398 protein-coding genes, 12 pseudogenes, 1 riboswitch and 1 other annotated feature (1 of these 412 cut by a window edge) are annotated in these 461,373 nt (G+C 43.9%); of the genes and pseudogenes, 220 read left to right on the plus strand and 190 right to left on the minus strand.

Annotated elements, in window-relative coordinates:
* The first annotated feature begins 83 nt into the window (after nt 1–83).
* Nucleotides 84–1,625 (plus strand): sodium:solute symporter family transporter, encoded by a 1,542-nt coding sequence (locus QWZ07_RS10510; protein WP_076671277.1) that lies wholly within the window; start codon nt 84–86, stop codon nt 1,623–1,625.
* Nucleotides 1,626–1,668: 43 nt separating this feature from the next.
* Nucleotides 1,669–3,039, plus strand: a complete 1,371-nt coding sequence (locus QWZ07_RS10515) for an L-serine ammonia-lyase (protein WP_192852664.1) — start codon at nt 1,669–1,671, stop codon at nt 3,037–3,039.
* Between the two features lie 127 nt (nt 3,040–3,166).
* Here the strand turns inward: QWZ07_RS10515 and QWZ07_RS10520 are convergent, their stop codons facing one another.
* Nucleotides 3,167–3,652 carry an Lrp/AsnC family transcriptional regulator gene (locus QWZ07_RS10520; RefSeq protein WP_017110015.1) on the minus strand — a complete coding sequence of 162 codons (486 nt, stop codon included), beginning with the start codon at nt 3,650–3,652 and terminating at the stop codon, nt 3,167–3,169.
* A 122-nt stretch (nt 3,653–3,774) separates the two neighbouring features.
* On the opposite strand from QWZ07_RS10520, the gene QWZ07_RS10525 reads away from it, so the two are divergent.
* Nucleotides 3,775–4,374 (plus strand): LysE family translocator, encoded by a 600-nt coding sequence (locus QWZ07_RS10525; RefSeq protein ID WP_017056995.1) that lies wholly within the window; start codon nt 3,775–3,777, stop codon nt 4,372–4,374.
* Nucleotides 4,375–4,547: 173 nt separating this feature from the next.
* Here the strand turns inward: QWZ07_RS10525 and ahpF are convergent, their stop codons facing one another.
* Nucleotides 4,548–6,140 carry an alkyl hydroperoxide reductase subunit F gene (gene ahpF / locus QWZ07_RS10530; protein ID WP_102560171.1) on the minus strand — a complete coding sequence of 531 codons (1,593 nt, stop codon included), beginning with the start codon at nt 6,138–6,140 and terminating at the stop codon, nt 4,548–4,550.
* 199 nt (nt 6,141–6,339) lie between these two features.
* Entirely contained in the window at nt 6,340–6,897 is a 558-nt protein-coding gene (ahpC, locus tag QWZ07_RS10535) for an alkyl hydroperoxide reductase subunit C (protein ID WP_004736364.1), read from the minus strand.
* 430 nt (nt 6,898–7,327) lie between these two features.
* Here ahpC and QWZ07_RS10540 point away from each other — a divergent pair, with 430 nt between their 5' ends.
* Nucleotides 7,328–7,819 (plus strand): VOC family protein, encoded by a 492-nt coding sequence (locus QWZ07_RS10540; protein ID WP_029223432.1) that lies wholly within the window; start codon nt 7,328–7,330, stop codon nt 7,817–7,819.
* 134 nt (nt 7,820–7,953) lie between these two features.
* Here the strand turns inward: QWZ07_RS10540 and QWZ07_RS10545 are convergent, their stop codons facing one another.
* The 4 genes from QWZ07_RS10545 to QWZ07_RS10560 form a co-directional block, all read right to left on the minus strand.
* On the minus strand, nt 7,954–9,168 hold the full coding sequence (locus QWZ07_RS10545) for a 4Fe-4S binding protein (RefSeq protein WP_192852665.1): 1,215 nt from the start codon (nt 9,166–9,168) through the stop codon (nt 7,954–7,956).
* A gap of 314 nt (nt 9,169–9,482) precedes the next feature.
* Nucleotides 9,483–10,502, minus strand: a complete 1,020-nt coding sequence (locus tag QWZ07_RS10550; protein ID WP_192852666.1) for a helix-turn-helix domain-containing protein — start codon at nt 10,500–10,502, stop codon at nt 9,483–9,485.
* Between the two features lie 105 nt (nt 10,503–10,607).
* The gene (locus QWZ07_RS10555) at nt 10,608–11,606 is read right to left on the minus strand and encodes a DUF2860 family protein (protein WP_192852667.1); all 999 of its coding nucleotides are present in this window, start codon (nt 11,604–11,606) and stop codon (nt 10,608–10,610) included.
* A gap of 93 nt (nt 11,607–11,699) precedes the next feature.
* Complete coding sequence (locus QWZ07_RS10560; protein WP_192852668.1) at nt 11,700–13,271, minus strand: amidase; 1,572 nt, start codon at nt 13,269–13,271, stop codon at nt 11,700–11,702.
* 420 nt (nt 13,272–13,691) lie between these two features.
* On the opposite strand from QWZ07_RS10560, the gene QWZ07_RS10565 reads away from it, so the two are divergent.
* The 4 genes from QWZ07_RS10565 to QWZ07_RS10580 all read left to right on the plus strand — a co-directional run bounded on the left by QWZ07_RS10565 (nt 13,692) and on the right by QWZ07_RS10580 (nt 17,546).
* Nucleotides 13,692–14,144 (plus strand): septal ring lytic transglycosylase RlpA family protein, encoded by a 453-nt coding sequence (locus tag QWZ07_RS10565; protein ID WP_017110008.1) that lies wholly within the window; start codon nt 13,692–13,694, stop codon nt 14,142–14,144.
* A gap of 440 nt (nt 14,145–14,584) precedes the next feature.
* Nucleotides 14,585–15,598: a manganese-dependent inorganic pyrophosphatase gene (locus QWZ07_RS10570; RefSeq protein WP_192852669.1), complete on the plus strand. Its 1,014-nt coding sequence runs from the start codon at nt 14,585–14,587 to the stop codon at nt 15,596–15,598.
* A 223-nt stretch (nt 15,599–15,821) separates the two neighbouring features.
* A complete protein-coding gene (locus QWZ07_RS10575) occupies nt 15,822–16,124 on the plus strand; it encodes a hypothetical protein (RefSeq protein WP_099166422.1) in 303 nt (100 codons plus the stop codon).
* Nucleotides 16,125–17,546, plus strand: a complete 1,422-nt coding sequence (locus QWZ07_RS10580) for an SNIPE associated domain-containing protein (protein WP_192852670.1) — start codon at nt 16,125–16,127, stop codon at nt 17,544–17,546. It abuts the gene before it with no gap.
* A 116-nt stretch (nt 17,547–17,662) separates the two neighbouring features.
* Here the strand turns inward: QWZ07_RS10580 and QWZ07_RS10585 are convergent, their stop codons facing one another.
* The 7 genes from QWZ07_RS10585 to QWZ07_RS10615 all read right to left on the minus strand — a co-directional run bounded on the left by QWZ07_RS10585 (nt 17,663) and on the right by QWZ07_RS10615 (nt 24,094).
* Nucleotides 17,663–18,169 carry a GNAT family N-acetyltransferase gene (locus tag QWZ07_RS10585; protein ID WP_017110002.1) on the minus strand — a complete coding sequence of 169 codons (507 nt, stop codon included), beginning with the start codon at nt 18,167–18,169 and terminating at the stop codon, nt 17,663–17,665.
* A 100-nt stretch (nt 18,170–18,269) separates the two neighbouring features.
* Nucleotides 18,270–18,755, minus strand: a complete 486-nt coding sequence (locus QWZ07_RS10590; protein ID WP_318532808.1) for a TetR/AcrR family transcriptional regulator — start codon at nt 18,753–18,755, stop codon at nt 18,270–18,272.
* A gap of 276 nt (nt 18,756–19,031) precedes the next feature.
* On the minus strand, nt 19,032–20,279 hold the full coding sequence (locus tag QWZ07_RS10595) for a lipase family alpha/beta hydrolase (protein WP_192852671.1): 1,248 nt from the start codon (nt 20,277–20,279) through the stop codon (nt 19,032–19,034).
* Between the two features lie 175 nt (nt 20,280–20,454).
* A complete protein-coding gene (locus QWZ07_RS10600; protein ID WP_192852672.1) occupies nt 20,455–20,901 on the minus strand; it encodes a pentapeptide repeat-containing protein in 447 nt (148 codons plus the stop codon).
* Nucleotides 20,902–20,949: 48 nt separating this feature from the next.
* Nucleotides 20,950–21,339, minus strand: a complete 390-nt coding sequence (locus QWZ07_RS10605; RefSeq protein ID WP_017109997.1) for an ArsR/SmtB family transcription factor — start codon at nt 21,337–21,339, stop codon at nt 20,950–20,952.
* Nucleotides 21,340–21,425: 86 nt separating this feature from the next.
* Entirely contained in the window at nt 21,426–22,343 is a 918-nt protein-coding gene (locus tag QWZ07_RS10610) for a permease (protein WP_192852673.1), read from the minus strand.
* Between the two features lie 488 nt (nt 22,344–22,831).
* A complete protein-coding gene (locus QWZ07_RS10615; protein ID WP_192852674.1) occupies nt 22,832–24,094 on the minus strand; it encodes a metal-dependent hydrolase family protein in 1,263 nt (420 codons plus the stop codon).
* A 438-nt stretch (nt 24,095–24,532) separates the two neighbouring features.
* Here QWZ07_RS10615 and QWZ07_RS10620 point away from each other — a divergent pair, with 438 nt between their 5' ends.
* The 3 genes from QWZ07_RS10620 (at nt 24,533) to QWZ07_RS10630 (ending at nt 27,745) form a co-directional block, all read left to right on the plus strand.
* Nucleotides 24,533–25,900, plus strand: coding sequence for a CAP domain-containing protein (locus tag QWZ07_RS10620; RefSeq protein ID WP_192852675.1), 1,368 nt, complete (start codon nt 24,533–24,535; stop codon nt 25,898–25,900).
* A gap of 202 nt (nt 25,901–26,102) precedes the next feature.
* Entirely contained in the window at nt 26,103–26,582 is a 480-nt protein-coding gene (locus QWZ07_RS10625) for a hypothetical protein (RefSeq protein WP_065112125.1), read from the plus strand.
* A gap of 506 nt (nt 26,583–27,088) precedes the next feature.
* Nucleotides 27,089–27,745, plus strand: a complete 657-nt coding sequence (locus QWZ07_RS10630) for a hypothetical protein (RefSeq protein WP_102310750.1) — start codon at nt 27,089–27,091, stop codon at nt 27,743–27,745.
* Between the two features lie 163 nt (nt 27,746–27,908).
* Here QWZ07_RS10630 and QWZ07_RS10635 read toward each other — a convergent pair whose 3' ends face one another.
* The 5 genes from QWZ07_RS10635 to QWZ07_RS10655 all read right to left on the minus strand — a co-directional run bounded on the left by QWZ07_RS10635 (nt 27,909) and on the right by QWZ07_RS10655 (nt 35,439).
* Nucleotides 27,909–30,065, minus strand: coding sequence for a TonB-dependent receptor (locus QWZ07_RS10635; protein ID WP_192852676.1), 2,157 nt, complete (start codon nt 30,063–30,065; stop codon nt 27,909–27,911).
* A 518-nt stretch (nt 30,066–30,583) separates the two neighbouring features.
* A complete protein-coding gene (locus tag QWZ07_RS10640) occupies nt 30,584–31,540 on the minus strand; it encodes a GntR family transcriptional regulator (protein ID WP_102315184.1) in 957 nt (318 codons plus the stop codon).
* 204 nt (nt 31,541–31,744) lie between these two features.
* The gene (gene fhuB / locus QWZ07_RS10645; protein ID WP_192852677.1) at nt 31,745–33,742 is read right to left on the minus strand and encodes a Fe(3+)-hydroxamate ABC transporter permease FhuB; all 1,998 of its coding nucleotides are present in this window, start codon (nt 33,740–33,742) and stop codon (nt 31,745–31,747) included.
* On the minus strand, nt 33,742–34,653 hold the full coding sequence (locus QWZ07_RS10650; RefSeq protein ID WP_192852678.1) for an ABC transporter substrate-binding protein: 912 nt from the start codon (nt 34,651–34,653) through the stop codon (nt 33,742–33,744). The genes fhuB and QWZ07_RS10650 overlap by 1 nt, the downstream gene beginning before the upstream one ends.
* Nucleotides 34,654–34,671: 18 nt before the next feature.
* Nucleotides 34,672–35,439, minus strand: coding sequence for an ABC transporter ATP-binding protein (locus QWZ07_RS10655; RefSeq protein ID WP_102315182.1), 768 nt, complete (start codon nt 35,437–35,439; stop codon nt 34,672–34,674).
* Nucleotides 35,440–35,591: 152 nt separating this feature from the next.
* Here QWZ07_RS10655 and QWZ07_RS10660 point away from each other — a divergent pair, with 152 nt between their 5' ends.
* Nucleotides 35,592–36,797 (plus strand): MFS transporter, encoded by a 1,206-nt coding sequence (locus tag QWZ07_RS10660; protein WP_192852679.1) that lies wholly within the window; start codon nt 35,592–35,594, stop codon nt 36,795–36,797.
* A 100-nt stretch (nt 36,798–36,897) separates the two neighbouring features.
* On the opposite strand, the gene QWZ07_RS10665 is transcribed toward QWZ07_RS10660, so the two are convergent.
* On the minus strand, nt 36,898–38,598 hold the full coding sequence (locus QWZ07_RS10665) for an amidohydrolase (RefSeq protein ID WP_192852680.1): 1,701 nt from the start codon (nt 38,596–38,598) through the stop codon (nt 36,898–36,900).
* 125 nt (nt 38,599–38,723) lie between these two features.
* Complete coding sequence (locus tag QWZ07_RS10670; RefSeq protein ID WP_170961322.1) at nt 38,724–38,900, minus strand: hypothetical protein; 177 nt, start codon at nt 38,898–38,900, stop codon at nt 38,724–38,726.
* A 52-nt stretch (nt 38,901–38,952) separates the two neighbouring features.
* Here QWZ07_RS10670 and QWZ07_RS10675 point away from each other — a divergent pair, with 52 nt between their 5' ends.
* Together QWZ07_RS10675 and QWZ07_RS10680 are read left to right on the plus strand one after the other, a co-directional pair.
* The gene (locus QWZ07_RS10675) at nt 38,953–39,915 is read left to right on the plus strand and encodes a helix-turn-helix transcriptional regulator (protein ID WP_192852681.1); all 963 of its coding nucleotides are present in this window, start codon (nt 38,953–38,955) and stop codon (nt 39,913–39,915) included.
* 150 nt (nt 39,916–40,065) lie between these two features.
* Entirely contained in the window at nt 40,066–40,584 is a 519-nt protein-coding gene (locus tag QWZ07_RS10680; RefSeq protein ID WP_192852682.1) for a lipocalin family protein, read from the plus strand.
* A 112-nt stretch (nt 40,585–40,696) separates the two neighbouring features.
* Here QWZ07_RS10680 and QWZ07_RS10685 read toward each other — a convergent pair whose 3' ends face one another.
* Together QWZ07_RS10685 and QWZ07_RS10690 are read right to left on the minus strand one after the other, a co-directional pair.
* On the minus strand, nt 40,697–41,071 hold the full coding sequence (locus QWZ07_RS10685; protein ID WP_192852683.1) for a hypothetical protein: 375 nt from the start codon (nt 41,069–41,071) through the stop codon (nt 40,697–40,699).
* A 76-nt stretch (nt 41,072–41,147) separates the two neighbouring features.
* Nucleotides 41,148–41,453 (minus strand): monooxygenase, encoded by a 306-nt coding sequence (locus QWZ07_RS10690; RefSeq protein ID WP_004736312.1) that lies wholly within the window; start codon nt 41,451–41,453, stop codon nt 41,148–41,150.
* Between the two features lie 156 nt (nt 41,454–41,609).
* Between QWZ07_RS10690 and QWZ07_RS10695 the strand changes: the two genes are divergently transcribed.
* Nucleotides 41,610–42,521 carry a LysR family transcriptional regulator gene (locus QWZ07_RS10695; RefSeq protein ID WP_192852684.1) on the plus strand — a complete coding sequence of 304 codons (912 nt, stop codon included), beginning with the start codon at nt 41,610–41,612 and terminating at the stop codon, nt 42,519–42,521.
* 22 nt (nt 42,522–42,543) lie between these two features.
* Here the strand turns inward: QWZ07_RS10695 and QWZ07_RS10700 are convergent, their stop codons facing one another.
* A complete protein-coding gene (locus tag QWZ07_RS10700; RefSeq protein WP_017105296.1) occupies nt 42,544–43,158 on the minus strand; it encodes a TetR/AcrR family transcriptional regulator in 615 nt (204 codons plus the stop codon).
* 200 nt (nt 43,159–43,358) lie between these two features.
* On the opposite strand from QWZ07_RS10700, the gene QWZ07_RS10705 reads away from it, so the two are divergent.
* The 7 genes from QWZ07_RS10705 (at nt 43,359) to cyoE (ending at nt 53,101) form a co-directional block, all read left to right on the plus strand.
* Nucleotides 43,359–44,474 (plus strand): efflux RND transporter periplasmic adaptor subunit, encoded by a 1,116-nt coding sequence (locus QWZ07_RS10705; protein ID WP_076671312.1) that lies wholly within the window; start codon nt 43,359–43,361, stop codon nt 44,472–44,474.
* Between the two features lie 8 nt (nt 44,475–44,482).
* Entirely contained in the window at nt 44,483–47,581 is a 3,099-nt protein-coding gene (locus tag QWZ07_RS10710) for an efflux RND transporter permease subunit (protein WP_192852685.1), read from the plus strand.
* A gap of 743 nt (nt 47,582–48,324) precedes the next feature.
* Nucleotides 48,325–49,221, plus strand: coding sequence for a ubiquinol oxidase subunit II (cyoA, locus tag QWZ07_RS10715; protein WP_099166339.1), 897 nt, complete (start codon nt 48,325–48,327; stop codon nt 49,219–49,221).
* A 5-nt stretch (nt 49,222–49,226) separates the two neighbouring features.
* Nucleotides 49,227–51,302, plus strand: a complete 2,076-nt coding sequence (gene cyoB / locus QWZ07_RS10720; protein ID WP_192852686.1) for a cytochrome o ubiquinol oxidase subunit I — start codon at nt 49,227–49,229, stop codon at nt 51,300–51,302.
* Complete coding sequence (gene cyoC / locus QWZ07_RS10725; protein ID WP_261891321.1) at nt 51,253–51,909, plus strand: cytochrome o ubiquinol oxidase subunit III; 657 nt, start codon at nt 51,253–51,255, stop codon at nt 51,907–51,909. Before cyoB ends, cyoC begins: the two co-directional genes overlap by 50 nt.
* On the plus strand, nt 51,909–52,220 hold the full coding sequence (cyoD, locus tag QWZ07_RS10730; RefSeq protein ID WP_010439794.1) for a cytochrome o ubiquinol oxidase subunit IV: 312 nt from the start codon (nt 51,909–51,911) through the stop codon (nt 52,218–52,220). The genes cyoC and cyoD overlap by 1 nt, the downstream gene beginning before the upstream one ends.
* Nucleotides 52,221–52,228: 8 nt before the next feature.
* Nucleotides 52,229–53,101, plus strand: a complete 873-nt coding sequence (gene cyoE, locus QWZ07_RS10735; RefSeq protein WP_225998396.1) for a heme o synthase — start codon at nt 52,229–52,231, stop codon at nt 53,099–53,101.
* Nucleotides 53,102–53,207: 106 nt separating this feature from the next.
* Here the strand turns inward: cyoE and QWZ07_RS10740 are convergent, their stop codons facing one another.
* From QWZ07_RS10740 to QWZ07_RS10765, 6 genes are all read right to left on the minus strand, one after another.
* Entirely contained in the window at nt 53,208–53,699 is a 492-nt protein-coding gene (locus QWZ07_RS10740; protein WP_192852688.1) for a hypothetical protein, read from the minus strand.
* Between the two features lie 168 nt (nt 53,700–53,867).
* Entirely contained in the window at nt 53,868–55,844 is a 1,977-nt protein-coding gene (locus QWZ07_RS10745) for an alkyl sulfatase dimerization domain-containing protein (RefSeq protein ID WP_102514325.1), read from the minus strand.
* A 266-nt stretch (nt 55,845–56,110) separates the two neighbouring features.
* Nucleotides 56,111–57,100, minus strand: a complete 990-nt coding sequence (locus tag QWZ07_RS10750) for an efflux RND transporter periplasmic adaptor subunit (protein ID WP_017107610.1) — start codon at nt 57,098–57,100, stop codon at nt 56,111–56,113.
* Nucleotides 57,100–57,726: a magnesium transporter gene (locus QWZ07_RS10755; RefSeq protein ID WP_102485193.1), complete on the minus strand. Its 627-nt coding sequence runs from the start codon at nt 57,724–57,726 to the stop codon at nt 57,100–57,102. Before QWZ07_RS10755 ends, QWZ07_RS10750 begins: the two co-directional genes overlap by 1 nt.
* Before the next feature lie 632 nt (nt 57,727–58,358).
* A complete protein-coding gene (locus tag QWZ07_RS10760; RefSeq protein ID WP_192852689.1) occupies nt 58,359–59,270 on the minus strand; it encodes a hypothetical protein in 912 nt (303 codons plus the stop codon).
* Nucleotides 59,271–59,945: 675 nt separating this feature from the next.
* On the minus strand, nt 59,946–61,196 hold the full coding sequence (locus QWZ07_RS10765) for an OmpP1/FadL family transporter (RefSeq protein WP_192852690.1): 1,251 nt from the start codon (nt 61,194–61,196) through the stop codon (nt 59,946–59,948).
* A gap of 141 nt (nt 61,197–61,337) precedes the next feature.
* Here QWZ07_RS10765 and QWZ07_RS10770 point away from each other — a divergent pair, with 141 nt between their 5' ends.
* The 4 genes from QWZ07_RS10770 to QWZ07_RS10785 all read left to right on the plus strand — a co-directional run bounded on the left by QWZ07_RS10770 (nt 61,338) and on the right by QWZ07_RS10785 (nt 64,957).
* Nucleotides 61,338–62,273 carry a LysR family transcriptional regulator gene (locus tag QWZ07_RS10770; protein WP_017066788.1) on the plus strand — a complete coding sequence of 312 codons (936 nt, stop codon included), beginning with the start codon at nt 61,338–61,340 and terminating at the stop codon, nt 62,271–62,273.
* A gap of 217 nt (nt 62,274–62,490) precedes the next feature.
* Nucleotides 62,491–62,868, plus strand: coding sequence for a lactoylglutathione lyase (gene gloA, locus QWZ07_RS10775; RefSeq protein WP_017084654.1), 378 nt, complete (start codon nt 62,491–62,493; stop codon nt 62,866–62,868).
* Between the two features lie 14 nt (nt 62,869–62,882).
* On the plus strand, nt 62,883–63,980 hold the full coding sequence (locus QWZ07_RS10780; protein WP_076671327.1) for an alkene reductase: 1,098 nt from the start codon (nt 62,883–62,885) through the stop codon (nt 63,978–63,980).
* Between the two features lie 110 nt (nt 63,981–64,090).
* The gene (locus QWZ07_RS10785; RefSeq protein ID WP_192852691.1) at nt 64,091–64,957 is read left to right on the plus strand and encodes a DMT family transporter; all 867 of its coding nucleotides are present in this window, start codon (nt 64,091–64,093) and stop codon (nt 64,955–64,957) included.
* Nucleotides 64,958–65,051: 94 nt separating this feature from the next.
* Here the strand turns inward: QWZ07_RS10785 and QWZ07_RS10790 are convergent, their stop codons facing one another.
* Nucleotides 65,052–65,480, minus strand: coding sequence for a MarR family winged helix-turn-helix transcriptional regulator (locus tag QWZ07_RS10790; protein ID WP_192852692.1), 429 nt, complete (start codon nt 65,478–65,480; stop codon nt 65,052–65,054).
* A 17-nt stretch (nt 65,481–65,497) separates the two neighbouring features.
* Nucleotides 65,498–66,142 carry a cytochrome b/b6 domain-containing protein gene (locus QWZ07_RS10795; RefSeq protein WP_192852693.1) on the minus strand — a complete coding sequence of 215 codons (645 nt, stop codon included), beginning with the start codon at nt 66,140–66,142 and terminating at the stop codon, nt 65,498–65,500.
* A gap of 151 nt (nt 66,143–66,293) precedes the next feature.
* Here QWZ07_RS10795 and QWZ07_RS10800 point away from each other — a divergent pair, with 151 nt between their 5' ends.
* Nucleotides 66,294–66,716 carry a c-type cytochrome gene (locus QWZ07_RS10800; RefSeq protein ID WP_192852694.1) on the plus strand — a complete coding sequence of 141 codons (423 nt, stop codon included), beginning with the start codon at nt 66,294–66,296 and terminating at the stop codon, nt 66,714–66,716.
* A 103-nt stretch (nt 66,717–66,819) separates the two neighbouring features.
* Here QWZ07_RS10800 and QWZ07_RS10805 read toward each other — a convergent pair whose 3' ends face one another.
* The 5 genes from QWZ07_RS10805 to QWZ07_RS10825 form a co-directional block, all read right to left on the minus strand.
* On the minus strand, nt 66,820–67,962 hold the full coding sequence (locus QWZ07_RS10805) for a BamA/TamA family outer membrane protein (protein ID WP_192852695.1): 1,143 nt from the start codon (nt 67,960–67,962) through the stop codon (nt 66,820–66,822).
* Between the two features lie 215 nt (nt 67,963–68,177).
* Nucleotides 68,178–68,672 (minus strand): peptidylprolyl isomerase, encoded by a 495-nt coding sequence (locus tag QWZ07_RS10810; RefSeq protein ID WP_102339529.1) that lies wholly within the window; start codon nt 68,670–68,672, stop codon nt 68,178–68,180.
* Nucleotides 68,673–68,909: 237 nt separating this feature from the next.
* Nucleotides 68,910–69,509, minus strand: a complete 600-nt coding sequence (locus tag QWZ07_RS10815) for a thiol:disulfide interchange protein DsbA/DsbL (RefSeq protein WP_192852696.1) — start codon at nt 69,507–69,509, stop codon at nt 68,910–68,912.
* Between the two features lie 92 nt (nt 69,510–69,601).
* Nucleotides 69,602–69,961, minus strand: a complete 360-nt coding sequence (locus QWZ07_RS10820; RefSeq protein ID WP_102278338.1) for a hypothetical protein — start codon at nt 69,959–69,961, stop codon at nt 69,602–69,604.
* Nucleotides 69,962–70,110: 149 nt separating this feature from the next.
* Nucleotides 70,111–70,719 (minus strand): TetR/AcrR family transcriptional regulator, encoded by a 609-nt coding sequence (locus tag QWZ07_RS10825; RefSeq protein WP_017109964.1) that lies wholly within the window; start codon nt 70,717–70,719, stop codon nt 70,111–70,113.
* 237 nt (nt 70,720–70,956) lie between these two features.
* Between QWZ07_RS10825 and QWZ07_RS10830 the strand changes: the two genes are divergently transcribed.
* Complete coding sequence (locus QWZ07_RS10830) at nt 70,957–71,913, plus strand: glycosyl transferase family protein (RefSeq protein ID WP_192852697.1); 957 nt, start codon at nt 70,957–70,959, stop codon at nt 71,911–71,913.
* Nucleotides 71,914–72,010: 97 nt separating this feature from the next.
* On the opposite strand, the gene QWZ07_RS10835 is transcribed toward QWZ07_RS10830, so the two are convergent.
* Nucleotides 72,011–72,307, minus strand: a complete 297-nt coding sequence (locus QWZ07_RS10835; RefSeq protein WP_065103866.1) for a hypothetical protein — start codon at nt 72,305–72,307, stop codon at nt 72,011–72,013.
* Nucleotides 72,308–72,471: 164 nt separating this feature from the next.
* On the minus strand, nt 72,472–72,705 hold the full coding sequence (locus QWZ07_RS10840) for a hypothetical protein (RefSeq protein WP_102352592.1): 234 nt from the start codon (nt 72,703–72,705) through the stop codon (nt 72,472–72,474).
* A gap of 281 nt (nt 72,706–72,986) precedes the next feature.
* On the opposite strand from QWZ07_RS10840, the gene QWZ07_RS10845 reads away from it, so the two are divergent.
* The 4 genes from QWZ07_RS10845 to udp all read left to right on the plus strand — a co-directional run bounded on the left by QWZ07_RS10845 (nt 72,987) and on the right by udp (nt 78,615).
* The gene (locus tag QWZ07_RS10845; protein ID WP_017107624.1) at nt 72,987–73,403 is read left to right on the plus strand and encodes a CBS domain-containing protein; all 417 of its coding nucleotides are present in this window, start codon (nt 72,987–72,989) and stop codon (nt 73,401–73,403) included.
* Between the two features lie 182 nt (nt 73,404–73,585).
* A complete protein-coding gene (locus QWZ07_RS10850; protein ID WP_192852698.1) occupies nt 73,586–75,049 on the plus strand; it encodes an MATE family efflux transporter in 1,464 nt (487 codons plus the stop codon).
* A 172-nt stretch (nt 75,050–75,221) separates the two neighbouring features.
* Nucleotides 75,222–77,573: a zinc/cadmium/mercury/lead-transporting ATPase gene (locus tag QWZ07_RS10855; RefSeq protein ID WP_192852699.1), complete on the plus strand. Its 2,352-nt coding sequence runs from the start codon at nt 75,222–75,224 to the stop codon at nt 77,571–77,573.
* Nucleotides 77,574–77,856: 283 nt separating this feature from the next.
* Entirely contained in the window at nt 77,857–78,615 is a 759-nt protein-coding gene (gene udp, locus QWZ07_RS10860; RefSeq protein WP_004736272.1) for a uridine phosphorylase, read from the plus strand.
* A gap of 241 nt (nt 78,616–78,856) precedes the next feature.
* Here the strand turns inward: udp and QWZ07_RS10865 are convergent, their stop codons facing one another.
* Nucleotides 78,857–80,023 (minus strand): DUF1887 family protein, encoded by a 1,167-nt coding sequence (locus QWZ07_RS10865; RefSeq protein ID WP_102310777.1) that lies wholly within the window; start codon nt 80,021–80,023, stop codon nt 78,857–78,859.
* Nucleotides 80,024–80,220: 197 nt separating this feature from the next.
* Nucleotides 80,221–82,212, minus strand: a complete 1,992-nt coding sequence (locus tag QWZ07_RS10870) for a methyl-accepting chemotaxis protein (protein WP_017107628.1) — start codon at nt 82,210–82,212, stop codon at nt 80,221–80,223.
* 276 nt (nt 82,213–82,488) lie between these two features.
* Here QWZ07_RS10870 and hinT point away from each other — a divergent pair, with 276 nt between their 5' ends.
* The 7 genes from hinT (at nt 82,489) to QWZ07_RS10905 (ending at nt 89,331) form a co-directional block, all read left to right on the plus strand.
* Nucleotides 82,489–82,839: a purine nucleoside phosphoramidase gene (hinT, locus tag QWZ07_RS10875; protein ID WP_004736268.1), complete on the plus strand. Its 351-nt coding sequence runs from the start codon at nt 82,489–82,491 to the stop codon at nt 82,837–82,839.
* 526 nt (nt 82,840–83,365) lie between these two features.
* Nucleotides 83,366–84,757 (plus strand): COG3014 family protein, encoded by a 1,392-nt coding sequence (locus QWZ07_RS10880; RefSeq protein WP_192852700.1) that lies wholly within the window; start codon nt 83,366–83,368, stop codon nt 84,755–84,757.
* Nucleotides 84,757–85,140, plus strand: a complete 384-nt coding sequence (locus tag QWZ07_RS10885; RefSeq protein ID WP_017107630.1) for a YcfL family putative periplasmic lipoprotein — start codon at nt 84,757–84,759, stop codon at nt 85,138–85,140. The genes QWZ07_RS10880 and QWZ07_RS10885 overlap by 1 nt, the downstream gene beginning before the upstream one ends.
* Before the next feature lie 142 nt (nt 85,141–85,282).
* Nucleotides 85,283–85,873: a penicillin-binding protein activator LpoB gene (gene lpoB / locus QWZ07_RS10890; protein WP_017107631.1), complete on the plus strand. Its 591-nt coding sequence runs from the start codon at nt 85,283–85,285 to the stop codon at nt 85,871–85,873.
* 154 nt (nt 85,874–86,027) lie between these two features.
* A complete protein-coding gene (locus tag QWZ07_RS10895) occupies nt 86,028–86,882 on the plus strand; it encodes a phosphotransferase (protein ID WP_192852701.1) in 855 nt (284 codons plus the stop codon).
* A gap of 108 nt (nt 86,883–86,990) precedes the next feature.
* Entirely contained in the window at nt 86,991–87,530 is a 540-nt protein-coding gene (gene ycfP, locus QWZ07_RS10900) for an alpha/beta hydrolase YcfP (RefSeq protein ID WP_017107632.1), read from the plus strand.
* 511 nt (nt 87,531–88,041) lie between these two features.
* Nucleotides 88,042–89,331, plus strand: a complete 1,290-nt coding sequence (locus QWZ07_RS10905) for an NAD(P)/FAD-dependent oxidoreductase (protein WP_065103861.1) — start codon at nt 88,042–88,044, stop codon at nt 89,329–89,331.
* A 131-nt stretch (nt 89,332–89,462) separates the two neighbouring features.
* Here the strand turns inward: QWZ07_RS10905 and QWZ07_RS10910 are convergent, their stop codons facing one another.
* From QWZ07_RS10910 to QWZ07_RS10925, 4 genes are all read right to left on the minus strand, one after another.
* The gene (locus QWZ07_RS10910) at nt 89,463–90,008 is read right to left on the minus strand and encodes a GNAT family N-acetyltransferase (RefSeq protein ID WP_017107634.1); all 546 of its coding nucleotides are present in this window, start codon (nt 90,006–90,008) and stop codon (nt 89,463–89,465) included.
* A gap of 138 nt (nt 90,009–90,146) precedes the next feature.
* Nucleotides 90,147–90,914, minus strand: coding sequence for a peptidoglycan binding protein CsiV (locus QWZ07_RS10915; RefSeq protein WP_017109953.1), 768 nt, complete (start codon nt 90,912–90,914; stop codon nt 90,147–90,149).
* A 62-nt stretch (nt 90,915–90,976) separates the two neighbouring features.
* Nucleotides 90,977–94,438 carry a transcription-repair coupling factor gene (gene mfd / locus QWZ07_RS10920; protein ID WP_192852702.1) on the minus strand — a complete coding sequence of 1,154 codons (3,462 nt, stop codon included), beginning with the start codon at nt 94,436–94,438 and terminating at the stop codon, nt 90,977–90,979.
* 6 nt (nt 94,439–94,444) lie between these two features.
* On the minus strand, nt 94,445–95,014 hold the full coding sequence (locus QWZ07_RS10925; protein WP_009847150.1) for a hypothetical protein: 570 nt from the start codon (nt 95,012–95,014) through the stop codon (nt 94,445–94,447).
* A 227-nt stretch (nt 95,015–95,241) separates the two neighbouring features.
* Here QWZ07_RS10925 and lolC point away from each other — a divergent pair, with 227 nt between their 5' ends.
* From lolC to lolE, 3 genes are read left to right on the plus strand one after another with little or no spacing between them, the layout of a single operon-like run.
* The gene (gene lolC, locus QWZ07_RS10930) at nt 95,242–96,450 is read left to right on the plus strand and encodes a lipoprotein-releasing ABC transporter permease subunit LolC (protein ID WP_192852703.1); all 1,209 of its coding nucleotides are present in this window, start codon (nt 95,242–95,244) and stop codon (nt 96,448–96,450) included.
* Nucleotides 96,443–97,135, plus strand: a complete 693-nt coding sequence (lolD, locus tag QWZ07_RS10935) for a lipoprotein-releasing ABC transporter ATP-binding protein LolD (RefSeq protein ID WP_017083246.1) — start codon at nt 96,443–96,445, stop codon at nt 97,133–97,135. Before lolC ends, lolD begins: the two co-directional genes overlap by 8 nt.
* A complete protein-coding gene (gene lolE / locus QWZ07_RS10940) occupies nt 97,136–98,380 on the plus strand; it encodes a lipoprotein-releasing ABC transporter permease subunit LolE (protein ID WP_192852704.1) in 1,245 nt (414 codons plus the stop codon). It begins immediately after the preceding gene.
* Nucleotides 98,381–98,566: 186 nt separating this feature from the next.
* On the opposite strand, the gene QWZ07_RS10945 is transcribed toward lolE, so the two are convergent.
* Nucleotides 98,567–99,079 carry a DUF2062 domain-containing protein gene (locus QWZ07_RS10945; RefSeq protein ID WP_017107639.1) on the minus strand — a complete coding sequence of 171 codons (513 nt, stop codon included), beginning with the start codon at nt 99,077–99,079 and terminating at the stop codon, nt 98,567–98,569.
* 17 nt (nt 99,080–99,096) lie between these two features.
* On the opposite strand from QWZ07_RS10945, the gene QWZ07_RS10950 reads away from it, so the two are divergent.
* From QWZ07_RS10950 to pyrF, 11 genes are all read left to right on the plus strand, one after another.
* Nucleotides 99,097–101,406, plus strand: coding sequence for a DNA internalization-related competence protein ComEC/Rec2 (locus QWZ07_RS10950; protein WP_192852705.1), 2,310 nt, complete (start codon nt 99,097–99,099; stop codon nt 101,404–101,406).
* Nucleotides 101,407–101,437: 31 nt separating this feature from the next.
* Entirely contained in the window at nt 101,438–103,186 is a 1,749-nt protein-coding gene (msbA, locus tag QWZ07_RS10955; RefSeq protein ID WP_029225965.1) for a lipid A ABC transporter ATP-binding protein/permease MsbA, read from the plus strand.
* Between the two features lie 14 nt (nt 103,187–103,200).
* On the plus strand, nt 103,201–104,208 hold the full coding sequence (gene lpxK, locus QWZ07_RS10960; protein ID WP_192852706.1) for a tetraacyldisaccharide 4'-kinase: 1,008 nt from the start codon (nt 103,201–103,203) through the stop codon (nt 104,206–104,208).
* Complete coding sequence (locus QWZ07_RS10965) at nt 104,189–104,368, plus strand: Trm112 family protein (protein WP_004736429.1); 180 nt, start codon at nt 104,189–104,191, stop codon at nt 104,366–104,368. The genes lpxK and QWZ07_RS10965 overlap by 20 nt, the downstream gene beginning before the upstream one ends.
* Nucleotides 104,368–105,114, plus strand: coding sequence for a 3-deoxy-manno-octulosonate cytidylyltransferase (gene kdsB, locus QWZ07_RS10970; RefSeq protein WP_017109945.1), 747 nt, complete (start codon nt 104,368–104,370; stop codon nt 105,112–105,114). Before QWZ07_RS10965 ends, kdsB begins: the two co-directional genes overlap by 1 nt.
* 278 nt (nt 105,115–105,392) lie before the next feature.
* Complete coding sequence (gene cmk / locus QWZ07_RS10975) at nt 105,393–106,073, plus strand: (d)CMP kinase (RefSeq protein ID WP_017109944.1); 681 nt, start codon at nt 105,393–105,395, stop codon at nt 106,071–106,073.
* A 106-nt stretch (nt 106,074–106,179) separates the two neighbouring features.
* The gene (gene rpsA, locus QWZ07_RS10980) at nt 106,180–107,850 is read left to right on the plus strand and encodes a 30S ribosomal protein S1 (protein ID WP_192852707.1); all 1,671 of its coding nucleotides are present in this window, start codon (nt 106,180–106,182) and stop codon (nt 107,848–107,850) included.
* A 99-nt stretch (nt 107,851–107,949) separates the two neighbouring features.
* The gene (gene ihfB / locus QWZ07_RS10985; protein WP_010439923.1) at nt 107,950–108,234 is read left to right on the plus strand and encodes an integration host factor subunit beta; all 285 of its coding nucleotides are present in this window, start codon (nt 107,950–107,952) and stop codon (nt 108,232–108,234) included.
* Between the two features lie 129 nt (nt 108,235–108,363).
* A complete protein-coding gene (locus tag QWZ07_RS10990; RefSeq protein ID WP_192852708.1) occupies nt 108,364–108,636 on the plus strand; it encodes a LapA family protein in 273 nt (90 codons plus the stop codon).
* A gap of 11 nt (nt 108,637–108,647) precedes the next feature.
* Nucleotides 108,648–109,823: a lipopolysaccharide assembly protein LapB gene (gene lapB / locus QWZ07_RS10995; RefSeq protein WP_029225966.1), complete on the plus strand. Its 1,176-nt coding sequence runs from the start codon at nt 108,648–108,650 to the stop codon at nt 109,821–109,823.
* A gap of 123 nt (nt 109,824–109,946) precedes the next feature.
* On the plus strand, nt 109,947–110,642 hold the full coding sequence (gene pyrF, locus QWZ07_RS11000) for an orotidine-5'-phosphate decarboxylase (RefSeq protein WP_192852709.1): 696 nt from the start codon (nt 109,947–109,949) through the stop codon (nt 110,640–110,642).
* 100 nt (nt 110,643–110,742) lie between these two features.
* Here the strand turns inward: pyrF and miaE are convergent, their stop codons facing one another.
* Nucleotides 110,743–111,537: a tRNA isopentenyl-2-thiomethyl-A-37 hydroxylase MiaE gene (gene miaE / locus QWZ07_RS11005; RefSeq protein WP_269194707.1), complete on the minus strand. Its 795-nt coding sequence runs from the start codon at nt 111,535–111,537 to the stop codon at nt 110,743–110,745.
* A 104-nt stretch (nt 111,538–111,641) separates the two neighbouring features.
* The gene (locus QWZ07_RS11010; protein ID WP_017107649.1) at nt 111,642–112,406 is read right to left on the minus strand and encodes a hypothetical protein; all 765 of its coding nucleotides are present in this window, start codon (nt 112,404–112,406) and stop codon (nt 111,642–111,644) included.
* Between the two features lie 322 nt (nt 112,407–112,728).
* On the opposite strand from QWZ07_RS11010, the gene cysB reads away from it, so the two are divergent.
* Both cysB and QWZ07_RS11020 read left to right on the plus strand, forming a co-directional pair.
* Entirely contained in the window at nt 112,729–113,703 is a 975-nt protein-coding gene (cysB, locus tag QWZ07_RS11015) for an HTH-type transcriptional regulator CysB (protein WP_017109939.1), read from the plus strand.
* A gap of 147 nt (nt 113,704–113,850) precedes the next feature.
* Nucleotides 113,851–115,053: a methyltransferase gene (locus QWZ07_RS11020; RefSeq protein ID WP_192852710.1), complete on the plus strand. Its 1,203-nt coding sequence runs from the start codon at nt 113,851–113,853 to the stop codon at nt 115,051–115,053.
* A gap of 165 nt (nt 115,054–115,218) precedes the next feature.
* Here the strand turns inward: QWZ07_RS11020 and ald are convergent, their stop codons facing one another.
* Nucleotides 115,219–116,343, minus strand: coding sequence for an alanine dehydrogenase (ald, locus tag QWZ07_RS11025; protein WP_017107652.1), 1,125 nt, complete (start codon nt 116,341–116,343; stop codon nt 115,219–115,221).
* Nucleotides 116,344–116,499: 156 nt separating this feature from the next.
* Here ald and lrp point away from each other — a divergent pair, with 156 nt between their 5' ends.
* From lrp to serS, 5 genes are all read left to right on the plus strand, one after another.
* Nucleotides 116,500–116,994 carry a leucine-responsive transcriptional regulator Lrp gene (lrp, locus tag QWZ07_RS11030; RefSeq protein WP_004734558.1) on the plus strand — a complete coding sequence of 165 codons (495 nt, stop codon included), beginning with the start codon at nt 116,500–116,502 and terminating at the stop codon, nt 116,992–116,994.
* Nucleotides 116,995–117,157: 163 nt separating this feature from the next.
* Nucleotides 117,158–120,286, plus strand: a complete 3,129-nt coding sequence (locus tag QWZ07_RS11035; protein ID WP_192852711.1) for a DNA translocase FtsK 4TM domain-containing protein — start codon at nt 117,158–117,160, stop codon at nt 120,284–120,286.
* Nucleotides 120,287–120,524: 238 nt separating this feature from the next.
* On the plus strand, nt 120,525–121,121 hold the full coding sequence (lolA, locus tag QWZ07_RS11040) for an outer membrane lipoprotein periplasmic chaperone LolA (protein WP_029223421.1): 597 nt from the start codon (nt 120,525–120,527) through the stop codon (nt 121,119–121,121).
* A gap of 70 nt (nt 121,122–121,191) precedes the next feature.
* Nucleotides 121,192–122,541 (plus strand): replication-associated recombination protein A, encoded by a 1,350-nt coding sequence (locus QWZ07_RS11045; RefSeq protein ID WP_192852712.1) that lies wholly within the window; start codon nt 121,192–121,194, stop codon nt 122,539–122,541.
* A gap of 142 nt (nt 122,542–122,683) precedes the next feature.
* Nucleotides 122,684–123,991, plus strand: a complete 1,308-nt coding sequence (serS, locus tag QWZ07_RS11050) for a serine--tRNA ligase (protein ID WP_004734554.1) — start codon at nt 122,684–122,686, stop codon at nt 123,989–123,991.
* Nucleotides 123,992–124,100: 109 nt separating this feature from the next.
* On the opposite strand, the gene QWZ07_RS11055 is transcribed toward serS, so the two are convergent.
* Nucleotides 124,101–125,768, minus strand: coding sequence for a response regulator (locus QWZ07_RS11055; protein ID WP_192852713.1), 1,668 nt, complete (start codon nt 125,766–125,768; stop codon nt 124,101–124,103).
* Nucleotides 125,769–126,229: 461 nt separating this feature from the next.
* Nucleotides 126,230–127,513, minus strand: a complete 1,284-nt coding sequence (bioA, locus tag QWZ07_RS11060) for an adenosylmethionine--8-amino-7-oxononanoate transaminase (protein WP_192852714.1) — start codon at nt 127,511–127,513, stop codon at nt 126,230–126,232.
* Nucleotides 127,514–127,672: 159 nt separating this feature from the next.
* On the opposite strand from bioA, the gene bioB reads away from it, so the two are divergent.
* Genes bioB through bioD form a run of 4 tightly spaced genes read left to right on the plus strand, consistent with a single transcriptional unit; the run spans nt 127,673 to nt 131,359 of the window.
* Nucleotides 127,673–128,725: a biotin synthase BioB gene (gene bioB / locus QWZ07_RS11065; RefSeq protein ID WP_192852715.1), complete on the plus strand. Its 1,053-nt coding sequence runs from the start codon at nt 127,673–127,675 to the stop codon at nt 128,723–128,725.
* Entirely contained in the window at nt 128,712–129,875 is a 1,164-nt protein-coding gene (gene bioF / locus QWZ07_RS11070) for an 8-amino-7-oxononanoate synthase (RefSeq protein WP_192852716.1), read from the plus strand. Before bioB ends, bioF begins: the two co-directional genes overlap by 14 nt.
* Nucleotides 129,876–130,679 (plus strand): malonyl-ACP O-methyltransferase BioC, encoded by an 804-nt coding sequence (bioC, locus tag QWZ07_RS11075; protein ID WP_192852717.1) that lies wholly within the window; start codon nt 129,876–129,878, stop codon nt 130,677–130,679.
* A complete protein-coding gene (gene bioD / locus QWZ07_RS11080) occupies nt 130,676–131,359 on the plus strand; it encodes a dethiobiotin synthase (RefSeq protein ID WP_029223420.1) in 684 nt (227 codons plus the stop codon). Before bioC ends, bioD begins: the two co-directional genes overlap by 4 nt.
* 114 nt (nt 131,360–131,473) lie before the next feature.
* On the opposite strand, the gene QWZ07_RS11085 is transcribed toward bioD, so the two are convergent.
* The gene (locus QWZ07_RS11085) at nt 131,474–131,641 is read right to left on the minus strand and encodes a hypothetical protein (protein WP_017078977.1); all 168 of its coding nucleotides are present in this window, start codon (nt 131,639–131,641) and stop codon (nt 131,474–131,476) included.
* A 277-nt stretch (nt 131,642–131,918) separates the two neighbouring features.
* On the opposite strand from QWZ07_RS11085, the gene htpX reads away from it, so the two are divergent.
* Entirely contained in the window at nt 131,919–132,782 is an 864-nt protein-coding gene (gene htpX, locus QWZ07_RS11090; RefSeq protein ID WP_054546660.1) for a protease HtpX, read from the plus strand.
* Nucleotides 132,783–133,044: 262 nt separating this feature from the next.
* Here the strand turns inward: htpX and purB are convergent, their stop codons facing one another.
* From purB to mnmA, 3 genes are all read right to left on the minus strand, one after another.
* Nucleotides 133,045–134,415, minus strand: coding sequence for an adenylosuccinate lyase (gene purB, locus QWZ07_RS11095; protein ID WP_017109928.1), 1,371 nt, complete (start codon nt 134,413–134,415; stop codon nt 133,045–133,047).
* A gap of 143 nt (nt 134,416–134,558) precedes the next feature.
* On the minus strand, nt 134,559–135,176 hold the full coding sequence (hflD, locus tag QWZ07_RS11100; RefSeq protein WP_004734565.1) for a high frequency lysogenization protein HflD: 618 nt from the start codon (nt 135,174–135,176) through the stop codon (nt 134,559–134,561).
* 48 nt (nt 135,177–135,224) lie between these two features.
* Nucleotides 135,225–136,361, minus strand: a complete 1,137-nt coding sequence (gene mnmA / locus QWZ07_RS11105) for a tRNA 2-thiouridine(34) synthase MnmA (protein ID WP_192852718.1) — start codon at nt 136,359–136,361, stop codon at nt 135,225–135,227.
* A 203-nt stretch (nt 136,362–136,564) separates the two neighbouring features.
* Here mnmA and QWZ07_RS11110 point away from each other — a divergent pair, with 203 nt between their 5' ends.
* A complete protein-coding gene (locus QWZ07_RS11110) occupies nt 136,565–136,834 on the plus strand; it encodes a hypothetical protein (protein WP_004734567.1) in 270 nt (89 codons plus the stop codon).
* Between the two features lie 102 nt (nt 136,835–136,936).
* Nucleotides 136,937–138,241 carry an inosine/guanosine kinase gene (locus QWZ07_RS11115; protein ID WP_017109925.1) on the plus strand — a complete coding sequence of 435 codons (1,305 nt, stop codon included), beginning with the start codon at nt 136,937–136,939 and terminating at the stop codon, nt 138,239–138,241.
* A 172-nt stretch (nt 138,242–138,413) separates the two neighbouring features.
* Here the strand turns inward: QWZ07_RS11115 and QWZ07_RS11120 are convergent, their stop codons facing one another.
* Complete coding sequence (locus QWZ07_RS11120; RefSeq protein WP_017109924.1) at nt 138,414–138,824, minus strand: H-NS family histone-like protein; 411 nt, start codon at nt 138,822–138,824, stop codon at nt 138,414–138,416.
* A gap of 364 nt (nt 138,825–139,188) precedes the next feature.
* Nucleotides 139,189–139,366: riboswitch (Lysine riboswitch) on the plus strand.
* A gap of 112 nt (nt 139,367–139,478) precedes the next feature.
* Here QWZ07_RS11120 and QWZ07_RS11125 point away from each other — a divergent pair.
* The 9 genes from QWZ07_RS11125 (at nt 139,479) to hisIE (ending at nt 148,758) form a co-directional block, all read left to right on the plus strand.
* Complete coding sequence (locus QWZ07_RS11125; protein WP_065103837.1) at nt 139,479–141,071, plus strand: Na+/H+ antiporter NhaC family protein; 1,593 nt, start codon at nt 139,479–139,481, stop codon at nt 141,069–141,071.
* Nucleotides 141,072–141,261: 190 nt separating this feature from the next.
* Nucleotides 141,262–141,397: a sequence feature (His leader region), on the plus strand.
* A 53-nt stretch (nt 141,398–141,450) separates the two neighbouring features.
* Nucleotides 141,451–142,347, plus strand: coding sequence for an ATP phosphoribosyltransferase (gene hisG, locus QWZ07_RS11130; protein ID WP_029223418.1), 897 nt, complete (start codon nt 141,451–141,453; stop codon nt 142,345–142,347).
* Between the two features lie 5 nt (nt 142,348–142,352).
* Nucleotides 142,353–143,666: a histidinol dehydrogenase gene (gene hisD, locus QWZ07_RS11135; protein ID WP_192852719.1), complete on the plus strand. Its 1,314-nt coding sequence runs from the start codon at nt 142,353–142,355 to the stop codon at nt 143,664–143,666.
* A 9-nt stretch (nt 143,667–143,675) separates the two neighbouring features.
* Entirely contained in the window at nt 143,676–144,716 is a 1,041-nt protein-coding gene (gene hisC, locus QWZ07_RS11140; RefSeq protein WP_017109920.1) for a histidinol-phosphate transaminase, read from the plus strand.
* Between the two features lie 131 nt (nt 144,717–144,847).
* A complete protein-coding gene (hisB, locus tag QWZ07_RS11145; protein WP_192852720.1) occupies nt 144,848–145,936 on the plus strand; it encodes a bifunctional histidinol-phosphatase/imidazoleglycerol-phosphate dehydratase HisB in 1,089 nt (362 codons plus the stop codon).
* A gap of 24 nt (nt 145,937–145,960) precedes the next feature.
* Nucleotides 145,961–146,575: an imidazole glycerol phosphate synthase subunit HisH gene (gene hisH / locus QWZ07_RS11150; RefSeq protein WP_192852721.1), complete on the plus strand. Its 615-nt coding sequence runs from the start codon at nt 145,961–145,963 to the stop codon at nt 146,573–146,575.
* Between the two features lie 43 nt (nt 146,576–146,618).
* Nucleotides 146,619–147,356: a 1-(5-phosphoribosyl)-5-[(5-phosphoribosylamino)methylideneamino]imidazole-4-carboxamide isomerase gene (hisA, locus tag QWZ07_RS11155; protein WP_012604374.1), complete on the plus strand. Its 738-nt coding sequence runs from the start codon at nt 146,619–146,621 to the stop codon at nt 147,354–147,356.
* Entirely contained in the window at nt 147,338–148,111 is a 774-nt protein-coding gene (gene hisF / locus QWZ07_RS11160; RefSeq protein ID WP_017109916.1) for an imidazole glycerol phosphate synthase subunit HisF, read from the plus strand. Before hisA ends, hisF begins: the two co-directional genes overlap by 19 nt.
* Nucleotides 148,108–148,758, plus strand: a complete 651-nt coding sequence (gene hisIE / locus QWZ07_RS11165) for a bifunctional phosphoribosyl-AMP cyclohydrolase/phosphoribosyl-ATP diphosphatase HisIE (RefSeq protein WP_065103833.1) — start codon at nt 148,108–148,110, stop codon at nt 148,756–148,758. Before hisF ends, hisIE begins: the two co-directional genes overlap by 4 nt.
* 184 nt (nt 148,759–148,942) lie before the next feature.
* On the opposite strand, the gene QWZ07_RS11170 is transcribed toward hisIE, so the two are convergent.
* The 4 genes from QWZ07_RS11170 to QWZ07_RS11185 form a co-directional block, all read right to left on the minus strand.
* Nucleotides 148,943–149,455: a YchJ family protein gene (locus QWZ07_RS11170; RefSeq protein WP_192852722.1), complete on the minus strand. Its 513-nt coding sequence runs from the start codon at nt 149,453–149,455 to the stop codon at nt 148,943–148,945.
* Nucleotides 149,456–149,573: 118 nt separating this feature from the next.
* The gene (locus QWZ07_RS11175; RefSeq protein WP_017109913.1) at nt 149,574–150,791 is read right to left on the minus strand and encodes an EAL and HDOD domain-containing protein; all 1,218 of its coding nucleotides are present in this window, start codon (nt 150,789–150,791) and stop codon (nt 149,574–149,576) included.
* 111 nt (nt 150,792–150,902) lie between these two features.
* Nucleotides 150,903–151,649, minus strand: a complete 747-nt coding sequence (gene lpxH, locus QWZ07_RS11180) for a UDP-2,3-diacylglucosamine diphosphatase (protein WP_102352621.1) — start codon at nt 151,647–151,649, stop codon at nt 150,903–150,905.
* Nucleotides 151,650–151,998: 349 nt separating this feature from the next.
* On the minus strand, nt 151,999–152,493 hold the full coding sequence (locus QWZ07_RS11185; protein WP_004734582.1) for a peptidylprolyl isomerase: 495 nt from the start codon (nt 152,491–152,493) through the stop codon (nt 151,999–152,001).
* 191 nt (nt 152,494–152,684) lie between these two features.
* Here QWZ07_RS11185 and cysS point away from each other — a divergent pair, with 191 nt between their 5' ends.
* Together cysS and QWZ07_RS11195 are read left to right on the plus strand one after the other, a co-directional pair.
* A complete protein-coding gene (gene cysS / locus QWZ07_RS11190) occupies nt 152,685–154,070 on the plus strand; it encodes a cysteine--tRNA ligase (RefSeq protein ID WP_017109911.1) in 1,386 nt (461 codons plus the stop codon).
* Between the two features lie 101 nt (nt 154,071–154,171).
* Entirely contained in the window at nt 154,172–154,750 is a 579-nt protein-coding gene (locus QWZ07_RS11195; RefSeq protein WP_004734584.1) for a thymidine kinase, read from the plus strand.
* A 135-nt stretch (nt 154,751–154,885) separates the two neighbouring features.
* On the opposite strand, the gene QWZ07_RS11200 is transcribed toward QWZ07_RS11195, so the two are convergent.
* The 3 genes from QWZ07_RS11200 to QWZ07_RS11210 form a co-directional block, all read right to left on the minus strand.
* On the minus strand, nt 154,886–155,578 hold the full coding sequence (locus QWZ07_RS11200; protein ID WP_192852723.1) for a YdcF family protein: 693 nt from the start codon (nt 155,576–155,578) through the stop codon (nt 154,886–154,888).
* Nucleotides 155,571–156,425 carry an NAD(P)H-binding protein gene (locus tag QWZ07_RS11205; protein ID WP_192852724.1) on the minus strand — a complete coding sequence of 285 codons (855 nt, stop codon included), beginning with the start codon at nt 156,423–156,425 and terminating at the stop codon, nt 155,571–155,573. The genes QWZ07_RS11200 and QWZ07_RS11205 overlap by 8 nt, the downstream gene beginning before the upstream one ends.
* A gap of 114 nt (nt 156,426–156,539) precedes the next feature.
* The gene (locus QWZ07_RS11210) at nt 156,540–156,770 is read right to left on the minus strand and encodes a TIGR02647 family protein (protein ID WP_004734587.1); all 231 of its coding nucleotides are present in this window, start codon (nt 156,768–156,770) and stop codon (nt 156,540–156,542) included.
* Nucleotides 156,771–157,030: 260 nt separating this feature from the next.
* On the opposite strand from QWZ07_RS11210, the gene QWZ07_RS11215 reads away from it, so the two are divergent.
* Together QWZ07_RS11215 and focA are read left to right on the plus strand one after the other, a co-directional pair.
* A complete protein-coding gene (locus tag QWZ07_RS11215) occupies nt 157,031–158,335 on the plus strand; it encodes an ATPase (RefSeq protein ID WP_102315141.1) in 1,305 nt (434 codons plus the stop codon).
* Nucleotides 158,336–158,688: 353 nt separating this feature from the next.
* The gene (gene focA / locus QWZ07_RS11220; protein ID WP_017108402.1) at nt 158,689–159,531 is read left to right on the plus strand and encodes a formate transporter FocA; all 843 of its coding nucleotides are present in this window, start codon (nt 158,689–158,691) and stop codon (nt 159,529–159,531) included.
* 299 nt (nt 159,532–159,830) lie between these two features.
* On the opposite strand, the gene QWZ07_RS11225 is transcribed toward focA, so the two are convergent.
* Nucleotides 159,831–160,625: an ABC transporter permease gene (locus QWZ07_RS11225; protein WP_192852725.1), complete on the minus strand. Its 795-nt coding sequence runs from the start codon at nt 160,623–160,625 to the stop codon at nt 159,831–159,833.
* Nucleotides 160,626–161,063: 438 nt separating this feature from the next.
* On the opposite strand from QWZ07_RS11225, the gene torE reads away from it, so the two are divergent.
* The 3 genes from torE to torA are packed head-to-tail and all read left to right on the plus strand — an operon-like array spanning nt 161,064 to nt 164,964.
* Nucleotides 161,064–161,246, plus strand: coding sequence for a trimethylamine N-oxide reductase system protein TorE (torE, locus tag QWZ07_RS11230; RefSeq protein ID WP_017093170.1), 183 nt, complete (start codon nt 161,064–161,066; stop codon nt 161,244–161,246).
* 52 nt (nt 161,247–161,298) lie between these two features.
* Nucleotides 161,299–162,477: a pentaheme c-type cytochrome TorC gene (gene torC, locus QWZ07_RS11235; RefSeq protein WP_017093171.1), complete on the plus strand. Its 1,179-nt coding sequence runs from the start codon at nt 161,299–161,301 to the stop codon at nt 162,475–162,477.
* Nucleotides 162,478–162,501: 24 nt separating this feature from the next.
* Nucleotides 162,502–164,964 (plus strand): trimethylamine-N-oxide reductase TorA, encoded by a 2,463-nt coding sequence (gene torA, locus QWZ07_RS11240; RefSeq protein ID WP_192852726.1) that lies wholly within the window; start codon nt 162,502–162,504, stop codon nt 164,962–164,964.
* Between the two features lie 373 nt (nt 164,965–165,337).
* Here the strand turns inward: torA and QWZ07_RS11245 are convergent, their stop codons facing one another.
* The gene (locus tag QWZ07_RS11245; RefSeq protein WP_102560878.1) at nt 165,338–166,558 is read right to left on the minus strand and encodes a putative manganese transporter; all 1,221 of its coding nucleotides are present in this window, start codon (nt 166,556–166,558) and stop codon (nt 165,338–165,340) included.
* 201 nt (nt 166,559–166,759) lie between these two features.
* On the opposite strand from QWZ07_RS11245, the gene QWZ07_RS11250 reads away from it, so the two are divergent.
* Both QWZ07_RS11250 and QWZ07_RS11255 read left to right on the plus strand, forming a co-directional pair.
* Complete coding sequence (locus tag QWZ07_RS11250; RefSeq protein ID WP_017104082.1) at nt 166,760–167,665, plus strand: manganese-dependent inorganic pyrophosphatase; 906 nt, start codon at nt 166,760–166,762, stop codon at nt 167,663–167,665.
* Between the two features lie 140 nt (nt 167,666–167,805).
* Nucleotides 167,806–168,195: a DUF2750 domain-containing protein gene (locus tag QWZ07_RS11255; RefSeq protein ID WP_004734596.1), complete on the plus strand. Its 390-nt coding sequence runs from the start codon at nt 167,806–167,808 to the stop codon at nt 168,193–168,195.
* 96 nt (nt 168,196–168,291) lie between these two features.
* On the opposite strand, the gene QWZ07_RS11260 is transcribed toward QWZ07_RS11255, so the two are convergent.
* The 9 genes from QWZ07_RS11260 to pspF form a co-directional block, all read right to left on the minus strand.
* Nucleotides 168,292–169,227 carry a glycosyltransferase family 2 protein gene (locus tag QWZ07_RS11260; RefSeq protein WP_192852727.1) on the minus strand — a complete coding sequence of 312 codons (936 nt, stop codon included), beginning with the start codon at nt 169,225–169,227 and terminating at the stop codon, nt 168,292–168,294.
* Nucleotides 169,220–170,812 carry a hypothetical protein gene (locus QWZ07_RS11265; RefSeq protein WP_192852728.1) on the minus strand — a complete coding sequence of 531 codons (1,593 nt, stop codon included), beginning with the start codon at nt 170,810–170,812 and terminating at the stop codon, nt 169,220–169,222. The genes QWZ07_RS11260 and QWZ07_RS11265 overlap by 8 nt, the downstream gene beginning before the upstream one ends.
* A 79-nt stretch (nt 170,813–170,891) precedes the next feature.
* Nucleotides 170,892–171,746, minus strand: a complete 855-nt coding sequence (locus QWZ07_RS11270; RefSeq protein WP_225998393.1) for a DUF2927 domain-containing protein — start codon at nt 171,744–171,746, stop codon at nt 170,892–170,894.
* 38 nt (nt 171,747–171,784) lie between these two features.
* Nucleotides 171,785–172,567, minus strand: coding sequence for a peptide ABC transporter ATP-binding protein (locus QWZ07_RS11275; protein WP_017108396.1), 783 nt, complete (start codon nt 172,565–172,567; stop codon nt 171,785–171,787).
* Complete coding sequence (locus tag QWZ07_RS11280; protein WP_017109900.1) at nt 172,564–173,565, minus strand: peptide ABC transporter ATP-binding protein; 1,002 nt, start codon at nt 173,563–173,565, stop codon at nt 172,564–172,566. The genes QWZ07_RS11275 and QWZ07_RS11280 overlap by 4 nt, the downstream gene beginning before the upstream one ends.
* On the minus strand, nt 173,565–174,452 hold the full coding sequence (locus tag QWZ07_RS11285) for an ABC transporter permease subunit (protein WP_017108394.1): 888 nt from the start codon (nt 174,450–174,452) through the stop codon (nt 173,565–173,567). Before QWZ07_RS11285 ends, QWZ07_RS11280 begins: the two co-directional genes overlap by 1 nt.
* On the minus strand, nt 174,439–175,401 hold the full coding sequence (locus tag QWZ07_RS11290; RefSeq protein ID WP_017108393.1) for an ABC transporter permease: 963 nt from the start codon (nt 175,399–175,401) through the stop codon (nt 174,439–174,441). Before QWZ07_RS11290 ends, QWZ07_RS11285 begins: the two co-directional genes overlap by 14 nt.
* Nucleotides 175,401–177,023 carry an ABC transporter substrate-binding protein SapA gene (gene sapA / locus QWZ07_RS11295; protein WP_192852729.1) on the minus strand — a complete coding sequence of 541 codons (1,623 nt, stop codon included), beginning with the start codon at nt 177,021–177,023 and terminating at the stop codon, nt 175,401–175,403. Before sapA ends, QWZ07_RS11290 begins: the two co-directional genes overlap by 1 nt.
* A 102-nt stretch (nt 177,024–177,125) precedes the next feature.
* Nucleotides 177,126–178,148: a phage shock protein operon transcriptional activator gene (gene pspF / locus QWZ07_RS11300; protein ID WP_192852730.1), complete on the minus strand. Its 1,023-nt coding sequence runs from the start codon at nt 178,146–178,148 to the stop codon at nt 177,126–177,128.
* 299 nt (nt 178,149–178,447) lie between these two features.
* Between pspF and pspA the strand changes: the two genes are divergently transcribed.
* The 9 genes from pspA to QWZ07_RS11345 all read left to right on the plus strand — a co-directional run bounded on the left by pspA (nt 178,448) and on the right by QWZ07_RS11345 (nt 187,392).
* Nucleotides 178,448–179,119 (plus strand): phage shock protein PspA, encoded by a 672-nt coding sequence (gene pspA, locus QWZ07_RS11305; protein WP_004734604.1) that lies wholly within the window; start codon nt 178,448–178,450, stop codon nt 179,117–179,119.
* A 15-nt stretch (nt 179,120–179,134) separates the two neighbouring features.
* Nucleotides 179,135–179,368, plus strand: coding sequence for an envelope stress response membrane protein PspB (gene pspB, locus QWZ07_RS11310; protein ID WP_009848775.1), 234 nt, complete (start codon nt 179,135–179,137; stop codon nt 179,366–179,368).
* Entirely contained in the window at nt 179,361–179,747 is a 387-nt protein-coding gene (gene pspC, locus QWZ07_RS11315) for an envelope stress response membrane protein PspC (protein WP_032499058.1), read from the plus strand. Before pspB ends, pspC begins: the two co-directional genes overlap by 8 nt.
* A gap of 155 nt (nt 179,748–179,902) precedes the next feature.
* Nucleotides 179,903–180,937 carry an efflux RND transporter periplasmic adaptor subunit gene (locus QWZ07_RS11320; RefSeq protein ID WP_192852731.1) on the plus strand — a complete coding sequence of 345 codons (1,035 nt, stop codon included), beginning with the start codon at nt 179,903–179,905 and terminating at the stop codon, nt 180,935–180,937.
* A 1-nt stretch (nt 180,938) separates the two neighbouring features.
* Complete coding sequence (locus tag QWZ07_RS11325) at nt 180,939–182,024, plus strand: efflux RND transporter periplasmic adaptor subunit (RefSeq protein WP_192852732.1); 1,086 nt, start codon at nt 180,939–180,941, stop codon at nt 182,022–182,024.
* Nucleotides 182,017–185,127: an efflux RND transporter permease subunit gene (locus tag QWZ07_RS11330; protein ID WP_192852733.1), complete on the plus strand. Its 3,111-nt coding sequence runs from the start codon at nt 182,017–182,019 to the stop codon at nt 185,125–185,127. The genes QWZ07_RS11325 and QWZ07_RS11330 overlap by 8 nt, the downstream gene beginning before the upstream one ends.
* Before the next feature lie 105 nt (nt 185,128–185,232).
* A complete protein-coding gene (locus QWZ07_RS11335) occupies nt 185,233–185,799 on the plus strand; it encodes a DNA-3-methyladenine glycosylase I (RefSeq protein WP_102384161.1) in 567 nt (188 codons plus the stop codon).
* Nucleotides 185,800–185,908: 109 nt separating this feature from the next.
* On the plus strand, nt 185,909–186,928 hold the full coding sequence (locus QWZ07_RS11340) for a winged helix-turn-helix domain-containing protein (protein ID WP_192852734.1): 1,020 nt from the start codon (nt 185,909–185,911) through the stop codon (nt 186,926–186,928).
* A complete protein-coding gene (locus tag QWZ07_RS11345; RefSeq protein ID WP_192852735.1) occupies nt 186,919–187,392 on the plus strand; it encodes a hypothetical protein in 474 nt (157 codons plus the stop codon). Before QWZ07_RS11340 ends, QWZ07_RS11345 begins: the two co-directional genes overlap by 10 nt.
* Nucleotides 187,393–187,480: 88 nt before the next feature.
* Here the strand turns inward: QWZ07_RS11345 and QWZ07_RS11350 are convergent, their stop codons facing one another.
* Together QWZ07_RS11350 and cls are read right to left on the minus strand one after the other, a co-directional pair.
* Nucleotides 187,481–188,665, minus strand: coding sequence for a cystathionine beta-lyase (locus QWZ07_RS11350; RefSeq protein WP_076671408.1), 1,185 nt, complete (start codon nt 188,663–188,665; stop codon nt 187,481–187,483).
* Nucleotides 188,666–188,865: 200 nt separating this feature from the next.
* Nucleotides 188,866–190,320 carry a cardiolipin synthase gene (cls, locus tag QWZ07_RS11355; RefSeq protein WP_076671410.1) on the minus strand — a complete coding sequence of 485 codons (1,455 nt, stop codon included), beginning with the start codon at nt 190,318–190,320 and terminating at the stop codon, nt 188,866–188,868.
* 367 nt (nt 190,321–190,687) lie between these two features.
* Between cls and QWZ07_RS11360 the strand changes: the two are divergent.
* The 4 genes and pseudogenes from QWZ07_RS11360 to QWZ07_RS11375 all read left to right on the plus strand — a co-directional run bounded on the left by QWZ07_RS11360 (nt 190,688) and on the right by QWZ07_RS11375 (nt 195,769).
* A pseudogene (locus QWZ07_RS11360) lies at nt 190,688–192,120 on the plus strand (sodium-dependent transporter).
* 206 nt (nt 192,121–192,326) lie between these two features.
* A complete protein-coding gene (locus tag QWZ07_RS11365; protein ID WP_192852736.1) occupies nt 192,327–193,943 on the plus strand; it encodes a methyl-accepting chemotaxis protein in 1,617 nt (538 codons plus the stop codon).
* A gap of 165 nt (nt 193,944–194,108) precedes the next feature.
* Nucleotides 194,109–194,807 carry a TIGR01621 family pseudouridine synthase gene (locus QWZ07_RS11370; RefSeq protein ID WP_048664117.1) on the plus strand — a complete coding sequence of 233 codons (699 nt, stop codon included), beginning with the start codon at nt 194,109–194,111 and terminating at the stop codon, nt 194,805–194,807.
* Nucleotides 194,808–194,815: 8 nt separating this feature from the next.
* Complete coding sequence (locus QWZ07_RS11375; RefSeq protein WP_192852737.1) at nt 194,816–195,769, plus strand: class I SAM-dependent methyltransferase; 954 nt, start codon at nt 194,816–194,818, stop codon at nt 195,767–195,769.
* Nucleotides 195,770–195,847: 78 nt separating this feature from the next.
* Here QWZ07_RS11375 and QWZ07_RS11380 read toward each other — a convergent pair whose 3' ends face one another.
* The 5 genes from QWZ07_RS11380 to QWZ07_RS11400 form a co-directional block, all read right to left on the minus strand.
* Nucleotides 195,848–196,468, minus strand: coding sequence for a CDP-alcohol phosphatidyltransferase family protein (locus QWZ07_RS11380; protein ID WP_065103813.1), 621 nt, complete (start codon nt 196,466–196,468; stop codon nt 195,848–195,850).
* Nucleotides 196,458–197,108 carry an ATP-binding cassette domain-containing protein gene (locus QWZ07_RS11385; protein ID WP_192852738.1) on the minus strand — a complete coding sequence of 217 codons (651 nt, stop codon included), beginning with the start codon at nt 197,106–197,108 and terminating at the stop codon, nt 196,458–196,460. Before QWZ07_RS11385 ends, QWZ07_RS11380 begins: the two co-directional genes overlap by 11 nt.
* Nucleotides 197,074–198,774, minus strand: coding sequence for an ABC transporter permease (locus QWZ07_RS11390; protein WP_192852739.1), 1,701 nt, complete (start codon nt 198,772–198,774; stop codon nt 197,074–197,076). Before QWZ07_RS11390 ends, QWZ07_RS11385 begins: the two co-directional genes overlap by 35 nt.
* Before the next feature lie 5 nt (nt 198,775–198,779).
* Nucleotides 198,780–199,946 carry an ABC transporter substrate-binding protein gene (locus tag QWZ07_RS11395; RefSeq protein ID WP_102485150.1) on the minus strand — a complete coding sequence of 389 codons (1,167 nt, stop codon included), beginning with the start codon at nt 199,944–199,946 and terminating at the stop codon, nt 198,780–198,782.
* A 314-nt stretch (nt 199,947–200,260) separates the two neighbouring features.
* The gene (locus QWZ07_RS11400) at nt 200,261–200,707 is read right to left on the minus strand and encodes an META domain-containing protein (protein ID WP_065103809.1); all 447 of its coding nucleotides are present in this window, start codon (nt 200,705–200,707) and stop codon (nt 200,261–200,263) included.
* 190 nt (nt 200,708–200,897) lie between these two features.
* Here QWZ07_RS11400 and QWZ07_RS11405 point away from each other — a divergent pair, with 190 nt between their 5' ends.
* Nucleotides 200,898–201,158, plus strand: a complete 261-nt coding sequence (locus QWZ07_RS11405; RefSeq protein WP_017109882.1) for a DUF1289 domain-containing protein — start codon at nt 200,898–200,900, stop codon at nt 201,156–201,158.
* Nucleotides 201,159–201,267: 109 nt separating this feature from the next.
* Nucleotides 201,268–201,435, plus strand: coding sequence for a hypothetical protein (locus tag QWZ07_RS11410; RefSeq protein ID WP_162929981.1), 168 nt, complete (start codon nt 201,268–201,270; stop codon nt 201,433–201,435).
* A 74-nt stretch (nt 201,436–201,509) separates the two neighbouring features.
* Here QWZ07_RS11410 and QWZ07_RS11415 read toward each other — a convergent pair whose 3' ends face one another.
* From QWZ07_RS11415 to QWZ07_RS11425, 3 genes are all read right to left on the minus strand, one after another.
* Nucleotides 201,510–201,812 carry a thiamine-binding protein gene (locus QWZ07_RS11415; protein WP_032501079.1) on the minus strand — a complete coding sequence of 101 codons (303 nt, stop codon included), beginning with the start codon at nt 201,810–201,812 and terminating at the stop codon, nt 201,510–201,512.
* A 132-nt stretch (nt 201,813–201,944) separates the two neighbouring features.
* Nucleotides 201,945–202,166, minus strand: a complete 222-nt coding sequence (locus QWZ07_RS11420) for a hypothetical protein (protein WP_017105698.1) — start codon at nt 202,164–202,166, stop codon at nt 201,945–201,947.
* Between the two features lie 251 nt (nt 202,167–202,417).
* Nucleotides 202,418–203,656: a DEAD/DEAH box helicase gene (locus QWZ07_RS11425; RefSeq protein WP_192852740.1), complete on the minus strand. Its 1,239-nt coding sequence runs from the start codon at nt 203,654–203,656 to the stop codon at nt 202,418–202,420.
* 249 nt (nt 203,657–203,905) lie between these two features.
* On the opposite strand from QWZ07_RS11425, the gene QWZ07_RS11430 reads away from it, so the two are divergent.
* Nucleotides 203,906–204,532, plus strand: coding sequence for a LysE family translocator (locus QWZ07_RS11430; RefSeq protein ID WP_017105700.1), 627 nt, complete (start codon nt 203,906–203,908; stop codon nt 204,530–204,532).
* A gap of 218 nt (nt 204,533–204,750) precedes the next feature.
* Nucleotides 204,751–205,107, plus strand: a complete 357-nt coding sequence (locus QWZ07_RS11435) for a hypothetical protein (RefSeq protein WP_017109877.1) — start codon at nt 204,751–204,753, stop codon at nt 205,105–205,107.
* Nucleotides 205,108–205,263: 156 nt separating this feature from the next.
* Here the strand turns inward: QWZ07_RS11435 and QWZ07_RS11440 are convergent, their stop codons facing one another.
* On the minus strand, nt 205,264–206,388 hold the full coding sequence (locus QWZ07_RS11440; RefSeq protein WP_102384151.1) for a M14 family metallopeptidase: 1,125 nt from the start codon (nt 206,386–206,388) through the stop codon (nt 205,264–205,266).
* A 152-nt stretch (nt 206,389–206,540) separates the two neighbouring features.
* A complete protein-coding gene (locus QWZ07_RS11445) occupies nt 206,541–206,816 on the minus strand; it encodes a nitrogenase-stabilizing/protective protein NifW (RefSeq protein WP_192852741.1) in 276 nt (91 codons plus the stop codon).
* Between the two features lie 195 nt (nt 206,817–207,011).
* Between QWZ07_RS11445 and QWZ07_RS11450 the strand changes: the two genes are divergently transcribed.
* Complete coding sequence (locus QWZ07_RS11450; RefSeq protein WP_102339480.1) at nt 207,012–207,224, plus strand: TIGR02450 family Trp-rich protein; 213 nt, start codon at nt 207,012–207,014, stop codon at nt 207,222–207,224.
* Nucleotides 207,225–207,277: 53 nt separating this feature from the next.
* Here QWZ07_RS11450 and QWZ07_RS11455 read toward each other — a convergent pair whose 3' ends face one another.
* Nucleotides 207,278–208,015 (minus strand): HAD-IIB family hydrolase, encoded by a 738-nt coding sequence (locus QWZ07_RS11455; RefSeq protein ID WP_102362475.1) that lies wholly within the window; start codon nt 208,013–208,015, stop codon nt 207,278–207,280.
* 781 nt (nt 208,016–208,796) lie between these two features.
* Between QWZ07_RS11455 and proV the strand changes: the two genes are divergently transcribed.
* The 3 genes from proV to proX are packed head-to-tail and all read left to right on the plus strand — an operon-like array spanning nt 208,797 to nt 212,082.
* Nucleotides 208,797–209,984: a glycine betaine/L-proline ABC transporter ATP-binding protein ProV gene (gene proV / locus QWZ07_RS11460; RefSeq protein WP_192852742.1), complete on the plus strand. Its 1,188-nt coding sequence runs from the start codon at nt 208,797–208,799 to the stop codon at nt 209,982–209,984.
* 3 nt (nt 209,985–209,987) lie between these two features.
* Nucleotides 209,988–211,082 carry a glycine betaine/L-proline ABC transporter permease ProW gene (gene proW, locus QWZ07_RS11465; RefSeq protein WP_192852743.1) on the plus strand — a complete coding sequence of 365 codons (1,095 nt, stop codon included), beginning with the start codon at nt 209,988–209,990 and terminating at the stop codon, nt 211,080–211,082.
* Nucleotides 211,075–212,082 (plus strand): glycine betaine/L-proline ABC transporter substrate-binding protein ProX, encoded by a 1,008-nt coding sequence (gene proX, locus QWZ07_RS11470; RefSeq protein ID WP_192852744.1) that lies wholly within the window; start codon nt 211,075–211,077, stop codon nt 212,080–212,082. The genes proW and proX overlap by 8 nt, the downstream gene beginning before the upstream one ends.
* A 233-nt stretch (nt 212,083–212,315) precedes the next feature.
* On the opposite strand, the gene QWZ07_RS11475 is transcribed toward proX, so the two are convergent.
* A complete protein-coding gene (locus tag QWZ07_RS11475; RefSeq protein ID WP_029223405.1) occupies nt 212,316–212,690 on the minus strand; it encodes a YybH family protein in 375 nt (124 codons plus the stop codon).
* 142 nt (nt 212,691–212,832) lie between these two features.
* On the opposite strand from QWZ07_RS11475, the gene QWZ07_RS11480 reads away from it, so the two are divergent.
* The 4 genes from QWZ07_RS11480 to QWZ07_RS11495 all read left to right on the plus strand — a co-directional run bounded on the left by QWZ07_RS11480 (nt 212,833) and on the right by QWZ07_RS11495 (nt 217,291).
* Nucleotides 212,833–213,699, plus strand: a complete 867-nt coding sequence (locus tag QWZ07_RS11480) for a LysR family transcriptional regulator (protein WP_192852745.1) — start codon at nt 212,833–212,835, stop codon at nt 213,697–213,699.
* Between the two features lie 188 nt (nt 213,700–213,887).
* Nucleotides 213,888–215,135: a paraquat-inducible protein A gene (locus QWZ07_RS11485; protein WP_192852746.1), complete on the plus strand. Its 1,248-nt coding sequence runs from the start codon at nt 213,888–213,890 to the stop codon at nt 215,133–215,135.
* Nucleotides 215,136–215,159: 24 nt separating this feature from the next.
* On the plus strand, nt 215,160–216,785 hold the full coding sequence (gene pqiB, locus QWZ07_RS11490; protein ID WP_192852747.1) for an intermembrane transport protein PqiB: 1,626 nt from the start codon (nt 215,160–215,162) through the stop codon (nt 216,783–216,785).
* Nucleotides 216,785–217,291 (plus strand): PqiC family protein, encoded by a 507-nt coding sequence (locus QWZ07_RS11495; RefSeq protein WP_192852748.1) that lies wholly within the window; start codon nt 216,785–216,787, stop codon nt 217,289–217,291. The genes pqiB and QWZ07_RS11495 overlap by 1 nt, the downstream gene beginning before the upstream one ends.
* A gap of 16 nt (nt 217,292–217,307) precedes the next feature.
* Here the strand turns inward: QWZ07_RS11495 and QWZ07_RS11500 are convergent, their stop codons facing one another.
* Nucleotides 217,308–218,507, minus strand: a complete 1,200-nt coding sequence (locus QWZ07_RS11500; RefSeq protein ID WP_132982278.1) for an IS4 family transposase — start codon at nt 218,505–218,507, stop codon at nt 217,308–217,310.
* A 250-nt stretch (nt 218,508–218,757) separates the two neighbouring features.
* Complete coding sequence (locus QWZ07_RS11505; RefSeq protein ID WP_192854210.1) at nt 218,758–220,617, minus strand: helix-turn-helix domain-containing protein; 1,860 nt, start codon at nt 220,615–220,617, stop codon at nt 218,758–218,760.
* 307 nt (nt 220,618–220,924) lie between these two features.
* On the opposite strand from QWZ07_RS11505, the gene QWZ07_RS11510 reads away from it, so the two are divergent.
* The 3 genes from QWZ07_RS11510 to QWZ07_RS11520 are packed head-to-tail and all read left to right on the plus strand — an operon-like array spanning nt 220,925 to nt 235,868.
* Nucleotides 220,925–231,319 (plus strand): DUF11 domain-containing protein, encoded by a 10,395-nt coding sequence (locus QWZ07_RS11510; protein WP_192854223.1) that lies wholly within the window; start codon nt 220,925–220,927, stop codon nt 231,317–231,319.
* A gap of 27 nt (nt 231,320–231,346) precedes the next feature.
* Entirely contained in the window at nt 231,347–234,862 is a 3,516-nt protein-coding gene (locus QWZ07_RS11515; RefSeq protein WP_192854211.1) for a hypothetical protein, read from the plus strand.
* A 55-nt stretch (nt 234,863–234,917) separates the two neighbouring features.
* On the plus strand, nt 234,918–235,868 hold the full coding sequence (locus tag QWZ07_RS11520) for an OmpA family protein (protein WP_192854212.1): 951 nt from the start codon (nt 234,918–234,920) through the stop codon (nt 235,866–235,868).
* A gap of 100 nt (nt 235,869–235,968) precedes the next feature.
* Here QWZ07_RS11520 and QWZ07_RS11525 read toward each other — a convergent pair whose 3' ends face one another.
* Entirely contained in the window at nt 235,969–236,388 is a 420-nt protein-coding gene (locus QWZ07_RS11525; protein WP_102558719.1) for a BLUF domain-containing protein, read from the minus strand.
* 259 nt (nt 236,389–236,647) lie between these two features.
* Nucleotides 236,648–236,839, minus strand: a complete 192-nt coding sequence (locus tag QWZ07_RS11530) for a hypothetical protein (protein WP_004734640.1) — start codon at nt 236,837–236,839, stop codon at nt 236,648–236,650.
* Nucleotides 236,840–237,368: 529 nt separating this feature from the next.
* Here QWZ07_RS11530 and QWZ07_RS11535 point away from each other — a divergent pair.
* The 7 genes from QWZ07_RS11535 to QWZ07_RS11565 all read left to right on the plus strand — a co-directional run bounded on the left by QWZ07_RS11535 (nt 237,369) and on the right by QWZ07_RS11565 (nt 241,398).
* Nucleotides 237,369–237,794 (plus strand): hypothetical protein, encoded by a 426-nt coding sequence (locus QWZ07_RS11535; RefSeq protein WP_076671467.1) that lies wholly within the window; start codon nt 237,369–237,371, stop codon nt 237,792–237,794.
* Nucleotides 237,795–237,998: 204 nt separating this feature from the next.
* Nucleotides 237,999–238,811: a hypothetical protein gene (locus tag QWZ07_RS11540; RefSeq protein ID WP_192854213.1), complete on the plus strand. Its 813-nt coding sequence runs from the start codon at nt 237,999–238,001 to the stop codon at nt 238,809–238,811.
* A gap of 115 nt (nt 238,812–238,926) precedes the next feature.
* Nucleotides 238,927–239,448, plus strand: coding sequence for a GNAT family N-acetyltransferase (locus QWZ07_RS11545; RefSeq protein WP_192854214.1), 522 nt, complete (start codon nt 238,927–238,929; stop codon nt 239,446–239,448).
* 113 nt (nt 239,449–239,561) lie between these two features.
* Nucleotides 239,562–239,813, plus strand: coding sequence for a TIGR03643 family protein (locus tag QWZ07_RS11550; protein WP_065103772.1), 252 nt, complete (start codon nt 239,562–239,564; stop codon nt 239,811–239,813).
* A gap of 66 nt (nt 239,814–239,879) precedes the next feature.
* On the plus strand, nt 239,880–240,275 hold the full coding sequence (locus tag QWZ07_RS11555) for a DUF3465 domain-containing protein (protein WP_192854215.1): 396 nt from the start codon (nt 239,880–239,882) through the stop codon (nt 240,273–240,275).
* Between the two features lie 50 nt (nt 240,276–240,325).
* A complete protein-coding gene (locus tag QWZ07_RS11560) occupies nt 240,326–240,862 on the plus strand; it encodes a GNAT family N-acetyltransferase (protein ID WP_192854216.1) in 537 nt (178 codons plus the stop codon).
* A gap of 2 nt (nt 240,863–240,864) precedes the next feature.
* The gene (locus tag QWZ07_RS11565; RefSeq protein ID WP_102307996.1) at nt 240,865–241,398 is read left to right on the plus strand and encodes a GNAT family N-acetyltransferase; all 534 of its coding nucleotides are present in this window, start codon (nt 240,865–240,867) and stop codon (nt 241,396–241,398) included.
* 86 nt (nt 241,399–241,484) lie between these two features.
* Here the strand turns inward: QWZ07_RS11565 and QWZ07_RS11570 are convergent, their stop codons facing one another.
* Nucleotides 241,485–242,006, minus strand: a complete 522-nt coding sequence (locus QWZ07_RS11570; RefSeq protein WP_102307995.1) for a type II secretion system protein — start codon at nt 242,004–242,006, stop codon at nt 241,485–241,487.
* Nucleotides 242,007–242,271: 265 nt separating this feature from the next.
* Between QWZ07_RS11570 and QWZ07_RS11575 the strand changes: the two genes are divergently transcribed.
* Nucleotides 242,272–242,781: an RDD family protein gene (locus QWZ07_RS11575; protein ID WP_192854217.1), complete on the plus strand. Its 510-nt coding sequence runs from the start codon at nt 242,272–242,274 to the stop codon at nt 242,779–242,781.
* A gap of 30 nt (nt 242,782–242,811) precedes the next feature.
* Entirely contained in the window at nt 242,812–243,204 is a 393-nt protein-coding gene (locus tag QWZ07_RS11580) for an NUDIX hydrolase (protein WP_192854218.1), read from the plus strand.
* Nucleotides 243,205–243,372: 168 nt separating this feature from the next.
* Here the strand turns inward: QWZ07_RS11580 and rplY are convergent, their stop codons facing one another.
* Nucleotides 243,373–243,651 (minus strand): 50S ribosomal protein L25, encoded by a 279-nt coding sequence (gene rplY / locus QWZ07_RS11585; RefSeq protein ID WP_017079048.1) that lies wholly within the window; start codon nt 243,649–243,651, stop codon nt 243,373–243,375.
* 369 nt (nt 243,652–244,020) lie between these two features.
* On the opposite strand from rplY, the gene QWZ07_RS11590 reads away from it, so the two are divergent.
* The 3 genes from QWZ07_RS11590 to QWZ07_RS11600 all read left to right on the plus strand — a co-directional run bounded on the left by QWZ07_RS11590 (nt 244,021) and on the right by QWZ07_RS11600 (nt 246,677).
* Nucleotides 244,021–244,749: a glycosyltransferase family 2 protein gene (locus tag QWZ07_RS11590; protein WP_065103768.1), complete on the plus strand. Its 729-nt coding sequence runs from the start codon at nt 244,021–244,023 to the stop codon at nt 244,747–244,749.
* Between the two features lie 14 nt (nt 244,750–244,763).
* Nucleotides 244,764–246,071 (plus strand): LssY C-terminal domain-containing protein, encoded by a 1,308-nt coding sequence (locus tag QWZ07_RS11595; protein WP_192854219.1) that lies wholly within the window; start codon nt 244,764–244,766, stop codon nt 246,069–246,071.
* Between the two features lie 225 nt (nt 246,072–246,296).
* Nucleotides 246,297–246,677, plus strand: a complete 381-nt coding sequence (locus tag QWZ07_RS11600; RefSeq protein ID WP_017111624.1) for a VOC family protein — start codon at nt 246,297–246,299, stop codon at nt 246,675–246,677.
* A 206-nt stretch (nt 246,678–246,883) separates the two neighbouring features.
* On the opposite strand, the gene QWZ07_RS11605 is transcribed toward QWZ07_RS11600, so the two are convergent.
* From QWZ07_RS11605 to radD, 4 genes are all read right to left on the minus strand, one after another.
* The gene (locus QWZ07_RS11605; protein ID WP_065103766.1) at nt 246,884–248,233 is read right to left on the minus strand and encodes an ATP-binding protein; all 1,350 of its coding nucleotides are present in this window, start codon (nt 248,231–248,233) and stop codon (nt 246,884–246,886) included.
* A 119-nt stretch (nt 248,234–248,352) separates the two neighbouring features.
* Nucleotides 248,353–249,012, minus strand: coding sequence for a response regulator transcription factor (locus tag QWZ07_RS11610; RefSeq protein WP_065112242.1), 660 nt, complete (start codon nt 249,010–249,012; stop codon nt 248,353–248,355).
* A 353-nt stretch (nt 249,013–249,365) separates the two neighbouring features.
* Nucleotides 249,366–249,764, minus strand: a complete 399-nt coding sequence (locus tag QWZ07_RS11615) for a PepSY domain-containing protein (RefSeq protein ID WP_017108242.1) — start codon at nt 249,762–249,764, stop codon at nt 249,366–249,368.
* 97 nt (nt 249,765–249,861) lie between these two features.
* Nucleotides 249,862–251,604 (minus strand): DNA repair helicase RadD, encoded by a 1,743-nt coding sequence (radD, locus tag QWZ07_RS11620; RefSeq protein WP_017111627.1) that lies wholly within the window; start codon nt 251,602–251,604, stop codon nt 249,862–249,864.
* A 97-nt stretch (nt 251,605–251,701) separates the two neighbouring features.
* On the opposite strand from radD, the gene rsuA reads away from it, so the two are divergent.
* From rsuA to QWZ07_RS11635, 3 genes are all read left to right on the plus strand, one after another.
* Nucleotides 251,702–252,397, plus strand: a complete 696-nt coding sequence (gene rsuA, locus QWZ07_RS11625; protein ID WP_029223631.1) for a 16S rRNA pseudouridine(516) synthase RsuA — start codon at nt 251,702–251,704, stop codon at nt 252,395–252,397.
* A gap of 208 nt (nt 252,398–252,605) precedes the next feature.
* A complete protein-coding gene (locus tag QWZ07_RS11630) occupies nt 252,606–253,823 on the plus strand; it encodes a Bcr/CflA family multidrug efflux MFS transporter (RefSeq protein ID WP_192854220.1) in 1,218 nt (405 codons plus the stop codon).
* Nucleotides 253,823–254,482 (plus strand): DUF2913 family protein, encoded by a 660-nt coding sequence (locus QWZ07_RS11635; RefSeq protein WP_017108238.1) that lies wholly within the window; start codon nt 253,823–253,825, stop codon nt 254,480–254,482. Before QWZ07_RS11630 ends, QWZ07_RS11635 begins: the two co-directional genes overlap by 1 nt.
* A gap of 139 nt (nt 254,483–254,621) precedes the next feature.
* On the opposite strand, the gene QWZ07_RS11640 is transcribed toward QWZ07_RS11635, so the two are convergent.
* Nucleotides 254,622–256,082: a DUF2867 domain-containing protein gene (locus tag QWZ07_RS11640; RefSeq protein WP_192854221.1), complete on the minus strand. Its 1,461-nt coding sequence runs from the start codon at nt 256,080–256,082 to the stop codon at nt 254,622–254,624.
* Nucleotides 256,083–256,180: 98 nt separating this feature from the next.
* On the opposite strand from QWZ07_RS11640, the gene QWZ07_RS11645 reads away from it, so the two are divergent.
* From QWZ07_RS11645 to QWZ07_RS11665, 5 genes and pseudogenes are all read left to right on the plus strand, one after another.
* A complete protein-coding gene (locus QWZ07_RS11645; protein WP_102485106.1) occupies nt 256,181–257,554 on the plus strand; it encodes an MATE family efflux transporter in 1,374 nt (457 codons plus the stop codon).
* A gap of 122 nt (nt 257,555–257,676) precedes the next feature.
* Nucleotides 257,677–258,348 carry an ABC transporter ATP-binding protein gene (locus QWZ07_RS11650; RefSeq protein WP_192854222.1) on the plus strand — a complete coding sequence of 224 codons (672 nt, stop codon included), beginning with the start codon at nt 257,677–257,679 and terminating at the stop codon, nt 258,346–258,348.
* A complete protein-coding gene (locus tag QWZ07_RS11655; protein WP_102278421.1) occupies nt 258,329–260,782 on the plus strand; it encodes an ABC transporter permease in 2,454 nt (817 codons plus the stop codon). The genes QWZ07_RS11650 and QWZ07_RS11655 overlap by 20 nt, the downstream gene beginning before the upstream one ends.
* Before the next feature lie 2 nt (nt 260,783–260,784).
* Nucleotides 260,785–261,921: a lipocalin-like domain-containing protein gene (locus QWZ07_RS11660; RefSeq protein ID WP_065103759.1), complete on the plus strand. Its 1,137-nt coding sequence runs from the start codon at nt 260,785–260,787 to the stop codon at nt 261,919–261,921.
* Between the two features lie 273 nt (nt 261,922–262,194).
* Nucleotides 262,195–262,314: pseudogene (locus tag QWZ07_RS11665) on the plus strand (Na+/H+ antiporter NhaA); the annotation flags it as partial.
* Nucleotides 262,315–262,328: 14 nt separating this feature from the next.
* Here the strand turns inward: QWZ07_RS11665 and QWZ07_RS11670 are convergent.
* A complete protein-coding gene (locus tag QWZ07_RS11670; RefSeq protein ID WP_132982278.1) occupies nt 262,329–263,528 on the minus strand; it encodes an IS4 family transposase in 1,200 nt (399 codons plus the stop codon).
* Nucleotides 263,529–263,639: 111 nt separating this feature from the next.
* Here QWZ07_RS11670 and nhaA point away from each other — a divergent pair.
* Nucleotides 263,640–264,689: pseudogene (nhaA, locus tag QWZ07_RS11675) on the plus strand (Na+/H+ antiporter NhaA); the annotation flags it as partial.
* Nucleotides 264,690–264,953: 264 nt separating this feature from the next.
* On the opposite strand, the gene QWZ07_RS11680 reads toward nhaA, so the two are convergent.
* The gene (locus QWZ07_RS11680; RefSeq protein WP_032501212.1) at nt 264,954–265,565 is read right to left on the minus strand and encodes an OmpA family protein; all 612 of its coding nucleotides are present in this window, start codon (nt 265,563–265,565) and stop codon (nt 264,954–264,956) included.
* Nucleotides 265,565–266,872, minus strand: coding sequence for a TolC family outer membrane protein (locus QWZ07_RS11685; protein ID WP_192853813.1), 1,308 nt, complete (start codon nt 266,870–266,872; stop codon nt 265,565–265,567). The genes QWZ07_RS11680 and QWZ07_RS11685 overlap by 1 nt, the downstream gene beginning before the upstream one ends.
* Before the next feature lie 308 nt (nt 266,873–267,180).
* Here QWZ07_RS11685 and QWZ07_RS11690 point away from each other — a divergent pair, with 308 nt between their 5' ends.
* The 4 genes from QWZ07_RS11690 (at nt 267,181) to fabV (ending at nt 275,813) form a co-directional block, all read left to right on the plus strand.
* Nucleotides 267,181–270,990 (plus strand): VCBS domain-containing protein, encoded by a 3,810-nt coding sequence (locus tag QWZ07_RS11690; protein WP_192853812.1) that lies wholly within the window; start codon nt 267,181–267,183, stop codon nt 270,988–270,990.
* Between the two features lie 442 nt (nt 270,991–271,432).
* Nucleotides 271,433–272,062, plus strand: coding sequence for a TetR family transcriptional repressor PsrA (gene psrA, locus QWZ07_RS11695; protein WP_076671492.1), 630 nt, complete (start codon nt 271,433–271,435; stop codon nt 272,060–272,062).
* Nucleotides 272,063–272,117: 55 nt separating this feature from the next.
* Complete coding sequence (locus QWZ07_RS11700) at nt 272,118–274,400, plus strand: acyl-CoA dehydrogenase (RefSeq protein WP_192853811.1); 2,283 nt, start codon at nt 272,118–272,120, stop codon at nt 274,398–274,400.
* Nucleotides 274,401–274,610: 210 nt separating this feature from the next.
* The gene (gene fabV / locus QWZ07_RS11705) at nt 274,611–275,813 is read left to right on the plus strand and encodes an enoyl-ACP reductase FabV (protein ID WP_029223635.1); all 1,203 of its coding nucleotides are present in this window, start codon (nt 274,611–274,613) and stop codon (nt 275,811–275,813) included.
* A 222-nt stretch (nt 275,814–276,035) separates the two neighbouring features.
* On the opposite strand, the gene QWZ07_RS11710 is transcribed toward fabV, so the two are convergent.
* Nucleotides 276,036–277,718 carry an aspartate:alanine antiporter gene (locus QWZ07_RS11710; RefSeq protein ID WP_017111638.1) on the minus strand — a complete coding sequence of 561 codons (1,683 nt, stop codon included), beginning with the start codon at nt 277,716–277,718 and terminating at the stop codon, nt 276,036–276,038.
* 250 nt (nt 277,719–277,968) lie between these two features.
* Complete coding sequence (locus tag QWZ07_RS11715) at nt 277,969–278,232, minus strand: GrxA family glutaredoxin (RefSeq protein ID WP_009847069.1); 264 nt, start codon at nt 278,230–278,232, stop codon at nt 277,969–277,971.
* Between the two features lie 406 nt (nt 278,233–278,638).
* On the opposite strand from QWZ07_RS11715, the gene QWZ07_RS11720 reads away from it, so the two are divergent.
* Entirely contained in the window at nt 278,639–279,940 is a 1,302-nt protein-coding gene (locus QWZ07_RS11720) for an iron-containing alcohol dehydrogenase (RefSeq protein ID WP_192853810.1), read from the plus strand.
* Between the two features lie 117 nt (nt 279,941–280,057).
* Here QWZ07_RS11720 and QWZ07_RS11725 read toward each other — a convergent pair whose 3' ends face one another.
* The 5 genes from QWZ07_RS11725 to QWZ07_RS11745 form a co-directional block, all read right to left on the minus strand.
* Nucleotides 280,058–280,912 (minus strand): MurR/RpiR family transcriptional regulator, encoded by an 855-nt coding sequence (locus QWZ07_RS11725; protein ID WP_004734686.1) that lies wholly within the window; start codon nt 280,910–280,912, stop codon nt 280,058–280,060.
* A 358-nt stretch (nt 280,913–281,270) separates the two neighbouring features.
* The gene (gene panP, locus QWZ07_RS11730) at nt 281,271–282,914 is read right to left on the minus strand and encodes a pyridoxal-dependent aspartate 1-decarboxylase PanP (protein ID WP_099166736.1); all 1,644 of its coding nucleotides are present in this window, start codon (nt 282,912–282,914) and stop codon (nt 281,271–281,273) included.
* Nucleotides 282,915–283,032: 118 nt separating this feature from the next.
* Nucleotides 283,033–283,560, minus strand: coding sequence for a hypothetical protein (locus QWZ07_RS11735; protein ID WP_017111640.1), 528 nt, complete (start codon nt 283,558–283,560; stop codon nt 283,033–283,035).
* A 175-nt stretch (nt 283,561–283,735) separates the two neighbouring features.
* Nucleotides 283,736–284,641 carry a LysO family transporter gene (locus QWZ07_RS11740; RefSeq protein WP_017111641.1) on the minus strand — a complete coding sequence of 302 codons (906 nt, stop codon included), beginning with the start codon at nt 284,639–284,641 and terminating at the stop codon, nt 283,736–283,738.
* Between the two features lie 54 nt (nt 284,642–284,695).
* Entirely contained in the window at nt 284,696–285,616 is a 921-nt protein-coding gene (locus QWZ07_RS11745; RefSeq protein WP_017108222.1) for an HDOD domain-containing protein, read from the minus strand.
* A 358-nt stretch (nt 285,617–285,974) separates the two neighbouring features.
* On the opposite strand from QWZ07_RS11745, the gene QWZ07_RS11750 reads away from it, so the two are divergent.
* Complete coding sequence (locus QWZ07_RS11750; RefSeq protein WP_017060401.1) at nt 285,975–286,556, plus strand: TfoX/Sxy family DNA transformation protein; 582 nt, start codon at nt 285,975–285,977, stop codon at nt 286,554–286,556.
* A gap of 145 nt (nt 286,557–286,701) precedes the next feature.
* Here the strand turns inward: QWZ07_RS11750 and QWZ07_RS11755 are convergent, their stop codons facing one another.
* The 3 genes from QWZ07_RS11755 to QWZ07_RS11765 form a co-directional block, all read right to left on the minus strand.
* Nucleotides 286,702–287,244, minus strand: coding sequence for a hypothetical protein (locus QWZ07_RS11755; protein ID WP_017108221.1), 543 nt, complete (start codon nt 287,242–287,244; stop codon nt 286,702–286,704).
* 208 nt (nt 287,245–287,452) lie between these two features.
* Entirely contained in the window at nt 287,453–287,950 is a 498-nt protein-coding gene (locus tag QWZ07_RS11760) for a response regulator (RefSeq protein WP_192853809.1), read from the minus strand.
* On the minus strand, nt 287,943–289,886 hold the full coding sequence (locus QWZ07_RS11765) for an ATP-binding protein (protein ID WP_192853808.1): 1,944 nt from the start codon (nt 289,884–289,886) through the stop codon (nt 287,943–287,945). The genes QWZ07_RS11760 and QWZ07_RS11765 overlap by 8 nt, the downstream gene beginning before the upstream one ends.
* A 183-nt stretch (nt 289,887–290,069) precedes the next feature.
* On the opposite strand from QWZ07_RS11765, the gene QWZ07_RS11770 reads away from it, so the two are divergent.
* Both QWZ07_RS11770 and serC read left to right on the plus strand, forming a co-directional pair.
* Entirely contained in the window at nt 290,070–291,332 is a 1,263-nt protein-coding gene (locus QWZ07_RS11770; protein ID WP_017111646.1) for a DUF945 family protein, read from the plus strand.
* Nucleotides 291,333–291,494: 162 nt separating this feature from the next.
* The gene (gene serC / locus QWZ07_RS11775; RefSeq protein ID WP_192853807.1) at nt 291,495–292,589 is read left to right on the plus strand and encodes a 3-phosphoserine/phosphohydroxythreonine transaminase; all 1,095 of its coding nucleotides are present in this window, start codon (nt 291,495–291,497) and stop codon (nt 292,587–292,589) included.
* An 86-nt stretch (nt 292,590–292,675) separates the two neighbouring features.
* Here the strand turns inward: serC and QWZ07_RS11780 are convergent, their stop codons facing one another.
* The gene (locus QWZ07_RS11780; RefSeq protein ID WP_192853806.1) at nt 292,676–293,488 is read right to left on the minus strand and encodes an AraC family transcriptional regulator; all 813 of its coding nucleotides are present in this window, start codon (nt 293,486–293,488) and stop codon (nt 292,676–292,678) included.
* Between the two features lie 87 nt (nt 293,489–293,575).
* Here QWZ07_RS11780 and QWZ07_RS11785 point away from each other — a divergent pair.
* Nucleotides 293,576–293,781 (plus strand): annotated as a pseudogene (locus tag QWZ07_RS11785) (hypothetical protein).
* 55 nt (nt 293,782–293,836) lie between these two features.
* A complete protein-coding gene (locus QWZ07_RS11790; RefSeq protein ID WP_192853805.1) occupies nt 293,837–294,529 on the plus strand; it encodes an MOSC domain-containing protein in 693 nt (230 codons plus the stop codon).
* A 91-nt stretch (nt 294,530–294,620) separates the two neighbouring features.
* Here QWZ07_RS11790 and QWZ07_RS11795 read toward each other — a convergent pair whose 3' ends face one another.
* Together QWZ07_RS11795 and QWZ07_RS11800 are read right to left on the minus strand one after the other, a co-directional pair.
* The gene (locus QWZ07_RS11795; RefSeq protein ID WP_017108213.1) at nt 294,621–295,337 is read right to left on the minus strand and encodes a 3'-5' exonuclease; all 717 of its coding nucleotides are present in this window, start codon (nt 295,335–295,337) and stop codon (nt 294,621–294,623) included.
* A gap of 5 nt (nt 295,338–295,342) precedes the next feature.
* Nucleotides 295,343–297,232: a DUF294 nucleotidyltransferase-like domain-containing protein gene (locus tag QWZ07_RS11800; protein WP_192853804.1), complete on the minus strand. Its 1,890-nt coding sequence runs from the start codon at nt 297,230–297,232 to the stop codon at nt 295,343–295,345.
* 150 nt (nt 297,233–297,382) lie between these two features.
* On the opposite strand from QWZ07_RS11800, the gene QWZ07_RS11805 reads away from it, so the two are divergent.
* The gene (locus tag QWZ07_RS11805; RefSeq protein ID WP_192853803.1) at nt 297,383–298,027 is read left to right on the plus strand and encodes an outer membrane beta-barrel protein; all 645 of its coding nucleotides are present in this window, start codon (nt 297,383–297,385) and stop codon (nt 298,025–298,027) included.
* A 101-nt stretch (nt 298,028–298,128) separates the two neighbouring features.
* Here QWZ07_RS11805 and QWZ07_RS11810 read toward each other — a convergent pair whose 3' ends face one another.
* The 3 genes from QWZ07_RS11810 to QWZ07_RS11820 all read right to left on the minus strand — a co-directional run bounded on the left by QWZ07_RS11810 (nt 298,129) and on the right by QWZ07_RS11820 (nt 301,677).
* Nucleotides 298,129–299,319: an amino acid aminotransferase gene (locus QWZ07_RS11810; RefSeq protein WP_192853802.1), complete on the minus strand. Its 1,191-nt coding sequence runs from the start codon at nt 299,317–299,319 to the stop codon at nt 298,129–298,131.
* 202 nt (nt 299,320–299,521) lie between these two features.
* Nucleotides 299,522–301,024 (minus strand): HD-GYP domain-containing protein, encoded by a 1,503-nt coding sequence (locus QWZ07_RS11815; RefSeq protein ID WP_192853801.1) that lies wholly within the window; start codon nt 301,022–301,024, stop codon nt 299,522–299,524.
* A gap of 353 nt (nt 301,025–301,377) precedes the next feature.
* The gene (locus QWZ07_RS11820; RefSeq protein ID WP_017111655.1) at nt 301,378–301,677 is read right to left on the minus strand and encodes a hypothetical protein; all 300 of its coding nucleotides are present in this window, start codon (nt 301,675–301,677) and stop codon (nt 301,378–301,380) included.
* Between the two features lie 220 nt (nt 301,678–301,897).
* On the opposite strand from QWZ07_RS11820, the gene QWZ07_RS11825 reads away from it, so the two are divergent.
* Nucleotides 301,898–303,301 (plus strand): aminotransferase-like domain-containing protein, encoded by a 1,404-nt coding sequence (locus QWZ07_RS11825; RefSeq protein ID WP_192853800.1) that lies wholly within the window; start codon nt 301,898–301,900, stop codon nt 303,299–303,301.
* A gap of 191 nt (nt 303,302–303,492) precedes the next feature.
* The gene (locus tag QWZ07_RS11830) at nt 303,493–303,699 is read left to right on the plus strand and encodes a hypothetical protein (RefSeq protein ID WP_004734707.1); all 207 of its coding nucleotides are present in this window, start codon (nt 303,493–303,495) and stop codon (nt 303,697–303,699) included.
* Nucleotides 303,700–303,833: 134 nt separating this feature from the next.
* On the opposite strand, the gene asnS is transcribed toward QWZ07_RS11830, so the two are convergent.
* The 3 genes from asnS to QWZ07_RS11845 all read right to left on the minus strand — a co-directional run bounded on the left by asnS (nt 303,834) and on the right by QWZ07_RS11845 (nt 309,786).
* Nucleotides 303,834–305,234 (minus strand): asparagine--tRNA ligase, encoded by a 1,401-nt coding sequence (asnS, locus tag QWZ07_RS11835; protein ID WP_012604218.1) that lies wholly within the window; start codon nt 305,232–305,234, stop codon nt 303,834–303,836.
* 280 nt (nt 305,235–305,514) lie between these two features.
* Entirely contained in the window at nt 305,515–307,140 is a 1,626-nt protein-coding gene (locus QWZ07_RS11840; protein WP_192853799.1) for a methyl-accepting chemotaxis protein, read from the minus strand.
* A 321-nt stretch (nt 307,141–307,461) separates the two neighbouring features.
* Nucleotides 307,462–309,786, minus strand: coding sequence for an FdhF/YdeP family oxidoreductase (locus QWZ07_RS11845; protein WP_192853798.1), 2,325 nt, complete (start codon nt 309,784–309,786; stop codon nt 307,462–307,464).
* A 601-nt stretch (nt 309,787–310,387) separates the two neighbouring features.
* On the opposite strand from QWZ07_RS11845, the gene QWZ07_RS11850 reads away from it, so the two are divergent.
* The 3 genes from QWZ07_RS11850 (at nt 310,388) to QWZ07_RS11860 (ending at nt 313,880) form a co-directional block, all read left to right on the plus strand.
* Nucleotides 310,388–311,272, plus strand: coding sequence for a LysR family global transcriptional regulator AcsS (locus tag QWZ07_RS11850; RefSeq protein WP_004734714.1), 885 nt, complete (start codon nt 310,388–310,390; stop codon nt 311,270–311,272).
* A gap of 89 nt (nt 311,273–311,361) precedes the next feature.
* On the plus strand, nt 311,362–312,192 hold the full coding sequence (gene fdhD / locus QWZ07_RS11855) for a formate dehydrogenase accessory sulfurtransferase FdhD (protein WP_192853797.1): 831 nt from the start codon (nt 311,362–311,364) through the stop codon (nt 312,190–312,192).
* A 545-nt stretch (nt 312,193–312,737) separates the two neighbouring features.
* Nucleotides 312,738–313,880 (plus strand): amino acid permease, encoded by a 1,143-nt coding sequence (locus QWZ07_RS11860; protein ID WP_136993529.1) that lies wholly within the window; start codon nt 312,738–312,740, stop codon nt 313,878–313,880.
* A gap of 136 nt (nt 313,881–314,016) precedes the next feature.
* Here the strand turns inward: QWZ07_RS11860 and QWZ07_RS11865 are convergent, their stop codons facing one another.
* The 3 genes from QWZ07_RS11865 to QWZ07_RS11875 all read right to left on the minus strand — a co-directional run bounded on the left by QWZ07_RS11865 (nt 314,017) and on the right by QWZ07_RS11875 (nt 317,661).
* Nucleotides 314,017–315,378: an L-serine ammonia-lyase gene (locus QWZ07_RS11865; protein WP_102307422.1), complete on the minus strand. Its 1,362-nt coding sequence runs from the start codon at nt 315,376–315,378 to the stop codon at nt 314,017–314,019.
* Nucleotides 315,379–315,498: 120 nt separating this feature from the next.
* Nucleotides 315,499–316,752 (minus strand): aromatic amino acid transport family protein, encoded by a 1,254-nt coding sequence (locus QWZ07_RS11870; protein ID WP_017109687.1) that lies wholly within the window; start codon nt 316,750–316,752, stop codon nt 315,499–315,501.
* A 309-nt stretch (nt 316,753–317,061) separates the two neighbouring features.
* A complete protein-coding gene (locus QWZ07_RS11875) occupies nt 317,062–317,661 on the minus strand; it encodes a CoA pyrophosphatase (RefSeq protein WP_099166754.1) in 600 nt (199 codons plus the stop codon).
* Between the two features lie 340 nt (nt 317,662–318,001).
* On the opposite strand from QWZ07_RS11875, the gene QWZ07_RS11880 reads away from it, so the two are divergent.
* The gene (locus QWZ07_RS11880; protein ID WP_065103740.1) at nt 318,002–318,544 is read left to right on the plus strand and encodes a heme NO-binding domain-containing protein; all 543 of its coding nucleotides are present in this window, start codon (nt 318,002–318,004) and stop codon (nt 318,542–318,544) included.
* A 1-nt stretch (nt 318,545) separates the two neighbouring features.
* Entirely contained in the window at nt 318,546–320,264 is a 1,719-nt protein-coding gene (locus tag QWZ07_RS11885) for an ATP-binding protein (RefSeq protein ID WP_192853796.1), read from the plus strand.
* A gap of 138 nt (nt 320,265–320,402) precedes the next feature.
* On the opposite strand, the gene pabB is transcribed toward QWZ07_RS11885, so the two are convergent.
* Nucleotides 320,403–321,809, minus strand: coding sequence for an aminodeoxychorismate synthase component I (gene pabB, locus QWZ07_RS11890; protein WP_192853795.1), 1,407 nt, complete (start codon nt 321,807–321,809; stop codon nt 320,403–320,405).
* Between the two features lie 254 nt (nt 321,810–322,063).
* Here pabB and QWZ07_RS11895 point away from each other — a divergent pair, with 254 nt between their 5' ends.
* The 7 genes from QWZ07_RS11895 (at nt 322,064) to QWZ07_RS11925 (ending at nt 329,482) form a co-directional block, all read left to right on the plus strand.
* Complete coding sequence (locus QWZ07_RS11895) at nt 322,064–323,581, plus strand: fumarate hydratase (protein WP_009847029.1); 1,518 nt, start codon at nt 322,064–322,066, stop codon at nt 323,579–323,581.
* Nucleotides 323,582–323,744: 163 nt separating this feature from the next.
* Nucleotides 323,745–323,930, plus strand: a complete 186-nt coding sequence (locus QWZ07_RS11900; protein WP_004734731.1) for a hypothetical protein — start codon at nt 323,745–323,747, stop codon at nt 323,928–323,930.
* A gap of 211 nt (nt 323,931–324,141) precedes the next feature.
* Nucleotides 324,142–325,515 (plus strand): YcjX family GTP-binding protein, encoded by a 1,374-nt coding sequence (locus QWZ07_RS11905; RefSeq protein ID WP_192853794.1) that lies wholly within the window; start codon nt 324,142–324,144, stop codon nt 325,513–325,515.
* Nucleotides 325,516–325,529: 14 nt separating this feature from the next.
* The gene (locus QWZ07_RS11910) at nt 325,530–326,582 is read left to right on the plus strand and encodes a YcjF family protein (RefSeq protein ID WP_192853793.1); all 1,053 of its coding nucleotides are present in this window, start codon (nt 325,530–325,532) and stop codon (nt 326,580–326,582) included.
* Nucleotides 326,583–326,705: 123 nt separating this feature from the next.
* Nucleotides 326,706–328,250, plus strand: a complete 1,545-nt coding sequence (gene tyrR, locus QWZ07_RS11915) for a transcriptional regulator TyrR (protein WP_017108195.1) — start codon at nt 326,706–326,708, stop codon at nt 328,248–328,250.
* Between the two features lie 18 nt (nt 328,251–328,268).
* Nucleotides 328,269–328,856, plus strand: coding sequence for a ribosomal protein S5-alanine N-acetyltransferase (gene rimJ, locus QWZ07_RS11920; protein ID WP_192853792.1), 588 nt, complete (start codon nt 328,269–328,271; stop codon nt 328,854–328,856).
* A gap of 152 nt (nt 328,857–329,008) precedes the next feature.
* Nucleotides 329,009–329,482 (plus strand): DUF2947 domain-containing protein, encoded by a 474-nt coding sequence (locus QWZ07_RS11925; RefSeq protein WP_029223379.1) that lies wholly within the window; start codon nt 329,009–329,011, stop codon nt 329,480–329,482.
* Nucleotides 329,483–329,536: 54 nt separating this feature from the next.
* Here the strand turns inward: QWZ07_RS11925 and QWZ07_RS11930 are convergent, their stop codons facing one another.
* Nucleotides 329,537–330,532: a sensor domain-containing diguanylate cyclase gene (locus QWZ07_RS11930; RefSeq protein ID WP_192853791.1), complete on the minus strand. Its 996-nt coding sequence runs from the start codon at nt 330,530–330,532 to the stop codon at nt 329,537–329,539.
* A 330-nt stretch (nt 330,533–330,862) separates the two neighbouring features.
* On the opposite strand from QWZ07_RS11930, the gene QWZ07_RS11935 reads away from it, so the two are divergent.
* A complete protein-coding gene (locus tag QWZ07_RS11935; RefSeq protein ID WP_017108192.1) occupies nt 330,863–331,078 on the plus strand; it encodes a hypothetical protein in 216 nt (71 codons plus the stop codon).
* A gap of 171 nt (nt 331,079–331,249) precedes the next feature.
* On the opposite strand, the gene QWZ07_RS11940 is transcribed toward QWZ07_RS11935, so the two are convergent.
* From QWZ07_RS11940 to QWZ07_RS11950, 3 genes are all read right to left on the minus strand, one after another.
* Nucleotides 331,250–334,090: an Hsp70 family protein gene (locus QWZ07_RS11940; RefSeq protein ID WP_192853790.1), complete on the minus strand. Its 2,841-nt coding sequence runs from the start codon at nt 334,088–334,090 to the stop codon at nt 331,250–331,252.
* A gap of 138 nt (nt 334,091–334,228) precedes the next feature.
* Nucleotides 334,229–336,208, minus strand: a complete 1,980-nt coding sequence (locus tag QWZ07_RS11945; protein WP_192853789.1) for an Hsp70 family protein — start codon at nt 336,206–336,208, stop codon at nt 334,229–334,231.
* A complete protein-coding gene (locus tag QWZ07_RS11950; protein ID WP_192853788.1) occupies nt 336,208–336,840 on the minus strand; it encodes a DUF2760 domain-containing protein in 633 nt (210 codons plus the stop codon). The genes QWZ07_RS11945 and QWZ07_RS11950 overlap by 1 nt, the downstream gene beginning before the upstream one ends.
* A 348-nt stretch (nt 336,841–337,188) precedes the next feature.
* On the opposite strand from QWZ07_RS11950, the gene QWZ07_RS11955 reads away from it, so the two are divergent.
* A complete protein-coding gene (locus tag QWZ07_RS11955; RefSeq protein WP_192853787.1) occupies nt 337,189–338,727 on the plus strand; it encodes a sensor domain-containing diguanylate cyclase in 1,539 nt (512 codons plus the stop codon).
* Nucleotides 338,728–338,814: 87 nt separating this feature from the next.
* Nucleotides 338,815–339,345, plus strand: coding sequence for a 3'-5' exonuclease (locus tag QWZ07_RS11960; RefSeq protein ID WP_017109700.1), 531 nt, complete (start codon nt 338,815–338,817; stop codon nt 339,343–339,345).
* A 165-nt stretch (nt 339,346–339,510) separates the two neighbouring features.
* On the opposite strand, the gene QWZ07_RS11965 is transcribed toward QWZ07_RS11960, so the two are convergent.
* Nucleotides 339,511–339,885, minus strand: a complete 375-nt coding sequence (locus QWZ07_RS11965) for a cytochrome b/b6 domain-containing protein (RefSeq protein WP_261890848.1) — start codon at nt 339,883–339,885, stop codon at nt 339,511–339,513.
* On the opposite strand from QWZ07_RS11965, the gene QWZ07_RS11970 reads away from it, so the two are divergent.
* The gene (locus tag QWZ07_RS11970) at nt 339,875–341,074 is read left to right on the plus strand and encodes an IS4 family transposase (protein WP_132982278.1); all 1,200 of its coding nucleotides are present in this window, start codon (nt 339,875–339,877) and stop codon (nt 341,072–341,074) included. The two genes, QWZ07_RS11965 and QWZ07_RS11970, sit on opposite strands and share 11 nt — an antisense overlap.
* Here the strand turns inward: QWZ07_RS11970 and QWZ07_RS11975 are convergent.
* Nucleotides 341,043–341,372 carry a hypothetical protein gene (locus QWZ07_RS11975; protein ID WP_225998609.1) on the minus strand — a complete coding sequence of 110 codons (330 nt, stop codon included), beginning with the start codon at nt 341,370–341,372 and terminating at the stop codon, nt 341,043–341,045. The genes QWZ07_RS11970 and QWZ07_RS11975 overlap by 32 nt on opposite strands.
* A 194-nt stretch (nt 341,373–341,566) precedes the next feature.
* Here QWZ07_RS11975 and QWZ07_RS11980 point away from each other — a divergent pair, with 194 nt between their 5' ends.
* From QWZ07_RS11980 to QWZ07_RS12000, 5 genes are read left to right on the plus strand one after another with little or no spacing between them, the layout of a single operon-like run.
* A complete protein-coding gene (locus QWZ07_RS11980; protein WP_029223381.1) occupies nt 341,567–341,923 on the plus strand; it encodes an antibiotic biosynthesis monooxygenase family protein in 357 nt (118 codons plus the stop codon).
* 16 nt (nt 341,924–341,939) lie between these two features.
* Nucleotides 341,940–342,620: a hypothetical protein gene (locus tag QWZ07_RS11985; protein WP_192854541.1), complete on the plus strand. Its 681-nt coding sequence runs from the start codon at nt 341,940–341,942 to the stop codon at nt 342,618–342,620.
* Between the two features lie 48 nt (nt 342,621–342,668).
* On the plus strand, nt 342,669–343,328 hold the full coding sequence (locus QWZ07_RS11990; protein WP_290255206.1) for a winged helix-turn-helix domain-containing protein: 660 nt from the start codon (nt 342,669–342,671) through the stop codon (nt 343,326–343,328).
* Complete coding sequence (locus QWZ07_RS11995) at nt 343,301–343,552, plus strand: hypothetical protein (protein ID WP_290255208.1); 252 nt, start codon at nt 343,301–343,303, stop codon at nt 343,550–343,552. Before QWZ07_RS11990 ends, QWZ07_RS11995 begins: the two co-directional genes overlap by 28 nt.
* Entirely contained in the window at nt 343,542–343,979 is a 438-nt protein-coding gene (locus QWZ07_RS12000; protein WP_102362410.1) for a hypothetical protein, read from the plus strand. The genes QWZ07_RS11995 and QWZ07_RS12000 overlap by 11 nt, the downstream gene beginning before the upstream one ends.
* 122 nt (nt 343,980–344,101) lie before the next feature.
* Here the strand turns inward: QWZ07_RS12000 and QWZ07_RS12005 are convergent, their stop codons facing one another.
* From QWZ07_RS12005 to QWZ07_RS12015, 4 genes and pseudogenes are all read right to left on the minus strand, one after another.
* Nucleotides 344,102–344,551, minus strand: a complete 450-nt coding sequence (locus QWZ07_RS12005; protein WP_017109705.1) for a tellurite resistance TerB family protein — start codon at nt 344,549–344,551, stop codon at nt 344,102–344,104.
* A 113-nt stretch (nt 344,552–344,664) separates the two neighbouring features.
* Nucleotides 344,665–345,414, minus strand: a pseudogene (locus QWZ07_RS26480) (alkaline phosphatase D family protein); the annotation flags it as partial.
* 96 nt (nt 345,415–345,510) lie between these two features.
* A pseudogene (locus QWZ07_RS26485) lies at nt 345,511–346,698 on the minus strand (alkaline phosphatase family protein); the annotation flags it as partial.
* The gene (locus tag QWZ07_RS12015; RefSeq protein WP_225998611.1) at nt 346,625–347,254 is read right to left on the minus strand and encodes a VC1380 family protein; all 630 of its coding nucleotides are present in this window, start codon (nt 347,252–347,254) and stop codon (nt 346,625–346,627) included. The pseudogene QWZ07_RS26485 and the gene QWZ07_RS12015, both read right to left, overlap by 74 nt.
* 81 nt (nt 347,255–347,335) lie before the next feature.
* Here QWZ07_RS12015 and QWZ07_RS12020 point away from each other — a divergent pair, with 81 nt between their 5' ends.
* The 5 genes from QWZ07_RS12020 (at nt 347,336) to QWZ07_RS12040 (ending at nt 356,410) form a co-directional block, all read left to right on the plus strand.
* Nucleotides 347,336–348,652 (plus strand): MipA/OmpV family protein, encoded by a 1,317-nt coding sequence (locus tag QWZ07_RS12020; protein WP_192854546.1) that lies wholly within the window; start codon nt 347,336–347,338, stop codon nt 348,650–348,652.
* A 391-nt stretch (nt 348,653–349,043) separates the two neighbouring features.
* Entirely contained in the window at nt 349,044–350,090 is a 1,047-nt protein-coding gene (locus QWZ07_RS12025) for an alcohol dehydrogenase catalytic domain-containing protein (protein ID WP_192854548.1), read from the plus strand.
* Between the two features lie 22 nt (nt 350,091–350,112).
* Nucleotides 350,113–351,327 (plus strand): L-lactate MFS transporter, encoded by a 1,215-nt coding sequence (locus QWZ07_RS12030; protein ID WP_192854550.1) that lies wholly within the window; start codon nt 350,113–350,115, stop codon nt 351,325–351,327.
* A 345-nt stretch (nt 351,328–351,672) separates the two neighbouring features.
* Nucleotides 351,673–355,773, plus strand: a complete 4,101-nt coding sequence (gene hrpA / locus QWZ07_RS12035) for an ATP-dependent RNA helicase HrpA (protein WP_192854552.1) — start codon at nt 351,673–351,675, stop codon at nt 355,771–355,773.
* 142 nt (nt 355,774–355,915) lie between these two features.
* A complete protein-coding gene (locus QWZ07_RS12040) occupies nt 355,916–356,410 on the plus strand; it encodes an outer membrane beta-barrel protein (RefSeq protein WP_017109710.1) in 495 nt (164 codons plus the stop codon).
* 127 nt (nt 356,411–356,537) lie between these two features.
* Here QWZ07_RS12040 and QWZ07_RS12045 read toward each other — a convergent pair whose 3' ends face one another.
* Nucleotides 356,538–357,332 carry a hypothetical protein gene (locus tag QWZ07_RS12045; RefSeq protein WP_017109711.1) on the minus strand — a complete coding sequence of 265 codons (795 nt, stop codon included), beginning with the start codon at nt 357,330–357,332 and terminating at the stop codon, nt 356,538–356,540.
* Nucleotides 357,253–358,032: a hypothetical protein gene (locus QWZ07_RS12050; RefSeq protein WP_065103720.1), complete on the minus strand. Its 780-nt coding sequence runs from the start codon at nt 358,030–358,032 to the stop codon at nt 357,253–357,255. The genes QWZ07_RS12045 and QWZ07_RS12050 overlap by 80 nt, the downstream gene beginning before the upstream one ends.
* Before the next feature lie 729 nt (nt 358,033–358,761).
* On the opposite strand from QWZ07_RS12050, the gene QWZ07_RS12055 reads away from it, so the two are divergent.
* The 4 genes from QWZ07_RS12055 to QWZ07_RS12070 all read left to right on the plus strand — a co-directional run bounded on the left by QWZ07_RS12055 (nt 358,762) and on the right by QWZ07_RS12070 (nt 362,710).
* The gene (locus tag QWZ07_RS12055) at nt 358,762–359,136 is read left to right on the plus strand and encodes a hypothetical protein (RefSeq protein ID WP_225998612.1); all 375 of its coding nucleotides are present in this window, start codon (nt 358,762–358,764) and stop codon (nt 359,134–359,136) included.
* A 68-nt stretch (nt 359,137–359,204) separates the two neighbouring features.
* Nucleotides 359,205–359,966: an IS5 family transposase gene (locus tag QWZ07_RS12060; protein WP_192854765.1), complete on the plus strand. Its 762-nt coding sequence runs from the start codon at nt 359,205–359,207 to the stop codon at nt 359,964–359,966.
* Between the two features lie 7 nt (nt 359,967–359,973).
* On the plus strand, nt 359,974–360,687 hold the full coding sequence (locus QWZ07_RS12065) for an alpha/beta hydrolase (RefSeq protein ID WP_225998437.1): 714 nt from the start codon (nt 359,974–359,976) through the stop codon (nt 360,685–360,687).
* Between the two features lie 208 nt (nt 360,688–360,895).
* A complete protein-coding gene (locus QWZ07_RS12070) occupies nt 360,896–362,710 on the plus strand; it encodes a mechanosensitive ion channel family protein (RefSeq protein WP_261890850.1) in 1,815 nt (604 codons plus the stop codon).
* Nucleotides 362,711–362,873: 163 nt separating this feature from the next.
* On the opposite strand, the gene QWZ07_RS12075 is transcribed toward QWZ07_RS12070, so the two are convergent.
* From QWZ07_RS12075 to secD, 8 genes are all read right to left on the minus strand, one after another.
* Nucleotides 362,874–363,806 carry a LysR family transcriptional regulator gene (locus tag QWZ07_RS12075; RefSeq protein WP_192853049.1) on the minus strand — a complete coding sequence of 311 codons (933 nt, stop codon included), beginning with the start codon at nt 363,804–363,806 and terminating at the stop codon, nt 362,874–362,876.
* A 365-nt stretch (nt 363,807–364,171) separates the two neighbouring features.
* Nucleotides 364,172–364,873, minus strand: a complete 702-nt coding sequence (locus tag QWZ07_RS12080; protein ID WP_192853050.1) for a hypothetical protein — start codon at nt 364,871–364,873, stop codon at nt 364,172–364,174.
* A 74-nt stretch (nt 364,874–364,947) separates the two neighbouring features.
* Nucleotides 364,948–365,625 (minus strand): hypothetical protein, encoded by a 678-nt coding sequence (locus QWZ07_RS12085; RefSeq protein ID WP_192853051.1) that lies wholly within the window; start codon nt 365,623–365,625, stop codon nt 364,948–364,950.
* A gap of 170 nt (nt 365,626–365,795) precedes the next feature.
* Entirely contained in the window at nt 365,796–367,187 is a 1,392-nt protein-coding gene (locus QWZ07_RS12090) for a magnesium transporter (RefSeq protein ID WP_192853052.1), read from the minus strand.
* 45 nt (nt 367,188–367,232) lie between these two features.
* Nucleotides 367,233–367,889, minus strand: a complete 657-nt coding sequence (locus tag QWZ07_RS12095; protein WP_192853053.1) for a DedA family protein — start codon at nt 367,887–367,889, stop codon at nt 367,233–367,235.
* A gap of 57 nt (nt 367,890–367,946) precedes the next feature.
* Nucleotides 367,947–369,038, minus strand: a complete 1,092-nt coding sequence (locus QWZ07_RS12100) for a calcium:cation antiporter (protein WP_192853054.1) — start codon at nt 369,036–369,038, stop codon at nt 367,947–367,949.
* 290 nt (nt 369,039–369,328) lie between these two features.
* Nucleotides 369,329–370,231 carry a protein translocase subunit SecF gene (secF, locus tag QWZ07_RS12105; protein ID WP_192853055.1) on the minus strand — a complete coding sequence of 301 codons (903 nt, stop codon included), beginning with the start codon at nt 370,229–370,231 and terminating at the stop codon, nt 369,329–369,331.
* Entirely contained in the window at nt 370,231–372,024 is a 1,794-nt protein-coding gene (gene secD, locus QWZ07_RS12110; protein WP_390226697.1) for a protein translocase subunit SecD, read from the minus strand. The genes secF and secD overlap by 1 nt, the downstream gene beginning before the upstream one ends.
* Nucleotides 372,025–372,310: 286 nt before the next feature.
* On the opposite strand from secD, the gene QWZ07_RS12115 reads away from it, so the two are divergent.
* The 14 genes and pseudogenes from QWZ07_RS12115 to QWZ07_RS12180 all read left to right on the plus strand — a co-directional run.
* Nucleotides 372,311–372,640 (plus strand): hypothetical protein, encoded by a 330-nt coding sequence (locus QWZ07_RS12115; RefSeq protein WP_192853057.1) that lies wholly within the window; start codon nt 372,311–372,313, stop codon nt 372,638–372,640.
* 125 nt (nt 372,641–372,765) lie between these two features.
* Nucleotides 372,766–374,526, plus strand: coding sequence for an alkyl sulfatase dimerization domain-containing protein (locus QWZ07_RS12120; RefSeq protein WP_192853058.1), 1,761 nt, complete (start codon nt 372,766–372,768; stop codon nt 374,524–374,526).
* Between the two features lie 398 nt (nt 374,527–374,924).
* Nucleotides 374,925–375,710: a TetR/AcrR family transcriptional regulator gene (locus QWZ07_RS12125; RefSeq protein WP_192853059.1), complete on the plus strand. Its 786-nt coding sequence runs from the start codon at nt 374,925–374,927 to the stop codon at nt 375,708–375,710.
* 121 nt (nt 375,711–375,831) lie between these two features.
* A complete protein-coding gene (locus QWZ07_RS12130; protein ID WP_192853060.1) occupies nt 375,832–378,411 on the plus strand; it encodes an efflux RND transporter permease subunit in 2,580 nt (859 codons plus the stop codon).
* A gap of 43 nt (nt 378,412–378,454) precedes the next feature.
* Nucleotides 378,455–379,246, plus strand: a complete 792-nt coding sequence (locus QWZ07_RS12135) for an outer membrane lipoprotein-sorting protein (protein WP_192853061.1) — start codon at nt 378,455–378,457, stop codon at nt 379,244–379,246.
* 9 nt (nt 379,247–379,255) lie between these two features.
* Nucleotides 379,256–380,488 (plus strand): hypothetical protein, encoded by a 1,233-nt coding sequence (locus QWZ07_RS12140; protein ID WP_192853062.1) that lies wholly within the window; start codon nt 379,256–379,258, stop codon nt 380,486–380,488.
* A 270-nt stretch (nt 380,489–380,758) separates the two neighbouring features.
* Entirely contained in the window at nt 380,759–381,868 is a 1,110-nt protein-coding gene (locus QWZ07_RS12145) for a GGDEF domain-containing protein (protein ID WP_017109718.1), read from the plus strand.
* 311 nt (nt 381,869–382,179) lie between these two features.
* Nucleotides 382,180–383,163: a phenylalanine--tRNA ligase subunit alpha gene (pheS, locus tag QWZ07_RS12150; protein ID WP_004734764.1), complete on the plus strand. Its 984-nt coding sequence runs from the start codon at nt 382,180–382,182 to the stop codon at nt 383,161–383,163.
* An 18-nt stretch (nt 383,164–383,181) separates the two neighbouring features.
* Complete coding sequence (gene pheT / locus QWZ07_RS12155; RefSeq protein ID WP_192853063.1) at nt 383,182–385,569, plus strand: phenylalanine--tRNA ligase subunit beta; 2,388 nt, start codon at nt 383,182–383,184, stop codon at nt 385,567–385,569.
* 572 nt (nt 385,570–386,141) lie between these two features.
* On the plus strand, nt 386,142–387,452 hold the full coding sequence (gene drt3a / locus QWZ07_RS12160) for an antiviral reverse transcriptase Drt3a (protein WP_225998438.1): 1,311 nt from the start codon (nt 386,142–386,144) through the stop codon (nt 387,450–387,452).
* A gap of 20 nt (nt 387,453–387,472) precedes the next feature.
* The gene (gene drt3b, locus QWZ07_RS12165) at nt 387,473–389,503 is read left to right on the plus strand and encodes an antiviral reverse transcriptase Drt3b (protein ID WP_046208882.1); all 2,031 of its coding nucleotides are present in this window, start codon (nt 387,473–387,475) and stop codon (nt 389,501–389,503) included.
* A gap of 429 nt (nt 389,504–389,932) precedes the next feature.
* Nucleotides 389,933–390,805 (plus strand): alpha/beta fold hydrolase, encoded by an 873-nt coding sequence (locus tag QWZ07_RS12170; RefSeq protein ID WP_192853064.1) that lies wholly within the window; start codon nt 389,933–389,935, stop codon nt 390,803–390,805.
* A gap of 240 nt (nt 390,806–391,045) precedes the next feature.
* Nucleotides 391,046–392,959: a hypothetical protein gene (locus tag QWZ07_RS12175; protein WP_192853065.1), complete on the plus strand. Its 1,914-nt coding sequence runs from the start codon at nt 391,046–391,048 to the stop codon at nt 392,957–392,959.
* An 85-nt stretch (nt 392,960–393,044) separates the two neighbouring features.
* Nucleotides 393,045–393,290, plus strand: a pseudogene (locus tag QWZ07_RS12180) (alpha/beta fold hydrolase); the annotation flags it as partial.
* A 119-nt stretch (nt 393,291–393,409) separates the two neighbouring features.
* Here the strand turns inward: QWZ07_RS12180 and QWZ07_RS12185 are convergent.
* Nucleotides 393,410–393,532: a hypothetical protein gene (locus QWZ07_RS12185; RefSeq protein WP_261890851.1), complete on the minus strand. Its 123-nt coding sequence runs from the start codon at nt 393,530–393,532 to the stop codon at nt 393,410–393,412.
* Nucleotides 393,533–393,592: 60 nt separating this feature from the next.
* The gene (locus tag QWZ07_RS12190) at nt 393,593–393,850 is read right to left on the minus strand and encodes a hypothetical protein (protein WP_017085640.1); all 258 of its coding nucleotides are present in this window, start codon (nt 393,848–393,850) and stop codon (nt 393,593–393,595) included.
* A 70-nt stretch (nt 393,851–393,920) separates the two neighbouring features.
* Between QWZ07_RS12190 and QWZ07_RS12195 the strand changes: the two are divergent.
* From QWZ07_RS12195 to QWZ07_RS12205, 3 genes and pseudogenes are all read left to right on the plus strand, one after another.
* Nucleotides 393,921–394,058, plus strand: a pseudogene (locus tag QWZ07_RS12195) (alpha/beta fold hydrolase); the annotation flags it as partial.
* 569 nt (nt 394,059–394,627) lie between these two features.
* Nucleotides 394,628–395,554 (plus strand): hypothetical protein, encoded by a 927-nt coding sequence (locus tag QWZ07_RS12200; protein ID WP_192853067.1) that lies wholly within the window; start codon nt 394,628–394,630, stop codon nt 395,552–395,554.
* A 512-nt stretch (nt 395,555–396,066) separates the two neighbouring features.
* Entirely contained in the window at nt 396,067–396,915 is an 849-nt protein-coding gene (locus QWZ07_RS12205) for a hypothetical protein (RefSeq protein ID WP_065103706.1), read from the plus strand.
* A gap of 77 nt (nt 396,916–396,992) precedes the next feature.
* Here QWZ07_RS12205 and QWZ07_RS12210 read toward each other — a convergent pair whose 3' ends face one another.
* On the minus strand, nt 396,993–398,501 hold the full coding sequence (locus QWZ07_RS12210) for a DUF3360 domain-containing protein (RefSeq protein WP_192853068.1): 1,509 nt from the start codon (nt 398,499–398,501) through the stop codon (nt 396,993–396,995).
* 409 nt (nt 398,502–398,910) lie between these two features.
* Here QWZ07_RS12210 and QWZ07_RS12215 point away from each other — a divergent pair, with 409 nt between their 5' ends.
* From QWZ07_RS12215 to QWZ07_RS12225, 3 genes are all read left to right on the plus strand, one after another.
* Nucleotides 398,911–399,465 (plus strand): hypothetical protein, encoded by a 555-nt coding sequence (locus QWZ07_RS12215; protein ID WP_065103976.1) that lies wholly within the window; start codon nt 398,911–398,913, stop codon nt 399,463–399,465.
* Between the two features lie 333 nt (nt 399,466–399,798).
* A complete protein-coding gene (locus QWZ07_RS12220) occupies nt 399,799–400,671 on the plus strand; it encodes a patatin-like phospholipase family protein (RefSeq protein WP_192853069.1) in 873 nt (290 codons plus the stop codon).
* 15 nt (nt 400,672–400,686) lie between these two features.
* Nucleotides 400,687–401,055 carry a hypothetical protein gene (locus QWZ07_RS12225; protein ID WP_192853070.1) on the plus strand — a complete coding sequence of 123 codons (369 nt, stop codon included), beginning with the start codon at nt 400,687–400,689 and terminating at the stop codon, nt 401,053–401,055.
* A gap of 88 nt (nt 401,056–401,143) precedes the next feature.
* Here the strand turns inward: QWZ07_RS12225 and folM are convergent.
* From folM to folK, 4 genes and pseudogenes are all read right to left on the minus strand, one after another.
* Nucleotides 401,144–401,847: pseudogene (folM, locus tag QWZ07_RS12230) on the minus strand (dihydromonapterin reductase).
* Nucleotides 401,844–402,482, minus strand: a complete 639-nt coding sequence (folE, locus tag QWZ07_RS12235; RefSeq protein WP_102517534.1) for a GTP cyclohydrolase I FolE — start codon at nt 402,480–402,482, stop codon at nt 401,844–401,846. The pseudogene folM and the gene folE overlap by 4 nt, the downstream one beginning before the upstream one ends.
* 13 nt (nt 402,483–402,495) lie before the next feature.
* Nucleotides 402,496–402,870 (minus strand): dihydroneopterin triphosphate 2'-epimerase, encoded by a 375-nt coding sequence (gene folX / locus QWZ07_RS12240; protein ID WP_192853072.1) that lies wholly within the window; start codon nt 402,868–402,870, stop codon nt 402,496–402,498.
* Between the two features lie 112 nt (nt 402,871–402,982).
* On the minus strand, nt 402,983–403,495 hold the full coding sequence (gene folK, locus QWZ07_RS12245; protein WP_192853073.1) for a 2-amino-4-hydroxy-6-hydroxymethyldihydropteridine diphosphokinase: 513 nt from the start codon (nt 403,493–403,495) through the stop codon (nt 402,983–402,985).
* 171 nt (nt 403,496–403,666) lie between these two features.
* Here folK and QWZ07_RS12250 point away from each other — a divergent pair, with 171 nt between their 5' ends.
* Entirely contained in the window at nt 403,667–404,005 is a 339-nt protein-coding gene (locus QWZ07_RS12250; protein WP_192853074.1) for a cytosolic protein, read from the plus strand.
* A gap of 191 nt (nt 404,006–404,196) precedes the next feature.
* Here the strand turns inward: QWZ07_RS12250 and QWZ07_RS12255 are convergent, their stop codons facing one another.
* Together QWZ07_RS12255 and QWZ07_RS12260 are read right to left on the minus strand one after the other, a co-directional pair.
* A complete protein-coding gene (locus QWZ07_RS12255) occupies nt 404,197–405,204 on the minus strand; it encodes a tetratricopeptide repeat protein (RefSeq protein WP_192853075.1) in 1,008 nt (335 codons plus the stop codon).
* A gap of 285 nt (nt 405,205–405,489) precedes the next feature.
* Nucleotides 405,490–405,945 (minus strand): Lrp/AsnC family transcriptional regulator, encoded by a 456-nt coding sequence (locus QWZ07_RS12260; RefSeq protein WP_017094327.1) that lies wholly within the window; start codon nt 405,943–405,945, stop codon nt 405,490–405,492.
* 142 nt (nt 405,946–406,087) lie between these two features.
* Between QWZ07_RS12260 and QWZ07_RS12265 the strand changes: the two genes are divergently transcribed.
* Nucleotides 406,088–407,899 (plus strand): PLP-dependent transferase, encoded by a 1,812-nt coding sequence (locus tag QWZ07_RS12265; RefSeq protein WP_192853076.1) that lies wholly within the window; start codon nt 406,088–406,090, stop codon nt 407,897–407,899.
* Between the two features lie 138 nt (nt 407,900–408,037).
* Here the strand turns inward: QWZ07_RS12265 and QWZ07_RS12270 are convergent, their stop codons facing one another.
* From QWZ07_RS12270 to QWZ07_RS12320, 11 genes and pseudogenes are all read right to left on the minus strand, one after another.
* Entirely contained in the window at nt 408,038–408,280 is a 243-nt protein-coding gene (locus tag QWZ07_RS12270; RefSeq protein WP_048611711.1) for a hypothetical protein, read from the minus strand.
* Nucleotides 408,281–408,573: 293 nt separating this feature from the next.
* Nucleotides 408,574–409,206 (minus strand): annotated as a pseudogene (locus QWZ07_RS12275) (acetyl-CoA carboxylase carboxyltransferase subunit beta); the annotation flags it as partial.
* Nucleotides 409,207–409,280: 74 nt separating this feature from the next.
* Nucleotides 409,281–409,946, minus strand: coding sequence for a hypothetical protein (locus QWZ07_RS12280; protein ID WP_102384058.1), 666 nt, complete (start codon nt 409,944–409,946; stop codon nt 409,281–409,283).
* Nucleotides 409,947–410,225: 279 nt separating this feature from the next.
* Nucleotides 410,226–411,011 (minus strand): tetratricopeptide repeat protein, encoded by a 786-nt coding sequence (locus tag QWZ07_RS12285; RefSeq protein ID WP_261891362.1) that lies wholly within the window; start codon nt 411,009–411,011, stop codon nt 410,226–410,228.
* 46 nt (nt 411,012–411,057) lie between these two features.
* The gene (locus QWZ07_RS12290; protein ID WP_261890852.1) at nt 411,058–411,396 is read right to left on the minus strand and encodes a tetratricopeptide repeat protein; all 339 of its coding nucleotides are present in this window, start codon (nt 411,394–411,396) and stop codon (nt 411,058–411,060) included.
* Nucleotides 411,397–411,898: 502 nt separating this feature from the next.
* Nucleotides 411,899–413,941, minus strand: a complete 2,043-nt coding sequence (locus QWZ07_RS12295) for an FUSC family protein (RefSeq protein ID WP_192853077.1) — start codon at nt 413,939–413,941, stop codon at nt 411,899–411,901.
* Between the two features lie 102 nt (nt 413,942–414,043).
* Nucleotides 414,044–414,673 (minus strand): glutathione S-transferase family protein, encoded by a 630-nt coding sequence (locus QWZ07_RS12300; protein WP_192853078.1) that lies wholly within the window; start codon nt 414,671–414,673, stop codon nt 414,044–414,046.
* A gap of 14 nt (nt 414,674–414,687) precedes the next feature.
* Nucleotides 414,688–415,890, minus strand: a pseudogene (locus QWZ07_RS12305) (YbfB/YjiJ family MFS transporter).
* A gap of 245 nt (nt 415,891–416,135) precedes the next feature.
* Nucleotides 416,136–416,861 (minus strand): metallophosphoesterase family protein, encoded by a 726-nt coding sequence (locus QWZ07_RS12310; protein ID WP_192853079.1) that lies wholly within the window; start codon nt 416,859–416,861, stop codon nt 416,136–416,138.
* A gap of 79 nt (nt 416,862–416,940) precedes the next feature.
* On the minus strand, nt 416,941–417,444 hold the full coding sequence (locus QWZ07_RS12315) for a YcxB family protein (protein ID WP_192853080.1): 504 nt from the start codon (nt 417,442–417,444) through the stop codon (nt 416,941–416,943).
* 209 nt (nt 417,445–417,653) lie between these two features.
* Complete coding sequence (locus QWZ07_RS12320; RefSeq protein ID WP_192853081.1) at nt 417,654–418,301, minus strand: class I SAM-dependent methyltransferase; 648 nt, start codon at nt 418,299–418,301, stop codon at nt 417,654–417,656.
* A gap of 140 nt (nt 418,302–418,441) precedes the next feature.
* Between QWZ07_RS12320 and QWZ07_RS12325 the strand changes: the two genes are divergently transcribed.
* Nucleotides 418,442–419,335 carry a LysR family transcriptional regulator gene (locus QWZ07_RS12325; RefSeq protein WP_192853082.1) on the plus strand — a complete coding sequence of 298 codons (894 nt, stop codon included), beginning with the start codon at nt 418,442–418,444 and terminating at the stop codon, nt 419,333–419,335.
* Nucleotides 419,336–419,578: 243 nt separating this feature from the next.
* Nucleotides 419,579–419,788 carry a hypothetical protein gene (locus tag QWZ07_RS12330; protein ID WP_192853083.1) on the plus strand — a complete coding sequence of 70 codons (210 nt, stop codon included), beginning with the start codon at nt 419,579–419,581 and terminating at the stop codon, nt 419,786–419,788.
* A 317-nt stretch (nt 419,789–420,105) separates the two neighbouring features.
* On the opposite strand, the gene QWZ07_RS12335 is transcribed toward QWZ07_RS12330, so the two are convergent.
* Nucleotides 420,106–421,341, minus strand: coding sequence for a membrane dipeptidase (locus QWZ07_RS12335; RefSeq protein ID WP_102525673.1), 1,236 nt, complete (start codon nt 421,339–421,341; stop codon nt 420,106–420,108).
* A 164-nt stretch (nt 421,342–421,505) separates the two neighbouring features.
* Nucleotides 421,506–422,354: a DMT family transporter gene (locus QWZ07_RS12340; protein WP_435434818.1), complete on the minus strand. Its 849-nt coding sequence runs from the start codon at nt 422,352–422,354 to the stop codon at nt 421,506–421,508.
* Between the two features lie 218 nt (nt 422,355–422,572).
* Here QWZ07_RS12340 and QWZ07_RS12345 point away from each other — a divergent pair, with 218 nt between their 5' ends.
* Nucleotides 422,573–423,019: a NifB/NifX family molybdenum-iron cluster-binding protein gene (locus tag QWZ07_RS12345; RefSeq protein WP_192853085.1), complete on the plus strand. Its 447-nt coding sequence runs from the start codon at nt 422,573–422,575 to the stop codon at nt 423,017–423,019.
* Complete coding sequence (gene nqrM, locus QWZ07_RS12350; protein WP_017109749.1) at nt 423,016–423,213, plus strand: (Na+)-NQR maturation NqrM; 198 nt, start codon at nt 423,016–423,018, stop codon at nt 423,211–423,213. Before QWZ07_RS12345 ends, nqrM begins: the two co-directional genes overlap by 4 nt.
* Nucleotides 423,214–423,264: 51 nt before the next feature.
* Here the strand turns inward: nqrM and QWZ07_RS12355 are convergent, their stop codons facing one another.
* A complete protein-coding gene (locus QWZ07_RS12355) occupies nt 423,265–423,543 on the minus strand; it encodes a DUF134 domain-containing protein (protein ID WP_017109750.1) in 279 nt (92 codons plus the stop codon).
* 44 nt (nt 423,544–423,587) lie between these two features.
* On the opposite strand from QWZ07_RS12355, the gene QWZ07_RS12360 reads away from it, so the two are divergent.
* The gene (locus QWZ07_RS12360) at nt 423,588–424,037 is read left to right on the plus strand and encodes a PaaI family thioesterase (RefSeq protein WP_192853086.1); all 450 of its coding nucleotides are present in this window, start codon (nt 423,588–423,590) and stop codon (nt 424,035–424,037) included.
* 93 nt (nt 424,038–424,130) lie between these two features.
* Here QWZ07_RS12360 and QWZ07_RS12365 read toward each other — a convergent pair whose 3' ends face one another.
* Together QWZ07_RS12365 and QWZ07_RS12370 are read right to left on the minus strand one after the other, a co-directional pair.
* Nucleotides 424,131–424,535, minus strand: a complete 405-nt coding sequence (locus QWZ07_RS12365) for a helix-turn-helix domain-containing protein (protein ID WP_192853087.1) — start codon at nt 424,533–424,535, stop codon at nt 424,131–424,133.
* 119 nt (nt 424,536–424,654) lie between these two features.
* Complete coding sequence (locus tag QWZ07_RS12370; protein ID WP_076671616.1) at nt 424,655–425,041, minus strand: VOC family protein; 387 nt, start codon at nt 425,039–425,041, stop codon at nt 424,655–424,657.
* 296 nt (nt 425,042–425,337) lie between these two features.
* Between QWZ07_RS12370 and QWZ07_RS12375 the strand changes: the two genes are divergently transcribed.
* On the plus strand, nt 425,338–426,429 hold the full coding sequence (locus tag QWZ07_RS12375) for a transporter substrate-binding domain-containing protein (RefSeq protein ID WP_192853088.1): 1,092 nt from the start codon (nt 425,338–425,340) through the stop codon (nt 426,427–426,429).
* Nucleotides 426,430–426,472: 43 nt separating this feature from the next.
* Here the strand turns inward: QWZ07_RS12375 and QWZ07_RS12380 are convergent, their stop codons facing one another.
* The gene (locus QWZ07_RS12380) at nt 426,473–426,676 is read right to left on the minus strand and encodes a hypothetical protein (RefSeq protein ID WP_065103683.1); all 204 of its coding nucleotides are present in this window, start codon (nt 426,674–426,676) and stop codon (nt 426,473–426,475) included.
* A gap of 364 nt (nt 426,677–427,040) precedes the next feature.
* Between QWZ07_RS12380 and pnuC the strand changes: the two genes are divergently transcribed.
* The 3 genes from pnuC to QWZ07_RS12395 all read left to right on the plus strand — a co-directional run bounded on the left by pnuC (nt 427,041) and on the right by QWZ07_RS12395 (nt 429,319).
* Entirely contained in the window at nt 427,041–427,775 is a 735-nt protein-coding gene (gene pnuC / locus QWZ07_RS12385; RefSeq protein WP_102554894.1) for a nicotinamide riboside transporter PnuC, read from the plus strand.
* Between the two features lie 8 nt (nt 427,776–427,783).
* Entirely contained in the window at nt 427,784–428,512 is a 729-nt protein-coding gene (locus QWZ07_RS12390) for a nucleoside phosphorylase (RefSeq protein WP_192853089.1), read from the plus strand.
* A 126-nt stretch (nt 428,513–428,638) separates the two neighbouring features.
* A complete protein-coding gene (locus QWZ07_RS12395; protein ID WP_192853090.1) occupies nt 428,639–429,319 on the plus strand; it encodes a Crp/Fnr family transcriptional regulator in 681 nt (226 codons plus the stop codon).
* Nucleotides 429,320–429,372: 53 nt separating this feature from the next.
* Here the strand turns inward: QWZ07_RS12395 and QWZ07_RS12400 are convergent, their stop codons facing one another.
* The 8 genes from QWZ07_RS12400 to QWZ07_RS12435 all read right to left on the minus strand — a co-directional run bounded on the left by QWZ07_RS12400 (nt 429,373) and on the right by QWZ07_RS12435 (nt 437,366).
* The gene (locus tag QWZ07_RS12400; protein ID WP_129589993.1) at nt 429,373–430,287 is read right to left on the minus strand and encodes a VirK/YbjX family protein; all 915 of its coding nucleotides are present in this window, start codon (nt 430,285–430,287) and stop codon (nt 429,373–429,375) included.
* A gap of 285 nt (nt 430,288–430,572) precedes the next feature.
* Nucleotides 430,573–430,719: a hypothetical protein gene (locus QWZ07_RS12405; RefSeq protein ID WP_017106021.1), complete on the minus strand. Its 147-nt coding sequence runs from the start codon at nt 430,717–430,719 to the stop codon at nt 430,573–430,575.
* Nucleotides 430,720–430,746: 27 nt separating this feature from the next.
* Nucleotides 430,747–431,022, minus strand: coding sequence for an HU family DNA-binding protein (locus QWZ07_RS12410; RefSeq protein WP_192853091.1), 276 nt, complete (start codon nt 431,020–431,022; stop codon nt 430,747–430,749).
* 350 nt (nt 431,023–431,372) lie between these two features.
* The gene (locus QWZ07_RS12415) at nt 431,373–432,068 is read right to left on the minus strand and encodes a VC0807 family protein (protein ID WP_017106019.1); all 696 of its coding nucleotides are present in this window, start codon (nt 432,066–432,068) and stop codon (nt 431,373–431,375) included.
* Between the two features lie 182 nt (nt 432,069–432,250).
* A complete protein-coding gene (locus QWZ07_RS12420; RefSeq protein ID WP_192853092.1) occupies nt 432,251–433,495 on the minus strand; it encodes an NADH:flavin oxidoreductase/NADH oxidase family protein in 1,245 nt (414 codons plus the stop codon).
* A 212-nt stretch (nt 433,496–433,707) separates the two neighbouring features.
* Entirely contained in the window at nt 433,708–434,280 is a 573-nt protein-coding gene (locus QWZ07_RS12425; protein ID WP_192853093.1) for a YceI family protein, read from the minus strand.
* A gap of 222 nt (nt 434,281–434,502) precedes the next feature.
* Nucleotides 434,503–436,269 carry a hypothetical protein gene (locus QWZ07_RS12430; protein WP_192853164.1) on the minus strand — a complete coding sequence of 589 codons (1,767 nt, stop codon included), beginning with the start codon at nt 436,267–436,269 and terminating at the stop codon, nt 434,503–434,505.
* Nucleotides 436,270–436,463: 194 nt separating this feature from the next.
* Nucleotides 436,464–437,366 (minus strand): LysR family transcriptional regulator, encoded by a 903-nt coding sequence (locus QWZ07_RS12435; protein WP_102352734.1) that lies wholly within the window; start codon nt 437,364–437,366, stop codon nt 436,464–436,466.
* A gap of 396 nt (nt 437,367–437,762) precedes the next feature.
* Between QWZ07_RS12435 and QWZ07_RS12440 the strand changes: the two genes are divergently transcribed.
* Nucleotides 437,763–438,479 (plus strand): DUF1826 domain-containing protein, encoded by a 717-nt coding sequence (locus tag QWZ07_RS12440; protein WP_192853165.1) that lies wholly within the window; start codon nt 437,763–437,765, stop codon nt 438,477–438,479.
* A 78-nt stretch (nt 438,480–438,557) separates the two neighbouring features.
* Here the strand turns inward: QWZ07_RS12440 and QWZ07_RS12445 are convergent, their stop codons facing one another.
* Both QWZ07_RS12445 and QWZ07_RS12450 read right to left on the minus strand, forming a co-directional pair.
* Nucleotides 438,558–438,917 carry a VOC family protein gene (locus QWZ07_RS12445; RefSeq protein WP_192853094.1) on the minus strand — a complete coding sequence of 120 codons (360 nt, stop codon included), beginning with the start codon at nt 438,915–438,917 and terminating at the stop codon, nt 438,558–438,560.
* A gap of 115 nt (nt 438,918–439,032) precedes the next feature.
* Nucleotides 439,033–439,734: a helix-turn-helix transcriptional regulator gene (locus QWZ07_RS12450; RefSeq protein ID WP_192853095.1), complete on the minus strand. Its 702-nt coding sequence runs from the start codon at nt 439,732–439,734 to the stop codon at nt 439,033–439,035.
* Between the two features lie 306 nt (nt 439,735–440,040).
* Here QWZ07_RS12450 and QWZ07_RS12455 point away from each other — a divergent pair, with 306 nt between their 5' ends.
* Entirely contained in the window at nt 440,041–441,927 is a 1,887-nt protein-coding gene (locus QWZ07_RS12455; RefSeq protein WP_192853096.1) for a methyl-accepting chemotaxis protein, read from the plus strand.
* A gap of 102 nt (nt 441,928–442,029) precedes the next feature.
* On the opposite strand, the gene QWZ07_RS12460 is transcribed toward QWZ07_RS12455, so the two are convergent.
* Nucleotides 442,030–442,431, minus strand: coding sequence for an ACT domain-containing protein (locus QWZ07_RS12460; RefSeq protein ID WP_192853097.1), 402 nt, complete (start codon nt 442,429–442,431; stop codon nt 442,030–442,032).
* Between the two features lie 128 nt (nt 442,432–442,559).
* The gene (locus QWZ07_RS12465; RefSeq protein WP_192853098.1) at nt 442,560–443,453 is read right to left on the minus strand and encodes a LysR family transcriptional regulator; all 894 of its coding nucleotides are present in this window, start codon (nt 443,451–443,453) and stop codon (nt 442,560–442,562) included.
* Between the two features lie 176 nt (nt 443,454–443,629).
* On the opposite strand from QWZ07_RS12465, the gene QWZ07_RS12470 reads away from it, so the two are divergent.
* The 5 genes and pseudogenes from QWZ07_RS12470 to QWZ07_RS12490 all read left to right on the plus strand — a co-directional run bounded on the left by QWZ07_RS12470 (nt 443,630) and on the right by QWZ07_RS12490 (nt 451,183).
* Nucleotides 443,630–444,532 carry a Vmh family MBL fold metallo-hydrolase gene (locus tag QWZ07_RS12470; RefSeq protein WP_192853099.1) on the plus strand — a complete coding sequence of 301 codons (903 nt, stop codon included), beginning with the start codon at nt 443,630–443,632 and terminating at the stop codon, nt 444,530–444,532.
* Between the two features lie 297 nt (nt 444,533–444,829).
* Nucleotides 444,830–445,646, plus strand: a pseudogene (locus QWZ07_RS12475) (TauD/TfdA dioxygenase family protein).
* A gap of 322 nt (nt 445,647–445,968) precedes the next feature.
* A complete protein-coding gene (locus QWZ07_RS12480; RefSeq protein ID WP_192853101.1) occupies nt 445,969–447,738 on the plus strand; it encodes an ABC-F family ATP-binding cassette domain-containing protein in 1,770 nt (589 codons plus the stop codon).
* A gap of 290 nt (nt 447,739–448,028) precedes the next feature.
* Complete coding sequence (locus QWZ07_RS12485; RefSeq protein ID WP_192853102.1) at nt 448,029–448,892, plus strand: AraC family transcriptional regulator; 864 nt, start codon at nt 448,029–448,031, stop codon at nt 448,890–448,892.
* A gap of 242 nt (nt 448,893–449,134) precedes the next feature.
* The gene (locus QWZ07_RS12490) at nt 449,135–451,183 is read left to right on the plus strand and encodes an ATP-binding response regulator (RefSeq protein ID WP_192853103.1); all 2,049 of its coding nucleotides are present in this window, start codon (nt 449,135–449,137) and stop codon (nt 451,181–451,183) included.
* A 152-nt stretch (nt 451,184–451,335) separates the two neighbouring features.
* Here QWZ07_RS12490 and cqsA read toward each other — a convergent pair whose 3' ends face one another.
* Nucleotides 451,336–452,517 carry an alpha-hydroxyketone-type quorum-sensing autoinducer synthase gene (gene cqsA, locus QWZ07_RS12495; protein ID WP_192853104.1) on the minus strand — a complete coding sequence of 394 codons (1,182 nt, stop codon included), beginning with the start codon at nt 452,515–452,517 and terminating at the stop codon, nt 451,336–451,338.
* A 210-nt stretch (nt 452,518–452,727) separates the two neighbouring features.
* On the opposite strand from cqsA, the gene QWZ07_RS12500 reads away from it, so the two are divergent.
* Nucleotides 452,728–452,853 carry a hypothetical protein gene (locus QWZ07_RS12500; RefSeq protein ID WP_261890858.1) on the plus strand — a complete coding sequence of 42 codons (126 nt, stop codon included), beginning with the start codon at nt 452,728–452,730 and terminating at the stop codon, nt 452,851–452,853.
* Here the strand turns inward: QWZ07_RS12500 and QWZ07_RS12505 are convergent.
* On the minus strand, nt 452,828–454,216 hold the full coding sequence (locus QWZ07_RS12505; protein ID WP_192853105.1) for an aminotransferase-like domain-containing protein: 1,389 nt from the start codon (nt 454,214–454,216) through the stop codon (nt 452,828–452,830). The genes QWZ07_RS12500 and QWZ07_RS12505 overlap by 26 nt on opposite strands.
* 103 nt (nt 454,217–454,319) lie before the next feature.
* On the opposite strand from QWZ07_RS12505, the gene QWZ07_RS12510 reads away from it, so the two are divergent.
* Complete coding sequence (locus tag QWZ07_RS12510; RefSeq protein ID WP_192853106.1) at nt 454,320–455,216, plus strand: EamA family transporter; 897 nt, start codon at nt 454,320–454,322, stop codon at nt 455,214–455,216.
* A 140-nt stretch (nt 455,217–455,356) separates the two neighbouring features.
* Here QWZ07_RS12510 and QWZ07_RS12515 read toward each other — a convergent pair whose 3' ends face one another.
* The 5 genes from QWZ07_RS12515 to QWZ07_RS12535 form a co-directional block, all read right to left on the minus strand.
* A complete protein-coding gene (locus tag QWZ07_RS12515) occupies nt 455,357–455,752 on the minus strand; it encodes a DUF1090 domain-containing protein (RefSeq protein WP_017109773.1) in 396 nt (131 codons plus the stop codon).
* 258 nt (nt 455,753–456,010) lie between these two features.
* Nucleotides 456,011–457,021 (minus strand): CobW family GTP-binding protein, encoded by a 1,011-nt coding sequence (locus tag QWZ07_RS12520; RefSeq protein WP_192853107.1) that lies wholly within the window; start codon nt 457,019–457,021, stop codon nt 456,011–456,013.
* Complete coding sequence (locus tag QWZ07_RS12525; protein WP_192853108.1) at nt 457,011–457,571, minus strand: LbetaH domain-containing protein; 561 nt, start codon at nt 457,569–457,571, stop codon at nt 457,011–457,013. The genes QWZ07_RS12520 and QWZ07_RS12525 overlap by 11 nt, the downstream gene beginning before the upstream one ends.
* A 61-nt stretch (nt 457,572–457,632) precedes the next feature.
* Nucleotides 457,633–458,088 carry a Fur family transcriptional regulator gene (locus QWZ07_RS12530; protein WP_102307346.1) on the minus strand — a complete coding sequence of 152 codons (456 nt, stop codon included), beginning with the start codon at nt 458,086–458,088 and terminating at the stop codon, nt 457,633–457,635.
* 202 nt (nt 458,089–458,290) lie between these two features.
* Nucleotides 458,291–459,049 carry a helix-turn-helix domain-containing protein gene (locus QWZ07_RS12535; RefSeq protein WP_017109777.1) on the minus strand — a complete coding sequence of 253 codons (759 nt, stop codon included), beginning with the start codon at nt 459,047–459,049 and terminating at the stop codon, nt 458,291–458,293.
* Nucleotides 459,050–459,177: 128 nt separating this feature from the next.
* Here QWZ07_RS12535 and QWZ07_RS12540 point away from each other — a divergent pair, with 128 nt between their 5' ends.
* From QWZ07_RS12540 to QWZ07_RS12550, 3 genes are all read left to right on the plus strand, one after another.
* Nucleotides 459,178–459,909, plus strand: coding sequence for an SDR family NAD(P)-dependent oxidoreductase (locus QWZ07_RS12540; protein WP_102384531.1), 732 nt, complete (start codon nt 459,178–459,180; stop codon nt 459,907–459,909).
* A 524-nt stretch (nt 459,910–460,433) separates the two neighbouring features.
* Nucleotides 460,434–460,730, plus strand: a complete 297-nt coding sequence (ihfA, locus tag QWZ07_RS12545; protein WP_004734853.1) for an integration host factor subunit alpha — start codon at nt 460,434–460,436, stop codon at nt 460,728–460,730.
* A gap of 445 nt (nt 460,731–461,175) precedes the next feature.
* Nucleotides 461,176–461,373: the 5' portion of a c-type cytochrome gene (locus QWZ07_RS12550; RefSeq protein ID WP_192853109.1), read on the plus strand. 108 nt of this gene lie beyond the right edge of the window; only the first 198 of its 306 coding nucleotides appear in the window; it begins with the start codon at nt 461,176–461,178; its stop codon lies off the right edge, out of view.

A 461,373-nucleotide genomic window follows, 5' to 3' on the forward strand; every position in this document is an offset into this window, starting at 1 on the left:
TGTGGGTTTTTGAGGGAAAATATCCATTTTTGAGTACTATTGTCGGCGAATGAATTGCGAAATATAATAAACGGAATCTAAAAATGGTTACGTACTCAAGTTTTGTGGTTATTGCTTTGTATGTACTAACTACTCTATTTATCAGTTACTTAGTGAATAAGCGTTATAGCGTTGGTGGTGATTTTTCAACGGGCGGAAAGCAATTTGGTTGGTTTACGGCAGGTGTGTCGATTCTTGCAACCTACATCAGTGCGATGACGTTCGTGGGCATGCCGGGCTGGGTTTATAGCTCAGGCATGGAAGCGATGAGCGTCCATTTGAATTACCCAATAGTGATCTTTTTCGCTGTGGTTTTCTTTGTCCCTGTGTTTTACAAACTCGGCCTGACTTCGATTTATGAATACCTAGAGCACCGCTTTGGCGTTGTTGCTCGCACGATCAACTCTATCGTGTTTATTGTGGTTCAGTGTATTTCGGCAGGGGTGATTTTATATGCAGTTGCACTGATCTTGGTGCAAGTGTTGCCGGTGAGTATCTCCGAAGCGATCATCTACATCAGCTTATTTACCGCTTTGTATACCTATGCGGGTGGTATCTCGACCGTCATATGGACAGACATGTTGCAGTCGGCGGTGCTGATCATAGGCAGCATTGCGATCTTTGCTTTATTGCTGATGAAGATTGATGCAGGGGAGGTGTTGTCTCCTGAACACCTGAATATCATCAACCTCGATTTTGACTTGGGTGTTGATACCACATTGTGGGCAGGTGTAGTGGCTGTGAGCTTCTTACATCTAAGTGTGTATGGCACTAACCAACTGATTATTCAAAGAACACTGGCGACCAAGAACGTTAAAACTGCACAAAAATCGATGTTGCTTTGTGGTTACGGCGCGTTCTTTATTTACCTGTTTTTCTCTGTAATGGGCGTTCTTCTGAGTGTCTTTTATCAAGACCAAAGCTTTGAAAACAGCAACGAAGTGATTCTCGATTTTGTGTTTAATCATACCAACCCAATCGTTGTTGGTTTGGTGATTTCAGCACTCTCGGCAGCGGCAATGTCGACCTTGGATTCCACTTATAACTCAATGGCGACAGTGGCAACGTTCGATTTCTATAAGCGTTTTTTCCGTAAGAAAGCTTCCGATGCACATTATGAATCGGTGGCAAGAAAAATGAGCTTGGTTGCAGCGGCGTCAGTTGTAGTACCTGCTTTGATGGCGGTATCTAACGAATCTGTGCTCAAGACGATTGCGAGTCTAACCTCTATTTTTGTCGGTATTCGCCTTGGCTCTTTCATCCTGGGTTTGTTCTTCAAACAAGCGAATGAGAAAGGGGTGATTGCAGGCAGTATTGGCAGCGTAGCTGTGGTGTTCATTGCTAAATACAGTGGTATCTCTTGGCCTTGGTTTGCCTTGATTGGCACTGTGGTTTTCTTAGTGTTAGGTGTTGTCGTTAGTCGTTTCTGGGGAGAAGTGACCGAGCAACAAAACGAATTTATTGCCAAGCAGAAGCATTTATTCGCTAAGCCTACGGCGAGTCATTACGGCTTGTTGGTCTTTGCTGTTGTGACGATTGCTGCTTGTACTGTTATCCCTGATTGGCTTTATGCCGCTCTTTCTTAATGAGTAAATTTTCTCAACTGGTTAATTTTTAACAGGTAAATCTATGCTGTCCATTTTTGATATCTATAAAATTGGTGTTGGCCCTTCAAGCTCTCACACCAACGGCCCAATGATTGCGGGTTTCCATTTCACACAATTAATCGCCGATAGAATCGCAGAAGTCGTTCGTGTCCAAGTTGATTTATATGGCTCGTTATCGTTAACCGGAATAGGGCATCACACTGACAGAGCAACCATCTTGGGTTTACTCGGCAATAAGCCAGACACGATTAAAATCACGAGCGCTAATGAAGCGATGCGTCTTGCTATAGACAGTGGTGAAATGCAGCTGAGTGGCAGTCACACCATTGGCTTTAACTACCAAACCGACATGCTATTTCATGAAGACAATCTGCCTTTGCATGAAAACGGCATGATGATTACCGCGTTTGACCAAAGCGGTAATGTGATTGTTGATGAAACCTATTACTCGATTGGTGGTGGCTTTATTGCGACAGCGGATGAACTGCAAAATGGCACAAAAACCCAATCGGTCGATGTCACCTTCCCATTCAGCAGTGCCGATGAAATGCTCGCTCAGGCGGATCAAAACGGCATGAGTTTGGGTGGTATGATTCTACAAAATGAAGCGGCTTTCCAAAGCGCGGATGCTATTTCAGAAAAGGCCGATCAAATCTGGCGAGTAATGACTCGTTGTATGGAACGCGGCTTTGAAACTGAAGGCATTCTTGATGGTGGCTTGAACGTCACTCGTCGTGCTCCAAACTTGTTGAAGAAGCTCGAAGCGAATGCGGCCGTTGAAAGCGATCCAATGGAAATCATGGATTGGATTAACTTGTTTGCCTTTGCTGTCAGTGAAGAAAATGCGGCTGGTGGCCAAGTCGTGACATCACCAACTAATGGTGCCGCGGGCGTTATTCCAGCCGTATTGATGTATTACCATCGCTTCATTAAAGAGTTGGATACTAAGCAGTTAAAAGACTTCTTAGCCGTATCGGGCGCGATTGGTATTTTGTACAAAACCAACGCTTCTATTTCTGGTGCCGAAGTGGGCTGCCAAGGTGAAGTGGGCGTTTCGTCTTCTATGGCGGCGGCGGGTTTAACCGCTTTACGTGGTGGCAGTAATGAGCAGATTTGCATTGCGGCAGAAATTGCGATGGAACATTCATTGGGTATGACATGTGACCCGATTGGCGGATTGGTACAAGTGCCATGTATTGAGCGTAATGCGATGGGCTCGATGAAAGCGATTAATGCTTCACGAATGGCACTCAAACGTAACAGCAAAAGCCTGATCTCATTGGATAAGGTTATCGCGACTATGTATCAAACGGGTAAGGACATGAATAAGAAATACCGAGAAACCTCACTCGGTGGCCTTGCCCTAATTCACCTTGCAGCGCCATGTGAGTAGCCATCAAACAGATTAATTAGGCTCAATATCAAAGCCCAGCATCGTTAGATTTTAAAACTCTAAGGTGGCTGGGCTTTTAAGTATCAATTTTTGTTGCAAGACGACTGCTTATCAACTGGGAGCAAGATTATTCTCCAAGAGGGAGCTTATAGCTGTTTTTCAACTCTTTAACCGAGATATTGGACTGAATCGCACTCACGCCTTTTACTCGTCTGATCGAGCTAATACGCTCAAAGTACTCTTCTAAATCTTTCGCTAGCACTTGAATCATATAGTCGGCGCCGCCTGCAATACAGTGACACATAGGAATCCAATCGGTTACTTCGACAAACTCTTCAAACGGTTCTGTGTTTTCTACTTCATGGTTACCCAAGGTCACAAGAGTAAAACCAGCCACATGAAAACCAAGCTTTTTGCGGTTTAGCTTCGCGGCGTAACCATCGATATAGCCCGTCTCTTCCATACGTTTCCAACGGCGCCAACATGGGGTTTCGCTGAGGTTCACTTTCTCTGCGAGCTTACTGTTGCTCATGCGTCCGTCTTGTTGGATATGTTCTAAGATGGCGATATCTGTGTCATCTAACACTTCTTTGGTGGATTCTTTCTGTTTCATGGCTATTTTAGAAAAGTCTTGCTCAAGTTTGGATTAATATTAGCCTATATAGCAATTTAATTCCTAGTCGAATCTGTAAACTCTCTCCGTATAAATACTTTACTTATTAGGAGTGAGAGGAAATGAGCTCTCAATTAATGCTGGCGTTCTTGCTATTTTCAACATCAATTGCAATTACCCCTGGGGCAGGCAATATCGCATTACTTGGGATTTCAAGTCGTTACGGGTTTGCTGCGACTTTACCTTTTATCTCTGGAAACGCTGTTGGCATCATCATCGTACTGGCGGGTTCCAGTGTCGGTTTGGTGAGCCTATTTACCCTTTACCCAGAGCTATACAACATTTTGAAATACGCGGGTGCGGCTTATTTGCTGTTCATGGCGTGGTCGATTGCGAACATGCAAATCGAAGAAAGCACCACCGACAATCGCTCGGGTTTTATGTCTGGCGTGCTGGTGCAGGTGTTAAACCCTAAAGGTTGGATTGCTTCATTAACTGTGTTTTCGCAGTTCATCACCCCGAATGCCGATTACTTGATTCAAGTCGTGACCATTATCGCGGGTATGGTGATCACGGGCGTACCGTGCATGTTGGTATGGGCGTATTGCGGTACCATGCTTAAAAAATTGCTTCAATCACCAAAACAGATGATGTTTGTGAACCGTTGCTTGGGTGGAAGTCTCGCGCTTGTTGTTGCTTTTATGCTTTATCAACCGGCATAGATCACAAAGAAAAAAACCACTCCTAAATCCATAGGAGTGGTGTCTAAATGTCGACTAAGTCGTTAACAGTAAGGAATTAAGTTAACAAATATTTAAGGAACTTGAGTTAATAGCTTTTATGCCTAGAAGCTTTTAAGTTTTAAGTTTTAAGTTTTAAGTTTTAAGTTTTAAGTTTAAGCGGTTTCAGCCTCTTTAACCGGAGCTGAGTTACGGATTAGGTGGTCAAATGCACCTAAGCTTGCTTTCGCACCTTCACCCATCGCAATGATGATCTGTTTGTAAGGTACTGTCGTTACATCACCCGCCGCAAACACTCCTTTCATTGATGTTGCGCCATGAGCGTTAATTTCAATTTCACCGCGTGGTGACAGCTCAACTTTCGAACCCTTCAACCATTCGCTGTTTGGCATCAGGCCGATTTGAACAAAGATACCCGCAAGTTCGATCTGTTTTAGTTCGTCGGTATTGCGGTCTTTGTATTCCAGACCGGTTACACGGTTGCCATCACCAATCACTTGTGTGGTTTGCGCCATCTTGATGATTTCGATGTTTGGTGTTGCGTTCGCTTTGTCGATAAGCACTTGGTCGGCACGTAGTGTGTCTGCAAATTCAAGTACGGTTACGTGTTCAACGATACCCGCTAAATCAATCGCCGCTTCGATACCTGAGTTACCGCCACCAATAACCGCTGTTTTCTTACCTTTGAATAAAGGACCGTCACAGTGTGGGCAGTAAGCGACGCCTTTATTGCGGTACTCTTGCTCACCCGGAACGTTCATTTCACGCCAGCGAGCACCAGTACTGGTGATAACCGTGCGAGATCGTAATGTTGCGCCGCTTTCTAGCTCAACGTGGATGTAGCCGTCTTCTGTGTCTTCTGCCGCAATGATGTTCGCAGCGCGCTGCTCAGTCATTATCTCAACACCGTACTCTTTTACGTGCTCTTCAAGGCTAGCCACTAGCTTAGGACCTGTTGTCGCTTTCACTGAGATAAAGTTCTCAATCGCCATCGTATCCATCACTTGACCACCGAATCGATCAGCAACCACACCGGTACGAATGCCTTTACGTGCTGCGTAGATAGCCGCTGAAGATCCCGCAGGGCCACCACCGACAACCAATACATCAAACGGTGCTTGTTCGTTTAGGTTGGCCGCTTTCTTTTCTGCTGCGCCTGAATCGACTTTGTTGAGAATTTCTGCCAGAGACATACGTCCTTGACCAAATAGCTCACCGTTAATGAATACGCTCGGTACCGCCATAATATCGCGAGACTTCACTTCGTCTTGGAATGCTGCGCCATCAATCATAGTTGTCTTAATTAGAGGGTTAATCGCCGACATCATGTTGAATGCTTGAACTACTTCTGGACAGTTTTGGCATGATAGCGAGATGAAAATCTCTACATTAAGCTCTTGATCGAGTTCTTTAATTTGTTCGATTACGTCAGCTTCAAGCTTGATAGGGTGACCACCACTATGAAGCAGTGCAAGTACCAGTGATGTGAACTCGTGACCCATTGGCAAACCGGCGAAACCGATCGCAGTGCCTTTCTCTTGGTTTACGACCTGCATGATAGGGCGGCGAGTACTTGCGTTATCATCTCGAATTACTTCAATTTTGTCGGTGAGAGAGGCGATATCATTCGCCAGATCTTGAAGTTTGTTCGCGGTATCGCTGCTATCAAGGCTCAGCACTAACTGAACATTGGTTTTTAGGTTTTCTAGGTATGCTTTTAGCTGCTGCTTCATTGCTTGATCTAACATAATCGTGCCTGCTCTTAAATTCTGTGTCTTGGTATTGACCAATACCTTCTTGCTGAAAAAGGAAAATAAAAAGGGGGCGCAAGTCGGCAAATATTGTGTTGTTGATGGCTTGAAAGGGTGGCGCGCAACTGCCCTTTAGGAGGGAGGCCGAAGCGCGCCTGTAGAACCGTTTTATTTGTTCTTTTTAGCTAGGCTTAGATTAAATTTTACCTACTAGGTCTAGAGATGGCGCTAGAGTCTCTTCGCCTTCTTTCCATTTAGCTGGGCAAACTTCACCTGGGTGAGCGGCTACGTATTGTGCTGCTTTAACCTTGCGCAGTAGGTCTTCAGCGTCACGGCCGATGCCTTCAGCTGTGATTTCCATTGCTTGGATAACGCCTTCAGGGTCGATTAGGAAAGTTGCACGGTCTGCAAGGCCCTGACCTTCACGCATAACGTTGAAGTTGTTGGTGATGTTGCCTGTTTGGTCGCCTACCATGAAGTATTCGATAGTGCCGATTTTGTCAGAAGTATCGTGCCATGCTTTGTGAGAGAAGTGCGTGTCAGTTGATACTGAGAAAACTTCTACGCCGCGAGATTGAAGCTCTGCGTATTTGTCTTGTAGGTCAACTAGCTCAGTTGGACATACAAACGTGAAGTCTGCTGGGTAGAAGAAGAATACAGCCCACTTGCCTTTAACGTCTTGCTCAGTGATTTCTACGAATTCGCCGTTTTTGAATGCTGTTGCGTTGAATGGTTTGATTTCTGTGTTGATCATGATTCGACTCTCTTTCTAATTTGTAGTGTTTAACGCTATCCCGCGTCGATGGAGCTATATTGCATTCGCACCGGAAATTAGTGAAATCGGACGTTTCTATAGATTCAATAGGCAAATCCTATCTTCGAAAGGAAAGGACTATCGGTAAAAGCTATCAACAAAAACTATTAACAAAAGCCATCAAACATCAGCACCCCCAATTTGAGTAGCTATGCTTTTTAGGTTGTTCTCTATTTAGGTAAGGGGAAGTACGGTTTCTTTACGAGAGTTGAGTTGTTATACCAAACTGTAAATAACAAAAAATTATCATTAATATAATTTATGATAATTTCAGTTAATTGTCGCATCTCCATATACTCTCTCCATCGAAACGAAACACCGAAGCTAATCTTTGGAAAGCACAGAATTAAAAACGAATTTGGAGCAAGTTATGAAAATGAATCACGTAGGGATCATGGTAGGCGACATGGACCAAGCAGTAGAGTTTTACACTAAGGCTCTGGGTCTAAGAATCGTAATGAACAACACTAAGGTTATGGAAGAACGCGAATCAGCAATCGGCCGTATGTGTATCGCAGTATTTGGCGAAGGCTTCAAAGGCTTCAACATTGCACACCTAGTAACATCAGATGGCATCGGTGTTGAGCTGTTCGAAATGAAAGATCGTCAAGAGCGTCACGAAGTAGACTTCTCTCGTCTAGGCATCTTCCACTTCTGTCTACAGCTTCCAAAAGAGCAGTTTCATTCAGCGATTAAGCGCGTTGAAGAGTTTGGCGGTAAGGTTCGTATGGACATCATGCGTTACCACCCAGAAGACGAACTAAAACAAGCGCAAATGGTTTACCTAGAAGACCCGTTTGGCAACCTATTCGAATTCTACTCGCACACATACGAAGACACGTACGCGACTGATTACGAGTAATCGCGTTACCTGCCTGTCATAAGGTAGAAACCGAAACACCCCCCTAAAGAGGATTGGTAGAGATACCAATCCTTTTTTTGCTTTGGGGAATGTAATTTGGATTGGGACACATTATGAGATTCAAAGAACTAAGATCAATAGCTGAGGTAATCCATCATTTGAATTAATTGTATGCGTATCTCATTGCTTGTTTGACTGTGCCAATAACCCAATGCAAAAGACAATAGAGGGATGCCGAACATAATTGTTAGCACTAAAACGAGAAGATACTTAGATGACAATTGCCAACCATTGCGTGTTTTTAGTCCAAGTGCCTGCTTATTCGGACAAGCAGCAACACAGCGTAAACAAGCTTGGCACTCATCTGTTCGAATCTGTTTAGCGGTATGAATAATAATATTAGAAGGACATGCGCGAGTGCATTTGCTGCAATTCAGATTATCTTTTTCATTTAAACAATGCTTAGTGTCTCGACGAATTTTAAATGGGCTAAGCAGGCTTGTTATCCCGAGTAGTGCGCCGTAAGGGCAAAAATATCGGCAAAAAGCCCGTTGTCGCCATGCTGACATCAATAGAATGATGGCTAAAACACCAAGAGTAATCATTCCTGGTTCAACGAATACCCAAGCGGTTTTTACATCAGCGATTTTATGATAATTGCCATTGAGGTAATAAGTCAGGCTCGCGACAGGCATTCCGACTGAAATAAAGGTAAAGAAAGCCAACAATAAGTACTTCATCATGCGTAATGGCCAGTCGATCCAAGCCGGTGGTAAATACGCTTTCTTCACGAACTTTAAGCGTAATTTATACAGATACTCCCCTGCGAGACCTAACGGACAAATCCAACCACAAAATGCACGCTTACAAGCAATACCAGTCACTACCACAGTCACGAGCATGACTGCACCTGCCGGGTGAGTTTGATCCCAAAACCCAATAGAGAAGATAGCCTTAAATTGAATGGCCGCGGCAATAGGTAAGAAAGCATCCGTAACATCAGGTCGCATGAAGCTCGGAGATATTTGATGAACAAGTAGCCATGTGTGAAGGGTGTACTGGATCGCCACTAAAAATAATGAAAGTGCCATCGCGTGTTGGCTGACTTGACGCAAAACATTTGTCTTAGATGAAGCCGTAATGATGGTCGGTTTAAAGTAAAAAACGGAAGAGATAACAACCATCGCTAATGACAGAGCAATGAGTAGAGGCCAGTAGGCTGCGCTTAATACAGCAATAATGATAATGCAGGAAGTTATTATGCTACCGAGCTTTTTACCGCTAGTGTAGAGAACACAAATGCTATAAATCAATGCAAGCATTAAGGTAAAGGATTCAATAAAAGTCATATAGCCACCGTTTCATTACAGAGTGGTACTATAAATCGCGTGGAAGAGTATGTCTGACGATTAATGAGCTAACTTATCTATCTTTGATATGAGTTAATTTTCATCAATATTTCACCTAACCATTAAGGGTGGTTTTTAATAACGTTAGCCGGGGTTATTAATAAAGTGAACAGAGATGATTAATCGCTAAACCGCATTTTTGAAATGCTCAGTAAGAAAATCCAAAAACACTCGAACCTTGAGGCTTCCTCTTGGTGAGTGATGCAATGCGCTGACGGCTCGTTTCGCTTCATCAAATTCGCCGGAAAGTAACCTTACGATTTTAGTTCGGTAGGAGAGTGCCCAGTCCAATTTTTGAATGCTCGGCTGAATGCGCTCGAATCTGAGAAACCAAGTTCGTGAGCGACATAAGTAATATTAGCGTCGTTTTGGTTAAGTAGGGTAAGGCTTAGTTCAAGTCGATACTTATCAAACAAGCGACGGAAACTCACACTTTCTTGTTTAAGTTTACGGTTCAAGGTTCGAGGGCTTATGTGCAGGTTGCTTGCTACGCTATCTAGGTTTGTGTCTTTCACTGCAAGCACTTTGAACGTTTCGTTCACTTTGTAGATTAAGTTGGTTTTTAACGCCTTTTCCATCTGTTGGTCAGCCATTCGTACTAATTCTGCATGAAAATCAGGTTGGAATTGGCGAGGCTTCTTCTGTGCCAGATCGTTAGAGAAAAGGAGATATCGGGCAGGGTAGCCTTCTTTCATTTCTATATTGAATACGCGCTCGAAGATAGCCAAGAACTCATCGCCGATGGTGTTCTTGTTAATATGAATGGCTACTTTTTGCTTGGGCGCATTGAGGTACTTTCGAATGAGCTTGAGAATAATACTGAAATAGAGCCCCAAGCTAATGTGTGTCATTAGCGTTGACTCATCAATGTATTCGGGTGTCACTGTCCAAAGTTCCAGTTCACCTTTATCGGTCTCACGACTGAATATCTTTAACAGTGGGTGTATATGAATCGAATACCGACTCAGTAGTTCACAAAAGCTGGAGAGATTGGGGGCGGTTAGCATGGCCATGACCGGAGCGCCTATTTCAAGCTCATCAAAGTAGCGGGCAGACTCATCAAACAAGTCGATCAGTTCATGATCAAAACGTTGGTAGATATTGGTGATACCGGTTTGAAGCTGATGGGCCGAAATCGTTTCGGCGGAGCAAAGTTGTTCATATGCCTCTGCCCCTGACCAGATGTCGCTGCTGTCTCCAATTCTAGCTTGGATCGCTGAATCTAACGTTTTAAACCAAAATATGGGCAACTGAGTACTAAAACTTTCCACCATAACTTCCTGTTATTGCTGGTTGTTGAAGAGTGTTCTTCTCGTTAATGTGCCCCAAATTATAGGATTTTTTTACTGGTTACAAGCAGTGAAAAGCTCAGTTAGACCTTAGAACTTGTAATCAACGCCTACTGAAACCACATATTGTGACGATTGGTAATATTCAATATTCGAAGTGGTTGTTTTTGCACCTAACAGTGATACTAGAGACCAGTTTTTTGCCTCAAAGATATTGGCATATTCATAGGCGATAAATGCACCGAAATCTTTGTCTTCACGCGTTTTATTGAAGATAGGGTTCTCTTTATCATAGTCGCGTTTTGCTGCGTTGATCGTGAAAGCCAGACCATGATTACCGAATCTTTTCGCTAAGTTTATCTCTGCTCCAACACTTAGGAACGATAACGCATTACCCTCAGAGTTCGACGAGAAAACATTCATTGAAGGCGTGAGAATGCCAGACCCATCTTTTAAGAAGTACTGGTAACCCGACTTTAGGTAAAAATACTCTCGTTCTCGCGTCATTAATGCTCGCTCTTCGTCCGTTAAATCAAGCCCCTTTAATCCTGTGTTTTCTTTTTTCACATCGGACTCGCCAAAAGCCATATCGATATTAAAGTTAGTCCCCATCATTTTAGACAGCTGCATTCGAACCACGTTGCCGGTTAGGTCGGTTTCTTCTCTCTTCGAATCAACGGCATAAGGGTCATCCCACACTTCGCCAGAGATCAGAGTCGGTAAGATGGAAAAGTCGATAACCATCCCGCTCTCCAGTTGATGCCTATAGCCAACTTCAAATGCCAACGTACCTGTAATGATGTCGTCTCTAGAAGTGCCTAAGAAAATTTGCTTGTGATTCAAAGCGCCAAAGGTGTACTGCATCGAACCTAAAATAGCGACCATTCCATTGGCTTCAGTCGCACCAGACGACATTAAATCGGTTTGAGATTGATGATTACTTTGGCCAACATCTAAGTTGCTTGAGTTTGCGGTGAAGCCGGTTAGGAAGGTCATGTTGCCACTAAAACCTTCGCTTGGTGCCAAAGCTGCGTATGAAGGAGAAGCAAGCATCATAGTTGCCAAAAATAGGGAGATAATATGTTTCATCAATAGACTCGTACTTGAATAGTTTTTTAATCGAACTGATTTCGAAATCGAATAGCTCTTGAAAATAAATAGCTCTTGAAAGTGAATTGCTTCTTAAAGTGCTATTGGGGCTTTTTTATTTGCCCAAGGCTTGGCGCTTTCTAGTTGATAGGCCAATTCAAATAAGAGGCGGTCGTTGCCTCTTGCTGCGGAAAAATGACTGCCGACTGGAAGATTCTGCTTGTTCCAATACAAGGGCACCGACATCGCAGGGTTGCCAGCCACGTTTTCGATTGGCGTGTAAGACATTAACTTCTCAGAGCGTGCCCATATCTCTTTGCCGGAGTGCGCTTTCTGGTCGAAATATTCAATATCCAAAGGAATATGGTTTGAACACGGAGTCAGCCATATATCGATGGTTTTAAAGAAATCTCGGTTGTGAGTCAGTGCGAAATTGTGGCATCGCGCTTTGGAGTCGATATACATATTAGGTTCGGCTTTTAAGCGTGCTTGCATCTCGCGAGCCAAATAAACGACGTTGTCACTCACCTTGTCTGGCATTGATTCAAGTGGCATACCTAGGCGGTCGAACTGTTCAACAAAGCCTGCCATCTTGTTGCCAAATACCCCCATGTAATTGCGCATGAACACGTCGCCATCTTGTATCGGCTGGTCAACTTCTATAACGATATGTCCAAGGCTTTCGAGTAACGAGGCCGTAGATCGAATAGCAGCGAGCGTATCTTCATCGGGAAGTCTGCCGTGGATATCTTTTAGGGTGACACCAATCGTTATTTTTCTGTTGAGAGAAGCATTAACCATTCCTATCGGAGTTCGTGGAAAAGGCGTCTCAAAGTTGTTTTTTGTGTGATGCTCTGTGACTGAAACCGCTAAAGCAGCGTCACGAACGGTTCTCGACATAAACGACTGATGGGTAAAATCTTCATTTGTTGAGCCGTCAGTTAGGCCCGAAATCAAAGATTCTCGACTCGGTTTAAAACCAAAGATTCCCGTCGCTGAAGCTGGCATTCGAGATGAACCACCACCATCTGTAGAATGCACTAAGGGTACATATCCAGCAGCGATTGCAGCTGCACCTCCACCAGTCGAAGAATGGACACCTCGGCTTAAATCCCATGGGTTACGCGTCGCACCATAAAGTGGATTTTGTGTGCATCCCAACGTCATCATCTCAGGGATATTCGTCATGCCTATCGTGTTTAACCCTGCATTCTGTGTCGCACGAATAAACCAAGAGGTCTTGTTAGGCTTTCTACCTTGGTTTAGTTTCGACCCCATCGTGCATTCAAGCCCAGCCACATCGACACAGTCTTTTGCTAGAAAGGGGACGCCTGCAAAGGGGGAATTAGGGTTAAATGAGTCTGCGCGTTCCAGTGCTAAATCAAAGCACTCAGAAACCACGGCATTGACCTGATCGTTTGTCTGGCGAATTTTATATATCGCTTCTTGTACGAACTCTTTTGGTGTGGCTTTTTTGCTTCTTATTAGGCTAGCCATCTCTGTCGCATCCAGTGGCGAGTCAACGGTTCGGTAATCTGCTGGTAATGTTTTTGGCGAAGTGGGGGATGCATTCGCTAAAGCAGGTAGAGATATAGCCGCAGCTGAAACTGCGCCTTTTCCCATAACTTTGAAAAAATCTCTGCGCTTTAATTCATTGATAGTCATAGTTTCTATCCCAAGTTAGAAAGTCACTATCCTTGTTTCGAAATCTAGCTTGCTAGATCTATCTTCACTCCGTGTGCTGATTTATGGGACTAGAATAAAGATCGGAGTGTTTGCTTGCAGTGCAAATACCGCCAACATTCATACCATTCACGCCAACTCGTTTGTCGGGTTATGTATAGGCAGGCGTTATTACTACTTTAACAAAGTCGTTGTGGGTGAATGGCATGGAATGGTTGAGAAATAAGCAATTTTAAGACGTTGTTAAAGTTGACGTTTTAAGGATAAAACCTTTCATGAAAATGACGGAAGAAAGCGTTGTTTATGGAAATATTGCGGGCTCATACCGAATGGTAGCCTTGATTGAGCTGTGACTATACTCAGCGCAATATTGCTAACCAACAACAACGAAAATAGAGAAACATGCAGAGATTAGCGTTCCCAAATCACATGAAAAAACTACACATCATCTTTACCGCTCTTATTCTTATGATATTAGCCGGGTGCACCTCAACGTCGGCTGTCGGCAGTTCTAAAACAAAGGACTATGCCAAGTCACATGCTCTTGTGGGTAAAGCTTCTTGGTATGGCGATAAATTCCATGGAAAACTCACAGCAAGTGGTGAGACATACAACATGAATGCTTATACGGCAGCGCATAAAACTTTAGCCTTTGGCACTATAGTGAGAGTGACTAACACTGCCAATAATAAGTCTGTCGAAGTTAAAATTAACGATCGAGGCCCTTACGTAAAAGGCCGAGTGATCGACCTTTCTCACAAGGCATTTGCAAAAATCGGCAACGTTAAGCAAGGCACTGTGCCTGTCAAAATCGAGATTGTTGATGACAGTAATACCTTTAGGTATAAGCACTAGAATCCCCTCCTAGCCTCCCCTTGGTTTACATCTCCGATCCCTTACCAGCAATGGAAAGGGGAGGAACTGACCGTCGACCTTGATGAGTGTACAGTACATCTATGCTTACTTGATTAGGCTGCGTTGCGGCCTTTTTTGATCCTTTCTAGCATCATTTTTTAGTTAGATTATCTAATTCTTAGAATTTGAATTGGGTCTTGTATATCTCAATGACTCAGTGGTTTACATGTCGGTTCACCAAGCTTCATTAAAATTCATTGTGAAATAATGAAAAGATGACCTAATCCAAAGTGAGTTGTAATTTGATTGGCAAGGGGAAGGAAAGGGAAATTACATTTCGTTACTTACTGAAGTAAATCTGAAACATCGCTGACACGGTTTTGAAATTTTTGATGGCTAGCTTATGGAGTTCTAAAACGAATCCAAATAAGGAAATACCCGTGAAGCTAACACCTGTCGTTGCCGCCGTAATTATGTCTTTCAGTTCAGCAAGCTTTGCTTTCAGCCTGCAACAATCTGCCAATGAAAACAGTGAAGATCTCGTATGGACGGGGCACCTTAGCCCAGACAGCGACACGGTAATGTCTGCGATGCTCGCGGCTCATATCTATGGCGGTACGGCAACAGTGCCTGAGCCTATCAACCCTGAATCGACGTTTATCTTGAACTACTGTAATGCGGAATCACCGCGAGTAGAGACAGATTATTCTTCATACCGAGTAGGGTTGGTGGACTTCAACCAAGTGACTCAATTAGCGCCAACCATCGACCAAGCATCTATTGTGGCTGTGGTCGATCATCACGCGATTGGTGGCTCTCCAATTAATACGCCACAAATTGTCGAGATGGATATTCGAGGTTGGGGTTCAGCTGCAACGATTCTGGCTGATAACGCTGAAAAGCTCGATGTGACCTTACCTAAGCACCTTGCTTGTGTTGGTTTGGGTGCGATTCTTTCTGACACCGTGGTATTCCAATCAGCAACTACAACAAATCATGATCGTGAATACGCAGAGAAGTTGGCGAAGGTTGCAGGCATTTCAGATATCGAAGACTTCGGCCAACAAATGCTGATTGCTAAATCAGACCTTAGCCACCTTTCATCTGAAACCATTCTGACTCTGGACTACAAAAACTTTAAGTACGGTGGCAAACAGGTGGGTATCGGTGTTGCTGAAACGCTAACGGCTCAACAACTGATTGATCGTAAAGATGAGCTTTTGGCTGCGATGAAGTCTTATAAGGCAGAGAGCGGCTTAGACCATCTGTTCTTCTCAATCACCGACACTAAGAACAAAGAAGCAAACTTACTTTGGGTAGATGAAAGCGACTATCAAGTCATTAAGTCAGCTTTCAATGCCGAACCAACAAGCGACATGTTAACTCTGGAAGGCGTCACTTCTCGCAAGCGTCAGATTGGCCCTGCGGTTCAAAAGGCAATTGAGAGCTTGTAAGTAGAAAGAGAGTTTGGGAGAGGGATTGGTAGAGATACCAATCCCTTTTTGTTTTGGGGAGAGCTAAAACTACATATTTTTATAATGTGAGCAATCACGTTAATTTGATAATGAGTCCATATTGTTTAGTTCGCTTAAATATCAAACTTGATGTGTATTAAAGATCAAATGTCCATTTGTGTTAATGTCGGTCATCAACATCTATATGGTATACGGTGAAGTTTTGGCTAGACGTGGTAGTGGTTTAAGAACAGCGATTAGAGTTGTTAAAGCTATAGATAAAGCAAACAAGCGTTCTATACGGGAATCTGAAAAGCGCCGTAAAGCAGCTGAACGTGAAGAACTACGAGTTGAGCGTGAAAGGATACGCCGGTTAAAAGACGTTGAACGAACTGAGAAAAAGAGAGCCTCAGAAGTAAAAAGAGCGTTTAAAGAGTCCTTGGTTGAAGCGAAAGATGAATACAACGATCGCTGTCTTGAACGCTCTTCATTAAGAAAACAATTTATCAAAGAGGTTTTAAAGTAAATGGATAATAATTTACTAATAGTTGTCGTTTCAGCCGCGGTATTAATTATCTTGACCTATATCCTAACTAAAAATAGTGCCAACAAAAAAGTAGCGGAATATAAGTCAATCGATGAGGCACTTAAGCTCGTAAAAAACGAACTACATGTGGTGAAGACTGAATCTGAACAAGCCGCGAGAGAACTAGATTCTATATTCAATGAGACTGAATCGTTAAGGGCTCTTCAGAAAAATGAGAATACAATTGCTGAGAGTTTAGCTCAAAAAACAAAAGAGCTTGGAGCTGTGGAGCTAGGTATCGAAGATAGTAAATCTTCATTTGAGATGAATACTAAGGCTCTTGATGAACTCATGGGTAAGCTTGACTTATATTCTCGAATTGATGAGTACACTTCATGTGGTCATTTTGAAATGCCACAATATTTGTACGAGACGTCAGTTCGCTTTGCTGAAGAAATTAAGGAAGTTAGGCAATCTCAAAAAGAGATGATCAAAGATAAAACTGCGATTATTTATCCAAGCTACACGGTTATCTCAAATGATGCTGCTTACAATAGAAAAATCCTAGATGCACAAGTTAAGTTAATGCTGACTGCGTTTAATACAGAATGTGACTTCTTAATAGGTAAAGTATCGCCAAGTAGCTTTGCTCGAACATTAGAACGCATAGAGAAGCTAGCTAATAATATTGAAAAACTTTGTGCTACTTTTGAATGCGGCTTTAATTTGGACTATATCGAGTTAAAATTTGAGGAGTGCAAACTCCAATATCAATACATGCTCAAGAAAGAAGAAGAGCAAATTGAACAGAAATTAATTAAAGAGCAGATTCGTGAAGAACAGCGAGCTATAAAGGAGTTCCAAAAAGCAATTGCTGATGCTGAAAAAGAAGAGAAGATGTATCGCAAGATGCTTGAAAAGGCACGTGAAGAATTAAATGATGCTTCGGATGAAGAGAAAGAGCTTATGGAGCGTCGAATAGCAGAGCTGCAAACTCGACTCGAAGAAGCTGAATCTAAAGAACAACGAGCTAAGAGCATGGCTGAACAAACTAGAAAAGGGCATGTTTACGTGATTAGTAACATCGGCTCATTTGGTGAAGATGTCTATAAAATTGGTTTAACGAGAAGGCTTGAGCCAATGGATCGCGTTAAAGAATTAGGGGATGCAAGCGTACCATTCTCTTTTGATGTCCACGCTATGATTTATGCCGATGATGCTCCTGCTTTAGAGGCTGCTTTACATAGAGAGTTCCATACTCAACGTGTAAACGCGGTTAATACCCGCAAGGAGTTTTTCCAAGTTGATTTGGAATCTATACAAGAAGCTGTAGAAAAAATTGCTGGCTTTGAAGCTGAGTTTAAAATGACGGCTCTCGCAGAAGACTATTATGAAAGCTTAAGGCTCCAAGATGCTGCGTAAACATAATCGAGCTAAGATATCTTAGCTCGATTTTTTGCATCAGAACTTAGAGTATTTCGGTTCACCCAAACAAAAATGGAACGCCTGAGCGTTCCATTTTTCGTATCTGATTTACCTTAAACTTGCTCGCTTGGGTGTCCCCACATTAGCTCGCTTGCGTAAGGGCCAGTAACGCTTGATGTTGATTCACCCACGCCGTCTAGTGCGCCAGGGGTCAGTGCTTTAGCGAACCAACACTCTAAAGGTGCAAGTGTCCTTACTGGTGGAAGCACGTTATGTGGCGTGTTGTAACGGTTGCCGTAGTGGAACGGTTCGCCCATCACGAAGATAACGTCAGCGTCGAGTTGTTTCTCGGCTTCTTCCATCAATCGAGTCGCGTAGCCTTTGCCTTGGTATTCTGGCAATACAGCTAAAGGTGCAAGCACATAACACTTCAGGTGTGGTGCTGCGTCTATGGTGATTGGGGTATAGCATGCGTGTGCTACGCCTTCATGCACGATAGAAAAGCTGCCGTCGGCAATAAGATCGTCAGCAAATTCTGCGTACAGTTTTGCATGGCGTTCGTCGTAAAGTCCGCCTGCAGCGGCGAAAGCTTGGTATTGAATTTCATAAGGGGTTTTCATTTGAAAAATTCCTAACTTAAATTATTGGTTGTTAGCGTTTTCAGATATCAAATTGTTTTAGATAGCCAACAACGTTTTATTGAGCTTTTAAGCGAGGTACTTATAAATCCAGCAGCAGTAAGTACTTAGCTATGAAGCGTTCTTTAATTTGCTCTAACGGGTAATCACCATCCGAGAACAAGTAATTGAGTGCGATACCGTCGATATCGGCGATTAACATGTGGCTATCGACAATGCTGTTGGCATTGGGAACGTCACACAGAATGACTTCGAAAGAGTGCACCATCAGTTGGTAGCGTTCGTCTAACAAATCTTTCAATATCAGCCTTGTTGAGGGCTGGCATTTCAATTGGTAATCAAGTTGATAAAACCGTTTTTGTTGCGGGTCGGACATCGACAAGAAGATGTGCTCGATAAGGTTAATAAACCTCTCTTTAACCGACATACCTTCACTAGATTGGTCAACACTTTCACCAACTTCGCTAATGATTTCAGCCATGCGAACAAACACTTGTCTTAGTAGGTCATCTTTGTTTTTGAAATGATGAAAAACTAAACCCTTCGATACTTTCGCCGTTTCACACACCTGTGCGATAGACGTTTTTTCAAAGCCTTGTGTCGCGAATAATTCAATCGCGGCTTGGATTGCTTGCTGCTTCTTGTCCATGGATATCACTCAATTATGTTACAGACCGACTATCCGGTCTGTAATTTATTTGAGGATAGTATACGAGATGAATTTGGAACGCAAGATCTTTAAGGATCGTCGGATTAGATCAAGGAAAGTGTCGATTTTATTGGCAACAGTGAGTTAAAGATGGGGTGTCGCCTTTAACCTTGGAATTTGGCAAAGCTTTGATGATTACTCCTGCTCTGATCTCAACCAAAACTCAGAAAGATCTTCAAACAGGTCGTCGTTATCTAAAATACTTAAATGGTTTTCGTCGTAACCAAGAATTTGTTCGGCATTCAATTGAGCTGGACGCGACAACTGGCTTGATAGGTTAATGACGCCATCGTTACTGTTGGTGTTAAACAGCTCGCCCGAGTTGTAACCAAACGCCAAGAAGTGTGGGGTGTGGGTTGGCTTGTTATCCGCAAATAAATCGGCGATGAATTTGCCGTCTGGATTTAAATCGACCCAAGCTGGCATTACAACGGGGGAGTATTCTATTCCTTGTTTGGCTGATGCTACGCCACCAAATGGCGAAGAGATGGTAGTGATGCTGCTAACAAAATCACATAGCTGGCCAATGCGACACTGACGAATACTGTTTGTCACGATCAAGCCACCCATACTATGGGCTACCACGTGCATTTTTTGAATCTTGTATTCAGTCACTATGGTATGCAAAAGGTTACTCAAGCCTTTTGAATTTAAAGAGAGTGATAAGCCTGAAGGGTAGTTAAATACCCAGATTTGATATTTGGACTGATCGATCTTTTCAATGAGAGGAGCGAAATCTATAGCGGTCGCATTGATGCCATGCACAAATAGGATAGAGGTTTTATTTGGGTCGTATTCAGATAGAAAATAGAGTCCGGCATTGTTTTCGAGCAAAAATGTCAGCGGTTGCCACATGCCGAGATTGGCGTTCTCTTTCTCAAAAGGTTGATCCGTCAAACTCACAACGGTGCCTATTTCTACGAGGTCCAATTCTATTTTTAAGAGGGAAGACAACGAACGATCAACAAAGGCGCTTGGCAGTGCATTTTCATTAACGGTTAGCGAAACGTCGATTGTCGATTTGTCTTGGTGGTCGTGAAGGTTGATCACACTGAATGGTTCGTCAGCTTGTAGGGTTAAGTCTTGGTTTCTATCTTCAAAGATAAGTAGGTAGTGGATATCGTTTGATAGCTGTAACTGAATACTGTCGCTGTCTATTATGCCGTCGTAGCCATCAACTTCGCTTTTGTTGATGTCTTTAACTTGTTCAATAACCACGGCAGAGTCTGAGGCTGGTTGACTCAAGGTGATGGTGTATTGGTCGGTAATTGAGTCGATCGCGTCCATCTCATGAGAGAGATTTCTAAAGTTTCCGCATCCTGATAGCACAGAGCTAAGTAACAGCACTGAACTGGCTAACAGCGCAGTAAATAATCGCCTCATTTCAATTTTATCCCCATATCGACAAGCTTCATCCTTGAATTCACACCCTGTGTTTAATATTAGCAATAAAACAAAGAGTTATCTTATCCATTCTGGTTGATCACATTCTGTCTTGAGTATGAGTATGAGTATGAGCTTGCTGGGGATGTTGGAAGGGTAATTGCGACTATCTTGGTTACTTAGATGACAAACACTGTTGATTAGGGTTACGTAATTCAATAATGGTGTTGCTGATATCGATTCGTTTGAACGCTTCGTCATTAACTTGAGCATTGCTGAAATTAGTACGAAACAAGTCGGCACGCAGTAAATCGACGTTGTGCATTTGTGTGTTGCTCATGTCGGCGTTGCGTAAATCCGCGTCTTGGAAAATCGCGTTATTCAGAGTCGCGTGGCTGAAATTGGCGTAGGTGATGTCCGCTTCACTCATGTTACTGCCCGATAAATCCGTACCGCTAAAATTGGTGCGAATTAGGCTGGCGCAACGCAGGTCGACGTTTTGAAGCGCTAGATTACTTAGGTCGGCATTACGCAATTGTGCTCGTTCGCCACCTTGGTTTTCTAGCCATAACTTGTGTTGTTCAAGAATGGAATCAAGCTCTTGTTGAGTGTATTTGTTCATACTTCACGCCACCCCTTCAGTTGTTCGATATCGTTTATTGATCTGGTATTACTTAATTTTGCTGTGCCACACTTCGCTGTCTGGGCCAACGACACATTCGCCATCTACTCTCATGGATAAACGAATCAGGCAACGTTTCACTACTTCTTTGAAGTCGTCTTCCGGTAAGTGTCTGACTGAATCAACCAAGGCTTTGCAGTGAGGGGCGTTTTGTTCTTTTAATGTGTAGAACACCCATTTACCTTTCTTTTCGTGGTTGAGCAGGCCTGCTTTGTAGAGCATTTTTAGGTTACGTGAGACGTTGTATTGAGTCTCACCAATGATGTCCATGGCTTCAGCCACCGCCATGCATTCGTCCACATGCAGAAACAGCCAGAATAATCGTAAGCGATTGGGTTCCGACAGGGCTTTTAATGCATCAATATATTTTTCATCCACGTGGTGGTTACCTTTTCAACGAATAGCGCCACTCAATACGAGCAGCGCGAAGTTTCTATTTTGTCGTTTTTACAAAGTGTAAGCCTCTACACAACGTATTGGAAGATGGCGCCACCAACGACGGCGGTGGTTAGAACGATTCCAACAAACGCGATTACGGCTTTTCTTTTTAGAACTGCTGATACTAGCGCGATTTCAGGCAAACTTGCACCAGTACCACCGATAATTAATGCAAGTGCTGCGCCTAAGCCCATTCCCTTAGCAATTAATACGTTAAGTAGCGGTATTGCCATTTCGATACGTAGGTAAAGTGGAATACCAATCAATGAAGCCACCACTATCGATTGGAAGCTATCGCCACCGACATACTTCTCAACCAGATCCGCAGGCAGGTAAACCGCAGAGAACCCGCTGATCGCCGCACCCAACAATACGTATGGGATGATTCGTTTGAACAGAGACCAAGCGCCGCCCATGGCATTACGCATTCTTGATGAAGAAGAGGGTGCTCCACCACAGGTTGAAGCGTTGCTGCTGCATCCTTTTCCTTTGCTGTCTTCCAGTTCGTCGGCACGTTTGATTTCATTTTTCCAAGGCGACTTGGAGATCAAGTAGCCACCCAGTACCGCTGCGGTAAAGGTTACCAAGAAGTACACAACGGTGATCTTCAATCCGAACGCGGCATACACCATCGCCAACACAATGAAGTTACACAGTGGCGCTGAGATGATGAAGCTCATCACCGTACCCAGTGATGCACCCATCGACGCCATTGCCATGGTGACAGGTACAACCGCCGCACTACAAAATGGCGTCAACATACCAAATAGCGCGCCCAATAGGGTTCCCCATTTGCCGTGTTTAGTTAGCGTTGCTTGGAGTTTTTCTTGAGGGATGTATTCACGCATGATGCCAGTTAGCAGTGACACGATGGCGATGATAAGGACTAAGCCTTTCGCTACATAAAAGAACTCGTTAAACGCAATTAATAATTTAGTATCCAAAATTGGAATCTCTAGAAAGTGAAAGAAGCTGGATAATATGATCACATGCACATTTGTGCAAGTATGCAAGTGTAAGTTGGGAAGGAATTAGGTACTAAAATCGCGGTTCTGTCGTAGGCTCGTCTCTTGAATAGATAGGGCTCACAGATAGATAATTTATATAAATCATATAATTAGATTTTATGTGCAACGGAAGAAGCTACTGGTTCAGGCGTTGGTGTGTGGGCGTGATTTTTTCGCTGAAGTGGAGATCTTATGGGAAAGTTTTGCTTTTTGGGTGTGTTGGGTAATGGCCGAACTGTGGATTAGGTTAGTTTCGGGCGGACTAGATTGGGACTTAGTTCGGGTATTAGGCTCCAAAAAAAGGGTATCGGAGACATTCTATTCTGTGAATGCAGGTGTAAATAGAGAACAGACATGAATTTGTGAAAGGAGAGTGCAGTAAAAAAGGTGCCATGATGAATTCATCACAGCACCAGCCACATTAATTAAAGGTTATTCTTATACACCTTGCCGTCTTTCATGATCAGCTTTTGAGTCTCGGTGTTGGCTACACACGCCACACCTTCCAGTGGGTTACCATCGATGATTAATAGGTCGGCATACGCGCCTTCAACAATCTGACCTAATTTGCCTTCTTGGTAAGGGTGTTGGTAAGTCGACATCTCGAACAGGCGTCCACAGTTTGAGGTCGCCATACGCAGCGCTGTGATGGTATCGAACACTTGTTCAATCGCTCCGAATTCGTTCAACTGAGTGGCATGCACGTTGGTTTCACCGACACAGTCGGTACCAAAGGCAATGTTTTGGATATCGTGTTTTTTGATAAGCTCTGCCGATTTAAACATGGCTTTGCCTACGCGTTCTGTCTTGCGATACGTCTCTTCATTCGGCAATGGAATTTTACGCTCGGCAATCAATGAAGCGGTAAAGTAAGAAGGAATCACCCAAATACCTTCCTCTTTGATTATCTCTGCAATGTCGTCATCCATAATCGTCGCGTGCTCAAATGACATCACGCCCGCTTCAGCTGCTCGACGCATTGCATCAGAAGTATGGATGTGCGCAGCCACATAGGTTCCGTAATCTGAAGCGGCTTGAACAGCAGCTTCCATTTCATCGGAAGTAAATTGTAATGTGTCTAATGGGTCGAAGGTGGATGATGCACCGCCACCGGCCATGATTTTGATTTGTGACGCGCCCATAAACAGTTGTTCACGCACCGCTTTCAATACTTCTGAGCGGCCATCGGCGACTCTCATCGCACCGAGCTTCATCATTGGTGAATCTTCGTGACCATTGGCCAAACGTTCTTGCGCTTGGTTTTGGCGGTAATCTGAGTGGCCACTGGTTTGCGAAATTGCGGCCATTGAAGGCATTATTCTTGGGCCCGTTGCGTAGCCATTGTCGATGCTCCTTTTAAGACCAAGCGTGTTACCCGCCACATCACGAATGGTAGTAAAGCCGCGCATTAACATCTCTTCTGAAATTTTCGCAGAGCGAATCGCCACTTCTTCACGAGTCATGGTATCAATCACATTGAATGATGCCGAGAGGGTAATATGAACGTGCGCATCAATCAGGCCGGGCATTACCGTGCCGCCTTTCGCATCAATGATTTCATCAGCGACCGCTGGATCTATCTGACCAATCTTAGTCACCAAGTTATCTTCAATAAGGATGGAGACGTTTTCGATAAGTTTGTCATCGACACCGTTAAACACGTTGGCATTAATAATTAGCTTGTTCATATTCGACACCTCTTTGGTATGAGTCATTTTGTTGATGAGGTAATCATAGGGTTGGGGAGAGGCGAAAAATGGCCATTTGATGACACGTAATGACGAGGCTTATTTTTTGTGTCTTTCTCTGTTTTAAGTGCTGCTTTGATTTGAACGCTGCTTTGTTTTGAACGCTAAGGGGGATTCTAATCGTCGCTGCCTTAAATCGTCGTTATCGTGCGTTGAGAGTCAATTTACCGAATCGTAATCGGCTCCGAAACAGCACGGCATAAGCCAAGATATTGAAGTAGTTCATTGATTAATAAGACATACTTCGCGTTGACAATACCCCGAAAATTGTCAACTCGATGTCAGTATTTAGGGGCTCTGACATTGGCCTGAAATTTAAATTCGTTCAATGAGGCAACATCCTGATACCAAGAAAAGTATATGGTTAAGGATTCAATCATGAAAAAACAAAATATCTCGGCAGTGGCGCTTCTCGCATTGATTATTGCTGGTTGTGGCGGAGAAAGTTCATCAGGAGGTGACAGCACAACGTCAAACAACGTTAATGCTCCAAGTAATCCAAGTAATCCAAGTAATCCAAGTAATTCAGGTAACCCCGACTCTCCGTCAACAATCGTGTCTCAGCAGCCCGATATCAAGGCGCTCAGTAACACTATGATTTTTGCTATCGAAGGCTTTGTTGAAAAAACGGATCCAATCAGGAATTTCTCATCTATTGCCGTCCAAAATGAGCTGCCCGCATTCAAGGGGGGAGATACTCAGAAAGTCGATATGACTATCGCTGTACCAACAATCATTATCGATAATGGCAGTAACTTCGTTAACGATTGGCATTGTTACGAAACCACAGGGTTAAGCGCGCAAAGGAAGAATCATCAACTGCTCGTAGACGGTACAATTTCTGAATATCGATACGATATGCAAAGCAACTCTTGTTCTAGTGAGCACTTGGGATCGTATGTGTTTAACAATGCGGTGTTGGACAGTTCTTTGGAATTTAAAACCGTTGGCAGTGTCGTTTTCAAAGATGGGAGCGGAGTAGAGTCTAATTTGCCCACTTATGACTTTATAGCTCAGGCTTATGGACAGCAGTCTAAAGAGCGGTTTGGTGACTCTTGGGAGTTGTTACAGCGCGACAAAATTAACGCAGCAGCAAAAGAAGTTGGGGCTTCGATCTTTGAGTTGAACACTTCATCAGGAAAGATCGATTTGGATCTCGACCTGCTTAATAGCGACACTCTTATCGATTTCTCATCACTAGATACAAATCAATTATTGAATGGTGCGATTTGGGGGATGCCTGGCCAAGGCGTTGCCGATGAAAGATGGTGTCGAATTGTGAATATTCCAGACGATCTAAGCCAGAACAGTATTAAGTACCAATCTGTTATCTCGACAAATTGTGCGAGGTCGACACAACGTTATTGTGATGCCTTTGGTTCATCGTTTTCGAGTGGTAATTACCCACCGGTAGCGCCTATCGCTTGGGACAGTAACACGGCGAGTAATGCTCAATTGAACTCAGATGAGCAACACAGAAGAGATGCTCAAGGTCACTTTGTTGTGAACAGTTCTGGCCAGAATGCGTTTGTTCTCTCATCGAACTCGGCTGTGATCCCTATCTTTGGCTACACCAGTCCGCGAACTGATGGGAAGGATAATAATGCTGGTCTTAATAGTTGGGCTGGTCACGAAGGTCACTGCCAAAACGTGATGAACAGTCGACACACAAAGATGGGTATTGGATACAAAACCAGTAAGTCAGACGCATCGAAAATGTCTTATTGGACGCAAGATTTCAACTAACTCGCTGATTGCGTAAATAGGGGTAATCCGTTTAGTGCCGACTTTGTTTGTTTGTTCGACAGCGGCACTTAACTCGACCGTGGCACTTTATTTATGATGTGACTGATTTTGAGTGGTGTCATCAAATGGTAAGTTTTGCTCTGATTCGAACGTTAAGATGTATTTCAAATCAAGGCGACTTATCAAATTAGAGAGAGACAGAATGACTAAATCAGACAAAGTTTACGGTTTCAACACTCCACAACGTCTATTCGTCGGTTACACGTTAGCCGTGCTGGTGGACTTAGTGGTACTTAACTTCTTTGATGAGTACTGGGATTTCGTAAATATTGAGTCTTTTACTATCTCTCTGATTGCCGCGGTTCTACTGCAATTACTGTTGAAACTGTCCATTGGTTTGGAACATAAAATTGCTGAGCACTTTAAGAGCAAACCGGGTACAGCACCTAAAGTCTACCGAGCAATCACGACTTACATCATCTTGGTCGGCTCAAAGTTCGTGATGCTAGAAGCGATTAACCTATTGTTCGGCGAGAAGGTGAGCTTTACAGGCCCTTGGAATGGTGTGGTGGCGTTCTTCGCCGTGGTATTTACGATTCTGATTGCTGAAGTGATTGTATCTAAGGTTTACTTTGCGCTAGATGATAAACAAGCATCAAACTTAAACGAAAAGACAGCTTAAACAACAGCTGAATAGAATTCGGGAGTTTGAAACGAACTCTTAACTGAAAAGGGCTAGCAGGTTTGCTAGCCCTTTTTTGTTTTATGTATTAACCGCCAATCAATACACAGCATGCACTCTGCTGACGCCGCCTTCTGATTAGTAAAACCCATAATGCTCACTGTCGATCCAATACGTTAAATGAATAATTAAAAAACGGGTCAGATATGCTTGTAATTTTCTCGTGGGTAATTGAACAGAATGATTAATAGCCTTTAATTTGGGTTAAATATTAATTTGTTATTAACGATGGATAGGGATAACTATTAAATCGACAATCTTTTTCTATTATCCCTATTGTTTTTGAGGTGTTGTCTGTTCTAGATATAAAACAGACTCAATTAAGATCTTTAATATTCATAAAACCAATCATTGCTTTAATCTAGATCACAAATATCAATAAGCACTGTGTTGCATATTTTGTTTCTGGGTTATTTTCCTGACGCCATCATAAAGGAAAAATAATAATGAAAAAAACAATAGCTCTAGTGTCTGTAACTGCTTGCCTAAGTCCATTTGCTTTTGCTGATAATAGTAACGTTATCACAGGTGAATCACCTGAAGGTGTCTACGTTCAATACCAATCAACTAACCAAGTTAACGAGTCGATGAAGCAAGAGGGTTTTGCACTGCATCGCTGTGGTATCAATACGCTTCGTAATGATATTCAAGTTAATCAAGGTTCAGATGTTCCTCACAGTCAGATCCAGTGTGTGTATTCAAAACCGGGTCAATCAACGAGTGATGAATCTGAATTGCTCTATTGGCACTTGAACATTCTTTACAGCGTGGAGAATGAGAACTTCATTGCTGAGAGTGAATTTGCTGAGCGTTATACCAGCGAGATCTATACCCATAGCCCTGAATATCTTCTAGACATTGGCCCAAATTATTACCGTCAGCGCTCGGAAGTTGAAGCTTTGGGAATGAAGGTAGGCGAATGTAACCTACAAAAAATCTATTACTTTAGTGCACCTACGGAAGAGTCATACTTGTCAGATATAGCATCTTGCCCTGTATATAAGGCCGACGGTGAGCTTTCTGGTAATATTACAGTGGAAATTAATCATACCCCGGCTAATTTAGGTTACAGCGAGCGTCTTGTTAGTTTTCATGCAATTTAATAAATGATTTTATAGTTAATAATATAAAAGTTTGAATTGCCTTAGAATACATATTGGAATTAGCGTTTATTCGCATACGCTAATTAAGCTAAGTCACATCTAATTGTGAAAAAGGGTTGGTATTAATACCAACCCTTTAATTATATTTTTGATGAGTATTCAGTTAGAACTTAACTTGGTAGTTTACGTTGTAAGTTCGGCCGCGACCTTTGTAGTCATACGCTGCTGAATCGTAATGTGACGAGTAGACGATTTGAGCACGTTGACCCCAAATGGTGGTGTAGTCTTTGTTCAATAGGTTTTGAATACCGAAACCTAAGCTACCGACAGGAAGTTGGTAAGTTCCGACCAAATCAAACACGGTGTAGCCGTTTAGTTCATTTTGATCGTCGTCTTCATAATCAAACATGGTCTGGCTTTGTACTTTGATAGAAAGGTCTGTGTCATACCAACCAGCCCAAGCATTGGCTTTTGAAGTGCTGGCTTCGCCCGCTGTAAAGTCTTTCCAACCGTCATCGCCTTTCACTTCTGAAATCACGTAGTGACCTGATGCGCCTATTTGAATGTTCTCATGCACCCAGTAAGATGCCATCGCTTCTAAACCGTAGACTCGCTTTTTATCGTCGATTTCTTCGATAAGCAGTGTGTTTTTGTCGTATTTCACTGACTTGTCAGACTGCGAATAGTACGCCGCTGTTTGCAGGTTTAGGTCTCCAGTATCAAGGCGGTAACCCAGCTCGAAGCTGTTGGTTTTGATACCAGACATTTTCGAGTCGTTCACGTTAATACTGTCGTTAAGTTGCCAGTGATCGCCAACCAATGTGTAGTCGCCTTGTCCGTAGTATTTCGCCGGATCTGCAAGATCGAAACCTTGAGAGAAGTTAGCCCATACTTGAGACTCATTGGTCAGATGGTAGATCGTACCTAAGTTGAATAAACCAACGGTGTAATCGGTCTCGCCACCAGGAACGGCATCGGCTGATGTACCATTGCCCGCTGCAATGCTCTTTTGCTGGCTGTAACCGACGAAGTCGTCAATCTTGTTCGACATGTACTGGTAGCGGAAACCACCTTCTACGGTCCAATCATTGGTTAGCGCATAGTCGGCTTGAATAAAGCTCGCGATTGAGCTGACTTTAACGCCAGCATAGCGACCCACTTGTGCGTAAGTCTTGTTGATCAAGTTACCCGAATTATTAGCAATGGTTGGATCGTAAAGTGCTTGGTTACTATCAAGTTGGTCTTGATATGCATCGATACCGTAAACAATGTTGAATTTATTGAAGCTCTTAGCCAATGCCGCTTTTAAAGAGATAACATCGGTGATCTGTTGACCAGAAGATTGGAAATAAGGTGTATAGGTTTGGTCTTCTTTGCGATACGAAGCTTCAGCAATCAGTTGGTGGCCTAAGAACTGCTCATCCACATAAGAGGCACTTAGCATAATGCGTTCAGTACCGTGTTCGCGGTCAGAATCAAACCCTTTGCGGACGTCTACGAAGTCACGCCCAACAATGTATAGGCCATAAGGCGAGTCTTGTTGGCTATCGTAATATTGTGCTAGGAAGTTCAGTTTCTTGGTTTCTGACAGGTTAACGCCAACAGTCGTTAGGAAATCGACTGTCTTGTTGAATTGAAGTGAACCTTGCGAAATATCAGGGGTAACAATATCGCCATCGGCGTCGAAGAAACCTTGTGTCTCGGTGTAAACCACTGAAGAACGAGCTTGCACGGTTTCATTACCACCAGAGATAGATTGACCGATTTTGTAATCGAAATCTTCACCTGAATTGAAGCCCGATGAACCACCCACAAAGGATTCAAACTCCAGTTCTTCACTTTGAGCTTTCTTGGTGATGATATTGATGACACCACCTGAAGCGCCTGCACCGTAGACAGAGGTCGCGCCCGATAACACTTCGATGCGGTCAATGTTAAATGGGTCAATAGAATCTAGATGACGACTGATTTGACGAGAAGACTGCAGCGAAACGCCATCAATCATTACAAGCATCTTACGGCCGCGAAGGTTTTGGCCGTAGTTGGTGCGAGCACCACTGCTTACGTCTAGCGAAGGAATGGTTGCTGACAGGATCTCTCCAAGAGATTTACCACCACGATATTCTTGCTCGATTTGGTCAGAATCGATATACCACACCGTTCCTGGGATATCGCTGATCGCTTTAGGGGTGCGGCTAGAGACGACCACCATTTTTTCTTCACTTGTATATTCTTGCGCTTGGGCTGTAAACACTGTGCTCGCTGCGACAATCGCTAGGGCTACGGTGGAAAGCTTGAAACTTCCTTTTTCGGTTTTCATTTTGTTCTCAATCTTGATCAATAAAAGGCGGCACAAAGACTCATATTTGTGCGATGGCTTTGTTGTTATAAGCAAATAAGTGTTCGTTTTTATCTATCGGCAATAAAAATGAAGCGTCTTAAATTAGAAAGTTGTTCAACCTTGGTGACTTTGCTTATCACCTCAAAGTCATTCATCTCGATATCTTCCGAGATTGCATGTTTTGTCGTTTCAGTGGTCAACTCAACATTAATCAAAGTACGAACTGTAATCGTTATACTTATCAATTCTAAATAAGAATCATTATTATTGTGTTTTTGTTGCGAAAATACAATATTGAAATGCAATTTTATTTTATAGATTTGAAATTAGTGGTTGATGGCTTGGTGTTGCACGGTGAAAAGAGGGCTTATGGAGTGTGGTTTTTGGTCGTCATCTTGCTGGTGGAATGCAATGGGGCATAGGTATAGGGTTTGATAGATAGGGTAGAGAGATGATGAAGTAGTGAGCGGGGCAGCGGTTGTTGTCTGCCCCAGTGATTAACTGTTTTTTGCCATGATGCTATCAATCAAACTTTTTTGCTGAGCTTGAGATACATTCATGACGTCGTTGTAGGTGCGCTTCATTACGCGAATGTCGTTCTCTAATAGTTCAGCCAACTGAGTGGATGCGGTTTGATTATCACCTTTTAGTACTAACTCAATGATCGCAAGACGACGCTGACACGATTTAGTGACCGAGGATTGAATGTGCATTGAGACTAGATCGGTCGCTTTACGGAGGCGATTGTGTTGCTGCATGGTAGCCAGCAAAAAGCGATTTCCCGAACACGCCGCAAGTTGCTCGTGAAACTCGGCACTGAGTGCAAAGAGTTGACTCGCAGTGACTGATTCTGGCGTAGCAATGGCTTGTACATGGTTATCGCGGCAGCTTTCCATCACAGTGTTATCCAATGCCCATGTGGGTTCAAGTAAACCTGCTGGTTCAAAAATTAGTCGACATCGATAACTTTCAGTGTGTCTTTCTAGGGTGTTCAACACGCCATCAAGTTGCCATTTATAGCCCGGACTGCGGCGAAAAATACCGTCATTTTCTAATAAGCGAAGGACTGCTTGCATCTCACCACGATTCACATCGTAACGTTCTTGCAGTTCCTTCTCGGAAAAGGAACTGCCGAGCTCGCTAAAAAACAGATCCATCAAAACACGGAGATATAATTGCTCTTGTTGAGACTGTTTATTGCTATCCTGGCCTGCAATTTCGATATCTGAGGCGTCGGTTTGCAACACCGAACCCTTGTAAGGAACAACTTTAGTTATACCTTGAGTCGATAGGTGCTTTAACACCGCGCGAATGGGTGTTCTGGATACTTCGAATTGTTGAGCTAGCGACGATTCGTTCAGGCTGCTGCCCGCTTTAGCATCCTCAGATTTTAGGCGAGTGATCACTTTAAACAGTAAATCTTGTTGGAGCTTTGTAATTGTAGTTATGTCCATGAGGCTCAAAAAGTGTGTTTATGCTTGATCCTATGGTAAACAGAAAAGCAGGTGAATACCATGTATTGTGTTTTTGCGGCCAAAAGACAATGCTGATAAGTTTGTTGGCAAGCGTGTTAATGGGTGAGCGAAAAGCGAGCTCCGCTTAAAGCACTGGCTTCAAACGGGGATTTCAAACGGAGAAAGTGACTTCTCCGTATATGCCTATTTTCTCATTAGATAGAGGAAGTAACCGCCACCGAGCAGAGACGCCAATAACCCTGCTGGGAATTGCCATGGGAACCACAAAGTACGACCAATCCAATCGGCAGCCACCATAATAATCGCGCCCAACAATGCTGCTGTGAGCATCTGAGGGATAACGCGATACTGGTGAAGCGAGCGAGCCATGTGCGGTGCTAATAATCCGATAAAGCTCAGTGGGCCAATAACAATCGTACAAAGCGTCGTTAGCGCGGCAACCAACAGAAGCAACGCCAAGCGAACCAAGGTCGTGTTCATACCGAGGCTACTTGTGGTGACGTCACCCAAGTTAATGAGCTCTATCCAACGATTCAGTGACAGTGCCACAGCGCCAACGATAGCAACACCAATCGCGAGTAACATCACGTCTTGATTGGCGACTAAGTAGGTAGAGCCAGAAAGCCAAGTGAGCAGGGACGTAGCATTCTCGTTCCCAGAACTCATCGCAATGCGTAGCAAAGCGTCGAGCCCCGCACTTAGCGCGATACCTGTTAACAAGGTTTGAGTGGGAGCGAAATTGTGTTTCCTACCCATAAACCAAACCAATGCCGTCACCGACGTTGCGCCTAGCGTGCCGAGCAGCATTTGCTCTTCTCGCCCAACAGCCGTGCCAAAGAGCGTGCCGAGAACAAGTGCAAGCGCGGCGCCTGAGCTGATTCCCAAAACTTCAGGGCTCGCCATCGGGTTATTTGAGATTCGCTGAATAATGGTGCCGGCAAACGCGAGCCCAACTCCCGCTAATAATGCAACCAACACACGTGGTAAACGTAATTCGAACAGTGATTGGTGGAATTCGACACTCCAACCGAACTGGTTTTTACCAAACGTAAGAGCAACAGTACAAATGACAACGAGTAGAAGGAACATGGTCACCAGCACTTTACGCGTATCGACTAACTTGTAGCACTCGACGTGTTCACTACGGTTTTTTAAGTCGGATTGCAGTTTGGTACGTTGCAGTAACCACAATAGGAAGGGAGCACCAAGCAGAGCCGTCATCGCTCCGGTTGGCAGTAATTCGCCACCGACTCCTGAGAATGGCTGAATCACTAAATCGACAATCAGCAAGATCAAGCTACCAACCAAACCACTGACCAGAATCTGTTTTGTAAGAGTTCTAACGCCCATCAGTCTAGCGATGGCGGGAGCGACGATTCCAACAAATCCAATCAAGCCAACCTCACTGACTACCGCGGCAGTAATAAAGATCGCCAGTGATAAGCAAAGCAGTTTGATTTGTTTGATGTTTACGCCAAGTGAAGTCGCGACATTGTCGCCAAATTGCAGCGCAGACAACGGTCGCTGAAATACCAGTAGTAATAGCGTAGGGATAGAGACTAAAGGAATGAGAACCTGAACACTTGACCAGTCGTTTTGATTCAGTACACCTGCACCCCACACAAAAATACTGGTGAGTTGTTGTTCATGCAACATGAGCAACATGGTATTGAGTGAGCCCAAAAATAGGCTAACAACCATACCTGCGAGTACCATGTGCAGCGGTGAAAATCCTCGTGCAGAACTTAAGGCAAAGACCAAGCCTGTAGCAAGGCAACCTCCGATGAAAGCTGGGATGAAACCGGGAATGGCAAGGTTGGCAGGAATTAACAAGATCCCCAAAACCATACCCAGTTCAGCACCCGCAGCAACACCAAGCGTGGTGGGTGAGGCTATCGGGTTACGTAACACAAACTGCATCACACACCCAGCAACCGCAAGCGCGAATCCACAAATCAGTGCAACGGTGAGCCGAGGTAAATACGTTAGGTGGGTAATTAAGTGTTGATAGTTTGAAGGATCAAAATGGAAAAGCGTATCCCAGATGAGCCCAACCCCTTGTGAATATGGAGCGGTTATTTGCAGAAGTACGCTGATCAGCAAAACAACAGCGATCGATAGCACTGCTGTTTTGATATTGATTCGTTCAGTGACGGTTTTTTCGAGCTTGATGGTAGCCATTATTCTTGGGTTAGTAATTCTGTAATGTGGTCACTAAATCTTTGAGCGGCAATAAGTCCACCAAAGGTCCAAATACTAGGAAGTTCGTAAACTGAATCTGTACGTGTAAATTCCATCACTTGCCAAAGAGGAGATAGAGTCAGTTGTTTTCGCTCTTCTTCTTGAAGAGGGCCAAATAGCATGACATTGGTTTTTTGGTGCTCAGCGAGTCTTTCCGTTCCTACCGTACTGAAGCCCCATAGGTTAGTTTGCTCTTGCCAGTCATTTTTCAGCCCCATCTTGTTGATGGTCGCTTGCGCAAGTGAACCTTGGCTGTGGATTCGTAATGTTTTGTCGTTAATGAAGCGAGCGAATATCAGCGGTTTCTCTGAGTTACCCGCCGCACGCACTTTTTCGCCGTTTTCACGGAGTCGCGTGTTTGTTTCTGCAATTACTTGTTGAGCGCGTTGTTCTCGGTCGAACAACTTCCCTAAAGACAGAGTAATTGACGTTGCAGATTCGTATGGCTGCTTCTTTTTACTGTAGATACTGAAAACCAATACCGGAGCGATTTTGTTTAGCTGATGGTAAGCCGCCGACATATGTTCACTGATTAAAATGACATCGGGTTTGAGTTCGGTCAGCAATTCAAGGTTCGGTTCACGTCGAGAGCCTACATCGGTCACGTTTGAATTCAGTTCGGGTTTCACTACCCATTGTTGATAGCCTTTGGCGTCTGCAATACCCTCTAGTTCAACACCTAGGCTTAACACGGTTTCTGTAAGAGCCCAGTCTAGTGCCACTACTTTTTTCGGCGTCGTATCGAAAGAGACGATGCCCATTTCGTGTGTGATTTCTAAAGCATGGGCACTCTTTATTGCAAGAGCATTAAAAGCGAATAATGTGCACAGTAGTGTTATGAACGTTTTCACAACCGATTCCTTTTGTATTTAAGGGATGTAACTAATAGGTTGCCCTGTTTCAGGGTGTTTAAAGAGCGCCAGTTCCATGCCGTAGATCTGCATCAGCGTCTCAGGCGTCATCAACTCTTTCGGTGGGCCTGAAGCGATGACTTTTCCGGAATGAAGCGCAATCAAATGGTCACTGAATTTGGCAGCCATGTTGACATCATGCAGGACCATAATAACGGTTAACCCTAACGTCTGGTTGAGTTCCCTGATCAAGGCAAGCAATTCATGTTGATGTGCGACATCGAGTGCAGAGGTTGGCTCATCAAGCAAAATGCATTGGCTTTGTTGAGCGAGCAGCATCGCGACCCAAGCTCTTTGTCTTTCACCACCAGACAATGTGGCAACAAATCGATCTGAAAAGGCGTTCAAACCAACTTTCTCAATCGCTTCGTCTACTATGGCGTAGTCGTTACGGCTGTACCGTCCAAATGCGCCTTTCCACGGATAACGACCAAAGCAAACCAGTTCACGAACTGTCACACCATCAGTAATCGGGGGATGTTGAGGAAGGTAAGCAACTTGGTGTGCAAATTCGAGATTGCTATACGATGAAAGCAACTGCTGGTCGAAGAAAACGTCGCCTTCAGAGGGGGTGTTTTGTCTACTCAACAGTTTAATCAGTGTCGATTTCCCACATCCATTATGACCCAACAAAGTGGTGATCTTTTTAGGTTCAAACGTTAAGTTGGTAGGGGAAAGAATCGTCTTACCGTCGATTTCGAACGAGGCATTGGTAAGTTTGTACATAATGCAATATAGAGTTGAGTTATAGGCTACTAGCCGCTAATGTAACATAATGAAACTCAAATGATAATGATTCTCCAAATCAATCAATTTATCATTATTTATGATATTTCCCATTATTCAGCATTCCAACTTTTTCTAGCGCCTTCGATATTATGTCTGTCATCCAAAATAAAAAATTCCACTTAATGACCATTGGTCTTGCTGCCGCCCTAATGGGAATTGGGCAAAACGGCTTACTCGTTTCTCTGCCTTTTCTTGTGGAACAGTCTGCATTCAGCTTGCCTACGTGGTCGATTCTTATCGCAATAGGAAGCATATTATTTTTGCCGTCTGCGCCTTTTTGGGGAAGACAGAGCGATAAACATGGTCCGAAAAAAGTCGTCATTCAGGCATTGGTAGGCATGGCTGTCAGCTTTGCTTTTTTGTGTTTTTTTGCGATGAACAGTGACCAAGAAAAGGCGCTAGTGTTTTGTTTAAGCGGGCTAGTGGTGGCGCGAATTATTTATGGTTGTACGGTGTCTGGAATGGTGCCCGCGAGTCAACATTGGGCGATATTGTTGTGTGGTGAGAGAAACCGTTTACAGGCTATTACTTCGGTGAGTATTGGCTTAAGTGCTGGTCGATTGATTGGCCCGATTCTATCCATTCTTGCGTTAAAGTTTTCACCTTATGCGCCTCTGATTATCATGGTTTTATTACCATGTTTGGCGTTAATCGCAGCGATGTTATTGCCAGCACCAGAAATGAATACAGAACAAGCGAGTAGCAAGATTCCATCGCCTTGGCTGCCGAGTAGGGCACTATTGCCTTTTTTATCGAGTGGATTGTTGCTGTGTGCGGCAGTCGCGTTGTTGCAATACAGTTTCTCTCCATTGATTTATTCGATCACCCATTGGGCAACTGATCAATTAAGTGACGCGATTGGCATTCTGTTAACTATCGGCGCCGCGTTTACTTTCGCTACTCAACTCTTGGTTATCAAAAAGGACAAACTGACGCCGATTTTTATGTACCGTTGTGGCGCTTATGCTTTGGTTGTCGGCTTTGTGATGTTCTTGATTCCTAGTATGTGGGCGTTTGGGGTGGCGATGGTAGTGACGGCGATTGGCGCAGCGCTGCTTGTTCCTGCTTACACGTTGTTTGCCACTGAAAAGCAAAGTGGCGCACCGGGTGCTGCCGCAGGGTATATCGCCATGTCTCATACTCTAGGCTATGGCGTTGCTTCATTACTTGCGTTTACTTCAACCTTGAACCCTCAATATCCTATTTGCTTATGTGGGCTGTTTTCTGTGCTGATTTTTGCGACGACTTATGTTGTAAAAATAAAGGGAAATACCAAGCTCGCCGAGCAAGCTTAACCTTGTATTTCCCTGATACTTTTTAGCGATCCAATTGGAAGTGAGCTAACGGATAGCAAATTAACGAGTAGCAAACGGCTTTGTGTCGAACATTGGTTTGCTAACCCATATCTTCGAAAACCACATCCCCTCTTAACACTGTCATCAACACCTGAGTCTTGGCTATTTGCCTTGCCGATACTGTAGTGATGTCTCGGTCGAGAATCGCGAAGTCCGCTGATTTTCCAACCTCAATAGAACCTGTTACGTCCTCTATTCCAAGACTTTTGGCTGCATTGAGCGTGTAAGCGTCGATAGCTGTGTAGATATCAGTTAGGCCTGTTTTGCCCATGATTAAGCTATTTGCGATTCCAACTAGAGGGTTGATGTCGTGTACGTTCCAGTCACTGCTCAAGGTGATATTGGCATCAGTCTTAAGTATCGCGTCTAGATTCATCATGGCTTTGGCACGGCGAGCACCAAGGAAGGCTTCAGCCCATTGGTGTTGATGCTTGGCTACGTAATCGGAACCGACTTGGAAATCCGCCGAGACATTGAGTTGCTTGAAGCGGGGAACGTCTTCATCATTGATTAACTCTACGTGAGTGAGGGTATAAGGCTTTTGTGAACCTTGTTTACGCACGCTTTCTATCGCATCTAGTGATTCACGAACGGCACCATCACCAATCGCATGTATATGAGCGCTAAAACCGATTTTATCGAGCGCGGTTAGCCACTCTTTCATCTGTGCTGGTGGAATGTAGTTTAGGCCATTGGGAGACTGTGGCAGATAGGTATCTAAATAGGGCGCGAGTGTTTTTGCTGTGCCATTAATGAAGATGCCATCGCTGTACATTTTTACCTGATCGACGAGCAACAGACGGCTTTTATCATCTGAATACATCTTCTCGAAGACTTCTAATTGAGAGGGTATCGCCATTGATGGGTAAACCCAAGGGCGTAATGACACGCGAGCCGTCAGATCTTGGTTTTGCTCCGCTTCTAGCCAAACGTCGTACCAACCTCGTTTCCAATACATCCGGCCGTCACCGATGGTGGTAATGCCGTGCGCAGCGGCTTCTTCAAGACCGAACATTAACCCTTGGTAGCTTTGTTCAAAGAGCTCGCTTTGGCTGTTCCACGCCATCTCCATAATTTGGTCGCCAGCGTTATCTAATAAGATGCCATTGAGCTTGCCGCTGTCTTGGTCTTTTAAATAAGCGCCACCTTGTGGGTCAGGAGATTGTTGGCTGATTCTGGCTATTTTTAAGGCTTTCGAGTTGACCCACATCGAGTGAGAGGTTTGCTCCATAAGCACCACGGGGCGATCAGGGAAGATGCTGTCGATAATCTCAAGTGGTGTGTATTCAGAGTCGCTGTCGAGTGTCGATTCCAAAGAAAAGCCATAACCCATCAGCCAGCCTCGACCATTGGTTTCGGCATTGATTTTACACGCTTCTAAGTAAGGGATTTGCTCTTCTAATGTGGCTTCAGAATCCAGTTCACAATTGCCACCCAGCTCAGAGGCGGCTTCAAACACATGGTTATGATTATCAATAAACCCCGGCAAAACAAAGGCATTCTCCAAGTCGATGACATCGGTACTCTGGCCTTGAAAAGATTGCGCCTGAGCGTGGTCACCGATGAAGATGATCTTGCCGTTATGGGTAACGATCGAGTCTGACTCGCGATGCCCATATATGTCGGCATTGGTAAAGATCTGGTCTGCGGTTAGGCTTTGAGAAAAAGCCGATGGCACAGTGACTAGGCTAGCGAATAATGCAATCCATGCAGTGCGTGGCAAAGTGAGCTTATTGTTCATTGTTATTTATTCCATGTTCCACTGTTTAGTAAGTATAGAAAGCGAGTGGCCAGTGTGAAACTCTACATGAATGACAAATAAAAGCCGCGACTAATCAATAAATTGTGTCTTGAACAAATCTTCAATCACGACTCTTGTTTTAGGCTTTCACGCAGATCTTTTTTGTATTCGTCATACGAGTTATAGCCATAGAGTTTCCAAGTTTGATCACCTTTAATGTTGTGGTTGTAGGTGATCTCGCCTATCCACTGCTGACGAGTGGCAAGAATCATATCGCGGATTTTTAATAATAAAGTGTCCATAGTTGCTCTCCTGATTAAGTTCACCTGAAGTATATTTAGCGGTGACAACCGGATGAGTATCGTTAGCGCAATGTTCAATACTTTTCAGTCAATGTGCTCATCTGAATGGTTTGATGTGTATACTTTCAATATTAAAACGTCACTGAGCATCGCAATGAAAGGTTACTTGGAAAAAGTGCCACAACGAATTGGCACATCATGGCGCTATAAGAAAATCGTCGAGAACGGTAAAAGCTATGGTTGGCACCGACATGAAGAGTACGAAATAGCGATTCATCGTCACTTTACTGGGCATAGCTTTATTGGGCATCACCAAAGCGATGTGTTTCACAACCACATGATCTTGGTTGGGCCTGATTTACCTCATGCCATCTATTCGGACGAGAGCACTGATGACTCGCGAATATGTGAAACGCACGTAGTTTGGTTTCGCAAAGATTGGATAGAGCAATTGATAGCGTGCTGTCGAGAGCTCGAACCGTTACGTGCATTGCTAGAAGAATCAAAGAAAGGGCTTCAGTTTTCACCAGCGGCTGCAGAGAAAGCGACGGAATTGTTGAATAAGGTGATGAACCAGTCGCCACATCAACAACTGCTTACATTGTTCTCTTTGTTTGCACTTTTGCTTGAGGATCAAGAGGTAGTGCAGTTGATTAACCCTGTCTTCAACTCGGATGATGAAGATGAAGTCAGCGATAAGTTGGACAAGGTTGAAGCTTTCTTGGTGAACAATTTTAATCACGACATCTCGGTTAATGACTTAGCCACGCATCTCTACATTAGTGAGAGTAGCGTTAGGCGCTTATTTCAAAAACACTACAACGAGAGTTTTAGTCAAAGGCTAAAGAAAATTAGGCTCAATGTGGCGTGTGATTTATTGATTAATACTTCGTTGCCAGTGAATCTGATTTTGGAGAAAGTGGGATACGACAACCAAGCCAACTTTAATCGTCAGTTTAAATCGTATAAGCAGGTGACTCCGACTCAATATCGAATAGCAATGAAACGTCATTAATTCATTCACATACTAAACAATTCACATAAGATTCTGAATAAATTACAGTTAGGTGAACTTTAAAAATGGATTTAACGTATTACCAAGGATGTAAGTTTATGTTTTCACAAGGCTTACTCGCATTACTAATAAAAACAAGCCGGGGTTAGGATGAAAAAAATATTATTGCTGCTTAGTGTGATTCTATTGGGTGGTTGTGTGGGCATGCCTGAAACAGTAAAGCCCGTTCAACAGTTCGAGTTGGATAGATACTTAGGGAAATGGTACGAAGTGGCTCGTTTGGATCACTCGTTTGAACGTGGCTTAGATAACATCAGTGCTGAGTACAGCCTTCGTGATGATGGCGGTGTGAAGGTGATTAACCGCGGCTATTCGGACGAAGATGGCGAATGGAACGAAGCGGAAGGCAAAGCGTATTTTGTGGAAGGCAGCGAACAAGGCTATTTGAAAGTGTCTTTCTTTGGCCCCTTCTATGGAGCTTATGTGGTGTTTGAGTTGGACAAAGAGAACTACCAATACGCGTTTGTTTCGGGCCCAGATACTGACTACTTGTGGTTACTTTCAAGAACACCAGAGGTTGCGCCAGAAGTGATGGAGAAGTTCAAAGCTATGTCTAAAGAACGTGGCTTCAATACTGAGGAATTGATTTACGTTGAGCACAGCAAATAAGCTGAGCGTGCGAGGTTAACGACAGTTGATTGAGAAAAAGGAACAGATGATGAGTGCATCTGTTCCTTTTTTATTGGTTTGGTTTGGTTTTGTATTTTGTATTTTGTATGAACTAGCCTTGTCGACGAACCTGCAACACACTGAGCACCGATAGTGATAGGAAGAACGCAGGGTCACTCCAACCAAAACCAACAAAAATGCCTGTAAACGCGGCATACAAGGTGATGATGGCACCCAGCATATTGGTCACACCCAAACCTTGGATGAGTTTTTTAGCACTGACTCCGGGCTCAATGTCTCTTAATAACCAGCTTATCGCGGCAATGCCACCAAGGAAGATACTGGTGTGCTGAGAGAGAAAATAAGCGTACTTATCATTAATTTCCACACCGTACATAGGCCACATGACCGTTGGTAGGAAAAACAACGCCAAGGCAAACCCTGCGTAAATGATGCCGTGTAGGCTTAAAAACGTTTTATTGTTCATTTGTTATCTCTCTATCTCGTGCCTGTCGCTAATTCTTTATTCATTCCAATCGCTTTGTTTTCATTCAGCGAATTAACTAGCCGTTGATTGGGCCTTTGTTAATGGTAGTTAAAGGCTGGTTCACGTCAAAAATCACGCCACGTACTTCGTCGACACCCATCTGTTTAAGGCGAGCGCTATGCATCGCTAGGTAAGTCTCTGCACTGAGTTGGTCTTCAAAAAGGTAGACACCACCGCCCAGTTTTTCAGCTTCGTTTTCTGTCCAGATTTTCCAGATCATACCCGGTTCGTTGTTAATAGATTTTGCTAGGTCAACGAGCGCGTTCGACATCTCTTCACCAAATGGGCCGCTAAATTCAAAATCGACTTGTAATAATTTCATGGTTATTTCTCCAAACAGTTACTTGGTATTGCGCTAAGACTCATGGTCATTTCGCAAAACATAGGAGGCTTGATTGCCTGTTGAAATAGATATTACCTGTAAAAAACAGACAGAAAAGTTCATAATATAGTTAATAACTGTCAGGATTTTAGACCGATGAGATTAAAGACCACCCTAGACCAATGGCAAACCCTTTACGAGATTGACCGCGCAGGCAGTATTCAGGCAGCGGCACTGCAATTGAACAAGAGCCACACCACGCTGATCTATGCGCTGAGAAAGTTGGAGGATCAATTAGGCGTGACTTTAGTGCAGGTTGAAGGTCGTCGGGCAGTGCTGTCGGAAGACGGAAAGTCACTGCTGCGCCGGGCGAGTAGCATGCTGGAACAAGCTCGCGAGCTAGAGTTGATCAGTGAACAACTGGCGAAAGGTGTTGAGTCTGAAATTGTGATTGCGGTTGATCACTTGTGTTGTCTTGAGCGTCTTTATCAACCGATGGCTGCATTTTTGGCGGAGAACAACACCACATCAATACAAGTGATTGAAACATCATTGTCTAAGACGACGGAAATGGTGACTCAAGAACTGGCCGATGTGGCTATCATCAACTTGCCTATTACTAATTACTCAGCAGAAGCCTTTGGCTTTACGATGATGGAGCCCGTTGTCGCAAGTTCGCACTCTTTAGCTAACGTGTCATCTATATCGCTAAACCAGTTGTCGTCGCTGCCACAAATTGTGGTGCGAGACTTAGGTGCTCAAGCTAGTCAAGGCAGTAAAAAGCTAACTGAGAAAAAGGATGTGGGTTGGTTGAAGTCGAGTCAGCGTATTACGGTCGATAATTTCGATCATGCGTTTGGCGCGGTAGAGCAGGGAGTCGGGTATTGTCGACTACCCAAGCACATTGTTGAAAGTCGAGGAAGTGACAAGCTCACGGTGTTGAATGTGGAAAATGGCAGTGGATACCAAGTCCCGCTTCATCTCACTTTGCCAAAAGGGGCAAAGACAGGCCCTGCTGCAAAACGGTTCTACGAATTACTGCTAGAGTCAGCTGCTCCTGCCAACTAACCCTCATTCAGTTGGGCTCAAACTAGCGAGGTTGGTTGCCGTTTAAGAATAGTGCAACACACTCACGCGTGTAATTCAGTCTTTCATTATCAGACTCGCCGCTGTCGTGTCCGAAGAATGCCCAATAAGCCGACTTACCATGAAACATCAGCAACAATTGTCGTGCAGCAATGATCGGTGAACTTGATGTTGAAAGCGTTAAGTCACCCGAATCTATTTTCGACTGCAAATAATCAGCGAGTAACTTAGTGGTCTTCTGTGGCCCTGTTTCTAAATAAATAGAAGCAATTTCTGGATGTGTGTTGGATTGGCTCACCGCATTTTGAAAGGTCTGCCTAGACTGCTCATCAAGTAACAAATCTTGAAACTTCACACCAAACTTCACCAATTCCTCTTCCAAAGTGGCATTCATATCAAACGCTGAAGGGCTGAGTTCGCGTTCCGCACACTTGGTTTGCATGCAGGTTTCGAAAAGTTCGTCTTTGTTTTTAAAGTGGGAGTAGACCGTTTGCTTAGAAACGTTCGCTGCTTTCGCTATCTGATCCATATTGATCTTGAAGCCATGATCAGAGAAAAGTTGGCTTGCTGCGGTTAAGATCTGCGATCTCTTCTGTTCACTCTTGATGATTTTAGTCACGTGCTGTTTCTCGTTGCTTGGTACTTGGTGTTGCTCAGTTCAATGCATTTCGTTCTGCGCTAAGCATTATGCTTTTTGTGATGGTTTTATCAATCATTAACGATGAAACTTATTTTTAACATAATCAAACTAGACAGTCTAGTTTGGTTTGGTTAGTCTAAAAAAAGAATAGGATTGAGTACCGCATAGGAACAGTGAGTATGTATAAATTGATGAAGGGAAGTGCGGTGGCGTTATCTCTATCGGCTTTTCTTGTTGGATGTGGCGAAAAGGAACAAGCCCAAGAGTCGGTTGATTCAACCGCTGAAACGGCTTCGAGCGTCCAAACCATTTTAACCGTGGAAACGATGGCCTTGGCGCAATCTTCCTCTTATGCGGTACAGCGTGAATATGTTGGTGTGGTAAAAGCAGGGCAACAGGCGAATCTTGGTTTTGAATTGGCGGGTAAAGTAAACGAGATTCTAGTGGATGTCGGTGACACAGTAACCGAAGGTCAGCCGTTGATCCGATTGGATACTCAGTTATTGGAAACAGAGTCTAGCCAACTGAAAGCACAGGCTGAAGAAGTCAAAGCACAACTGAGCCTTGTGGCGGCAAACTTGAAGCGTCAACGTTCACTGAAAGCAAAGGGCTTCAGTGCCGAGGCTGAGATTGATTCTCTTACTAGTGAACAACGCGTATTGCAGGCGAACTTGCTGCGCATTGATGCCTCAGTAAAAGGCAATCAATTGAAACTAGTGAAATCGACAGTGCTTGCGCCTTATTCTGGCACCATCGCAACACGTTTTGTCTCTTTAGGTGATGTTGTAAATGTGGGTAATCCAACCCTGACACTGCTTGCCTCTGAAGGCAAAGAAGCGTTCATTGGTATTCCTGCCCATCAAATGCAAAAAGTGACTTCGCTTTCTTCGCCAAGTATTCGTGTCGGGCGAGACGATTTCGCTGTGAGCCTGCTTAATCCGGGGGCGATGGTGGATACTCAATCTCGCAGTGTTGGCCTACGTTACCTGTTTCCTGAGCAAGCTTCTGTTTTAGAAGGGCAACTTGCGTACCTTAAGTTTGATGAGCAAATCGATGACCAAGGTTACTGGGTTCCACTCACGGGTTTGATCGATGGTTTGCGTGGTGTGTGGAATATCTTCGTTATTGGTGAAGATAATAAGGTTGAACGTCGAAGCGTGCAGGTGTTGTTTGCCAACAACCAACAAGCCTACGTGAGCGGTGCAATCAGCGAAGGCGAGCAGGTGATATCCAGTGGTTTACATCGTTTGGTTCCCGGCCAAACCGTGAAGCCAGCCAGCGTTACTGCTGAATAGGAAATAGTATGAAAATCATAGAGACTATTTCTAACACTCGATTGCTTATTTTAATGACCGCACTGCTCATGGTGAGTGGTATTTCTGCGTTCATGACTCTGCCGCGTGCAGAAGATCCGGTAATCATCAACCGCTACGCGAACATCACAACCAGTTTCCCCGGCGCCAGTGCTGAGCGTGTTGAAACCTTGGTCACCGAGGTTATTGAGAACAAACTACGCGAGTTAAGTGAGGTTAAACTCGTCAGCTCGACGTCAAGGCCGGGTGTGTCGATTGTTACTTTGGAACTCAATGATGTGATTACCGAGCCTGAACCAGTTTGGTCTCAAGCTCGTGACAAGCTGTCTGACATCGAATCCATTTTACCTGCGGGTTCTCACTCTCCTGATCTCGACAGTGACCATACCTATGCTTTTACTACGATTACGGCGTTAACTTGGTCTGGTGCAGGCGAGCCTGACCGATTAACACTCGGGCGTTATGCCAAAGAACTCGCTAAGCGATTACGAACCTTGTCGGGAACTGAATTCGTTGATGAATACGGGATGCCGCAAGAAGAGATTCAAATCAGTTTACGCACTGCTGATGCTGCCGCGCTTGGTCGTTCAAGCGCCAATATCGCAGAATCGCTTGAAGGGGCGGATGCGAAAAACTCTGCCGGTGAATTGGTCAGTGCTTATTCTCGCTTTGGCTTAGAGATTAAGTCTGAGCTTGATTCCATTGAACGTATTAAACAAGTGCCGATAGCCACCGACAGCAATGGTCACATCATCCGTATGGAAGACATTGCTTCTGTGAAACGTGGTGAGAAAACCCCACAAGACCAGATTGCCATTATTGATGGTGAGCCGGGTGTGATTGTCGCGGCAAGAATGCACCCAGATCTGCGAGTTGATAACTGGACGTCGCGAGCCAACGCGCTCATCAATCGATTTGAGCAAGAGCTGCCGAGCAATATTCAGGTCAACGTACTTTTCAATCAGCAAGGCTATACCGAAACACGCTTGGACGATTTGGGTAAAAGCCTGATGATCGGTTTTGGTCTGATCTTGATTGTGCTGTTCGTCACCTTGGGTGTGCGCGCCGCGATCTTAGTGGCGATTTCTCTGCCATTAACGTCACTGCTTACATTGTCGATCATGAAAATGACCGGTGTGCCGATTAACCAGATGTCGGTGACGGGCTTAATTGTAGCGCTCGGGATCATGGTGGATAACGCGGTAGTGATGGTCGATACGATTCAAGCTTATCGCCTGAAAGGGCAACAGCGAGCTGAAGCGACCATGAATGCGTTGAAGCATTTATGGGTACCGTTACTGGGCTCGACACTTACCACTGTCCTAGCCTTTGCACCGATTATTTTGATGCCTGGCGCATCGGGTGAGTTCGTGGGGGGAATTGCGATTACCGTTTCTTTCTCTTTGATCGGTTCTTACATTATTTCACATACCCTAATTGCGGGCTTGGCGACTAAGTTACTGCCGAAACAACTCAGTGATGTTGATAAGAAAGGTCAGCACCATTGGTACATGACAGGCTTGAGAATTCCTGCGTTGACGCGTTGGTTCTCGTCTTCTGTCCGCTTTGGTGTGACGCATCCAATCATCACGATTGCTCTGGTGTTGTTGGTACCGTTTACTGGTTATTGGAGTATGTCTCAGCTGACTGAGCAATTCTTCCCGCCATCAGATCGAGACATGTTTGAGATTCAGGTGTACATGCCGCCGCAAGCGAGCATTTATGCGACCAAGAATACCTCTGAAAAAATCGACGATATCATTCATCGTTACCCCGAAGTAGAGCGTATTGATTGGCTGGTGGGCGCAAATTTCCCATCGTTTTATTACAACCTACAAGCGAGACAAAATAACGCGCCTTATTTCTCGCAAGCCATGGTGAAAACAGAGAACTTTGACCAAGCCAATGCGCTAATTCCTGAACTTCAAAAGGTGCTAGATAAAGAAGTACCACAGGCGCAGATCTTGGTACGAAAGCTTAATCAAGGGCCTCCATTTACCGCGCCCGTTGAACTGCGTGTGTATGGTGAAAATCTTGATACGTTAAAAGCAATTGGTGAAGATGTTCGCTTGATTTTGGCAGGTGTGCCTCATGTGACTCACACAAGGGAAACACTGCAACCGGGTACACCTAAGGTGTGGTTGAAGGTCGATGAAGACACCGCGAAACTTAACGGTATTTCATTGAACCAGTTTGCTGGCATGCTGCAAACCACGCTGACAGGTCGCGAAAGTGGCTCGGTAATTGAGGGCAGTGAATCGGTGCCAATTCGTGTTCGTGTTGCGGATGACGCGCGTGAAAACTTGGCTCACTTAAGTAATATTCGCTTGCCAATAAGCTCTGAGGTCTACTCAACGGGCATCAATGTGTCGACTCTGGCGGAGCTGGAATTGACGACTAGTCGTGGTGCGATTACTCGTCGAAACGGGCAGCGTGTGAATACCATCGAGGGTTACATTGAAGCGGGTGTTTTGCCTCAAACGGTACTTAATGAATTCCAGAAACGACTTGAAAGCTATGAGATGCCATCGGGTTACACCATTGGTTTTGGTGGCGAATCCGCTGAACGAGACAATTCAGTCAATAGCCTGATCTCGAATGTCGCCGTTGTGGTGGTATTGATGGTGTTGGTGGTGGTGATGTCGTTCAACTCGTTCCGAATGAGTAGTATCATCTTCATGGTCGCAGGATTGGCTGGTGGGCTAGGGCTGTTGTCGGTATGGATCTTCGGTTATCCGTTCGGCTTTACGGTGATCATCGCCATGCTCGGGATTGCGGGCTTAGCGATTAACGCTGCCATCGTGATTCTGACGGAATTGAAACTCGATAAGCAAGCTTCATCAGGCAATGTGGATGCGGTCGTTGAGGCAGTGATGTCGTGTACTCGCCATATCAGCTCGACCACGATTACAACCGTTGGTGGCTTTATGCCGTTGATTATTGCTGGTGGCGGTTTCTGGCCTCCATTTGCGGTCGCGATTGTCGGCGGTACAGTATTAACCACTCTTATCTCGTTCTACTTTGTGCCTGTGGTTTATCATTTGATGACTAAAAATCAGCGCAAAACCGTCGTCGAACCAACAGCATAATCTCTTCTTTGGTGACCCTTACTCCTCTCTATTGAGGGGAGTAACACCCACTTAAAACCCATCCAAATACTCATGAAATCGGCTTTTTATCCCCATTTCTGCCCGTTTTCTGCTGCGTATAACTGACATGATTATCATAAAAAGCAGGGTGTTATTTGAATTCCTGATGGGTTGCTGTCTGAAGTGATGTCTTTTCTAAATACCTTTAAAATCTTATGTGAATTCATAAATTTGACAGTCATCACACTTTGCTTAATTCGCTCTTTCTAATGTAATCAATCATTGTTGTTTCTAATGTGTGTTTACTTTGATCTCTCCCGTTTCTCTTTAATCCTTTTCCGCACATGGCTCGACTCGTGTGGCACGTTCATGTTGTGCGTCTGAATTGCATCAATTTCCCACATCTTACTTTCATAACTGGAAGGTTAGTTTCCAAGTTTGTTTGGTGAGCTTTCAATTTCAACTCCTCATAATGCGCCAAATGTAACAATGTATTTCAAAGTGTAACAATTAAGTCATATTTTTTGTGTGGTTTTAACCGTGCGGTAATGTTTCGGCTACGCAGCACTGTCGTTTTAACTTGGCAGTTCAACTGTTCAACTGTCGACTGTTCAAGATAGTGGCTAATTCCGTTTCGCTTTGAGATGCGTCGTTTCACATGCTCAACACATAAATATTCTAATGACCATGACAACCAGTACTCGGGCGTTCGTTCTGAGGCTGGATAACCATCGAGAAAGTTAATGGAAGCTTCAAGATATAAACGCATTTTATCGAGAGCAAATCTGTCGAGGATTGGTTTGGTGGGAACCGCCTTGATGCTCGAAGGATGTAACTCCGCATTGCTCGACCCAAAAGGTAGCGTTGGCGTTCAGGAAAAGGAGCTGATTATTACTGCTCTGTTGCTGATGCTGATTGTCGTCATCCCCGTGATCCTGATGACCATCTACTTTGCTTATAGATACCGTGAAAGCAACACCACAGAAGAGTATGCACCTGACTGGGCGCACTCAACCAAGATTGAAATAGTGGTATGGACGATTCCAATCATCATTATTGCGATTCTGGCCACCATCACTTGGCGAACAACACACGAACTAGAGCCTTCCAAGCCTCTGGAGAGTGACGTTAAGCCTATGGTGATCGAAGTGGTCTCTCTGGACTGGAAGTGGCTGTTCATCTATCCGGAGCAAAACATTGCGACGGTTAACTATGTTGCGTTCCCGAAAGATGTACCGGTGACGTTTAAGCTAACTTCAGACAACATCATGAACGCGTTCTTTATCCCGCGTCTTGGCTCGCAGATCTACGCGATGCCGGGAATGGTGACCAAGCTGAATTTGATCGCGAACCACGAAGGTGACTTCAAAGGTTTTGCATCGAACTACAGTGGTAAAGGGTTCTCTCAAATGAAATTCACCGCATCAGCCATGCCTGATCAAGTGGCGTTTCTAAACTGGGTGGAAAAAGTGAAAGCTAGCCCAGACCGTATTGAAGATTGGGAGCAATTCCGTTCTTTGGCTGCACCGAGTGTGGCTGAACCTGTGACTCTGTTCTCCAGTATCCCACCATTTTTATTCACTGATGTCGTGACCCAGCACCCTGGTTCAATGAACTGTTTGCCGGAAACCCAAGGATAATCGTCATGTTTGGAAGATTAACTCTAGACTCAATTCCCTACCACGAACCCATTATTTTGTTCACGTTAACCATGATCGCTTTAGTGGGTGGTTTAGTGGTGTATGCGGTAACAAAAGCCGGTAAGTGGCAATACCTTTGGAATGAATGGTTTACTTCTGTAGACCACAAAAAACTGGGCTTCATGTACATTGCGGTCGCGATGGTGATGTTAGTTCGTGGCTTTGCCGATGCCGTCATGATGCGTAGTCAGCAATTGCTTTCTGCAGCGGGTGAGACAGGCTATTTACCGCCACATCACTATGACCAGATCTTCACGGCTCACGGCGTGATCATGATTTTCTTCGTCGCGATGCCTTTGGTTATCGGCCTGATGAACATCATTGTACCGCTACAAATTGGTGCTCGTGATGTTGCGTTCCCTTATCTGAATAACTTGAGCTTCTGGCTGTTTGTGGTTGGTATAATCCTAACCAACATGTCGCTGGGCTTAGGTGAGTTTGGTCGTACGGGTTGGTTGGCGTATCCGCCGCTTTCCGGTATTGAGGCAAGTCCGGGAGTCGGGGTCGATTATTGGATATGGGCGCTGCAAATATCCGGTGTGGGTACCACGTTAACGGGTGTGAACTTCTTCGCGACTATTTTGCGCATGCGTACTCCGTCTATGCCAATGATGAAGATGCCAGTATTCACGTGGGCATCTCTGTGTGCCAACATCCTGATCATCATCTCTTTCCCAATCCTAACGGTCACCATCGCGTTGCTGACTTTGGATAGATACATCGGTACGCACTTCTTCACCAATGACCTTGGTGGCAACGTGATGATGTATGTGAACCTGATTTGGGCATGGGGGCACCCTGAGGTGTACATCCTAATCTTGCCTATCTTCGGTGTGTTCTCTGAAGTGACTGCAACCTTCTCTCGCAAAAAACTGTTTGGTTATACCTCGCTGGTATGGGCGACGGTGGCTATTACGATTTTAGCGTTTGTGGTTTGGCTGCATCACTTCTTCACCATGGGTTCTGGCGCCAATGTGAATGCCTTCTTCGGCATCGCTACCATGATTATCTCTATCCCAACCGGGGTTAAGATCTTCAACTGGCTATTCACCATGTACAAAGGTCGTATCCGCTTTACCACACCAATGATGTGGACGGTCGGTTTCCTAATCACCTTTACTGTAGGTGGTATGACGGGCGTATTGATGGCGGTTCCGGGTGCGGATTTCATTCTGCATAACTCGGTATTCCTGATTGCTCACTTCCACAACGTGATCATCGGTGGTGTTGTCTTCGGTTGTTTTGCTGCGATTGGTTACTGGTTCCCGAAAGCGACTGGTTTCACTCTGAACGAGCTTTGGGGCAAACGCGCATTCTACTGCTGGATCATCGGTTTCTTGATGGCGTTCTTGCCGCTTTACGCTCTGGGCTTTATGGGCATGACGCGTCGTTTGAGCCAAGACATCAACCCTGAATTCTTCCCTCTACTGGCGGTTGCGGCTGCAGGTACAGGCGTAATTGCGATGGGTGTAGTGTGTCAGTTCGTTCAGATTTACGTGAGTGTTCGTGACCGCGACCAAAACCGAGATTTAACCGGTGACCCATGGGGTGGACGTACATTCGAATGGGCAACGTCTTCACCACCGCCGTTCTACAACTTTGCAAAACTGCCTAAGGGCGATGAGATCGATTCGTTCTGGTATCAAAAGCAAAGTGGTGAGTTTGACCCAACTCAGGAAGAAGCATACGAACGTATTCACATGCCGAAGAACACACCGACAGGCATTTATGTGTCTGCATGGGCGTTGGCATTTGGCTTCGCAATGATCTGGTACATCTGGTGGCTAGCGGCTGCAAGCTTAGTAGGCATCGTGGTGACGTGTATTCAACACAGCTACAACGATGATGTGGACTACTACGTGGAAGTTGAAGAGATCAAAGCGATTGAAGCGGCTCGACGTGCACAGCTTGAAGAAGCGAAGAAACAGTCAGCGAAAGGCGACCATTCTGGTCGTGGTAACAGTGCTGACAGTGATAACAACGACAATAAAGATGATTTGGAGACGACGTATGCAAGCTAATACTCCGTCACACACTTATGATCTTGCACACTCGCATGATCATCACCACGAAGCTGCGGGCAATAAGTTGTTTGGCTTCTGGGTTTACTTGATGAGTGACTGTGTCCTGTTTGCCACGCTTTTCGCGACTTATGCCGTGCTTGAGAGTGGATCTATCGCAGGTCCGACAGGCAAAGATATCTTTGAACTGCCGTTCGTGTTTGTCGAAACCATGATGCTGTTGTTCAGTAGTATCACCTTTGGCTTTGGCATGATTGCAATGAAGCGCAAAGACGTTACCGGACTGAAGCGATGGATAAAAATCACTTTCGTATTGGGTTTAGCCTTTATCTGTATGGAAGTGTATGAGTTCCATCACTTGATTGCAGAAGGCTATGGCCCTCAAGAAAGCGCATTCCTTTCTGCGTTCTTTACCTTGGTTGGCACACACGGTTTGCACGTAACGTTCGGTCTGATTTGGATGGCGGTGGCGTATCACCAGCTTTCAACCAAAGGCTTGAACGACAATATGTCGATGCGTTTTCAGTGTTTAAGTCTGTTCTGGCATTTCCTTGATATCGTTTGGATTTGCGTATTTACCATCGTGTACTTAATGGGGGTGATGTAATGGAACAGCATCTAGACAGCGGTGCAACGGATTATGTGAAAGGCTTTATTGCGTCACTAATTCTGACCATTATTCCGTTCTACATTGTGTGGTCACATGCGCTACCAAGCACGGAAACTTACGTGATCTTGTTCGGTTGTGCGCTGGTGCAAATCTTTGTGCACTTTAAGTACTTCTTGCATATGGAAGCGAAATCTTCCGATGGGCGTTGGAACTTGGTGTCATTGATGTTTACTGCCATTGTTGTATTGATTCTTATCGCTGGCTCGGTATGGATCATCTACAACATGAACGTCAACATGAAGTTGTAGGCCAAGGTATGCTGAAAAAATATTTGTCTATTACCAAACCGGGCATCATTTTCGGCAACCTGATTTCTGTTGCGGCGGGGTTCTTCCTCGCCGCAAAAACAGAACCAGCCAGTGCGATGTTGTTACTGACGACTTTAGCGGGTGTAGGGCTTGTGATTGCATCAGGTTGCGTGGTGAACAACATCTTTGATCGAGATATCGACCAGAAAATGAAACGTACCCAGAACCGTGAATTGGTTCAGGGCAATATCAACACAGACGTCGCATTTACCTATGCGTTAGTTATGTTGTTGGCAGGCACAGCGTTGCTGTTTCAATTTGTTAATCCGATGTCTGCGGTTGTGGTGTTGCTTGGCTATGTGTTTTACGTCTTTTTCTACACCATGTGGTACAAGCGTAATTCGGTTTACGGCACCTTAGTTGGCAGTATCTCTGGCGCAGTTCCGCCATTGGTTGGCTACCTTGGTGTGACGAATTACTTGAGCTTAGAAGCGGTTTTGCTGTTCATCATGTTCTGCTTATGGCAAATGCCACACTCGTATGCGATTGCGATGTTCCGCATTCAAGATTATCGCGATGCAGGCATTCCTGTTTTACCGGTGAAAGAGGGCGTTGATAAAGCGCACAAACACATGAAGGCTTATGTGGTGGCGTTTGGCGCGGTTGCTCTGGGGTTATTTTTACTCGGAGAAGCGGGTTATGAATACCTTGCCGTGTCGGCAGCCGTTTGCTTTATGTGGACCAAAGTGACGTTCCGTAAGGTTGATTGTCTTAACTACATCCAGTGGTCAAAGACCGTATTCAAGGTCTCTCTGCTGGTGGTGATGAGCATCAGCGGCGTACTTGGACTGGAACTGATTACGTTGCCTACGCTTTTTTGATTTAGTTTTGTCGTTGAACCCTCAATGTTTTTAAATCCGAGGGTTCAACGACCTTTTATCTGATTGTCTGTTTATCTTGTCATCTACACTGTCGTTCATCTGAGAACTACAGCCCCTCGAAAATATCACTAAACCAATCTTCAAGTTGCTCTCGTTTGTCTTGAGGGCCATTGATTACCACTAAGCCATTCAGTGTCGCTTGATCCCAAGAGATCGTTCCGTTCGCCAATGCATCGAACACATCGAGCTCTGTAATAAGTAATAAATCGTTCTCTGTCGGCAAAGTGTCTCTTCCTGAAACGTTCACGCCTTTTTCAATGCTGATTTGGCTGTAGTGGCCTTTAATTGCTTCAAATAAGTTGAATTCGATCTTACTCGGATGCGCCTTTGCGAGGGCTGATTTTATCGCAAACAGCTTGAAATGATCCGGTTTGTCTAGGTTTCCGAACTCGTCATCTTGTCGAGCATTAATGATGTTACCAAACACTTCGAGTGAGCCCGGTTCGGTCACCAAACTAAACCCGGTTTCTTGGTGTAAGCCGCAAGCGAATACCAGAGAAGAACTGAGTGAAATCAATAGAACAAAACGTTTTAGCATGTGTGAACCTTAAACGAAGTAGGGCAGTTTTCTTACTTCAACAATAGACCTAGATCGTTGAGTGAAGGCTGCGAACTGTACCAATAAATAAACGATAAAGGGACCACTATGGGTCCCTTAGTTATCGGCTCGCCATCCTTAGCAGGCCTTTAATTGGTGTATATCCAATTAACGAACGATAAGCATCAGTTCTTCAGGAGAAAGAGGCTTGTCGAAGTAGCTCATGAAGAGACCGAAGCCCTTGATATCGCCATTCGAGAACTTGAATTCACCAGACTGCATGTTCTTACCAATCACTTGCTGAGCATTAGGGCCAGCCATCAGGATTTGGTTCAGCACTTGACGAGAAGTGTTGATTTGAACATCTGCGCCTTCTACGGCTGTTTCATGAAGCTGTGCAATACCGTTACGAACTTCGATAGTGAATGACTCATTCGTATCAGAGAAGTTGTACGTTAGCGCCATGTTTACATCTAACGTGCTCTCTGCAATTAGAGTCGACGTCATCATGTCGAAGATCTGCTTACTTGGTAGGGCTGTTAGAACGTCTACAGAAGCAAAGCTGATCATGTTAGAGAAATCGCGAGTACCTTCTAGCTCAGCAGCGGCATTTAATGCCCAGTTACGCCAGTTGATGTTCACTTGGTCTGCAGACCATGCTTTGTAAGCTTGTGCTTTCAGTGCGCGAGCTTCCATGTCGTCTTTGTTTACCGTGATTGGGTAAGAAAGAATCTCTGCGGCGAATGTGTAGTTTTCTGCTTTGATCGCGGCTTTCGCTGTGTCGATGATGTTGTCACGACCGCCCATGATTTCTACGAACGCTTTAGCACGTTGCTCGTAAGCCATTGGCTCTAGTTGCCACGGGTCGGCTTCGAAGAAACCGTTGTAGCCTACGTAAATTTGGCGAACAGCGTGTGCAACAGTACCGTAGTGCTCACCTAACCAAGGGTGGTCGGCAAGGTGTTTAGGTAGCTTAACAACTTCAACAAGTTCGTCAGGTGTTAGACCCTTGTTCATGTGACGAATCGTTTGGTCGTGTGTGTATTGGATTGCATCACGGTAAGCCGTTAGTACATCTGCTACCGCTTCTTTGCCTTCAACAGGACGACCATGCGAGTTGATCATGATTTCTGTATCGAATTGACGCATAACGTCGATGCCCTTGAACCACATGCTTGGGTCACGGAATTTCGTACCGCGAATTGTGTGTAGGTTCGGGAAGTTCTCGCCTTGTAGAACCTCTGCTGCGTGCAGGATTTTTTGTTCTGGAAGGTAAACAACGATTTCATCTTTAGTTTCAGATGGCACGTTTACGATCTGCATGTGAACGCCAGAGATTGTGATGTCTAATGTGCCATTTTTTTCAACGAGCATATTAGGCTCAATGAACGAGATATCACCTTGCATGAAGCGAGGGCCAAGGCCATCGTTTACTGTGCCGTGTTCGCCTTCTTCAACGTGTTTTGCACCTGTGTAAGACGTGCGGTGACCAAACAGTGTACCGAGGTTTGAAGACCAGTTAGCTACAGCTTGAGTCAGATCTTCTTGAGCGATGATTTTCACTTCACCAGAAGCCACTTGCTCATCTGTTGCCCATGCACGAACACCAGAAATGTGGTCAATGTGGTTGTGCGAATAGATGATCGCTTTTACTGGTTTGTCTGTGATTGCGCGGAATTGGTTTTTTACCGATTCGGCCATTTGTACTGATTCGCCTGGATCAACGATGATGATGCCATCGTCACCTTCGATCATGACTGGAGTGTCTAGACCGAAGCCGTAACCAAGGTAAACATTGTCATCAACTTTGATGATCGCTTGGTCCATCTTACGACCGTGCTTGGTTAGGATTGGGTGTACGTGATCAGACTCTTCTGTGAAAGCCAGTGAATCGCCCGTTTTTGAAAGCACTTGGATACGTTCGCCTTTGCCCCAGAACATGTTTGATTCGTGTTCGAATAGAACCTCGCTTTTGTAGCGCGCATCAAGATCGATGTTTTGGTATTGAGCTGCATTTGCGGTTTGAAGCTCTTGGCCTACCGTTGATGTAGCTTCAACAACAGGCGTTGCTGATGCAAAGCCAGAAACAAATAGTGCACTTGCGATTGCAACTGGAAGTGCCATTTTTTTGAATGTGTTAGTCATGATAGTGACCTTATATTTGGATACAGGAATTGGATTTCTTGAGCCAAATAATAGACAGGAGAGGGGGCGCTATCTACGCGCTAATAGGATTTCAATCTATCGTTTTTACGATGTTTTATTTTGTTAATGATTGTATTGACGATTTTAATTGATCTGAATCAATTAGCCAGATGAGCTTGTGACAGATACAAAAATGCCCTGACATTCAGGGCATTTAATTTGGAATTAATGGCTGTTATATAAGTGTTTACCGAGAACCTGAGTACTTACCAAGCACCTAAGTAAGACTTGTAAGATTGTAGGCGAACCGTTGCCGCACCGATTACATCAATAAAGCCCCAGAACGGATGTGGCTTCTCAGCAGAAATCCAAGCTGCGCCAGCTGAACCAATTGGGATATTGAAACCTTCTGGTTCGATGATCTCAAGTACGATGGTACGGCCTAAACCGTTACCGTTTCTTACCACGTGTTGACCGACGCTTTGTGGCCCCTGAAGTGGAGAAATACTCGACTCACCCGTACCTGCATTAAAGCTGTGTACTTTTGCTCTGAACACATGCCCTGGGTAGGCATCAACGAAGAACTCAGCGAAGTCTCCTACTTGAACATAGCCGTAAGTTTGGTCTGAAATACGCATCTCAAGGAATTTTTTGCTGGTGTTGTAGAGGTGCATGTTACCCATGACAGAACCTTCAGCAATATTCACTATCGATACCTGACCATCAAATTCCGCTCTAATGGTTTTCTTCTCTTGCGCCCAATTTACTTTTTGTAGATCGGCTTTTAACGATACAAGTTGAGCGTGCAGCACTCGAAGGTCTGAGTCGTATTTTTCTACATCACGCATATTGAAGATTTCAGGTGAAGTTTCAGCGCGCTCTAAGTCGCGAGTCATTTGCTTGATCTCTTCTTCTTTCTGAACAATTGAAGATTCGATCTTTGCTTTGTCTGCGGCAGAATCGATGTCGACGAGTGTGTAAATTACGTCGCCTTCTTTAACCATTTGGTTGTGCTCAACAAGCACTTTGTCGATCTGCTGACCAAAGATAGGTGACATTACCGCGTGTGGTGCTTTCACTGTGGTTGAGTTCGTTAAATCAACCGGTGCCCATAAGCGAGAGATAACCGCTAATACCGCAAGGATTGTTACGCCGCCAATGGCAGCCCACGTGTAGTTTTTGAAGTTCTTCTTCAGTGCACCTGTCGCAAACAGTGACCATACAATTAGGATGTATGGAATCATCATCTCTTTCATTATGCGACCTCTTTTTCTGTAGGGGATGGTTTTGTTGGAGCCTTTTCTTCTGAAGACTGTTCTTTTGAAGATTGTTCTACTGGAGACTCTTGTGTTGGAGACGGCTCTGTTACCGATTGTTCAGGTGATACGTGGACAGCGGCTGTCGCTGCATTAGTCGCATCTTGTTTAGGCTGAACACCACGGCGAATAACATCACTCAGTGATTGACCAATATGTTTCCAGTTCGCCAATGCGATAACCAAGGCGATAACCCAGAATGTTTTGCTGATGAACAGTCCACAAAGTGACAGTGCAAACACGATCTGTACGTGAGCGCTTTTGTGCTCTTTTGCTTTATGCACTCCCAGTTCATGCAATTGCCACATGCCGTAAATACCGGCTAATACGACAGCAATGGTCACTGAGAACAAGTAACCAGAGAAGTACTCCATCTGGAAGAAGTTCATCATCATTTCATTGGGATGATTGTTGAATTGAGACATGTCGATGTCTTTAGAATGGATTGTGCCTAACGGTGCAAGAGCCCATGCACCAGCAAACATTACCGCCATAAACAGGCAGAATTTAATCAAGACCATCACAACGGCCCAGATTTTCTGGAAAATGATTTTTATAAAGTTCATATCTCAACCTACATCAATAAGAAGAGAGAATTTGCAGCCTAGAAGTAACCTTTAATGACATCTTAAAAAGTAGATGTCTATTATGTGGGTAGATTAGTGCTCATAATAAACAAAAGTAACAGATGATATTTAAAGTGATATTGCACAGTCCAGACAACCGATTCTCGGTATCAAGAAGCGAATATGCTTCTCTACAAATCAATCTTTATTATTTGTCAGCAGACGTAAATGAAATGGCGATGAAGCGTTCGAATTAATATTCGTGCGGCTTTCTAGCGACTGTTTTATTACGTGTAATACCTCGGCAATCGAGGGGCTCTTCCATGACAATTGACATACCAAAGTAAAACATTTGTCAGTTTTCTATTTGGGCTGATGATTGATTTGTTAGCAGGATAATAGGAAGAGTTTTGACCAGTATCTACCCAGAATTACGATTTGATAATATCGTAATTACGATTAGTAGTTATAACTCTAAATCGGTAGGGTGATTTATTTGAAAAGGCTCATATACAGATAGAAAACATTGTTCATTAACTTGGTTTGGATCATAGAAGTCGATGAAAAGTGCTAAAAAGGCTGGCCTAAAATATTAAATAAATTAGACCAGCCTGTAGGGGGATTTTTATCGATTATTTGAATGGGTTTAATGTAACAGGAGCAATAAAGAATTTCAGGTTCCAATCTGGTGCATATGGCACATACTCAGCGGGATTGGTTGTATTAACATTTGCGTCTGGTTTCATTACGTAATATTGAAGTTCTACACCCCAACGAACTGGCATTGGCCCAACCTTAAACATATCGATATAGCCTAATCCGACAGGTACAGTAAATTGGTCGGAACCATCTTTTGTCCAATCAATTTGAATATTAGGTGTCATACCAATTAACGCGGTGTTGCTGACACGATAGTTTAAGAAGTACTGGATGTCCGCTTGATTGGTTGATTTAGTAACGCTGTCGCTACCGCCTACATCCCACCATTGCTGAGCTAAGAAACCAACGTTCCAGCTTTCAATACTGGCTGGGTTACCTGTTTCTTTACCAAGGCGAGCGACCATTGCTGCAGGACCTACTTGCCACTTATCTTGCGTTAAACCATCAGTACCTGTTGGCATGATCACCGTTGGGCCAACACCCCAAATCCACCCATCATCGCGGTTAGGCGCTGCCAATGATAGAAAGACAGTGTCTCCCATACCGTTTGTACGTCCTTCAAAGAAATCACCGTCTTCACGATCACCTGGTGAACTGTAGTGGTTGGCAACCAAACGGTTCACCAAGTTCCATTCACCATCCATGATAGGTACAGGCATTACTGGTTGAAAGCTGAAGCGGTTTTGCATCTCATGGTGACCATCTTCTTTTTCTAGAAAGGTATAATCATTTTGAGTAATTAGCATCCATACATCTGACACAGGGTTGGCTGATTTTTTTGCCGCTTCTTGTACTGATAATTGTTCTTGCGCACTTGCTGTTGTTGAAAGTAATGCTGCTGCAGTAATGGCAACAGAAAGGAAACTCTTTTTAATTTTAAGCATATATATACTCTCAGTCATAACTTGTTGGGGGTTCACTTCACCTTCACGGTCATGAAGTGTTTATTCGTTGGCGAGAAATATAGAAGATGTGAATAATATGAATCTACGTAATAATTCGTTTTGTAATCATCGCAAATACGATAGCTAATGCTTTTTATTCATTAGTAGCGAGTTTTATAAAAATAAGGGGCTATTTTTTTGAACTGATATGTTTGTTGGGCTTTAGATAAATAGCGTGTAGATAAAGCACCCCTCCAATTTCCGACATTAGGCTGAATAAGGGCTGAAGCTTATAACGCTCGATAATTAAGAGGTTTAGTTGAAAGAACCGTGTTTTGTGAAATGCACAATTTTCAGCCTGCGTTGTGAAAAAGACAAAGAGCTTTGCTGAGTAGCTGAAAGCGACTGTGAAACAGTGTCATGAAAAATGAGACAATAAGCCCTTGTTTGTGCGTTGTATTAGGTTGATAATCAATACAAATCAAAACGGTGACAAATGGCTTATTGATGGAGAGCAAAAAGAGAATTAAATGAAATGCTTAGTCCAAATAAAAAAGCTTAGCGAGCAGGGCACTAAGCTTTATATTTAGATAAAAGTTTCAGGTATTTAGTATAGAGTTAACTAAATGACTAAGTTTAATTCTTATCTGAGTGAGTGTTGATCAGGACTGAACGTTACTTGAAGCGATAGTTCGCTTGTAGGCCAAAGTAGTGTGCATGACTCTTGTATTGACCGTTAAGGTTACCTAGCGAAGGTGCAAGGCCGAGTGTGTAATCAATGTTTGGCGTACCTAGGTCGATGTAGTCGTAGTAACCACGCACTTGCCAGTTATCATTTACTCGATAGGTCGCACCGACTCCATAGCGCCATATGTCGCTTATTGGGAGATCCATGTATACCTTTGTCGGATCATCTTGCGGTGAGGTTTCGTAACTCACTCCGGTTTCTAATCGCCATTGGTCATTAAGTTGGTAGTGTGTACCGATCGCGAAATTCCATACATCATCAAAGTCGCGTTGAACGATTTCAATTGGTGCATTGTTCAGGTCGAGCGTTAGGTCTGTCCAAATTGATAAGTCATACCAAGTCACACTCCAAAGCATGTCCCATTGCGGATTAACGGCATGAACACCACTTGCTTGAACGTGTTGTGGCATGATGAAATCTAGTCCAACATCCATGTTGACGATATTGCCTCTGAATCCTGGCTGCGTTGTTTTGACATCACCTTCACCGTAATGAGCGATCTCAGAGCGATAAATCAAACCGATACGATGTGCTTCGTTGAATTTGTAAAAGGCACTGAGTGTATAACCTACGTTAAAATCGTCGGCATTGGCCTCAAGCTTGCCCTCTCCAATCGTTGAGATAACTCCAGGAAAGACATCGAGCTCACCATTTGCCGAGAAGTATTCCAGATTGATGGCAGCACCAACAGCAAACCTGTCAGTTACTTTGTACGATATGGCTGGTGCAATTTGTACAGTAATAAACTCCACGTTTTCTAATAAATTACCACCGTGGAAATTGTCACCATAATCAACGCCGGAACCACCCTGTGATGCAACTGAAAGGCCTGCGTGGAATTGATCGTTGATTGGTGTGACAAAGTAGAAACTGCCTGCTGGGGTTGTTGTCCCGCCATCGGCGTTCTCCCCATTTGAAAATGCGGGGCCTGTTGATCCTTGATCAGCGTAATCAAATGTCGTGTCTAAAATGGAAGCATTTACAGTAACGTTGGTTTCTTTGAGTTGAGACATGCCGGCCGGGTTAGTCCAAGCTGTTAAAGCACTCTCTGCTAGAGCTGCGGTACCAGCTCCTGCAGTACTTGCGTTCAATGAACCTAATTCAGGAAGCAATGGGCCAGCCGCCATTGCATGAGTTGAAAGTGTTGACACTACAATGGCAAGTGCGTGTTTTTTCATGGAATAGAACCTATTTTGGGAGCTGTTTTTAAGGCGCTGATAGTAGTCTCACAAATTGGGTCGAAAAATAGCGAATTAACATTTCATTCTATCGTTTTTACGATAGCATGGTGCTCATGGTCGCCTAACGAGTAATGATATATGAGCAACGACATCCCCAACTTCAATCTACTTGCCGTGTTTTCTGCGGTGATGGAGCAGGGCAGTTTAAGTAAAGCTGCGGATCAACTCAGTACCAACCAATCGACCATCAGTACCGCATTAGCCCGCCTAAAAAAAGAGATTGGCCAAGAGCTTTTTGTTCGCAAAGGAAGAGGGGTTGCGCCTACGTCTTATGCCCAAAGCTTGTATGAACAAATCAAAGCGCCGATCAATGAACTCAATGGCGTGTTTCAGTCGATGACCAACTTTGATGAGCAATCTTCTGAACGTAAGTTTGTGATTTCTGCGCCTGAGCACTTACAGTGGGTGCTGCTCAATAGTTTTGCAGCGCTCCCTAATCAAAACTTGTCATTAGAAGTCTTTGATCAACCAGACAGTGATGAGCGCATTTACGAAGATCTTTTGACTCAAGAATTCGATGCGATGATCGATATTGTGGTGCCTGAACACCCAAGTATTGTCAGTGAAACACTTTATGAGGGCGAGTTTGTGATCGTGTGTCGAGCTGATCACCCACGAATCCAAGGTGAAATCAGCGAAGCTCAGTTCCTAAGTGAAAAGCATGCCGTATTAGACAGAACACGACGCAAAGTTCGCAGTTTGAATCACTACACTTCTTTGGATCTGTCCCAACGTAAAATCGTATTTCATGGGCGTTCGCTGTTCAGTAATATCTTGCTGTGTAGCCAATCCGATTACATCACTGTGGTGCCTTTATCTATGGCCGTGCAGTTCCAAGAAAAGTTAAGTTTACAGCTGTTCAAGCCACCCTTTGAATATCAGCCGATGTCTCACTACCTGATTTGGTTGAAGAAGCAGAACAGCGACCCCGCTCATAAATGGTTCAGAGAACAAGTCATCAGTACGTCAGATGCAATGTCGAAGGCGCTTAAAGATAGGCGTTTGCGGTTTTAATTGAGGGTCTAACTCGAAGGGAAGCATTGGCTTCCCTTTTTTGTGTCATTGAGTTCGTGCTAGTCATAACGTTCATAACAAAAAATTATCACATTGAGAATTTTTGATAATTTCCTTAATTCCTCGCTGAATCGTATTATTTTACTCAAAGATTAGTGGATAACTTCCACTCAAAATAATAACGGCGCCATGCTTGTGGTGCTAATAAGGGTGAAATATGAAATTCCTACACACAATGATCCGAGTTACTGATTTAGACAAGTCTATCGAGTTCTACACCAAGGTATTGGGAATGAAGGAACTTGAACGCCATGAAAACAAAGACTACCGCTACACATTAGTTTTTGTTGGCTACGAACAAGGCGGCACGACTATCGAGCTAACGTACAACTGGGATACTAATGAGTATGAGATGGGCAGCGCGTTTGGTCATCTGGCATTGGGTGTGGAAGATATTTACGCAGCATGCGACAAGATCAAATCGCTAGGTGGTAATGTGACTCGTGAAGCGGGGCCAGTAAAAGGTGGCTCAACGCACATCGCATTTATCACTGACCCAGACGGCTACCAAATCGAACTGATTCAACTAGGTTAATCGAGGAAATCATTATGACAAACGCACTATTTCAACCAATTCAACTTGGTAACATTGAGCTTAAAAACCGTATTGTTATGCCTCCGATGACGCGCTCACGTGCGACGCAACCTGGTAATTCAGCAAACGACATGATGGCGGCTTACTACGCTCAGCGCGCTTCGGCAGGTTTGATCATTGCTGAAGGCACACAAATTTCACCTATGGGTCAAGGTTATGCTTGGACTCCGGGTATCTATTCTGATGAGCAGATCGCGGGTTGGAAAAAAGTCACGGATGCAGTGCATGAGAAAGAGGGCGTTATCTTCGCTCAACTTTGGCATGTAGGCCGTGTCACGCACCCAGACAACATTGGTGGTGAACAACCAATTTCGTCTTCTGCACTTAAAGCAGAGAATGTAAAAGTATTCATTGATAACGGTACAGATGAACCGGGTTTTGTTGATGTGGTTGAACCTCGTGAGATGACCAAAGAAGACATCAAACAAGTGGTTGAACAGTATCGCCAAGCGGCTTTGAACGCGATTGAAGCGGGCTTTGATGGCATCGAACTTCACGCCGCGAATGGTTACTTAATCAACCAATTCATCGATTCTGAAGCAAACAACCGTACCGATGAATACGGTGGTTCAACTGAAAACCGCCTGCGTTTCTTGGGTGAAGTAGTTGAAGCTATGGTTGAAGCGATTGGTGCGGACCGTGTTGGTGTTCGTCTTGCTCCGTTTACTTCGCTAAATGGCACGGTTGACGCAACGCCTGTTGAAACTTACACAGCTGCGGCAGCACTACTTAACCTATACAAAATTGTTTACCTGCACATTGCAGAAGTCGATTGGGACGATGCACCTGAAACGCCAAAAGCATTTAAAGCGGCAGTTCGTGAAGCTTACGATGGTGTCCTTATTTATGCGGGTAAATACGATAGCGAGCGTGGCGAAAAAGCCGTTGCTGAAGGCGTAACTGACATGGTTGGTTTTGGTCGTCCATTCGTTGCTAACCCAGATTTACCTGCTCGTATTCAAAATGGTTACCCACTTGCAGCCCACGATCCAAATACATTGTTCGGTGGGGCTGAAAAAGGTTTAACGGATTACCCAGAATACGCAGGCTAAAAACAGCTGCCTGAAGCAGAGTATTGAGATAGTATCTTGATCCTGTTGAATGTTTATAAAAAGCAACCTTGCAGAGTCGGGTTGCTTTTTTTGTTATTGGACCAAGTTAAATGATGAATGTGAAAGCGATGCGCGGAGAGCTTTACCTTCTATTTGCCACCCTGCTAGCTGGGGTTGGATGGATTGCATCTAAGCTGGTGGTATTGGAAATGCCGGGACCAGTGTTCATTGGTGTGCGGTTTTTAGTGGCGAGTCTTATTCTTCTGCCGTTTTGTATTCATCATATTCGTAAGCTTTCGTTTAAGCAGATCTTGTCTCTTTGCGGCGTGGGTTTGCTGCTGTCTGCCTCACTGCAAGTCTGGGTGTATGCAGTGTCGGTGACCGAGAGCTTGTCTGAAGGGGCATTCATCATGAGCCTCGCCATGATCATTGCGCCGTTTGTTTCTTGGATTATCTTCCGAGTGAAACCGAATCGTGCATTTTGGATGTCTTTTCCTATCGCGATTATCGGTATGTTACTGCTTACTCTGACTAATGGTTGGCATGTAGAACCGAGTCAGATTTATTTCTTATTGGCATCAATGACGCTTTCTGTTCACTTTGTGATGAACAAGCGTGTGATGAGTAATATCAAGCCTATTGCTTCGATTTGTGTACAGCTTTTTGTTGTAGGAATCAGTGGACTGGCATTTGCGTCGATGACAACTCAACCCGATTTTGAAATAACCAAGACCTTAGTCTTCTGGTTTATTGTTTCAGCGGTTATCGCGACGTCGATACGTTACTTGCTACAAACTGTGGGCCAGCATTCTGTGAACATGGAAGTGGCGGCATTGATCATGATTCTTGAGCCAGTGTGGACATTGTTATTGAGTGTCAGCGTGTTGGGTGAAACAGTTGAGATGCAAAAGTTGCTAGGTGGAGCGGTGATTATTGGTTCGCTATTTTGTTATATCAAATGGTCGAGACGAAAATAAAACACTCGGCGCAAGGCCGAGTATTGGTTGTTGGTTAGTGCATGTTTAAAACTCATTAAGCATGCACTAGCAATAAGATCCGGTCACAGTAAGATCAGATCGCTGCGACCATCTTTTGAAGTAGCTTGATCATCATCTGCTGTTCTTCAGCGTCCAACTCATTCATCAATTCTTTGTTTAAACGAATAGGGATTGGAACGAGTTGTTCTTCGAGTGCTTTCCCTTTTTCCGTTAAGTAGATTCTGAAAGAACGACGACTGTTTGGATCGGCTCTGCGTTCAACCAACTCAAGCTTTTCTAACTTGTCTAATGTTCGAGTCGTTGTCGAATTCTCGACTTTGGACTTCGCTGCGATGTCGCGCTGCGTAATGCCTTCTTCTTCCCACAAGCACATCAAGGTTGGCCAAAGGGCAAGGCTCAAACCGTGTTGTTTGAGTTCTACATCAAAATCTTTGCTCGCTTTGTTGGCGACCACATTGATCATCCACCCAAAGCTATTTTGTCTATCAAATTCTTGAGACATCCGTCAGTACCTAATTCTTACGATGACATTACAACTATTGTCATCGTAACTAATACCGATGCAATTAGCACCAACAACGCTTTTCTATTTGATGAAAAAGCTAATTGACTGCCATTTTCAAAATGATCTGTTAGCGATGGTTGATTTTGTTTGCCTGTGAACATAGCTAAAACCAAGGGCTTTGAGCGTAGTTTGTACACAAGGATCGCCAGCAAATGCAAAACGACAAATGCGACCAACATACGTGCCGCGATAGCATGAGCCGTACCCAAGATATCAAATACAGTGTCGGTGATGATCACATCAGAGTAGGGCAAGTTGTCAAAGAAACCAGCAATCACAAGCCCTGTTATACATTGGACAAACAGAGTCGTGATCATTCCTATCACCATCCACGCACCTAACGGATTGTGTCCCGGCTTGGGTTGAGTTTTGCCGCGCAAGTAACGCCAAGCTGACTTCGGGGAGCTAATGAATTGAGAAAAACGACTGGTATCACTACCAATCATTCCCCAGACCAAGCGCCACAGAATCAAACTAAACAGCGCGAGCCCTAAATAAATGTGTGGGCCATTGCCGCTAAAACCAGATACAGCAAGGCCAATAAACAGAGCTGCTTGCAGCCAGTGATAGAGTCGAGTCGGTAGATCCCAGATTTTCATCGTTCAATTTCCTGCTTGTCGTTTTACAAAGCGACATTAATTTACACAACAACAGTTGCGCGCGCAACTGTTGTTGTGTAAATTAAATGCATCTCATCGATTACGATTGAAAACTCAACAAATCAACCGACCAATAAACAGGAAAGACACTATGAAAAAACTGACTATCGCTTTACTTATCTCCGTGCCGGTGATGGCTATTGCCGCAACGGAAGCTGTGAACAATCGCCAGCAGGCTTTTAGTTCAATTGAAAAGCTCAATAAACAAGTGTCTTCAGAATTAGGGAACCGAAATACAGATTGGAAGAAGGTTGAGGAGTTAAGTGGGAGTTTGGTTGAGCACGGAGTTGTACTGAGTAATAGTTTTGCTGAGAGTGACACGGGCGGTAAAGCAAAAGAAGCGGTGTGGAGTAAGCCGGAGAAATTCAATCAGCTGATGCTACAGATGAACCAAGGTTTTACGGAGTTGCAACAAGCGAGTATTGAGCAGGACCTTAGCAAGGCTGAACGTGGTTTAGATGCGGCCAATAACACATGCCGAGCGTGTCATCGTACTTATCGTTCGCGTTGGTAAGTCACTTTAAGGGGCTTAAAAACAACAAAGCCTGTGCGAATCGCGACAGGCTTGATGCTGTAAATACGTAAATAAACAAGAGCTAGGCTTAAGTCCGGTTAAACTATATGTTCTCACCCAAACTAAAATACGCCAGCACTTCATCTTCGTTGTTGTAGGTGAAGTCCATACGTACATTGATACGTTCTTGGCGCATTAATCGATAGCGCAATCCGAGGCCAACCATGGTCAGAAGGTCGCCATCATCAAAGCTATGATAAGGGTCTTTCGGGTTGAGCCTTTCGCCAAACACTTTACCGACACCCGTTAAACCGACCACGGCGACGTTGTTTAGAAAATTAATTGATGAGCCAGAAATCGAGTAGCGGTATTCCATCTCAAGGTTGGTCATGTGTGAAGCGATGTGATCACCCGCGACGAAACCACGTTGAACGTTTCGTCCTTGTCGACCATAGGTACTGTAGGCACTGCTAGGGGCATTCTCGGCATCAAGTAGGTAACGCGTGACCCATCGGCTTGCGATGATGTGATTGTCGTTGTGCGTCAAGCTGTAGAAAAAACGGTAGTCAGAAAACAGCGAAGAGTAAGTCGCATCTTCATCATTACCTAACCAAGCGCCATGATCTTCATAAGTCAGCTCAAACAAGAAGCCGTGGTACGGATAGTAGTAATGCTCCCTTTCATCCCATAGGAATGAAAGTTTTGCTCCCATGTCCGCTTCATATTCTTCATTAAACCCTGTGAACTTAAGTAAAAGATCATCGCGAGGCGTGTCCCCTAGATAACGAGCGGTAGAGTAATTTAACCCTGTGCCCAGATAGATGTTGTCGTAGATCTTAAAATAAAAATCACCATCGAAAGCGTATTCTTGATGGTTGGTATCGACAAGATCAACCAGCGTGATGTTGGTGCTAGAGAAACCCATTTCACCAGTGAACCGTAAGGAATCACCGTTTAATAAAAGGTCTGCATTACCTTTTATGTAGTAGCTGTCGTTTTGGGTATAAGTCAGGGTTGCCGATAAGGTTGATGCGTTCTTGGTTTCACCATCTGCGTAAAAGTTGTAGATAGGAACAACCGAAATCCCAGTATCGACACTTGGATCGTAGAAGGGGATAGCAATGACACGAAATTGGTCATCCAGTTCAGGTTCTTGTGACTCTCGCGTATCAACTTCAAAAGCTGAACTGGAGAAACTGGCAACAGTCGAAAGAAAGGCTGTTGTCAAAAAAGAGTGTCGAGTCATGTAGGGTGTTACGTCCAATGTAGAGAGAATCGCATTCAACTTTCATCGTCGGCGAGCGACGATAATAACACGTCACGAATACTGATTAATAGCAGAGGAACGGTAGGTATTGGAAATATACCGTACAAGAATAAGTGCAATTGATAACATGGGCATTAAAAATGGTGAGAAGGGTTCTCACCATTTGAGGTTGGTTTTTGGTGCCCGATTGTGGCTTAGTTGTTAATAGTGACTTTCGAGATCACGATATCTTCGCAAGGCACATCTTCGTGTCCCCAGCGAGTAGTGGTTGGTGCAAGCGCAATCTTGTTGACCACGTCCATGCCTGCCGATACTTTGCCAAACACTGCGTAACCCCAACCTGCGTTGCTGGTCGCGGTATGATCAAGGAAATCATTGTCGTCAAGGTTGATAAAGAACTGCGCCGTTGCTGAGTGTGGTGCGTCTGTACGAGCCATTGCCACTGAGCCAATCACGTTCTTTAGTCCACGATTTGCTTCATTGACGATAGGTGCGTGTGTTGGCTTCTCTGTCATGTCGATAGTGTGTCCACCACCTTGAATCATAAAGCCTTCAATCACACGGTGAAACGTGGTGCCTTCATAGAAGCCTTCTTGGCAGTATTTAAGGAAGTTTTTTGAACTTACTGGCGCTTTCTCAAGGTTAAGTTCAATTTCGATGTCGCCAAAGTTAGTGGTCAGAATAATCATAAAGGTGCCCAATGTTCGAGTACTAATATTTTGAGTACTACAGAGTAGTGGATGACGTAATAGGGTGCAGTATATGAGAAATAACGGTGGATGCCAGTGAACAGTGATTTTGACGTGTATTCAGGGCGATCTGAATGACCTTCGAGCGTGCCATCGCGCGTTTACTTCGCTCGTATAGACAAGAAAGCCAGCGATCAGGTCGCTGGCTTTTGAGGTTTTAAAGACTATCGCTTTTGATTAAAGCGTTAGAAGGTAATTCACCAGCTGGTTGTACTCTTCGTAGCTCTTGATTTGATCCGGTTTTACGATGTATTTGTTGTTAACTAATACGCCCGGAACGCCAGTTAATGTGCTCGCATCAAATTGCTTATCAAAACGCTTCTGCATTGAGTTAACTGCGAAACCGTTGTAGGCCGCATCAAACTTCTTCGCATCGACACCGTTATCAATGAAGATCTGGCGCAGTTCCGCTTCGTTTCTTGGAGTCTGTTGCTTCTCGTGAATTTTGGCGAACATTGCTGGAACCATATTGTCTTCAGCGTCGAGTGCAATCATGGTCGCGTAAGCTTTTGCCATAGGCACAGCCATGTCGTTGCCCATAAACGCTACGTGCACTTTTTGAAAGCTTGCTGATTCTGGTAGATCTTGTTTAAGGTACTCAATGACGCCTTCAAATTTGTAGCAATGAGGGCAGTAAAACGAGAAGAACTCGGTAACGACTGGTTTATCTGCTTTCGCTACGTCGAGGATCTTGTAGTGAGTACCTTCTTCAAACTGAGCGGCATTAATTGAAGCGCTCATGATCAGAGCTGCGAATAGGCTAAATAGCTTTTTCATGTGTTTATTTCCTAAATTTGGATGTCATTGTTTACAGCGATATAGCTGTATTAGTAATACGTTGGCAAGCGTTGCCAAACAGGGACAAACAATTAAGAAATCGGAGGGCGGTAAGGGGCTTGTGGCGACATGATCGCCTTGTGTGAAGGCTCTTTCTCGATTAAAGCCAATGAACCAATTTGGGTATCAAAAGATTCTGACACAATCAACGGTGGCATTTTAAGTAAGCATACAGAGCCACAGCAGTGGTGTTCTACATTGGGTTGCGCGCTGGAATATGGGAATGAGTCACTGGTGTCGAATGAGGAATCGGTGTTCTGCGATAAGGTTGATAGATTTTGAGTTGCCTGCATAGCATTGGCGTTCGCGATACTGTCCACACTGATGGTGGCCACTAACATAGCGAATAGCATAAAAGCATGTACCCAAATTTTGCTTATCAACTTTGGCATGAAATATTGGTCTTTGTGTCCGAACTAAGGTTGGTATGAATCACATTCTGCAACCGCTAAACAAGAAAGCGTGAAACGAGCGCATGATACATCACTCGTTTACGCATCTCTAATTAAACCCAACAAAACTTAGCCGAGCTCAACTTTTATTACGCTTGGTACTGTTTAAGGAACATCTCGACGCTGGAATTAATGATAATTTGCTTGTGCTGCTTATCAGGAGAGGGGGCGTGGCCAATGATCTGTGGCCAAAATGCAAAAGATTTCAGCAGGGCGATAAACTGAGTGGATGCGAACAATGGGTCGAGTTCAACCAAACGACCATCAGCCAATGCCGCTTTTATCCATGTTGTCAGGCCGCTTTCAGCTTGAGAATATTTTTCCATCGCTTGATGCGCGAGTTCTGCGTTATGAAAATATTCAGAGAACAGTACGCGAGATAAGTCGATGAAACCTTCAGACTCGAGAAGCTCAAGCTCTTGGTTGGCTATAGAGGTAAGTTGTTCATCTAGCGGTTGTTCGGCTTGATAGGGGAACTGAGTCGCTGCGAGTGTTTTGCTCCAAATGCTGTCTAAGATTTCATCCAGTAGCAGTTCTTTACTCGCAAAGTGATTGTAAACCGTGCGTTTAGATACTTCTGCTCGGCTAGAGATTTTATCCATGCTGGTGGCTTTATAGCCATGCTCGGTAAACTCTGCGATAGCAGCAGTCACGATAGATTCGCGTTTTCTTTGGCTCAGTGTTTTTTTTACAGTCATTTGGGTGCTACTCAACATTTTAGTTCGCATTGCATACGTCAATTTTACACCACTAGGTTTACTTTTAGAACAGCAATTCATTCGCTTGCAAGGCACCGATTTGTTTACTTGAAGTTTGGTGGCTTGTCATTGGGAATGGTTGATAGTGACTGAATCACTTTGCAATGCGCTATGGGTGTCATAGAATCGAAGGCGTATTAAATTTTATTGATATCTACGGAAGAGAATTAATAGTCAATGAGTAGTATTTTAGAGTGTATTCGTACTGTTGGACGAGGGGAAAGAGGGCGTAAGCCTTTATCGTTCGAACAAGCCTATCGCATCATGGATGAGTATTTAAGCGGTGAGGTCGGAGACGACCAAATGGCTATGCTACTGATGTTAATTCGTGTGCAGAATGAAACCAATGAAGAGATTGCAGGTTTTGTAAAAGCATTCCAATCTCGCGTTCCTGACCTAGGTGCAGATATTGATTGGCCGTGTTATGCAGGTAAGCGTAACGATACTGCTAGCGGCAAACCTTGGAACTTGCTGGCGGCAAAAATACTGGCAGACGATGGCTACAAAATTCTGATGCACGGTTATATGGATAAGCCAAGTGGTCGCACACACGCAGAGACTCACTTGCATCTTGTTGGTGTTCGCAGTGCTGCTGACCCACAGGACGCAAAGCAGATCTTAGAAGCGGATGGCATTGCTTACTTACCTTTAGCGAACTTCGCCCCTGAAGCTCAAACCATGATTGGTTGGAAACATCGCTATGGTCTGCGTACTCCAATTAACACAGTGGTTCGCGCATTAAACCCTGGCGGTGGACGTTTAGGCTTGCGTGGCAGCTTTCACCCTGGATTCCCACAGCTTCATGCAGAAGTTGAGCATGTGATTGGCAATAAATCCCACTCGGTGATTTCATTTAAAGGCATGAATGGCGAGTCGGAATATAATCCAAAGGTAAGCCAAACGGTTTGGATGAGTTCTCCTGAGAAGGTGGAGTCTTTCTATTGGGAAGGAACCATGAACACAGAACTGTCGATTCCTCGAGAGTGTGTATTGGGTACTCCGGAAGATGAGATGGAACTGATGGCAAACAGTGTCGTGGATAGCATGACCGCTATTTTATTTGCAGAAACGCACGATAAAGCCGAAGCCTATGCAAAAGCATTGCGTCTTTGGGAGGCGTATTGTGCTCGCTAATCGATAGTCTTGCTATTGAGAGAAGGTCAGCGATTGCTGGCCTTTTTTATGCTTGGTTTCTAGCTAAGGTCTTTTCGTGAATGCCCAAACAATAGCTCTACTTCACTCGCATCAAGCGATGCATTTTGTCTTCGAACTGAATCTCAATCACTTGTGAGATTTTCATCTTCTCAACGCGTTCAAGCATCGCAGCTTGATACGCTCGTTTCTTCATCCACTCTAATGGTTCTTTGAAGCCGTCTTCGTTGATCACAAACGATTGATCGGTGATTGAGTCTTCGAAAATATGCACGACCCATATACGAGACTGAAAATCTAATAGCTCGCTAAAGGAGGCTTTTATCTTACATAAGCAGTGAGATAGATAGGTTTGAGGTGAACGAAGCGAAGTCATAGTGGGCCGTTTGGATAAGAGTAAAGTGGGTAACTCAAGTCGGTAACCTTGGCTACTCGACGTTACTTGAGTTACCACTCAATAACTGTTCTTAAAATACGGTATTCATGTGTCGTTGACAATACTCCACAACCTTGTCGAAGGTGGGATGAGTGATGAGTCTGCTATTTAACGAATAATCCGAAGTCGATCTCTTGTTTTCTTTGGTATTTTACCAGTTTCACTTTCAAATTGTATTTTGACGCCAGATCAATGGCTAAGCTAGACATTCGCTTTATTTCGTCAGCGCAACAAGAGATCAGTGGTTTTTCTTCATTATCGATTGTTGCAACCAAAGTGTTTTCGGTTCCGTCTGTTCCTGAATAGATGTACGCGTACATGCTCTCGTCGTGTTGCATAAAAAGGCCTGATTGTAACTTTTGAATTATTTATTCGGTGAAGGTTACAGGATTGGTTCATTCAAGCTAGTACCCTTAAGTAAGGCTTTGTAAGGGCTCTTTTTTTCTTTTTTTTGACTCATAAAAACACGCTCGAGCCTTTCCCTGTCTCGTTTTTGGGCTATGTAAGGTTTTACCTATCAATAAAATTGTTGAAATCCATTTAGTAAAATCAAGATTTTAGACAACAATTAAGTTAACGAGATAGAAAAGAACTATCGAAAGTATTTAGGGAGAACGCAATGCATTCAATAAAAGTGAAAGACTACATGACGCAGCAGGTTGTGACATTCACTCCTGATATGCCGTTAAGCCTAGCGTTAGATCGAGTGATGAAGAGTCATCATATGGGTGGCCCAGTTATCGATGAAACAGAACAAGTGATTGGATTTTTATCTGAGCAGGATCTATTAGAGAAACTGGTTAAGGTGAGCTATTTCTGTCAGGACACACACATTGTAGGTGACTGTATGTACCAAGAGGTACTGTCCGTGTCCCCTGAGCTATCCATTATTGAATTGGCTGACATGATGCAAGTGGGTAAACCGAAAGCTTACCCGGTTATCGATAATAAAAAGCTGGTTGGGATCATCACTCGAACCGATGTTTTAAGAGCCATCGGCAAGAACCTAGATGAATGTTTCAAACATCCTGTATAGTAGTAATCAAAACGATTATTTTTCTCAACACCAATAATTGACAAAAGGCGCACTAGCGCCTTTTTTCTGTATATAGCTTTTCTGGGTAGGTTCGCTTTGTAGACCCGCTTTTTTAGATCGACTTTTGTCGTTCTCAAGTTTATAGAGCTTTAGCGTGTGGTGTTTCAGCTTTTGGAGGTTTCATGTCAAATCAAACTGCAAAGTTTGTAGAAGGTTCAACGATGCGCCACATATTGGTGATGTCGGGAGCTGGCTCTGTCGGTTTGATGGCGTTGTTCGTCGTCGATTTACTCGACATGCTGTTTATCAGTATGCTCGGTCAAGTCGAGTTGGCAGCAGCCGTGGGCTTTGCTGGTACGTTAACCTTCTTCTCAACCTCAGTTTCGATAGGTACCTCCATCGCAATGGGTGCGTTAGTTTCCAAAGCGATTGGCTCCAAAAATAGAGACCACGCCAGAAATTTAAGCACCAGTATAATGCTGACCGCATTTGTGATTAGCTCAACGGTTACTGCGATCATGTTTGCACACATCCCTGAGTTATTGGCCGCGATTGGAGCAAAAGGTGTGGCAGCCGAACGCGCTCAGGCCTATCTACAAATCTTGTTACCGAGTGGTCCATTTTTGGCGTTAGCCATGGCTGCGGGCGCGGGTTTGAGAGCTGCAGGGGATGCTAAGCGTTCGATGTGGGCAACCTTGTCTGGCGGTATTGTTAATGCAATCTTAGACCCCCTGTTTATTTTTGGTTTTGGTTGGAACATCGAAGGTGCAGCCATCGCATCTGTTATTGCTCGTTTCTCAGTTCTTTTGTTCTCGCTTTATCCTTTGATACGTAGCCATCAGCTGGTGGCACCGCCCTCGATGGTACAGTGGCGTCTTAATATTCGTCCTATTCTTGCCATTGCCATCCCTGCGATTATTACTAATACCGCCACGCCTATTGGCAATGCGATTGTGACGACGGGTATTGCGCAATATGGCGAAGATTTCGTTGCTGGTTTCGCGGTTATTGGTCGTCTGACTCCGGTGTGTTTCGCGGTGATATTTGCGCTTTCTGGCGCTGTTGGGCCAATCATAGGGCAGAACTTTGGGGCTGATCGAGTCGACAGAGTGAAAGAGACGCTCAATAACTCATTGTTGGTAACTACGGTTTATACCATTGCTGTCTGTATTCTTTTGTACTTTGTTCAAGACTACATTATTCAAGGTTTCAGCTTGCAAGGTGATGCGGCTATTATCGTTGCAGCTTTCTGTACCTATGTTGCTTTGACCTTCACATTTAATGGCGCACTGTTTGTTGCGAATACGTCGTTTAATAACTTAGGTAAACCGCTTTACTCTACTGCTTTAAATTTAGGAAAGGCAACACTTGGGACATTGCCTTTCGTTTATTTAGGGTCTCAGTGGTACGGCGCTCTGGGCGTATTGTATGGGCAAGCCTTGGGTAATGTTGTATTTGGTCTGCTTGGTATTTTGGTACTTCGTTATCATGTTGCTGAACTTATGACGGGATCTCAAACCGACCCAGTCGAAGACGATGTATCAATTGTTAGCTTAAACACCCAACCTTTCTGTTCGCATGATGCAGTCCTGATTGATGATGTATCAGCGAATAGAGAAGAGGCTGCTGAGTGTAAGACGCAATAACAACCACAACTTTAGAACATCAATGGCTTTCGATAAAAAAGCGAACAGATTGAAAACTTCTTCTTGACCTTGGAGTTACCTCCAAGGTTTATACTCATGTGGAATTTAAGGTTTGTTTGCTCATTCTACTGGCAGCAACCTTAAGGCTTTTTGAGTATTAAGGAGATACATTATGTGCGCAAAACATGCAGCGTGCCGCTCAACAAAAGTGGACGTTCAACCACAAGCGGCTGGAGCGACCTGTTCTAGCCCTAAAATCACCAGTATTACAGCTGCAGGCTCTTCATCAGCATGCTGCAGTTCTACGACGGCTTCTGCCTCAGCAGATGATTGTTGTGGTTCAGACAGTGGAGAAGAAGACCGGCTGGCCTCAACTGAGTCTCTTAACGCCCAATTTTCCAAAAGTTGGCTGGTCTCGGGAATGGACTGCCCAGCTTGTGCTCGAAAAATAGAAAAAGCGGTCAGTAACATCGACGGTGTTATTGAAGCTAAAGTTTTATTCGCTACCGAAAAGCTTGTTGTTAAATTCGATAGTGAAAACCTTGCTGAAACGATCGAACAAGTCTCTATCAAAACAGGCTTCCCATTGACGGAAGTGGGTTCCAAGAAACAAAAACAAGAACCAGAGACCTTTTGGCAAGCTCATATTCAACCTAATTGGCAAATTATAGCGATTGCAGTTTCTATGTTGATCGCCGCCTTACTCAAAGGTTCACAGCCTCAACTGAGCGAAGGGCTATTCGTCGCTACCTGTTTGTTGGGCCTGTATCCTGTTGCCAAAAAAGCGGTTTTACTTGCCCGTTCAGGGACGCCTTTTGCGATAGAAACACTGATGAGTGTTGCTGCTCTTGGCGCTTTATATCTTGGTGAAACCGCAGAAGCTGCGATGGTTTTATTGTTGTTCTTGATCGGTGAACGCTTAGAAGCTTTTGCCTCATCAAGAGCAAGAAGTGGTGTTCAAGCCTTAATGGCCCTCGTCCCTGAGAATGCGACCAAAATTATTAACGGCGAACGTGTCGAAGTGGAAGTTAGCGATCTTGTTCCTGGCGATGTCATTGAAGTTGCAGCAGGTTCTCGTTTGCCGGCTGATGGCCAGTTGATCACCGATTCCGCAAGTTTTGATGAGAGTGCTTTAACGGGAGAATCTATCCCAGTTGAGCATGTCGAAGGGAACAACATCATGGCTGGTGCTGTGGTGGTCGATAAAGTCGTGCGTATTACGATTACTTCAAAGCAGGGTGAGAATGCGATTGACCGTATTCTACACCTGATAGAAGAAGCTGAATCCCGCAAGGCACCACTGGAGCGCTTCTTAGATAAATTCAGCCGCTGGTACACACCATTAATGATGGTTGTCGCGCTGTTGGTGATCATCACGCCGCCACTGTTGTTTGCTCAACCTTGGGAAACGTGGGTTTATCGTGGTCTAGCCTTGTTATTGATTGCTTGTCCTTGTGCACTGGTTATCTCTACGCCAGCAGCAATTACGTCTGGTTTGGCAGCAGCCGCAAAACGCGGTGCGCTGATCAAAGGCGGAGCGGCACTAGAACAGCTTGGTAAAATTCAAACTATTGCTTTTGATAAAACGGGCACATTGACTGAAGGTAAGCCTCAGGTTACCGATATCCAATCACTATCGGGTTGGCAGCAAGACGCAATGTTACGTGTAGTGGGGGCGATTGAAGTTGGCTCTACTCATCCATTGGCGCAATCGTTAGTTGCCAAGGTCAAAGAGCTGAATATTGAGATCCCAGAATCTCAAAATAAAAAGGCGTTGATCGGCAGTGGTGTTGAAGGCGATGTGGATGGTGTTAAATACCAAGTTCTCGCACCGTCTAAAGTCACGTTTGACCTTGCTTCTGAAGTGGTGGCAATAGTTGAAGCCCTCGAAGGCGAAGGTAAGACGGTTGTTCTTGCTCTAGAGGTTAAACATCAAGAAGAGCTTCAAGAGCAAGAGACTAAAGTGATTGGTCTGATTGCTTGGCAAGATACCTTGCGTAGTGACGCGAAGATTGCGATTGAGCGACTGAACGAACTGGGCATTCAATCTATCATGCTTACTGGTGATAACCCGCGCAGTGCGGCAGCGATCAGCAGCAAGATTGGTATGCAATACAAAGCGAGCCTGCTTCCAAGTGACAAGGTGTCTTATGTTGAAGAGTTATCTCAACAGTCACACGTTGCTATGGTCGGCGATGGTATCAATGACGCGCCAGCGATGAAAACCGCTAACGTAGGTATTGCGATGGGCGGTGGTACGGATGTGGCGTTGGAAACGGCTGACTCAGCACTGACTCATAACCGCTTAACGGAACTCCCTGCGATGATTGAACTGTCGCAAGCGACCATGAATAATATCCGTCAAAACGTAGCGCTTGCACTCGGTTTGAAAGGTGTGTTCTTGGTGACAAGCTTACTGGGTATTACCGGTTTGTGGGTTGCGGTGTTAGCCGATAGTGGTGCGACGGCATTGGTCACATTGAACGCACTGCGTTTGCTTCGATTTAAATCTAAAGCGGATTAAGCACTTCTAGTTAATATCCAGTATTTTGATGCAAATAAACGCCTTTAGCCTTAATAAGCTAAAGGCGTTTTTTGTCTCATTAGTATGCAACGTAGGCGTATGGATTGCTTATTTTTGTGATGCCAATCGGTTTTTCGTGAAACTTGAAATCTTGTTGCGATCATTGGTGTGACGTGCGTCACTTCATTTTATAATGAGCTTGGTTAGAGTGTGTTCGTACCCCACGAATTTACTATGAGCTTAAATAAGGGTAAAAAGCCCAATAAGCCAAAAGGAGCGAACTATGTCTCAAGCTGTTTTCCATTTAGGTGTTACTGAAGCAGATCTTAACGGTGCTACTCTTGCGATCATCCCTGGTGATCCTGCTCGTGTACAAAAAATTGCAGAAGAGATGGAGAATCCAGTATTTCTTGCTAGCCATCGTGAATACACGCTTTACCGCGCAGAACTAGACGGCAAGCCAGTTGTTGTATGTTCAACAGGTATCGGTGGTCCATCAACGTCTATCGCTGTAGAAGAGCTAGCTCAACTGGGTGTTCGCACTTTCCTTCGTGTTGGTACTACTGGTGCTATCCAACCACATGTAAACGTGGGTGACATGATCGTTTCTACTGGTTCTGTTCGTCTAGATGGTGCAAGCCTACACTTTGCTCCTATGGAGTTCCCAGCAGTGGCTGACTTTGAAGTTGCAACAGCAATGAAAGCGGCAGTTGACGAATCAGGCGCAACAGTTCACATGGGCGTAACGGCATCAAGCGATACGTTCTACCCAGGTCAAGAGCGTTACGATACGTTCTCTGGTCGCGTTGTTAAGCGTTTCCAAGGTTCTATGCAAGAATGGCAAGACATGGGCGTTCTAAACTTCGAAATGGAATCTGCAACACTGCTAACTATGTGTGCAAGTTCTGGTCTGAAAGCGGGTTGTGTTGCTGGTGTTATCATCAACCGTACTCAAAAAGAGACGCCTGATCACGAAACACTAAAAGTAACAGAAGCTCGTTCAATTAAAGTGGTTGTAGAAGCTGCTCGTAAGATGCTTTAAGTTGTAAAAATACTTTTAGTCTTAAAGTTGTTTTAAGTCTGTTTCCAAGATTTAAAAATGGCCGTATCGAATGATGCGGCCATTTTTTATGGGGTAAAGAAACTAAAAGCATAGATAGTTGAAAGATGACAATAGAGCGAAACAGATAAAGGGTTGGATAACAAAAAAGGCGAGTGACTTAATCGTCATTCGCCTTTTTAGATTCACTTAAGAGCGTTGAGCTCTCCAGGTCTATTGGTTTTTAGCACTCTAAATCTTCATCACCACCGGCTGCGGTAAACCATGCCGTTAGGTGTGTTTTCAGATCCTTCAATTCATCAGGGCCAATCAACGCAAGGCCAAGGTCTTCTGCTCGTGTGATGTCATTATGACGAAGAGGACGGAAGCTAACCAGCATGGCGCGTGCTTGTAGGCCACCCAGTAGGTCTCTAAGCGATTCCAGCTTGTACAAGGTATCATCACCATCATCACGCATGCCTTTGGTCTTACATTCGATGATGTGCAGCTTATTGTTCACTACTGATGCCACATCAAGCTCATTACGAACCTCACGCTCACCCAGTTGGCGGTAAACTTGAACATTCAAAGAACGGTCTTGAATGGTTGGCATATCATCTTGGATTTGCTTCACCGTGCTGTGAACTAAGGTCTCAAGCCATTCGCCGTTTGAGAAGCGTCGTGCGTCTTCATTGGCAAAGGTCAGAATACCGTTGTCGTAAGTCGCAATCTTAGCTTCAACCAAATCACTCAGCAGCATGTTTAGCTCACGATAGCCTTGTTGCTTCTCAGACAGCCCTACATCCAGTCTCTGTTCTTTACGGCAGGTTGTTGCAAGGTAGTTCAACGTTGCGAGGCCTGGGCCTAACTCTAACGCGTTACTTGCCCAACGTTCGCCCAGTTCATACAGTTTTTGGTCGAGTTGAGGAGACAGTTGAACATCGCTGAATTCACCACGAGCACCAAACACAGTTAGGTAGTCATCGATGGTAATACGGTCTTGTACTTGCGCGTCTTCTTTGCCACTTGGATATAACCAACACAGTTTGTCGCTGTTCGGTTCCACCACGAAGATTGGCCAATGGTAAGTGCGGAACACTTCGTACACAGATAGTAGGCGGTGACGTAAACCACAACTTGCGTTGAGCTTTACTTCTTGGCCTCGTGCTTTGAGGTCTTCGGCAAGGGTTTGAATGGATTCTTTAATCACAGACGTGTTTACGATGGTTGGAATTTCGAAAAACTCACTCGTAATGTCGCGCTTTTGTAAAACGCTGTCCAAGCGTTGGTAAATACTGACTTGATTCTTGTCGCCGATAAACACGATATGAGTGCTGATCGTTCGGTTATCTAGTAGGGGGGTGAGCAAGCGAATGGGGTCTTGATCGATGATGCCAACATGAACAGCCATATAAATTCCTTAATAGCGGCTCGCTCATAAAGGTGAAAGAAAAAACGGGAAGCAGCAAGCCTTAATAATCATATAATGACAAAGATCATAAAAAACAAGGGCAACCCTTGATAAAAGTTGCCCTTGTTCAATTAGTTACCACTATTGGGTAAGAAGTCCCAATATTCGCACTAAATATCTATCAATTTCTCAAATATCTATAGCTTGAACTGATGAACCAAATCACCTTGCTGATTTGCCAGAATCGTTAGGTTTTGGCTTGCTTCAGCAATCGACGACATAGCTTGGTAACTCTTATCGGCGATGTGGTTGATGTCTTCAATATTGCGCGCGATATCTCCCGATGTTTCACTTTGTTCAGCCGCTGCCTGAGAAATGTGCGTGCTCATATGGCTGATCTCAAGAATCAGCGCTTGAATCTCTTCCATCGCACTATTTGCACTTGAGGCCTGTTCAACCGACATGTCCATATCGCTCATACAGCTTTCAATGACGTTGCTTGCTGTTTTCGAGCTTGATTGCAGGTTGCTGATCATGGTCTCAATTTCAGACGTTGATTGAGTGGTCTTTTGTGCCAGTACGCGTACTTCATCGGCAACCACGGCAAAACCACGACCTTGCTCACCCGCACGCGCCGCTTCGATTGCCGCATTGAGTGCAAGTAGGTTGGTTTGTTCAGCAATACCACGGATAACATCGAGGATTGAGCCAATCTGGCTACTCATCTGTTGCAGTTCACCTACCGCGCTGACAGACTCAGTAAGTCGAGCCTCAAGCTTGTTGATGGTGCTGATGTTGGTGTTCATGATTTGACGACCAGATTCAGAAGCCGATTCTACTTGTTGAACCATGGTTAATGAGCTTTGCGCGCTGTTCGCCACTTCTTGAACTGAATGAGACATCTCTGTCATAGCCGTCGCGACTGTCGCTGTTTGCTCGCGCTGACTGTTCAGTTGAACCTGTGTTTCTGAAGACGTTTTTTGGTTTACGCTTGCCGTTTTGGTCAAGTCATCGGAAGCGTCATTCAGTTTCACGAGAATATTACGTAGGTTGTCGGCCAAGGTGTTGATGTGGCGGCTCACACGACTGAATTCGTTATCATAACGAATGTCGATTCGTTGAGTCATATCGCCTTCAGTTAGGCCTTCCAATGTACCTAGGATGCGAGTTAATGGCTCTCTTACACTATGTGCAATGTGGTAGCCGATTGCTGCGGCGAATACCGTTACAACAATACCAATCGCAATCGCATTGAACAGACCTTTATCGTAGATGCTGCTTGCGTCTGCTAATGATGAGTTCAACTGTTCTTCTGCAGTCACGTTGAATGAATCCAATACCGCCATCGCTTGGTCTATTTCAACGGCAAGATTGGCGATGTTGATGTACAGCGCTTCTTTCGCTTTTAGGTAGTTGTTGTGTTTGTCTAGCACGCCACCTTTCTGGCCAACGTCTTTCGTGAATTTTTGTACGGATTCATCGAAGACATTTTTAAGCGCAGGCAGTTGTGTGGATAAACCACGGTAAGCGTAGTTTAAGTGAGTCACGGCTTTCTTATTCTGGTTTACCGCTTTTTGCACGAAGGACACATCAGAACTCGCTAGGGCGTCTGAGGTGATAACTTCAGCGTCTTGCAGTTTGATGAAGTAGCTTTTCGCCATCACTTTTACAGAGATGCTTTTTTGGTCGGCAACGTACTCTTTCATGCCAACGGTTAATTCCGAATGTAAGCGTTGGAAGTCACGAGAGGCTTTTTGTACTTGCTCCTGTGCTTCAAACATCGCCACGTAGTTATTCATCGCTTCATCAGCTTCAGCAAAGTAACGCTCTTCCATTGCTCGTAACTGCACGATACGCTCAGTTAGCGAGGCATTGTTTTGACTTGCCGCTTCTAAACTACCTAGAACTTGAGAAAAAGAGTTTTGTGATGCCGCAAACTCTGTACGCATTGCAGACATGCGCTCAGCATTTTGTGTGGTTAAGAAGTCTTTGAATGACTTATCAGCAGAGAGCAATTGGACGCTTGTTTGATTTGAAAGCGCAACAAGCGGTAATGAGGTTTCTGAGACACTCTCAAAATTGCTGTGTATCTGATTCATGCTGTTCATCATGATGGTTATCGTGACTGCGAACATGATGATGATCAGTGCGAAACCAGCGTACATACGCTTGATCACAGATCCCTTCATGGCTTTCTCCCTAAATAAAATGCAGACCTAATGTCAGGTCAATGTAAAACTAACAAAATTGTCAGCATTCTATTGAGCTCCGCTTACGCATTTTATGACGCACACAACAAAAATAGCCCTCAGTTATAATCAGCATGCCATTCTTGAGAGCTAAGGCTTGTTTTCTTTGATTTGAACGGTGTTTTTTATTATGCTTTAAAGCGGATTTATTGTGGTTTGTTGCGGCATAGCGCATACTCAAAACATTAAAAACTCAATGTTTTATCGGAGAAAAACATGGCTGAAGAAACCATCTTTAGTAAGATCATCAATAAAGAAATTCCTGCAGATCTGCTATACCAAGACGACTTAGTAACGGCATTCCGTGATATCAACCCTCGCGCTCCTAGCCATATCCTAATTATCCCTAACAAGCTGATTCCTACAACCAACGATGTTGAAGTGGAAGATGAAGCAATGATGGGACGTATGTTTACTGTTGCTCGTAAGTTAGCAAAAGAAGAAGGCATCGCAGAAGACGGTTACCGTCTTATCGTGAACTGCAATTCTCACGGTGGCCAAGAGGTTTACCATATTCACATGCATTTGGTTGGTGGCCGCCCGCTTGGCCCGCTTTTAATGAGTTAATTAAAAGGCTAATGAGCTAACGAAACAGTTAATGATCTCGTTAATACAAGTTAATGGGTTAGTTAACATAAACAGCCAGTTGGAAAATTTGTTGTTTGTATGCCAACTTTAAGTTTTATCTGTTGTCTGAATATCGGCATCGCCTAGGCAGAGCCTAATTAAGCAGGATAACAACCTGCTTGAGATCCTTTTAACAACACGTTTCGTTTTGATAATGAGACTAGGGTCTGTTGATTTTTCGAGCTGATTTTTGCAGCACTTTGTGGGAAATTTCTACAAGGCAGAGGCTTTGAAGTGTAGCTAGCCTACATGAGAAGCTGATAACGCAGTAGAAATGAACCACAAAGACTGCCCGAAGGGTTCGGCTAGAATCGTTTTATGCTTTGTTAAGAAGTATTAACTTAGAATGACTAGGCTATATACTCCTTGCCGCGCCTAAAACGATTCTATCTCGAACAAAATTTAACCACGAAAGGTCAGCAGACCCTGACAAAGTTGGCATTTTAAACATGCACGGAGACGATAAGTGAAGCAACAGTTTAGATTCGCTTCCATTGCCCTGTTATCGGCGTTGACCGCGGGTTGTGCGAGTATGTCTGCAGGCAGTTTGTTCAGTCATTACAGCGCTCAAAACAAAGATATCTATCAAGCAGTGAAATCTGGGGATTATTCAGAGGCTCAGCAGGAGCTACCAGATTACATAGCTGGCGACATCCTTGATAACTTTGAAAGAGGCAGAATTAATCTGTTGGATCAAAAATACCCTGAAAGTAAGTCTTCGTTTGAATTGGCTGATCAGGCAGTAAAAGATCAACAGAACAAAGCCGTAATTTCTATTTCAGACAGTGCAACCAGTGTGGGTGCGTTGGCTGTGAACGATAATATTACCGAGTATGTGCCGCCTGATTACGAGTTAGGCTTTCTTCATCTCTATCTCGGTTTAAATTATCTCAAGAAAAACGACTTAGAAGGTGCGGTGATCGAAATGCGTCGCGCCAACCAAGTTCAAGAACAAGCAAAGAAGCAACGTGAAGCTGAATTAGAAAGTGCAGCCAACGATGCGAAGAAGCAGGGAGTGTCTGCCAATGTGGGTAGCATTCTTGCCAATTATCCAGACGCGGGTAAAAAGCTGCAGTCGGTGCAGAATGCGTATCTGATGTTTTTATCGGGTCTGCTTTATGAAGCTTCAAACGACTTAAATAGCGCCTACGTTGACTATCGACGTGCTTTGGCTGTGATGCCAAAGAACCAAGAAATCATTGATAGAACGATGGCAACAGCCGCTCGTTTAGGTATGCGACAAGATTTAGCGACACTCGAAAAGCGCTACAAGCAATCGTCTAAGCTTGGCAATGGTCAAGGTCGTGTGATTGTGCTTCAAGAGCAGAGCGCTGTTCAAGCTATGGACAGTTGGCGCTTAGATTTACCTATTTATGACAGTCGAGATCAGGGCGCAATATATTCTCTGGCGCTGCCATATTATCCAAGCCAAAACGTAGAGCGTTTTTCTGCCTTACGAATCAGTGGACAACCGTTACAAGAACATTTGATTACGGATGTAAACGCGATGGCTCAAAACGATTTATCTGAGCGAATGACGAGTATTGTTATTCGCCAAGCGTTGCGTGTGGTCGCGAAAGATCGCATCCGCAAAGAAGCGACCCAAGGTAATGATGTGGGTAACATTCTGTTCAATGTCTGGAATACCTTTACGGAACAGCCAGACACGCGTAGCTGGCAATCTTTACCCGCAGAGATCAAGAGCAGCACGTTTGTAGCAAATAGCGGTCAATATACGTTAGAAGCGGGTGCTAGAACGTATGACTTTGATATTAGAGAAGGGCAGACCACCTTGGTTTGGATTTCTCGACAAGGCAATAACGCAACAATGTGGCATAAACAGCTAGGGAGGCTGTAATGAAAAAGTGGTTAGTGAGCGTAGCAGCGGTCATCGCTCTGGCTGGTTGTGCTGATAACACAGCAGGTGTGAGGGTTGATAGCCTAACTCAAAACGTATTCTTTGGTGACAACGTGCTAGGCAGTCGACTTGCCGTTGATGATATCCGCACTGATCAAATTGATGGTCACACAAGAGGTATTGTTCGTTTAAACAGTAACTATAAAGGTGATCAACATATCCTTTATCGTTTCTACTGGTACGACGATGCTGGGCTTGAGGTCAACCTAAAGCAAGGCCCTTGGAAACAAGCGATTGTTCGTGGCTTTGAAAGTATTTCGTTGTCGGAAGTGTCGGTAAACCCGAAAGCAACTCAGTTCCGAGTTCAGTTCCGAGAGCAGTAAGCTCTGCGAGAATAGACATAGTTAGAGTGAGCTCGAGTTATATCAGTTCGATTCGGGCCACAGAAAGCGGATTTATTGATTCGCTAACATAAGAATTTAAGAGTGAGGGTAACCCCGCTCAGTGATAAGTTGAGGAAACAAAATGAAAAAGAGTGTCATTGCGCTACTAGGTTTAGCGGTTATTTTAGGCGGTTGTTCAAACAAGGTAAGCTACGGTGATGCACAAGCAGTAGAAACCACAACAATCGATTTCGGTTCAACAGATCTTCAAACGATTGCTGGCGAAATGGTCGATAGCATGATGGCTTCTGGTTCTGTTTCTTACATCACACGTGAGCAGCGTCCAATCGTCTTCGTAGAACGCATCAAGAACAAAACCAGTGAGCATATCGATACTGAGTCAATCACTGACACTATCAGTACTAAAATGCTGAACTCTGGTAAGTTCCGTTTCGTTGATATGGACCGTGTAGAGTCTGTTCGTGATCAACTGAACTTCCAAAACAACGATGAGCTTGTAAACCAAAGTTCAGCGATTCAGTTTGGTAAAATGGTCGGTGCTCAGTACATGTTGTACGGCAACCTATCAAGCATCGTGAAGAAAGACGGTAGCGATGAAGACGTATACTACAAAATGACAATGCGTCTAATGGATCTTGAGTCTGGCTTAATTGAATGGGCTGACGAGACTGAAATCCGTAAGCAACAATCTAAGAGCCTACTAGGTCTTTAATTTCGCTTACTTGCCAATCAAACGCAGCCGGTAAAGACAGCGTTTGATTTGGTCACACGCCAATGCAGTACATGATGTGCTGTGAATAAAAGACACTGGCTTTTGGTCAGTGTCTTTTTTGTAGGGAAATGGAAACGTTTATAGGGAATGAGCAATGGCAATTTTTTCTTGGCCTGAGGCTAAGCTTCTTGATACCAGTTTGAGTTCGCTGGATGGTTACTTTTCTGAACCACCGGTTAGAGCACAGACGCTGACCGGCGGTTTAACCAATCGATGTTGGAAATTGGTGTTGGCCGATGGTACCGCCTATGTTTGGCGTCCGATTACTCCGATTACCAAGGCGTTCTTCATCTCTCGTCATGAAGAGTATCAAGTGCTCTCTGCTATTGAGCGCCTAGATATCGGACCAAGTCCGATAGTGGTCAATGAGCAAGGCTTATTGGTTGAATGGATTGCAGGTGAGACGCTTTACGAAGGCTTAGAGCTTGATGATTTGTTGAAAACGCTGATCTCGGTGCATTTGGTTAATACGGCACGTTTGCCGCTCCAACCGTTCAGTTTCACAGCGCGAGTTGATCATTACTGGCTTCAGCTTGATGCGGTTCATAAGACTGAAGCCTGTACCAAGATTTATCAAGAGTGGCGCGTGGCTCCAAGTATTCCAAGTGTAGACCTGTCTTTGTGTCATTTTGATCTCGGTGGCTATAACCTTGTGAAGAACCAAGATGGGATTAAGATCATTGATTGGGAATATGCAGCCTTAGCAGACCCAAGGCTTGATCTTACGTTAACCATTGCTGTTGCGGATGTTCCGGTGATTGAAGCCGTTAACAAGTACTGTCAGCTAAGAGGTATTCATGATGTTCAGCCTTGGCTTGATGGCGTAGAGGCTTGGCTGCCGCGAAGTCGAATGATGGCGATGTTGTGGTATTTACTGGCACATCAGCTCTGGGGCGATGAAAGTTATCTGCGTGAAGCTGAGTTACTGAGTCACACTTTCTGTAGCTAGGATCACGTTTAGGAAGTGAAAAATATAATTTCGTTGGTGTTCCCTTTAAAACCTTATTTTTCATGTTAGATTAATTAAAACGTACCAATATTCAACAGGGAGGTACTAATGATTATTTATCTACACGGCTTCGACTCAACTAGCCCGGGCAATCACGAAAAAATACTGCAGTTGCAATTCATTGATGATGACGTTCGTTTCATCAACTACAGTACTTTGCATCCAAAGCACGATATGCAGCATCTTCTTAAAGAAGTGCATAAAGTGATAGAACAATCTGATGATCCGCACCCTATTATCTGTGGGGTAGGCTTAGGGGGTTTTTGGTCAGAGCGTATTGGTTTCTTATGCGGGATTAAGCAAGTGGTTTTCAACCCTAACCTGCAACCTGAGAACAATATGGTGGGTCGAATTGATCGTCCTGAAGAGTATGAAGATATTGCGACGAAGTGTGTCGCTCAGTATCGTATGAAAAACAAGGGACGCTGTTTAGTTGTGTTGTCTCGTGAAGATGAAATTCACGACAATACGCGAACGGAAGCTGAACTTGGCGATTACTATGAGGTAATCTGGGATGAAAAAGAGAGCCATAAATTTAAAAAGATCTCTCAACACCTTCAAGCAATGAAAGCGTTTAAAAACGCCTAACCCACCCCTCTATTTTATAAAAGCAGCACTCGTTTGAGTGCTGCTTTTTTACATCTGAATCCTAGGAGCTGGCATTGATAAAACGGTTGTATATGTTTTATCGATGAGTTTGCGCATTTGTAGATAAGCTTGCGCAAACGTTAACTAATTCGCCCCGAATCCTCATTGTGGGTAAGGATTTTTGTTGCGGTCATCTTTTTGCTATATATAATGTTCCCAAGCAAAATATTTTGATAAATATCAAGAAAAATTGAGAGCGAGTGATAAAACTTGCCCATTATTTGTGCTCTACCTCTCAGGTAGTCACCTTTTTTATCCACGTGAGCAAAGCGACAGGCCAATGTTTGTTGTTTGTAATCCCTCTAACTACTCGGTGAGCTGTCGTTATTCTTTTTCGCGGTTATCCAATTTGTAACAGCCTTCGCATTCAAGGCCGAGTAGATACATAGAATTTATCGGTTGGAGTAATCGAGCCGAACCCCATTTATTCATTTTGTAGAGGATTGTCATTGTGACAAAAATTATCGTAGTAGGCGGTGGTGCTGGTGGTTTAGAACTAGCAACTAAGCTAGGCCGCACTTTAGGTCGTAAAAAACGTGCCCAGATTACTCTGGTTGACCGTAAAGCAAGCCACCTATGGAAACCATTACTTCATGAAGTAGCAACAGGTTCACTGGACGAAGGTGTTGATGCATTAAGCTACCGCGCACATGCAAAAAACCATTACTTCGATTTCCAAATGGGCAGCCTGAACGACATCGATCGTGAGCGTAAAGTGATTGCACTGAGCGAACTGAAAGATGATCACGGTGAATTGCTGATGCCAAGCCGTGAATTGGAATACGACATTCTAGTGATGGCAATTGGTTCAACGTCAAACGACTTCAACACTCCTGGCGTTCGTGACAACTGTATTTTCCTTGATAGCCCAGAACAAGCTCACCGTTTCCGTACGGAAATGAACAACCAGTTCTTAAAACTTCACGCTAAAAACGGTCAAGGCACTGTTGATATCGCGATTGTTGGTGCTGGCGCTACAGGTGTAGAGCTTTCTGCTGAGCTTCACAACGCTGTGAAAGAGCTTCGTACTTACGGTTTTGGTGATCTAGATTCAAGCAAGCTGAACGTTAACCTTGTTGAAGCGGGTGAGCGAATTCTTCCAGCTCTACCACCTCGTATTTCGAGTGCCGCGCACTCTGAGCTAACTAAGCTTGGTGTTAACGTGCGTACTAACACTATGGTGATTCAGGCTGATTCTGAAGGTCTAACAACCAAAGATGGCGATAAGATTCCAGCGCAAATCATGGTTTGGGCGGCGGGTATCAAAGCACCAGACTTCCTGAAAGATATTGGTGGTCTTGAGACTAACCGTATCAACCAATTGGTTGTGAAAAACACGCTGCAAACCACGCTTGATGATAATATCTTTGCTATTGGCGACTTAGCACAATGTACACAAGCGGATGGTTCATTTGTTCCACCTCGTGCACAAGCTGCTCACCAAATGGCAAGCTGCGCATTCAGCAACATCATTGCTAAGCTGAACGGCCGTGACCTGAAAGATTATGTCTACAAAGACAAAGGCTCGCTTGTTTCACTAAGCCGTTTCTCTACGGTAGGTAGCTTGATGGGTAACCTGACTAAAGGCTCAATGATGGTCGAAGGTCGTATTGCTCGCGTGGTTTACATCTCTTTGTATCGCATGCACCAAGTCGCGCTTCACGGCATCATCAAAACGTCGTTAATGATGTTGGTAGGCCGAATCAACCGTGTGTTGCGTCCAAATCTGAAGCTGCACTAATTAATTGGTGATTTTCAGTGAATAAAAAAGAGCTCTTCGGAGCTCTTTTTTGATCGTGTCGATGACGTGCTGTTTTTGCAGGCTTAATAACTTAATAATTAAAGAACCTAAGAACCTAAGAACCTAAGAACCTAAGAGGTTGGAGGCAATACAGAATAAACCACGCCGTCTTTTGGTTTGCCGTTAAAGATAAAGCGGTTCTTGGCAATGGTTTCACGCTCTGCGCCACACTTCTCAATCAGCCTTTGGCTTGGTAGGTTTTCTGTATCGCAAACAATCTCTAAACGCGTTAGTTTGAGTTGAGCAAAGCAGAATTCAAATAACGTCAGCATCGCTTCTTTGGCAATCCCTTTTCGTTGAAACTCGTCGCCAACCCAATAACCTAAACTTGCCATATTGAAGGTATGGTAAAGCTCATTAATTGCCACCATTCCAACTAGTTGATTGCTGTGGCGTTCAAAAATACCAAACCCAAATGCGTCTGCTTTTACCCAATTTAAGCGGGTAGCCAGAATGAATTTTTCGGCTTCTACAATAGAGAACGCATCGTGGCACCAGTCTACCCATGGAAATAGGCTAGGGGATGTTTGGATCAACCGAGAGAACTCAGGAGCGTCTGTAGCTTCAATAATTTTGAGGCTGAGGTGTTGAGTATTTATCTGAAAGTCAGGGCTCATAAGAAATACCGAATTACATGTAAGTACTGAACAAAGGATTCAGTACAGAATAAAGATAGATAGTACTTAATAAAACGCCCTCACTAGGAGGGCGGATTTTGAATTATTTATATAATTATAGCCGAATCGGCAAGTAACTTACTGCGCTACACGTCGAACTTGAATCACCATACCTAGAAGCGGGTGATCAAGGTAGTGAGTTTCTGTACTACGCATACGACGCTTTTGATCCATGCGGTAGCTCTTAAGGAACTCTTCTACCTGTACCGTCGGTGAGATCTCAGTTAAGTTGCCCACTTGAACATTGCTGTCTGCACCGCTTACTGGTGTGTCTAATTCAATAGGCTGTTCTTTCAGAGTCACTTCACGAACGCTTGGCGCTTTTAAATCGAGCGTGGTTTCAGCGTATAGGTAATGCTGCACGTAGATCTGTAGCTTGCCGTCTAGTTCGTATAGTGGCTTATCAATGGTCTCTTCTTTGAATCCATCTGCACTGCCTGCGGTGATAGCACCTTTTTCAGAACCATCTGCATTGAAATCTTTAGAGAAGTCTTTACCTGCTTGAATATGGAAAACCGGAGCTGAGCTCTTACCTTGGTCACCTTGACGCCACGCAGTATGCATCAGAACTTCAAAGCCTGCATGCTTACGCAGTTTGTCTTTCTGAGGCGTTAGCTTGTACTCTGAGTAAGGCAACATTTGTACGCCTTTCTTAGATCGGTATTGGGTATCTTGAAATGAACCAACGCGCTCAAGTGAAATCTTCGGCTGAGTGTTCGGCCAAGATTCGTTGACTTTTTCGGCATCAACTGCGCGCTTGAAAATGATCACTTCTATATCAAATTGTCTCTGAGCCAAACTTGGCAGTGAGACGAACAATAGTAGCAGTGGGATCAGTCTTTTCATTTTTACTCCGTCTTCCAGTCGCTGTTACGGCTGGATAATTTATATGTGCAGTGGATTGGGTTTTATGCCGAAGGCAGCAAGTTCTGTCTGAATTCGCCCAATAAATCACTAACAAATTGAATTCGTTTCCGTCTGTCTACCAATGGTATCGTAAACTTGAACTTTGTTGGTCCTTCCATTGAAAACTTTTGCGGTTGGGATTGCAATAGTTTAACAAGGTAGGCCGGGTTTATGTCAGCATCTGGGTAGAATTCTAAGAATCCGCCCTTGTCGTGAGCTTCAATTTTCTTCGCTTTAATTGACGCAGCCGCTAATTTTAGCTCAGAAACTGATAATAAGTTCTTGGTTGCATCAGGAAGAGTGCCAAAGCGGTCGATCAGTTCAACTTTAAGCTCTGCCAGTTCATCCGTGTCACTGACGCTCGCAATACGCTTGTAGGTCGATAATCGAGTATTGATGTCTGGGATATAGTCATCTGGCAATAACGCAGGTAGACGCATTTCGATTTCAGTTTGTTCACGCAGTAGGTCATCAAGCGATGGCTCTCGACCTTCTTTCAATGCTTCAACTGCTTGTTCAAGCATTTCCATATACAGCGTAAAGCCAACCGATTGGATCTGACCACTCTGCTCGTCACCCAACAGTTCACCTGCGCCACGAATCTCTAAATCGTGAGTCGCTAGGGTAAAGCCAGCGCCCAGATCTTCCAAAGAGGCAATCGCATCTAATCGCTTAATGGCGTCTTTGCTCATCGCTTTCGGGTGCGGTGTTAGCATGTAGGCGTATGCTTGGTGGTGCGAACGACCCACACGACCACGTAATTGGTGCAGTTGCGCTAAACCGAGATTGTCGGCTCTATCCATCAAGATAGTATTCGCCGTCGGAACATCGATACCTGTTTCGATGATGGTGGTACATACCAACAGATTAAAACGCTGATGGTAGAAGTCATTCATGATGCGTTCTAGTTCGCGCTCTCGCATTTGACCATGAGCGACCGTTACACGAGCTTCTGGAATTAACTTCTGTAGGGACTCGGCTGTTTTTTCAATGGTGTCGACTTGGTTGTGCAGGAAGTAAACCTGACCACCACGCATGATTTCACGCAGTACCGCCTCTCTTACTACCGCATCATCACTCTCTCGAACAAAGGTTTTTATTGCTAAGCGTCGTGCTGGTGGCGTTGCGATGATCGAAAGATCGCGCATGCCACTCATCGCCATATTCAGCGTTCGTGGAATAGGCGTTGCGGTTAGCGTTAGGATATCAACATCGGCACGCATCGCTTTCACTTTCTCTTTCTGACGCACACCAAAGCGGTGTTCCTCATCGACAACCAACAGGCCAAGGTCTTGAAATTTGATTTCACTAGAAAGTAGTTTGTGAGTACCCACTAAGATATCGACTTTGCCGTCAGCGACATCTTGCATGATTAACTTTTGCTCTTTAGCTGATTTGAATCGAGATAGAACCTCAACACGAATCGGCAAGTTGGCGAAACGGTCTCGGAAGTTTTCAAAGTGCTGCTGAGCAAGTAGGGTAGTTGGTACTAATACCGCGACTTGTTTGTTGTTGTCGGTACACACGAACGCGGCACGCATTGCGACTTCTGTTTTACCAAAGCCCACATCACCACACACTAAGCGGTCCATGGCTTTTGCTTGGCACATGTCAGACATCACAGCATTGATTGCCATCGCTTGGTCGTCGGTTTCTTCAAAAGGAAAGCCAGATTTGAAGGTTGCGTATTGACCACGATCCAATACAAACTTGTAGCCAGGTTTGAGCTCACGCTTAGCGTAAACATCAAGTAATTCTGCGGCAACATCACGGACTTTTTCAGCGGCGCGTTTACGAGCTTTTTGCCATGCTTCGCCACCGAGTTTGTGCAGTGGTGCAGAATCTTCAGCACCACCTGAATAGCGGCCAATCAAATTCAGAGACGCAACCGGCACGTATAACTTGGCATCGTTTTGATACTCAAGCGTTACGTATTCGGTTTTCATGCCGCCGGCTTCAAGTGTTTGCAAGCCGATATAGCGGCCAATACCGTGGTCAATGTGAACAACCGGTTGGCCCGGTTTAAGTTCTGCTAAGTGACGGATTACGGTATCGCTGTTAACGCTTTTCTTGTCTTTCTTACGACGTTGTATAACGCGATCGCCTAATAAATCACTTTCACAGATAAGAGCGATGTTTTGCTCTTCCTGGATAAAGCCGTGTTCAGCTGAACCTAATATGAGGCTGAACTTGTCTTTGGCTTTAATGGCCGCATCAAGGTTTTCAACTTCACTTGGTCGTACTTTAATGCCATTGAGTAATTCACTCAGAGCTTCACGGCGACCTTCAGACTCAACCGAAAAAACCACTTTGCCATCGAAGGCTTCCGTGAATTTTCTGAGATTGGCTAGCGGCTCTTTATTTTGATGCTGAACACTCAAGTCTGGCAGAGATGCAACCGGTAGGTTGATACGGCCAGCTTTTTCTTCAATCGTGTCTAAGCTCAGGTTAACTTGTGGTTTTTGCTTAAAGTGAGCGAATAGCTCATCTTTTTTCAGCCACAATTGCTCTGGATTCAATAAAGGTCTTAGTGGGTCAACACCACGTTGTTCGTATCGGTGAGCAACGTCGGTAAGGAAAGCATCAACGGCTGTTTCTACGTCACCAAGAACCAAGAGTTGCGCTTCATCGGCAACGTAATCGAATAAGGTTTCGGTGTGGTCAAAAAACAGCGGTTGCCAATATTCAATACCGGCAGGCCACGTTCCTTTTGAAACCTGCATGTAGACAGATTCGGGTTCACGGCGCGCATCAAATTGCTGACGCCAGCGAATTCGGAAATCTTCGATTGCGCTTTCTGAGGTCGGAAACTCGTGTGCTGGCAGTAAACGGATCTCAGAAATGTCTTCGATAGAGCGCTGGTTTTCAGGATCGAAAGTACGGATGGTGTCGATCTCGTCATCGAAAAAGTCGATGCGATATGGGTCTTTGCTGCCCATAGGGAACAAGTCGAGAATTGAACCTCGGCTTGCGTACTCACCGGGGCCAAATACTTGATCAACGTAACGATAGCCTGATTTTTCAAGCTGAAGACGCAGCTTTTCCAACGAGTAGAGATCGCCCGTTTTTACCATTAAGGTATGTTGCAACAAGAAGTCACGCGGCGACTGACGTTGTAGTAGCGTGCTGATCGGAACGATCGTGATGCCATCTTTTAACGTTGGCAATGCATAAAGTCGCGCGATACGGTCAGAAATGATCTCTTGATGTGGCGAGAAGCTGTCGTATGGCAGTGTCTCCCAATCAGGGAATAGTGCCACTTCATGTGACGTAAACTGCTCAATTTCTGATTGAAGCTTGAGTGCGATCTGAGGATCGGGCACCGCAAGTAAAGTATGGCTGTTATGCTGCTCCGCAAGTTTAGCGATAGCAAGCGCGAGAGATGAACCAACTAGGTTGCCGATGTGTTTTTTATCACCGGCGCCCTTGAGCTTAGGTAGTGTAAAAATGGATTGTTTTGTCATGTCTATTTACTTGTTATCTCGTTCTAGAGAGCGTTGACGTAAGAGCTTTTGTTGTTGATGAAGTGCAGCCTTGATCAGCAAGTCTTGGTCAGTATCACGAAGATGAGCGTATTTGAATTTGATTTCGAAGCCTGAATCTTTTGGTTCGCTAGCGAAGACTTCCGCGTAGCAATAAATAGCGGCGGCTGGGTGCTCGATAAAGAGCTTAGCTTTAACCAAGCGACCCGCTTCGATATCTGTTTTGGAAAAACAAGAGAACTGACTCGCGCCAAATGAATACGTGTGGGTACGAAATTGTTCATCATCTTGCTGCGACAACATAAAGCTCAACAAGAGGTTTAATTTAGAGTTCTGTGCATCCAATAAACTGATGACATTCTTCAAGTCGCTGTTTTTCAGTTCGTTGCGAGCACTATCGGCTAATAGGTCCAATTGGCTAAACTCACTTGCCACAACAAAAGGGGCAGGGATCTCCGATTCGAACTGAATCTGAGAAGGTAAAGCGAAGTTACTGTCCATTGGCTCAATATTAGCGGTAAGGCTGTGGTGAACGGTGAAAAACTCTTGTTCTGTCATGCGTTAGTTCCTTGAAGTGATCTATTGATTATCGCTATGTGGCCGCAGTAATCAAGGTCAGTTAATTGAAAGTCTCAAATAGTTGTTTGAAAGTTGGCTATTTGACAAGGTTCTGTTTTTCAAGCCTAACTAATTGAGTTAATTCACTCTATATTTTCAATTAACCCCTACACAGTAACGGCAATACCCGTTACATTAACCCGCATCTCCTTTAGATGGTTCAAAGTATGTTTCATCCTATTTCATTGTTTGTTGGCCTGCGTTATTTGAAAGGCCGTTCAGGTGATCGCTTTAGCCGTTTTGTTTCTTATATGTCGACAGCCGGAATCACCATTGGTGTGCTGTCTCTGGTTACTGTTTTGTCGGTAATGAATGGATTCGAAGCGCAGTTAAAAGACCGAATTCTTGGTGTACTTCCTCAAGCCGTTGTATACGAGCAAGGAGGCACTACGTCACTTTCTGCTCAAGCGCCTAGCTTTGCGGAACAAATGTCACTCAATGGCCACGTAGAACCTATTGTTCGCAGTGAAGCGGTGATCCAAAGTCCTGCTCAGTTATCTGCGGGCTTGTTAATCGGTATTGAGCCAAATTCCGATGACCCTCTTCAGAATCATTTAATTGCAGGCAGACTGTCTTCACTCAAAGCTGGCCAGTATCAGCTTTTCCTTGGTCATACTTTGGCAAGAAACTTGAAAGTGTCTATGGGTGACAAAGTTCGCTTAATGGTCACTAGCGCCAGCCAATACACTCCGTTAGGGCGTATTCCTAGCCAACGAAATTTTACCGTAGCTGGCATTTTTAACACGGGCTCGGATATCGATGCTCAATTGATGGTTACCGACATCAAAGACGCAGGGCGATTGATGCGTTATAAGTCTGATACGATTTCAGGCTGGCGACTGTTTTTTGATGACCCATTTGAAGTCGCAAATTTATCGAATACCCCGCTACCAGAAGGTTGGGTGTGGAGTGATTGGCGTGATCAACGTGGCGAGCTTTTCCAAGCCGTTCGTATGGAAAAAAATATGATGGGCTTGATGCTTGGGCTGATTATTGGTGTTGCTGCGTTTAATATCATTTCTGCGCTGATTATGGTGGTGATGGAGAAGCAATCCGAAGTCGCCATCTTAAAAACGCAAGGTATGCGTGATGGCCAAGTCATGGGGATCTTCATGGTTCAAGGTGCAAGTAGTGGTGTGATCGGCGCATTATCTGGTGGCATCCTTGGCGTGATCTTAGCTTCGAACCTCAACACTATTTTAGAGGTGATGGGTGTCGCTCTGTTCTCATTTGGTGGGCAACTGCCAATATTGATTAACCCAATCCAAATTGCGGTTGTTGTGGTTTTGGCTATTGCACTTAGCCTTGTCGCGACTGTATTTCCTTCTTATCGTGCATCTTCTGTGAAACCTGCTGAGGCCCTTCGTTATGAGTAATTTCCTTCAATGTAATGATATCCGTAAAACGTACCGCGAGGGTTCGTTGGATACCGAAGTCCTCAAAGGTGTCAGCTTCGAAATTGAAAAAGGCGAGTTGGTTGCAATCATTGGTACCTCCGGTTCCGGTAAAAGTACGTTATTGCATATTTTAGGTGCATTGGATGATGCTTCTGACGGCAGCGTGAGTTTTCTCGGGCAGGACTTAGCATCTTTGAGTTCGAATAAGCAAGCCAAGCTTCGTAATCAGCACCTTGGTTTTGTTTATCAATTTCATCATCTTCTTTCGGACTTCTCGGCGCTTGAAAACGTAGCAATGCCGTTGCTAATTGGTGGTGAAAAGCCTGCTAAAGCAAAAGAAGAAGCACAACGTTTGTTGGATAAAGTCGGATTGAGTCATCGTGTTGACCACAGACCTTCCGAGCTTTCTGGTGGTGAGAGACAACGTGTAGCGATTGCGCGAGCTTTAGTTAATAAGCCGGCTTTGGTGTTGGCGGATGAACCAACAGGTAACCTCGACCACAACACAGCACTGTCTATTTACGATTTAATGCGTGAATTGAACCGCGAATACGATACCGCTTTCTTGGTTGTAACCCATGATGGCGAACTTGCTGGCAAGATGGACCGTCAATTGCACATGCAAGACGGTTTGCTGGTTAACGTAGAAAAAGAGGAGAGCTAAGTGTTTTCTTTTTTATCTCTATTGATAGGTGGCCGATTTAGTCGGGCGAAGCAACGAGACAAGTTGGTCTCGTTTATCTCTCTGTCTTCGACGATCGGTATTGCCGTTGGTGTCGCGGTGATCATCATTGGTTTGTCTGCGATGAATGGCTTTGAGCGTGAACTGCAGTCACGAGTGCTTTCTGTTATCCCGCATGGAGAATTTGAGGGCGTCAATGAACCTGTGACACGCTGGGAGCATGTGATCGAACAAGCGACCCAACATGAAGATGTTGTCGCAGCTGCGCCTTATGTGAAAATTACCGCGCTTGCCGAAAAGGGCAAAGAGCTGAAAGCAATTGAAGTTCGCGGTGTTGACCCACAACTTGAGCAACAAGTCTCAAGCCTATCGAGTTTTATCGATAAGCAAGCTTGGAGTGAGTTTAAGGCAGGGCAACAACAGATTATCTTGGGCTCTGGCGTGGCCAATGTACTTGGCGCGAAAGTGGGTGATTATCTGACTCTGATGATCCCGACGGTGAATGGGTCAGTGAAAGTTCAAGCGCCTAAACGTGTTCGAGTCAAAGTTGTTGGTTTGCTGACGCTTAACGGCCAAATAGATCACAGCTTGGCTCTAATCCCGATTGGCGATGCGCAAGTCTACGCAAACCTAGGCGAGGCAGTGACAGGGGTTTCTTTAAAAGTGACCGATGTGCTGAACGCAAACTCGATTGTGCGTGAAGTGGGTAACCAGCTTGATGTGTACGTGTACTTACGTAGTTGGCAACAGAAGTTTGGTTTCTTGTACCGAGATATCCAGTTGGTTCGCACTATCATGTATCTAGTGATGGTATTGGTTATTGGTGTAGCTTGTTTCAATATTGTCTCGACGCTAATGATGGCAGTAAAAGACAGAGCATCAGAGATCGCAATATTAAGAACCATGGGCGCATCGGACGGCCTTGTGAAACGCATTTTCGTTTGGCAGGGCGTATTCTCAGGCGTGTTAGGTAGCTTGGTGGGCAGTGCAATAGGCGTGTTAGTCGCGCTTAATCTCACGACTCTTATCAAAGGGCTTGAAAAGTTGGTCGATCACCAGTTCTTGTCCGGTGATATCTACTTTGTCGACTTCTTGCCTTCGCAACTCGATATGACGGATGTTGTTGTAGTTTCTGGTACTGCTATTGTTCTGAGCTTACTTGCTACGTGGTACCCAGCATCACGCGCGGCGAAGTTAAACCCGGCCTCAGTACTTAGTTCTAAATAGCATTAGCCTCAATAATAAATCAGTCCCGTTTCGATAAATACAAAAAAGGATCCCAATGGGATCCTTTTTTATTGAATTCAATTCGTGTTCTTTACGACTTTCGTTACATACCAATATTGCAGAGAGCCGAGGTTGTTCTGATTTCTTATAGTGTGAGTTTCAATTCACCCACATCCAACGATAGTTTCAGTACCTTGCTTGTCGTTTTTTCCAGCTTCTTACGACTGAATAGCGCCATAACCCGCGAATACCAAAGTAGCCAATCATCGCAGAGATAACGCCACAAATCATGCAACCTAATAGGAACGGAGGTCCGATGGTGCTCATTTGCGCCAAGATGAAATCCCAAGACAATTCAAAGTGGAAAGCTTGAGGCGGCACATGCATAACAAACGCACCTACTTTATAAGCAAAGTAGAACAGCACCGGCATAGTCACGGGATTACTGATCCAAACCAATGCGACAGACAGCGGTAGGTTAACACCACATGCAACAGCAAGGCCTGCAGACATAATCATTTGACTTGGTAAAGGGACAAACGCCATGAATAACCCAACAGCGAACGCGCCAGCCGCAGAGCGACGATTAAGGCACCATAAGTTGGGGTTGTACAAAACATTGCCAAAAATTTTCAATGCTTTCTGACGCTTGATGAGCTCATGGTCAGGCATAAATCGTTTGATAAACTTTCTTGGCATAGGAGGAAGCTACTCTCTTGTTTAACTCTTGGTTCTTAATTTCATTTGCTGCGACAGTTGTGTCTGCCAGCTTTTGGCCTGTGATGCCACATTGGGTTTGGGCACCATTAATGCTGTTGTTACTTTTCACATTAATAAAGTATAGCGTTTTCCGGTGTGCAAGAGGTCCAGTCACTGCATTGATACTAGTTACCTGCCTTGGGAATGCAATCAAAATACAAACAAGTCAGTTATTTCAATCTGGCCAGAATATTACCATAAATGCTTCGGTTGTTAGCCTTTTTAGTGAAAATAGCCACGGTTTTGAAAGCGTAATAGTAGTTAGATCAATTGGCGGCGAAAAATTAATCTTCCCACAATTGATAAAATTGCGTTTGTTTACGCCTTTCAAGCTAACACTTGGAGATCAAGTTCATCTCTCTGTATCAATGAAACCGGTTTTTGGAAAACTTAACGAGGCCGGATTTGACCTAGAAAAATACCTGTTCAGTGAAAGGATCGTTGCTAGTGTTACCTATCAAGCCGGAACAAGCTTTAGCATTCATTCTAGTACAAACTTGCGTGCTCGATGGTTTGAAAGGACTTTGACAACGATCAGTCAGCTGGATAACTCTGATCTGATTGTGGCGTTGAGCTTTGGTTATAGGGAATTCATTCAATCACAACGCTGGGATTTGCTTAAGAGCAGTGGGCTTGTTCACTTAATGGCGATCTCGGGGTTGCACATAGGCATTGCTTTTGGCATCGGTTACCAGCTAGGGAGAATTGTTAGGTTAGGGGCATCGCATTTTATTTGGCTTCCGACTGTATTTGGTCTTGGGCTCGCGTATTTTTATAGTTGGTTTGCAGGGTTTACTTTACCAACGCTTAGGGCGTTAATTATGTGCATCATTGCGAGCTATTTCCTTTGGCGAGGTCAAAATATAAGTTTGATTCGATATGTGACCTTGAGTCTCTGTGTCGTTTTGTTAATTTGGCCATTTTCGGTACTTTCGAGTAGCTTCTGGCTCTCATTTGGAGCGTTAGCTGGCGTTCTTTATATTGCTTCCAATACTCATCTTTCTTCTTACAAAAGCCCTCGACTCACAAAACTCTTCAAGCTATTTAAAATCCAGTTAATGCTGACGTTGTTACTGGCTCCTTTTTCAATGCTGTTCTTTCAGGGGGTCAGTTTGGCCTCGGTGTTATACAACTTTTTCCTGTTGCCTTGGATTTCGATAGTGACGATTCCTTTGTTGTTCTTAGCGATGTTTATCAGCTTAATATTTGAATCAATTTGGGCAGAAAATAATATCATTGGTTATTTGTGGGCTCTGGTGGATCTATCGCTCACACCTGTTGTTTTCGCTCTGCCTTTCTCTGAACGTTTTTGGCTCACGGTTGATGATGAACTTGCTGTTTTGTTCGTGTTTTTCATTTTTCTATTCGGTCTGTTACGTCATTACTTCCATCGTAAAATGATGTTTTTCGCCAGTGCCGTATTTGTTTTGTGGTGGGAATTTGGAAAGCTCAAACCAGAAGTGTTGAGAGTCGATGTTTTAGATGTTGGACATGGCTTGTCGGTTGTTCTTCAAAAAAATAACCGGGTTGTTGTTTATGATCTAGGTAATGCTTGGCCGGGCGGTTCTGTGGTCGAGTCGCTATTGATACCTACGATAGAAAGAAGAGGAATTAAGGAGCTTGATGGAGTGATTATCAGTCATTTTGATGCTGACCATGCTGGTGGATATCAGACATTACTTTCTCACTATAATCCAAAATGGATACGCGCTAGCCAAAGACTTAAACCTCCAGTCTCGCTCAGTAATCAGTCTACGTTTAATTATCAAGCTTGTGTGATTGGAGAGTCTTGGCGTTGGCAAGATGTTGAGTTTGAGGTGTTGTGGCCACCCAAAAGTGTTGAAAGAGCATATAACCCTCATTCATGTGTTGTGCACATCTATGAGCCAAGCACGGAGTTTTCTATGCTTCTTACCGGAGATATTGAATTGGTCAGTGAGTGGTTACTTGCACGCGAAGCTAGGCGGCTCAAAAGTGATGTGATGTTGGTTCCTCATCATGGTAGTTCAACCTCTTCCATTGCTCGATTTATCGAGGCTGTTTCTTCACAGTTAGCCATCGCTTCATTGTCTAAAGGAAACCAGTGGGGGATGCCTAGCCAATCTGTCGTCGACCGCTATCGAGAGGCTGATAGTACATGGCTAGATACGGGCGAAAGTGGACAAATAACCATCACAATCAGTAAGGAAGGTTGGAAATATCATACGATTAGAGAACATCAGGGGAGGCAGTGGTATAGGCAGATGCTCCGTAAGGGAGTAGAATAGATAGATTATTGTGAGAAAATTAAGCGATTCTATGTCAACAGAAACAGATGAAACCACTTGGGTCACATTTAAAAGACTTTGGACTTATATTCGACTGTATAAGGCTGGCCTTGGTGTTGCGGTTATTGCGCTTATTATAAATGCCGTCTCTGATACTTATATGATTTCATTACTAAAGCCATTACTTGATGAAGGCTTTGGTAACGCTGAATCTGACTTTTTACGCACGCTCCCTATTATTATCTTTGCCATGATGTTCATTCGTGGTGTGAGTGGCTTCGTATCAACCTATTGCTTGAGTTGGGTCTCTGGCAACGTGGTTATGGAGATTCGACGTAAAATTTTCAGTCATTTCATGCACATGCCCGTGTCTTTCTTTGATAAAGAGCAAACGGGCGCACTGCTATCTCGAATTACTTACGATTCAGAGCAAGTCTCTGCTGCAACCAGTAAGGCTTTGGTCAGTATTGTCCGTGAAGGTGCAAGTATCATTGGCCTGTTGACGCTGATGTTCTGGAATAGCTGGCAGTTGTCTTTGGTGCTATTTGCTGTTGCTCCTTTTGTAGCTTGGGCTATTAGCATTGTATCGAAGCGATTCAGAAAGATTTCTAAGAACATGCAAACCAGCATGGGTCACGTGGCTTCTTCAGCAGAACAAATGCTGAAAGGTCATAAGGTGGTGCTAACTTACGGTGGCCAAGATCTAGAAAGAGGTCGCTTCGATACCGTTAGTAATCAGATGCGCCAACAAAGCATGAAGTTGGTAACGGCTCAAGCTGCAGCGAACCCGATTATTCAGATGATTGCTTCGATCGCGATTGTGGTTGTTCTTTACTTGGCGAGTGTCGACTCAATTAAAGCTGAACTAACGGCTGGTACGTTCACGGTTGTGTTCTCGGCTATGTTCGGTTTGCTACGTCCACTCAAAGCATTGACTAACGTGACTTCTGAGTTCCAACGCGGTATGGCGGCGAGTACGACTCTATTTGGTTTGATGGATCTCGACACAGAACAAAACAAAGGTACGTTGAAGCCTGCAACCGTAAGTGGTGAAGTTGCTGTAAAAGATGTGACGTTTACTTACGAGGGCGCAGAGAAACCTGCACTCGATAAAGTGAGCTTCAACATACCGAAAGGTAAGACGGTGGCGCTGGTCGGGCGTTCTGGTTCAGGTAAGAGTACCATTGCCAACCTATTTACTCGTTTTTATGATGTGGATTCAGGAACCATTGAACTCGATGGACATGATATCCGAGATTATGAGCTGAAAAATCTTCGGGAGCATTTTGCTCTTGTTTCTCAAAATGTCCATCTGTTCAACGATACGGTCGCCAATAACATTGCGTATGCGGCTGGTGAGGTTTACTCACGCGAACAAATTGAACATGCTGCTAAGCTTGCTCACGCCACTGAATTTATCGAAGGCATGGAAAACGGCATCGATACAATTGTTGGTGAGAACGGTGCAAGCCTATCTGGTGGACAACGACAACGTATTGCAATTGCACGAGCGTTGTTAAGAGAAGCGCCAGTTCTGATCCTAGATGAAGCAACATCGGCTTTGGATACAGAATCAGAAAGAGCCATTCAATCTGCTTTGGATGAGCTGCAAAAAGATAAAACGGTACTGGTTATTGCGCACCGACTATCAACGATTGAGCAAGCTGACGAAATTTTGGTTGTAGACGATGGTCATATTGTTGAACGAGGTCCGCATGCTGAGTTAATCGCACATGACGGTGCTTATGCTCAATTACACCGAATCCAGTTTGGCGAATAAGATTAGGCTTCGTTTTGATCGAAAAAATTTGGTTTAACAATCACCCGTTAAAATACCTTCTCTGGCCACTGTTGTGGCCGTTGAGTCTGTTGTTCAAAATGATCAGCGGTCAACGTCGCGAAGCGTATCTCTCTGGGAAGAAAGAAACCTATCGCCCACCTTTGCCTGTGATCGTTGTTGGTAATATTACCGCGGGTGGCAATGGTAAAACTCCAGTGGTTATTTGGTTAGTTGAGATGCTCCAAGCCAATGGTTTCAAACCTGGTGTGGTTTCTCGAGGTTATGGCGCGAAAGCCCCTAGCTATCCGTTGGTGTTGGACGAGAACACGCCTGCTGAACACTCAGGCGATGAACCACGGTTGATTCGAAAGCGAACGGGTGCGCCTGTAGCAGTTGACCCTATTCGCGCAAATGCAGTGAAGGCTTTGCTGAACGAAGGTGTTAATGTCATTATTACTGATGACGGCCTTCAGCATTATGCACTTGAACGCGATATTGAATTTGCGGTTATCGATGGTGCGAGACGCTTTGGTAGTGAATGTCTCATTCCTTTAGGGCCATTAAGAGAGCCTATATCACGCTTAGTTACCGTGGATTTTTTGGTTAACAATGGCGGTAAACCTCAAGGGCGTGAATTCTCGATGTCTTTGTTACCAAGCCAAGCTGTTAACCTTAAGACGGGTCAGAAAGTATCAGTAGAAAAATTGCAAAAGCTGGTGGCTTTTGCAGGTATTGGTCATCCACCGCGCTTTTTTAAAACACTAGAAGATCTTGATGGTGATGTGGTTTTTACACAGGGTTTCGCCGACCATCAAGATTTTGATAAAGATGAACTTCATGCCTTAGCAAAGAAAGGTATGAACATGATTATGACAGAAAAAGACGCTGTTAAATGCGAAGATTATGCGCAAGAAAACTGGTGGTATCTTCCAGTTTCTGCACAGTTTGATGAAGATTCGCAACAGCAAATTTTAAAAAGAATAAAAGAGGTTATGGAATACTATGGATCACCGTCTGCTTGAGATCGTTGCTTGCCCTGTATGTAAAGGTAAACTAACTTTTGACAAGGATAAGCAAGAGCTTGTTTGTAAAATTGACCGCCTAGCTTACCCAATCAAAGAGGGTATTCCTGTTCTTCTGGAGCCTGAAGCTCGTACCGTTTCAATGGATGAGGGTAAGTAATGTCGTTTACGGTTGTCATTCCGGCAAGATACCAATCGAGTCGTTTGCCTGGGAAACCATTGGCTGATATTGGTGGAAAGCCGATGATCCAATGGGTTTACGAACAGTCAATGAAGGCGGGTGCTGATAAAGTTATTATCGCTACCGATGATGCTCGAGTTGAGAAAGCGGCTAAAGCATTTGGCGCGACCGTGTGTATGACATCTCCGAATCACGAATCAGGTACAGAGCGTTTAGCTGAAGTGATTGAAGTGATGAACATTCCCGATGACCATATTATCGTGAATGTTCAGGGTGATGAGCCTCTTATCCCACCTGCAATTATTAATCAGGTTGCAAATAACCTGGCGAATAGCACAGCACCAATGGCAACGCTAGGTGTAGAAATTACTCACGCTGATGAAGTGTTTAATCCTAACGCTGTGAAAGTAGTAACGGATAAAGACGGTTACGCACTATATTTTAGCCGAGCAACGATTCCCTGGGATCGAGATGCTTACGCGAACAATGGTACGGCCGCGGAGTCGCCTTTACTGCGTCATATTGGCATCTACGCTTACCGTGCGGGTTTTATCAATACTTACATCAATTGGGAACCAAGTACCCTTGAGCGTATTGAGTGCCTAGAGCAACTACGAGTACTGTGGTACGGAGAGAAAATCCATGTAGACGTTGCGGCTGAAGCACCTGCTGCTGGTGTTGATACGCCAGAAGACCTAGAAGCCGTTCGCGCCATTATTGGTTAAGCTTCTTTGAGCGACGACTTCTTTGCTCTACAAAAATGCAAAATCCCAGAGCCTCGCTTATTGCGGGGCTTTTTTACGTCTACAGAACGTATATGTGTGTTTTATTGAACTAAGCGAGGGGATATTGAGTTGGTTGCATTCGCTTATGCATCATCAACTCTGAATTATCTGAGAATTACCTCGCTCGACTTTCAATTTTTCTTTATAATATGCCGCCTATAAAGTAGTGGCGATCTGCTAGTACAGAATACAACTTACGACAAAACGTGGAGTAAAAGATGCCTTCTCAAAGCCCAGTGATTACGGTTGATGGACCAAGTGGTGCAGGTAAAGGTACCCTGTGTATGTTACTAGCAGACAAGCTAGGTTTTCATCTTCTAGACTCAGGTGCGATCTATCGCGTACTGGCTTTAGCGGCAATTCACCACGGTGTAGATACTGAATCGGAAGATGCTCTGGTACCGCTTGCTACTCACCTCGATGTACAGTTTATTGCTGAAGGTGACTTGGTTAAGGTTATCTTGGAAGGCGAAGATGTTTCTGGTGAACTTCGTAAAGAAGAAACGGGCATGGCTGCTTCAAAAGTAGCGGCTTTACCTCGCGTTCGTGAAGCACTACTACGTCGTCAGCGTGCTTTTAGCGCTGCTCCCGGTTTAGTTGCAGACGGTCGTGACATGGGAACCGTTGTATTTGTTGAAGCGGAAGCGAAAATATTTTTGGATGCAAGTGCTGAAGAGCGTGCGAACCGCCGCCTTAAACAGTTGCAACAGAAGGGGTTAGATGTTAAATTTGACGACCTTTTGAGCGAGATCCAAGAGCGAGACGACCGAGATCGTAATCGCCCAGTTGCGCCATTACGCCCAGCTGAGGATGCGCTTGTGCTTGATTCTACTTCGATGAACATCGAACAAGTAGTAGAAAAAGCACTACACTATATTGAATCGAAACTGGCTGGGTAATTTCGCCGAGCTAGTACGAACGTTGGTCGCAAGGATGATGACCGGCGAATTTATCAACCCCATGCGGTAGGATACCCATGGACGTTTAATTATTGAAGATTAAATAATGACTGAATCTTTTGCTCAACTCTTTGAAGAGTTTCTATCTGAAACTGAATTCCAACAAGGCAGCATCGTTAAAGGTACTGTAGTAGCTATCGAGAACGGTTTCGTTCTTGTAGATGCTGGTCTTAAGTCTGAATCTGCTATCCCTGCTGAACAATTCAAGAACGCTGCTGGCGAACTTGAAGTTGAAGTTGGTGCTGAAGTAGACGTAGCTCTAGACGCTGTTGAAGATGGTTTCGGTGAGACTCAACTTTCTCATGAGAAAGCTAAGCGTCACGAAGCTTGGATCGTACTTGAGAAAGCTTGTGAAGAAGCTGAAACTGTTGTTGGTATCATCAACGGTAAAGTTAAAGGCGGTTTCACTGTTGAACTTAACGGTATCCGTGCTTTCCTTCCAGGTTCTCTAGTAGACGTACGTCCTATCCGTGACACTGCTCACCTAGAAAACAAAGAGCTAGAGTTCAAAGTAATCAAGCTAGACCAGAAGCGTAACAACGTTGTTGTTTCTCGTCGTGCTGTTATCGAATCTGAAAACAGTGTTGAGCGTGACGAACTTCTTGAAACTCTACAAGAAGGTACTGAAGTTAAAGGTATCGTTAAGAACCTTACTGACTACGGTGCATTCGTTGATCTTGGCGGTGTTGACGGTCTTCTACATATCACAGATATGGCTTGGAAGCGTGTTAAGCACCCATCAGAGATCGTTAACGTTGGTGACGAAATCCTAGTTAAAGTTCTTAAGTTCGATCGTGAGCGCACTCGTGTTTCACTAGGTCTTAAGCAACTAGGCGAAGATCCATGGGTAGCAATCGCTAAGCGTTACCCAGAAGGTCACAAGCTTTCTGGTCGTGTTACGAACCTAACTGACTACGGCTGCTTCGTTGAAATCGAAGAAGGCGTTGAAGGTCTAGTACACGTTTCTGAAATGGATTGGACTAACAAGAACATCCACCCTTCTAAAGTTGTTAATGTTGGCGACGAAGTTGAGGTTATGGTTCTTGATATCGACGAAGAACGTCGTCGTATCTCTCTAGGTCTGAAACAGTGTAAAGCTAACCCATGGCAGTCATTTGCAGAAATGCAAGCTAAGGGCGACAAAGTTACTGGTAAGATCAAGTCTATCACTGACTTTGGTATCTTCATCGGTCTAGAAGGCGGTATCGACGGTCTTGTACACCTATCTGACATTTCTTGGAACGCTGCCGGCGAAGAAGCTGTACGTGAATACAAGAAAGGTGACGAAATCTCTGCTGTTGTTCTAGCAGTAGATGCAGAGCGTGAGCGTATTTCTCTTGGCGTTAAGCAAATGGAAAACGACCCGTTCAACGCATACGTTGCTGACAACAAGAAAGGTGTTCTTGTAAACGGTACTGTAACTGCAGTTGACGCTAAAGGCGCTACTATCGAGCTAATCGAAGGCGTTGAAGGCTACCTACGTGCTTCTGAAGTTTCTCGTGACCGTATCGAAGATGCATCTCTAATCCTAAGCGTTGGCGACAGCGTTGAAGCGAAGTTCACTGGTGTAGACCGTAAGAACCGCGTAATCAACCTATCTATCAAAGCTAAAGATGAAGCTGATGAGCAAGAAGCAATGGCTTCACTGAACAAGTCTGATGAAGGCGCGTTCGGTAACGCAATGGCAGACGCATTCAAAGCTGCTAAAGGCGAATAATTTAATTTTTCGCTAAGAAGGAGCCGTAAGGCTCCTTTTTTTTTGCTTATTTTTCCGATAGGTCTATAATTTCTAAAAAGAAAACCAACGAGGGTAACTATGACTAAGTCTGAATTGATTGAAAGACTGTGCGCTGAGCAAACGCACCTTTCTGCAAAAGAAATTGAAGACGCTGTAAAAGACATTTTAGAGCACATGGCTTCAACACTAGAAAGTGGTGACCGAATCGAAATTCGCGGTTTTGGTAGCTTTTCTCTTCACTATCGCGAGCCTCGTGTTGGACGTAATCCAAAGACTGGCGACAAGGTAGAGCTGGAAGGTAAATACGTTCCTCACTTTAAACCAGGTAAAGAGCTACGAGAACGAGTAAATTCAGGATTGTAGTCCACTTATCGGAATTAAGAAAAGCGGCATACTATAATGTATGCCGCTTTTTTATGACCATAATATGGTGGTCTGATTAGCAATTTTCCTGCATAATCGTACAGCTAACCAACCAATGAGTGATGAACTATGAAAATTATAAAAATAGTCGCCGTTATCGCACTTTTCCTAATTGCACTGGCTTTAGGCTCTCAGAACCAAACCACTGTGAACTTCAATTATCTGCTAGCACAAGGTGACTTCCACTTATCGAGCTTATTAGGTGTTGTCTTCGTTTCAGGCTTTGGCCTTGCTTGGTTAGTCTTTGGTAATATGCACATGCGTTCTCAGCTGAAAATTCATCGCTTGAAAAAACAAGTCAATAAGCAATCAAAGCAGGTCCCTGCTGCCACTAAAGCTTAAGGCTATATTTGATGTTAGAGTTACTGTTCTTACTTTTACCTATTGCAGCCGCTTACGGTTGGTATATGGGTAATCGTAATGCTCAGCAAGAAAAACAAAAGCAATCACACCAGATCTCCCGTCAATATGTGACGGGTTTGAACCTATTGTTGTCGGACCAATCTGACAAAGCGGTCGATCACTTTATCGAACTGCTTCAAGTAGACAATGAAACCATTGATACTCACTTGGCGTTGGGTAATCTATTTCGCTCAAGAGGTGAGGTAGATCGAGCTATTCGAATTCACCAAAATCTTATCTCTCGTTCGGGGCTCACTCTCGATCAAAAAAACCTCGCACTGCAACAACTCGCAAAAGACTATATGGTCTCTGGTTTCCTCGATCGCGCTGAAAAAATCTTTGAACAGCTTGTAGAAGAACCTGATCATAAAGAGGGTGCTTTGCAACAGCTTGTCGCTATTTATCAGCAAACTCGAGAGTGGAATAAGGCGATCCATTACGGCAATATTCTCGTTAAGCTTGGTAAGAAAAAAAGAAAGATGCGTGCAACTGTTGCACACTTTTGGTGTGAGCTTGCAATGCAAGAGCAAGCCGAGGGTAATCGTTCTAAGGCTCTTCAGCATTTTAAAAAAGCGCTCTCCGAAGACCCTAAATGTGTTCGTGCCAGTATTGCTTTGGGTAAGTTCCATTTAGCGAATGAAGATTACCAGAAGACGATTACCTGTCTTGAATCGGTGCTCGAACAAGATATTGATTTTATCAGTGAGGTGCTTCCAACCCTTGCTGAGTGCTACCACAAGCTTGGCCAAGAGGCAGAACTTGTTGAATTCCTAAAAGCCTGTATTCAAAAGAAAGCCGGTGTTTCAGCTGAATTGATGCTTGCTCAGTTGGTTGCCCATCACGAAGATGTTGGCTCAGCTCAAGAGCTGCTGACCAAGCAACTGGTTAAAAACCCAACCATGAAAGGCTTCTATCGATTAATCGATTATCATCTTGCTGAAGCAGAAGAAGGTCGTGCGAAAGACAGTCTAACGACTCTTCAGTCTATGGTTGGTGAACAACTTAAAGTTAAACCTCATTACCGTTGTCGTCAGTGTGGTTTCTCGACACACTCGATGTATTGGCACTGCCCTTCATGTAAAGGGTGGGGGACGATCAAGCCTATTCGTGGGCTGGATGGTGAATAGATTTGTGGTCATTGTTAGACCAAATTAATAATTGCAGCTTTCGGGCTGCATTTTTATGACTGTTATTTGTCGCTACTACTTGTAGTGATTATTTAAAGAAAGTTAACTGCGTTAGGAGATGAAATGAACGACCAAAAAATCATTGTAGCATTGGATTATGACAACCAAGCGGATGCATTAGCCTTTGTTGATCGTATCGATCCAGCGTCTTGCCGCTTAAAAGTCGGTAAAGAGATGTTTACCCTGTTTGGCCCTGAATTTGTCCGTGAATTACATAAACGTGGTTTCTCAGTATTCTTAGACCTTAAGTTCCACGACATTCCAAACACATGTTCAAAAGCGGTACGTGCTGCTGCTGAGATGGGCGTGTGGATGGTGAACGTACACGCGAGCGGTGGCGAGCGTATGATGACGGCTTCACGCGAAATTCTAGAACCTTACGGTAAAGATCGTCCATTACTTATCGGTGTTACCGTGTTAACCAGCATGGAACAATCTGATTTGGCTGGTATTGGTTTGAACATTCAACCACAAGAGCAGGTAATGCGCTTGGCGTCTTTGACTAAAAACTCAGGTCTAGATGGCGTTGTATGTTCTGCTCAAGAAGCTTCATTGTTGAAAGGTGATTTGGGTAAAGAGTTCAAGCTTGTTACCCCTGGTATTCGCCCTGTAGGCGCTGACGTAGGTGACCAGAAGCGTATTATGACACCAGTTCAAGCAATTCAAGCTGGTTCAGACTACTTAGTTATCGGTCGTCCAATTACTCAAGCAGCAGATCCTGCAACAGTACTTGCTGAAATCAACGGCACGCTAGTTTAAGTTATTTTTAGATAGCGATACGAATGAATAAGGCCAGCAATTTGCTGGCCTTATTATTTACTGACGAGATATCAATTGGTTCGGACTTTCTGTGCTTAGCTTAAACCGGAGCGCCGCTATGAAATTTGAAGTCGCTGTCTTCTGAAGTGATTAGGTCAGCTTCAACCTGCGCAAAGTGAGCAATACGCTCAGAGATATCTTTCCCTGCGATTTGCTCAGCGAGTTCAAGATAATCTTGATAGTGACGCGCCTCTGAGCGAAGTAGAGACACATAAAACTTCTCCATGTCTTCTTCTAAGAAGGGAGCTAGTTTAGCAAAGCGTTCACAAGAGCGTGCTTCAATAAAGGCGCCGATAATCAGCTTATCAACCAGAGCGTCTGGCTCGTAAGTTTTCACTTGCTTGATTAAACCTTTGGCATAACGACCCGCTTCAATCGGTTGATACGTCACGCCTTTTTTTACCATCAATTCCATGACTTGATAAAAGTGATGCAGTTCTTCTTTAATTAGCAGCACCATTTTATCGATCAAGTCGGCGCCGTAATTACAGCCTTCTTTTGCTGTGATTTGCTTCGATACGTTACTTTTACCACGTAGAGACTCCAAGTCTCCGATACGACGATAAGCAAATTGCTCGTATGGCAAAATCCATTCATTCAGCTGCTTCGCGCTTTCTTTATCTACCGCATACTTGCGGATAAGGAACAAAGCACTTTGAGCGGCCTTGAGTTCACAAAGCATGTGATCGCGTAAAATGATATGAAGGTTTTCAGGCTTCTTGGCTTCATCTATCCATGAATCTGGCGTTTCAGCTTTAAGAAAAGAGTGTATTGGGGCTAATAATTCTTGATACATGGTCGGGGCAAGTTTGTTGATAATTCGCGATTTTATCACAGCTCATGAGATCTCCCTATACGGAGAAAGGAAATTCACTAGGTACAAAAAAGGCCGCCTATTTAATGTAAATGAGGCGGCCTTTTTGTGTTTGAGTTAGACGGTTACCATTTCTTCTTCTGACCGAATAGGGCATCCATATCGTCGTCACGCTCTTTAGATTCCATTTGCTGTAAGTCTTGAGCATTTTTGTCTTGGCGTTTCTGATCAAGCTCGTTCAACATATTCTGAAGTTTTTCTTTTGCTTGATTAGAGTACGCGTCGTTCTTCGTCGCTAAAGCATCGATACCTTTGCGTAATAGCTGAATCGCCGTACCTGGTTGCCCGCGAGAAATTGAATCGTTAGCACGTTTGATCACGTTTTCAATGTTGATACGAATCTGGATCGTTTCTAGGCGAGCATTTTCAACCACGTAAGCTTGAGTATCAAAGCGGCCTTTATTGTGTTCGTTACGAACCGTATCGCGAAGGCGTTTAACAAGCTTAAGCATCATGATTGCTTGCTTATCACTGCTAGGAACACGGAAAGTGGTACTTTCGCCACCTTGGTAGTTCTCTTTTAGTTGTGTGATCTGTTGTTTTACACTTTCGATTCGTTGCAGGAGTTGCTTATTCTTAGGATCGAGCTGATACATATTTTCAAGTGCATCAAGGATTCGGTTATTTAAGCATATAAGAAGGTCTTGGCTAAAAGGCATGTGGTGCGCATTGCCAATCAACTCTTCGGTTCCGTCAATAATGGTTAGATAACGAGAAGCTTCCTGTTTCTTCGCTGTTTCTACCTTAACTTTGTATTGAAGCATGATGTTGTAGCCTAAAACCAACACCAAAAGAACGGCGACTAAGGCGATTATTAAACCAATATTCATATATTTGTGTCTGCTTGTTGTTTTCTATAGCTAACTAGAGAGGATACACGATTCCATTGTGTATCGGCACTCGTAAATTGCGATTTCTGATTATCTCTTGTTGAGCGCAATCGGCAATCAAAATTTACCTACTAATGTATGAGAATGAGGAGTTGGTTGCAAAGCGATACTGATGTTTTTGTTTGTTAACCTATAAAAACTCAATTTTTCTATCAATTTAGTGCATGAAGCGTTATAACTATTAATTATATTACACGAGACTATGACGCTCTCTTTGCAAATAAGTTAGCACATAAATGAGTAAAGGATTACGAGGTTAGATATGAAGTTACAGCAACTGAAGTACATTGTTGAGGTTCTAAACCATAACCTAAATGTGTCTGCGACTGCAGAGAGTCTATACACATCACAGCCTGGTATTAGTAAGCAAGTTAGATTACTAGAAGATGAGTTGGGCATTCAGATTTTTGAGCGTAGTGGTAAACACTTAACGCAGGTGACTCAGGCTGGCGAAGATATTATTCGTATCTCTCAAGAGATTCTCGCTCGTGTTGAAAGCATTAAAGCCGTTGCTGGTGAACACACTCATCCTGAAATGGGTACATTGAACATTTCAACGACGCACACCCAAGCTCGTTATGCTCTACCAGATGTGATCAAAGGCTTCACGGCGCGTTATCCTAAAGTGTCGCTTCATATGCACCAAGGAACGCCAAGCCAAATGTCAGAAGCGGTGGCGAAAGGTACGGCTAACTTTGCCATTGCGACCGAAGCGCTTCACTTATATCAAGACGCGATTATGTTGCCTTGTTATCACTGGAATCGTTCGATTGTTGTCACCAAAGATCACCCTCTAGCCCAAAAGAAACTAGTGTCAATTGAAGACCTTGCGGCATACTCTCTAGTGACTTATGTCTTTGGCTTTACTGGGCGCTCAGAACTCGACACCGCGTTCAACAAAGTTGGTCTAACACCGCGTGTCGTGTTTACCGCGACAGATGCCGATGTGATCAAAACTTACGTTCGTATGGGGATTGGCGTAGGCGTGATTGCAAGTATGGCGATTGATCACGAGCAAGACACCGATTTGGTTGCCATTGATGCAAGCCACTTGTTTGGTGCGAGTACTACAAGTATTGGCTTTAGAAAGGGTACTTTCTTACGTTCTTACATGTTCGATTTCATGGAGCGTTTTGCACCGCATCTCACTCGCCCTGTGGTTGAGCAAGCTATTTCTCTTAAATCGAATGACGAGATTGAAGAGATGTTTAAAGATATCGAACTGCCTGTTCGTTAATCTCATCGTGCGACTCTAGATTCTTATCCGGCCTGTATTCACAGGCCGTTTTTCTTTCTGGCTTTTGCTGCCGTTTTTGTTCTCTTACTATTGAACCTTTCTATTTTGGTCTCTTACCCCTACAATCCTCGCACCATAGGGGGAAGCATGCATTTACGATTTACAATTCTCGACTCATTCCTGTTAGAACACCAAGTTTATTGGCGTTCTGAGCCTTTTCACCTATGCCAAACTCAGCAACAGCCATGGGTTGATGTGAATCGCCCTCTTGTTGATTGGTTGAATAGCTTGAGTATCGAGAACATTCAGATTCTGAAAGAGCAACCTCAAGTGTTGATCAAGGAGCTTATCCGTTTTCTTCCTGAATTAGAGACTGCGAATCAAAATATCCAGTTTGATAATTCGGTCTTAGTTGGGCTTGATCTTCCGCGTGGTACTGCCGATGGTATTCCCGGCAGAAAGCTGCAACAAATCGTCGCGATGGCAGAGGCTTCTCTTGAGCATCACCAAGGACAAGAGTGGCTGGAGTGGTGCTCTGGAAAGGGCTTTCTCGGCCGAATCTTATCTCAACAATCAAAGCAAAAAGTGACCAGCTTCGAGTGGCAACAATCGCTGTGCGAAAGTGGGCAAAAGATTGCAGATGCACAACGTTTAGAAATGACGTTTGTTCAAGGTGACGCGTTTTCAAAAGAGGCAGATCGGGTGTTTAACTCGAATCAACATGCTGTTGCTCTTCACGCTTGTGGCGACCTTCATGTCGAATTAGTGAAAAAGTCTGTTTCACATGGGCTTCCTGCAGTGACCATTTCTCCTTGCTGCTACCATCTTATTCGTGATGAAAACTACCAAGCCATGTCTTCCGTCGCGAAAAACTCGGCATTAACTCTAAGTAAAAGTGATTTAAGAATCCCGCTTCAAGAAACCGTCACCGGTGGTGAAAGGGTCAAGAGACACCGTCAGTTAGAAATGAGTTACCGATTAGGCTTTAGCCAACTACTTAAGGGTGAACTTGGTGTCGACGAGTACGTTCCTGTACCGAGCATCAAGAAATCAGAGCTATCCGAAGGCTTTGAATCATTTTGTTGCTGGGCATCTGAAGTAAAAGAGATATCGCTTGGTTCAGATATTGATTTTGACTCTTATTTGGTTCAGGGCGAGACACTTTTCTGGGAAATGGAAAAGCTGAGTTTAGTTCAGCAAGTCTTTAGACGACCATTAGAGATATGGTTGGCCTTAGACCGTGCCATCTATCTGCAAGAGCAAGGCTATGAAGCTTCAATAGAAGAGTTTTGTGAGCGCAGTGTTACTCCTCGAAACCTGTTGATTCATGGTGTTAAGAGCGACCGATAAATCACACGAGTATAAGACAGACCGTTGTTCATAGCTCACGAGCGATAGTGCTATAGACACAAAAAAGCCAGTTCGACGATGTCGGGCTGGCTTTTTTTTTAATGAGTATGAGTTAACTGAACGCTTCAACGAGAAGGTTATTGCGTTCAGTTAGTCATTACATCATTAGTTAAACATTGCGATTGCTTCTGCAGGCGCTACGTATTCTAGGTCAAAGCTTTCTGCAACTTCTTTACAAGTCACTTTACCGTGGATTACGTTTAGACCTTCTAGGAAACCTTCATCAGATAGAAGTGCTTCGCGGTAACCTTTGTTCGCTAGCTTAACAATGTAAGGAAGTGTTGCATTGTTTAGTGCGTAAGTAGAAGTACGAGCAACGGCACCTGGCATGTTAGCAACACAGTAGTGAACTACGTCATCAACGATGTAAGTTGGATCGGCGTGAGTCGTTGCATGTGAAGTTTCAAAACAACCACCTTGGTCGATTGCTACATCAACAACCGCTGAACCTGGCTTCATCTTAGCGATGTGATCTTTTGTAACAAGTTTAGGAGCGGCTGCGCCTGGGATTAGTACTGCACCAATCACTAGGTCTGCTTCTAGAACATGCTTCTCAATAGCGTCTTCAGTAGAATAAACCACTTTTGCGCGGCCTTGGAATTCTTCATCAAGACGACGAAGCGTATCTACGTTGCGATCAAGAATGGTTACGTCTGCGCGAAGGCCAACAGCCATACGTGCTGCGTTAGCACCAACAACGCCGCCGCCAACTACAACAACTTTCGCTGGCTCAACACCAGGAACGCCGCCAAGAAGAAGACCACAACCACCGTTAGATTTTTCTAGTGTTTGTGCACCTGCTTGAATAGACATGCGACCAGCGACTTCAGACATTGGTGCTAATAGTGGCAAGCGACCCATATTATCTGTTACAGTCTCATAGGCTACGCAGACAGCTTTGCTCTTGATTAGCTCTTCCGTTTGTGGAAAATCTGGTGCAAGGTGTAAATAGGTAAATAATATTTGCCCTTCACGAAGCATAGCTCGCTCGACAGCTTGAGGTTCTTTAACCTTTACAATCATCTCTGCTTTCGCGAAAACGTCAGCAGCAGTAGGAAGAATGGATGCGCCTACAGCGATGTAATCATCGTCTGAAAAACCGATACCAGTACCGGCATTGGTTTCAACAAAAACTTGGTGACTATGTGAGATTAGTTCTCTCACGCTAGCAGGGGTCATACCAACGCGGTATTCGTGGTTCTTGATTTCCTTAGGTACGCCAATGATCATCCTGACTCCTTATTATATTATGGTTGTTTTATCTATGTGTAGGGTAATTCTGTCGAATTAATATCTAGTATAGATAGGTTCAGGTAGAATTTGATACCGAATATTAAAAAGTTGTAGTATATTTTTTTGCAAGGAAGTAATAAGGTGGAATAAAAAATGGCAGACAATTATAAGAAGCCGTCCAAGGAACTAGATCGTATTGACCGCAACATTCTTAATGAGTTGCAAAAAGACGGTCGTATCTCAAACGTTGAACTCTCAAAGCGAGTAGGACTTTCTCCTACTCCATGTCTTGAGCGTGTTCGTCGTTTAGAACGTCAAGGTTACATTACTGGGTATACAGCATTGCTGAACCCACAGTACCTTGATGCTTCACTTTTAGTGTTTGTTGAAATTACTTTGAACCGTGGTGCGCCAGATGTGTTCGAACAATTCAACACCGCTGTGCAGAAACTGGATGACATCCAAGAGTGTCATTTAGTGTCGGGTGATTTTGACTATCTTCTAAAAACACGTGTATCGGACATGGGTGCTTACCGTAAGTTGCTCGGTGATACGTTACTGCGTCTACCAGGCGTAAACGACACTCGTACTTACGTTGTAATGGAAGAAGTGAAACAAACTAATCAACTTGTGATTAAAACTCGTTAATCACAATTGGTGAAATGAAAGAAAGCGGACATTTGTTCCGCTTTCTTGCTTTCTGGAATTGGGTTTTTCTGTTTGATATGGTTAAATCAACAGTAGTTTCATGAAAACGAATGGCTCGTGCCGTTCGCTACGTTTTTATCCCGTTTAATTATTAAGTTGGTTTATGTTCAAGCAGAGCAGTAATAAAGTAGAAACAATCATTAAAACGAGTGAAGAGCCTCAGTCTCCTCGTTTGAATGGTTCTCAACGTCTCAAAGAGTGCAGCCTGATTTTGGGTGTCCTTTTCTCTATTCTACTTGCCGTTGCGTTATTAACTTTCAGTCCTGCAGACCCATCATGGTCGCAAACGGCGTGGGGTGGTGACATTCAGAATGCGGGTGGCTACCTAGGTGCATGGTTGGCGGATACGCTTTTCTTTGTGTTTGGTTCACTGGCTTACCCGCTTCCTATATTGGTGACAGTTGCAGCATGGGTATTGTTCCGCAAGCGTAATGAAGACGAACAAATCGACTTCATGTTGTGGGGCACTCGCTTACTTGGTTTAACGGTTCTTATTCTTACCAGTTGTGGGTTAGCTGATATCAACTTTGATGATATCTGGTACTTTTCATCAGGTGGTGTGGTTGGCGACGTATTAACAAGTCTTGCGCTCCCAACACTTAACGTTCTTGGCAGTACACTGGTTCTTCTTTTTTTATGGGGTGCTGGTTTTACTCTATTAACGGGTATTTCTTGGCTGAGTATCGTTGAATGGTTGGGTGAATGTGCGATTAAGCTGTTTACCTCAGCTGTTAATAAAGCGCGTGGTGAAGACCAAGAGTTGCTTGAACCACAATTAAGAGAGTCGGCAGACCGAGATCTAATCGAAGAACGTCATCAGCAGCATCAAGAGCCTACTTACCGCGATGTTCCTGCTATCGAAGACAACAAAGAATCAACAGAGCATGATCCACTAGATCCTGCACTGAGCTTCTCTGCGACCAATGACTCTTCTGATACTGTGAATGTATTAGACAATACTGCATCGCCGAAGCGTCATTACAATATTTACATGCCAGTCGATGCACCGGCTAAGCAAGAAGCCCCCGTCCGAGAACAACCTCAGATTCAGCCTCAACAAGTTGAGCAAGAGCCGGTTCCTGCTGCACCAGTTTACCAAGCGCCAGAAGAGCCTTTAGAAGAAGGTGTCGAACGTTCTAAACAGTTGAACGCGACTATTGAGCAGTTAGAAAATGCGGCTATGTATGAAGATGATCTTGCTGAGCAGGAACAGGTTGACGCGCATGAATCTCAGATCGCGTATCAGCAATACATGCAGGATGAGCAACCATCAGTTAATCCTACTGAAACGGTTGTTGAAAGTGTAGAACCAGTAATGGAGAGCTCACCAGAAGTAAATAACGAGTTCGATACTGAAGATGTACAACCAGAATCTCTATACGCTTCGCCAATAGGTGAAATAGAAGAAACACCACAAGAATTCTCAACGCCTTTCGAGACAACGGAAGAGCCTGCCTATGAGCAGCCTTCAGAGTTTGAGTCTGTTTCAATGGCAGATGACAATACAGAGCAACCAGACTCTTTAGCTGATCAACAAGACAACTCTGAGTTTGCGCAATCAACTGAACAAGCTCAAGAGCCAGTTGTTGATCTTCCTTGGGAAGAGGTGACAGAAGAACCTGTACATCCAGACCAAGACGTAGCGGCATTCCAAAACATTGTCTCTGAAGCACAAGCAAACATGGCTGCAGCGCAAAACCCGTTCCTCGTTCAGCAAGATGTTAACTTGCCTAAACCAGCAGAACCTTTGCCAACGCTTGAGTTGTTGTTCCACCCAGAAAAGCGTGAAACCTTCATTGACCGTGATGCGCTCGAAGCCATCGCTCGTTTGGTTGAATCTAAACTAGCCGATTACAAAATCAAGGCAGATGTGGTTGATATTTTCCCTGGCCCTGTTATCACTCGATTCGAGTTAGACCTTGCTCCGGGTGTGAAAGTAAGTCGTATTTCTGGCCTTTCTATGGATTTAGCACGCTCACTTTCTGCATTGGCAGTGCGTGTCGTAGAGGTAATACCGGGTAAACCTTATGTTGGCTTAGAACTGCCGAACATGAGTCGTCAAACGGTGTTCTTCTCTGATGTGGTTGCTAGCCCTCAGTTCCAAGAAGCGAAATCACCAACAACGGTTGTTCTAGGACAAGACATTGCTGGTGAAGCGGTTATTGCTGACCTATCGAAAATGCCACACGTTCTTGTCGCGGGTACCACCGGTTCTGGTAAGTCGGTGGGTGTGAACGTGATGATCTTGAGTATGCTTTACAAGGCATCGCCTGAAGACGTTCGTTTCATCATGATTGACCCGAAAATGTTGGAATTGTCTATCTATGAAGGTATTCCACATCTGTTGTCTGAAGTTGTGACTGACATGAAAGATGCGTCTAACGCCCTTCGTTGGTGTGTAGGCGAAATGGAACGTCGTTACAAGCTGATGTCGGCGCTCGGTGTTCGTAACATTAAAGGTTATAACGACAAATTGAAGATGGCCGCGGAAGCCGGTCACCCAATTCATGACCCACTGTGGAAGCCGGGCGACAGCATGGACCCTGAAGCACCATTATTGGAAAAACTGCCTTACATCGTGGTTGTCGTCGATGAATTCGCCGATTTAATCATGGTAGTGGGTAAGAAAGTTGAAGAATTGATTGCTCGTTTGGCGCAGAAAGCACGTGCTGCTGGTGTCCATTTGATCTTAGCAACTCAACGTCCTTCGGTTGATGTTATTACGGGTCTTATTAAAGCCAATATCCCGACACGTGTAGCCTTTACTGTATCGACTAAAACAGACTCTCGAACCATTCTTGACCAAGGCGGTGCTGAGTCACTACTTGGTATGGGTGATATGTTGTACTTACCACCGGGTTCAAGCCACACAACTCGTGTACACGGCGCATTTGCATCTGATGATGATGTACACGCGGTCGTGAATAACTGGAAAGCACGCGGTAAGCCAAACTACATTGATGAGATCACTAACGGCGACCAAACCCCAGAAACACTATTACCGGGTGAGAAGATGGAAGGCGATGAAGAAGTCGATCCTCTGTTTGATCAAGTTGTCGAACATGTGGTTCATTCACGCCGTGGTTCGGTTTCTGGTGTGCAACGTCGATTCAAAATTGGCTATAACCGTGCCGCACGAATTGTCGAGCAATTAGAAGCTCAAGGTATTGTAAGTGCTCCAGGGCATAACGGTAACCGAGAAGTCTTGGCGCCAGCGCCACCAAAAGATTAGTTCCAATAGGAACTCATAACTATTCAGTCGGTCAAAACCAAAACATGACCGACTTATACAAATCGTAGTAAATAACTGGTCACCCTAGCTGGTTAAAACGCTCGATAACTGCGTTATAATTTTTTATTGTAGAATAACTACTTATCAAAAAATTACGCCTTGTTCTCAAGCCTTTTCTCGGCGCTCTTTCTGATCACTTACTTACTGTGATTGGTATTATGATTTAACAGGACTATTGATGAAAAAAGTATTCGCACTTTTATTTATGAGCTTCTCAGTATTTGCTTCTCCGAAAGAAGAGTTGAGTAGCCGCTTGTCGCTGAATGCAGGTTTTAGCGCTGACTTTAAACAAGTCGTCACCAGCCCTGACGGTGATGTTGTGATGGAAGGTGAAGGCACGGTAGAGATCGCACGCCCAAGCTTATTCCGCTGGGAAACAACTTTCCCTGATGAAAACCTATTGGTATCTGACGGCCAAAGCTTGTGGTACTACAGTCCGTTCATTGAGCAAGTGAGCATTTACTGGCAAGAACAAGCCACATCACAAACACCTTTTGTATTATTGACTCGTAACCAAGAAAGCGATTGGGACAACTACAACGTCGCGCAAACGGGTAACCAATTTACGCTAACGCCAACGGCTGTGGATTCTAATCAGGGTGATTTCCAGATTAACATTACTGAAAAGGGCATTGTTCAGGGCTTTAATGTGATTGAACAAGACGGTCAGAAAGGCGAGTTTATCTTTAGCAATGTTGACTTAGGTAAACCTGCTGCAGACCGCTTTACTTTTGTGGCGCCGGAAGGTGTCGAGGTCGACGACCAAAGAAACTGATCCAAACTGGCAGATCGTTTGGTAGTCAGTCGATAGGCATTGATGCCATCAACGAATCAAGAGATTGCAATTGAGTAATTACAGCTTAGATTTTGCAGGGGACGAAGATTTTCGTCCCCTTGCTGCTCGTATGAGACCTGAAACTGTTGAACAGTACATCGGTCAGCAGCATATATTAGGTCCAGGTAAACCCCTTCGCAGAGCGTTGGAGGCGGGCCATATCCACTCCATGATTTTATGGGGACCTCCGGGCACCGGTAAAACCACGCTGGCAGAGGTGGCAGCAAATTACGCCAATGCAGAAGTAGAACGCGTATCTGCGGTGACGTCGGGTGTAAAAGACATTCGAATCGCCATTGAAAAAGCGCGTGAGAACAAGCAAGCAGGGCGTAGAACGATTCTATTTGTGGACGAAGTCCATCGCTTTAATAAAAGTCAGCAAGATGCCTTCTTACCTCATATCGAAGATGGCACGGTTACGTTTATCGGCGCGACCACAGAAAACCCTTCTTTTGAGTTAAACAACGCTTTGTTATCACGTGCGCGTGTCTACAAACTGACTTCGCTTAATACTGAGGATATCTCCCTCGTCATTCGCCAAGCCATTGAAGATAAACAGCGTGGTCTGGGTGATGTGTCGGCTGATTTTGCTGATAACGTATTGGATCGTCTTGCTGAACTGGTCAATGGTGATGCTCGTATGTCGCTCAACTATCTTGAGCTGCTGTATGACATGGCTGAAGACAACGACAAAGGCGAGAAAGCGATAACGTTGCAGTTGTTAGCTGAAGTGGCTGGTGAGAAGGTTGCTCGTTTCGATAACAAGGGGGATATTTGGTATGACCTAATATCTGCGGTTCATAAGTCAATTCGTGGCTCGAATCCCGATGCAGCGTTGTATTGGTCGGCGCGAATGATTGCAGCGGGTTGTGACCCTTTGTATATAGTAAGACGCTTGCTAGCGATTGCTTCTGAAGATATTGGTAATGCTGATCCAAGAGCAATGCAGGTCGCAATGTCGGCTTGGGATTGCTTCACACGTATTGGCCCAGCAGAAGGGGAGCGTGCGATTGCTCAGGCGGTTGTCTATTTAGCGTGTGCACCAAAGAGTAATGCCGTTTACACCGCTTGGAAGCAAGCCTTAACGGATGCTCACAACCTTCCTGAATATGAAGTCCCTTATCATTTACGTAATGCACCCACAACTTTGATGAAGGACATGGGCTACGGGCAAGAATACCGTTATGCTCATGATGAACCAGGTGCCTACGCCGCTGGAGAAAAGTATTTGCCGCCTGAAATGGGCGAAACACAATACTATTTCCCAACAAAACGAGGCTTAGAGACCAAAATTGGCGAGAAGCTAGATTATCTGGCGGATTTGGACGCAAAAAGCCCACAAAAACGCTATGAAAAGTAGTCTTTTTTGGATATCGTTACCTAGTCATAAAAATTCAATTAAATCGTTATAAATTGGTCGAAATAGCACCAGTTTTAGGGGTTTAGCAGTGATTCAGTAGCAATCTACTGAATATTCAAATAACTAAAGCATAGGATTAGCAATGCTGGATTCTAAATTACTTCGAGCTGAGCTGGATGAAACAGCGGCAAAATTAGCACGTCGAGGCTTCACCCTTGATGTAGAGACAATTCGTGAACTTGAAGAAAAACGTAAGTCCCTTCAGATGAAAACTGAAGAGCTACAAGCGTTACGTAACTCTCGATCGAAGTCCATTGGTCAAGCGAAAGCAAAAGGCGACCATGAAGAAGCTGAGCGTATCCTTGCAGAAGTAGGCAACTTAGGCGCAGAACTAGACCAAGCTAAAGTAACATTGGCTGAGCTTCAATCTGAGCTAGAAACGATCACAATGTCGATTCCTAACCTACCTGACGCAGAAGTGCCAGATGGTAAAGATGAAGACGACAACGTAGAAGTTTCTCGTTGGGGTCAACCTAAGACTTACGACTTCGAAGTGAAAGATCACGTTGATCTTGGCGAAATGTCTGGCGGTCTTGATTTTGCAAGCGCAGTTAAAATCTCTGGTTCTCGTTTCATCGTGATGAAAGGCAAATTCGCACGTCTACACCGTGCTATTGCTCAGTTCATGCTGGACCTTCACACTGATGAGCACGGCTACACAGAAATGTACGTACCGTACCTAGTGAACCACGATAGCCTATACGGTACTGGTCAACTTCCCAAGTTCGGCGAAGACTTGTTCCACACAAGCCCGCTAACTGAGCAAGTAAGTGACGTGCCTCTTAAGACTCTATCGCTTATCCCTACTGCGGAAGTACCGGTAACGAACATGGTTCGTGACACGATTACTGATGAAGCTGAACTGCCACTTAAGATGACAGCTCATACGCCATGTTTCCGTTCTGAAGCGGGTTCTTACGGTCGTGACACTCGTGGTCTTATCCGTATGCACCAATTCGACAAAGTTGAATTAGTACAAATTACTAAGCCAGAAGACTCAATGGCAGCGCTTGAAGAGCTAACAGGTCACGCTGAGAAAGTACTTCAACTTCTAGAGCTTCCTTACCGTAAAGTGATTCTATGTACGGGTGACATGGGCTTCGGTTCTGCGAAAACTTACGACTTAGAAGTCTGGGTTCCAGCACAAGAGACATACCGTGAAATCTCTTCTTGTTCAAACATGTGGGATTTCCAAGCACGTCGTATGCAAGCTCGTTTCCGTCGTAAAGGCGAGAAGAAACCTGAACTTGTACACACACTTAACGGTTCTGGTCTTGCTGTTGGTCGTACTATGGTTGCTATTCTTGAGAACAACCAAGAAGCAGATGGCCGTATTGCTATCCCAACAGTACTTCAACCATACATGGGCGGCGTAACGCACATCGGTTAATGCCAATTTAGGTTAATCAAATTTAGATTAATCTGACTTGCCAGAATATTTAAAAGGCTTTGCTGTAATGGCAAAGCCTTTTTTGTATATAGCCGTCATAAAACAGAAGCTACATATAAGCAAAACTAGCGTTATTTACTTCATCGCCTTGCTGACATGCGAGATCGGCTTGTTTACAGGCTAATAGCGCTTTTCGGTAATAGTTTTGATAGTTGTTTTTGGTCAGTTCATCAAGCGTATAGAGCTGCGTGATCACCTCATCGCACTTCTGAATTATCGTTATCACTTGTTTAGCCCCCATCGAATCTGGCCATATAACAGAGAGTAGCTTGATGATGTTCATACAGACGTTCTTGATCATTGGGCATTTTTTGTGAATATCTAGATAAGCGACAAGCACCAGTTTATAGTTTGACTGCGCCTGCTTTATGCAGATATTTTTCGCTTTTAGCCATTCCATCTTTTCAACGTTGCGGCTTTTTATCTCAGATCGCATCGTCATCTGACTTGAAATAACGATCTCGTTCGCTGTTTTAACAATCGAATTTCCGCAGCGATTCTCTGCGATTTTAAATTCGTTTTCGCAGCTCATTCTGTCCAACAACCATGCATGGTGGTAAATCACAGGAAATGCATCAAAGTCATTTTTATCATGCAATACGGTCAGTATCGTGACGGATTTTTGATACTGTTTAGTTTCCATCGCGATGTGGGCAGCGATAAGTGCTAAGTCAGTCTGAAGCCGTGATCTTGCCTCTGTGGGGATCTTCGAAATCAAGTAATTAACTTGGTCTAAGTTCGCTTGTTTGTCGAAGCCATCAGATGCGCAATAGAGCAAGAATCGAATATGATTAAGCTTCATATACCAGTTGTCTCGAAAGGTGTCCCTATTGATCTGCACATAGTTCTGATAGTGGCGAAGCGCGGTTTTAGAGTCATTCACCGATAAACAAAGGTTAGCGATCGCTAATTCTCTCTCTGAATTTCCAGGGGTGAGCTCACTCGCTAACTTGAAGTGAGCAATGGCCGTTGGGACTTTGTTGTTGATCAGGTTGACTTGAGCTGCTTGGTCTCGATATAAGGTGCTGGTGGGCGCAGAGTCAATCAAGCTTTCGATCATACGCTGTGCTTCGTTGAACTGGCCTAAATTCGCAAGACTGTTCGCTAATCCAGCTTGAGCCCAATCAAAGCTACCTTCATCAAGCGCTTTTTCATAAACATTCTTGGCTTCATCGTAGAGCTTGAGCTTGGATAGAAAGCTTCCACGGAATTGTTGGATTGTCGCAAAATATTCAGAGTGGAATGGGAGCAGTTCTTCACAATATTCGAGACCGGCCTCGTAGTTGTTCTCTCTCTCCGCTTTGTAGATATTCTGCAGCACTGATTTCTTTTTTAATGAGCTTGTAATGCGCTGTTTCAACGTTTCGCGGTTGAATGGTTTCAATAGGTAGTTGTCAGGACGAAGTTCCAGGATAGGGCGGATAGATAAAGCTGAGTTCTCACCTGTGACAAGGATAAAGATGCCATCATCTTTTAATCTGTTGGATTGCTTCAACTCTTCAAACAATTGTTTTCCGTTGATGGTGTCGCCAAAATTGTAATCACAAATGATGACATCAAAAGTCGTGTCACTTGTTATTGTCATTGCAGTACGAGGAGATTTAGCTATCGATATCGAACGTTCTGAAAAGCCAATATGAATCAGCATATTGCGAATAGTTGATAACACGATCGTTGAGTCATCAACGATAAGTGCATTTAGTTGGGATAATTTCATGCTTACTTTAATCTATATACTGACGTGAATTCCGCAGGTATTACGGGTTGTATTACACGATCGAAAAAACTAGAAACGCTCGGTTTCTACTAAGTCGATACAAGCCTTGGCTAAGATCGGATTCTTTCTCTCGCTAATATTGTTTATCTAATTTCAGTGGAATTGAGTTAGCTGATTTGATTCTAGAATGAAATCGAATGGGGAAGTTCATCATAATATTCAGCACCAAAATGGTTCGTATTTTATGACGGCTATTTGCCTGATAGGTAACACTCTTTTGCTAATTGTTTTTGTGGAGAGGATTAAATTTATTTATGGGGTCTGTAAGGATGGAATTGGAGATAAATATCGGTTCAAGATGTTTCTATTGGCTATCTTATTATTAGCCATGGAATAAGCCGCCGTCGATATTCTAAAGGCGGCTTATAGGTTTTCGGTGTTTCTATTTGGTTTTATTGATATCAACTTGGCTTGAAGCAAGCAGATTGTTGGAGGGCTTTATCAATAGATGAAACAAGTTGTTCGATATGTTCCGGTTTGCTAATGAAGGGAGGCATCATATAAATCAACTTACCAAACGGACGTATCCAAACGCCTTGTTCAACAAAGTGAGCTTGGATGGTTTCCATATCGACAGGAGTGTGGGTTTCAACAACGCCAATCGCTCCCAACCAGCGAACATCTTTGACAAGATCATGCTCTCGCAAAGGCGGTAGCAACTCAGAGAAAAGTTGCTCAATTTGTTGAGTCTGATTTTGCCAATCGCCTTGCTCTATGATGGACAAGCTTGCCGCACCTACCGCGCAAGCTAATGGGTTACCCATAAAGGTTGGCCCGTGCATAAAACAACCCGCTTCACCGCCACATACTGTGTCAGCAACTTCTTTACTCGCAAGCGTTGCTGAAAGGGTCATATAGCCACCAGTTAGCGCCTTACCTACGCATAAGATATCCGGTTGAACATCGGCATGTTCGCAAGCAAAAAGTTTCCCTGTACGGCCAAATCCGGTCGCAATCTCATCCAAGATCAGCAAGACGTTGAATTCATCACACAGCAAGCGAACCTGTCTCAGGAATTCAGGATGATAGATACGCATACCGCCAGCACCTTGAACGATTGGCTCTAAGACCACCGCAGCGACTTCTTGATGGTGGGTTGCCAGCTTTTCTCGAAAGCTGTTGATGTCGTTGGCGTTCCATTGATCCCAAAATCCCGTTTTTGGTGAATCAGCAAAAATATGTTCCGGTAAAAAGCCTTTGTAGAGGCTGTGCATCGAGTTATCTGGATCAGTCACCGACATCGCCGCAAAGGTATCACCGTGGTAGCCATCTCTGAGCGTGAGGAACTTCGAACGAGGCTGTTCTTTGGCATGCCAGTATTGGAGAGCCATCTTGAGGCTAACCTCTACGGCTACTGAACCTGAATCGGCTAGAAATACGTGTTCTAGATTACTTGGCGCGAGATTCAGCAGTTTCTTACATAAATCGATAGCGGGCTGGTGGGTAATACCACCAAACATAACGTGCGAAACTTTGTCTATTTGGCTGTGAGCGGCCGCATTTAATACCGGGTGGTTATAGCCATGGATGGTTGACCACCATGATGACATGCCATCAATAATTCGTTTTCCGCCTTCTAATTCTAGGTAAACACCGTCTGCATTCGTGACTGGGTAGCAGGTCAGAGGTGTTAACGTTGATGTGTAGGGATGCCAGATATGCTGGCGATCAAAGGCGAGATCCATAGTAACTTCCATTCTTGATGAGGTTAAAAAATAACCAGATGTAAACTTTTGATATTATCAATGTGTTGACAGTCTAAAGCTTGTCGGTAGACTAGCCAAGCATAAATGCAATCTCTATTGATAGAGATGAAACATCAAATAATAAAAAAGGATCGACACGTGGAAGTTCGTCATGACTGGACAGTTGCTGAAGTAACAGCGCTGCTTGAAAAACCGTTTATGGATTTAATGTTTGAAGCTCAAGTCGTTCATAGACAGTACCAAGAGCACAACCACGTGCAGGTGAGTACGCTTCTATCAATTAAGACCGGTGCTTGTCCTGAAGATTGCAAGTACTGCCCTCAAAGTGCTCACTACCGAACGGATGTCGACAAAGAACGCTTAATGGAAGTAGAGCGTGTTTTGGATGCGGCGCAAAAAGCCAAGAACGCGGGTTCGACTCGTTTCTGTATGGGCGCGGCATGGAAAAACCCGAAAGAACGCGATATGCCTCACCTGACTGATATGATTAAAGGTGTAAAAGGCATGGGCCTAGAAACGTGTATGACGCTAGGTATGCTAACGCCAGATCAAGCAGATGAGCTAGCGGGTGCAGGTCTGGATTACTACAATCACAACCTTGATACTTCTCCTGAGTTCTATGGCAGCATCATTACTACTCGTACTTACCAAGATCGTTTAGACACTCTATCTCACGTACGTGATGCCGGAATGAAGATTTGCTCTGGCGGTATCATTGGTATGGGCGAAAGCACCAATGACCGTGCAGGTCTACTTGTTGAGCTAGCGAACCTCCCAGTCCACCCTGAAAGTGTGCCAATCAACATGTTGGTAAAAGTAAAAGGCACACCGATGGAAAACGTCGATGATGTTGAATCTTTTGACTTCATTAAGCTGATTGCGATTGCTCGTATCATGATGCCAATGTCTGCGGTTCGTCTATCAGCGGGCCGTGAGAATATGAATGAACAGATGCAAGCGATGTGTTTCATGGCTGGCGCGAACTCTATCTTCTACGGTTGTAAGCTACTGACTACACCAAACCCAGATGAAGACACGGATATGCAGCTGTTTAAGAAGTTAGGTATCAACAGCCAACAAGTGGCTCAGAAGCCTGATGAAATTCAAGAAAACGAACTGTTAGATCAAGTGGTGGAGCGGGTTGCTGCTCGTCCAACGAAAGATGACATGTTCTACGATGCCATTGTTTAAATCTCGCATCAAAAGTGCCCTTGCTCATCGTCGCGAGCAAGGGTTAACTCGTCAACTTAAGGTGTTAGAAAACAGTAATGGCCCTTTGCTTACTAGCGAAGGTTCTAACTTCATTAATTTTTCGAGTAATGACTATTTAGGCTTGGCAAATGATCCTGAACTGGTCGATGCATGGCAAACCGGACTTTCCCAATATGGTGCCGGCAGTGCGGCATCGCCATTGGTCACGGGTTTTAGCCCTGCTCATCGAAATTTAGAGGCTCAGCTGTGTGAATGGCTTGGCTTTGAACGTGCCATTCTCTTTAGTTCTGGTTTCAGTGCTAATCAAGCTTTGTTGTTTTCTCTGCTCGATAAAGACGACTCTCTGTTGCAAGACAAACTTAACCACGCCTCTTTAATGGAAGCGGGGATACTTTCACCTGCAACCATGAAACGCTTTAAGCACAACGACACACAACATTTAGAGTCGCTATTGAGTCAAACTCCACAATCCTTGGTTGTGACTGAGGGTGTGTTCAGCATGGATGGTGATCAAGCGCCTCTCAGTCAGATATCTAGCCTGACTAGTCAATACGACAGTTGGTTGGCGGTTGATGATGCCCACGGTATTGGCGTATTAGGTGATAAAGGGGCAGGGAGCTGCAACGCCGCACAAATCTCACCTGATATCTTGGTGGTGACCTTTGGTAAAGCATTTGGCCTTTCTGGTGCTGCGATTCTTTGTTCGTCAGAAGTGGGTGATTACTTAACTCAGTTTGCTCGTCATCATGTGTATTCGACGGCGATGCCACCTTCACAAGCGGTGGCTTTGTCTCATGCGTGTCAGATGATTCAGACGCAAGAGTGGCGTCGAGAGAAGCTCATGGAATTAGGTGCGCTCTATGCGGAGCAAATGAGTGGTGTGAATGGTTTTATTGATACTCAGACTCCGATTAAGCCATTTGTGATTGGTGAAGCCCAAGCCGCGCTTTCTATTGCAGAAGAGTTGAAGCATAAACAAGTTTGGGTAACGGCGATCAGGCCACCAACCGTGGCTACTGGGACAGCTCGTTTGCGTATTACTTTAACGGCCAACCACAGTCAGAAGCAGGTTCTTCAGTTAACCAGCTCGTTGCTTAAAGCAATAGAGTTAAATAGTGAGGCTCAGTAAATGTCACAAGAAGCAGTAGTGGATAATTACGTAGGCCAAGATAAGAGTGCTATTGCCGAAGCTTTCGGTAAAGCAGCAACAACCTATGACAAACACGCTGAATTTCAGCGCGACGTAGGCCACCGACTATTGGATAAGCTACCGAGTGACCTCTCTGGGTTAAAGGTGCTCGATCTAGGTTGTGGTACAGGGTATTTCTCTGAACAGTTAGTTAAGCGAGGTGCTGCAGTAGTATGCGCTGACCTTTCCAATGGAATGTTGGACGAAGCAAAACAACGCTGTGGTGCATCTGTCTCTTTATATCAACAAGCCGATGCCGAGCAATTACCGTTTGAAGACGGGCACTTTGACATCGCTTTTTCTAGCCTTGCGTTGCAATGGTGTGACGACTTGTCGTCGCCTTTGAGAGAGATGAAGCGTGTTACAGCGGTTGGTGGACGTGTTATTTTCTCAACTTTGCTTGATGGATCACTGTTTGAACTGAAAAAGTCGTGGTCCAAAATTGACGCACATCAACACGTTAACCATTTTATTACAATCAATCAGGTAAAAATTGCGTTAGCGCAATCTAGCTGTACGACTCATCAACTAGACTTGCCCACCATCACCGTTTGGTACGACACTGCGTTTGAACTGATGCGCGACCTTAAAGGTATCGGCGCTAATCACGTAAGTGGTCGCTCACAAGGTTTAACAAGTCGCCGTATGTTGCAGCTTGTTGAACGGGAATATCGAGAGTTTAAAAACCATCAAGGTTTCTTGCCAGCAACATATCAAGTTTGTTTAGGGGTTATTCAATTATGATTGATGCATTATTCATTGCAGGTACGGATACCGAAGTGGGAAAAACTGTGGTTTCAAAAGCGATTCTTCAAGCTTTGGCCGCACAAGATTTATCAACAATTGGCTACAAGCCAGTTGCTGCGGGGTGTGAACAATACCCTGAAGGGTTACGTAACAGTGACGCGCTGCATCTTCAAGAAGCGGCGACGCAAGATGTTGCTTACGAAGACGTTAACCCGTACGCGTTGCTATTACCATCATCACCGCATATCGCAGCTAAGCATGACGGTGTCGTGGTTGATGAAGCGGTATTATCAGCAAAGTTAGAAGAGCATAAACAGAATTCAGACATCGTTTTAGTTGAAGGTGCTGGTGGCTGGCGTGTTCCGGTTTCAGACGATGAATACTTGTCTAGCTGGGTTAAGAAAGAGCAGCTTCCAGTCGTACTGACTGTGGGTATTAAGCTTGGCTGTTTGAGCCACGCTTTGTTAACCGCAGAAGCGATTCGTGCAGATGGTCTAAACCTAGTAGGTTGGGTTGCTAACCGTATTAATCCAGGCACTGAGCACTATGCTGATATTATTGCGATGTTGGAAGACAAGCTAGGCGCGCCAAAACTGGGTGAGATCCCTTACGTGCCAAAAGCTAAGTCTAAGAACATTGGTAAGTACATTAATGTACAGCCATTGCTTGAACTCTAAGTTTCAAGTTATGCGTTAAACAAGAAAAGGGCTGCGATTGCAGCCCTTTTGCTATGTTAAGCCTTTGACCATAAGTTGATGAACAACCGGTCTTTTAATCCAGCAAGCTTGGGATTAATGTTCTTTTGTAAGTCCCATTAGTGCTTGCTGTGTTTCTGTGATTTTTGTCTGTGCCGTTTGCGGTGTTAGGATTCCAATCTGCTTTTTCGCTTCTTCTTCAGTAATCCCTAGGTGACAGCACAGTAAATCGATAGCCATTTGAGTGTTAGTACCTTCAACCATGATCGTTCCCTTTTTGTACATGGACTAGCCAATAAATCATCTGAGGTCACTGTAAACGGATTGTTATATCGACACCATACGACTTAGGTCTAATAGACCGCGATTAACTCAGCTACAATCTCGTAATCAAATGTTGCAATTTAATGCTTAACCTTGTTTTCTTAATCTAAGACTATATGTATAAGTAAGTATAAGTCTTCAAGGTTGGAATAAATTGCTGTCTGCCTTGTCTATAACAATAAGTTTTATAAAAACAGCTTTCATGCGGAGATAAGTAATGAAGCGAGTAATGTTGTTCCTTGCAACCAACCTTGCGGTTGTATTGGTACTAAGTGTTGTTCTTAATATTGTATATGCAGTCACAGGTATGCAACCAGGAAGCCTCTCAGGCTTGCTGTTAATGGCTGCGGTATTTGGCTTTGGTGGCTCATTCATCTCATTAATGATGTCAAAGAAAATGGCGCTACGCTCAGTAGGCGGCATGGTCATTGAAAGCCCACGTAACGAAACAGAACATTGGTTGATGGAGACGGTAAGCCGTCAAGCTCAACAAGTTGGTATTGGTATGCCAACAGTGGCGATCTATGACTCGCCAGACATCAACGCATTCGCAACAGGTGCTAAGCGTGACGATTCATTGGTAGCGGTATCAACAGGCCTGCTACACAACATGACGCGTGACGAAGCTGAAGCGGTATTAGCGCATGAAGTTAGCCACATCGCGAATGGTGACATGGTGACGATGACTCTAATGCAAGGTGTCGTGAACACGTTCGTTATCTTCCTATCTCGTTTCATCGCCAACATTGTTGCGTCGAATGACAACGAAGAAGAGGGTGGCAGCAACATGATGGTGTACTTCGGTGTGTCTATGGTGTTGGAATTGGTATTTGGTTTCTTAGCGAGCTTCATTACGATGTGGTACAGCCGTCATCGTGAATTCCATGCCGATGCAGGTGCAGCAAACCTAGTGGGTAAAGAGAAGATGATTGCAGCGCTAGAGCGTCTAAAGGTGAGCCACGAGCCACAACTAGAAGGTTCTATGATGGCGTTTGGTATCAACGGCAAGAAATCGCTTACTGAGCTACTAATGAGCCACCCGCCACTAGATAAGCGTATCGCGTCTCTACGTAACATGTAGTCGCAACGTATTCTGTCGTCGCTAGTCGACAAGAGACCTTTGAAAGGCTTCCTTCGGGAGGCCTTTTTTGATCTTGGCGTTTAAGGATGTTTCTCTAATATGGTTTGCAGTATTCGAATAGGGGAGGCTAGTTGGAAAAGTCAGGTTTGATTGACGACTGTTGTTTTACTTAGGGACTATTGTTCGAAACATTTGTTCATACGCAACAAAAAGGCTTCCACATGGGAAGCCTTAGTCAATTCTGTGATTCGAAATTCGAATCTTACAGCTTGTCAGTTAGCTCGATAGCTTGACCGATGTAGTTCGCTGGAGTCATCTCTTTCAGACGAACTTTCTCGTCTTCAGGAATCTCAAGGCCATCGATAAATGCACGCATGCCTTCGCCATCTACACGTTTACCACGAGTTAGCTCTTTTAGCTTCTCGTATGGTTTCTCGATACCGTAACGACGCATTACTGTTTGTACTGGTTCAGCCAATACTTCCCAGTTCTTGTCTAGTTCAGCAAGTAGCGCAGCACGGTTAACTTCTAGCTTGCTAATACCTTTCAGAGTCGAAGTGTATGCAATGATTGCGTAGCCAACACCAACACCTAAGTTACGAAGAACTGTAGAGTCAGTAAGGTCACGCTGCCAGCGAGAAACTGGAAGTTTTTGTGCTAGGTGGCTAAATACTGCGTTCGCTAGACCAAGGTTGCCTTCAGAGTTTTCGAAGTCAATTGGGTTAACTTTATGCGGCATTGTAGAAGAGCCGATTTCGCCAGCAATAGTCTTCTGCTTGAAGTGACCAAGAGCGATGTAGCCCCAAACGTCACGGTCGAAGTCTAGAAGGATAGTGTTGAAACGTGCAATTGCATCAAAAAGCTCAGCGATGTAATCGTGAGGTTCGATTTGAGTTGTGTACGGGTTCCAAGTTACGCCAAGAGATTCAGTGATGAACTCTTCGCTGAACTGGTGCCATTCAACTTCTGGGTATGCAGAAAGGTGTGCGTTGTAGTTACCTACAGCACCGTTGATTTTCGCTAGGATTTCAACGTTTTCGATTTGCTTGTATTGACGTTCCATACGGTACGCAACGTTAGCCATCTCTTTACCCATAGTAGAAGGAGAAGCAGGCTGACCGTGTGTACGAGACAGTAATGGAATATCACGGTACTCGTTCGCAAGTGCTTTGATAGCATCAATTACGTTACGGATTTCTGGAAGAATCACTGTGTCACGAGCTTCTTTAAGCATAAGCGCGTGAGAGGTGTTGTTGATGTCTTCAGAAGTACATGCAAAGTGAATAAATTCGTTTACAGCGTGAAGTTCAGGAACGCCAGCAACTTTCTCTTTCAAGAAGTACTCAACCGCTTTAACGTCGTGGTTAGTCGTGCGCTCGATCTCTTTGATACGTAGAGCATCTTCTTCACTGAAGTTAGCAGCTAGTTCATCAAGAAACTGGTTAGCTTCTGCACTGAACGCTGGAACTTCTTTGATTGCATCTGTAGCTGCAAGCTTTTGTAACCAACGAACTTCAACGATAGAGCGGTACTTTAGTAGGCCAAACTCACTAAAGATGCTGCGTAATGCAACAGTCTTGCTTCCGTAACGGCCGTCTACTGGTGAAACAGCAGTCAATGCTGACAGTTCCATGGTGTTCTCCTGAATTGAGTTTTCTAAATTTTGAGAGGTTTATACCAGTAACAATCTCAATTGTCACGCATATTGCGCAATCGTTTGCGTGAGAGTTGTATTGGTACAAAAAACAAGCTCGCGACAAGGCGCGAGCTAATAAATTACATGCGAGCTAGCAGGATTTGAGCCTGCTCGATCATTTTTTTGCGACCGAAGATAAGGTGGCGACGTTTGCCGCCAACTTGACGCCACAAAACAGCGCTTCGAATGCCTGATAACAGCAGGGCACGAACCTTATGTTGGCTCGATGTCTGTTGAAGTACGGCTGGCGTACCAGAAACCTGAATACGAGGGCCAATAGGGCTCACTACATCTAAGTAGATGCTCGCAAGGTTGCTGATCATTTGCTCATCAAACAGATCGAAGTGCTCAGTTTGACGCTCTGCGGTTTGAATACGATCGCCAAGCTGTGACATAGAGTCATTGCGAGCAGATAGTTTACGTTCAAGCGCCATCAAGCTGATGATGTAGCGAGTAATGTCGCTACCAGCAGGAGTACTGTCGATACCCTTTACTAAGCATTCAAGGCCTAGCTTTAGGTTCGCCTCACGGCCAAATACACCCACAGTGTTCGCTGGGTTAGTATTTAAAATGGCATTGAGTGAAGCTTCGAAGGCATCTTTATCACAACGGCCGTCTTTCGCTACTTGTTGAACCAAAGCCACAGCTTGGCAAATTCCAGCGAAAGCAATAGTACGGTCATAAAGTGTATTAGCCACGTAGTAACTCCTAGTTGTTTTCTATCGTTTGTTGTTCGTTCGATTCGATTAGATGCGTTTTTCGATGATACCACCACCAAGACATACTTCATCTTGGTAGAACACAGCCGACTGGCCTGGTGTTACAGCGATTTGCGGCTCATCGAAGATAACCTTAATGTTATCATCGTCAATTGGGATGATTGTACAAGGAATATCGATCTGACGGTAACGTGTTTTTACCGTGCATGTCATAACTTCAGTAATTGGTGTGCGATTAACCCAATGAAGCTGAGATGCGAACAAACCTTCTGATTTAAGAAGCGGATGGTCTTTACCTTGAACCGCGATCAGAACGTTACGCTTAAGATCTTTTTCACCAACAAACCATGGTTCTTCGTTACCGCCGCCACCTTTAGTGCCGCCAATATGAAGACCTTTACGTTGACCCAAAGTGTGGTACATCAAGCCTTGGTGTTGACCAATCACTTGGCCTTCAGGTGTCTCGATATTACCCGGTTGAGCAGGTAGGTATTTGCCTAAGAACTCCGTGAATTTACGCTCACCGATAAAGCAGATACCGGTAGAGTCTTTTTTCTTCGCAGTGATCAAGTCTTGCTCTTCAGCAATACGGCGCACTTCAGGCTTCTCTAATTCACCCACAGGGAATAGGCTGCGTGCCACTTGATCTGAACTTAGCGTGTATAGGAAATAGCTTTGGTCTTTATTGCTGTCTAGGCCACGTAGCATTTCTGGTTTCACGCCAGCGTCTAGCTCTTCTTGAGTTGGGAAAGTACGACGAACGTAATGACCCATAGCAATGTAGTCTGCGTCTAATACTTCGTCCGCAAACTCTAAGAATGCTTTGAATTTGATTTCTTTGTTACAAAGGATATCTGGGTTCGGTGTACGACCCGCTTTGTATTCTTCAAGAAAGTACTCGAATACATTATCCCAGTACTCAGCTGCAAAATTGATAGTGTGAAGGTGGATACCTAACTTGTCACATACCGCTTGAGCATCAGCAAGGTCTTCAGCTGCCGTGCAGTATTCTTCGTTATCGTCTTCTTCCCAGTTTTTCATGAAAAGGCCTTCTACCTGATAGCCTTGTTGCTGAAGAAGATACGCCGATACTGACGAATCTACACCGCCGGACATACCGACAATTACTTTCTTTTCGCTGTTTCCAGAGCTGATATCTGACATGTCTAAACACCGTTACTATTACTTGGTCGCAGATTCTAACAGAAAGAGAAACACCGTGACAGATCCGAGACCGGAATCACAGTTTCATTTGCACAAATATTGCGCTGACTTCGTTAGAGAATCGCATGAACGCGAGGAGACTCGCTAGGATGTCAGATCTATATGTGGCATAGTCGCTCGAAATCCAAGACCTGAGATAAAAAATGTCTGAACAAAATGAGTTTATGCAAGAAGAACAGTTGATCGAGATTATCGAGAACCAACTTGAAGATGGCCAACCTGTGAAAGTGAAAGAGACGCTGATGCGTTTAATGATGACAGGTACTCCTCGTGAAGAGGCAATTGCTGCAATGGCATGTGCATTGGCAATTGAAGTATTTGACGTGATGAAAAACGGCGCTGAGTTTAATCAAAAACGTTACGCCGAGCATTTAGGCATGCTGCCTGATTTAAGCTTTATGGAAGGTGAATAAAAAAATAGCCTAGCAAACGTTTGCTATAGTTTGAAAGATTGCCGCGTTAAATATAGCGCGGTAGAATCCGCCACCTATTTCCCCTTGACTTAGACTAGCCTTATGAAATTCCCTGGACAACGTAAATCAAAGCACTATTTTCCGGTTCACGCTCGTGATCCTTTAGTAAGCCAAGCTCAAACTAGCAAAAGAATGTCACGTACTCATATTATCGGTATTGACCAAACTTTGGTGGATATTGAAGCGAAAGTGAGTTCTGAGCTAATCGAAAAATATGGCCTAAGTAAGGGACACTCACTGGTTATCGGTGATGAAGCTGCTGAATCCTTATATCAAGAATTAAAAGAACAGTGCCTGATCACTAATGAATACGCTGGTGGTACGATCGGTAACACATTACACAATTACTCAGTATTGGCGGATGACCGTTCAACACTGTTAGGTGTAATGAGCCAAGATATTAAAATTGGTAGCTACGGTTACCGCTATTTATGTAATACATCAAGCAGAATGGATCTGAACCATTTACAAGGGGTAGATGGCGCAATTGGTCGTTGCTTTGCATTAATTACAGAAGATGGTGAACGTACTTTCGCAATTAGCGAAGGACAAATGAACCAATTAAAACCAGAGAGCATTCCTGAGAAAATCTTCAAAAGTGCTTCTGCTTTAGTATTAACAGCGTATCTAGTTCGTTGTAAGCCAGGCGACCCTATGCCTGAAGCAACAATGAAAGCTATTGAATACGCGAAGAAATACGATGTGCCTGTTGTTTTAACACTTGGTACTAAATTCGTTATTCAAGATGACCCAGAGTTCTGGAAAGATTTCCTGGAACAGCACGTAACCGTTGTTGCAATGAATGAAGACGAAGCTGAAGCCTTAACAGGTGAAAGCGATCCTCTTGCTGCTTCGGACAAAGCACTCGATTGGGTAGACTTGGTTCTATGTACGGCAGGCCCTGTTGGCTTGTTTATGGCGGGTTACACTGAAGACGCTGTGAAGCGTGAAACGTCATTACCGTTGCTACCAGGCTCAATTGCTGAATTTAACCGCTATGAATTTAGCCGTCCTGCGCATAAAGACTTATGTGACAACCCAACGAAGATCTATTCGCATATTGCCCCTTACATGGGTGGTCCAGAAAAGATCAAAAATACCAATGGTGCAGGGGATGCGGCGTTGTCGGCTTTATTGCATGATATGGCTGCAAATAAATATCATAAAGAAAATGTGCCGAACTCTAGCAAGCATCAACATGCATTTTTAACGTATTCATCTTTTTCACAAGTTTGCAAATATTCAAACCGTGCAAGTTATGAAGTGTTGGTTCAGCACTCACCACGCTTGTCTCGCGGCCTTCCTGAAAGAGAAGATAGCCTAGAAGAAGCATACTGGGAAAGATAAGATATTTTTATCGTTCTCATTTATATTTCTAATAGCGAAATATAAAAAAGGCTCCGAAAGGAGCCTTTTTTGTTTCTGAACATATTGAAGCCGTAAATAATACTTTAGTCGACCTTAATATTAATTCTATTGCTTAGCGTGTAATTGATTACCCACTAAGTAAACTAAATGTTTAGATAGCAAACTCTTCTAGAGATTTACCAGCATCTAGTTGTTCTTGGATAGCTGAAGGCGTACGACCTTGACCTGTCCAAGTTTTCTCATCGCCATTGCCATCTACATATTTGTATTTAGCTGGACGAGGAGCACGTTTAGCTTTTGCTGTTTTTGTTTTTGCTTCACCAGAAAGCGCAGCAATAAGATCAGCAACATCGATGCCGTCTTTTGCAATTTGTTCAGCAATAGCAGAAAGCTTAGCTTCTTGCTCTGCTTTAGCAGCTTGTTCTTCAGCTTCAGACTCTTGACGCTCTTGTACAACAATAGTTAGCTTGTCTAGTGCTTCTTCAAGTTGCTCAAGAGTTAATTCACGTGAGAATGCGCGAAGGCTACGGATATTCAATAAAGTTTTTGTTAATTCAGACATGATATTTTCCATCAAGGTAAACTAAATAATCTTCCTAATAATAAACAGAGCCTAGGAATAAAACAAATAGTATTTCTTGTATTGGTTATTTAAATATAAAAGTGAGATGAATAGTTGAAAAAGAAACGACTCACTTTTGATGAATTTATAATAATTATTAAGATTTTCTTAAAAATCGATATGTGACTGGTGGAGTAATTGCTTTCTGTAGACTATTTTTGTATTGATTAGTTCATTAACAAAACCCTATTTTTCTCGGAATGATATGTTGCATTGTTGCTCTTGATGAGTACAATTGCGGCTACCTGATGCGATGCTTTGGTTAATTTGTTGTTAAACTCTGGTTTACACGGTTAATAATGTTATCGCACGTAGAGGTGCAATTATAAAAAGTAGTTTTCGTTGGGGTGATGCCAATGAACGGGAATGAAAGGTCTAATTGCCGAAGTAAATTGTATATCTAAGCAATTTGCTGGGGTTGTGCTCAATAGGTACAACACTGCCATAGTCTTAATTTTAAACTATGGAGCGCTACTGTAGGGTTGGGTGAAGTGTTCACTTCCCTTTCGCTTAGTTCAACATGAGCTTGATAAGTCGTATCAAGTTTGTCTGCAGTAGATCTCTAGCCAAATAAAAAACTGGTTTTTGAAGATCATGAATTTAATAGATTTTGCAACATCGCCTTTATCGCTGCTTCCTCCTTTGGTTGCATTGACTCTTGCTATTGTTACCCGCCGTGTATTGGTTTCTTTGGGTGTCGGTATCGTCATGGGTGCGATTCTACTTGCTGATTATTCAGTTGGTAACGCAGCTAGCTACGTGTTTACTAAAGCATCTGGTGTTTTCATCGAAGATGGTGGTATCAACACTTGGAACATGAGCATTATCGCATTCCTACTTATCCTTGGAATGATGACCGCTCTATTAACACTTTCTGGCGGTACTCGCGCATTCGCTGAATGGGCACAGTCTCGTGTGAAGAGCAAACGTGGTTCAAAACTACTTGCTGCCTTCTTAGGCGTATTCATCTTTGTTGATGATTACTTCAACAGCTTAGCGGTAGGTGCTATCTCTCGTCCTGTAACAGACCGTTTCTATGTATCTCGCGCTAAGCTAGCTTATATCCTAGATTCTACTGCTGCTCCTATGTGTGTGATCATGCCTGCTTCTAGCTGGGGTGCTTACATCATTACTATTATTGGTGGCATCTTAGTAACACACGGTGTGACAGAGTATTCTGCACTGGGTGCTTACGTTCGTCTTATCCCAATGAACTTTTACGCTGTATTCGCACTACTTATGGTATTTGCGGTAGCGTGGTTTGGTCTAGACGTTGGTAAAATGCGCGAGCATGAGATTGAAGCATCACAAGGCCGTGGCTTTGATGGTGACAACGATCAAAAGCAAGCTCATGACCTGAACGAAGAGCTAGATATTGAAGAGAGCGAGAACGGTTCTGTTTCTGATCTCGTTATGCCAATCGTATCGCTAATCGTAGCAACAGTTGCTGCCATGCTTTACACGGGTGGCCAAGCGTTGGCTGCTGACGGTCAAGCTTTCAACCTGCTTGGCGCGTTCGAAAACACAGATGTAGGCAAGTCTCTTGTTTACGGTGGCGTGTTAGGTCTGCTTGTTGCGTTAGCGACAGTATTCAAGCAAAAGCTACCAATGTCTGATATCGCAAGAACAATGTGGATCGGTGCGAGCTCAATGTTTGGCGCTATCCTTATCCTTGTGTTTGCATGGACTATCGGTTCTGTTATCGGCGACATGAAAACAGGTTCGTACCTATCATCTCTAGCGACTGGCAACATTGATTACCACTGGCTACCGGTTATTTTGTTCCTTCTTGCTGGCCTAATGGCATTCTCGACAGGTACATCTTGGGGTACGTTCGGTATCATGCTTCCTATCGCAGGTGACATGGCTGCAGCTTCTGACATCGCGCTGATTCTACCTATGCTAAGTGCGGTTCTGGCTGGTTCAGTATTCGGTGACCACTGTTCTCCAATCTCTGACACAACGATTCTGTCTTCTACCGGTGCTCGTTGTAACCACATTGACCACGTATCGACTCAGCTTCCTTATGCGCTGTCTGTAGCGTTTGTATCGTGTATTGGTTTCATCACACTAGGTATGACGTCTTCAATTGGCATCGCGTTTAGTGCTGCGTCTCTAACGTTCGTTGCAGTATGTTTTGCATTGGCTTACTTCTCTCGTTGCAAAATGGCGACGTGCAAAAGCTAAAAGTGAAAGTTAATCAGTAAAGTATCAGGGAGGCATTGGCCTCCCTTTTTTGTGCCTGTTAATTTAATTTTAAATTTCGTGAAAAAAGTTCGAATAAATGGTTGAAAAAGGATGTGACCTTAGTTAGTGTGGAGACAAGACAGCAAACAACCTAAGAGCTGATAAGTATGCGTAAACTAGTAATGAACATTCATCACCATCATCACCCTATCTAGTCTTTCGGGGAGATTTACGTATACCCGGGAGCAAGAATTCTCCCGGAGGTTAAGTCAAAGAATTTAGATTTAAACCCTCGGGACGACAAAGTCTTCCGGGGGTTTTTTAGTTTTAGCGCTTTTAAATAATCAATAAATTCAAATATTTGCACAGGGATACAGCAATGCAGACACAACGCCTAAGAATCGCAATTCAAAAGAAAGGTCGCTTAAGTAAAGAGTGCCAAGATCTACTTAAAAAATGTGGTGTTAAATTTAACATCATGGGTGAGCGCCTAGTTGTTCATTCACTAAATATGCCAATCGACTTGTTACTGGTTCGTGATGATGACATCCCAGGCCTTATCATGGATGGTGTCGTTGACCTTGGTTTTATCGGTGAAAATGAACTAGAAGAGGTTCGCCTAGACCGTGTTGCTCTTAAAGAGCCTTCAGAGTTCCGCACACTGCGTCGTTTAGACTTCGGTGGTTGCCGCCTTTCTATCGCTATCAACAAAGACGAAGAATACAACGGCCCACAAGATCTAGCGGGCAAACGTATTGCGACCACTTACCCACAACTACTAAAAGCCTACATGGACGAGCAGGGTGTTGAATTCAGCACTTGTATGCTAACAGGCTCGGTTGAAGTGGCTCCTCGCGCAGGCCTAGCAGACGCTATCGCCGATTTGGTTTCTACAGGTGCGACGCTGGAAGCAAACGGCCTAAAAGAAGCAGAAGCTATCTTCCAATCTAAAGCAACACTGATTCAACGTGTTGGTGAGTTCGACGCTGACAAGACTGCATTGATTGAAAAACTACTGACTCGTATGCAGGGTGTTCAACAAGCAAAAGAGTCGAAGTACATCATGCTTCACGCTCCAACATCTCAGCTAGAGCAAATCAAAGCACTACTGCCTGGTGCTGAAGATCCAACGGTTCTTCCTCTATCAACAGACAAAGACAAAGTTGCCGTTCACCTAGTAAGTACAGAGAACTTGTTCTGGGAAACTATGGAACAATTGAAAGAGTTGGGTGCAAGCTCAATCCTAGTACTACCAATCGAAAAAATGATGGGGTAACTGCTATGAGAACCGTTGTTTGGCAATCATTAAGTGAATCACAGCAAGACTCAGTATTAGAGCGCCCAGCGATTGCTGAAGGTGCGAATATCACAGCAACTGTGTCTGGTGTAATTGCAAAAGTAAGAAATGAAGGCGATGCAGCGCTCAAAGAATTGACCGAAAAGTTTGACGGTGTGACACCGGAATCGATTCGAGTACGTTCTGAAGAGATCGAAGAAGCCTGCGCGCGTTTAACACCAGAGATGAAGCAAGCGCTTGAGCAAGCTTATCGTAATATCGCTAAGTTCCACGAAGCTCAAAAACCTCAACCAATTAAGGTTGAAACTCAACCAGGTGTGGTTTGTGAGCAAGTGACTCGCGCTATTAATACGGTGGGTTTGTACATCCCTGGGGGCAGCGCACCACTTCCATCAACGGTTCTTATGTTGGGTGTTCCTGCTCAGATTGCTGGTTGTCGTAAGGTTGTGCTTTGTTCACCTCCGCCAATTGCAGATGAAATTTTGTATGTCGCTAAACTTTGTAAAATCGATGAGGTTTACAATGTAGGCGGTGGTCAAGCGGTTGCTGCGATGGCGTACGGTACAGAGAGCGTTGCTAAAGTTGATAAGATCTTCGGCCCAGGTAACGCTTACGTAACGGAAGCTAAACGCCAAGTAAGTAACGACTTCCGTGGCGCTGCGATTGATATGCCTGCTGGACCGTCTGAAGTGTTAGTCATTGCCGATGAAACAGCAGATGCAGATTTCATTGCTGCGGATTTGCTGAGCCAAGCGGAACACGGTCCTGATTCTCAGGTTGTATTGGTAACACCATCTCCAGTGATTGCCGATCAAGTAACCGATGCGGTGCAGAAACAACTGAAAGAGTTGTCTCGAGCAACGATCGCCCAGCAAGCATTGGCATCAAGCCTAATTATCATCGCTGAATCGATCACTCAGGCGATTGCGATTTCGAACTTCTACGGCCCTGAACACTTGATTGTTCAAACCAAGAATCCACGTGAACTTCTGCCATTGCTAGACAATGCAGGTTCAATCTTCCTGGGTGATTGGTCTCCTGAATCTGCGGGTGATTACGCTTCTGGTACAAACCACGTGTTACCGACTTACGGTTACACCAAAACCTATTCAAGCCTAGGTTTGGCGGATTTCTCTAAGCGTATGACGGTACAAGAGTTAACAGCTGATGGCTTACAAGGCCTAGCGCCAACGGTAGTCACAATGGCGGAAGCCGAAGGTTTGGACGCACACAAGCGTGCGGTGACTATCCGAGTTGAAAAATTAAATCGATTTGAAAAGTTAAATAAAGCGAAATAAGGGTAGGGCATGGAAAAGTTAGCAAGAAAACAAGTTCAGGCTCTAACACCTTACTTGTCTGCAAGACGAATTGGTGGCAGCGGAGATGTATGGTTGAACGCCAACGAATCTCCGTTTGATAACGAGTACACCTTAAATCTGACTCGACTTAATCGCTACAGCGAGTGTCAGCCTAAAGAGCTAATCGATGCTTACGCTCAATATGCGGGTGTTGCACCAGAGCAAACGTTGACTACTCGTGGTGCTGACGAAGGTATTGAGCTTTTGATTCGTGCGTTCTGTGAGCCAAATGAAGACGCGATTCTTTATTGCCCTCCAACTTACGGTATGTACGCAATCAGCGCGGAGACTATCGGTGTTGAGCGTAAGGTCGTGCCGCTGACGTCTGAATGGCAACTGGATTTACCGGCGATTGAAGCTCAACTTGATAACGTAAAAGTGGTCTTTGTTTGTAGCCCAAATAACCCAACAGGTAACTTAGTTAACCGTAAAGACATCGTTAAACTGCTTGAGATGACTCAAGACAAAGCGATTGTTGTAATGGACGAAGCGTATATCGATTTCTGCCCTGAAGCATCAACGGTGGATTTGCTTGCCCAGTATCCGAATCTAGCGATTCTTCGAACTCTCTCGAAAGCATTTGCATTGGCGGGTTTACGTTGCGGATTTACTCTAGCAAACCAAGAACTGATTGATGTACTGTTGAAAGTGATAGCACCTTATCCAGTGCCTGTTCCTGTTGCTGACATTGCTGTTCAAGCGCTGTCAGAACACGGGTTAGCAAGAGCAAAATTTCAAGTTCTTGATTTGAGTGCCAACCGAGCTTATTTACAAGCGGGCCTAATGGGCATGCCTCAAATAACGGTATTCGATGGTTGGGGTAATTACCTTCTGGTTAAATTCCCTAACGGTGATGATTTATTCAAAGCAGCATGGGACAGCGGTATTATTTTACGTAATTCGCCAATTGAAAACTGTGTTCGCATTAGTATTGGTAACCGCGAAGAGTGCGAAAAGACACTTGGATTCATTCGTAACTTTTATCAGTAACGAACGGTTTATCAGTAATAACATTTGTCAGTCTTGAGTTGATTAATAACCAGCTGGCAAATGAAACCATTATTTGGGTTAGCGTTTGATTTTTGCTAGGCCACCAGATTTAAAATTAAAAGGAAGTTCAAGTGAGTAAACAACAGAAAATACTTTTTATAGACCGTGATGGCACCTTAATTGTTGAGCCGCCAGTCGACTTTCAAGTAGACCGTTTAGACAAGCTAAAATTCGAACCGTTAGTGATTCCTAGCCTACTTGCACTACAAGATGCAGGTTATCGCTTAGTGATGGTCACTAACCAAGATGGTCTAGGCACAGATAGCTACCCGCAAGAAGAGTTCGATGCTCCGCACAACATGATGATGGAGTTCTTTGAATCTCAGGGCGTTCAGTTTGATGATGTTCTAATCTGCCCTCACTTTGATGAAGACAACTGTTCTTGCCGCAAACCAAAGCTAGGAATGGTTAAAGAATACCTTCAAGGCGGTAAAGTCGACTTCCAAAAGTCAGTCGTGATTGGCGATCGAATGACGGATCTTCAACTTGCTGAGAACATGGCAATTCGTGGTATCCAATATGGACCAGATGCGCAAACGGAAGGCACACTTAACTGGCCACAGATCGTTAAAGATCTAACGGTTAATGCTCGTGTTGCTGAAGTAGTTCGTACCACTAAAGAAACGGATATCAAGGTAGCCGTAAACCTTGATGAAACCGGTGGCAACAAGATCGATACTGGCATGGGTTTCTTCGACCACATGCTTGATCAAATCGCGACACACGGCGGTTTCCAAATGAACCTGACTGTGAAGGGCGATCTACACATTGATGATCACCACACAGTAGAAGACACGGCGCTTGCGTTAGGCCAAGCACTGAAAGATGCGCTAGGTGACAAACGTGGTATTGGCCGTTTTGGTTTCAGCTTGCCAATGGATGAGTGTTTAGCTCAGTGTGCGCTAGACCTTTCTGGTCGTCCATACCTGAAGTTCGATGCTAAGTTCAGCCGCGAACAAGTGGGTGATCTTTCGACTGAGATGGTGGTTCACTTCTTCCGTTCTCTAACCGACACGCTGGCTTGTACGCTACACCTTTCTTCTACTGGCAATAATGATCACCACATCATTGAGAGCTTGTTTAAAGCGTTTGGTCGTACTCTTCGCCAAGCAATTAAAGTTGAAGGTAACGAGTTACCAAGCAGCAAAGGCGTCCTGTAAGGCTTACGTTATCAAGGAAAGACAATGAAAGATCAGAAAGTAGTCATCATTGATACCGGTTGTGCCAACGTTTCATCGGTGAAATTTGCGGTTGAACGTCTGGGTTATGCGGTTGAGATTTCAAAAGAGCCAGAAGTGGTTCTAGCTGCCGACAAGCTATTCCTACCGGGTGTAGGCACAGCAAGTGAGGCAATGAAGAACTTGCAAGAGCGCGACCTTGTTTCTCTTGTGAAGCAAGTAGAGAAGCCTCTGCTGGGTATTTGTTTAGGCATGCAACTGTTAGGCAAGCTGTCTCAAGAGAAAGGCCAAAAGGCTGACGCGTTAGTTGAATGTTTAGGCTTGTGTGATGGTGAAGTTCGTTTACTTGAAACGGGTGATTTACCGCTACCACACATGGGTTGGAACACAGTTACCGCGACACCTAACCACCCTTTATTCAAAGACATTGAAGAAGGCGAGTACTTCTACTTTGTACACAGCTTCGCAATGCCGGTGGGTGATTACACTATCGCACAATGTGATTACGGTAATCCGTTCACAGCGGCGGTGCAAAGTGGCAACTATTATGGTGTTCAGTTCCACCCAGAGCGTTCGTCAAAAGCTGGCTCTAAGCTGATTCAGAACTTCTTGGAATTGTAATAAGGATTTGGCAGCGGCTAACGTTGCCCTATAAGGAATGTAAATGATTATTCCCGCGTTAGATTTAATTGAAGGCCAAGTAGTTCGCTTATTCCAAGGGGACTACGGGCAAGTAACAGAATACAAAGTAGACCCAGCAGAACAGTTTAACCTGTATCACCAAGCTGGCGCAGGTTGGCTTCACCTTGTTGATTTAACCGGCGCAAAAGACACAACGGCCCGTCAGTTAGACTTGATCGCTAAGCTACTTGCTAGCACGCCTGCGAACATCCAGATTGGTGGTGGTGTGCGTAACGAACAAGATGTCGTTGATCTGCTAGAAGCTGGCGCACAGCGCGTAGTGGTTGGTTCTACGGCAGTTAAGCAACCTGAGTTGGTTAAAGGTTGGATGGAGAAGTACGGTGCGGAAAAAATCGTGCTGGCTCTGGACATCAATATTGACGAAAGCGGCACACGTAAAGTCGCGATTTCAGGTTGGCAAGAAGATTCAGGCGTGACGATTGAAGCACTGATTGAAGACTATCTAACGGTTGGTCTTAAACACGTTCTGTGTACAGATATTTCGCGAGATGGCACGCTAGAAGGATCAAACGTAGAGCTTTACGTTGATCTTTGTAAGCAGTACCCACAAGTACAATTCCAATCATCGGGCGGCATTGGCAGCTTAGCTGATATCGAAGCGCTTAAAGGCAGCGGTGTTGCTGGTGTAATTGTTGGTCGCGCACTGCTTGATGGTAAATTCACCGCAGAGGAGGCATTTGCATGTTGGCAAAGCGAATAATCCCTTGTTTGGATGTCCGTGATGGACAGGTGGTTAAGGGCGTTCAGTTCCGTAACCACGAAATTATTGGTGACATCGTTCCGTTAGCGCAACGTTATGCGGAAGAGGGCGCTGATGAATTAGTATTTTACGATATCACTGCATCAAGCGATGGTCGTGTAGTCGACAAGAGCTGGGTAAAACGTGTAGCAGAAGTGATTGATATTCCTTTCTGTGTGGCTGGTGGTATTAAATCAGCGGAAGATGCAGCGCGTATTCTTGAGTTTGGTGCTGATAAAGTGTCAATCAACTCACCGGCATTGGCTAATCCGCAACTGATCACTGACCTTGCTGATAAGTTCGGCGTGCAGTGTATCGTTGTCGGTATCGATTCATACTTTGATAAAGAAACCGGTAAATATCAGGTTTACCAATTCACAGGCGACGAAGCGCGTACCAAAGCAACCAAATGGGAAACCAAAGATTGGGTGCAAGAAGTACAGAAGCGTGGTGCAGGTGAGATTGTGTTGAACATGATGAACCAAGATGGTGTTCGTAACGGTTACGATATCGAGCAACTCAACATGGTTCGCTCAGTATGTAATGTTCCATTGATTGCGTCAGGTGGCGCAGGTGCGATGGAGCACTTTGCTGAAGCTTATAAAAAGACCAACGTGGATGGAGCACTTGCGGCTTCGGTATTCCACAAACAAGTCATCAATATTGGTGAACTTAAACAGTATTTAAAACAACAAGATGTAGAGGTGCGACTATGAGTTTTGAACCCGTAAGCTTATCAAAAACAGAAGTAGGCGCATTGTCAGAGCGTATTGATTGGGAAAAAGTGGGTGGCTTGGTGCCAGCTATTGTTCAGGATTACCAATCTAGCCAAGTGCTGATGATGGGATACATGAACCCAGCAGCACTCGAGAAAACAGGCGAAACTGGCCAAGTGACGTTTTTCTCTCGCACTAAAGAGCGTCTTTGGACGAAAGGTGAAACGTCGGGCAACGTATTGCAACTGCAAAACATTGCCTTGGACTGTGACAGCGACACCTTACTGGTTAAAGTTAATCCCATTGGCCCAACATGCCACACTGGTACAACAACGTGCTGGGACGGAGACAAACAACAAGAGTCTCAGATGGTGTGGCTTCATCAGCTTGAGCAGCTACTGGCTGCCCGCAAGGACGCCGATCCTGAATCTTCTTATACTGCCAGCCTATATGCCCGTGGCACCAAGCGTATTTCGCAAAAAGTGGGCGAAGAAGGCGTTGAAGTCGCGCTTGCGGCGACGTCGGGCGATAAGGCGGAGTTAGTGTGCGAATCTGCGGATTTGATTTATCACTTGATGGTTCTTTTACAAGACCAAGGCCTATCGATGAACGACGTGGTGAACAAACTAAAAGAGCGCCATAAGTAAGCTCTCTTTAGATTAATAGAACCACGTAAAAGACAGATAAAAGCCCCGTAAACAACCATGTTTACGGGGCTTTTTTAGCGTTCAATTCTTGAGTACATCTCTTCACCTTTAGGCGCTGTCATTCCGAGGAGCCCAAGCGACATCAGGAATCTCTTCTCTTAATCTGACTTCCTAGATGTACGAGTTACCCGCAGCACTTTTTATATTTCTTACCACTGCCACAAATGCATGGGTCGTTGCGGCCGATCTTAAAGCTCTCAACGGTTTGGTTTAAGCGAGGATCGATTTCTGGCTGTGTAGCTTCTTCTTGTTCCGGGAAGGTGCCATCAATGTAATACCAAAGACCGTCTTCATGAACGAAGCGCGAGCGCTCTTGCATACAGTATTGTTCGCCTTCTTCATTGAAGTAAGCTTTAAACTCAACAAAGCCTTCGTTCTCGTGTGAGCCTATTGTTGTATCTATAACTTCTAGACCTGCCCAATCACTATCGATAGATTCGGCAATACCTTCTCTCTGCGCTTCTGCATTGCAGCTTGGATGATAAGTAGCAACCACATAATCCACCAAACCAAGTACATGCGCAGAATAACGTGAGCGCATCAATTGCTCGGGTGTTTCAACGGCACTGTGGTTAAGGTGTGCTGATTCACAGCATTGTTGGTAAGTATTTTTGCTACCGCATGGGCATGAAGACATAGTCAAATCCTGTAAAAATGGCCTCTATTAAGAGGCCATAAATGAATGCGTGGGAGTTTACCAAGAAACGATCGCTCACCAAAGCTTAGTTTCCATTGGTACAGTTATGTGAAGTGGACTATTTCAACGAAGGTGATAACAGCTCTTGAGCCCAAGTCGTCGCTTCGTCATAAGCTTGCCCGAGTTCGGCCTCGCTTAACTTGAGTAGTTTACGAATGCGCGTTGCTTCATCCCATCGAGCTTGCTCATAAGCGATAACCATCGCCAAGATCGCACCCAGCACACCTTTGCGTTGTATCAGAGCTTGCTTAATCTCTTCATCAATTGGCACTGAGTCCAGCACTTGCTTTAACGGTTGGTCAAACAGAGAATCGAGTAGAGAGAACATACCGGTCAAAAAGGCTTGTCCGGGTTCAACTTTCACATTCATCTTCTCGACTAACAGTTCACACTCACGTGCACGTAATACCGCTAAACCATAGAGTGAATCTGGCTTGTCTTCTTTCGCGGATGCAATCGCCACAAGTGAAACGAACTTGCGTAGTTTTTGTTCGCCAAGGAAGATTAGCGCTTGGCGAAACGAACGAATGGTTGTTGCTGAGCCGCCTGCAGAGTTCACATAGGCAAGTAACTTGTAAGACAGCGTGACGTCTAATGTGATCAGACGTTCAACTTCACCGAAGTCGATAGGGTCGTTAGCGATCTCTTTCAACAGCTGAACAATCGTCAAAAACGCAGGGTTGAGAGCACGAGTTTGGATCATTTCCGGCTTACTGAAGAAATAACCTTGGAAGTAGGTGAAGCCTGCTTGGTTTGCTTCTTGATATTCGTCGTAAGTCTCGACTTTTTCAGCGAGGAACTTAATGTCTAACCCTTTGAGAGAGTTCATGAACATCGAAGCTTTCGCAATTGAGATCAAACGGATATCAAACTTGATAATTGAAACGTACGGTAAGAAGCGCTTCCACGCTTTGCTTGGCACAAAGTCGTCCAATGCGATGGTATAACCTGCATCATAGATGGCTTTGATTGCTTCAAGTAGTTCGTCGGTTGGTTCGCAGTCTTCAAGAACCTCAACAACGAGGCTTTCTTTTGGAAACAGCGTCGGGACCAAGTTAATCAGACTTGTATAAGGAAAGTTAACGAACCCCAGCTTATCACCCAACGTATTATAGTGAGTTGATAAAAAGTGGTCGGAAAGCAAACGGCTAGTAGCGAGCTCCGGCTCTACTTCAGGGAAAGTGTTCTTAGGACCGTCCCTGAATAGCAACTCGTAACCTATGGTTTTCTTGTCTGTATCGAGTATTGGTTGACGCGCTACGTATGAATATTTCAACTTGGTACTGTGTTCGGTTTATTTCTGATAGAGAGATAATAGCTAATTCAGTGGAAATTACCATACACAATCTAAGAAAGTCTGACCGACAATAATAATCAAAGTGAAAGTTTAAGACGGATGTTGAAAGCTATTGCTAAACTCTCGATTCTGTAGTTCAAAACTTTGCGGAGTGAACACCAGCACTGAACCTTGAGTATACCAATCACCCAATACGACACGGGTTTTACTGCAATTATTAGCATCAAAGGTGTGGATGTCAGGGCGATGAGTATGTCCGTGAATCATCAGATCGACGTTGTTTCGCGCCATCACATCTTCGACTTCTTGTTGTGTCACATCCATGATGTCGAGAGATTTAGTTTGCTTGTCATCTTTGATATCAGATTGAACCTTAGAGACAATTTTCTTCTTGATGAAAAATGGAATTCTGTTGAAGACCCATTGCAGCCATGGTTGATGCACTTTTTCGCGGAAGGCGAGATATTTTACATCTTCGGTACATAGGGTATCACCATGCAGTACGACCGCTTTTTGTCCGTAAATATCAATCGTTGATACTTCGTCAAGAAGTTGCACGCCAGTTTGTTTGGCAAATTTCTTACCGACTAGGAAGTCACGGTTACCTTGTGTGAAGTAGCAAGGCACGCCAGTTTTCACCAAATCAATAAACGCTTGGCGAATAGAGGTCGCAAACTCACTTTTGTCGTCGTCACCAATCCAGAATTCGAAAAGGTCACCTAATACATAGAGTGCATCCGCTTCTACCGCTTCGTTCTTCATGAAAGTGAGGAAGCAGTCGGTGATGTCTTGTCGTGACGGAGCAAGGTGCAGGTCTGATATAAAATATGTTTTCATAGGTCTAAAAAAAGGGAGCGATTCGCTCCCTATATCCTGATTTTATCGGCTCATCAATTATTAATACTAGGGCGTGTTGACCTTTGGCGGTTAAATTTTGTTCGAGATAAAAGCGTTTTAATCGAGGCGAGGGATAGGAAGCCTAGTCATTCTAAGCAAATTTCCCTCAACAAAGAGTAAAACGCTTTTAGCCGAACCCTTTGGGCAGCGTTTGCTGGTTATTTCTACTGCGTTATCGGCTTCTTATGTAGGCTAGCTACACACAAAGCCTCTGCCTTGTATAAATCCCCAGCAACTCGCTGCAAAAATCAGCTCAAAAGGTCAATACGCCCTAATCGAAAGCAAGTGATTAAGCTTCGATTGTAGTACCAGTGATGATCACTTCTTCTAGAGGTACATCTTGGTGCATACCCATAGAACCAGTGCTAACACCTTTGATCTTGTTTACGATGTCCATGCCTTCAACAACTTCTGCGAATACACAGTAGCCCCAACCGTCTAGGCTTTCGCTACGGAAGTTTAGGAAAGAGTTGTCGTTAACGTTGATGAAGAACTGAGAGCTCGCTGAATGCGGTTCCATAGTACGAGCCATTGCTAGTGTACCCACTTTGTTCGCTAGGCCGTTGTTCGCTTCGTTCTTGATAGTCGCACGAGTTGTTTTTTCTTTAAGGCCAGAAGTCATGCCGCCGCCTTGAACCATGAAACCATCGATAACACGGTGGAATAGCGTGTTGTCGTAAAAACCGTCACGGCAATACTGTAGGAAGTTTGCGCTTGTTTCTGGTGCTTTTTCTTCGTTAAGTTGAACTTTGATGTCACCAAAATTTGTGTGAAGGATGATCATGATTGTTACCTTACTGTCTTTTTAATATGAAGTTCGAATTCTAGCGCATGTTGGCGGACTTTCAAATCACCAAATCATTAACTTAACTTGGTTGTTTGAGGTAATTACTGCTTTGGGGGATTACCTAATAACGCATGAATTGATATACTTGCCCTCTTATTTTGATTAATACACAAATATAGATAGAGATCATGCTAAAAATTTATAACACACTCACAAGACAGAAAGAGGAATTCAAACCAATTACAGCTGGCAAAGTCGGCATGTATGTCTGTGGGGTAACCATTTACGATCTCTGTCACATTGGTCATGGCCGTACGTTCGTTTCTTTCGACGTAGTAACTCGCTACCTTCGTTACCTTGGTTACGATCTGAACTTCGTTCGTAACATCACAGATATCGATGACAAAATCATCAAGCGCGCTAACGAAAACGGCGAGTCTTGTGATTCTCTGACTGAGCGTTTGATCGGTGAAATGCACGCAGACTTCGATGCGTTGAACATGAAGCGTCCAGATGTAGAGCCTCGCGCAACTGAATTCATCACTGAAATTATTGAACTGGTTCAAAAGCTGATTGACCGTGGTTTTGCTTATGTGGCAAGCAACGGTGACGTGATGTTCGAAGTTAAGAAATTCGACGAATACGGTAAGCTTTCTAAGCAAGACCTTGATCAGCTTCAAGCTGGTGCTCGTGTTGATATTGATTCTGCAAAACGCAGCCCGTTAGATTTCGTTCTTTGGAAGATGTCTAAGCCAGGTGAACCTACGTGGGAATCTCCATGGGGTCCAGGTCGTCCAGGTTGGCACATTGAATGTTCAGCAATGAACTCGTCTATCCTTGGAAACCATTTCGATATCCACGGTGGAGGTTCAGATCTACAGTTCCCGCATCACGAGAACGAAATTGCACAATCTTGCTGCGCACACGGTACTCAATATGTGAATACTTGGATGCACAGCGGCATGGTGATGGTAGACAGAGAAAAAATGTCTAAGTCACTGGGTAACTTCTTCACTATCCGTGACGTACTTCAGCACTACGATGCAGAAACAGTGCGTTACTTTCTAATGTCTGGTCACTACCGTAGCCAGCTGAACTACAGCGAAGATAACCTAAACCAAGCACGTGCATCGCTTGAACGTTTATACACATCACTTCGTGGCCTAGACCTAACCGCAGCTCCTGCTGGTGGTCAAGAGTATGTAACTCGTTTCTCTACGGCAATGAACGATGATTTCAACACACCTGAAGCTTATTCAGTGCTGTTTGAAATGGCTCGTGAAATCAACCGCATTAAGACTGAAAGCATCGAAAAAGCAAGTGCTCTAGGTGCATTGATGCGTGAACTTGCTGACATCATCGGTATTCTTCATCAAGATCCAGAAGCTTTCCTTAAAGGTGATGCTGCGGGTAATGATGACGAAGTAGCAGAAATCGAAGGCCTAATTAAGCTACGTAATGATTCTCGCGCTTCGAAGGATTGGGCTAACGCCGACCTTGCACGTGATAAGCTAAACGAGTTGGGCATTGTTTTGGAAGATGGCCCAGAAGGCACGACTTGGCGTCGTAAGTAAATCTTATAAAAAGGGCTGATTTTCAGCCCTTTTTTCTAGCAAAAATTCTTTAATTTCACCTTTGCTTTTATCTTCAACTTTTAATTAACAGGAATATTTCTGTGGCTCAGATGTATTTTTATTACTCGGCAATGAATGCGGGTAAATCGACAACGCTTCTTCAATCTTCATTTAACTACCAAGAGCGTGGCATGACGCCAGTGATCTTTACTGCAGCGCTAGATGATCGCTATGGTATCGGTAAAGTTAGCTCGCGAATTGGTCTTCAATCTGAAGCTCAACTGTTTAAAAACGACACCAATATGTTTGACGCGATACAAAAACTCAATGAAGAAGAAAAGCGTCATTGTGTTTTGATCGATGAGTGTCAGTTCTTATCGAAAGAGCAGGTTTACCAACTAACAGAAGTGGTTGATAAGCTGCACATCCCTGTACTTTGTTACGGTTTGCGTACTGACTTCTTGGGTGAACTGTTTGAAGGTAGCCGTTACTTATTATCTTGGGCTGACAAACTGGTTGAGCTAAAAACGATTTGTCACTGTGGTCGTAAAGCGAATATGGTGATTCGTACTGATGAGCACGGTGTCGCGATTGCTGAAGGTGACCAAGTGGCTATCGGTGGTAATGACCAATATGTTTCAGCTTGCCGTTTGCACTACAAAGAAGCGTTAGGTAAATAAGCGGCTCTTTGGTTGATTCTTCATAAGTGAATAAAGCTGAAAGCAACAAGCTCAAGTAATAGCTAAGAATAAGAAACGGTGGCCAAGTGCCACCGTTTTTGTTTTCTGAAAAAGTGTATTGCGTGACTTAAAGTTTTATTCGAAATCCAGCTTCTTCAATGCTTGGTAGGCATGATCAACCTCATCAGGAATCGACATCTCAATCTGAAATCCTTGCGCTGGATAAGACTTGATTCGTTCGAAATCAGCAATGAGAGCACCCAACACCATGTCTAGTGGTAACTCTTCATTAAAGTAATCTACCCAGTCTTGCCATTGTGAAGTGACTTGAATCTCGGTCACTTCGTCAGGCCACTGCTTTGCAAACGTGGCGTAAGTACGTTTCTCCATAAAGGGTTTCTGTACTAAGGTCAGGCGTTTCGGCGATAGCCCACGCTCAGTCAGCAATTTGTGGGTGAATCGTACGTTCTCCCCAGTATTAGTTGCGTGCTTCTCAATGATAATGTCAGAGTCAGGTACGCCAGCGTCTCGTGCGATAGCCGCGAATGTTTCAGCCTCTGAGCGTTCAAAACTGCCTTCAGTAAAGCGTCCCACACCGCCAGAAAATACGATATAAGGCGCCACACCTTGGTGATAGAGCTCAGCAGCGTATTCAGCGACGCGAGTATCGTTACTGCACAACACAAATATACAATCTGAAGGCGTGATGTCATGACCCATCGACATGAAGTTCCAAAGGGTGTCGATCGAGTGATATAGCTTACTCTTTGAGTTCTTTGTTACAGGTTGCTTAGCTATGGATTGGTTAACTATGGATTGCTTAGTCATAAAGAGCGTCCAATGTGGAATCGAATTTAAACGAGTAACCTAAACCGAGGATCTTTTTAGAAGAGATCAGCTTGTCTGGGGTGTCGACAATAGGAGGGAGTGGCTCGCTGCTATTGGCACTTTTTAATGCTGCTGCGTAGAACTCTGCCTTGCTCACTGTATTTGGTGTGGTGACATTTACGATTTCATTGTGCAGTTGATTGATGGCGAAATCGACCGCACCAATCGCATCATCAAGGTGAAGCATGTTGGCTGGTGCTTGAGAGCTGACCTGCTTTAGCTTGGTTGCGAATCGAGATGGGTGACGGCTAGGGCCGATTAACCCACTGAAACGAAGAATGGTGTAATCGATGCCGGAATCCATCACCAGCTGTTCAGCTTTCAGCATCACGCGTGCATTGTCCGAAAATGCGGATGCTTGCTCGTCTTCTGAGGTAGAAAGAGTGAGTGAGGCGTCTCGCTCGTACAGAACTCCGGGCTTGGTTGGGTATACCGTCGTCGAACTGACCATAATGAGCTTTTTCACGTTAGCCTTCTGGCAAGCACTGGTCAGTTGTTGCCAATAGTCGGCGTACTCGACACCAGCGCCTTTTCTAAAGCCGGGAGGAAAGCTACCAATCACTATCTCAGTATTGTTTTCCAATAGGAGTGAGTAGAGTTGGCCAATAGAGCGTTCAGGTTGTATTGCATCAAAACTGAATACTTCACAAGGAATGCGTTCGTTGCCAATAGCGTCAGCGCCTTCTTGGGTGGTCTTCGTCACGACGACTTGGTTATCATGTTTGACGAGATGTTCCGATAAGGGCGCTCCAACCCAGCCTGCACCAACAATAAATATAGAAGCCATGTGTTCCTCACAACTGCAAATGACGAATTTACAATAAGCCTAACAAACCTTTGCCCAAAAATGAAAAAACTCCACAGCCGAGGCGAGTGGAGTTTTTACTAGAACAATGGAGCTTTAGTTTAGTACGCGAAGTAGTTTGTCTGCGCGCTCTGCCATCTGTATACCTTCATCTGTTAGGTAACCGCCGTCTGGCTGAGTACAAAGGTTCTTTTCGAATAGGCGCTTAACAGCGTCTTGAGTTTCTTGAGCTGCCTCTTGATGAACTTTAATTCCAGTAGCTGCGCTACTTACATCAAATTGAAGAAGGAGGTTTAAATCAGCAATGTTTTCAGCGTTGTACTTCATAATTAACCTATATATTCATAACGTTCTCTACCTTCACCTTAGTGCGCATTCACAACTCAGGCAATAGCAAATAAAGAGAATTGATAAGTGATACCAAATTGAATGATTAATCAGCGCATGAGCGGTTGTTTTTTGTTTAATTGGGCGAATTTCACACGCTTAATGAATGAATGATGTTTATTGCTAAGTGGTTGTAATATATTGTGAGACTAGAAATATAATGCATCGAGCAAATATTGTTTAAAAAAGGAAATGCATCAGTGAGAGCCAACAAAGTAGCATTAATGATCAGTATGCTATTTGCAATTGCAGGGTGTCAGAGCACTCCCTCTGAACAGACAGAAGCGAACCAAAGCACGAATGGCAGTGAGTCTTCATCAAATGCCCGCACGTTTGATTCTGTGCAAAGTGTTCATCTCGAATGGGAAAGTAAGCTTGAAAGCCATGTTCAATTGTCTCTTTATGCGCCAGAAAATTACAATGAACTACTAGATGCTTGGGATGATGCTGAAAGCATTTATGCCGATTTACTGAAAGACGAAACTCGTCTAACGAAAAGCTATTCAATTTTTTCGAGCCTAACGTACGCTGAAGCTTTTGATGAAAAAATCGCTTTGGTTAAATCAAACTATGATTCGATTCTAGTGTTAAAGAAAAAGGCCGACAGAGTACTAGCGGATTCGATTGTTCAGATGGATTATCTGAAATACTTGGGTGCCGATACGATGTTCGCGTCGAACTATAAGAGGCTTTACGCTGAATACAGTGAGTTATTTGAATACGTATTGGTCGATGAGCTTGAAGATGCTCAGGAAGCACAGGTTGAGTTTCTTAACCACGCTCGCTCATTAGAAGTCAAAGTCGCCCATAAGAAATACATTGAACCGTTAAAGAATGAATTAGAGTTCTTAGAAGATGAAGACTTTGATGATGTAGTGCCGCTTACCTTTGCTAAAGCAAGTTCTCAAATTGCATTGGCGGAAAATCAAGTTAAGGCGAGTCCTCGTGAAAAATCAATTATCGAAGACGCCGTTAAAGCCGCTGAATTCGAATTGAATCACGTGAGAAGTGTTGCGCATGAAGTTAAGTTGCTTGCTAACGTGAAGGGTGATCGATTTGAGCAATCGGTATTGAATGCCGAGAACCAGTTTTTGAGTATTTCTCAGATCCTGAATGATCAAGACTACCGTGATGTGGTGTTGCGCCTTCAAGCTCAGAAAATCGTAGAGAGTATTAAAGCGCTTAAAAGCTCTGATATGACTACGCAACTGAAGTCTGAGGTTGAAGCACTTTCAGAACAACTTGCCGATTTGGAACTCGAAAATCAGAAACAAGCCCAACAGCTTGCTGAGACAAACAAGCATAACGAGTTTTTGGATGAGCAGGTTACTAAGAGTGATGCACACATAAAAAGCTTGGAAGAGCTGGTGGACAGTTTGAAAAGCTTAGGCGGTAAAGTTGCCACCGAAAGTCACTCCGACGTGACACCGACTAACGTTGAGTCCAACCTTGAAGATGCCGCTTTAGAGCAATCATCAGAACAAGTGATTGAACCTTCGGTTTAGCATAACTAATTTCTTTATTTGTGATTGACTTAAAAGCGCCTCAGGGCGCTTTTTTACGTTCTGTTGATCTATATCAAAATCTAGAGATGAAAGGATCTGGATAGTGTACGCTATTCTTTTTGCTTTAACGTAACTTGTTGATATTTATAGATGTGTTGTTTTTATTGTTGATAAGTTTTCATTCATCAGAGTTTTGTTTTTACTACTAAAGTCGTATGAATTTTCAATATCATTGCAGGTTTGGTGTTTTCTCGATTGTTGAAGGTTATTTGAGCGTAAAATAGCTCTTGAATTAAGAAATGAAAGAGAGGATTATCGCGCTCCCCAACGACATGTTTCAAAATGTAAATCACATGAATCTAAACCAATTTGACTCATTATTACCGCCACAAATGGCTGAGCGCGCTGCAGATATTGGCGTAGGTAAAGCAACAAAAGATCCAATCAAATCCTTTCTTCTCGCTATTTCAGCGGGCATACATATCGGCATTGCGTTCGTGTTTTACACCATCGTGACGACAGGTGCTGGTGATTTACCGTGGGGCATTACTCGCGTACTCGGTGGTTTGGCATTTAGCTTAGGCTTGATCCTTGTGGTGGTTACTGGCGGCGAGTTGTTTACTAGCTCTGTTTTAACGTTAGTGGCGAGAGCGAGCGGTAAGATCACTTGGGTAACCTTGTTTAAAAACTGGGCGACGGTTTATGTGGGCAACCTTATTGGCGCTTTATTGCTAGTGGCATGCATGCTCGCGACTAAACAATACATGTTTGACAATGGCCAAGTCGGGCTCAACGCTATGGCTATCTCTCAGCACAAAATGCATCATGATTTTATTCAAGCGATTGCGCTTGGCATCATGTGTAACGTGTTGGTGTGTATTGCGGTGTGGATGACATTCAGTGGGCGTACCTTAACGGATAAAATTACGGTTATGATTTTACCTGTAGCGATGTTTGTATCGTCGGGTTTTGAGCACTGTATTGCGAACATGTTCCAAGTACCACTCGCTATCGGCATTAAAACATTTGCTCCTGCTGAGTTTTGGACAATGACAGGTGCTAACCCTGCCGACTATATTGACCTAAACATGATGGATTTCTTAACGAACAACCTATTGCCTGTGACTTTAGGCAACATCATTGGCGGCGGTATCTTTGTCGGCATGTGGTATTGGTTGATTTATCTACGAGATTAACCATGATTCGGTCATCGTATCGATTTGAATGATTACGATTAAAAGACGGTCTGCATTGCAGGCCGTTTTTTATTGTGGAAAACCTTTTAGTTTCTCTTTTTAATAATCATTAAAACACTCAATAGCAGGATCGAGTAGGGCAACATAGGCCTTTGAAATTAAGTAAGGATCAATGTAAATGATCCTTAGTCGAGTCAAAGTGACTAAAAAAGGATCAATACTGTTTTGGTTATCCACAGTTTCTGTGGATAACCTGTCTCAAAGTCAGTGTGTAACCAGATCGCAAAGGAAGAAAGAGGTCAGTCTGTGGGCTTAATTCGGGCGAGGACTCGACCTTCTTTCGTCAGAGATGTCTTTAAAGAAAGGTGAAGTGCGAGCGCCAATGAACTACTCATCATCACGAAAATAGCCAACATGATCATCAGTTGATACTTAATCGCAATCATTGGTGAAGCTCCCCCTAGAATTTGACCTGTCATCATTCCCGGAAGTGTGACTAAGCCGGTGGTCGCCATAGAAGCCATAATAGGAGACATCGCCTTCTGTATCGCATTACGTACAAAAGGTGCAGCTGCGTAGGTTGGAGAAGCGCCTAAAGCGATAGCCGCTTCGTACTCTGACTTCTGGGTTTCAAAAGCACCGAACAAGTTCTGTAGAGCCACTATATTGCTGCTCAAGCTATTACCCAGCAGCATCCCCGCAATAGGAATTAAGTACTGTGCGTTGAAGAGTGGGGTCGGCTTGATAATAAAGAAACAAATAAATAAGACGATGGGTACACAGGTAACCGCAAGGCTGAACGCTACAGGTGCTAATAGTAGTTGTTTCGGGAGCTTTGATTTTTCAACAATCGAACTTGCACCCACTACAATCATAGCGAATAACCACAATAAATTGATCCATAAGCTATTCAAAGTAAAAAGGTATTCGAGATAAAGACCGACCAAGAATAGCTGTACCACCATACGAGAAATACTAATAGAGGCCTCTTTACCTAGGCCGAGTTTCAGTTTGTAGTTAATGGCGATGGGCAGTATGAGAAGTGAGCTGAATAACAGCAATTGCCACCAAGAGATATCAATAACGTCTTGCATAATGCTTCCTTTTAAGTAGGTCTCCATCATATCTGAAAGTGCCAAATGATGCATTTCAGCGTCACACTTGTCGATCTCAAAAAAGGCTCAATTATTTAACATTCAAAGTACAAAATAATGGTTATTTGAGGGTTTTTTGGCTACTACTTAGTAGGTAAAACGTTAAAATTAGTTACAATGTGGTTGCGCAAATGTTGGCTTTTAACATTTGTGAAATATACTTAATTCTTCACATTTGTTAATACTTTTTAATAACTTTGTTTAACTAAAAACAACTTTGGATGAGCTCAAAAAAGTATTGATTAGCAAGGGTTATAACGGGAGATTTGATTGAACCCTACTTTGTGTATGGTCTAAAATTCATCGTTAGATACTCAAGAACTTTAGCCCCTTAGAATGGGTTACTCGAAATTACTAAATACAAAATAGGCAAAATGTATGAGTGATGTTAAGAAAATTGAAACTGGCGAAAAACGCTCGTTGGAGTGGAAGTCATTCCTCTTCATTGCGGTGGTTCTCTTTCCAATATTAAGTGTGGCTTTTGTAGGAGGCTACGGCTTTCTAGTTTGGGCACTGCAAGTGTTTGTATTAGGTCCTCCAGGTGCACACGGCGGCATGTAATGCCCTCTTGCTATCACATTTTTATTAGAACTAATTTTTAAGAGAGCTAAACATGAAATCATTTTTAGTTAAATTATGGCGCACAATGACTCGCCCAGCAGTACACATCAGTCTTGGTGTACTAACCATGGGTGGCTTTATCGCCGGTGTTATTTTCTGGGGTGGCTTTAACACTGCGTTAGAACACACGAATACAGAAGAGTTCTGTGTAAGCTGTCACACCATGCGTGACAATGTTTACGTAGAACTACAAGAAACGGTTCACTGGAAAAATACATCTGGTGTACGCGCAACTTGTCCTGACTGTCACGTTCCACATGAATGGACAGCAAAAATTGCTCGTAAGATGCAAGCATCTAAAGAAGTCTTCGCTCAAGTATTTGGTGACCTAGACACACCTGAGAAATTTGAAGCTCGTCGTATCGAACTGGCTAAACACGAATGGGATCGTTTCTCTTCGAACAAATCTCTAGAGTGTAAGAACTGCCACAACTACGATTCAATGGATTTCGAAAACATGCGCCCAACAGCGCGTATCCAGATGAAGAACGCGGCAGAGCGTGATCAAAGCTGTGTTGACTGTCACAAAGGTATTGCTCACAACCTTCCATTAGATATGGCATCAGCGAGCGGTATTGTTGGCGAGCTAGAAAATGTAGCAAGCAGCACATCTTACGCAAATGGTTCTGACGTGATCTCTATTCGTCATCTTCCAATGTACACGGATGAGACAGCAACAGTTGAAGCGGGTCTATTAAGCCCTGCAAGTAAAGTTGCGGTTATCGACGAAAAAGGCGACATGATCAAGATTCAAATCGACGGTTGGCGTAAAGCGAAAGGCTTCGGACGTGTAATCCAAGAAGACTTCGGTATGAACATCTCGACTGCAATCTTGACGAAAGAAGTTTCTCAAAGTGACGTGATCACTGTTGGCGAGAAGAAAGAAGATGAGCTAACGGGCCTTCCATGGGAAAAAGTTGACCTAGCACTTTGGATGAAGAAAGAGTCTATGGTTGATAACTTCGATCCAATTTGGAACGCAGCAGGTCAGGCTTACCAGTCAAACTGTTCTACTTGTCACTCACAACCAGATGAAGGCCACTTCAGCGCTAACGGTTGGGTAGGCATGCTAGATGGTATGATCGCATTCGTGAACTTCGATACAGATACAGAAGCACTTGTTCTTAAGTATCTACAGAAGCACTCATCAGATTTTTCTGAAGGCCACTAATAAGACGTCAATTGGAGTAACACAATGGCAATTACAAGAAGAAGTTTTCTGAAAGGTGTCGCTACAACAAGTGCGGCATCGGTTATCGGTCCTAGCTTATTGGCGTCGGCATCGGCTTCAGCTGCAGAAACTGATGGTACGTGGAAAGTCTCTGGTTCTCACTGGGGTGCATTCCGAGCTCGCGTTTATGCGGGTAAAGTACAAGAAATTAAGCCTCTAGAAATCGATCAGCATCCAACTGAGATGTTGAAAGGTATCAAGGGGATTATCTACAGCCCATCACGTGTGCGTTACCCTATGGTTCGCCTAGATTGGTTGAAGAAGCACAAATACAGCGCAGACACGCGTGGTAACAACCGTTTTGTTCGTGTTACTTGGGATGAGGCATTAGACCTTGTTTACCGCGAACTAGAACGTGTACAGAAAGATTACGGTCCATGGGCGCTTCACACTGGTCAAACAGGTTGGAGACAAACAGGTCAGTTCCACAGCTGTACTAACCACATGCAACGTGCAATGGCACTTCACGGTTACTCTGTGAAGAAAATCGGTGACTACTCGACAGGTGCTGGTCAAACGATCATGCCTTACGTGCTAGGTTCTACTGAAGTATATGCTCAAGGTACATCTTGGGAACTTATCCTAGAAAACAGTGACAACATTGTTCTTTGGGGTAACGATCCAGTTAAGAACCTGCAAGTAGGTTGGACGTGTGAGACTCACGAGTCGTTCGCATACCTAGAACAGCTGAAAGAAAAAGTTGCTAAGAAAGAGATCAACGTTGTTTCTGTTGACCCTGTGAAGAACAAAACAGGTCGTTACTTAGAAAACGAGCAGATGTACATCAACCCACAAACTGATGTGGCGTTCATGCTGGGTGTTGCTCACGTTCTTTACAACGAAGGCCTATACGACAAGAAGTTCATCGAAACTTACTGTCTAGGTTTTGAAGATTTCATCAAGTACGTTCAAGGTGAAACGAAAGACAAAGTTGAGAAGACGCCAGAATGGGCTTCAGCTATCTGTGGCGCAAGTGCGGAATCTATCCGTGATTTCGCTAAGATGTTGGTTAACGGCCGTACACAAATTCTTGTTGGTTGGAGTATTCAACGTCAACAACACGGTGAGCAGCCTTACTGGATGTGTGCAGTTATCGCAGCAATGGTTGGTCAAATTGGTCTACCTGGCGGCGGTATCTCTTACGGTCACCACTACTCAGGTATCGGTGTATCTTCGACTGGTTTCGCTGCTCCGGGTTCTTTCCCGCTGAACATCGACCAAGGTCAATCACCTAAGTACACCAATACAGATTACAACGGTTACAGCCGTGTAATTCCAGTTGCTCGTTGGGTAGATAGCCTGCTTGAACCTGGTAAGAAGATCAAAGCGAACGGTTCTACTGTGACGCTGCCAGATATCAAGATGATGGTCTTCAGTGGTAACAACCCGTGGCATCACCACCAAGATCGCAACAAGATGCGTAAAGCATTCAAGAGCCTACAAACTGTAGTGGCTGTTGACTTCGCGTGGACTGCAACTTGTCGTCATTCTGATATTGTTCTTCCAGCTTGTACTCAGTGGGAACGTAACGATATCGATGGTTACGGTGCGTACTCTGGTCGTGGTTTGATCGCAATGCACAAGCTAGTGGATCCTTTGTTCCAGTCTAAGACTGACTTCGAGATCATGTCTAGCCTGACTAAGCGTTGGGGTCGCTACGACGATTACACGCGTGGTATGGACGAAATGCAGTGGGTTAAATCTCTATACGACGATTGCCGCGCTTCGAATGAAGGCACGATTGAAATGCCTGAGTTTGCTGAGTTCTGGGAGAAAGGTTTCCTAGACTTCGGTAAAGGTAAGCCATGGACTCGTCACGCTTCATTCCGTGAAGACCCAGAGATCAACGCACTAGGCACGCCTTCTGGTTTCATCGAAATCACAAGCCGTACTGTTGGCAATATGGGTTACGAGCACTGCCAAGAACACCCAATGTGGTTCGAGAAATCTGAACGTTCACACGGTGGTCCAGGCTCTGACAAACACCCGTACTGGCTACAATCTTGTCACCCAGACAAGCGTCTTCACTCTCAGATGTGTGAATCTGAAGAGTGGCGTGCGACTTACGCGGTACAAGGCCGTGAGCCAATCTACATCAACCCAACGGATGCTAAGAAGAAAGGCATCAAAGACGGCGATGTAGTACGTGTATTCAACGACCGTGGTCAACTACTAGCAGGTGCTGTTCTAATGGATAGCTATGCTCCTGGTGTTGTTCGTATCGAAGAAGGTGCTTGGTACGGCCCTATCAACGAGAAAGTGGGCGCGCTAGATACATACGGCGATCCAAACACACTAACTCAAGACATCGGTACGTCTGAACTTGCTCAAGCAACGTCAGCAAACACATGTTTGGTTGATTTCGAGAAGTTCCAAGGCAAACTGCCTCCAGTAACTTCATTCGGTGGTCCAATCGAAGTTTCTTAAGTCTTGTACTTAAGAACCAAGACTAAAGCTTGAATTAAAGCCCCTGTAAGTACTCTTACAGGGGCTTTTTTTTTCTAGTGTACGGAGTTGGGATTTCTATTTAAGCATTGTAATAGCGTCAAGAGGGGCGTTTTTGAGACAGGCTATAACGTGCTGTTTGAGGTAGGCTGTAGAAGCATGAGCATGAGCATGAAGCAGGAAGGGAATGTACAAAGAATCTGTTTTAAGGGCTTAGGCAGACGGAAACAAAAAGGCCGATACAAAGTACCGACCTAATAGAAACCTATGGAGTTAAGCTTGAACTCTAGATATCAACCGGAGACTTGGATAGAAACTTAATCTTCGATTATAAACCTAAGCCTTGAGCGTCAAGCTACAGTTCGAACATAAACCAATAACCGTATGCACAAATCAAAGCGGGCACACTGGAATACAAGGTCGCGACAAGCGCCGCTTTCGGTGCCATTGCAATCGCTGGGAATAGCGCATCACCATCATTCGAAATAGCGTTACCGACTTGAGCCGAGAGTGGCAGGGCACCTGAAAGATAAAGACTCGTCACCAGTAGCTGAGGACCACAGCCAGGTAATAGCCCCATCAACACGCCAGCCAGGGGGAGCATGATGCCCCAACTTGAGAATAGCGTCGCAAAATCCACATTTGCTATCACAGAGCCAAATTCAAAGAAAAGAAAGGCTACTACAACCCAAGCTGTCACGAAGTTAGTATCTTGAGCGGTTTTTTGTAGCGGGTGTGAGCCAACACACTTCTCATCTTCACTGACGGCCGATTTATAATCTTCAATTTCACGAGTCAGACCCCATAGAAACATCGAGCTAATCAGCAAGATAGTGCCTGTCCATTCCATCGACATTTCAGGTAACGCAAGCAACTCGTTTACGTCGACTTGAAAAGAGCCAAGTAGGGCTACCGCAGCACCGGGAATAATAAGTACAGACCATAAGTAGCCCTGTAGGTTAATCGCCTTTTTAGAAACGGCTTCTTTGTCTTCCTCTTGAGATTGTGATGAACAGCTACGCGCTGCTTCATTTTTTTCTGACTGTTTCGGACGTAAGAAGTCATCAGCGTGAAATAGGTTGATGATGCGACCTGACGCTGTACCGACAATGACGCCCATTGCCATCATGGCTAAGCCTGTTTTAGGTTCGCTCGCAATCAACAAGAAGGCAGCGTCACCCATGGTGGAAACCAGTACAGCAACGACGGCTCCAAATCCCAACTTCCCGGAAATAAATTGCGTGGTAACGACTATCGCACCACCACAACCAGGCAATGCCCCCATTAGCGCAGCAAACACCACTTGGTTAGACCGAGACTGATGTACGAGCTTGTTGAAGACGTTGTCTTTATTGATGTACAAGCTTAACCAGTGGTAAATGGCTAACGTTAAAGCGACATAACAAGATACCGCCCAGAATGCGTCTGACAAGGTCGTTACCGTCAGCTCTCGTGTAGCTGGGGCCGCAACCAATGCTGCAAGTGAAATCGGCAATAGCAGGCGCTTAAAAGACAGTGAAAACTGAGTTGTTTTCGCAGCGCTACTGCTTGGCAAAAAAGAGATTAGTCGATCCATAGGTGTTACTCAAAATTAGTGGCTTGAGATAAATATATACGAATGATAATAATTATCAATTGCATTTGTTGTTTTTTTATCTATTGTTACCATTGGCTAAACCTAGGAAACATGACCAATCTAAAAAAATGAGGTAAAGTATGGCTAATAAAGAGAGGCTCTAAAGGTAGAGTCATAATTGTTAGTGTAATAGGAAGAAACATGATTTTAGTTGTTGGTCACAAAAACCCTGATAGTGACAGTATTTGTAGTGCGTTAGTTGCAACGGAGCTTCTTAAAGCTCGTGGCGAGGAAGCGACACCAATTCGCCAAGGCGAGATCAACCGCGAAACTCAACACATTCTAGAAGTCGCTGGTGCTGAAAAGCCAGAGCTTCGTACTTCTGTTGCTGGTGAGAAAATCTGGCTAGTAGACTACTCAGATCTAGCACAAGCACCAGACGATGTTGCTGAAGCAGAGATCGTAGGCATTGTCGATCACCACCGTCTAGGTGACGTGATGACAGTTAACCCTATGGAAGCTTGGATCTGGCCTGTTGGTTGTACAAACACTGTACTTTTCAACATGTTCAAGATTGAAGGTCACGCTATCTCTCAACAGATCGCTAAACTGATGATGTCTGCAATTCTTTCAGACACGGTTGGTTTTGCTTCTCCAACATGTACTCAAAAAGACAAAGACGCTGTTGCTGAGCTTGCTGAAATCGCTGGCGTAACAGACGTTGATGCTTTCATCAAAGCACTTCTAATTGCTAAAACAAACATCGAAGGCTTATCTGCTGCACAGCTAGTAGAAAAAGACCTTAAAGGCTACCCATTCAACGGTCGCGATGTTGTTGTTGGTCAAGTTGAGCTTGCTACTCTTGAGCAAGTAGACGGCATGATCGAAGCGCTAGAAGCTGATCTTGAAGCGCGTTGTGAGAAAGATGGTCTAGCGTTTGCTGCAGTAATGCTGACAGATATCACTACAGCTCAAACTCGTCTTCTATACAAAGGTGAGTGGGCTGATAAGTTGGTTAAATTCGAGAAAGACGGTGTATTGATGATGGAAAATACACTGAGCCGTAAGAAGCAAGGTTGGCCTTGGCTTCAAGGCGAGCTTGTTTAACCAAGTCGCTTAATTATAAACGCCTGCTAATTTAGCAGGCGTTTTTCTTTGAAGTAGACTTTCTTCTCAATAGAAATATTTGAAGTTAATGCTACTCAGCATAAAATGAACAAAGTTACTGACTAACGTAGGAAATTAAGATGACTACACAGCTAGACGATAAAAAAATCGCTGAAATTAATAAGTATACGGGTGAGCAACGCCTGAAATACTGTGTGAAAGAAATCGTAGCAAACCGTGAAGTATGGATCTTAACCGATGAGCACGGTTGTGTGATGTTGAACACCGAAGACGAAGATTGTGTTCCAGTATGGCCAAACCAAGAGTTCGCAGAATCGTGGGCAACGGGTGATTGGTCTGAGTGTAAAGCTGAGTCTATCTCTTTGAACAAGTGGCACAGTCGTTGGACTAACGGTCTAGAAGACGATGAACTTGCCGTTGTGGTATTCCCGAACGAGCAAGAAGAAGGGGTTATCTTGTTCCCTGACGAATTCGATTTTGAACTGAAGAAGCAAGCTGCTAAGCGCTAATTCTCTCGTCAAATTGTAAGCCAGCGTTGTCTTTTGTTAGACAGCGCTTTAGCCATGTTCTATTGCTTCAGTTCGACGAATAAATTAGAACCACCCTTATTTCTTCTTAATCGCCTTCTCTTTTATTAGGTATATCGGTCTAGATTTGGCCTCCATATAGATTCTACCTATGTATTCCCCTAGAACACCGATACTGATCAACTGAACTCCACCAAAAAATACAATCGCAACAAATATGGAAGCAAAACCATCTGTATCACCACCGGTGATGAGGGTATACAGTGTAATATACCCTCCATATATAAAAGCAATACTGGAGAAAATAAAACCAAGAAATCCCCAAAATCGCAGTGGAACTATACTGAAGCTTGTTAGGCCATCTAAAGCATGACAGATCAGTTTTGTATAATTGAATTTTGTATTTCCAGAATGGCGCTCTACTCTGTCAAATTCAATAATAGCGACATCGTAACCTACCCATGATAATAACCCTTGCATATATCTGGAGCGTTCTTCTAAGGTGTTGATAGCGGCGACAACACGTTGACTCATTAATCGGAAATCTCCAACATTTGAATGAAGATGCTGGTCTCCCATCTTGTCCATTAGGTAATAATAGAAGGTTGCTGAGTTTCTTTTAAGCCAAGAGTCTTTTGAGCGACTGCCTCGCTTAGCAAGTACTATGTCTTTCCCTGATTTCCATAGTTCGATCATTTTTGGAATTAGATTAGGGGGATCTTGTAGGTCAACATCCATTGGTATTACAGCGTCCCCCTTAGCGTAATTGAGCCCTGCTGTCAGTGCTGCGTCTTTACCAAAATTTCTAGTGAAGGATATAAAATAAATATTATTATGTTCTTCCTTAATCAGTTTTACTTTCATTAAAGTCGAATCAATAGACCCATCATCGATGAATATTATCTCGAAGTCATAATCCAAGTTTTCAAAAATTTTTGATATTTCTGATGTAAAAGGAATTAGGCTATTTTCCTCGTTAAATACGGGGCATATTATACTTATAAGTTTACTCATCTGAAATCCTTTTATAGATTGTAAACTCCATGTCTCTGTATTTTCTAATAATTATAGTATCAAATATTGCATATTTATTTAATTCTTCAGATATGACAGAGTTTGCTTTAATGAAGTCTATAAATGAAAACTCTGGAGGAAGTCTTTTAAGTTCTTTACTGGTTTCTATAATTATTATTTCAGGGGAATTAGATACAATGTCATTTTTTATAGATTCTATAACTAGTTTTAAAACATCCCGGCTTTCCTCATTATCACTATTCACGTGATTAGGTAATGACCACATCGCCGGAAACTTGTTAACCCATTGTAACTGGCTATGCCTAGCTATCGAATTTATAGGGTAAAGTGTGGTCGTTATTGCGAAGACCTTGTCTTGAGGGGTTGAAGACAATGCTATTGAATTAAATAAAGGTGATAAATGACGGTTTTCCTCGTTATCCAAAACGATACTAACTAAGCTGTCTATATTGTTGTGATTGACAGATAAATTGCTGTTTGGCAAGACATTGTAGTAACTCATGCTGTGTAAATAAGCAAGGGAACAAATGGCTAAAGATAGTGGTATTATATCTTTGAATCTTCGCTTGGTACGTAAACTGACTATTGATGAATACATAAACAAAAAAATAAAAAATAAGGTTAAATTAGCGCTCAGGAGTAAGTGATAACTGAATCCGGTTCTGCCTACTAAAAAAGTCGCAATAGAAGATAGATATATAAATATTAAATAATTTACTGTAGTTAATAGAGGTGAGTTGCGGCTGTGTGTATAGACATATCTTAATGGAAGAAAAGACACTAGCAGCAAAATAACTGGTAATAAAAAGAGATCTTCTATTGATATAAAATAAGAAGAGTAGGATATAGATGCTAATGGAACTACTGTTGAAAAATACGTGTTATGATTTAAGTAAACAAACGAAACATATACTAACCCAATTGATAATATAAAGATGTTTTCTTTCCTAAATATTGTTTTAATGGACTTTAAATGATAGGAAAGATAGAACTCGGATACTAAAAAAACCATTGCATATTGTGGTTTTAATGAAATGGCTAAAGCTATAATTAGAATGTTAGCAATTATAACTTTCTTACTTGGAGTTATTCCTAGTAGCCTTATTGATATCATGCTGCAATATGAAAGGAACGAACTGGTGATGATATGTTCTCGTTGAAGAAAATCATTAGGGAACGTAAAGAAAAGACAGAAGGATAGAGTTAAGGCGAGCAATAATCCATTTTTTATTTTAATAAAATTGTATAGTATTATACTAGAGCATAAAAATATGTAGATTAACATCCCCCCTCTTAAGGCTGATATGTCATTGATATTTAAAAAAGAACCAATTGAAATGAATAGTTTATAAATATAAACAATGAGAGGGGGATTAACTTCGTAGAATTGAAGATAAAAATCACTACCTTCTGAGTAAATAGCCATTTGAGATAAGAAGGAGACATCCGCATTTAGAATCATGGATGACTGTATGTAAAAAGCCTGAACGGAGAATAGAAAAATCAGGCATAAACCTAAATTATAATCTCGCCACTTAAAAGGCTGTTTGATTTGGTCTTCCAAGCGGTCTCCTTTCCTTTTAATCCATTTAGATTATTGTAGGAAAGAAATTCTGATTTCACCGTTTATTTTGATAGTTTTATTAGTATCCAATCAGTAGATACAAAGGCGCCTGCTGTGCTGCTTTAGAAGCTTGTTGAAGAATGCCTGTTTCGCTGTATCTCTTCAGTATTTTTCGGACAATGGGCTTTGCTTTTGTTTCGGTCATTCCAACCTTCAATTCTGGTTCATACAACAGCTTTAGTAGTACCACATCTAGTGGCGATAATAAGTCTTCAGGCGTGTAGTCATTGAATATAGAAGGGTAGGCTTTGTCTGAGTCATTGGGTAACCCAAGCACCTGTGTGATCTCTTCAACAATACAGGCGACCAGCTTTCCTCTTGCTCTCGCTTGATCCACTGGGATCACAATCCCTGCATATACAATCTCCCCTTTGGAATTAGTTCGATAGCCTGCAGTACAGATGGCGCTGTTTAGATGCTGTGTCGATTTCAGTTTGAGTACAGTTTTGGCTTCAGCTATCCACTGACTCTGCCTTGTGTATATCCATTTAACGTTTGCATCCGATTCTCTAGTGACGATTTTAATCGGATGTTGCGTGACTTTCGCTAGGTGCTGGATGTGCAATTCGGTGAGTTCTTGATGAAGCTCTTCGTCGCCAACTCGGTGGTCGATCCATATTTTGATTGGACGTTTCCATTTGGCGAGCGGTTTGTTGCCTTGAGCGTATTCATGGCGTAACGCGACATCATAAAATGCGTTTTCGACAAACGTTTTATCAAGCCAAGTGAGTGGAGTGCTGGCAGCGTTGAAAGAAAGTAGTGCTAATAACGGAAATGTTAATATAGGGAATGCAAGTAAGAGAGCTTGTGTGAGGTTTGGAATTCGTATCAACAAGTGTTTCTCCTCCTTGAGAACCACATCGAAACCTCCCATCTCTACGTTCTTATTAGCGATGGGAGCGAATTTGTGAGCTAGTGGTTCGGTGCTTTGAAGAAATGGCTTTCTACCAGTCTTTGAGTGATCTGGTGGGTTGGGTTGGTGAGCACTTCATGTGTTTCCCCAGACTCAACGACGTTTCCTTCGTGCATGACAATGATCTTATCTGTGATGTGTTTAACGATACCGATATGCTGAGACACATAAACAAATGATACGCCCATCTCTTCTTGCAGTTCTAAGAACAGGTTGATGATCTGAGAACGCATCGCCATGTCTAAACCGTTCAACGCTTCGTCCGCAACAATGATCGATGGTTGAAGGATTAAAGCGCGCGCCAAACATACTCTTTGTTTTTGACCTGCAGCCAGCATTTGCGGGTAAAAGTAAGCGTGCTCTGGTAAGAGTCCAACACGCAACAAAGTTTCCTTCACACGCTTCATACGGGCTTCTGGAGGCATGCCCGTGTTTCGCTTTAAAGGGCCTTCGAGGATTCGACCGATCTGTATGCGCGGATTCAGCGATGTGTTGGGATCTTGGAAGATCATACGAATCAGCTTACAGCGCGTTGAATAGTCTTTGTGCTCTAGCCTTTCACCGTTAACACGAATCTCGCCTGATGTTGGTTCAACCATACCTGCAAGCATTCGAGCCAATGTCGATTTTCCAGAGCCATTTTGACCAATAAAACCAATAGTTTGACCGGCCTCCAGACTAAAGCTCACAGGTTTCACTGCCTGATGGATCTTCTTACGGAAAAGACCAGAGCGTGTCGTAAAGTCTTTTGATAACTCGCTGACTTCTAATAATGCACTCATGATTTCTTTTTCTTCTCCATATTGAGAGGGAAGTGACAATTAAATTTGTGGCTTTTAATACGTTTGGTATGAGGGATCTCGACACACTGTCTTTGTGCGTAAGGACAGCGTGGCCCTAATCGGCAACCAATCGGTAGATGCTGCAATGGAGGGATTGACCCTGGTAGCGACTGCAATTTTTCTTTGTGTGGAATCCAATCGTTGAAGTCGGGCATCGCTTTGAGCAGCGCGACGGTATAGGGGTGCTTTGGCACATCCAACAGTTTGGCTGTATCCGCTGATTCTACTGACTGGCCACAATACATCACGGTGATTCGTGTTGCCCATTGAGTAATGGTCGTTAAATCGTGACCAATGAGGAGAATCGTCGTGTTGTGAAGTTGATTCATCCGACTCAGCAGGCGCAAAATCTGTGATTGTGTAATTGGATCGAGATCGTTTGTCGGCTCATCGGCAATCAAGATCTTTGGCTTGGCTGCAATCGCCATCGCAATCATGACTTTTTGACATTCACCGTCAGTCAACTCATACGAATAGCTGTCCATCAGGCGAGAGTGATCTTTAATGCCGACTTTATGGAGTAGAGCAACGGCCTGCTTCTTACGCCATTTGAATCGTTGCCACCATCGACCTTCGAAGGAATATGAAGGAATCGATTCAATAAGTTGATGACCCACTTTTTCAGAGGGATCAAGACAGGAGGATGGTTCTTGGAAGATCATCGCGATATCGCGAGCAATCACACGACGTCGTTCTTTGGGTGTCAACTGAAGCAAATCGATATTGCCAAGGCGCATTCGGTCAGCAGACACTTTCCAGTTTTCTTTACAAACTCCGACGATCGCTTTCGCAACCAAGCTTTTACCCGAGCCTGATTCTCCCACCAGACCACGGATTTCCCCTTCATTCAGGGTCAGACTCATTCGGTCAACGGCTTTAACCATCCCTTGTGGGGTTTCAATTTCGATGGTTAGGTGTCGAATATCAAGTAACGGCATTATTCGATTCCTGCATTTAGCGCTTGGCGAACACCTTCACCCACGAGGTTAACAACGATAACGGTAAACATAATAGCTAAGCCGGGTAGGGTTACTGTCCATGGTGCTAGGTAAATTAGTTCAACTGAGTCACCCAAGATAGAGCCCCACTCAGTGCTCGGTGCTTGCGCGCCTAAGCCTAAGAAGCCCAAAGCGGTGATGTCGAGAATAGCGACAGACAGCGCCAGTGTAATCTCAAGCGCAACAACGGTCAGAATATTAGGAACAATTGAGTTCCATAACAAATAGAAGTCGTTCGCACCATCAAGACGCGAAGCCAGAATATAGTCTTTCTCTACCTCGGCATGCACGGCAATGTACACCGACCGGATAAAGCGTGGTATTAGAGCCAAACACAGCGCCAGTAAGATATTAAACTCACCAAAGCCGAGAAAAGCCACAAAGATGATCGCGAGCAGTAAGGAAGGAATCGACATAACGGTATCAAGCAAGTGGTTTAGCGTGCTTGATAGCAACCCACGAGTCATGCCTGCGAGAACGCCAATCAGGCATCCGATAACCGCTGCAATGAAGGTAATGATAACTGCTGCGCCAAAGGTTAGCTGTGAACCAATAATCAGACGAGAAAGAATGTCTCGACCCAAGTCATCGGTGCCAAGGAAATACTCTACAGTGCCAGCTGGATCCCAAGAGGGCGGTGTTAACAAATGTCCCGTTTGTTCTTGAGAATCATGTGGTGCCAACCAAGGTGAAGTTATCGTCACTAAAATGATCAGCCCCAAACACCATAACCCAAACATCGCTAGATTGTTGGCACGAAAGCTTCGCCAGAAACGTTCAAACTGGGTTGGAATTTGTTCTTCCTGGTAGACGTTATTTGTTAGCATACCATTCCTTCCTTACCAGTGGATTGACCATTGCACCCAACAGATCTGACAAAATATTCGCAGTCAGAACCAGCGTCGCGACCACAATCACGCCTGCTTGAATTGAAACGTAATCTTGATTAGACAGAGCATCGAGTAGCCAGCGGCCAATGCCCGGCCAGTTGAAGATAGACTCGGTGATAATAGCCAGCGTTAACATACTCGATAATTGAACACCGACTTTTGGAATGATCGGTGGAATCGCATTTCTTAGTACGTGCTGAGTGACGATCTCTCGCGTTGAAAGACCTTTAATTCGTGCTGCACGGATGTAGTTTTGTGTCATTACCTCCGCCACGGATGCACGCATCAGTCGAATAACCTGAGTGGTTGGCGCTAATGCCAAAACCAGACAAGGCAATGCCATATGCTCTATTACACTTTGTAGAGCGTGCGCGCGATATTTACCTTCGGCGAAGAACGCATCGATCATCGCAAATCCAGTCACATGTTCAATTTCATAAAGAAGATCGTAACGACCGCCAACTGGGAACATCTCGAAATGCAAAGAGAACACCATGATCATCAGCAACGCGACCCAAAAGATAGGGGCCGAATAACCTGCCATCGAGGTAAACGATATGGTGGTATCGACAAACTTGCCTTGTCTCATACCCGCAATCGTACCAAAAGGAATACCGATGAATAGCGCGAGAATAAAGGCGAAGAAACACAGCTCTAGAGTGGCAGGGAATACCACAACCAGCTCATCAATGATCGGCACACCATGCTTGCTCAAACCAAAGTTAAGTGTTGATAACTCGGTGATATAGCTAATCCAACCGGGCCAAAAATCTTGAATCGCCCAAGGTGAAGTTTGGTCTAGTCGAAGCAGGGAAAAGCCCACTAACGTAAGAATAGCGAGGGTAATAACGAATAAGTTAACGCGTCTCAGTGTGTACCAAAACATCAGCGCACCTCTCTTCTGACTTGATCAAAAGGTTGGGCATTGAACGGACTTTGTTTAAAGCCGGTCAGTGAACGGTCGTGCACGCGAAATTGCACGCCGTGAGCCAGAGGGATCACAGGAACTTCTTCATTGAGAATGTTTTGGGCTTGTCGATACAAGTTCACACGGTGCCTTTGTTGATTGATTTCCAAAGCGAGATCCAGAAGGAAATCAAAGTCTGAGTTACACCACATAGAAACGTTTAATCCGGCACGTTCAGAGCTGCAAGAAAGCAGGGGACGTAAGAAGTTATCTGGGTCACCCGTATTACCAATCCAGCCAGTCAGAAGCAGATCGGTAGAGGCGATAGAAGACAGCTGTGTGCGGTCGAACCGGTCATCGGTATAGAGCTTCAGTTCGATGCCTATATCGGCCAAGTTAGCTTGGATTAATTCTGCGGTTTTTCTTGGGCTCGGATTGTAAGCTCTTGGCTCTAGAGGCACCCACATTGACAGCTCTAGCCCAGGTTCTACGCCGGCTTCTTTAAGAAGCGCAACGGCATAATTGCGGTCATAGCGAACTTGAACACTGTCTTTTTGGTAAGCCCAAGAAGTTGGAGGCAACAGCGTGTAAGCTTTCGTGCCCGTACCGTAATAAACCGAGTCGAGAATGTTTTGGCGGTTGATGGCCAAATTCAACGCCTTTCTTACACGAGAGTCACGCAGTGCAGGGTGCTCAGTGTTGAGCGCGATGAAAGAGACATTCACCGCAGGCGTGGCGGAAATCTTTAACTCTTCATGAGCTTGAATAATTGGGATTTGGCTAGAGATCGGTGAATTCAACACGTCACATTCACTGCGAAGCAGTTTGGCCAGTGTTCCGGTACCACGTTGGGAAGTGTCGAACACAACTTGGTCCATGTGTACCTCACCCTTCCAGTAGTGCTTGTTCTTTTTCAAGCGCACTAGGTCATTGATTTGGTATTCGTCTAGGTAAAAGGGCCCCGTACCAACAGGCTTCGAGTCGAGTTCGTTTTTCTCGTCCGAGGCGACAAGCTTGTTGGCGTATTCTTTGGAGTGAATGACGGCGTAGCTGGTGGCGATATTGTTGAGAAATGAATTGTCTGGGCGACTTAATTGGAATTTTACGGTTAGGTCATCGACCGCCGTAATATCAACAATCAGGTTTTGAAAATCGATGCCAGCGAACCATGGATATAAACCGCCACCCACATAATGGAATGGGTTGGAGCTATCAACAATACGTTCGAAACTAAAGACCACATCTTGTGCGTTTAGGCTACGAGTCGGTGTAAACCAATCGGTGGTTTGGAACGAAACGTTTGGTCGTAATGTGAAGGTGTACTCTGTACCTGATTTGTCGACAGACCAGCTGGTTGCTAGGTTCTGTTTTGGTCGATATGTCATGGGATCAAGAGTGAGCAGCGTATCGAAGATTTGAGGACTCAACGATTCAGAGGTAATGCCACTATCAACCAGCTGCGGATTGAACGTACTAGGGTTACCTTGGCCACAATAAGTGAAGCCTTTTTCACGGATTTGCGCGTGATCGACACTTTCACCACATCCAGCTAAAAAGCCAAGCGTGCAGATGCTAAGTGATAGTCTTATTAGTGCTTTCATAAAAAGAAATACTTTTCGAAACGAGGCGTTAGAGGAGCCTCAAGATCCGGACAATTTAACATTTTATTTATTCGGCTCCAAATAATAATCAAGCGTGGACAGCTATTTATCGTTCGCTTGTCCGACAATCGCGTACTTCCTCACCATTCCACGTAATTGGTTGTAGGTTAACCCAAGTAATTCGGCGGCTTGTTTCTGGTTGTATTTACTTTGCTTTAAGGCTTGATTGAGTAGTTTGATATCTTGTTGTTCTTGCCATGCTTTGTAATCGAGAGGCAAAGAAAAAGCGCCTTCAGATGAAGTATGGCTGTTGGTTGGCTCATTGCCAGTTTCTTCAGCAGAATTTTGCTCAGTTTTCCATGCTGGTTGAAACGGATTAAACACCAAAGATTCAATAGGATATGGATTTCTACCGTGCTGGTAGATAGCACGTTCAACGACGTTTTTGAGTTCTCTCACATTCCCAGGCCAAGAATAATCCAATAACGCCTCAACAGCCGATGGCGCAAAGCCGACAAAAAGCTCCAATTCGAGCTCTCGACACATCTTGATGGCGTAATATTCGGCGAGCAACGTGATGTCCTCTTTTCTTTCGCGAAGAGGAGGAATGGTAATGACATCAAAGGCGAGTCTGTCTAAAAGATCAGGTCTGAATTCACCTTTGAGTGCCATTGCGGGCAAGTCGGCATTGGTTGCGCAGACTAGCCTGACATTGGCACTTAATGCCTTTTGCCCACCTACACGTTCGTACTGGCCGTATTCGATAACACGCAACAGTTTTTCTTGAACCGAAAGAGGGGTTGTTGCCAACTCATCTAAGAACAGCGTCCCACTTTCTGCTCTTTCAAAGCGCCCCTGATGACGGCCTTTTGAACCGGTAAAAGAGCCCGATTCATGACCAAACAACTCCGAGTCAATCAAACCCTCACTGAGTGTTGAGCAGTTCAGCGAGATCAAAGGTTGATCCCAGCGTCTTGAAAGGTAATGCAACCTTTGCGCGATCAGCTCTTTACCTGTACCACGCTCCCCGATGATCAGAATCGGTCTTTCGATTGGTGCTAATTGAGAAACTTTATCTAAAACAGAGAGAAAGCTTGGGGATTCACCAATAAGATTCTGCTGCATAGCGGGTCCTTGTCAGGTTTGAACACTGGTTGATGTGAGTCAGAGAGCTTTATTTAAATCGCTTAAGTAAGAGAGTAGTGGTGAAAAATACCAATACTTGGTTAAATTCATCATAGCATGGTTCGCGTTAATCACCATTTTATTGTAAGTGATTGAAAATAAATAGCTTAAAAGTTGGCACGCTACTTGGATTACTTATGGTAGGTTTAACAACAAACGTAAATTTGTGAGCAAGTGGATTGAGAAATCGAACATCGATTTAAAGCACATTTGCCATCATTGTAATTAAGGAGTTCCTCATGGGTATTTTTTCTCGCTTTGCAGACATTGTAAATTCAAACATCAGTGCATTATTGGATAAGGCTGAAGATCCTGAAAAGATGATTCGCCTGATTATCCAAGAAATGGAAGACACGCTGGTTGAGGTTCGCACGAACTCAGCAAAAGCAATCGCAGATAAGAAAGAGCTAGCGCGTAAAGTTGAAGCTATCGAAACTCAGATTCTAGATTGGCAAAATAAAGCGACGCTCGCGCTAACTAAGCAACGTGAAGATCTGGCAAGAGCTGCTTTAATCGAAAAGCAAAAGCTAGAAGACATCATCAAAAGCCTTCATACCGAGCAAACTTTGGTTCATGAAACCATCGAAAAGCTGACAAGTGAGATTGGCAAGCTTGAAACCAAAATCGCAGAAACACGTGCAAAGCAGCAAGCACTAATGATTCGTAATAATGCAGCAAGCAATCGTCGTGATGTTCAAAAGCATCTGCATTCAAGCAAAACCCACGAAGCAATGGCGAAGTTTGAGCAATTCTCGCGTAAAGTGGACGAATTAGAAGCTGAAGCGGACGTTTACGCCAAAACGGGTAACGCAAAATCGTTAGACCAAGAGTTTGCAGATCTACAAGCTCAAGATGAAATCGAAAAAGAGCTGGCGAAACTGAAGCAACAAGTTGAAAACCGCGATAAATAATTTTAGGAGTTGTCTATGTCAACATTTCTAATTGCAGGTCCACTGATTGTCTTTTTGATCTTCGTGGCACCGCTATGGTTATTCTTACATTACCGCAGCAAGAAGAAATCCAGTAATGGTCTTTCAGAAACCGATCTTCAGCGCTTGCACAAGCTTTCAGAGCAAGCAGAATCCATGCAAGATCGTGTAAAAACCCTGGAAAAAATACTGGATGCGGAGTCGCCAAACTGGAGACGAAACTATGAGTAGAGAATTGTATCGCGATCCCATTAACGGCAAATTATCGGGCGTGTGTGCAGGGTTAGCGAACTACTTTGGCCTTGAAGTTTGGTTGGTTCGTATCTTGGTTATCTCTGCTGCACTGCTTGGTGGTAGCTTTCTGGTATTGTTAGCGTATTTAGCTTTAACATTTATGCTGGAAAAACAACCACCTCAGTATGTCGACCAAATGAAAGCTAAGCAAGAACACACGCTGAAGCAAAAGCCTTGGGAAAAGGGGCAAACTGCAGAGTCTTTATTGGGCACTTTAGAGGGTGATTTCCAGACGTTAGAGACCAGTGTACGCAACATGGAAGCTTATGTTACTTCCGACACATTCAAAGTCGATCGTGCATTTAAGAACATGTAGTGTGTTACCCTAAAAATAATAGAGAACGGTTTAGGAAAATTTATCCCAAGCCGTTATTTTTTTAATAATTTTGTCTAAATAAATATTGTCATAACTGGTAACTTACATGTGATTAATCTATGTTAATAAGATACTTATAGATATGGATGATCACCATGTACAAAGCCTCCCTAGTCCTGTTGGTAACCCTGTCCGGGTTATCTGGGTGTGGTAAGGAGCTGCCTCCTGTTCCTGAGCCCGAATCAAGACCCGCCAAACTTTTCACTGTCTCCGTTGGTAATAATGCCTTTGAACGAAATTTCCCCGCAACCACTGAAGCGGGCGATAAAGCTGTCTTGGCCTTTCGTGTTCCAGGTTTGTTACAAACTCTCGATGTTACTGCTGGGCAACAGGTATCAAAAGGCGAAAAACTGGCGATGCTCAACCCTGATGAATATCAGCTACTAGAGAAACAAGCCAGAGCTAACTTCAAACTTGCCGATGTGCAGTATCAGCGTGCGATTAAACTGCGTAAAGATAGAGTGGTCTCAGAGCAAGATTTTGATCAAGCGAAAGCCAACCACAATTCTGCTCGAGCTGTACTGAATCAAGCGAAAGCTAACTTACGCTACACCACATTGATTGCGCCTTATGAGGGCACCATTTCTATTATTCCTGCTGAAAACCACGAGTATATTGCGGCGAAGCAAGGAGTAATGAATATTCAAACCAATCAAATCCTCAAAGTCGTCTTCCTATTACCTGACCAATTAATTACTCGCTTTTCTTCAGGTTTTGAAACAGACGCGACCATGGTATTCGATGCTTTTCCAGAACATTTTTACGAACTGACTTTTCAAGAGGTCGATACCGAAGCGGATCCAAAAACAGGCTCTTACAAAGTCACCATGATAATGGAGAGACCTACTGATATTGGCATACTGCCGGGCATGTCTGGGACTGTGAAACTGGTGTCTGCACAAGCAGCGGCAACCAAGATTCCAACCTCTGCGATGATGACTGACGGAAACGATGTCTCTGTATGGCGCGTGAATAACGACGGCATTGTTGAAGAAGTTGCGATTGTGATCGATGAAAAACGTCATATTGTTTCGGGTTTAAATGATGGTGACCGCGTGGTGACTTCTGGTGTTAACGGACTTGAATCTGGCGTTAAGGTTCGCGAGTGGATCAAGGAAAGGGGGTTGTAGCATGAAGACAATTCAAATGGCTCTCGGCCTATCCTGTCTAGCTTTGCTGACGGCTTGTAAAGACAAGGCTAGCACTGAATCTGACAAGCTTCCTCTCGTCAAAGCAATCGAAATTTCGGTTCTCGACTTTAATGACAAACTCTATTTCCCTGCCGTCGCAAACGCAGCTGAAAAAGCCCACCTTAGCTTTCGAGTGGCAGGTGAGATATTTAAGCTGGATGTTAAAGAAGGCGAGCGCGTAAAAGAGGGCGACATTCTTGCTGAGCTTGATCCGACTGATTACCAATTAGATGTGGACAACGCTCAAGCGAGATACACAGTAATTGATAGCCAATACAGACGTTCTAGCCCTTTGGTTAAAAAAGGCTTACTGGCTAAGTCTCAGTTTGATGAAATTGCAGCTCAACGCCAAATTGCTTACGCCGAACTTGAATTGGCAAAACTGCGTTTGTCGTTTACTAAACTTCGTGCCCCTGTTGATGGGATTATTTCGCGTGTCAGTGTTGATCAATATGAAAATATTCAAGTTGGCCAACAGATCGTGAACATTCACAGCGTTGAAGATGTGGAAGTTATTATACAACTTCCGGATCAAATCTACGTAAACCAACCCAATGAGACGATCTTGTCAAACGTTGAAGCTTTAGTGAGGGTGCCAAGCGGCAATGAGTACCCGGCTGGAATAAAAGAGTTTACGACTGAGCCCGATCCAAGCACTGGGACGTTCACCGTAACGTTAGCATTACCGATGCCTAAAGATGATTTGATTCTTGATGGTATGGCGGTTGAAGTAACTTCGCACGGCAGAGATATCGGTCTCGAGCTGAAGGCTGGCGTGCTTATCCCAATTGAAGCGGTGTTCAACGCCGATGGGGATGACCTCTCTCGTACAAATTCTTATGTATGGGTTCTTAACGATGACGATACTGTCTCTAAGCAGCAAGTCGTGTTAGGCAAAGCAAACCAGACTACATTACAAATTATTAAAGGATTAGAAATGGGGCAGCATGTCGTTGTTGCGGGCGTATCACGATTGCGTGATGGAATGACAGTGGAAGTATTGCCTCAGGAGACGAACGATGAGTGAAGTGAATAACAAGCCTCAAAATGACGCTCCGCAAGGTGATGACCAGATCACAGGTGTCGCGTCTTACTTTATACGTAATAAAGTCATTAGCTGGATGCTATCGCTGATCTTTCTGATTGGTGGTGTTTCTGCATTCTTTGGCTTGGGTCGTTTAGAAGATCCAGCCTTCACTATTAAAGATGCAATGGTTGTTACCTCGTATCCTGGTGCTACTCCGCAACAAGTGGAAGAGGAAGTGACCTACCCACTAGAGAAGGCGATACAACAGCTGACTTATGTGGATGAAGTTAACTCTATTTCAAGTCGTGGCCTGTCACAGGTTACGGTCACCATGAAAAACAACTATGGCCCCGACGATCTTCCGCAAATTTGGGATGAATTGCGTCGTAAGGTGAACGATCTCAAGGTGGAATTACCGCCCGGGGTGAATGATCCTCAGGTCATTGATGACTTCGGTGACGTTTACGGTATTTTGCTTGCCGTGACGGGGGATGGTTACAGTTATAAAGAGCTTCTCGATTATATTGATTACCTAAGGCGAGAGTTGGAATTGGTTGATGGGGTCAGTAAAGTCTCTGTTTCCGGTCAACAGCAAGAGCAAGTTTTCATTGAGATATCGATGAAACGGATAAGCTCACTTGGGATCTCTCCAAGTACCGTCTTCAATCTACTATCGACCCAAAATATTGTATCCAGTGCTGGCGCAGTCCGGATAGGCGATGAGTATATACGTATCCACCCAACGGGAGAATTTCAAAACGTTGAACAACTTGGCGATTTGATTCTAACTGAAGGTGGCGCGCAAGGGCTTATCTACTTAAAAGATGTTGCCGACGTGACACGCGGTTATGTTGAAGTACCCACCAATATCATTGGTTACAACGGAAAACTGGCTCTCAACCTCGGGGTGTCCTTTGCTCAAGGTGTGAACGTGGTGGCGGTAGGTGAAGCCTTTGACCGACGTTTGGCTGAGCTCAAATATCAACAACCCGTTGGGATAGACATTTCTGAGGTTTATAACCAACCAAAAGAAGTGGATAAATCGGTTAGTGGTTTTGTTGTCAGCCTCGGACAAGCGGTTGCCATCGTAATTATCGTACTACTGTTCTTTATGGGGCTTCGCTCCGGCTTGTTGATTGGTTTGATACTGCTATTGACCGTTTTCGGTACCTTCATTTTCATGCAGTACTTCAAAATCGATCTTCAACGTATCTCACTAGGCGCATTGGTTATTGCCTTGGGGATGCTGGTGGACAACGCCATTGTGGTGGTGGAAGGGATATTGATCGGCACGCAAAAGGGACGATCCCGGATGCAGGCCGCCACCGATATCGTCACTCAAACAAAATGGCCACTGCTCGGTGCTACTGTTATTGCTGTTACGGCTTTTGCTCCAATCGGTTTATCTGAAGACTCGACGGGCGAATACTGTGGCACCTTGTTTACGGTTCTGCTGATCTCATTAATGTTGAGTTGGTTTACTGCAATCTCGATTACCCCATTTTTCGCAGATATTTTCTTCAAAGGTCAGAAGATTGATCCTGAGAGTGAAGGCAAAGACCCATACAACGGGATGGTTTTCGTTATCTACAAAAACTTCCTAGAGTTTTGTATGAAACGAGCTTGGTTAACCATGTTTGTTTTGGTTATCGGCTTGGGTGCGAGCGTTTACGGCTTTGGTTTTGTAAAACAAGCTTTCTTCCCATCTTCTACTACACCAATGTTCCAAGTCGATGTATGGATGCCTGAAGGGACGGATATCCGAGCGACCAACACCAAACTTAAAGTGCTGGAAAACTGGTTATCGGAGCAAGAGGAATCCGAGCACATCACAACCACTGCGGGTAAAGGTTTACAGCGTTTTATGTTGACCTATTCACCGGAGAAAAGTTATAGCGCGTACGGCGAAATAACGGTTCGTGTAAAGAGCTATGAAGTACTTGAAGCGCTTATGCTTCGTTTCCGTGAACATGTTGATACGCAATTCCCTGAGATTGACTACAAACTTAAACAGATTGAATTAGGTCCAGGCGGCGGCGCGAAGATTGAAGCTCGTATTGTCGGTTCCGATCCAACGATTCTTCGTTCTATTGCCTCTCAAGTAATGGATGTGATGCGTGCGGATTCAGGTGCTTATAACGTTCGTCATGACTGGCGTGAAAGAACTAAGGTGTTAGAGCCTCAGTTCAATGAAAGCCAAGCGCGTCGTTACGGTATTACGAAGTCTGACGTTGATGATTTCCTAGCGATGTCATTCTCAGGTAAGTCGATTGGTGTGTACCGTGATGGTACGACGCTGATGCCTATCGTGGCACGATTGCCGGAAGATGAGCGTATTGATATTCGTAACATCGAAGGAATGAAAATTTGGAGCCCTGCATTAAGTGAGTACATTCCGCTACAGCAAGTAACGTTAGGTTACGAACTAGAGTGGGAAGACCCGTTGATCATTCGTAAGAACCGTAAGCGTATGCTAACGGTTATGGCTGACCCGGACTTATTGGGTGAAGAGACAGCATCAACGCTTCAAAAGCGTTTGCAGCCAAAAATTGAAGCGATCGAGATGCCACCGGGTTATTCACTTGAATGGGGTGGTGAATATGAATCGTCGGCAGATGCGCAAGCATCATTGTTTACGACGATGCCTTTGGGTTACTTGTTCATGTTCTTGATCACTGTGTTCCTGTTCAACTCAGTGAAAGAGCCGCTGATTGTTTGGCTAACCGTACCACTTGCCTTGATAGGGGTGACGACGGGCCTACTGGCCTTGAACACGCCTTTTGGCTTCATGGCGCTATTAGGCTTCTTGAGTCTATCGGGAATGCTACTCAAGAACGGTATTGTATTGCTCGATCAGATTGGGATTGAAATGAAGTCAGGTAAAGATCCGTATGTAGCGGTTGTGGATGCGGCATTGAGTCGTGTACGTCCGGTATGTATGGCGGCGATCACGACCATTCTAGGTATGATCCCACTACTGCCTGATATCTTCTTTAAACCAATGGCGGTAACCATTATGTTTGGTTTGGGCTTTGCTACAGTACTGACACTAATTGTTGTTCCTGTGCTTTACCGTTTATTTCATAAAATTGAAGTAAGGTAAAATCAGTTACCCTAAGAATGAATGCCCCTTAATGGGGCATTATTTTTTGTTAATGGCTAATGGCTATTGCTAACGACCAACAGACCCTAAATAGAGAGGCTTAAAATGGAAATAGCTGCATCGGATCGAACATGTGCATGGGCGCTTAAGCACGAGCTTGAAAGGGAGTATCACGATAAGGAATGGGGTGTACCGGTTTATGATGACCAAGTTTTGTTTGAGTTCATTACCTTAGAAGGGGCACAAGCAGGCCTTAGCTGGATCACGATACTTAAGAAGCGAGAAGGATATCGTGCAGCTTTCGATAATTATGATCTTAATAAACTCTCGTCGATGAACGAAGATGATGTTGCAAACGTTATTGAGAACTTTGATGTGGTTAGGCACAAGGGCAAGATCGCCTCCGTCTATAATAATGCCCGAGCGACACTTGAGCTTCAAAAGGAGTTCGGTTCTCTGTCTAATGCGTTGTGGCAGTTTGTTGATAACAAGGTGGTTGATAATCAATGGACAGAGATGTCTCAAGTTCCAGCTTCTACCGAGCAATCAAAAGCGATGAGCAAGTTTTTGAAAAAAAGAGGCTTCAAGTTTGTAGGGGAAACAATCTGTTATGCGTTTATGCAGGCTACAGGAATGGTTAACGATCATATGATTGACTGCCCATATAAATAAAATTGTTATTTATCGTCGCGAAATAATTGAGTGAAAACTGGAAATTTCACTGGCCATTTATAAACTATTCAATATCATATGCGGCCGAATTCTAATGTAGACAACGATAGTGAATCAACAAAACTACCAAATATGTGATGCTAGCTATGATCCTTTACTTAGGCAGTTTTTGCGTGAGGATGGCCGCGTAGAAACTATCGCGCCGTTAGAAGGGAAGGTTTTCCTGTTCTTGTTAGAAAACGTCGGCGAATGCATTGAACGAGGTCTGATATTCAAGAAGTGTTGGGGTGATGTTATTGTCTCTGAGCAAGCGTTGACCAACGTGATCTCAAAGCTTAGAAAAACACTTAACAGAGTTACCTGCGGTTGTGCGACGATTCGTACCGTCAGTAAAACGGGTTATTCTCTGGAGATCGAGGGATCATTTAAACCTATAATTGCAGAGCCCAAAGCGCTAACCCCAGATGCGGACTTCTTGTCAGAAACGTCTCCGATAGTATCCTCTCAAGCAGAGCTTAAGCCGCTGTCAGCGGTGACAAATCAAATACAAACATCAAGCAAGTCACCGGATAAAAAGCCGTTAGATGATCAAAACCATGTTATGTCTACACCTGTAATACGAAACGTTGAAGACGTTAGGGAAACTCCGTTGTCGACAGATAGTACGAATGGTTCAGCTAAGGCTACTTCGTCGATCTTGAAGCTTTTTGTACATCGCCATTTAGTCAGTGCGGGCTACTTTTTAGCCTTTGTCTGTGTGTTAGTTAGTTTATTTAATGTTCTTCAGGCTTATTATCAACCAGTCCCATACTTTGTTGATAAAAGTGATTATCGCGACAGCTTCGTGCACAAAACCAATCACTACTTTTTCCACATTGTGCGCAATGAAGCCTACTCGTTGCCCGCCATCACTGAGAAGCTGATACAAGTGATTCCTAGTCATTGTAATGTCGATGTCTTTGTCCGTATCTATCCGTCGGTTAGCCAACCAGAAAATGATGCTATGTATATGTTAGTTCAGAGGGAAAATGGTGAAGCTTTTAACTATATTTCATCAATTTTCGAAGTTGAGTCAGCTTTTGATTCACTTGTAACCTACATGGCTCAAAGGAGTTACTTTTGCGAATAATTGGTTTACTAGTGATATTAGTACTGACAGCGGCAAGTTTCATGATTGATAGGAACGAATTAGCGGGCACTCGTTGGCATTGTAAAACCATTAAAACAGGATTTATGACGCAGGCATTTCAACCTTATCAATCCTTGTATGAACGTATGACTTTTACTTTCCAATCCGATGATACGTTTATGATTACCGAGTCGGTGAAGATTGAAGGGAAGGATGGTCAAGTAAGTAAATTGGAGCACCATTCCTCTGGTCGTTATTCGTTAAAAGATGGAGAGTTGTCTATCTCTATTGTTGATTATTCGCCAACAACTGAAACTGATGACCCTGTTATTAATCAAGAGTATAGTTCGTATGAGGGTTTGAATGTTGACTACTCTGCTATTGTTACCGAGGACTCACTTTATCTATTTAATAAAAACCGCTTCGAAATTTTTAATTGGGTATGTTTCAAGGTCCAGAAGTAGTTATATAACGTTTACGCTAAGAATTTACTGAAATAAAAAAGGCAGGATGAATCCTGCCTTTTTTGTAGAAGCTTGTTTATTATTTAACTTAAACCAAAGCGTTGTAACGCTCTAAGCCAGCCTCGAGATCGGCAATCAAATCATCGACATCTTCTAAGCCGATATGAACACGAATCAAAGTACCTTCGAAGTTCGGATTCGCGACGGTTCTTAGGCTATTAAAGCTGCTTGGTTCATTAGCAAGAATCAAACTCTCAAATCCACCCCATGAGTAACCCATGCTGAAGTGTGTCATACCATCAAGTAGGGCTGTCGTCGCTTGTGGGTTTGAATTTTTCAGAACGAATGAAAACAGGCCATTACCGCCAGTGAAATCTCGTTTGAAGAATTCATGACCGGGGCAAGACTCAAGGGCAGGGTGACGAACATGGTCAACCTCAGGGCGTGTTTCTAACCACTTCGCGACTTTTAAGCTGCTTTCAGCATGTTGGCGAAGTCGAACATCCAGAGTTCGAATACCACGAAGACCAAGATAAGCGTCATCTGGAGATACGCACTGTCCCATCAAGTAACTCTGCTCTCGCAGCTGATCCCAGCACTTCTCATTGGCAACAGCTGTGCCTAGCATTACATCAGAGTGACCCACGATGTATTTAGTCGCGGCTTGAATCGAGATATCAACACCGAAATCAAATGGTGAGAAGTTCACACCAGCCGCCCAAGTATTATCAAGCATAACGATGATGTCATGTTCGTGAGCAATACGAGCTAGGGTTGGAACATCTTGAACTTCCATGGTCACTGAACCCGGAGACTCGGTAAACAGTACCTTGGTATTTGGCTTGATAAGGTCTTGGATGCCTTCGCCAATCGTTGGCTCGTAGTAAGTCGTTTCTACGCCCATCTTTTTCATGATGGTGTCACAGAAATCACGGGTCGGCTCGTAACAGGTATCGACCATTAAGATGTGATCGCCGGTTTCAACAAACGATAAGATTGCGTTTGAGATGGCTGCAGTACCACAAGGGTAAAGAGCACAGCCTGCACCGCCTTCAACTTCAACCATTGCATCTTGAAATGCGAAATGAGTCGTGGTGCCACGGCGTCCGTAGAAAAGTGTTTTGTTAGCGCGATTAACGGTCGCTTTGCGTTTCTCTTCTACAGTGTTGAAAACAACAGTTGAAGCGCGTTGCACGGGTGGGTTTACGACGCCATTGGTCCACTTCTTATCACGGCCTGCAGTGATGAGTTTGGTGGTTTTGCTTTCGGACATGCTGTGAATTCCTTATCGAACGGTTATGTCCTATTTAAAACACGCGAGGAGGCATCAAAGCAAGAGGAGAGGCGGAGTTTTTACGGTTTTCTTTCGCTTTTTAACTTTTCAGTAAGTTTTTCAATGAAAGGCTAAAAAGCGAAAGATATAAAAGTCGTGATAGATCTTGATGTTTCGATGTGTTCGCGACTTTGTTTACGTCAGAGGAGCGGATTAAATAAGTAGAAAAGCCTTTCAAAGAAACGGTTTCTCAGATTCCTTTTTTCCCATTCTTCCAATTCAACGGGATGAGAAGAATCAATATAGGATTGCTGTAATTCGGATAGTTGTTGAGTGAAGTGCACATCATCAACGGCAAGCGTCACTTCAAAGTTCAGCCACAAGCTGCGCATGTCGATATTGACCGTTCCGATCAAGCAGAACTCTTCATCGATGACTACTGACTTGGTATGAAGAAGGCCTCCGTAAAACTCATAGATCTTGACGCCAGCTTCAAGCAGTTCGGTATAAAACGCGCGAGAAGCCCATTTGACCATCAAAGAGTCATTGTTGTGTGGAATGATCAGTTCAACGTTCACACCACGCTGCGCGGTCATTTTTAGTGTCTCTAATAAGTCGGCACTGGGTACAAAGTAGGGCGTAGTGATACGAACAGAGTGATTAGCCTGATTAATCGCAATGGTCAGCACTTGCAAGATCAAATATTCCGGCATACCCGGACCAGACGGAACCACTTGTACAGGGTGATGAGTCTTTATTTCTTCGACAGCACACTCAGGTAGATCTGGAAGAATGCGTACGCCCGTTTCAACTTCCCAATCCCAACCATGAATCGCAGATAAAACATTAACTGTTGGCCCAGTCACGCGCACCATGACGTCGATCCATTGACCAACACCTGAGCTCTGTTTGAAATGGGCAGGGTCAACCATATTCATTGAGCCTGTGTAGGCAATGGTCTCATCGATGACAATGATTTTACGGTGTTGCCTCAAATCGAGACGTCGTAAAAAAATACGCCAAGGGCTAACTTCTAATGCTTGCACAACGTGAACGCCAGCGTCTTTCATCATTGAATGCCAATGGCTTTTGAAGAAGCGAGGGCTACCTGCAGAATCGAGCAAAACTTTAACATCAACGCCGCGCTTCGCCGCTCGTATTAAAGCCGATGCGACTGAATCCGTTAGACCGCCAGGGTGCCAAATATAGAAAACCATTTTGATACTGGTTTGGGCATTTTCTATATCTTCGATAATTGCGTGTAGGATCTCATTGGGTGAAGATTGCAGAGAAAGTGTGTTTCCACTGAGCGCAGGAATGCCCATCCGGTTGTTACAAAGCTCATCGATCTTGTGGATAGGGGAGCCAACTTTACCGGGAAGGTGGAGCTGACAATCATTTAATTGTCGGAACCAATCACCAAAGGGAGTAAACATGCGATGTGCGCGCTCAGCCCTTTTTTTTCCTAGGTTTAGCTCACCGAAAAGGAAGTAACAAGCCACTCCGACAATCGGGATAATGTAGATAACCATCAGCCACGCGAGAGAAACACTCACAGAGCGTCGTTTTAGTACGACACGGAAAGTCACACCGGCTACGAGGATCCAGTACAAAGCAACAGAAGCCAAAGTTAAAAAATGGTAGAGCTTTTCCACATTGATTACTCGAAAAAAGAGACACTTAGATAGTAATGCTATTTTGCGGATATGGGAATTTAAGGAATCAACTATTTACAAATTAGAGCTAAAGCTGTAAACAGGTTATAGTTGTTAAGTTTTGGTTAACTTAAGACGAAAACGATTGTTTTGTATGAAAAGTCGGCATTTAACCATAAAAATTTACATTGGTAACGAAATATGTACGGTTCGCGCTTCCAATTTTATTCTTAAACTGGTTTACTTGCTATATAACGAGCGTCAATCAAATCTTTTAGGTGTGTAAATTTTTTTATACACCTTATCTTTTAAAGACGCCACCCAAAGCAAAACACAACATCACATAACACAAAAGTTTGGAGTACACGTGGCTACTAGTAATACAACCACAACACCCCGCGATACCTGGGGTTCGAAATTAGGATTCGTAATGGCTGCAGCAGGTTCTGCTGTTGGTTTAGGTAACATCTGGAAATTCCCATACACAGCAGGTGAAAGTGGCGGCGGTGCATTCGTTGCAATTTACCTGTTTTTTGTAATCTTCATTGGTTTCAGTGTCATGCTGACTGAATTTGCGATTGGCCGTCATACGCAAAAATCAGCAGTAGGTGCATTTAAATCGACTGACCGTCGTTGGACGTTCGCTGGTGTTATCGGCGTAGTCAGTGGTCTACTTATCATGGGTTTCTACCCTGTAGTAGGTGGCTGGTCTATCGCATACATCGGTAAGATTGCTGGTGGTCTACTGGACGCACCTGAAGCAATCGGCGACAGCTTCGGTGGCTTTATCTCAAACCCAGTTCAACCACTTATGTGGATGGGCCTATACCTACTACTTAACGTTGTCATCGTTATGAAGGGTATTTCTGGCGGTATTGAGAAAGCGGGTAAGATTCTGATGCCACTTCTTTTCATCATCCTTATCGTGGTATCAATCAAAGGCATCATGCTTCCGGGCGCGATGGTGGTCTTGAATTCTTATTCAGCCCTGACTTCTCTAAAGTAGACAGCGGTGTAATCCTAGCTGCACTAGGTCAAGCATTCTTCTCACTAAGTCTTGGTATGGGTTGTATGCTGACATACGGTTCTTACCTTAAGAAGAAAGAGAACCTAGTTCAAACTACTGCAATGGTTACTGCGATGGATACAGGCGTAGCTATCCTAGCTGGTGTTGCAATGTTCCCTGCAATGTTCGCATTCGGTATGGAACCAGCAGCTGGTCCTGGTCTAGTATTCGTTGTTGTTCCTCAGCTATTCGCTGAAATGGGCGGCGTAGTTGGTCTTCTATTTGCTCTTATGTTCTTCGTTGGTCTAAGTGTTGCGGCACTAACTTCTTCAGTATCTTTACTTGAAGTTGTGGTTTCGTACCTAATCGATGAGAAAGGCATGAAGCGTGTAACAGCTGTACTGTCTGCGAGTGTCGTAATGGCGATTCTATGTATCTTCGCTTCTCTATCACTTGGCGGATTCGGTCCAACATTGTTTGGTACTGGCGCATTCGATATCTTCGACCTACTAACAGATAAGATCTTCCTAGCAGTTGGCGGTATGTTGGTATGTATCTTCGCTGGTTGGAGACTAAACCGTGCTGACCTAGAGAAAGAAATCACTAACGACGGTGAAGTATCTTTCCCACTATTCGGTCTATGGTACACACTAGTTAAGTACATCATCCCAGTAGCTATCGCTATCGTAGCGTTCATGGGTATCTCTTCTGGCTTCGACAGCGGTAAAGGTGCAATCATGCTACTAGGTATTGGTATCATTGCTGGCTCTGCGATTATCTCTAAGAGGCTATAGTTCTAAGAAACCATAATTCTAAGAAGCTACAATCGCGAGTTAAAGTAAGTTAAGAAACGGGAGCCATAGGCTCCCGTTTTTTTTATGTTATTAACTTAATTATCATCGAAAAATAAAACACTTACATTCACTAAAGTTATCCGTGTGATAGCCGATATACTTATCGGTTAGGCCAATTGAGCCTGTATTTTTTAGGTAGGTGTTGTGTGAAATTGTCAGTGAGAAAGAAACTGTATGCCGGTTTTGGCTCTATATTGGCGGTGCTTGTCACGTTAGTCAGTATTGTATGGATAGAAGTGATTGGGGCTCACAAGAGCGCTGATGAAATTAGAATGGACGATGTGCCGGGTACGGTGACTTACCTTGTTCTGATAGATGAAGCAGGAGACGTCTACCGAGATGCATTAGGTGCGATTATTCAGGTCGACAATGCACTCAATGATTACCGCTCGAATAAGAACGAGTTTGCTCAAGCCATCGCAGAAGCAAAACGTTTGGAGAGTCGAGGCTCAGAAGACCATCGTCGTGTTCAGCGAATCGAAGAGCTAATGGGACGCTTTACTCAAGAGTTTGAATCGAGGCTTGTACCTAAGATCAACGATGAATCTGCGCTGTTATCGAATATCCAGCAGCTTCGTTCTTTGTATGAGAGCAACCTAATCCCAGTTGAAAACTTACTGGATCAAGCATCAGCAAGTGAGCGTGCTGATACAGAGCAATCACTGCTTGTATTAACCGAGTCGTTTACCACGATTGAACGTACCATTATGGTGTTGTCTGGCATTGCGATTGTATTTGGTAGTGTGATTGCGTATGTATTGTCTAGCTCTATCACTAACCGTTTAACTCGCGTTGAACAAGTAGCGCGACGTGTGGCAAATGGTGACTTAACGGCAGGTGATATCGTTGATGATTCTGGTGATGAACTGGCTGATTTAGCTCAGTCGATCAACCAGATGCAGAAATCATTGGTGGATCTATTGGGTTCTATCTCTTCTGTGACCAACCAAGTTCAATCGGTTACCGGAGAACTGTCGTCGATTAGTCATGACATCGTTTCTGGTGCGTCGGCACAAGCGGATAAAGCGAATCTGATTGCAACAGCAGCGGAAGAGCTAAGTTTGACGATCTCTGAAGTGGCTCAGCAGGGCACCTCTACTTATGAAGAAGCTCGACGTTCTGAGTCTTCAGCAGAAGATGGCCGTAATGTGATTGTAGAGATGGTGGCAAGCATTCAACAAGTCTCTGCTCAAATGAGTGACATGTCGGTACAGATGAACACGCTAGGTTCGCATGGTGAACAAATTGGTAGCGTGATTAAAGTGATCGAAGACATTGCTGAGCAAACCAACCTGTTGGCTTTGAATGCGGCGATTGAAGCGGCACGTGCTGGTGAGTTTGGACGTGGTTTTGCCGTGGTAGCTGACGAAGTAAGAGCGTTGGCTGAAAGAACCACCAAAGCAACGCAAGAGGTGTCTGGTATCATCCAATCGATTCAGTCTGGTACTCAAGAAGCTGTGACTTACACTCAAGACAACTGTCGTTTAGTTGAAATTGGTGTAGAGCAAAGTACAGGGGCAGTATCGGCTCTAGAAGCAATTGTTAGCGGTGCTGGCAATGTACAAAGCATGGTCAACTCTATCGCGACTGCGGCAGAAGAACAGACGGCTGTGACCAAAGAAATTGCTGCGGATATTACCGCGATCAGTGATATCTCAGAGCAATCCTTGCAACTAGCGACTCGCAGTTCTGAAAATACGTTGGGCTTGAACGCCAAGGTTGCTGAACTAGAAGCATTAGTCGGTAAGTTCAAGCTTGCTTAGTACTTAGTTCGTATTCGATAGGGGCTAAAAGCCTATTACCGAAAGCGAATAATTAAAAAGAAGCCCAATGATTCAATGTTTATTGAGTTAGTTGGGCTTTTTCGTAGCTGGAATCTGGGTTCAGACACGGTATACTCCACGCTCTACAATGGAGCTAGCCTTTACATGTTCGACATTCTTCTGAACCATTCAGATTTTTTACTCATTAATAAGCACCCAGGAGTCAGCGTCCACAAAGACGATGGTGACACCATGCTGCTGCAAGAAGTCGCTAATGCGCTTAATGAGCCGAAGTTATATCTCGTTCACCGCCTCGATAAAATGACCTCAGGTATTCTGCTGTTAGCAAAGAATGCCTCGGCAGCGAGTGAGCTTTCACAGCTGTTCGCAAAGCGTGAAGTAGAGAAGTACTACCTTGCGATTGGTTCGAAGAAGCCAAAGAAAAAGCAGGGGTTGATCTCAGGTGATATGGAGCGTTCACGACGCTCAAGTTGGAAGCTTCTGACAAGTAAAGAAAATCCAGCGATTACCCAGTTTTTATCTGCAACCGCTGAACCCGGTGAGCGTCTGCTGTTATGCAAACCCTATACGGGGCGCACACACCAGATTCGTGTTGCGATGAAGTCGATCGGTTCAGCCATTGTTGGTGACCCTATTTATAATCCATCGAGTGAGGCTGACAGAGGATATCTGCATGCTTTCGCGATTCGATTTACCTATCAATCACAAGCCTACGAATATGTCTGCGACCCAAGGAACCTCGATTCCTTAGGTGAGAAGTGGCATCAAGAGACCGTGTCTGCAGGTTTAGACAGTTGGCTTGAACCTTGGTCATTAACTTGGCCGAAGCTAAATACTAAGTGAGTGAAATAATGGAAGCATCAGCTTTACCTCTGTTTTTTAGTCATATTGAACAGCAACTTAATGAAGTGCCGAATGAACTGCGTCGTATCTTTCACGGTCGCGGTAAGTTTTGGCCTGGTCTAGAGCAACTGACATGTGATTGGGTTGATGGACAGCTACTGGTTAACGTGTTTAAAGAAGTAGACGATGAGTTCTTGTCATCTCTTAAAGCTGGATTGGTTGACTTGACCAATAAAGACATCTGGCAATCAAAGCCGGGCACCAGCATTGTTCTGCAACACCGTTATGCCGATGGTGCGCCTTCAGAGGTTCTATGGGGTGAGTTAAATGACTCTCCGGTTGTGGTTGAGCACGGTCTTAAGTACCAATTAGACATTGGCCGCAACCAGAACTTTGGTCTGTTCCTAGATATGCGTAATGGTCGTCAGTGGGTACAAGACAATGCTAAGGATAAGAACGTTCTTAACCTGTTCGCATACACTTGTGGTTTCTCTGTCGCGGCTATTGCTGGTGGCGCTCGTCAATGCATGAACGTGGATATGTCTCGCGGTTCGTTGAATAAAGGTCGTGATAACCACCGTCTGAATGAGCACGACATGCGATCGGTTAACTTCCTTGGCTACGATATTTTTAAGTCGTGGGGAAAAATCAAGAAAGGCGGTCCATACGAGCTAGTGATCATCGATCCGCCGTCATTCCAAAAAGGCAGCTTCGCACTCACTAAAGATTACAAAAAGATCTTACGTCGTTTGCCTGAGCTTCTAACAGAAGGTGGTGAAGTGATCGCGTGTGTAAACTCACCAGCAGTATCACCAAACTTCCTAATTGAGACGATGGCAGAAGAAGCACCTAGCGTTGAGTTTATTGAGCGCCTAGACAACCCGCCTGAGTTTGTTGATGTCGATCTTGATTCGAGTCTCAAGGTACTGAGGTTTAAGATTAGCGCTGCTGCTGACGCTTAATTGATTCTAAACATCAGTTAGAAAAAACGCCGCTCATATTGAGCGGCGTTTTTGTATCTCGTTTTTGTCGTTAGATTGTTAACTCTCTTGCTGAGTCTTGAGGGTCTGGAACCCAAAATAAATACGCATAAACGTAGTCAGCCAGCAAGCTGCACCAAAGGTATAAGCGATAACGGCAAAGTGTTGCGGCCAAATACAAAAGGCAATGAAACAAGCAATGGTTTCTGTACCTTCGGTTAATCCCGACATGTAATAAAGAGACTTATGTTTATAGACTGGGTTTTCAATGCCTCGTTTGCCTGCCATCACCGCAAACGCTAAAAAGCTGCTGCCTGTGCCGATAAAAGAGAAGATCAAAAACGCACCGGCAATGGCGTTGTGCTCTGGGTTCGCAATCACAAAGCCAAAAGGAATTAACGAATAGAAAAGGAAATCTAGGCTGATATCGAGGAAGCCGCCCGCATCACTTATGCCTTGGATTCGAGCCAAAGCGCCATCAAGCCCGTCACACACTCGGTTGAATACAATGAAGCCTAACGCCCACTCATATTGTTGAAATGCTAAGGCAGGAAACGCTAAACAGCCGACCAAAAATCCAAATAGGGTGGTCTGATTGGCTGTGATACCGAATTGACTCAGTAACTTAGCTGATTGGTTTAATGGCCACTTAATGACCTTGATGGAGTACTTATCCAGCATGATGACTTCTCCATGGCCAAGACAGCACTTGCGCCCCTTGAGGTACATCAGCTTCGTCGTGCGTCACCATTAACGTAGGGATATTCGCTTTCGTCAATTGTTCAAACACCCAATCGCGAAATTGCGCTCTGAGCTCTTGGTCTAACTTACTGAACGGTTCGTCAAGCAGGGCGAGTTTAGGCTTTGCTAACAGCATACGAGTTAAGCTTATTCTTGCTCGTTGGCCACCGGATATCTGATCAGGGAAAGACTCTGCCAAGTGGGTCAGCTCAATGTCTTTTAATGCGGCCATCGCTTGTTGTTGGCGAGCGGAACCCTTAACTGAATTAGGCAGAGAGAACGCCAAGTTCTCCCATACTTTGAGGTGCGGAAACAGCAAGTCATCTTGAAAAAGAATACCGACTTCACGCTGATGTGAAGGTAGGTTATCCAGCTGAATATTGTTCAACACAACGGTACCAGAATACGAAAACTCTTCACTTAAGTGACCAGCAATCGCATCCAGTAAGGTCGACTTTCCGCAGCCACTCGGCCCCATCAAAGCAAGTATTTGGCCAGATTCTAATGTTACGTTTAGCGCTGAGAACAGCGAATCTCCATCGGTTTTACGGATGGCGAGGTCGTTGAGATGCAGACTCATTCGTTAGAAAACCTTTAAAAGTAAGACGGCGATATCTGAGTTGAAGTCGGCTGACTAATATCGCTAAAGAGAAAAAGAACAGAGGCAATAGGGCCTGCCAGATAGCATAAATTGCGGTTACCCTGCGGTCGAAACCACTGGTTAGGGCAACGGCTTCTGTGGTGATCGTGCTAATGCGACCTGCGCCGAGCATCAATGTCGGCAAGTACTGAGCCAAACTCACACTGATCCCGACCGCCCAAGCGAAGGCGATAGCAGGCAGCAATATCGGCAGCTTAATGGAGTACCAACTTTGAAATGGCGACTTTCCTAAACTGAGTGAAGCTTTTATTAGGCCGTCATTGAAGCTTTTCCAAGGGCCATCTAAAGATAAATACACAAATGGGAAGGCGAAGAATACGTGTGCCCAAATTACCCAGAACTCATAGGCGCTGCTGCCGATATAAAGCGTGGTTACTTGCATGCCGAACAACACCGAGAGTTGAGGTATCAACATTGGGATAGCGATAATGAAGCCCGGAACTTGCCACTTGTATTTGATTCTGTATTCGTGAGCAACCAGCGCAAGCAACAAAGCGACTGAAGCCGCAATCAGACCAATCCATAAGCTTTGCCCGACGGTGCTCATGATGCCATCCCACTCAAATTCCCAAAAACGCATGCTGTAGCGACTTGGAAGTAAATCAGGGAAACGCCAACGTTGGGCGACGCTCCAAGTCCCCATTAGTGGAATGATCAGCAGTGACAATGCAGCAAGCACTGCGAAGATCGTTTTTCCTGGAAGGTTAGTACCTGTTCTGCCTGAGTATTGCCAAGTTCTAAAGTACTTCAGAATTGCCCATTCGATTAAACGCGCTAAGGCGATGATCAACGAAGCCAAACCAAATAAAACGATGGCGCCAGCGGCTGCTCGTGGCAATAAGTTAAGGTCTGGGTCGTTAAACCATTGCCATACCAAAACGGCAAAGGTCGGCGGGTTAGTTGGGCCAATGATCAAAGCAATATCGACAACCGACACGCTGTAAGCAAGCACGGCCAACATAGGGAAGCGAAGCTTGGTAAACCATTGTGGGAAAATACACTTCCACCAGATCTGAGCACGGCTATAACCCAGAGAGGCACTGACCTTAGTGATGCGTTCGACATCGATTTGTTGAAGTATCGATATGCTCATCAGCAACAAGAACGGGACTTCTTTGAGCGCCAACATGATGATGAGACCGAACGCGTAAGGGTCTTTGACCAACAAAGCTAATTCAGAACTGGTAGCCGATTCGCCGAGTATGTGGTGCACGGCTCTTGCGCTAAGCCCCGTTGGGCTAAATAGAAAAGCAAAGCCAATGGCGAAAGCAACATGCGGAATAGCAAGCATTGGCGATAGCGTTAACTCAATCTTTCTCCAAAACTTGTTTCCCCAAGATGCTTGAAGAATACAAAAAGTCAGGAAGCAGGCAATGTAGCTGCTGGCGATCGCTGAACCTAGGCTTAAGCCAATCGAGTGCCAAGCCCCTACCCATTGGAAGACTTGGTTAAAACCGTTGAGTGAGGGCTCCTCTAAACCTAGGGGCGGGATGAAACTCAGTGACGAGGCCACTACTCCCGCTACCCCAGGAATCGTAGGGATAATGCACACAGCTATAACAACCAAATATAGAGCGCGTAGCATGAAGTTTAGTTACCGTATCGCTTAAGCCACTCTTTCTCGAGCGCGTTTTGCCAGCTAGGGTGCGGTTCATCAATTGATTTAAATTGTTGGGTGTTTTTAGCGCTACCGGTTAAGTACTTGCTGCTCAACACTGAAGGATCGCCCCAAACATTAAGGTCGCCTTTGCGTGATTGTGCTTCAGGGCTCAACAAGAAGTTGATGGTTACCTGAGCGCCAGCACTTGCATTAGCATTCCAAGGAATCGCAAGGAAGTGGATGTTAGATAGAGCCCCGCTTTCTAATGCATAAGCCTTGGTGGTTTCCGCTAATCGGCCACTCGCTTGTGCTGAATACACAGAGTTTGGATTAAAGGTAATGGCTAAATCGAGCTGACCATCATCCAGAAGTTGGATACTTTCAGATGTGCCTGCTGGGAATTGTTTGCCACCACGCCATGCCACTTTATGGAATTTATCTAAGTAAGCCCACAGTGGTGCTGTAACTTCTTGGAAGTTGTCTTCTGAAACCGGCTTAGCAAGTGCAGGGTTGTTGTCTGTGAGCTCAATCAGTAGAGACTTGATGAAGCTGGTGCCGTGAAATTCAGGTGGGCGAGGGTAGCTTAAGCGGTTAGGGAAAGCTTGAGCGTAGCTCAACATCTCTGAGAAAGATTGTGGCGGATTGTGCAGCGTCTCTTGGTCATGGATAAACACAAGTTGCCCAACGCCCCATGGTGCTTCTAGGCCTTCTGTCGGTTCAGAGAAGTCGACATCAATCGGTAAAGACTTATCAACGTACTGCCAGTTTGGAAGTGATTCCGTGAATGGTCCAAACAACAGCGCGTTGTCTTTCATCGAACGGAAGTTTTCACCATTAATCCAAACGATATCGACACTGCCTTCACTGTTCTTGCCTGCCGCTTTTTCTGCAAGTAAGCGAGTGGTGGTTTCTGCAATATCGGTTACTTTGACATGCTTTAAGGTAACACCGTAGTCACTCTGTAACTTCTTGCCTGCCCATTGTAGGTAACGATTGATCTCTTGGCTTCCGCCCCAAGCGTGAAAGTAGACAGTTTCTCCCTCTGCCTGCTGTTCAATTTGGTTCCAGCTATCGGTTGATGTTGCTTCATCAGCATAAATGGTTGCGCTGTATGCAACGGTTGCCATGATTCCTAACGTACTTACTATCTTGTTCATAAACTTTTCCATTTGGTAGTGAACGGGCAAGAGCATTGTATTTTCGAACTCCCTAATAGTTATTCTATCTGTTTCTGAAATAATTTCTAATTCAATAGTAAATTCAATCAATTACTAGGAGCCTCTGCCATCCTAGCAACAGACCGTTGAAGCGGTGAATTAATTGCACCTAAATGAGGTTTTTTTGATATTTATTGGAGGTTGGTATGAAAAGCAGGCGATAAGTGGTGTTTTGAATGCATTGGGCTGTCGAGCAAGCAATAAAAAAGGAGCCATGAAGGCTCCTTGAATCGATATCTGTTTTCAATGACGGATTAGTTTACCCAGTCACGAATTGTGTACGTTAGTGTGTGTACATCGTTTTTAAGTACTAGCGTATCGTTTGTTAGGGTTACGTCGCTCCACTCGCTTAGAGTTGCTGAAACCGATTGTTCGATTTCCATCGCAGAGCCGTGACACATTTTCATTGTCATGCCCATTTGCTTGATACGGAATTGACCGTCTTTCAATTCGCCCTGACCAAAGAAGTTGTTACAACCAGCCATGCCGTTTGCAGTCAGCTTCTCGCCGATCTCTAGGCGAGGAGTCGCTTGATGTTCGCTTTTCTCAATGTCCTTGCCATCAATTTGCGCAAGTTCCCAATTATGGTGCTGTAGATCGGTTGGCGTTACTTGCATCGCGTTATCACCTGTTGTTGTGCATGCTGCTAACATCATAGGTAAAGCGGCTACTGCTAGTAATTTTTTTGAACTAAACTTCATATTATAAGGCTCCAAAGGAAAGAACGAAGTTACTGAATATGTGTAACTTGATGGGTTCAAAGTATAGTTTACAAAACACTATATGTGTCAGTATAAGGTCATAGTTTAGTATGGATTTAATCGGTCTGGCGACAAATTAATCGCTTATTTTTGAATTAGTAAGCTTAATTTCGATGTGTAAGGAGACAGGGTGGAGCAGTTAGAGTTTTTCCAAGTTCCAAGCCCTTGTGTTGGGGTTTGCTCAAGCGATGAAAAAGGCTATTGCCATGGCTGTATGCGCAAAAGAGAAGAGCGCTTTAATTGGATGTCGATGACATCTGCGGAGCAGTTGCATGTCATAAAATTATGCCGTCAGCGCTATAGAAGAAAAATAATGAAGCAAAACAACTTGGTTGGTAAGCCTGAAGAAGAAGAGGGAAACACAAGTCCCCAAAGAGATCTTTTCGGCTAAACAATAACTATTGAGTTTTTATTTAACTCCGAAGTAACTATTACTTTACATAATGGTTGGGGTGTAATATTAAAGTAGGTACCTTTGTACCAGAAGGAGTGGTGTCGGTATGAATAAAAAGGACGTGAAAATCAAAAAAAAACCAGTCAAAGCACTGGATAGAAAACCGATTGGGGCGAAAGATGACCCTGAAGGGAGTGCGCGTGATTGGCATTCGATGTCAGAAGAAGAGCGAATGGAAATCCTTTCTCACCTTTCGGACATGCCTTTTCAATAACATCACTGGTTCATCAGAGTCTTTCTCATTAGTCACATTTTCGTAAGCCAACAAGTTCTTAAATGAACGTCTTCTTAAACAAACATGTGATTCGCTTTCGTTACACCACGATGGTAGGTGCAAAATGTATCATCGGCCTCGGTGGTTTTACTATGAATCTTAATGTTGGTGATGACTTCGACAGCCCCTGCATCGTAACAAGCTTGCTCAGCCTTTTTAACGATCTCGAGTAATTGGTTGAGCTCACCTTTCATTGTGGTTTCCATCGCACCAATTTGAAAAGGGACATCAGCTGCTTTCACTACTTCAATCGCTTTATCAACCACTTCGAAATTGTTGCCTTCTTTAACGCGAGGGATCACTTGGAAGGCAACCATCACTTCTTTTTCTCTTTTTAACTCAGACACTTTCTGCTTACTCAATGAAGGAAAATTGTTGCAGATAATAGGTTAATGCGGAGATAAATTCTATAGCGGTTTTGCTGGCTTATTCGCTTATGAGCTTATAGCCTACTTACTACCCCAGTGGTCGCTAACCCAACCGCCTATGTGCTCATCGAAATGGCTGCCACTGAATCTGTGGTTGCGTTCAACAGAACAGTCACTCTCGTCTTTGTTATCTATTAGGGTTTGTATGTAGCTTGCCATCGGGTCATTGGAACATTGACGATCTCGGCGAGTTGCCACTTCCTTAATCAGTTGCAATCGATATGTAGAGCTAGCACGTTTCATTTCAATGACCTCCTGTTTTAGACACTAATAGAAAAATCTAGTTGCCAGATATAGGGGCGTCAACGTGATCAGAAAGTATTTTTTTTGAGCAACCAAGAATCAATACGTTGGCATCATAATTCATAAAAGTGTCATTTAATTTGGTGTGATTAAGCGGTCTTTTTCAGGTTTAGCTGGCAGTTTTTCTTTGAATAAAAAAGCCCAGTTAATACTGGGCTAATCGATTTTCTATGGTTATTTTGAAGAACTAGTTATCTCGAAGAATTTGGCTTGCTCTTAAATTGCTTAACACTCTTCTTTTTTGCCGTTCTGCGATTGGCCATTTTGTCCTTTGGTGGACGTTTCCTTGCGGTTGCTTCAGATGCGGGTTTATCAGTTACTGGAAACCCTTCTAATGACTGCAACGGAAGTGCTTTGTTGGTGAGAGTTCGAATGGCGTCTAAATGCTCAGTTTCACCGTGGCTCACAAGGGAAATTGCGAATCCAGTGCTTCCTGCTCTGGCTGTGCGTCCGACACGGTGTACGTAAGTGGCAGAGTGAGATGGCAAGTCAAAGTTAATTACTACAGGCAGTTGGTCTATATGTATGCCTCTAGCCATCACATCAGTTGCGATTAACACTCGTGTTTCACCATTTTTGAAACTTTCTAATGCTTGCGTTCTTTCTTCTTGGCTTTTGTTGCCGTGTAAAGCACTTACGCTAATTTTCGCCTTATTCAGTCGCTTGGTGAGCGCGTCAGCATTGTCTTTGGCACTGATGAAAACCAGTACCTGTGGCCACTGATGTTGGTTCAGTAATGCGATCAGCGCTTGAGGTTTACTTCCCTTATTCACTAGGTAGAGCGTTTCTTCAATGGCCGAAACGACACTGTTCTCTTGATGCGTCGTGATCTTTACTGGATTAGTAAGAAGCGCCTCGGCCTGACTAACCAGCTCTTTTGGCAACGTAGCCGAAAACAGCAGTGTTTGATGCTTTTTAGGAAGAGCAGAAATAATGGTTTGAATATCCGGCCAAAAACCCATGTCGAGTAAACGGTCTGCCTCATCAAGAACTAAAGACTCGCATTGGCTTAGCACTAGCTTGTTCTCTTGAATCACGGCAAGTAGGCGGCCAGGAGTTGCGATCACGAGTTGTGGCTTCTCTAACAATTGCTGTTGCTGACTATCGATATCAATTCCACCAGTCAGTGTCACCGTTTTGATATCAAGTGCGGTTGCGATGGGTTCTAGAGCTTTGGCTACTTGAGAGGCAAGCTCACGGGTTGGAACAATGATGACCGCTTGCAGTTCACGTATCGCAACATTGATGTTATTTAACACAGGTAAGCCAAACGCCAATGTTTTCCCGCTGCCTGTTTGGGCTAAGGCGAGAACGTCTTTGCCCGAAACAATATGGGGAATAGCCGATTGCTGCACCTCTGTAGGAGTCTGGAGGTGGGTGGGGATCGCAGCAAGAGTTTGAGCGTTTAGGGTTAGGCTATTAAATGACATAAATGAACCAAGTATCAAAAGGGAGGTGGAGTCTAACAGGGCTATAAATGTTAGAGAATGAGTTTTGCAGCGTTACAGGATAAACGGGCGAATTATACACGTTAAATTTAAGCGTTATCCATACAAGTGAACTAAGACAAGCATAAGCTAATAAACGTTTGGCATATTGTAATGGTGTTGAATGGACGTACAATACCCGCCCTAAAACGATCAAGAATGATTAGGAAGCGATAAGGAAATGAGAGCGAAATGAGTTGGGAAAGTATCTGGCTGTTTATTGTCATCGTGTTTTTTATTGCCATTATTCCGGGCCCAAATGCTCTGTTGGTATTGAGCACGGCTTTAACCCAAAGAAAGCTGTTTGCGTTTATCAACGTGTTGGGTGTGTCATGCGGGTTCTTTTTTCATGCGTTCGTTTCTGCAAATGGCATGAGCTTACTATTATCTCAGACCCCAATGGCGTTTGAAGGTCTTAAGTGGCTGGGCGTATTGTACTTAGTCTGGCTCGGTTATAATCACTTTCGAGCGGCACTGCGCGCTCAAGATGGCGTGCTTGCTGTGGTGAGTGCATCGGGAAGTAAGCTTTATCATCAGTTTGTGAAAGGGTTATTGACCAATTTACTCAACCCTAAAATTGTTCTGTTTTACCTATCAATATTCCCTCAGTTTGTTTCTACGAACAACATTGTATCCGACAGCTTAATGTTGGGCGCGATACAGGCGACAGTGGTTGCTACATGGTTTTTGGTTGTCATTCTGATGGCTGATACGTTTAAGAGGTTATTAACTCAAAAGCGCACTTCTCAATGGATGAACATTGTGTGCGGGTTGTTATTTGTTGGCTTCAGTATTCAATTGGCGCTGTTTCAGCTTTAGGGTTCATCGCTAACAATCGAGCTCCTAACATATCCGACTCACATCTCACTTTTTACTGAATGCTCAGCAATCCTTGTTTCTCTGCATAAATCTCTAAAGCATTAGCTCGTAAAGTCGATATAATAACCAGCTATCAATTTGGTGAATGTGTTCGTTCGAAAACCAATTGAAGCTAACGACTATTGCTTGACCGAGTAAACAGAGACAGGGAGTCACAGATGAGTGAAGAGTCATTCACCCAGAAACGCAAATATTACCGCTTGAAGTACCCAAAAAAGGCACGTCCAGTGATGCGAATTAAGGATGAGCTTTTTCATGTCAGTGAAGTGTCTGAAAAGGGTGTGCGCTTGATGATGCGTAACATCATTCCTGTTTATCGAGGTTTCTCAATGGCAGGCAGCTTAAGATTGCACGATAACAACACCATTGATATTAGTGGTGCAGTGCTGCGACAAGAAGGTGATGAAGTGATTGTTCAGTTGTTACAAGGACCAAGCTTCAAAGATATGGTGTCAGAACAAAGACACATTAGGCAAAGATACCCGGTGTTTTTTGCTAGCCTCAGAGTGGCATAGAAAGTTTTTAAAGTTAGATGTCTTAAAGCTCAATTCACGCATTCAAAGCTGATATTAAAAAGCCCAGCACTTTCACAAGTGCTGGGCTTTGCTATATGTGTAAGCAAACTAACTGATACGGACGAACTAAGTAGCTTAGTCTGTCTATGGTTCGTTTTATAGCTCGTCTACTGTTGCCCAAACCGCTGCTAGCATGTCGTGACCAAATGCAACGCTACGCTCTGGAGACCAACCGTACAGTTCGTCAGCGTGGCTGATGTGATCTTTAAATGGCATCTCTACGGTGTAAGCCAAACATTTGAACTGCTCGCTGATCCAGTTTGTGCCAACCGTCATATTCGCTTTGCCTGGCTCGTCTTTATCGTAACCAAATTCATCTTGGAACTCTGGCGTGATAGTCAGAAGCGCTTGCTTGAAGTGATTCTCTAGTTTTGCAATGCGTTCGTTGTATGAAGGCGTGCCTTCGCTACCCGCGACAAAGTTATACGGGATTGCTTCGTCGCCGTGAATGTCTAGACATAGGTCAACGCCCGTTTCTAGCATGCGCTCGCGAACAAGGAATACTTCTGGGCTGCGTTCCATAGAAGGTGATTGCCATTCACGGTTCAGGTTAACGCCAATCGCGTTAGTACGTAAGTGACCGCGGATGCTGCCATCTGGGTTCATGTTAGGCACAACACGGAATACAACGCTGTCTAGCAGTGAGCGGCCTACTGTGTCTGTCTCATCGAGTAGACGTTGAAGCAAGCCTTCGATTAGCCATTCAGCCATGGTCTCGCCAGGGTGTTGGCGACCAATAACCCAGATGTTTTTCTTCTCTTCACTTGGCTCACCGATAGTTAGCAAAGTGATGTCATTGTTGTCTAATGTGTGACCCAGAGTTTCTAGCTTACAAGCAGGGTGCGTTTGAGCACTGTGCAGAAGATCTTGATGACGATCGTATGAGTACGGCGCGAAGTACGCGAAGTACATTGAATCGTGTTCAGGAATGATGTCGAAACTTAGTGTGTCGCCATCGAACTGAGATGGGATACGGAACCATTCTTCACGGTCATAAGATGCAACCACATCGTAATCTTTCCAGCCTTCAGGATAAGCAGAAGTTGCCAATTGACCGATTTCAAAGTGATGAGCTTGTTGAGCTTCACTCTCTAAACGGAAGTGGAACCACTGAGATATTTCAGTCTGGTTGTCTGCTGGGATCGTCAGTTGAATGTTTTGTGGTGAATCTGCTGAAACGACGTGAATGTTGCCGCTTTCGAAGTTGCTGAAAATTTTCATTGTAGTTTTTATCTCGTAGTTGAGTTGCCGTAAGATTAGCACACTTTTTTTCGAGCAAACCACTAACTAAATCGTAATGAGATGTTATTTCAGCTATCTGTTTTTTCGCTGCCTACTTTTAAATCGTCAGCTGTTTAACTGTTAACTTTGAGCTATCGACGCTGGCAAGTAGTACAGCCACGACAGGCTGATCGTGTGTAGCGATCCAGCTTACTGCGTTGCACCTTACAATAGGCATTTTTCAGCGCTCTTCTTCCAGAAAACCAATCATCCGGTTTTGACAGGATCAGATAACCATTGAAGCGCTTCACAAGCTCTATTCTATTTTGGTCGATGAACTTGCTATCAAATCCAATTTCAAAGTAATCAAGCACTTGTTCAATCGAAGTGAAACTCGCTATTTTTTGTTGGAATTCTGTTTGGTTCATGGGGAGTTAGTCTTTGAAATGGGAGTAACTATTGTACCGAGTCAAAGACTTGTTTTATTGACTTTAGTTATGACTTATCCAGATTCTAGTTATGACTTATCCAGATTCTAGTTGTGGGCTTTTTAACTTGAAGTGATCCTTTTAACTTTCTGAGGCTTATAGATAAAACATCAATAAACTGTGCAGGAAAAAATCATGAATCGAATCAATCCAAGGAAGTTACTTCGTAGTAAATGGACCGCGGTTAGCCCGGTAAAGAAGGAGAAACACTTCATGATTACTGAGGTTGAATTCGAAGAAGGGGAGGTGATTCGTTGCTTAATAGAAGCGGTGATGACCAAACGAGAGGAAGCCATCAATTGGCGGGATTTGACCGACAAAGATCATTGGCTTCCTGGTTGGAAATAAAGGTGTGAAGTCAGCACCTGAAGTAAGGACAAGAAAGCCCAGATCTGCCAGTTTTAACTGCCAGATACCGTGCGTAATTGCCAGTACTTGAGCCCCTCTAACACACCCTCAGCGTGTGTTGCTCTGCTGGTATACACGTTGTCTCTATCCGATAGGTGGGCAACCTCAGGGTAATGATTAGCCACCAAGATCGAGTTTACGCCCTCTATCGTCAACATAGAGGTGTCGTTGGCAGAATCACCCGCTACGCACACTTCATCAACGCTCAAATCATGTTGTTTGAGCAGGTGATGAATCGCAGTCGCTTTGTTGACACCCTTCGGTGTGATGTCCAAATACCAATCGTGAGAGTAGGTGAGGTGTACATCCAATCCGTGTGACTTCAAGCTCGATTCGATCAGCTCGTGTTGAGGCTTAGACAGTTTTCCTTCAAAGGTAATCTTGCAGTCGCCTTGATGGTTATCTAAGCGTTCTCCCATGAAATCGAGTGGCGCAAGTGCTGACTCGACCTTTGATTTGTTCCACGACGCTTCTAATTGGTTATGCCAAATATGATCGGGCTTTTGGGAGTGGTCGTGGTGAATTCTGGTGCCCACATCGCTGATAATACTGTGTGGTTTCGGGTAGTTATCCGACGCTAAACCCACCCTAATAGAGGGTAGAGTTCTTCCCGTCGCAATGATAAATCGGATATCAGATTGCTCAGTTAAGTAGTCAAATAATTGATTAACCCCATGAGATGAACCTCCATCAAGCGTCCCATCAAAGTCACATACCAACATTTTTATCATTTGAATTCCCTGTTCTTTTCTCTAATCATCACGGAAAGAATATCCATTTCTTCTATAAAGAATGGCTCAGCAATGAGCACTCTACAAGTTGTCTTTTGGCTTAGGTAATCGACATTCAATAGTTTGCAGCAAGCGTCACAGTCGGCGTTATGTTCTGGATATTAAAGATAATTCTATCAATCGAAACTGTGCTTAATTGGGTTCAATTTTAACAGTTGTTTCTACTTTTTTTGGTAATTTTTCGTCCCTTCTATTCGTTTGATTTGTAATTTTGAATGCCTCTCTTTCCTCGTTGATTTCATGCAGAACCCTCGTGTTATACAGACAAAGGCTCAGGGGGTATTTGACCTTCGTAACAGAGCCAATCACCAGTTTGTAAATGACACCAAAATCGGCGTCAAATAGTTTGTATTCGAATTATTTGTGCACGAACTATTTGTACGTATTCGTGGTCTATTTAGCTTATTAATTGTTCTGATGTGAAATAAATATTCAATAATCTATCAGTAAGTAATACATAATATTGCAGATGATGTCATCGATTTAAAGTCTTTTATTATCAGTATTTTGCTATAATTTCGCTTGAAATTTAACCTTTGTTTTGGTTGGTGGTTTAGTGGTTTTATTCCATATTTACAGAACGCGACCCCTTGATTTACAGGGTTTAATTGCTTAGAGTGCTAATCGTTTTTCGGGTTTAAATAACCATTTTAAAGCTTAAACAACCGTTTTTAAGTTTAAATAACTATTAGTTTAAATAACTAAGAAAGGATTAGATTACATGGATCCCATACTGGAAGTTAAGGGACTGTACAAGGTGTTTGGTGAAGACACCGACCGTGCTTTTACAATGATTAATGAAGGTGCGAACAAAGATAAAGTTTTCGAAGAAACAGGTTTAACGATCGGCGTTAACGATGTTTCTCTTAGTATTCAAGAAGGCGAGATTTTCGTAATAATGGGACTGTCAGGATCTGGCAAATCAACCCTAGTACGCCTTCTTAACCGCTTGATTGAACCTACCAAAGGTAATGTGCTTCTTCGAGGCAAAGACATTGCCCATATCTCAGAAGATGAACTCCGCGAAGTCCGTCGCAACAACATCTCTATGGTTTTCCAAAACTTCGCATTGATGCCTCACATGACAGTGATTGAAAACGCTGCGTTTGGTCTTGAGTTAGCGGGTGTTGAAGTCGATAAGCGAAAACAGTCAGCATTTGAAGCGTTAGAGCGAGTAGGTCTTGGCGCGTATTCGGAATCTTACCCAGATGAGTTGTCTGGTGGTATGAAGCAGCGTGTAGGTTTGGCTCGTGCTCTAGCTTGCGACCCCGATATTCTGTTGATGGACGAAGCATTTTCTGCGCTCGATCCTTTGATTCGTACTGAAATGCAAGACGAGCTAATTCGTCTTCAAAATGACGATAAACGAACGATTGTTTTCATCTCGCATGATTTGGATGAAGCGATGCGTATCGGTGATCGAATTGCGATTATGCAAAATGGCGAAGTGGTTCAAGTGGGTACTCCTGACGAGATCTTAAATAACCCAGCGAACGACTACGTTGAAGCCTTTTTCCGTGGTGTGAACGTAGCAAGTGTGCTTACTGTGAAAGACATTGCACGTAAGAAGCCAGCTGCGGTATTTAAGAAGTCAGAGCATGACGGCCCAGCTTCCGCCCTACAAATCTTGATGGATAACGACCGCGAATACGGCATCGTTGTTGAGAAGAGCAGTCACTACTCAGGCATTGTGTCTATCGAGTCCCTTCGTAAAGCCCATAAAGAGAACAAATCATTAGTTAGCGCACAGCTAGCTGATGGCTTAACTCTCAATCCAGATTTACCAATCAATGATGTACTTGGCCTTGTGGGTGGCGTGCCTTATTCCGTTCCTGTTGTGGACGATAAAGGTAATTACTTCGGCGTTGTGACGAAATCACGACTGCTACAAACATTGGATAAGGGATAGATCATGTCGTCGGAACAAACAAATAATGACCCATGGTCGCAATCGGCTCCTGCAGCTCAACCTGCAAGTGATCCTTGGGGCCAAGCCGCTGATACTTCACCATCTGCAGATTGGTTAAGTAGCGAAACCATAGAAACCATTCCTTTTGATCCACTTAATCCTTTTGCAGAAGCCGTTCTGCCTGTTGATACTTGGGTTGAGTCTGGATTGAATTGGCTAGTTGAACACGGACGCCCGTTATTTCAGGCAATACGTGTGCCTATCGATTTCATTTTGAGTTCATTTGAAACGGCATTGGTGTCTACACCAGCTCCGTTCATGTTGATCATCTTGTTTCTCGTCGCATGGCAGTTTTCAAATCTGAAGCTTGGTGTGGCTACTGCAGTATCGTTGACATTCATTGGCTTGATTGGCGCTTGGTCTGAAGCGATGACCACACTTTCACTGGTTATGACGTCGGTCTTCTTCTGCCTGTTGATTGGTTTACCCATGGGGATATGGCTCGCCCGCAGCAATACGGCGGCTAAATTCGTGCGCCCAATTCTCGACGCAATGCAAACGACGCCAGCCTTCGTTTACCTCGTACCCATCGTAATGTTGTTTGGTATCGGTAACGTTCCGGGCGTCGTGGTAACCATCATATTCGCATTGCCGCCAGTGGTACGTTTAACCATCTTGGGTATTCAGCAGGTACCGGAAGATTTGATCGAAGCGGGTCACTCATTCGGCGCAAGCAAAAAGCAGATGCTATATCGAATTCAACTGCCATTGGCATTGCCAACCATTATGGCAGGCGTAAACCAAACACTAATGTTGTCGCTATCTATGGTGGTTATCGCATCAATGATCGCGGTAGGCGGTTTAGGTCAAATGGTACTGAGAGGTATCGGCCGTTTAGATATGGGGCTGGCCGCTGTTGGTGGTCTAGGCATTGTTATTTTGGCAATCCTACTTGACCGCATTACCCAAGTTCTCGGGGTAAATGCAGGTAATACAAAATTACGCTGGTATCACATGGGGCCTGTTTCCCTTGTGCTAAAAGCTTTAAATCGCGGTAAACAATCAGAACTACAACTAAGGAAAAACACCAATGAATAATTCATGGAAGAGCAAACTAGCCGTTAGCATCGTTTCGACACTGGCTGTATCAACGAACGTGTGGGCAGCAAGCTTGCCAGGTGAAGGTGTACCAGTTCAGCCTGTTCAATCTTCAGTTGCTGAAGAAACGTTCCAAACACTGATTGTTAACCGTGCTCTAGAAGAGCTTGGCTACGATGTGAAATCAACACAAGAAGTGGACTACAACGTAGCTTACACCTCAATTGCAAAAGGTGATGCAACGTTCTTGACCGTAGGTTGGTTCCCACTACACGCTGATAAATACAAAATGGCAGGTGGCGATGACAAATTCTACCGCGAAGGTCAATATGTTAGTGGTGCCGCTCAAGGTTACCTAATTGATAAGAAAACGGCAGAAAAGTACAACATCACTAATATTGGTCAGTTAACCGATCCAAAAATTGCGAAGCTGTTTGACGCAGACGGTGATGGTAAAGCAGACCTAACAGGCTGTAACCCAGGTTGGGGCTGTGAAATGGTTATCGAACACCAACTATCGGCATTCAAACTGGACGATACGGTAACTCATAACCAAGGTAACTATGCGGCGATTATTGCCGACACAATTTCACGTTACCAAAAGGGTGAATCAATCCTTTACTACACGTGGACACCATACTGGGTGAGTGGCGTATTGGTTCCTAACGAAGATGTAGTATGGCTAGAAGTTCCGTTCTCTTCACTACCAGGTGAGCGTTCGAATGTTGATACTACTTTGTCTAATGGTAAAAACTACGGCTTCGAAATGAACTCAATGCGCATTATTGCGAATAAAGAGTTTGCTAAGAACAACCCATCAGCGGCTAAACTTTTCGAAATCATCAAACTTAACATCAATGATGTAAGTGCTCAGAACATGATGATGAGCAAAGGTAAAAACAGCTCTGCGGATATCGAAGCACACGTTAACGGTTGGATTAAAGCGAATCAAAATACGTTTGATGCTTGGATTGCTGAAGCAAAGCAAGCTTCACTATAACGGTTACTCACACTTGTTCTAGCTAGACTAACACTTTGATTGGATACTATGAGCGTGTTTAGTGATTGTGTAGATTTACTAAGTTGCTTTCAAATAAAGTGATAAGGCGACAAGAGTGAACATTAAAAAGCCAGCAGTCCAATTTGGATTGTTGGCTTTTTGTTTTCTGTATCTATTCTTGAGCTTCTAGCTTCTAGCTTCTAGCTTCTAGCTTCTAGCTTCTAGTTATAGCTCTAGCGTTCGCCTTGAACTTCAAAATCGTCACTTACTAGACGAGCGCAGCCATCGGCTTCTAAAGCCCAGTGTTCACGATGCACAACACCAAACGCTTTGTTCATTGTCCAGCTTGCCGTCAGAATGTAGCCGCCTTCTGGGTGTTCCTCCCACTTAACATCGGTGTAATCAACGTCTTTGAAGCCTTGGTCGATGATGTTTTGCCAAAACGCTTGAATTGCTTCACGACCTTCAAAGGTACCAAATGGGCGAGCTTCCATCACACACGTTTCAGTGTACTGATCTGCACAACCTTTTGCATCTTGGCTGTTGAATGCTTTCTGCCATGCGTTAATGCCTTGCTTACATGCTTCTAATACTTGGTTGTTTAACATTGCTTTTCTCCATAGCAGTCTTCTTTCAAACACTGCGTCTTTGATTTGGGTGTCTCGATAAGTTGGATTAAGTTTAGCCTTGGAAATTGAATTGAAAAACAGAGATAATAGAAAATACTGTATGTAAAAAGAGAACAATGGAATGAGTAAGCTAAAGCAGATGTCGATTTTCGCTCACATCGTAGAGCAGGGTTCAGTATCAGCCGCGGCTGAAAAGCTTGAGTTGTCTAAGTCCGTCGTCAGTCAGCACCTCAAAATTTTGGAACAAGAGTTAGGGGCTTCACTTCTTAAGCGCACAACACGCAGACAAACTCTGACTAGTATGGGTGAACGTTTTTATTTGAGTTGCAAAGACATTAACGTGATTGCTGACTCGGCTTGGGATATGGCCAAAGCTGAGCTAGAAGAGCCACAAGGTCGAATTCGAATTACAGCTCCGAATGCGCTGATGGATTTATTGGTCGCGCCTGTTGTTGCAGACTTGATGAAGCAATACCCGAAGTTAAAACCAGAGCTGATCAGCGATGATCAGCACTTAAATTTCATGGAGCACGATATTGATCTCGCAGTACGAGTGGGCAGTTCTCGTGACAGTAACCTAAAGCAGAAACGCTTGGGTGAGTTTAAAGATGTGTTGTGTGGTGTTGAAAGCATGCGAAGTCGTGAGCTTGAATCTATTCCTTATATCGCTAACTCATGGCAAGGAAAACAAGTGACTCATCACTTTAGTTCTCAAAGCGAACAAGACTTTGTCTACCAACAACAAGCCAGTTGTACCACTAACTCATTTCATAGCTGCCTTGCCTTAATCAAATCAGGCGTTGGCATCGGTGTGATTCCAGACTTCTACCTTCATCAGCTATCCGATGAGGTGGTCGACATCATGCCAAGTTTTCAATTACCCACTAACACGGTTTATGCGTTGAACCCATTTGCTTCGAACACACCTATCGCCATTAAACTTTGTATTCAAGCGTTGGAAGAGAAGTTGAAACAGAGTTTTGTTTAATTGGTGTGAGGCTTTCATCTGAATACCCCGTCTATTCTGAAGGGATGGCCACCAGTCATCTCCTCTCTATCTCTCATTTCTACCTTATCGTGTTCGTTTAATTGTGTAGATATTGGCGAAAAATCAAACCCTTACTTATAGTTAATCTTAGTGTCTAGTTGCTTATCAAACGCCAAGAGGTTTAATTATTGTCTGATCTTTGTACCAAATCATGCATCGAGTGTGGGTTAGTCAGTCAGTTCCGTGAATTAGCTCCGGGAAGTGAGGCATCGTGCCCTCGCTGTAAACATACTTTATGCAGTATTGGAGCAAGTAAAGGGCAGGGTGTGATGGCTTTCGCATCGGCCAGTTTGATAACGTTGGTGATGAGCCTGATCTTCCCTTATATGTCTTTTAGTGTGCAAGGTATCAGTCAACAAATAACCTTGTATCAAGCCGTCGAAATGATGAACCGCCTCGATAATACTTCGATTGCCGCTCTATTGTTTCTCGCGGTTATCTTCCTTCCTGCTTATTTTCTTATTAGTGTTATCTGGTTTTATGCATTAACAGAAAGGAAATCAAAACACGCTTACGCGCCGAGCCGTTTGGCTATCTTTGTATTAAAAACGTTGAGTTGGGTTAAGCCGTGGTTGATGGTGGATGTATTTTTGATTGGTGTTCTCGTCAGTTTGATTAAAATTTCCGCTTTAGCCGATGTCTCTATGGGCATCTCTTTTTGGGCATTTGCTATCTACGCCATGTTAGTGGTTAAGACAATGTCATTAGTCGATTTTGATTGGATTTGGGATAAGTTAATACCACTCAAAGCTTTGAATAGCGACACCGCTGGTGGCCTTTTTCAACAGCATGATCATTTGGTCTGTCATGTTTGCGGGCAAGTCCACCTCTATGATGACAACTTAACTCAATGTTCTCGTTGTCATGTTCATCTGCATCGATTTAATCCAACCAAAAACCTTCAGATAGTCTGGGCTCTATTGTTCACAGCCATCATTTTCTATATCCCAGCAAACCTATACCCAATGATGTATACGTCTGCGTTCGGAACGAGTGAAGGTTCAACCATTATTGAGGGGGTGATCATATTGTGGAACATGGGCTCATACCCTGTCGCTATGGTCATTCTTCTTGCGAGTGTGTTTATTCCAATGGCCAAAATGGTCGCCTTGGCTTATTTGTATTGGAACGCCAAAAGGGTTGAAGGACTTCCACCGCATGAGGCAAATCGTTTTCTCAAAATATACCGTGTCACTGAGTTCATTGGCCGTTGGTCGATGATAGATATTTTCGTTGTCGCTATCTTGGTCGCGTTGGTTCAACTCGACGGGGTCATGGCCATTTACCCGGGGCCAGCAGCGTTGTCTTTCGCATCGGTAGTCATCTTTACCATGTTGTCAGCGATGATTTTCGATTCTCGAATTATATGGAAGTAATCTCCCCTAAGAGGTGTGGGAAATATGGATAAACAAAACGTTTCAGATGCAGAAGTAGCCAAAAAAAGTGAGATTTCACCCGTTTGGATTGTGCCGATTATCGCGGTATTGGTTGGGTGCTGGATGTTGTTTCAGTACTTCAATAATCGTGGGCCGGAGATAACGTTGATCTTACCGGATGCCTCGGGCATTGAAGCGGGGAAAACAGCGATTAAGTCCAAAAATGTTCATGTGGGAACCATCACTGACGTGGCACTAAGTGAAAACTATGAATACATCATAGCGAAAGCTCAGATAGACAAGAAAGCCACCCGCATGATTAATACAGAAACTCAATTCTGGGTGGTTGAGCCCCATGTCGGTACCGATGGTATTAGTGGGTTAGAGACCATTTTATCCGGGTCGTACATCGAGTTGAAGCCGGGTAAATCGAGAGAGTCTCAATTGAAGTTTGATGTGCTAGAAACGCCTCCGGTGGCAGGGCCAGATACCAAAGGAATAAGAGTGGTGGTTTCACACAACAAGGCGAATCAACTCAATGTTGGTGAGCCTGTATTACACCATGGTTTTGTTGTTGGTCGTGTTGAAAAAACGAGTTTCGACTATCAAAAGAAAGAGGGCAAATATCAATTGTTTATCTTTGCTCCTTACGATGGATTGATTTTCGAAAAGACTCAGTTTTGGTTATCTTCTGGAATTGATGTGAAGTTTGGTGCGAATGGCTTAGACGTCAACTTCGCATCGATAGAAAGTATATTGACTGGTGGTGTGAGTTTTGATGTCGCAGAGAGCATTAAACCGGGGTTACAGATCAAAGAAAACTTACACGAGTATACGCTTTACGATAACTACGATGCAGTATTACAAGGCAAATACACCACTTCAATTGATTACGTGTTGCTGTTTGAAGAGTCGGTTCGAGGTTTAAGGAAAGGTGCACCAGTAGAATATCGTGGTGTCCGGATTGGTACGGTGGATACGGTGCCGCTACAGATTAGTATGGATAAAGATGGCAAGGTGTCGAATCGTATTCCAATCCTAATTAAGCTAGAAATCGAGCGTGTTTCCGAAGTGTTTAAAGGATTGAACGCGGATAGCTTTGCCAAACGAGTCGTTCTTCAAATGGGAGAGGGGCTCAGGGCGACGTTGAAAACAGGTAACTTGCTGACGGGCGCGTTGTTTGTCGATATCAATTTTTATGAAGATGAAGCTCCCTACGAGCCGACAGAATTTGATGGTTATCCTGTATTCCCCGTCGTGCCAGGTGGTTTCACCGAGATTCAGAAGCAGATCACCGATTTCCTAAGCAAGATTAACGAGCTTCCGCTGGATGCGACTGTTGCTAACTTAAATGGTTCGCTTGCCTCTTTAGACACCACCTTGAAGAGTATGGATGAATTACTCGATAGCGAGGGCGCAAAAGCATTACCTCAAGACCTCAGTGAAACTATGAAGCAACTAGAGGCGACATTAGAAAGTTACGACGATGATTCTGACGCTTACAAGCAATTGATCAGTGCATCTGAAGAGTTAGAACATGTGCTTAAAGAGCTTCGCCCATTGATCAAAGTATTGAATGATAAACCGAATGCATTGGTGTTTGGCAGCGATGTGGAAGAAGACCCGATTCCAGTTAAGGGAGTGGAGTAATGAGAAAGCTATTTATATCACTGGTTATGTCGGTAGGTCTCTTGGGGTGTGCGACTCCTACAGATGGCACTAACTCCTATCTCTTGCCTGAAAGTACGCTGGATAAGCCCATCTTTAAGGTAAAAACAAGGGTAGAACTGCCTGATTATCTGGACACGATAGGAATAGCTTATCGCAAGTCTGAAAATGAATTGGTGTCTGCCCGTAAACATGTTTGGGCCGAAAACCTTGAAGGGTTGCTCGAAGAGAGGGTAAACAGTTCCAATGCGAAGGAAGCGGCAGATAAAGAGTTGACGATTACCTTTGAGCAGTTCAATGGTTCTTATACTGGTAATGCTGAAGTGAAAGGAACTTGGGTGTTAATGGGGGAAGATGACACTGAAATCTCACGAAGCACCTTCGACATCAAGGTTCCCTTAAAAGAAGCAGGCTATGAGGCGTTGGTTGAAGCCTTAGGTGAAGGGCTTGATGAGGTGCTGTCTGATATTCAGTCGCAATTACCTTAGGTGCTGACGGATCCCCTCATAATTTCCCTAGTCCTGCGTTGTGTGTGAGCCTTTGATATTCGAACATTCCCCATTGATATTGGGATTCATTAATTTGATATCGCCGATGATTTCGTACCTCTCTCCCTAGACGAGGTATGGATAGAACTCGGCGGTGTTTAATGCTGTTGGCTTGGAAGTCAAAATGCCATTTGGCTTGTACTGCAATTAGGCCATTCCACCACATCAAGATTTCAGCGAGCAACGCAATAAGAAGCAGGATATCTAATCGCTTAGTACAGCGAGTTCTGTTGTGACGAAGTGCGATCCCATAGGCGGTACTCTTTAGATCGCGGAAGGCTTCTTCTATCTGCATACGCTTGGCGTACAGATTGGTAATTTGTACTTCATTTAAGATATGTCGAGGGACATTAGTCGCGAGTAGCCACGGCTCCTTTGCACTGCGTTGATAGAGATGTGTAGCGGAGTGTTTTTGGCTGGTTCTACTATGGCGCTGGGCTTTTCGGCCTTTTTCTAATCCCTTATAAACATAGGCTTCACAAGATATCGGTGATCTCTTTGCTAATAAGCAGTTGCCAAGATATTTGGGTTTATGGACAGCGTTTGGATAAAAGGTTTTATTTGAGACCCAAGGTTTTTGAGGTTGTTTGATTGATACTTCACCTCGGACACGACCTAACCAAAACCAACCTTTCTCCTGAACTTGGCGGAACCAAGTATTTCTAAAACCCGCATCAGAAACGATGATCGGACTGATTTTATTCGGCAAAATACTCTGCAATTTATCGAGGAATGTTTGGTGACTTTTCGGTGAATTGTATTGGCCATACTCAAAAACTTGTTCAAAGATTGTGACGGCTCGACCATCAAGTGCAACGGATGCTCTTAACGTCATATAACGAAGTTGTTCACGAACATCAGACCAATCCACAAGGATCACAGGGCATGGGTTAGCGCCCGTTATTAAGTAGGCATGCCATTTATAAATAAGGTCTTTTTCACGATGTAGTTGGCGATTTCCAAGCAGTCTATCAACGCGTTTGATCGCATGTTTTACCGTGGTATTAGTTTCTAGTTTGCGACCTAGTTTAGTCAGCGTTAAGTCTGAGCCGTCAAGTACACTTTTTGTAGCAAGTATCAGAGAACTAACGCGTTTTTTGTGAATGGAGGGGCATTGGTTTTGTATGGTTTGTTGTAGAATCTGAATGTCGCGCATTATTAACCCACTTGTTCGAAATGTGTGTTCAGCGATATTCATTAGATCAAAGACGGCGATGCACGTCTACCTCATTGTTTTTAAGCCTGATTATGAGGGGATTCGCAAGCCTTAGGTGTTTGTCTGTATTAATACCTCCAGCCGTATATTTTGCTAATTGACTGATTTCCCCGTTACTATTGGATAGCTCTCAGAGAATTTAAAAGCCACGGTATAACGGTGGCTTTTTATTAATAGTGGTTACCGAAAATTAACCATATTTATTAATGAATGCGATAATATTTTTGTTACTCAGCAATTCGATCTTGTCGATAGTCAGTACGCAATAGCGGTAGTTTTTGTTTTTGAAGGTGATGTTCGACTTTTCTTCTGTTGGTTCTGAAAACTTCCATATTTCAAATCCGATGTTCTTCATAAGTTCCAATGCACTTGGGTTCTTAATAATCATGGAATACTTTTTAATCTTAGTATTTCTTGCAAGAAGCTTCATATCGGAAATTAGGTTCGCAATAGATTGTTCGCGCTTCTCAGAGTGACCGCTAACCACAATGTAATTTAAGTTATGATTAGAATCTAAAGAGCAGGCTTGCTTAATATGTAGATGCTTATTTTGATATTGATCGAATACCTCTTCGTTGAAGAAAAAACCTAGGCTATGACTAACAATATCGCCATTAACATCGACCATTTTTCTACCATACGCCTTTTTTTCACTGCAATAGAGAAACAGGTCGATAGTATCAAGAGCTGAAGGATCCACCTTTGTATATTGCGAAATCAGCTTTATTCTATCTATTACTGCTTTGTCATTCTGATCTGTCATCAATGGCATGATCTGACAGTCGCAGCCCTCTTCTATCTCCCCTTTAGTGATAGATGATATTCGGCTTTGAAACGAAAAGAACCTCTCAAGAAGGAAGTCTTCAAGTAGTGCACTGTCTTCGCTATCTTCTGAATCAAAGGATTTCAACGTTGTGTACAAGTCCAGACCAAGGCAATCCAATAGCTTTAGGGCTTTGTAATTACTTGGCTTTACTTTGCTATTTTCCCATCGATTTATCGTTACGACATCTACAGAGCTGAATTCATCATCTAAATGATTGATGTATGCCGCAAAACCCTTCTGCGTTAACTTCAATTTCTTGCGCGCTTCGCGCAGTAAATGCGGGAATTTCATCATGGTAGAATATTCATCTTTGATTAGTGACATTACGTTCCGATTAGTCAGGTAGTCTATTTTATCAATCGTTAATATACAGTAGCTATAATATTTATTTTTGAAAGTAATATTACATTCTTTAGCATAAGGCTCTGAAAATTTGAACACTTCAAACCCCATTCCCTTCAAGAGTTTTATCATATTTGGGTCTTTTACTAAAACAGAGTATTTTTTTATATTTTTGTTCTGAGAAAGTAACTTTATATCTGAAACTATATGCTCAATAACATGATATTTTGTTTCTGAGTGAGAGCTTATATTGAAATAATTTATGCTTTTGCTTGAATTTAAAGAGCAAGCCATTCTTAGATCTAGCTTTTGATTCTTTAATATCTCAAATTGATGGTCTTCAAAGAAAAAGCCCACGTTGTGACTCACAATGTCACCATCTTCATTGATGAGCTTGTGACCGTGCGCTTTTTTCTCACAGTAATAGAGATATAAATCAATTTGGTTCAGTGGCGAAATATCTACTTTTGTGAATTTAGAAAGTAGTTTGATTCTGTCGATAATGCCAGTGTCACACTGCTCTGACATTAAAGGCTGTGACTTAAAGTTGCGGTCACCCTGTTGTTCATTCAAGCTTGATAGAGCTGAAATTCTACTTTGAAATGAACCGTAGGATTCGTTTAAAAACAGTTCGAGTAATGTGTCTTTTTGTTCGGACTTAAAGCTCTTTATTGTCTCAAACAAATCTCCCCCAAGGTACTGTAAGATTTTGAGTGCTTTGTATGCGCTAGGCTTTACCTTACTGTTTTCCCAACGATTTATCGTTACGACGTCAACCGCATTAAGTTCATCGTCCAACTGATTTAAGTAGGTTGCAAACTCTGTTTGTGTAAATTGAAGTTCCTTTCTGAAGTTACGTAACAACTGTGAAAACTCACTCATTAAAACATTAACCTTCTGATAATTAACTCAATGTCTTGATTCTAATTTAGACATCAGACTCTCTATTTAACATCTTTAGTAATTTGTTTTTTACGGATGTTAATTGTTCGGATTGTTTGAACTGTATGTTGCGCATGTCTCTACAAAGGAAAAATGCCAAAGTAGTGACGTCAAATCTATGGCTTTTTGCCTAGACACTTGTCAATCTACTGTGAAGTGCGCGTTAATGTTCAGATACAATCTTGCCTTTTTCTTATCCATTCTATTGTTTCCATTTGTCACCTATGCGGATACAACGGGTCTTGCTATGGACTTGTCTGTTGAAAGTGCCTTTTACGACAACGACCAAGAGGTGGCTTATACGCTTGTTTTAACGAATGAGTCGGATAAAGCTATCGCTGAGTTGGACGTTAAAGATGAGCTGTTAAATATCTTAACGACAGATGGTCAAGGGAGTAATGTCAACGCGTTCTCGCAAGTCTCGATTCAAGCACAATCCTCCTTCCTTTCATCTCCAGGTGATTACAGTCGCTTCGGAAACTTAGACGCATCAGGTGTACGTATTGCGGCTGGTGGCTCGGTGACCTATACCATGGCCGCCACCGTTTCCGCTGACGCAGCTGGTACGATTGATAATGTTTCAAGTGCGAGCACTGGACTTTTGGATGCTGTTGAATCAAATACAGAATCAATTCAGCGTGGTGTGTACCAACATGATGTTGTTGTTTCGGTCGATAAGACGAACTATCAAATCAATAACAAACTTACCTATAAGATTAAGGTTTCGAACACTGGCGATACGTTTATTCAGACGCTCGACCTTCAAGATGTCATTTCAGACATAAAGGCACTCAATATTGAAGGGGCTTTACAACAAGCCTTTACTGACAATGTTAACTCAGCCACCAAGGTTGAAGGCAGTAAAAGCGATCCTGGTACCTTCGCCGAATCAGGGGACTTATCAGTAAGTGATGCGTCGATTGATATAGGCGGGTCTGTGACTTATGAAATTCAAGCGACCGTGGCCGACAATTTAGTCGGCGACATTGTTAATGACGACATAACCGCTGAAACACGCGATGACTTGGTCACAGTTGATGAGGTTATCACTCCACCCTCTGAGCCTAATATCACCCTGACACATACCTTGAACCAATCGGATAATTACCTAGTCGATGATGAGTTTTCCTATACGGTCACGGTTGCCAACCAAGCCAACTCCGGTATTGCTTACCATTATTCTGTTCAGCAGTTTCTTTCGGATCTTGAAACCGATCTAGGTAACGATGTCAGCAACGAAAAGAACGCAACTGACACGGTGGGTAACCCATACGACTTTTGGACTAACGAAGTGACCTCGATTGGCTCTAATAGTTTTTCTGAACTTAATGTATCTGGAAATGAGTCGAACACGTCACTAGAAGACAAAGTGTCTATCTATCCCGGGGAGCAGATTGTTTATTCCGTTGTGGTGGACGTGAGCCCTGTGTCTATTGGTCAAATTCCCCAAGTTGTTGCCCGAGTGGTTGATGCTGATGGACTCGCTGACTCTGGCGATGCTTTGGCTAATATTCTCGATTCGAAAGACGTTCTGATGACGTCATCAAGTCAAATTACGCGTAATAAGAACACCATAGATACTACTTATGTTCCGGGGGTAGCCGGTGATAACGAAGTGGTCTATGACATCATTATTTCTAACAAAGACACAGAGTTTTTCGCCAACGATATTGAAGTTATCGATAAATTTGCTTGTATCGTGACAGAGCAAGTGGATGGCTCTAACGCTTCAGCATTTTCCGAGTGGAAGCTTGAAGTCGCCGATAGAGGTGGTGATGGATCGAATTATGGTTCATTTAATTACAATACTTGGACAACAAATGACATCAATTTGAAAGTCGACCTCGCACCTGAAGGCTACGTTCATTATAAGCTGACCGCAAAAGTGGCAGACACCAGTGTGGGTCAGATTGTTGACGATGGTACCGATGCTGGCTTGTGCTTAGGGGATAACTTAGGCGAGTCAGGTTCTGGTGTGCAAATGCCAAACTCGAAATTAAAAGTCCAAAAGGAAGTGGATTCTCGCTACTACTCAGCTGGCGGTACCCTGAACTACGACATCACGGTAGAGAATAACGGTGACGGCTACGCGATTGATGTACCGGTTTATGATGATTTAGTCTCTGTCATGACTCAGTCTATTAATGATACACCGACTAAAGCGTATTTGAGCTGGGTTGTGACGGCGAAATCTTATGGCTCTGATGACTTAGTCTCTATAAACAGTGATCCCGGCTTCAGCGGAGAAATCGAAGGTAATCAGAGCAATAAGAACATCTTAGATGTGAAGGCGAAGCTAGCCCCACATGACAAAATCATCTATAGCATTGCAGCGGTGGTAAACCCGATTGCCGATGATGAGATTCGAAATCAAGTAACGGTGGATAGCGTACTTTACTCTGATAGAGGCGCTTATCCACGAGACTATTATCTCATTTTGGATAAGCGTGTCGACGGTCACAATGAGCAAAATGCTTACACCGACACCACCAATACTGTCACTTATACGATCAGCATTACCAACCCAGAAGGGAACGGTTTCGCCTCTAACATCAATGTCAAAGACGAAATCAGCACCATAGAAGCTGAGTTACTTCACGAGCTGGGTGAAACCAAGCCCGTGTTCTCATCGTGGACGATCAGTGCAGAAAGAGAAGCAAACTCTCCGTGGGTGAAAGCCGTGACTGACCCTGGGTCGTTCTCGGATAACAATGATCTGGATGCCACTGCTCAGATCCCGCCAGGAGCTACGATTACCTATACCATTGTTGGGACACTCGATCGCAGTGTCGACAGTGAAATTATTTGGGGAGCGTTCACTAATACCGCAACAGTGACGGGACCAGATACTAATCTATCGGATACGGTACGTACTTATCCTAGTGAACCGAATCTTGTGGTCGCTAAGACCGCTCAAAATACCGACTTTGTTGTAGGTGAGCGCGCTACGTTCGATATTTATATCTATAACCGCGGCATCGGCTACGCAAATGACGCAACGGTACAAGATAGTATTTCAGCACTTAATTTCTTTAATAGCTGGACAATTGTAGGTTCGACCAACACCGATAAGCCGGGTTCTCGTTACGGGGACATTGCTAACGATACTGACATCAATACCGATGTTGATATCACTCCCGGAGGGTGGGTGCACTACGAGGTGAGTGGTGTGGTTAAGTCTGATTACGAAGAAGAACAAGTATCGAACCGTGTTGATGTTTACGATCCTATTACAGACCGTGACCACAGCTCTTCCGCTCAAATAGATAACTCACACAGTACCTATGACATCAATGTTTCACTAGCCAAAACGACCGATGTTGTCCGTTACACGCCGGGTGAAGATCTCACCTATACCATCGTTATTGGCAATAACAGTGACACTGATGAGACCGATCTTATCTTCATGGATCGCCTGAGTGAGATCACTACTACGCTAGCGAATGATAAAGATGGTGAAGTAGAAGATGTTCTTAATCAAAACCCGTTTGATTATTGGTCTGTTGATACTGGCTCTGGTTTCGGCCCTCAAACGACTGAAGATGTGGAGTTCCCAGTTTCAATTCCCGCGAAAAGCTTTGTCACGGTGCGTATTAAAGCGCACGTAAAAGACAATGCGGTATCGAATGGCGTCGCAGATAGAGACGGCGGTATTATCCGAAATGAAGCGGTGTTGATTCATACTGATAATGCTGGTTGTACTGAAGATTGCGAATATGCGAAACGTGCCGTTGCTGAAAACCATCAAGTTCACAACAACGGTACGGTAGTTCGCACAACCAATATCAAACGTTATTCTCCGGGCGATGAACTGACTTACACCATCAAATACAACTCTCAAGATGGGCACGGTTATCGCAACAACATTGACGTCAATGAACTGATCAATGATATCTCTGTTGAGTTACAAGATGGTAATTCAGCTAATCCATTTTTCGACGATTCAGTAGGCGAAAATAAGTTTACGGTCACGGTAGCTAAGCGTGACCCTGCAAACGCAGGCACAACCGATGGCACGAAAGACGGTGATGTTGCGAACGACACTGACATTGTGACTTCGATTGATATCGATGCTGGCGAAGACGTGACTTACACAGTAACAGGTACAGTAAGACCGGATGCGGTCGGTGATATTCATTATCGAGATACTGTAGTGATTCCTGATGACTACCATTTAGATTTTGATAAAACGACCGATGAAGTGGTGTACGAGCCAGCTCAAACCGTGACCTATCACTTAGTGATGGAGAATGACGGTAAAGGTAATGCTCACGACATTCCAATTGTAGATAACCTCAAAGATATTACAGTTGATCTCGTAGACGGTACAACTGGGCCTGCGTATTCAACATGGACAATTACCTCTATCGCAACGGGCACTGATTCTGAGTATGTCGATGCAGGTGCGGGTGCGGGTAAGGTTTATACATCAACAGACAGCAACCTAAACGAAGATGCCGATATTCCAATGGGAGCAACGCTTGAGTACCAAGTGGTTGCAACCATTAATGATAAAGCCAATGGAAACATTGTTAACGTTTTAACCGTTGATGGCGATACTATTTCTCACGATATTCAGCAAGAAGCTCGTAAAGTCGATTTTGAAAAAAACATTCTGGCGTATTATGACACTGATGGCAATGAGTTGGTTGGTGCAACCAATTACATGCCAGGTGGCTACGTCGAATATGAAGTCTTAATCGAGAACATCGCATCGGCGCACGTTGATGATATGAGCTTGCGTGATGACATCGACCAAATTAACACTCAATACTTTGATGGAACGCGTGGCCCTGCATTTGATAGTTGGACGATTGAAACGTCTTCAGATAGCTCAGGGGTTTCTAACCCAGATGTTGATAATTCGATTCAAGACAATAAGCCGATTGATACTCACTTCGATATCTCGGCAGACAACTTTGGTCGAGCTGCATCGGCAGCGTTTGTCCGTTATGTCATAAAAGCCAAGATCAGTCCGAAAGCGGTGGGTTCTTTTACCAACAAAGCTTTCATTGATGAAGGCAATGGTAATAAGTTGATCGCGGTATCACCACCATCAACGATGGCGGATCCTGAAGTCACGTTCTCTAAAAAAGCGTTTTATGATGCAGGCTTCTCTTCGCAAAAAACTGAATATTCTCAAGCTTCTGGTGAGAGTGAGCTTTATTACCGCGTTGAGATTAAGAATGCGGGTGGTGGTATTGAATATGGTTCTCGCCTAGAAGATGCGATTTCGGAAATTCAAACTCGTATTGCAGAAGACAGTACCACTTCAGGTGGTGACCCTGTCGGACAACCGTTCTTGGCTGGCTGGGAAGTTAGCTTAGATAAAACGGCTGCGACCGGCTCTATTACCGACGCGATTGACTTTTTACCGGGCAATAACATCGATATTGATAACGAAATTGTTATCGCGCCTCAAGAAAGCCTAACGTTCACTATTCATGCTCAAATTCGTAAAGATGCATTGGGTGACATTCAAAATAAAGCGACTTATGACGGTATGGTCCGCACTGCGACTCTAATGCCTCTTAGCAATAATATCAGCGTTGAAAAACGCGTAGTGTCGATTAACGGTAACCCGTTCAATGATGGGGATACCTACCTGCCGGGTGACGAAGTTGAGTATGAATTCGTGGTCACTAACCCTGAAAACGGTTGGGCGAATGACATTCAGATTAAAGACACGGTAAAGGATATTCAAGTTGAGGTTATTGGTGGAACAATGGAATCTGCCTTTGTTTCGGGCGATATCACTAACGAAATCAGCAATGGTATTGATACAAACGCCGATACTTATGTTCCTAGCTATAACCCAAACAGTAACCTGAATATTGAGACAGATATTGCCGCAGGTGAAATACTGACGTTCAACTTAACGGGTGTTATCCGTGATGACGCTTTAGGTACTATCGAAGCCAACCGAGTGACGGCAGAAGGTAAGTCAGCGGAATCAGAAACGATTCCACCACAAGCGGCTGAACTCGACTACTTTAAAACCTTGGTATATACCGATGGTGAATCGACTGGCTGTTCAGTTCCTTCAGACGATGGCAGCAGCTGTACTTATGCACCGCGTGGTGATGTTGAATATCAAGTTACGTTAGATAACACGGGCGATAGTATTGCCAATGATGTTCGTGTTATCGATGCTATCCAAACCATAAAAACCGAAGATGGCGATGATGCGTTTTCTAGCTGGGCAACGGCTATTGCGGTTGAACCTATTGGCACTTACGACGTGCAAGGTAACTACAACGGTAGCGTACCATTGAATGCAACCGTCGATCTTCGTCCTGGTGAGCGTATTGTGTTTGACGTGAAAGGAACCGTGTCGACTTCAGCGACAGGAACCATCACCAACACGGCGCAAGTGAACGGTGATAACACCAACGACATCGTACTTGATCCGGGCCGCTCGAATATCCTAATTGATAAATGGACGGATACGCCTGAGTACGTGCCGGGTGGAACAGTGAATTACTACATCGACATCACTAATGATGATGTGGATACTGGTCTGTTCTCAATCCGAGACATCATCAGCGGTTTTGAAGTCGAAACCGTTGACGGCTCAATGCAAACAGCGTTGACGGAATGGACTTTTGATTATGATGTTTTATACAACTCTGCGCCATCTGACCCTAACGCGAATGATTTCTCAGAGTTAGACAAGCTAATCGGGCAAAGCAGCCCAGACATCGATTTACCTGCTGAGTCAGTCAAGATGGCAGGGCGTGATGATGCGGGTACTGGTGGTGGTGACAAGTACACGGTTGTTCGAATCCATGTTGAAGGCAAGGTTCGTGATGATGCGATTGGTCGCTTTACCAATACTGCATATCTACGACATGGTTTGGATGATTCGAAGATCGCTCGCTTACGAGAAGGCTTTATCACTCCGAAGTCGGGTCAATTGGTGCTAACCAAAGAAACGACGCCAATTGCAGAACCCGATGCCAAATACCAACCGGGACAACCAATCTCATATAAGATCACCGTGGCTAACACAGGTGAAGGTTACCTTGTGGATCAAGTGCTGACGGATCGTATCGATACCATCATGACAGAAGTGGCGAACAGCCCAAATCAAGAGCAAGCCCTTACCGACAACTGGATCATCAGCGATGAACAGCTTGATGGTAGTGGCGATCCAACATTGAATGCTCGCAAAGATGTGTCTAATACCACTCAAGGTTACAGCGCCACTTACAGCATTCACCCCAGTGATAGCTATTCGTTTGTTGTTACCAATACCGTGAATGACAAAGCCAAAGGCGAGATCACTAACGTTGTTAAAGTGGCTGGCGATGATGGTGAATACACCGCAGACGCGACTTACATTCCGGAAGGCGCACAAGTTGAGATCACGAAAGACGTTGATAAAGCGGAGTACCTTCCGGGAGAAACACTTCAGTACACCGTGACCGTTAAAAATAACGGTTTAGGTTGGGCTGAAGACGTTGCGATTGAAGATGCATTGAAATCGGTTGAAACCACGATTGCTGGTGGTGAGACGAAGCAAGCCTTTGATCCTGCTTCAATCCAAATATTAGCCGTCTCGACAACAGGTGAAACGCCCGTACCAGACGCAACCAGCGGCGAAGACCTCAACGAGACGCTCGATATCGCACCGGAAGACAGCATTGTGTTTACGATTCAAGTAACGACCAATGCACTTGCGACTGGTGATATCACCAATATGGCATCGGCGACCTTTGATGGCACAACCTTAGATGACTCGGCAATCAGTACTCCTGTACTGGCAACGGTTTCTGTCGATAAGACAGTCGACACACCATCTTATGAAGTGACCAAACTGGTTAACTATGAGGTAACGGTAACCAATAGTTCTGATGCTTTTGCCTCTGACGTTCAGCTGCAAGACATCATCAGTGATATTGAAGTGGATACTACCGCAGACAAAAAAGAGTCGGCATTCCTGATGTGGGAAGTGAGTTTTGAAGCTTCAGATGACCGTACGGTAGTGACGCCGAAGACGTTTGAGTTGAGTGAAGACATCGACGTCAACATGGATGTTGCGCCACAAAGTACCGTGACATTCCATGTTAAGGCGTTGATTCGTACTACGGCGATTGGCGATATCAGTAACACGGCAACCATCACTTACAACGGCACACCACAAGACTCAACGGTAGTCATGACGCCGAAAGACTCTGAGTTTGTTGCGACGAAAACTAACGTACAAACTGAGTATGAGCCGGGTGGTGAGCTGGAGTTCTTGATTACCATTGAGAACACCTCAAACAACTACATCAGTGACCTAAGTGTTGTCGATGATATGAGCACGATAGAGGTGAGCTATTACGATGGCACCACTGGGCCTGCTTTTGTTGCTGGAACCACTTCTTTAGTTGTTGATTCAACCACGGTAGGAACGACGACCGAACAAATCAGCCCGATTGAATACAGTGTGGATATTGCACCGCACGGTACGGTTGTATTCCGATCTAAAGGCACGGTAGTCGATACTGCGACTGGACGTATTGTGAATACCGCGCAAGTCGACGGGGGCGATGTGGTTAGCCCTCCAGTTAATACTGTTGCAGCGGTTGTTCAAGCCGAGCTCTATACAGACGCACCTTATTACGTTCCGGGCGACCAAGTAGAGTATCACTTAGTGGTACAAAACATCGGTCGTGGCATCGCTAAAGATGTTGCGCTTTACACCCAGTTCTCTGAGTCAATGGGTGATTACATCGACGGTTCTCGCAGCAATGCTTTTGATGGTTGGACACTTACCGCTAAGTCGGAAGGGGCTGAAACGCAACCGGGTACGTTTGATCATGACAAAGACTTATTCACTTTGGTGGACATCGCGCCGGGCGGCAAGATTGACTACACCTTCACATTGACCGTCAACGAAGACATGTTGACCAACATCGATGTACTTGGTTACTACCTTGATTTAACGGGTAGCCCAGCGATGCGTGCTCGATCTAAAGGCATGTTGGCATCGGAAACCTCGATGCAGGCAGTGGCAGACCAAGTATCAGCTCTGGATCTACCGCCAGTGGGTGCAGATCTGGTTGTCGAAAAGCGTTCAGACAAACCTGAATACACCGAAGACGACGACAGTGTCACTTATTACTTAGCAGTAACCAACAATGGTTTAGGTAACGCAGCGAACGTGCGACTCACTGATGAGATCAGCGAACTGCAAAATAGCGTTGGCAACAAAGTGTTTACTGATTGGACGATTGAAGGCGCGGAAGTCGATGACACAGGCGCGGTGATTCAGCGTCATAGCTTCCCGTCGAGTAAAGACTTAGACACTACCGTTAACCTGAAGTCCCAAAAGCGAAATGCTTATGCGTTTGAAGTTGTGGGTACATTAGGCAAAGGTTTGGATGACGACATCACCAATACCTTTACGGCGACTGAATCTGACGGTACTGAAACCAGCGACAGTGTAACCAACCACATCAAGAAGATTCCTGATAACTCTGGTGAGTTGGAGCTGACGAAATCTGCGCTGCAAGATACAGCACAAGTCGGTGATGCGGTTGAATACGAGATCATCGTTGAGAACAACAATGAATCTTACTTTAAGAACGTCACTGTAGAAGACCGTTATCCAGGTGGCTTGAAGTACATCGTGGACACGTCGGAAATCGTGTTGAGCGGTATTGATGGTGAGTTTGGTACGGAAGATGATCAGGTTATCTCTCAAGAGCCATCAGATACTGGCAAGCTTATGTTCACTTCGTTGAACTTTGATCCGGGCGAGAAACTGCGTATTCGTTATCTATTGCGTGTATCAGTAGGAGCCACTTTTGGTGATTACATTAACACTGCAGTCGCGAAAGTGGATGGCTCGACTGTTTCGAATGAAGACACCGCCAAAGTGACTGTAGAACCGGACAAGGTGTTCGATACCTCATCGATCATCGGCAAAGTCTTTGAAGATCACAACAAGGATGGATTCCAAGCAGACGCAACCGCTTTTGATGTTGAGTTAACTGCGAACCTAGCAACGCAAGGCTACATCGCCGACTCGACACATATCATCCGTGATGGTCAAGACGTTGCTGTTCAAGATGGTGCGATAACCACTGGGCTTGAGCAGGGCTTGGACCTTGGCGACCTTTGGGGTCACTCAGTGAACCGAACACTGCCAGAAACCAGCAAAGTGGTTATTCAATTTAAAACTCGCACACAGCAGAGCTTTGACTTCTATGTCACGACCGATTCGGGTTCTCGTATCGAGTTTGATGCAGAAGGTCAGATTCAGTTAAAGCATGAATCTGATAAGAAGAAGGGACTGAGCGCGGAAAACCTCAACGTAACCAGAAACCTATATCGCGATGGCGAGGATTACCTGTGGGAAATCGTTATCGAAAATAAAGGGATTTACGAAGATGGTATTCCGGGCGTTAAGTTGATGACGGTTGAGGGAATCGTTATTTACACAGACCAGTACGGTCGTTACCACGTGCCCGACCAATGGGTACTCAATAAGAAAGGTAAGAACTTCCTAGTGAAGTTGGACACTGATTCGCTCTCCACCTCCATGGAAGTGGTGAGCGAAAACCCGAAAGTGTTGCGAATTACCCCGAACAAGCTCACTAAGTTCAACTTTAGCGTTCATCGTAAAGATCAAGAAAGTGAACAGAAGTGAGCCATTGGAACCGTATCTGGAAATTGTATGAAAGTATTTAGTAAGTCTCGTGTAGCAACGTGTGTGTTGACTGCCATCCCGATGATGGCGGTAGCGAAAGACACAGGTAAGCTTGAAAAACTCGGTTCTGAGACGACTGGCATTGAAATAACCAAACCGAACCAAGACCAAGACAGCTCGCGTATTTACCTTGAACAAGGCGCTATTTGGGCAAGTCGCGACATCACTCGCTTTGACCCTGTGCTTGACGTGAGTGTTAGTGATGAGTTGGAAGTGGAGCAGGGCACTCTGCGAGACAGTGTCGGTTTCACCATCACCACCAACTATGGCTATTACATCAAAAAGTACCAATTGGAAGTGTACCGTGTGGGTGACTTTGGTTTGTCTGAACCCATCGCTGTACTTGGTGGCGACAAACTGGCAAACGATTCTGATATAAACTGGGATGGCCAAACCGATGTTGATTATCAGTTTGAGGTTGGTGAGCAGCTGATGTTCCGCCTAAAGGCGTGGGACAAAGATGGCAACATGGATGTGACCACGGTTGGTGTGACAGATCTGGTTAAGCCGGACTCTGAAGTCGATATTGACCGCAACGATAACGACGATGAAGAGAGCAAAGACAAAAGCTACGGCCAAGCTAAGCTGATGCGCCACAACATCCCGACCAATGCGGGCTTAGCCAAGTTCATTGGTACCGGTTTGAAAGGCGTTGATAAAGTCATCATCGGTGAAGACGAATTTGATGTCGAAGACGGTAACTTATACGCAGAGCAGTACTTACCCACAGACTCTTACATCTTCCCTACCAAGGTTGTGTTTGATAATGGTGATGAACGCCGTTACAAGCTGTACGTTCGCATTCCAGATACGTACTACGCACAAACCGGTTTGGCTGATCTTTATGTTGGTAAAAACAATGTGTCTGGCAATAGTGATGCATTGAGTGTCGATGACCAGTACCAAGATGATATCTATAACCAAGGTCGTTTAGCCTACTTTGGTCAGGGTAAATTTGGTGACAAGCTTCGCGTGACCACTCACTTCGATACTCGAGAGAGTGAGATAAAAAACATGTTCAAACATCCCTTCGCATCAAACGATTCGGATGTGTTCGATATCCTTGAAGACGACGATGAACTGTATTATGGCAACTATGGTGACAGTTCGAACATCGAAAAAGTGGTCAACACCAAGGGTAAGGTTTACCTCAATGTGGAATACGACAAGTCTCAATACTTGTGGGGTAACTACAACACGGGTTTAACAGGCACCGAGAACAACGATTACAACCGTAGCCTCTATGGTTTCAAGGCCGATTACCGTACTCGCGATACCACACAATACGGTGAAGACCGCTTGAACGTGGTCGGTTTTACGGCAGAAGCTGACTCCTTATATGCACACGATGAGTTCTTAGGTACGGGCGGTTCTCTGTATTTCCTTCGCCACGGTGAAGCGGTACCGGGAAGCGATAAGGTTTACGTAAAAGTAAAAGATGAATCTGGTCTAGTACAAAATGAAATCCCGCTTGAGCCGGGTGTCGACTATGACTTTGACCCGTACCAAGGCCGTATTATTCTGACCAAGCCACTCGACAATATCTTGTCTGACAGTTTCGGCAGCGTGATTGAAAACGGCGATGATTACGAAAACTTTCTGGTTGTCGATTATGAGTATGTCCCACAAGGTTCTGACTCGCTGGATACGATGTCTTACGGTGGTCGTGCCAAAGGCTGGCTCAACGATTACGTTGGTGTGGGTGTGACGTATGCGACTCAAGAAAAAGACAATCAAGACTACGAGTCTTACGGCACTGACTTAACGTTGCGTGCGACGGAAGGCACTTACATCAAGGCCGAGTTTGCCCACAGTGAAGGCACTCAAACTGAGTCGAATTTTGTCTCTATCGATGGTGGTTTAACCTTTACGCCGATTGGTGACACGTTAGAAGATCGTGAAGGTGATAGCATTCAAATCACTGCAGTGACAAGCCTTTATGACCTTGCCCCAACTATCTTTGGTGCAGTAGGCAATGACCTGAAGCTTTGGTATCGAGACAAAGACGCTGGATATAGCTACGCGAGTAGCAGCGACGACCTAGAACAAGAAGCCTACGGTGCCGAGCTTCGCTTGCAAGCGACCGATCGTTTGGCGGTGCTGTCTCGTTTTTCGACAAACGAAGAGCGCGATGTCGACGGCAATCTAGAAGCGGACACCGAAACCATTGAGGTCGAGACTCAAGTTAAAATCACCGAGCACATCAAGGTGTCTGCGGCGGGGCAACAAACCGAAGAGCTCAACCAAAACGATGAGCAAAGCGATGCGACCTTAGCCGGTGTGCGTTTGGAATACATGTGGGACAGCGACAACAGTGTCTACATCAAAGGACAAACCACAGTCTCTCAATCGGATGACTACGACGAGAACGATAGCGCATCGATTGGTGCGGAATTCCAAATACTGGAAGACTTGTCGTTGGGCGGTGAATATACCGATGGCGACCGCGGCCAAGTTGCTGAAGCAACGGTGACTTATGATGTGTCGGATGACCACTCCACGTACGTGACCTACGTTGATGACAACTATGAAGGTGAAAACAACGTGATTGTCGGTCAGCGTGCAGATCTCACCAACAGTGTCGATTTCTACCAAGAGAACCAATTCGTTGATGAAAACGATGGTCACGGTCGTATCGATTCGTATGGTTTTGGTTACGACGTGACGGAAGATGTCGAGATGGGCATCGGTTATCAGCTTGGTGAAATTGAAGATGACGAGAACATCACCACAGAGCGTGAGGCCATCAGCTTCAATGCATCGATTGATCTGGACGACATCACTCTAAGTCATAAATTCGAATATCGAGTGGATAAGAGTGAAGACGACCCAGAGATAGCACAACGTGAGCTGCAACAAATCGTAACTACCAACCGTTACACGCACCACTTAACAGAAGAGTACACGCTGTTTGGCAAGTACAACTATTCAATTACAGAGAGTGAAACCACGGGCGAAACCATGGCTCAATTTACGGAAGCCACAGGTGGACTAGCGTATCGTCCGATCTATAACGATCGACTGAACCTACTGAGTCGCTACACCTACATTGCGGATTTCGATCAATTGGATCGCGATGTCGATTATCAAGATGAAACCAGCCAGATCATTGAAGTAGAGGCGATCTATTCGATCGACCAACATTGGGACGTCGGTACTAAGTACGCACATAAAGACAAACAGCAAGCTTTTGAACGAGCGTCTGGTTCGAATGAGTTGGTTAAAAGCGATATCGACCTATACGGGTTAAGTGCTTCTTACCGCGTAATGAAAGAGTGGGATGTAACGGGTGAATATCACTGGAAAACCGACACACTCAATGATGAGTTAGAGCACGGCGCGTTAGTTTCGGTGAACAAGCACATTGGTGAGAACCTAAAAATGGGCATTGGTTATAACTTCTCTGCGTTTGATAGTGATTTAACCAACGATGATGATTATGACGCTTCAGGCGTGTTCATTAACTTAGTCGGTAAGATTTAAGCCAGCCCCCAAGAGGGTGAAAGTAGAGAGTTGAAAGTTGAGAACTAAAAGTAAGATGAAAATAACAATTGGCCTAGTCAGCGGTGTAATGAGCGTTTTGCTTCTTGCTGGCTGTGCAACCGACACCTACGTGAGCCAGGAAAACAGAGACAAGTTTGCCGGCTTAGATGTGTCTAAGTTTTTAATCAGTGAATGTTTAGCACCTGAACGTGAGGTGCATGTTGCTATCGCAGAGCATTTTGCGTTTGATAAATACAAAATACGCGACTTAGATGCGATCAACTTAGATGCCTTTGTAGAAGAGATCAGAGGTCTAAAAGGACGTATCACAATTGTTGGTCACACCGACTACAAAGGCTCATTGGAATATAACCAACGTCTTTCACAGCGTCGCGCTAAATCCGTCGCAGACTATTTGAAAACACACCTCGATCCAACGAATTACGATTGGGAAGTGAAACACCTTGGTGAGACTCAACCTCTGTTGTTGGGTAAAACTGATAAAGACAGAGCGGAGAACCGCCGTGCATTTATCGTGTTTGAAGAAGCACAGAAATACGAAGAGATGCCTTTCTGTGAGCCACCAAAACCCGAACGTAAGGTGTACATGGCAATGACGCCACACTTTGATTTTGATAAATCAGTGCTTAAGCCAGAAGACTTAACTCAGTTAGATGATTTCACGGCTCAGCTGAGTGGCTTGCAAGGCAGTATTATGGTGGCTGGGCACACCGACCAAGCGGGTTCGGTTTCTTATAATGAGAAGCTGGCGGAGCGTCGTGCTGAAACCGTGGTTGAATACCTAAAAACTAAACTCGACCCTAAGCAGTTCATTTGGGAAGTGAAATCGTTTGGTAAGCTACAGCCTGCGATCAATGAGCGCACAGAGAAAGCCGATGCGTTAAACCGCCGTGCTTTTATTGTGTTTAAAGAGTCTGATATTACGGCAGAGCAGCAAGCTCTTGTTGGCAGCGAGCAGGGAGTGATTAACACTGAGAGCAAATAGAAAATACTAACGATTAGATCACTCTAGATTTAACTGCAAAAAAGCCCCATACATTGGGGCTTTTCTATGTTTGTTCTATGGACAAACTAGGGGCAAGCATCTACTCAGACGGCAAATTCTGTTTCAACTCCAGAAGCATTCGATAAGCACTTTCGCCAGACATTTCGTACGGGTTAAATTGATCAGACGTTGAAAACTGTAAATTCAACAGTTCGGTTAAATTGGACTGTGGAATGTCACCCATCGACCAATCCCCAAATTCTCTATAATCAATATCCTTAAAATAAAGTATGGCCACTTTCTCATGCCTCTCATCATTAAGGATGTGATTGTATGTATGGTTAACTGCCTCTCTAGAACCTTCAATACATTGAAGAAAGTACTTTTGGTTATGGCTGAGAAGCCCCGTTAAATGGCTCTGCCGATTATGATCTCGCGAGATAGCGAGTATCTCCTCCAATGCTTTGGAATCACAACATTCGGAAAGGGTACTGACATAAATTAACCGAGTTAGGAACATAGGCATTATTTCGAATTTTTGTTCAAAGGGTATTAATAAATATAAGCCAAGCTGATGGAATTGCGAGTTATTGACCTAATTGTCACTCATAGGCTTTTTAGAAGAGAAGAGAAGAGAAGAGAAGAGAAGAGAAGAGAAGAGAAGAGAAGAGAAGAGAAGAGAAGAGGGTGGGGACGTAGAAAAGAACGGGTCGCAAGATACGCTAAAATGACTCGAATGTTGGCCGTTTAATCATTTTAGCGTCCTGCTAGTGATCTCGTTAGTTGTTTAGAATTGAAATCGATTCAACGTTTGAAGACGCATCAAAACGAACATTGACCAATACACTTTCTCGCTCGAAAGTCACGTCATCAAAATCAGTGGCTGCGATCTTGAATCCATTCCTTGCAAATAAACTCGTCACTGTTGTTCGTTGTTTCTGTTCCATAGCGCATGTCAGTAGTTCATTCATCGTGATCTCCATTAGGTAACCGTGTGCATAATGTAAGCGTACAACCTCTTTATTATGAGATCAATTGCTTAATCGATAAGCTGTGTTGATATGTTCAATTGAATGATTTTGGTATTCAAAAATCCAATAAGTAAGAGGGTTTATGGTTGTGCTGATTATGTAAGATAGAGCGTTATGTGACGGTGGTTCAGCATTCCTAGAGCGCGAGATTCATTGTAAAAATCTCGTTGAAATAAGTGGTTACAAAGCAGAAGGAATCATGTCTGCCGTTTGGCTTGTCAGAGGGTGGGATTGAGTCAATTATTGGCTGGTAACCAGCTTGGCTAAAGTACACTGATTTGTGATGCAAAAATACGCTAATGGACCTTCTTTATATTGAAATATTGCATGCTAAAGTTGTGTTGTTATAAGTGTTATTAATTGCATAAGCTTGATTTTAATATTTGTTTGATTTATAAATTCCCTGCTCATCAATAACTTCATGATTATATTAATTTTTACTAACCTTTAAATAACATGGAGAAAGGCGATGAATAAGAACCAAACACGCAACGGGTTAGCGAATTTAATGCGATTTCGTAAACCATATAAAGAGACGGACTTCCTTGTCAGTTCTAATGAACTACGAGTTAAGAAAGATGTTTATAGTTTGCGTAAAATTAAACAGTTAGAAATTCGTCAATTGGGCTTCAAAGAAAACGCTATCAATATCGTTTCATTGGCTCTGGTGCTCTCTGCTGCGACTTGGGCGTTTGTTCCCCAGTTTGGCCTGCCTATGCTTGCGCTGACTTTCATTTTAGCTTTTGTCTCATGGCGAAAATACGAGTTGCGTGCAGAATTTAAAGGGGCAGACGAAACCGGTGATCATTGGGTATCCGTAGCTCGCGGTTGTACTCGAGAAGAGTTCAAAATTTTGAAAAATGTCGAATTGACGTTACGTGACCAAGTTTCCTAGTAAGCAAGGTGTCGTAATCAGTTAGGTTCAGTAATGATCAAAGCTCGTCACTCGTTGGCGAGCTTTTTTATTTTCTGAAAAACATAGATAGAGCAGGTTACTTTTATACGCCAGCGACGATGTTGGCAAATGTGAACGTTATGAATCTTAAGTCACGGTATTTATAGTGGTCTTTAGGACTTTGAACTTAGGGAGAGGGTGGCGGTGAACATGCGAGTAAATAAGAGTTTTTTAACGAGACTTATCCGGTTAGTTGGTTACGTTTTGATTATAGTGCCGAGTTTTAGCCGATTGAGCCATGCTCAAAGCATCGAGTTTCCTACTTGTGTACAGAGCGAGGTTTTGAATACAGAGATCCACCTTTATGTTGATGAATCGGTGTTAGCCGAATATTCCAAAGCATTTGTTGCCTCTAAAATAGCGACATGGGAAAGCTATTCGAATCTGGTGTTGAAAAACTCCTGCATTCCTATGACGAGAAAAGTAACCAAGGTGACCTACACCTCGGTAATCGATAGCCTATGGTTTCAAGATTTGAGCGCAGCAGAGAGGTTATTAAAATTATCGATGGAAGAACCGATTCCTGAAACAACAGAAGACGGTGTCCCCATTTTTACAGGGATAGTCTTTTCTAATTATCATTCTGCTTTCGAGTCTCGATATTGTGGTATCGCATCTCAGGTATCTCGTTTTTTCTTTTTGGCGATAAATTGCCCAGACTCGACAATGGAACATGAAATTGGTCACTTGAGTGGCGCTAACCACGACTATAAAAAGGTGTTAAAAGATCACGAGAGTATCGATCATTTTATCGCTGGCAGGTATCCGAAAGCTCCTGCATATTCATTCGGTGCTACTTGTTCAGAGAGAGGCACGGTAATGTCTTATGAGCGTGATATTATTCCTGTCTACTCTAGCCCTGAAATTAAAGTGAACGGACAGCAATGCGGAGATAACGCACATCACAATAATGCGAGAGTGCTTAGAGAGTTCGCACAAGCTTACCTAACCCCATGATTACCTCGTTGCTCGATTGGTAGTCATTCGATTTAGTTACTTCATTATTTATGGCTGTTATGGTTGAGACCAATCCTTCTGTAATCTAGACCAAGAGCTAAACCAAAGAAAGCAAATGCAAGTATCTATTAGACCCGCTATGCCAAGTGAACTAGAAGCCATTTATGCCTTGGTTATCTCGAACGATGAGTGGATGAAGTTTAACGGCCCTTATTTCCCATATTCGTCCCCATCCTTAGACGAGTTTGAAAGCCATTCGTTTCAACGCTTACTCGATGGGTTCGATTTACAGTTGGTGGTTGTAGATGATGTTCTTGTTGGCACTGTCAGTTGCTATTGGGAATGCGAAGAAACACGGTGGTTGGAAGCGGGTGTGGTTATTTATAACTCTGAGTATTGGGGTAAAGGCATTGCTGCATTGGCTCTTCCTCTTTGGGTATCTTACCTATTCGAAAGCAAGCAGATCGAACGAGTGGGCTTAACCACTTGGTCAGGTAACCCTCGCATGATGTCTCTGGCTTTGAAATTAGGTTTTCAACAAGAGGCGAGGCTCAGAAAAGTTCGTTATTACCAAGGCGAGTATTATGACTCGGTAAAATATGGGTTGTTGCGCTGCGAGTGGCAGGAGAGAAAATAGCTGAAAATACACACTTTTTTGGCGTGATTTGGTATTCAATTTAACGATAACACTTTGATCTAAAAAGTGAGAATTAGCGTACTTTTACCCAGTTTATAATGGATGAGTATGTAATGAAGCTAACTAAAGAGAACGAATCAAGAATTATAGAAATGGCGTGGGAAGATCGAACCCCGTTTGAGGCCATAGAGCTGCAATTTGGTTTGAATGAATCAGAAGTGATTCGCTTCATGCGCAGCCATCTGAAGCTTGGCAGTTTTAAATTGTGGCGTACACGTGTTTCTGGTCGTTCTACCAAGCACGCAAAAGTTCGCCGTTCAGATGTGTCGAGAGGGTATTGTCCTACTCAATACAAGCATCGTTAAATAGGACCTTATTTCACCAGTAATTCCAATGAATATATCAATATGGAAACGAAAGGAATAAAAGGAATGAAACAATTTTTTGCTCTAATTTTGGCAGTGCTTTGCTTTGGCGTTGGTTATGTTCAAGCTAATGATGTTCGTCTTAAACAAGCTTACGAGAGTCACCAAAGCGATGTACAAGTTCGTGGCTCTGGTACAGTCTCTCGAATACTTCCGGACGATAACAAAGGTTCTAGACATCAGAAATTCATCTTACGATTGGACAGTAAACAAACCGTGTTAGTCGCGCACAATATTGACCTAGCTCCTCGTATTCAAGGATTGGGAAAAGGTGACCGAGTTGAATTCTATGGCGAATATGAATGGAACAAGAAAGGTGGCGTAATTCACTGGACTCACAGAGACCCTAACAACTGTCATGCTCACGGTTGGTTAAAACACAATGGGAACGTATACGAGTAAACACCTCCGAGACTTTTCCCTTCAAGGCTATAAGATAAAAAGGAATTTTGATGTTTAAGCTGGAAACTGACAGGTTGATACTTCGAGATATGAGTCTCGAAGACGAGTGTGCCTTTGTTGCGATGTCTCAAGACGCTAAGTATCAGCGTTTCTATGATGAAAGTGATTGCGAACCTAACAAATATCGAGAGTTAACCCAGCTGTTTGTTGAGCAGGCTTCAGAAGCTCCTCGACAGTCCTATCAGCTAGCGGTTGAAAGCAAAGATTCAGGGAAGTTTATTGGAACCGTTTGTTTACGTCTTGAAGGCAACCTACAAGCTTCAATGGGCTGTGCTTTCTCGAGGGAAGCTCAGGGAGCAGGGCTAAGTTTAGAGGCAGCAACAGCCCTAGCTAGTTTCGGTTTCTCAGAGTTAGGGATACACCGAATTTACGCGGAAACCATCAGTAAGAACTTGGCTGCGATCAAATTGTGTAAGGTGCTCGGAATGAGGCAAGAAGCGTATTTCAATCAACACCGATTTTTTAAAGGGAAGTGGTGGGATACAGTTGTGCTGGCGGTTCTACGTTCTGAATGGAAAAAGGCATAGCAATGGAAAGTGAAAGGCTCAAATTAACCCCTCCATCATTAAAATACAGCGAAGAGATGTTTGAGGTGATTAATGAGTGTAAGGTTGAGTTTTCCCAATTCTTACCTTGGGTTTCTGACTCTCTAACTAAGGATCAGCTCGAACTTAACATTCAAGATGCTACCAATAATTTCGCCAACTTTATTGGAGAATTCTGGTTCAATATTATTGAAAAGAAAACGGGGGCATTTATCGGGGCTATTGGTTTTATGATCAGAGACGGTACTGTCCCTTACTTTGAAATTGGCTATTGGTTACAAACATCCCAAACTGGTTTTGGTTATGTGAGTGAAGCCATCCGAATTATCGAAGAGTATGCATTCATTCAAAAAGGTGCGAAACGAATCGAAATTAGAATGGCAGGCTCGAATTTGAAAAGTCGGGCCGTAGCTAAACGATGTGGATATCAACTTGAAGATCGCTTTGCGAATGCTCGGCGTTTGCCATCAGGAGATCTGGACAGCACGCTCGTTTACGCCAAAACAAGCCTGTCTTAAACGTGTGGTGTTGATTCTTAATGTGTGGCACTTTTCTTTAGATAAACCGTAAACTCCAAGCATGTTGAAAGAGCGACATTTAAGGCTTAGTTATCTGGCTCGTCGTCTACAGTGACGTCACCATTCATTGAGTTGTAGTCAATGGAAATTCCCGGTACGACTCGATAATGATAGATACACTGATCCGTCTGTACATATTCAGCAATGTAGTCGGTTTCTTCAGGTGAATTGAAACTTGAAACACTAGGTGGATCGAGGAGCAGTGCGGCCCATACCGAAATGCAGTCTTCAGCGTTATCTAATCTTGGAGATTCTTCAGGTAAGTGCCATTGCTGGGCTGGATATCCCCATTCATTGAAGTCAAGCTGGCCAGTCGCGGAGTCATCATAGATAGGGACATTCGTGGAAGCACCACCACCGTTTGAGGTTAAATTTTTTGAATAGGCAAGATCGACCCCTGTTTTAAAAGAAGCACCAGTGCCTTTAACAACTGCAATATGAGAATCGGTACTTACGTTGAGGAACCTTGGAGCGGCAGTGACGGCGAGTATTCCAAGGATCACAATAACGACAACAAGCTCAATAAGTGTAAAACCGTTCTTTTTCATTTAGCACCTCTTTTAAAGGCCGCTAGTATGCATTATAAGTTACTCTTATCAAAGGGAATATCCTTGTTTTAGTGGTAATTTAAATGCTCAATAATGAATGTTGTGATTAAGGTAACTTATATTTTATAAATCCCATGCGTGTAGCTTAAGTGCTGTGTATCTCACATTGATTTTAGTTTTATAAATCATTGCGAGTTTAATGTTAGAAATACTGATGTGTTGTAGATTCTCTGCTCTATTACCGATAATTGCTTAAGGAACAAAAATGTACGCCAATAAGTATTCAAATTTTTGGAGACGCTTCTTTGCTATCTTGGTTGATTCAATCGTATTTTTGCCGTTGGAATGGATAGACGATTACGTGCTTTCTGGCGTGATAAAGTCGGGTGGTGTGTTTGCTTGGGGAGTTGCGTATTCATTAATTGGGATCACTTACTATGTGGGGATGCATGCCAAGTACGGGCAAACGATCGGTAAGATGGTCACTCGAGTGAAAGTGGTCGATGTATCTGAAAGCAGAAACTTAACTCTCAAACAGTCTTGTATGAGAGATATTGTTCCAATCATATTTATTCCTTTTCAAGTTTACGCTTATGCACAACTGTCGTTCTATGGTCAAACGTGGGAAAGTTTAGAACAAGGTCGAACTTTTATTTTCGTTGGTTATGTAGCGATTGGCTGGGTTCTTTTAGAGTTCATCTCTATGCTTTTTAATCACAAACGCAGAGCGATTCATGATTTCATAGCGGGCTCTGTCGTCGTAAAGAAAGTTTGATTCTCCAAATTACGGTCTAAGGAAAATTCGATGGATGTAAATGAGAGTGTTTCTTTTATCTTGCTGAACGAATCACAAGTATTATTGGAAAAACGCAGTGAATCTAAAGAAACGGATCCCGGCTTGATTACCATACCTGGCGGTCATATTGAGCGTGGTGAGAATCAGGTACAGGCGTTGTTTCGTGAGCTCGATGAAGAGCTTAATGTTGTTCCCATTCATTACAAATACTTGTGCTCGCTTTACCATCCTACGAAAGAGCTTCAGTTGATTCATTACTTTGTTGTGACCCAATGGGAAGGGAAGATAATCGCACAAGAAGCTGACAGCATTGCTTGGTATTCACTTAATACGGCGCCTGTCGGTATCACTGCCGGTTGCGTTGCGTTGAAAGAAGTAGAGCGAGTGGGTAGTTATCTTTAGTTTGGATTCGATAACATGTTTACGACGTTTTTGAGGGCTCAAAAACGGTGAAACCCCGATGTTGGTAGCATCGGGGTTTCGAATTTCTAGATTTCTCGACTGGTAAGATCGATTATCTTTTCTATGCAGAAGGCTTGGATTAATCCAATCTTATTCCTTGGTAGGGAATTAGATACGGATGAAGTCCATGTGCTCAACTTTAGGCTTGAACGCGTGACGTTGAACGTCTTGCGGCTTAACCTTAACTTCTGCGCCGTCAATCAGTAGAGTGATTGCTTCGTAGAATTCAGGCTTATCCATTTGGTTGATCACTTCAGCGTGAACAAGTTCGATAGCTACAGCTGCTGCTTCGCCACCGTAGATTACAGCTGGGAATTTACCAGCGTGACGTAGGCGGCGGCTCGCACCTTTACCTAGTTCAGTACGTACTACTGCTTCAAATTTCATAGTTTTACTCTCAAATTAGTAAAAATTAACTTCACACCTCAATGCGACCTTGAGTATGTGGTAAAGCTTATGCATAAACGAGTTCATGCTTAAGCGAGCGCGGATACTAACATCACATTCAAATCTGAGCAAGTCAGAAGCCCATCTCAAAGTGAATTTCCTTCGATAAATGATTTGTTTGGAGATAAAACGTTCACTAACTCTTATTTACCCCATTTTATCTCCTTTTAGATTGCCAATCTTATCTATTTATAGTGCTGCTAAATCATCAAGTTAATGAACGGAAAATGAATGTTCGCCTAAGACTTGGTTAAGGCTTGGTTAGTTATTCTTAATGCTAATCAAACAGCAGAATGAATAGGTAAAGTTATGGAACCAGTAAGCATTGTCGTTATTACACTAAACGAAGAGAAACGAATTGGGCGCTTGATGGAAGAGTTGAGTGTGCAAACCCACCAAGAGTTCGAAGTAATTGTCGTCGACTCCAATAGTGAAGATAACACCAGAGAAGTCGCTCAGGCTTATGAAAGCGCCTTGCCAGAGCTGACCGTGCATCATATGGAAGAGCGTGGTGTGAGTTTAGGCCGAAACACTGGCGCTTCTTTGGCTAAGCATTCGAGAATCCTATTTTTAGATGCCGATGTTAGCTTGCCTCGTAACTTCTTAGCAAAAGCGCTCTACGAACTTGATGAAAGAAAGCTGGAAGTAGCTGGCGTGTACATGAGTTCTAAGGGGTTACCTTTGGTGCATAAATTAGGTTACGGGCTGTTCAACGCAGGTTTGCTTACGACCCAATACTTTTTCCCTACAGCGGTTGGTGCTTGTATTTTCTCGACCAAACGAGTGCATCAAGAAATAGGTGGCTTTGATGAAGCTATCGTCCTTTGTGAAGATTGTGATTACGTGAAAAGAGCCAGCAAGACTTGGCGTTTTCGCTTTCTTAACATGACTTTTGGGTTTGACCCTAGAAGGCTTGATCAAGATGGGATCATGAAAACGGGTATGACGTATTTGAAAGCCAATGTACGACGTTTTTTCTCTGGTGAGATGCGTAATAATGAAATGAAATACAAGTTCGGACATTATAACGAGCAATAAGCGCTGGGGTTGAAATGTTTGAAGGAATAGGACTTTTCTTAGGGGCATTAGGTGATACGTTGATTGGCCCCAACTTGTTTGTGCCCGGTGAGCCCTTTTTTATCGCAGCAGGCTACCAAGCGTATTCAGGTACTTGGTCTGCGCTGGTGTTTGTGATGCTTGGTGGCCTATTGGGTGATCAGTTGAGTTATTTGATTGGCTACCGATACGGCGCGAAAGCACAGCGTAAACTGATCAAGTTCCGCCCTAAAACCAAAAGGTTGATTGCGCGTTGTCGATACTTAATTGCTCGTAAGGGCACCTATCTCATATTATTCGCTCGTCTGTTAGGGCCTATTGCATGGGTTGTGCCATTCATTGCCGGTTCGCATCGTGTACCGTGGCGTAGTTTTAGTGTATTAGCTTTGTTTGGACTCATTCTTGGCGGCGGACAATTTATCGCTTGGGGCATGTTATTGGCGCATGGCGTCGAGAGCTTCCCTTTGCTTAATAGCGTTAAGATATTCCTCGTTGAACACCAAAGCTTAATACTTGGCGTATTTGCCGTTTTAGTTATTACGATCATTGGCTATAGAATGAAATGGCGATACCTGATGCTGAAATCGAGTGCCTTGTTGTTAGCATCAGTGTTGTATGCAAATTACGCCCACTTCTTCTGGAAAGCGGATGATTTTTTAACTCAGCAAACATCAGAAGAGGTTGCTTCTATTGATCTTGAGCAAGTGACATATAAGGCATTCCCCGGCTTGTCTCCGATCTATGACGCGCAAGCGATTAATGTTGTTTACGTTGGGGAGTCACCGCGTGAATTGATGAATCAGCTCGGTTGGATAGAGAATCAAACCTTCTCTCGTAATGAGATTGAATGGACAGGTTATCTCGCATTGTTGAAAGAGAAAACGCCCCCAGTGTCGGATTTATATTGGCGAAACAAGCCACAAGATATGGCTTTTCAACTGCCGGGAAATCTAATGAAAAGAAGCCATATTCGTTGGTGGAATGCAGGGCTTGATCATAATAGCAATCGACCTAAGTGGTTGGGCGCAATCAGCTACGATGATGGTCTTAAAGTGACCCCGTACTCTGGTATTGTCACCATTCTCCATCGGGTTGATCCTAATGTGGATGCAGAGCGCGATAGGTTGGCAGAACAAATAAAATCGCTTTATCCGAGTCTAGGTATCGCGAATGTGCCGCTTGCTAAGGCTGAGGTGATGAGTGATAAGAATGACTACTATACTGATGGCAACATACTCATGATTGGGGCGAGTTCCTATGGTTTTGACGAACAGAAACTGGAAGTCGCAGCCAATGACATATAGATACCCGGATTAACACATAACGCTCTATTTCCGTATCCTCGGATTATCCCATTGATTCTTAGAATGTTCCCATTGAGCCTTGTTTAAACCCTTCTTGAAATAATGCTCAGTGGGAAACTTCACCACTGTTCAGCTCCAAATCAAAGTCCTTATTCCGCAATAATCTCTCTGCCTTTGTCTATGCTAATAAGGTGCTATTAAGAAGCACAAGCTAAGGACAAAGTTATGCAAATGAATCCGATTGGTTGGTTTGAAATTTACGTCGACGATATGATGCGAGCGAAAGCTTTTTATGAGGCTGTGTTTAATGTCACTCTCGATAAGCTAGATGTTGAAGCGGGAATGGATGTTGAAATGTGGGTGTTTCCTTGTGATATGGACAGCTACGGCGCTACAGGTGCGCTGTGTTATATGTCTCATGTCAAAGCTGGCGGCAACAGCACGATGGTCTATTTCTCTTGTGAGGATTGTGCGACAGAAGCAAGTCGAGCCGCAGAAAATGGTGGAGCTTTACAAGTGCCGAAAATGGCAATTGGCCAGCATGGTTTTATCAGTATTGTGAGTGATAGTGAAGGTAACATGATAGGGCTTCACTCTATGCAATAATTGGCGGTTGTCTGTGATTAGCTATGATCGGATTGAATAAGGTCTGACTGACCATAGACGCGCTGGTTATGTTAAAGATGTAGCTGTTCAATACAATGGTGTATTGGTAGAAAAAAGCAGGAGTTTGCAAAATTGTGCAAACTCCTGCTTTTATGTGTGGTTTAGTTTTTATGTGCCGCTTAGCTTTTATGTTCCGATTAAGAGCTTTATACGACTTTAGACACCTTCAGAACAAGAGAGGCTTTCAAGCCGCCCATTGAGCTTTTGCCCAAAGTTAAGCTGCCACGATAGCTGTGTGCCATCTCATTCACGATGTTAAGCCCTAAGCCTGTACCTGGAGTGGTTTCATCAAGACGTACGCCTCGCTTGGTTACCTGTTCGAGCTTCTCTTCTGGGATGCCTTTACCGTCATCTTCAATAATCAACTCGACATTACCGTCGGCAAGTTCATTGGCGTGTACGCGAATAATGCTGCCTGCCCACTTGTAGCTGTTTTCGAGCAGGTTTCCGACCATCTCATCAAGGTCGGTTTTTTCTACCGCGACCTCAAGTTCAGAGTCCAACTCGTTGATCATGGTGACGTCGTTAGCCGCGTAAACTTTATCAAATGCCATCGCGATAGCTTCAACACGCTCACAAGGTGATGACTTTACTGAAAGGATGTTCATCGCCCCTGCCATGCGTGCGCGGCCAAGGTGGTAATCGATTTGGCTTTGAATCTGATGAATCGGTTGCTGTAACAGTTTTTTCTCGTTGTCTGGCAGCATTTCGATTTCGTTTTTCAGAACCGATAACGGTGTTTTTAACGCATGAGATAAGTTGCCCGCGTGGTTACGAGCTCGTTCCAACAATTCTTGGTAATGGAAGAGTAGGGCATTGAGGTCAGAAACTAGTGGAGAAACCTCTTTCGGGTAGTTGTCGCTTAACCCTTGTTGTTCGCCTTTTCTTAGCATCACCAGTTCGCGCTGCATTTTACTCAGTGGCAGTAGCGACCAACTGACTTGAATACCAATCAACATCAGTACGCCCACAAACAACAGCATCAGAATTAACCATACTTGGCCAGTCAGTTCCGTAAGGGTCGACTCTAATGGATCTTCATCAATACCTATGGTGATCGTGATAGGGTCGGTGAGCTCAGGCAGGTAGATATCTTGCTCAATATAAATCAGCCTCTCTTTCTCTGGCCCTTTGATGGATGTGTGAATCGGCGAACGTTTTATGGTGAGGTCTTTGTCCCACAGAGAGCGAGAACGAATGATCTGTTCTTGAGTCGCCGCGCGCCAATAAAGACCACTGTAAGGTTGGTTGAACCTAGGGTCAGACAAGCGCTCTGCCATGATTAGGTTGCCGTTTGAGTTAGTTTCAATATTGGCGGTTAGCTCGTCCATGGTGAGGCTGAGCTGTTGCTTCATATCGTCGACGAGATAATCATTAACCAGTTTTGGTATACCGATACCCGCCGCTAATATCATGGCACCTAACCAAAAAGCCGCAGCGAGGAGCAAGCGGCTTTTTAGACTGATGTTTTTAAGCGTTCTTTTTTTTAGATTCATACATTTCTAGCCTGCCTTTGCTCGTCGCGATTTATCAGCATTACGATGATCAGAACAGGCTATCCACTTAATTGATGATTGCACTTATTATTGGTGATGGCGCTAAATTGACGACAACACTATTCAGCATTGAGTTGGTAGCCAAGGCCACGAACGGTTTTGATGATCTTTGGTGCGATTTTTTTACGGATACGCCCGATGAAAACTTCTACCGTATTCGAGTCACGGTCGAAGTCTTGCTTATAGATGTGCTCAACTAACTCTGTACGCGAGATAACCTTGTTTTGGTTATGCATGAAGTACGCGACAACTTTATATTCTAGCGCAGTGAGGCTAACCGCTTGGCCTTGCCACAGCACTTTAGAACTGCGTGTATCTAGGCTTAAATCACCAATCTGAAGAATAGGAGCGGCACTGCCAGATGCACGACGTAGTTGAGCACGAATACGAGCAATCAACTCAACCATTTCGAACGGCTTTGTTAGGTAGTCATCTGCGCCTGCGTTTAAGCCTTCAACACGTTGAGTTAGAGTGTCACGCGCACTTAAGATAACGACTGGCGTATTGATGTTTTCATCTCGAATGCCTTTTAACACAGTTAAGCCATCCAGCTTCGGTAAGCCTAGGTCAAGAACGATGGCATCCCACTCTTCTGATGTCGCACGGTAGAGTGCGTCGATACCGTCTTGGGAAAGCTCTGGAACCCAGTCGGCTCCCTCAAGAGTTTCTAGAATTTGTTGGCCCAAGCGAGGTTCGTCTTCAACGACTAAAATTTTCATAATTGTTCTTCTTAATTCTTGTAATGACTGTTCGTTGTGCTTAATTGCTCGTCGTGATTAGGGCGTGTTGACCTTTCGAGGTTAAATTTTGTTCGAGCTAAAAGCGTTTTAATCGCGGCGAGGGGGAAGTAGCCTAGTCATTCTAAGCAAATCCCCCTCAACAAAGAGTAAAACGCTTTTAGCCGAACCCTTCGGGCAGCGTTTGCTGGTCATTTCTACTACGTTATCGGCTTCTCATGTAGGCTAGCTACACATCGAAGCCTCTGCCTTGTATAAATACCCAGCAACTCGCTGCAAAAATCAGCTCGAAAGATCAACACGCCCTAGTAGTATCTTTAAAGTTGCGCTCTTAATTATTCGCCGTGTTTAATTGCGTCTTTAAAGTTTCGGCCTTTAATCATGAGCATCTCTAACGTCTCGGCGTTGTATTCGACTTTGATGATGTTGTTTTGGTAATTAATTTTTAGCTCATAAACCCAAATATCATCGTCTTCTTCTAGTTCTACTTTAATGATTCGACCATGAAGATCGTTCTCAACGGCCGCATACATTTCTGAGAAAGGGCGAATATAGCCTTCGCGCACGGCTTCGTAGACTTCGTCTTGATCTTCTTCAAATTCGATACGAGTTCCTGCTTTATGAACGTCTTGCACTAAGTCATGACCATTATGATGTGAGTCGGCCCATGCACCAGCAGAAACAAATAAGCCTAAGCTTATAGAAAACAAAGAAATCATAGCTTTACTAAACATAGCGAATCCTAGAGAAGGTTGATAGCGTTCAGTATAAAAAAGTAATTCTGAACAGAAAGTGAACCTGATTAATAATGAGAATTTGATACCTAAAAACTTAACGTTGCTGTAGTTCGTCTTCGAATATCTTGTCTCTCATTTTCCAAAAACGTCCCACTTTACGCGCAATCACGAATTGAGGTGGGCGGAATCGGTGTTGGTGAGCAACCACTTTACTTGGTGAAGCTTCTTCAAATGGTCGGTGTCTATCGGCAAGGTGAGGGCGAACAAACTGATCCTTGAAGTTTTGTTTTTGTTTCTTGGTGGTTAATGACCAGAACTCATGTACTTGTGCTTGGTTTTCGCCTCGGTAGGTAACCTTAAGTTGTGATTTTCCTTTGTCGTCCTTGAGAACATTAAGGTCCATCTCTAAACATTCAAATACCAACGCATCTTTCAGGTTTAACGCTTCTTTCAGCTTTTTGTCTGGGTCAACTAAGGTGGCATCACACTCATGACAAATACGTGCGGCAATGTCGTTGTCAGCGCCGCATTCACCGCAATACTTAGCGCGAAAACGATAGTTACAGTGCTCGCGTTCGCCCGTGTCTTCATCAGTAAAGTAGCCTTGGCATTTGCGGCCAAAGTGTTCAAGTAAGAATCCGTTGCTGTCTAGCTTGCCCCAAAAGTTATTATTGAAGCCGCAAGCCGGGCAGGGAATGGTGATGATTTCGCTGTCGGAATCGGGTTTTGGGTCGCCCACTTCAGGTTGGTAAAGGTCATAACTGTTGCCTGCGTAGTCGAGCACCAAACACTCTTTTTTACCTGGAGACAAGCGCAGGCCACGGCCAACGATTTGTTGGTACAAACTGATGGACTCTGTCGGGCGTAAAATCGCGATTAAATCGACATGAGGGGCATCAAAGCCTGTAGTTAATACTGATACGTTGACCAAGAATTTGATTTTACGCTCTTTGAAATCACTGATGATTTGGTCGCGTTCGAGTGTTGGTGTATCTCCAATAACGATGGATGACTCACCTTCCGGCAATAAACCAAGGATCTCTTGTGCGTGTCGAACCGTCGCCGCGAATACCATGATGCCGAGTTTGTCTTTGGCCAGTTCAATGATCTGGTCGACAATTTGCGGCGTGGCGCGTTTTGATTGCTCGATCACCATATCGAGTTCGGCTTCTTTATAGCGACCAGTACTTGCTGGCTTCAGTTGGGAAAAGTCATAGCTCAATACAGGCGCGTCGATCATGCGTGCTGGTGTGAGAAAGCCTTCGTCCAACAAGTAGCGAATCGGCAGTTCGAAAATACAGTCTCTGAAAAAACGAGGCTCTTCAGAGCGCACTTGGCCACGTGTGTGATATTGGTAAAGCCAACCCATACCAAGACGATAAGGCGTCGCGGTCAATCCAAGCACCTTTATACCCGAATTATTTTCACGTAAGTGAGTGATCACTTTTTGGTAGCTGCTGGTCTTTTCATCTGGCACGCGGTGGCATTCGTCGATAACCAATAATGAAAACTGATTGGAGAATGAGTCGAGGTTTCTAACTACCGATTGAACCGAAGCAAACACCACTTGTTGGTCGGTCTCTTTTCGCCCTAAACCGGCGGAGAAAATCGAACCTTTTAGCCCATAACCTTCATACTTTTCATGGTTTTGCTCAACGAGCTCTTTTACGTGTGCAAGCACTAGAACACGACCTTTAGCAAGCCTTGCTAGCTCTGCAATCACCAGGCTTTTCCCTGCGCCTGTCGGCAATACAAGAACAGCCGGTGTTTGGTGTTTTCTGAAGTAATGAATCACTGATTTTACTGAGTCAGCTTGGTACGGGCGGAGTGTATACATATCGTGTCTTGTAAGATGAAAAACAAATAGTGTGAAATAGCTCAACTAATTGAGCAAAGGTGACTATAATACCCGACTTAGATTAGTTGAGGTATTCATGCGTTTAGATAAATTTCTGTGCGATGCGTTAGGCGTCACTCGAAGAGAAGCAACACACTTATTAAAATCAAAAGCAGTGACAGTAAATGATGTCATTCAAAAAAGCGGCTCACTCAAGGTAACTGAAGAGTGCGTTGTTGAATGGCAAGGCAATGAACTGAATGTTCACGGCCCACGTTACATCATGCTTTACAAGCCAGAAGGCTTTGTTTGTTCGCATGAAGATGGCTCAAATCGCACTGCGTTTGAATTGCTTGATGAAATCAAAATGGACAAGCTGCACTTTGCAGGTCGTCTAGATGTTGATACCACGGGTCTTGTCTTAATGACTGATGACGGTAAGTGGTCTCATCGTATTACGTCGCCAAAGCACAAGTGCGAAAAAATGTACCGTGTATGGCTTGTTGAGCCTGTTGAAGCGGATTATGTTGAAAAATTCAAAGAGGGCATCCAGCTTAAGAGCGAAGATGGCCTAACACTTCCTGCACACCTTGAAGTACGTGCAGAGCGAGAAGTATTGCTAACGATTCACGAAGGCAAGTACCACCAAGTAAAACGCATGTTTGCAGCACTTGGTAACAAGGTAGAAGCACTGCACCGTGAACGTATTGGTGAAATCGAGATGGACGAATCTTTAGAGTTGGGTGAATACCGTTACCTAACACAAGAAGAAGTCGACTCTATCTGGAAGTAATCTTTTCTACCGTAGATGTGGCCGACCAAGGATAGCGTCGGCTGATTATTTTGACTGGTACTAGGACAGTTTCAGCCATTATTACTATATGTTCATGTATGTGTACGCATATTCGTGTATCACTGTTCGTGTATTGCTATATGCGTATTCGTATATTGCTGCGTGCATGCTCGTGCTCACATAGAACTTAGTACTTAGTCGGAGAGTTATGCAAACGTCTACCTCACAGACCCCGAGCTCACAACCACAAACTCCTCAGTTAGGTTGGATGCTATTTTTGGTTCTGGGCGCTATTGGTGCTTTGACACCACTCGCCATCGATATGTACCTACCCGCAATGCCGACGATCGCCAAAGATCTCGGCGTGACAGCGGGTGAAGTGCAAATCACACTTACCGCGTACACCGCAGGTTTCGCACTCGGTCAGTTGTTACCTGGCCCGTTAGCCGACAGTTATGGTCGCAAGCCAGTGCTATTGATTGGTGTATTCTTCTTTGCGATAGCCTCTGTCGTGAGTGCAACCACTCATGGTATTGAAGCGTTAACGTTAGTTCGTACGGCTCAAGGTTTTGCAGGTGCTGCGGCAGCGGTTATTATCCAAGCGGTTGTGCGCGATATGTTCGACCGTGAAGATTTCGCAAGAACCATGTCGTTCGTTACCTTAGTGATGACGGTTGCGCCATTAATTGCCCCTATGATTGGTGGCTATTTGGCATTGTGGTTTGGTTGGCGTTCAATCTTTTGGGTGTTGGCTATTTTTGCGGTGATCGTGATTCTTGCGGTTATCATCAAGATCCCTGAGACACTGCCTGTCGAAAATCGTCAACCCCTACGCTTTAAAACGACGATTCGTAATTACGCTCGTTTGTGTAAAAACCCGACGGTTATGGGTTTGATTTTCTCGGGTGCATTCTCATTCTCTGGGATGTTTGCATTCTTAACCGCAGGCTCTTTTGTCTACATTGATATCTATGGCGTACGTCCTGACTTGTTCGGTTATCTGTTTGGCCTGAACATTGTGGCGATGATTCTGATGACAACCATCAATGGTCGAATTGTTAAGAAGGTCGGTTCTCATACTATGTTGAGAGCGGCGTTGGTCATTCAATTACTGGCTGGTTTAGGCTTACTTGTCGGGTGGGCGTTGGATCTAGGGCTTTGGGGGATTGTGCCGTTTGTGATGCTATTTATTGGCACCATTTCTACTATCGGCAGTAACTCTATGGGTCTATTGCTCAGTGGTTATCCAAACATGGCGGGCACGGCTTCATCGCTTGCGGGAACATTAAGATTTGGTACTGGTTCTGTCGTTGGGGCTATCGTTGCGATGCTGCCAAGTGACAGTGCTGGGTCTATGGCTATGGTAATGGCTGCGTGTGCAGTAATGTCAGCATTACTATATTGGACATTAGGAAAGAAGGCATAATGTCAAAATACTATATTGAAATTCAGAAGTTAGTGAATGATGCATTGGGCGAGCTTTACGCTCTGCACAAAGCAGGCAAAGCGATTGATGCGCCTATTGCGAACAACCTTTATTTAGTTCGTTGGGTAACGAAGGCGATTAAGGCTCAGTCTTATGATCGTGTGATTGTTCCTGATTTGGTGCGTTGGCAGAAGCAGGGTCGTTCAAAAGGCAACAACTCTGATTTAACCTTTACGTTCAAACGTATCTCTGCGTTTTACGGCAAATTCTTCCCAGAAGGTGAAGAGCCAAAAGCGTTGAAAGACAGCGACGTTGAAGCCTTTATGGACAAGATGTACGAGATGGGTTGGAGCGTATCGAGTGAAGATGAGCTGACGACTGGTGGCAAAATTCAGTTCTTCACTGATGGTGAGCACTCTTTTGCACTTTGTGGCAAACAGTGCGATGACTCGTTCGACGGTGAGTTGATGGTAAAACCAATGAACTGGTTTGTTCGTGGTAACCACGCTGAGTTTATTCAAGCAGCGATGGAAGCGGGTTTCATGCTTCACAAAGTCACTGACTACAAGTCAGCGGTGAAGTACCACGGTGAATACATCGTGTATCCTGCTAATCAAGGCAATCAACTTGCTGAGATCCCAATTAGCGTTGTCGGTTAACGGATAGATATGAGATGCGAGATGAGTGATACGAAGAGCCACTTACTCGCATCTTTTTTATCTTTTCTCAGCTAGTCACGGGTATCCCGCAACTGCTTTTAGTCTTTCCGCATCTCGTTACTCAAACTTCGAATCTGCTTTAATCTTTTCGCATCCCGCTACTCGAATCTTGCATCTGCTCTTTAGCCTGCTTCTCAATTGCCTTCACCATGCCTTTAAAGATAAACAGGTGAGCAGGCATCATTGCGAACCAATAGAGTAGACCTAGGAAGCCTTTCGGGTGCCACCAAGCTGATATGTTCAGTTCGCGAGACTCTCCATGGTCAGACACAGTAATCTCCAGTCGTCCTAAACCGGGGCCTTTCATTCCGAAAAGCAGAGATAAAAACTGATTCTCCTCACAGCGAATGACTTTCCATGAATCGATTTTATCACCGACTTTTAGATTCGGTCCTTCTGGCATTTGACGAACCGGAATGCCGCCACCAAATAAAACGTCCATCCATTCGCGTGTGCGCCATAATACGTTACCGAAGAAGTAACCCTGTTTTGGGCTTCCTATCTGCTGTGCAACATGCCAGAGCGATTCTAATGATGCTGTCGACGTGATACTTGCACCTGTTTTCTTAGGGTAATAACCATAGCCAGCTTGCCAGCGCTTAAAGGCTGCTTTGTCAAAGCCCCACACATTACTCTTTACGAAGTTACCTTCAGAATGAATAGCTTGTTCAACCATGTTTTCGAACGAGATAAGCTTTTGAGGGTACTTTTCTCTAATGGTGGTCGAACTGGCAATAAAGTCGTGTTTTAAGCCAGCGAGAAGCGCTCTGCCTATATTTGATGGGACAGAGGTCACCACGCCTAGCCAATAAGACGCAATTTGCGGTGTGAGTAGCGATGTCGCCCAGAGTCGAAGAGGGCGATCCGCTGTCTTGGCAATGTGTGAAAATTGGTTTCGATAAGAGACAATATCAGGCCCACCAACCTCGAAGGTTTGATTGTCGCTTGGCGTGTCATGTGCGAGTTTTAGTAAGTAGTGGTTTAGGTTCTGTAATGCTATTGGATTCGCTTTGGAATCAACCCATTTTGGCGCAATCATGATGGGTAGGTTGTAAACAAAGTCTCGCATGATTTCGAATGCTGCTGAGCCGGGGCCAATAATCACACCCGCTTGCAATTCTGTCACGGGTACAGAGCCGCTACGCAGAAGATCGCCGGTTTTCTTTCGAGCTTGTAAATGTTCTGAGTCTGCTGTCTGAGGTTGAAGTGAACTTAAGTAGATCACGTGTTGATTCTTTGGCCCAAGAGCCGAAACAAAGTTACGTGCTAGGTTCAATTCGTAGTCAATAAAATCGTGGCCTTCAGCCATTCCATGGACGAGAAAGAAAATAAGGTCAAAGTCAGGGACGAGCGCTTGAGTCGCAGCTTGATCGGCAAGATCAAGATACACGAGCGAGAGATTGTCGTGAGGCTCGGTTCGTGCTTTTAAATAGTCGATATGCCTTGCTGCTGCGGTGACTTGATAGCCTTGTTCAAGCAGGAGAGGGAGGAGCTGCGAACCAACATATCCAGAAGCGCCTAAAACCAGTACTTTCTTCATTGTTACTCCATTTATATCTGTGGTTAAAAACCGAACATTGATATAATAGCGCGATATTTATCTTTATTCATCAATACGTTCCGTTTAGGTCTCTCTATATGTTGCTCTCTTCAATTATCCATCACACTCGAGGTGATTTTGTTCGTAGGCTTATTGCGATTGCTTTGCCTATCACCTTGCAGAGCATTATGTTCTCAAGTCGAGGCCTTGTGGATGTATTGATGTTAGGCCAATTGGGTGAAGCTGATATCGCTGCGGTGGGTGTGGCGAGTAGAGCCATGTTTGTCACGACCATTATGCTGGTGGGTGTAACCACGGGTGGTGCGTTATTGACTGCGCAATATTGGGGAGCCGGCAATAAACAGGGCGTCAGAGAAAGTACGGCGTTGACTTGGTTGGTTTCAACACTGTTTGCATTACTGACCATTGTGTTCTTCGTATCATTCCCAAGCCAAATCATGGGTGTGACGACCGACTCACAAGAAGTTATCGGCCTTGGTGTTGACTACATCGTTATCACCTCATTTAGCATGCTAGCTGTGTCGTGTGTGAGTAGTATGGCCGTTGGCCTAAGAGCGATGCACAGGCCTGGCTTGAGTACTTTCTTTAGTGGTATCGGAATTTTATCGAATGTATTTCTAAACTGGGTTTTGATTTTTGGTAACTTGGGCTTTCCTGCCTTAGGAATCAAAGGCGCGGCGATTGCGACGGTATTAAGTGGCGCAATCGAAGTCGTTACCTTGTTTGGCTACCTGTATTTCTCTAAGCATTTACTGGCTTTCAAGTTCTGCGATATAAAAGCGGCAGCTTCGATCGAAAAAGTGGTTCGCTTCTTAAAGTTATCGCTGCCGACGACGTTTAACTTCTTAGCGTGGGCGGGTGGCTTGTTTGCTTACCACGCGATCATGGGGCAATCGGGTGTCCAAGGTCTGGCTGCACTTTCAGTGATGACGCCGGTAGAGTCTATCTCATTAAGTTTACTGATTGGCCTTTCGAATGCAGCAGCGGTTCTGGTGGGTAATCAGCTTGGCGCGAAGAACAATGAAGCGGTTTACTATCAAGCACTAGGTTTAACGATTTTGTGTTTCTTGACCAGTATCGTGGTCGCGATTTTCCTCTACTTCGTACAAACGCCAATACTGAACGCCTTTAGCGCTTTGACAGAAGAAACCCGAGCACTTTCAGAGAAGTTCATTCTGATTCTCAGCGTGGGTATTGTTATTCGCTCGGTACCGCTGACTGTCATTGTTGGTGTGTTGAGAGCTGGCGGTGATGTGAAGTTCTGTCTCTATCAAGATGTGATTGCCCAGTGGGTGATCGGTATCCCGCTGGCTGCGATTGCGGCTATCTACCTTAAGTTTCCACCTGAGTGGGTATATCTGCTTTTCCTCACTGAAGAAGTGCTGAAGTGGGGTGGGTCACTTTATCGTATGAAAACAAGAAAATGGATTAAAAACTTAATAGGAAGTTGAAGTAGGGCGCACCAATCGCATCACTTTATCGTTGGCATGTGATCTATCTTTCAAAATACTTCCTCCTAACAGGGAATTAGTGTAGATTCTCCTTCCAAATTCTAACTAATGTGAGCTGTTTAATGTTAAAGCTGTCAGACCTATGTAAAGGCTATGTCGACGGGGGGGAATTTCACCCTGTTTTGCAAGGTGCTGAATTAACATTAAACCAAGGTGACCAGCTGGCATTAATGGGAGAAAGCGGTTCTGGTAAAAGTACATTACTGAATCTTATTGCGGGTCTAGACTTAGCTGACTCAGGCGAAATCGCTTTCCCAAACTTCAATATGCACGATTCGACAGAACGTAATCGTACTGCTTATCGTCGAAACAACATTGGTCATATCTTCCAGCAATTCAACTTGCTACCAACGCTTAATATTGCCGACAACATTCGTTTTTGCCGTCAATTAAAAGGCTTACCTGAAGACAAGGGGCTTTGGCGACAAATCCTTTCTGCTTTAGACCTTATGCCTTTGCTTGGACGTTACCCTGAAGAAGCTTCTGGTGGCCAGCAACAACGTGCAGCCATTGCTCGCGCTTTGTACATGGAGCCTAAAATATTATTGGCCGATGAGCCGACAGGTAGTTTAGATGAGCGTAATGCTGAAGCGGTAATGCGCTTGCTCACTTCTTTAGTTCGTGAGCTGGAATGTACTCTGTTGCTTGTTACTCACAGTGAAAAAGTGGCACAGCATATGGACGGACGTATTCGTCTACAGGGAGGGCAACTGCATGTTATGGCCCGTAGTTAAAGCGCTACTCGGTCATTATCGACGTTACCCACTTCAGATTATATTGGTATGGCTTGGTTTAACCCTTGGCGTATCATTACTGGTTGGTGTTACCGCAATCAATCAGCACGCCAAGCAGAGCTATACTCACGGCGAAAAATTGTTTTCGAATCCTCTTCCATATCGTATTCGTCCCAAGCACAACGCCAATAAGATTCCTCAAGGCTTTTACATCCAGCTACGCCGTGAAGGCTTTCAACAGTGTTCTCCTTTTGATCACCACCGTATCACTGATGAAAATGGCGCAAACTTTATGCTTATTGGCTTGGACCCAGTGTCTATGCTTCAGCTGCATCCTGGCGTTGCGCTAAAAGATCTCACAACATTAAACCTCATGAAGCCGCCGTATCCAATCCTTGTCAGCGATGATCTTGCTGAACATATGGAATGGAAAAATGGTGACTATATTCCTCTTCTTGATGGCTCTGAACTTGGGCCTGTTGTTGTTGATCAAAACGACCTCATTAACGGCACGCGATTGATCGCAGATATCTCGTTGCTAAGAATGTTGAAACGTAGCGCTGGACTGTCTGTTATTGCTTGTTCAGATATGCCACCAGAGAAGTTAGAACGTCTTAAGAATATGTTGCCTAATGGACTGACGATTTCTCGCAGTTCAAAAGCTGAATTGGAATCTCTAACCAGTGCTTTCCATCTAAACTTAACCGCGATGGGTATGCTGTCGTTTGTCGTGGGCTTGTTTATCTTCTATCAAGCAATGTCATTGTCATTTATTCAACGTCAGCCATTGGTAGGAATATTAAGGCAGACTGGCGTGTCCGGTTGGCAGCTGGCTAAAGCTCTATGTTTAGAACTCTTGATTTTAGTGCTAGTGAGTTGGGTGTGCGGCAACATCTTCGGTGTCATGCTTGCCAACCAACTGTTACCTGCCGTGTCTTCAAGCTTAGGTGACCTTTACGATGCCAATGTGGGTTTAACCATCAATTGGAATTGGCGTTGGAGCGGTTATAGCTTGATGATGGCCTTATTGGGTGCCTTCCTAGCTTGCGCTTGGCCGTTGGTTCGCTTACTTAAATCTCAACCTATTCGTTTGTCATCACGCTTATCTTTGATGCGTTTTGCGGGTACGGAATTCACTTGGCAGGCATTGATTGGCTGTGGCTTCTTAGTCGCTGCTGTAGCTGTCTATCAAGCGCCACAAACGCAAGAGTCTGGCTTTGCTATCATCGCGCTTATGCTCGTGAGTGTGGCTCTGTTTACGCCGTTCTTGATGTGGAAGCTGTTCAATAGCTTGTCCTATTCATTACGTTGGGTTCGTGCTCGTTGGTTCTTCGCTGATGCAGCATCAAGTATGAGCTACCGTGGTGTTGCTACCATGGCCTTTATGCTGGCGTTATCAGCGAATATTGGCGTTGAAACCATGGTCGGTAGCTTTAGAGACACCACCGATAAATGGCTAACACAACGTTTGGCCGCAGACCTTTATATCTACCCGACCAACAACGCGGCTGCTCGCATGAGTAACTGGTTGTCAGAACAGCCTGAAGTTGATTCAGTGTGGTGGCGTTGGGAAAAAGATGTCTCTTCTGCTAAGGGTAGCATCCAAGTAGTCAGTACTGGGCCTTCAGAAGGTGAGTTAGAAGCGCTGACTATCAAGTTAGGGATTCCAAACTATTGGTATCATCTACATCACTCTAAAGGGGTGTTGATCAGCGAATCAATGTCTCTCAAGTTGGGTATTCGTCCCGGCGATTATATCGATCTGCACGACAGTCTTGGCTCTGGTTGGCAGGTTGTCGGCGTTTATTATGATTATGGTAATCCATACCATCAGGTCATGATGTCACATCGCAATTGGTTATATGGCTTTGCAGGCCGGGGCAATGTTGGATTAGGCGTTATATTAAAAGACGACGTGAATGCCATTGGTTTACGCAGTCGTTTGGAAAGTGTGTTTAGGCTAGGGTCTGAACGTATTTTTGATAACAATAATATTCACAGCCAAGCAATGCGTGTCTTCGATAGAACCTTTGCGATTGCTGATACGCTGGGTAACATTACCTTAGTGATTGCTGTATTTGGTATCTTCTTCGCGACCGTCGCGGGTGAAGTCTCTCGTCAAAGGCATATTTCACTTCAGCGTTGTTTAGGGGTTTCAGCCAAAGAGCTGATATTTACCGGAAGCCTACAGTTGTTTGTGTTCGGGCTTATTTCATCTTTGATTGCAGTGCCATTAGGTTTAGCGTTAGCAAGTTTGATCGTTGATATCGTTATCAAGCAGTCTTTTGGGTGGTCACTCGAGTTACAAGTGATTCCATGGGATTACTTAGTGACTTTTGCGTGGGCGATGGCAGCATTAATGCTCGCTGGTGCTTTACCAGTGATGAGAATGATCCGAAATACGCCGATGAAGTCATTGAGGGATGCCCTTTAATTATGTTTCAACGCAATGGCTCAAAAAAACTAAGACATCGTTTTGTCTCTTCAATTCTACTGATCAGCTTCTTCGGTGCACTCCTAGGCGTGTGGGCTTACTATTCCTATTTTGTTGACGTAGGTGATAAGGGCATTAACGAAGTTAATTCTGTATTAGTGAGCGAGCACTTTAATGTGTTCGAGCCTGTATTGCCTGACAGAAGCGTTTCTCTACCGCGTGATTTCCAGTTTCACCCTGAGTTCCAACATGAGTGGTGGCATTACTTCGCTTCTTTAAAAGGGAGTGATGGAAAGAAGTATTCGGTGCAGTGGAGCTTTTTCCGCATCGCAACAGATGAACGTGAAACGCCAGGATGGCAAAGCCCACAAATCTATATTTCAAATGTCGTCATTTCTTCTGACTCTAAAGTGTGGAAAGAGCAGCGTTTAGCGCGTGGCGGTATTGGTCAGGCGGGAATGACCAACAGTCCCTTTAGAATCTGGATTGATAACTGGAATTGGCGAGCGCTTGGTAACACGCCGTTTCCGGGGCGACTTCAAGTGAATACGGATACCTTTGGTCTTGAGTTAGATACGGTTGCTAAAGGGCCTTATGTGCTCAATGGCGACAATGGCTATCAGAAAAAACACGACTTATTGCCTGTTGCTTCTTACAATTTTAGTGCACCTTTCTTATCTTTGACCGGTACATTGCAACTCGATGGCGTTGCCAAGGAAGTTGAAGGAACGGCATGGGTACATAAAGAGTGGGGAAGTGGCTTACTTGGCGTGGGTCAACAAGGGTGGGATTGGTTTGTCTTTAATTTAGATGACGGGACAGCGTTAAGCGTCAATCGTTACCGCCACAATCAGCAGATGCCCTATGTATTTGGTACTCTTGCTACTCGCTCAGGCAAGGTTTTTCAGCTGACTGAATCTGACATTTCTATTAAGCCTTTACAGAATACAACGTTGCTTAATGGGCGAAGAATGCCTCTTCAATGGATAATTAACGTCCCTGAACACGATATCAACCTCACGACACGCATCAAACGACGAGATATGTGGCTTCCTTTTGTGATTCCGTATTGGGAAGGGCCAATCATGGCAAGTGGTAGTCATGAAGCAACAGGCTTCATGCAACTCACCGGTTACTAAATACACCTAAGGCTATCATTTGATAGCCTTTTTTATATTTGTAGCACCCTCCATACTTGAATTAAATCTGCATACAGCTTTAAGGTTCTCATCTATACTTAATTCACAATACGTAAAAACATTATGGAATATACGACGTATTGTTTAGTATTTGTAGGAAAAACCGAAGTTAAACATCCAAAGAAGTGATTATCTATCGATTGGGCTTGTCTATACACTCGTGGTTATTCTTTGTTATTCGTTTATTTAAATAATAAATATAAGGGCGAAATCATGACCGACGTCATCCGTGACTTCTTTAAAATGGAATCTGCTGGCGGCATCATACTAGTCATCGCTGCGGCGATCGCAATGTTTGTAGCAAACTCACCACTGAACGAAATGTATCAAGGCGCTGACGGATCCCCTCATAATTTCCCTAGTCCTGCGTTGTGTGTGAGCCTTTGATATTCGAACATTCCCCATTGATATTGGGATTCATTAATTTGATATCGCCGATGATTTCGTACCTCTCTCCCTAGACGAGGTATGGATAGAACTCGGCGGTGTTTAATGCTGTTGGCTTGGAAGTCAAAATGCCATTTGGCTTGTACTGCAATTAGGCCATTCCACCACATCAAGATTTCAGCGAGCAACGCAATAAGAAGCAGGATATCTAATCGCTTAGTACAGCGAGTTCTGTTGTGACGAAGTGCGATCCCATAGGCGGTACTCTTTAGATCGCGGAAGGCTTCTTCTATCTGCATACGCTTGGCGTACAGATTGGTAATTTGTACTTCATTTAAGATATGTCGAGGGACATTAGTCGCGAGTAGCCACGGCTCCTTTGCACTGCGTTGATAGAGATGTGTAGCGGAGTGTTTTTGGCTGGTTCTACTATGGCGCTGGGCTTTTCGGCCTTTTTCTAATCCCTTATAAACATAGGCTTCACAAGATATCGGTGATCTCTTTGCTAATAAGCAGTTGCCAAGATATTTGGGTTTATGGACAGCGTTTGGATAAAAGGTTTTATTTGAGACCCAAGGTTTTTGAGGTTGTTTGATTGATACTTCACCTCGGACACGACCTAACCAAAACCAACCTTTCTCCTGAACTTGGCGGAACCAAGTATTTCTAAAACCCGCATCAGAAACGATGATCGGACTGATTTTATTCGGCAAAATACTCTGCAATTTATCGAGGAATGTTTGGTGACTTTTCGGTGAATTGTATTGGCCATACTCAAAAACTTGTTCAAAGATTGTGACGGCTCGACCATCAAGTGCAACGGATGCTCTTAACGTCATATAACGAAGTTGTTCACGAACATCAGACCAATCCACAAGGATCACAGGGCATGGGTTAGCGCCCGTTATTAAGTAGGCATGCCATTTATAAATAAGGTCTTTTTCACGATGTAGTTGGCGATTTCCAAGCAGTCTATCAACGCGTTTGATCGCATGTTTTACCGTGGTATTAGTTTCTAGTTTGCGACCTAGTTTAGTCAGCGTTAAGTCTGAGCCGTCAAGTACACTTTTTGTAGCAAGTATCAGAGAACTAACGCGTTTTTTGTGAATGGAGGGGCATTGGTTTTGTATGGTTTGTTGTAGAATCTGAATGTCGCGCATTATTAACCCACTTGTTCGAAATGTGTGTTCAGCGATATTCATTAGATCAAAGACGGCGATGCACGTCTACCTCATTGTTTTTAAGCCTGATTATGAGGGGATTCGCAAGATCAAGGCGTTCTACACAGCTACGTTCTTGGTATGTCTGTATCTCATTGGATTAATGATGGCTTCATGGCTGTCTTCTTCCTTCTAATCGGCTTAGAAGTTAAGCGTGAACTTTTAGAAGGCGCATTAAAGTCTAAAGAGACAGCAATCTTCCCAGCTATCGCAGCTGTGGGCGGTATGCTAGCTCCTGCACTTATTTACGTGCTATTCAACTCTGGTAACCCAGAAGCATTACAAGGCTGGGCTATCCCAGCAGCAACAGATATCGCATTCGCATTGGGTATCATGGCGCTACTTGGTAATCGTGTACCAGTTAGCTTAAAAGTGTTCCTACTGGCTCTAGCAATTATCGATGACCTTGGTGTTGTTGTTATCATTGCATTGTTCTACTCAGGTGATCTTTCAACGCTTGCTCTAACAGTTGGCTTTATCGCAACAGGTGTCCTGTTTATGATGAATGCTAAACATATGACTAAGTTGAGTGTTTACTTGATCGTCGGTGCAATTCTGTGGTTCGCAGTATTGAAATCTGGTGTTCACGCAACATTGGCTGGTGTAGTGATTGGTTTTGCTATTCCACTCAAGGGTAACAAAGGAGAACGTTCTCCTCTCAAACACCTAGAGCATGCATTGCACCCGTACGTTGCTTTTGCCATCCTGCCAATCTTTGCATTTGCAAACGCAGGTATATCACTGGAAGGTATTTCTCTATCAAGCCTAACCGGAATGCTACCTTTAGGTATCGCGATGGGTCTACTGGTTGGTAAGCCTCTGGGTATATTCTTATTCAGCTGGGGTGCAGTGAAAATGGGCATAGCTAAGCTTCCTGAAGGCGTGAACTTCATGAACATCTTCGCTGTCTCTGTGTTGTGTGGTATCGGCTTTACGATGTCTATCTTTATCTCTTCACTGGCATTTGGTCCAACGAACGCAGAATTTGATACGTTCGCTCGACTAGGTATCTTGATGGGCTCTACGACTGCAGCAATACTGGGTTACTTCCTACTAAGTATTTCTCTACCGAAGACTAAGCAGCAAGAAGTAAAACTGTAATCAGTAACGGGCTCGCTTAAACAAGCCAGCCCACTTAATGAACAACAAGAATTGATCACATGAGTTACTACTGAGGCTGATGTGATGACAAAGAACAAAAAGCCGTGATGGGTAACCCTATCACGGCTTTATTGATCTTGTGCTTCTACAGTGAGTATTGTTGTTCTCTCTTTGATAGCAGAACGGGTCCTTCCATATCCATACCAATAATCCTCAACTAAACAATCTTAACCTAAGCACAAGACCTGCTGTGACAATGTCACGCTATTTCTCTAGTGTAGTAAAGATGGTCCATTCCTCGACGATTTGTTCGCTTAGACCGACTACAGTTGCCGTTACTTTACGGTTTAACGCATGTGAAGTCGGGTCATCACCATCACTTTCTAAACGTTCTTCACCATAGCCGACGATTCTTACTCGGTCTGGTTCAATACCGTTTGATAATAATTCATCTTCAACATTGTGAGCACGCTTCTTAGACAAGTCTAAGTTGTAATCGTTGGAGCCGACTTTACTTGCATAACCTTGGATCTCAATCGATGCGCTTTTGTAAGTTTCTAAAAATTCCGCCATGGTGCTGATTTGATCCGAGAATATTGGGTTAACTTCGTACGAGTCGTTTGCAAAAAGGATTTTCAACTGTCTGACTTCTTGCGAACGAATAGTTTCCCCGCAGCCAGCGTTATCCACTTGAGAACCTTCGGGTGTACCAGGGCAGGTATCTCGTGCGTTTACCACACCATCTTTGTCATCGTCTTGCAGGTCAGAAATTTGCTCCGCTTCAGGTGTCTCGATGTAGTCTTCTTCCTGCTGACTCGAACAGGCAAATAAAGTCATCGATAATACGGGAAGTAGTAAGTAAGTTATTTTCATCATTAATAATCCACGGCCGTTGTCCACTCTTCTGGAATGTCGACCAGTAGAGCATTCAATAAAGAACCTGTTGCGTTCATTACACGGTATTTAGCGTACTGCTCAGAGTAATGCGCATCGAGATAATCTTTACGGGCTTCAAATAGTTCGTTCTCGGTGTTGAGTAGATCAAGCAGAGTACGTTTACCTATTCGATATTGTTTTTCATAAGCGATAACGGTCTCCGAAGCTGAATCAACGTGATCAGATAAGAAGTTCTTTTGTTGCAGTGTTAGATCTAAGGCACTCCATGAAAGACGAAGGCCTTCCTCAACTTGGCGATAAGCACGATCTCTCAGGTCTTTCGCTTTGTTCAGTTGGTAAGCGGCGGCTTCAGAATTAGCGCTGTCTGTTCCACCGTTGTACAAGTTGTATCGCATTCTCAGCATTGCCAGTGTTTCTTGGCTCGAACCTTCATCGCCACCGGCATCATCACGCCATGATTGAGATGCTTCAATAGAGAATGTCGGGTAGTTAACACCTTTCGATTGTTTGTATTGGAAATGCGCTGAATCGACATCTGCAGCAGCGACTTTGATGACTGGGTGTTTGTCTAGAGCATCAACAAGGGCATCGGTTAATGATAAAGGAATCATAGAAATATCGGCTCTTGGGTAAACCAAGCCTAGTGGTTCCTGACCGACCACTCTTCGAAATTGGGTATGGGTATCGATTAGATTGTTCTGTGCGGCTAACAAGTTGCCGTGAGCTTTTGCGATCCTAGCTTCTACCTGCGATACATCAGCAGTTGAGCCTATGCCTGACACAGCGCGCTTTTTGATGTCTTTATAAATTTTCTTGTGGATAGCAAGGTTACTTTCCGAAAGGGCTAAAACTTCAGTGGCTTTTACTGCGTCTAAATAGATCTGGGTGACCTCTAGCGCTTTGTCTTCGGCATCCGCTAACAGTTGTAAGCGAACCGATTCTGCTTCTGCGGCGGTACGATCAATGTTGTTTAGAGTTGATGAACCATCCCATAACAGTTGAGTCAGGGATATTGTAGCTTCCTTTCTTGTAAGGTCTGTATCTGGGCCGTTGTTCGGTGCAGGGTTTATGCCTTCGTAACCAATACCTGCATCAAGGTCGATACTCGGTCGGTAAGCACCACCAGCAGCGTCATTTCGTTTTTTGACGCTCACATACTCGTTGAAGATGCTTTTAATCTCAGGATTGGTCGCCAAAGTGATAGCAACAGCTTGTTCCAAAGTTTGAGAGGCGACTGGGGCCGCTGCAATGAAGCAGCATACTATGGATAACTTAAACAATTTCAAAGTAGCTCTCCTTCTACTTTTATATGTTTTGACCAATCTCGTAGCAGTATTTTCTGCTTTATTGAGACACAGACTGTATTAAAGAAGCTTAGGACATCTGTAAAAAAATGCGAAGTTTGTTTGTTTTTTTTGATGGTAAGTCGCTATTGCTATTGACTAATTTAAAAATAGCCATATGCATGCCCGTCTTAGTGAGTTGATTATCAATAGTGTCGATACTAAATTTACTGTATGCGACAGCCATAACGCAGAGCTGGGAGTGAGCTAGCGTGTGGCTTGTTCTGGGTAGAGGAAGTGGGAACTTAGCTATGGGAAACTTCAACCTAAACATACTAGGCCTTGCTAGCGGTAGTGTTGTGCTCAACGCTCAAGGCCAAGTCAGACGTTTGTCTCCGGGCGAACAACCAGCTGCCAGTGATGTAGTCATCAGTTTTGATACTAGTGAAGCCAGTGTGCCAAGTGTTTCTGCACGATTTGTGGATAACCAGGGCCAACAAAATGTGCTAGATACTGATGATGCAATCGCTCAAGTACAACGTGCTATCGAAGAAGGATTTGATCCAACGGAATTAGGAGATGAGTTTGATACAGCGGCGGGTGAGCAAGGCTCAAGTTTAACAAACAGCGGTAGGATTGAACGTACCGGAGCTGAAACTCAAGCTGCAACAAACTTTGAAACTGACGGACTTGAGTCTCAAGGGTTGTCAGAAACTCAAAGTATTGCTCTTTTTGACATCATAGCTTTTGCGCTTGTGTCAGGGGAGGCCAACGTTGTTGAGTTTGAAAGTGACGAGGCTATTGAAACTGGAGGAACCCTAACCATTGAGGATCCAGATGTAACCTTTATTGCTAAGGGTGTGGAAGGGGATAATGGGCTAGGGAGTTTTGTCGTCAATGAGGATGGAACTTGGACCTTTGTAGCCAACAGTCCATTTGACGAGCTTGCCGACGGTGAGCAAATTCAAGATACAACCACGGTACAAACTTCTGATGGAGGCGAGCAAGTTATCACAGTTACCATCATTGGTACTGATGATGCGGCAGTAGCCACAGATGACACAGGCAGTGTGACTGAGGATGAAGATGTCGATGAATTAACCAACCAACTCGTCACCTCTGGACAAGTGACGATCACCGACGTAGACAGTGATACTCCGACCTTCTTACCTGACGGGGAGTTTAACCTTGAAGGTTCGACGAATGAATCACAACTAGGCGTGTTAACCATCGACCCTGATGGTGCTTGGACTTACGTCGTTAACAACGATGAAGTTCAGTACTTAGACGACGATGAGTTCGTTACTGAGATTTATACCGTGAGGGCAGATGATGGCACAACAAGTGAAGTGATCGTCACCATTAACGGTGCGGATGACCCATCTGACATAACCGTAGGAGAGGGTGATTCGGATACAGGTGAAGTTACTGAGGATGTCGAGGTTGACCAAGAGAGCAATAACTTGATGACATCCGGTACGTTGACTATCACTGATGTTGATGACAATGACGTCGCAGCTTTTGAATCAGACGGCACGTTTAATCCAGACGGTTCGACCAATGATACCGCGTTGGGTATGTTAAGCATCACTGACGATGGAGAATGGACTTACGTTGTTAATAACGATCTCGTGCAGTATTTAGACGACGATGAATTTGTCACTGAAGTTTATACAGTGACTGCGATTGACGGTACCACAAGCGAAGTCACGATCACCATCAATGGTGCGGATGACCCATCTGAAATCACCGTTGGTGAAGGCGATTCGGATACGGGAGAAGTAACAGAGGACGTAAGTGTTGATCTAGAAAGCAATAACTTGATGACCTCTGGAACACTCACCATTACAGATGTCGACGCTAACGACGTCGCAGCTTTTGAATCAGACGGCACGTTTAATCCAGACGGTTCGACCAATGAGAACGCGTTAGGTATGTTAAGCATCACTGACGATGGAGAATGGACTTACGTTGTTAACAACGATCTCGTGCAGTATTTAGACGACGATGAATTTGTCACCGAAGTTTATACAGTGACTGCGATTGACGGTACCACAAGCGAAGTCACGATCACCATCAACGGTGCGGATGACCCATCTGAAATCACCGTTGGTGAAGGCGATTCGGATACGGGAGAAGTAACAGAGGACGTAAGTGTTGATCTAGAAAGCAACAATTTGATGACCTCTGGGACACTCACCATTACAGATGTCGACGCTAACGACGTCGCAGCTTTTGAATCAGACGGCACGTTTAATCCAGACGGTTCGACCAACGATACCGCGTTAGGTATGTTAAGCATCACTGACGATGGAGAATGGACTTACGTTGTTAACAACGATCTCGTGCAGTATTTAGACGACGATGAATTTGTCACCGAAGTTTATACAGTGACTGCGATTGACGGAACCACAAGTGAAGTGACCATTACCATCAATGGTGCGGATGACCCATCTGAAATCACCGTTGGTGAAGGCGATTCGGATACGGGAGAAGTGACCGAAGACTTGAATGTCGACTTAGATACAAACGAACTCATGACGTCGGGTACGCTCAAGATTACCGATGTTGACACCAGTGATATGCCTGCCTTTAAACCTAATGGTGTATTCACACCTGTAGGTTCAACTTATGCACTAGCATTGGGTATGTTAACTATCACCCCAGAGGGCGCATGGAGTTATGTCGTTGATAATGATGCCGTTCAATATCTTGGTGATGACGACACCGTTATCGAGAACTATGTGGTCACTGCAATTGATGGTGTTGAACATGTCATCGAAATAACGATCAATGGTGTCAACGATGCCCCCGAAGCAACAAGCTTTGTGGTGGTCAATGATGACGACGCCGTTATTCCTATTCTGTTCGACTCTGAAGATGGTGGCATGTCTGATTACATCTCAGATATAGAAGATGATCACAATGAGATACCTCTAAATATTCGCATTGATACCTTGCCAACCAGTGGCACGCTTCTCTATACAGATGAAAATGGAAACACAAGGGAAATAGTACAGTCCGACGTGGATAGTAGTGTGCTGTTTGTTCCAAACAATATTAGCTTCGTTGCCGGGCCTGGAGAGCTGTTTGAAATGGGCTTCAGTGGCGATCCTGAGGACATGCCTGACCTTGTTGATGGCTTCTATAACTGGGGAGTGGCGGTATCTCCAACAGAAAGGCTGATTACCTTAGCTAACGGCAATACCATTACATTAACTATCGAAGATAATAACGATAAGCCACTTAAGCAGTATCAAGGTGAGCAGCCTCATGTTGGTTATGGGATTGGTGATACTGATGGTAGGGGTATGAACAAACAGGAGACGTTGATACTTGATTTTACGGATAACCCATTAGATGTTATTGATTTTGGTTTAGATGGCTTGGGCGGTTCGTTTAACACCAATAGTAATGTTTATGTTGAAGTGCTTTATACCTTCGCTGATGGTTCTACTCACACAGAGCAGTATCAAAAAGATCCAGGTGATACTGGTAATAGCCAACTCCTTTATGAATTTAGTTATTCCTCACCAAATAACCCAATAGTTGGAATGGAGCTTTCATCAACGGGAGGAAGCTGGGAGTTACGTTATGTCCAAGGCAACGAGGCGGTAACCGATGATCCTCAGTTTGACTATGTCGCAGTAGATTCAAGTGGTGCCGAAAGTACGGTCGAAACGGTGACAATTGATACTGAAGAACCACAGCTATACAACGTGATCAGTGCTGCCAGTAACGAACCGCTGTTTGCTGCTGCTGGCAATGATTTATTGATTGGTGATAGTGAGGACAATATCTTTACTTGGTTAGACTCCGCGCTCGACAACGGAACAGACATCATTAAAGATTTCGAGCTTTATACTAACGGCTCTGGTGATTTAATAGACCTCAATGATCTCATTGAAGACCCACAAGACGAAACTCAAATGGCAGAATTGCTAGATATGATTGAAGTCTCGGTTGATGGTGAAGACATTGCTTTGTCTATTCCAATCAATGGTGGAGGCGACGTTCAAACGATCATCGTAGAAGGGATTGCTACGGAAATGGGCGCTTCGGTTGATCTTGGTAGTGATCTCGCGATATTGGGAGAACTTATCAAAAACGATGCAGCTTAGTCGGTATCGTGAAGTGTTCTATGACTTAACGTAATGAAAGCCCTCGGTTTCGGGGGCTTTTTTGTACCCAGTAGTAGCCGAAGAAAAGTTGTCTGAATCATAGGTAAAAAAAAGCCCAAACCAACACGGTTTGGGCGGATACAAGTATAGGAGTTAATAAGGAAAATGCAGTAATTAAGAAAGCAGGGGAGAGACAAGTTTGACGGCCTGTTAAACTTCTAAATACTCTGTTTTCTACTTAATTTATGACCCGCCATTTCTATTTCAGTTCCCAGAAAATTCATTAATTTTTCCTTTTTTTGTAAACATGCATCGATTCAATCGGTTAGTGAATAAAGTAATTAACTGGTACGACCAATTTGTGAAAATGTGATGTTGCTTGCTTGTTAAATAAATGTACTAAGCGTATATTTCAAACAGTTGTTTAATACGAGTGATTGAAATGGCACCAAGAAGTACAACCAAAGACAAAATCTTAGATGTGGCTGAAGGCTTATTTGCTGAGCACGGTTTTAATGACACCTCTTTACGCACTATTACGAGTAAAGCCAATGTCAATCTTGCTTCAGTGAACTACCACTTTGGCGATAAGAAGACTCTGGTTCGTGCCGTATTAAATCGATACTTAGAAGCATTTATGCCAGCACTGCAAGACGCTTTAGTGAACTTAAACTTGAACGAAACGTATTCTATGAGTGACGTGTTTGAGTCTTTAAGACAGCCGCTAAGAGCACTGAATGATGTAAGGCCAAATGGTACGAGTCGATTTATGTTACTCATCGGTCGAGGTTATACGGATGTGCAAGGTCACTTGCGTTGGTTCATTACAACTCGCTACAGCGAAGTACTGACTCTGTTTACCAGCTCAGTAATGAAAGCCAACCCGAACCTCACTCAAGAACAGTTATTTTGGCGATTGCACTTCACCCTAGGGACTTGTGTATTCACCATGGCATCTAGCCAAGCTCTAATAGAAATTGCAGAGAATGACTATGACAGAAAGATAGATGCGAAGGCAGTGGTCGATATTCTCATTCCATTTTTGGCCGCTGGCATGTCAGCAAAAGAATAAAACAATAAAAAGCAAAATATTCACAAACAATATAGTGAACAAAAGGATCTGAACTATGAGCTCTCTAAGACAAAAATGGGTAAGTGACCCAGCTTTTAAACTCTTTAAAAAAGTACTACCACCACTATCTAGCACCGAGAAAGAAGCGATGGAAGCGGGTAGCGTGTGGTGGGACGGAGAGCTGTTTTCTGGAAAACCAGATTTCACTAAGCTTCACCAGTACCCAAAACCTCAGCTGACAGCAGAAGAGCAATCGTTCATGGATAATGAACTTGAAACTTTGCTCGCTATGCTTGATGACCACAAAATTGTAAAAGAAGATCGAGACCTTCCTGAAGAGGTGTGGAACTTCTTACGCAAAGAGCGTTTCTTCTCGCTAATTATCGCGAAAGGGTACGGTGGTCGTGAATTTTCGGCGCACGCCAACTCTACAATCGTAACTAAGATTGCAACGCGTAGTATCAGTACTGCGGTTTCGGTAATGGTTCCAAACTCTCTTGGCCCTGGTGAGCTACTGTCTCACTACGGTACTCAAGATCAAAAAGACTACTGGCTACCACGTCTTGCTGACGGTACAGATATCCCATGTTTCGCACTAACAGGCCCTGAAGCGGGTTCTGATGCGGGTGGTATCCCTGATGTCGGCACTGTGTGTATGGGCATGCACGAAGGCAAAGAGACGCTAGGCATCAAGCTTAATTGGAACAAGCGTTACATTACGCTAGCACCAGTGGCGACGGTACTTGGTCTGGCTTTCAAACTTCACGATCCAGAAAAGCTACTGGGTGACGAAGAAGACATTGGTATCACTTGTGCGCTTATCCCAGCAGACCACGAAGGTGTTGTGATTGGTGAGCGTCATGATCCACTTGGTCTTGCGTTTATGAATGGTCCAACACGCGGTCACGATGTATTTATTCCTATGGAATGGTTAATCGGTGGCGCAGATTACGCAGGTAAAGGCTGGCGTATGCTGGTGGAATGTCTGTCTGCAGGTCGTGGTATCTCATTACCCGCACTTGGCACGGCGATGGGCCACCTAACAGCGAAAACGACCGGCGCATACGCTTATGTTCGTAAGCAGTTCGGTATGTCGATTGGTAAGTTTGAAGGTGTTGCAGAGAGCCTTGGCCGTATTGGTGGCTTAACGTATCTATTAGAAGCGACTCGTACACTGACAACCACTTCACTGGATATGAAAGAGAAGCCGGGTATCGTAACGGCTATCGCCAAATATCACATGACAGAAATGGCACGTACTATTCTGAATGACTCAATGGATATCCATTCAGGCCGTGCAATTCAAGATGGCCCAATGAACTACTTGGCTGCGCCTTACCTAGGTATTCCAGTTGCTATCACAGTAGAAGGTGCGAACATCCTAACTCGTAACCTGATGATCTTCGGTCAAGGTGCGACACGTTGTCACCCATACGTATTGAGTGAAATGGAAGCGGCAGCGAATCCAGACGAGAAGCAAGGTGCAAAAGACTTTGATAGCTTGCTGTTCAAGCACATCTCACACGCAACTAAAAACACGTTTGGCGCATTTGGTGCAGCACTGACTGGCTCTAAGTTCATTAAAGCCGACATGAGCGGTCCAACTAAGCCTTACTACCAAGACCTGACTCGTTTGAGCCGTGCGCTTGCAGTCAGTGCGGATTTCGCAATGCTGACGCTAGGTGGTGAACTGAAACGTAAAGAGCTTATCTCTGCGCGTTTGGGTGATGGTCTAAGTTACCTATACATGGCTTCTGCTGCACTTAAGAAGTATGAAGACGAAGGTCGCCAACAAGCTGACCTAGACTACGTACACTACGCGGTTCAACACTGTTTCCACAATGCGGCTAAATCACTACAAGAAGCGTACCGTAACTTCCCTAACAAGATGGTTGGTAAAGTACTTAAAGGTCTAGTTTTCCCTGTTGGTAACCACTTCGAAAAACCAAGTGATAACCTAACAGTTCAACTAGCAGAAAGCTTGATGACTCCGGGAGCACACCGTGAACGTCTGACTCACCTTTGCTACATCGGTAAGGAAGAGGATGATAGTGTTGGCCTTATGGAGAACGCTTTCAATGCGATGTACAGTATTAAGCCTCTGGAGCGTAAGATCTTCCAAGCAGTGAAAGAAGGCAAAGTGGCTCGTAAAGGCTTGCTGGCAGATAAACTGGCACAAGCACTTGCTGCTGATGTTCTGACGCAAGAAGAAGTCGACCAAATTGTTGCTGCTGATAAACTTCGTTATACAGCGATTCAAGTTGACCACTTCAGTCATGACTTTAGTGAAACTTTGACGCGAAAAGAGTTAAAACCTAAGCTAAATAGCGTTGCTTAGATAAAGAAATGATAAAAGGCACCTAATAAGGTGCCTTTTTTTGTTTTTGTCGTATAAGTCTCAATAGAAGCGTTAACAAATGGCGACTTAGTCAGCAAATATTAGTTGAGTGCTCCAACCACTTGCATTTTCACCACATTTTTACAGAAATTAGATGCCATTTGCGCACGAAACTCTTATCCTTAACCTGATTTTTTAAGGAAGTTGAATATGATCATCAAACCTCGAATTCGCGGATTCATCTGTACTACAACACATCCAGTCGGTTGTGAAGCTAATGTAAAAGAACAAATTGCTTACACAAAAGCTCAAGGCCCAATCGCAAACGCACCTAAACGTGTACTAGTTGTTGGCTCTTCAAGTGGCTACGGCTTGTCTTCACGTATTGCGGCAGCATTTGGTGGCGGCGCTTCTACTATCGGTGTTTTCTTCGAGAAAGCCGGTACTGAGAAAAAAACTGGCACAGCTGGTTTCTACAACTCAGCAGCGTTCGACAAGCTAGCTAAAGAAGAAGGCCTGTATTCAAAAAGCCTTAACGGCGATGCTTTCTCTAACGAAGCAAAACAGAAAACAATTGACCTGATCAAAGAAGACCTAGGTCAGATCGATATGGTTGTGTACTCACTGGCGTCTCCAGTGCGTAAAATGCCAGAGACTGGCGAAGTAATTCGTTCAGCTCTTAAACCTATCGGCGAAACGTACACATCTACAGCAGTAGATACAAACAAAGATGCGATCATCGAAGCAAGTGTTGAGCCTGCTACTGAAGAAGAGATCAAAGACACTGTTACTGTAATGGGCGGTGAAGATTGGGAACTTTGGATCAACGCACTTTCTGAAGCGGGTGTTCTGGCTGACGGTTGTAAGACTGTTGCTTACAGCTACATCGGTACTGAACTAACGTGGCCAATCTACTGGGATGGCGCGCTAGGTAAAGCTAAGATGGATCTAGATCGTGCAGCATCAGCGCTAAACGAAAAGCTAGGCCAAACTGGCGGTACTGCAAACGTTGCTGTTCTTAAGTCTGTTGTGACTCAAGCAAGTTCTGCAATCCCTGTTATGCCTCTTTACATCGCTATGGTGTTCAAGAAGATGCGTGAAGAAGGTATTCACGAAGGTTGTATGGAACAGATCTTCCGTATGTTCAGCCAACGTTTATACAAAGAAGATGGTAGCGCAGCAGAAGTTGACGAAGTGAACCGTCTACGTCTAGACGACCTAGAACTTCGTGACGACATTCAAGAGCATTGTCGTAACCTATGGCCTCAAATCACAACTGAAAACCTGAAAGAGCTGACTGACTACGTTGAGTACAAAGAAGAGTTCTTGAAGCTGTTCGGTTTCGGTGTTGAAGGCGTTGATTACGAAGCTGACGTTAACCCAGCTGTTGAATTTGATGTAGCTGACATCTAATTCAAACAATCGAATAAAAACGAAATAGGCGCTCACTGAGCGCCTATTTTTTTGTTTTAAAAGTACATATGGAAAAGTAAAAGCAGATACGGGATTCGAGTGGCGGGATACGAAGAAATTTAAGAGCAAGCGGAAGAGAAGAACTAACAAAAAATGCACTAATCCAAAGGTGAATTAGTGCATTCAAAATATCTAAGCTTGGTTGCTTTAAAGCCGCAGATACTAGCTAATTATGATGATGAAAGTACCTGCTAAGGTCATCAATATATTGGCTATCGCGTACGTACCCGCGTAACCCAGAGCTGGGATGGTTGAGCGAGCGTGATCATTTACGATGTCCATCGCCGGAGCACAGGTTCGCGCGCCAATGATGGCACCAAATAGTAGAGCTCGGTTCATCTTCAATATGTAAGCACCAACCAAGTAAGCGAAGAATACCGGCAGAACACTCACGACTAGAGCAATACCGATGACCTGAGGGCCTACTTGCGTTAAGTGTTCAAACATCTTACCACCGGCGCTCAAGCCTATACCAACCATGAAGAACATCAAACCCAAGTCTTTGACCATGTTCAATGCTCCCTGAGGCACATAACCGAAAGTAGGGTGGTTTGCTCTTAAGAAGCCAAGCATGATGCCCGACAGAAGTAGGCCAACCGCATTACCTAAGCCAAATGAAACCTGACCGAATGTCATGGTGATCAAACCAAACAAAATACCCAGAATGAAGAAGCTACAGAAGGCCATCAAATCCGCCATTTGGCTGTGGATTGAGATGAAACCAATTTTCTCAGCTAGACCGTGAACGCGACTCTTTTCACCACTGACCTGCAGTACATCACCTTTAGAAAGCACGATGTTTAAGTCCATCGGCATTTCAATCTGAGCTCTTACTACGCGGTTAAGGAAACAACCGTATTCAGACAGGTTTAAGTCTGACAGGCGCTTACCTGCGATGCTGTCACTTTTAACGACGATCTCTTCTTCCACGATACGTAGGTCGAGAAGGTTACGGTCGAAAACCTCTTTACCATTACGGAAGCTTGGGTCGAGACGCGCGTGGCTATCAGGGAAACCAACCAATGCGATTTCATCGCCTTCTTGCAGGATTGCATCACCATCAGGGTGGGCAAGAATACCGTTACGACGAATACGCTCGATGTAACAGCCTGTTTGGCGATAAATACCCAGTTCACGCAGGTTCTTACCGTCAGTCCAAGATATAAGCTCTTGTCCTACGCGGTAAGCTCGTATGATTGGAAGGTAAACCTTACGTTGCCCTGAAGCACCTAAGCCACGCTCTTGGGCGATTTGCTCAGCTGAATCGTGTAGGTTAACTTTCTGAAGCTTTGGAATAAGGCGAGCAAACATAATCATGCTGATTAAGCCAACTAAGTAAGCCATCGCATAACCAACTGATAGGTTTTCGATGATCAGGCCTATATCCATGTTTCTTGGTAATTCTGCAAGCCCAGAATTCAGAGCATCTTGAGCACCTACTAATATCGGCGTTGCTGTTAAGGCCCCCGCCATCATGCCTGCGGATAAACCAAAGCCCAGTCCGAGGTAATGGCTGCTGAAATACGTTAAAGCAATTGCGGTAGAGAGCACCACAAGGCTCAGAATGAGATAGTGCTTACCGTCTCTAAAGAAGATACCAAAGAAGTTTGGTCCTGCTTCAATACCCACACAGTAGATGAAAAGCATGAAGCCAATCGTGAGCGCATCAGCGTTAAACGAAAAACCAAGATGTCCCATGATAAGGGAAGTAATCAGAACACCGATTGAATTGCCAAGTTGGAGGCTACCGAAACGAATTTTACCAATGGCTAATCCAATCGATAAAACAACAAAGATGAGGAGAATGGGGTTTTGTTCTAACAGAAAAACAACGTCGATATTCACAGTGGTCGCTCAATAATTGGCGTGAAACACAGGGTAAGTTTGAGAGGTGAATTGTATCTAAATATAAATAAAATATAAGCGATATTTTGCTATTTTACTTGATTTTGACTTTATTATTATTCCGTACGAAAACTGGTCATAAAAAAAGCCCGCTACAGTGAGCGGGCTTGATATAAATCGTACAGTCTAACGTTTAAATTGGTTAGCTGTTTTAGGCTTTAGCCTTGGATCTCGTAAGAGAAATCTGAGCTTAGTCGAAAAGACCTAGGTTTTCTTTTGCGTATGCTTCAAATTCTGTGCAGCCGCCGATGTGGTCTTGATCGATGAAGATTTGTGGCACTGTATCTACTGGTTTACCAACCGTCTTCTCTAGGTCAGCTTTGCTGATGCCTTCAGCGTGGATGTCAACGTAACGGTAGTTGAAGTCATCGCGTTTAGCTTTAAGAGTTTCAGCATGCTCTTTTGCACGAACACAGAATGGGCAAGCAGGGCGACCAAAAATAACTACAAACATTTAATTTCTCCTAAATACGGGATGAGGCTCGTTAACTCTATTATGTTAACTATTCTTTAGTGAATGCCACTCAAAATTTCTTAAAACCAACTATGCCTCAATGCTATGGGGAAATAAAGATGGAATTGCCTCTTAATACGATAGCTTTTACCTATCAGCGCAAATATTCATCATAAAAACACAGGGCTTCACTAACTGCCCGTCATCATCGTTGAGTACCCACAAATTGAGAGTGTGAATTACCCCTAAAAATACGATTTTAATCCATCTTTAATGCCACAAGTTGCACCTCGTCAAAAAAAGCTCCTACAGAACGAGGCATCTTAATAGTGATGCACGATACAAAGGCTAAATTCCAATAACCAAGAGTTCGCAGTTTTGTTTGGTCATAGGCGCAGGAGGCACCATGTTTCAATTTATGACACCTACAAAGATCATCTTTGGTGATGGAGCACTTCAGGCTTCATTGTCCCTCTTTAATCAATACGGCTACAGCGTGTTATTGGTTACAGGCAACACGTTAGAACGCACTTCACTGGTCACCGATTACCTCGATGCGCAAAACATGCGTTATCAACACATTGCCGTTTCCGGTGAACCCAATATCAAAATGGTCGAAGAGGCCGCTACTTCGGCACGCCGATTTAAGCCTGATATGGTGGTTGCAATGGGTGGAGGCAGTGCGATTGATATGGGGAAAGCGTTAGCTGCTGTTTTACCTAATCAAGGTAATTTATACGACTATGTGGAAGTGGTTGGGCGCAATGTACCACTCAAGGCTAAACCATTGCCGTTCATCGCGATTCCTACAACGGCGAGCACTGGCGCTGAGGTCACTAAAAATGCGGTGCTTAAGTCTGGACAAGATCAAGTCAAGATAAGCCTTAGAAGTGCAGACATGCTAGCTGACGTCGCGATTGTCGACCCGACCTTAACGTACGGCACCAACTTGTATTTATCAGGACGTGGAGCCATGGATGCCTTTACGCATCTAATGGAAGCTTATGTGTGTGGTGAGCCTAATTCGCTCACCGATATGATCTGTGAGGAAGGGCTACGCAAACTAAGTGGCTCTGTGGTTAAAGCGTGCGTTTATGATGAAGCTCAAGCCCGTTCTGATCTTGCTTTCGCTTCTATGTTGGGTGGAATAGCGATAACCAATGCCAAGCTTGGAGCTGCGCATGGATTGGCCTCTGCGTTAGGTGGCAAGATATCCGCGCCACACAGTGTTATAACAGCGCGCTTAGCGCCATTTGTGATGATGGAGAACATCGCTGTTGCGAGAGAGCAGCAGAGGAGTGAAATACTGGTTCGTTATCAACGAATTGCTCAGATTGTTACGGGAAGCGCTGAGGTGAAAGAGGAAGACGCGATTTCTTGGTTATCTGAAGTGTTGGACACGCTAAAGCTTCCAAGCCTACTGGAGTTTGGAGTTTGTGAAGCTCAGTTTGATGAGGTGTCTAGTGATGCGCTTAAGTCTGTTGCGATAAAAGGAAATCCTTTACCATTGAATCAACAGAGGCTTGTACATATTCTTCAGCAGGTTTGTGAGGAGTGTGACTGTGGAGGTGAATCTCAAGAAACATCCGTAATGAGTCAGGATGAACAACTTGCCCCTGAACAGGTTACGGAGTCGAGTTTTACCATCATTAACTCTTATGCGTCTGAGAATAATGTCGTAGAGAAAGGTAATAGCTGGACGATCTAGTAGTAGAAAGTAGAAAGCACACATAACGATAAAGCTAAGCTAATTCAGGACAAATAAAAACGGAGCACTAGGCTCCGTTTTTTAATTCAACTTGTTCTTAGGTCATGTATTAGCAGACTAGAACTGAGAGTATTTCTCGTAACGTGAATCACGAAGTGACTCTTTCACACGCTTTAGGTTCTCTCTGAAACCAGAACCACGACGAAGTGTAAAGCCTGTCGCTAAGACGTCGATAACCGTCATCTGAACAACGCGGCTTGCCATTGGCATGTAAACGTCAGTGTCTTCTGGAACATCCAGAGAAATAGACAACGAGCTTGCTTTGTCTAGCGGTGAATCTTTTGCTGTGATAGCAATAACGGTCGCACCGTTTTCACGAGCTAGGTTCGCAATCTCAACTTGGCTTTTAGTACGGCCAGTGTGAGAGATAAGAACAATAACATCGTTATCACTGCAGTTAATGCAGCTCATTCGTTGCATCACAATGTCTTCAAAACACGTGATAGGGATATTAAAACGAATAAACTTGTTTTGAGCGTCTTTCGCTACGGCTGAAGAGGCACCCAATCCAAAAAACGAAATGCGTTTTGCTTGAGTCAGCAAGTCAACCGCACGGTTTACTTGCATCGCGTCTAGGCTGTTTTTAGCAACATCCAGACAAGCCATAGTCGATTCGAAAATCTTATGTGTGTAAGCATCAGGGCCATCGTCTTCTTCAACATTACGGTTCACGTAAGGTGTACCGTTCGCCAAGCTTTGAGCTAGGTGAAGTTTAAAGTCAGGAAAGCCTTTAGTGTCTAAACGACGACAGAAACGGTTAACTGTAGGCTCACTTACGTCAGCCATTTTAGCTAAGGTAGCAATGCTAGAATGAATTGCAGTTTGAGGGGAAGCCATAATTACTTCGGCTACTTTACGCTCAGACTTGCTGAAATTTTCCAGGTTTTTTTGTATTTTTTCTAATGTATTCATAGTGTTCACGAGGGTATAGAGAACAACTTGCTAGTTAATATCGTTTACCAGGGGGTATGGCTGAAGCAAATATCAGTAAAACAGACCCTAAAACAATGAGAGGTTTGTAATTACTGCTGCGTCAAATAGATATCAAGCTAACTAGCACCATAGAGTCAGTATAAACCCAACATACTATTAACTAATACAAAAACAGGGCATGAATGCTTAAGAATATGACAAACCTCAACAAAATTTTAGAAAACTACAGAATTGGAAGAGGGTTTGAGCAAAAAGAATGCAAATTGAGTATGAACTGACAGCTTAGTTACATCAAAAAGAAAGAAATTTTCAAATTGATGCAACTAAAATTGAATGACTATGCGTTGATTTGCGTAACCAGTTTGTTGATTTTGCCCATCAGGTTTGGTGCAAGTTTAGAGATTTCACGCTGTTCTTCAAGCACTGAGGTTAGAATCTCATTTCCTGTAAGCGGGTTTGCCAATACAACACGGAAAACAATGATCGGCTGATGTGACCAAGCTTCTGGATTCAAGCGAGTTCTGGAGACAAAAGATTTACCGGTTTCACGCTGTTTCTTCTGAATAAATTTCGTGAGTTCATTGAGTAACTCATTCAATTCAACACGCTGTTGAGCGCCTGCTTTTAACAAGGCGGCTTTTACTGATTCAGGGAGGTAGCGATACGTCAGTAGGCAAAGCTCTGGCTCGGACACCAACTCAAAATCACTTTGTTCTTTAATCAGGTCAGCAAAGTAACGTGCTTTGTTGATGCTTTGGTCGATCAACAGCTCATAGCCTGGGCGGCTGATGATATGCATCGAGGCATAAACGAGCATCGCCATACCAGAACGAGAGCCTTCTAGAGTGTGGCTACCGAGGTCTTTCGAACCCTTACGCAATATGTATTGAGCGTGATGTTCAATCGCTGTCATCGCGTCTGGCTTCTTAAACAAAACCATACCCGCACCCATAGGGATGTAGAGCTGTTTATGTGCATCTATCGTGACAGAGTCCGCTAACTCAATACCATCAAGTAAATGACGATGATTATTCGACATCAACGTTGCGCCGCCCCAAGCTGCATCCACGTGGAAGTGGCAGTCAGACTCGGCACACACCTCTGCAATTTCCCTTAGAGGATCGATATTGCCCGTTTCGGTCGTGCCCGCTACACCAATGACGGCGAAAGGCTTAATCTTGTTCTGCTTAAGCTGATCTATCTTGAGTCTCAGGTCGTCAGTGCAAATACGGTTATTGTTATCCGTTTTTACTGAAACAAGACCTTCTTGACCAATACCGAGTACATCGGCCGCTTTTTTCAAAGAGTAGTGACCACGTTCAGAAACCAAGATAGCGAGGCCTTCGTAGTCGTAGTGTTTCATGGCTTTGAACAAGCCTTCTTTCTCTACACCCTTGAATGAGCCTTGTGCTTTCAATGCATTATTACGAGCAACCCAAAGCGCAGTAATGTTCGCGATGGTACCGCCAGAACAAAACGCACCTAAAGAGTGGTTGGCACTGTGCATCCAACGAGAATAAAACTGGTCGTTGTCTTGGTAGATCAAACGGTGCAACATCCCCAAAACTTGGCGTTCAAGAGGGGTGAAAGCTTTTGAAGTCTCGATTTTTACTAGATTCTGATTTAGCGCAATCATGATTTTTGACAGCGGCATCAGGAAATAGGGTAGCGCAGACGTCATGTGACCAATAAAACTTGGCGACGACGTGTGTACAGAATGAGATACAAGAGAATCGAGGAGATGCTCGGTATGTTCTGAAACAAACTCAGGCTGCTCAGGGATATGAGCATTCGAAAAATCTTTCTCAATCTCACGCAATGGCTTTTCTTCAGCCACAATGTGTTCGCGTAAGAATTGATTCAGGTTTCGTGAAAGTTTGTCTTCGATTTGAGTGAGTGTTGAGTCTGGGCCTTCTGGTACTGTAAAGATACGTAGAAGACTGTCGAAGCTAACATCTGCTGTTTTTTGTTCCGTAACCATAGCAAGCGAGTTATTTTTCTTATATTGACGCGAGCGGGACAATTTAAACGAAAACGGGAACAATGTCCCGTCTTAATTATGAAATCCAACTTCCCACAAAAGCATAGTAAATCAAGGGTTATTTACACTTGATCGCTTCAAGTTTAGCAATCGACTGGTTGTAACGCTGCAGTGCAGTGTCGATTTGCTTAGGGTGGCTAAGCAGCTCAGCAAACGCTGAACGTAGCTCGTAGTTTTGAGCGTGAGGTGTTGATTGACGGTCGTCGAACGTCTGTTTCGCAATTTTTCCAAGCTCATCGTCGCGTGTTGATAGCGTCTTAATATCGTGCTGTTCTAGTTGTAACCAACCTTCAACAGACTGAGCTGTCGCAACTTTGCTTGGATCATTCACTAAGTAGTAGTTTACCGCCGCGCGGTTGAGTTCAAAGTGGTGTTTACGGCCTTCTAGGAACCACTCACTGACTTCTTCGAGCTCTGGATATTGCTCAGAGGTTAACGCAGCAAGATCAGCATACCAATTCAAAGAAGCGTCGATGTACGCATCGTATTTTGTTGCTTGGCACTGGTTTGTTTCAGACATTGAATCTGCTGCAAAAGAGAAAGTAGAAGTTGAAGCTAGCAGTAATGCGACGCAAAGGCGTTTCATAGTGGTTCCTTTTGTAAGTTTATTCTTTTTAGGACTTTGTCGTTACAGAGTACCGTGATCATTATTTGTTGAGCAATGACACTTAGTGTCTTTTTATTTCGGTAACTGTATCGGTATCTTGGGCTTTGGTATTCAGAGATGCATTCTAATCTAAAACAATCGCTATTCCTGCGATCTAGTTAGCAAGAGATACAAAGAACAACATCATAATAGGGACGAGAAGACTCAATATAAACCCGCTGACGATGGCGATAGGGACACATCGAACTCCGCCTGTTGTTTGAATCACAGGCAAAGTGAAGTCCATCGCGGTGGCACCTGCATAACCAATAGAAGTACACGGATAACTGCGAATCAGCACCGGGATCAGTACTAAGGCAACCAACTCTCTCAGCAGTTCGAGCATGAACGAAGCACCACCATAAACAGGGCCAAAAGCGTCACCCATGAGAATGCCTGCGAGAGAATACCAACCGAATCCGGATGACATCGCTAAAGCTTTGAAGAGTGGAATATCAAGCAAGTAAGCGGCAATCACACCACCGATCATTGAGGTCACAATAATCGTAAGGGCGATCACCATACCGTGTTTGTTCAGTAAGATTTGTCTAAGGGTCAATCCGCTATTACGCAGTTGAATGCCAATAAAGAACAGAAGAACGAATAGAATCCATTCACTTGCTGTATCGACCCAATCGAGCCCGATTGGGAGAACCAAGCCCGCGATGAGGCCAGAACCGACCACCAGAATCAACTTTGCCGATTCCATCGCCATTGAAGACAGGGGGAGCTTTTTCTGGCTGCTGTCAGTTTTAAGCGGCAGTAATTTATCGATTGCTGGCAGCGCCATTAGGTTGCATACACTTAAACAGACAAAGAAAGTGACAGTATAAAGAAGGATTGTCTGTAGATTGCTGCCTAAGTTATCGAGCGCGGCTAGGCTCAGCCCCATAAGCGAGAGGATTACGTAGATCAGCCTAGACGTCGAGCGGTTAATGAACTCTAACGTCTGGGTGTTTGATATAGAAAAAAGATACCCCACGACGAGTGGCGCAAATATAAAGATCATCCCTGTAAACATGCTTTCCCTTTTACATTTACTTACTATTACAACTACTTAGCAATTTACGGTGACTTAGAAGCCGCTAGCGTTGATAACGTCGCTTAGCTTTGCATTAAAATCATTTTTACTCAAGTTGCTTAATTTATAAAGAACTTCGGCACCCGTGACATTAAGCTCCACTTCATGCTCATCGATGTTTTCATCCTTGTTTCTAAACATCAAAAGGTGATTGGCAATTCGTGCAATATCAAGGTAAGACACTTCGCGCTCTTCTTGCTGATTGATGGTGTTACTACACACATCAATGAAGTCACTGTCGAATCCCCAACGTCTAAGAACCAGCTTACTGGTTGCAGAGCATTGGCCTTGGAATATTTGCAGAGCGATGTCGTGGTCTAGGTAGTTGCCATTTTCAAGGTAGAGGTGGTACTCACTCACTAAGCAGAACAAACCAATATCGGCTAATAGTCCGACGAGTAGAGATTTCTCATGCTCTAGGTAGCGGTACTCGATAGGGGACAGTTCTTTGAAGCTATTGGTGACCAGTACCATCGTCGCGCCAAGTTCTTTTGAGATAGAAGCGCTTTGAACCAAAACTTGGTTACATTCGTGGTTTAGATTCACAGAATGCTTAAGTTGTTCGATAGCTTGGGCAGTGACGATGTCCCTTACTCTCAATATCCCTAAGCGAGATACCGCCGTCATAATGTCGACACAGGTGATATTTCGTCTGTTGAATACCACAGAGTTAGCGACGCGAATCACGATAGCGGTTAGGCCAGGGTCTTCGAGTAAGCACTCAGCAACTTCGGCAATGCCGGTCGTTTCTTGGGTACATAATTTTTGAATTTTTAAAACGACTTCAGGGATAGGAGGAAGGGTTATTTTTCCCGCTGAGATAGAATGGCCAACAAGTTGGGCAAACTCTGATTCTAGACCCTTTAAGAGGAGAGCCTTATTTTGTGGTAGCCAGAAAAACGATAAATGATTCATATAAAAAGTAAAAAATGTATGTGGACCTATTTTACAAGCCGTGATGCTGTGAGGCAATACTCATCGGGCCTCATAACCCTAGAAAACTTGAACCGATGTATCAGCGATCGTCAAAAACCATTCATATTTTGATGTTTTACTGTGATGTCAATCATGAAAAACCAGAATACTCAATTGATTGATGTGAACTAAGTCCAGACTTATTTTTCTTTTCGAAGTATCATTTATTTAAAGGTGAAAAACGAAATCATAATATTCACCTAAACAATAAAAAAATAGATTTAACATTTTTCGCATAAAAAAGCTGCTTGTCTGGTGATCAACCTAATCGGGGTAATTTGATTAAGGATCAACGGATATGACCGAGACAGCATTTATTAATTACGTGAATCAATTTGGTGAGCATCAAAAACGTTCTATGTTTGGAGGTATTGGCCTCTTTCAAAATGACGCTATGTTCGCTTTGTTGAGTGAAGGTTGTTTATTCATTAGAGGTGGAAAGTCATTAGATAAGAAACTGACGGATCTTGATTGTGAAAAGTATCGTCATGTAAAAAAACAGACAACAGCAACCGTAAATTACTACGATATTACTGATCTGTTTACATGCGAACACCCTGAATTGGATAGCATTATTCGTACTTCGATCGATAATTCAATTCAACAACGTAGCTTCAAAAAATCATCAGCTAGCCGTAGATTGAGAGATCTTCCAAACATGCAACTCACATTAGAGCGCATGGTGAAAAAAGCGGGTGTTGATGATGTTTCAATGTTTATGCAGTTAGGCGCACCTGAAGTATTTAACAAAGTTCGCGAAGCGTACGGCAATGATGTTGACCTAAAATTACTTTGGAAATTTGCGGGCGCAATTGATGGTATCCACTGGAAACTATTGCAAGAACCACGCAAGCAGCAATTATTGAAGAGCTGCCACTAAAGAAGTCATCCCTCTATGCTTAAGATTACTGTTAATAAATAAAAACCGAGGAATGTCCTCGGTTTTTTTGTTTGTCTTAGTCGCATTTCTTAAAAGATTAAGTATTAAAAGACTAAGTGCTCATTGGGGGCTGTCTCGCTAAGTATTAGTACTTGAAACGAGCAGTGAACATAAGTTGGTCACCGTAGAAGTCGTTGATACGAGCTTCAGCACCTAGAGAGAATAGCTCTGTAGAGTGGAAACGAGCGTAAACAGAACCTGTCCAATCATCGTTGTCATCGATTGAAACGTAACCACCTTTACCACCCACTTCTAGTTGTGGACCAAGCCATTGGCGAACACCAACGTTGATTTCCATACCGATATCAGTAGAGCTTGAGTTTTCAGGCTGAACGATACGCGCTAGCATTTCACCAGTTAGGTCAGCCCAGTTGTTTAATGGAGCGTGGAAACCAAGACCTACAGCTGAGTCGTAATCGCCTTCAAATTCTGAATCGATACGTGCTATAGCGTGAGCATTCGGGTGAATTGACTTACTGAACGCGCCACCAAATGTTACTGGGCTAGCACCGATACGTGCTTCAAAGTAATCGTAGTTAAAGTTACTCATTACTTGTGGTTGTTCATCAACAGCTAGTGCTGGGCTAGAAGCCAATAGCATAGCGGTAGTAAGTAGAATTTTGCGCATAACGACCGTAAACCTTTAATTAGTGTTAATTCCTTTGGTTTGAGAAAAATCAGGCAAACCATAAACATTGAGACAGTTTAATCTAACTCACGGAAAAGTAATCCATAAAAATGCGAATCATTTGTCAATTAGCCAAAAAATGAACAAATTATGTATCACTCTGTAACTGAGATCTCATGTTTTCGGGCGATTCAGCTGAAATTAAGCGTTATTCGCCAAAACTAGTCCGTTTATTCGCCATCGCTGTAAGGATGCGTTCGGTATCTAAGATAGAAGTCCAGTTCAATAGCTGCTTGTCATTGGCAATCACAAAGTCGGTTAGCTGTTTCGTAATCGTGTCTCTGAGTTGGTCGCCTCGCCAAGGCTTAGAGATATAGAAATCAAGCGCAGCATTATTGATAGCCGTTACGGTGTCTTCAAGTCCGGCTTGGCCGGTGAGCAGCAACTTACGTGTTGGCTGCGTCGAATCGTGTTGGTTGAGTTCGATGAGAAAATCGATGCCCGTTTTGTCAGGCATGATGTGGTCACACAAGATTAAGGCGAGCTTAATACCATCTTGTCCCATTTCTTTAATCACTTGTTTAGCTTCATCGACCGATTCGGCTCCTTCAACAATAAAGTACTCTTCAAATGGCGCTAAGTCTTGAAGGACACTGTTGAGAACCTCAGGTTCATCATCGACACATAAAATTAGGTACTTATTCATGAGGTGCTCCTTCTTGTTTGAATGGAAGCCACACCTGCATGTGAGTATGGCTGCCTACCTCAGACTCCACCAAAATAAACCCTTGATGAGCCGAAACGATTTGTTGAGAAATGGATAACCCAATCCCTAAACCAAAGTTGCCTTCTTTTTTGGTGGTGAAGTTTGGGTTGAAAATGGTGTGGATGTATTCCTTGGCGATGCCGTGGCCAGTGTCTGATATTTGCACCACTAAAAAAGTGTCGTCTCCCTCTATTTGTTGAGAGGTGGTAATAGAGACTGTTCCTCGCTCTGAAAGCGCATCTAGTGCATTAGAGATAAGGTTCGTCCACACTTGTTGTAACGCGAGCGACTGGCACAATAAAGGTGGCAAATCGGTGTCATAGTGTTTTTCGAGTTGGTGATGCTTCAATCTGTTTTCAAAGATCACTAAGGTGTCTTCAAGCCCTTCGTGAATATCAGCGTAGTGACGCACTTCATCATCTTCTCGGGCGTAGCTTTTTAGGCTTTTCACCATATCGGCAATGCGTTTACTGCACACTTGAATCGAGCGAATAGAGTTTCCTACATAGTGGTAATGCTCTAAGTCGTTGAGTAGTTCTTTGCCTGCAATAGGGGAGTCTTTTAAGGTATCTAAAACCTTAGAATCTTGACTCAGGTTTAGCCTCACCGCTTTTTTGGCTAGCGTACGATCATCGATAGTCGATGTAAGGTGTTTAACGAGCTGTCTCTCTTGTGCCGTGGATAGAGGCTTAGCCAGCTTTGAGTGTGCTAATACTTCAGTCCCTTTATTCGATTCTGGGAGTGATGAGTTTTCGAGTATCTGGTCGAGATGTTCAGACAAGGTTTCAATACTTCGTAAGATCGCTGCAATAGGGTTGTTCAACTCATGAGCAACACCGGCTACAAGCTGCCCCAACATCGCCATCTTCTCTTTCTCAATCAATTGTTGATGTGCAGACTCTAACGATTCAAGTGTTTGTTGCAGCTTGATCTTATTGGTGATGCTGCGTTGTAAACGGCGATTGAAGTGACGGAGTAACAGGTTAGTAAATAGCGGCAGCAGCGTATTGTTTGAATGCATAACCTGAGCAAAGCTATCTTTATCAAGCTTAATCACTCGTGTTTGGGTTAGGGTGATCGCAGTAGAGAATGAAGGTTCACCCGTCACGAATGACATCCCTCCGACAATGTTGCCCTTAGAGTGACGCACAACTTCGCGTTGTTGCCCCAGTTCATCTTTTTTATAGAGAGCGGCTTCACCTTCAATAATTAACCAAAGAAAGCGATTATCTTCGCCCTCAACCGTCAGCAGATGCTCTGGTGAATAATCACGAATGGCTTTGGTTTTGTCGTCTTTTGAAAAGACATCCTGCAGAGCACTGACGACACGCTCAGCAAGGGCATTGTCAGAAAGCTGGTGGTAATCGTGGATGAAGCCAGATTGGAACGAATGAATCTTTTGCTCAATGTGTGCTCTTAGTAAACGTTGTTGATCCAACGCATCACTGTAAGACAACAGGTTTTCTGAGTCGTACTCGATAACAAAAGAAGTCAGCTCTTTCTGTGCTGATTTGAAGAGAACCTGATCTTGAACTGGTTTGGTTAGACAGTGGTTGAGCCTACCTTCGTTGACTGCGGTTAGGATGGATTGGATATCTGATGAGGCGCTCACTAATATTGTTCTTGCGGTATTACTGTGGGGCAGTTGTTCAAGCTCAATCAGAAATTGCACACCATTGAATTCAGAATGATGGTGAGAGATCACCAAGGCGACGGTTTGGTGATTGTCGTGGATATCTTCTAATGCGTGATGAGCATCTTCTAAGTTCTCGGCAGTATAAATGTCGAATACATAAGACAACGGAGCCAGTTCGGAGCGTATTCTTTCTATGCTCACCGGATTATTGTCCAAACAAATAACAGCGTATTGATTCACGGCTCAACCTTAGTAGTAGCGACGCTTGTAGCCTACCAAGAAGCGCTGGGTAAGGATGAGAGCTAGCCGTTAATTTGTTGAGGGAATTGAAGTATCGAGCAATAGACTGATTTAACTCAATGTTTCTTGTTTGCTACTGATGGGTTAGACTAAAAAAAACAGACTAGTGTAGAAAGAGAACTCATGGAACAGTTAAGAAAAATTGGCGCAATCGGCGGAGCAATCTCATTGGCACTTTGTTGGCCGCTAGCGGTTGGGCAAATTGGACAGAACGCGATTACTGATGGCGTTGCAAAGCTTAACAATTCAAGCATTCAAGCTGAGATCGTGGAATATGATAGAGGTTACCTTTCTTCTAATGTAACCACTCGCGTGACTGTGATGGATGAGAATTTGAAAGAGCAACTCGCGCTCGATGGCTTACCTAGTGAGTTTGTTATTAATAGTGCGGTTAGCCATGGTTTGGTTAGCTTAAACGCGATTTCGACGTTTGAGAATACTGACATTCTGCCTCTTACTCTGACTACCAGCACGGAGTTAAACGGCAATACGGATTTCAACTTCGAGTTAAGCCAGTTCAATCATCAAGGTTCGGATGAAAATGGTACCTCGGTATCTATCACGAAGTCGAATCTATCTGGCCATGCCACCGTATTAGGACAGGTTGATTACGAGCTTTCTATCCCATCGGTTCAAATTGATTTTGAAACGGGTGAAGAGGTGACTCTATCTAACCTAAAAGGTATTGGTTCGGGCCAGCAAGCGAAAGGTTACTGGTTAGGCACACAGAACTTTACTATTGATAGCTTCTTGATTTCAGATTCTGCAATGCAGCCGTTCATGACCATCGAAAATTCTAAGTACGATTTTGAATCGCATCTAGATGAAGCGACTAAACGCTTGAGCAGCAGCCTTAAGCTGGATATCGCAAACATCGAGACCAACGAAGGCCAGTTGAACAATCTAAATGTCGATTTTGAAATGTCGAAACTGGACAGTCAGTCGTTTGAGAAAATCTTTGAAATTTACCAGGCGAATCCTGTTTTGACGCAGGAAGACGTGGCTGAGATCATTCCGTTCATCGACGTACTGTTTGCTAAAGGCTTCGACCTTTCAATGAACAATATGTCGCTAGAACTAGGTAAAGGTCAGTTTGAATCTAAATGGTTGGTGAGCGTACCGGAAGGCACAGAAAACATCAGCAGCAACCCTTCAATGATTGTTCCTGCATTAACCGGCAATGTTCAATCTAGCTTCTCAAATGAGCTTGTCGAAGAATACCCATTCATCCGTGAAGGTATCGACGAATTGATCGTGATGGAAATGATCAAGCAAACAGAAAGTGGTTATGAAATCACTGCTGACCTAAAGAATGGAAATCTAGTGTTTGAAAATGGACAAGAAATTCCATTAATTGCACTACTTATGCCGGCTTTTGTTCAATAAAAAGAGTCGGACTTAATACTGATAGGGCGATCTAACGGGTTAAGTTAAACATTTTGTACGGTACGAAACAAAAGAGGTCTTAAGACCTCTTTTGTTGTTTTTATGTTGGGTAAAACATGGTATTACTTGCATAGTTATTATTTAGCAGGAGCAATCATCCCCATGGAACTTACATTAGATAACGTATTCAACTTTAGTGCTGGCCCAGCGGCACTGCCTAAACCGGTAATGAAACAAGCACAAGCGGACTTCATTGATTGGAATGGTTTAGGCACTTCCGTTATGGAAATCAGCCATCGCAGCAAAGAGTTTATTCAAGTTGCCGATGAGTCTGAGCAAGACCTACGTGATCTTCTGAACATCCCAGACAACTATAAAGTTCTTTTCTGTCAGGGGGGCGCTCGTGCTCAATTCGCTGCTGTTCCTCTAAACCTTCTTGGTGACGCGACGAAAGCGACTTACATTGATGCGGGGTACTGGGCTGAAAGTGCAGTGACTGAAGCGAGTAAGTACTGTGAAATCGATGTATTCAATGCCAAGACATCAATTGATGGTAAAGCGGCTGTTGTTCCAGCTAAAGATTGGGAAATCGACCCTGAAGCGGCATACGTGCACTTTTGTCCAAATGAAACCATCGATGGCATCGAAATCAGTGAGCTTCCTCAAACCGATAAGCCTATCGTTGCCGACATGTCATCTAGCATCTTATCTCGCCAGATTGATGTCTCTCAGTACGGTGTTATCTACGCGGGCGCTCAAAAGAACATTGGCCCTGCTGGTATCTGCATTGCTATCGTACGTGATGATCTACTAGAACTCGCAAACGACGTGTTGCCGAGCATTCTAAACTACAAAGTACTTGCTGAAAAAGACTCAATGTTCAATACACCACCAACCTATGCATGGTACCTATCAGGCCTTGTATTCAAGTGGCTGAAAGCTCAAGGTGGCGTTGAAGCGATGGAGCTTGTGAACAAAGAGAAAGCGGCGTTGCTTTATAATGCGATTGATAGTTCTGCTTTCTACAAAAACGACGTTCATACAGCAAACCGTTCAAGAATGAACGTGCCATTCCAATTAGCGAAACCAGAGCTAGATGCTAAGTTTTTAGAGTTGGCTGATGCTGCTGGTCTGAAATCGTTAAAAGGTCACCGAGCGGTGGGTGGAATGAGGGCTTCACTTTACAATGCGATGTCTCTGGAAGGTGTTCAGGCGCTAGTTAGCTTTATGAAAGACTTCGAAGAGAAATACGCATAATAAGCGAGTTCGATGTTTACCAATGAAAAGAGGAGCTAAGGCTCCTCTTTTTGTTTCCCATAGAAGGTGAAAATATAGAGACCTAATTACCTTCTTCGACCATTAAAGCGAAACTGTTGTGGCGTTACATCAAAAGACGCCTTAAAAGCTTTAATGTAAGACGAGTCGTTTTGATAACCGACTTGATCAGCAATATTCTGGATTGAGAACTCTTCATCCAACAAAGACAACGAGTAAATCAGGCGGATTTGTTGTCGCCATAACTGAAATGACGTGTTGAACTCTTTTGAGAATAAGCGCGACAAGGTTCGCTCCGATGCGCCGACTTTCTCTCCCCATTCCTTCAACGAAAAGTCCAGCGTTGGTGCCTCTGTCAGCGCTTCAAAGATAAGCTTCAATCGTCGGTCTTCGGGTAGCAACAATTGATAGGTCTGAACGTTGTCTTTCATGATCTGATCGTGCAATACCGAGAGCAATCGCGATACCTCTTCATCACTCACTAATCCTTCGCACTGTCTGCGAATTTCCTGCAATAACTCATTCAAAAACGGCGTCAGGGTAATGGTTCGTACTTGAGGCTCATACTTAATACCAAAGGCTGGATTAAGGTAAATACCGACAAACGTCGTATGGCTCAATGCGATAGATTCATGTTGAATCCCTGCAGGTACAAACAAAGCAGAAGTATGGGGCACAAGATGTTGGTAGTGCTCGGTTTTCGTTTGCAATAGGCCTTTGAGTGGGAAGATCACTTGATGCCACGTATGTTTGTGCATTGCATCGACGTAGCCCTTGGGCATATCGATGGTCTTCACTAACGCTGGTGAATTAGGATTAGCGACCATCATCTCATTTGAGGTGATGATTCCGGAGTGAGAATTTATTTGGCGGGTTGGCATGGTTAACTGTCTTTACATCCCTATTCTGACTCGGTGGGACTAGGCTATCATGCCCGGCAGAGCTAATGAAGTAGAGAGGGCACGCGTATGCGATATCAAGTTGAAATATCGAAAGAAAACCAACTATTATTCAAAGTCGATATTGAAGACATTAACCAAAACAAGTGTGAAACATCGCTCGAAACCGTGTTAACTAAGTTTCCGACAGCGAAACTCGTTACTTAAAAAGCACAGAACACACCATGGAAGTACTGGCAGCGATTCCGGTATTTGAATCACTGGGCGAGCAATAAGTTGGCTTTAGCTTGTATAACACAGCAAATAAGTTTCAGGTAAGAAGGAAGAGATATGAAGAAGTTAGGCGTAGTAAATAGTGTATTGGCTGGCAAAACCGTTACTTTTGCGCACGGTGCAAACAGCGCTATTGATAAGCAGGTTTTGTCGGAGCGCCAGCACGCCACAGAGCTTGGTTTTACCAATGATGAACAAGGCGACCCTCGCTTTCATGGTGGCATTCAGAAAGCCCTTCATATTTATCCAAGTGAGCATTATCCGGTTTGGCAGCAAGAACTGGGCGACAGAGACATCTTCCAATCTGCAGGCGCATTTGGCGAGAACCTAAGTTCCAGCGGTATTACAGAACAATCCATTTGCTTGAAAGATCAGGTTCGTATTGGCTCAACTTTATTAGAAGTCTCACAGGGGCGCATGCCTTGTTGGAAGCTCAATGTACGATTCGATCAAAACGATATGGCAAGAAGACTGCAAGACACACTTCGAACTGGCTGGTACTTCCGAGTCTTGGAAGAAGGCGATATTGGCGCAGGTGACGAGATTATCCTGTGTGAAAGACCTTACCCAGATTGGTCGCTCGCTCGTATCATGGGCTCGGTATTTACTGGCAGTCTTGATAGAGAAGAATTAAGTCAAATGGCTGACCTTCCGTTAGTCGAATCTTGGGGGGCACTCGTTGCGCGACGTCTTGAAACCGGCGAAGTCGAAGATTGGGAGATGCGTTTAGTTGGTCCAACAGCAGCATAAACTCGGATGACACAAAGCAATAAAGCCCACTAATGAAAGTTAGTGGGCTTTATGTTTATGCGTTCAGTTTAACGTCAGTCTTAATTGGTAACTAGAGCCAGAAGTTCTTCAAAGGCATCTCAGAGTCAAAGTGATGAGCGATCTGCGCTTGGAGTAGCTCTGCGGTCGCTATGGCATCGGTTAGCGCGTGGTGTGGCGTGTAGTCGGGCAAGTGATATCGACGACGACTCTGCCCCAATCTCACAGACGCAGGTTTCTTACCTTTTAGCTTATTCCACAAACCGCCAGCCAGTTTGTTCTGGATTTGAGATTCAATCTCGAGCGTGTCGAGGACTGGAAACTCTATCCCTTCACCGAGTCGCACCTTCAATGCATTATCCAAGAAGTCCCGTTCGATACGACGATAGTGAACCACTGGGATATGTCCTGCCATTGATTCTAAGATCTCGCCCAGCACTTCGCTAAGATCTGGCGCATCAATGATGTCATTGTGAGTGATGCCATGAATCACAACAGACTCTTCTTCCAACTTCTGTTTTGGTCTTAATGTCCAGTGTTTGGCTTGTCGCAAGTAGATGCGATTGAGCGTAAATGGCACTAAACCAATGGTAATGATGCCGTCTTTGTTTGGGTTTAACCCCGTGGTTTCAAAGTCGACAGCCAAGAAGGTCACTTCTGAAAGTGGCGTATCAGGCGCAGGAAGAGGCTGGCTATAAAAGTGCTTTAAGCGGTCGTCTCGCGCTCGTTCGAGTTTCTGAGCAAACTTAAATGGCCAATCGACCGCAGGTGATCTGAATAGTTTGTTCATAAGCCCTACTTAAACTTATTGCTAGCTTGATAACGGAACTTAAGGAAGTTTTGCGCATTACTTAAAATTTGGAATGCGTCCTTTAGATTGCGTCGTTCGAAGTCAGATAAGTTCTCTGGCTCAATGTTGTTATCAGGTTCGATATTATTATCAACATCGTGCGCTTGGTGACGAATACGAACCAAAGAGATGAACTCCATGGCGTCTTTCAAATCCTGCGCTCTGCCTTTAGGCAAAATACCGGCATCGATAATATCGTCTAAACGCTCAAATGAGTTTTTCGAACGAGAAGCCACCGCTAAAGAGTGAACACGAATCAAGTCTGCGAGTGGCGCGGTGCCACGACGTTTCAGGTTGATCGAGTTGTTATGACGGCCATCTTTCTCCATTACGAAATCTTTGAAGAAACCAAGAGGCGGTGTTCGGTTGAGCGCGTTACGAGCAAGACACGCCAAGAAGCGATTGTTCTTACGTGCACGTCGAACAATAAAGCTATTCAATTGCTCAGCCCATTTCAAGCGTCCATACACACCATCTAAATCAAAGAAGATAGAGGCGTTCAGCAGTGCTTTCGGGTTTGGATCATCAATCCAATCGGCAAAGCACTCTTCCCATTGTCGACGTGTCATGCGCCAAGTAGGGTTTGTCGCCATGATGTCACCAGTACAGTAAACATAACCACACTGGTCTAAGCCGTCACAAATGAACTTTGAAAGTTCTTCAAAGTACTTGCCGTGCTTTTTCTCGTCGTAGGTGTCATCAAGAATGATGGCGTTATCTTGGTCTGTGACCAGCAACTGTTCGTCACGTCCCATAGAACCAAGAGCAAGGAAACAATACGGAATTGGCGCTTTACCGAGTTTCTCTTCACCTAGTTCGATAATACGTTGTTTAAAGCTGCGTCCGATTACCGACATTGCAGTACCCACCATGTGGGCATTGGCATCTTCATTAACCAAACGTACAAAGCTGTCTTTCACTTGTTCGGAAAGCACTTTCAGGTCTTCGATACTTTGTTGCTGGAAGATGCTGCTTACCAATAACAGCGAGTTCTGAGACTCGTAACGTACGATATCGGTCGCTTCGATAATACCAATCGGCTTCTTATCTTTTAGTACTGGTAGGTGATGCACGTTGTAGCGAAGCATGGTCATCATAGCTTCGTATACATAGGCATTATGGTCGAGTGAGATAACCTCTGGTGTCATTACGCTAGAGACTTCATCCGATGGTTCGAGACCTTCAGCAAGTACACGCGTACATAAATCACGATCGGTAATAATACCGATAACGGGTGTCGAATCATCCTCTTCGTCTTCAACGATATCTGGGTCGATAATCAGTAGGGAAGAGACGTTATCTTCGGCCATCATGGTGGCAGCTTGCTGAATCGTGCGCGTTTTCTCGATCATCGGTGCTTCACTGGTGAGCAGTGTTTTAACCTTGGATGTCGTTAAATCGTTGGCGTCGTTGCTGTCTAAGTTAGCCTGACGCAGTCGCGCGTTATCTTCTACTTCGACAAAGTCAGCGAATGAATCATAGTTGTCGTAGAGTTCTTGGAAAATAGGCTCAGGGATACAATAGAGCAGGGTGTCTTCTGTTGCCTTAACAGGGAAGCGAACTTTGTTGTTGGTGAGTAGTCCCATTTGGCCGAACAAGTGGCCTTCATCGAGACGGTTATAGAGCTCACCTTTACGACGATAGACTTCTACTTCGCCGCTTCGAACAATGTAAAGATCATTAATCTGGTCACCAAAGTGAATGATAGGCGTATCTTGGCGGTAATAAGAAATTTCCACGCTACTGGTCACTTTCACCAACATCTCCTCAGGGAGTTCAGTGAAAGGGGGGTATTGTGCCAGAAAGTTTTGAATCTCTAATAACTCAGCATCCATAATGATCATCCATTAGTTTGTATGATTTCATGGTACAACATTTGATAATATTTTGCCGTCACAAATCAATCTGTGAGCTAAAACCTTTTTAAAGTCTTATGGATAGACTAACCTTTCAATTAATGGAGTGACAGTTGAAGGATGATAGGAATGTCGAAGTGGAAGCTTAGTTTGGTATCTGCAGTTTTTATGTTTTCTCCAAGTTTGTGGGCAGCCACTGACGTTGTGGATATTCTTGATTATGACCATATATACGCCACTGCTCATTCGGGCAGTTTGAATGAAGACGCTGGTGGTAATAATAATGCTTCGTCGTATGGATTAGGTGTTAGTTACGCCATGACCGATGATTGGTTGTTGCTAGGAGACTATAGCGCACGCTTCATTCACCCAGATGAAAGTACCACTCGAATTGATACCTTAATGGCAGGGGCTGGGTATCGTTACAGCATAAAGAAAGACTTGGATATTGTCGCTTCTTACTTGCTGGGTATTACTAAAGGTGAGGTGGAGCTTAACGGTAGCAATGAAACCATCGAATCGGATACTGAATTTGTTCAAGGTGTAAAAGCCGAGCTTAACTATGGTTTTGCAAAGCGTTGGATTGCGAATGGTAGCGTGCAGGTAAACCGAAGTGATTTGTTCGACGAAGAGATTTACCATTTAGGTTTGCGTTATCTCGTGACCAACAAATTTGCGATTGGTGGCTCTTACCAACACCGAGATGGTGAAGGCAGTAAAGGTGGAAGTGAGAGAACCAATGAATTGGGTGTTGAGTTTTTCCTAGAGTACTAACTTAATTAAACCTAATACGTCAAAGACAGACACAAAAAAGCCAGCTTAGTCGCTGGCTTTTGCATATCTATAGGCCTACAAATACAGGTTTCGCTTTACGATTAAAGAACCGCAGCAAGACCTTTACATAGAGGACCCATGTTTGACTTAGTCATACCAGCAACACTGATACGGCCAGAACCAACAATGTAGATAGCGAATTCATCTTTTAGGCGAGTTACTTGCTCTTTGCTTAGACCAGAGAACGAGAACATGCCGTTTTGGCGCTCGATGAATGTGAAATCTGCGTCTACACCTTCAGATTTCAGTGTCGTTACAAACAGTTCACGCATCTCTTGGATACGGTCGCGCATTTCAGCTACTTCTGCTTCCCATTCAGCACGTAGATCAGCATCACCAAGGATGTGAGTAACGACAGCACTGCCGTGCGCTGGTGGGTTAGAGTAGATAGAGCGGATAATGCTCTTAACTTGAGAGAACGCTGTAGTTGCAACGTCTGCAGATTCAGCAACCAGAGTGAATGCACCAACACGCTCGTTGTACAAGCCGAAGTTCTTAGAGAACGAGCTAGCAACAAGAATTTCTTTGTTGTATTGAGCAAAAATACGTAGGCCAGCTGCGTCTTCTTCAACACCTTTTGCAAAACCTTGGTAAGCAAAGTCGAATAGAGGTAGCAGTTTCTTCTCAGCAACTAGCTTAGCCAGTACTTCCCACTCGTCAGTTGTAGGGTCGATACCTGTTGGGTTATGACAGCAGCCGTGAAGAAGAACGATATCGCCTTCAGAAGCTTTCTCTAGGTCAGCAACCATGCCTGCGAAGTTTTTGTCTTTTGTTTCAGCGTTGTAGTAGCTGTATTGAGCTGTTTGGATACCCGCAGCCGCGAAAACGCCGTTATGGTTAGCCCAAGTTGGGTTACTGATCCAGATTTTTACATCGCCAAGTTGACGCTTGATGAATTCACCCGCAACACGAAGTGCACCTGTACCACCAGGAGCTTGTGCTGTTTTAGCGCGTTGAGATGTTACGATCTCTGCATCTGCACCGAAAAGAAGCTTCTGAACCGCTAGGCCGTATTCAGCTGTACCTTCAATCGTTAGGTAAGATTTGGTTTTTTCGTTTTCAAGAAGTGCAGCTTCTGCTTTCTTTACTGTTTTAAGAACCGGCGTTTGACCATCTTCATTTTTGTAAATACCAACACCTAGGTTGATTTTTTCTGCGCGAGAGTCTTTTTTAAACTCTTCAGTAAGGCCGAGGATAGGATCGGCGGGAGCAGCTAACACTTTTTCAAACATAATCTTCATCCATGTCAATTGAGAGGGGATAGTATCTATGGGTAGTTATACCTGTATGGAATTTTTAAGACAATACGAAGTGAACAGAAAGAACAAAAAAAATCCATTTCAATCAGATTAATTGACTAAAGAGGGTATTTGATAACAAAACACCCTACGGATTAACCTATAGGGTGTAAGAAGTTAGTGCTTTTTGAAAGGATTATGCAGGCTGTGTAATGAAGCTTTCTCGCTCAAGTTCACTCACTACATTTTTTCCATCTTTATAGGTGGCAGCGATCTTAACAAACTGATGCTCAACGGCTAAGAAAGCTTGCACGACTTGAGGATCAAAATGAGAACCATTGCCTTCCAAAATGATTTGCTTGGCTTGCTCGTGAGTAAAGGCTGGCTTGTAGACACGTTTTGAAATCAATGCATCATAAACATCCGCTAAAGCCATTAAACGACCCGAGATTGGAATATCTTCACCAGACAGCTGATTTGGATAACCGCTGCCGTTCCATTTCTCGTGGTGAGTCAGAGATATCTCCTTTGCGACTCTTAAGAAAGAGCTACTTCCTAGCTGTTTTTCTGCAATAGACAAGGCTTCAGCACCGATAGCCGGGTGACCTTTCATTATCTCAAACTCTTCATCGGTCAATTTGCCCGGTTTCAGTAGGACACTGTCAGGAACACCGACTTTACCTACATCATGCAGCGGAGCCGATTTGTAAAGCAACTCGATGTAGTTTGGTGTTAATAACGTTGCGTGTGCTTCAGACTTACTGAGCTCTTGTGCGAGCACCTTAACGTACTCTTGGGTTCTCAGAATGTGAGCACCGGTTTCATTGTCTCGAGATTCTGCCAACGCAGACAAGCTTACGATCGCAACATCACGGGTAGTTTTGACTTCGTTTTGTGCTGTTTCGAGGCTATCAAGCATGGTGTTGGTCATTGATGCCATTGAGCCAAGCTCGTTGTAGCCGAAAATAGGTAGACGCACGCCAGGTTCACCTAGGGTCACTTTATTTAATGCGCACTCTTGGCTAAGGAGAATACGCTTAACGAGCCTGCTCCATAGCGCCATGATGGTTATCGCGTATCCGCCAAGTACTACAGCCAAATAGATGAACTCTTTGATCACGCTGATCTTGCCAGAACCATCCAACAATCGCTCTGGGTTGTTCTCTAGCCAGAAGATGTCTTTGACCGCAACCATCGTTAACATTGTGGTAAGGGTGATAAGAAGCACGATGACCAAACCAATCATCTGTTTAACTAAAGAGCTTCGCTCGCCAATCAGTTGAAAATCAAACTCTCCAGACGCTTCCATTTTATCCATTTGAGTCAACTTGGCGTTCAATTGGAGAATGGTTCCGGTGAAGAAACCAAACAAGGTCATGCCGAACAGCACTTTCAAATTACTATCGATGGTGAAGTCGTAGCTTAGGTTGTAGTAGAGCGCGAAAGGGACACTCGCAGCAAAAAATAGCAAAGTATCGAGCTGTGCGAATCGACCTTGTTCAACTAATGCGTGTTTCGCTAATAGGAAATGGCGAGTTAGCCAAACCAAGACAAAAACGATACTGACTTGAGTAAAAATTTCCAAAGTTGTTAGGGTTTCGAGCATAGGGCATACCCGACTGCCGTAGGTGCCGAAAAGCACGCCAGCGACAACGTATAACTGGGTAGTTAGCGATTGATTATAGTTTGAAGTATCCATCGATAAGCCTTGGTTCAGTTCTTTTTAGGTTCACGTAATTCACACCGGTTTCTCAGGTTTTTTGCCCGATTTAAGAAACTCTTTTTGTTTTACGTAAGTCTGATATTGATTCACGAGCTTGGAATTGCGAGCTGTATGTATAGCTAATGTGAATAAGACCGAGAATTCTATCGATAGCTTTCGTTGATTGATACAAGAAAGTGGATTGCGTGAGTGATTTGTTAACTGGATGGAGGTTATTGCAGCGTTACTATGAAGATACACGAATAGCCTCAATGAGGTTCGAGGCTATTCAGTCGATATATTTGAGCAAAGTCGCGAGTAATTGAGGTCGCTACTTACTTTAAATCAAATTACTTTTTCAGATTGATTTCAGCTTCAATAGAGCTGGTTTCAATGTCAGGGTGAGACGCAAGCTTGTCTGCTGCCCATTGGTTCAGGTGCTTCAAGATAGCAGATACCGCGTGTTTCTCAGTTGGTGCTTGGTCTTGATCTACATCGATTTTTTGTTTTGGATGTGAGCCTGTCGCATCTTCAGCAATGTGTAGCCAGTCTGGGTGCCAGTAATATGGCTGGCCACTTGGTGTTGTCCAACTATGAACACCGTTTGACTCTCCTTTGTAACTTAACTGGTCTGCTTCTATTTTTTTCATTGTTATCTCGCATGTTTTTTGGGTTACATCAAATTATAGAGGCGTAGAACGAACTTGGCTCCCGCCTTGGTTACAAACTTAGCAAAGCTTACAAAGTTATCTGTGAACTGATTCACACTATTATAGAAATTAGGCTCATTCATATGGATAGCAGCAATAGTTGTTAACGTTAGTGATAAAATCTCCGGCTTATTAGAATTTCTCTAGGTAGTACAATTAGATGGCGCGTTATGAAGAGCTTGCAAAGGATATTCGAACTCAGATCGCTAACAACACTTGGCGATCCGGGGAGAAGATCCCTTCTGTGCGTATGAGTTGTCGCAATTACAACGTCAGTAATAGTACTGTTCTACAAGCTTATCAATTGCTAGAAAGCGAAGGGTGGATCATCGCTAAGCCTCAATCGGGGTATTTTGTTGCGCCTAAAGTCGATGGGGTTGAGCATCAATTAGCACCAGTTCGCGAAAAGAAAGCCATTAATGATCGTTTGTTCGATTTCTTAAAATCCAGCTCGGCTGAAGGCGTGATTCCTTTTGGCTCTGCCTTTCCAGACCCAGATTTGTTCCCTTTACCTACTTTAACTCGAAATCTTGCGAGTGCCGGACGAAAAATGACCGGTGCCAGTGTTATCAATAATCTTCCTCCGGGTAGTGAGTCTCTAAGAAGACAAATCGCACAGCGCTATTTGCAGCAAGGTATTACGGTAAATCATCAAGACATCGTGATTACGTCTGGTGCAATGGAAGCACTTAACTTGAGCCTTCAAACTGTAACCAAGCCAGGTGACTACGTTGTGATTGAGTCTCCTGCATTCTATGGCGCGTTACAGGCGGTAGAGAGGCTAGGTCTAATCCCTATTGAGGTCGATGTTTGCCCGATTGATGGTTTGAACATTGAGCAATTTGTAGAAGCACTTAAAAGCCAACAGGTAAAAGCGTGTTGGTTGATGACGACTTTTCAGAACCCGACTGGAACAAGTTTGTCTGAAGAAGCGAAGCGCCGCGTGGTAGAGATTGCTGAACAATACAAAACTTATATTATCGAAGATGATGTTTACGGTGATCTTTATTTCGAAGGGCATAAACCTAAACCGCTAAAAGCCTTTGATAAGACAGACTCAGTGTTGTTATGCGGCTCTTACTCTAAGAGCTTATGCCCTGGCTATCGTGTTGGTTGGTTGGTGAGTTCTCGTTTTAATGATGCCATTCAAAAGCTTCAGCTTCTTTCTACCTTATCGAGCAGTGCTCCGGTTCAGCTTGGGGTCGCACACTTTCTCACTCATGAAAGCTACGATAATCACCTTCGTAAATTGCGTAAAAATCTCTTGGTCAGAAAAGAGCGGTTCATTAGTGCTATCAGACAGTACTTCCCCCAATCAATCGAGATTGAAGAACCTGCTGGTGGTTATTTCATTTGGGTTCGTTTCTCTGTGAATTTTGACAGCCAACAATTCCATCAATTAGCGATTGCTCAAGGTATTAGTGTTGCATCTGGCGATTTATTTAGTGAGCAGGGCAGAGTAGACAACGCGATTCGATTGAACTTCTCTTATGAACTCACAGCAGAGAAAGAGCAAGCGCTGATCCTACTTGGCAAACTCGCGCATCAACTGATGCACTCTTAAAACAGATTCTCTAACGGCTTATCTCATTTAACTGTGAGAGAGTAAAAGTCGAAGTTGTTCATAAAACCTTAAGTCACTCATAAAAAAGAAAATGATTGCAACTGTACGGATTGTTTCCGGCGTAACTGTACGCCTAATTGACCAGATAGTTGTGGTTCAATAACGATAGACCAAATATTGGAGATACCGTTATGTTGAAAATGACTATGGGTAACGAAGTTAAGTTGATTATCGTTGCTATTGTGTGTGCACTTCTGTTAATCCTCGGCCACGTATTACTGGCAAAAGCATTCGCTGATATGGCTTGGGCAGAATACACCACTGCCGCAATCCCATTCGTTATGATGGCAATCTGCGGTCTCGCGATAAAATACGCTATCGACCAAGATGTCGATTAGCCTTTGAATCATTAGTTTTAGCTGGTGGTTCGTAGAAGTATCCGTCGCCTCATCTTATTCCGAACATAAAAAAACCTCCGCAAGAGCGGAGGTTTTTATTTGTTCTTAACTTTTAAATTCGACTAAGGTTCGAATTAGAAGTTCGCAGAGCGTGGTGTACGTGGGAACGGGATAACGTCACGAACGTTGCCCATACCTGTTACGTAAGATACTAGACGCTCGAAACCAAGGCCGAAACCAGCGTGAGGCACTGTGCCGTATTTACGTAGGTCGCGGTACCAGCTCATGTGCTCAGGGTCAATACCCATAGCAATCATGCGCTCGTCTAGAATGTCTAGACGCTCTTCACGTTGTGCACCACCGATGATTTCACCGATGCCTGGTGCAAGTACGTCCATTGCTGCAACTGTTTTGCCGTCGTCGTTTAAGCGCATGTAGAAAGCTTTGATGTCTTTCGGGTAGTTCTTAACGATAACAGGTGCTTTGAAGTGCTCTTCGGCTAGGTAACGCTCATGCTCAGAAGACATGTCGATGCCCCACTCAACGTCGAATTCAAATTTCTTACCAGAGTCTAGTAGGATTTGGATTGCGTCAGTGTAGTCAACTTGTGCGAAATCAGCGTCTACGAATTGCTCTAGACGAGTGATTGCTTGCTTGTCGATGCGAGAAGCGAAGAACTCAAGGTCATCGCGGCGCTCTTCAAGAACAGCAGCGAAAACGTACTTAAGCATGTCTTCAGCCAGTTTCGCTACATCGTCAAGGTCTGCAAACGCAACTTCAGGCTCAACCATCCAGAACTCAGCTAGGTGGCGGCTTGTGTTTGAGTTTTCAGCACGGAACGTAGGACCGAAAGTGTAAACCTTGCTTAGTGCACAAGCGTAAGCTTCAGCATTAAGTTGGCCAGATACTGTAAGGAAAGTTTCTTTACCGAAGAAATCTTCGTTGAAGTCAACTTTGCCTTCGTCAGTGCGAGGTAGGTTTTCCATGTCTAGTGTAGATACGCGGAACATTTCACCAGCGCCTTCTGCATCAGATGCAGTGATAAGCGGAGCTGAAGTCCAGAAGAAACCTTGCTCGTGGTAGAAACGGTGAATCGCTTGAGATAGACAGTTACGTACACGTGCTACTGCGCCGATCACGTTTGTACGTGGGCGTAGGTGAGCAACTTCACGAAGGTATTCGATAGAGTGACGTGTCTTAGCCATTGGGTAAGTGTCAGCGTCTTCAACCCAGCCTACAACTTTAACGTCAGTTGCTGCTAGTTCGAAGTCTTGACCTTTCGCAGGAGACTCAACAATCTTACCTGTTACTTCAACAGAGCAGCCAGTAGTTAGCTTTAATACTTCGTCTTCGTAATTATTAAGATTATTAGGAACCACGGCCTGAATCGGGTCGAAACAAGAGCCGTCATAAATGGCAAGGAAAGAGATTCCAGCTTTGGAATCACGACGTGAACGGATCCAGCCGCGAACAGTTACTTCACTGTCTACCGCTAGCTTGCCGCCAAGTACGTCTGTTACAGGCGCGTAAGTCATGTTGATTTCATTCTCCATTGAGGGACAAATTCAACTCAAAGTCTCTAGCATTGCAGCAAATAAACCATTATTTGAACAATAATTAGCCGAAACATTGAGTTGTATAAACTTTTTAAATCGATTGAACATATTACCTGTCATACAGACAGCTTCAACCTTTATTCTTGCTCGGCGAAAGAAATATTTTGTCTATCGAGGATAAAAGCCAATAAGGGCTGATTTTTTGCTCTATTTTCTACTTTGTCACACCAAAAGTTGTCTCTTTGGTCTCAATTGAATACTAATTTTTACGGTTTCCAGTGTTGGCGAGCGTGAATTGATTAATCAGTGACTCGAGATGATCAGACAGCTCTTCTAAATCGTTACTGATCCCGCGTGTTTCTCCTGCTGACTGCGAGGTATCATTGGCATGAGAAGTAATGGTTTCGACTTTGTGTTGAACATCTTTGGTCGCGAGTGTTGTGGATTGTGTTTGCTGTTGAATATTTTGAGCATGAGCGAGCACTTGTTTCATCTCTTCGACCACTCCGTTCATATCGTGAGACAGAACATCAATATCTGTTGAGCTTTGATGAGCTTGCGCACAAACACGGTCAGCAGAAGTCAGAGACTCCTCACTGCCTTGTTGGAATTGGTGAATGATCGATTCAATGTTACCCGTAGCTTCAGCCGTTCGTGAGGCGAGGTTGCGAACTTCATCGGCAACGACAGCAAAACCTCGACCTTGCTCTCCCGCTCGTGCCGCTTCGATCGCAGCATTGAGTGCCAATAAATTGGTTTGTTCAGCAATGCCACGAATAACACTCAATATAGAAGATACTTCGCCCGTTTGTTCATTGAGCGTGAGTATTTTGTGTTTCACCTCTTCAATACTGGTGACCAAGTTTTTAATTTCGCTGCTTGCACCGTGTGCTTGATTGGCACTTTTACACGCGACATCGGCGGTGTGATTGATCAACTCGGATGCTGTTGACGTAGCTTGCTCTACGTTAACTTGTTGCGCTTGTATCCCTTCCACATTGTGTTGAACTTCAGCGGTTTCGCTTTGTTGATCACCGGCGGCTTGTTCTGTGATTTGGGCAACGTTGGTTAACTGATTGGCAGAAGCATTGAGCTTATGCGAGGTGTCTTGTACTTTGACTAAGCTGTCTGAAACCGTCCCCATAAAAGAGTTTATAGAACTCGCTAAAGTACCTATTTCATCGTTACTTTTTTCAGGTAGTCGAGTGGATAGATTTTTATCTTTGCTGACTTGTGTCATGAAGTTTGAAGTCTGCTGGAGAGGGCGAACAATAATTTTACGAATTAACCCCATCGTCAGTACAAAACCAACGAAGGAAATCACCGCCATAATGCCAATGGCCGCCATGGTTTGAGTGTTAATCAATGAATTGACATGGTTTAGGTTGTATTCAAGACGTATTGCGCCAAGTACTTCACCTTCAGGAGCCATATGACAGGCGACACAATTGGTTCCACGGTAGTTTTCACTCGACTTCATCGGTAGGGCGATAACCAAGCCTTTACCCCATTCGGCAGAGAAAGGTTCAATAATGGTTTCACCTGCCAGTGCCCGTTTATCAATATCATCAACCGGTTTCTGATTCTCGTTACCCGGCCCGTAGAGCTTACTGACTGCATCAGCACGTAGTACTCGTACGTTTTCAATCCCTTCTTGAGCTAATGCTTTCTGACGTAACGTTTCTTTTTGTGCCATCGTGCCAGTGAGCATCATCATATTGAGGCTATCGAAATAGTTGCTGGCTTTATCATGAAGTTGTTCACTCAATACTGAGTTAACCAGTTGTTTTTGCTGTGAGTATTGAAAATACGTCGATATGACGAGCAGAAACGTGAACACGATGGCGAGAGCCACTAGGATTTTGACGGTGATTGTTGAGCGCATAGGGTAGTCGGTTTTTATTATTTATAATGACGCGCATACTTTAACGGGAAGAACATCTACTCCCTATGGGGTATAACGAATTGTGTGACCACACTCCGGTTGTGGTTATGTTTCTGTGATGTAGCGAGTTTGTGATTATGTTCTTTAGGGTTTGAACGGGAGTCTATCTTTCAATTTAAAGTGTATGAAAGGCATCAGGAAAGTAGATGATTTAAATAAACATGTTCAGCGGGCTATCTTTATACTGGTCAGCGTCAATATTAAAATCCACCTGCCAAAACAGGTGGATTTTTACTTTTACTTTCAGTGACCGATTGCTAATTAGCTGACGTTTGAAAGGGGAATGGCGTCAGAGGTTGATTTCTCTAATCTGATGGCGATAAATTTCGAGGTAGGGGTAAAGGTTCGTTCGCCATAGCTGTCTAAAGGAACCAGAGGGTTGGTTTCAGGATAGTAAGCCGCCGCCTGACCCTGTGGAACGTCATAAGCCACCAAGGTAAACCCTTTCACTTTTCTCGTCACACCATCTTCCCAAAGCGACACCATATCGACCTTGTCACCCGGGTTAAAACCGAGCTTCAATATATCCGCTTCATTGATAAACAAAACTTCGCGCATACCAAAGACACCGCGGTAACGGTCATTCAAGCCATATAACGTGGTGTTGTATTGGTCATGGGAACGCATGGTTTGCAAGATCAGATCGGGTTTATTATCACCCTGCAACACGGCTTCGTTAATCAGCTGTTTTGGCAGTTCATTGGAGCCAAATTGCGCTTTGCCGCTGAGGGTGTTCCATTGACGATTTGCGGCCGGATTGACTAAATGAAACCCACCCGGATTTTCCAGTTTCTGATTGAAGTCAGTAAAGCCCGGAATCGTATCTGCAATGAGATCTCGAATATGCCCATAATCTTGAATGACCCAATTCCAATCGATTGGATGACTGCCCAGTGTGGCATTGGCAATACCCGCGACAATGGCTGGTTCAGAACGTAAATGCTCTGATCGAGGTTCGAGCTGTCCGTAAGAGATGTGAACCATGCTGAAGGTATCTTCAACGGTGATGCCTTGTGGCCCATTAGCTTGTGTATCGATTTCCGTACGTCCCAAACAAGGCAGAATCAGGGCATCTTGACCGGTAACAAGGTGAGAGCGATTGAGTTTGGTTGAGATATGAACGGTTAGGTCACAATTTTTCATCGCCAGATGCGTGCGAGGAGTATCGGGTGTGGCTTGCGCAAAATTACCACCTAAACCAATAAAGACTTTAGAGCGTTTTTCTTCCATCGCTTTAATCGCTTGTATGGTGTTGTGGCCTACATCACGTGGGACATTGAAGTTAAAGCGGCGTTCAATGCTATCAAGCAATTGGTCTGAGGGTTTTTCATCGATACCCATCGTACGATCGCCTTGGACATTACTATGTCCCCGAACAGGTGATAACCCAGCACCCGGCTTACCGACGTTGCCGCGCAACAATTGCACATTGGCTACTTCTTTGATGGTTTGTACTGAATGACGATGTTGTGTTAGCCCCATAGCCCAACACATGATCACTTTTTCTGAACGGCGGTACATGTCTGCGACCATTTCTATTTCGCTTAAAGCTAACCCCGATTGTTCAGCGATATGTTCCCATGTTGTCGCGTCAACTTCTGCTAAGTATTCATCAATACCTGTGGTGTGTTCGCTGATGAATTGACGATCAAATATGGCTTTTCCTTCGGTTGCGAGCGCATCACGTTCCCATTGCAGCAAATATTTAGCCATCCCACGAAAGACGGCCATATCGCCACCTAATGCTGGTCTTAAATAAGCGGTATTGGTTGGCTTTGAACCATTGCTTAACATTTCAACCGGAACTTGAGGATTTTGGAAACGTTCAAGTCCACGTTCTTTCAATGGGTTGAAACAGATCACCTGCGCACCGCGTTTTACCGCTTCACGCAAGGGTTCAAGCATGCGGGGGTGGTTAGTGCCTGGGTTTTGCCCGAGCACAAAGATCGCGTCTGCTTTTTCAAAATCGTCAAAAATCACGGTTCCTTTGCCCACACCGACCGTATCTTTCATGCCAATTGCACTGGCTTCGTGGCACATGTTTGAACAGTCTGGGAAATTATTTGTTCCAAACGCACGGACGAAGAGTTGGTATAAGAACGCCGCTTCATTACTGGCTCGACCCGAGGTGTAAAATTCAGCTTGATGCGGTGAGTCGAGTTGCTTCAAATGCTTGGCTACGAGTGAAAATGCTTCGTCCCACGCGATAGGAATATAGTGGTCGGATGCAGCATCGTACTTCATCGGATGGGTTATTCGGCCTTGGTATTCCAGCCAGTAATCTGTTTGTGACGACAAGGATGTTACGCTGTGTTCAGCGAAAAAATCAGGATCCATAAATCGATTTGTGGCTTCCCAGTTCACGGCTTTTGCACCGTTCTCACAGAAGTTCACTTTACTGCCTTGTGGAGATTCACCCCATGCGCATCCCGGGCAATCAAAACCACCGTTTTGATTCGTTTTAAGCATTGTTCGAATGTTTTTGATGGCGTTTTCGCTGCCCCACCAACTCTTAGTGACGGCTTTTAACGCCCCCCAACCACCAGCAGGACCTTTATATTTTTTTATCTGTTCTTTTTGGCTCACAACTGCACTCCTCACACGTGGGAACGGCAGTAAACAAGGGAACCGGTAAAAAACAGGCGCGTTATAAAAATAAGGCGGGAGTAAAACGGTTTTGATTATTTGATGTCGATACCTGTTTACTGCTTTGAAAATTCAGAAATAGACTGGCTGATTGTTTGCCATGATCTAAATCAAAGGTTATGCCGTTAAGGGGCGATGAGTCCAATTGATATTGCCGACTAAGTGATAAATAGAATCTATCATGGCGAGTAAATATGGAAAGTATCGCTTTTGTCACAGTGATAAATAGACTTGTTACAGTGATAAATAGAATTTATTAGCCAGTGCGATGTGAGTTCTATTTTATGAGAGATTCGTCGAGCAGCCTTGGTATAGCTGAGCCTTTCATGATAATTGCTGTCTATCACGCTATAGATAATTTAGATTTGACCTGTATTTAAATTAGGCATACTTTGATTTAAATCAAAAAATACCGTTTTATTTTGGCTGTTGCTTTACAGATTGAGTCATTTCCCGTGATAGCTCTTTTCAATCACAGAGAACAGTGAATGTACGACGAACGCGAAGACGACGCTTCATTTCAAGGTTTTACTAATCATTCATGGATATAAAACAACTTAAGTATTTAATCGCTTTAGATCAAACGAAACACTTTGGTCAGGCTGCGACACTTTGCCATATTACTCAGCCTACGTTGTCGATGAGGATAAGGCGTTTAGAAGAAGAGTTAGACCTCGAATTGATTTCAAGAAGTCAACGTTTTGAAGGGTTTACCGAAGCGGGCGAACGTATATTGGCTTGGGCAAAGACGGTCTTAGCAGCTCATGACGGTTTACAAGCTGAAGCGGCTAACTGCCGTGGTCAACTGGTCGGCTCGCTAAGAGTTGGCATGGTGCCTTTAGCCAGCCAAAACCCAATGCAGTTGATTAAGCCTTTAGCAGAAAAATTCCCTGAACTTCGTTTTCAAATCTTGTCGATGACATCTGAGCAGATCATAGACCAGCTCAATCGTAACCAACTTGATTTAGGTATGTGTTACACCGACCAGATCAATACGGCTTATTTTGACGTTATAGAAATGAACTCGACGGATTTAGGCATTCTGTATGATAGCCGATTCTTTGATTTTGCTGAGTCGGAAGTCTTATGGGAATCACTCAATAGCATTCCTTTAGGGCTTTTGTCTAAAGGCATGCATTATCGTCATTCGATTGATTTGAGTTTCGGTAGTAAAGGCCTAGTTCCGCAGACTTTGATTGAAAGTAACTCTACGTTTCATCTTATCCAAGCTGTCACCAGTGGCTTGTGCTGTGCTGTTATGCCGCTTAACTCAGGATTGGAAGAGCTCAACGAACAACTGCGTATCGTACCGATAGAAAAAGCTGTGGTGCATTCGCCTCTCGGTCTACTTAAGCGTAAACAAGAACCTTATTCGGCACTCACTGATCAGTGCTTTGCTGAAGCAAAACACTTGTTTAATCAGTGATGTTTGTTTAACCAGTGATATTTATTTAATCAGTAACGTTTTCAGTCTGAGTCGATATCGTCAAGCTGACCGTCTTTCCGGGTGATTTTATGAGATGTATAACTCAATCCTATATTGAACTGCCTGATTTTAATCAAGCGCCTCCACAACCCAATGCCATGAGTTATCGAGAGCTTACCGGCTATAGCATGGTGGTGGATGCACCTCTGGCAAACGAATCTGCATTGGCGATCAGTTATAACGGGATCAGTCAGGCGGTTATGATGGTGACGCCAGGCCACATGGAAGACTTTGTGCGCGGTTTTAGTTTAAGCACCGGCATCATAAAAAGGTTCAGTGAAATTCGTGATATCGAGATTGGTGGCAATGGTGAATCTCATTTCGCACAAGTAGAAATTAGCAATCGCGCTTTTTGGGACATGAAAACTCAGCGGCGTAACTTGGCTGGAACCACAGGTTGTGGTTTGTGTGGTGTTGAAGCGCTTGAACAAGCACTTCCGGATTTGGTTCCATTGCCATCGTCGTTACCACCCAGTCCACTGGTTTTTGAGGGGTTGAGAGGGCGAATTGCCGAACATCAAAAAGCAGCCAAAATATCCGGTGCTTTACATGCCGCTTTGTTTGCGAATTCGAAAGGTGAAATTTCACTTTGTCGTGAAGACATCGGCCGCCATAACGCACTGGATAAATTAATAGGGGCGATGGCTGTGAACGAGATCAACCCAAAGTCAGGGTTCGTGATTATGACGAGTCGTTGCAGTTTAGAGCTTATCCATAAAGCCGTGCGTGCCGAAATCGCAACCTTGGTTTGTTTGTCGGCTCCGACCTCATTGACGGTCGAATGGGCAAGACGTAATCGCTTAAATCTGATTCACTTACCAAACAACAGTCCACCTCGTTTATATAGCCCAGCGCCTTAAATGTAATGTTTTCGTTTGGATAAAAAGAGAGGCCATTGGGTCTCTCTTTGGTTTTTATTATAAATGATTATTGTTTTACGCGGTTTGGTGGTTAATTTCTGCTCAAACGGCTGCTTTGTTCAATTTAATAGCAGAAATTGTGGTTACAGCGTTGTGTTTCGAGGCTCATTCGATAAGATGAAAAGACCTTTAATGTTAGAGGTAGGGCAGCAACGGATACGCTGCTTCAAATACTATGGAATGTGACTCAATTATTGGACACATACATGAAATTCAAGATTACATCGCCGATTATTGAACCTACAGAAGGTTCACCACATCAGTTAACGCTCACTCACGCTTCTCGTTTTACCTCCTTTAAGACAAGATCCCCTTTGAACACCCTGTTCGACAACGTCTCTGCACGCTTCTTTACTGCTTATCGCTCCTATTGTTATTCGTTTTATAACTTTATTTCTATCTGAACTCCTTTGTCATCCGCTTGATGTACGAAGACTCACACCTATAAAAACTAAACAAATAAGTTAAAAACAATGAATATTAAAATGATGGGTAGCTCCCTAATTATCGCTGGTACCGCTCTCGGTGCTGGTATGCTTGCGATCCCAATGGTATTAGCTCAATTTGGATTGCTTTACGGCACACTGCTGATGGTTCTGATCTGTTTCGGCACCACTTACGCAGCATTATTACTTCTAGAAGCGACCATCAAAGCCGGTGGCGGTCTAGGGTTGAACTCTATTGCTCGAAAAACTCTGGGCAAACAAGGGCAGTTGATTACCAACGGCCTACTTTACGCGTTATTGATTTGCCTATTGATGGCCTACATTCTGGGCGCGGGTGATTTGGTGAGTAAGTTACTGTCTAACTTCGGTGTAGACATTAGCGCAACGACGAGCCAAATCACGTTTACTTTACTTGCTGGTGCTGTTGTCGCGAGTGGCACAGGAGTGATTGATAAGCTTAACCGCGCATTGTTCTTTGTGATGCTAGCAAGCTTGTTTGCAACTATGGTGTTTTTAGCGCCGAGCATGACGCAAGAAAACTTGATGCAGGTAACTAGTCATGACCACGTCGATCTAATCAAAACCAGTGCAATCCTGTTCACAAGCTTTGGCTTTATGGTTGTGATTCCAACCTTGGTTTCTTACAACCACGAAGCGACAGACAAACAGCTGCGTAACATGGTGATCGTCGGTTCTCTGATTCCATTAGTGTGCTACTTGTGTTGGTTGTTTGCTGTGGTCGGTAACTTGAGTGAAGAGCAATTTAGAAGCTTCAAGAACGTATCAGATTTGATGGCGGCGTTTGAGGCTCAGTCTCCTTGGGTGGGCAACGTTCTGTCTACCTTCACTGGCTTGGCGTTGTTGACCTCTTTCTTTGGTGTAGCGATGTCTTTGTTCAACCAGAACAGAGACATGTTTAACCAAAACACAGCGGTCACTTACTGCATTAGTTTCATCTTGCCGCTGGCGGGTTCACTGCTTGCTGCAGATAAGTTCCTACAAGTGTTGAACTATGCAGGCATCATCTTAGTGTTCTTGGCTGTTTTTGTTCCTCTGGTTATGGTTCATAAGCAACGCTTTATGAAAGTAGCGGAAGACAGATACAGCGCTGAAGGTGGCCGACCAATGATGTTGTTCTCATTGTTGTTTGGTTGCTTCTTGCTTATCTCACAAGTGATTTAGCAAAACAATTTGGGCGGTTGAATAAATCAGTCACCAAGTTTCAGATACTAAAAAAGGAACGCATTGGCGTTCCTTTTTATTATCTGCTCGTTATCAAGCAGACTGAGTTAAGTGTTGGCTTGTTAACTAATACAGACTAGCAAACAACCTTAACAGCCAAACCACCTTGAGAAGTCTCACGGTATTTAGCGTTCATGTCTTTACCGGTTTCTAGCATAGTTTCGATAACTTTATCTAGAGAAACAGTAGGAGCAGAAGAGCGACGAAGTGCCATACGAGTTGAGTTGATTGCTTTAACTGCAGCAATACCATTACGCTCGATACATGGAACTTGTACTTGGCCAGCAACTGGGTCACACGTTAGACCTAGGTTATGTTCCATACCGATTTCTGCAGCCATACATACTTGCTCAGGGCTACCACCCATAAGCTCAGCAAGACCAGCAGCAGCCATAGAACATGCCACACCAACTTCACCCTGACAGCCAACTTCAGCGCCAGAGATAGAAGCGTTACGCTTGTACAGACCACCGATCGCACCAGAAGCTGCGAAGTAACGGATGTAGTCTTTCTCTGTAACCGTTTGGATGAACTTATCGTAGTACGCCAATACAGCAGGGATGATGCCACACGCGCCGTTTGTTGGTGCCGTTACTACACGACCGCCCGCTGCGTTTTCTTCGTTTACTGCGAAAGCAAACATGTTCACCCAGTCAACAACCGTCATTGGATCGTTAGTTGTTTTTTCTGAAGTGATCAGCTGTTGGCGAAGTGCCGCTGCACGACGAGGTACACGCAGTGGACCAGGCAGGATACCTTCAGTATTCATACCGCGATCCATACACTCACGCATCGTTCTCCAGATGTTAGCGAAGTAAGTACGAGACTCTTCGTCTGAGTGGAACGCTGCTTGGTTTTTCATAACCAGTGTACTGATAGAAAGACCGCTTTCTTTACACTGATTAACCAGCTCTTCAGCTGTTGTGAATTCGTAAGGTGCTTTAATTGGGTTTTCTTCTTCTTTGCCGAAGCTCTCTTCGTCAACGATGAAACCACCACCAATTGAGTAGTATGTTTTTGAGTATGCTACTTCGTCATCAACCCAAGCATGAATGCTCATGCCATTTTCATGTAATGAAAGGTTTGAAGTATGGAAGTTCATTCCGCCATCTTTAGGGAACGAAACAGTATGACAGTGCATACCAACAGGTAGACGTTCAGTTTCTTCTACTCGAGCAATAAAGCCCGCGATAGAGTCGATATCTACTTTCTCAGGAGTATTGCCAGCAAGACCCATGATGATAGCGATATCTGTGTGGTGACCTTTCCCTGTCAGTGATAGTGATCCATATACGTCCACGGTGATTTTAGTGATGTCGCGCAATTTTCCCATTGAACGTAGGTCATCAATAAATTCTTTACCCGCTTTCATTGGTCCAACTGTGTGTGAGCTCGATGGACCAACACCGATTTTATAGATATCAAATACACTAATCATAGCGATTACCTCAAAAAGAGAGCCTCCCAAGGGGAGTAGGGAGGCTCATTTATTATCATTATATTTTGTGTTTAATCTCGCGATATAAGATGAAGCTCATCTTATAAAAAGTGCTTTAGATTAAAGAGCGCCGTAGATTACAGAACTAATAGCCGCTAGACCACATAAAGCTGTAAAGATTTGCACAGGTGCTGATGTTTTGTACTTAGCCATTGCTGGTACTTTCTGCATCGCGAATACAGGCATTAGGAACAGGATAGCTGCAATCATTGGAGCGCCCATTGTTTCAATCATACCTAGGATGCTTGGGTTAACTACCGCAACAATCCAAGTTGTAACAACGATGAACGCTAGAGATGCTTTCTCAATCGTGCTGATTGAAGAACCAGAGCGAGACTTGATTAGACCAACAAGACCCTCATGAGCACCTAGGAAGTGACCGAAGTAGCTAGAAGTGATTGCTGCGAACGCTACTAGAGGACCCATGTAAGAGATAAGTGGAGACTCGTGAACGTTAGCTAGGTAAGAAAGTACAGAGATGTTTTGTGCTTGCGCTGTTGCTAGTTGCTCTGGAGATAGAGAAAGTACTACAGAGAATACGAAGAACATTACAAAACCCATCAGCATCATTGCTGCGCCGCCAGTGATCGCGTCAGTTTTCTTAACTGCGTCATCACCGTATACACGACGTTGCTCTTTAGAGAACTGTGAAATGATTGGGCTGTGGTTGAAAGAGAACACGATGATTGGAATCGCAAGCCAGATAATAGAAGGCATTGCTGACCATTCTGGGCTTGTTTCCATCATTGAAGTGTTCCAATCAGGAACTAGGTAGAAAGATAATGCTAGTAGGATGAATACTAGTGGGTAAACCATCGCTGAAGTTGCTTTAAGCATCAGCTCTTTACCGAATACAACACCTGCTGTCATAGCAAGGATAAGTGCACCAGAAAGAAGAGGACGAGGAATAGATTCCATGCCCATTTGGTTTACTAGGAAAGAATCAACCGTGTTGGTGATACCAACGCCGTAGATAAGAACGATTGGGTAGATAGCGAAAAAGTAAGCAAAAGTAATAAGGTTTGCGCCGGTCTTACCGAAGTGTTCTTCAACTGTATCTGTAATGTCTGCTTCAGGGTTCTTAGAAGACAGTACGAAACGAGCTAGAGATTTGTGTGCGAACCAAGTCATTGGCGCCGCGATTAGAGCTAAGATAACTAATGGCCAAAAACCACCCGCACCAGCTTTGATTGGAAGAAATAGTACGCCAGCACCAACTGCTGTACCGAATAGTGATAAACACCAGGTAAAATCTTTATAGTTAAACTTGCTTGAATCTTTAACGGCATTTGCCGAAGAAGTTGTTGTGTTCATGTTAAATTACTCATTTTTTGGGAACAGGAAATAAGTTGGGGCTAATTCTGCAGAATTTTCTTCTGCAAAAAATAGATCTAAATCATGTAATGAAACGGCGTGTCACATGATATGCGAAAAACGGATTTTTGATCACGAAATTGGCGTGCTACAGGTGATTTATGTTCATGCTAGCTATTAGTTTTTATTATGCGAAAGGCGGGGTTGTTCAGATTTATACCAGGAAAACGTTTGCGTAAAATTGCATTAATAAATCTGTTCCATAGAAAGGCTGATTTTTGTTAACAGAGATTAAACAAAACGTAGTTGCTATGTAATTCGTTGCACTACATGCTGCTGCAAAGATTGGATGATTTGAGCTGTGACGCCCCATATAAGGTGCTCTTCGAAGGGCATGGCAAAAACACGGTGTTTGATTTTCTTAAAGTTGACGGTGTGGCTATGAAGCTTGGCTTGGTCCAAAACATAGGTGGCAGGAACCTCAAAAATAGAGGCAACTTCGTTCTGATCAATAACCGCTTTGTAATCAGGATCGACCATTGCAACAATAGGTGTCACAGAAAATTTACTAATGGTACTCAATGCTGGTAATTGCCCAACAATTTTAACTTGATCCGATCGAATTCCTACTTCCTCGTGTAGTTCTCTTAGTGCAGTAAATTGCATAGAAGGGTCAGATTGCTCATGTTTCCCCCCCGGGAAGCTGATTTGGCCGGGGTGATGCTTAAGATGTGCTGCTCTTTTAGTAAAAATGACATGTAAACCGTCTTCTCGTTCAACTAAACCAACCACAACTGCAGCCTTACGTAGTTGCTCCCCACTAATATGAGAAACACGCTCTACAGATTCAGGGTGGTAACCAACCGTTGGGTTAAGTTGGAACTGTTGAAGGAAGTTGTCTTTATTCATGTCATGCCAATATATTGATTATTATACTTTTAAGTATAGGCACAACAGCGAGTTGAAAGCCAATTTCGCGGCTCAGCTCATTTGGCGTAGGCCTTTGTACCTGATCTGTTTGCTTCACCCTTTTTCAGGTACCGATAGATAGCATCGCCAATCAATAGAGAAGCTCTATGTGCTTTATCTTAAATTGTCAGGTTTTTGCTATATTCAATATGGGTATATGAGCCAGTAAGCGTTACCCATGTCATAAAATTGAGTGGTGAAACGTAGTTTTTGTCTTTAAGAATTTGATAACACTCACTTAGTGGCTCATTCTAAAAAGAAATAGAAGAAAAGGTATGAGATGAAAGGAATCATATTCACTGAATTTTTAGAGCTTGTTGAAGATAAGTTTGGTTTGGAACTTTTGGAAGAAGTTTTAGAAATGTCTGAAGACGAAGGGATCTATACATCGGTTGGAAGTTACGACCATAAAGATCTCGTGAAGCTCATTATTAACCTAAGTAAGAAAACCGATATCGATGCTGGGAGTTTACAACGCGTATTTGGGCAGTCGGTATTTAAGAACTTGTTAGCCTCTTTACCAAATAAAGCCAGCCTTGCACATAGCAATACCACTTTTCAATTTATCCAACACGTAGAGCGCTATATTCATGTAGAAGTGAAGAAGCTCTATCCCGACGCAGAGCCACCAGAATTTAGTTTCATCACTACGACTGAAGCGCAACTCATCTTTGATTACAAGAGCGCAAGATGCATGTCGCATGTCTGCTTGGGGTTAATCGAGGGGTGTGCTGACTATCATGGCGAAACCATCGTGGTAGAAATGACACCTCAGAATGATGACCAAAGCGTGGTTAGGTTTAATTTAAAAGTCGAAAAGTAATATGGATCTGGCATCAGCCCTAGAAAAGAAGCTTAAACGTCAAATAGCGGCACGAAAAGCGGCTGAAGCATTGTTGGAACAAAAGAGCCTTGAACTGTTTGAGGCTAACCAACAGCTTGAACTAGCACTTCGTCAGTTAGAAAAACGTTCGAACGCGAATATTCGTCGCATTGAGTTTCAAGAACAAATCGACAACTTGTTGATCGATTTTGGGCGCGCGTTTCTCAGAAATGACCTTGACGATATTATGTTGTCTGAACTAACGACTAACGTAACCAACAGCTATTTGATTGAATCCAGTCGCCTGATACTGCCTCCAAAGCTCATTCCCCAACTTCTTACATACGATTATGGCGACGAAACTGTCGGTGAACTTGACCAAAATATTCAGGAGCCTCAATGGCAAGGTGACTTGTTGACGGTGCCTCTTGAAGTGGAGAAGGTGATCGTTGGTGCGTTGATCGTTAAGGTTAGGTTGCTCGATCAAGACTATGAGTTTATCGAGAGTCAGCTCTTGCTAGTCACGGATCTGATTTGCAGCGCGCTCAGTCATCAATTAGCGATTAATCGAAATATTGAGTCGCGACAACGAGCGGAAGAATCCGAAAGGGCGACACGCGATTTCGTTGCGATGATCAACCATGAACTAAGAACTCCGCTTAACGGCTTGCTAGGCAGTGCTGAGTTGATCAGTGATACCGAGCTGAACTGTTCTCAGCGCGAGATAGTGAACAACCTAAGTCAATCTGGTGAATTTCTAAGGACCATCATTAATGATCTACTGGATTACAGTAAAATTAATGCAGGGATGCTGGAGCTTATTCCTAAGAAATTCGCGCTACACGATTTGAGAAATACGATTGAAAGTATCTTCATCAACCGAGCGATTGAGAAGCAGCTTAAATTCCAGATCACTATTGCGCCAGACGTACCGACTCATTTCAACGGTGATTTAGAACGTATCACTCAACTGTTCGTAAACTTAATTGGCAATGCAATCAAATTTACAGAACACGGGCATGTCAAAGTCGATATTAAGTGGGAAAACAACCAGTTCGTTTTCTCTGTGGAAGATACCGGTGTCGGTATAGCCGAATCCGCCCATAAAACACTGTTTGAACCTTTTACCCAGGCTGACAATTCAAGTAGCAGAAACTACGAAGGCACGGGGCTTGGTTTAGCGATTTGTCGTAAGTTGGTGGTGTTGATGAATGGTGATATTGGCGTTACCAGTGTCTTTGGTTCTGGTACTACGTTTACTATCTCAGTTCCGCTTCAAGTTATCGACGTCCCAGTAGAGAGCGATTGTGTGGCTAAAAGCTTCGAATCAGAGGTCGAACTGTCTTTACTTAAAGTTCTAGTGGTGGATGATATTAAGATGAACCAAATCATCATCCAACAGATGCTACGTAAATATGAGATAGAGCCGACTATCGCCGGTAATGGAGTCGAAGGACTTGAACTGGCCTCTGACAATGAATATGACATCGTGTTTATGGATTGCAGGATGCCAGTTATGGATGGTTTTGAAGCGACACAAAGGCTCAGAGATAAAGGCTACACTAAGTCTATTGTGGCACTCACCGCCGGCACGACACTTGAAGAGCGTGAACGTTGCATCAAGTCTGGAATGGATGACATTCTCAGCAAACCCTATACCTCGAATGATCTTAAAGATATGCTTAAGAAGTGGGGTATTGCGCCAGTAACTGTTGCTTAACGCTAACGCATCCGTATTTTGTCTTTTCTAAAAACTGAAAACCCTAAGCGATCTTGGATGGCTTAGGGTTTGTTTTATTTAATGACTTAGATTGGCTAACACGCCGCTAATTTATGCTGAGGTAGTTATCGATTTAAATTAGCACTCTTCAAGTACAGGCAAGATACGGCTCAGTTTATCCAGTGTTTCTTGATATTCAGAGGCACAATCACTATCAAAGACCACGCCACCGCCAGCCCACGCATAAAGGGCATTATTTTCCGCTACCAAGGTACGAATCGTAATACTGGTGTCCATTCTGCCATTACGGCTGATATAGCCAATACTGCCACAGTAGGCTGAACGTCGATGGGGTTCTAACTCTTCAATGATCTGCATTGCACGAACTTTCGGAGCGCCCGTAATCGAACCGCCAGGGAAGCAGGCTCTCAATAAGTCAGTCGCTGAGTACTGAACATCCAACTCTGCTCTAATTGTACTGACCAAGTGGTGTACGGCAGGGAAGCTTTCAATCTCAAACAACTTAGGGACGTGAACCGAGCCTGGTTTTGCGACTCTACCGATGTCATTGCGTAGTAGGTCGACGATCATCAGGTTTTCTGCCTGATCTTTTTCTGCTGCCGCTAAGTCTTGAGCATTAGCGTCGTCAATCTTAGGTTCTTCAGAACGAGGACGTGTGCCTTTGATTGGTTTTGTTTCAATGGTGCCACTATTGAGTTCTAAGAATCGTTCCGGAGAGACACTTAAGATTGCAGAGTGCTTTAGACGAATAAAACCAGAAAACGGCGCTGAGTTGTATTGCTCTAACTTTTCATAAGCGAGCCATTCGCTGCCTTGGTAATCGGCACGAAAACGTTGAGCAAGGTTTATCTGATAACAGTCACCCGACAACAAGTACTCTTGAACGCTATCGAACTTATTGGCATAACTCTGCTCAGTCATATTGGATTGCCATGGGGTGGTTAATCCAAACTTCTGATGAGCTTGTCCTGCTCGTTCTGCTCGTTCTGCTTGTTGGCTTGGCGATTGTTGTTGAGTTAACCAATCCCAATGGGTATCAATGTTTTGCCCAACAAGGAACGCAGCTTTAAGCTTATGATCAACAATCACAGCCCATTCATACAGTCCAACCGCCATGTCTGGCGCAGAAATATCGCGCTTAGCAAGAGAGGGCAGAGCTTCCACTCGTCGTCCCAAATCGTAGCTAAAATAGCCTAAAGCGCCACCTATGAAAGGCAGTTCTGGATGCTCACTGGTTGCGGGTAGCAATTGCTGCTGATGTTGGTCGAGTAGTTCGAAAGGGTCTGACTCTGAAACCTCGCACTTCTCATTAACATTGACGGTCGTTTTTGCACCGATTGTCTCGAAGGTGGCGATGGGTTGAGCAACTAAAATGTCGTATCGACTATCGACGTGGCTTTCTGAGGCAGAGCGTAATAGCATTGCCCACGGCACGCTTTCAATATGAGAAAACAGCTGTTTAGCTAAAGTTGATTGATATTCAAGCGGCTTGATTTGGATAGAGCGAAATTCGTTGTTATTCATTTGTTTAATTTGTGACAAAGAGTTCGATCACTGCATGGCGTGTGAGAGGAAGCAAGAGTATCATAAATTGAAAATAAAATGGGTTCTTGATTAGAACGGTGCAAACCACATGGTCTAGTTTAAAGCTATGCAAGCGATTGCTAAAGCAACTAAATACAGCTCAACATAATAAAAAGCTAAGCCAACTAATCCGGTTAGACAAAAACAGTCTAACCAAGACCCCACATGGAACCAGAACAATAAAGAGGCATGCAATGACGGTTATTCGTAAGCAAGATGTGATCAGCAGTGTCGCTGACGCACTTCAGTACATTTCTTATTATCACCCTTTAGACTTTGTCCAAGCCCTAGAAAAAGCGTACGAGAAAGAAGAGAGCCAAGCAGCAAAAGATGCTATCGCTCAGATTCTTATCAACTCGCGTATGTCTGCGGAAGGCCATCGTCCAATTTGTCAGGATACGGGTATTGTTACTTGTTTCGTGAACATCGGTATGGATGTTAGGTGGGAAACGGATCAGACAGTACAACAGATGGTTGATGAAGGCGTTCGTCAAGCTTACAACAACCCAGATAACCCATTGCGTGCATCTGTCCTAATGGACCCTGCAGGTAAGCGTATTAATACCAAAGACAACACACCAGCGGTTGTTCACATTAATATGGTTCCTGGCAACAAAGTTGAAATTCAAATCGCAGCAAAAGGCGGCGGTTCTGAGAACAAAACCAAGATGGTGATGCTGAACCCTTCTGATGATATTGCAGAATGGGTAGAGAAGACGCTACCAACAATGGGTGCGGGCTGGTGTCCACCGGGCATGCTAGGCATAGGTATTGGCGGTACGGCAGAGAAAGCAGCAGTACTAGCAAAAGAATCTCTGATGGAACACATCGATATTCAGGAGCTTATCGACAAAGGTCCAGAGAACGCTGAAGAAGAGCTTCGTTTAGATATCTTCAACCGTGTAAACAAACTGGGTATTGGTGCACAAGGTCTTGGCGGTCTAACGACTGTGGTTGACGTGAAAATCAAAACAGCACCAACGCATGCAGCCTCTAAGCCTGTTTGCTTGATCCCGAACTGTGCAGCAACACGTCACGTACATTTCACATTAGACGGTAGCGGCCCTGCAGAGCTAACACCACCTAAGTTAGAAGAGTGGCCAGATATTACTTGGGAAGCAGGCGCGAATACACGCCGTGTTAACCTTGATGAAATTACTAAAGAAGACGTTCAAGAGTGGAAGACCGGCGAAACGGTTCTTCTATCAGGCAAGATCTTAACCGGTCGTGATGCAGCGCATAAGCGTATTCAAGGCATGCTTGAAAGTGGTGAAGGTTTACCAGAAGGCGTCGACTTGAAAGGTAAGTTCATTTACTACGTAGGCCCTGTTGATGCAGTAGGCGATGAAGCGGTAGGTCCTGCTGGCCCAACAACGTCTACTCGTATGGATAAGTTCACCGACATGATGCTAGAAGAAACCGGCATTATGGGCATGATTGGTAAAGCAGAGCGCGGCCCTGCAACGGTTGAGTCAATCAAACAACATAAATCGGTTTACCTGATGGCGGTTGGTGGTGCAGCTTATTTAGTAGCTAAAGCAATTAAAAAAGCACGTGTGGTTGCGTTTGAAGATCTCGGTATGGAAGCGATCTACGAGTTTGAAGTTGAAGACATGCCGGTAACGGTTGCGGTTGACTCTAACGGCGTGAACGCGCACCAGATCGGCCCTGACACGTGGAAAGTGAAAATTGCTGAAGCTGAAAAAGCATAATTTACCGAAGTCAAAAGTCGTAACAGGCGCTAGCTTTAGCGTTTGAATTGCAATTCTTGACAGAAAGTTGAAGACAAAAGTGCAGCATTATTTGCACTTTTGTCTTATTATCAATGATATAGTGATGAACACATAGTTTGATATAAGAACATAGGAGAGAGGAATGCCTCGTTTTATTCAGATCCTACAGATTATCTTGGCAGTGGTGATTGGTGCTTTTGTTGGTTACGACCTGATCTTGAAAGGGATCAGTATCTTTGATAATAAATACGTGACGATTACTTGTGCACTTTGGCTAATCGCAGAGATTGCACTGTTTGTTATCTACAAGTTGATTGAAGACGATTAAGAGTCGGATATCGCAGAAAAATTCTAAAGCCCCTGATTATGAATGTAGTCAGGGGCTTTTATTCATCTAGCATTAAGAATGGGTATTGCATACTCACCACTATTAGTAAAAGAACAAGCGAAAGCATACAAACTATCCCAACAGGGAAAGCATATAGGCTTGCCTCTCTATTATCATAATCAGCTAGCCTAACTATCACGGAGTCGTTCAAATGAAACACCTAACTCAAGAAATGAGTGACTTTATAAGCAGAGGAACGGATTCTCACATTCGAGTAGCGGTCACGGGGCTTTCTCGTGCGGGTAAGACAGCCTTCATTACTTCGCTGGTTAATCAGCTTCTTCATACGTCTACCCACAAAAATCTGCCTCTACTTGCATCGGCGAGAGACGGAAGAATTATTGGCGCTAAACGCATTCCGCAACACAACATGATGATCCCACGCTTCTCTTATGATGAAGCGATGGAATCTTTGAATGCGCAGCCACCAGAATGGCCAGTGCCGACGCGCGATGTCAGTGAGATTCGTCTAGCCATCAAATATAAGCCAGCTAAAGGCGCAAAGAAGCTGCTGAGTAAAAACAGCACCCTTTATCTCGATATTGTCGATTATCCGGGTGAGTGGCTACTTGATTTACCTTTGCTGGATATGGACTTTGATACTTGGAGCCAATCCCAATTCGCCGCGTTGAAAGGCGATCGAGAAACCTACTCGCAACAGTGGAACACAATGCGTGGTGGCATTGACTTGCTAGCCGAAGCCGACGAAAAGAAACTGGTCGCGATTGCCGATAGCTATACTCAGTACCTTCATACTTGTAAGGATAACGGATTGCACTGGGTACAACCGGGTCGATTCGTATTGCCGGGTGAGCTTGAAGGTGCGCCTGTGCTGCAATTCTTCCCGTGTGCTGCGCCCGAGGGTAAGTTCTCGAAAACCAGCAACTATGCAGTGCTAAAAGCTCGTTATGAAGAGTACCAACAGAAGGTCGTGAAAGCGTTCTACAAGAATCACTTTGCCACGTTCGACAGACAAATCGTGCTGGTGGATTGCTTACAACCACTTAACGCAGGCTATGACTCTTTCATGGACATGCGTGGTGCATTAGAACAGTTATTGAAGAGCTTTAAGTACGGGCGAAGCAATATGCTAAGACGCTTGTTTGCACCGAAGATCGACAAGATTTTGTTTGCAGCCACCAAAGCTGACCATGTGACACCGGATCAACATCCGAACTTAGTATCACTGTTACAGCAGATGGTACACCCTGCTTGGCAACAGGCGGCGTTTGAACATATCGACATGAGTTGTATGAGCATCGCGTCTATTCAAGCGACCAGTGCGGGATATATTTCGTCGGGTTCAGACAATGTTCCAGCACTGCAAGGTGTCACTTTAAACAACGAGCCTCAAACCATGTATCCGGGTGAGGTACCGCGCAAACTGCCGAACAAACAGTATTGGGAAAATAACCAGTTTGATTTCACGAGCTTTAGGCCTATGGAGCAACACTCCGATGAGCCTTGTCAGCATCTGAGAGTCGACAAGGTTTTAGAGTATCTCATTGGCGACAAGTTGAAGTAATTGAGGCAATCAAAATGAGTGAATTGAAAACAAAGCAGGTCTTTGATGAACCGTTGAAGACCTCGTTCGACGAGCCTGATAAGAATGAAATTAGTCCAGACTTGGGTGCCCAACAACTATTTACGGAACAAGAGAAGTTTGTGCCCGTCGCTCCACAAGTGGAAAACGACCTTGATGGTGACGCTGAGCTGCAATTGGAACAAGTGATTCGACCGAGCAAAAAGAAAAAGTGGTTTGGAACGGGTTTACTGGTCGCTTTCTCCGGTCTGGTTGGCTGGCAAGCGATTGACTCTGTCATTACTGCTATTCAAACCGCTGACTGGCTAGCTTTAGGTTGGGCAGGCTTCATCGCTGCCATTGCTTCATTAGGTTTAGGCGCAATAGGCAAAGAGTTGTGGAAGCTGCGTTCGCTGAAAGACCATTTTAGTGTGCAAGAGCAGAGTGAAGAGCTACTGCAAAGCCAGAGTGTTGGTAAAGGTAAAGCGTTCTGTGAAAACATTGCTAAGCAGGGCGGTATAGTGGCTGAGTCTCCTTCGTACGATAAGTGGCGAAATAGTATTAATCCGGCGCACAGCGATGCTGAAGTGTTGGATATGTACGATGCGTTGGTCGTGAGTCAGCAAGATAAGGTCGCTACTCAAATCGTCACTAAGTTCTCGACGGAATCCGCGGCCTTGGTTGCTGTGAGCCCGTTGGCTGCTGCTGATATGTTGCTGGTGGCATGGCGTAATTTCACTATGATAGACAAGCTTGCCGACGTCTATGGTATTGAGCTTGGCTATTGGTCTCGCATTAAGTTGTTCAAGTTGGTGTTAATCAACATGGCAGCGGCAGGGGCGAGTGAGCTGGCGATTGATGCGAGTATGGACTTAGTCTCGATGGATCTTGCGGGTAAAGTCTCAGCTCGAGCAGGGCAGGGTCTTGGTGTTGGTATTCTTACTGCACGACTTGGTCTGAAAGCGATGTCATTGCTTCGACCTATGCCTTGGCACAATGACCGAAAAGTAAAACTATCAGACCTCCGCAAAGCTGTCCTTTCTGAAATAAAGTGTATCACTCTCAAATAAAGTATTGAAAGATCAATAGTTTGAGAAGAAGGGTAAACATATGTTTACTCTTCTTCTTGACTGAACTCAGAGCTTAATCCACACTACTGTCAACTTATCCTGACACCTATAATAGGACTATTTGTGCGTCTTGAAGTATTGTGTGAAGACAGACTCGGCTTAACGCGTGAGTTGCTCGATATCTTGGCCTCAAAAAGCATTGATTTAAGAGGAATCGAAATTGATGTTAAAGGCATTATTTACCTAAACTGCCCTGATATTAATTTTGATGCTTTTAGTGAACTTATGGCTGAAATTCGCCGAATTTCAGGTGTGAAGGATGTACGTAAAATCCAATTTATGCCGAGCGAAAGGCATAATACCGAGCTGATTGCTCTGCTGGCTAACCTGCCAGATCCCGTGATTGCGATTGACCTTAAAGGCTCAGTCGACATGGCGAACCACGCTGCATTGAACCTATTCGGCAAGCAAGAAGACGAAGTCATCGGTGAGCCGCTAGCGACGTTTGTGCCTAGCTTTAACTTTGCTCGTTGGATCGAAGGCGATGTAACGCGCCATCGTGAAGTCGTGGTGTTAGAAGGTTTGGACTTCTCTATCGAGATACTGCCGATTTATCTTGGCGGTGACGTTAACGAAGCGGTACTGGCGAGCGCAGTAATGACGATTCGTTCTTGTAATCAAGAGATGAATTCGCCAGATTCAATCCCTGAACAGAACAACCTAGGTTTTGAACACTTTGTTGGTGTCTCTAATCGCCATAAAGCCTTGATCAGCCAAGCTAAGAAATTGGCTATGCTGGATCAGCCTCTACTTATTGAAGGGGACACAGGTACGGGCAAAGAGATGTTGGCTAAAGCGTGTCATAACCGTTCGAACCGAGCGTCTTTCCCATTCTTGATTCTAAGCTGTGCATCAATGCCTGATGATGTGGCTGAAACTGAGTTGTTTGGTCATGCACCGGGTTCATTTAACCATGAACAAGGTCATAAAGGCATTTTCGAACAAGCGAATGGCGGTACGGTATTTTTAGATGAGATCGGCGAGATGAGCCCGCATCTACAAATCAAACTGTTGCGTTTCCTACAAGATGGTTCATTCCGACGTGTAGGCGAAGAAGAAGAGATGCACGCCGATGTGCGTATTATCGCTTCAACACGTCATCGACTTTCTGAATTAGCTGACTCTGGTTCATTCCGTGAAGACCTGTTCTACCGTTTAAACGTTTTGACTCTGTCTATTCCGGCACTGCGTGAACGCTCAAACGACGTAGCACCTTTGTTGGAACTCTTTGTCGCAAAATACGCACAGCAATTGGGCATGTTAAAACCAAAACTGACGGTAGAACTTATCGATCAGTTAGGGAACTACCAATGGCCGGGCAACATTCGTCAGTTAGACAACATGGTGCTGCGTGCATTAACTGAGTTAGATTCAGACACGTTAACCGTTGAGCAATTCCACTTGCCTCAACTAGAAACTATGACGGCAGGAATGGCGAACTTAAGCTTAGACGGTTCACTCGATGAGATCATGAAAGACTACGAGTCGCAGATTCTAGAGAAGCTGTATCAGTCGTTCCCATCGAGCCGAAAGTTGGCAAAACGTCTGAATGTTTCTCACACCTCAATTGCGAACAAACTTCGCGATTACGGTATCAGAAAGAACTGATCGAATAAGAACATGATTATGGAAGATTTGAGCACACCAGAACGCATTTATAAGCGCGATGGAAACCTGATTCTACGTACCGCTGAGATAGATGATGCGAACATGATCAGTGATTACTTTCAAACTAACCGAGAGTACCTTAAGCCTTGGGAACCAATTCGTGAAGATGCGTTTTTTGATAGAACGGGTTGGGCGCAGCGCCTGATTAAGCTAAACGAACTTCATAAAATGGGGCTAGGTTATTACTGTTTGCTTGTTAATGATGACACCAACGAAATGTTGGGCACCATTTCATTCAGTAATCTGTCTCGATTCCCTTTCTATGCGTGTAACGTGGGCTATTCGCTTGCTGAAAGTGCACAAGGCCACGGTTACATGCGCAGAGGCTTAAGCATGGCAAAGGACTATATGTTTGATGTTCAGAACATGCATCGTTTGATGGCGGGTTATATGCCTCATAATGAGCGTAGCGCTGGTGTGTTGGAATATTTAGGTTTTGTTCGTGAAGGCTTTGCCAAAGATTATTTGCAGATCAACGGTAAATGGGAAGACCATATACTGACTGCACTAGTTAACCCGAACTGGGAAGATAGGCGCGCTGTTTAGATACCAAGAGTCATTACGTGTAAGTATCAATTAAACGTAAATACAGATTTAGAGGCAGTGACGAACATAGATAAAATGAAACCGTCACTGTATCAAAAAGAGCATATAGGCATGGTAATCCATAAGCCTAAGAAGAAATTTGAGGAATTTTGATGTCATATACAACTTTGGACGAATACCAAAGAAAATGGATTTTTACTCACCAGTCGATGCCATTACCGGCAGAGGACTTGGAAAAGATTAAACCAATGACACAGGCAAGGGCGTCTCAGTTTTGGAAAGAGAACGTAAGCCCTCAAAGCCCGGACGCAGAAAGACTAAGTTCACAAGACTGGCCAAGCAAGGCATCCAACTGGAACGAAGAGATCAGCTGGATGGCAAATTGGGAAGCCGATGAGCCTGAAATGCCAGAAGAGATCCTTAACTTCATTGATTGGCAAGATGACGTAACTGTTTATTTTTGTTATGAAAAGTATAACATTCTCGAAACTAAATGGTCAGTTTTTAAGAAGCACTGGAAGAACTTTTTGTTCTACGATGATGGCCCAATTTTACTAGGTCGCCGTCGTTCAGAAGCACTTTGGTTTGCAACAAACGGCACCGTTAAAATTGGTAACCGAGCTTAAGCTTTAGAACGTATGTATAGCTGAAGAAAAGCGAGCCTAGTGCTCGCTTTTTTATTAGAGCTGAGCATAACGTTTACTCATTTTGTTTTCATACATCTGCGTGTCTGCTAGTCGTATTAACTCTTCTATGGCTGGAATATTTGATGAGAAAATGAGTGAACCATGACTAAAGGTAGCATGGCAATCTATACCTAGTTTTTGAGAGTGTTTGTTAAAGTCTGATTGTATTCGGCTTAGAATCTTATTTAAGGAGCTTTCTGTGACGTCTCTACATAATAAGATAAATTCATCTCCTCCAAGCCTTCCACAAATATCTTCCTTGCGGGTGTTGTACTGAAGTGAATGAGAGAACGACTTTATATATTGGTCGCCAATATTATGTCCGAAGTTGTCATTGACATGCTTAAGACCATCAATATCAAAATAGGCAGCTCCAATGCTAACTCCACTATCTATGGCATTATCGATGAATTTAGGGGATTCACTTAATATGGCTCGCCTATTAAAAACCTGAGTTAACTCGTCATGATTAGAAGTGTATTTTAATTTTCGTACCCGCTCAGCAATGTGAACCTCCCTCTCTAATAGAGCACTAATACTCTCCATTAAATTTATCTGTATCGGCTTATAAGAGGTCTCTTTAGTGTCTAGGGCACAAAGTGTCGCAAACATTCTGCCGTCTGATTGGAAGATGGGTAAGCCAAGATAAGAAACGTAACCCATTTGTGTCAGTTCTGGGTTGTCGCTCCACTCCTCTTTACCGGAAGCATTTTGTACATAAAGCATGGCCTTGGTTTCCATCACTTTCTTACAGTACAAATTGATGTCTCTAGGGATGATTTTTCCGGGGTTTGCTTTTACGCCTGGTGATGAAGACATAGCAATGTTTTGGAATCCAACTTTTGACGTAAGAATAAGCCCTACAGCCGGCGCATTAAGCACTTCTGCTATGTTGTTGAGCATACTTTTCCATAAAGAGAGGTCCATTTCTTTAACTAGATCATTGATGGCATATTTAGAACTGGATTGATATATATTGGTAAATGGCATAAATGATCACCTTTTTGGAATGTCATACTGTTGACTCTAATGTCAAATTTTCACCTTTGCAATCTGAAATAATGTATTTCCTTCTATTTGTATTTTTAATAAGACAAAGGTGTAACCCCTAGGTGGTGCATTTATAAAAACATTCAAAAAATCATCATGACCATATTTATTTTTTAATAAAAATAAGTGGTTTATCTGTTTGAATAATTCACTTATAAAGCTGTTTTCGATATGTAAATCACAAATTCGTTATGGTTTAACCGGAAAATATTGAATCAATAGGGGGGAGCTCTATATTGGGAAGTGTAGCCTTAGTGGAGGTGAAGTATTATGATTTGGGATACTCTCGAACGTGTAAATAAACTTCGCAAGGAAGCAATGGAGGATCCGGATTTTCTGGATTCGGCAAAAATGCATGAGCAATGGCTTTTAAGCGAAACTCATAATCAATCTAAGAATGGAGAGAAAGAGAAGAAACCGAAAAAGTTATCAGACATCTATGAAAACACCGAATTTCCTATTAACCCAACCGGAACGAAACATTAATAATGATTAACTGCAACACGGCTAAGGCTCTTAACCAAAAAGCTATAAGTCGATTAAACATACCAGTCTTAAGCCACCAATAAAAAAGCCACTTTCAACGAACCGAAAGTGGCTTTTTCTTTTCTCGTTAGCTTCTTTACTCATTAACAACTAAAGCTAATCGTTTTAAAGCTAGCTATTGATCAGGCTTAAACCGCTTGGTAATGCATCACCAAACACGCGCTTAGACTCGCTCTCAGAAAGCTCAGTAACTTCACTTACTAGCGTTAGCCAAGACTCTGGCACCTTGCTTTGCTTTAATTTTTCAAGAACCTGAGCACGGTAGTCATCAGAGATATCGAACTGTCGGTCACCCGTCTTACGACAAATCATCACAGCCGCGAAGGCAATCATCTGCTCTTTCTGCCAATTCTGGTCAAGCAGCTTTGGTAACCACTGTTCTGCTTGCTCTCTTGGAATTACGCTGTGTTGGCTTCCGTACAAAGGTGTACGAGACGCTAAGCGACCCAGAGCCCACCAGTGAGCTTGTTCGAACTGATTATGGTTAATCGCTTTGCTTAAGAACCAAGTCGCTAATAGAACCTTGTCTTCCACTTCCAGTTGTTCAAGTGACGCTGCCAATCTCACCATGGCTTCATAACCATTGTCTTGTGCATCTTTAGCCGTTTTAGGGTTCTTCATTGCACCTGGGTGAAGGTACTTCGCGATATCAGCCAAGATGCTCTCTTGCTGCTCTTGATTCAGGCCACCCGCAACTCGACGCCAGAATACCCACCAATCTGTCCAACCTTGATGGTTCTGGAATTGGATATTTTGTTGGTAGAGGCTCCAAATTTGTTCGATACGCCATGAGTCAGTTGGAGCACCAAAGCCAGGCCGCATAGAGTAACCCGCTAAACGCAGCCAGTTTTTCTCGTGCGCTTCAGAGCGACGACGACGTTTACGACCTAATGAGAACGAATCAAACAGGTGACGGAGAGTCGTAAAGTCCCACTCTTCGCGCTTACCAAGTCGTTTCTCAAGAGCTTTGGCCAGCGTTTTGATCTCTTTAGACTCAGCACTTTTCTTGTTGCCACTGTACAGACGAGAAATCAACTCCTTACACTCATCCAATCTTGGATGAAGTTTAGAGTTGTCGGATTCATCGCCTTGCTTGTTTCTGACTTCGAACTCAAGCAACCAACGCTTGGTGTCATCTTCCGTACTCACACACTCCATTTTCAATGTGCCGACTTCGGTTAACTGACAAGCAAGCAACACTTCAACACGCTCTTTTTGGTTGGCCTGAAGCTCTGCAGTGCCTGATCCTTCCAGCGTAGAAATATAAGGTGGAAGAGGGGAGAACAAGTCGGCATCCACATTGACCATCACGCCGTTTTGAATGGCAGTGTCGTGAGCAATTTGATCGTGCGTTGAAGTCAGTAGATTGAAACGTACGGGCTCACCCAAAGTCAGTGAGAAACGACGGCTGTTCAAACGTATCTCTTGGCCTTCTTCAGTCCCTTTAGCAAGCAGACAAAGTGCTTTACCCATCTTGTTCTTCTCTTGTAAATGCAAGAAGTAAGAACGAGCGGCACCACCACCAATTTTCAGCTGTGCACCACGGCGTGCTTTACCAAAAGCTACAGCACCAAGGGCTACAGACCAGTCAGGGTGAGGGTTATCTAAGACGGTGATTGGTGCACCGTTCCAATTGCCAAGTAACTGAGTAATACGTTCAGTGACAAGCTCACTGTTGAATACACCGCCGTTGAGTAGTACACCAACAGGAATCGCCGGTTTTGTCTCATCAAATTCGATTGTTCCAGATTTCTCTAGTGCCGCTTTTGATACTTGCTGGTGTGTCGCTAGGAATTCGGCAACGTGCTTACTTACCGCAGGATCTGCTGCGTAGGGTAGGCCGAACTCAACCACCGCGCTGCGGCGTTTGTCTGGCACTTCAGTGAACTCAGAAAGTGGGAAGAAACCTTCCAGAGCAATCTGATGAACTTCTTGCTTGGTTAAACCAATACTCTTCGTACCGCCAAGCAGTTTTGAACCGCTGCCCAGCATGGTGATCTTCACATCGTCTGGCGCATTAGCAGAAAGCAGGCTCTCTTTTGCGGCGCGAGTTTGCTGAATAAGCTTGGTTAGGCTAGACGCATTCAGCTTTTTGTTTTGATTGAAGCGTTGTTCTGCAAGGTGAGCAAGGGCTAAATCGAGGTTATCACCCCCGAGCATCAAGTGCTCACCAACGCCGATACGGTCGAGTGCGAGTTCTTGGTCATTGCCATTGCTTGAGTTGAAGCTAGCTTCGATCAAACTTAAATCGGTAGTACCGCCACCAACATCACACACTAGAATCAGCGGGATCTGTTGAAGTTCGTCTGCAGCGGTTTTTTGATGACGGGCGTACCAGTCATAACAAACGGCTTGTGGCTCTTCGAGTAACAGAATCTTACCTAAGCCCGCCAGTTCTGCCGCTTCGAGTGTCAGCTTACGTGCTGTCTCATCGAATGAAGCGGGAACAGTTACTACAACGTCTTGGTCTTCAAGCTTATTGCTTGGGTTACGGTAGTTCCATGCTTGACGGATGTGGTTCAGGTAGCTTGCGCTTGCGACAACAGGAGAGACCTTATCGACGTCAGTTGCGCCTGCCCAAGGCAGAATGTCGGAGTTACGATCAACTGCTTGGTGAGATAACCAGCTCTTAGCACTGGATACTTGGCGGCCTTCAACTTTTGCGCCCAGTTCGCGAGCCCACTCACCAACGATGACGTTTTGAATATCACCTTCAACCAAGCTCGGTTCCCAAGGCATAGTGAGATCGGAAGGGGAGATCTGACCTTGTGCCGGATGGTAACGAAATGAAGGAAGTAGCGGCTTGCGAACCACTTCACCGGGGCCGATGAGTTGGTCAATATCGAAAAGAGAAACGGGAGCATGTTGTAGGTCGTCGTTGATTTCACAGTAGGCAACCACAGTGTTGGTTGTACCTAAGTCAATGCCGACTAAAAAACGAGGAGATGCCATACAAAACCTTATTCTGCCAAAGTGATGACCAGTTAATGGATAGTCTTGGTCTTATTATTGTCTTTGGAATGCTTTTAATACAGGGCTAGGGAATCGCATTGATAAAGTAACGGCACCCGTTAAGGTGCCGTTGATTCATTATGCTTGTTCGTTTGAGTCGCTATTCGTATCTTCACGAACGTCGAACTCAACGTGCCATTTCTGACCATTGTCAGTGGCAATCGCTTCTAGGTATAACGTGCCTAATTCAGTAACACGAGACGCTAAAGTCACCGGAACCACTTCACCTTCGCGACGACCTTCAGAAACAGGCAGTGTCACTTGGATTTCAGGAAGTTCATCAAGATCTTCTGGAGCCCAGTGATCAAGGTGCGTACCTGCTTGGTCTTCACGACGTGTTGTTGAACCGAAGAATTGGAAGTGTACTGGCTGACCAATCACTAGACCGAACTCTTGGCTAGGCACTTGAACGCTTGAGCCTTCTTCCATACCAAATGGTGCAACACACAGAGCTTCCATCGGAGGAGCCATACCTGGGATAGCTGGCATCGCGCTTTCAATTCCTACGTAGTAAGAAGAAGCGATGCCACCGCGGATACGAACGCCTTGGCCACGACGTACTGCGCCGTAGTAAGAAGCGCCACTTGCAACCGCTAGGTCTAAGTCTAAGCCTGAAAGCTGTTTAGCGAATTCAGCGTCTGCGTTAATTAGCCATTCATTGATCGTGTCTGAAAGACGATCAGCAAGTAGGTTAGATTTTAGAACACCACCATTGAACAGTACCGCTGTTGGTTTGATGAAGTCTGCCGCTGGCGCTTCTGACCCTTGCGCTTCTGTACCGGGCATACCGGGCATGTTTGCAAATGGGTTGAAATCTTGTTGAGCCGTTTCGCTGTTTCCAGAAAGCGCGTTCGCTTGTTTAGAAAGGAATGCGGCAATGTGACGAGTAATACCTGCGTCTTGAGCGTAAGGCAGACCCATTTGAGTCAGTGCACCACGAGTTTTCTGTACCGGGTGATCCGTTACAGCGACTTGTGGGAAGAAGCCGTCAACCAATGTTTGTTGTACTTCTTGCTGAGTCAGTTCTGTTTTCAGTGTTGCGCCAAGTAGCTTAGAGCCACGGCTTGGAACAACGATCGGCACAGATTGAAGGTCAGCATCGTTTAACAGTGCTTCTTTCGCATCACGACATGCATGAGTCATCGCTTGAACCTGCCAAGGAGCCAGTTCTTTGCCTTCTTGAGCCAGTTTCATTTTCAGACGGTAAGCTAACGCTAAGTCCATGTTGTCGCCGCCAAGTAGGATGTGTTCACCTACTGCGATACGGTTCAGACTTAGGTTGCCTTCATCTTGTGTTACTTCAACTAACGAAAGGTCAGTTGTACCACCACCGATATCGACAACAAGAACGATGTCGCCAACATTCACTTCATCACGCCATGTATCGTTGCTGTTATCAATCCAGCTGTAAAGAGCCGCTTGTGGCTCTTCTAGAAGCGTTAGGTGAGTAAAACCAACATTACGTGCAGCCTCAGCCGTTAGGTCACGAGCCGCAGGATCAAACGAAGCTGGAACGGTGATCGTTACATCTTGGTCTGCCAGTTTGTGTTCTGGGTTAGCGTGGTTCCAAGCATCTTTCAGGTGCTCTAGGTACAACTCAGTTGTCTTAAGCGGAGATACTTTTTCAACTTCTTCAGGGCTACCTGCAGGAAGAAACGCATCGCGACGGTTCACACCACCGTGGCATAGCCAAGATTTAGCACTTGCGACCAAGCGGATAGGGGTTTTAGAACCAAGGTTACGAGCAATAGCACCAACCAGTGCTTTAGGCTCAGAAGACCAAGGCAGAACGCGAGAACCCGCATTCATTTCATGTTCGTGTGGCTGGTATAGGAACGAGCCTAGTTGGCTGCGAGTTTCTACTGTACCAGGTGCAGTTAGCTGAGGGATTTGCATCACCTCTACACGAGCATCTTCATTGGTTGTGTCGATGTAAGACAAAACGCAGTGTGTTGTACCTAAATCGATACCAACACTGAACTTAGGCGCCTGATGTTGCTCTTGAGAATGCGTCTGTGCAGATGACTCGTGCGATGATGGCTGAGTTTGGTGTTCCATTATAGCTCCACCTCTGCCGGTGCAATCACAGATGCATCGTAGTTCTCAGCAAGTTTAGGCAGGTTCATGTCAGTTGCTTTCCAACCTTTGTGAACCAATGTGCCATTGAACGGTGCATTGCCCGTTACGTTGCCTGTTAGGCGAATTTCTTGTGGGTTGAAGCCTTCAACAACTGTGATGCGCGTTTCTTCATCTTCTGTGCGGATGTGAGACAGCGTTACGTAGTCTGTTAGTACTTTTTTACCGCCAGTGTGAATAACACGTGCTGCTGCACCAACTTCTTCATCAGAGAACGAAGTCAGGTCTTCTTTTAGGAAGTCGATTAAACGCGCTTCTTGTTGCATGATAGACAGAAGTTGCATTGCAGAATCTGTCGGTGCTGTTGCTAGCTTAGATTCAACTTCAACGACTTTCTCGATCACTTTTTCTACTTCAACAACTTTCTCTACTTCGACAATTTTTTCAACTTGCTTTTCAACTTCAACGATTTTCTCTACTGGTTTTTCTACGACTTTCTCAACCACTTTGGTTTTACGAGAAACGGCAATTAACAGTAGTAAAACGCTTGATGCAGTTAGGCCTGCGTGAAGCATATCAAACGTCTGTGGGATTAGGTTCAAATCAACGATCATAGTGATTTCTCTTTAAAATTGATTTAACGGTATATTCGTCGGTTTAAAGGAATATACAGGTTGGAAAGAAACACGATGGTACAAGTCCGAAACGGTCACTTTCAAGCTATAAATATGGGTGGATACTAGCATATTCAAGGCTTAAGAGTGGTATTTAATGTTTTCGATTAAGTGGGTTTTTGGCGTGTTAGCTTGAAATTTAGCCGAGATTTGTCTGAATATTGGTCTCTGATGTAAGCGAGAAGTAAACTATGCCCGTTTTATGTCAGTTTTAAGACTAAACAGAAATGGAGCACGATTCTCTTCCGTTATATACTTTCAACTCATTAGAGCCTATTTGGAACCTATATGCCTCACACCACCGACCCATTAACAGGGTTGAAGAGACGAACTCTCCCATTGGTCGTATTTGCGGTCAGTTTTTTGATTACTGTGTTGTGTTTTATCTTAGTCGCGCTGAACCAAAATCGCGCACTGAATATGAATTTGAATAGTTTTGCTAATCATCAGACCCTGAGCTTGGAAGCATTTATCGGTAATGATGTAGCTTACATAGGTTCCGGCGCTAATTTTTTCTATTCCAATGATCCCGAGAACTGGGATAAATTCGACCGCTTTGCTCAACAAACCATTAACGATTCAAAGAGTCTAATCGGTTTGCAGTGGATGCAAAAAGTGTCAGTAGATGAGATTGCTGAACACACGGCTAAAATGGAAGAAAAGTACCCATTCTATAAGCTATTCACCATCCCGAAGCATGAAGCAAAAACCTATGGCTACATCTTAGATGGCGCGCCAGCTTTTATCGCCAGCGATATCTATCCCAATACCCCAGCGAACGATAGAGTCCTCGGTTTTTACTCTTCTCGCGAGCGATTTAAGCTTGTCTTAGAAAACATTAAACAGACACGCGAAGCGAATATTTCAGACAAGGTTCGCTTGATACAAGATGGCTTAGAACAAGAGACACCAAAGAGTGGCATGTTGGTTTATCACCCTGTGTTTGAAGGCGAAAGCGACAATTTACTCGGTGTTGTGATTGGTGTGGTTCGCACTACGTATTACTTTGAAAATCTGCTGGCGTCTGCGGTGGGTGATATGGATGTTTATGTTCGTGTTACCGATACTGGATTCGAAGCGGAAGATTCGCCAATATTGTTCGAAACTGATGGCTATGACGCGGTATCTGGGCACCACATAACCAAGACAATCGCACTGACCAACCGTGACTGGAAGGTTGAGTACAAGATAGATTCATGCATCTCTTTTTATGGCTATTTGGTGTTAACAGGCATCGCATTGGTCGGTACAACCATCTCATTGTTGTTGGCGTATATCGTTAACATGCAAATCAGAGAGAAAGAGCGTTTGTATCGGATGCTGAATAAGCGAACTGAAGAACTTCGCTTCTTAGCTGATCACGACAGCCTGACGGAAATTTATAACCGACGCGCGTTCAATAAGAAGCTAGACAAAGCCATTGAGCGAAACCAGCCCTTTAGTCTCGTTGGGTTTGATATCGATAAGTTCAAAGGCATTAATGATCAATTTGGCCACCCTGCAGGTGATGCCTTACTTATTCATGTCATCAAACTGATCTCGGTGAACTTGAAAGAAGGGGACGACCTGTTCCGCTTAGGTGGTGATGAGTTTTGCATTATTTCTAGCATCTCAAACCATGAAGCCCTGAATCGTTACTTAGACTGCATTATCAACACCGTAAGTCACTCTCATTGTGAACACAAAGGTCGACAGTTAAGTTGTACTTTGAGTATCGGTGCAGCCATTCGTGACGGTGAGGACTCTGAAGAGATTATGCAAAAAGCGGACAGCATGCTCTACCAAAGTAAGTCAAATGGCCGAAATAGAGTCACAATTGCAGGCTAAATGAGCACTTGATGCAACTGGGGTCGAGTTCTTTATTGGGCTCATGTACAATTTCAAAAAACTTTTGATGAAAGAATTGGGCGACGTATGAATCACAATCGAGTGGTATGTTTCGATTTAGAAATGTGCTGTTGGAGCAAAGATGGTGTAGGAACAACAGGAGAGATCATTGAAGTGGGTCTTGCTGAGATCGATCTTGTATCTGGAACCATCGTGAAGCGCGCGCAATATTACGTTAAGCCTGAAAAAGACGAAGTCTCTCTGTTTTGTGCGGAGCTAACAGGTATCACACCTCGCAAGATAGAAAAGCAGGGTCGCCCTTTAGAATCGGTGATTAAATCGATGATTAAGAACTTCGGTGGCCCAAAGAAAATCTATGCCGCTTGGGGGCGTGATGACCTTATCTTACATAAGGAATGTATAGAGAAAGGCATCGAACCGCCGTTTAGCGAGTTCTTGAATATCGCCACACTTTACCGCGTTCAAAACCGCCTTAAAGAGAAACGTATCGGACATCGTGCCGCTCAAGAAGCTAAGAACATTGAGTGGGAAGGTCGTCAGCACTCGGGTTATGTCGATGCTTATAACCTCGCGAAACTGACATTGACGATGCTTTAGCTTTTAAAAGCGTTCGGTCTCTGAAAAAAACAACAGACAACAAAAGCCACCTTCTGAGTTTCTATACGATCTGAGTCTCTATATGAAAACTAGGTGGTTTTTTGTTATTCAAGGAAAGATTTTCAGCCTGTTTCCTTATTTAATCTAGTGCCTAATTCAACCTAACTATTTACCAAGCATGTTTTTTAACTTATCGCCTTTATCGAAAAAGTGATGCTTCATCGCGCCTAACACATGTAACGTTACCAACGACATGAACACCTTAATTGCAGTCGCATGAATAAAAAACAATAGGCTAACCATCTCTCTTTTTGTTGCCCCTTCACTAAATACCCATGAGTAAACACTGAATATCGGTGTATCAATCAATGCGATACTTAAACCCGATACCGCAATAAAGGTCAGTGTTACCGCCTGAATCTTGCGAATCCCCTCATAATCAGGCTTAAAAACAATGAGGTAGACGTGCATCGCCGTCTTTGATCTAATGAATATCGCTGAACACACATTTCGAACAAGTGGGTTAATAATGCGCGACATTCAGATTCTACAACAAACCATACAAAACCAATGCCCCTCCATTCACAAAAAACGCGTTAGTTCTCTGATACTTGCTACAAAAAGTGTACTTGACGGCTCAGACTTAACGCTGACTAAACTAGGTCGCAAACTAGAAACTAATACCACGGTAAAACATGCGATCAAACGCGTTGATAGACTGCTTGGAAATCGCCAACTACATCGTGAAAAAGACCTTATTTATAAATGGCATGCCTACTTAATAACGGGCGCTAACCCATGCCCTGTGATCCTTGTGGATTGGTCTGATGTTCGTGAACAACTTCGTTATATGACGTTAAGAGCATCCGTTGCACTTGATGGTCGAGCCGTCACAATCTTTGAACAAGTTTTTGAGTATGGCCAATACAATTCACCGAAAAGTCACCAAACATTCCTCGATAAATTGCAGAGTATTTTGCCGAATAAAATCAGTCCGATCATCGTTTCTGATGCGGGTTTTAGAAATACTTGGTTCCGCCAAGTTCAGGAGAAAGGTTGGTTTTGGTTAGGTCGTGTCCGAGGTGAAGTATCAATCAAACAACCTCAAAAACCTTGGGTCTCAAATAAAACCTTTTATCCAAACGCTGTCCATAAACCCAAATATCTTGGCAACTGCTTATTAGCAAAGAGATCACCGATATCTTGTGAAGCCTATGTTTATAAGGGATTAGAAAAAGGCCGAAAAGCCCAGCGCCATAGTAGAACCAGCCAAAAACACTCCGCTACACATCTCTATCAACGCAGTGCAAAGGAGCCGTGGCTACTCGCGACTAATGTCCCTCGACATATCTTAAATGAAGTACAAATTACCAATCTGTACGCCAAGCGTATGCAGATAGAAGAAGCCTTCCGCGATCTAAAGAGTACCGCCTATGGGATCGCACTTCGTCACAACAGAACTCGCTGTACTAAGCGATTAGATATCCTGCTTCTTATTGCGTTGCTCGCTGAAATCTTGATGTGGTGGAATGGCCTAATTGCAGTACAAGCCAAATGGCATTTTGACTTCCAAGCCAACAGCATTAAACACCGCCGAGTTCTATCCATACCTCGTCTAGGGAGAGAGGTACGAAATCATCGGCGATATCAAATTAATGAATCCCAATATCAATGGGGAATGTTCGAATATCAAAGGCTCACACACAACGCAGGACTAGGGAAATTATGAGGGGATCCGTCAGCGCCTGAATAAGTTGAACTACTCTAGGGATGGTAAATCGACGTTCACCTCTTTTCGGTTTAGCGAGCATTCTTGCAATCAGTATGTTGATCAACACCAAAATAACAGACCCAAAAATCTGATGTATTAATATTGTTGGGTATTTATCTGGGAAGGGGAGCAATCGGCTTGATATAAACCCAAGCGTTAAGGTCATCATAACAGCACACAACATTGCCCAATGTAATGAATCGACTTTGTTATTTTCGTGTTTGTTTATTCTATTTTGTATTATTTCTTGGTTCATACGATATTCCATTATTAGTGTTGTTCGATTTATTATATTTATCTGGCGTGTGTTATGAATATGTTCACCGAATGTTTAATATTAATAATAACGTATCGATTTAATTAATATTAAATCGTTCGTATTGCTCTTGATGGCGGTTTTATCTCTGTTAGCGTGGTCGAATCTAACCCACGGAGAACGACATGAAGAACATCAAGAGTTTGATTAAACGAGCCATTGCGTTGAGTTTGTTGAGTGTGAGCCCCTTAGTTTTAGCTCAGCCCGTTGTACTTATTAACACCTTCTCAGTTGAAACTAGTAAAGAAACTGAAACGTTAGCGTATTGGGAAAGCGCTAGGGATGTACTCATTGAACAACCAGGATACATCTCTACCACGCTGCACCGCTCACTAAGCGCTGATGCCACCTACCTGTATGTGAACGTTGCCAATTGGGAAAGCCAGAAGCATTTTATCGACGCTATCTCTGTGATGAGAAAACAACTGCCTGCACTCGATATTAAGGGTGTGACTGCCGATCCTAATCTTTACGAAGTTATTCGCCACTAATTGAGAGTTTGTTTAAATGAAATATGTACCACGATTGTTTTTAGTTCTTTTTAGCTTTTTGTTCTCTGTCAGCAGTTATTCTGCGGCTTATGGTGTTTCCGTTGCATGGAAAACACAAGACGCCCAAGCGGTATTTGATGCCATGCCTACTCAGAAAAAGGCGTTTGCTAATCTGATTGATGCAGGGCTAATTCACGACATGTTTATCTCTGAAAGCTTTATTGGCGATCAAGCATTTCCAATCATTAAATTTGTAATGGAAGCAGACAGCGAAGAAGAAGTTCGACGTGTTATTGGTAATCTTCCTCTTCAATTTAAAGAGTTAGCAGAAATAACAGAGGTGAGAGATATCGGAAGCAAGTGGTTAGATACTGAAGTTGCGTTTAAAAATTATGCGATTGAGTTATCTTGGAAAGAGCCAGAAGATCAATTAATAGCAGACAAAATAATCAGCGTTGATTTGCAAAAGGTGGTGGACTGGAGTGCTGAAGGCGTTATTACTTCGGCCTATTTAAAAAACCAAGCGATTGCAGAAGCTCAAGCTAATCAAATGGCGATGATCAGACCTATCTATTCGATTGCTGTATTAGCACGAGATAAACAACATGCACTTGAAATTGCTAATGAACTTAATGCCGTTAAATTAGGGTTTGCTAGTGTAAATATCAGTGAACTTGGTTTTAAACTCACGTTATGATTTTGAAATAAAATAAATTTCCATGTTATTCTAGGGTGAGTTTATTTAATGCATTTAACTCACCTTATGAATAATAAAATACAAGAATATAGCTTGGTTATTGAACTTGAAAATCGACAGCTGCTTAACCTTTCTTTAAATAAGCATGTGACCTTATCCCCATCAGAATGTTTAATTTTAAAGCACTTGATGGATAATTGTTCACAAACCATAGGGCGAGAGTTCCTCCTAAAGCATTGTTGGCCGGGTAGAGTGGTAACAAGCAGTTCTCTTAACGTCGCAATTAAAAACGTTCGTACCGCGCTTAAAGCAGTCGGTTCGGAATGCAAAGTTGTCACGGTCCAAAAAGAAGGATATTGCTTTATTTCACCAGATAAAGGTGAGGCTCAAGTGACTGAGCTTATCAACAACCCTAGCGATAGAGCCCCAGAGCGACTAGAAATTAGCAGCGCTCCACAAGTAGTGAAAGATCCTACCGAAGTTTCTGATGTTATAGAGAAGCCTTCTTCTAAGCGTCACTCATTACTTAATCAAGCTAATGGCAAAAACAAACTCTATTTTGTACCGTTAGCGGCTGGTATTGCGGCGAGCGCGTTGTTGGTCGTGGTGTTGTCTTTCCTTGGCTTTTTATGGAGAAAACGTCTATTAATGGGATTGCGGTGTACCACGATAGCGTCAACTTGGATTCGATGCTGGTGGAGGACTTAACATCGATTGCTGAACCTGGAGTCGAAGCAATATACCTGCATCGTATGGGTGCTGATTGCGGCGCCATACAGGTGGTGATATTGAACCAAAGTGGCTGGAAAGACATCAGCTCAAGCTTTAAATTGACACACTGCAATGATGCGCAAGTTGGGCTTTATGAGATCGAACCAATTAATAGGCTGGGAATAAACCAAGCAACAGAAGGAACGGTCGATGAAGCGTAAGTTTTGGCTACCTATCGTGGTTACCTTGTCTGCTATTTTACTGTTCGGTGTCATTTCCGGTGTGATGACCCGAGGGGCTTTTCAGTTTGAGGGTATCTATGAAAACGTCGGTTATGAAGTGCTGACGCTTGATCTTAAGAATGGCCGTTCAAAGATGCGTTATGTTGGCTATGATATCAACGGTCAAGTCGTGCAGACCAAGCAGTTTTTTGGCGTGTTCTTACGTTGGGGCAATCACTACTATTTCTATCAGATTGCACAAGACCAAGCGCACGGGCAGCAGACCTTTAATGTGAAGAATTTTTTTATTCAGCATCACAACAATAGGCGTAGCGTAATGGTGTCGGATCAGCGCGGTGCTTATGTGACCAAAGATGGGAAAATTCTGGAACTGAAAGGGATTCTATATGGGCGAGCACTTCGCTAATTCATATCCCGTTCTTTAAGCAAGCTTGTAGATAATAGTTCAGCTTAAATCAATTTGACTCTGGCTCATCAAATCCATTAGCGACGGTTTATTGAGCCGTCGCTGCTGATTCCGTTCAGAGTCTAATCTTCGCCCAGAACGCTTAATTTACTTTTGATGAAGTCTTTGTGGTCAACGTAAAGCAGTTCTGCTGTTTTGCGAATTACTGAATCTTCAAGTGGGTCAATCTCTCCATCGGCGTGCGCGACTTCCCACATAGCTTTGATCAAGTCTATGCGAACTGGCTGCGAAAGTTCTCGCAGTTGAGAAGTGAAATCGTACAGAGAAACAGATTGTTCAACTTGAGGCTCAGCTTGCGCCAATAAGGCTTTGGATTCTTCTTCGGTTATGTTCAACAAACGTTGTAGTAAGTGAAGCTTGGCTTCTTGTTCTGATTCGTTGATTGCGTGGTCTGCACCGGCCACTTCGCATAACAAGCTGGCGATAGCTAAGTTAGGTGAGGCGGTGGGTGTTTTACCCAAATCAGAGCCTTCAACTAATTGTTTAAATAACGAGGTAAGTGAGTTAAACATAAGAGCATTCCAGTTATGGTGAATATTATTACTATTGGGCCTACAGAGTGTGATCGCAAGCGTCTTTACTTAAAACTGACATTACGAAGAGGTCAGCAATAAGGAACACTTTATCAATCTGGTTCAGGGAAACGGGTAATTTTACCGTCGCCACTTAACGTCGTAATCGCCTGTGGCTTCCCGTCGCTATCTAACCTTAACTCACCAATGGCACTGCGGTTTGAAAGGCGATAAAAGGTCTGATTGTCAGGGCTACGTTTCTCTATTCTTAGGCGCTTTCGCTTGGTGAAATAGTTAAGAACTGAGCGCGGGCTATACAATAATCGGTCACACACATCGCAGAATTTAAGCAATGGAGCAGGGAACTGATTCTTGATACCACTACAAGTAATCTGGTAAATGTTCGGACTGTTTCGGCGATACCTAAGCTTAATATCGTAGGCAAACGAGTAGTGAACATCACCAGAAAGCACCACAAAGTTGGTGGGCGTTTTGGTGTGGGTAAAGATACTGATGAGCGTGTTAGCACTGCCTGGGTGTGCCATCCAGTTTTCAGCATCAATCATCAATGGCTTACCTATTGTAGTCGCCATCTTTTGTAGTGTTTCAATGAACTTAACGCCGAACATTGGCGCAGCAGAAACAATCACCACCTTTTCTTGATTAATCAATTGATGCTGAAATTCCGTCAGCGCTTCCCAGTCCATCAAACCCGATGGCTTGTTCATACGGGACTCTGAGCGCCAACGACGTGTCCGAGTATCCAACACAATCACTTTTGGTGACGTGTTGATGGTGTAATGCCACTCTTCAAAGCGGTCGATCATCTCTAAATATTGTTGGTGCTGTTGGGGATCGATATTCTTACTGAGATTGCCGTTGTTTTTGCCATTATTTTCGACATAGCTTTCATCATTATCTTCGCCACTGCTTTCGCTTTCGTTACTGCTAATCACCGGAGAGAAAAGCTGTTTGGTCTGCTCAATGAATTCGCTGCTGAACTTCTCTGGCGCGTTACCCCAGCCTTGGCACATCCAATAGGCTACAAGGCCATTGCCAATCACTTGAGTCGCAAAGCGATTTTGATCGACGGCATGTTCCCAACCTACGGTTAGGTTCCAATCATCAGTGACATCGTGGTCATCGAAGATCATGTAAGTCGGAATATGAGCGAACAATCGCTGCACTTGTGGCAAGCCTGCTACGAAGTCATCAATGATAACGCTTTCGTCACGCCACTGTTGTTGCTCGGCAGGTGTTAATTGACGATCAGCCTGCTTGAAATCATTGTCGATTAATCGCTCACGGTTGATGCATTGCCACAAGGTCGGGGACCAAACCAGCAGGTACATCGCGATGAATTCAGACAAGGTGACTAAGTGATTCTCACAATCGGTCGAGCTAAAGATAGGAATCCCGCGTTTAGGGAATAACTTATCGAGCAGCGAATCCGAAGTGTTGTGGTGTGGCAGTAGGTGATGACGCTGATAAAGGTGATATTCGCTCTCAAACAAGGCATCGCTGCTATTGATTTGGTTAACCTGTGAATCCGTTGGTAATGCTTCACCAATCAGACCAAGCAACTGAATCACTTGCTGAATGGCATCCAGCGTTGGGCCTGCCACATGGTCAGCGTAGATTTGGTCGCCGCTCATCATCAACATATCCGGTCGTTCAAGTACCGTTTGATTTGCGATTTTGTTGTCTGCTGCGACTAGGCTGTCTTTGCTCGGATGGTGTGGGTTACGACAAGAGCCATGCAAAATGTAGTCAGCAGTGGTCGATATCTTAAATTCGATTCGAGAACTGTCGTTGTTGGTTCGCGTGTCCTTGTAAATCAAATGCGGTGCCAGCTCAGTGATTGAACCTTGCTCGGTCTCTATTTGATATTCCAACGGAACGTTGGTGGGAAACTCACCCTGTAAATGAATCAAGGTGACCCAAGCGTGTGTGCCGACTTGTATCGATTCTTGCTCATCGAGTGATGACGAATAAAAAGGCGTCTCTTGCTCTGCATTGAATAGTTGAGTTGTGCCCGAAAGTGGGGCGCTGGTGACTATCCAGAGTACCACCTCAGTTGCGGTGGTTTTTCTTAAAATTGGGCCAGCAAGCAATAAGGGAAGAGATGATATCGTCGAGCGTTTCAATGCGGTTCCTAAATCGTTGGAGGTGATGTTCTGTTTCAAGAGCAGAGGTTTCGAGTTCTAGTGTTTGAGGCTCGTTAATTTCGAGCTCAGATGTTGCCGGTAGCACTATATCAGGCTCATTTGCTTCGAGCTCCGTAACCTCAGACTCATCCATCTCAGCTTCTGTTGTTTCAAGAACTTCGATAACTTCTGAGCTAGAAAGTTCATGACCCATTAGAAATATTGCCAATAGGGCATCGGCTTTAGTCTTGGTATCGGAAGGTTCGTCTAACAACTGTTCAAGTTTTTCTCGAATCATAGCAATCTCGTGCTCAACAAAGCCACGGCCTTCGTCGTCCCCTTGGTTTTCTTCAGGGGCGTTATCGAACTCCATAAACAGCAGCTCACCGTCTAACTTTGTATTGACCAATCGCTCTGGCAACCATTCCTCGCCCATAACGATATCTGGGTCGGAATCATTGGGTAAGTGGTCTATAATGTTTTGTAATTCTGAGACTTTCACAATACTTTCATTTAACCGAGAATATTCTACATTGTAACGGTCAATGTCGATCAAACCTAAAATTAGTTGGCTGGCATGGCCAATAAATGTCTATTCAGTAACACAATATTTATTACAAAGAGCAATGACACAAGAATGAAGCACAAATTTTCACCGAAGCTCATTTCGTATGGGGCGGTTTTATTAGGTAACGCTTTTCTAGGTAATAGCGTGGCGTGGGCTGCTGAAGAGCAAGAATGGGGCATTGCCGCAATGTTCCGTACTGCGAGCATTCCTTACGACACGTCTGGTGGTGACCAATCGGTTAACTCGTTTGTGCCGATGTTGTTCTTCAAGAACGATTACGTATTTATCGACGGCACTGAAATGGGCGCATACCTCTATCAAGCCGATGATGAAAAGTGGTCACTGAACGCTATTTCTCGTATGCGTTTTATTGATATCCCAGCTTCAGAGCAAAATGCTATAGAAGGTGATACCGCCGATTTCGGTGCTCAATTGACTTATCAACTTGATGAGCAATGGGGCGTCGAAACGGAAATTATGAGTGACAGTGAATACAACTTCCACGGTAACCTGCGTGCAAAAGCCAAGTATGAAACCGGTGATTGGGAGTTTTCTCCGAGCGCTACGTTGCGTTACAAAAGTGCCGATTTCAACAGTGAATACTATTCTGCTGCGGGCGAAACCATTGGCGCAGGTGTCGACCTTAATGTCGGTGTAGAAGCGCGTTACCATGTGGTTTCGAACTTGTACTTATTGGGTTCAACCAGTGTGACTCGATTGGATGACAACGCCTACGATTCATCAATTATTGAAGACCGTTACCAAGGTGAACTCTACTTCGGCTTTGGCTTTTTTAATGATAAAGAGAAAGCGCCGAAACCTAAGCTAAGCAATGCACCTTATCTGCGTGTGGCACACGGTTGGGCAACGCCATCGAACATTGGCGATATCATGAAGTTCAACGCGGAGAAAGACGAATACAACAACCAACTCACATCGTTCTTTTATGGTCACCCTTTAACTGATGAGATCTTTGGTTTCCCGTTGGATATCTACCTAACGCCGGGTATCGCGCACCACTGGAGTTCAGACGTTCAATCCAGCAGTACTGAATACATCATTGCAATCAAAGCGTACTACACCTTTGATTGGCCAACCCAGTGGCGTGTTGGTGTAGCAGAAGGTATGTCTTACATCGATTCGATTACGTATATCGAAGGCTCTGAGATGGACCGCAAAGGGTATACTGCGAGTCATCTGTTGAACTACTTAGACTTCTCATTTGATGTGAACGTCGGCGACTTAATCGGTAAGAACGATTTGAACAACTTGTGGTTCGGCTACTCGTTGCATCATCGTTCTGCGATCTTTGAAAACGCCTCTCAGTTTGGTCGTATCAAAGGCGGCAGTAACTACAACACCGTTTACTTCCAGTACGAGTTCTAAAAGCCAATTCAACATTACATGCCGCTCCCTAAATGAGCGGCATTTTTTATGATTTTTAAGTCTGTTTTCACGCTGAGGAAGTGTGAATTGACCTTTGTATATTAATTAAATTATTCAGGGCTCGATATATGTAAATAAGGCGAGGGTGTTTAAACTAAATATTGATGATTGTGTAATTAGTAAATTGAATTTATTTAATTATTTCTTCATTTTCTTTCATTAATTTTAATTGTTTTGACTATTCTAATTATGTTAATTATTGATTGGTCTCTAATTATGTTTCTTGTTTGTTATTCGATTGTTAATCGATGAGTCGATCACGATAATTTATAAATTGCACCTATATTATATTGCTGTGTTTATATAACAATAACGTGAATTAAGGGAAACAATGAAAGCATATGTATTTGATGGTAAAGAGAAAGCGAAATTAGAAGAGCGCCCGGTACCTAACATTATTAAGCAAAGCGATGTCATCGTTAAAATTGAAAAAACCACTATTTGTGGTACGGATTTACATATATTAAGAAATAATGTCGCGACATTTAAGCCGGGCACTATTATGGGTCATGAAGGCGTTGGCATCGTGGAAGAGTGTGGCGAACTTGTGAGTAAATTTAAGCCTGGTGATCGTGTAATCGTGTCATGTATTACCACTTGCGGCAGCTGCAAAATGTGCCAAGTTTCTAAGTTTGGGCAATGCTTAGACGGCGGTTGGTTACTAGGTAATGAGATTAACGGTTGCCAAGCTGAATATGTCCGAGTTCCTTACGGTGACACAAGCATGCATCTCGTGCCTGACGATATCGATGCCGATTCTCTGGTTCTACTGAGTGATATCTTCCCTACTGGCTATGAAGTGGGTGTGCTTGATGGACAAGTTCAACCGGGCTGTTCTGTTGCAGTGATTGGTTGTGGCCCTGTTGGTCTAGCAGCATTAATGACCTCCAAGTTCTTCTCACCAAGCGAGATCTATGCGATCGATACTAACCCTCATAGATTGGAAGTTGCCAAAGAATTAGGTGCAACCCACGCGATTGATAACTCTGACGGTAGCGCAGTGCAGCAAATTCTAGACATGACCGATGATGTAGGCGTCGATGTTGTGATTGAAGCTATTGGTATTCCAGCTGGCTGGGATATGTCCCAAAAACTTGTGTGCCCAGGTGGTAACATTGCTGTCCTTGGCGTTCATGGCAAGTCGGCCACGATAAACCTTGAAGACATGTGGAAGCGAAATTTCACTATGACGGCTGGCATGGTTCATACCAATACTATTCCAATGTTAATTAAGCAGATTAGGGCAGGTCACTTGGAACCTAAGCAGTTGATTAGCCATCAGTTTAAGTTATCAGAGTCAGAACAAGCCTATTCTACATTTACGCATGCTTCTGACCATAAATCGTTAAAAGTTATTATTTCTAACGACTGTTCATAAACCGCTGATTGTTGAGGTTAAATTGATTAATAAACCATTTAAAATACTAGTGATAGGTTTAATCGTAAACCTATCCATCGGTATCCTATATGTATGGGGCGTATTCAGTGAACCTTTAGCTGAAGCGCTAGGTGTTGACCCTAAAGATGTCGATGGGCCATACCAGACTTCTGTTTTTGCATTCTCGGTAAGCTTGTTTTTAGCTGGAGTCTGGCAAGATAAAATAGGGCCAAGAAAAGTAACAATACTTGGTGTATTTCTTGTCGGAACAGGGCTCTTAGCTTCTGGTTATGCCTCAACATTGGCGGAATTACAGGTTACGTTCGGGTGTATGGTGGGAGCTGGAATGGGCTTTGCCTACGCCTGCATTGGCCCATGCACAATGAAGTGGTGGCCAGAAAATAGAAAGGGACTCGTTAGCGGTTTAACTGCTGGTGGCTTTGCGATGGCAGCTCTGTATTTAGCACCACTATCAACAGTCCTGATAGACCATTATGGCATCTTAGATACTTTTAAAATCCTTGGTGTGGGCCTACTTTTTATGATCCCAATGGCATCATTTCTTGTTAATCCACCCAAAGGATACGTAGCTGAAGAAACGGGCGGGCAAGCGGTAGAATCTGGAGTGGATGTAAATATTCAATGGTTAGATATGCTGAAAACCCCCCAATTTTACCAAATATGGCTAATGTTCATGGTGTCATCTGCAGCTGGCATCATGCTCATTGGTTCAATTGGTAACGTCAGTAAATCCATAGGATTAACATCCGAGGAAATTGCGTTAGGTATCATTTTATTAGCGATCTTTAATACCGCTGGGCGAGTTATTGGGGGATTGGTTTTTGATAAGATAGGACGCGTTCATACGTTAGGGCTAATATTCATGTTACAGGCTGTCAATATGGTGTTATTCACAACGATTGAAACCACTATTCCTTTAATGATAGGGATTTCTATTGGTGCGATGTCTTATGGCGCTTTGTTTGGGGTATTCCCTCCAGTTACCGCGGTCGATTATGGTTTAAAATCGTATGGAACTAACTTTGGAATACTCTATTCTGCGTGGGGTGTATCAGGTTTCTTCGGAGGTATACTCGCTTCAGTTTCTGGGTCGCCTGAAAATACTTATTTGGCTTATGCTGCTCTGTTATTTTCGATAACTGTAATGAATTATCTAATGAAGCCGATAGATAAATCCATAATATTAAATAAGAATGCGATAAATTTGGAGTGTTAACTTATTCCACTTTTAACGGGAATATAACAGTTTTTATATGTGGTGAGTCAGGTCATATATTTTAGTTGTTGCTTTTTAAATATTTATATCCATTAGTAACTTGTTTTTACCATGCTCTTATCAATGTTGGCTTAGGCAATCTAAGCCAACATTCTTCCATGATGTTTTTGATGGTACACCTATAAGTCCCCGAGTTTCCAAGTACAAAAAATGACCATTTAATGCCTTGTTCTCCTTGATTTCGTGGACGTTTAGGCAGCTAATTACCCTTGCTTTGTGTTAACTCGTTACCGTCCTTTATGGTACAATCGCGCGAGTTTAATAAGTACAAGAATAGGACACGCTTTGACTTCGTCTCCGGAAAAAGCAGACAACAACAAGAATGCAGCACAGCCAAGTTCTCCACAGAACGAAGCGAAATCGAATAAGCCTGCATCGAACCGACCTGCTAAGCAATTAAAAGCTAAACAGCCAAAAGCTAATCAATCAAAAGCTAAATCTGCCGATCATTCAGCAGCAGCCAATACAAAAGCATCTCAAAATAGCCCAGCCTCTCTTCGTAAAGCGCTCAACGAATGTATGATGCGCGATCGCTTCCGTCTGAGTAAGCGAATTGCTGGTGCGAGTAGAATTAAAAACGAACAATCTAAAAACGTTGTCTTCGATGAGATAGCGTTAGACATTGCCAAGTCAATGATGACGGCAAATCAGCGTGCCTCGCACAAACCAACCATCGAATACCCAGAGATTCTCCCAGTTAGCCAAAAGCGCGATGACATTGCGAAAGCCATTTCTGAAAACCAAGTGGTGATCGTTGCGGGTGAAACGGGCTCGGGTAAAACCACTCAGTTACCAAAGATTTGTTCTGAGCTTGGCCGTGGCCGCTTTGGCTTAATTGGTCACACTCAGCCTCGTCGTCTTGCGGCTCGTTCGGTTGCAAACCGCATCGCGGAAGAGATGGAAACACAGCTGGGTGATTTTGTTGGTTATAAGGTTCGTTTTAACGACCAAATATCTGATAACACGCAAATTAAATTGATGACCGACGGTATTCTACTGGCGGAAATCCAGCACGACCGTTTCTTAAGTCAATACGACACCATCATCATCGATGAAGCCCACGAACGCAGTCTGAACATTGACTTCATCATGGGTTACTTAAGAGAGCTTCTGCCAAAGCGTCCTGATCTTAAAGTTATCATTACATCGGCGACCATCGATCCAGAGCGTTTCTCGAAGCACTTTAATAATGCACCTATCATTGAAGTATCAGGTCGAACGTACCCTGTAGATACGCGTTACCGCCCATTAGGTGGCGATGAAAGTGATTCAGATCGTGACCAAATCGAAGGCATATTTGAAGCGGTAGATGAGCTTTGTGATGAAGGGCAAGGCGATATTTTGATCTTCATGAACGGTGAGCGTGAAATTCGTGACACGGCCGATTCTCTAAGTAAGCGTAATTTACGCGATACCGAAATCGTACCACTTTACGCGCGTCTTTCTGCGGGTGAACAGAACCGAATCTTCCAGTCTCATACTGGTCGACGCATCGTTCTGGCAACCAACGTGGCAGAAACCTCGTTAACGGTTCCGGGCATCAAGTATGTCATCGACCCGGGTACGGCGCGTATTAGCCGTTACAGCTACCGTACTAAAGTACAACGCCTACCGATTGAGCCAGTATCTCAAGCGAGTGCGAACCAGCGTAAAGGTCGTTGTGGTCGTGTTGCGGAAGGTATCTGTATTCGTCTGTACTCTGAGGAAGATTTCGAATCACGCCCAGAGTTTACTGATCCTGAGATCCTTCGTACTAACCTAGCATCCGTTATCCTTCAGATGACAGCGCTAGGCCTAGGCGATATTCAAGCATTCCCATTTGTTGAAGCGCCAGATAAGCGCAACATTCAAGATGGTGTAAGACTGCTTGAAGAGCTTGGTGCGATCGCAACAGCTGAAACCGCAGCAAACAAAAACAAGAATCAAGGCGACGATAAGAAGAAGCTAACGGCAATTGGTCGTAAGCTCGCTAAGCTGCCGATTGATCCACGTTTAGCGCGTATGGTGATTGAAGCGCCAAGCAACCGCTGTTTGCATGAAGTAATGGTTATCGCGTCTGCGCTGTCGATTCAAGACCCGCGTGAGCGTCCATCAGACAAGCAACAATCGTCTGACGATAAGCACAAGCGCTTCTTCGATAAAGAATCTGATTTCATTACCTTTGTGAACCTTTGGGATTACGTTAAGCAGCAACAAAAAGAGCTGTCGAGTAACCAGTTCCGCAAACAGTGTAAGCAAGATTACCTGAACTATTTACGTATCCGTGAATGGCAAGATGTGTACTTCCAAATTCACCAAGCAATGCGTGAATTGGACACTAAGTTGAATACAGAACCGGGCAGCTACGATGGCATTCATATGTCATTGCTATCAGGTTTGCTTTCGCACATCGGTATGAAAGACCAAGAGAAGAATGAATATCAAGGTGCTCGTAATGCGCGCTTCCATATCTTCCCTGCGTCTGGCCTATTTAAGAAACAGCCTAAGTGGATCATGTCTGCTGAGCTGGTAGAAACCTCAAAACTTTGGGGTCGTGTTATCGCGAAGATTCAGCCTGAATGGATTGAACCACTAGCGAAACACCTGATTAAGCGCAGCTACAGCGAACCTCATTGGTCGAAGAAGCAAGCGGCAGTAATGGCACACGAGAAAGTGATGCTTTACGGAATCCCAATCATCCCGAAACGTTTAGTGAACTACGGCGCGATTGATGCCACCGTCAGCCGTGAGTTGTTTGTACGCAGCGCATTGGTCGAAGGTGAGTGGGAAACCAAACACGCTTTCTTCAAGCAGAACCGTAAACTACTGCAAGAAGTGGAAGAGCTAGAACATAAATCGCGTCGTCGTGACATCTTGATTGACGATGATGAGCTGTTCGACTTCTATGACCAACGTGTTGGCGAAGAGGCCGTTTCAGGACGTCACTTCGATACATGGTGGAAGAAAACTAGTCAGAAAACACCTGAACTGCTGAACTTCGAAAAGTCGATGCTGTTCCGAGGTGATGCTAGCCACGTTACTGATTTGGATTATCCGAACTTCTGGCACCAAAACGGTATCAAGCTGAAGCTGAGTTACCAATTTGAGCCGGGCGATGACAACGATGGCGTAACGGTGCACATTCCGCTGCCTATCTTGAACCAAATTGACCAAAACGGTTTTGATTGGCAGATCCCAGGCCTACGTCAAGAACTGGTGATTAGCTTAATTAAGTCACTACCAAAAACGCTACGCCGTAACTTTGTGCCTGCGCCAAACTACGCAGATGCGTTCTTGGCTCGTGTGACACCACTTGAAGCACCATTGTTGGATTCTCTTGAGAAAGAGTTGCGCCGCATGACAGGTGTGGAAGTGGTACGTGATGACTGGAAGTTAGACCAGATCCCAGAGCACTTAAAGGTAACATTCCGCGCCGTAGATCATCGTAAGCGTAAGCTGAAAGAGCAGAAAGACTTACATGAGCTGAAAGAAAGCCTGAAAGACAAGGTTCAAGAAACGCTTTCTAAAGTGGCAGACGATGATATTGAACAGCAGAATCTGCATACGTGGAGCTTTGGTGAGTTACCAAAAGTCTACCAACAGAAGCGTGGCGGCTACGATGTTAAAGCCTTCCCAGCGCTGGTGGATTCTAAAGACAGCGTAGAGATCAAATTGTTCGAAACCGAGCAAGAGCAGATCTCAGCAATGAAATCGGGTCAGCGTCGTTTAATTTTGTTGAACGTGCCATCGCCGATCAAATACTTGCACTCGAATTTGCCGAACAAATCGAAGCTTGGTTTGTATTTCAACCCATACGGACAGGTACTCGATCTTATCGATGACTGTATCGCTTGTGGTATTGATAAACTGATTGAAGAGAAGGGCGGTTTAGTTTGGGAGCCAGAGCAGTTTGAAGCACTGAAAGAACACGTACGTGCTGAGCTTGGTGACAGTGTCGTTGAGATTGCTCAACAGGTTGAAACCATCTTAACCACGGCATTCAGCATCAGTAAGAAACTGAAGGGGCGTGTCGATCTTTCTATGGCATTCGCACTTTCTGACATAAAAGCTCAGGTAGAAGGTTTGATTTTTAAGGGGTTTGCCACAGAATGCGGGTGGAAACGTCTGCCGGATATTCTACGCTATATGAAAGCCATTGAGCGTCGTATGGAAAAACTGCCGATTGACCCGAACAAAGATCGTCTTCATATGATCAAAGTTGAGTCAGTAATGAACGATTACAAAGAGCTGCTTAATAAGATTCCAAAAGGGATCGCGGTTCCAGAAAATGTAAAAGAGGTGCGTTGGATGATAGAAGAGCTTCGTGTAAGCTTCTTCGCACAGCAGCTCGGTACGCCTTACCCAGTTTCAGATAAGCGTGTTAAAAACGCTATTGATGCTTGCTAAAGGAATAAAGCTAGACGCAATGGCAAGGTTTGGGTATAAATCTTGCTTATTGCATTACTAATTAAATAGTTACTACAAAAAGGGCGACTTGGTGGCAATTTATTACCACGCAAGGCCTGCCACTAGGACGAAAAGGTCGAATATGAAAAAAACGTTATTGGCACTAGCACTGCTAGGTGCATCTTCAACAGCAATGGCTGATTCTTGGTTGTACGGCGGCGTTATGGGCGGTCAAAGCTCATTCGCTAGTGAAGATGAAAATGCGGTGGGCATCCACGTAGGTACAGGTATCCTTCCACTGATCGGTGTTGAAGCGGGTTACTGGGATCTAGGTTCTTTCGACAACGTTAGCTACGGTAACCGTGCTAAACAAGGTGTTGACGTAAGCACTGCTTACCTAGCGATCAAACCAAGCATCGACTTCGGTCCTCTTCACGTATACGCGAAGGGTGGTCTTCACTCTTACGAAGTGAAAGGCGATAACTTCAAGCAAGACGACGTTGATATCATGTACGCTGTAGGCGCTGAATATTTCATCTTCGGTCCACTATCTGTAGGCGCTAGCTACCAAAACTTCAAAATGAAAGATGACGACGCAGGCGTTTTCTCTCTAAACGCAACTATCCACCTACTGTAATTAGTCGGTCTTAGTCGCTAAAGAGTTCGTTAGAATTCATAAAAAATGCCAGCTTGATAGCTGGCATTTTTGTATCTGTAGAATAGTAATGTCGTTGACTTAAGCGGTATAAGTTAAGCGAGCAGCGCTATTTTTTGCTGTTTAGAATTTTCTGGATTCTTGGGTTAATCGCTTTACCGTGTTGGCTTTCATACTCTTCACGTTTCAAGTCGTTTAGGTTCTTCACTGAGTTAGCAGCAAGAAGGAACTGCGGCAATTCTGTTTCCAGCATGCCTTTCTCATCTAAACGCTTCGCTTCCAAGTAGTATTTCTTAAACAGGCCATCAAGCTTGTTTTCAGCCGTACGCTTCAAGTCGTACAGTTTGTTCTGGATTAACCACTTCTCAATCTTGTTCACAGCAGTGCGCGACAACACACGAATGCGGCTATCAAGCAGCTCTTCTTCAGTTAAAGAATCTTTTAGGATCCAAAGCTCGCCCATTTGCGGCGGCCAACTGTTGCCAAGTTGAATACGTTCATGACAGTGCATTAGCACGCGGTTAAGGCCGTCTGAGTCAACAGAGTGGGCAAACTCAAGAAACTTACCGCTTGGTTCACTACCGTATTGGTATTCCCACTGAGTTTCGTACACGCTCAAGAAAGAACCGAACACATGGATACACCAATCGGTCAGCTCTAATTCTGCTGGATCTTGATCAACAACGGGTACTTGCTGAGACGCACCAGAGCCGGCAGCTTGTTGAGCCGCTACATTTACTTCGGTACTTTGCGCTTCAATAACGTCAGGTACTACGGAACCTTTAGGCAGAACGGTAGCGTCAGGCACAACAGGTGAAGCTGGCTCAGAAGGTTGGCTTTTTGCCTTTTTGAATGAGCTGCTGCCTGAAGCGTTCAGATGGGCTAAGCTTTTGTCGATACCCATTTCCTTGAGCTTGTCCTGCATTTCCTGAATATTGAGAGGTCTTCTGCTGTTGTTGTCTTTCATTTTGCTTCTCGTTAACTAACCAGTACTGCAACTTAGATTCGATGCGTGATATTGGCATTAGTTCATTGGCTTTGGCTTTATACCAGAGGACAAATTTTTTCCATATTAAGCTATGGTCACCAGCAAGGCCGGAGAATTTAAACGCACGTTCCGCCCATGTTGGAATGTTCTCTTCATCCAAATCATGAGTTGAAACGGTATTGCTGGTCATTGAGCCTCGGCTTTGCGGGCGAGGGGCATGCTGCATGTTTTGCATTGGTGCAGGAGCTGGCTGAAACTTGGGTGCAGGTGCAGGTGCAGGTGCAGGTGCCGTAGAGTAGACCGGAATACTATTGGTCGGTTGAGCCTCAACGTGAACCGCAGCTTGCTCTTGCTCAATGAGCATTTTGAAAACGTGGATCTCTTTCTTATCTCGATAATCCACTTTTACCTTATCGAGAAAACCTTGGTCGACTAAACACTTAAGGCAGTCGGCTAAACCGAATGTAGAGAGAGCACAAAGCTGACTTGCTGATTGCAGGCACACGTTGGTGTAACCGAACTCGTCAGCACCGTCTGCAAGCATCAATAAAACCAGCTTTTCTGCCGGGCTAGAAGTATTCACTTGCCAAGCTAAATAAGAATATTTGGCGCTCAATATCGTGTTCTCAAAAAAGGTAGGTCGTTGACTCTATTGTAAGTCACCGCTTGCTGAATTTATAGCAACTTAACAGAAAACGACATTAGTGAGACAAATATTAACCATAAGGAGAGGTCAGACCCAGAAACTTAGCATAAGCCAACAAATTTTTCGTAGCACGCTCGCATGATAGCTATGTTCAAATGAGTACGTTTAGGGGGTGTTGTTAAAACAGCACATCCAGTTTGCTCAACAACAAACCATTACCAAGCCTTAACTGAACTGAAAACCAGCCAACAAGGCCAATCCTTTCCCAATACTGAGCAGGGCAACGTCGCCCCGTTGATATTCTCGATTGTGCCCGACGTTCTCCTAAGTCGTTCACAGAAATAGACTGCGTTCTTATCGACTTCTGAATCGAAAATGCCCCTTTCTAAGTTACAGGCATTTCCCGTTATTTTTATGCGATTAAATTAATTGTTAAGCCTGATAACTAACAAGAAAAAGAAGGCTAAGTAACTTATAAATATCATGCTTACAGGTAAATATTTCATTATCAATCCTCTCTGCGAATAGGATGATTATGAATAGTGTTGTGAATATGGAGTAGGAATTAGAGAAATTCATTATTGCTGCTTATTTACAACCAAAATTGAATTTCTCTAATTCATATTGTCAATGGATTAGGTCGTGAATAATAGCCTCAGTTCGCCAATCACGGCTTTTAGATTCATTACCGGAGTTACTATGAAAACCAAATCACTACGTACTGTTATCCCTGCATTACTACTTAGCTTATCGAGCACAGCGGCGTTTTCTGGAATGGAACTGCAAGAACGAACCGTTCCAACCCCAGCAGGAATATCGACAGAGTTTGCTCAGTTATTTGAGAACAGAGTGACTCCGCCGGCACTTCCTGTTCCGAACAACACAGCAGAGTGGTTGGCGTTACAAGCCCAGTTTGATGCACCGGGTATAAAAATGGCTCAACAAGGCCTAGAGCGTTTGGACGTTACTTATGAAGCTAAGCAGTTTGCCGGAGTCGATACGTTCTTTGTTACGCCGAAAAATATCGCTCCTGAATATAAAGATAAGTGGCTAGGGCGTGTTGATCTTTCGTGAGTGTTTTTTGAACAGCATGGTAAAGAGTTATAATTTGCTTCGCCAAAAGTAAAACCATAACCAATACCATGCCAAGAACAATGCTAACTGATATTCGCTGGGAACTGCTACTCCAAGTTATGAAAAGTACGGGTCGTATTTACGATAAAACTGAACATCGAATGACATTTGAAGGAATACTTTATCGAATGAGAACAGGCATTCCTTGGCGGGATCTGCCCTCTGAGTTCGGAGAGTGGAGTACCGTTTACAGACGATTTAATCTTTGGTCAAAGAAAGGGGTTTTAGATAAACTTTTCAAAAGCTTATCTAGCATGGCAGATTTTGAATGGGTCTTTCTTGATGGCTCTATAGTTCGAGCGCATCAGCATAGTACAGGTGCAGCGACTGAAAGCTCAGAGCAAATAGGAAAAAGTCGCGGGGGCAACTCAACCAAAATTCACTTAGCCGTGGATAGTGGTGGCCTGCCGATTTGCTTTGATTTATCAGAAGGACAACGCCACGATATAGTGCATGCCGAAAGCTTAGTTGAGCAACTCGATGAAGTGAATACCATCGTTTGTGATAAAGGATATGACAGCGAACCTTTCCGCATTTTTGTTAAGGAACGTGGCGGAGAAACAGTAATTGCTAAACGCAATTACGGACAAGATATAGACAAAGACAGTATGGATTGGTGTCTATACAAGTATCGTCACTTGGTCGAAAATGCCTTTGGGAGAATTAAGCATTATCGAGCTATTTCAATTAGATATGACAAGCTAGAAAGGAATTATGCCAGCATGTTATCGCTGGCATTCATGTTAATGTGGTTACCGATGTATTGTTGAACGCGAAATGTACAGCAAAGATCAACACGCCCTAGTACATATCCATGGTGGCGCGTTTGTTTTCGGTGGGGGGGAATCAGCGCTAAGAGAAGCTATTTGGGTTGCCAACGGGCTTGGTGCTCAGGTGATCTCTATTGATTATCGCCAACCGCCATTGCACCCATTTCCAGCGGCAATTGATGATGCTGTTGCAGTATGGAAAGAGCTAATAAAAACACAGTCACCGGAATCGACAGCGATTTTTGGCACATCTGCAGGCGGTAACTTAACGTTGGCAACGACACTTAAACTTCAGGAACTCGACCTTCCCGCACCTGGCGCATTGTTTGTCGGGACACCAGCCGTCGATCTTAAAGAGACATCGGATTCATGGTTAACGTTGCAAGGTTTAGACCCTCTAGGTCAGCGAGAAGGACTTATTGAGGGCGCTTTCGATGTATACGCTGATGGAGAGGCTCTTGATAACCCTCTTATCTCACCAATATACGCTGACATTGATGAATTCCCACCAACGATATTCATTTCAGGTACTCGAGATCTCTTGCTAAGTGATACGGTTCGTATGCATCGATTATTACGCAGTGCAGACGTGGAAACTGACCTTCACATATATGATGGCCAATCTCATGGAGATTATTTGAATGGTATCTTGTTCGACATGCCAGAATCTGAAGACGCTATTAATGAGTTAGGCCAGTTTTTTAATAAGCATATCAATTAGTTTGTTTCAGCAAGCTGACATTAAATCACATGGATGTGAATGCCTATTTGGAGGATATAATGGCAACGTTATTTACTTCATTTTTTAAATCTATATCTACGTTACTGCAAGCTAATTATCATTACGCTCTACATCAATCTGTCGTGGATCATTCTTACTCGCTAACCCCTATGTATGTATTGAATCAAAGTAATGATGGGAGCTCGTTGTGATAAGACGTTTTTATACGATGTTAGTAGCCGTTTTTTTCGCTATACCCTTCTATCTAGCCATACCCAATGCGCTAGCCATGCCCAGTATTGCTTTAGAGCTCGCTGACACATCTAGCCCTAAACATACTCTTTCGAGCTTCATCAGGGATTCGAGTGTGGTTATCGAGCATTGGCAAAATGAAACACTGCATCTTAAAGAGGCGCAGCATGCTTATTCACAAGTAATCAGAACGATGGACCTGTCTATGGTTCCGAATCGTAGTCGAACTGTTGTTGTGATGGAGAAAATAATTCTTCTTCGTGAGTTGTTAGATCGAATTGATCAAGGTACTCATCAGCTGGTCCCAAATATCGAGAAAATAAGGGGAGAGGAGATTGATCACTGGCGTTTAGGCAACACTGAGATCGTATTGTCTCGCCAAACTTTAGGCGATCGAACCGATCAGTTCTTATTTAGTTCTAACACCGTTCAAAGCCTGTCTCGGTGGTATAGAACGATGTCAGCCCTTCCTTACTATACCGAAGTACGTCCAGACTATTATCAGGAATTTCTGATTAGTCCCGGACCTATGTTCTCTAAGCAATTTGTTCTTTCTTTACCTTCATCTTTTAATCAACTCTATGGGCCGCTTCCTTTATGGCAATGGCTTGCTCTTGTTGGTGTTTTGTCACTATGTAAGGTGATGATAAAAATCAGCTTTTTGCTTGGTGAGCGTTGGAATAATCGTTGGGAAGGAAAAGGCTTGAAATGGCGGGCAGGTCGACTGTTGTCCCTAGTAGGTGTGGTGAATTTACTGTTTATAGCAAGATGGGTGATTGACGATGGGATATGGATTACTGGTGGTGTTTATCAGCTGTTCACCACCTTATTTCTACTCGCTCAGTTCTTCTTTGTCTCATGGCTTATTATGGCCATCTTCAATTATTTCGCTGATATTTATGTATTCAAAAAGCACAACGGAAAGCACGTAGATTCCTCATTGATTACTGTATTAGCACGTATTTTTGGCGGGTTAACGATCGCGATTCTTGGTATTTACGTCATCGAATTTATGGGCTTTTCAATCTCCCCCATATTGGCTGGTTTGGGTGTGGGTGGTTTAGCGGTTGCACTGGCCATTCGCCCTATATTAGAGAACGTAATAAACGGACTAACGCTCTATGCTGACGGGGGAGTAAAGATCGGTGAGTTTTGCCGCTATGGAGATAAACTCGGAACCATTGAAAGTATTGGTTTACGTTCGACTCGAGTCAGGACGCTAGAGCGCTCTTTAATTACCATCCCTAACTCAGAATTTGCCAATATGGAAATTGATAATTTGGAACGGCGTGATAAACGACGTATGGAACATGTGTTGAGATTGCGTTCTGAAACCACCCTTGAGCAATTGCGCGTACTGATCGTTAACCTGCGTCGGTTGTTGCTACAACACCCAATCATCGAAGAGGATCCGGTTCGAGTGAGACTCATGGGCGTCGGGGAATACTCCATCAATATTAGTCTGATGGCTTACATCAGTTGCCGTGATCATGAAGAGTTCATGGCTGTCCAAGAGGACATTCTGTTTTCTGTGTTGACCCAAGTCGAGAGCATTGGTGCGAAGATAGCTCACTCTACTCAATATCAACTTGTGGATGTTAATGCCAATGACAATGAGGAACAGAAACGAAATGCCGAACAGGTTGTTGCGCAGTGGCATGAAGAGCAGGCTTTCCCATTCCCTGATTTCAGTTTTGAATATAAGTACGAAATCAAAAATACCATCATGTATCCGGCGGTAACCTCTGCTGTGCGACCGCATTCTGTTTAAAGCGGCTTTAGCCAGTATGCATGCTAACTTACGCTGTATTCCAAACTATTGCGCCTCTATGAACACAATGTCCCTAAAGCGACTATAAATCGCTTTAGGGACGAGGAGCCTTAGTTGATAGTTTTTACTGAGATCTAAGCACTAAGGCTAGTAACTCAGCTTGCTATCGGACGTCAGGTTGAACAACGCTATCAAAGTAACTCTGCATGGTTTGATGAAGCAGTTGATGAAGTGGAAAGCCTCTCTTCGACTGAAGATAGCCGCCCTCAACACCAATTTGACGCATTTCTTTTGGTAAGTTGGGTAATGGGTAGCAGCTTAGTTCAGGATCATCTTCTGTCATATAGCTGCTGCCAAAAGAGAAAGCGTCTGAATTTTTAAGCTTACTTCGCAATACTGTTAGGCTATGTGTCGCTAACACAACATTCGCGGTGTAGCCTTTTGATATATAAAGATCTTCGATTGGCGCTCGTTTGGTGTTGATACCATCAATCAAGATTCTTGTGATTGGTAGGTGATGAATATCTTCCCATTCGCTGCTCTTAGTCAGCACTGGATGATCTTTGCGTGCAATGAGGCTCAACTTTACTTCGGTGAGCTTATGCTGGTAGATATCTTGAGGCAGTGGAATACCTGAAAGTTGCAATAAGTAATCGACTTGTCCATTTAGTACTTCTGCCAAGCTTTTGTCTTGCCAGTAAACTAATTTAAAGTTTGCTTGTGGAAGAGCTTCATGTAGAACCTTAAAAATCCCTTCTCCATATTGTTCAATTAGAAATATGTTCAAAGCGATGGTGACTTCACCAGTAAACGCTTTTGGGTCAAAGTTATGGTAGGACTCAACCACCTTTATCAAAGGGGAATACATTTCATCGGCCGCTTCGGCGAGTTTCTCTGCCAGTTCTGAAGGCTCAACGCCGTGTGCTTTGCGAAGAAAAAGTTGATCGCCAAAGGTTTCCCTTAACTTCGCCATTCCTCTGCTGACGCTGGTTTGCGATATACCCAACTTGTCTGCTGCTGCATGGGTATTACGAGTTTCGACAACCGCTTTAAGTAACTTGAGCAGATTTAGGTCTAAGTCTTGAAGTTCTTTCATGGGTTACCTTTCGTAATGAAGTTCTAAAGCATCATTTAAGAATAAGGGAAATTGGCTTTTGTTCAATAGCTTAGGAATGATATATGTTAAAGAATGTTTGGTACGATTCGCAGGAATGCGTTGTGAGCAGAGATTAGCTTTTAACCCAATGAGTTCTATGCTGCAAGGATAAGCAGAGCAGACCTGGCAACATCCGTGTTGCTAAAGACGATTAGGCTTGATGTTAGATAAAGGCTTAAGTTCGAGTGTGAATATATTGAAAGTGGAAAAATATATTGAAGCCGTAGAGGCATATTTAAACCGTATAGGTAGAACGCTTAATTCCGGTTAAAGCGTCTAAGTATAGTTGAAGCGCCTAGGTATAGTTAAAGCGCGTAAGTGTAGTTAAGACCAAGCTTGTTGTCTGAGTTGTCATAGATACCGTAGTTAATTGAAATATTTTGATTATCTGATACTCGATAAGAGAAGCTACTTTCCCATTCTAACGCATGGATTTTAAGCGTTTGGTCGCTTAATGATGTCGTATAGATTGGTGCAATCATGATGGAGGCTTGCTCTGTAATGGTCACCACACTGTATAGCTGCGCCATGGCGATAGGCACTTTCTTATCAAGGTTGTCACTAGAGATGGCGCCGACGCCAATAACCGGAGCGATAATGAGCCTTTCATGCAGTGGCAGAACTTGCATCGCGTTCAACACGAAAGTATGTGTATCGCTGCGGTCATCATATAAATAATCGCCCATCACGCCACTGCCGAAATTGGTGCTCAGTGCCGCGGCTCTTACTCTGTATGTGTCAAAATTGTTCAGGGACTGAGCAAAAAGCAATGCTGCCCAGTTGTCAGTGATTGTTCTAGCATAACCAAATCCGGTATCAAAGCCTTCGCTGTTATAGCCTAACTGAAGGGAACTATAAGCTGCCGTTGGGTCGGTGAAATCAACGGGTGCTGTTTCTATGGTCGCTTCGGTAAATTCTTCGACGGCGGATTCAAAGTCGATTGTGTTTTCATCAGCGATTGAATAGGCGCTGAGCAAACAGCTCAGCAATAATAGTTTAGTTTTCAAATTAGCCAACTTATTTAAATTGTTTAAACTAGGTGTTAAAAAGTGAGCTGCCTTTTTTCGGCAGCTCTAATAATTTAGAATGAATGTTTGAAAGAGAATAATGAGAGGTTATTGCTATCATCATATTGGTAACTATATACGAACGCGCTTGTGCTATTTAATTGATAACCAAGTTCTGCCGTGTAATCCCAATCTCTAAGCGTCGACTGATTGCCATTCTTTTCTTTTACTTTACCTAAGCTGTAAGTATATTCCGGCGTGAATCCTACCCACATGCTAGGGTTCAAGTTGTAAGTCATATCAAGTGATGCGCTGGTGTAGTAAACACTGCTACTCATCTGTTGATGCTTAAGGTTGCCAAGCGTTATTTGAGGTACAACAGAAAACTGTTCGTTAACCGTATTGTCCTTGTAGAGACTGAAGCTATAGTCATTAGCACGTAAATTATCTGATTGGAAGTTGGTATCATGTTCATACTCAAAAGCAAGCCCTAAGCCATCGCTTCTTTGAAAATCAAATCCCAATTCGTGGTTATCAAAATTGTCGTCACTGCTATATGAACTGAGCAAACTCCAGTCGCTATTTAGTGACTTGGCATATTGAAGGCCAATATCAAAATCGTTGCTTCCATAACCGATAGTAAACCCAGAATAATGTTGTTTAGAATCAGAAAAATCAACATTGGTATTTGCAAGTACTAAAGGAGATGAAATAAGTGATGCAATTAATAGAGATGTTTGAGTTAGTTTCATAAATATAAATCCAAGTTGTGTTTGTTTATGCCTCTATTTTATTTACAGACCGAGAAATAGACTATGAATTACAGCGATTCATATTTGCTTGCTAAACGTATAGATATAAAAAAGCCCCAAACAAAAATGTCTGAGGCTAAAAATTGGGTTGTGTGGCAGAGATCGTGAAATCACAGCAAGAAAGCGTGTGCTAAATACAGAACACTGAAGAATGAAATAGCGTCGGTTAAGGTTGTCAGCATTGGACTTGAGAGCATGGCTGGATCGAACTTGAGCCGCTTTAATAGTAAGGGTAATGTCCCGCCAATCACGACGGCAAGAGTGGAAGAAAGTGTGTAAGCGATGGCGATAACCAATGGCAACCCGGAGTGCTCCCCGCCGAGCGTGAACAGCGTAAGCAGAGCCAAAACCGTACCAATTAGTAACCCATTGATCGCCCCGATTGGAATTTCTTTAGCGATCACATACAACAGATCTTTGGCTAAGATCTGTCCCATGGATAATTCTCGTATCGACACTGCAACAGATTGGTTCCCTGCCGCGCCAGAGAGGTTGGCGACAAGCGGCAACACTGCGGCTAATACAGCAATTTGTTCTATGATTGGTTCGTAGATGGCAATGATCGAAATCGCAGCGTAACTTAAGGCGACCGAAGGTAATAGAAAGGCGAGTCGACGTAGGTTTCGTTTAAGTACCGGCATGGTACGAGACTCATCGCCCCCAAATACGCCTGATTGTTTTAGCATTTGCTGCTTAGAACGTTGATATAAAGCGTCATTGAGATGCTTAAACCCTACGACTCCTATTTGGAAGCCTTGTTCATCAACGATGGGAATGACCGGGTGCAGGGTAGTGTCTAGCGTGCTCTTAACCGTATTTAGGTCAGCGTCAGGGCTGATGACGGGAACCGTATGATCTAAGTATTCTTTTAGTAAGACACCACGTGGTAACAGCAGTACATCACGGATCTTCAACCCACCTAAATAGTTGCCTTCAGTGTCATGTAAGTAAACGTAGCGCCATTCTAATCGATCCAAGCTGCGCTCATCTGCGCTTAATATTGTGCTCAAACTGTCGATAGTAGCGTCTTCTGCCAGTTTGAGGACTTCGCTTTTACAAATCCCTCCGGCAGAATCTTGTGGGTAGATCAAGGCTGCACGCTCTTCGTCTTTCCATGCTGAAGGTAGGGCTTGCTTGAGCCTTTTTTGTAGGTCGTGTGGCAGCTCATTGAGTAGCAGCCTGCGGTCTGCGGAGTGCAAATATTGAAATAGCATTATGGTGCTGTTTTCCGAGAGTTGACTGAGCAACCATAGAAGCTCGGGATCAGAGAAGTGATCAAGTAAGTTGGCAGCGAGGTTTGGGTTGACCTCACTGAGTAGAGTCCAAGTGACGATACGTTGTTGATCAGAGAGTTTCCTCAATACTGATGGCAGTTCAACAGGCTCAGCCTCTAGAAGCGTATTATTTAGCTGTCCCGCCTTTCTTCGAGTTAGACACTCCAATATTTTTAGGTACAGCTTTTCCGCTCCTTCCGATGAAAAAGGCAGTGTAATTAATGTCATATGTGAGACCTTTGACAGTAAGTGAGAATACGATTGAGGCGATTCTCAGTCGGATGTTTGTGGCTGTTGCTTCTTGGCCGCAAGCCGAACAAAAAGTGCGATAAATGCGGTTACCATCAGGATTAAGCTGCCCATTAAGAACCACTTTGTAATCAATTCTTGATATTGAGAGATCAATGGATGTCGCATTACCCACTTTCCGACTAGTAATAAACTGAAGACCCAGGTAATCGAGCTCGTGAAGCTAACAATCAGGGTTCTTATGGCGCTGAGTTGTGCAACGCCCATCAACATCGGGGTCAATACACGAACAAATGGGACAAACCGCGAAACGAACAAGGACAAAAATCCGAATCGGTTTAATAGTTTTTTTGCCTTGGGTAACGATTCATCTGGCAGTGTTTGTTCAGCTTTACGCATGAACTGAGTATTGTGCAGCCACCGCCCTTGAAGGTACGCAATGATACTGCCTAAAAAAGAGGCGCTGGTTAGAAGCATCAGAGCGCTTGAAAAATCAATCGCGCCCAAACCGACCATCCCCCCGACAAACAGTACTAGGCCGTCACCGGGCAGTGGTAAGAAAACAAAACTAGACTCAAGGAAAAGCACGACACCAAGTAAAAGCAATAAAACGTGCAGTGAATTCAATTCAAGTAAGGCATCAAAGTCTTGCAACCAGATCGCGGAAATAATCTCTTGCATGGAAACTCCAAGTGAACGTGGGCTCTGGCTGTTGATAGCCGGAGCCCACAATGCGTTTTAATCAAACATTAAGATGATGTAGGCAAAGAACAGGATGAGGTGGGTCGCACCATTGAGCGAGTTAGTTCTCCCGCTGCTAAAGCTCACGCTTGTCATTAATAGCGTTGCACCTAATAACACCATTTCTGCAGGGGCGAGGCCGAGTTGGATGGGTTCGTTCATGACCCCTGAAATCAACAGAACAGCGGGAACGGTTAGTGCAATTGTGGCGAGAACCGAGCCAAAGAACAGATTCATCGCGCGCTGTAGTTGATTGGTAACGGCGGCTTTAACAGCTCCGACCGCTTCAGGGGCCAGAATAATCAAGGCAACAATCAAACCACCTAGAGCCGCAGGTGCGCCCATTTCGGTGATGCCATCGTTAATTGGAATCGCGAGGCTTTTCGCTAACAAAATTACGATCATCAGATAGCTGACCAGCATAATCGTGTGGAATATATTGCTGTGCAGAGGGCCGTGATGTTCGTGATGATCTTCATTATCACCATCAATGAAGTAGTCGGTATGGCTGCGTGTTTGGATGAACAGGAATACGGCATACAATGCGATTGAAGCGAATACCAATGTCCAAGTGAGGCTGGTCGACATGTTACCGAGCGAATCCATACTGGTGAAATTAGGCAGCACCAAGCAAAGCAATGAAAGTGGGATAATAGCCACCAAGTACGCTTTGATTCCATCAAGGTTGTAGGTTTGCGTATGGTATTTCATACCACCGATTAATAAGGTGATACCGACAAAGCCATTAAGCACCGCCATCACGACAGCAAACATGGTGTCACGCGCTAAGAAGGGATTGGATTCTCCAGTCAACATAACGGACGAGACCATAATAACTTCGAGCAAGACAACAGACAGCGTTAATATAAGCGTGCCTAATGGGTCGCCAAGCTTTATCGCTAGCGCATCTGAATGACGAACAACGGAAAAAATGGCGCTCATCACTGCGTAAAACAGCACCGCAGTAATCATTATATAGGCGAGCTGAGACAGTTCCCCTGTGAGCAAGTTGTCGCCGAACAGTTTGAAAAATAGAACGGCAACGATGCCTAGTGGCAGTTTGTATTCTTGTTTGAGTACGTTGAGCATGTTGAGCCTTTATTGAGTAACCGAAGGCTCGCTAATGTCCTTTAACGAGAGTAAATCGGGTGAATACTGCAACTTCCTGTGCAGCAAACGGTTCGTTTCAAGTTATGCGTTTAAGCTTTTGCATCTAAAACGATATCTACAAAGCTATGTGTCTAACCATGTTGCTAACTTAAGGTGAACCGATGATCCAGACTATGAATTAGAGAAATTCTTTGTTGCTATCAGACGACTGACTATCGCCTAATAGCGTTCTTAAGTAAGCGGTAAGCACTAAGCGCAGTCAGCAAAAACTAAGGCATGCTTTGAAGGGATTCAGTTTCTTCCGGCTTATAGTGGATTGCTTTCAAGCCCACACACGTTGGTAAGAGTGTGCCGATAGAGATAGAGGACCACGTTCCACTTATAATCCCGACGCACAGTGCAATGGCGAAACCTTCTAGTGCACTCCCTCCTAGCAGCCACAGTGCTGAGACTGTGACCAAGGTGGTACCTGATGTGACAAGCGTTCGTGATAACGTTGATACGATGGACTGATCGAGAAGGGCATCGGTCTCACCGTCTGGCTTCGCACGAAATACCTCACGGATGCGGTCTGAAATGATGATCGAATCATTCAGGGAGTAGCCCATTACTGCCAGCAAAGCGGCCAACACCGTTAGGTTGAACTCAATTTGAGTCACCGCAAAGAGCCCTAGCACAATCACAATGTCGTAAACCAAAGCTGCAATTGAACCGAGCGCGAGTCGCCATTCAAATCGGTAACTCAAGTACAACAAGGTAAGAACGAAACAAGCCAAAATCGCCAAGCCGCCTTGTTCGACCATTTCTAACCCAACCTGAGGGCCAATTACGCTGCTGTTGGTAATGTGAAAATTGCTGTCTATCGGCAACAGCGCTTGGTTAAGTGCTTCTCGCAAATCGAGGTCTGTATCATTGAAACGCAGTTGCCAATTTCCCTCGTTGCCTGCTGCCGTCACTTGAACATCTTGGCTCAGTGCCGAATCTAGGTGAGACTTGAGTAGAACTTGAGTGACGTCTGGCTTTGTTTGAATATCGGCGACGACACCTCCCGTAAAGTCGAGTCCCCAATTGAAACCTCTTACCGCGATTGATGTAATAGAAAGCGTCAGTAGAATCAGAGATATCATCGTCATCAATTGACGTGTTTTGGTGACGTTAATTGATTTGGTCATTACAGTTTCACCTCATGTGAGGTGTTTCTTCCCCACAAATAATTGATAAGAATTCGAGACGCAAATACGCCAGTAAATAAGCTCGTCAGTAGGCCTAATCCGAGTGTGATAGCAAAGCCTTGAATGGGACCGTTACCTATTGCATACAAAGCGATGGCGACGATCATAGTGGTGAGGTTGGCATCGAAAATGGAAGAGAATGCGCTATCGAAGCCTCGCTCTATGGCTTGGGAAAAGTTTCTGCCTTCTCGCATCTTGTCTTTGATGCGTTCAAAGATAAGCACGTTGGTATCGACAGCCATCCCCACAGTTAGCACAAGCCCAGCAATGCCCGGAAGCGTTAACACAGCGCCAGGGATGAGCGCCAATAGACCAAACAGACACACTAAGTTGATAGTCAGTGCAGCATTCGCAACCCAGCCAAGACGTCGATACCAACAAGCGATAAATACCAATGTAAAACCCAGCCCCAAGGCGAGTGCCGCAAAGCCATTTTTGACGTTTTCAGCACCAAGAGTTGGCCCGATGGTGCGTTCTTCAACAATGGTGACAGGGGCTGTGAGTGAGCCTGCTCTTAATAGAAGAGCAAGGTTTTGAGCGTCTGCCATTGACCCCGCGCCAGTGATGCGAAAGCGGCTCCCCAGCGTTGATTGAATTGTCGCTACGCTGATAACTTCGCTTTGCTCAATGGATTGTCCTGTCTCTGATTGACTGTATTCACTGTACAGAGTCGCCATCGGGTTTCCGATATTGCTGCGCGAGTGATTGGTCATCAGCCGCCCCCCCGTGCTATCAAGAGTGATGTTGACTTCGGGTGTCCCCATTTCTCCTAGGCTGGCTCGTGCATCGATAATATGCTCACCCCCTAAGATACTGTTTCTATGTAGAATGACAGGTCTACCATCTTGGTCATTGATGGATTTTGTTCGTGCACTAGCATTGGGCTCCACATGGTAAAACGCTAGTGATGCAGTAGCGCCGATAATGTTTTTTGCGGATGTAGGATCTTGCACTCCTGGCAGTTCGATGCGAATTCGGTTTTCACCTTGGCGCTGGACGGCGGCTTCCGTGATTCCTAGTTCTTCTATGCGGCCTCGCATTGTTTGAAGATTTTGTGTCACGGTCAGAGTTCGAATCGCACGCTTCTCCTCCTCATCCATTGAGATCATCAAGCGCTCACCAGATTGGCTCAGAATCCAATTTGGATACTGTGTTCTTAAATGGGTTCGAATATCACCAAGTAGTGCTTCGTTATATCGAGCGATGACCACTTCACCGTTTTCTACACGGCCGCGTACACGAAACTCCTGACGAAGATCGTCGATCACTGATTGTGCGTGAGCATTAAAAACAGGGGCGAGGTCAACATCTAAGAGAAATTGCACACCACCGCGCAGATCTAATCCAAATTTAATCGGCTGAAAGCCCAGAGAGGTTAACCAAGAAGGAGCTGAAGGTTCGAGTGTGAGGGCAACGGTCTCCGATGGTTGGATGAACTCGGACATTAAAGCTTGTGCGGGGGCTTGTTGTCCGCTCGAAGCAAACGTCACCACTAACCTATCGTTGTTTTCGCTAACACTGTGAACATCAATTTTGTTGTCTACAAGATAACGATATACATCATCAGCGTGTGCCGAATGCGTTTGGTTTGAAATGTGCAAAGCTTCACGTTCACCAAATGCAGAGGGTAGGGCACTGAGAAGCATCAGTACCACAGACAGCACGAGAACGATGACCTTCCATTTAGCTGAATAATTTATGGGTGTGTTTGAGCGCTTTAACTTCATTTTGATTGCATCTTATTGATTAACGCATCCGCAAGTAGCACCAAGCTTGTTTATCAAATAAACAGCGGTATTAATCACGTATGAGTTGAAACTAAGGGGCCTGAAAGGTTTTCGATAAACCTAACTGTTGGTTACCGAGCTATCTTAGTTTCTTGACTCAATAGCACTATGGATTAGAGAAATTCATATTTGGTTTTCTCCACTTTTCATATATGAATTTCTCTAATTCCTCGTAGAGATTTGATTTATTTAAAACAATGAAATCTGAATTACTAATTGAGGATAAATCTATATGGATTGCACAATATATTTAAATGACCGCAAATATAGAGTTTGTGATATTGGTGAAGGGAAGTGCACTTTAGTGCTGAGTTACGCCAAAGACATAGAGTCATTGCATGAGCAATTTAGCCATCAGTTTCTTGAGCTGGAAAGAGTGATAATTATTGATATATCAATATGTTGGGTTAGTGAGGTCGAAGCGTTGAGCGAAAAGGATCGCTGCGAGTTAATCGCAGATGTTCGGTTATTAACTGACATATATTGGCTTGATGACTTTGAAATTAAAACCGATAAAGGGCAAGACATATTTCTAGGGCTTAAATCATTATCTCCGATTTAAATAAAATGATGATTAGCCAAATATGACTTTCTCTAATTCATCGATTTAATTATTGAGATTGAGTGTAATGGCGTCATCGAAAGGGACTAACCCTAAATTATTCCATTAACTAGAAGAACGATATTATGCGAAAGACAATTCTCAGCACGGCTCTTTTACTCTCTACTTCATTTGTCGCGGTTGCCGACCAATACAATCTTTCTCTTAAGTATGACCCTATTGTTACGGATAGAGGGATTGTTACTACAAAGCCCGCTGCTATGGTAGACCAATTGTGGGATGTAGACGTGCAATCAATCACTCAGATAACCGATGGTGTCTATCGTATTGCTGGGTGGGGTATCGGTAACGTGATTGCGGTCGAGGCTCCTGAAGGATGGATCATCGTTGATACGGGAGACGATTTAAAAGTAGCGCAAGAGCAACGCAAACAGTTGGAAAAAAAGCTGAACCAAAAGATTGATGTTAGTGCGGTCCTTTACACCCATTCGCATTATGTGTGGGGTACACAAGCGTGGAGTAATGATGACACAGCTATTTACGCACATGAGTGGATGGAGAAACACCTTTTTGCAGACAATGGTGTTAGCCCTCTAGCTGGAATCTTTTCTACTCGAGTCGCTATTCAATTTGGGTTGTTACACCCTGAAAGCGGCCCAGATGCGTTTCCTAATAAACTTGGTTTCACGCTAGATAAGCTTGAGGGCGAAAAAGGCTACCAATCTCCAACCGTTACTTTTGAGCACAACCAAGTTGAAGCGCACACAATTGCGGGGATGGAGGTGATTGTTTTACCTAGCCCTACGGATGTGACAGACAGTGTCGCTTACTACTTTCCCGAAAAGAGCCTTATGGTGACCAATGCAATGAATGCGGGCTCAATTTTCAATCTCTATACTTTGCGCGGAGATAGGTATCGTGACCCTATCCGGCTTGTTGATGCGGCAGATTTGGTCCTTTCTTATGACTTTGACTATCACGTTGATATACATGGTGCTGCCAATGTAACGAAAGAAGCCGCAGAGGATGCCATCTATGAGTTTCGCGATTCGATGCAGTTGATACATGACCAAACAATACGAGCGATAAAGCTTGGAAAGGATGCTCAGGGCGCAGCTGAATTTGTTTATATGCCAGAAAACCTACGATTGGATAAAGAAACCTATGGGCAAGTCGAAAGTCATGCGAAGCAGGTCTATAACGGTGTTATGGGCTGGAATGGTTGGGACGTGTACGACATCAACCCTTTGCAGACACAAACCTTTGCTCATCAATTTATTGGGAGTTTAGGTGGGGTTGAGTTAGCCAACAAAATGGCCAAACAGTCAAATAAGACGCAAACCTTGGAAGGGTGGCAGTGGTCGCTATACTTAACCTCTCAAATACTTGAAATAGATCCAAATAACGAAGAAGCCAAACTGTCGCGCGCAGAAGCGGCTCGTGCACTTGGGCAACGTACCAGCTCAGCCAATGCTCGTGGATTCTATATTTCTGAAGCATTACTTCATGAAGGGAAACTTTCATTCGGTGAACATCAATTGGACAACTATCAATCTCTAACTCAACTACTTGGGACAATCACCAGTGAAAAGTTAGAGGCGTCTCCGATAGAGAATAATGTCGAGTACATTCGTTATTTGGTGGATACACGCAAAGCGGAAGGTTTGTCTTCTCAGTTCAACTTAAAGATGAATGATAGTGAGCACGCGTTCGGTATTCAGCTTCGAAATGGCATTGTTCAAATTAGTTCAAAATTAAACGCAGGGGTGACCGTTAATCTATCTCACTTTGAGTGGAGTGAAGTGTTATTAGGCGAAACAGAGTTTAAGCAGTTAGACGACTCGTTGGCAGCCTTTGATACTGCATTGACTATAACAACTGAATAAAACATTGCGTTCGTGCTTTTTAGCTCATTCAATGGTGGCTGATATCTGAGCCACCATTTTTTATGTTTTCCAGTTTTTACCTTTCGTTTAAAGGCTTATCTCTAAACCGCTTCTGTCCAGATCCTGTCAGGCTACTGAGCGCATTGGTAAACGTCACCTTTTGGCTATTGATAACTATCACACCTATTTATCCACCTATTCACAAAATGTATTTAATTTATAAAACGCCTTGATATGATCAATATTTGCGCTATTATGACGATAAGTCAGAAATGACGAAGCGTCACAAAATGGTTAACTACATGAATTTACCATTCGTGTTAATATATTGGATAGGAGCGTTTTAAATACTGGCGAAGCTTAGGTAACGGCTAAGCTCATATACGGACTGAAAAATTATGTTTGGCTTTAGTTGTAAAGGCGATAAACAAGGTATCTTTGGTTGCAAAGGCGTGTTGTCTAAAAAGCAGCAGTCTATCGCAGACCGAGAAGTAGAATTGATGTTGTTAGCAAAAGATCTGGTTCGAGAACAAGGGTTCGGAAACCTCACGATGGATAAGCTGACGGCCGCGAGCTGTTATTCTAAAGGTACGATATACAATCACTTTTGCAGCAAAGAAGACGTGGTTTTAGCTTTGTGTATTCATTCTTTAAAGGCCGAGGCATTGATGTTTGCTCGTTCTGGAGAGTTTGAAGGCAACACACGCGAAAAGATCGTCGCACTGCACGTTGCTTACCGAATCTATGCTCGCATGGAACCGGTACTATCAACTTGTGCGATCATGGCGAAAAGCCCGTGGGTACTAGAGAAAGCGTCTAGTGCACGTGTAGCCGAGATGAACGAACTGGAAGAGTTGGTGATTGAACAAGCCGATTCTATGGTTAACCAAGCAGTAGAAGCGGGTGACCTAAAGTTCTCTTCTGGTGTGGGTTCAGATGCCATCGTGTTTGCAAACTGGTCAATCGCATTTGGTTCAAATGCCTTGTCACAGAACGCATCAAACAGTCATTGTATCAAACGGTTACAAGACCCGTATTCAGTATTACATAACGCGAACATGCTTCTAGACGGCCTAAATTGGCAGCCCCTTTCTAGCGATTGGGATTACCGCAAAACTTGGCGTCGTGTAGAACAAGAACTGTTCAGTGAAGAAATCACCTACTTAGAATCAGTAGGTCGATAAGCTTCCATTAAGCCCACTCATGTGGGTTTATTAATAACCATTTGTGACGATTCGTCATAAACTTAAGTTTAGCCTAACGTGGTTTTGGTTTTCTTGAGTGTATGACTAAGAATTGTGTCTTTTGTCAGCTTCGGCTGGCTTTTTAAGACACAACTATGACGAATCGTCACAAATGGAGACTGTGATGGAACATGACAGCCAGAAGCCCAATTTAGCTAATAGCTCTGATTCAATGAGTAACCCTGATTCAACTAGTCACCTCGATCTAGCTAATAACCCCGATTTAGAGAGTCAATCGTCCAACTCAGGTCAACAGGCTCATAATCTAGATAACAGTTGGCACTCAATACCGACTAAGCGTTCGTTTATCGTTTTGCTGGTGGTTTTTTCAATCATCATGCTTTCTGCTTTTGGTGCGAAGAACCTCTACTTTAGAGGGGACTACAACATCTTCTTCGAAGGCACCAACAAACAGTTGATGGCGTTCGACGAAATCCAAACCACCTTTGCGAAAACCGACAACCTCGCGATTGTTGTTGCACCTGAAGATGGCAATGTCTTCACCCCAGAAACCCTTACCCTAATTCAAAACCTCACGGTCGATGCGTGGCAGATCCCGTACTCAAGCCGTGTCGACTCGCTTGCTAATTATCAGCATACCGAAGCGGTTGAAGATGACCTCTTGGTCGAAGACCTGCTGTATGAAGAATACGAGCACACGCCCGAGCGAATTGCCAAAGTTAAACAGATCGCCCTCAACGAGCCACTGCTTAAAAACGCACTAGTGTCAGCCTCTGGTGACGTGACGATTGTCAACGTCACCGTGCAATTGCCTGAAGTGGATAAAACTGCCGAAGTGCAAGAAGTGATCGCGGCCATCAATACTATGATCGCCAAGTACCAAGCCGATTACCCGAATGTCGAGTTCCACAAGGCAGGCATCATTGCCATGAACAACGCGTTTATGATGTCGGCTCAAGAAGACAGCTCAACACTCGTTCCGTTAATGCTGCTGGTGGTGTTGGTGTTCCTGACCTTTATGTTGCGCTCATTCTTTAGTGTGGTGGCTACCTTAGTTGTGATTATCTCGTCGATTGTCGCGACCATGGGTTTGTCTGGCTGGGCAGGGATGTTCCTCAGCACCGCGACGGTTAACGTTCCAACCTTGGTATTAACCCTTGCAGTTGCCGATTGTGTTCACGTGATTGTGACCATGAGACAAGCAATGCAGCGCGGGATGGAGAAAGCACAAGCCATTCAATACAGCATTAAGCTTAATGCGATGCCGATCTTAATTACTTCTGTCACCACCGCGATTGGCTTCTTGATGATGAACATGTCGGATTCTCCAGTATTGCGAGACTTCGGTAACTTGTCGGCATTGGGCGTGATCATCGCGTGTTTCCTATCCGTGACCATGCTTCCTGCGCTGTTAAAGCTCTTGCCAGTGAAGACTTTGCCAGCCAATGATGCAGCGGAAAGCAAAGTCACTTTCATGGATAAGCTCGGTGATTTTGTCGTTGCTAACCGCAAAGCTCTGCTGCCTATTTCGACTCTAGTGATAGTGGGTGCTGCCGCGTTAATTCCACTCAACAAAGTGAATGATGAATCGGTGAAGTATTTCGATACCTCAAGTGAATTCAGACAAGCAGCCGACTTCATGGAACAGACCGTAAGTGGCATGACGACCATCAGTATTGCGGTGAAAACCAATGAGTCTCAAGCGATTGCCGACCCTGTGTTCTTACAAGCGATTGGTGACTTTACCGATTGGCTACGCGTACAACCAGAAACCGACCATGTGGCCACACTTTCCGATGTTTACATGCGTTTGAATAAGAATATGCACGGTGACGACGATAGCTACTACCAATTGCCACTTAACCGTGAACTCGCCGCACAATACTTACTGCTTTACGAGATGTCTTTGCCTTATGGCTTGGATTTGAACAACCAAATCAATGTCGATAAATCATCGATCAAAATGGTGCTGACGGTGGACAACCTCGGCAGCGTGGAATTGGTTGAACTCGAAGAGCGCATCTACTCATGGTTTGCCGCTAATGCGCCGCAGTATGAAGTAGTCGCATCCAGTCCATCTCTGATGTTTGCTCACATTGGCGAAACCAACATGGCGAGCATGCTATCAACTCTGCCAATCACCTTAGTGCTTATCTCTGGCCTGATGATCTTTGCATTGCGCTCGGTTCGCTTGGGTGTGATCAGCTTAGTGCCAAACATTGCCCCTGCGATTATCGGCTTTGGTTTATGGGCGCTGATCTCTGGTGAAATTAACTTGGGTTTGTCAGTCGTGGTCACGCTTACATTGGGTATCGTGGTCGATGATGCAGTGCATTTCTTAAGTAAATACCAACGCGCCAGAATGGAAGGGAAATCAGCAGAAGAAGCGGTTCGTTACGCCTTCCACACCGTCGGTCGCGCACTGTGGATCACCACTGTCGTGCTTGTGGCTGGTTTCTCTGTACTAGCGATGTCGAGCTTCAGACTCAATTCGGATATGGGCTTACTCAGCGCGATTGTGATTTTCATTGCGCTAGTAGTCGACTTCATCTTGCTGCCAAGCCTGCTGATGATCTTCGACAAACAGACCCACTATGCAGATAAACCTCAGCACGAATCTAAGCCATCTAAAACAGCACAGCCTAGCTCGACTGGCGAACTGACTACTTCGACCAAATAGGAATCGTCAGCCTGCTGCGGTGGGCTGACTCAAGGAGAAATTTATGAAAAGCGTTAAACAAACTCTCGTTACGACACTATTTACTATGGGCGCGGTATTAGCTTTCCCAGCGTTAGCCGACCCTGCGAAAGGCCTAGAAATTGCCGAGCAACGTAAAGCCGTTGATATGGGGTGGGGCGATTCTGTCGCAACCATGGAAATGCTACTTCGCAACAAACAGGGCGAAAGCAGTACACGCCTAATGCGATTGAAATCGTTAGAAGTGGATGACGATGGTGATAAAGGGCTGACTATTTTTGATGAGCCACGCGACGTAAAAGGCACAGCTTTTCTCAACCATTCACACATCACTAAGTCTGATGACCAATGGTTGTATTTGCCTGCATTGAAACGTGTGAAACGCATCTCTTCACGCAACAAATCGGGCCCGTTTATGGGCAGTGAATTTGCTTACGAAGACTTGAGCTCGTTCGAGTTAGGAAAGTACACCTTCAACTACATTGAAGACGCCAAAATTGAAGGTGTGGATACCTTTGTATTGGAGCAAGTTCCGACCGATAAAAACTCTGGCTACACCATGCAAAAAGTATGGCTAGACCAACAATACTACCGCCCAGTTCAAGTGGAGTTTTACGACCGTAAAGGCGCATTGCTGAAAACTCTATCGTTCCAAGACTACAAACAATACCTAAACCAATACTGGCGCGCACACACCATGTCGATGCAAAACCATCAAACGGGCAAGAGTACGGTATTAACCACGACAGATTTAGCGTTCCAGATCGGTCTTAAGGACAAGGATTTTCAAAAAAACACACTTAAACGTGCAAAGTAAGGCAAGAATATGAAAAGGATTGTGTTAACAGGAACGCAGTTATCTTTAACTTTTGCAGCGACAGTTGGGCTAATGCAGGTGTCGTTGCCATGTGTGGCGGCTGGTTTTAGCTCTGAGTTCGTAGAACAGATTAGTCCGGAACTCGCAGGGCAGGTTAACCTCGAACACAGGCAGTTCTTTAGTGACGGTTTGCAAGGGCAAGATAAAGGACAAAGCTCACTGGTGTTGCAACCAGAGTTTTATTGGGAGCAACAAGAGGGCAACGGCAGCTTTACCTTCACCCCGTTTTATCGCCTAGACAGCGAAGATGATGAGCGCACCCATGGCGACGTTCGTGAAGCTCTGTATCTCAATTATTGGGACGATTACGAATTGCGAGCCGGTGTCGGCAAGGTGTTTTGGGGTGTAACCGAATCGGCGCACTTGGTCGATGTAGTAAACCAAACCGATGCCATTGAATCGGTCGATGGTGAATCGAAATTGGGTCAGCCAATGGTCCACTTCACCTCGATCAAAGACTGGGGAACTATCGATGCCATGTTACTGCCGTATTTTCGTGAGCGTACCTTCGCAGGGGAAGACGGTCGCTTAAGGCCGACAGTGCCTGTATCGGACGATGCGCTTTACGAATCTTCGAGAGAAGAAAAGCACGTCGATGTGGCACTGCGTTATAGCCAAATGTACGGTGATTGGGATGTCGGTTTAAGCTACTTAGGCGGCACAAATCGCGACCCTTATTATCGTGTAGAAGGCAATGAACTCAAGCCGTATTACGCGCAAATGCAGCACTTCGGACTCGATGTGCAAGGCATTATTGGTGACTGGTTATGGAAGCTTGAAAGCATTTATCGCGACAGTTACGACAATCACACAGGCGTCGCGACAGGCTTTGAATACACATGGGTTGGGGCGCTTGAATCGTATTGGGACATTGGCTTCATTGCTGAATACCTGTATGACAGCCGAGGTAACAACGCCCAAACCATCGGTCAAAACGATGTGTTCCTTGGTGCGCGTTTCGCCTTGAACGATGAAGACGGCACCGAAGTACTTACGGGCATCACTCAAGACTTAGATAACAGCGATGTCTACAGTGCCAAGTTGGAAGCATCAAGCCGCATCAATAACAACCTCAAGTGGCGATTGAACGCTTGGTTGTTTGAGAACGAAACCCCAGAAGACTTGTTGTTCTTTGCTCGTAAGGATGACTTTGTTGAGATGGCGTTGGAATACTATTTTTAGTCTTTACAAAAAGTGAGCATTTCCAACAATTTAGCATTTCCAAAAAATTGGCATTTCCAAAAAGTTAATATTAGCTTCATGAGGCGTTCTTCTTAAGGGGAGCGTCTCAAATTTAAGATGAGCCATATTTAGAATGTTCAACGTCGTCTTTTTATAAAGTGGATCAAACAATCAAATAGCCCCACAGGTAAGATGGTTATATTTTTCGAACCTCTATAACCTCCGGATATGCATGTAAATTGTGCTGGTGGTATCGGCCCTAAGGGATTTATGAATTCATTTAATTGGGATAAAAACTTTGAAACAGGCATTGGTGTCGTAGACGAACAACATCAATACCTCGTTGGTTTTATCAATCACTACGGAAACCTGCTGTCAGAGAATACGATCTCTATAGACGACATGAGCGTCGCTTTACTCGACCTCACTCGCTATGCCGAATTTCACTTTAAAGAAGAAGAATCTTTGATGAGAGATTGCGGACTCTATGACTTACACATTGAAGAGCACATCAAAGTGCATCGTGTGTTTATGCAAGATATCTACAGCATGCAAGCTTTCATCTTGGAAGAAGATCAGGCGTCAGCACGTCACCTACTGGACTTCCTCATCCATTGGCTTGCTTATCACATCCTCGGCATCGACCAAAACATGGCGCGACAAGTGGCCGCGATAGAAGAGGGCGCAACACCCCTCCAAGCCTTTGAGGCAGAAGAAAAGCAGCAAGACTCGTCAACCATCCCTTTATTGGCCGCGCTTAAAGGCTTATTTGAACAAGTCTCTGAACGCAACAAACAGTTGTTACGCTTTAATCAGTTACTCGAAGACAAAGTCGAGGAACGTACGGCAGAGTTAAAACAAGCGAATAAGAAACTTGAAGAACTGTCCTTAACAGACTCACTCACTAATTTGCCTAACCGTCGCTGCGCTTTTAAACAGTTGGCCGTGCATTGGCAAGACTCCAAAGAACTTGGTGTGCCTTTAGTGTGCATTATGATTGATGCCGACCACTTCAAGCGCATTAATGACACCAGTGGCCATGATGCAGGCGATTTGGTGCTAAAAACCCTCTCGCGCGAACTGAAAAACACATTCCGCAACGATGATATTGTGTGCCGATTAGGGGGCGATGAATTCTTGGTGATTTGTCCTGATACCGATCTTAAAGGGGGCATGCACATCGCGGAAACGACTCGACAGAAAGTGTCTGAATTAGAGGTCGAGACCGGCAACCAAGCTTGGATTGGCAGCATTAGTGTCGGTGTGGCTGAAATGACCCAAGAATTCGAAACCATGAATGAATTGATTAAAGCGGCTGATGAGTCCGTTTATTTAGCGAAAAACGCGGGGAAGAACAGCGTTTGTTCGATTCAGATTTAGATCTCGATTTACTTAAGATTTAGAACCATAGCTCTCGTCAGTTTTAGCGCTCAGTTTATTTTAAATCTAAAACCTAGCTCGCTTTATTTTTTGAGCGCTATTTGCTTCCAAATTAAGGAGTGGTACCAGTAATTGTTCCACTTCTTCCTACTCCTCATTAATATCCTGTTAAATTTGCCGTGTTTTTAGTCAATAACTTGCTCTTTTAGCGATTCAATTTGGCATTGGTAGCGTGTTTGATTACTATGTGTAGCTATCTAAAAAAACTAATCATCCGATACGGACACTACCAACTGGTAGATGAGGAAATGATGCAACATCTAGAAGAGATCATTGCTAATGCAACGACTGCTATTGATACAGCAGATTCGTTAGTCGCACTTGATGAAGTGCGAGTTCAGTATTTAGGTAAGAAGGGTGAATTAACTCTTCAACTACAAAGCCTAGGTAAACTTCCACCTGAAGAGCGTCGCACTGCTGGTCAAGAGATCAACAAAGCGAAAGGTGCTGTTCAACAAGCGATCGCAGCTCGCAAAGACGCACTACAACGTGCAGAGCTTGAAGCGAAACTAGCTGAAGAAACTATCGATGTGAGCCTACCAGGTCGTCGCATCGAGAACGGTGGTCTTCACCCAGTTACTCGCACAGTTGAGCGTATCGAACAGTTCTTTGGTGAGCTTGGCTTTAGCACTGAGTCTGGCCCTGAGATCGAAGATGCATTCCACAACTTTGATGCACTAAACATCGCAGACGATCACCCAGCTCGTACTGATCACGATACTTTCTTCTTCAACCCTGATCTAATGCTACGTACGCACACTTCTGGTGTTCAAATCCGTACGATGGAAAACGGCAAACCGCCATTCCGCTTCATTGCTCCGGGTCGTGTTTACCGTAACGACTACGATCAAACTCACACGCCAATGTTCCACCAAGTGGAAGGTATGTTAGTTGATGAGAACGTAAACTTCGCACAACTTAAAGGCATTCTTAACGATTTCCTTTGTAACTTCTTTGAAGAAGAAGTTGAAGTGCGTTTCCGTCCTTCATTCTTCCCGTTCACAGAGCCTTCAGCTGAAGTTGACGTGAAACGTAAAGATGGCAAATGGCTAGAAGTTCTAGGCTGTGGCATGGTTCACCCTAACGTACTTCGCTCTGTTGGCATCGACCCTGAGAAATACTCTGGTTTTGCATTCGGTATGGGTGTAGAGCGTCTAACGATGCTTCGTTACGGCGTAAATGACCTTCGTGCGTTCTTCGAGAACGACCTTCGTTTCCTTAAACAATTCAAGTAATCCGGGGCAGTCAAAACTATGAAATTCAGTGAATCTTGGCTACGCGAGTGGGTTAAACCTGCAATTAACAGCGAAGAGCTAGCTCACCAAATCACTATGGCTGGTTTGGAAGTTGACGATGTAGAACCTGTTGCTGGTGAATTCACCGGCGTTAAAGTAGGTAAAGTGGTTGAGTGCGGTCAGCACCCAGACGCAGACAAACTACAAGTTACAAAAATTGATATCGGCGAAGAAGAGCTTTTAGACATCGTTTGTGGTGCATCTAACTGTCGTCTTGGCCTAACTGTAGCAGTAGCAACGGTTGGCGCAGTACTTCCTGGTGACTTCAAAATCAAGAAAGCAAAACTACGTGGCGTTCCATCGCACGGCATGCTTTGTTCTTTCTCTGAGCTAGGTATCGACGTAGAGTCTGACGGCATCCTTGAGCTACCAGAAGGCACAACGCTAGGTATGGACGTACGTGAGCTTCTAGAGCTTAACGACGTAACTATCGACGTAGACCTAACAGCAAACCGCGCAGACTGCTTCAGCATCCGTGGCCTTGCTCGTGAAGTTGGCGTACTAAACCGCGCAGACGTTACAGAGCCAACAGTTGACGCTGTTGCAACAAGCATTGAAGACACAGTATCTGTTGAAATTAAAGCAACTGATGCTTGTCCACGTTACCTTGGCCGTGTGGTTAAGAACGTAAACGTGAAAGCGGAATCTCCAATCTGGATGCAAGAAAAACTGCGCCGTTGTGGTATCCGTTCAATCGACCCAGTTGTAGACATCACAAACTACGTGATGCTAGAGCAAGGCCAACCAATGCACGCATTTGATCTTGCTAAGATCGAAGGCGGTATCGTAGTTCGTCTAGCAGAGCAGGGCGAAAAGCTAACACTTCTAGATGGCAACGAAGCTGAACTAAACAGCAACACACTTGTTATCGCAGACCAAAACAAAGCACTAGCAATCGCTGGTATCTTTGGCGGTCAAGATTCAGGTGTTACTACTGAAACAACTGACGTACTTCTTGAAGCTGCATTCTTCGCACCGGATCACATCCGTGGTCGCGCACGTGCTTACGGCCTTCACACAGATTCTTCTCTACGTTTCGAACGTGGTGTTGATTCAACTCTACAAGCAGCAGCAATGGAGCGTGCAACACAGCTTCTAGTTGAAATCTGCGGTGGTGAAGTTGCGCCAGTAAACGGCAGCGAATCTGAAGCTGATCTACCAAAAGCAAACGTAGTTGCTCTACGTCGCGCTAAGCTAGACAGCCTACTAGGTCACGAAATCCCATCTACAGACGTAGTGGAAATTCTTACTCGCCTAGGTTGTGAAGTTGAGACTACGGACGCAGGTTGGACGGCAACGTCTCCATCTTGGCGTTTTGATATCGCAATCGAGCAAGACCTAATTGAAGAAGTAGGTCGTATCTACGGTTACGATAACATTCCAAACCAAGCGCCTAAAGCGGCACTTAAAATGAATGACCACAAAGAAGCTAACCAACCGCTTAAGCGCGTTCGTGACCTTCTTGTAGACCGTGGCTACCACGAAGCAATCACATACAGCTTCGTAGAACCAGAACAGCAAAAACTTGTTGTACCTGGTGTTGAGCCGCTAATCCTGCCATTCCCAATCTCTGCGGACATGTCAGCAATGCGTCTTGGCCTAATCCAAGGTCTTCTAAACACAGTTGTTCACAACCAGAAGCGTCAACAGTCTCGCGTTCGTCTATTCGAATCAGGCCTACGTTTCATCCCTGAAGCAACAGCTGAAAACGGCATGCGCCAAGAAATGATGCTTGCGGGCGTTATCTCTGGTACTCGTGGCGAAGAGCACTGGGACATGGCAACTAACACTGTAGATTTCTTCGATCTTAAAGGTGACCTAGAAGCTGTTCTTGAGCTTTCTGCAAACGAAATCGCATACAGCTTCAAATCTGCTAAGCACCCAGCACTTCACCCAGGTCAAACTGCGGCTATCGTAGTAGACGGCAAAGAAGTGGGTATCATTGGTACTGTTCACCCAGAACTAGAGCGTAAGTTTGGTCTTAACGGCCGTACTATCGTATTCGAAATCGAATGGGCAGCTATCAACACTCGCGTGCTTCCAGAAGCAGTAGCCGTATCTAAGTTCCCTGCAAACCGTCGTGATATCGCAGTAGTTGTTGACGAAGCAGTAGCTTCTGGCGACATCGTAGAAGCGTGTATCGCAGCTGGTGGCGAATTCCTAACAGGCGCTAAACTGTTCGACGTATACGTTGGTCAAGGCGTTGAAGAAGGTAAGAAGAGCCTAGCAATCGCACTTAGCCTACAGTCTGTAGAGCGCACACTTGAAGATGCAGACATCGCTGGTTCAGTAGATGCTATCGTAGCTTCAATCTCAGAGAAATTCGGCGCAGCACTTCGCGACTAATCTCTTCTGATAGATAGAAAAATCAAAGGCCTCGCATTGCGAGGCCTTTTTGTTTTAAGTTATTGATTATATTGGTTTTCTATCTTTCAGTTCGGCATGCCTGCAAGTTATACCATGTTAAACGTTCCTTTGATTTTTAGCGAAGACAAAAAGGACAGATAACATGGGTAGATACAAGTACAAGTAAACATCCCACGTTATGTAGAAGAAAGGACGTGTGGAACAGCAACGATCAGCGCTGGGCTCGACAAAAAGTCCCCTCTTAGGTACTAATGTAAAGCTACCTTCTTTAAGTGGTAATAGCTTACTTTGAAAGGGAGAGTACAAGTATATGTAGGCTTGGTACTTGGTTGCAATGAGTTCGCTTGTCAATTTACGGAGCTAAGAAAGTTTGTTAAAAAGTTTTAGCTAAAGCAAAAATAGAATCCTCCCATCTATCTATATGAAAGCAAAGTCTCGACTTATAGTTAAAAAAATGCAACTGATAGCACTGTGCGTGGTAGAATTTCGTATCGACATTTTTGAAACTACAGTCCATGCCGGATTGATTAGAATTCATGTAGGAGTACAAGTTGTTTGACCAATCATTTTCTGTCAAAAATTTTAGAAAAATATACGACATTGATCGACAAAATAAAGGAAGGATTGAAGCTGATTACTTTCCTGAAGCATACAAGGCTAGATTGAAAATCAATCAATTGAAAAAGCTTGTTAAGATATTAGTAAATAAGAAAAAAGTAGGTCAGATAACTGCCGAAAGATTTCAAGTTAGGAAAGATAAGTTTAATGAACTTATAATTAAAAGAAACGAGCAGTATAACGAATTAATAAATGAAAATCTTAAAAATATCGTAAGTACTGTCGGAAAAAAAGGATATTCCCTGCCTTTAACAAAACTATCAAATCAAGTTAGAAATAAAGATGTTTTTTCTATAGGAAATAATGTTGAGGCTATTTTTGTTTCAAAGCATATTCAATATACTTTAGGGTCTCTTTTTAATGTAAGTATTAACCATAGAGATTTGATTGTTAGTAGGTTAAGTACATTAGCTAAAGATACTAGCCCAAAATATATAGTTAGAGCAGATATAGAGAGTTTTTACGAGTCGATTTGTCATAAAAAATTACTAAATATATTACATTCATCTCCTAAGTTGTCTGTAACTCCGAGAAGAGTTATTACACAATTAATAAGAGAATTTAGTCGGGTTATAGGAAAAGATGTAGGACTGCCTAGGGGAGTAGGATTAAGTTCCTATTTATCTGAGGTTTACATGAATGATGTAGATGATAAGATTGGACGGTTACAGGATATTACATATTATGAAAGATATGTTGACGATTTGATTGTTATTTTCTCTCCAACTAAAACAGAAAATACCACCGAGTATATTAAAAAAATTGACGCTATAGTCAAATATAAAGGTCTAAAATTAAATAGTAAAACAAGCGAAATAGACTTATACAAGCAAGACAACGGTTCGTTTGATTATCTTGGTTATAAATTCAAATTATCATCTGGCTCTTGTGAGATAAGATTGAGTAATAATAAATGTAAAAAAATTAGAGATAGAGTAATAAAATCGTTTGATGAGTACAATAATACATTACATAAAACCCCAGGAAAGGCATACAAAAATCTAATAATAAGACTTAGATTCTTAACTGGTAATACCCGGCTGTATAATAGTAAGTCAAAAGCATTTGTTGGAGTATACTTTAGTAATAAGTTTATAAACTCAACTTCAGATTTAAAAGGCCTTGACCACTTTCTTTATTCCCAAGCGAATAATCTACAAGACCACAAGTTAAAGAAAAGGATAAATAAGTTATCTTTTGAAAATGGATTCGATCAGAAAATTTTCTATCGAAGAACTAAGTAATATGTCAAAGGTATGGAAGAATGTCTAAAAAAGCACTATCTATTAACTTTCCGGTAGAAAGAGCTGTTCTTTCAGATTTTCTTCCATTTGAGGTTCCAATTACATTTTCGAATAGACATTATTACAGTTTTCTAGTAAAAAACAAAATAAAACATGATGGTTTAAACTTCAGTTGGATTACAGAAGATGAAGCTTTAAATAAGTTAATACTTATTCTATTAGGCCTTGAACAATCTACGACATTAGTTGAAATAAATATAGATGGAATTTCGTTTACTAAAACAGATATAAAATATCCAAATTTACCAAGTATAGCTTTTACATTTCCTATCTCTCATAAGCATAATAGGTATCGATATTTATCGGTTATTCACCCTAAAGGGCAGGTGTTAGGAGTTGACTTCTACGACAAGTATAGAGACATCATTACTTACTATTCAGATCTTAGTCCTCTTAGCTTAAGATCCGCAAAAAAAGTAGCTGGGTGCACTTACATAGACACAAAATCTTTAATAGAGAGTTATGATAATGATGACATTGGTATTGAACTAGATGGCCAGAACTACGAAAATTTAAAGTCCTTCTTTGTTTATAAAAAGTATAAGAATATTTTTGAGTTTTACGAATCTCCAGATCATCATTGGTGTGAAAAACGCTTCAATTTCCTATCGAAACTAGATGTTTCTCATTGTTTTGATTCGATTTATACTCACTCAATTGCTTGGGCTGTTTCAACAAAAAGTTATGCAAAACAAAATCTAAATAAGACGAAATCAACATTTTCTTTTAAGTTCGATCAACTTATGCAGAGATTAAATTACAATGAAACTAATGGGATATTGATAGGGCCTGAGCTTTCTAGAATCTTCGCTGAAATTATAATGCAGTCAATTGACAATAATGTTGTCTACAATTTAAATGAAAATGGACTGTTACTGGGTGAAGATTATCAAATTTATCGTTATGTTGATGATTATTTCATTTTTTATAATGATAGTAATGTTTTTGACAAAGTAAAGCATAATCTACAAACCGATTTAAGGTCATATAAATTAGGGTTAAATAGTCATAAAGAAGAGACGTATTCAAGACCGATAATAACACCAATTACAATCGCAAAAAAGAAAATAGCAGATCTTATTTCAGAGAAAATAAAATATAATAAAGAATCAAATGAAGGAGTTGATGAATATAATATCTATATCCACCAAAGCAGTTTATCTACCGACTTTAAGTCTATTGTTTCTGATTCAGGTATTACGTATTCGGATATATTGAACTATGCTCTTTCTATAATTGAAAAGAAAGTTAAGAAAATATTTAAAGATTATATTGATATAAATGATAGTGAGTCTAAAGAAAGGCAAATTATAAATGCTCTTGTATCAGTGGTTAATTTTTCATACTTTATCTACTCCGTATCACCTAAAGTGAACAGCACAATAAAGTTATGTAGAATAATACAGAGGATAATTTTGTTTATTAAAGATAATAAGTTGGGTGTTGAATACCAGCATATAATATTTAAATGTATCTTTGATAACTCATGTTCTATTTTGGATAAATATTCTATAAGCAAGGCTACACCAATTGAAACACTATATTTGTTAGTTTTAATACGACAGTTGGGTAAGTACTATTGGTTAGATGAATTTACGTTGATTAAATATTTTAATATAAAAGATAATGGTCACGAGCTGATTTTTGATGATCATCTTAATTATTTTTCAATAACATCACTTCTTTTCTACATAAGTGACAAAAAGAGATATACCTTCATTAAGGAAGGGCTAATTAAACATATTGAATATATTTATGAATCAAAGAATGACTCGTTATTAGATGAATCGGAAATGGTTCATTTAACATTAGACCTCATTTCATGCCCGTATGTTAGCCTCTCTTTCAAGAAGAGTTTACTTTCTAGATACGATATAGAGAAGAGCTTAGTAAAGCGAATTATTTCGAAGAACAAGTTTTGGTTTACGAAGTGGAATGAGTTTGATTTTGCAAAAGAACTGGACGCAAAGCTAAGTAAAGACGTATACTAATTGCATAGCGCATCAGGTAACCTTAATGGTTGTTGGCAACCACACACACCAGCGCACAAGGGTATAACTGTCCTACGCATGGAGGTTTTACTTGGAAAGATTAACCTGAGTTTTTCCGTTGCGACGACTCCCTACTACTATAGCTTTAGGCCTATGTAGTAGGGAGGACTCAAAGCTATTAAACTTGATAAACTTCAAGCTCCATTCCTTAATCTCTTCTATTAGTTTTACAATCTAATTACTTTCTGTAAGTCACGCTGATACAAACTATATATTTAGTTAGGCACTTTAAACTCTGCCCTAATGTTTCTAGTTTGAATTATACTTTATTATCACTCTTGACCCGTCTACAACTTCACACTTTATAGTGACTATATTGATTGAGAGGGGCGCTTTCTGTGTTCCCTCTAAAGTAAGTAGAGAGACACTATGAAACGTTTAATTCTAAACATCACATTCTTGGTATTCATGGTACTTGGTAGCTTTAATGCCATGGCTCATGACTCAATGGTTAAGTACGGTATTGCGATATCTCACGATGGTGAGCAAATTGCGTATGGCAAAAGTGGGAGCGGGGATACGGCACTGATCCTCATTCACGGTTGGAGCTTAGACAGCAGGCTTTGGCAAAACCAAGTGAGTGAGTTTTCAAAGCAGTACCAAGTGATCACCATGGACTTAGCAGGGCACGGTAACTCGTCGTTCAACCGCGAAGAGTACACCATGGTTGCGTTCGCTGAAGACATCAAAGCCGTAATCGAGAAAGAACAACTCGAATCCATCATCTTAGTTGGCCATTCCATGGCGGGTGGTGTTATTGCAGAAGCCGCTAAAATGATGCCGAAAAGAGTGAAGGGCATTATTGGTGTCGACACGTCGCAAAACGTCGCTCTAGCGGTTTCACAAAGCGACCTAGATGCAATGACCAAACCTTTTGAAGCAGACTTTCAAGCGGGCATTACTATGTTCGTGAAAGACTCGCTACCAAAAGACGTAGACGCAGATTTACTTTACTGGGTAACGCAAGATATGGCCTCAGCGCCTCCAGTTATCGCAATAAACCAGTTTCGCCATTATCTAGGCCAATACGTGACAGGCGAAGCACACCGCGTGTATGAGAACGTGAATGTGCCAGTAATATTGGTTAATGCTCGCCTATGGCCAACGGACTCAGAAGCGAACAAGAAACACATCAAAGATTACAGCATTTACTACATTGAAGACTCAGGTCACTTCCCAATGCTAGAGCAACCACAGCAATTCAACACAACGTTAATGAAAGCGGTGAAGTCAGTGAAGTAGGGCAGTTGTATTTATTAAAAGCCGTTAGATAGATAAAACTAAGGCCTCGCGATTGCGAGGCCTTTTTGTTAGGTGGAGGTTCTAAATTTGGATTGGAAATGAGTGAATACGACACTTCAGTGATACCTCCAGCCCAACTAGATAAAAAGCATCCTATACTACGACATGATATGAAATTTGATGCTTTAGTTATTAAAAATGAAAAGTAACTAAGCTGAGAGCACGCAAAAGGAACAGACGATGCTGAATAGACTTTTTTCAACTAAATTAAAAATCACCTTCACACTTACGTGTCTTTCCTTCACTATCGCGGGATGTGAGAGCACAGTGGACTTTGGTAAAGCTTCTTCTTCCGAACACAAGCTTGATGCAATACTAACATGGCACGACGACATCAAGCCGGACAACACTTATTTTGCCTACTCGGTAGAAATAGTCCCACTCCCAGAGCTTGAAGCTATGCTGAGTTGCGATAAAGGAACAGGCACTCCATTTTCAGATCTGAAACAAACGCATGGACTCATTTTATCGCCAGCAACCCCTAGTAATTCCACACAAACGAACAATACTATTAACCTTGCCCAAGCCGTCGTGGTGTTTAAAAAAAACAAGACCAATTGCACTACTAAAGCACTAAACAGACACCTAACGCCTTATCAGACAATCAAAGACACCAACTATCAAGTAAACCGAGTAAATTACTCAAGCAGTGAATATGAAGTGGACTATGGAGTCTTAATATCGACTATTAGCGTTGGAACACAGCTTGCCACTGGTACGCCGTTCGTATTTAATGAAGAAAACAGCAAAACAATTCAACAAGCAACCAACGCGTTAGACTCAGCTCTTTCCCAGTGGATGAAAGATAATCGTCAATCCTACACTACAACGCCTAGCCCCTTGTTGGCATACAGTAATGGAGTTCACGTCCCATACAAACTGTCCATACCCATCAAATATATTAACGACGGTGAAACAACCATCATCGGACACGTTATAGTCAAACCAAAGTTTCTCAGAACGGTTTGGCTAAATCGTGCAGAGAGTGTCAATTTACCCGTAATCAAGTACAGCGATGTTAAGACTAAAGACCTAAGTAATAACGCCCTACTTATTGAAGGCAATTCGACTTATAACAATTACATTGATTCTAAAGGGAAGGGTCAACTGTCGCTATCTGACATCACAATCTTAGGTCAGGACATAGACTGGAGCAATCCAGAGACAACTCAGGTTAAAACAGCAAATGAGACCCTCACTGAAATTTGCAAAGGAACAAAGACTATACTTTCAAATGTTGGCCTTCATGAATACGACCAACATTTACTACTCGTACAAAGACTTGAAGAATCGGAACTCTGGCAACACCGGCTAACAGAGCTACCGGAAGCTCCAGCAGAATCAAATAAGTCTCGCCTAAATCAAATTCGTCAAGAATTGAATGAGCTTACCCCTAGGGAGAACATCGACCTATCAAGCTGCTTGGATTACAGCATATTGGCAAAACAGGAATACCCAGTCATTACACAAGAAGCTTTCCATATAGCTTTGAAAAAAGTGAACGATCAGATAGTGAAAGATAAGAGCCACGTAGAATATTTTGATACCGAAATAGGGCAAGCTTTTAATACACAAGAGATCAGAAATGGCAATGAAATAAGTAAAGACAAACCCCATTATATAAACATTCTGCAAAATCGCCTGTTTCTCCCAGACGACGCGACGGTAGAGTTCCAAGATAATAGAGATTACCAACCCGAGAATTGGCAGTATTCTTCAGATAATAAAGAAATCTTAACCAGTGAAGTGTTAATGAGCCGATTTTGGGATATGAATATCTTTCTATACGGTTGCTATTTACAACCGAAAATAAAATTCCTCAATGGTTCTGAAGTAGATACTAATGCAGTTAGAGCACTTTACTTCACTAGGAGTCAACATATTGGGTCGATCACTTTCCAATACAGTGGGGATAATACGTCTTTGTTACGAGCAGTAACTCTCGATCCAGTTTACAACAACAGTATCAACCTCACTCAAGTAGAAAATTACAATTTTAAATCAGACACTAGTTGCATGAAAGGTCCCTACCCAAAAATCAAGAGTGTTCTAGGTGCTTCAAAATCAACCGCTGTAGCAATTCTAGACTATTAACAAACTAAAATGGGTCGTTCAGCGGCCCCTTCTTCTTAACAACCTCTAGCAACCTTTGTTTTTTATTTCGTACCTTCAAATTCTTGTAAACCAATTCCGCCATTATCTAGGCCAATACGTGACAGGTGAAGCCCACCGCGTGTATGAGAACGTGAATGTGCCAGTAATCTTAGTGAACGCTCGCCTATGGCCAACCGATTCAGAAGCGAACAAGAAACACATCAAGGATTACAGCATTTACTACATTGAAGACTCTGGTCACTTCCCAATGCTTGAGCAACCACAGCAGTTCAACACAACGTTGATGAAAGCGGTTAAGTCAGTGAAGTAGGGCGCTGTAGTTGTTAAAGGATGGATGTAATCGTTGATAGATAAAACTAAGGCCTCGCGTGTGCGAGGCCTTAGTTTTCTGAGTCAAATCGATGGAATCTGTCAATCTGATAGAGTCCATTATTTTTTGTCTTGAGAGTCTTTATATTTCTTTGCAATCCACTCATGCAAATGAAGCCCCGTTTGACGCTTTAAGAATACAGTGATGCCAGCTAAAATTAACAGTCCAATTATTGTGCCCATAATCATCTCCACGCTTTGTCATTTTTTAAATTCAGTTTAATCAATATGTTAGTGTTTTGATTAATCCATTGATTTCATCATTTTATCTATATTAAGCCCACCAAGATCCTCGAGGTTATTCTTAATCTCTTCATCGATTGATAGCTGGCGTTCCACTTTCTTTATTTCCTTCTCAAGAAACTTTTCAACTTCTTGAGATACGTTGAACATTAAGCCTTGTTCACGCGCTGCTTTTCTCGCTCGTTTAAGACGAACATCTAAGTCTGATGAGATTTTGATGTTCAGTGATACTTTGGATTGTTTTTTCTGTAATGACATATCGATTCTCAACTTTATCTAAAAAATACTATATATTTTTCTACCTTTTTAGCAAGAAATTTTGAGGTTGACGGATTCAGAAGCGAACAAGAAACACATCAAGGATTACAGCATTTATTACATTGAAGATTGAGGCTACTTCCCAAAGCTAGAGCAATCAGACCAGTTCAATACAACGTTGATGAAAGCGATTAAGTCAGTGAAGTAGGGCGGTTGCACGTGAGAATAGGCTGATAATCCCCTCCTAACCTCCCCTTGGTTTACATCTCCAATCTCTTGTTGGTAATGGGAAAGGGGAGGAACTGAATACCAATCGCTACATGTGCTGCTATATGTTCAGCGCCAAAGAATGTTCTCCCCCTCAACCTTATATCTCAAGAGATCGGGTCACTCCATTCGAGGGGGAGCTAGAGGGGGAGGCTTTGGTCTACTAGAACCATTCACACAACGTTGATGAAAGGGGTGCAGTCAGTGAAGTAAGGCGCTGTAGCTGTTAAAGGATGGATGTTCATTCTATAGATAAAACTAAGGCCTAGCGTGTGTGAGGCCTTTTTGTTCGTTGGAGATTTTGCTAGATACATTCATTTCAATTTGCGAGTCATACCCGCGTCTTTCACTCGTTTATGGTCCTTAAACGACAGCCTCATAGTTATATAAATGCTCTATCAACCACCCCTAGATATGTAATCAGCACCACTGTTATTGGTAAGGGCTGACCGAATCTAGTGGTGCTTTCTACTGACAATCACTTTAACTATGTGTTTAGGACGTCCTGCTATGGCTAAGAAAATAATATTCATTCATGGTCGCGCTCAAAAGCCCGATAAAGCTCCCCTTCAAGCACTCTGGTACGAGGCTATAGAACATGGCTTGCAGCGAGATTGTGGATACTCAAGTTCATTACAAGCTTTTAAAGATGTCGATAAACGGTTTGTCTATTACGGTGAACTATCGAACACATTGTTAGAGAAACCAACGGAAGACCCTGCAAGTCGACAACAAGCGCTGTCTGAACTCAAAAAGTACAAGACAAGCCAGTTCAATAAAACAACGTATAACAAGGTGTCTAAAATTGGTTTTCTAAAAGAGGCGCTAGCAGATACCTTTTCATCGCTATTTGGAAAGCTGGGTGTGGCTGAGACACTTATAACGAAGGTCGCGCCGGATATGGCGCATTATTGGTATGAAGATACCTATTTTGGCAGCGATGTTAGGCATCGGCTAATGGTTGAACTGAAGGAAGCGCTTGATAATCAGGATGATGTGATGATTGTATCGCACAGCCTTGGGTCGATGATCAGCTATGACGTGTTATGGAAGTTGTCTCATTACGGAGAGTATAGACACGACTATGGTGCAGACAAGAAGGTCAACTTATTGCTTACGCTCGGGTCACCGTTAGGTGATGAAAACGTAAAAGATAGGCTAAAGGGGAGTCGCTTGAAAGATGAGAAGAAGTACCCTTTAAACATTCAGCAATGGATAAACATATCGGCAGAAGATGACTTTATCTCTCATGACAGCAAAATTAGAAATGACTTTAAGGATATGCTCAAACTGGATCTGATACCCGGCGGAATGAAAGATATCCACCCGATCTACAACCTCAATATTCGCAACGGGAAAAGCAATCCACATGCTTCCATCGGTTATCTCATTAACCCTAAATTCATCAAAGTACTGGATGAATGGCTCTCTAGTTGATGTGGTTTTACCATCGTAAATTGTTAGCTACTTGTTCGTTGGAACGCAGATAAAACAAGGCCTCGCGTATGCGAGGCCTTTTTGTGTTCTGTGGATCGAGCGAATTGACTTGGGCAGATGTACGTCAAGTTCGACTTACAAATCCCCTCCTAACCTCCCCTTGGTTTACATCTCCAATCTCTTGTTGGTAACGGGAAAGGGGAGGAACTGAATACCGATCGTGACAAGTGCAGTTATATGTTCAGCGTCAAAGAATGTTCTCCCCCTCGATCGTTCATCTAAAGAGATCGATGAACTCCATTTGAGGGTGGGTGTTGTATGCTTCACACAAACCAAGCACCTAACATACGAAATATTTATATCTTCATAGTTAAATATACAACAGGTGTCACACTTGTCTGTAAATGACTAATCTAACCTGTAATGACCTCTTTACTGATAAAAATAACTTTAAAAGCACCTTTCATCATGTGGGGAGGCTTTAAACTCAACGTCAGATAAAGAGATTTCTTATGTATAAGTATCTAACACTAATCGTTTTATTACTCACTGGATGTGCGTCTACAAACGAAATTGCAAACAATTCTTGGTGCCAACCTTACAACGATCGTCTTGCTGAGGTCTTTAGCAATGAACTTACGCTAGGCGCTAAAGCCTTAGACACCACTATCGGATGTGCTCCTAGGCCACTACCAAATTATTTAAAAGGAACTACTCTTAGCGATTCAATACTCATCTCACAAGAGCAAGTCGATATCGTCGAAAAAATTAAAGAAACATACAAAGAATCTGAGCCTAATGCGGACGAGATCATCAACTTTGTTATTTCACCGCAAGCAAAACAATTAGCATTGAGCAGGGCATTGCGCCTTAATGAGTTGTCATACTCAATTATTGCACAATCGCAGAAGAACAAATCTAAACTAATAAAAAACAATACCTTTGAATTACTTAATGGATTTACGAAAGGTAATATTGATAAGCTCAACGAGGCCGTAAAAGAAACCAGTTACGATAGGTATCAGAAACAGGTGCATCGTATTCAGCGTGATTACTATGACATCTTGTATCAAATTACTCTCGGTGGGGCTGATAAGGATGGTCGACAGTCAATATCATATGACCCAAAAGATATCGCAACGCTGCTCACTAAGGCTGTTAAGGTTTATGCTGATCAACAGGCTATTAGGTCGAACTTTTTATTAATGCGCGATCAGTATTTCGCAACTATCAACAGTAATTCACTTCCACCTTTTGATCAGCAGTGGGAGAACCAGATAACAGACATTAAAGAGCAATGTAAGCTAACTGCAAAAGGGCTTGGTTTAGATGAAACCAAGTGTGATGTTATGTCGAAGTAGATATATCTCTAATGAACTAAGGCCTCGCGTGTGCGAGGCCTTTTTGTGTTTCGACTGAAACTCAATACTAATCGAGCCTAGCGAAAGCTCGGGATAATCGCTGGAATCCCCGGTAAAAGGCCAACCAACGCCATCACACCACTTAGTACAATAAACATAATGCCAGGCAACACCCAACGGCTCATTTTACTAAGCTCACTACTACGTTCTTTACAACCGACTAAGCCTAAGTTATCCAACAGCATGGTGAGAGCCCAACCAAATGCAGGGTTAACGAGCGCTGAAGAAAATACAACAATCGCTGCTGATTGGGTGGTTTTCCCTTCACGCGTCATTTCCATTCCAGCTTCTAGCAATGGCACAAATACTCCAACAATCAGCGCAACACAAAGTACCGGTTGCCAGATAGCTAAATCCATCGGGTAACCCCAAACTGCGGCGATAATACAGAATAGCGCCGTGAGCAAGGCGCCAGCAGGAATAGGGCGTTTAGCAATCGCTGCCGGTACGATGTAAGTACCCCATGAAGACGTAAAGTTAGTACCACCGAGCAGAGAACCGAACGTTTGACGAATTGAAGCCGTGGTCATGGTGTCGTCAATGTGCATGTGTACTTTTTCGGTACGTTCTGGGTAGCTGATCTTTTGGAATACTTGATGTCCTAAGAAATCCGGTGACCACATCGCTACGGCTAGAATCGCAAACGGCAATACCACCATGAAATGTTCAATCGTCGGTAGGCCAAGCATCCAGCCGGTATCTTCTCCCCACCAATACATAGGGTTCATGTTAGGCAAGCCTGGCTCAGTGTGGAAAGCAAATGGGGCACCCATGGCAAATGCAATCGTACCACCCAGTAAACAACTAAGAGGCACGGCTAACCAGCGCTTACGGAAATGTTCTAATAACGCGTACAAAATGATGGTGCAAAAGATCACGACAAACGCGATATGGCTCATACCAATTCCCTCAGCCCAAGCAAATAGCTTCTTAACCTGAGAAGCGGTTCCAACAAAGCCAAGGTAGAGTAATAAGCCGCCACACACGCCTTTACTGGTGAGGTTGGCCAACATACTGCCACCTTTACTGATGGCCAAGAGTAAGCCAAAAGCACCTATCAGCAAGCCAAAGGCCATTGGGTGTCCGCCAGCTGCAACCACAATCGGAATTAAAGGAATGAGTGGACCATGCGTACCAGCAAGGTTAGCCGTTGGTAGTAAGAAGCCAGAGAAAAGGATGATGAAAACTGAAGCGATGAGTAGTTCATAACGAACATTTTCTAAAATAAAGCCTTCATCTAGCCCGAGAGCCCCCGCAAAGGTAGCAGCAATCGCGCCCACCATAACAACTTTACCAATCGTGGCGGCCATCGCTGGGATGGTGTCTTCTATCTCGAATCGATAATCTTTAAACGGCAAGTTAGGACGCCAGCGTTTAGGCGACATGATTTGTAATTCATGTTCTAAATATTGTTCGCGGGAATCAAACTCCGAGCTTGGTTTGTGTTGTTGTTCATAAGTGAGTTCATCCTCATTGGCTTGAGGCTTATTTGCTTGTATATGTACTGACTCTAAAGTACTGCTCATTTTGATTCCTTTCGTTCACACTCTAAGGCGTGTTATTCCAACAAACGTTATTGACTCACGCAGAAGCGCAAACAATGCGTCAACTTATAATTAAATATTCATTAACATTTAGTTGTTAGTACCTTATACCAAACCAAAAAAAACAAATAGACTCAGTCGGTTAGACATTAGTCGTAGAGTCGGACGACTAGTATTAGACCCTGTAGATAGCATGTGTCTGTTTATTGGTAGGCGATGAATTTATGGGTAATAAACGACTATCTAACAAGAAATGCTTGGCGTTAAAGCATCAGATAACATCCATCGATGAGTGCTTTCTGGGGTAACGTTTTTGGTTAAAAACTATTGATAATAATTCTCATTACGTTACCTTGTGGGCTCAAACACACTCATTGTTGCGGAGACCAACATGGAACACTCGGATATTACTCAACTGCTTATTCCAAAGAGCGATTGGGCATCGCCTGATCTCTTTCTCTATGAAGGGGAAGACAAACTTCATCTGAGCTTAGAAGGCGCTATTCAATACAGTGGATTGAACAGCATTGGTGGCGTGGTTCTGGGCTTTAGGATGATCCAACATGCGGTGCAACTCGCGGCGGGTGATCAGTCTTTGCAACGTGATGGCATCAGTGTTTATACCGCGTTCCCTGGACGTGGTGCTCAAGATGCTTTTGAGTACACATGCCGCGCACTGCGTGATAGGCGCTATTGCTGTGATACCACATTGCACCACCCAGCAGCGCAAACCGGACAACGTGGTCAGTTCTTATTTACGCTTCGCTTGAATGAACAGTCTATGGTGATGACGCCAGCAGACGGACTTCCAAGAAAAAGCTATTTTGAGGCCGACCGACACTCACAAGAAGGTCGAGAGGCAGCATTGAGATGGCGCGATGAGAAGATCAACTTTGCCAATACACTCTTGAGCTTGTCGCCAGAAGAGTGCTTACGCGTGTTGTAATTCTTTGTTCTCACTTACTGGATGAGCTCAAAAACACAATGAATAACAAGAGGTCGCTCGCTTTCAAGTGGGCGACCTTTTTGTATCAAGCGCTCACGGAAACCAGATTCTTAGTCGCGCTTAGGCTTGCTGGAATGACTCACTTTTAGTTTAGTGCGGTAGTCTAAAGTCTATGAGTTTCAGCAATCAACTTAAGCTGCCCGATCTCAATTCGCGACACATTTAGGCACGCAGGTGGTGCAGTTTTCAAAGCATTACACAGCTTACGGTTAAACTAAGTGATATGATTTTGCTGAAAGAACTAAAAAGCTAATGAATTAAAGGATGAGTACGATGGAAAAAACGATCTCATTGGTACTGGGTAGTGGTGGCGCAAGAGGCTTGGTTCACGTTGGAATCATCCGTTGGCTGATTGAGCATGGCTATCAGATAAAATCCATCTCTGGTTGTTCAATTGGCGCACTTATCGGTGGTGTCTACGCCGCGGGTAAGTTGGATGAATTTGAAGAGTGGGTCACCAGTATCGACCAATCAAATATGGCTATGATGTTGGACTTTTCATGGCAATCGAGTGGGATCTTCAAAGGGGACAAGATCATCGACACACTGCGTGGATTGATCGGCGAGATTTCAATTGAAGATCTGCCTATCCCTTATACCGCTGTTGCCGCCAACGTCGCCGATGAAAAAGAGGTTTGGCTGCAATCAGGCTCTCTGTTTGATGCCATTCGCGCTTCTATCTCTTTGCCATTGTTCTTCACACCTCATGTTATTAATGGCGAAGAGCTGATTGATGGCGGTGTACTTAACCCTGTACCGATTGCGCCTACCTTTGGTGATAAGACAGACTTTACTCTGGCAGTGAACTTAGGCGGCGAACCTGAAATGCTCCAGCAGGAAGTGACACCGGTTTCGCTACCAACAAAAGAGAGTAACCTGCATGAGAAGGTTGTTCATTTTATCGATAATCTCGGTAGCAGTGTAAAAAGCAAAATGAGCTTCAATTTTGCAGCCTACGACATTGCCAACCAAGCGTTTGATGCGATGCAATCGACCATTGCTCGTCAAAAACTGGCCGCTTATCCTGCCGATATTACGCTTGAGATCCCACGTAATGCCTGTGGCACTTTGGAGTTCGATCGCTCACAAGAGATGATAGATAGAGGGTACCATTTGGCACAGGCTAAATTGGGCAATCGACTTTAATGTATTTGCTGCTGAATGAGAGTATTTATGGAAACTGAACTAAAAGAGCTTGAACTCCACGAGCTTATGGCAACAAAAGACGTCATCGTACTCACTAGCTCAGAAGCAGCTGCCGTATCTTGGCTGATAGGGTGCTATCACGAGAACGCCAATATTCAGATTATCGAGAACGCACATCAGCTAGATACTGAAGCGGTTTTGGCGCAATGCCGAGACAGCCTGAGTGAAAGTAAAAAGGTTATCCTTACCGCGCAGTTTCGTAGCCAGCTCCCTATCATCAACATCGCTTCGCTGTGTAATGAGCAGCGCAAATCATTGATCAATATTGAATTGTTAGGCTGGGATGAAGAAAATCGTCTTCCTCATTCTTATAGCAGTTTCTAGGTTATAAGAATTTTTAGCTTATAGCGGTTTCTAGTTAACTGCTTTCGCTAGATAACAGCCGTTTTAGGTAGCAGACAATGTAAAACCATCACTTCAAATGTCTGCCGCCATCAAGGTGCAAAGTTCTTCCTGTCATGTAGTGACTGGCCAACACAAACTTGATGCCATCTATTATTTCCTCAAAGCCCGCTTCTGAGGGAATCAGAGCTTTCTTCAAAGCTTTGGTTTTGTATGCCTCATCGTCATGTTCATTAAACTTAATCATGGCTGGAGATAGGGTATTTACTTTGACCTTGGGAGCCAGCATCGCTGAAAACGAAAGCGTTAGGTTGTTGAGCGCAGCTTTACTAGCAGTTTTTTACTGCCTTTTTCTGCAACGTAGTCACTGATGTGGATGATGTCTGAAGTTTCATCGCCAGACATTAGTTGGTCTTTGAGTGTTAAATTGAACAGGTAAGGCACGGTAGCGTGAATCGTCATCATCTGGTGCATGATTTGTGATGCATTGTCACTGGGGTTTGTCTTGTTCTCAGGCTTCCAGTCTGAAGCGTTGTGTATGACGGCTCGAAGTGTCTTATATTCTTGACCAACATAATCAAGAAAGCCCTCTAGGCTACTTTGTTGATAAAAGTCTACTTGCTGCAAGTCGGCTCCAATGTCGCGCAACCGTTGCAGTTGAGGATAGTCGCTGCGGTAGGTGCCAACCACTTTGTATCCATCCGCTAAAAGTTGCTGCGCCAGTGCAAATCCGAGTCGCTTTCCAACGCCGGTTATCAGTATCGTTTCACTCATCGTAAAAACTCAGCTCTGGTTTGAGGGTTAGTTTTGAAAATACCACCGAGAGCGGTCGTTGAGGTTTCAGAATTAGCATCCATCACGCCTCTGGATTTAACGCAATAGTGAGTGGCTTTAATCGTCACGGCTACGTTGTCTGTTTCCACTAGAGTCTGTATTGCGACTAGGATTTGCTGAGTAAGGCGTTCTTGTACCTGAGGACGCTGAGCAAAGAATCGAACGATACGGTTGATTTTAGACAGCCCAAGAATCTTGTTTTCAGGGATGTAGGCGACTTCCGCTAAACCATCAATAGTAATGAAGTGATGTTCGCACGTAGAAGTTAAGTCGATATCCGATACCTTAACCATTTCATCAACCGACATTTTATTTTCTATAACACTGATTTTCGGGAAGTTATCGTAATCTAGCCCTGAAAATATCTCATGGACGTACATCTTTGCAATACGATGAGGGGTTTCAGCAAGGCTATCATCGGTTAAATCCAGTCCAAGCGTACTGACCACTTCCGTCAAAAGTCCTTTGATACGGTTGTACTTCTGGTTGGGGTTCATTTCGCTCTCTGTCATTGGAGTTTCAAGTCCTCTTGCGAGCAACGCTTCTCTTACTTTTTCGGCTTCTGTATTCAGCATGACGCACTCCTTATTAATTATTGTCGTTGTCTGCTTCATAGCTCAGGGTGAGCGAAACGGAGTCGGCAAAACGTAGCGCGTGAGGTTTGTCGATTCTCACTTGAGCGTATCGCACCCATGGATGGTCGATACAGATGCCGAGAACGTCACTGGTTAGCTTTTCCAAAAGCAGAAACCTTCCGGATTCGACATGTTGAATGACTTTCTTGCAGATGTTTTTGTAGTTAAGCGCGTTGTCCACATCATCAGAGAGGCAAAGGTTGTTAGCGGGGTAGTGGATTTCTGCGTTGATAACAATGTCTTGCTGCTTAGACTTTTCTTCCTCGTTGAAGCCGATGAAGGTTCTTAGTCTGAGGTTTGTAATGGTGATAATGGCGTTGTGATTCATAACAGTGTCCAATCCTTAGATAGTGAAGTCAGTTACGTGCTTGTTTTAAGAAAAGATCAGTAAAGCTCAGGTGATTAAGAGTTCAGTTGTTCATTTTGCAGCCGTTCTTTTTTCAGTCATGGAAAGGCTGAGTGAAACTGAGCTCGAAAGGGATGGGTTCGGTTTTCTGGCTCAATTGATCGAAGCTTTCCCAGAGCTGATGAAATGAGATGTCTAGAGTGGGGTGGCGTTCTTGCGCGGCAACATCGACTAACGGCCTGAGTACAAATGCGTATTCGGTGATCTCGCCTCTAGGCAACTCTACGCCATCAATAATGCCGACTTGATTACCATAAAGAAGGATGTCGATATCCATCGTGCGTGAAGCATAGGCTTTGGTCTGACGCTTGCGATCATTCTCTGCTTCGATTTGATGTAGAACCTGAACCAGTTCAGCGACAGGGAGGTCACATTCAAACCCAACGACAAGGTTAAGGAAGTTATCCCCCTCGAAACCGACAGGCTCGCAATCGTAGAAATTAGAAATGTGCAGCGGTGCAAAGTGGTCATTCAATGCGTTGAGAGATTCTGTGACGTGGTGTTCGCGGTTAATGTTGCTTCCGATGCTGACGTAGACGTTGGCCATAGTATTTCCTTTTTGTTTAAAAAACCTATACGTCCAACTCGCGATGAAGATCAGCTATGCATCCTCTTAAAAACAGGAAGATAAAAGAAAATAGGGTTCTGCCGCAAATCGCCTCTGATAGTGATAGAATCCCCGCATCAGAATTATCGAGAATCTAGGTATTTATAAACAATGTTTATCCATCACGTTAACGGCATCGACTGGCTGGTGATTACAGCTTTTGAAGAACTGAAAACTATGTTTATCGAAGATGCAGGTCCAATCCCAGCTTACTTCTCGACCGCTAGTGAATTGAGCCTGATAGATCAAGCCAAGCGCAGCTATGGATTTTTGCCGACACTCCGCGGTGTGATCACTGATACCGGCACGTATCAAAGTGAAAATCTTGACGAAGATTTGAACCCACAGCTTGCGTGCATAGTGGAAGGGCGAGGTCGAGTGTTTATCTATCACGGCGACTATGTGGCTTTTGTCGATGACGAACAAACCTTCATTACTCGAATGGACTAAACATTATTCAGTGGGTTTAGAGCGGTTGATTAGTTAATGGGTTAATTGATTGCGAATAAGCTGCTCTGTAGATAAAACTAAGGCCTCGCGTTTGCGAGGCCTTAGTTTTGAGGCTATTACAATAAACCGATCTCTAACAGGTAATTGGATTGAAGTGTTCTAGTCCATGACAATTAGAGTCGTTACTGTCCTTACCAGATATCTTCGATTAAAGAGTCTTTAAGCTGCTCAGCTGCGGCAATGTTTTCTTTCGACATGTACTGTTTAACGTCGATTATCTCTTTCTCTGCATCCGAGTTTCCGTATTCCTGCGCGACTTCAAACCATGCTAGCGCTTTAACAAAATCGCTCCATGTACCGTGACCATTACGGTATGCGTAACCAACGGAATATTGACCATAGTCGTTGCCCTGCATTGCGGCGCGAGTGTAATACTCTAATGCTTTCTTTGCGTCTGTAGTTTTGAAACCACACGGTTTTTTGTATCGAGTAGAAGAGTAAATATCCCCCATTTTCACATAAGAAAGTGTATGTTCATCTTCTTCAATGGCGTTGCTAAACAATTGCATCGCTTTAGAGCAACTCTTTTCAACGCCTTGTCCATTTAGGTAAGAAATACCCAAGTTGTACATGGCACTTGCGTCGCCTAAGTTTGCCGATTGCTCAAACCAATAAGCAGATTTAGTGAAGTCCTGAGCGACGCCTTGACCTTCATCGTATGAAAATGCGAGTTGATACATAGCGTCAGAATACCCCGCTTTTGCAGAAGCTAGGTAATAGTCGTTGCCTTTCTTTAGGTCGACAGGTGTACCTTCACCATCAAAATACATTACGCCTAATGAGTAGAGCACATAAGGGTCTTTGCTGGTTTCAGCTTTATGGTACCAAGCCAGTGCTTTTTCGTACTGTTCGTCGTCGTAATACTTATCTGCCAAGGTGATGATTGCTTTCACCTCACCTGATTCCGCGAGTTGATTCATGTACTCATAACCGCGTTCTACGTTTTCTTCATACATTGAATCATCAATTAAAAGGTTAGCAGCCTGCATCAGTAATTCGGTATCGCTAGACTTTTCTGCCGTCTTTAACAATGTGAGTTCTTTGCCCTCAAAAGCTTCAATCTCAAGATCGTATGCAAAAGTGTTAACGGATAGCAGCAGCGACAGTGACGTTAAAAAAGTACAACTTTGTTTTATCATTTAAGCCATTTCTTATATTAGTAATGTTTCACATAAATATAACAAAACAGCTTTGAAAATAAAGGAAATTTCGGGATATCGAAAACCGAATTCACGACAATGAGACCTAGGGCATCTCAATATACTGGAAGCAACCAAGACTGGTTAATAAACGTTGACCCAAGCGATTAACTCAATGGCTTAGGCGCGGAAACTAGGTGGCACTGACTCAGTAGCAATGGACAGAGCTCTATATGTGCCGATAATGATCTAGAGGTCTTTAAACCCAAGTTATCGTGACACTCATTACCTGACTGGCAGCTTGGTCTTTGTTTTTACCTGACCGAAGGCGAAACTGGATTCGATGGAGGCAATATTGGGAAGGCGGGTTAATTGCTTGCGGATAAACTGCTCGTAGCTTTTGAGCGACTCACTCACCACATGTAATAGGTAGTCGTGATTGCCTGTCATCAGAAAGCACTCCAACACTTCATCTATCACTTCAATGTGCTGTTCAAAGTCGCGCATGTTCTCTTCAGTCGGCTTTTCAAGCTTCACCAACACAAACACATTAACCGGCAGGCCACACGCTTCTTGGTCAACACTCGCGTGATAGCCGCGAATAATCCCTTGTTTCTCCAATGACCGAACTCGACGCAAGCAAGGAGATGGCGACAGTGCCACTCGATCGGCCAACTCTTGGTTGGTGAGCCGAGCGTTGCTTTGCAGTTCAGCCAGTATTTTCTTGTCGATCTCATCCATTGGCATATTCCATCAATATTGAAATTAGTTTGGCAATATTATTGCTCAAAGTGTATGTCTTACTTCGTAAATAGCAATTTTATACATCTGCACAAAACTAGAATTAAAGGAGGAACAACAAGCATGGAATGACTTAGGCACTATGAATACTTCAACTCAACTTAGCCCGCTGCGTAAAACCACCAAACACGAAGAAGCAGAAGCCCTTGCGATTGAGCAAGCAAAGCACTTTGGTATCGATCCAAACAGTGATTACGGCGTCACGCTTATCGAACTGGCGACGACACTGTACAAAGCCAATACCAAGACACACGATCTTTGGGCATTGACGGTTGATGGACTTTCAGAACTCGACAAGAGTGACCGAATCGCTTGGTTTAACGCTAAACGCTTCTTGTCATTCCAGATCGCTAAGATCCTCGACAACCTGCAAAACCCAATGCGCGCTACTTACCAATCTATTGCCACCAATAATGGTAATTTTGCGTCTAAAGGCGCGTATCCTATCTTCGATAATGTGGCGGCTATCTTCTCGGCAAGCCCGGTTATTACGCGCACCGCCACGTATTTATTTGCCTGTACTGAATGGATTGAAGATGCGTTCAACGGTAAAGAGCCGCTGCACGATATTTATTCTCGACTGCTTAACCCAACCTCGATTTCACTGGCTAACCATATGGTTGATATTGAGGCAGGTTCTAGAGCCAACGAATACCTCGCATGGAACTTTAATTCGGGGATGGCGGCCATTGATGGGTTGTTGAGCCATTTACTTGGGCATGAAGACATAGTCTTGGCTTCACGTAATATCTATGGCGGTTCTTACCAGTTGTTGGAAGATTGGTTTGGGAAACCGTCTAACCTAAATGTCGCGGTAGAGTGGGCCGATGGTTACTCAGGTGATGAGTTTGCTACTCGCTTAGATGAGGTTGCCGATAAATACGCTGATCGCCTCGCTGCGGGTAAGAAGATCTACGTTTACCTAGAGTCACCGTGTAACCCGCATGGATATGTGTTGGATGTTGCTAGTATCAGCAAAGCTGGTCACGTTCGTGGTTGGGATGTGATTGTTGACTCGACAGTGGGGACTCCATTGCTGCATCCAGTACTCAAGCGTGATGATGCAATGGAAAGGCCTGATTATGTGATTCACTCCTACACCAAAGAACTGGCGGGTTCTGGCACCACAACCGCTGGCGTTGTGATTGGCCGCAACGAGACCATGTTTGTTCCAAAAGGAGAAGAGGTCACTTGCACTAAGCCTAACGGCGATGAGGTCACTATTCCATGGAACGAAACGTTGTTTTGGAATGTGTATTACATCAAAGGCGCATTCTTAGATGCAGACAAAGCGTTTGAAGTGCTTAATGGCATGAAAACGTATGAGATGCGTGTGGTGCAGAAAACCATTAATACACTGATTTTGGCGAAGATTTTTGATGCTCACCCAGACATCAATGTGTCGTGTCCAGCTTTGCCAGACAGTGACAACTATGAACACTGCCAGAAAAATATGTATTTGGGGTTACCAGCCGCGCTGTTTACCATCGATATGGAAGGCAACGGCGACCGTGCATCAATCAATCGAGATGGGTTTAAACAGTTCTTCGACATGCTTGAGCCCGCAATCGGCATGCAAGTGAGCCTAGGACAAACTAACACTGTGGCGCTGTGTCCGGCATTGACCACGCATTCAGAACTCAGTGATGAGGCACTCAATGAAGCCGGCATCAAACCAACCACAATGCGTATCTCTATTGGCTTAGAAGATCCTCGAATGTTCATCGCTCATATTATCGAGGCCGCCAAATTGTCGATTGACCGCAAACACGCAGACTTCTCATCCAGCTTCCCTAGTGGTGAAAGTATAGATGAAATCTATATGCAAACCTATATGGATGTACATCAGAGGTTTGTTACGAGCTTGCCGAAGTTTAGTCAGCTTACTCAGTAACTTAGGTCAGTAAGAAAAGTTAGCAAGCTCAGTCAATTAAAAGGCAGTAAATAAAAAAGCACCCTGCTGACTCAATAGTCGGTAGGGTGCTTTCTCGATATAGAACCAAGTGACCATATTGGTTTACCAAGTCACTTACTATTTCGGCTGGTGGCCTGTCTTTTTCGCGAGCTCTTGCATAGCTTCGGCAAATGTAGTTGTTCCGCCCTTCGCTTTAACCTGAACCACCTTATATCCTTGGCTTTCCAGCGCTTGGCGTTCTTCTAAAACGGCTTTGTCATCTGGCTGACTGCCTTGCACAGGCTGATGAATGTAACACCCTTCTAATTGACCATCTTCGACCAGTTGGTGGTGTTTCAGTGCATTGATATCAAAATTCATAGTAAGTCTTTTCGCTTTAAATGGAGAGTCTCTGTGGCAAAGGCCTCAGGTATCTATAATTTTATTGTTTGTACCATACGGCATTTTAACTACAAGAATCTAGTGCAAATACAGTAATCCAATGAAATGCAGTCGGGTAGGTCTTACTTCTTGAATCTTTTATTGAACGTAGGAAAGGGGAGGAACTGAATGCGAACGTTACAAGTGTTGCTGTATGTCTAGTGATAAAGAATGTTCTCCCCCTCGGTCATTAGTCTAAAGAGATCGTCACTTGTCATCTGAGGGGGAGTTTTTTAAATATCAACTTGAATCTGAGTATTGGTCATCATCGCGAGTAGTTTAGCCACTCGGGCGCGCATCTCACGTCTATCAACAATCATGTCTAAAGCACCATGCTCGAGCAGGAACTCACTCTGCTGAAAATCGCTTGGTAATTTTTCACGTACCGTTTGTTCAATCACTTTGCGACCGGCAAAATCAATTCGCGCTTTAGGTTGCCCTATATTGATGTCACCAAGCATTGCTATACTTGCAGATACACAGCCAAAGGTTTAGTCGGTTAACACGGATATATAAGGGAGCTTTGCATCTGATAGTCGTTTTAAAGCAGCACTCGTTTTTGCCATTTGTATTAAAGCCATCAATGACTCTTGCATACGCGCTCCACCACAAGCCGAAAAGCATACCAATCCACAGTTAGCCTCGATGGCTGCATTAACAGTATCAACAAAGCGAGCGCCCACAACGGCACCCATTGAGCCAGCCATAAAAGAAAACTCGAAAGCACACGCCACAACAGGAAGTCCCAAAAGTTCTCCTTTTGCAGCGACTAGGGCATCTTCTTCACCCGTGCTTTTTTGAGCAAGTGCGATGCGCTCTTTGTAGCGTTTTTGATCCTTAAAATTGAGTAAGTCTTGTGGTTCATACTAGCTACATTCCAAAAAGGTAAGATCTTTTCTCGATATCCTCTAGTTATGAGCTTCGGCTAATATTGGCTATCTTATTTTATTCCCCTCTTACTCTGAATAAAAACCTCGTAGTTATATACATCACCTTCATCACCAGTTTTCGCAAAAAATTTGAACACATCTTCTGCTAACTCCAATTCTTTCATATCCCTTGAACCAGCTAAAATGTAGGACAATTCTCTTGTAACGTAACTATTATCCAGCTCATATGATTTCTTAAGGTATTTTTTAGCTTTTAAATACCAATCTAAAGGATGTTCTTTCGACGTTGTGTACTTTATATAGTAACTCTGACCAAGAATAATCATCTGGTCAGGATTATTCTCATTATAAAAAAGGCTAGATTCTATGATCTCTATTGATTTGTCTATATTTTTCTCAAAAGCTCCCCCATTAAAATAAATGCCTGCTTCGATGAGAAAAGCAAATTTTTCATTCTTCTCGGAGATAACTGATAAATCTTTCAGGAACTTCGTCTTACTATAATGTTTACTTAGGTAATTTATATTTTCTAAGTAGAGAAATATTCCATCGACAACCTTTTCATCATCTTCTGACGAAAAATCATCAACGAAACATTGCTCTAACTCCTTTGAACAAGAATACTTATTTTTTGCCTTAAGCCAGCTGGTATCTCCCTCGGAGAATACTTGTGGTGAAATTAGTACTACTAACAAAAAAACTAATATTTGATACATAAATCATCCTAAAAGCCAAGCAATGGATTTCCATAATTTGGGGTGGTGGTTTTGTTTATAAAGTTGAGCATACTTTAATTTGTCTGTTTTCATGCTCGGCAATATCAAAGCGCCATGAATCGCACACCGCGAAGCGGTTTCTCAAATCCTTTTAGGACAAGAGTGAGGGGGGTGTATTTAGTAATTAACTACATATATAGAAAACGCAGAAAAGCCCGCATCAGGTTGAATGTGAGTGGGCACCGCATGCATTGAGATAATCTATGGACAATCAGGCCATTATGACTTGCAGCCTATTTTGGGGCACATCCATCTAAGATTCCTTTGAGCTCTGCCATATCCCTGTTCAGCGGCTTTTCGATACCAGTGTGCCGCTTGTTTCTCATCTTGGGGCACACCCTTACCATTTTCGTATAGCACAGCAAGGTTCGTTTGAGCTCTTGCATATCCCTGCTCAGCGGCCTTATGATACCAATGTGCCGCTTGTTTGTTATCTTGAGGCACACCCTTACCATCTTCGTACATCCCCCCAAGATTCGTTTGAGCTCTTGCATATCCCAGTTCAGCGGCCTTACGATACCAATGCGCCGCTTGTTTCCAATCATCAAATACACCTTTACCGTCTTCGTACATCCATCCAAGATTCGTTTGAGCTCTTGCATACCCCTGCTCAGCAGCCATACGATACCAATGCACCGCTTGTTTGTTATCTTGAGGCACACCTTTACCGTCTTCGTACATCCATCCAAGATTCGTTTGAGCTCTTGCATTACCCTGCTCAGCGGCCTTACGATACCAATACACAGCTTGTTTGTTATCTTGAGGCACACCTTTACCGTCTTCGTACATCCGCCCAAGATTACTTTGAGCGCTTGTATCCTTCTGCTCAGCGGCTTTACGATACCAATGCACTGCTTCTTTATTATCTTGAGGCACACCTTTACCGGTTTCGAGCATCACTCCAAGATTGTACTGAGCTGTCGCTCTCCCTTTTTCGGCAGCTTTGCGATACCAATGTACCGCTTGTTTATTATCTTGAGGTACGCCTTGTCCCTTCTGGTACATCACTCCAAGATTCGTTTGAGCTCTTACATATCCCTGCTCACCAGCTTTAACGGTACCAACGCACCGCTTGTTTATTATCTTGAAGTACACCTTGTCCCTTAAAGTACATCACACCAAGATTGGTTTGAGCGCTTGCATTACCTTGCTCAGCAGCTTTGCGAAACCAATATGCTGCTTGTTTATCATTTTGAGGTACACCTATACCTTTAGTGTATAAGTATCCAAGATAGTCTTGATTATACGCATCCCCTTGGACAGCAGCCTCTTTAACTTTTTTTGTTGCAGGACCGAGTTCAACAGCATTTTCTCGGCTCACTCTACTGGTACTATTTTGCGAACATCCAGCTATAACAATACAAGCTGTTAATAAAATAAAAATTCGCATGGCAGTCCCTAGTATTCTCAGTGATTAGTATCAGTCAGACTTATACTATTTATTTTTTAGAAATTTCTTTAGAGGTAGATGATTGTTTTTCTGATTATGACTTAGATTATTTATGGTGTTTATTATGCATGATATAAAGGTGCGAGTTAGCTATCAGAATTGTCCTCAAGGTATCTTAACAAACTTGGGGATAGTAACAAGACAATGGGCTTCAGGACGCTTTAAGATCAATTTATAAGGCAAAAATAAGAGTGTTTATTTGGATCACGAAGCGCCTAATAATACCCATTTCTCATACTTTGCCAATGTATGGGACCAGGTTAGTTTTATTTGGGTCAAAAGTCGCCCATTTAAGAATGTAGTCTTGTAGGTGAGAGCAACAATGGGGCAAAGACGTGTCGATGATTATTTTTAATAAGCCAGTTCCTCAAAGCGTGCCAAACGCTTCGCTCCAAGAATACAGAGCGAAATCTGATTCGTTATTGGTATTTAAGTCTTGAATTCAGCTTTCCAGATTACGCCGAACTAAATCGTGCATTTGTTTTATCGTCATCAATGCCAACCAAATGATTTCTTCTACTGAGCGTTGACCTGTTGTGGAAGTGGGTTGGTCGGTATCTGTTGTATTGGTTAGCGCGGGTAGCTCATGGACGCGATTATCGCGAATGGTATTGACCAACGCGTTCATAGCATCGTGAATTAAGCGTTCGACTTGTTGAGTTCCTTGGTATTGCGTGCCTGTTCTGATGAGCGGAATCAGCAGACAAAGATAATGGCTCAATAATCGATAGTGACTCAGCATATCTTCATAATAATGGGGATCGGCGCGAGTGTGTCTTGGCTCTTGTTGCATTTCGTTATAGATGAGTTCTAGGTCGCTTTCTGCCGTGAGCATGGCAGCACGTTGCTTGGTTAAGGCCATGTGGTCGCGTTGTTCAGGGTCGACTTGCAATTGTTCATAGCAATACACAAACAAGCTTTTTGAACTGTTCAGAGCCGTTAACGCTTGGTTGTGGATCTCTTTGCCTCGCCATTGCGGCCACAACAAACCATAACCGAGCAGCACAATGGCGCCACCGACGATGTTGTCGATCAAACGTGGTGCTGCGAAATCGAGCCCTTGATGTGCCATGGTCTGATAAATCAAAATCAATAGCGCAGTAATACAACCAATGGCTAATGAGTAATTACGCATGATATTAAGCATCGCGACGGGTAAGAGAATGACAATTAGCGTATACATCGCGGTCGTTGGCACGCCAATATGAATCAAGGAAGTCGCGAACAGCACACCAAGTGCCGTGCCTAAACAGCGTTGCCAAGTTTTACTGCGGGTCGCCAAGAAGCTTGGTTGAATCACCATTAACATCGAAATCAACACCCAGTCAGGGCGAATCAACTCAAAGTATTCGGCAATTCCAGCACCAAGTGCGAACATCAAACCAACACGGGTAACATGACGCCAAATCGGGGTGCCTCGGCTTGGCAGACGAAACGACAATTCGAACGGCTGCACTTCAAAAGAGCGTTCATAGGCGGGTTCGTTAAGCTCAATACGACGAGAAATGTGCTTCACTGCGTATGCCCAATAACGAAAGCGGGGTTGGTCTTCAAGCTTTACCGCTTCAATCAAGTCATCGGCTTCTTGTTCTAATGAGCTTAAGTGCTCCATCTCTTCATTCGTGTTGTGCAAAAGCTGTTTGGCTTTGTGTCTTAGCCTTTGCTGACAATGTTGGCTCCAAACCAATAACAAGTCACGCTTTTCCTTACTAGATTGAAACTGGCTCAATAAATCAGGGTTACTTGTATGGCTGCTGAGTATCACTTCAAATGTATCGAGCGCGAGAAATAGGGCTTGTCGGAGCGAGTCAGCGTCTTCGTGTTTCGAGCGAAAGGACTCTGATTGAAGTGCCTGTTGGAACAACTCGATGAGCTGGTATTTGATGCGTCTTTTGGATGCTTCGTTTTCGCCTCCTAATAAGAAGGCTTGGCGATATTGAATGTAGTCTGCCAACGTTTCGTAAATCGCAGATAGACACACGCGCAGCGCATAATGTTTCCACAGGGCAAACCAAAGCCAGCTAAACAGTGCAAAAGTAAGTGGGCCAAGTACCAGCATTGGGTACAAGCTTAGCGCTGAGTTGGAATTATGGAGTGATAGGGTGACGACTGCAATTAAGAGGCTGGACATGCCTAGCCGTGCCCAGAATGGACCATTGACCGCTGCGCTGGCAAGTAAGGCACCCATTGCGCCGTAGGTTAACCATAAAGGCAGCCCACTGTTCAACAGGACGTAACTGATGGCTAAAGTGATTCCCCAAGTGGTTGCGGTAATCGCAAAACGCGTCCACCGCCTTGGGCCTGCTGCATCAAGACCGCTAATTAAAGCCGCAGGCATAGTCATTAGCGCGGTCATTGCGATGTTGAGGTGATTCGACAACACCCCTAAACCAAGAAACAACACAATGGCACTGGTGGCGCGAAGCCCTAGGTTAATCGAAGGGGAGTACCAGATTTTACGGAGAATGGCAGGAGAAAACTTCATAGACCCTCTTTACTTACTATGTCTCGTTCAGTGTAACGCCAAACCTCTTGATTGTGCTGGTTTCAATCACAGATTGATAAATTGAATCGCTGCAAGCCTCTTCTATTGCCATAGCTCGCTAAAGCTTGGTTTATTGGAAAACGCTTCTAGGCTTAACTTTGCCAGTGTGTCTGTGAAAGGGGAACTTTGTAAGGCGTTGGAGAGGGTGTCTATTTCTCTAGCTGAGAGTAAACTCGCGTGCCTGAACAGAACGTAATCTAATGCAACGTGCAGGTACAACGTCGAGAAATCAGGCTGAAGTAAATCATGAGTGTTATTCAGTTGTTCGATAAGTGATTGAACGCTTCTTTGAATACCTTCCTTTCCTCTAACTGTCAGCACATTTTGTTCAGCGTCAAAGCGGCTCAATGCAGCGCAGCGAAATGCTACTTCCATGAGGGTTTTACTCATTCCCAATAACGACATGCGCTTACTATCACTAGTGTTGGTTGCTATGAGTGTTTTAGTTGGGTAAGCCTGCAATAGAAACTCGCAGATCATTAAGCTCTCGGTGAGCGCAATATCCTCATGAGTTTCAAGAACCGGGATGGTACTTAATGGATTGATTGTGACTAATGTTTGGGGTGTCTGCCATGGGTCGATCCATTCAAGTTTAAGTGGCGCATTGCACAGGTAGGCAGTGGCCAACACCGCTCGTGAGAATGGTGAGGTATCATTTAAGTACAGTTTCATGAGCGATTCCTTTGCTAAGAATTTGTTTGAGCAGTGTTTAATGATTGCTGTTTGGTTGATGTAAAGGCAATGCAGACTATCGACAAGATGAGTGCACTCGTACTGACCATAAATAGGATGTTATAGCTGCTTAACTGTGGTGCGTAATGAGCCATAACAAAGCCAACCACGCCTTGGGAAATAGCAAAAGCCATTGTCATGGCTCCCCAAGATTTCGTATGGAGCTGTGTTCCAACGAGTTCTAAAGTGTAAGTTGATACAAGTGTGACGATACCTGGAGTGAACATACCGACGAGCAAGGACGAAACAAAAAGTGCAACGGCACCTGTGCTCAATAGTGGAAGTGCAACGCCAATCGCTTTGTAGAAAAACGCAGTTAATAACGCTCTTTTGAGTCCGATCCTATCGCCTAATACGCCTGTCACTATTGGCCCAATTGCAGCGCCGATGCCAAATACGGCTCAATAAACCCCGCCACTTGATAAAGTCATTCCCAACTCACGAACAATATAGTCGACCCAAAAGAGGGTGTGAGGCAAGTAACCAATGGCGCCAAAGGTGTAGGCTAAAAGCACAAATCGAATACTGATACGTGTGCGCTTGGATAAGTCTCTAAACGAAGCTGGGCTCATCGTACAATGACTCTGTTTAGCCTCAAGATTCCATGTATTCCATGTCAAAACGGTCGCTAGAAAAGCAATGGCTCCCATACCTAACCATGCACTTTCCACACTTTGATAGATAAGTAGAGGTATGATCGTTCCTGAGATCATGGCACCAAGCCCGATCCCTGAAAATACGACGCCACTGATTCTTGCTTTCATCTCTTGAGGGTGAAGGCTAGCGATCATCGGGGGAGCGAGCACCATAAGAATGGCTCCTGATATTCCCGCCATGGTTCTCAATGTTAAAAACCATTCAAAGGGGGCAGACTTTAAGGCACAACCAAGATAACTAAAGCTGCTCAATAACAAAGAGGCGCGTATGAGTGTGCCTGTTGAATAATATCGTTGTAAAAAGCTGGAAGCAGGAGCCCCAAAGATATAGCCAATCAGCGTTGCAGCGCCAAGCGTTGAGGCATCTTCACTTGAGAACCATCCGCTCTGTATGAGCACTGGCATCAAGGCAATGTAGGCAAAGCGGCCAATGCCATTACCGACTAATGTTGCCGCAAGCCCAGCGAAAGTTGCGCGGTTTAAGAGTTTTATTTGTTGCATGTCGCGCCTGATATTTGCGTTTGTAACATAACGCTAACATTTTAACTTGAGTGCTCCAAATGGGTTTCTACTCTAATGTGTGGAGTTTGATGGTGATTTATATCCTCTGTAAATATCAAATCAGTCATTTACATTCTGGAATTCATTCTTTTGAACATGTGGTTTAGACGCGCAGATGCTTAAAGAGACTTGTACTGGATAAATGGCTCACGAGTTAATCGTGAATTTTTGACTACAGCTCAAGATTAAAGATAAACAGCTTGATAGTCGATTGAATTAGCCGACAAACGAATTCGACTTATTCCAATCTTCTCGCTGCGATTGTATTCGTTGATAGAGTGATCAAACCCGTAGGCTGTTGAAGGTGCCATGTATTGAGTTACGCCTTGTTGTGTAACCGTTATTCCATCATGGCCGTGACCGCAAATAACTTCACGCACGCTATGTTTTCGAAGTAGGCTCATCACATCGACATCGTTTTCCAAACAGATGACTTTCATCCACTCAGCTCCGACTGGAATGATAGGGTGATGGATAACAACGATTGGGATGCTTGTCTTTCTCAGCTGTTGCTTTAGGCGCGTCATACCACGGCTATCAATACGTCCAGAACCCAGAGGGTGACGGCTATCGAGTGGCTTGTCGCTAGAATCCAGAAACAAAAACTGTCGTTCACAGACAGTGGCTTTATCGGTGACGAAAATCGTCGATCCTTTTAGCTCTGTGCTCATTAAGTAAGAGTCATCATGGTTGCCCGCAATCGCATAAATGGATTGATCACCAATGTGTTGCCTAATGAACGCCTCTAATCGAACGTAGTCTCCCGACTTTGGATTACAACAAATATCACCGGTCAGGAAAATGTTCTCACAGGTTGGATCGTTAGCGACGTGTTCCAAGGCTTTACGCAGGTTTTCGTAGCTAGATTCATCTAAAAGGTGACAGTCACTGATTTGGTAAATGGTGTTCATTGTTGGAGTCCGGTCATTACATGCACATTGTTAAAGATGATAGAAAAATGCCTGCCAAATTGGCAGGCATTTAGAGATGCTAGTTCGCTTTGGATGCTTTAGAAGCCTCGTGCTGTTCAATCATGAAAGCGATTGCTTCATCACTTAAACAAGATTTACTGACATATTGGCGCTGTTTTCCAATATGAAGGATAAAGCCGAGATCGGTCTGTTCAAGTTGGTCGATGTCACTCCAAGCGATAGTATTGGTGGCTTTGCGGTTTTTATAACTCACACCATCAGTATCCCCCGAAAAGACCACTTTGCTACCTGCGCCGGAGCTGATTTTTTGTCGCCATAGCCACCAGGTTCTTTTGCAGTACACACTGAATGCTTCAATCACACTCAAAACGATAAAGAACCAGCCAACGTAACCGTTCGGTAATAGCTCAAACTCTAATAGAACCACACCAAAAACAAGAAACAGTATTCCTTTTAAATAGGCTTTTGGAAATTGAGTCGGAAGGCTAGTTTGATCATAACACTCTGCAAAAAACGTCTTGTCGAGGGTGTATTCTGTGGTGAAACCGGGATCTTTAGACATGTGTGGCTACTTTAAGGTTCTGTGAATGTGCTTTCATTGAATAGGTATAGCTTGCTGCGGTCTTGCAGCACGAGCATTGTATCGCTTCTCGATGCTTTTCTTTAGCGGTTTTGATGCTCTTTTGTAAATCAATAATACCGACACAGCGTATTCATTCTATCGCCCATGGGATTCTAACTCCGAATAATCACCGTATTTCTTCGCTCTAATCAATGGCGATTTGATTTTCTTGCGACAGCAAAGTAACTAGATGCCCCTTTGTATATCTCTTTGGCTTCCGTTATCTGGAAATCACCTTCTATTAATAAATTGTCTAAATCAGAGCTTTTGTATTGCCTGATCGTGATGGGGATGATTCCGATCTTCGAAAGTAATCTAACCAAATGAATCTGCATGCTAACCAATAAAGACTTCCTTCCCCCTAGACAAGGTGTGGTCGAAATCAATAGCCCATTAGGCTTTAGTAGCTCATGTATTCGTTGAACGACATGATGGGGGTTATCAACAGTGTGTAACATGTTGAAAGCGAAGATCACATCAAATGACTCGTTTTCGTATTCGTTGTCAAAGATAGTAGTTTGGGCAAAATGGACATTTTTTATGTTGTTATTAGCGGCTTTATTTTTTGCCGCTTCGATCATCTCTGCTGATATATCAATGGCATGAATTTCCTTAACATGGCTCGCTAACTCGCATGATTTTGTGCCTGTTCCACATCCATAATCCAGTACAACATTGCTAACATTGAGGTGTTTTTTGGCATTTTCTCTTGTCATGTTATGTATGTATTCAAAGCGAGCCTCAGACTTGTCATAACCTTTTGACGCCTTATTCCAGAAGTTTTCAGTCTTGTTCATTACCTACCACCTTTCAGTTTTGTTAAACCATACATCTGTTGCCTGAGTTGGACCTTGATGAGTTGAAATTCACAATCTAACTACATTCTATCGATGCTATTATGGATTGGTAGGGGCGAAAATGCATAAAAGGTATTCATATGCGAATAGATTGGAAGGCGGTAGATTTTGATTGGAATCATGCGAGAGCTTTTCTTGCAACAGCTGAGTTGGGTTCTTTGTCAGCGGCAGCGAAGGCTTTAAATAGCTCTCAGCCAACGTTGAGTAGGCAAGTCAATGCATTGGAAAAGCAACTTAAAGTTGCTCTATTTGAGCGTGTCGGTAAAGGGCTTGAGTTAACGCCAAGTGGTGTCGAATTGGCTGAGTGTGTCAAGAGTATGGGGAATGCTGCCGCCCATTTATCCCTAACAGCTTCTGGGAAGTCAGAGTTATTAGAAGGTTCGGTTTGCATCAGTGCATCAGAGAGTATGGCGGTTTATGAGTTGCCTGCGATCATATCGAAGTTGAGGTGTATTGAACCCAAAATTACGATTGAACTGGTCGCATCTAACGGGAGCAGTGATTTGAAACGCAGGGAGGCCGATATTGCTATCCGATCTTACAGACCTGAGCAGTTAGACTTAATCGCTAAGAAGCTCCGAAATGATCATTTCTACCTTTATGCGACAAGCTCCTATCTTGATTCAATCGATAATCCGCAAGCTTTGTCTGATTTTAATCATGCTGCTTTTATCGGCCCCCCTGATTATCAAGACATTATTTCGATGTTAAATCGACGCGGTTTAAGCCTTACCACTGAGAGCTTTCCAGTGACGACAAGCAATCACACAGTCTATTGGGAGTTAGTCAAACAAGGTGTTGGTATTGGTTTTTTTCAAGAAAGCTTGGTTCAACCTGCAGATGGTGTAGAGAAAGTACTGCCGGAATTTGGGGTTGTCTCAACTGAGCTTTGGCTTGTGACTCATCGTGAACTTCGAACCAATCGGAGAATCCAATATGTCTTTGAATTTTTGAGTAAAGAATTATCAAAATAGTATTGATAGGAAGAAGTAAGGAGCTTAATTAACCTTGAAGCTCCTGTTGTTGAGCCTCTATCACTGAAGCAACAACACAAGTTCACTAGCTCTCATAAAGCGACCAGTTGAGGAAGTGGAAGTCGTTCGTTAACCTGATCTTTATTGTGTTCTATTTACCTTAACGCCTGTTATAAATTATCTAATTTAATTAAACATAGGGTGGCCATAAAATACGAATCAAACGGCTAGAGGGGATAGAAGATGATTGGATCAGTGCACAATGATGAACTCGATAGATACATTGAAGAATTAGACTTAAACCTTACGAAGGATGAGGTTCGTGAGCTTGGCTGGCAACAAAGCAGGGCAATGCCAGAAAATGAAAAGACTGCATTAGGGGCGGGGTTCTTTTTCTCTTTCTTCGGGTTATGTGTGTCGGCTTGTCTTGCTCTTCTGGTGTATCTCTCTTGAAAATAAACAGAACAATGACGACGTACAATCAGCATGGGACGTTCGATTGGTTCGAAGTTGATAGAGCAACGTATATTCTGTTCAAGGTAGGCGATAGCAGCGTTCTATTGAACCAGTATTACGAAGATGTCACAGAACAAAAACGTGAAATATACAGGGTGTTAGGCATCGCTCTCTGTTCTATTAATAGCAGTGTCTAGTTGCCACCAAGCGTATCTTGGGAAAGAGGTGAGAGATAAGGCTCTATTTACTCAATACGATAATCGTTTAGAGCCTAATGATGGCAAAAAAGCCCACATTTCTGTGGGCAAAATAATTTAAGCTTTTGGCGTCCATGTTTGTTCGTAAACACGCATTAAGTTACCGCCGAATAGTTTAGCAAGGTCTTCATTTGAGTAACCCATTTCCCATAAAGCATCGACAACACCTGCAATGTGTTTTGACAGCTCTGCACAGCCTGTCGCGCCTTTGTTGAATGCTTCCACCATGTAGCCGTTATCAGCGTACTTGTCTGCATTAGCAACGGCAAAAGGTACCACTTTTGCTGTTGTCATCATGTCATCGGTTGCGATGCCGACGTGGTCAATACCTGCTACTTTTACCGCACCATCAATCATCTCTGCAAATTGTTGTGGCGAGATGTCTTCAGGCCAAACGCCGTCCATCATGAATTCTGTCGCAGTTACTGCAACTACACCGCCCATTTCGGCAACAGTCTCCGCTTGCTCATCAGAAATTAATCGGTAGCACGCAGATAAACGGTAATCGGGGTGGTCCTTTTGTAGGTTTTTCTCTGCCATACGCTGCTTCGTTTCACTCAGTGTTTCGTGAGGCTTACAACCGTAAGTTGATGCAACTGGCGAGTGCGAATAGATAACCGGCACACCTTTATGATGCTTCTGCATGTAGTCGGTAATATCTTCAGTTGTGTAGTGAGACGTATGAGAGAGATCAACCGTGATACCGTGTTTCACCATTTCATCGATCACTTCTTTACCAAACTCAGTTAGGCCCGATTTATCACCGTTTATCATAGAGATAACACCAGAACCTGTAAGCTCTGTCTCGTTGTAGGTGAGTTGCATCGTTTTGATGCCGTGTTCAGCCATGACTGCAACATTTGAAGCGTCACCTTCCAGAGGCATGGTTGTTTGGCTTGCCCACATTATCGCGTATTCACCGTTATCATGAGCGAGTTGGAAGTCTTCAACGCTCTCAACATAACGAATTGGTGTATTGGCAGACGCTGATGCTTTTGTCCACTTCGCATGTTCAGACTTAAACGCCAACATATTTGGTGTGTGAGGTGCAGCAATCGTTACTGATGCGCCTGTTATGCCACGCTCATGAGCAAGGTCGATATAGCGAGCAACATCAGAATCTTCAGTGAAGCCAACAGCGCTAGGAGAGGCATAAAAGTCCAACACAATGGTTTCTTGTGCGAATTTCTGCGCTTCTGGCGAAGCAAATTCATGCCAATCTAATGTTTCAATAGATGCGTTTACACCAGTTGATAGTGATGCGATTGTTGCGGCTAGGATTAATTTTTTCATGATGTAACCTCTACATTAGTTAGCGAGTTAAGTGCGCTGTTGATGTAGGAGATAATAAAGGAACCCAGCACTGAAAATGTGCATTTCGCGACATGGCTGTGTTCTTCTTGTTAATCGGATTATGGATAGATAAAACTATGGTTTTGCGATAGCGAGGTCTTTTGCTATTGATTGCGGCGATTGCTTTTATAGGTAACTAACAGGTTCCCGAACAGCATCACCACGCCACCAATGATGAGCGCGGGCGTTAATGGCTCGTCATACAGCAGAATGCCGACAACGGCGATAGCAGGTAGGCGGAAGAAATCGAGTATCATCACCAAAGTGACTTCGGCGTTCTTCATAGCTTTGGTCAAACAATAATGAGCAGAGAGGGCAGATAAGGCGACAAGCAACAACCAAACTGACTCTAATGCTGAGGGTGCTTTCCATGTTTGCCAAGAGAGAACAAAGCCTATGGGCAGTTGAATTAAGCACATGTAGAACAGGATCGTCAGCGGAGCCTCAGTACTGGCTAACGATTTAGTCGAGGTGTGTGCGACCGCGTAACAAAATGCAGCGCACAACACGACAATAGCTCCGGCATTCATGACATCTTGAGTCGGTTGAACAATGATGACAACGCCGAGTAACCCTAATGCGATAGCCATCATTTTCTTTAGTGTGAGGCTTTCCCCCAGAAAGAGACTTGCCAATAGTGCCGTCCATAGTGGAACGGTGAACTCAAGCGCAAACACTTCCGATAAAGGAAGTAGCCCAATTCCAACAAACCAGCCAAATTGCCCACCAAAGTGAAAGATATTACGCAGGCTATGCAAGGGGAGTCGGTTTGTCGAAAACAACTCCTTTTTCTTAGACGCGAAGATCAAAAATGACACGACGCATAAACCAATGACACTTCGTACAAGTAACACTTGGTAAGTACTGATGTTACCACTGAGCTCTCGCGCACCGATGGCCATCAAACTGAATGATATCAGTGTGCCTATCATCCAAAGAATTGTTGATGAGATAGTGATTTCCCTTGTGTGCGTGTCAGATTTCCATACTTAGTGATTGTTCAGAGTTTAACCGCTGCATTCAATTGATATCCAATGTTTTATTAGATTTTGCCTATTCATCATTAAGATCTCTACAAACAGTAAATCTAATTTTTCACACGATAGTTATTGGCATATGCCAATAACGAGGCGTATGCTGAACTTCTAATCATCAATAACAGGAAGTTACTATGTTATATGCAGTACCTTGTCGCGACCTTCATGTCGGTAACCACTTTGCTCGTTCTCCGCAGATAGCCATTGTCGATGAACAACAACAAATAAAGCATCTTATTTCTTTGGTTGAGTCAGACAGCCCGTGCAATAAGAAGAAGCAATGGATGTCTGTCGTTAAATCTTACGATGTGAAGGCTGTAGTTGTCCGTCACATAGGGAAGAAGATGCTAGCGCACCTGTTCAACAACGATATTCGAGTTTTTGCATCGACAGGAAAGGCAGAAATCGCTGCTTTAGATTTGAGCCATCTGCAAGAAGTGACCAGCCTCGATTATGGTCGAGAGTCACGTAATAGCGGGTGTCGCGAGAAAACGTGCGGTGACAAAGGGCACAAGAAAGAAACGTCGATTCACACGCCACAGTCGAATAGGTTCAGTGTTATTCGAGGTGTTCGTAAATGACTTTCTTACTCACGCTACTGGGTTTTGTTGGGATCGTTTTTCTGATGGCGATAGGCGTGATTTTTTCACGTAAGCCAATCAAAGGCAGCTGTGGAGGGCTCGCGCAGTTAGACATTGAGCGCGAATGCAATTGCAAGGATGTGTGCGAAGAGCATAGCCGAACGTTGTATCAGATTACTGAGCCATCAAGCTAAGTCTTGGGAATCAGTGGTCTTACGCTAAATCATTTCTGGTTAGGACGCGAGTTAAGCGCCTTGAATGACCAACGCATGGCCGTTGACGATGCATTTGGCGACTTTGGCTCGTGCTCGCTTAATGATATTGCCGAACGTTTGGCGAGACACCTGCATCTGTTCGGCGGCTTCAAGCTGGCTCAATCCTTCTTGATCAGCCAAGCGTAAGGCTTCTAACTCTTCTAATAGCAGTTCTTCTTTATGAAGCTCGTCCATAGGGACGCCATTAGGCTTAAAACAAGAATAAGCCGCACGGGTACATAACTGGCGATGTTTTTTTGGTCGAGCCATATCAATCTCTAGGAATCTAAGGGTAAAAAGGAATAAGGGTAAGTATGAAGGTTTTCATTCCTCACAATCATCGTCGCTGCCAAGTATGCAGCCAAGGTTTTTTTGCAGACAGCCCCATTTGTTTTGAAGCCGTTGGCGAACGCGAGACTTTAGTCAATCATAAAGCCTTGGCCAATCATGAAGCTTTAGTTAATTATGAAACAAGAGCCAAGATTGTACCAACAGATAAAGCTGAGGGCTACGATGGCATCATGCAAGGTGGCATTGTTACTACATTACACGACAGCGCGATGCTGCATTGCTTGTTCCAAAATAGTATCACCGCGATGACGGTGAGTTTAACGTCTCGTTTTCATCATCCAATAGCTATTGGTCAAGAGTTAGAAATTCACGCTCAATGGGTCAAAAGCCGACGCAACATTCACTTCTTAGAGAGCAAAATCACTCAGAACGGAAAACTGTGTTCATCGGCACAAAGCCAGTTTTTGTCTTAGGTTTTAGCCATTAGGTGTCAGGTAACACGTAATAGGTCTCGGAGTTGGTGGAAGGTGTATGGGATGAATTCGGCAGGGTATTCAAATCGAACGTTATTTCAGGTTTTCATTATACAAACGTTGATACTCTCTGGGTGAATAACCTGTGCTTTTGTTAAAGGTTGTTGAGAAAGTCGCCAAGCTTTCATAGCCGACACTCATGCAAACATCGGTGACAGAATGGCCTTGCTTCAAGAGTTCTTTGGCTTTGGAAATGCGCATGTCTTTCAGGTAGTTCCTAGGTGTCACGCCATATACCTGTTTGAATATACGAATATAGTGGAACCGAGACATAAATGCGGATTTGGCTAGGTCATCTAAGTCTATTTTTTCTGGATAATACTCTTCTATGAACCGCTTCGATTGTCTGATGAGCACGTAATGTTTGGCAGGAAGTGATATCTCACTGTCCAAGCGGTCGAGCTCTTGTTCATAGAATGTTTTAGGGGGTGATGACATTGCTCGTTAACCCGTTATTGGATGGACACTTATTTATATTAGTCTTGTTCAGTACGAAAGAGCCGAACGACCAACAGGTGATACCTTTGGCAGCACCTGTTGGTTGAATGAGCTGAGTGTTATAGCAGTTGCATCAACTGGATATAGTTACCACAGGTGTCGTCTAAGACGGCGATCATCACACTTCCTGCTTCTCTTGGCGCAATTGAGAACTCGACCCCTAAATCAACCAATCTTTCGTATTCTGCGTTAACGTCATCGACAGCAAATGACGTCCAAGGAATGCCGGCTTCTTTCAATGAATCTTGGTATTGCTTAGCGGGTTCGAAAGCCATTGGCTCAAGCAGAAGTTCAACGCCTGATTGTTCTTGTGGTGACACAACCGTTAACCATTTGTGCTCACCAAGCGGGACTTCTGTCTTCTTGATAAAGCCCAGAATATTGGTATAGAAATCCAGTGCTTTGTCTTGGTCTTCAACGGGAACACTTGTTACGACGATTTTCATTGTGAACTACCTTTAATTGTTGGGAACAGAAAAAGAATAACCAGAAGGCGGTGACAATACTTATTCTATATTGCTTTTATGGAAGTGTAGAGTCAGTTTTGTTCTATCGTTTGTACTTTGTTAAGCCCATTCTTTGCACAATAAATAGGGTTCTCTATAGTTAAAGTAATAACGAATAAAGCTAGGGCAGTATTGAATTTATCATAATCTTTCTTCACTTCTGATCGCGCTGATGTGCGTTCATTAGTCGAGCCTTCGTATTCAATTCATTGCTGCCTTCTTCTGGAGGGCTGCTGATGCACAAATTCTTCAAATCGACACTCCGATACAGTGTCACTTCAATCGTTTCTCTTTTTCTATTCTTCAGTACTTTTGCTTCCTCTTCTCCACTTAAAGTCGGTGTGTACCCGTGTCCGCCTTTTGTGATCAGTTCGATGGAAAGTGGATGGAATGGCCTAAGTGTCGAGCTTTGGGAGCAGATCGCCAAAGAAATGGACGTTGAGTACACGATAGAGAATCACCGTTTGGATGAACTACTCAATGCGATTGAAACCGAGCAAATCGATATCGGAGTCTCTTGTATTTCAATCACCCCAGAGCGCGAGCTGTTTGCTGACTTTTCCCATTCCTTTTACGAAACTCACCTTGCCATCGCAGTGAAGAAACAGGGCTACCTTCATACCTTGCACGCCATTTTCTTAAACCCTGCATTGTGGATGATCATTGGTGTTATCGTTTTTATCTCTGGGGTCATTGGCGCATTTTTCTACGTATTGGAGCACGGCGAGAATGAAAAGCTCTATTCGATGAAAAGCCGCACTGGTCGTTGGTTAGAAAGCTTCATACTGGGCTTATTGTTCATCACTCGAGGCCCATTTAATTACTTTGAGTTTAAGAGCTTAACCGGACGAATTGCCACAGTATTCATTGGTGTATTGAGCATGCTATTTATTGCCAGTATTACTGCGGTATTAGCCAGCAAGCTTACGCTTAGCCAAGGCTCTTCCCATATTAAAGGCGTGAATGATCTCGCGGGTGTTGAGGTGGGCGCTAAGGTAGCAACGACTTCATCTTTGATGCTCACTAGCTTTGGTATTCGACACAAGAGTTATGTGGATATGCCGAGACTGTTGGCGGCTTTAGAGGAAGGTGAAGTGGAAGCGATTGTCGCTGATGATGTGGTACTCAAGTATATGATCGGTAATGGCAGAATAAGTGGACAGTTCGATGATCTAGAGGTGTTGCCGTATCAGTTAGAAAAGCAGAATTATGGATTTATCATTACTGAAAATAACTCACACGAAGAAGAGATAAACCGTGCGCTGCTGAAAATTCGTGAGTCACGTAAGTGGCGTAAAATTTTGGTCGATTATTTTGCGGATCAATAACCGACATCTGCTGCTTACTTCGACGTTTTCTGGGTTCTTTCCACTACAGTTGGTCTGAACTAGAAGCTTTGTTCTTTTTGAAATATTTGAACGCAGTCCAAACGGCATAAGCTGAAACACCGACAATCAATGCTGAGCGAAGAAGAATAGGGGCATCATGCTCAAGTTGACTAACGTGCGGCCCAATACTGGCAAATAATCGACTGGTAAAAAGCAGCCCCATTACTAACATAATAACTTTATTCATGTGACCTACCATTCAATCAGATGCGTTGCACAGAACAAGTTATGGACGGGTTAGGCTATTAATTCGGCCAAAACTATTCTGCTCGGAAATAAAAGCATGCGCTTCTCAAACGCGCCCGTCAACGCGATATCAGCCAAAAGCCAGTAAGCTAAAATTTCGTTTTTGGAAGTGATTTATTCTTCAATGGAAACGAGATTCAAAAATACCGATGAAGCGTCACGCTCTTTACGATGAATTTGATTTTTCCATTTATTATTCTGATTTATGATCGCATGCAATCTTAGGGGGACAAATGTCCTCCTTTTTGTTTCTGTCAGCGCAATAAGATAGGTGCTACTAAAAACAAATAATAAAGGACATTCCTATGGACCTATTCGCCCTGCTTGATATCAACAATACTCTAGTCAATATCCCAATAGGGGATGGCTATGCAATGAGCTGGATCGAAGCATTTGGCACTGTGTTTGGCCTGCTTTGCATTTGGTTTGCGAGCCAAGAGAAAACCATTAACTATTTGTTCGGATTACTGAATGTCACCTTATTTGCGGTTATCTTTTTCCAAATTCAGTTATACGGACTGTTACTTCTTCAACTCTTTTTCTTCTGCGCTAACATTTACGGTTGGTACGCATGGACACGCCCTAATGAGCAAGGTGAAACGCTAGAAGTTCGCTGGTTGAGCCAAAATAAGCTGGTGGCAACAGCCGCAGCGTGTGCGATTTCGATTGCCCTGCTTACTATGTACATCGACCCATTCTTTTTTGCGCTGGCAAACATCGCGGTTGATAGCCTGAATCTATTTGGTGCGGACTTAGCGGAACCTGTTCTTGAACCTGATGCGTTCCCATTATGGGATGCGACCATGACCATTCTATCGATTGTTGCTCAAGTTCTCATGACTCGTAAGTATGTTGAAAACTGGATACTGTGGATTGTGATTAACATTATCAGTGTTGGTATTTATGCGACGCAGGGCGTTTACGCAATGTCCGTTCAATACGCTATTTTGATGTTTATTGCGGCGAATGGTACTCGTGAGTGGGCACGCACAGCTAAACGAAACAGTGATAAGTCACTGACTCAAGCAACGGCTTCTTAGGAGTTAAGATGGCAAAGCAACCTCATATTGGCGTTGATGAAACGCAAATTGCTCCGTTGGTCATTGTTTGTGGCGAGCCTGATAGAGCAAACCGTATCGCAAGTATGCTTGAGCACGCCGAGCTAGTCGCCGAAAACCGTGAATATCGAATTTTAACGGGCGCCTATCAAGGCAAAGCGATATCGGTTTGTAGTACCGGGATCGGCGCGCCTTCAATGATCATTGCGGTCGAAGAGCTTAAGTTTTGTGGTGTCACTCATATCGTAAGAGTCGGCTCTGCGGGCGCGATGCAGTCCCATATTGGACTTGGTGAGTTGATTGTTGCAGAAGGTGCAGTTCGTGATGAGGGAGGTTCTGCGGCTTACGTTAAACCGTCGTATCCCGCTTATGCAAGCTTCTCCCTGCTCAAAGAGCTAGATGGGTTCTTGCAGGAGCAATCAACACCTTACTATTTAGGAACGGTGCGCTCACACGACAGCTTTTATACCGATGACGAACAGGCGATCTGTCAGTACTGGAATGGTAAAGGCATTTTGGGGGCAGACATGGAAACATCGGCACTGTTTACGGTTGGGCGCTTGAGAGGAGTTAACGTCGCCTCCATCCTGAACAATGTGGTTTTGTACGAACAAGATGTAAAAGACGGTGTTGGACAGTATGTCGATGAAGAAAAAGTGATGATGGAAGGTGAACGACTTGCATCATTAGCGGCGTTGGAAGCGTTAATCGCTCAGTAAGAGCAGCAATAAACTGAAGATAAAAGCGATGGGAGACCGTCGCTTTTTTATTGTTCTCTCCATTGGTTTAAGCCGCTACAATCGCAATAACATCAACAGCAGTTCATGCAATGAGAGACAGTTAGTATGAAGATCGAACCATACTCAAGCGGACGTTTTAAAAACTACCTAGAACAGAAAAGTTCTGAGTTTAAAGCTCTCATCTACCAACACCAAGTGAGTTCGCGTTATTTTGATAAGAATGACGAAATTTTGCGTCAAGGAGAGCAGCTTCAGTATCTCTATGTTGTACCGGCAGGGCGAGTTTCTATGAGTATCTCTGCGGCTAATGGGCGACGCTTTCAACTGGGGGAAGTGAATTGCGACTATCATATCTTTGGCGAGATGGAGTTCTTCACTCAAACGCCTTGCCAATGGAATGTCGTCGCAGATGAACACATGCAAGTTGATGTTGTTTGTATCCAGAAACTATCAGAAGCACTGCACGATAAGCCGGAGATGATGTTCTTTTTTGCCTCAGCACTGGCCGAAGATTACCAAGACTCGATGAGCATTTACACCAATCGCCTTTTACACTCGATTACCTACAACATTGCCTACGATTTGTTGGTGCAAAGCCACACCAATACCGTGTTAGGCGGCTTCGATAAAGTGAATCAAGAGGCCGAACGTTTCGGTACATCGAGCAGAGTATATCGCAGAGCAGTCAAAGACTTACTCGATAAAGGCTTCATCAAGAAAGGGCAACAAGGGTTGGAAATTATCGACCAACAAGCACTTCAAGCCTTTATTGACTCGTATGAGTGAAACTCAAAGGCCCCGCGATTGCGAGGCCTAGTGTTCTATTCAACAAAATTAAATCAGCTAGCTTTTGCTAGTTGAATTGGTGTCATGTCAGTACCGTGGGTGTGCTGACTGATTACGTTATGCAGGTCTTGCTCATACTGATCTAACCAAGCATAGCGCTCACGATATAGTTTTCGTTTCTGACGTTTAAGAGGCTCTAGGTCTTTCCTTGTTGACTGGATAGGCAAAGCGTAAAAACATTTGTCATGTAGCTGTCCGTCGTGCTCTTCCCACAAGCAATTATACTTGAGGCTTATCGCTTTCCCTTTCTTACCATAGCGTAATGAGTTTGAGACATGTCCTGTTTCGTTGACCGCATAAATGTGATTAATTCCCAGGCTAGTCGCCATTAATCGAAGGGTTTCTACCATGAAAGATTTGGGTCTTAAACCATAAAATGCCTTTGTAAATGTGCGACTGAAGCCATTGTCATTTGCTCCGCCTTGCACACCGCCAATGTAGATATCATTGTTAAAAACGGAGAATGAGATGGTGTACATTTTGTTCAACATGGAATCAGTAAGGGAGAGGGTGAGTTCGCCTTCTTTTCTCGCATTTCTTTCAAAGCTTAGGTTTAGCAAGTAGGTTTGTTCGTCGATCTCAAGCTCTAAAAGGTTAAGTCTCTCGTTATAAATTTGATGGCGCGCTTGTGTCGTGAAATTGTCTTCAAACCAATCATAATGCTTTGATAGTATTTCTATTTTTTCTTTTTTACTGAAGTCAGTACACAAGTAAGGGGTGACAAACTTAGAGAGGAAATTTGGCTGCTTTTTGAACAAGAGTTTTCTCTCGACAGAGCTGAAGTTCTCATTCATTTTTTTAGTATCTGAATAATAAAACAGTGCACGAACAGCGAACTTAACTATCGCCTTGTACTTTCCTTTATTCTTATGGACATTAGCTTCAATTCCCATGCGAACTACATTCATAATCACCTCAACAAAGAAGCACTGCACGAACACATCAGTGTCGCGATTACTTCCTTTATTCTCATAAACAACAAGGGAAATGATGATAATGAAAAGTGTCATGTGGGTATGTATGGGTATGTATAACAATGTAACTGAATCAGTTACTTAGTGTTCAGAACTTGTGCGTTTGTCTCTATTAATCGTGAAGGGGTTATTATGGGAGAGGGGGTATTTGTTGTAGGCGCTGGTCCTTATATAAATAATGCCACTACAGAGCTGCAGTGGCATTTGAACGATAACAATCTATAACTCTAACAGTTTGGCCAATTCACGCTGTTCCATTAGCTCTTCAATACGTTGACGAGTTTTAGGCGTTTCGGCTTGTGCTTTAGTAGACTTGCCAGCTTTTTTACTGCGACTGGTTTTCGCTTTTTCTTTTGGCGTAGTCATCGTAACTTTCCTTGTTGTATTGCGGTATTAAAGGTTGCATGCCTCTTTTAAAGCTTTACCTGCTTTAAAGGTTGGCGTTTTTGACGCTGAAATTTGAATTTCTTCTCCAGTTCGTGGGTTACGACCAGTGCGTGCTGCGCGGGCGTTCACTTTAAAACTGCCAAATCCAAGGATAGACACATCATCGCCGTTAGCAAGAGTCGTAGAAATGCCTTCAACGAGTGCATTTAGCGCTGTGCCCGCTTGGTCTTTTGAGATGTCTGCAGAAGTCGCGATGTGTTCAACTAATTGAGATTTGTTCATAATCTATATTCCTTATTGAGTACGGCTGGCGTCTACCTTTAGCACCTAGCTGATACGATCTTATCAATAGCAATTGAGATAATGTCAGTGATTGGGTAGGGCTTTGTAAAGTAACCAACAAAATCGACTATAAAAGCATCTGTCGGTTCAATCAATGAAATTCGTTGATTATTATGGATTTAGAGCGAGTTACTTGACCTAATCTAAGAAAACTGGCCTCGAATTATAAATTTGATTCATTTGATCAACCAAAGATGAAATTCCATCGAGCGACCAACGAGAGAGTAAAACGAAAAAGCTCAGCAAGTGTGCTGAGCTTTTGGTGTTTTTCTAAGATCGTTCGGTAAGAGCTACTTAGTAATGAAGATCTGTTCCGTTTCTAATGATGTCATGTCGCGCACTTGGCGCCAGATGTAGTAGAAAATACCTAACATCATCAGAAGGCTTGGGATAGCGATTGCTGGGTAGCTGTAAAGTGTCAGCTTACCAAGTTCTTCATTGAAGGCGACTGTGCCTGCTGGGCTGGTGACAATCCAAGTCGCTAGAAAGTAGTTCATCGCAGAAGAGAAGGCGAACGTACTTGCGAATAGGTAATTTGATGTCATGAGGCAACGATCAAACTTAGCTTGGTTGCCAAACTGTCTCAAACGCTCTTCAATCAGAGAGATATTTAATAGTGCCGGAGTGAAGATAACTTTTTGGATAAATGGGTAGCGAGTAAACGTAGAGCCAAGTACCGCTAAACCAATTAAGCCTGGGATTAATGCTTCTTTGAGTGCCAACCAACGAGTATCGAGTTCAAAGAAACCAATGCCGCCCGTTAATAACACACTCACAAAGCCCAGCGCCGCGATGAAGTTAAACTTCTTGTTGCGGATGAGTTCCATACCACCGTAAGCAATAGGGAAGGCAAGTGCGACAAGCAATGCTAAGCCAGTTCCGAGATGCTCCTCTCCACTGAACTTCATTAGGATGAATGAAGGAAGAAAGACGTTAAACACGACTTCAAAAAGAGGGCTCGATTTTTTGTTTTCTGTATTACTCATAATTTCTAAATACATTATGTTATGGATTTATTCTCAGAGATTGTTGTTTACCTCGCCCAAGATGTAAAGCCTTAAGGCTTCATGCTGTGTAACGACATGTGACATCAACGACATCTTTTGGAGTGTAAGGGCTTCAATTCAGGAGAATAAATACGTTAAATACGTTAAATACGCTAAACACGTTACGCTCTGCGTTTCTTGAAGGCGTGCCAACCTGCGCTTAAGATCGTTTTAACTACGACGCCAAGAGCACTTAATCTAGGATCGGTGTTTTTTCCTGCGGCCATTCGCCACATTTGATGTTCGTACCAAACTAATCCAACCATCGCGATTCTATCTAATGAAGGCTTTCCTGTAGTAGGGACGTTTAGTGGCATTCCGTATTCTGGGTTTTCAATTAACTTATTTGGGAAGTTAGGATCAACCGCCATGGTTCGAGCTATGCCGATAAAGTCAGTGGCGGATGTATTTAACGCGTCATTCATTGCCTGTGCGGTTCGAAAGCCACCAGTGACCACGAGAGGCGTGCTGACCAGTTTCCTCGCTTTAACCATGTAATCCATAAAGTAGGCTTCACGTTCGAGTGTGCTTGCTTTTATCGGTTCATTTTTGTTCTTAGAACCCATCATTGACGGGCTTTCGTAAGTCCCGCCTGATATTTCGATTAAGTCGATTCCGTCTTCACTCAACGCTTTTACAACCTGCATTGACTCTTCTTGCGTGAAGCCACCTTTCATGAAGTCGGCACTGTTAAGCTTGATACCAACAGGGAAATCATCGCCCACTTCTTTTCGGATACCACGATAGACTTCGAGTACGAATCGAAGTCTGTTTTCCAATGAACCACCCCATTTATCGTCGCGTTGGTTGTGTCTTTCCGACAGAAATTGACTGACAAGGTAACCGTGAGCACCATGGATTTGTACGCCAGTAAAGCCAGCTTGTTTGGCGAGTTTAGCGCTCACAATAAACTTATTAATAACGTCATGGATCTCGCTCTCACTGAGAGCTCTTGGGGTGTTGAAGCCTTTCTCTAATCCACGGCCTAATGATATCGCAGAGGGAGCGACGGGTTCATTGCACAAGAACTTAGGGATCTGCTTGCCTGGGTGGTTAAGCTGCATCCATATTTGAGAGCCGTTTTGTTTTCCAGTGTTAGCCCATTGGCGGAAAACGGTTAAATCACTTTGCTCATCCAAAACGACGTTTTTCGGTTCGCCGAGCGCATTCCTATCAACCATTACGTTACCGGTCATCGACAAACCAATCCCACCGTTCGCCCAGCGTTGATAGAGGTTAACTAGACCGACTGTCGGGTTGTGGTGTTTGTCGCCAAGTTGTTCGCTCATCGCTGATTTAAATAGGCGATTCTTAATCACTTGGCCATTGATTAGGGTGAAAGGTTTACTGAGGTTAATAGAGTTCATGCGGTTTTGGCTGCTATGGGCTTTTTCTATGAGGGCTCTAGTATGACCTATTTGGTTGTTGGTTCCGAGCAATTAGGTTTTGTTGAACCTTGTTCTGGTTCTGTTTGGGACTTTATAGGCATTAAGAATTACAGGACCTTCACCGCTTAAGCTCTCGCGTTAATAGGATAGCGAGAGCTTAGAGGGAGTCAGTAAGAAACGGTATTAAACCATTACTTGTCGAAGAGTAGATTGAAGCTTAGTGGAACTTTATCGGAAATGGCTAGCCCGCCGACGGTTGCTGAAAGCTTGTTTAGGTTTTCCGTCGATATCCCAAAATCAGCGCCATCAACGATGATGGTTGAGGTTGAATTGACCATGATAAAACCTTCAGACGGAACGACCATCACTTGGAAGTCAATGGTTTTGGTGGTGCCGTGTAAGGTAACTTCGGCAGCGATGGTCGTAATTTTCGGGTCGCCAGATAGCATCGCAGGGTCAACCTTTCCGGAGATCTTCACTTCAGGGAAAGTCATCGATTCAAAGTAGAGTTCATTAAGTCGCTGGTCACGAATGGATACTCCAGTACTGACGGTCTTTAAGTCTAACAATATCGAAAATTGACCGTCTTCAGTAAGCCCACCAGATAGAGGTTTTATAGACGCGGGCTCCACAACAAACTGCTTCTTAATGGTTGCGAATGTAACGTTCGATAACTTTGGATCTAACGTGTAGCCCGTTTCTGCAAAAGATGGCGCAGAAATGAGGGTACAAAACAGACCGAGCGTAGGTATTAGTTTTTTCATAAGTGGTCACCAGATAGATGAGTATCTTTGGTAAGGGTATTTAGAAGCTTAGGTCAGTATCTAAAGAATTACCGTAACCCACTAGGAAACAGTCAATTGTTGGAAGCAAGCGCAAGAAGCAGAGTGTTTAGTGTTACAAAGGGAACAGTTAGTTGAATGAGAAACTAAGGTAGCAATCAGGAGTTGTGCTTGTGAGACCTATACGGCCCCACAAGTATTAGGTTAGTTTATTTTTTGGTATGTGGACACGTTATTCGAAGTGCCATCTGGTTGCATTTTACGACGAGTTAAAACACCTTGATCCCAGTCTTTGCCTGCTGGCATGTATGACCATTTGACGAAGTACTCTTTTCCGTTTGGACATTCATTGCCCATTTCGTATCCGTCAGAGTCACAGAAGCGAACAGTTGTATTTAACTCGGCAAGCGTTGCTTTTGAAGCTCGTTCCGTTTGGTTAAACCACCAGTAGTCTAGGTTAGAAAAATCGGCATAAGAATAAGGCCCCTCATCATCCAACTCCACTGGCGTGGAACCTGAACACTCTTGGCCAGATATAGTGATGTCCTTTTCACCAAATACATACTCAGAACGTGCTTGTTCCCCGTTGTTACAAGTTTCTAAGTGTTCCCATGTACCTACAAAGTCGACGTAGCGGTCGGTTTCTTGAGCGTCAATCTGGTAAATGAAGCGAGTAGATTCGCTGGCACTAGCATTTGACGCAGATTTATCTGCTTGGTCACCAAGGCTGAACTTTTTATCCAAAACCGTAAGTACTTGCGTTGTAGCATCATAAGACTGTGAGTAAATGTTATATTGCCACTTGTAAACGTCTTCTGCGCTTGCGTCATCGTAAAGTTCACTCTCAACCATGGTGTTCAATTCGGATTGTGAAGTAGCGAAAACATAAGGCATGTGGTTTTTTATATCTTCATCGTCATAACTATAGCTTTCTTCGGGTTCACTTTCGTTTGGGTTGTTAAACTTGTACGAGAATGGGGTGCTAAGATTAAATTGCGCGAGCGTTGTAGCTGGTTGATCATTACATTTGGTTTGATTATCGTCAGTAACGGTGAAGTCACCCTCTAATGCAACACAAGATAAGTATTGCCCAGCCCAAGTAGAGCTAAAACCTGAGTCGTTGTTACCCTCTAGGAAAACAATAGCGTTGTCAGAGAGTTTGTAATCCCAGCGAGCAGAGCTACGAACTAGATTAAACGTGTCTTCGTCGGTGGTTTTGTCTGCATGAACATAAAATTCCTTTTCATTCGCAGAATTATCATCGTTAAAACCAGTCAGTTTATATTGACTGACGCTAACTTCACGAATGATGTTACCGCTACCACGCTGAAACATTGGAACAGATGAGTCTTCGCCTCGCTCATATTTGCCTAAAGAATCGTTCATGTGAGCGATTGCATCATCCTCGCTTACAATGTCAGCTTGATTCATCCCCATATGATCATCTAGGAAAGTGATAACCGTGTCTTGGTCGTCTAGGTTGATTTTATGTAGTGCACTGCTGGTTGTGTCGTCAATGTTAGTCGAGAGCGTTTCCGGTAATACGATGTTTGCGTCGGTTCCACCAACATTGACAGATTGAAGAAGAATAGCGAGGTTGACGGCTCTTTCGTATGTACCTGTCGCTTCAAAGGGGCTCAAGACATCACGGTTAGATGCCGCACCAACTTTGAGCCCGCCTTCACCACCAAGATAAAAAGTTACCGCGCTATTTGATGATGCAGTATATTGACCGCCATTTTCAGTGAAGCCAGAGTTATTTTCGCTGTCGGTATAGTAAAGACCATCTACAGCGGCATCGACAAACGTACCTTGTGTTGTAGTTATAGGGTTAGTTACATCAATAGGGTTAGTTACGTCAATTGGCGTTGTACTTGAATCACTGTCGCTGTCGTTACAACCAGTTATACCAACTAGGATCGCTGCAGATAAAGCACAAAGCTTCAGCGGGTTAATATCAGTTTTTCTCATCATAATATCCTGATTTGTGAAGTTAGTTCATTAAAACGGAAAGATTATGACGAGTTGAAATATGAAATTTGGTTATATATTAAATAATAGTTTTCATGTTTTTAGAGCAAATTGATACTAAATTTTAATTGGGTAGTATTTGTTCATTAAGCTCCTCTGTTTAGCCCTTATTTGAAAAGAGTCGTGTACTAATATCATTTGTTTGCTGTTGCATATATTTGGTTGCGAAGCCACTTGTGAGCTGAGTCGACAGTTTTTCGTGGATGCCAATACATCGATATGTTTATGTCGCTGAATTCAAAAGGTAGATCAAATATTTTAATTGAGAACTTATCCCGACAAGTACTTTCCATGAAGGATGGTAAAAGAGCAATACAGTCTGTTTGTTCGATTAAGGGGAATGTTTCAAAAAAACTAGAAGCGTTATAAACGATTTTTCGAGCTTTAAGCGCCATCATATCGTTGTTCGACAATACGTGCTCTCTATTCGTCTCTCGTGTAACCGCAACGTGGGTTTCGGCATAAAATTGTTCTTTGGAAATAATATTTCTTTCAATTCTTGGATGGTCAGTTCTACAACATGCCTTCATTTGGTCAGTAAGAATTGTTTTATGCCTTAAGGTTGTATTCCCTATGGGACGTAAACCTATGATTAAATCATAGTTGCCTAAGCTTAGATCGTTTTCATAGTCGGAAGATGTAAGAGGGTGCACAACTAGGGAAATACCTGGTGAGAGTTTTTGAATTTTTGCAAATAATTCAGGCAAAAGAAAAAAGTCAGTGGCATGCATACAGGCGATTGAAAATGAGCGAACCGAGCTAGCAGGATCGAATGAGTTGTTTGCTGACGATAACGTTGCATTGAAGTTGTTAATGATGGCGGACATGTCTGGGTAAAGAGCCGACGCATAACTCGTTGGTTCAACCCCCGATCGGGTTCGGTTGAATAAAGTATCTTCGTACACATCTCTTAATCTTGACAGCGCTTTACTTACGGCAGGTTGAGTTATTTCTAAGCGCTTTGCTGCTCGTGATAAATTTTTTTCTTCAAATATAGCGACAAATACGGGAATGAGATTAAGGTCGGTGGTTTTCATTAAATGGCTTTAATACTAGGGTACCGTTGGCACGATTTTTATAGTTACCTATTATTCTACGCTAAAAAAGGCCAAATAAAACACTGTTTTATTTGGCCTTTTTTATGAGTGTGTTTTGTTCGATATTTATTATATTTGTACATTTTTTAACTTTAATAAGATGATATAAAATGAAAAGTCTCATTTATAATTATTACCAATTGAAATCTAATTATGTTCTATGTTAATAGAATTATACTCCACATGTTTCTTAATGTCGTAAGCTTGAATATATATTAAGGTTGTTATTTCTCACCCTCTGACGTTATGTTATAACATATCTTGGTGGTTCTTTCTGTAAATCATGATGGTAGCGGTAAGAGGCAAGTGATAAGCATGTCTCAAGGAGATGACGTAATAAATGCCGTGTTAACCAAGCCTTTGGCAACCAATAGTAACCAGCCACTTAATATTAGTTCGGCTGTTAGTATCAAAGATCAGGCGAGTCACAAGGCATGCGTTAGTGCTTCGGAGCAGCCCACGGTACTGGCGGACATCTATCAAAGCGATATCAACATCGTGATTTGGCAGCGTAAGTTTGATGCTGACTTAACAAGTGCCATTGATGAGTTTATCGCGTCGAATCCAAACTTTAGTAAGTCTGTTAGCGTGTCACCCGACAACGCTTTAGAGAAATTAGAGTTTGCGACTGACGGAACGGCTTCTAAAGCGCTATTAGAAAACATGGCAGAGTTGGTGGATATGTTCTGTTGCTTGTTCAAGCTTGAAGAAGTAGGGCTGCGTCTCGCTGTTCTGAATAAGGCGATGTGTCCTCGTTTCCATTTTGACCAAGTACCTTGCCGCTTAGTGACGACTTATCATGGTGTCGCGACTCAATGGTTGCCAAACTATGCGGTCGACCGATCGAAGCTAGGGCGAGGAGCCAACGGACAGCCCGATTTTGCTTCAGGCTTATACACTCATGAATCTGATATTCAACAAATGGTGAGTGGTGATGTGGCGTTGCTGAAAGGAGAGAGTTGGAGTGGCAATGAAAATGCGGGTCTTGTGCACCGCTCTCCCGTTACTTCATCTGACGAGACACGATTATTGCTGACGTTAGATTTCGGCTAATAAGCTTTTTTATGAGATGAGATGAGATGAGATGAGATGAGATGAGCAAGCGGCTAAGTGCAGCTTGCTCTTATTCGTTTAAGCAAAGACGCGGATACGGTGTCCGTCTGGATCAACAGCAAGGAAGTTGATGCCGTAAACGGATTCTTCTGGCGCTTGCTCAAACTCAATGCCTTTCTCTTTCCATGCTTTATAGAGGTTTTCCAGTGTCTCTTTATCAGCAACAGGCATAGAGAGCTCAGTACCGCCACCCTTGATGTTACTTGCTGGTGTTAGAACGTCAGCCTGCTTGAGTGTGATTTTAACGTTGTCTGCAAAGTCTAGAACAGCAAAGGTCGGTGATAGAAGCTTTGGCTCGCAATCAAATGCTTTGGCATAAAAGTCCATGCTGCGATGAATGTCTGTGACATAAAGAACAAATGAATCAATGGTAAACATAATAGCTCCTGAACTGTTCAATTGGATTTGCCGTGTTGGTTTCAGTCAACTTGGCTTTTGTGTTGAACCCGATTTGGGAACACAGCAATGTATCGAAACCCTGTGACAGTTTTTGTCAGTAGCGAATCACTTTATCTGCAATGCCTTCTATGTTCTGCCAATCTTTGATCAAGTCATGGCGCGTACGCTGGTACTTTTCCTCAAGTATTGTCCATTCGGCAATCCTGTCGAGCCTGAAGTTACGATACGCACTTCGTACTTCACACCAAGCAACCAAAACATAGTGCTGCTCGAATAAGCCAATCAACATTGGCCAAACGACTCTAGAGCTAACCTTGGCTTTGGCGTCTGTGTAATGAATCTCAGCTTTGTTTTGTTGCTTAATCGCTAACTTGATATCTGACAGTTCGATGGATAACTCTGCGACTTCGATGATTGAAGCAACACGCACAATATCTTCACTGCGTTTGGCTTGATGGTTGGCAGGTAACACCGCAGAAATCTTGGCAATGGCATTTCTAGCCGATTCACTGAATTCACCATTGGCTTGCTTGGCTATCCATTCAGCACCAAGCCTTAATGCTTCCAATTCTCCCATTGAAAACATCATCGGAGGGAGAGTGAAGGTGGGTTTCAACTGATAACCCACTCCTGCTTCACCATCAATTTCAGCACCTTGCGCTTGCAGTGTCATGATATCGCGATAAATGGTGCGAGTACTTACATTGAGCTCGCTAGCCAAGTAGTCGGCAGTAACTGGGTATTTATGGCAACGTAATAGTTGGAGCAGGTCAAAGAGACGTTGGCTTCGGGACATGGGAAAACTCTGAGTACATAGCGAGGTATAAGATTAATGCATTGATAACGTGAGCGCTATTTTGGTTGATGATAAATGAAGTGAGAGGCATGGCACGTAAATTCCCCCTTATTGGTATTGAACCTTAGCGTATATCGTTCGTTATTGTGAGTTGATCTGGATCTGGTTTTTGGTTCACATATATCGATAATACAATAAGTTAGCCCGTTCTATTATTTATTTTAATGTGTAAAATATATTGGCTTGCTACCGCATGGGAACGGTTCTGTTACCCACGGTTATTTATACAAAAATTATAGGTTTTCTATGTTAAAGAAACTCTCGCTTAAGAATAAGCTGGCGATCTCTGCCAGTATGGCCATCATCCTGGGGGGGATTCTGGTCGAAGCACTTTCATTTCGTGCATCATTGCAACGATTGGATACTGAAGTTGAACAACGTTTGGAAGGGGCATCCGCTTCTTACAACCAATACGTGTCAGATTGGATCTTATCCAAAGAGCGTGCGCTCACTTCTCTGTCGAAAGAGTCCAAACAAGAAAGCTTGGTAACTCACCTAAAACAGGTCCGTGATTCTGCCTCTTTTGATAATGTCTTCCTGGCATTCCCTGATGGTTCACAAAAGAATGCGAATGGTGTTGTGTTGCCACCGGGCAATGATGATCCACGCGTATGGGGTTGGTACACCAACGCGGTAGCAAACCCAAGTAAAGTGTTCATGGACAACCCAACGGTTGCTGCGGCAACGGGTGCTAACGTTGTGTCGCTGGGCACCGCAATGCAATTGCATGGTCAGCAGGTTGTGTTGGGGGCGGATGTTGAAATTACCGACATTCTAAACAGTCTTGAAAAAGTGATTCTTCCGGGTGAAGGTTACATGTTCATCGCGACGAATAAGGGAACGGTTTACACGCACGCCGACACTAAGCTATTGAACAAGAATATCAGTTCACTTGGGTTGGATTTTTCTGATGTACAAAAGGCTTTGGTAAGCGGGAAAGACACTTCGATAGATTTAAACGGCAGCGACTATGTTCTGTATGCGCGTGCGATCGATGGAACAAACCTGATTACCATCAGCGTGGTTAATCATGATTCGTTGGTTGCACCGTTATTTGATGCGGTGATCGGTCAAGTGTTGGTGACACTGTTGGTTGTGATCGTATGTACCATATTGTTCAATCTTCTGTGTACGATTCTATTCCGTCCGCTTAATCATGTATCTCAAGCCTTGGCACAAATTGCCAATGGTAGCGGTGATTTAACTCAACGAATTCATGTTGAAAACCAAGATGAAGTCGGTGAGCTGGCTCATAACTTCAATACCTTTGTGAGTAGTTTACAGCAATTGATTGGCCATATTCGTGGGCAATCAGAACAGCTAAATAGCCAGTCGGAGCAAAGTGCTCAGCGTGCAAATCGTTCTGTGGATGAGCTAAACCACCAGCAACAAGAAATCACTATGGTGGCGACAGCGGTAACGGAAATGGCTTGTGCAACTCAAGAGATTGCATCGCATGCCGAACAAACCGCGAAAGCTGCACAAGACTCAGCGACAAGCACTAACAGCGGTCATGCTCTGGTTGTCGACACTAAAGGCTCAATTAATAACTTGGCCAATGAAGTGAATGAAGCGGGTAACGTGATCAGCGAACTAAACAAGCACGCTCAAGAGATCTCAACAGTATTAGCGACAATCCAAGGCATTGCAGAGCAAACCAACTTACTTGCTTTAAATGCCGCGATTGAAGCGGCTCGTGCCGGTGAACAAGGTCGTGGTTTTGCTGTGGTAGCAGATGAAGTACGTGTGCTTTCTCAGCGCACTCACTCTTCGACGGAAGAGATCAAATCAACGATTGATATTCTGCAGCGTACAACGACCCAAGCCGTTGAGTTGATGGAGAGCAGCTCTAAACTGGCAATACATTCAGTAGAAGATGCAGACAGAGCTTCGCACGCGCTTGAAGAGATCAATACTGCAGTTGCTTTGATCAGCGATATGGCGACTCAAATCGCGACTGCCGCTGAAGAGCAAACGCACGTGACGGGTGAAATTACCCAAAACATTACGACCATTAAAGATGTCACTGACCACTTAGTTGTGGGCGCGCAGGACAGCTTAACTGAGTCGAACGAACTTAAAAGCCAAGCCGCTGGTTTAAGCGACAAAGTGGCGACTTTTAAGCTTGCTTAACTGTTTCATTCGCTGATGCCTGATCAGTGAGTAATCGGTAAGCAATAAGCCAAAGCGACGTAGAATACGTCGCTTTTTTTGTGTCTGAAGAACGCACTTTTGTTAGCTCGCTTCTGAAAACTCTCTAAGTGCACTCATTGCGGCTTCAGCTTTGTCTTTTTGAACGAAGATATGGTCATGGTAATAACCAGCAATCACGTTGGCGCTAATGCCGTATGAGCCTAGCTTGGTAGCAAAGGCCGCTGTTAATCCAACTGCTTCAAGACTGGAGTGTACCGACAAAGTGATCAGGCTAAATACACCATCGAAATCGAGTTGAGCTTGGCGTGCGGTATCCTCAGTGAGCACCAAGGTTAAGCCTTCTTTTTCACGAAAGGTCGCGATTGGTTCGAGTTGAACATAATCTGCTAATCCCCCGTCTACAGTACAAAAAACGTAATCACCTTCAATGAGCTCTGGTGACATGGACTTTAGCAGAATGTTTAAATCGGTAATGGCGGTCATCGTCTTTTTCCCTGCGTAATCGCGTTTGTTTATGGTGTTGGATCATGCAGCCAAGATAGAATTTAGCTCTGCATAAGTAAAATTAATAATACTTATTCCACATCAGCATCGTTAATGAGAGAGCTTGTCTACCAGCTTGTTGATTGCTCCATCTCGCTAGATAAATGATCGATAAAGGCTCTTAACAGCGGAGTGACTTGCTTTCGAGTTCCGTAAACAGCGTGTACTCCGAGTGTTTTAGGTTGCCACTCAGGAAGTAATGACACTAACAGACCATCTTGTATCAAGCCTTCGACGGAAGGGAAGGGTAATATGCTGATCCCATTGCCTTTAAGTGTGGCAGACAACAATACCTCAGAGGTGTTGGCACTGATATTTCCTTTAATTGGAACAGATTCGAGTCCATTAGGACCGTTAAACGTCCACGCGGTTTTGCCGAAGTAACTGAATGACAGACAGTTGTGGTGCGCTAAATCTTGTGCGTTTGATGGCGTGCCTTTCTCCTTTAGATATTGAGGAGATGCGCAAATCACCGAGCGACATTCACCTAGCTGCTTCGCGACAATATTCGGTGTTAGTTCGTTGGTAATGCGAATTGCCAAATCGATGCGTGATTCAACAAGATTGACTGTTTGATCAGTAGAAACGATATCAATTGAGACCTCTGGCCATTTATCGATGAAGCTACCGATCACGTCCATCAAGAAGCTATCGACAATAGAGTAGCTTGCGGTAATACGCAGTTGACCTTTTAAGTGTTCGCGGCTTTGGTTTCGAATACCCGCTAACGATGCTTCAAGGGCAAGCAGTTCTCTTGCGACTTCTAGTGTTTCTTTCCCTGCACTGGTTAAGCTCAAGCTTCGAGTGGTTCTATGAAGCAAGCGTGTGTCCATCCAGCTTTCGAGTTCCCCCAAATAGCGCGTGACTTTGGTTCGAGATAGATCAAGATGCTCTGCTGCTGCACTCAAACTGCCACGCTCAACGATGGTGACAAAGACGTTCATTGCCTCGAGTTTATCCATTGTTCTAATTACCCAGTGATTTTTGAATCTAATAGCTACAAGAAAATCAGTATATGTCCGAAAATCGCAACAGTGAAAGTTAATTTGATGTCTATTTCATCTAAATCCAATCAAATAAGATGTTTGCACACTCAATGAGTTGGCAGGCGTTCAGCTCGAAATAACGGAATCAAGCTATGAAAAAGTTATCTAAAATCCTTCTATCGAGAACCGCGCTTTTAGGAACGATGAGCCTAGGAGCAATGTTGGCAGCATCGAGTGTTGTCTCTGCTGCTGAACTAAACATCACTCATTACAATCCGGGTGAAAATGCAATATTCCCCGCAAGCTCTGTGCTGGTTTCGGGAGAGAAAGAAGTGATTCTGTTTGATGCACAATTTAGCGTCGCAGATGGGCAAAAGCTGGTGGAGCAAATCAAAGCCACAGGTAAAGAGTTGTCGATGGTTTACATCAGCAGCGGCGACCCAGATTTCTACTTTGGCTTAGAACCGATTGTGGCGGCGTTTCCAAACGTCGAGATCGTAGCTAGTGAAGCGGTTGTTGCACATATCAAACGCACTAAAGATGCAAAGCTCGAATACTGGGGCCCAATCTTAGAAGGCAACGCACCGTCTACAGTCATTGTTCCAACCGTGCTTAACGACACCACACTGAGCATAGAAGGTGAAACTATCGAAGTGAGAGAAATCAATACACACCAAGCTTATCTGTGGGTTCCATCGGAAAAGACCGTGTTTGGTGGTGTGTCGGTTTATAGCGGTGTGCATGTATGGATGGCAGATACTGCATCGAAAGAGATTCGTAGCCAGTGGTCACAATCATTAGAGCGTATGAAAGAACTTGAGCCTGAAGTTGTCATTCCGGGTCACTACTTAGGTGAAATGCCAACGGGTACTAATGGCGTTCAATTTACATTGGATTACGTGGCTGATATTGAAAAGGCGTTAGCAAGCACAAGCAATCCAACGTCTGTTGATATCAGTGATTACATTAAGAGAGCATACCCACAATTTAAGGCAACGGAAGGCGACCTAGAGCTGGGTGCCAAAGTGTTAAGCGGTGAGATGGAGTGGCACTAAGTTCATTATCTCGGTTGTATCTCAGAAAAGCTTGAAGATTGTGTGCTAGATTTAAGTTGATACACAACTGGAGATATCGATGATCTGGCTTTCGGTGAAGGTACTACAGATTGGACTTGTCTACGGATACAGGAAGTATCAAAAAACGAAAAGAGCGCCAGTTTAGGGGCTCTTTTTTTGTTTTCCAAGTAAAGCCATTTTATGTTGAGTAGGATTGAAAGAAAAACCGCCATTGTCCGGTTTAATAGTCAGTATCTAAATTGACTCTGAAATGTCACATCATCAATAAGCGAATTTATGTTGAAAATCGAACCCATTACCCCTCACATCGGTGCTCGTATTCATGGAGTCAATCTCGCGACATGCAGTGCGACTGAACTTGATGAGGTTTATCAGGCGCTTCTAACCCATCAAGTGATTTTTCTTGATGAGCAAACCCTTTCGTCAGAACAGCATTTGATGATTGCAGAGCGATTTGGAAAGCTTGAACCAGCGCATCCGTTTTTTTCCTCGCGTCGAGCATGTACCTCAGGTGAGCGTGATAGAAACAACGCGTGGCAATGCTCCGATGGAAAGTTATTGGCATACGGATCTAACATGGCGCGAATTGCCGTCGAAAGCTTCTCTGTTGCATGCTCAGCATGTCCCAAATGTGGGAGGAGACACGATTTGGTGTTCGATGACTGCTGTATTTGATTCATTAGACGAAGACATGAAAGCAAAGCTGAGAGGCTTATCGGCGACGCATTCGCTGGTGGCTTTTGAAGGTATAGAGTCGGATCAGATTGAGCTGGATTGGCATAAGTCGTTAATCAAAACGGCTCAAGAAAATCCACCAGTGATTCACTCGGTTGTTCAAGTTCACCCTGAAACGGGTAAAGAGACGCTCTATATCAATGAACAGTTTACTCGTTATATCAATGAGCTCGACCGACAAGAGAGTGATGTTTTACTTAACCAACTGTTCGAAATTGCGAGACGCCCTGAGTTTCAAGTTCGTTTCAAATGGGACAAGGGAACAATGGCTATTTGGGATAACAGAGTAACGCAGCATTACGCGGTAATTGATTACGGCGATACGCCAAGAAAAATGCACAGAGTCACGGTGACCTAGCTTAAGTAAGTTTTGGGTAAATTGAGGCCAAGTCGAATACGACTAAATATTTTGACTCATAGGTCAATGTGATTTATTTTTAGCGCTAATGTTCAACTCTATACAAATAAGGAGGATTTTTATGAAAGTGTGTAAATTTAACTTTGCGCATATTTTTTGGTACGACCAAAACTCAAGTTTTAACACTATCGTGCTGCGATAACCAAAACTTGAGCGAAGCATTTAAAACTAAACTTCTATAGAGTTTCTTCACTCTAGTTTACTTGGTTGTTGTCAGCAAATGACGACAGCGCGTTCGTGCGCTTGAAACTTGAGTAAACAAATGACTACATTAATATCTACATCATCTATTTCTTACGATCTAACATCATGCCGCTTATTTGATGGGCTTTCTTTCACCATTAAAAAGGGTGACCGTATTGGCCTAATTGGCAGCAATGGGTGTGGGAAAAGCACCTTACTACGTCTATTAAACAAAGACTTACCTGACTATATCGGCAGTGTGTCTTTTGCCTCTTATGCTGAAGTCGCGCTTATTGAGCAACATCTCCCTAAACGCCTGTTGAGCATGTCGATGCTTGATGCTGTTATCGATAATCTCCCATCTGAGATCCAACTCTCTGAGCAATGGCGCGCTCAAATCATCTTGTCTAACTTAGGTTTTGACGAAAGCTATTGGGGTCAGTCAATTGATACCTTAAGTGGTGGTCAATACGCGCGAGTCTTGGTGGCAAGAGCCTTAATTGTCGAACCTGATGTTCTACTGTTAGACGAACCGAGCAACCACTTAGATTTGCCAACCTTGCTTTGGTTAGAGCAATTTCTGATGGATTGGAAAGGCACCTTTGTCATGGTTTCGCATGACCAAAGGCTACTCGACCATGTGACTAACTGTACTTGGGTGTTACGTGACAAAAAGCTGCAATACTTCAGCCAAACCTGCACTGAAGCAAGAAAGGCGTTAGAAGAAAAAGATCGCGCTGACGCTGAAAGGCAAGAGGTGGAACAAAAAGAGATTAACCGCATTGAAAAGAGTGCGCAGCGATTAGCTATTTGGGGTAGGGATTTCGATAATGAAGGCCTAGCACGCAAAGCCAAAAGTATGGAGAAACGTGCTGCTGGTTTGCGAACGACTATGACGCGTTTGGATACGATTGAACCATGGACGCTAAGTCTCTCTGGTGAGTCGATGAAAGCTAACCGCTTACTTGAATTAGCATCGGTGCCAATAGCAGCCGCGAAAGACCAAGCACCTTTGTTTGAAGTTCTGTTCCAGCAGATAAAAAGCGGTGACCGAGTCGCCATCTTAGGTAAGAACGGCGCAGGTAAGTCTTCATTGTTGAAGGTGTTATGGGCAAGCTATCAAGCCTCTCAACTTGAAGGTAATGGTTACTTTCATCCGCAAGCCGAAGTCGGTTATTACGACCAAAGCTTGAACCAGTTGTACGATGAGCACTCATTAATAGACTCTCTGTACCCGTTTTATCCTGTGTCGCAGGAAGCAAGAAAAATGGCTCTGATCAGTGCTGGTTTTTCTTATGAAAGACACGATCAAAAGATCGCAGAATTAAGCGGTGGCGAGCGCTCTCGTTTACTGTTTGTCGGGCTATCTTTGGCTAAATATCACTTCTTGTTATTGGATGAACCAACGAACCATCTTGATATTGAAGGTAAGGAAGAGTTAGCGCATTGCTTAACTCATTTTGAAGGAGGGCTGTTGTTGGTCAGCCATGATCGAGAACTCATCGAGAGTTCATGTAATCGATTCTGGTATATCAATGATGGTCAGCTGGTGGAAATGACTTACTTAGATGCGGTTTATGAGGCCATGTCTGTCGGTAATCAGGTCGTTAGCTTAGAGGCGAGTGAGACAGCGCCAAGCTCGGTGTTGTTATCCAAATCTAAGTTTAGCGAAAATTACCACTCAAATACGGCACAAAACGATGAAGAGTTGCTTTTGGAAAGGCTATTAGAGTTGGAAGAGTTACTAACACAAGACCAGTCACGCAAAGCGAAACACCAGAAGCCAGATCTGCAACAAAAATGGCAGCAAGAAATCGTGAGCATTAATGCGAAACTGGAACTTACTTAGCTCTTAATTCTATTGGCCAAGCACATTAATTAGCAGTACAGCTCGACTGTGACCGCTAACTATGAAAAGTAAGGCTCTTTAGCTCCGTATCGGCTAAAGAGCCTATTTTCAATTTCTCATCGTGAGATATTTCCTTTTAACATCAACATAGCCTCCATTCGTTTTTATAAAAACATATACTTATCCATAGTTTTAAAAGCACATTACCTGCGAATATCGCAATCTCAGTCAGGCGAATGCGATTCTCTGTGGGTATCATTTCTACGAATTCTTAACTGGGTACAAGAAAAATGAATGTAGTGAAGCACCATGAACGAAGAATACGGAAGGTATGTGACTTCATCGATGGCCATTTAGATGAAGCTTTGAGTTTGGAAGAGTTAAGCTCTGTTGGAGCGAGCTCTAAATTCCATTTTCACCGTGTTTTTAAATCATTCATGGGTATTAGCACCATTCAATATGTGCTGTTGGCGCGCTTAAAACGAGCTTCTTTTCGATTAGCTTTTGAGCCAGAACACAGTGTTACAGACGTTGCCTTTGAAGCGCATTTTGAAAGTCTCGAGGGGTTTTCTCGTGCATTTTCTAGAAACTTTGGGCAAACGCCCTCCCAGTTTAGAAAACAGCCCAATTGGCCATCTTGGCATTCAAAGTATGAGTTTAACCCACCGAAAACTGGAGACAGGGTAATGGACGTAAAAGTCGTAGAGTTTTGTGAAACACAAGTCGCTTTAATTGAACATAAGGGAAGCCCTAAGCTTGTCTACAACACGGCAGCCAAGTTTATTGATTGGAGAAAATCGACAGGGCTCTCTCCCGTAAAAACGAGCCACACTTATGGAGTACCTTATTCCGACCCAGGCGACACCGTGGAAGACGAGTTTCGTTTTGATATTTGCGGAGTTCACCAAGGGAATGTGCCGGAAAATACTTTTGGCGTGAAGTCTGGTGTTATTCCTGGCGGAAGATGCGCTGTTGCTATTCATGAAGGAAGCCATGACTTAATCAGTGACACCGTTTATTACTTGTACCGAAATTGGTTACCTGAAAGCGGAGAGGAACTAAGGGATTTTCCATGCTTTTTCCAATATGTGAATCTTGTTCATGAAGCGGACGAATGCGATTTGATAACTCACATCTATTTACCGATACGTTAGGCTCGTTACTGAACTAGCATCGCATATCCATTAGGAGGCCTCGTATTCACTAGGCCTTGTTGTTTTTATAAGCATAAACATAAGCCCCAAATTCAAGTTTAAAAGCAAAAACCTTGATATATATTTGATTGAAACCTCATTGCTCGGAGGCGATGTGTAATATAATCCGTGACAAAATATAAGAACAAAAATTAATTCATAGAATTTGTAAACGTTAGGGCTTAGTTAATAAAGTATTCCGTATGAACGCTATTCGCAAAGTTTACCAGTACGCAGAACCAAACCTTACTCTCGTCGGATGGATGGGCTTTGTCGGCTTTCCGATCTATTACGTTGTATGGGAGTTTTTGTTCCCTCAACCCTATGAAAACTTATCGCTGCGTCTCGCTTGTTCTGTATTATTCTTCGGCATTATTTTTCGTAATCGTGTCCCATTTGACTGGCGCAAATACCTTCCTGCTTATTATCAAGTTGCGATAACCCTCTGCTTACCGTGCTTCTTCTTCTACATGTTGCTGATGAACAATTGGTCCAACGTTTGGGTCATGTCTTTCATGTCGGCCATATTCCTGCATATCTTGTTAGTGCACGTAACTAAAGTCATGTTCGCTCAGACCTTTGCCGGAATCGGAATTGCGACGTTTTGTGCTTGGGTAGCACAGGGCTTCTATTTAGAACTCACAATGAACTGGACACATGTGCCAATCTTTTTGTTTATCTACTTATTCGGTAACTTGTTCTACTTTCGCAATCAGGTGGAACACGAGAACAAGGTGTCATTGGCGAAATCTTTTGGGGCTGGTATTGCTCATGAGATGCGAAACCCTTTAAGTGGCTTGTTGACCTCTATTGATGTCATGCAGTCTATCTTGCCGAACCCCAAAAGTGGCGACCATAAAGGGCAATATGCACTCAGCAATGAAGACGTTATCCAGTTGCGTGAGGTGGGTGATGAGGCGATGGAGATTATTCATTCAGGTAACGAGACGATTGACCTGTTGCTGACTTCAATCGATGAAAACCGAGTATCTCGCTCAACGTTCAAAAAGCATTCGGCGCAAATGGTTGTTGAGGATGCAATAGACAGCTTTAACTACAAGCGTTCAGCCGATAAATCTGCGATATCTTTGGATGTACAAAGCGATTTTGATTTCTTGGGCAGTGATACCTTGCTGAAGTACGTCATGTATAACTTGTTCAAGAACGCATTCCATCATCGCAGCCCAGAAGATTTTCATATTCATGTCACGATGTGCAGTGATGAAGTGACCAATCAAATCATGGTCACCGATAACGGTGCGGGTATCTCAAGCGAGTTGATTCGACGCATTTTCCAAGATTTTTACACCACGGGCCAGTCGGGTAATTACGGGCTGGGTTTACCATTTTGTAAGAAGGTGATGCGTTCGTTTGGTGGTGAGATTAAGTGTCAATCGGAAGTGGAACAATGGACGCAGTTTACGATGACGTTCCCATCTTTGGCTTCAAATACAGTGAAAGAGATCAAGAGTGAGCTCACTAAGCTGAAGACCGTATTGATGGTGAGTGACCAGAAGATTCTGACCAGTAAAATGACCGAGATATCGCGTTTTATGGGCTTTGAACTCGCCGTATTAGATGTCGCATCCGCCTTAAAAAATAAGGAATACCAGTTCGAATTCGATCTGATTTTCGTTGATATGGAGAGCTTGGACTTACGAGCCAGTTGCCTAGAGAGGATTGAGTCACTGCTTTCATTCACTGAAGCGCGAATCATCTATTTGTATGAGCATCATCCTATTAAGCGTGTACGTAACGTTTCTTTCGAGCCGATTTGGGTGGAAACACAAGTTTGGCTGCTTAATACTAAAGCGACCATAGACCGCTTACTTTTCGATTCCAATTACGTGATGCCAGCTGCGCCTACAAAACCGCTAGAGGCTGCGAATAAGCGAACGATTATGGTGGTGGACGACAATGAATCTTTGCGCCGTTTTACTGCGATGTTACTGGAAAAGCAGGGTTTTGATGTTGTGCAGAAAGAAGATGGCCAACAAGCATTAGACGCTTTGGATAGCGACGAGATCGACTTGATCCTCATGGATATCGAAATGCCCATCATGGATGGTGTGGAAGCTTCTCGCCGAATTCGAGGTGCCAATAAAGCGTACTCTTCGGTGCCAATCATTGCTCACACAGGTGACAGTTCGCCAGTCACTTTGGAGAAAATGGAATCGTCAGGCATGTCAGACTTTATTGTCAAACCGGCAGATAAGAACCGATTGTTCGATAAGATTGCTCACTGGATTTAGTCAATGCCATAGGCTGAAGCGTACGGCCATTTTGTCAGCGAACACAAACACAAGAAAGAGCTCAGCGAATTGCTGGGCTCTTTTTGTTTAGCGACATGATAGCGTCCATTCAGTCCTGCCGTTTGTTGTTTATAGAATGGGTGTGTACAGAGTTATACGAACTCTAACTCTGGGTGATGGTACGCTTCGTGACAAACCGTGAGCACATGGTCAATGTCTCGCGGTGTCATGTCGGCATTCACTGAAAATCGGATGATGTTTTTGTTCTTGCCCGTAGCGGGGCGGCAGAACACTGCACCGAACACATCACGTTCTTCAAGGAAATCGCGTACTCGCTCTGTATTCCTCTCATTACCGCACTCCAACGCAACGATTTGAGATTCGCTACGGATGTTAAAGCCAATCCGCTTGAGGCCTGTGGTGAGCGATTTAGCGCGTTCAAATAATGCTTTTCGTTTATCTTCTGCACCTTTAATCACCGCCAAGGTTTTCTCTAAACGAATCACTTCTTGCGGCAACACAGTTGAGCTAAAAATCGCAGGGTATGCGACAAACGGCAAGGTATCTGAGAGCTGTTTAGGCCCGAGGATTGCGCCTGCACGATAAGCAAAGGTTTTGGCCAAGCTGACGGTGATAAAGTCGACTTGATTAGTGAGCCCAAGAGCTTGCACTAAGCCAGCACCATTCTCTCCATGAGTGCCCAGTGAATGCGATTCATCAACGATGACGGCGCAATCAAACGCTTGCGCCATTTCGTAGATGTCGCGGAGTGGGGCAATGGTGCCTATAGTGCTGTAGATCGAATCGACGACAATCACACCAGAGCCATGACGTTCTAGTTGCTTACGTAAGTGACTCATATTGTTATGCATAAATGGATGGGCGATTGCACCGGCAGCTCGAATGCCTTCCCATAGCGACATGTGTGCAAAAAAGTCGATATACACAGGCGTACCTGGCGGACAGACAGTTTGAAGTAACCCAATATTGGCCGCCCAGCCAGATTGAGAAAGCAAGCAACTTTCCATTCCCACATAGCTCGCGAGTTTGGTTTCAAACGCAGGTTTAGACTCTTCATCTTGCAGGAAAATGGCCGACATCACCACGTTGTCATCGTGTTCACTGATCGCCGCTTGGTGAGCTTGTTGGATCGGCTTGTTGTGTGAAAGGGCTAGGTAATCATTGCTCTGCATCACAACAGCGTTGCGCGGTGGACGTTTACCCAACACCAAGTGTTTCTGGCTTTGGTTCTGGGTGATCAGGTCTTGAATATGGAAGTTCAAGCGTTCTTCAATAAAGGAAGGTAATGGCTTTTTTTTGGTTTTATCACTCATAATAGTTCTCTTCAAATACAGGATAACGCCAGCGCTGACGGCTGTATATTGACGACAAAAACTGAGGTGTCATTAGCTAAGTTGCATAATTTTGTGGGTGCTTGCAAACTCAGTATTTATGGGTTTTGAGGCGAGTGAATTTCCTTACGGTACGGGGCTTTACCCCAGTTTTAATCGGAATAACAACCTATTCCTTTATGACAAATAGCTATGAAAAAGTTATCAATAAAAGCGATCAAAGAAGGCCATGATAAAGTCGAAGTCAAACAACTAATGCGCACCAATGATGAGCAAATCAGATTGGGTAAGGCTAACCGTTCACGCATTGGTGGATAAGCTTAATCAAGTCATCCAACTGTTGCTTGGCTTCTCCCTCAAGTGAATAACCAAAATTGATGCGTAGACAGTTACTGTAGAGATCGAGCGTGCTGAACAGATGTCCGAGCCTGATATCCAGATTCTGTTTAGCTACCGCCTGAGCAAAAGTTTGCTGGTTCAAATTTGGGATTTGCAACCAAAGCACTATGCCACCTTGTGGGTTACTTATCTTCACGTCTTGAGGAAGGTGCTGGGCTAAATAACTAAGGTATTGCTGACGCAACGAAAGGATCTGAGTGCATCTTCTTCTAACGTGTTTAGCGTATTGGCCAGATTCGATGAAGTCAGCAACCGCAAGCTGAGTGGGTAGGGCAACACCGTAGCTCGCGGCAGAAAATTGAGCCTTGTACTCATCAATGTACCTTCCCGGTAAGCACCAGCCTAAACGGTAACTTGGCGACAGGCTTTTCGATACCGAACCACACCACAGCACGTATCCACCTTTGTCATAGTATTTTGCAGGCAATGGTGTGTGTGATGAGTAAGAGAGCTCTAGATACACGTCGTCTTCAATGATTGGTACTCGATAGTGATTCGCCAATTCAGCCAGTTTTTGTTTTTGACTAGCAGACATATTGATCCCCTGAGGGTTCATATGAGAGGTACAGAAGATAGCGGCATCCACACGTTTATTTTTCAGGTGTGTTTCCAGTTGTTGTAGGTCGACACCATCATCCAAAGACGGGATCTCAATGATCTGACGAGACATCTTGCCAAGCAACTCCAAAATACCGTTGAAGCAAGGAGAACTGATGGCAATGGTGTCACCTTCTTTGGTACACGATTCAAGAGCAGCTTTAATTGCCGACATGCAGCCAGCAGTGATCACCATTTCTTCCGGTGAAAAGTGCACATCGAGCTTGGCGAAGTGGGTAGATAAAGCCTGTCTCAACATCGGCTCGCCCTGTGTATCAGGATAATGGTTGAGTCTGTCTCCCATACGTTTGATAGAGCGTCGGAAACTACGTTCTAGTTCTACAATCGATTGTTCATCATTGGTGGTGCTAGAGACCCCTAAAGGCCCATTGATAGAATTGTGAGTCGATGAAGTTTGTCTAACTCTGGAAACCTTACTTTCAAACTGTGCCCACTCAGGCGTTGAATGAACAGGCTTGTGAGGCGAGACAAAATAACCCGCTTGCGGTCGAGAATGAATCCAACCCTGTGATTCTAACTCTTGGTAACAGCTCACAACGGTCGACATGCTGATGGCTTGTTGTTTAGCTAATTGACGCAGCGAAGGCATGCGCCCACCTTCGGGTCTTTTCCCCGTTTCAATCTCATCAATAAATTGATTAGCAAGCTTTCTGTAGATACTCATGGTCGCGACCGTTGTCAACTGTACTGGTTTTTATTATAAAAATTGTATCTGTACTGGTTTTATTGATCAAGGGATACTCTTTCAAAACAAAGGAGGGGTCAGTATGAAAAGAAATGATTTGTTGTTAGCGGTGTTCGTGATGGCAATTTGGGGATTCAATTTCTCGATGATAAAGATGGGTGTGACCAATGTTCATCCGTTGTTGGCAACGGCCGCGCGTTTCTCGCTAGCGGTGATTCCAGTGATATTTTTTGTTGCGAGACCTAAGGTCGCTTGGCGTTATTTAGTGAGTTATGGCTTTGTATTTGGTGTGGGCATTTGGGGCATGGCTTCATGGTCAATCACTGCTGGGCTTTCTTCTGGGCTTTCATCGGTGTTGCTTTCAACCAATGTGCTAATTGGTATGGCCGTTGGAGTATGGGTTTTCAAAGAAAGTGCGTCGGTACGCAAGTTAATGGGTGCGATGTTAGCGATGTGCGCGTTGGCTGTGTTGGTTTCCGCAGCAACGGGCAATGTGACACTCAATGGCGTTATCTTGATTATGATCGCAGCGTGCAGTTGGACGTTAATGGGCGTGATTGTTAAAGCGTCTAAGACCACTCAGGCTTTTGCGTTCAACGTGTGGGGCATGCTGTTTGCGCCAGTTCCATTAGTGTTGTTTGCCGTTATGCTGCACGGTGACCAAATTATCTGGCAGGGGATTGAGCAGTGGGATTGGAACACAACGATTGCTGTGTTGTTTCAGGCTTACCCAACCACGCTATTTGGTTACTGGGTGTGGAATAAGTTGTTGATCCAATATCCGTTAAGCACGACCGCACCGTTAACCTTGCTTGTGCCAATCTTCGCATTGATCAGTGGTTACTTTATGTATGACGAGGTGCTGTCAGTTGCTCAAGTAGTTGCATCTGTACTGTTTCTAGTTGGTATCGGTTTGATTGTGAAGCCGGCGGAATCTGGTACTGCCAAGTTAGTGGAAAAAGTAGTAAAGCAGTCGTAAAACATGTGCTTGATGGCCAATACACATAGAGGTCATCGCATTACAGTCCAGTTTAAATACAAAGGCCTCGCAACTACGAGGCCTTATAAAGCAATGGTTTATCGATGATTGAACACGTTTCCTAATCATCGAGTCAAACATTAATCTAATGTCGAAAGCTCTTGTTTGTATTCCTCAACCTTTGCTTTTTCTTCGGATATTTTTCTTTGGTACTTAGCGACCTTGTCGTCTTCGTTGAAGTCTTGCGCTTCTTGAAGTTCCTCTTTGTACTCTACGATTTCTTCTTGCGCGTCTTCAATGTCATCGATTAACTCTGATTTTAATTCTTCATTGGTACAGTATGTATTTACTTGGTCCAAAGCGTCTGTCAGTCCTTCTAGCTTGTTGTCATATCCGTTAGCTTTGGCGATCTCAATTTTCATTTCAATCTCACACGCTTTTTTCTCACAACCAATCTTTTGTGAGCAGTCAGAAGCGAAAGCTGACAATGGAAGAAGGAGTAAAGGTAATAGTACTTTGATTGTGTGTTTTGACATTTTGGTCGCCTAAGCTGATTCATTAAAAGGATGCGGTACGCACTCTATAGGAGGAACGTGATTGAGACTATATCGTTTAGCTATCAGAAAAAGACCAATGATATACCGAACTTTTTCGTTCAACATTAAGTGCTTGCCATATGAACTATAGACCATTGAGTCCAACACTTAAAAGTACGCCTTGTTGAGTTAATGGTTCGATTTAAAGAGTGGTTAGTTTTCTGAGATAGTTTAGATAATTTTATTTGCTCTCATTGATTAACTGACTAAGCATTGAATCAGGTGGTTTTCTAGGTCACTGTCGATGCTCTGACCAATCACCTCAATCCTGGTTTCAATGCACTCATCCAACTCACACTCTGCTAGACCATCTTCCGTCAGGTTGTAACCAAAGATACCGCTTTGAGTAATGAACACCGCTTTCATCCGTTCAGCTTTGAGTCCAATTAACACCTCCAGTAGTTGCTGGCGGTCGAACAGTTTGTCAGCCGCGAATCGCCAACCAATACTTTCAAACCCTTCACCTTGGTTACTCGCCTTTATCATGCCGCTTTCTGGCATAGGTAATTCAGAAGCGAGCGGTTTCTCTTGTTTATGATCATGGTGATGATGGTGCCCATGAGCTTGATGATGGTAAAAGTTGGTGTTTCCATCGAACTCATAGGAAGGGATCTTACCGAGATGAGCAAATATGAGTTTGGTGTCTGGGTGACAAACCTGTGCCACGTACTCAGCCAGTTTTTCTGCATCGCCACTTTTGTAGAGATCGACTTTATTACCCACAATGGTGTCGGCAATAGTGATTTGCTGATTGAAGGTGTCGTGTTCAGAATAGCGTGTGTTAGAAAGCTTGCGGGCATCAACCAAAGTAATGTTCTTCTGCAGCGACAACACTTTGCGATAGTGCTCTGAAGACAAGACTTCTAGCACTTCTTTAGGGTGACCAAGCCCGGTTGGCTCAATCAATAAGCGATCAGGTTTTGCTTCTGACAGCAGTTGATTCAGTGCGATCTGCATCGGTAAGCCCGCCGCACAACACATACAACCGCCAGGCACTTCACGAATAAACACTTGTTGTTTGCTGTCGTTCCCTTTGATCAAACTGCCATCAACGCCAATTTCTCCAAATTCGTTCACCAAAATAGCCCAGCTTTCATCTGCGGGCTTGTTCTTCATTAGGTTGAGAATCGCAGTGGTTTTACCTACGCCGAGAAAGCCGGTAATGATGTTGGTCGGAACACCCAAGATCGGCGTTTTATCAGAGCTCATTGGCAATTCTCCGGTAACCTTGAACAAGGGTATGGTTTGCTGAAACCACCGATTCTGAAAACGCAGAGTACTCAGGTGGGACCTTTGAGATGCTGTTCAAATCGAACCCTGAACCGATGTTAGTCATTGGTGGGACATGGAAGCCTTCAGGTAAGTCGTGTCCGTCTACCACACAGTTGTGGCGAATTACGCAACCTTTGCCAATCACCGCATTAAAGACTACGGAGTTGAAGCCAATAAAGACGTCGTCACAGATCTCACAAGGGCCATGAATAATCGAGCGGTGGGCGATGGACGAGCGTTCACCAATGGTCACCGCTGCCCCTGCTTTTGAATGAATAACCACACCATCTTGGATATTGGTATCACGCTTAATCACGATAGCTTCCATGTCACCTTTTTCGTTGACCTCGTCGGCGCGAATGACGGCGTAGGGGCCAATAAACACGTTATCTTCAATGATGACTTTGCCACAGATGATGGCCGTTGGGTCAATGAAGGCGGTTTCCGAGACATTCGGCATGTGGCCACTAGGGTTTCTTCTTAACATATTGAGCTCTTTTATTTTTTCGTAATGCTACTGGGTTGCCACCATTGATGGAGCCGGGCATTTATGTATCGACGCATTCATCACACACGCAGTTAATCTCTAATTGAGGGCTGACTACAGTGAATCCTTCCTTCTTAGCGTGGGATTGAAGTCCATTAATCGTGGCAGGGTCGATGGTTTGCTCACTGATTTTGTCGCACTTTGAGCAAATTAAAAATTGAGGAATACCATGCTCATGTTCGCAAAGGATATGGTCGCAGAGTATGTATTTGTTAGAAACTTTAAGTTTGTGCGCTAAGTGTTGATCTTCAAGAAACTCCAATACCCGATAAACCGACATTGCTTGAACATGCTGATCAAGGTGCTCTTTACAATATTCAACGATTTCATACGCAGAAAGTGCTTTGTTGGCGTGTATCAAGGCTCGCAGTATCAGCTGTCGTTTTGCCGTAAATTGTTTGCCACTGACTTTGCAGCCTTGTTTTACATGCTCAATGATTTCTTCAATATCTCTCATTCAATCCACAAAACTAGAAATTATATAGATATGTTATAACATATCATTTTATTGTGAGGAACAAACTTTGTTGTCATTGTTTAGGGTTACTACTCAGGGGAGATGATCGATCTATGTTCTGGGTTGGGTACGCAGCGAGGAGGCTCGCCACGCAATAAGAGCGAAGGAATTACTACGGGATAATGAGCGTACTGAACTGCTCCTAAACCAAGTTTACTGGCTTTTTGAGTGTTGGATGGAAAATACCCTTGGCACCCATATCGACAATGGCATAGTCGTTTAACCCTTCGGTCATTCGACTGCGTGATTGGCTGAGTTTTACGGTCTTTAACATTAATTTTTCAAGTTTAAGGTTGTAGTCTTTAAATTCTTCTTCGGTCAGCCTAAATTTGGTCGTAATAAAGTAAGCTTGTTTGTTGTCAGCATTAATATATTGCACCGCTTGTTTCAGTGCATCGATGACTTGATTCTTGAACGTTGCGCTAAATCGAGCGTGTTCAGAGAAAGCCGTATTTGAAGGCACAATGACATGGAACTTCAAGTCGAATAACATCGCAATCAGTTTTAGCTGTTCAAGCTTTCTTAGGTAGATATGCAGTGAAGGTTTGTTTAAGTCAAAACGAGCCATTAATTGTTGAGCATTTGCCCCTTCATTAACGATCTCTTGAAAAATCGTAAACAGCGCGGGCTCTTCACAAAAGGCCGCATCTTGTTCATCAGTAAATAATGAGGTCGAGGCCAATGATTCTTCTGCCTCAGAGAGAATTGCGGATAGAGGGCGTTGAATTAATTCGCATATCTTTTGTAACTTGAGAATGGAAAGCGATTGATGGCCATTAAGAAGTCGTTTGATACTCACTTCAGACATTTCAGTGAACTCTGAAACCTCTTTATAAGAGATGCCTGTCTTTTTTAAATGCCGTTTTATAACGCTACAAATTTCTCGGTTGAGCGTATCCATCGCTTTATCCTGTTACTTATTTATACCCTCAATGTATCACATAGTGTCACTTTTGTTATTTGTTTTGAATGGGAAGGGGCTATTAACGATACTAATTTAGATGGTTAATACTACTTTGAGAGATTACGATGGATTTGGGATTGGATAATATCAATGTTGTTGTTACAGGGGGCTCGAGCGGAATTGGGGCGAAAATAGTGGAAGGGTTTGCCAACGAAGGAGCGAACATTTGGTTTTGTGGTCGTTCTCAACATCGAATCGACAGGTTGTATGAGCTGCTCGGAAACAAGGCGGAACGAGTTGTTGGCAAGGTAGTTGACGCCCATGATCCGGCTCAAATGAAAGCTTGGATTGCGTCTATTCCTCGCATCGATGTTTTTGTTCCTAACGTGAGTGCACTTTCTGATGAATGGGAAGATGTACTGCAAAAGGACATTAGTGCAACGCAGCATGCCATTGCATTGGTTTTACCCAAATTGCTTGAATCGGATTACGCAGCAATCACCTATATTGGATCGAAAGCGAGCGGATATACCGCTTGTCACGCTAATGCTTATGGGGCCGGAAAGGCCGCGCTTGCGCATTACATGAAATCTCTGGCTTTGACCTACGTCCGTAAGGTAAGAGTTAATACCGTTTCACCTGGAGATACTTATATTGCTGACGGCCTTTGGGGGAGGTGTAAGCGTGAAGATCCTGAGACTTTCCAGAAAGTCCTCGAAAGAAACCCAATGGGTCGATTGGCAAACCCTGATGAAGTTGCCAACGTGGTAACCTTTATTTCTAGTCCTGCTGCGAGTTTTGTTTCTGGAGCAAACTGGTACGTAGATGGAGCATCGACCAGCCATGTTCAATACTAGCTGTATTGGTTAGGTTGTTTATGCATAGGTGAGCTTTATTAGGTTCACTTCTAAACAAGTAACTCCGTGGGAAAGCGTAATTCAGTAAGGTTTTATTCAGGCCAATTCGAATTAAATTCTGAAATGATACAAATCTCATATTTAATAACGCTTACTTAGTAACCTCTGTTGAGTCTCGTATCAAATCAAGTGGCTGATTTTATTGGGTATCGGAGAAAAGTCTCAAAAATTATTATTTAGGTCGCTAAAGTTTTAAATTCTTCATATCTTTGTTTTTATGAAATATAACTCCATCTGACAGCTGTTGAGTAGATGGTTTTTAGCTATATATGTGAAATTTTAAGCGAGTTATCTTTCTGATTTGAAAGAATAATTAAATAGTTGAGATAAAAAAGTTGGCGAAAATCAGAAGCTTGGCATACACTTTCCTTGTAAATGACCTTATCTCATTGATTGAATAGGGTAAATGCTTTGGCGCTACTGGCGATGGTAGCAATGTTTAACATAGCTTTGAGGAAAGTTTTATGGCACTCACGAAGGCCGATTTGGCTGAGAACCTGTTTGAGACACTCGGATACAGCAAGCGGGATGCCAAGGAAACGGTTGAAGTGTTTTTCGAAGAAGTTCGTAAAGCACTCGAAAATGGCGAACAGGTAAAACTGTCTGGTTTTGGTAATTTTGATCTTCGCGAGAAAAACGAGCGACCTGGTCGTAACCCGAAAACTGGTGAAGACATTCCAATTTCTGCTCGACGTGTTGTTACTTTTAGACCGGGACAAAAACTAAAGGCCCGTGTCGAGAATATTAAAATCGAGAAGTAGCCAAGCAATAGACCACGCCTAGCGTGGTCTTTTTGTATCTGGCTCATTTTAACCTCCAGTAATCGTCTCACTTCAAACATCTCTTTGGTACAAGAACAATACCGTTTCCTATGCGCGTATCTTAAGTCTATTAGATCCTCTCGTTTCGACACATCTTGTTCGCTCCCTGAACTTCACCTCTTAAACTTTGCTTTTCTGTCTGAACCCTTTTCAGGTTAACCCCCATCATTTCTGCGTTACATATTTTTTTAAGCCGTACTTCTTTCATTAAACCCCACACTAACGGTGTCTTTGTTGCCTCACTCATAGCCGGGCCGGTGATCGTTTAGTTTTAATAAACGAAGGTTAAATATGTTTGAATTTAAATAAACAAATCAATTTGATTTAATGCGCGACATTAACAATCACTTAACCTATTTAACCGTTCAAATACTAAGGATAAACCTTGCGACAAGCCTTTCTAGCTTTGATATTGCTCCTTATGCCTGTGGCAGTCACAGCAGCGGAGTATCAGCAAATAGCGAACATGTGTATTGCCTGTCACGGTAGCGGCGAAGATACATCATATCCTTCGATTCCCAATTTGAAATGGCAAAACAAGGTTTATCTTACAGAACAGTTGTCGAACTTTAAGAGTGGTAAA

This window comes from Vibrio lentus, from assembly GCF_030409755.1.
Lineage (GTDB): Bacteria > Pseudomonadota > Gammaproteobacteria > Enterobacterales > Vibrionaceae > Vibrio > Vibrio lentus.

Coding starts and splice junctions, on each gene's coding strand:
- QWZ07_RS10510 (WP_076671277.1), top strand. CDS start 84: ATGGTTACGTACTCAAGTTTTGTGGTTATTGCTTTGTATGTACTAACT.
- QWZ07_RS10515 (WP_192852664.1), top strand. CDS start 1,669: ATGCTGTCCATTTTTGATATCTATAAAATTGGTGTTGGCCCTTCAAGC.
- QWZ07_RS10520 (WP_017110015.1), bottom strand. CDS start 3,652: ATGAAACAGAAAGAATCCACCAAAGAAGTGTTAGATGACACAGATATC.
- QWZ07_RS10525 (WP_017056995.1), top strand. CDS start 3,775: ATGAGCTCTCAATTAATGCTGGCGTTCTTGCTATTTTCAACATCAATT.
- ahpF (WP_102560171.1), bottom strand. CDS start 6,140: ATGTTAGATCAAGCAATGAAGCAGCAGCTAAAAGCATACCTAGAAAAC.
- ahpC (WP_004736364.1), bottom strand. CDS start 6,897: ATGATCAACACAGAAATCAAACCATTCAACGCAACAGCATTCAAAAAC.
- QWZ07_RS10540 (WP_029223432.1), top strand. CDS start 7,328: ATGAAAATGAATCACGTAGGGATCATGGTAGGCGACATGGACCAAGCA.
- QWZ07_RS10545 (WP_192852665.1), bottom strand. CDS start 9,168: ATGACTTTTATTGAATCCTTTACCTTAATGCTTGCATTGATTTATAGC.
- QWZ07_RS10550 (WP_192852666.1), bottom strand. CDS start 10,502: ATGGTGGAAAGTTTTAGTACTCAGTTGCCCATATTTTGGTTTAAAACG.
- QWZ07_RS10555 (WP_192852667.1), bottom strand. CDS start 11,606: ATGAAACATATTATCTCCCTATTTTTGGCAACTATGATGCTTGCTTCT.
- QWZ07_RS10560 (WP_192852668.1), bottom strand. CDS start 13,271: ATGACTATCAATGAATTAAAGCGCAGAGATTTTTTCAAAGTTATGGGA.
- QWZ07_RS10565 (WP_017110008.1), top strand. CDS start 13,692: ATGCAGAGATTAGCGTTCCCAAATCACATGAAAAAACTACACATCATC.
- QWZ07_RS10580 (WP_192852670.1), top strand. CDS start 16,125: ATGGATAATAATTTACTAATAGTTGTCGTTTCAGCCGCGGTATTAATT.
- QWZ07_RS10585 (WP_017110002.1), bottom strand. CDS start 18,169: ATGAAAACCCCTTATGAAATTCAATACCAAGCTTTCGCCGCTGCAGGC.
- QWZ07_RS10595 (WP_192852671.1), bottom strand. CDS start 20,279: ATGAGGCGATTATTTACTGCGCTGTTAGCCAGTTCAGTGCTGTTACTT.
- QWZ07_RS10600 (WP_192852672.1), bottom strand. CDS start 20,901: ATGAACAAATACACTCAACAAGAGCTTGATTCCATTCTTGAACAACAC.
- QWZ07_RS10615 (WP_192852674.1), bottom strand. CDS start 24,094: ATGAACAAGCTAATTATTAATGCCAACGTGTTTAACGGTGTCGATGAC.
- QWZ07_RS10620 (WP_192852675.1), top strand. CDS start 24,533: ATGAAAAAACAAAATATCTCGGCAGTGGCGCTTCTCGCATTGATTATT.
- QWZ07_RS10625 (WP_065112125.1), top strand. CDS start 26,103: ATGACTAAATCAGACAAAGTTTACGGTTTCAACACTCCACAACGTCTA.
- QWZ07_RS10630 (WP_102310750.1), top strand. CDS start 27,089: ATGAAAAAAACAATAGCTCTAGTGTCTGTAACTGCTTGCCTAAGTCCA.
- QWZ07_RS10635 (WP_192852676.1), bottom strand. CDS start 30,065: ATGAAAACCGAAAAAGGAAGTTTCAAGCTTTCCACCGTAGCCCTAGCG.
- QWZ07_RS10640 (WP_102315184.1), bottom strand. CDS start 31,540: ATGGACATAACTACAATTACAAAGCTCCAACAAGATTTACTGTTTAAA.
- fhuB (WP_192852677.1), bottom strand. CDS start 33,742: ATGGCTACCATCAAGCTCGAAAAAACCGTCACTGAACGAATCAATATC.
- QWZ07_RS10655 (WP_102315182.1), bottom strand. CDS start 35,439: ATGTACAAACTTACCAATGCCTCGTTCGAAATCGACGGTAAGACGATT.
- QWZ07_RS10660 (WP_192852679.1), top strand. CDS start 35,592: ATGTCTGTCATCCAAAATAAAAAATTCCACTTAATGACCATTGGTCTT.
- QWZ07_RS10665 (WP_192852680.1), bottom strand. CDS start 38,598: ATGAACAATAAGCTCACTTTGCCACGCACTGCATGGATTGCATTATTC.
- QWZ07_RS10670 (WP_170961322.1), bottom strand. CDS start 38,900: ATGGACACTTTATTATTAAAAATCCGCGATATGATTCTTGCCACTCGT.
- QWZ07_RS10675 (WP_192852681.1), top strand. CDS start 38,953: ATGAGTATCGTTAGCGCAATGTTCAATACTTTTCAGTCAATGTGCTCA.
- QWZ07_RS10680 (WP_192852682.1), top strand. CDS start 40,066: ATGAAAAAAATATTATTGCTGCTTAGTGTGATTCTATTGGGTGGTTGT.
- QWZ07_RS10685 (WP_192852683.1), bottom strand. CDS start 41,071: ATGAACAATAAAACGTTTTTAAGCCTACACGGCATCATTTACGCAGGG.
- QWZ07_RS10690 (WP_004736312.1), bottom strand. CDS start 41,453: ATGAAATTATTACAAGTCGATTTTGAATTTAGCGGCCCATTTGGTGAA.
- QWZ07_RS10695 (WP_192852684.1), top strand. CDS start 41,610: ATGAGATTAAAGACCACCCTAGACCAATGGCAAACCCTTTACGAGATT.
- QWZ07_RS10705 (WP_076671312.1), top strand. CDS start 43,359: ATGTATAAATTGATGAAGGGAAGTGCGGTGGCGTTATCTCTATCGGCT.
- QWZ07_RS10710 (WP_192852685.1), top strand. CDS start 44,483: ATGAAAATCATAGAGACTATTTCTAACACTCGATTGCTTATTTTAATG.
- cyoA (WP_099166339.1), top strand. CDS start 48,325: ATGGAAGCTTCAAGATATAAACGCATTTTATCGAGAGCAAATCTGTCG.
- cyoB (WP_192852686.1), top strand. CDS start 49,227: ATGTTTGGAAGATTAACTCTAGACTCAATTCCCTACCACGAACCCATT.
- cyoD (WP_010439794.1), top strand. CDS start 51,909: ATGGAACAGCATCTAGACAGCGGTGCAACGGATTATGTGAAAGGCTTT.
- cyoE (WP_225998396.1), top strand. CDS start 52,229: ATGCTGAAAAAATATTTGTCTATTACCAAACCGGGCATCATTTTCGGC.
- QWZ07_RS10740 (WP_192852688.1), bottom strand. CDS start 53,699: ATGCTAAAACGTTTTGTTCTATTGATTTCACTCAGTTCTTCTCTGGTA.
- QWZ07_RS10745 (WP_102514325.1), bottom strand. CDS start 55,844: ATGACTAACACATTCAAAAAAATGGCACTTCCAGTTGCAATCGCAAGT.
- QWZ07_RS10750 (WP_017107610.1), bottom strand. CDS start 57,100: ATGAAAGAGATGATGATTCCATACATCCTAATTGTATGGTCACTGTTT.
- QWZ07_RS10755 (WP_102485193.1), bottom strand. CDS start 57,726: ATGAACTTTATAAAAATCATTTTCCAGAAAATCTGGGCCGTTGTGATG.
- QWZ07_RS10760 (WP_192852689.1), bottom strand. CDS start 59,270: ATGCTTAAAATTAAAAAGAGTTTCCTTTCTGTTGCCATTACTGCAGCA.
- QWZ07_RS10765 (WP_192852690.1), bottom strand. CDS start 61,196: ATGAAAAAACACGCACTTGCCATTGTAGTGTCAACACTTTCAACTCAT.
- QWZ07_RS10770 (WP_017066788.1), top strand. CDS start 61,338: ATGAGCAACGACATCCCCAACTTCAATCTACTTGCCGTGTTTTCTGCG.
- gloA (WP_017084654.1), top strand. CDS start 62,491: ATGAAATTCCTACACACAATGATCCGAGTTACTGATTTAGACAAGTCT.
- QWZ07_RS10780 (WP_076671327.1), top strand. CDS start 62,883: ATGACAAACGCACTATTTCAACCAATTCAACTTGGTAACATTGAGCTT.
- QWZ07_RS10785 (WP_192852691.1), top strand. CDS start 64,091: ATGATGAATGTGAAAGCGATGCGCGGAGAGCTTTACCTTCTATTTGCC.
- QWZ07_RS10790 (WP_192852692.1), bottom strand. CDS start 65,480: ATGTCTCAAGAATTTGATAGACAAAATAGCTTTGGGTGGATGATCAAT.
- QWZ07_RS10795 (WP_192852693.1), bottom strand. CDS start 66,142: ATGAAAATCTGGGATCTACCGACTCGACTCTATCACTGGCTGCAAGCA.
- QWZ07_RS10800 (WP_192852694.1), top strand. CDS start 66,294: ATGAAAAAACTGACTATCGCTTTACTTATCTCCGTGCCGGTGATGGCT.
- QWZ07_RS10805 (WP_192852695.1), bottom strand. CDS start 67,962: ATGACTCGACACTCTTTTTTGACAACAGCCTTTCTTTCGACTGTTGCC.
- QWZ07_RS10810 (WP_102339529.1), bottom strand. CDS start 68,672: ATGATTATTCTGACCACTAACTTTGGCGACATCGAAATTGAACTTAAC.
- QWZ07_RS10815 (WP_192852696.1), bottom strand. CDS start 69,509: ATGAAAAAGCTATTTAGCCTATTCGCAGCTCTGATCATGAGCGCTTCA.
- QWZ07_RS10820 (WP_102278338.1), bottom strand. CDS start 69,961: ATGCCAAAGTTGATAAGCAAAATTTGGGTACATGCTTTTATGCTATTC.
- QWZ07_RS10825 (WP_017109964.1), bottom strand. CDS start 70,719: ATGACTGTAAAAAAAACACTGAGCCAAAGAAAACGCGAATCTATCGTG.
- QWZ07_RS10830 (WP_192852697.1), top strand. CDS start 70,957: ATGAGTAGTATTTTAGAGTGTATTCGTACTGTTGGACGAGGGGAAAGA.
- QWZ07_RS10835 (WP_065103866.1), bottom strand. CDS start 72,307: ATGACTTCGCTTCGTTCACCTCAAACCTATCTATCTCACTGCTTATGT.
- QWZ07_RS10840 (WP_102352592.1), bottom strand. CDS start 72,705: ATGCAACACGACGAGAGCATGTACGCGTACATCTATTCAGGAACAGAC.
- QWZ07_RS10845 (WP_017107624.1), top strand. CDS start 72,987: ATGCATTCAATAAAAGTGAAAGACTACATGACGCAGCAGGTTGTGACA.
- QWZ07_RS10850 (WP_192852698.1), top strand. CDS start 73,586: ATGTCAAATCAAACTGCAAAGTTTGTAGAAGGTTCAACGATGCGCCAC.
- QWZ07_RS10855 (WP_192852699.1), top strand. CDS start 75,222: ATGTGCGCAAAACATGCAGCGTGCCGCTCAACAAAAGTGGACGTTCAA.
- udp (WP_004736272.1), top strand. CDS start 77,857: ATGTCTCAAGCTGTTTTCCATTTAGGTGTTACTGAAGCAGATCTTAAC.
- QWZ07_RS10865 (WP_102310777.1), bottom strand. CDS start 80,023: ATGGCTGTTCATGTTGGCATCATCGATCAAGACCCCATTCGCTTGCTC.
- QWZ07_RS10870 (WP_017107628.1), bottom strand. CDS start 82,212: ATGAAGGGATCTGTGATCAAGCGTATGTACGCTGGTTTCGCACTGATC.
- hinT (WP_004736268.1), top strand. CDS start 82,489: ATGGCTGAAGAAACCATCTTTAGTAAGATCATCAATAAAGAAATTCCT.
- QWZ07_RS10885 (WP_017107630.1), top strand. CDS start 84,757: ATGAAAAAGTGGTTAGTGAGCGTAGCAGCGGTCATCGCTCTGGCTGGT.
- lpoB (WP_017107631.1), top strand. CDS start 85,283: ATGAAAAAGAGTGTCATTGCGCTACTAGGTTTAGCGGTTATTTTAGGC.
- QWZ07_RS10895 (WP_192852701.1), top strand. CDS start 86,028: ATGGCAATTTTTTCTTGGCCTGAGGCTAAGCTTCTTGATACCAGTTTG.
- ycfP (WP_017107632.1), top strand. CDS start 86,991: ATGATTATTTATCTACACGGCTTCGACTCAACTAGCCCGGGCAATCAC.
- QWZ07_RS10910 (WP_017107634.1), bottom strand. CDS start 90,008: ATGAGCCCTGACTTTCAGATAAATACTCAACACCTCAGCCTCAAAATT.
- QWZ07_RS10915 (WP_017109953.1), bottom strand. CDS start 90,914: ATGAAAAGACTGATCCCACTGCTACTATTGTTCGTCTCACTGCCAAGT.
- mfd (WP_192852702.1), bottom strand. CDS start 94,438: ATGACAAAACAATCCATTTTTACACTACCTAAGCTCAAGGGCGCCGGT.
- QWZ07_RS10925 (WP_009847150.1), bottom strand. CDS start 95,014: ATGACAGAACAAGAGTTTTTCACCGTTCACCACAGCCTTACCGCTAAT.
- lolC (WP_192852703.1), top strand. CDS start 95,242: ATGTTTCATCCTATTTCATTGTTTGTTGGCCTGCGTTATTTGAAAGGC.
- lolD (WP_017083246.1), top strand. CDS start 96,443: ATGAGTAATTTCCTTCAATGTAATGATATCCGTAAAACGTACCGCGAG.
- QWZ07_RS10945 (WP_017107639.1), bottom strand. CDS start 99,079: ATGCCAAGAAAGTTTATCAAACGATTTATGCCTGACCATGAGCTCATC.
- msbA (WP_029225965.1), top strand. CDS start 101,438: ATGTCAACAGAAACAGATGAAACCACTTGGGTCACATTTAAAAGACTT.
- QWZ07_RS10965 (WP_004736429.1), top strand. CDS start 104,189: ATGGATCACCGTCTGCTTGAGATCGTTGCTTGCCCTGTATGTAAAGGT.
- kdsB (WP_017109945.1), top strand. CDS start 104,368: ATGTCGTTTACGGTTGTCATTCCGGCAAGATACCAATCGAGTCGTTTG.
- cmk (WP_017109944.1), top strand. CDS start 105,393: ATGCCTTCTCAAAGCCCAGTGATTACGGTTGATGGACCAAGTGGTGCA.
- rpsA (WP_192852707.1), top strand. CDS start 106,180: ATGACTGAATCTTTTGCTCAACTCTTTGAAGAGTTTCTATCTGAAACT.
- ihfB (WP_010439923.1), top strand. CDS start 107,950: ATGACTAAGTCTGAATTGATTGAAAGACTGTGCGCTGAGCAAACGCAC.
- QWZ07_RS10990 (WP_192852708.1), top strand. CDS start 108,364: ATGAAAATTATAAAAATAGTCGCCGTTATCGCACTTTTCCTAATTGCA.
- lapB (WP_029225966.1), top strand. CDS start 108,648: ATGTTAGAGTTACTGTTCTTACTTTTACCTATTGCAGCCGCTTACGGT.
- pyrF (WP_192852709.1), top strand. CDS start 109,947: ATGAACGACCAAAAAATCATTGTAGCATTGGATTATGACAACCAAGCG.
- QWZ07_RS11010 (WP_017107649.1), bottom strand. CDS start 112,406: ATGAATATTGGTTTAATAATCGCCTTAGTCGCCGTTCTTTTGGTGTTG.
- cysB (WP_017109939.1), top strand. CDS start 112,729: ATGAAGTTACAGCAACTGAAGTACATTGTTGAGGTTCTAAACCATAAC.
- QWZ07_RS11020 (WP_192852710.1), top strand. CDS start 113,851: ATGCATTTACGATTTACAATTCTCGACTCATTCCTGTTAGAACACCAA.
- ald (WP_017107652.1), bottom strand. CDS start 116,343: ATGATCATTGGCGTACCTAAGGAAATCAAGAACCACGAATACCGCGTT.
- lrp (WP_004734558.1), top strand. CDS start 116,500: ATGGCAGACAATTATAAGAAGCCGTCCAAGGAACTAGATCGTATTGAC.
- QWZ07_RS11035 (WP_192852711.1), top strand. CDS start 117,158: ATGTTCAAGCAGAGCAGTAATAAAGTAGAAACAATCATTAAAACGAGT.
- lolA (WP_029223421.1), top strand. CDS start 120,525: ATGAAAAAAGTATTCGCACTTTTATTTATGAGCTTCTCAGTATTTGCT.
- serS (WP_004734554.1), top strand. CDS start 122,684: ATGCTGGATTCTAAATTACTTCGAGCTGAGCTGGATGAAACAGCGGCA.
- QWZ07_RS11055 (WP_192852713.1), bottom strand. CDS start 125,768: ATGAAATTATCCCAACTAAATGCACTTATCGTTGATGACTCAACGATC.
- bioA (WP_192852714.1), bottom strand. CDS start 127,513: ATGGATCTCGCCTTTGATCGCCAGCATATCTGGCATCCCTACACATCA.
- bioF (WP_192852716.1), top strand. CDS start 128,712: ATGCCATTGTTTAAATCTCGCATCAAAAGTGCCCTTGCTCATCGTCGC.
- bioC (WP_192852717.1), top strand. CDS start 129,876: ATGTCACAAGAAGCAGTAGTGGATAATTACGTAGGCCAAGATAAGAGT.
- bioD (WP_029223420.1), top strand. CDS start 130,676: ATGATTGATGCATTATTCATTGCAGGTACGGATACCGAAGTGGGAAAA.
- QWZ07_RS11085 (WP_017078977.1), bottom strand. CDS start 131,641: ATGGTTGAAGGTACTAACACTCAAATGGCTATCGATTTACTGTGCTGT.
- htpX (WP_054546660.1), top strand. CDS start 131,919: ATGAAGCGAGTAATGTTGTTCCTTGCAACCAACCTTGCGGTTGTATTG.
- purB (WP_017109928.1), bottom strand. CDS start 134,415: ATGGAACTGTCAGCATTGACTGCTGTTTCACCAGTAGACGGCCGTTAC.
- mnmA (WP_192852718.1), bottom strand. CDS start 136,361: ATGTCAGATATCAGCTCTGGAAACAGCGAAAAGAAAGTAATTGTCGGT.
- QWZ07_RS11110 (WP_004734567.1), top strand. CDS start 136,565: ATGTCTGAACAAAATGAGTTTATGCAAGAAGAACAGTTGATCGAGATT.
- QWZ07_RS11115 (WP_017109925.1), top strand. CDS start 136,937: ATGAAATTCCCTGGACAACGTAAATCAAAGCACTATTTTCCGGTTCAC.
- QWZ07_RS11120 (WP_017109924.1), bottom strand. CDS start 138,824: ATGTCTGAATTAACAAAAACTTTATTGAATATCCGTAGCCTTCGCGCA.
- QWZ07_RS11125 (WP_065103837.1), top strand. CDS start 139,479: ATGAATTTAATAGATTTTGCAACATCGCCTTTATCGCTGCTTCCTCCT.
- hisG (WP_029223418.1), top strand. CDS start 141,451: ATGCAGACACAACGCCTAAGAATCGCAATTCAAAAGAAAGGTCGCTTA.
- hisD (WP_192852719.1), top strand. CDS start 142,353: ATGAGAACCGTTGTTTGGCAATCATTAAGTGAATCACAGCAAGACTCA.
- hisC (WP_017109920.1), top strand. CDS start 143,676: ATGGAAAAGTTAGCAAGAAAACAAGTTCAGGCTCTAACACCTTACTTG.
- hisH (WP_192852721.1), top strand. CDS start 145,961: ATGAAAGATCAGAAAGTAGTCATCATTGATACCGGTTGTGCCAACGTT.
- hisA (WP_012604374.1), top strand. CDS start 146,619: ATGATTATTCCCGCGTTAGATTTAATTGAAGGCCAAGTAGTTCGCTTA.
- hisF (WP_017109916.1), top strand. CDS start 147,338: ATGTTGGCAAAGCGAATAATCCCTTGTTTGGATGTCCGTGATGGACAG.
- hisIE (WP_065103833.1), top strand. CDS start 148,108: ATGAGTTTTGAACCCGTAAGCTTATCAAAAACAGAAGTAGGCGCATTG.
- QWZ07_RS11170 (WP_192852722.1), bottom strand. CDS start 149,455: ATGTCTTCATGCCCATGCGGTAGCAAAAATACTTACCAACAATGCTGT.
- lpxH (WP_102352621.1), bottom strand. CDS start 151,649: ATGAAAACATATTTTATATCAGACCTGCACCTTGCTCCGTCACGACAA.
- QWZ07_RS11185 (WP_004734582.1), bottom strand. CDS start 152,493: ATGATCATCCTTCACACAAATTTTGGTGACATCAAAGTTCAACTTAAC.
- cysS (WP_017109911.1), top strand. CDS start 152,685: ATGCTAAAAATTTATAACACACTCACAAGACAGAAAGAGGAATTCAAA.
- QWZ07_RS11200 (WP_192852723.1), bottom strand. CDS start 155,578: ATGACTAAGCAATCCATAGTTAACCAATCCATAGCTAAGCAACCTGTA.
- QWZ07_RS11205 (WP_192852724.1), bottom strand. CDS start 156,425: ATGGCTTCTATATTTATTGTTGGTGCAGGCTGGGTTGGAGCGCCCTTA.
- QWZ07_RS11210 (WP_004734587.1), bottom strand. CDS start 156,770: ATGAAGTACAACGCTGAAAACATTGCTGATTTAAACCTCCTTCTTCAA.
- focA (WP_017108402.1), top strand. CDS start 158,689: ATGAATCTAAACCAATTTGACTCATTATTACCGCCACAAATGGCTGAG.
- QWZ07_RS11225 (WP_192852725.1), bottom strand. CDS start 160,625: ATGCAAGACGTTATTGATATCTCTTGGTGGCAATTGCTGTTATTCAGC.
- torE (WP_017093170.1), top strand. CDS start 161,064: ATGAGTGATGTTAAGAAAATTGAAACTGGCGAAAAACGCTCGTTGGAG.
- torC (WP_017093171.1), top strand. CDS start 161,299: ATGAAATCATTTTTAGTTAAATTATGGCGCACAATGACTCGCCCAGCA.
- torA (WP_192852726.1), top strand. CDS start 162,502: ATGGCAATTACAAGAAGAAGTTTTCTGAAAGGTGTCGCTACAACAAGT.
- QWZ07_RS11245 (WP_102560878.1), bottom strand. CDS start 166,558: ATGGATCGACTAATCTCTTTTTTGCCAAGCAGTAGCGCTGCGAAAACA.
- QWZ07_RS11250 (WP_017104082.1), top strand. CDS start 166,760: ATGATTTTAGTTGTTGGTCACAAAAACCCTGATAGTGACAGTATTTGT.
- QWZ07_RS11255 (WP_004734596.1), top strand. CDS start 167,806: ATGACTACACAGCTAGACGATAAAAAAATCGCTGAAATTAATAAGTAT.
- QWZ07_RS11260 (WP_192852727.1), bottom strand. CDS start 169,227: ATGAGTAAACTTATAAGTATAATATGCCCCGTATTTAACGAGGAAAAT.
- QWZ07_RS11270 (WP_225998393.1), bottom strand. CDS start 171,746: ATGGGAGGTTTCGATGTGGTTCTCAAGGAGGAGAAACACTTGTTGATA.
- QWZ07_RS11275 (WP_017108396.1), bottom strand. CDS start 172,567: ATGAGTGCATTATTAGAAGTCAGCGAGTTATCAAAAGACTTTACGACA.
- QWZ07_RS11280 (WP_017109900.1), bottom strand. CDS start 173,565: ATGCCGTTACTTGATATTCGACACCTAACCATCGAAATTGAAACCCCA.
- QWZ07_RS11285 (WP_017108394.1), bottom strand. CDS start 174,452: ATGCTAACAAATAACGTCTACCAGGAAGAACAAATTCCAACCCAGTTT.
- QWZ07_RS11290 (WP_017108393.1), bottom strand. CDS start 175,401: ATGTTTTGGTACACACTGAGACGCGTTAACTTATTCGTTATTACCCTC.
- sapA (WP_192852729.1), bottom strand. CDS start 177,023: ATGAAAGCACTAATAAGACTATCACTTAGCATCTGCACGCTTGGCTTT.
- pspF (WP_192852730.1), bottom strand. CDS start 178,148: ATGCAGCAGAATCTTATTGGTGAATCCCCAAGCTTTCTCTCTGTTTTA.
- pspA (WP_004734604.1), top strand. CDS start 178,448: ATGGGTATTTTTTCTCGCTTTGCAGACATTGTAAATTCAAACATCAGT.
- pspB (WP_009848775.1), top strand. CDS start 179,135: ATGTCAACATTTCTAATTGCAGGTCCACTGATTGTCTTTTTGATCTTC.
- pspC (WP_032499058.1), top strand. CDS start 179,361: ATGAGTAGAGAATTGTATCGCGATCCCATTAACGGCAAATTATCGGGC.
- QWZ07_RS11320 (WP_192852731.1), top strand. CDS start 179,903: ATGTACAAAGCCTCCCTAGTCCTGTTGGTAACCCTGTCCGGGTTATCT.
- QWZ07_RS11325 (WP_192852732.1), top strand. CDS start 180,939: ATGAAGACAATTCAAATGGCTCTCGGCCTATCCTGTCTAGCTTTGCTG.
- QWZ07_RS11330 (WP_192852733.1), top strand. CDS start 182,017: ATGAGTGAAGTGAATAACAAGCCTCAAAATGACGCTCCGCAAGGTGAT.
- QWZ07_RS11335 (WP_102384161.1), top strand. CDS start 185,233: ATGGAAATAGCTGCATCGGATCGAACATGTGCATGGGCGCTTAAGCAC.
- QWZ07_RS11350 (WP_076671408.1), bottom strand. CDS start 188,665: ATGTCCGAAAGCAAAACCACCAAACTCATCACTGCAGGCCGTGATAAG.
- QWZ07_RS11370 (WP_048664117.1), top strand. CDS start 194,109: ATGTTCGACATTCTTCTGAACCATTCAGATTTTTTACTCATTAATAAG.
- QWZ07_RS11375 (WP_192852737.1), top strand. CDS start 194,816: ATGGAAGCATCAGCTTTACCTCTGTTTTTTAGTCATATTGAACAGCAA.
- QWZ07_RS11380 (WP_065103813.1), bottom strand. CDS start 196,468: ATGCTGGATAAGTACTCCATCAAGGTCATTAAGTGGCCATTAAACCAA.
- QWZ07_RS11385 (WP_192852738.1), bottom strand. CDS start 197,108: ATGAGTCTGCATCTCAACGACCTCGCCATCCGTAAAACCGATGGAGAT.
- QWZ07_RS11390 (WP_192852739.1), bottom strand. CDS start 198,774: ATGCTACGCGCTCTATATTTGGTTGTTATAGCTGTGTGCATTATCCCT.
- QWZ07_RS11395 (WP_102485150.1), bottom strand. CDS start 199,946: ATGAACAAGATAGTAAGTACGTTAGGAATCATGGCAACCGTTGCATAC.
- QWZ07_RS11400 (WP_065103809.1), bottom strand. CDS start 200,707: ATGAAGTTTAGTTCAAAAAAATTACTAGCAGTAGCCGCTTTACCTATG.
- QWZ07_RS11410 (WP_162929981.1), top strand. CDS start 201,268: ATGAATAAAAAGGACGTGAAAATCAAAAAAAAACCAGTCAAAGCACTG.
- QWZ07_RS11415 (WP_032501079.1), bottom strand. CDS start 201,812: ATGGTTGCCTTCCAAGTGATCCCTCGCGTTAAAGAAGGCAACAATTTC.
- QWZ07_RS11420 (WP_017105698.1), bottom strand. CDS start 202,166: ATGAAACGTGCTAGCTCTACATATCGATTGCAACTGATTAAGGAAGTG.
- QWZ07_RS11425 (WP_192852740.1), bottom strand. CDS start 203,656: ATGTCATTTAATAGCCTAACCCTAAACGCTCAAACTCTTGCTGCGATC.
- QWZ07_RS11430 (WP_017105700.1), top strand. CDS start 203,906: ATGAGTTGGGAAAGTATCTGGCTGTTTATTGTCATCGTGTTTTTTATT.
- QWZ07_RS11435 (WP_017109877.1), top strand. CDS start 204,751: ATGAGTGAAGAGTCATTCACCCAGAAACGCAAATATTACCGCTTGAAG.
- QWZ07_RS11440 (WP_102384151.1), bottom strand. CDS start 206,388: ATGAAAATTTTCAGCAACTTCGAAAGCGGCAACATTCACGTCGTTTCA.
- QWZ07_RS11445 (WP_192852741.1), bottom strand. CDS start 206,816: ATGAACCAAACAGAATTCCAACAAAAAATAGCGAGTTTCACTTCGATT.
- QWZ07_RS11450 (WP_102339480.1), top strand. CDS start 207,012: ATGAATCGAATCAATCCAAGGAAGTTACTTCGTAGTAAATGGACCGCG.
- QWZ07_RS11455 (WP_102362475.1), bottom strand. CDS start 208,015: ATGATAAAAATGTTGGTATGTGACTTTGATGGGACGCTTGATGGAGGT.
- proV (WP_192852742.1), top strand. CDS start 208,797: ATGGATCCCATACTGGAAGTTAAGGGACTGTACAAGGTGTTTGGTGAA.
- proW (WP_192852743.1), top strand. CDS start 209,988: ATGTCGTCGGAACAAACAAATAATGACCCATGGTCGCAATCGGCTCCT.
- proX (WP_192852744.1), top strand. CDS start 211,075: ATGAATAATTCATGGAAGAGCAAACTAGCCGTTAGCATCGTTTCGACA.
- QWZ07_RS11475 (WP_029223405.1), bottom strand. CDS start 212,690: ATGTTAAACAACCAAGTATTAGAAGCATGTAAGCAAGGCATTAACGCA.
- QWZ07_RS11480 (WP_192852745.1), top strand. CDS start 212,833: ATGAGTAAGCTAAAGCAGATGTCGATTTTCGCTCACATCGTAGAGCAG.
- pqiB (WP_192852747.1), top strand. CDS start 215,160: ATGGATAAACAAAACGTTTCAGATGCAGAAGTAGCCAAAAAAAGTGAG.
- QWZ07_RS11495 (WP_192852748.1), top strand. CDS start 216,785: ATGAGAAAGCTATTTATATCACTGGTTATGTCGGTAGGTCTCTTGGGG.
- QWZ07_RS11500 (WP_132982278.1), bottom strand. CDS start 218,507: ATGCGCGACATTCAGATTCTACAACAAACCATACAAAACCAATGCCCC.
- QWZ07_RS11505 (WP_192854210.1), bottom strand. CDS start 220,617: ATGAGTGAGTTTTCACAGTTGTTACGTAACTTCAGAAAGGAACTTCAA.
- QWZ07_RS11510 (WP_192854223.1), top strand. CDS start 220,925: ATGGACTTGTCTGTTGAAAGTGCCTTTTACGACAACGACCAAGAGGTG.
- QWZ07_RS11515 (WP_192854211.1), top strand. CDS start 231,347: ATGAAAGTATTTAGTAAGTCTCGTGTAGCAACGTGTGTGTTGACTGCC.
- QWZ07_RS11520 (WP_192854212.1), top strand. CDS start 234,918: ATGAAAATAACAATTGGCCTAGTCAGCGGTGTAATGAGCGTTTTGCTT.
- QWZ07_RS11525 (WP_102558719.1), bottom strand. CDS start 236,388: ATGTTCCTAACTCGGTTAATTTATGTCAGTACCCTTTCCGAATGTTGT.
- QWZ07_RS11530 (WP_004734640.1), bottom strand. CDS start 236,839: ATGAATGAACTACTGACATGCGCTATGGAACAGAAACAACGAACAACA.
- QWZ07_RS11535 (WP_076671467.1), top strand. CDS start 237,369: ATGAATAAGAACCAAACACGCAACGGGTTAGCGAATTTAATGCGATTT.
- QWZ07_RS11545 (WP_192854214.1), top strand. CDS start 238,927: ATGCAAGTATCTATTAGACCCGCTATGCCAAGTGAACTAGAAGCCATT.
- QWZ07_RS11550 (WP_065103772.1), top strand. CDS start 239,562: ATGAAGCTAACTAAAGAGAACGAATCAAGAATTATAGAAATGGCGTGG.
- QWZ07_RS11555 (WP_192854215.1), top strand. CDS start 239,880: ATGAAACAATTTTTTGCTCTAATTTTGGCAGTGCTTTGCTTTGGCGTT.
- QWZ07_RS11560 (WP_192854216.1), top strand. CDS start 240,326: ATGTTTAAGCTGGAAACTGACAGGTTGATACTTCGAGATATGAGTCTC.
- QWZ07_RS11565 (WP_102307996.1), top strand. CDS start 240,865: ATGGAAAGTGAAAGGCTCAAATTAACCCCTCCATCATTAAAATACAGC.
- QWZ07_RS11570 (WP_102307995.1), bottom strand. CDS start 242,006: ATGAAAAAGAACGGTTTTACACTTATTGAGCTTGTTGTCGTTATTGTG.
- QWZ07_RS11575 (WP_192854217.1), top strand. CDS start 242,272: ATGTACGCCAATAAGTATTCAAATTTTTGGAGACGCTTCTTTGCTATC.
- QWZ07_RS11580 (WP_192854218.1), top strand. CDS start 242,812: ATGGATGTAAATGAGAGTGTTTCTTTTATCTTGCTGAACGAATCACAA.
- rplY (WP_017079048.1), bottom strand. CDS start 243,651: ATGAAATTTGAAGCAGTAGTACGTACTGAACTAGGTAAAGGTGCGAGC.
- QWZ07_RS11590 (WP_065103768.1), top strand. CDS start 244,021: ATGGAACCAGTAAGCATTGTCGTTATTACACTAAACGAAGAGAAACGA.
- QWZ07_RS11595 (WP_192854219.1), top strand. CDS start 244,764: ATGTTTGAAGGAATAGGACTTTTCTTAGGGGCATTAGGTGATACGTTG.
- QWZ07_RS11600 (WP_017111624.1), top strand. CDS start 246,297: ATGCAAATGAATCCGATTGGTTGGTTTGAAATTTACGTCGACGATATG.
- QWZ07_RS11605 (WP_065103766.1), bottom strand. CDS start 248,233: ATGAATCTAAAAAAAAGAACGCTTAAAAACATCAGTCTAAAAAGCCGC.
- QWZ07_RS11610 (WP_065112242.1), bottom strand. CDS start 249,012: ATGAAAATTTTAGTCGTTGAAGACGAACCTCGCTTGGGCCAACAAATT.
- QWZ07_RS11615 (WP_017108242.1), bottom strand. CDS start 249,764: ATGTTTAGTAAAGCTATGATTTCTTTGTTTTCTATAAGCTTAGGCTTA.
- radD (WP_017111627.1), bottom strand. CDS start 251,604: ATGTATACACTCCGCCCGTACCAAGCTGACTCAGTAAAATCAGTGATT.
- rsuA (WP_029223631.1), top strand. CDS start 251,702: ATGCGTTTAGATAAATTTCTGTGCGATGCGTTAGGCGTCACTCGAAGA.
- QWZ07_RS11630 (WP_192854220.1), top strand. CDS start 252,606: ATGCAAACGTCTACCTCACAGACCCCGAGCTCACAACCACAAACTCCT.
- QWZ07_RS11635 (WP_017108238.1), top strand. CDS start 253,823: ATGTCAAAATACTATATTGAAATTCAGAAGTTAGTGAATGATGCATTG.
- QWZ07_RS11640 (WP_192854221.1), bottom strand. CDS start 256,082: ATGAAGAAAGTACTGGTTTTAGGCGCTTCTGGATATGTTGGTTCGCAG.
- QWZ07_RS11645 (WP_102485106.1), top strand. CDS start 256,181: ATGTTGCTCTCTTCAATTATCCATCACACTCGAGGTGATTTTGTTCGT.
- QWZ07_RS11650 (WP_192854222.1), top strand. CDS start 257,677: ATGTTAAAGCTGTCAGACCTATGTAAAGGCTATGTCGACGGGGGGGAA.
- QWZ07_RS11655 (WP_102278421.1), top strand. CDS start 258,329: ATGTTATGGCCCGTAGTTAAAGCGCTACTCGGTCATTATCGACGTTAC.
- QWZ07_RS11660 (WP_065103759.1), top strand. CDS start 260,785: ATGTTTCAACGCAATGGCTCAAAAAAACTAAGACATCGTTTTGTCTCT.
- QWZ07_RS11670 (WP_132982278.1), bottom strand. CDS start 263,528: ATGCGCGACATTCAGATTCTACAACAAACCATACAAAACCAATGCCCC.
- QWZ07_RS11680 (WP_032501212.1), bottom strand. CDS start 265,565: ATGATGAAAATAACTTACTTACTACTTCCCGTATTATCGATGACTTTA.
- QWZ07_RS11690 (WP_192853812.1), top strand. CDS start 267,181: ATGGGAAACTTCAACCTAAACATACTAGGCCTTGCTAGCGGTAGTGTT.
- psrA (WP_076671492.1), top strand. CDS start 271,433: ATGGCACCAAGAAGTACAACCAAAGACAAAATCTTAGATGTGGCTGAA.
- QWZ07_RS11700 (WP_192853811.1), top strand. CDS start 272,118: ATGAGCTCTCTAAGACAAAAATGGGTAAGTGACCCAGCTTTTAAACTC.
- fabV (WP_029223635.1), top strand. CDS start 274,611: ATGATCATCAAACCTCGAATTCGCGGATTCATCTGTACTACAACACAT.
- QWZ07_RS11715 (WP_009847069.1), bottom strand. CDS start 278,232: ATGTTTGTAGTTATTTTTGGTCGCCCTGCTTGCCCATTCTGTGTTCGT.
- QWZ07_RS11720 (WP_192853810.1), top strand. CDS start 278,639: ATGTTTCAATTTATGACACCTACAAAGATCATCTTTGGTGATGGAGCA.
- QWZ07_RS11725 (WP_004734686.1), bottom strand. CDS start 280,912: ATGAATACATTAGAAAAAATACAAAAAAACCTGGAAAATTTCAGCAAG.
- panP (WP_099166736.1), bottom strand. CDS start 282,914: ATGGTTACGGAACAAAAAACAGCAGATGTTAGCTTCGACAGTCTTCTA.
- QWZ07_RS11735 (WP_017111640.1), bottom strand. CDS start 283,560: ATGAAACGCCTTTGCGTCGCATTACTGCTAGCTTCAACTTCTACTTTC.
- QWZ07_RS11740 (WP_017111641.1), bottom strand. CDS start 284,641: ATGTTTACAGGGATGATCTTTATATTTGCGCCACTCGTCGTGGGGTAT.
- QWZ07_RS11745 (WP_017108222.1), bottom strand. CDS start 285,616: ATGAATCATTTATCGTTTTTCTGGCTACCACAAAATAAGGCTCTCCTC.
- QWZ07_RS11750 (WP_017060401.1), top strand. CDS start 285,975: ATGACCGAGACAGCATTTATTAATTACGTGAATCAATTTGGTGAGCAT.
- QWZ07_RS11755 (WP_017108221.1), bottom strand. CDS start 287,244: ATGCGCAAAATTCTACTTACTACCGCTATGCTATTGGCTTCTAGCCCA.
- QWZ07_RS11760 (WP_192853809.1), bottom strand. CDS start 287,950: ATGAATAAGTACCTAATTTTATGTGTCGATGATGAACCTGAGGTTCTC.
- QWZ07_RS11770 (WP_017111646.1), top strand. CDS start 290,070: ATGGAACAGTTAAGAAAAATTGGCGCAATCGGCGGAGCAATCTCATTG.
- serC (WP_192853807.1), top strand. CDS start 291,495: ATGGAACTTACATTAGATAACGTATTCAACTTTAGTGCTGGCCCAGCG.
- QWZ07_RS11780 (WP_192853806.1), bottom strand. CDS start 293,488: ATGCCAACCCGCCAAATAAATTCTCACTCCGGAATCATCACCTCAAAT.
- QWZ07_RS11790 (WP_192853805.1), top strand. CDS start 293,837: ATGAAGAAGTTAGGCGTAGTAAATAGTGTATTGGCTGGCAAAACCGTT.
- QWZ07_RS11795 (WP_017108213.1), bottom strand. CDS start 295,337: ATGAACAAACTATTCAGATCACCTGCGGTCGATTGGCCATTTAAGTTT.
- QWZ07_RS11800 (WP_192853804.1), bottom strand. CDS start 297,232: ATGGATGCTGAGTTATTAGAGATTCAAAACTTTCTGGCACAATACCCC.
- QWZ07_RS11805 (WP_192853803.1), top strand. CDS start 297,383: ATGTCGAAGTGGAAGCTTAGTTTGGTATCTGCAGTTTTTATGTTTTCT.
- QWZ07_RS11810 (WP_192853802.1), bottom strand. CDS start 299,319: ATGTTTGAAAAAGTGTTAGCTGCTCCCGCCGATCCTATCCTCGGCCTT.
- QWZ07_RS11815 (WP_192853801.1), bottom strand. CDS start 301,024: ATGGATACTTCAAACTATAATCAATCGCTAACTACCCAGTTATACGTT.
- QWZ07_RS11820 (WP_017111655.1), bottom strand. CDS start 301,677: ATGAAAAAAATAGAAGCAGACCAGTTAAGTTACAAAGGAGAGTCAAAC.
- QWZ07_RS11825 (WP_192853800.1), top strand. CDS start 301,898: ATGGCGCGTTATGAAGAGCTTGCAAAGGATATTCGAACTCAGATCGCT.
- QWZ07_RS11830 (WP_004734707.1), top strand. CDS start 303,493: ATGTTGAAAATGACTATGGGTAACGAAGTTAAGTTGATTATCGTTGCT.
- asnS (WP_012604218.1), bottom strand. CDS start 305,234: ATGACTTACGCGCCTGTAACAGACGTACTTGGCGGCAAGCTAGCGGTA.
- QWZ07_RS11840 (WP_192853799.1), bottom strand. CDS start 307,140: ATGCGCTCAACAATCACCGTCAAAATCCTAGTGGCTCTCGCCATCGTG.
- QWZ07_RS11850 (WP_004734714.1), top strand. CDS start 310,388: ATGGATATAAAACAACTTAAGTATTTAATCGCTTTAGATCAAACGAAA.
- fdhD (WP_192853797.1), top strand. CDS start 311,362: ATGAGATGTATAACTCAATCCTATATTGAACTGCCTGATTTTAATCAA.
- QWZ07_RS11860 (WP_136993529.1), top strand. CDS start 312,738: ATGATGGGTAGCTCCCTAATTATCGCTGGTACCGCTCTCGGTGCTGGT.
- QWZ07_RS11865 (WP_102307422.1), bottom strand. CDS start 315,378: ATGATTAGTGTATTTGATATCTATAAAATCGGTGTTGGTCCATCGAGC.
- QWZ07_RS11870 (WP_017109687.1), bottom strand. CDS start 316,752: ATGAACACAACAACTTCTTCGGCAAATGCCGTTAAAGATTCAAGCAAG.
- QWZ07_RS11875 (WP_099166754.1), bottom strand. CDS start 317,661: ATGAATAAAGACAACTTCCTTCAACAGTTCCAACTTAACCCAACGGTT.
- QWZ07_RS11880 (WP_065103740.1), top strand. CDS start 318,002: ATGAAAGGAATCATATTCACTGAATTTTTAGAGCTTGTTGAAGATAAG.
- QWZ07_RS11885 (WP_192853796.1), top strand. CDS start 318,546: ATGGATCTGGCATCAGCCCTAGAAAAGAAGCTTAAACGTCAAATAGCG.
- pabB (WP_192853795.1), bottom strand. CDS start 321,809: ATGAATAACAACGAATTTCGCTCTATCCAAATCAAGCCGCTTGAATAT.
- QWZ07_RS11895 (WP_009847029.1), top strand. CDS start 322,064: ATGACGGTTATTCGTAAGCAAGATGTGATCAGCAGTGTCGCTGACGCA.
- QWZ07_RS11900 (WP_004734731.1), top strand. CDS start 323,745: ATGCCTCGTTTTATTCAGATCCTACAGATTATCTTGGCAGTGGTGATT.
- QWZ07_RS11905 (WP_192853794.1), top strand. CDS start 324,142: ATGAAACACCTAACTCAAGAAATGAGTGACTTTATAAGCAGAGGAACG.
- QWZ07_RS11910 (WP_192853793.1), top strand. CDS start 325,530: ATGAGTGAATTGAAAACAAAGCAGGTCTTTGATGAACCGTTGAAGACC.
- rimJ (WP_192853792.1), top strand. CDS start 328,269: ATGGAAGATTTGAGCACACCAGAACGCATTTATAAGCGCGATGGAAAC.
- QWZ07_RS11925 (WP_029223379.1), top strand. CDS start 329,009: ATGTCATATACAACTTTGGACGAATACCAAAGAAAATGGATTTTTACT.
- QWZ07_RS11930 (WP_192853791.1), bottom strand. CDS start 330,532: ATGCCATTTACCAATATATATCAATCCAGTTCTAAATATGCCATCAAT.
- QWZ07_RS11935 (WP_017108192.1), top strand. CDS start 330,863: ATGATTTGGGATACTCTCGAACGTGTAAATAAACTTCGCAAGGAAGCA.
- QWZ07_RS11940 (WP_192853790.1), bottom strand. CDS start 334,090: ATGGCATCTCCTCGTTTTTTAGTCGGCATTGACTTAGGTACAACCAAC.
- QWZ07_RS11945 (WP_192853789.1), bottom strand. CDS start 336,208: ATGGAACACCAAACTCAGCCATCATCGCACGAGTCATCTGCACAGACG.
- QWZ07_RS11950 (WP_192853788.1), bottom strand. CDS start 336,840: ATGATCGTTGATTTGAACCTAATCCCACAGACGTTTGATATGCTTCAC.
- QWZ07_RS11955 (WP_192853787.1), top strand. CDS start 337,189: ATGCCTCACACCACCGACCCATTAACAGGGTTGAAGAGACGAACTCTC.
- QWZ07_RS11960 (WP_017109700.1), top strand. CDS start 338,815: ATGAATCACAATCGAGTGGTATGTTTCGATTTAGAAATGTGCTGTTGG.
- QWZ07_RS11970 (WP_132982278.1), top strand. CDS start 339,875: ATGCGCGACATTCAGATTCTACAACAAACCATACAAAACCAATGCCCC.
- QWZ07_RS11965 (WP_261890848.1), bottom strand. CDS start 339,885: ATGTCGCGCATTATTAACCCACTTGTTCGAAATGTGTGTTCAGCGATA.
- QWZ07_RS11975 (WP_225998609.1), bottom strand. CDS start 341,372: ATGAACCAAGAAATAATACAAAATAGAATAAACAAACACGAAAATAAC.
- QWZ07_RS11985 (WP_192854541.1), top strand. CDS start 341,940: ATGAAATATGTACCACGATTGTTTTTAGTTCTTTTTAGCTTTTTGTTC.
- QWZ07_RS11990 (WP_290255206.1), top strand. CDS start 342,669: ATGCATTTAACTCACCTTATGAATAATAAAATACAAGAATATAGCTTG.
- QWZ07_RS12000 (WP_102362410.1), top strand. CDS start 343,542: ATGAAGCGTAAGTTTTGGCTACCTATCGTGGTTACCTTGTCTGCTATT.
- QWZ07_RS12005 (WP_017109705.1), bottom strand. CDS start 344,551: ATGTTTAACTCACTTACCTCGTTATTTAAACAATTAGTTGAAGGCTCT.
- QWZ07_RS12020 (WP_192854546.1), top strand. CDS start 347,336: ATGAAGCACAAATTTTCACCGAAGCTCATTTCGTATGGGGCGGTTTTA.
- QWZ07_RS12025 (WP_192854548.1), top strand. CDS start 349,044: ATGAAAGCATATGTATTTGATGGTAAAGAGAAAGCGAAATTAGAAGAG.
- QWZ07_RS12040 (WP_017109710.1), top strand. CDS start 355,916: ATGAAAAAAACGTTATTGGCACTAGCACTGCTAGGTGCATCTTCAACA.
- QWZ07_RS12045 (WP_017109711.1), bottom strand. CDS start 357,332: ATGGGTATCGACAAAAGCTTAGCCCATCTGAACGCTTCAGGCAGCAGC.
- QWZ07_RS12055 (WP_225998612.1), top strand. CDS start 358,762: ATGAAAACCAAATCACTACGTACTGTTATCCCTGCATTACTACTTAGC.
- QWZ07_RS12060 (WP_192854765.1), top strand. CDS start 359,205: ATGCCAAGAACAATGCTAACTGATATTCGCTGGGAACTGCTACTCCAA.
- QWZ07_RS12065 (WP_225998437.1), top strand. CDS start 359,974: ATGTACAGCAAAGATCAACACGCCCTAGTACATATCCATGGTGGCGCG.
- QWZ07_RS12075 (WP_192853049.1), bottom strand. CDS start 363,806: ATGAAAGAACTTCAAGACTTAGACCTAAATCTGCTCAAGTTACTTAAA.
- QWZ07_RS12085 (WP_192853051.1), bottom strand. CDS start 365,625: ATGAAACTAACTCAAACATCTCTATTAATTGCATCACTTATTTCATCT.
- QWZ07_RS12090 (WP_192853052.1), bottom strand. CDS start 367,187: ATGACATTAATTACACTGCCTTTTTCATCGGAAGGAGCGGAAAAGCTG.
- QWZ07_RS12095 (WP_192853053.1), bottom strand. CDS start 367,889: ATGCAAGAGATTATTTCCGCGATCTGGTTGCAAGACTTTGATGCCTTA.
- QWZ07_RS12100 (WP_192853054.1), bottom strand. CDS start 369,038: ATGCTCAACGTACTCAAACAAGAATACAAACTGCCACTAGGCATCGTT.
- secF (WP_192853055.1), bottom strand. CDS start 370,231: ATGACCAAATCAATTAACGTCACCAAAACACGTCAATTGATGACGATG.
- QWZ07_RS12115 (WP_192853057.1), top strand. CDS start 372,311: ATGGATTGCACAATATATTTAAATGACCGCAAATATAGAGTTTGTGAT.
- QWZ07_RS12120 (WP_192853058.1), top strand. CDS start 372,766: ATGCGAAAGACAATTCTCAGCACGGCTCTTTTACTCTCTACTTCATTT.
- QWZ07_RS12125 (WP_192853059.1), top strand. CDS start 374,925: ATGTTTGGCTTTAGTTGTAAAGGCGATAAACAAGGTATCTTTGGTTGC.
- QWZ07_RS12135 (WP_192853061.1), top strand. CDS start 378,455: ATGAAAAGCGTTAAACAAACTCTCGTTACGACACTATTTACTATGGGC.
- QWZ07_RS12140 (WP_192853062.1), top strand. CDS start 379,256: ATGAAAAGGATTGTGTTAACAGGAACGCAGTTATCTTTAACTTTTGCA.
- QWZ07_RS12145 (WP_017109718.1), top strand. CDS start 380,759: ATGAATTCATTTAATTGGGATAAAAACTTTGAAACAGGCATTGGTGTC.
- pheS (WP_004734764.1), top strand. CDS start 382,180: ATGCAACATCTAGAAGAGATCATTGCTAATGCAACGACTGCTATTGAT.
- pheT (WP_192853063.1), top strand. CDS start 383,182: ATGAAATTCAGTGAATCTTGGCTACGCGAGTGGGTTAAACCTGCAATT.
- drt3b (WP_046208882.1), top strand. CDS start 387,473: ATGTCTAAAAAAGCACTATCTATTAACTTTCCGGTAGAAAGAGCTGTT.
- QWZ07_RS12170 (WP_192853064.1), top strand. CDS start 389,933: ATGAAACGTTTAATTCTAAACATCACATTCTTGGTATTCATGGTACTT.
- QWZ07_RS12175 (WP_192853065.1), top strand. CDS start 391,046: ATGCTGAATAGACTTTTTTCAACTAAATTAAAAATCACCTTCACACTT.
- QWZ07_RS12185 (WP_261890851.1), bottom strand. CDS start 393,532: ATGGGCACAATAATTGGACTGTTAATTTTAGCTGGCATCACTGTATTC.
- QWZ07_RS12190 (WP_017085640.1), bottom strand. CDS start 393,850: ATGTCATTACAGAAAAAACAATCCAAAGTATCACTGAACATCAAAATC.
- QWZ07_RS12200 (WP_192853067.1), top strand. CDS start 394,628: ATGGCTAAGAAAATAATATTCATTCATGGTCGCGCTCAAAAGCCCGAT.
- QWZ07_RS12205 (WP_065103706.1), top strand. CDS start 396,067: ATGTATAAGTATCTAACACTAATCGTTTTATTACTCACTGGATGTGCG.
- QWZ07_RS12210 (WP_192853068.1), bottom strand. CDS start 398,501: ATGAGCAGTACTTTAGAGTCAGTACATATACAAGCAAATAAGCCTCAA.
- QWZ07_RS12215 (WP_065103976.1), top strand. CDS start 398,911: ATGGAACACTCGGATATTACTCAACTGCTTATTCCAAAGAGCGATTGG.
- QWZ07_RS12220 (WP_192853069.1), top strand. CDS start 399,799: ATGGAAAAAACGATCTCATTGGTACTGGGTAGTGGTGGCGCAAGAGGC.
- QWZ07_RS12225 (WP_192853070.1), top strand. CDS start 400,687: ATGAGAGTATTTATGGAAACTGAACTAAAAGAGCTTGAACTCCACGAG.
- folE (WP_102517534.1), bottom strand. CDS start 402,482: ATGCTGAATACAGAAGCCGAAAAAGTAAGAGAAGCGTTGCTCGCAAGA.
- folX (WP_192853072.1), bottom strand. CDS start 402,870: ATGAATCACAACGCCATTATCACCATTACAAACCTCAGACTAAGAACC.
- folK (WP_192853073.1), bottom strand. CDS start 403,495: ATGGCCAACGTCTACGTCAGCATCGGAAGCAACATTAACCGCGAACAC.
- QWZ07_RS12250 (WP_192853074.1), top strand. CDS start 403,667: ATGTTTATCCATCACGTTAACGGCATCGACTGGCTGGTGATTACAGCT.
- QWZ07_RS12255 (WP_192853075.1), bottom strand. CDS start 405,204: ATGATAAAACAAAGTTGTACTTTTTTAACGTCACTGTCGCTGCTGCTA.
- QWZ07_RS12260 (WP_017094327.1), bottom strand. CDS start 405,945: ATGGATGAGATCGACAAGAAAATACTGGCTGAACTGCAAAGCAACGCT.
- QWZ07_RS12265 (WP_192853076.1), top strand. CDS start 406,088: ATGAATACTTCAACTCAACTTAGCCCGCTGCGTAAAACCACCAAACAC.
- QWZ07_RS12270 (WP_048611711.1), bottom strand. CDS start 408,280: ATGAATTTTGATATCAATGCACTGAAACACCACCAACTGGTCGAAGAT.
- QWZ07_RS12280 (WP_102384058.1), bottom strand. CDS start 409,946: ATGTATCAAATATTAGTTTTTTTGTTAGTAGTACTAATTTCACCACAA.
- QWZ07_RS12285 (WP_261891362.1), bottom strand. CDS start 411,011: ATGTACCAGAAGGGACAAGGCGTACCTCAAGATAATAAACAAGCGGTA.
- QWZ07_RS12290 (WP_261890852.1), bottom strand. CDS start 411,396: ATGCGAATTTTTATTTTATTAACAGCTTGTATTGTTATAGCTGGATGT.
- QWZ07_RS12295 (WP_192853077.1), bottom strand. CDS start 413,941: ATGAAGTTTTCTCCTGCCATTCTCCGTAAAATCTGGTACTCCCCTTCG.
- QWZ07_RS12300 (WP_192853078.1), bottom strand. CDS start 414,673: ATGAAACTGTACTTAAATGATACCTCACCATTCTCACGAGCGGTGTTG.
- QWZ07_RS12310 (WP_192853079.1), bottom strand. CDS start 416,861: ATGAACACCATTTACCAAATCAGTGACTGTCACCTTTTAGATGAATCT.
- QWZ07_RS12315 (WP_192853080.1), bottom strand. CDS start 417,444: ATGTCTAAAGATCCCGGTTTCACCACAGAATACACCCTCGACAAGACG.
- QWZ07_RS12320 (WP_192853081.1), bottom strand. CDS start 418,301: ATGAACAAGACTGAAAACTTCTGGAATAAGGCGTCAAAAGGTTATGAC.
- QWZ07_RS12325 (WP_192853082.1), top strand. CDS start 418,442: ATGCGAATAGATTGGAAGGCGGTAGATTTTGATTGGAATCATGCGAGA.
- QWZ07_RS12330 (WP_192853083.1), top strand. CDS start 419,579: ATGATTGGATCAGTGCACAATGATGAACTCGATAGATACATTGAAGAA.
- QWZ07_RS12335 (WP_102525673.1), bottom strand. CDS start 421,341: ATGAAAAAATTAATCCTAGCCGCAACAATCGCATCACTATCAACTGGT.
- QWZ07_RS12345 (WP_192853085.1), top strand. CDS start 422,573: ATGTTATATGCAGTACCTTGTCGCGACCTTCATGTCGGTAACCACTTT.
- nqrM (WP_017109749.1), top strand. CDS start 423,016: ATGACTTTCTTACTCACGCTACTGGGTTTTGTTGGGATCGTTTTTCTG.
- QWZ07_RS12355 (WP_017109750.1), bottom strand. CDS start 423,543: ATGGCTCGACCAAAAAAACATCGCCAGTTATGTACCCGTGCGGCTTAT.
- QWZ07_RS12360 (WP_192853086.1), top strand. CDS start 423,588: ATGAAGGTTTTCATTCCTCACAATCATCGTCGCTGCCAAGTATGCAGC.
- QWZ07_RS12365 (WP_192853087.1), bottom strand. CDS start 424,535: ATGTCATCACCCCCTAAAACATTCTATGAACAAGAGCTCGACCGCTTG.
- QWZ07_RS12370 (WP_076671616.1), bottom strand. CDS start 425,041: ATGAAAATCGTCGTAACAAGTGTTCCCGTTGAAGACCAAGACAAAGCA.
- QWZ07_RS12375 (WP_192853088.1), top strand. CDS start 425,338: ATGCACAAATTCTTCAAATCGACACTCCGATACAGTGTCACTTCAATC.
- QWZ07_RS12380 (WP_065103683.1), bottom strand. CDS start 426,676: ATGAATAAAGTTATTATGTTAGTAATGGGGCTGCTTTTTACCAGTCGA.
- pnuC (WP_102554894.1), top strand. CDS start 427,041: ATGGACCTATTCGCCCTGCTTGATATCAACAATACTCTAGTCAATATC.
- QWZ07_RS12390 (WP_192853089.1), top strand. CDS start 427,784: ATGGCAAAGCAACCTCATATTGGCGTTGATGAAACGCAAATTGCTCCG.
- QWZ07_RS12395 (WP_192853090.1), top strand. CDS start 428,639: ATGAAGATCGAACCATACTCAAGCGGACGTTTTAAAAACTACCTAGAA.
- QWZ07_RS12400 (WP_129589993.1), bottom strand. CDS start 430,287: ATGAATGTAGTTCGCATGGGAATTGAAGCTAATGTCCATAAGAATAAA.
- QWZ07_RS12405 (WP_017106021.1), bottom strand. CDS start 430,719: ATGACTACGCCAAAAGAAAAAGCGAAAACCAGTCGCAGTAAAAAAGCT.
- QWZ07_RS12410 (WP_192853091.1), bottom strand. CDS start 431,022: ATGAACAAATCTCAATTAGTTGAACACATCGCGACTTCTGCAGACATC.
- QWZ07_RS12415 (WP_017106019.1), bottom strand. CDS start 432,068: ATGAGTAATACAGAAAACAAAAAATCGAGCCCTCTTTTTGAAGTCGTG.
- QWZ07_RS12420 (WP_192853092.1), bottom strand. CDS start 433,495: ATGAACTCTATTAACCTCAGTAAACCTTTCACCCTAATCAATGGCCAA.
- QWZ07_RS12425 (WP_192853093.1), bottom strand. CDS start 434,280: ATGAAAAAACTAATACCTACGCTCGGTCTGTTTTGTACCCTCATTTCT.
- QWZ07_RS12430 (WP_192853164.1), bottom strand. CDS start 436,269: ATGAGAAAAACTGATATTAACCCGCTGAAGCTTTGTGCTTTATCTGCA.
- QWZ07_RS12435 (WP_102352734.1), bottom strand. CDS start 437,366: ATGAAAACCACCGACCTTAATCTCATTCCCGTATTTGTCGCTATATTT.
- QWZ07_RS12445 (WP_192853094.1), bottom strand. CDS start 438,917: ATGTTTACCATTGATTCATTTGTTCTTTATGTCACAGACATTCATCGC.
- QWZ07_RS12450 (WP_192853095.1), bottom strand. CDS start 439,734: ATGTCCCGAAGCCAACGTCTCTTTGACCTGCTCCAACTATTACGTTGC.
- QWZ07_RS12455 (WP_192853096.1), top strand. CDS start 440,041: ATGTTAAAGAAACTCTCGCTTAAGAATAAGCTGGCGATCTCTGCCAGT.
- QWZ07_RS12460 (WP_192853097.1), bottom strand. CDS start 442,431: ATGACCGCCATTACCGATTTAAACATTCTGCTAAAGTCCATGTCACCA.
- QWZ07_RS12465 (WP_192853098.1), bottom strand. CDS start 443,453: ATGGATAAACTCGAGGCAATGAACGTCTTTGTCACCATCGTTGAGCGT.
- QWZ07_RS12470 (WP_192853099.1), top strand. CDS start 443,630: ATGAAAAAGTTATCTAAAATCCTTCTATCGAGAACCGCGCTTTTAGGA.
- QWZ07_RS12480 (WP_192853101.1), top strand. CDS start 445,969: ATGACTACATTAATATCTACATCATCTATTTCTTACGATCTAACATCA.
- QWZ07_RS12485 (WP_192853102.1), top strand. CDS start 448,029: ATGAATGTAGTGAAGCACCATGAACGAAGAATACGGAAGGTATGTGAC.
- QWZ07_RS12490 (WP_192853103.1), top strand. CDS start 449,135: ATGAACGCTATTCGCAAAGTTTACCAGTACGCAGAACCAAACCTTACT.
- cqsA (WP_192853104.1), bottom strand. CDS start 452,517: ATGAGTGATAAAACCAAAAAAAAGCCATTACCTTCCTTTATTGAAGAA.
- QWZ07_RS12500 (WP_261890858.1), top strand. CDS start 452,728: ATGAAAAAGTTATCAATAAAAGCGATCAAAGAAGGCCATGATAAAGTC.
- QWZ07_RS12505 (WP_192853105.1), bottom strand. CDS start 454,216: ATGAGTATCTACAGAAAGCTTGCTAATCAATTTATTGATGAGATTGAA.
- QWZ07_RS12510 (WP_192853106.1), top strand. CDS start 454,320: ATGAAAAGAAATGATTTGTTGTTAGCGGTGTTCGTGATGGCAATTTGG.
- QWZ07_RS12515 (WP_017109773.1), bottom strand. CDS start 455,752: ATGTCAAAACACACAATCAAAGTACTATTACCTTTACTCCTTCTTCCA.
- QWZ07_RS12520 (WP_192853107.1), bottom strand. CDS start 457,021: ATGAGCTCTGATAAAACGCCGATCTTGGGTGTTCCGACCAACATCATT.
- QWZ07_RS12525 (WP_192853108.1), bottom strand. CDS start 457,571: ATGTTAAGAAGAAACCCTAGTGGCCACATGCCGAATGTCTCGGAAACC.
- QWZ07_RS12530 (WP_102307346.1), bottom strand. CDS start 458,088: ATGAGAGATATTGAAGAAATCATTGAGCATGTAAAACAAGGCTGCAAA.
- QWZ07_RS12535 (WP_017109777.1), bottom strand. CDS start 459,049: ATGGATACGCTCAACCGAGAAATTTGTAGCGTTATAAAACGGCATTTA.
- QWZ07_RS12540 (WP_102384531.1), top strand. CDS start 459,178: ATGGATTTGGGATTGGATAATATCAATGTTGTTGTTACAGGGGGCTCG.
- ihfA (WP_004734853.1), top strand. CDS start 460,434: ATGGCACTCACGAAGGCCGATTTGGCTGAGAACCTGTTTGAGACACTC.